Below are 446129 nucleotides of genomic sequence, written 5' to 3' on the forward strand. Positions count from 1 at the left end.
ATTCATTGTTTATTTTTATATAAATAGACGTTTCATTAGTAGCTACAGATTTAGCTTCTACAAAACTTGAAGCTCCAATTTTAAAAGTGGTATTATTTATAGTTGCTTCAATACCTTTTCCTAAAATTTCATTAAAAGAAGTTGGTTTTTCAATTAATGACTCTACATCTAAAAATTCATATAAAGATCTGCTTAATGGGTGATTTGAAGCTCTTAATATACTTTTTAAACTACTTTTTTCCACATCGGTTAATGCAGTTCCATAATATGTTAACTGAGATTTATCACTTGTTGTAATGGTTCCTGTTTTATCAAAAATAATAGTATCTACTTTTGATGTATTTTCTATGGTTTCTGAATTCTTTAAATAAAAATTCTTATATCCAAAAATTCGTAAAATATTTCCAAAAGCAAATGGAGCTGATAAAGCTAATGCACAAGGACAGGCTATAATTAACACTGCCGTTACAACATTAAACAACATATCAACATTATAAAAGTACCAAAAAACACCACCCAAAAAGGCAATTAATAAAATAGCAATTGTAAAAAATCTACTTATAGAATCTGTAATATTTTTTATAGTTTTTTCGTTAGATTTATTAAAAACATCATTACTCCATAACTGAGTTAAATAACTTTGTTCAATAGAATTTATTACTTCCATTTCAATAGCGCCCGCAGTTTGTTTTCCTCCAGCAAATAATTTATCTCCAGAATTTTTTATTACAGGTATAGATTCTCCAGTAACAAAACTGTAATCTATAGCTGCATTTCCATTTATTAAAATACCATCTACAGGAATCAATTCTCCGTTTCTAATTAAAAGACGATCGCCTTTTTTTATATCTTTTACCTGTATATTTATTTCTTTATCATCTAAAATTAAAGAAACTGCTATTGGAAAATAAGATTTATAATCTCTCTCAAACGATAAAAAGTTATATGTTTTTTGTTGAAAAAATTTACCTAATAATAAAAAGAAAACCAAACCAGATAAACTATCAAAAAAACCAGAACCAATATCTAAAAATATTTCTACAGTACTTCTTACAAATAAGACAGAAATTCCTAAAGCTATTGGAACATCAATATTTAACATTTTATGTTTTAAACCTTTGTAAGCAGAAATAAAATAGTCTTTTGCCGAATAAAAAACAACGGGTATTACCATTACAAACATTAACAATCTAAATAAATGCTTGTATTTTTCTAACCAAAATTCATCAACTTCAAAATACTCTGGAAAGGATAATAACATTATATTACCAAAAGCAAATGCAGCAATAGCGACCTGATAAATTAATGTTTTGTCAACCTTATTTTTTTTAGAATCCGCATCCTCTAAACTTATATATGGCTCATACCCTATTGATGTTATTAACTCTACTAATTCTTTTAAATTGGTGCTTTTATTCTTAAAAGTAATTCGTAATAATTTCTTTGGAAAATTAACCATTGAAATAGTTACCCCTTCATTAAGCTTATTTAAATTTTCTAATACCCAAATACAAGAACTACAATGTATACTTGGAATGTAAAATTCTACAACTGAAGTTTCAGTATCGTTAAATTCTAAAAGTTTTTCAATTATTTCTTCGTTATCTAAGTAATTGTACTTTCCTTTAATATCGGAAGGTATTGAACCAGGAGAAGATTCTAAATCGTAATAACAAGTTAATTCGCTAGCGTTTAATATTTCGTAAACAGTTTTACAACCGTTGCAACAAAAAAACTTATCATTAAACTCTACTGGTTTTTTGCCACAATCCGCACCGCAGTGATAACAATTTTTTACACTCATATTGCTAAATTAACACTACAAAACTATTGATTTCTTACGGTATAACAATGACAAATATCATATTATATAACTAAATAGTATCATTTAATTTTGTAAATTTGTAATGTTTTAATTAAAACTATTCCTATTCGTATGTCGAACTGCAGGCAATGTATTATAAAAAGATTTAATGCTTTAAAAACATTAACTAATGATGAAATAGAAACTTTTTCTGATCATAAAACAACTGTTATTATAAAAAAAGGAGAACATTTAATGACAGAAGGAAGTGCTATAAATGGTTTGTATTGCATTAAAGATGGTAAAGGAAAATTAACAAAACTAAATACCAACGGTAAAGAGCAAATTATAAAATTTATTAAAGGAGGAGATATTTTAGGACATCGTTCTTTATTAAGTGAAGAATTAGTTGGATTAAATGCAATTGCCCTTGAAGATATGCATGTTTGTTTTATACCAAAAGGAGATATCTTAGATACCATTAAGGTAAATAATCAATTCTCTCTTAATTTAATGAGAAATATTTCACATCAATTAAATGAAGCTAATACTTTAATATCTCAAATGGCTCAAAAGCCCGTTAAAGATAGATTAGCAGAAACTTTATTGCATTTAGAAGAAGTATTTGGCTTAGATAATAAAGGCTTTATTGATGTTGTTTTAACTCGTGAAGAAATTGCAAACACTATTGGAACAGCTACAGAATCTGCTATACGATTATTATCTAATCTTAAAAAAGATGGCGTAATTGATTTACAAGGTAAAAAAATTAAAATTTCTAATAAAAATGAATTAAAAAATATTTCTGAAGGTTATTAATTTTTAAAATATTCTTAAATTATTTATAAATAAAAGAAATCCCAAGCTAAACTTGGGATTTCTTATGATTATTATAGTTGTAGTAAATTATATTAAGAATCAATAGATCCTAAAACACGTTTCATAAATGTGTTTAATGCTTCTTTTTTTGGCATACCATCTTTAACCATTTTATCAACTTCTATGGCACCATAAAGATTAGAAATAATTTCACCAATAACATCTAACTCTTCATCCTTTAACGATGGCACTTCAGTTAAAGCTTCCAAAGTTTCTATGGTTTCAATAACATAATCTTGATCGTTTTCTTCGATAAAATTAGTTAAGTGCTTAATTACTGGTAACTTCATTTACTAAGTCTTTTAAAATTTCAAATTTATTTGTTTGTACTTGATTTACAAAAGCTCCTGCTTTAAAAGTTGCAAACGTTGGTAAATTATCTACAGTTGCTAATTTACGCGTATTTGGAAATTTTTCTGCATCAGCAATTACAAAAACAGCATCTGGATTTTCAGTAGCTAATTTTTTAAACTTTGGTTTCATAATTCTACAATTACCACACCAAGTAGCTGCATATTGTACAACTACAGTTTTATTATCAGCTACAATTTGCTCTAGATTATCTTCTGTTAACTCTTGAAACATAATTTATTATTTTTTAGTGTGAAGCTAAGTATTCTGCTGTTCCTTTTGCGTTTGGAGACATTGCATCTTTTCCTTCTTCCCAGTTAGCTGGACAAACTTCTCCATTTTTTTGAACGTGCGTATAAGCGTCTATTAAACGTAAATATTCATTTACATTTCTACCAACTGGCATATGATTTATTCCTTCATGAAAAACTACTCCGTCTTCATCAATTAAGTAAGTAGCTCTATATGTTACATTATCTCCTTCAACTTGAACAGTTCCTGTTGCTTCATCAAAAGTTTCTTCTGTAATATCTAAAATACCTAAAATACTTGATAAATTACGGTTACTATCTGCTAAAATTGGGTATGTAACACCTTCAATACCTCCATTATCTTTTGGTGTATTTAACCAAGCAAAATGTACTTCTGGAGTATCACAAGAAGCTCCAATTACTACTGTATTTCTTTTTTCAAATTCACCTAAAGCTTCTTGAAAAGCGTGTAATTCAGTTGGACAAACAAATGTAAAATCTTTTGGGTACCAAAATAACAATACTTTTTTGTTATTATTAATTGCTTCTTCTAATACATTTACTTTAAATGTATCACCCATTTCGTTCATTGCATCTACATTTAAGTCTGGAAATTTTTTACCTACAGCTGTTGCCATTTTTTATTATTTTTAATTATTAATATTCTTTTTTAACATTACAAATATACAGTCTAAAACTATAAATAAAATAAAAATCTTATGCTAATTATTTATATTAACATAAGATTTATTTATACTTATAAATAAAAGATATAAGGTTTAACTATTTACTAGCAAAAAGCTTTACATCATTTTCTGAAACAACTTTTTCTCCTAAAATAATAAGTCGTTCTACTACATTTCTTAGTTCTCTAATATTACCTGTCCAACTATATTCTTGTAAAAGTTTTATGGCTTTTTCAGAAAAAGTTTTTACAGCTGTACCTTGTTCACTAGCAACTTGTGCAGCAAAAAAGTTAATTAACAAAGGAATATCATTTCTTCTATCGTTTAATGCTGGTACTTCTATTAAAATTACAGCCAATCTATGGTATAAATCTTCTCTAAATTTTCCATCTGCAATTTCTTTAGTTAAGTTTTTATTAGTGGCTGCAATTACTCTTACATCTACTTTAATATCTTTATCGCTACCTACTCTAGATATTTTATTTTCTTGTAATGCTCTTAAAACTTTAGCTTGAGCAGACAGACTCATATCTCCAATTTCATCTAAAAAAATGGTTCCTCCATTTGCTGCTTCAAATTTACCCGCTCTATCTTTATTAGCTCCTGTAAACGATCCTTTTACATGTCCAAAAAGCTCACTTTCTATTAATTCTGAAGGAATTGCAGCACAGTTTACTTCAATCATAGGTGCTTTTGTTCTAGCACTTTTTTCATGTAACCAATGCGCTACCAACTCTTTACCTGTTCCATTTGGTCCAGTTATTAAAACTCTAGCATCTGTTGGAGCTACTTTTTCAATCATATCTTTTATATGAGTTATGGCTGCACTTGTACCAATCATCTCATACTTTTTACTCACTTTTTTCTTTAAAAGTTTATTTTGTACAATTAATTGTTTTCTGTCAAGTGCATTTCTAACAGTATTTAGTAAACGATTTAAATCTGGCGGTTTTGAAATATAATCAAAAGCTCCTAAACGCATTGTATTTACAGCTGTATCAAGATCTCCGTGGCCAGAAATCATAACAATAGGAATTTCAGGTTTAATTTTTTTTACTTTTTCCAACACCTCAACACCATCCATTTTAGGCATTTTAATATCACAAAGCACTAAATCATAATCCGATTTTGTAATCATTTCTAAACCAACTAAACCATCCTCTGCTCCTTCTACCTGATAGGCATCATTTTCTTCAGAAATAATTTTTGTTAATACTCTGCGAATTGCAGCTTCATCTTCAATTATTAATATTTTCGACATTTATAGTATTTTTAATGAATTTCAAATTATACTTATTTTTCACTTCAAAAAGTAAGCCAACATTTATTTTAATTTGTTTTTAGCATTTAGAAACTGGTATCTGGTATCAAAAATAAATTTCAAGTTTTTATATATGCTTTTTTTTAATTTTCCGACTTAATAACATGAACATCTCTTTGAGGAAATGGAATTGATATATTGTGTTCTTTAAAAAGTGTATCAATTTTAAAACGGATGTCACTTTTAGGTATAGATGCGAGAAAACTATCATTTAATGTGAAAATTAATTTAAAATCTAATGAACTATCTCCAAAATTAACGAATAAAACTAAAGGTTTAGGTTCTGCTAAAACTGCTGAATGAGAAGCAGCTGCTTCAAGTAATAATTGCTTTACTAATTCTGTATCACTGCCATAAGCCACACCTACTAAAATATGTTCTCGCGTTTCTTTTCCGTTGGCTGTCCAATTATATAAACTATTTGTTAAGTATAAATGATTTGGGATAATTAGCACTTTATTATCTATAGTAACAGCTCTTGTTGTTCTTAATTTAATTTCCTCAACTCTACCTACTTTACCTTCTAACTCTATAATATCACCTACATGAACAGATTGATCAACTATTATAAAAACACCTGAAATTATATCTTGAAATAAGGTTTGTAATGCTAAACCTATACCTACTAACAAGGCCGCTGAAGCTGCAAAAACCCCTGTTATATTAACACCTATATTATGGAATGTGGTTAAAACAATTATTACATAAATAAACCATTTACTATAAGAAAATAACGATCTAAATTTTATTTTATCTTCTTTTGGTAAATTTTTTGTTATTATTTTTTTTATAAATTTTAAAACTACAGAAGCAAGTATTAAAGTAATAATAACTATTAAAATTGCTTTAACAGTTATGTGTATATCTTTACTAAAATCAATTTCATAATTTAAAAAGTCGACAACTCCTTCCATATTTAAATTTTACCACTAATTTATTGTAGTTATTTTAAAAATAAAAACTTCTTTAATATTTTAACCATTTATACAATTCTTTATAGCTTGGTTTTTTTCCGTACATTAAAATACCGACTCTATAAATTTTTGCTGCAAACCAAACTATTAATAAAAATGTACCTATTAAAAGTAACATAGAAGTAATAATTTGCCACATTGGTACTCCAAATGGTATTCGCATTAACATAACAATTGGTGATGTTAATGGAAACAATGAAAATGCAAGCGCTATTGGTCCGTGCGGATTTTCTATTACAGAAAAACCAACATAAATTGCAATAACTAACGGCATTAAAACGGGCATCATAAATTGTTGTGTATCGGTTTCGCTATCAACCGCAGCACCGATTGCCGCATAAATAGAACTATAAATTAAATAACCTCCAATAAAATATATTATAAATGAAAAAAACATGGTTAAAATTGGTAAGTTTCTCACTTCCATAAAGGCAATTTGAATATCGCTCATTAAAGTTTGTTCTACTTGTTGTGTAATTTCAGAATCCACCTGTCCTATTGCTGCACTAGAAACTGATGCATCAGCAGCAAAAAATAAAGATAAAATGTACATTAAAAATCCGGCTGAAATCATCCAAATAACAAACTGTAAAATACCAGCTAACGCATTTCCTAAAATTTTCCCCATCATTAATTGAAATGGTTTTACTGATGAAATTATAACTTCAATTATTCTACTTGTTTTTTCTTCAATAACACTACGCATTACAGAGGTTCCGTAAATAATTATAAACATAAAAATTAAATAGCCAAATCCACCTCCTGCAACCATTCTTAAAATACTTCCAATTTTTGAAGATTTTTCACCTGTAAAATTTTCTGTTGCTATATTAATTGTAGTTTCTGTTGCTTTAATTTTTTCTATATCAAAATTAAGTTGTTCTATTTTTAAATCTCTAATTCGTTTTTCTAAAATACTTTCAATATTACTTAATAAACTTAAACTAGGTGCATCTTCAGAATAAAATGAAATATTTGAAGCTATTGCTGTTAAACTATCTTTTTTGGGAATGTATAAAATACCGTAATAATTACCTTCTGTTTGTTTTCTTGCCTCATCAATACCTAGTACTGTTAAATCTACATATTTAATTGAATTTGAATCTGTAAATACAGATTCTAATACGTTAGATTCATCTACAAATGCTATTGTTTTTACCTCTTCACTATTTTTTACATTTAAAAATATAATTAATGCGCTAAGCCCAACCATTAAAAGCGGACTTAATATGGTCATTACTATAAACGATTTGTTTTTAACTTTTGCTAAAAACTCTCTTTTTATTATTAATTTTAATTTATCCATTAGGTATTTTGAATGATTAAAAGATTGAAAACTAAAAGATTATCTTTTTCAATTATAAATTATTTGCTACAGCTTTTAAAAATATATCGTTAGCACTTGGAATAATTTCAGTAAAATGAGTGATTTGTGCTTTGTTATTTAAAAATTGAATTAAATCTTTTGAAGATTCTGTGTTTTTTAAATCTACAATTAAACGAAGATCTTCGTTAAAAGTCATTGTTTCTGAAGTTGCTGTAGTAAATTTTGAATTTATTTCCTTTAAAAGAACATTTTTATCGTTGCATGATAAGCCAACTTCAAACTGATTGGTTTTAAATTCTTCTTTAATATCATTTAACTTTCCGTCTAAAATTTTCTTAGATTTATCTATCAAAGCTATATAATCGCATAACTCCTCAACAGATTCCATTCTGTGAGTAGAAAAAATAATACTTGCTCCTTCATCTCGTAATTTTAAGATTTCATCTTTAATTAAGTTGGCATTAATTGGATCAAAACCACTAAAAGGTTCGTCAAAAATCAATAATTTAGGCGTGTGCATAACGGTTACAATAAATTGTACTTTTTGCGCCATTCCTTTAGAAAGTTCCTGAATTTTTTTATCCCACCAATCACTAATATCAAATTTTTCGAACCAATATTTTAGCTTCTTTTTAGCATCTGTTTTAGACAAGCCTTTAAGTTGTGCTAAATACAAAGCTTGTTCACCAACTTTCATACCTTTATACAAACCTCGCTCTTCAGGTAAATACCCTATTTGCTGTACGTATTCAGGCTTAAGCTCTTCTCCATCCAAATATATGATACCTTTATCTGGTAAGGTAATTTGATTTATAATTCTAATAAGTGAGGTTTTTCCAGCTCCGTTTGGTCCTAATAATCCAAAAACACTTCCTTTTGGAACCGAAATTGAAACGTTGTTTAATGCTGTAAAATCTCCATAGCTTTTACTCACATTTTCAACCGTTAAAACATGTTTCATTCTTTTTATTATTGATTTAAAAAAACGAAAGTAAAATTATTTTATTTGAAATTGGCTAAACTCGCAATAAATTAATAAATTTTCTCGATATATTTTCGCTGAATTTCTTTTAAAAACTCAATAGTTGCCTTTGGTTTAACTACACGCAGCATTTCTGTTATTCCTGCATTTGTATAAAAAATACCTTTAGCAATGTCATAACTTTTATCTGTAATATTATTTTTAATTTCAAAAGTATAGGTTCTAAATTCTTCCCAAGATAAGTGCTCTGGAATTTCTATATAAAAAACATCACTTTCTTCTTTAGATTGGTAAAATCCTTTTTCTAATTCGTCTATATTAAAAAATCTGTTTATTCTAATTAGTGCATCTGTATCTTTAAATTTTTCACTTTTTGCAAATTCAAAACCAGCGTTGTGGTAATATTGTTGTATAGTTGCTATTTCTGTATATCTATTTATACCTTTTACTCGTATCCCATTCAGTTTTCTCGATCCAATTGAAATTTCACATTTAGCACCTATTAATTCTAAATTATAAGTCTCATTAATTTTTCTAGTTGTTCTTAATATTTTTTCAAAAGAATTTTGAACTTTAGTTACAAAAATTATAGAAATAGGTTTATTAATATCTGTAAACCTGCTATAATAAGATTTAAACGGATCGGGAACATTAATTACAAATGTTTTTGGTATTTTGTTTTCATCAACCGTGTCAATGTTTTCTTGAATAATAACCTTTCCAATTAATTCTTTAGTAGTCATATTTTTATAGTTAGTTTTAGTTTTTTAAACTTATTCATTTTTTTTATAAAAAGCAAACAAATCTTTTTTGATAGGTATTTTTTCAATTTATTATGCGTGCATAGTATTTTTTTTATATATTTGAGAAATGCAAAAAGAACAAACTATAGATCACGTACTTAGAGCAACATGGCAGGCAGTTGCAAAAATGTATAATGAACAGGCTTCAAAATATGATAGTACAATGTCTATGGCATTTGTATTATTAAATATAGACAAAGTAAATGGTACACCATCTACCTCTTTAGGACCGCAAATGGGTATGGAGCCAACTAGTTTATCTCGTGTATTAAAAAATATGGAAGAAAGGGGTGCTATATACAGAGAAAAAAACCCTAACGACGGACGAGGTGTATTAATAAAATTAACAAGTTATGGATTAAAAAAAAGAAAAATTTCTAAGGAACATGTCATTCAATTTAATGAAGCCGTAAAAAGCCAACTTGATCCTGAAAAAATTCAAAACTTTTTTGAAGTTGCTAAAACCATAAACGATTTAATTGCTAAAAAAGCAATTTTTGAAAACGTACATACTAAATAAAAAAACATAAATAATGAAAAGACCAATTAAAAAAGTTGCAGTTATAGGCTCCGGTATTATGGGATCTGGAATTGCATGTCATTTTGCAAACATTGGTGTTGAAGTTTTGCTACTCGATATTATTCCGCGAGAATTAAACGAGGCAGAAAAAGCAAAAGGTTTAACACTTGAAAACAAGAACGTTAGAAACCGATTGGTAAACGATAGTTTAAAAGCTTCGTTAAAATCTAAACCCTCACCTATTTACAATCAAAAATTTGCTAGTAGAATTTCTACAGGAAATTTAAAAGATGATTTACATAAAATTAAAGATGTAGATTGGATTATTGAGGTTGTTATAGAGCGTTTAGATATTAAAAAATCTGTTCTTGAACAAGTTGAAAAATACCGAAAACCTGGAACTCTAATAACTTCTAATACTTCTGGAATTCCTATTAGTTATATGAATGAAGGCAAAAGTGAAGATTTTCAAAAACATTTTGCAGTAACGCACTTTTTTAATCCGCCACGTTATTTAAAATTATTTGAAGTAGTTCCTGGTCCAAATTGTTCTAAAGACGTTACTGACTTTTTAATGATGTATGGAGAAAAATTCTTAGGAAAAACTTCAGTTTTAGCAAAAGATACTCCAGCATTTATTGGAAACAGAGTTGGTATTTTTGGTATTATGAGTCTTTTCCATCAAGTAAAAGAATTAGGTTTAACTGTTGAAGAAGTAGATAAATTAACCGGCCCAGTTATTGGCCGCCCAAAATCTGCTACGTTTAGAACAGTAGATGTTGTTGGTTTAGATACTCTGGTACACGTTGCCAATGGTATTTATGAAAATTGCCCAACAGACGAATCGCACGAACTGTTTAAACTTCCTAAATTTATTAATACAATGATGGAAAATAAATGGCTTGGTAGTAAAACCGGACAAGGTTTTTACAAAAAAGTTGTTGAAGGTGGTAAAAAATCCATTCTATCTTTAGATTTAGATACTTTAGAATACCGCCCAAGTAAACGTGCAAAATTTGCAACTTTAGAATTAACTAAAACTATTGATAAAGTTATTGATCGTTTTAAAGTTTTAATAAAAGGAAAAGATAAAGCCGGAGAATTTTATAGAAAAAACTTCGCTGCAATGTTTGGATACGTTCAAAATAGAATTCCTGAAATTTCAGATGAATTATACCGACTAGACGATGCTATGAAAGCTGGTTTTGGTTGGGAACACGGACCTTTTCAAATTTGGGATGCCATTGGTGTAGAAAAAGGTATTGATTTAATGCAAGCCGAAAATATACCTGTTGCAAGTTGGGTAACTGAAATGGTTGCTAGTGGAAATAAATCTTTCTACACTGTTTGTGACGGCGCTAAATACTATTATGATATTCCTTCAAAAGAACAAGTTAAAATACCTGGTCAAGATAGTTTTATAATTCTAGATAATATTCGCGAAGCAAAAACTATTTGGTCTAATTCTGGTGCTTCCATTCAACATTTAGGAGACGGAATTTTAAATGTGGAATTTCAATCTAAAATGAACACACTAGGTGGTGAAGTTTTACAGGCAATTAATAAAGGTATTGATTTAGCAGAAACCGAATATAACGCAGTTATATTAGGTAACCAAGCTGCTAACTTTACTGTGGGTGCCAATTTAGCTATGGTTTTTATGATGGCAATTGAGCAAGAATATGACGAGTTAAACTTCTCGGTTAAATATTTTCAAGATACTGTAATGCGTTTGCGTTACTCTTCTTGCCCAACATTAATTACGCCTCACGGATACACTTTTGGTGGTGGTTGCGAATTAAGTATGCACGCAGATAAAGTAATTGCTGCTGCTGAAACTTATATTGGTTTAGTAGAATTTGGTGTTGGAATTATTCCTGGCGGAGCTGGTTCTAAAGAAATGGCTTTAAGAGCTTCAGAAGGTGTTTTAAAAGACGATGTAAAACTAAATAAACTAAGAGATTACTTTATTAATGTTGCTATGGCTAAAGTAGCAACTTCTGCACACGAAGGCTACGATTTAGGTTTCTTAAAAGAACATAAAGATATAGTTGTGGTTAACAAAGACCGACAAATTGCTACGGCAAAACGTTACGCAATTCAAATGTTAGAAGATGGTTATACACAACCTGTTCCAAAAGAAGTATTGGTATACGGACAACAAGCTTTAGGTATGTTTTTAGTTGGAACGGATAGTTTAGAAAAAGGACATTACGCTTCTGAGCACGACAAAAAAATAGCCAATAAATTAGGTTATGTAATGGCTGGTGGAGATTTATCTGAAGCAACTTATGTTTCAGAAAAATACTTGCTAGATCTAGAACGTGAAGCGTTTATGAGTTTAATGACTGAACGAAAAACTTTAGAGCGTATTGAACATATGTTAAAAACAGGGAAACCGCTACGTAACTAGAGTTGAGTAGTTAGTATTGAGTAATTAGATAACCTACATTATGCATAAAGTTGAAGATTTAAAAATTTGGCAAAAATCAATAGAACTAACAAAGTTAGTTTATGAGGTTGTTGCTATACTTCCAACTGATGAAAAATATGGATTAATTTCTCAAATTAAAAGATGTTCAGTTTCAATACCTTCAAATATAGCAGAAGGCGCTGGACGAAACTCAAACAAAGAATTTAAACATTTTTTGAGTATTGCAAATGGATCAGCTTATGAATTACAAACACAATTAATTTTAACAATTGAATTAAATTCTAATTTCAAAAGAGAGCATTCAACCAATTTTAAATTTAATTATTGAAGTTCAAAAAATGAACTATTCATTTCAAAAAAGTATTGCTAACAAAAACTCAATACTCAAACCTAAAATCTATTTTAAAATGAAAACAGCATATATAGTACAAGGATATAGAACAGCAGTTGGTAAAGCTCCACGCGGAGTCTTTAGGTTTAAAAGACCCGATGAATTAGCTGCGGAAACCATAGAACATTTATTAAAAGATGTTCCGCAATTAGACAAACACAGAATAGACGATGTAATAGTTGGTAATGCAATGCCAGAAGCCGAACAAGGATTAAATATTGGACGTTTAATTTCTTTAATGGGATTAAAAATTGAAGACGTTCCTGGTATGACCGTTAATAGATATTGCGCCTCAGGATTAGAAACTGTAAGTATTGCCGTAGCTAAAATTCAATCTGGAATGGCAGATTGTATTATTGCAGGTGGTGTAGAAAGTATGAGCTATATTCCAATGGGAGGATACAGACCAGTTCCAAATTATAAATCTGCAAAAGCAGGTAACGAAGATTATTATTGGGGAATGGGTTTAACAGCTGAAGCAGTAGCGCAACAATTCAAGGTTTCTCGAGAAGATCAAGATGAATTTGCTTTTAAATCGCATATGAAAGCATTAGAAGCACAAGCTAATGGAACTTTTAATGACGATATTGTTCCTATTACTGTTGAAAACATTTTTTTAGATGAAAATGGTAAAAAACAAACAAAAAATTACACCGTGTCAGCTGATGAAGGACCTCGTAAAGGAACTTCAATACAAGCATTATCAAAACTACGCCCTGTATTTGCTCAAGGTGGAAGTGTAACTGCAGGAAACTCTTCTCAAATGAGTGATGGCGCTGCATTTTTATTAGTAATGAGCGAAGAAATGGTAAAAGAACTAAACATAGAACCAATAGCACGTATGATTTCTTTTGCAGCGGTTGGTGTAGAACCTCGCATTATGGGAATGGGACCTGTAAAAGCAATTCCGAAAGCATTAAAACAAGCAAATTTAAGTTTAAATGATATTGATTTAATAGAATTAAATGAAGCTTTTGCATCGCAATCTTTAGCTGTTATGCGAGAGTTAAACATTAACCAAGATATTGTTAATGTAAATGGAGGTGCCATTGCTTTAGGACACCCACTAGGTTGTACAGGAGCAAAACTTTCAGTACAATTATTTAATGAAATGCGCAGACGTAAAAATAAATACGGTATTGTAACAATGTGTGTTGGAACAGGACAAGGTGCTGCAGGTGTTTACGAATTATTAAAATAAAGAACATTAGAGAAAAGAATTGAATTTCTAATATAAATAACAAATCTTTACTCTTTTTCTGACAATTTATGGGCGCTTCAATCAAACAGGGAACCCAACTACGTGTAATAGAACACATAAAATATAACTAAACCAATATTAACTAATATAGAAGATAATTTAGAAGAATTTCAAAGAATAAAATAGGCTTTTAAAATTGCTTGAAACTAAAATACCTAAAGTTTTTTTCTTAAATCTATTTTCTAAAAATCAAAAAAATTATGGCAACAATAAAAGGAGGAGAATTCCTAATCAAAGAAACTAAAGCTGAAGATATCTTTATTTCAGAAGAATTTAATGAAGAACAAAAAATGATGAAAGAAGCGGTTATAGAATTTATAGACCGTGAAGTTTGGCCACATAAAGAACGTTTCGAAAATAAAGATTATGCACTCACAGAAGAAGTAATGCGTAAAGCCGGGGAAATGGGCTTTTTAGGTGTAGCAATTCCAGAACAATATGGTGGAATTGGAATGGGATTTGTTTCAACAATGTTAGTTACAGATTATATTTCTTCAGCAACCGGATCTTTAGGAACAGCTTTTGGAGCACATACTGGTATTGGAACAATGCCAATTTTCTTATATGGAACCGAAGCACAAAAAAATAAATATTTACCTCTTTTAACTTCAGGAGAAAAATTTGGAGCCTATTGTTTAACAGAACCTGGCGCTGGTAGTGATGCCAATTCTGGTAAAACAACTGCCGAATTAACTGCTGATGGAACACATTATAAAATTAACGGTCAAAAAATGTGGATTTCAAACGCAGGTTTTGCCGAAATATTTATTGTATTTGCACGTATTGAAGATGATAAAAACATTACAGCTTTTATCATGGAGTTTGATAAAGAAAATCCGAATGGTGTAACTTTAGGTGAAGAAGAACATAAACTTGGTATTACTTCCTCTTCTACCCGACAAGTATTTTTTAATGATACATTAATTCCTGTTGAAAATATGCTTTCAGAAAGAGGAAAAGGTTTTAAAATTGCCTTAAACTCATTAAATGTTGGTCGTATTAAATTAGGAGCAGCTTGTTTAGATGCTAGTAGAAGAATTATTACAGAATCTGTAAAATACGGTAACGAACGTAAACAATTTAAAACAGCTATTTCAAATTTTGGAGCTATCCAAAAAAAATATGCTGAAATGAGTGCTAAAGCATTTACGTTAGATGCAGCAAATTACAGAGCTGCAAAAGATATTCAGAATATGATTGATGATGGTTTAGCTGCAGGAAAATCACATCAAGATGCAGAATTAGCCGCTTTTCAAGAATACGCAATAGAATGTGCTGTTATTAAAGTCTTTGGATCTGAAGTTTCTCAATTTGTTTCAGATGAAGGTATTCAAATTTTTGGTGGTATGGGATTCTCTAAAGATACTCCAATGGAAAGTGCCTGGAGAGATGCTAGAATTACAAGAATTTACGAAGGAACCAACGAAATAAACAGACTTTTAACTGTTGGAATGTTACTAAAAAAAGCAATGAAAGGCGAAATAGATTTATTAACACCTGCTATGGAAGTTGGTAATAGCTTAATGGGAATTCCTTCTTTTGAAACTCCTGATTTTTCTGAAATACTTTCAGAAGAAAAAGCAATGATTGCTAAATTAAAAAATGCATTTTTAATGATTTCTGGTCAAGCTGTTCAAAAATTTGGAATGGATTTAGAAAGTCATCAACAATTAATTTTAGCCGCTGCAGAAGTTCTTATAGAAATTTATATGGCTGAATCTGCTATTTTAAAAGCAGAAAAAATAGCTAAAATGACTTCTGAAAAAGATGCTGAATGCCAAATTGCAATGGCTCAATTAAATCTATTCAATGCTGTAGAAAAATCGGCAAATATGGGAAAAGAAGCAATTCTTTACTTTTCTGATGGAGATGAACAACGTATGATGCTAATGGGTTTAAAACGTTTTACAAAATATGTAAACAATCCAAACCCAATTAAATTAAGAAAATTAATAGCTGAAAAAGTTATTTCTGAAAATAAATATTGTTTTTAAACAATAGTAATTCAATCAATCTAATTATTGTTAAAGAGGAACATCTAAGAAGTAAAAAACTCGTCAGCTGAATTTATTTCAGCATCTTATTAAGGTAGATAAACCAATCACTTTTAAGAACCTGAACTAAATTCAAGTTGACGGAAATTGAACTTTTTAGATGACCTCTTTTTTTTATGTTTTTTTATAGGGTAATAAATTATTTATTTTGTAACTTTAAAGTATAATTCAACTACCTTTCTTCTACCCTAACTGTTTAATTACTAAAACGTAGATTATGAAAAAAAACATTGGAATTTGGATAGACACAAAACAAGCTACAATTATTAGGCTATCTAAAAATAATGAACATTTCATTAAAAAAATTGAATCTAACATAGAAACCAGAGTTCGTGTTTCTGGTGAATCTAAAAAATATGGAAGATTTGGAGGGCAATATATTACCTATGAGAAAAACAGAGAAAATAAAAAAAATGAACAAATTAACCTGTTTTTTAAAGAGTTATTTAAAGAAATTGAAAATTGTGATGCTCTTGTAATTTTTGGTCCTGCTAAAATGAAAAAGTTATTAGAAAAAGAAATAAGAAATAATATACAATTTTCTCGTAAACTTTTAGGCGTACACAATTCAGATATATTAACTGAAAATCAAATAATTGCCTGGGTTAAAGATTATTATAATAGTTAATTTTTAAGACTTTAATTAAAATATAGATTTTGGTATAATTTTAGTGATTGTTAATTTAAATAGTATATTTATAACTATAAATTTAAATTAATTTTATGAAACGAGCATGCTAAAAAGTTTATTTCCTACGAAATGGCTTATAGCAAAAAGCATGTAACTTTTAAAATAATTCAAACACATGAAATTACACATTTATTTGATAGCTATAGTAACCTTTATAAGTGGAATTACTTTTGCTCAAAAACCTAATTTTGATGAATTTAAAACTTCAAAAGGTACTTTAAAAATTGAACCAATTTTACATGGAAGCTTAATTTTAACACATAATAATAAAACTATATATGTAGATCCATATGGTGGTTCTAAACTATTTGAAAGCAAGAATGTTCCAGATATTATTTTAATTACAGACATCCACAGAGATCATTTAGATCAAAAAACATTGGATGGCATTGATACTTCAAAAGCTATTTTTATTGTTCCACAAGCAGTTGCAAATCAACTACCTAAAAAATACGCTTCGAAAATAGTAGTTTTAAAAAATGATCAAGGCATTCATAGATTAGATTATTTTATACAAGCCATTCCAATGTATAATTTACCTGAAGTTGTAGATTCTAGGCATCCTAAAGGAAGAGGTAATGGTTATCTTTTAACAATTGACAATAAACGTGTCTATATTTCTGGAGATACTGAAGATATTATAGAAATGAGAAGACTTCAAAATATAGATATTGCTTTTATTTGTATGAATTTACCATATACAATGGACATTAACCAGGCAGCTAGTGCAGTTTTAGAGTTTAAACCTAAAGTTGTTTATCCTTACCATTTTAGAGGAAGTGAAGGTTTTAGTAATGTTACAGAATTTAAAAATCTGGTACATCTAAAAGACACTAATATAGATGTTCGATTAAAAAAATGGTATCCGAACAACTAAAATAAGAACTATTGTTTTATTATCGATTTACAAACTTTAGGTACAATTGTTCAATAAAGAAATCGGATATTTATCTCTACTTATCTAAAAGACAAATTATAGACAACCACTCATTAAAAATAAGTGCAAACATATTCTTAGCCAAATAAAGTTACCTTTTATTCAAAACAGTTTTACCAATTGCACATTGTAAACATAATTGCTTACTACAATATTCATTTTTTAATTGCAGTAAAGCTTGTGTTTTAAAAGCATTCGGACTTTTAACTTTTAAAGTATTAAAATTAGAAACAATGGTGTTTTTTTCAGGTTTAATTTGTTCTAAAATAGCAAATAATGAACTAAAATCATTTTTACCTAAACTTTTTAAGTAAACAAATTTTAAAGGAATTATAGTATTTATTAAAATTAAATCTATAAAAGATTGCGTAAGTTTTTTACTCCTTTTTTTAGATTCTTTTTCAAAAGTAAAATGTGTTTCCCAATACGGTAAAGTAGAAACTTTAAACAATGAATAAAATAATTCTATTGTATCTATTTCAATTATTTTTGAAAATAAATTTTGATACTTATTGTATAAAAAAACCAATTGAGACAAGCGTATTGTTGGAAAATTATTAGGCCTTAACCTAAAAAACTGCACTTGTCCGTTTGAAATGGGTTTTAAATTAAACTTTACTTTTAAATATTCATATTCTTTTTTTAATTGCTGAAAATAAACAGATTCATTTTCGTTAGCTAATAAACCAGCTTGACCAAAAAATAATGCCTCTAACTGCTCCTTATTATTAGATACTTTTCTAACAATTGAAAAATCAAAAGAAGTTGCAAAATTTAAAAAAGCATCACCATTTACCTTTAATCCAAAACTTTTTGCTAACAATATAAATAAAGTGGCTTCCCAATTATTATTGTTAACCTGTAATGTGTTATTTATAAATTCTGATTTTTGCACTAATCTTTCAAAATAAAGTCGTTCTATCCAATTTTCAAAAATAAATGAATCTATAGATGCTATTTCATTTTCACAATTTATCCATTTTTTATTTTTACTAAAAAGCTGATTGTACTTATTTAGCAAGTCTTTTGATATATATTTTTTAAGTTCTAATGTTGTTATTTCTACATTATTTTTTCTAAATATTTCAACATCATGCTCCCAAACAACGTGTAATATAACAGCATCATAATTTGTGTCAGTTTCATGTCTATGTTTATACCAGTCTGAAGAATTTATATGAATTTCCACATTTCCTGCCCAAACCTGATTGGCAATTTCAATTTTAGCATTTAAAAAATCTGGCCCCGTATTTAAATTATGAATTCCAGTAGAAATAATATGAATTTTATCACCATTAGTTGCTTCTAAATTTTTAATAGAAAACAACTTAAGTTTCCAAATAAAATGTAATAGTTTTTCATTCATAGCATTCATTTATAATTCTAAATTTAAAAATTAACTTTAACTTATGAAAATTGAAGCCTACTATTACTTAAAAATTAAGATATTTAAAGTAAATTTGTTTTACTAAAATTATCAAAAATGAGCATTATTAATAGTTTAGAATGGAGATATGCAACAAAAAAGTTCAATCCATCTAAAAAACTATCAAATCAACAAATTAACACATTAAAAAATGCGTTTAATTTAACTGCAACATCTTTTGGGCTACAACCTGTAAAAATGGTTGTAATTTCCGATAAAGAATTACAAGAAAAAATTGTTGAACATTCTTATTACCAACGTCAAGTAGCAGATGCTTCTCACCTACTTGTTTTATGTATTAAAAACGATATAACTTCAAAAGACATAAATGCTTATTTTGATTTAGAAAAAAAAGTTAGAAATGTTGATGAATCTGTTATTGCACGTTTTAGAGAACAATTAATTAATATCTTTCAAAAAAAATCTATTGAAGAAAAACAACTTTCTGCAAAGCAACAAGCCTATCTAATTTTAGGTAATTTATTAACTGTTTGTGCTGTAGAAAAAATAGATGCTTGTCCAATGGAAGGTTTTATTCCAGAAAAAATAGATAAACTTTTAAATTTAAAAGAACAAAATTTAAAATCTGTTTTATTACTTCCAGTAGGATTTAGAGCTGATGATGATATTATGAGCGAAATGAAAAAGGTGCGCAAACCATTAAATGAAACAATTATAGAAATTATAAAATAAACCAAATAATAAATATTGATTATGAGTAATGACATTAGAACATTAGAGCCTAAAGAGCTTTGGAATAATTTTGCAGATTTAAATGCAGTTCCAAGAGGTTCAAAAAAAGAAGAACGCGTTATACAATTTATGGTTGATTTTGGAAATAGCTTGAATCTTAAAACAGTTGTTGATCCAGTAGGCAACGTAATTATAAAAAAACCAGCCTCAAAAGGTATGGAAAACCGTAAAACCATTGTAATGCAATCGCATTTAGATATGGTACATCAAAAAAATGCAGATACTGACTTTGATTTCGATTCAGAAGGAATTAAAATGAAAATTGAAGGAGATTGGGTTACTGCAGAAGGTACAACTTTAGGTGCAGATAATGGTTTAGGAGTTGCTGCTATAATGAGTGTTTTAGCTTCTAAAGATATTAAACACCCTGCAATTGAAGCCCTGTTTACTATTGATGAAGAAACGGGTATGACAGGTGCTAAAGGGTTACAAGCTGGGTATTTAGAAGGTGAAATTTTATTAAATTTAGATACAGAAGAAGATGATGAAATTGATATAGGTTGTGCTGGTGGTATTGATATTACTATAGAAAACTCTTATAATGAAGTAAGTACACCTACAAATAGTACTGGTTACACTATATCAGTTACTGGTTTAAATGGTGGGCATTCTGGAATGGATATTCACAGAGGATTAGGAAACGCTAATAAAATTATGAACAGAGTATTGCATACCGTTCAAGATTATATCCGTATTTCTGAAATTAATGGTGGTAGTTTACGAAATGCAATTCCAAGAGAAAGTTTTGCTATTATAGCAGTTTATAATTCTCAAAAAGACTTGTTTTTAAAAGCCTTAAAAAAGATTACTAAAGAAATTAAAAAGGAATTAAAAACTGTTGACCCTAATTTAGAAATTATAGCTAAAGAAGCTCAGATGCCTAAAAAAGTTATGACAGCTATTAGCCAAACTACTTTAATAAAAACACTATATGCAGCTCATAATGGTGTATATAGAATGAGTAATGATATGGAAGGTTTGGTAGAAACTTCTAACAATATTGCACGTGTAACAGTTGGACACGAACTTATTAAAATACTTTGTTTAACAAGATCATCTGTAGAAACTTCTAAAGAAGATTTAGCCAATACAATTAGAGCTCCTTTTGAAATTGCAGGTTATGAAGTTACACTTTCTGGTTCATATCCAGGATGGAAACCAAATGTTGACTCTCAAATTTTAACTGTTTTAACTAAAAAATACAAAGAATTATTTAATAGTAAACCAGATGTTGTTGCTTGCCACGCAGGTTTAGAATGTGGTATTTTAGGTACTAATTACCCAGAAATGGATATGATTTCTTTTGGACCTACAATTCAAGGAGCACACTCACCAGACGAAAAAGCAAATATTAAATCGAGTCAAAAATTCTGGAAATTTTTATTGGAAATTTTAGAAAACATCCCTGTAAAAAAATAAGAATTATAACATATTAAAAGTTTTTTAAACTTACTCATAAAACCATAAACTCCGCCAATTTTTTTTAGAATTAGCGGAGTTTGTTTTTTCACAATCTATAATTTTTAATTAAATACATTTTTTTATAGAATTTAGAGTAACTTTAAAAACTTATTAGAAAATTCAAATTAACTCAAAAATTTATGAAACAATCTTTAAAAACAAACTTAGGTTTACTTCTATTTTTTGTAACTTTTTTTAATTATTCACAAACTGAAGAAACTTATTTTACAGAACACCCCACATTAACACCTGATGCTGAATTTATTATTTATAGTTATGATAGTGATTTATGGAAAGTTGCTACCGAAGGTGGTACAACACAAAGATTAACTGCAATGCAAGGTAACGAAACTAACCCAAGTGTTTCGCCAAATGGAAAATGGATTGCCTTTACAAGCAATCAATTTGGTAATAATGATGTTTATATAATGCCTATTAATGGTGGAAATATAACACAATTAACCTTTCATGATAGTAGTGATGAAGTAAGCTCTTGGAGTTGGGATAGTTCTAAAATTTATTTTACTTCTGGCAGGTATAATAGTTTTACAACCTATAGTGTAAATATTGATGGTGGTACACCTAAAAGAGTGTTTGATCACTATTTTAACACCGTACATAATTTGGTTGAAAACCCTTTAAACGATGAACTTTATTTTAATGAATCTTGGGAAAGTGGACGTTTTGCACACAGAAAACGCTACAAAGGAGATTACAATCCAGATATAAAATCGTACAATACAAAAACAAAAGAATTTAAAAAACATACAACTTATAGAGGTAAAGATTTTGCTGTAACTTTTGATGAAAATGGAAAGCTTTATTTTAAATCTGATGAAGCAAATGGTGAGTATAATTTATACACACTTCAAAATGGAGAAAAAAAACAATTAACATCGTTTAAAACTTCTATTATGTGGCCAAAAGTAAGTGCTAATGGTAAAAAAATAGTATTTAGAAAAGACTATCAAATTTATGTTTACGATGTTGCTACTAGAAAAACTTCAAAACCAACTATAAATACTATAAAAAATAATACTTTAGAAAAAGAGCAATCATATTCTGTAAAAGGAAAAATTAGTAATTTCGATATTTCACCAGATGAGAAAAAAATAGCTTTTATATCTAGAGGTAAATTATTTATTTCAGATATTGAAGGTAAATTTGTAAAAGAAATTAATACAAATCCAAATGAAGCTGTACAAGAAGTTAAATGGTTAAAAAATAATAAAACCTTACTTTATTCCCAATCTTATAAAGGTTATTACAACTGGTTTACAATAAACGCAGACGGAACTTCAAAAGAAAAACAACTAACAAAAGTTTTAAAAAATAACCGTCAAATTTATTTCAATAGCGATCTTTCACAAGGAGTATATTTAAGCGGTAGAAACAATATTTGTTTATTAGACTTAACTACATTTAAAAGCGAAATTATTGTAACTGATGAACTTTGGGCGTTCTATAATTCTAACCCTTATTTTTCTCCAGACGATAATTATATAATTTACAACGCCTACAGAGATTTTGAAACCGACGTGTTTACATATAATATCTCTACAAAAACAATAGATAATTTAACAAATACTAAAGTATCTGAATCTGAACCAGTTTGGTCTCCAGATGGTAAATATGTGTATTTTTCTTCTGATAGGTTACAACCAAGTTACCCTTTTGGAACAAAAAATTCTAAAATTTATCAAATGGCTTTAGATAAGTTTGAAGCTCCTTTTAAGGTTGAAGAAGTCTCAAAATTATTTAAAGAAGACGAAAAAAAGAATAAAAAAAAGGATTCTAAAAATAAAAAAGACAAAGAAGAAACACCTAAGAAAGATACTTTAAAAATAACTATCAATACAAAAGGATTAATGGATCGTTTAACTCAAATTAGTCCTAGTTTTGGTCAACAACAAAAACCTTCCATTATACAAAAAGATAAAAAAACATATGTACTTTACATTTCTAACCATAGCGAAGGAAAATCTCAACTTTGGAAAACTACTATAGAACCATTTGAAAACAATAAAACAGTTAAAGTTAGTGATAAACCAATTAGAAATTACCAATTAGTACAAGCTAAAAAGAATACTTATATTTTAGTTGGTGGAAGTATTAACAAATTAGATGTTGCTGGAAATAAATTAAAAGAAATTGCAGTAGATACCAAGTTTGAATTGTCTCTATCTAAAGAATTCAATCAAATGTATTACGAGGCTTGGGCAGGTATGGAAGAAAATTTCTACAACGAAAGTTTTCACGGACAAGATTGGCAAAAACTAAGAGACCAATATGCTACTTACCTACCATATATTTCAAACAGAGCCCAATTACGACTTATTTTTAACGATATGTTAGGTGAATTAAACACGTCTCATTTTGGTTTTAATTCTAACGGAAAAGAAGAAGCTACTTTTTATGGAACAAGATCTATAGCTACAGGTATTATTTTTGATAACGAGAAGCCTTTTGAAATAAATGATATTGTAAAAGAAAGTCCAGCAGATGTAACAGGAAAAAACCTTAGAAAAGGAGATAAACTTGTAGCAGTAAATGGAGAAAAAATTAATTCAAAAAACAATAGAGAACGCTATTTTAGCGCACCTTCTTCTTTACGTGAAATAACTTTAACTTTTGAAAGAAACAATTCAGAATTCGATGTAAATATCCATACAACATCTAGTGGTGCTATTCGTGATTTAATTTATGATGAATGGCAAGATGCAAATCAAAATTATGTAGATTCTAAATCTAACAACAGAATAGCCTATGTGCATATGAAAAATATGGGAGGTGGAGAATTACAAAAGTTTAAAGAAGATTTAGTTTCTAGCACAGAAGCAGATAAAGATGCTTTAATTTTAGATTTACGTTACAATACTGGTGGAAATGTACACGACGAAGTACTTCGCTTTTTAAGCCAAAGAACCTATTTAAACTGGAAATACAGAGAAGGTAAATTAGCCAAACAATCTAACTTTGGTTATTCAGACAAGCCAATTGTGTTGCTAATTAACCAACAGTCTTTATCTGATGCAGAAATGACAGCTGCTGGTTTTAAAGAACTTGGTTTAGGTAAAATTATTGGTACAGAAACTTATAGATGGATTATTTTTACTTCTAGCAAACGCTTGGTAGATGGTTCGTCTTACAGATTACCTTCTTGGGGATGTTATACTTTAGATGGCAAAAATTTAGAAACCGAAGGTGTTAGTCCAGATATTTATGTAAATGAAAATTTTAACGATCGTTTAATTGGAAAACAACCACAATTAGACAAAGCTATTGAAGAAATTTTAAAAGAATTAAATAACTAATTCTTTTAAATTAATTATTAAAAAAAAGCCTGAATTCTACATACAGAATTCAGGCTTTTTATTTTGCAAAACATTATATATGAGAAGTAATTACTTTATATAAAATAACTTCTGCAGATGCTTCATAATCTTTATTCCATTTAAAATAATTACCCGTTTTAAAATAATTATTATGTAAATAACCATTTTCAACATAGTCAAAAACAAAGGTATAATCGGTTGCTATATTTTTTGTTTCACAAACTAAGGCATAGTATAATTTACCGTCTTCAACTTTTAATTTAATTGTAAATTTTTCATTATCAACTTTTCCAATGGTAATTTTCTCGTCAAATTTACTTGTCCAATCTTCACCAGCATCTGGTTTTAGATAATATTCAATTACAATATCTCCATTTTTCCATTGTACTTTTACGGTTGCAGGAGAACCGTTTAAACCTTCTGTTTCAATTCCATGAATTTGTGCTACATATGTCTGCCCAGTTCCTTCACAATAAACAACTTGTACAGTAGATTCTAAAATGTGAGTTCCTGTAGACATTGACCAATTATCTGATGTAGTTTGATTTCCTTTCCAAAATTCACGCAATTCTGTTCTACAATATTTTCCATCATCTAAAGCGTAAGGCCCTCCAGAAGTTGTAAAGCCCGTAAATTTTGTATACATCGTATAACTTCCATCAGAATTCTCATAAAAATATTTAGATTGTTCAGCAGTTAACTTATTATTCTCTATAGTTTCATAAAAAATAGAAGTAGCGCTACCATTACCACGATTAACAGGTACCGATAAATACCAATTCTTCCATGAGATATTAGCATTTTCTTCAGGTTCAATAACAACTTCCTCCTCTTCTTCTTCAATAATAACATCTTCCGTATCATCATTACTAGAATTACAAGAAATAAATGTTATCATTAAAAACATTACCAAAAATTTGAAACTTGTATTAGATTGTATATGCATAAAAAATCATTTAAAAATCACTATTAAAAACTCTAAATAAAAATAATTATTGTTTAAAGTATCATAGTTACAATTAACATTAACAAATTAAACTACCCAAAACATTATACTATTTTTTATCTTAAAATTAAAACTATTTATAGCTGTTTAAATAAGTACAAATAACAACTAATTTTTATGAAACGCTATTGAACAGTTAGTTAATTGTAATAATACACCAAGTTTAACGTAATTATAAGCTGTTAGTTTCTTTTATTTCAAATGAAAGCATGTATCTTTGCGTTTTAAAATAAACAAGAAAATGGATAACGGATTATACGCAAAATTTAACACCACAAAAGGTGCTATTTTAGTAAACTTAGAATTTAAAAAAACACCTGGAACTGTTGGTAACTTTGTTGCTTTAGCTGAAGGTAATTTAGAAAATAATTCTAAACCACAAGGAAAACCTTACTATGACGGATTAAAATTTCATAGAGTAATAGCTGATTTTATGATTCAAGGGGGATGTCCTTTAGGAACAGGTACAGGATCTCCTGGATATAGTTTTGATGATGAATTTCATCCAGAATTAAAACACGATGCGCCTGGAGTTTTATCTATGGCAAACTCTGGACCTGCTTCTAACGGAAGTCAGTTTTTTATAACACATGTTGCGACTCCTTGGTTAGATCAAAAACATACTGTTTTTGGTAAAGTTGTAGAAGGGCAAGATGTTGTTGATAGCATTGCTCAAAATGATATAATAGAAACTCTTGAAATTATTAGAGTTGGTGAAGCTGCTGAAAAATTTAATGCTGTTGAAGCATTTAGAGTTTTTGAAGGCGCTAGAGCAAAAAGAGAAGCTGAAGCTAAAGCTGCTATGAAAGCTGAAATGGATAAAATAGCTACGGGTTACGATGAAACTCCTAGTGGATTACGCTATAAAGTTTTACAAGAAGGAAATGGTAAAAAAGCTGAAAAAGGAAACATGGTTTCTGTACATTATAAAGGTCAGTTATTAGACGGAAAAGTATTTGATTCTTCTTACCAACGCAAACAACCTATTGATTTTACAATTGGTGTTGGACAAGTTATTCCTGGTTGGGATGAAGGAATTCAATTATTAAAAGTTGGAGACAAAGCTCGTTTAGTTATTCCTTCTGAATTGGCTTATGGTAGCCAAGGTGCTGGTGGAATTATACCTCCAAATGCAACATTAATTTTTGATGTAGAATTGGTAGCGGTTAAATAATAATACTCCTTTAAAATTTAAAGAGGTTGTTTTAAATTAAATTTTAAAACAACCTCTTTTTTGTAATAGCTATAAACATATTACAACGTCAAATCAAGAATAATAATATATAAAAAATATATTAACAATTTTCTGTTCTTAAAAAAGCATTCTTAGACCTAAAATAACTTATTTTAAAATTAAAAACCAATAAATTAACAAGTTTTACTTTAAGTTATCTGCTCATAAAAGTAAGGTTTATAATTTCAATAAAAATCTTTATTATAAAGGTATTTTTAATAATGAATAATGTAAATTTACATTCCATTAAATGTAGAATTATATGCCTGATTTTATAAAAAAGGAAACCGTTTCTAATTTCGACTTTATAGATGCCAAAAAATGCTTAAATAATTTAAATGAACAAGAGCAAAATGAACTTCTAAAAAATAAGAACGACATAGAGTTTGCACCAGATGAAATAATTATTAAAAGAGGTTTTGCCGTTAACCATATTTTGTATCTAGTAGATGGTTTAGCTAAACTTGAAATAGTTAATGATGGAAAACCTTATACAATTGGTTTGGTACAATCACATTCTTTCATTGGTATAATTTGCTGTTTTGCTTTTGAAAATTTTGACTTTACAGCTACTGCATTAGAAAAAACAAAAGTAAGTTTTATAGATAAAAGTGTATTTCAAAACTTTATTAAAACTAACGGAAATTTTGCTTTAGATTTAATTAAACATATGTCTGGTGTTTCTAATAATTTGTTTCATAGAATTACAACTCTTTCTCAAAAAAATATTGATGGAGCTTTATCATTAATACTACTTGATTTTGCTGAAATTTACAAGAACAATTCTTTTAAAATTCCAATGGTTAGAAAAGACCTTGCAAATATGCTTGGCTATTCTAAAGAAAGCGTTATTAATACTTTATCAAAATTTAATAAAGAAAAAATCATTAAAGTTTCTGACAGAAAAATTGAAATAATTAACTTAAAAAAACTAAAACAAATTAGTAAACTAGGGTAAAATTATACTGAATTTTAATTACACAATTCTATTCCCCAATCTGTATGCCCCCTACCTACTCTACATTTCCAATTATTTTTTATAGAAACAACAAACCACCTATTATTTTCATTTTTTAATTCTAAAATAATTTTTTTTGCTTTTATAGAATCATCTAAAAGATTGTCATGCACTAAAGTGACTAAGGTATTTCCATTTTCTAATTTTGCTTCTGAAATTTCTATAGATTCATTCCCCTCTCCTATTGTTACTTCATGTGGATAATAAATCTTCATTACCTCATTTGCTGATACACTACCATTTTTTGATTTTAGCAAAACATTTATTGTTTCAGGATTTAATTCTTTAAACTTTTCGTTTACAGAAGTAATATGTTGAGTGGTCCCTTTTTCTTCATTTATTTTATCCGTTTTATGTTGTTTGTTGTTACAAGACAATAAAACCATCGTTAATAGTAATGTAATAATTTTTCTCATGTTACTTATATTTTATAATTTGAATAACGTATAAAATATGACATTTGTATAACTTTTGTTAAATACTAATCATATTTTTTTACAATATACATTGTGTCTAATTATCGTATTCTATTCTTCATTTCATCTTCAGTAATAAAACCATCTTTATTAATATCTCGTCTATCAAAATTTTCTTTTAGGCGCCCTTTTACTTCATTTTTTGATAATTTATTATCCTTGTTAACATCCATTTTTTTAAGCAAGTTTTCAAATGAAGGAGCTATATTAGAGCTTTGAGAGTTATTATTTCTCCCATTCTTTAGCTGTGGTGCTTGTTGTCTATTTTTAGTTTCTTTATTTAGTTTTTGAGTTGTATTTATATTTTTTGTTGTTTCATTAATATCTCTAACACTTCTAACAAAATTATAAACATACCTAACATCTCCTTGTGGTCCAAAAAACTGAGGGTAGCTATTTTTATTACCACTTTTAGGATCACTTCTTTGACAACCTGCACCATGCACATCCATTAAATTCCCTCTCATTTTTCCTTGTCCTTCACCAAAAGCAATATAAACCGCACTAGCATTTGGATTTCTACCATCTAAATGGGTTGTACTTGTCCAAAAATATGGGTATTGACCTGTTTTTCCATTAGGATCACTAATTTCTGTTGTTTCAAAAATAGAATGTATAGCAGGTGAATTTGTAGTTTGTGGAGCTCTAGAATAATCAACTATACTTTGTAATTCTTTGGCATTAGGTAAGCGCCAATCTGTATAAGAACCTAATTTTAGGTTATTAGAATATGTTAATGCCTCTTCCCAATTTTTTCCAACACCATCATCTACTTTTTGCCACATTAAACCAGTAGCATAATCGCTAACAGTACCATCTCCATTATCTATAAAATTATTTTGGCCATACGCAGTATTACCACGTACCATTCTAAAATACATTTTATTTTCATTTTTAGTTCTTGGATTGTATTTAGGATATCCTTTAATACGCCCATCAATAAAATTTACACCAAAAATAGTTTCATTATTATTCATGGTTCTTCCTACATATTCGGTAGAAGACCAAGTTTGCGCATCTATTTCACGTTCACCATTGGTTGTATCTCCTAAAGGTTGAATAAAATAATCCGTATCTATAAACATATCAATAGCAACAGTTCCTTTTACTTTTCCTGTAAATAAAATAAGAGAATACAATTCTTTTATATTAGGGATTCTCCAATCTGAATATCCTCCTAAATTAGAATTTTCTGCTTTTAAAAGCGCTTCTTCAAGAGTCATTTTTAAGCCCATATCTTTTTGCCACATCAATCCAGTTACATTATCAGTTACAGTACCATTTTTATTATCTGTATACGAAGGTTGGTTTCCATTGTAATTTGCATCTTGACCATAAAAGTCGTCATCTATAGATGGTTCAGAAATAGTTTCTAAATCTGAATAATAACTTTTAACACCAGTATCAACAATTGGATATGTAAGGTTAAGTGCTGAATTTACTTTACTAATATTAGTTTCACTTAAACGCAAAGGCAACTTCATTAAATCTTTAGCATATAAAACTGTTCCTCCATAATTTTTACGAATAGCTACAGTTGTTGCTTCCTCATCCACATTGGTAAAATTAAAATGTGTTAATACTAAATTTTTAACATTTGCTTCTTTAGCCATTTGAGAACTTTCCGATAAATTAACATGCGCTTTTTGTATATTGCTTGTGTTATTTCTTGTATTTGCTCTATTCCCTCTATTTTTAGCTCTATTAGAACCTAATTCAATAGCTCCGCCAGAATCCATAATTAAATAATCTGCATTTTTAGCCAAAATAGGCAGTGATTTAGAGTATGTTAAATCTCCTGAAATTACAATAGATTGGTTATCTACTTCAAAACGATAAGCTAAAGTTTTTATACTGTGGTTTACTTCAGTACAACTTATTTTTATAGCACCAATATAAAAAGTTTCGTTTCCATCTAAATTTTTATAAGTAATATTATCTATTACATCATTTAAGTTTCTTCCAGATTTTGAAAGTCTATAGCTAATATCTTCATTATATACATCAAAAATATTAGTAACTAATGCAGTGGTTGGATTTGGACCTGCTACAGTTATACTATTTCCTCCCAAAAGTGATTGAATAAAAATAGGAGTAAATTCTTCGTTATGGTCTAAATGATGGTGTGTAAAAAGTAAACCATCAATAGTTCTAATTTTAGTATTTAACTTATTTAAATTAGCTTGTGTACCATTTCCCATATCAACCAAAATTTCAGTATTTTTATAAGAAATTAATACTGAAGGCCCAGACCGATCTACATTAAATTTAGGCGAACCGGAACCTATTATTGTGGCCGTTAAATAATTATTATCTTCTTGAGAGAAGGCTTGTAAAGTAAGACAAACTAGAATTAAAACTAAATATTTTTTCATTTTATATTTTCAAAGTAAGACTCTCTTTTTATAAAAAGGTTTAATCTTATGCAAATATATTTCTAGTGTTATCTATTTTAATAAGCTAAATACTAAAAAGCATTTTAATTATGGTAAATATTTTTTATCAAAATTTGGTTTACGTTTTTCTAAAAACGCATCTCTACCTTCTTTAGCTTCTTCTGTCATATATGCTAAACGGGTTGCTTCACCTGCAAATACTTGTTGTCCTACCATACCATCATCGGTTAAATTCATTGCAAATTTTAACATTTTAATAGAAGTTGGTGATTTTTCTAAAATCTCTTGCGCCCATTGATATGCAGTACTTTCTAATTCATCATGTGGAATTACAGCATTTACCATACCCATTTCAAAAGCTTCTTGTGCAGAATAATTTCTTCCTAAGAAAAATATTTCACGTGCTTTTTTTTGTCCAACCATTTTAGCCAAATATGCAGAACCGTAACCACCATCAAAACTAGTTACATCGGCATCTGTTTGTTTAAAAATTGCATGTTCTTTACTAGCTAAAGTTAAATCGCATACCACGTGCAAACTATGTCCGCCGCCAACAGCCCAACCTGGTACAACTGCAATTACAACTTTTGGCATAAAACGAATTAAACGTTGAACATCTAAAATGTTTAATCTGTGGTAATTATCTTCACCTACATAGCCTTGATGTCCACGTGCACGTTGATCTCCACCACTACAAAAACTATAAACGCCATCTTTAGTACTTGGTCCTTCGGCAGTTAGTAACACAACCCCAATATTTAAATCTTCTTGTGCATCATGAAAGGCTTCTAATAATTCGCTTGTTGTTTTTGGTCTAAATGCATTTCTTACATTTGGTCTATTAAATGCAATACGTGCTACTCCACCACTTTTTTTATAGGTTATATCTTCAAATTCTTTAACTGTTTTCCATTTTATATTGCTCATAACTATCAATTTTAGAAAGGTAAAAATAATTTATTTTATGTGTTTTTACCATTAATATAAAAGTTTATTTAATACCTTTTATCTTGGAAACTAAAAAAGAAAAATAAAACAGTAAATTTGTAGCAATACTTACGACAAACTAAAGAATATATATCTTTTTTCATGAAAATTGTACCTAACAAAATAAATAAATCTGAACTTCCTATTAAATTAAAGGTTAGTTTTGTTGCCATTTTTGAATATTTAGAAAAACTTGCACAAGATAAAGATAGTTACTTACAAAATATTGCAATTGATTTATTAGAAGAACTTAAACAATTTCCAGAATTAAAAGAAGGATTTGAAGACCTTAGTTATTTAAATAAATACAACAAAGAAATTGATAAATTATTGTCTTTTTTATTTCCAGAATTATTACAAAAAAACGAGATAAAAGCTGCTACAATTCCTTTTGAATTTACAACCTTTAAACTTTCTAAAAGATTTGAACAAATTATTGAAGATGCTGGCGAAGATTATGTTTTTAAACTTAGAAATTTTGAAGATTTAAACATTTACATTTTAAGTTGTTCTTTTATTCTATCTAGCTATTATAATGTTAATGTTGATTTTAGAAGACCTTTCTATTTTGATATACCAAATGCAAAAACAGGAATTACAAAACATTATAGAACTACTATAAATGGCGATTTTTTTAGTGTAAAACCATTAGATTCTGCTCCAAAAATAACTGATGAAGATGTAAAATTATTATTAGATAATTTTGATAATATTGATATTTGGAAAGAAAAATTCCCTCCTAATAGCTATCAATTTACTGGATTTGGTATCATGAACTTGTTTGATGTTACTCAAGATCAATCTTTAGCTAATTTAACCGAAAACTTAATCAGAAATAAAAAAGATGAAAATAGTTTCGATAAAATTGAAAAAAGCATTGCCAAATTATTTGGGTCTAGTAATATTCGTTTTGGATTTTCTACCTACCATTTTAGCAAAACCAATACAACTTTTAAAAAACATAAAATACAAAAAAGTTTTTTATTAAATGATCAAGTAAACTTTGATTTTAAAGGTTATTTCTGTAAAAATGTTTCTAATAAAGTTTTTAAAAATCACGACCTTATTGCTATTTCAGACATAGATGCTTATGGTGATGCTACAAATTTCAATGGGTTGTATAAAGCTTTGACAGAACAAAATATAAAAAGTATAATTTTAGTTCCACTAAAGTTAAAAGATGATTTATTTGGAATTATGGAGATAGTTTCAAAAAATAAATTTGAGTTAAATTCTATAAATGCATATAAATTAAAAGATGTTATTCCGGTATTTAAAATTGCTGTAAAAAGAATAATGGAAGAAATTGAAAATAAATTAGAATCCATAATTCAAGAAAATTACACATCTTTACACCCAACCGTAAAATGGAAATTTTACGAACAAGCTGAAACACTATTTTTTGCAGAAGAAGAATACTCTACAAAAACACCTTACAACCTTAAAAATATTGTCTTTGAAGATGTTGTACCTCTATACGGACAAACTGATATTAAAGGTTCTTCTACAGCCCGTAATTGTGCCATTCAAAAAGATTTAAGCAAACAATTAAATTTGGCTAGAAATATAATTGAAAAAACTAACACAAAATACAAACTTCCAATTTATAAAGACCTATTGTACAGAATAGACTCTTGCTTAAAAGATATTAAAGATGGCCTAAATACAGGAGATGAAGTAATGGTAACCGACTTTTTAAATAAAGATATTTATCCTGTATTCAATCACTTAAAAACTATCGACACTGATTTAAGTCATAATATAGAACTATATATGAGTCATTTAGATGACAAACTACAAGTTGTTTACGAAAAAAGAAAAGATTATGAAGAAAGCGTTACTTTATTGAATGAAGAGTTAGCAAAATTTATAGATTTAAAGCAAATTGAAGCTCAAAAAATGTTTCCTCATTATTTTGAACGCTATAAAACTGATGGTATAGATCATAATATGTACATTGGAAAATCATTAGTAAATGACAGAACTTATAATAAATTGTATTTATACAACTTGCGTTTATGGCAATTACAAATGCTATGCGAATCGGAAAATTTAGCAAATAAATTAAAAACTACTTTAAAACATCCTTTAGAAGTTGCTTCATTAATATTAGTACACAGTACTCCTTTAGCTATAAAATTTAGAATGGACGAAAAACGTTTTGATGTTGATGGCGCTTATAATATTAGATATGAAATAATTAAAAAACGTATAGACAAAGCACATATAAAAAATACCAATGAAAGGTTAACACAGCCTGGTAAAATAGCTATCGTGTACAGTCAAAATAGCGATGCCCAAGAATATTTAAAATATATAAAGTATTTACAATCTAAAAATTACTTTTTAGAACCTATAGAAAAATTAGATATTGAAGACTTACAAGGTATTACAGGCTTAAGAGCTTTACGAGTTACTATAAACTACAATAAATCTGAAGAAAACAACATTACTTTTGAAGAAATTATGCGAGAAATTTCACCAAATTAATTTAGGCAAATTGTTAATCAATTCCTTGTAATCGCATCATTTCAAAAGCAATTACAAACGCTATTACAGAAATAATAACACCAACCATAAATATAGTATAGGCTATGCGCAATAGCCTATATTTTTTATCTAAAACTTTACCTAAAAAATACAAATCTTTCATTAAAGACTTATACAGATAATCTCTATCATTCATCATTTCGGTCATACCTTCCTGAAAATCACCTAATTCCATTTTATGAAAGTTCCCGAAAAATAATAAATTCACTTTTTTATTTTTTACATCTTCCTTAGTAAAAGTACCCGATGTAACTTTAGGACGTGTAGATAATACAGAATAAATCATTGTAACTACCGTAATAAACAAGAAAAATATTGTTGGATAAATTAAATAATAATTACTAGCCTTATCTAACTTTGGAAACAAATTAGACAATGCAATAGATAAAATAATTGCACTAACAGATAATAATATATTTGCTTTAGTATCTGCAATGTCACTTAATTTGATATGGTTTTTAAGCGTAACACGGTACATAGTTTCTATACCGCGTTCTGGCCTTTCTGCTTTTTCTTTTTTTCGTTTTAATTCTGCTTTTTTTAGAAGCTGTTTTGCTTTAGCTTCTTCTTCTTTAGCAATAGTTTTTCGTAAATCTTTCTGAACTTTTAACCAATTTTTAGTTTTTTGATCACTTAAAGTGCCAAATGCATAATTTGTAAAATACTTATGTGATTTTAAAAAATCTTCGTTTCTAGTTAAAAACTCAACATCCGTTAAATATTCATTACATAATTGTTCCCATTCAGATCGTAATAAATTAGATTTTTCATTAAACGATTCAGCTCCTAAATGGTATAAATCGGCATCACAAATAATTTCTTCAAGTAAATTTTTTGGTTTTTGAGGAGTTCTTGTAGCTTCTATTAACGTTTTTACTTTTGCAATTTTATCTTGAGAAAAGCCTTTTTCTTCTAAATATTTTTTCGCAATTTCTTTACTTTTATCTTCATGATTTTCAAATCCATAAATAAAACCCGTATCATGAAACCAAGCGGCAATTAATAATAATTCTAAATCTTCTTCATTTAAATTTTCAGCAACACCAATTTCAAATGCATGTTTAGCAACTTCTTGTGAATGTTCGTAATTATGATAAATTACCTCTGGTGAAAGTTCACTTTTTGATAAATTAAAAACATAAACCGCAACTTCTTTAAAAAAATCATTTTCTAACATTGTAAAAAAATATATTGAACATCAAAAGTACATAATTTTATGTACTTTTAAATTTTTAAACAAATACTAAATGAATCGAATTTCAATTTACAAAATTTATTTCCTAATTATTCCTTTAATCATAAGTGGCTGTGCAAGTTACAATGCACAATACAAAGATTCAGGTTTAAACTGGAATAAAAATATTGTTGAAGAAAACTCTGAAATTGAACATACTTTTTATTTAATTGGTGATGCCGGAAATGCCAAAGAAGGAGAAAGCTTAAATCATTTTAAATTATTAAAAAAAGAACTTTCTAAGGCAAGTAAACATGCAACAGTACTTTTTTTAGGTGATAATTTATATGAAAAAGGAATGCCTAAAAAAGAACATAGCACTAGAAAACTTTCTGAACATAGACTAGATGCTCAAATTGAATTAGTTAAAAATTTTAAAGGTCAGCCTATTTTTATTCCTGGTAACCACGATTATTATAGCGATGGTATTAAAGGTTTAAAACGCGAAGAAGATTATATTATTAAACAGTTAAATAAAGATGCTTTTTTTCCTAAAGATGGCTGTCCAATTAAAAAAGTTGATATTTCTAACGAAATTGTTCTAATTATTGTTGATTCTCAATGGTATTTAGAAAATTGGGATAACAATCCAACAATGAACGATGATTGCGATATTAAAACCAAAGAACAATTTTTTGATGAATTTGAAGGTTTAATTAAAAAAAATGAGGGTAAAACAACTGTGGTTGCAGTACATCACCCACTTTTTAGCAATGGTTCACATGGTGGACAATTTTCTCTAAAATCTCAATTATACCCTGTTGGTAATAAAATTCCATTACCCATTATTGGAACAGCAATTAATTTACTAAGAAAAACTAGTGGTGCTTCTGTTCAAGATATGAATAATAAATTGTATCTAGAATTTAAAAATCGCATTGTTACACTTTCTCAAAAATCGGATAAAATTATTGTAGTTTCAGGACATGAACATAATTTACAATACATTTTTAAAGACAATATTCCTCAAATAGTAACAGGTTCAGGTTCTAAAACAGGTGCTGTTAGAGCCATAAATGGAAGCAAATTTGCCTTTGCTAAATTGGGTTATGCTAAAGTAACTGTTTACAAAAATGGAGCTTCAATTGTAAAATATTTTACTGAAGAAAACAATTCAGAAAAATTAGTTTTTCAAACTGAAATTTATCCGCCTGATGCTGATAATACGATTTATAATTATACTAAAAATTTCCCTAAAACTGTTTCAAGTTCTGTTTACAACAAAGATGAAGTAACAAAAGGAAAGCTATTTTTAGGATTATGGGGAGATCATTATAGAAAATATTATGGCACAAAAGTAGCTGCTCCAACAGTTTTATTAGATACGCTTTTTGGTGGTTTAACACCTGTTAGATCTGGTGGTGGGCATCAATCTAAATCTTTACGTTTAGAAGATAAAAACGGTAGAGAATTTGTTATGAGAGCCTTAAGAAAAAGTGCTACACAATACATACAAGCCGTTGCTTTTAAAAATCAATATGTAGAAGGTCAATATAACAATACAATTGCAGAAAGCTTATTATTAGACATTTATACAACTTCTCATCCATATGCTCCTTTTACAATTGGAAAACTTGCTGATGCCGTTAATATTTATCATACAAATCCAACTTTATATTATATTCCAAAGCAAAATGCACTAAAACATTTTAATAAAAAATATGGAGACGAATTATATATGATAGAAGAACGAGCTGGAGACAATCACGGTAATTTAGAAAGCTTTGGATTTTCAAACGAATTAATAAGTACAAATGATTTATTAATAGAACTCCGAAAATCTGATGATATTAGTATAGATGAAAATACATATATTAGAGCCAGATTGTTTGATATGCTTATTGGAGATTGGGATAGACACCAAGACCAATGGCGTTGGGCAAAATTTAAAGACGGTAAAAAAACTACTTATAAACCTGTACCTAGAGATAGAGATCAAGTTTTTTCTAAAAATGATGGTTTTATTTTAGGGTTTCTTACACGTGCCATACCTGCTTTAAAAGCCATGCAAGTTTACGATGAAGAAATAAAAAGTGTAAAATGGTTTAATTTATCGCCTTACCCGTTAGATATGGCACTTATAAATCAAGCTAATTATACCAATTGGAAAGCTCAAGTTCAACTAATTCAAAAAAATATTACTCCAGAAATTATTGATAAAGCTTTTAAAAACTTTCCAAAAGAAGTACACGATACTACCGTTGAAGAAATTAAAACTAAATTAATTGGTCGTTTAAAAAACTTACCAAAAATTGCTAAAGAATATCATAAACACTTATCTAAATATGCTATAATTAAAGGAACAGATAAAGATAATTACTTCGATATTGAGCGCTTAGAAAATGGAGTTACTACTGTAAAAATTTACAATATTAAAAATGATGAAAAAGGAAGTTTGTTTTTTGAAAAATCATATTCAAAAAAAGAAACTTCAGAAATTTGGGTATATGGTTTAGATGATGATGATATATTTAAAGTTACGGGCACAAAAAACAATGTAATTCCTTTAAGAATTATTGGTGGTCAAAATAATGATGAATATATTATTGAAAATGGAAAAAGAGTTACTATTTACGATTTTAAAACCAAGAAAAACACATTTACAAAAAACAACGGGAAAATAAAACTGCTAGAAGATTACAATACAAACGTTTATGATTATAAAAAAATAAAATACAATCAAAATCAATTACTTCCATCTATAGGTTCAAATCCAGATGACGGAATTAAAATTGGTGTTAACAATGTGTTTACAGTTTATGGATTTGAAAGAAATCCATTTACCCAACAACATACTATAAACGCAAATTATTTTTTCGCTACCAATGGTTTTGATATTACTTACAAAGGTGAGTTTGCAAACATTTTTAATAAATGGAATTTTTTAGTTGATGCCGTTTTTACAAGTCCAAATTATAGTATTAATCATTATGGTTTTGGAAATGAAACAATAAATTATGAAAATGATTTTGGTGAAAATTACCATAGAGTTCGTTTAAGTACCTACGCCATTGCTCCTTCTTTAAAATGGGAAAGCCGTTTAGGTGCCATTTTTAAAATTGGAGCCACTATAGAAAGTAAAGAAGTTGAAGCTTCTACAAATAGATATATTAGCACTCTCAATTACACTTTAGACGAAAGAAAAACCTTTGCAGGTCTTATAACTTCTTATGAATATAAAAATTACGATCACAAAGCATTTCCTACTTTAGGTATGAGTTTTTCTTTAAATGCAGAATGGAAAAGTAATCTAGAAAACAACAAAGAAAATCACACATTTATTACACCTGCATTTGGTATTAATTACAAATTATCATCTAATGGAAATATAGTTTTTGCAACAAAAGTTAAAGGAAACATAATAATTGGCGATAATTTTGAGTTTTATGATGCAGCTAGTATTGGTGGCTTAGACGGATTACGTGGGTATAGAAACCAACGTTTTATTGGAAATAAATCATTTTATCAAAACACAGACATTCGTTTTAACATAAGAAAAGTAAAAACTCAGGTTATACCTTTACAATTAGGTTTTTTTACTGGGTTTGATTATGGTAGAGTTTGGTTAAAAGATGAAAATTCAAACGATTGGAAAACCTCTTATGGTGGTGGTTTTTGGTTAGTAGCTGCTGATTTAATAAATTTAAACACATCTGTTTTTAATTCAAAAGACGGTGTGTACTTTAACATTGGCTTAGGTTTCGGATTTTAAAAAATAACTTAATTATGAAAAAATTTCTTTTATCAATTCTATTATTAAGCATTTCAACTTTAATGTTTTCTCAAAAAATTCAAACTAAAAAGTTTAATTCAGAAATACTTCAAAACGATCGGTATTTAAAAATATATATTCCACCAAGTTATACTTCAGAAAGCGAAAAACATTATCCTTTAACTATAGTTTTTGATGCTGAATATTTATTTGATATGTATGTTGGAAACTCCATTTTATTTGCAACTAAAGATGAAGCTCCAGAACAAATTATTGTAGGTATTAATCAAAATTATAACGGTGAAAGGTATGACGATTGTTCCTATCAAAAGGAAAATAGCTTACCAACACAACAAAGTGAAGCATTTTACCAATTTGTTAAAATTGAATTACTAGATTACCTTGAACAAAACTATAGAATTTCTCCTTTTAAAACAGTGGTAGGAAATACATTAACAGCGAACTTCACCAATTATTTTTTAATAGAAAAACACCCAACTTTTAATGCATTTATAAATATAAGTCCGTATTACGCATTGGATATTCCTGTATTATTACATCAAAAAGCTACAAATTTAAATGACGAGAATATTTATTATTACCTTTCAAATAATAAAGAAAATTCAACAGAAAAAGCACAACTTATTAAAGACACAGATACTATTTTAAAAGGTGTAGAAAATGCAAAGTTTAAGTATAAATACGATGCCTTTAAAAACAGTTCAAAAACGGCTGCAATTGGCCAATCTGTTCCAAGTGCTTTATCATTTATTTTTGAAATGTATTCAACAATTTCTGAAGAAGAATTTGAAAATAATATAAAAAATATGTCACCACCAGATGCCATTGCTTATTTAGAAAAAAAATATGTAGAAATTGAATACTTATTTGGAAGCGATCTTAAAATTAGAGAAAAAGATATTTTTGCAATAGAAAGCATTATTTTAGATAAAGAAAATGGCGACTACTTAAAAAACTTTGGTGAAATGATTAACAAATTATACGAAGAATCGCCTATTGGAGATTATTATATAGGACGCTATTACGAAACCGGAAAAAACTATAGAATGGCTTTAAGATATTATAAAAGCGGTTATATGAAATTACCTGAAGGAGATCCTAATTCCGATGGATATTATCAAAATATTGAACGTATACTTCAAAAAAGAGACGGAACTTATATCGAATAAAACCTTAATATATATACAATGAAACACACATTTTTAACTTTAATTTTATTTATTACAACTACATTTTTTTACGCACAAGAAGATAACGTAGTACATGTACAAATACCTACCGAACAAAAATATGAATTTACAACTGTTATAGACATAGAAGCTTCTGCTGTTAAAAGTCAAGGAAATACAGGAACATGTTGGAGTTTTGCTTCTTCTTCTTTTTTAGAATCTGAAATTTACAGAACTACTGGTGAAATGATTGATATTTCTGAAATGTACAATGTAAGACACACATACCCTAAAAAAGCTTGGAATTATGTAATGAGACAAGGTAAAATTCAATTTAGCGAAGGTGGTTTGGCCCACGATGTTATTAATTCTGTTGCAACTTTTGGTTTAGTACCTGAAAGCGCTTATTCTGGACTTATAAATGATGCCACTAAACACGATCATTCTAAAATTGTTCCAGAATTAAAAGTGGTATTAGATGCCTACATAAAAAACGATAAAAAATCTGAATACCCAAATTGGAACATAGCTGTTGACTCAATTTTAGACACTCATTTAGGTAAAGTACCAACTACATTTTTTTATGATGGAATTATGTACGACCCACTTACTTTTCTTAAAAAAACCAAAATTCAAACATCTGATTATGTTACTTTAACATCTTTTACTCACCAACCTTATAATACTAGTTTTGTATTAAATATTCCTGATAATTTTTCAAACGGACTTTTTTATAATATAACTTTAGATGCTTTAGTTGAAGAAACTGATAATGCTTTAAAACAAGGTTATACTATTGCGTTGGATTGTGATGTTTCAGAAAAAACATTTTCTTCAAAATATGGAATTGCTGTACTTCCAAAAGAATTAAACAATCAAGAAAAATGCTTAACTTATATTGTTGAAGAAACTACTGTTTCTCCTGAATTTAGACAACAAGAATTTGAAAATTACAATACTACAGACGACCACCTTATGCATATTGTTGGAATGGTAAAAGACCAAAATAGAAATGAATATTACAAGGTAAAAAATTCTTGGGGTGCTAGCGCTGGTAAAATTGGAAACAATGGATATATCTATATGAGTAAAGCCTTTTTTAAACTTAAAACAATTTCTGTTTTAGTTCATAAAAGCGCTTTAAGCAAAAGCTTAAGAAGAAATTTTAAATTATAATGTAGCAATACATAGAGAAACAATAAAGCAACCTTTTAATAATATTTTAAATTAAAAGGTTCTTTTTTATTTTAGCCCTTGTTGTTGAAAACACCAACAAGGGCTAATTAATAGATTGATTTTTATCAATAAAAAGGTTCGCTTAAACAAACTTAATTCCTTCTTCAGAAATTACAATTAATTTTTGACGAAACAAACCTCCAATAGCACTTTTAAAAGCTTTTTTACTCATTCCTAATTGGTATTTAATTTCTTTAGGATCGCTTTTATCATGCAATGGCAAAAAGCCATCATTTTGTCTTAATGCATTTAATATTGTTATTTCATTTTTAACAATAGTATGTTTAAAACCTACTGCTTGTAGGCTAACATCAAGTTTTCCATCATCACGAATTTTCTTTATATAACCAACTAACCGCTCACCTTCTTCAATTTTTTGGTACAGTTCGTTTTTATAAAGCATTCCTTCAAATTCTTCATTTACTAAAACAGTAAATCCTATTGCTATATTTCTAACAACAATTAAATCTACTTTATCTCCTACTTTTAAATCCATAATATTTTTATTTTAAATTGTTGAAATATGCTTTTAATATTAAATCGTTTTGTTCTTTTGGTGTAAAAATTTCCAATAACTTAGGTGTATCAGAATCATTATAAAATTCTTTAAGCCCATTGTTTAATTGCTCTTCATTTTCAGCTACAACATATTCAAAATTATACATTTTACATAAATGTTTAGCTGTTAAATTGTGTGGTGTTTCAAAATAATCCAACGCATTTGATTGCTTTGGACCTGGAATAAACCTAAAAATTCCACCACCAGAATTATTAACTAAAATAATTCTAAAATTTTTAGGAATATACGCATTCCAAAGCGCATTACTATCATAAAAAAAACTAATATCGCCCGTAATAAAAACTGTATTTTGTTCAACAGCTGTTGCGGCTCCAATAGCTGTACTTGTACTTCCATCTATACCACTGGTTCCTCTATTACAAAAAACGTGTAGCGAACTATCAATATCAAATAATTGCGTATATCTAATTACAGAACTATTACTAATTTGCAATTGCGAATTGTTTGGTATAGATTTTAAAATGATATCGATAACTTTAAAATCTGAAAACTGACAAGTTTCAATAAATTTTTGATGCTTTTTTAAACGTTTTGCTTTTTTATGCAACCAAAACTCTTGATAATCACTTTCTACAGGTTTGGTTAAAAAGAAAAATTGACTAAAAAATAGTTCTGGAGTAATTTTAAAATGCTGATTTAAAGAAAAATAAGTATTAAATGCTCTTTTACTATCTACGTGCCAATGGTGTTTCGGTTTAAATTTTCTTAAATGTTGTTTTATTTTTTTTGAAACAATCAATCCCCCTAAACTTAATAAAATATCTGGTTGAAAATGAGATAATTCATCATCTTCTAAAGGAAATATTAATTTATCTATACTATTTATAAATTTCGAATTTGAAACATTTGCTGTGTTTTCAATCAAAATTAATACAGAAGGATCTTTTGTTAAATGTTCTAATTGAATTTGCAATAATTCACTCGGATAATTAGCACCAACCAATACAATTTTTCTTTTTGAAGTATTCCAAATTGCAGCAAATTCTTCTAAAAAATCTACATTTAACGGAACCTCTTCAAAAGTATTAATAATTGGTTTAAACTTAACTAAACTTGTTGTAGTTTCATACAAAGGCTCATCAAAAGGTACATTTATATGAACAGGTCCTTTTTGTAAATATGAAATTTTTAGCGTTTCATCTAGCATTTCTTTAATAGAACCATTTTTATTTAAAGCTTCATTTAAACTTATAGATTCTAAAACATGATTTTCAAACACATATTCTTGTCGTATTGTTTGTCCATCACCAATATCAATTAAATGCGCTGGCCTATCTGCGGAGATTACAACCAATGGTATATTGCTATAATATGCCTCGGCAATTGCAGGATAATAATTTAAAAGAGCCGAACCAGAGGTGCAAACAATTGCAACCGGTTTTTGTAATTGCTGCGCAATTCCTAATGCAAAAAATGCTGCTGAACGCTCATCTACAATACTATAATTTTGTATTTCTGGAGCATTTGTAAAACCGATAGTTAATGGAGCATTTCTTGAACCTGGAGATATTACTACATGTACTATTCCATTAGCAATACAAGAAGCAATAACAGTTTGGGCCAATTCGTTTTTAGGAAATTGTGGCATTTACTTTTTTATTTTAAAATGCAAAGGTACATAAAGATATTGTTAATTTTTACGAAATATAAGAAGATAGCTTAGCTATATTAAAATTAAAAAAAGAAGTATTATTCTTTAATTTTAGTGCTGTTTTTATAAAACCTGCTTCATTATTTCAGCTTTAGCAACAGTTTCTTCCCATTCTTTTTCTGCGTTACTTTTATCAATAATTCCGCCTCCAATATAAAGTGTAGCATTATTTTTAGCGAGTCGCATACATCGTAAATTAACGTATAAATTTGTAGTATTATCACTATTTAATTCGCCTAAATATCCAGAATAAAATGCTCTGTCGTAATTTTCATTTTTCAAAATAAAATCGGTTGCTACTTTTTTAGGAATTCCACAAATTGCAGGTGTTGGATGTAAAGAGTCAATTAATTTCTGTAATAAATTTAACGACTTCAATTTCGCATAAATATCTGTACGTAAATGAATTAAACTTCCAGCTTTAGCTGTATACGGTCCTTTTTTTTGAATTTCAGAAATTTTGTCTCCAATATTTTCTAAAATATAATCTGTTACGTATTGCTGTTCAAACAATTCTTTTTCTTTCCACTTTACTTGTAATGTACCAGCAAACTTTTGAGTACCAGCTAACGCCATTGTTTTTAAATTCAATTGTGCATCTATACTTATTAAACGCTCTGGAGTTGCTCCCATCCACAAACCTACTTTTGGGTGAAACCATAAATATACAAATGCATTTTTATAACTATTCAGCATTTTTTTAAGCACATTAAACACCTCAACTTTTTGACAAGTAATTGTTTCTTTTCTAGATAAAACAATTTTTTTAGCTTCATCATTATTTATAAAATCAATTGCATTTTGTACAGTTGATATGTAATTATTTTTAATAGTTTCATCAATTTCAACTTTAAATTTTAAATCTGATTTAGAAACTTGAAAATCATTTTCTATAATTGAAGAAATTCGATTACAAACATTAAATGGAAATATAATTTTAGATTTGTTTTTATCAAAAGGCGAAAAAACAAAACCACATGCTTTAAAAGATTTTAATATATGAAGTTCTGATGTTTGTTGACATACTCCATAAATTTTTGTTTCATTTGGCTTTCTATATACTACAAAAGGCATGTTTAAATGATAAACATCTTCTATTTTTTTAAAAAAAGCAGTATTATTTAGTACTGAATCCATTAATTTAATTGTTGTATTAAATTGTGCACTGTTTTACCAATAATTTGGTAGGTAAATTATATTGAAGAAAATTATTGATAAAATATTAGTTATCTTTTGGGTAAAATATAATTTGTTATTTTACAAATAGAAATAAGTCTTCCCCTATCATCTTCTACTTTAATTTCAACCAAATGTATAGTTTTTCCTTTATGAATAATTTTTGCTGTTGCGGTTACAAAACCACTTTTAACACTTCGTAAATGATTTGCAGAAAATTCGATACCACGTACCGAATATTTTTCCATATCAATAGCTAATATTGATGTAGGACTTCCTACACTTTCTGCCAATGCCATTGTTGCGCCTCCATTTAAAATTCCATCGGGTTGATGCACTCTTGAGTCTACAGGCATTCTAGCCACCAAATAATCTTCACCTAAATCTATATATTTTATATTTAGAGTTTCGTTTAATGTGTTTTCACACATTTTATTTAAAATTTTTAACTTCTCTAGAGCTTCTTCTTTTGTATTCATAATTAAAAGTTGATTTGTAAAAATAAGAATTTAAACTATAAATACTACCTTTGTAACTTATTATATAGTTTAAAATGGCATATAAAATTAGAGTAATATTAGATGTAGATCAAGATGTTTTTAGAGACATTGTTGTTAATGAGGCAATTAATTTAGAAGAATTGCATTTTATAATTGCAAAATCTTTTGGATTTAAAGGTCAAGAAATGGCTTCTTTTTACTTAACCGATGCAACTTGGGAGCAAGGTGAAGAAATTCCATTATTTGACATGTCGGAAGATGAAAATTCTTTTTGTATGGCAAATTGTGTCACATCTATGGTATTAAAAAAAGAAAGCGATAAACTAATTTATATCTACGATTTCTTTTCTATGTGGACGTTCTTTGTTGAATTAACCGAAATTATTGATGAAGCTGATAAAGAATTGCCATTTATTGCGCTTTCATTTGGAAACCCACCAGAAAAAGCTCCTGAAAAAGATTTTATTGGAGAAGATATTGATGCTGATAATTTTGATGCCTTTGACGATGAAGCTAATTTTGATAATATAGACGATATTGATTTAGATAATTATTAAGGTTTCACAATTAAATCTACTTCTTTTGTTTTTCTTTTTTGAACTATTTTAAACACGTTTAATTGTTTTTGATAAAATGTAATACGTATTCCAAAAAGTAAAACAATTCCGCCAAAAATCATCTGTAGCGTTATTTTTTCATCTAAAAATAGCCACGCTAAAAAAGTAGCTAATACTGCTTGACCTAATAAACTTACAGATACTCTTGTTGCCCGCATATTTTTAGTAGCATAGCTAATTAATAACCAAGCCAATAATTGACAAACCAAACCTTGTATTACCAATACTAACCAAGCTAAATTACTAAACCCAGTAAAGGAAGCTCCTGTAAAATAACTAATAATACCTAAAGAAACAGCTGACGAAACCACGCTAATTGTCATAAAACTCACTACAGTTGTATCATTTAAAATATTTTTACTAGTTAACATATAAACCGCATAAAGCATTCCAGATAAAATTCCAAAACAAAAAGCTAAATCGAAATTAAAATTTAAAAAAGTACCAAATCCAACTAAAAATACCATTCCCAAAATGGCAATTACAGTACCAAACCAAAAGTTTTTTGTTGGTTTATTTTTTAAAAATAGAAAAGCGCCAATACCAACCCAAACTGGAGATAAATTTGTTAAAAGTGTAGCTTGTGTTGCAGTAGATTCTTGTATTGCAATATTCCAAACTGCAACATCAGCTCCAAATACAGTTCCACAAACCATAGAGAGTACAATATTTTTTACAGATGGTAATTTAAATTTCTTAGTAATTAACATATAGGGCAAAATAACTGCCGATGCAATTGCCATTCTATAAAATGCAGATATTAACCCTGGAGTTAAATTTAATTTCACTAAAATTGGAAAAATTGAAATACATAGTATCCCTACAATTAGTGCTATTCTTGCCTTTGTCATTTGTAAAAATTTTACGACGAAAATAACGCTGTAAATCAATATAAAATGGACTTATTTAATCATTTAATTGTTAAATATTACCATGTTTTTTTTTATAAAATAAAAATACAAATTAAAGTAGATTATCTAATAATATAAGTATTTACATTTTCATAATTTCTAGTCACAAAATTAAAGGCCACTCTTAAAATTTCACCCATAGTTTTACATTTTTTAAAATGCTTATCTAAAGTGTAGTCGTATAAATCCATTTTAAGTTGTTCAACTTTTTCAGGTGTAGAAATTCTGTCTTCTTTCATACAAGCCAATAAATCATTTACTCTTTCTTGAGAACCTCTAAGTCTACGAGCTATTGCAGAACGTTCTTCTCTTTTATATTGCTCTATAGATTCATTTTGTAAATTTTCTGAAACCATTTTAACAAAAGGATAATTTTCTTTAAAATATTGAGGGAAATAAACTTTTAAATTACCTTCAAAACTTTGTTGATCAAAATCCATAGCTCTAATTCTATACTCTACCTGATCAAAATCGTAAGAAGCTACAATTACATAGTTATAAGAACGCATATCACCTAATAACCGTATCATACAACGCTCATTAAATTTTACAAATTCTTTTGAAATTCTTTTTTTACTACCTTCAGAAATTGTTTTAAAATTTTCTACCAAAAATTGATCTCCAGGAATTCCCAGTACATGCTCTTCTATTAGTGTATCTTCATAAACCAAGAAATTTATATTATTTGGAGATAATATATGCTCTAATTCTAAGCCATAAATTCTAGAAGCATCTGCTTTTTTAATATACAAATATGTATGGTTATCATTTAAAATGTTTCTCACCTTTACTCTAAATGGCTTAGAGTTACCAAACGTACAGTAATCTATAGCGTCTACAGTTAAATATGGCAACGAGTCTTCACTACCATCTCCGTGCAAAATTAAGTACATTAACATTAAACTTAAATCAATTTCATCACGTTCATATTCTGCATAATAAACACGTACCCACAAACTATCTTCTCCATTTTTATCATAAACTACAATTGCATCGGTAAAACGCAATAAATCATCATACGAAACTGGTATTTTAATACTTCTATCGTATTCTTTTAAATAAGCGGATAATTTATCATTTATTGGATACGCCGGTTTCTTCTGTGAAATTAATTTTTGTTCTTCCATTCTAATAGCTTCTAAAATTCAAATTTAATATATTGCTGTAACAAATTTTAATAATCGTCGTCTAAATTTATATAAAACTATTCTATATTGGAAACTATTCTCTCTCTAAAAAATCTGAACAAACATTTTGGAAGCATACACGCTGTAAATAATTTATCTTTTGATATTAAAAAAGGTACAATTTATGGCATTTTAGGACCTAATGGAAGTGGAAAATCAACTACACTTGGTATCATTTTAAACGTTGTTAACAAAACTTCTGGTAAGTTTAGTTGGTTTAATGGCGATTTATCTACACACCAAGCTTTAAAAAAAGTAGGTGCAATTATTGAACGCCCTAACTTTTATCCTTATATGACAGCTGTTCAAAATTTGGAATTGGTTTGTAAAATAAAAGAAATTCCTTTTACTAAAATTGAAGAAAAGCTTAAAACTGTAAATTTATTTGAACGTAGAAATAGCAAATTTAAAACCTATTCTTTAGGTATGAAGCAGCGCTTAGCAATAGCTTCTGCCCTATTAAACGATCCAGAAATTTTAATTTTAGATGAACCCACTAATGGATTAGATCCACAAGGAATTCACGAAATCCGTCAGATTATTAAAGATATTGCAAGCACAGGAACTACCATTTTATTGGCTTCGCATTTATTAGATGAAGTTGAAAAAGTTTGTACGCATGTTGTAGTTATAAGAAACGGTATTAAATTATATGCTGGAAGTGTTGATGAAATGACCGCTTCACACGGTTTATTTGAATTAAAAGTAGAAAATAACAATAAACAACTTCTAGAGCTCTTAACTAAATTTGAAGGAATTTCTTCTTCAAAAATAGATAACGATACCATAATAGCTAAGTTAGACAAGCCTATTTCTGCTTCAGAAATAAATAATTATTTATTTAAAAATGGTGTTATTTTATCGCATTTAGTTAAAAGAAAACCTAGTTTAGAACAACAATTCTTATCACTAACCAACAAAAAATCATAATGTTACGATTATTAAACATAGAACTTCATAAACTAAAACATAACAGAGCTAGTAAAATTTTAATACTAATCTACTTTATTTTATTAACCTCAATTGCACTTATTGCTGCAATTAAATTTGATATTGGTCCTATTAAATTTCACTTAGCCGAACAAGGTATTTTTAATTTCCCATACATCTGGCATTTTAATACCTATATGGCTTCCACTTTTAAATTCTTTTTATTGTTAGTAATCGTTTCTATGATGGCTAATGAATATAGCAACAAAACTTTAAAACAAAATTTAATAGATGGTTTAAGTAAAAAAGAATTTATACTTTCAAAATTTTATACGGTAGTAGCTCTTGCATTAATTTCTACCTTATTTGTTTTTATTACCTCTTTAATTTTAGGTTATAGCTACTCCGATTTTAATGAATTTTCTATTGTAACAACAGATTTAGAATATTTAGTTGCCTTTTTTGTAAAATTAGTAGCATTCTTTTCTTTCGGACTTTTTATGGGTATTTTAGTAAAACGCTCTGCTTTTGCTGTTGGAGGAATATTAGTGTGGTTTTTTGGTGAAAGTATTATAAAAGGATTTCTATTTTGGCAATTTAAAGATATTGAAGGTACTAGCGATCGTGTAAATAGTATTATGCAATTTTTACCTTTAGAAGCTATTTCTAACTTAATAAAAGAACCTTTTACGCGTTTAAGTGCCGTAAAAACAGTTGCAAAACAAGTAGGTGAAGATTTATCTAAAGATTTTTCTATTCAACCTTTAGATTTGATAATTGTAATAGGTTGGACTGCATTATTTATATACTTTTCTTATGCTTTATTAAAAAAGAGAGACTTATAATTTGTTACCAATATATTTTAGAAAATTTATATAAAAAATAACTATTTACTTATTATATTTGATTTAAATATAAAGATCATTTGTGATTAAGCAACCCAGTTATTATTTAATTATTTTTACACTAATTTATATTCTTTTTGGACAAACAAGTTTTGCTCAATTAAGTAAAACGCATTATATACCACCTCTAACTAATGCCGAAGTAGGAAACGCAAATCCCGAAAGTCAATATATTTATATTTCAACACCTAGTGAAAGTGACATACCTTATACCATTATTCCAGTAGGTTCTTCAAATAAGATAACAGGAGTTGTTTCAAAATCAAATCCTATAAGTTTTGATATAGGAACTAGCTACACACAACTTTTTGTGCAATCTAGTCAAACAAGCAAAGTCATCAACAATAAAGGTTATATTGTTGAAGCTTCAGGTGTAATTTATGTTTCGGTTAGAATGCTAGCTGGTAGTGGTTCCCAAGCTGGAGCTTTGGTTAGCAAGGGACTTTCAGCCCTAGGAAAAGAATTTAGAGTTAGTAGTTATACCAATCAAAATCCTCAAACTAATTATTTAAATTTTATTTCCGTTATGGCTACAGAAGATAATACTAAAGTTAATTTTAGTAATCTTCCGGCAGGAATTGTAATAAAAAATTATTCGGGTGCAACTCCTGTAAAAGCCAACCTAAATAAAGGTGAAAGCTATACAATTGCTACAAATAGCTATGATAGCGTTTCAAATAGAGATGGTTTAATCGGTGCTCTTGTTACTTCAGATAAAGATATTGTTGTTAATTGTGGTTCTACAAACGGTAGTTTTTCAAATGGAACCGGAAGAGATTATGGTATAGATCAAATTGTTGGAGCTGAAAAAATTGGTACAGAATACATATTTGTTAAAGGTGACGGTGAAAATGAGTGGGAAAATGTACTAATTGTTGCTAATTATAATAATACTGAAATTTATATTAACGGAAGTACATCTGTAGAAGCTACCTTAAATGCAGGAGATTATTACTTAATTGAAGGTGATAAATACAGCACTAATGGTAATATGTACGTAAAAACTTCAGAAGATGTTTTTGCATATCAAGGAGTTGGCGCAACAACTTCTGAAGCTAACCAAGGAATGTTTTTTGTACCACCTTTAAGTTGCGAAACTAGAGGAAATGTTGATAATATTGCCTCCATAGATAAAATTGGTACAACTACTTTTACCGGTGGTGTAACTATTGTATCAAAAAAAGGAGCTACTGTAACAATCAATAAATCACCAATTACAAATTTTTCAAGTCCAAGTAATGTTGAAGGAAATACGAACTATGTTACCTATAAAGTTACTGGACTTAATGGAAATGTTTCTGTAGAAAGTGATGATGAATTATATTGTGCTTATTTTAATTACAACGGTGCGGCAACTTCTGGTAGTTTTTATTCTGGTTTTCCTACCGCGCCTGAAATAAATTTTAATACAAGTTTTCAAACATTAGGTAATTGTATTGGTAATATTACTTTAGAAGCTCTAAATACACAAAACTTCGATTCTTTAGAGTGGTTCTTTAATAATGGAACCGGTTTTGTTAGCAAAGGAAATAGTACTGTTTTAACTCCGCTTGATCCAGGAATCTACAAATTAATAGGTTACATAAGTTGTACAAATTTAACCTTCGAATCCTTTGAAGTACCCATTAGCTTTTGTCCTGCTGATACTGATAAAGATGGTATTATTGACAATATTGATATTGATAATGATAACGATGGAATTTTAAATTCCATAGAATCTAAAGGAGATGCCAAAATAAACGTAACAAATATAAACTCACCAACAATTACACTTAATAGCGGTTCTAAAATAGACATTAATGTAAGTGGAAATTTAGAAATTACAGATAGTAAAAATGCAACAAGTAGTTTTACTGGAAATGCAAATGGCGAATTTAAAAGTGAAATTTCAGCTACTATAAACACAATTAATAATTATACAATTAGTTTTTTAGACTCCATCAATTTTAAATTTAGTGAAAATACTTCCATTTCTCATACTATAATTGATGATGAAACTTTTATTGCTAAAATTACTCCTACCAATAAAACAATAACACTTATTGATCCAGATAATAGACTTCTTATTGACACAAATTTTGATGAAATTTACGAAACAGGTATAACTCAAATAACTGGTTCTGAAATTCGTTTTAAAATAAATCCAGCGCCTAAGGGAACTACTCCTTTCAAATTCTTGGCAAATAAAGTTACTGGTTTTTCATTTATTCATCAATCAAAAAATATTGATGAACCTTCAATATTTAATGGCATAATTGCTCTTACCGATTATGCTAATGATAACGATAATGATGGAATTGAAGATGCTCTAGATCTAGATAGTGATAATGATGGAATTCCTGATATTATTGAAAACCAAGGTAAAATAATTACTTTATCTACAGTAGATACCGACAAAAATGGTTTGTATGATGTATTCGATATTAATGCCATTCCAATTGATTCTGATAATGATGACATTTACGACTTTTACGATTTAGATAGCGATAATGATGGTATTTATGATCTATTTGAATCTGGAAGCCTCTTAAAAGACACAAATTTAGATGGAAAAATCGATAATGTAAACGCAACAATTGGCTCTAATGGTTGGGATAATAATGCAGAAAAAACTCCAGATAGCGGAGAAATCGGTTATACTCTTAACGATTTAGATTCTGATACTATTTTTAGTTATATAGATTTTGATAGTGACGGTGACAATTGTAATGATAGTATTGAAGCTGGTTTTTCTGATGAATATAATGATAATTATTTAGGAAATTCAACCGTTACTGTAAATAATAAAGGCGTAGTAACTAATGCAAACAATGGATATACACTACCAAATAGTGACTACAATACATTTGCTGAAATTAGTATAATAGATCAACCTAAAAATATACATTCTTGCATATTTACTAATTCAATTTTTACAATAAACACAAACCAAATAGATTTATATCAATGGCAAGTAAGTACAGATAATGGCACTACTTGGCAAAACATTACTGATAACGAAAATTATAATGGAAGCAACTCTAATACATTAACTATTAAAAATACTCCTAATAGTTTCAACAACTATAGTTTTAGAGTTTATATGGAAAAGTTAGGGAATTCTTGTGGTTTATATTCTAATGAAGCTACATTAACAGTTTATTTACTCCCCGATATTAAAAATTCTGTTGAATTAACGCAATGCGATGATGATAATGATGGTTTTAGCTTTTTCAATTTAAATGAAGCCAAAAAATTAATCTCTGAAAATTATAATAATGAAAATTTTGAATTTTACTCAGATAAAGAACATTTAAGCCTCATAAAAAATCCTATTGCATATAAAAATCCATCGGTAATAAACAGTAAAGTTTATGTAAAAATTTCAAACGCTAATAATTGCGAAAGCTATTCAGAAATAACATTAAAAGTAAGCGTAACACAAATTCCTTCGGATTTTGAAATTTTACACTTTTATAGTTGCGAAGAATATCCTGCAAACAATCAAGATGGTAAAACGCAATTTAATTTTAGTACGCTACAACAAAAAGTATTAGATAGCAACCCTCTATTTTCTTTACAAGAAATCCAAATTTCATTTTTCGAAAATCTAGATGATGCTTTATCCGAAACTAATAGCATTCCTGATATTTCAAATTATAGAAACACCACTCCTTGGCAACAACAAATATATGCTAGAGTTGATAGCGGTGAATCGAATGCCTGCTTAGGATTAAACCACGTAGCAACGTTACATACAGAAAAACTACCACATTTTGAAGTGAATACTTCACAAATATTATGCTTAACAACACCTCAAAAACCCTTAATATTAACTCCAGATGTTGAATTTTTAAATTCTGATTTATATGAATACTCCTGGCATAATTCTAATGGAAATTTGATTTCTTCTACTTTTGAATGTAAAATTGATACTACCGGACATTATTATATAACACTTACTAATAAAGAAGGTTTATTTTGTTCAACAACAAAAGAAATTGAAGTAAAATATTCAAAATCAGCAAACCTTACTAGTTTAGATATTGAAATAATTGATGATTCCGATAGTAATAGCATTGCAATAAATACTGAAAATTTAGGCATTGGAGACTATGAATTTTCACTTGACAATACGCAATCTTACAATGATGAGGCTTATTTTGAAGATGTAACAGCGGGAATTCATACAATTTATGTAAATGATAAAAATGGTTGTGCTGTTCAGTCAATAGATGTTTCAGTTATTGGATTTCCAAAATTTTTCACTCCAAATAATGATGGTGTTAATGATACTTGGAAAATTCTTGGTGCAAATAACGATTTTTATCCAACTTCAAACATTTACATTTTTGATAGATTTGGTAAAATTATCACTTCATTAAAACCTAACGAAAATGGATGGGATGGCACATTAAATGGTAAACCTTTGCCTTCTACAGATTATTGGTTTTCTGTACAACTTACAGATAAATATGGAAATACACGCATAAAAAATGGTCATTTTAGTTTAATAAGAAAATAATAGATTTATTACTAATACATGAATTTTAAAATTACTTGTCATATATTTAGCGCAAAATTTTAATTTTAAAATGAAAAAACAATTACTTATTATTTTTTTATTGTTAAACTTAACTTGTTTTTCGCAAGGTGAAGCCAATATTTGGTATTTTGGAGAACATGCAGGAATTGATTTTAATTCTGGAACTCCAGTTACAATAGATGGCGGACAAATAAATACGCGTGAAGGATGCTCTTCTTTTTCTGATACAAATGGAAATTTATTGTTTTATTCTGACGGTAAAACTGTTTGGAATAAAAACCACACTCCTATGCCAAACGGTTTAAATTTAAAAGGAAATGCTTCTAGCACACAATCAGCTATGATTATTCCAAAACCAAGTTCAACAAATATCTATTATTTATTTACGGTTGGAGCTTCAATTGATAATGGTGAAAATGGATTTTATTATTACACTATAGATATGAATCAAAATAGTGGTTTAGGAGATATCATTAACGGTCCTGTTGATTTAAATGAAGGAAAAGCTGAAAATTGGTCTGAAAAAGTAGCAGCAATAAATGGTAAAGAATGTGAAACTTTTTGGGTAGTTTCTTATGTTCAAAATGAGTTTAAAGCGTACAAAGTTAGTGCTACTGGTGTTGCAAATACCCCAATAACATCAAACTCAAGTTATTTTTCTGATGATCCAAGAGGATATCTAAAAATTTCTCCTGATGGCAAAAAAATAGCTATTGCTCATTTAGGAGAAAAACGTTTTATTTTATATGATTTTAATAATGAAACCGGAAGTGTTACCAACCCACAAACTTTAAATTTAACAGCACCAAATGATTTTCCATACGGAGCTGAATTTTCTGGAAACGGAGAAAAATTATATGTTACAGGTTCTAACAATTACTTTAATCAAGTTTATGCTGAATATAACAACCCAAACAACCATACTTCTTCTCTTTACCAATTCGATATTACAAAAAACACAACTGTTGAAATTAATAGCTCTAAAGTAATTCTAGATACTGGAAATCAATTTAGAAGTGCATTACAACTTGGTCCAGACCAAAAAATATATAGAACAATGTCTTCTACCTATGATAATGGTAGTTCTTATTTAAGCGTTATTGAAAGTCCTGAAAATGATGGTAATGCTAGTAATTACATCCCCAATGCAATAAGTTTAGGTACAAATAAATCTACACAAGGTTTACCTCCATTTATTGCTTCAATATTTTCTACTATAGAAATTACAAACAATGAAACCCAAGAAATAATTACCAACCAAACTATAAAATTGTGTACCGGTAATGATTATATTTTTAATACAGAAAGCTTAGATGGAAACCCTATTTATAATTGGAAATTTAATGATACGATAATTCCAGGAACTCAAAATCTAAAAAATTTATCACTAACAAATGTTACAAAATCAGATGAAGGATTGTATAATCTTGAAATAAATTTAGTGGATAAATGTGGAAAAGCTATACTATATAAAGGTGAATTTGAAGTTGAAGTTTATGACCCACCAACAGCACCTTCGAAAATTATTTATGACCAATGTGATATAGATACTAATAGTTTAGACGGAATTACACTATTTAATTTAAACTCTAAACTATCAGAAATCACCAATAATAATACTGATTTAGAAGTTCAATTTTTTGCTTCAGAAAACGATTTTAAAAATAACAATCCAATTTTAAATCCTTCAGCATATAATTCAACTACAAATGAAAACCTAATTTTAAAAATAACAAATAAAAATACAAATTGTTTTACACTTGGCGAGATGGAATTAAATGTTTATGAAACTCCTACTTTAGAAAATTATACCGATGTCTATCTTTGTGAAAATGATTTAGGAATTGGTACTGAAACTAGTATTGGTAGTGGCGTTGCGTCTTTTAATTTTGAAGAAAAAAGAACTGCCATAAATAATTTATATATTGATTATGAATTTGAAACAACCGTAGAGTTTTATAATAATACAAACGACCTTCAACTACAAATCAATCAATTATCAGGAATAGAAGATTATCCGGATAGCGAAATTTTTGTAAGAATTTCTAATAAAGAAAACAACAATTGTATTTCAGCAGGGAAATTTAACATTATCATTAATAAAATACCTTTACCAAATAGTGTAATTGAAGATGTTATTTTATGCATAGGAACTATTGAAGACTCTCCAAAAACGTACAGCGTTGAACTCAATGTAGATACCTATGTAAACGGAGATAACTATCAATGGTATTTTAATAATTCACCAATAACTAATGCTACAAACCCTATTTATTTTGCTGAAAAAGAAGGTTTATATGAAGTGAAAGTTTTTAGAGATTATAAAAATAATAGCTGTGGAGGTTTTAGTTTATTTAATGTAAAAGAGTCTAATATTCCTGTTTTATATACTAAAGACATAACTATTTTAGATGATTCTGACAATAACACTATTACTATAGATACAACTAATTTAGGTATTGGAACTTATGAGTTTGCTCTAAATAGCTATAATGGAGATTATCAAGATGAGCCTTATTTTGATAATGTTTCTGCTGGAATACATACAATATATACTAGAGATATAAATGGCTGTGGATTTACCTCTATCGAGGTTTCAGTAATTGGATTTCCTAGATTCTTTACCCCAAATGGTGATGGTTATAACGATACTTGGAAAGTTTTGGGTGCAAACAACGACTTCTATCCAACTTCTAACATTTATATTTTTGATAGATTTGGAAAAATAATTACCTCGTTAAATCCCAACGGAAATGGTTGGGATGGAACATTAAACGGTCAATATTTACCTTCTACAGATTATTGGTTTTCTGTAGAATTAACAGATAAAGACGGCAATACAAGAATAAAAAATGGTCATTTTAGCCTCATTAGAAAATAAACTACACATTTACACTAATGTTTAGTTGTTATAAATTCATCTTTTTTATTTTGTTTAAACATTTTTAATTTTTCTATTCTTGAATTTTGCAATTTTAAATTACTATTGGTTGTGTTTTCAGTATGATAAAATCTTAACTCATGTTCTTGTTGTCTTGCAGAACTAAAATTAGAAACACGTTTTAAATACCCAATTACTCTGGTACCATAATCAATATTTTTAGAACCACATTTACTGCATTTTTGAAGCGTTTTTTTATCAATAGTTTCACAATCGTTACAAATAGTAATTTTTATGTTAAAACAAAAATAATTACATCCTGCCAAAGCTGTTGCATTAATTAATTTTAAAAATCCTTCTTTATTTGGTGCTTCTTCTAAATTTAAATGAAGCGCAGAACCACCATCTAAATATTTAATTATTTCTTTTCCGTGAAGTATAATTTTATCCAAGGTATTTATTGAAGTATCTTCAACAGAATAAAAATAAGAATTGTAACAATCACGAGGTACAAACAAACCATCTTCTTTGTCCCATTTTGCATTTTTAACACCTAAATTTTCAGCTGGTACAAATTCGGTATTAAACATAAAACCATAAGTTTTCTTTGCTTCTTTATTAGCGTCATAAATTATTTTAAGATGTTTTGAAACAAATTCTTTATATGCCATACTGTTTGAAACTTTTATTCCTTGACTTTCAGCTGCCTCAACCATTCCGTTGATACCAATGGTTAAAAATTGCTTATCTAAAGAAATAAATCCAGCATCATAAACAGGAAGCATTCCTGCATTTTTATATTCTTCAATTAGACTTCTATAAGCTACCTGGTATTTCTGAATTTTAGTAATTTCAGTTTTAAGATTATTCCCTTTTTGAATTAAACGACTCATATTTAAAGTAATAACATTTATAGAACCTGTTGAAACACCACCTGCACCAAGTGAATAACTAAAAGTATTATTGCTAATTTCATTTCTTAATCTACAGCAAGATGCTAAACTATCGGCACTTTTAGATTGGTAAATAAAAAACGAATTTCCTTCACTTAATTCTGTTGCACACATTTCAGCAAATTCAGAATCAACAGGTTTTCCATCTTTTACCAACATTGCAGCTGTAACAACTGGAAAAGTTAATACCGCCTTTTCTCTTTCGGTATTAAACCATTTCATAAAAAATTGCTGTAATTTTTTTAAACTCTCCCATTGTGGTTTACTCATATCAGGAAACACAAATTCGCCAAATAAACTATCAAAATATTTTTCATCGTATAGAGAAACATTCCAAAAAACAGACTGATAGCCTCTTGCTGCCGCAGGTTGATTAATAGCATAAACAGCATGTTGTAAATGATTTGAAACTGTTTTGGTGTTTGTAGTTAAATAATCATTTCCAAAGTCTTTTCTAGCAAAATAATCGAAATACAATAAAAACTCAACTGTTGCTAACGCACCAGCAAATTGAGAACTGACAGCAAAAACAAGATTGACAAATTCACCACAATAACTCTCTAAATGTTGCGGAGCTTTACTTTCTCCTCCCAATTTTGTCAATCCATCAAACAAAAAAGGATACATACTTATAGAAGTACAATAAGGTTTTAGTGAAGTTTCATCGTGCACATATATTTCGTGCGATTCTATTTGTCGAATATATTCGTTAGATAAATCCCTACCAAAAAGCTGTTCTATTTTATTTTTCACCAATTGCCTATTTATCTGAATATTAATATCTTTATTTAATTCAGCTTCCATAGTGGCAATATTTTTTGAAGATACATTTGCATTTGCATCCATTTTAGAACCATCAGCTGCATTATTAGCATTGATATAATTACTAATAAAGTTAATTTTTTTAGTTACTTGTTGCTCGGTTAATCTTATCATAACTTATTATTTTTGAAATAAATGATTTAATAATTTATTTGATTGTACTTCTTTAAATTTCTGATTGGTTGTTGGTGCATCTAAACCACCTAATTCTTGAATCCACTTACCTGTTTTTATAAAGCTTAAGTGTTTTAGTATATTTTCATCTACTTGTTCTTTTCCAGTATAAAGACAGGTTTTATAGCCTTCATTCTTGGCATAATTAAGGTAATTAATCAATGTATTTTTATGCCATTCTCCTCCCATAAACAATACACAACTGGCTAACCCTTTATAATTTTTAAGCGTATTCTTAAAAACTGTTTCTGTAAGCTGCTTCCCATTGCTATCTTTCCATAATATAGGAGAATGACAGCCTTTACAAAACAAATTACAGCCGCAAATACTAAAGCAAATACTAATTTCTCCAGGTACTTCTTGTAATACTATTTGAATGCTCGAATAATTCACTATTATCAAGTTATATCCGTAATAATAAAAAATTAATCATTTACAGATTGGTTAATAAATTGCCAAAAGCTAAGATTATTCAAAAAAAGAATATTCTATGCCATTCACTTTTCTCCCGAAAGCTTGACATTAAACTGAGATTGGTAGGTCTTCTGACTTGTTCTAGTTTTACGTCTTCCCATTTTAGTTAAAACAGTGACAAAGAGTGTAAAACCCTAATTGAACTTACAGCTGCGGGAACAGTTCAGGTATTTCACCTGATTCCCTTTTAATCAAATACACCGTTGAGGCATAACAGAACCAAATTCTAGGTTAAAATTAATCAAGAAATATGTTGAAAAACTAATTTTTAAAATATGTTATTAAGATAATTATTAACAATAAAAAAATCCAAATAAAACGAACTACGAAAACCATAAAAATTAGCTTATTTTTGTGCTATGCAATTAAAATTAGAATCAAAATTTAAACCAACTGGAGATCAGCCTGAAGCTATAAAACAACTTGTTGCAGGTGTAGAATCTGGTGAAAAATTTCAAACATTGTTAGGTGTTACAGGTTCTGGAAAGACATTTACTGTAGCCAATTTAATAGAAAAAGTTCAAAAACCTACATTGGTTTTGGCTCATAATAAAACCTTAGCAGCTCAGTTATATTCAGAATTTAAGCAGTTTTTCCCTAACAACTCCGTTGAATATTTTGTTTCTTATTACGATTATTACCAACCTGAAGCCTTTTTACCTACAACAGGTACTTATATAGAAAAAGATTTATCTATAAACGAAGATATTGAAAAACTTAGAATTAGTGCCTCCTCTGCCCTACTTTCTGGAAGACGTGATGTAATAATTATTGCCTCAGTTTCGTGTATTTACGGTATTGGAAATCCTGTAGAATTCAAAAAAAATATTATTACAATTAAAGTCGACCAAGAAATACCACGTACTAAATTTTTACAATTATTAGTTACTAGTTTATATTCTAGAACTGAAACCGAAATTAGCAGTGGAACTTTTAAAGTGAAAGGAGATACGATAACTGTATATCCTTCTTATGGAGAACATGCCTATAGAATTCACTTTTTTGGTGATGAAATTGAAGAAATTGAAAGTTTTGATATGTCCAGTAATTCGGTAGTTGAAAAATTTGAACAGCTTACAATTTATCCTGCCAACTTATTTGTTACTTCTCCAGATGTGTTACAAAATGCAATTCACGCTATACAAGAAGATTTAATGAAACAGTACGATTATTTTAATGAAATTGGGAAGCCTTTGGAAGCAAAACGCTTAAAAGAACGTACAGAATTTGACCTAGAAATGATTCGTGAATTGGGTTATTGTAGTGGAATTGAGAATTATTCTCGTTATTTAGATGGAAGAGATCCAGGAACAAGACCGTTCTGTTTATTAGATTATTTTCCTAACGATTATTTGATGGTTATTGATGAAAGTCACGTTACAGTTCCGCAAGTACATGCAATGTATGGTGGCGATAGATCTAGAAAAGTAAATCTTGTAGAATATGGATTTAGATTACCAGCAGCAATGGACAACAGACCTTTAAAATTTGATGAATTTGAAGCAATTCAAAATCAAGTTATTTTTGTTAGTGCCACACCTGCAGATTATGAATTACAAAAAACAGAAGGAGTTTTTGTAGAACAAATTATTAGACCTACTGGTTTACTAGATCCCGAAATTGAAATACGTCCAAGTATCAATCAAATAGACGATTTAATAGAAGAAATTCAAATTAGAGTTGAAAAAGATGAGCGAACTTTGGTAACCACTTTAACCAAACGTATGGCTGAAGAATTAGCAAAATACTTAACTAGAATTCAGGTGCGTTGCCGTTATATCCATTCAGATGTTGATACGCTAGAACGTGTAGAAATTATGCAAGATTTACGAAAAGGATTGTTCGATGTATTAATTGGTGTAAACCTTTTACGTGAAGGATTGGATTTACCAGAAGTTTCTTTAGTTGCAATTTTAGATGCAGACAAAGAAGGTTTTTTACGATCGCACCGTTCTTTAACACAAACCATTGGTAGAGCTGCCCGTAATGTTGAAGGAAAAGCAATTATGTATGCTGACAAAATTACCAAAAGTATGCAACAAACTATTGACGAAACCGCTAGACGACGCGAAAAACAAATTAATTACAATACAAAACACAATATAACGCCTACACAAATTAAAAAAAGTATTGAAAATACTTTAGCAAAAAACACAAATTCTTCTTACCATTATGATAATGCTACTTCTATGGCCGCCGAAGAAGAATTGAATTATTTATCTAAAACAGAAATTGAAAAACGCATTCGAGAAAAACGCAAACAAATGGAAACTGCCGCAAAAGCATTGGATTTTATTGTTGCTGCTCAATTGCGTGATGAAATTAAAGTTTTAAAAGAAAAAATATAGAAGAAAAAAACAATAACACTCGTTAAAAACGTGCACTAGTTGGTTAAAGTATAGAACAAAAAACCTAACAGATTTTTAAAACCTGTTAGGTTTATATAGTGTTATTTAATTCTTAATTATATTAGTTTCCTTTTTGATAATCAGCTAAAAATTGCGCCAATCCACTATCTGTTAAAGGGTGTTTTAATAAACCTTTTATTGCACTTAAAGGTCCTGTCATTACATCAGATCCTAATTTTGCACAATCTATAATATGCATTGTATGACGAACAGATGCAGCTAAAATTTGAGTTCCAAAATCATAATTATCATAAATATGTCTTATTTCAGAAATCAAATTCAATCCATCTGTAGAAATATCGTCTAAACGACCAATAAATGGAGAAACATAAGTTGCACCAGCTTTTGCAGCCAATAAAGCTTGACCAGCAGAAAAAACTAAGGTTACATTTGTTTTAATTCCTTTATCTGAAAAATATTTACATGCTTTTACTCCATCAGCTATCATAGGTAACTTTACTACAATTTGAGGGTGTAAAGCAGCCAAAGCCTCACCTTCTTTAACCATCCCAGCAAAATCAGTAGCAATTACTTCTGCACTAACATCGCCATCAACAATATTACAAATAGCCACATAATGCTTTAAAATGTTATCTGCTCCAGTAATTCCTTCTTTTGCCATTAATGATGGGTTTGTTGTAACTCCATCTAAAACTCCTAAAGCTTGTGCTTCTTTAATTTGCTCTAAGTTTGCTGTATCTATAAAAAATTTCATTATAATTTATTTAAATTTAGATTACAAATATAGTTTATAATGTGGAAATGTATAAAACTGTTATAGTTAATTATAGTAAAAATCTAATTTTGAAGCTTTTCTACACAAATAGAAGTAAAAACATACTACTTACCATTATGCTTTTTAAACTAAAAGTTTAATATAAATCTGTTCGAATGGTTTTTCAAAAAGAAACTGAGAAAAATTGTATATAAAACCTTTATCTATAGTTAAAACCACTATTCAAGATACTAATTTTAAACAAAAAAACATAAAATTTAATCGAATTGACGTAATTTCATCAAAATACACAAAGCTTACTTTCAATTTTTTAAGTTATAATGATTCATTAACATTTTCTCGTACATCTTATCTGGTAGTATTCTTTTTAATACAATAGAAAACTTTTGTAGAAAATCTCCAACTTTATAATGTATTCTAGGTTTTGGAGTTTTTATAATTTTATAAATTGCTGTAGCCATTTCTAAAGGATCACCACCGCTATCTACATGCGCATCCATTAAATCTAAATTTTCTTTATACGATTTTTTATAAGGTGAATTTTCAAAAACAGGTGTATGGTACCTTCCAGAGGCAATGTTTGTAGCAAAATCACCTGGAGCCACATTAGTTACTTGTATTCCAAAAGTTTTAACTTCCATTCTAATAGCTTCAGTAACAATTTCTAAAGCACCTTTAGTTGCAGAATAAATGCCTCTATATGGTAAGCCCATATAACCAGCAATAGACGTAACATTTATAATTAAACCTCTTTTTTGTGTTCTCATTTGTGGTAAAACCGCTTTCATTACATCAATTGCTCCAAACAAATTTGTATTAAATACCTTGCGCATTTCATCTGTAGGTGTTTCTTCAATAGGACCGGTAATTCCCATACCAGCATTATTAATTAACACATCTAACTTACCTTCTTTTGTTATAACTTCAGTTACTGCAGTTGTAATAGTTTCAACATTTGTAACATCTAAAGCCACCAATTTAAATGGATGATCCGTTATTTTTTGGGGATTTCTACTTGTTCCATAAACAATAAATCCTTTTTCTGATAAAATTTCTCCAACAGATTTTCCGATTCCTGAAGAACCTCCAGTAATTAAAACAACTTTATTCATTAAATAATTAAAAATTGAAAGATTAAAAAATTACTTTAAACAAAGTTCAAAAGTACATTATTTATAAGCTAATTGAAAGTTAGTAAGAAATTAAAAGGATAATGAGTAGGAAAAAAAGAGAATAAAAAAAGGCAAGCTACCTACATCACACCGCTACGACCTAATACCTTTGCTGCGTTCCCGCCCTGGAGGATTCAAAGGGAGCTGGTTGTGTAGGACTTGCCCGGGGCAAAAATACAATCATTTTTTAGTTTAAACAACGATTTTTTTCATAATTTTATGTAACATTTTTAAATTTCTGATTACTAATTAATTATTAAAAACAAAAACTAATATTAATTAAAACAAGTTATACTAAAAGTGTATTTAGTATATTTGTTTCTCTAAAACTTAACAAATCAATTATGGAAAACCAAAAATCAACATCATCAACACAAGTTATGCTAAACTACGGACTAATATTAGGTGTAGTTTCAGTAATTCTATCAGTTGCAATTTATGCTATGGGTAAAATTTACGACCAAGGATTTGGAGTAATGGTTGCAAGCTTTGTAATAATGGCAGTAGTAATTTTTATGGGATTAAAAAACTATAAAAATGGAAATAACAATATTTTAAGTCTAAGTGATGCATTAAAAATTGGATTAGGAATTACATTAATAGGAGCAATTATATCTGTAATTTACAATCAAATTTTCATCAATTTTATTGAACCAGACTTTATAGAAAATATGATGAAAGTTGGTCAAGAAAAAATGCTAGAACAAAATCCAAATATGACAGATGAACAACTAGAAGTTGCCATTGGAATGCAAGAAAAAATGTCTAGTCCTTTAATTGGAGCTGCAATGGGAATTATTGGTAGTTTATTCTTTGGTTTTATAATTTCACTTATTGAAGGTTTAATTCTAAAAAGAACTGTAGAAGATTAAAAATAAAAAATAAATGAATATATCAGTAGTTATTCCACTACTTAATGAAGAAGAATCTTTAAATGAATTACACGATTGGATTGTAAAAGTTATGCAATCCAATCGCTATTCTTATGAGATTCTTTTTATTGATGATGGTAGTACAGATACTTCTTGGGAAGTAATCGAAAATCTTTCAAAAAAAAACACAGCTGTAAAAGGCATACGTTTTCAAAAAAATTATGGAAAATCTCAAGCTTTAAATGCGGGTTTTAAAGAAGTAATAGGCGATGTTGTAATTACAATGGATGCCGATTTACAAGACAGTCCAGATGAAATTCCAGAATTGTACAATCTTATTACTAAAGATGGTTTCGACTTAATTTCGGGCTGGAAAAAGAAACGCTACGATTCTAAAATAAGAAAAAATATTCCTTCAAAATTATTTAATGCCGCTGCCAGAAAAACTTCAGGCTTAAAATTACACGATTTTAATTGCGGATTAAAAGCTTATAAAAAAGAGGTTATTAAAAATATAGATGTTAATGGTGAAATGCACCGTTACATTCCAGTACTTGCAAAAAACGCTGGATATACTAAAATTGATGAAAAAGTTGTTGCCCACCAAGCACGTAAATATGGTGTAACTAAATTTGGCATAGAACGTTTTATTAATGGTTTTTTAGATTTAATTACTATTTGGTTTTTATCTACTTTTGGCAAAAGACCTATGCATTTGTTCGGATTTTTAGGCACTATCATGTTTATAATAGGTTGTACATTTGCTTTTTATTTAGGAATTGACAAACTATTTCTCAATCCAACTGGCAGATTAATTACCGAAAGACCACAATTTTATATTGCATTAGTAACTATGATAATTGGAACACAATTATTTTTAGCTGGTTTTATTGGTGAACTAATGCTTCGCACAAAAACCGATACAAAAAGGTATTTAATCTCAACCAAAATCAATATATAACGTTTTAGTAAAAAGCACTATTTATTTACAACTAATAACAGTATTTTTGTATTAAAATTTGACAATAATTATTATGACTACAATCTTAGAAAAAGCCTCTCTTTGGCTAACAGACACTTTTGATGATGAAACTAAAAACGAAATTCAACTTTTAATTGATAACAATCAAGATCAATTAGCTGATAGGTTTTATAAAGATATGGAATTTGGTACTGGTGGTATGCGTGGTATAATGGGCGCAGGTACCAACCGAATTAACAAATATACTTTAGGTAAAGCTACACAAGGTTTATCTAACTATTTAATTGAAACACTACCAAATAAACAACTTAAAGTTGTTATTGCTTTTGACTGCCGTCATAACAGTCAAAAATTTGCTAAAATTGTTGCAGATGTATTTTCTGCAAACGGAATAAAAGTATTTTTATTTGAAGCCTTAAGACCAACTCCAGAACTCTCATTTGCTGTTCGTCATTTAGATTGTGATGCAGGAATTGTATTAACCGCATCTCATAATCCACCTGAATACAACGGATATAAAGTTTATTGGTCAGACGGAGGTCAAATAGTACCACCACACGATTATAAAATAATTGAAAAAGTAAATAGTTTAGATTTTTCTGAAATAAAATTCGATGCAAAAGAAGATTTAATTGAAGTTATTGGCGAAAAAGTAGACAATGCTTTTATTGATGCTTCAGTAAAAAATGGAACCTTTAATACTGCAGGTAAAGATGATTTAAAAATTGTATTTACTTCATTACACGGAACCTCTATTACAGCTGTTCCAAATGCTTTTGAAAAAGCTGGATATACAGATGTACATATTGTTGAAGAACAACGCGAACCAAATGGAGATTTTCCTACAGTAGTTTCTCCAAATCCAGAAGAGCCTGAAGCTTTAAAAATGGCTACAGAATTAGCAAATAAAATTAATGCTGATATTGTTATTGGTACAGATCCAGATTGTGATAGATTAGGTATTGCTGTTAGAGATTTAGATGGTAATATGAAATTATTAAACGGTAACCAAACTATGTGTTTAATGACCGATTTCTTAATTAAAAAATGGAAAGAAGCCGGTAAATTAAATGGAAAACAATTTGTAGGTTCTACTATAGTTTCAACTAATTTGGTTGCTGAAATAGCCGAAAAATATGACGTAAAATCTAAAGTTAGCTTAACAGGTTTTAAATGGATTGCCAAAATGATTCGTGATGCAGAAGGTACTCTTGATTTTATTGGAGGTGGTGAAGAAAGTTTTGGTTATATGATAGGAGATTTTGTACGTGATAAAGATGCTGTTTCTTCTACACTATTAGCTTGTGAAATTGCTGCAAATGCAAAAGCTAATGGAAGCTCTATATACAAAGAATTATTACAAATTTATGTAGATAATAATTTCTATAAAGAACACTTAATTGCTTTGGTTAGAAAAGGAATGGATGGTGCACAACAAATTGCACAAATGATGGTTGATTTACGCGAAAACCCTGTAACTGAAATTGATGGTTCTAAAGTAAAATATTTATACGACTATGAAGCTTCTACCAAAACAAACCTAATTACTAATACTGTTGAAGCAATTGAAATTCCAAAATCTAATGTATTAATTTATGAAACTGTTGAAGGAACTAAAATTGCGGCAAGACCAAGTGGAACAGAACCTAAAATTAAATTCTATTTTAGTGTAAAAGCACCACTAGAAAGTATTGAAAATGCTAAAAAAGTTGAAGCTGAATTAGATGCAAAAATTCAACGTATAATTACTGAAATGAAACTATCTTAATGAATTATTTCAAAAAGATATTAAAATACGCAAAACCATACCTTAAATATGCATACTTAAATATTGTTTTCAATATTTTGTATGCATTATTTAATGTACTTTCTGTCTTAGGATTTATTCCTGTACTCGGTATTTTATTTGGAAAAGAAGAAAAAACCTATACAAAACCTGTATATACTGGTATTGCTAGCATATACGATTTTGTTTCTAGTTCTTTAAATTATAAAGTCACCGAATTAATGGAAAATGGTGGAATTGATAAAGCGTTACTTTTTATCTGTATTTTATCTTTCAGTTTATTTTTCTTTAAAAATCTATTCAGATATTTAGCTTCTTTTGTTTTAGCCTTTTTAAGAAATGGTGTAGTTAAAGATTTACGAGATAGCTTGTATCATAAAATTATTGGATTACCACTCTCCTACTTTTCAGAAAAGAAAAAAGGAGATATTATTGCTCGTATGACCTCTGATGTTCAAGAAGTTGAAAATTCTTTTTTAACTTCATTAGAAACCATTGTACGTGAACCTTTAACCATTATTTTAACATTAATTTCAATGTTTGCAATTAGTGCAAAATTAACATTATTTGTTTTTATTTTATTACCAGTTTCTGGATTTATAATTTCAGCAATTAGTAAAAAGTTAAAAGCAAAATCTTTGCTTGCACAACAAGAAACAGGTACGTTTTTATCTTTTATGGAAGAAACTTTAACTGGTTTACGTGTTATAAAAGGTTTTAATGCTGAAACTAAAATTGAACATAAATTTAATAATTCTACAACAAAATTTAGAGATTTAATGACCAGCGTTATTCAACGTAAAACATTAGCTTCTCCAATGAGTGAATTTTTAGGATCAGCAACTATAATTGCAATTTTATGGTTTGGTGGGAAATTGGTTTTAGGCGATAATAGCGATATGCAACCTCAAGAATTCTTTGGTTATATCGGTCTGTTTTATTTAGTATTAAACCCTGCAAAAGCTATTTCAACAGCTTTTTATAGCATTCAAAAAGGAAATGCATCCGCAGAACGTATTATTGATATTTTAGAAACTAAAAATACCATTGTAGACAAACCTAACGCACAAATTAAAAATAACTTTAATACAGAAATTTCATTCGAAAATATTTCTTTTAAATACTTAGATGAATATGTTTTAAAAGATTTTTCTGTAAAAATTAAAAAAGGGCAAACTGTTGCATTGGTAGGACAATCTGGAAGTGGAAAATCTACCTTAGCAAATTTAATAACACGTTTCTACGATGTAAATAAAGGTGCTATAAAAATTGACGGTGTTGATATTAGAGATCTTTCTCAAAAATCATTAAGAGATTTAATGGGAATTGTAACTCAAGAATCTATTTTATTTAACGATACTGTTAAAAATAATATTAGCTTAGGTGTTGAAAACGCTACTTTACAAGAAGTAGAAGACGCGGCAAACATTGCAAATGCACACGAGTTTATTAAAGATTTACCATTGCAATACGAAACCAATATTGGTGATAGTGGAAATACTCTTTCTGGTGGACAAAAACAACGTTTAAGCATAGCACGTGCAGTACTTAAAAATCCACCAATAATGGTTTTAGATGAAGCCACTTCTGCACTTGATACCGAAAGTGAACAATTGGTACAAAAAGCATTGGACAAAATGATGGAAAATAGAACATCATTAGTAATTGCACATCGTTTATCTACAATTCAAAAAGCAGATTTAATTTTAGTGCTTAAAAAAGGAAAAATTGTAGAACAAGGCAAACACGATGAATTATTAGTCCAAAAAGGTGAGTATTTTAAGTTGGTTACTATGCAAACACTTTAGTTTTATATTTTTAGTTTCCAAAATTTAACAAATCTTGTTATTCAGTTTGTATTTTAATATTTGTTAGGCTAATTTTAGTTCAATTTGTAACTTTACATAAACAACTAAAATTATGAGTCAAATTATAACATTTGGAGAGGTTTTAATGCGTTTATCTCCAATTGGAAACAAAAAATTTATTCAAGCCGATTTTTTAGAATTTTATTTTGGTGGAACCGAGGTAAATGTTGGTATTTCAATTGCAATTTTTGGAGGTGATGTAAAACATATTACTTGCATTTCAGAAGATTTTGTAGGTGAAACTGCCATTTCTTATTTACGAAAATTTGGAGTGGACACCTCTGCTATTGTTAGATCTAAGCGTCCGTTAGGTGTTTACTTTTTAGAGGTTGGTGCAGTTATGCGACCTAGCACAATTTCTTACAATCGTTCGCATTCTTCCTTCTCAGAAATTCAACCGAATATGGTTAACTGGGAAACATCTTTAGAAGGTGGTAAATGGTTTCATTGGACAGGCATAACTCCTGCCCTTTGCAAAGGTGGTTACGAAACTTTAAAAGATGGTTTAATTTTAGCAAAAAAGAAAGGTTTAACTATTTCTGCAGACCCAACGTACAGAAAAGGTTTATGGAATTATGGTGTAAATGCCAAAGATGCTTTATCAGATTTATTAAGTTATTCAACAATATTTATTGGTGGTATTAATGAAATTAATGAAGTATTAGGTACTAATTTTGGATATTCTAATGAAGATTTTATTGAAGCAAGTAAACAATTAATGCTTAAATTTCCTTCTATTGAAAAAGTATTTGATAAAATTAGAACCGCTGTAAACTCTTCTTGGAATAAAATTAGAGCTAGAATGTGGAATGGTAAAGAGTTTAGAGAAACCAAAGATTTAGATATTACACATATTATTGATAGAATTGGAACTGGAGATGCTTTTGCTGCTGGATTAATTTATGGTTTACAACATTATGACGATATTAAATCTATGGAATTTGCAAGTGCAGCAAGTGCGCTAAAACACACCTATGAAGGTGATGTAAACTTTTCGTCTGTAGATGAAGTATTAGGTATTTTAGATGGAAATATTACTGGAAGATTTAATAGATAAGATTAAAATTAATTAATACTAATTAAAAAAAGTAGCGTTTAAAACGCTACTTTTTTTTATAATAAATTTTATTGAGTAAGCATTCTTGCCGTAAAAACTACTTTAGAATCTTTTAACCTATTGCCTTTAAAAAACAATTCATGATTAATATTTGATTCTGGGTTGTTTATATTACTATGAATCTCTATTTTATCATCTAAAAAAGTTTCTGCAGAAAAATTAATTTCATACTCTTTAACCTTAAATAATTTATGATAAGTAAACGGTATTGAATCAAGTACCCACTGTGTATATTTTACATTATTTACATGATTATTCATGTCTAAGTCACTATTTCTAACTTCAAATGTTTTTGTAGCCCCTATTTCTTTAGGAAGGTTAATTTTTTCTGCTAAAAAATCTAATGAATAATCTTTTCTAGGTTTAAATAAACTTTCAGTATTTTCTATTTTTTTAGGCCTTCTGGTTTTACTATCTAAAATCATCCAACTTGTTGAACATGCTCCTATTTTTTCATTATTTAAAAATATTTCATATTCACGAATTGCATAAAAATCAATAACTGGTTTTGTCCAAGTTTTAATAGTTATGGTATCATCTAAGCTTGGCCAAGTATCTATTTGTAATTTTTGTCTGGTTAGCACCCAAAAAAAACCTTTTTCCATCGAACTTTCGTAACCAAAACCTAGTTTTAATGCATGTTCACTAGCAATATCTTGCAGTATTTGCAACAAACCAAATAAGCCTAATTTTTTATTTGTATTTATATTTATACTATTTATTTTATAAGTTTCATCAAAAACAGATTCCAAGTCTTTCATTTATTTTATTAGTTTGTATTTTTATTTGATATTAAATACAATAGAAGTTTTAACTAATTTTAAGTCCTAATTTTTCAGCTCTTTGCAGCATAAAAGCGTAAGCTTCATCGTAATCGTTTGCAATTTTACCATCTAAAATAGCTTCTTTTATAGCATCTTTAATTTGCCCAATTTCTCTACAAGGTTTTAAATTAAAGGTTTCCATTATTAACTCACCAGAAATTGGAGGTTGAAATTTACGTACGTGATCTCGTGCTTCAACTTCCTTAATTTTTTCGCGAACCATTTTAAAATTATTATGGTAACGTTTAAATTTAGTTGGATTTTTAGTTGTGATATCAGCTTCACAAAGCGTCATTAAACTATCAATATCTTCACCGGTATCAAAAATTAAACGCCTAACGGCAGAATCAGTTACATCAGTTGCTAAAACAATAGGTCTAGAACTTAAATACACCATTTTCTGAACAAACTTCATTTTATTATTTAAAGGCATTTTTAAGCGTTTAAATAATTTATAGACCATTTTAGAACCTACAAATTCGTGAGAATGAAAAGTCCAACCTATATTTTTATCAAACTTTTTAGTAGGCGCTTTTCCTATATCGTGTAATAAAGCTGCCCAACGCAACCATAAATCATCTGTGTTTTCAGAAATATTATCAACTACTTCTAAAGTATGGTAAAAATTGTCTTTATGTTTTTGACCTTCAATTTCATCTACACCTTGTAAATTTGTTACTTCAGGTAAAAATCTATGCAGTAATTTAGTTTTATGCAACAATAAAATTCCTACTGATGGCTTTTTAGAAAGCATTATTTTATTAAACTCATCAATAATACGTTCTCTAGTAATTATGTCTAACCGTTCAGCATTTCTAGTAATAGCATTTAAAGATTCGGCTTCAATAACAAAATTTAATTGTGAAGCAAAACGAATTGCACGCATCATCCTTAAAGGATCATCTGAATAAGTAATATCTGGATTTAAAGGTGTTTTAATTATCTTAGACTCTAAATCCGTCATTCCGTTAAAAGGATCTAATAAAACGCCATAATTGGTTTCATTTAAACTTAAAGCCAATGCATTTATTGTAAAATCTCTTCTATTTTGATCGTCTTGTAAAGTTCCATCTTCAACAACAGGATTTCTACTGGCTTCATTATAAGATTCTTTTCTAGCTCCAACAAATTCAATTTCAACATCATTATAACGCAACATTGCGGTTCCATAGGTTTTAAAAACCTGAACTTTTGGTTTATTTGGTAATAAATTAGCTACTTCTTGTGCCAATTCTATTCCGCTACCAACGGCTACAATATCAATGTCTTTTGGAGCTCCTCTTTTTAAAAAATAATCGCGAACAAAACCACCTATAACGTAAGAATCTAATTGTATTTTTTTTGAAGCTCTTGAAATATATTCAAATATTGGATGCATTAAAGCATCTTTGTATGTGTTATTATTAGGCATAAATTAATTTGACTATATTTTTGTTTTAATTTTTATAATTATTGTATTAAATTAACAAAGTATATAAACGCCAACCTAAATTAATTTCAGGGTATTACAATAAATAATTACTTGTAAAATAAAATTCTGAAACAAATTCAGAATGACGTAAACTTTATATTTTTAAATTATTTACGAAGTACAATTATATCTCCATTAGCTACAACTTTTAAAATAGTTGAAGACTTTTCGTTTACTTCTTCGCGCTGCAAATTTACAATATAGTCCACGCTATCCAAAATTGACTGCTCTATTTCTTTAAAACTTTTAGGTGTAGCATTTCCACTCACATTTGCAGATGTAGAAACTATGGGTTTTCCAAACGCTGAAATTAAGTGTTTACAAAACTTATTTTCTGGAATTCTAATTGCTACAGTTGCATCATCTGCAACTACATTTGTTGCTAAACCAATAGGATTGTTATAAATAATTGTAGTTGGTTTGGATGTCTCAGCCAATAATTCAATAATTTTATTTGAAATAGTTGGCACATATTGCTGTAACATGTTAATACTATCTACCAAAATTATTAAGCTTTTACTCTCTGAGCGATTTTTTATATTAAACACCTTTTTTACAGCTTCGTTAGAAGTAGCATCACATCCAATTCCCCAAACAGTATCTGTTGGATATAACAAAATTTTATTTTGCTGAAGTATTTTAACACTCTTATTTATTTCTAACTGCATGTTGCTTTAATAACTTAAAAAATTTATATTTTAATAAAACCAATTACTAAGAAATTTAACATTCCCATAAAAATTTCTTTAACATTAGTTAAAATTATTTTAGGCAAAGATATCTATTTTTAATTTTCAATTAATACATTTTTTATGGAGATTTCTGTTATAATTAGCACTTACAATTCTGAAGATTTATTACAAAAAGTTTTATGGGGATACCATAACCAAACTTTTAATAATTTTGAGTTGGTAATTGCCGATGATGGTTCTAAAGAAAGCACAAAAATATTGATTGAAAATTTTCAAAAAATTACAAACTTTCCAATAACACACGTTTGGCAAGAAGATAACGGATTTCAGAAATCGAAAATATTAAATAAAGCTATTTTAGAATGCAAAGCCCCATATATAATTATGTCTGACGGTGATTGCATACCAAAATACAATTTTGTTGAAGTTCATAATTCTAAAAAGAAAGAAGGGTATTTTATTTCTGGCGGATATTTTAAATTATCTAAAAACATATCAGAATTAATAGACAAAGAAACTATTTTATCTGGCAGTTGTTTTAAGCTTAAATGGCTTAAAAAAAATGGTTTAAAAAAGTCGTTTAGAAATAATAAGCTAACTGAAAAAAAATTAAAAGCAGGTGTTTTAAACACGTTAACACCAACAAAAGCAACTTGGAACGGCCATAATTCATCTGGTTGGAAAAAAGATATAATTGCTGTAAATGGTTTTGATGAACGCATGCAATATGGTGGACAAGATAGAGAATTAGGAGAACGGTTAGTTAATTACGGCATAAAACCTAAACAATTACGATATAGTGCAATTGTAGTGCATTTAGACCATCCACGAGGTTATGAAAACAAAAAAAGTTGGGAAATAAATAATAATATTAGAAAATATACACGAAAATACAACATTATATATTCTCCTTTTGGCTTAATTAAGCACGGAGTTTCTGCTTAAAAATATAAAGTTTCAGTTCTTTAAAAAACAGTAATTATTTTATGTTCTTCTGGTATTTTTGGTAATTTTAAATAATCTCCAATAATTTCATTATATTCATCAGGCACAAAATTCTTTTTACCATCAGCAGGATAAAAAGTAATTTCTCCAAAAATCGTTCTACCTTTAATTGAATAAAAGTCTACACGAGAAAACGGAAGATTTTCAGACAAATTATATGCCAATTTAATCATCTCATCAAAATTAGAAGGCTTCTCTACTTCTCCTTCAAAAAAAGTATTTTTAACAGTTGAAAATGGTAGTTTCTTCCAATCTAAATCATAAAAACACCTATAATCTTCAATCCCTCTCTCTAAATCAATTTGCACAAATTTAGGCTTCCCGTTAAAACAAAAAAACTTATAATCTAAAAGTACCTCTCTATCCTCTTCTTCTAAATATTTTTCAGCAATTATTTTTGGTTCAATATTTTTATAAGCCCATTCTAAGCCTACTTTTTTATATTGGCAATGCTTCATCCATTTTCGCATTGTCTTTTTAGCTTTTTTAATATCTAATTTACTTTTATCTTTTACAATAATATTTAAACTACTACCGTGTACACCTTTTAACACAAATTGATTTGGAAGTTGATCAAAATCAATGGCATCTACACTATAATAAACATTGTACAATTCATTTAAATAAACATCGCCTATTTTTTTTGACACATATTCTCTAACAGCAAATTTATCTGCCAACTGCGTTAAAAGTGGCACATGAAAATGCAACTTTAACCAAGTAATTTTTTCATTAAATTTTTTAGGATTTTCTAGATTTAACTTATCATCAGTATAATATCTATATCTAATTTTTAGCAATCTTTTATTAGGTAAAAATTTAAAATTTTTTAAAAGTCTATACGTTGATTTTTTAAATTTCATTTTGCTATAATAAGAAATTAAAATTTAAAATACTTTAAACGCTTTCGTATTTTAAACTTTCTTATAAGATTAAGCGGTTTGCTTTTTAATGATTCTTGCTCATTATTATTTACAAAATCTTCTACAGCATCAATAACTCTTTTACTCGATTTTCCATCAAAATATGGATGCTGTTTTAATGCAAATGATTCTATTTTTTTGATTAATTTTTTTTGTCTTTTTATTGCTTTTTCTATTGCAGGCTTAATTTTACTGACTTCAGTAACATTTATAAAGCTTTTTTTAGGCTTTCTATTATTAAATGTAATTACTGGTTTTTTTTGAATAATAAATTCTGTAATTATTGAAGATGTATCGGTTAACATTACATCTGCATTTTTTAATGGAGCTAAATCCTCTAAAAAAGGAATAAAAGTAACATTCTTATATGTATCTAATTCTTGAAACTTATGTACTATATCTTCATTCATTTTTGGATGTAAATTAACAATCCAATCCCAGTTTTCTTTTTCAATAAGTTTAACTATTTCATTAAAAACATTATCATTATGTGCTAAACTTAAACGTTCTGTAAATGTAGAAGCTACAAAAATAACGGGTTTATGTCTTTTGATATTATCTTCAATTGGAAACAAAATATCTACCTTAGACCAACCGGTTTCAACTACTTTAAAATTTTTATGTTTACGAGCTAATTTTTTAAACGTTTTTGTTGTTGAAGGTCCTTGTGTACAATACAAATCAAAAAAACCTCTTATTCTAAAATGTCCTTTCTCTTTACTTCGTTTATTTACACTAAAGCCATGAAACAATTGCACTTTTATACCTGGAAAAAAATGTGGTACTTCATTACTTGCCACTAAAACTGCATCTGGCTTATAATCAACAACTTCATCAACAGTATTTAATAAGTTTTCTGTTGGTAGCAACTTTTTTTTACTTTCTTCTATTTCTGCAAACCAAGCAACCTGATAACCTCTTTTTAAGATTTCTTCTTGTAATGGTCTCACTATTGGAAAACCATAATCATATGATATATAAAGTAAAAATTTCATATTTTATTATAATAGTAAAACAAAAATAGTGTTTTCAAATTAGTTAATTAAAAAAGAAGTTTAAATAATCTGTCATTTCTTAGAAAGAAGGAATCTTTCATAAAAAAAAGCTGTTTTAATTTTTAAAAATTAAAACAGCTTTTATAAAAATATATTAGAATTATTTTTAAACAGCTACATCATTCTCACGAAGCGCATCGTTTAAAGAAGTTTTTTTATTAGTACTTTCTTTACGTTTTCCAATAATCATAGCACAAGGAACGTTAAATTCTCCCGCTGGAAATTGTTTTTTATAACTTCCTGGAATTACTACAGAACGTTCTGGTACTCTACCCTTCATTTCAATTGGTTCTGGGCCTGTAACATCTATAATTTTAGTACTCATTGTTAAAACAACACCTGCTCCTAAAACAGCTTCTTTTTCTACATGAACACCTTCAACAACAATACAACGCGAACCAACAAAAACATCATCTTCAATAATTACCGGAGCAGCTTGTAAAGGCTCTAAAACGCCACCAATACCTACTCCACCACTTAAATGTACATTTTTACCAATTTGTGCACAACTACCAACTGTTGCCCAAGTATCTACCATAGTACCTGCATCTACATAAGCACCAATATTAATATAACTAGGCATTAAAATTGCACCTGCAGAAATATATGAACCATGACGAGCAACCGCATGTGGAACCACACGAACTCCTTTTTCTTTATAACCTGTTTTTAATGGAATTTTATCATGGTATTCAAAACAACCAACTTCTATAGTTTCCATTTTTTGAATTGGGAAATACAAAACAACAGCTTTTTTCACCCATTCGTTTACTTGCCATCCTCCATCTATTGGTTCTGCAACTCTTAAAGTTCCTGCATCTAATAAAGCAACAACTTCCCTAATTGTATTTTGTGTAGCTTCATCTTTTAACAATGCTCTATCTTCCCAAGCATTTTCTATAATTTCTTTAATTTTTTCCATTCCTTTAGTTTTGTTAAAGCGCAAATATAAAATTAAAATACGTATATCTTTCAAAATGACTAAATTTGCACAACTTTAAAATTTCTGTTATTATTTTGGGACGTATTTTAGCTTTTGATTATGGTGAAAAAAGAACAGGTATTGCAATAACTGACGAGCTTCAAATTATTGCTTCTGGACTTACAACAGTTAATACTAATAAATTATTTTCTTTTTTAACCGAGTATTTAAAAAATGAAACTGTTGAATTATTTATTGTTGGTGAACCAAAGCAAATGAATAATACTGCCAGCGAAAGTGAACAATTTATAAAGCCCTTTATAAAAAAACTAAGTACTACTTTTCCAAAAATCCCGATAAAGCGTATTGACGAACGCTTTACTTCCAAAATGGCTTTTCAAAGTATGATTGATAGCGGTTTAAAAAAAAAACAGCGTCAAAATAAAGCCTTGATTGATGAAATTAGTGCTACTTTAATTCTACAATCGTATTTACACTCAAAATAACAATTACTTACTAATACCTTTAAAAATTTAAAAAACAAGCTATAAATTACAAAAAAATTAGCCCCTAAACAATAAAAATTTATGGGCTAATTTGAATTAACATTATTCTAAAAGTTCTATTTTTATTTGATTCTTATTTTAAGTTTTTTTGAAATATTGTTCGATGCATTTCCGACATAAATTTCATAAGTACCTTTTTCTAAACTCCAATCTGAAATAGTTTCATTATAATAAGCCAAATCTTCTACAGCAATTGAAATTTCAACAGTTTCAGTTGAATTATTTTTTACTACAATTTTTTCGAAACCTTTAAGTTCTTTCGCAGCTCTTTTTACTTTTGATTTTGATTTACCAACATATACCTGAACAACTTCAGAACCAGTAATGACACCAATATTAGAAACATCACAAGTAACTTTAATAATATCTGAAGAAGTGTATGTTTTTTTATCTGTACTTACATTATCAATATTAAAATTTGTGTAAGATAAACCATATCCAAAGGCAAAAAGAGGTTTAATTTTTTGAGTATCGTGCCATCTGTAACCAACTAATATATCCTCTTTATATTCTTGATATTCACCATTTCCAGGATATGAAATTTCACCAAAATGATGTGCAGAATTGTCAGTTAAATGTACTGGAAAAGAAAAAGGTAATTTTCCTGAAGGATTTACATCACCGCTAATAACATCAGCTAATGCATTTCCTGCTTCACTTCCTAGGTACCAACCTTGCATTACCGCATTTACCTTTGACAACCAAGGCATTGCAACTGCATTACCACTTACTAAAACAACTCCAATATTTTTATTAACTTCAATTAATTCATCTAACAATTCTTCTTGTCCAAAAGGTAATCCATAATCTATTCTATCTCCTCCTTCACAATCTTGTTGATAATTTTTATTTAGTCCTCCAAAAAAGAGCACAACATCAGCATTTTTAGCAACTTCAATAGCTTCATTTTTTAAAGCTTCAGCATCTAATTCTGAAGGAATTACTCTACCATATACAGGAGGTCCTGAAGCATAGCCTAAAGCATGTACAATAGTTGCATTTTTATAACGATCTTGCAAGCCTTTAAGTGGTGATATTTCATTTTTAGCTTTTAATTCTGAAGACCCACCACCAAGAGTCATTTTTCTAGTTGCATTTTCTCCAATTACTGCAATTGTCATTTTTTTTGATGGATCTATTGGAAAAAAAGAATTTTCATTTTTTAACAATACAATCCCTTCAGCAGCAATTTCACGTGCAACTTCAAGGTGCTCATCATTATTAATTTTTCCAAATCCACGATTTTTATTCATATTGGTTCTAAACATTAAACGTAAAATTCTTCGAACTTTTTCATCTACAATGCTTTCTTCAATTTCACCTTTTTTTATCATTTGTAAAAAAGGATCTGCTAAATAATAATTATCGTATGCATTAAGTGAAGTTGAAGTTAACCCATCTGTACCTGTTCCCATCTCCATATCTAAACCATAAAGTGCAGCTTCTTTTGTATCATGTGTAGAGCCCCAATCAGAAATTACGACACCATCAAATCCCCAATCTGTTTTTAAAATTTTATTTAATAATTTATGATGTGTAGTATGTTGTCCTCTAAATTGATTATAAGCACCCATTACAGACCACACTCCACCTTCTACAACAGCTGCCTTAAAAGCTGGTAAGTAAATCTCATATAATGCTCTATCACTTACTTTTACATTAATATGATCTCTCCATTGCTCTTGATTATTTAATACATAATGTTTTAAACATGCGGCTACACCATTTTCTTGTACACCATGGATATAAGGTATTACCATTTTAGAAGCTAAAAAAGGATCTTCACCCATATATTCAAAATTACGTCCGTTTAATGGAGTTCTATAAATATTTACACCAGGACCTAATAACACATCTTTCTCTCTATATAGAGCTTCCTCTCCAATACTAACGCCATATTTTTTAGATAATTTAGGGTTAAAAGTTGCAGCTAAACATGTTAAAGCTGGAAAAGCAGTTATAGAATCGTTTGTCCACTTAGCATATCCCCAATTATCCCAGTTAATTTCACCTCTAACTCCGTGCGGACCATCAGACATCCAAACTTCAGGGATTCCTAACCTTCCAACTCCTGCAGTAGAAAACTTAGATTGTGCATGACACATAGCTACTTTTTCTTCTAATGTTAATAATGAAATTATACTATCAATTTTTAATTCTACATCTTGATTTATTATATTTTTAGAAACTATTTCTTGCGCATAAATATTCGTATTTAAAATTAACACTCCAAAAAGTGCTACCAATAACACACCTAGTTTTAAACTGTTTTTTCTATTCATTTTTTATTATTTAATTTTTATATAGATTAGTCAAATTTAGTTATTTTCAATTAAAAAAGGTGTTCCTTTAATGGTAACTATTTCAGATAATACATTGTTGCTTTTTCTTCCTTTAATATCAGGTTGTTCACCTCCAACAGAAATTAAAATTTCCTCATTAATTACCACTTGCTGGTAATCTTTATTCACTATTGCTAGTTGTTTAGGAGTAACAGTGAATTCAACAGTTTTGGTTTCTCCAATATTTAGATGAATTCTATTAAACCCTAACAACGATCGCGTAGGATTTAATCCGTCATCTTTAAGTCTTGTTGCATATAATTGTACTACTTCTTCTCCGTTAAATTCTCCTTTATTGGTAATATCGACTGATACTTTCAAATTTTGATTTGTTGAAATTTCTTTTTGTATTTTTAAATCTGAATATTTAAAGTTAGTATAACTTAACCCATAACCGAACGGATAAAGAGCTTCTCCTTTAAAATAACGATAGGTTTTACCTTTCATACTATACTCTGAAAATTCAGGGATATCATCAATATCTTTATAAAATGTTAAAGGCAACCTTCCTGCTGGATTATAATCTCCAAAAATCACATCTGCAATAGCAGTTCCTCCTGCCTGACCAGGATACCAAGCTTCAATAATTGCTGGTATATTATCATTCTCCCAATTTATAGCAACAGCACTTCCATTTAATAAAACTAATACCATTGGTTTCCCTAACTTATTTAATTTTTTCATTAAATCTGTTTGAGTTTTAGGAAGTTTAACATCCAATCTATCACCTCCAGAAAAACCATCAACTTTTACTTTCATTTCTTCACCTTCTAATAATGGACTTAATCCCATACACAAGACTATTAAATCAGATTTTTTTGCAATTTCAATTGCTTCTTGCTCTAAAGAATCTGTAGGTGCTTCCCATAAAAATCTCATAATAGCATAGTCTGTATTATTTTGCTTGTATTCTAGTTTTATTTTATATTTTTTACCAGCTTCTAGAGATACATATTCATATTCTTTTTTAGGATGATGTACATCTTCCCTTTCAACTAAAAGTTTATCATCTAAATATAATTTCATTCCTGAAAAAGCCTCACCACCTAAAGCATATTTACCTGTTTTTTGAACACTTATATACCCTGTCCAACGAACAGAAAAATGATCATATTTCATATCTGAAAAAGGAGCTTTAGTTCTCCAAATAAAATCAACATTTTTATCTACTTGAGAATGGTTTGGAGTTCCTTCGCAGTATAAATTTGAATAATATGCAGCATTAAGTCCATTTGTTTGTAAAGTTTCATCAGTAAATAATACAGATGTTGGTATGGCTTCAAAAATTGGTAATCCTTCTGCTGTTTTACATCCAACAGCAAAGTTAACTTCAGCATCTGGTAATTTATCAATAATACCTTTTAAAGGTGTTATTGGATTTGAAGGGTATCCATTATAATTTCCTAATAAAACTTCTAAATCATCTGAATTTGGACCGATAACAGCTACTTTTTTGACATCTTTACTGAATGGTAATAAATTATTTTCATTTTTTAACAAGACTAAAGATTTTCTAGAAGTCTCTAAAGCCAATAATCTATGTGTTTCAGAATCAACAACATCATAGGGAATTTTCTCATATTTTACAGCTCCTTCTGGAGCAAATAAACCCAATTTCAATCGCGCTACAATTAATCTTTCTAAAGAAACATTTAATTCGTCTTCAGTAATATGTCCATTTTTTACAGCTTCAACAAGAGCTGGATAAGAATCTCCACAATTTAAATCAGTTCCAGCTTTTACCGCCATTGCAGCAGCTTCTTGCTGATTTTCAGAGACTTCATGAGCTCCTTTATTATAAAAATCTTTTATAGCCCAACAATCCGAAACTATATATCCTTTAAAGCCCCATTTATTTCTCAATAAATCACTTAATTCCGTATTTCCACAACATGGTAAACCATCATAACTGTTATAAGCACACATTATAGAATATACACCAGCTTGTTTTATTACTTTTTCAAATTGTGGACTATAAGTATTTACCATATCATATGGCGTTGGAGTTACATTAAAACTATGTCTACTAATCTCTGGCCCACTATGAACTACAAAATGTTTTGCAGTAGCAATTAACTTATAATATGTTGGATCATCTCCTTGTAATCCTTTAATAAATTGCACACCAAGTTCTCCTGTCAAATAGGGATCTTCCCCATATGTTTCCATACCTCTTCCCCATCTAGGATCTCTAAAAATATTAATATTAGGTGTCCAATATGTTAACCCTTGGTAAATTCCTCTTTTATTTCTACTTGCAAATTCGTGATGTTTTGCTCTTGCTTCATCTGAAATTGCATTTGCAACTCTAAACATTTGTTGTTTATCCCACATTGCCCCCATACCAATGGCTTGAGGAAAAACTGTTGCTACACCTGCTCTTGCAACGCCATGTAAACATTCATTCCACCAATTATATTCTGGTATTTCTAAGCGTTCAATTGCTGGAGATTCATAGCTCATTTGTGAAACTTTCTCTTCTAAAGTCATTAATGACACTAAATGTTTTGCTCGATTTTCAAAACTTTCATTAGGATTTTTATAAATTGGTTGATTATCTACACATGAAAAAACTATAATGATTGTAACTATTAAAGAAACATATTTTCTCATTTCTATATTTTTTAATTGGGTTATTCATAGTCAAATTAATATAAACTATAAAAAGATTTGGGTTAATTTGAATTCTTTATTTTGATTATTAATACAAAAAACAACGTGTTTACCACGTTGTTTTTTATCTATTTAAAATACTAGTATTAGATATTAATAACCAGGATTTTGATCATCTTGTGTTAAAGCAGCATTTAAATCAATTTCTGTAATAGGTATTGGAAATAAGTCATTTTTAGTTGTATAACCAGTTCCAGCTAATTCTGAAGAAGCTTTTCCCCAACGAACTAAATCCCAAAAACGTTGACCTTCATGCGCAAATTCTAAAAATTTATCTTGCATCATAGCTTCAAATAAAGCATCACCACTTAGTGAATTATCTAAAGCATCTAAACCTGCTCTTAATCTAACTTTATTTAATTCGATAATAGCTTTATCATCAGCACCTGTTTTGTTATAGGCTTCAGCTGCTAAAAATAATACTTCAGCATATCTAAACAATCTCCAATTTACAGAATAATTTAACTCTTTTATACCACCCTCACTTGTATCTGAATCTTTTGTAGCATATTTTATTCTAATAGCTCCATCGTATCCATAAATTTCAACAGGATTTCCATCTTCATCTGTACTATTTACAGATCCTCCTGCATCAACTAATTCTTGTTCAGTCATTATAGTTGCTGATCTACGTGCGTTTTCACCAGAAGCTTCAAAAGCAGAAATTAATTTTGCTGAAGGGTAATTAAATCCCCAACCATTTAATAATCCTACAGGAGCTATATCAAACTCACCACGAGGTCCCATCAATTGTACGTGTAAATTACTTTCCATTCTTCCTCCCCACGCAACATTTCCCCAATCATAAGCATTTGTAGCAACGAATCCTATTTCTAATAAAGACTCAACTCCAAATTCTCCATCAACAGACCAAACATCTTCATTGGTTGCTGCTAATCCATAATTAGGATTAGAAATAACAGGTTCTAAGTAATTAAGTGCTTCAGAATATTTTTCTTGAAAAACTAATACTTTTCCCATTAATGCTTGCGCAGATGCTTTTGAAACTCTAAAATCTTGAGCTAAGGCACCTCTTGTTGGTAATCCGTTTATAGCTTCTGTTAAATCTGCTTCTACTTGTGCATATATTTCTGACCTAGGACTTTTTGGAATTGCAAAAGCTTCAGAACTTAATTCAGATGGATTAACCAATCGTAAAGGCACATCACCCCACATTGTTGTTAATTCAAAATAACACCAAGCTCTCATAAATTTTGCTTCTGCTAATACAGCTGCTTTATTTGACAATTCGCTAAGTTCTACATTTTCAATAATAGTATTTGCCAATGCAATTGTACGGTAATGTAAATTCCAAACACTTGTAACAGCAGGGTTTGATACAGATAAATTAACATAATCATTAATTTCTACTAATGGAACTTGATCTGTAGCAGAACCACCTCCACAATTAACATCATCTCCTGGTAACATTTTTACAAAATAAGCACTAGACCAATCTTTTGCATAATTGTACTGCATTAAATCATACAAACCTATTAAAGCTTGTTCCGCATTTTCTTCTGTATTGAAGAATGTCGAAGCATCTAAAACTCCAACTGGTGGAATTTCTACAAAGTCTTTACTACATGAAACACTTATTAAAAGTATAACTATAGTACTAAAAATTATTTTTTTCATATTTATATAAATGTTTTTTTATTAAAAATCTAATGACAGTCCAAACATAATTTCTCTAGGTATTGGATAGAACCCTCTATCTACACCAATACTATTATCTGAAAAACTACCTGCTTCAGGATCTAAACCTGAAAATTTAGTAAATGTAAAGTAGTTATCCATTGAAACATAAACTCTTAATCGTTTTAAAGAAATCTTTTCAATTAATTCATCTGCAAAAGTGTATCCTAATTGTAATTGTTTAATTCTCATATAAGAACCATCTTCAACAACTAAATCTGATTGATATGCATCTATAGCATTTGCAGCACCTGGCATAGAAGCATTATCTCCTGCTTGTGTCCATCTATCTGTAAACCAATTTACTGGTTTATTTGTAAAAGGACGTGAAGGTTGGTGGTATGCAGCAATAATTTCGTTTCCTGCAACACCTTGGAACATAAGATTAAAATCGAAATTTTTGTAACCTAAAGATATATTACCTCCATAAATTAAATCTGGATGAGGTGACCCAATAAATGTTTTATCATTCGCTGTAATTCCGGCATTTCCATCAGTTTCAACGTAAATAGGAGCTCCTGTTGCAGGATCTATTCCATCTGTTTTATATCCATAAAAATACCATACTGGATATCCCTCTTCAAATCTTGTAACTCCGTCACCATTTGATGGTGCTGTAGCTCCTTGTAATGGAGAAGGTACAATTACATCCGTTACTTCATTATCTAAAGTAGAGAAGTTAAAATTAACTCCATAACTCAATCCTCCATCAGTAGTATCATTCCATCCGGCTTCAAATTCAAGACCTGTATTTTTAATAGTACCACCATTAATAGCTCCAACGGTTTGACCTAATGAAGGTGGTGCAATAATATTTCCATCAGGAATAATTAAATCTTTCGTAGTTTTATTATACCAATCAGCTCCAAAATTAAATCTACCATTAAACGCTCTTAAATCAACACCTATATCGGTTTGTTCTGAACGTTCCCAAGTTAAACTAGGGTTTGCTAAATCTCCAGGTGTTACACCTGTTACACCTTCATAAACAACTGGAACAGTACCATCAACAGTTCTAAATACTTGAATATCTCCATTACCTGCTAAGTTAGCATCTGAACCATTTTGTCCCCAACTTGCACGAAATTTAAAATAATCTATAGCGCTATCTTCATTCCAAAAGTCTTCTTTTGAAAGTACCCATCCAGCTGAAACAGCAGGGAAATATCCACCTTTGTTAGATGTAGGGAAAACACTTGAAGTATCATATCTTAAAGAACCTTCAAACATATATTTTCCTGCAAAATCATATGATAATCTTCCATAAACAGAGTTCATGTTTTTTTGGTAAATACTTCCACCAATTTTATCATTATCTCTATTAGTAAAATCGAAATATGTAAACTCTTCAGATTCTTGAGCTACTTCTCCACCTTGTAATGAATAATAAGGATTTTTAATTTTTTCAGCAGAATATCCTAATAAAGCTGAAAAGTTATGATCTCCTACTTGTTTTGTATAGTCTACAAAATTTTCCCACAACCATCTAGAGTTTCTACTTAAATTATCATTTAAAGTTACTTGTGAATTTTGCTCTTCTGAAGAAACATAATAAATAGGTGTCCATCTACTATCAATCGTATTAGATCTCTCATACCCTAATCTAGATGTAAAGTTTAATCCTTCAGTTAATTTAAATTTAGCAAATACAGATAATAATATTTTATCAGTATCAATTCCACCTCTATAAATATAGTTTGAAGACGCAACTGGATTTATTACCTCTCCAGTAGAATATGTTGGATAACCATAAACATTACCATTGTTATCTATCATTGCAGTTCCGTTTGCAACACCATCAGCTGCTCTTGAAGGTAAAGTACCAGAATAAATTACTGGAGTTAGCGGGTCAATTAATAACATACTGTTAATAGGACTTCTATATGAATCATCTTCTGAAATTGGAGAATTTGCAATATTTGTATAAGTAATATTTGCACCAATTTCTAACCATTCTTTTACATCACTTTTAACATTTAAACGTGTTGTATATCTTTTGTAATTATTATCCTCTCCAACTGTTCCATCTTGATCTAAGTATGAACCCGATAAATAATAAGATGTTTTTTCAGTTGCTCCAGAAAAACTAACATCATAACGTTGAACAAATGAATTATTAAAAGTTTCATCAATCCAATTAGTATTAATACCATTATCAACTACAGTAGCTTCACCTGCTTCGTTCATATAAGTTACAAATTGGCTAGCATCCATTAACTCCATTTTTGTATTTACAGATTGAGACCCTAAACTAGAGCTAAAACTAATAATTTGTTCACCTATTTTTCCTTGTTTAGTTGTAATAATTACAACACCATTTGCTCCTTCTGTACCATAAATTGCAGAAGAGGCTGCATCTTTTAAAACTTCAATATTAGCAATATCACTAGGAGCAATATTATCCATTGAGCTTACTTTCATACCATCTACAATATATAAAGGATCTGAATTACCGTTTGAACCTGCTCCTCTAATTCTCACTTTTGCTCCAGAACCTGGAGAACCTGAAGAAGAAACAACAGTTACACCTGAAACTCTACCTTGTAAAACTTGTTCTACACGTGGGCTCGATGAATTTTCAATTTCTTTAGAATCTAAACTAGAAATTGCACCAGTAACTAAGCTTTTCTTTTTAGTTCCATAACCAATAACAACTACTTGATCTAAAACATCTGACTGTTCAATAAGAATAACATTAATAACTTTTTCTCCATTTACATTAATCTCTTTTGTTCCATACCCAACATAAGAAATTTCAAGTACAGCATCTGGTGCTACATCTTCTAAAATGTATTTACCATTAAAATCTGAAGTTGTTCCATTACTCGTTCCTTTTACCATAATACTAGCTCCTGGCAATGGGCCATTACTGTCCGAAACAGTTCCTGAAACACTTTGTGCATGTGCAAAAACACCTAGCAAAAGGCTTCCAAGAAAAAGGATTTTTTTTAACATTTGATTTTTCATAAAAAATTTGGTTTAATTATTCTTTAGTTTTTCATATTAATAAATCCTAATGATTTAGTTAATACATTCACAAATTTATAGAAGATGTTAACAGAATATTAATATAATATTGTCACTTTTTTATATATTTACGACAATATAACATATAAATGAGACAAAATAATACATTATAATAGTTATGATTGCTAATGCTCACAGAGAAATAACTCGTTTAATACCTGAAGATAGTTTTTTAGTTGAAGAAAGAGTTAAAGATGATTTTGATTTCCCTATTCATTTTCACCCAGAATATGAATTAAACTTCATTTATAAAGGTAAAGGAGTAAGACGAATTATTGGTGACCATTCTGAAAACATTGAAGACATAGAACTTGTTTTAACAGGTCCAAATATTGTTCATGGTTGGCAACTTCATGAATGCACTTGCAAAGAAATTTATGAGATTACAATTCATATTCATCAAGATTTATTAAACGAAAAAACACTATCGCGTAGAATTTTTAAACCTATTAAAGATATGTTTGCTAGGTCTAAACACGGTATACTTTTTTCAAGAGAAACAACACTTAAAATAATGCCTCGATTAATGGTGCTTACTCGTATTTCAGGTATTGAGTATTATTTAGAATTTGTTTCTATTTTAAATGATTTAGCTAAATCTGAAAATCAAAGGATGCTTTCTAATTCAAGTGCAGAAAAAGAAGACTTTCATAATAGCGATAAAATTAAAAAAGTGTATGAATTTATTCAGGAAAATTTTAATAAAACCATAACATTAAATGAAATATCTGAATTGGTAAATATGAGTCCGGTATCTTTTAATAGATTTATAAAAAAACGTACAGGAAAAACATTTATTACTTATATAAACGACACGCGTATTAGCTTTGCTTCACATTGGCTTTTAGAAACTGATTTGACTATTGGAGAAATTGCATTTAAATGCGGATTTAATAATATTGCCAATTTTAATAGATTGTTTAAAAAATCTAAAAATTGTACACCTAAAGAGTTTAGAGAACAATTTGTAGGAATACAAAAAGTATTATAGTACCTAAATACTATAATACTTTTATAAGTATAAAAAAACTAACTCAAACTATCCCATAATTACTTTAATTTCATGGGATTTTCCTTTTTCTAAAATAGGTATTATATTAGATGTGATTGTTTCTCCATTAACAATCATCTTTTCAACCCCTTTACTAACATTATTAGGGTTTAAAACTTCAATATTATAAACTGCTCCTCTAAATTCTCTTTTCATTTTAAATCCATTCCATTTTGAAGGAATACAAGGATTGATTAAAAGACCATTATAATCTGGTTTTATACCTAAAATATACTGAGTAATTGTATAAAAATTCCAAGATGCTGTTCCAGACAACCAAGAGTTTTTTGCTTCTCCAGGTTTAAATGCTTCTTTACCAGCAATCATTTGACAATATACATAAGGCTCAACTTTGTGCAACTCTGAAATATCTTCTAAAAAACTTGGAGCTATTTTGGTATAATAATCGTAAGCATTATCTCCTCGACCTAGCATTGTTTCACCAATCATAATCCAAGGATTGTTATGACAAAATATACCTCCATTTTCTTTATATCCTGCAGGATACGTAGAAATTTCACCATATTCTATTTTATATTCTGTAAATGCCGGACTGTTTAATACAATACCATACTCACAATCTAAATGTTCTTTTACTGAATCTAACGATTTTTCAACCAAGCCTTCCTCTTTACCAATTTCAGCCATAGTACACCAACCTTGAGATTCTATAAAAATCTTTCCTTCTTCATTCTCTTTTGATCCTACTTTTTTACCATAATAATCATAAGCTCTTAAGTACCATTCTCCATCCCAACCGTCTTTTTTAACAGCTTCTATCATATTATCAACGTGTACTTGTGCTGCTTCGGCTTCTTTGGTTTTTCCAATAATATTACAAAGTTTTACATATTCTTTTCCATACACCACAAACAAACCAGCTATCATTAAAGATTCTGCTTGGCTATCTTTTTTGTTCCCTGTAGTTTGAAATGATTCGTTTGGATCTTTTGAAAAACAACTTAAATTTAAACAGTCGTTCCAATCTGCTCTTCCAATTAATGGTAATTGATGAGGTCCTAAATTATTTACTACATGGTAAAATGAAGCTTTTAAATGTTCAAAATGAGATTTAGCTCTAGTAACATCATTATCAAAAGGTACCATTTCATCTAACAACGAAAAATCTCCTGTTTCTTTAATATATTCTGTAGTTGAAAGAATTAACCAAAGAGGGTCATCGTTAAAATTACCACCAATTGCTGCATTTCCTTTTTTTGTTAATGGTTGGTATTGATGGTAACAAGAACCATCTTCAAATTGTGTAGAAGCTATATCAATTATTCTTTCGCGTGCTCTTTCTGGTATTTGGTGTACAAACCCTATTAAATCTTGATTTGAATCTCTAAAGCCCATTCCTCTTCCAATTCCAGACTCAAAGAATGAAGCAGAACGAGACATATTAAAAGTAACCATACATTGGTATTGATTCCAAATATTCACCATTCTATCTAACTTATCCTCTCCAGATTCAATGGTTATTTTACCCAATAAATTATCCCAATAAACTCTTAATTCATTATATGCTGCAGTTACTTTTTCAACGGTATCAAACTTAGCAATCATTTCCTTTGCAGGATTTTTGTTAATTACAGATTTGCTTTCCCATTTATTAGCCTCATCAACTTCTACATAACCCAACATAAAAATAAAATCTTTTTCTTCGTTAGGTTGTAATTCAATTTCAATATAATGTGACGCTATTGGAGACCATCCATGCGCAACTGAATTTTTTGATTTCCCTTCAGAAACTACTTCTGGATCATCAAAACCATTATACAAACCTATAAATGAATCTCTATCTGTATCAAAACCATTAATTTTTTGATTTACAGAGTAAAATGCATAATGATTTCTACGTTCTTTAAATTCTGTTTTATGATAAATTACAGCATCTTCAATTTCCACTTCACCTGTATTAAAGTTTCGTTGAAAATTTGTCATATCATCTTCTGCATTCCAAAGTGCAAATTCTATAAAAGAAAATAACTTTAACTTTTTAACTTTAGAAGTGGTATTTTTAAGACTTACTTTTTGAATTTCACCTAAAAATCCTAAAGGAATAAATTGTAAAACTTCTGATTCTATACCGTTTTTAACCCCTTTAAATTTGGTATAACTCATACCATGACGGCATTCGTAACTATCTAACTTTTCTTTTGCTGGTTTCCAACTTGGAGACCAAGTTGTATCGCCATCTTTAATGTAAAAATATTTGCCACCAGTATCTACAGGTACATTATTGTATCTATAACGTGTTAATCTTCTAAATTTGGCATCTTTATAAAAAGTATACCCTCCTGCTGTATTAGATATTAATGAGAAAAAAACGTCATTTCCAAGGTAATTAATCCATGGGTATGGAGTTTTTGGGTTTGTAATAACATATTCTCTATTTTCATCGTCGAAATGACCGTATTTCATTTTATTTTATTTTAATACTTACTAATTTATTCTTTAAGTCTTCTTGTATTTAATTCTAATGTAATTTCATTAAGTTTCTTTTGTGTAAGCGGATATAAAAACATTAATCCTGCTGCTATTACCGTAATAATTGCAGGTACCCAGCTCATTAACATAATAATTCCAGGGAAAGCACCTTGTATTGAAGCTGTATCTTGCCCATTATAATGGTAAGCCCCTAGAATTAAACCTATAATAGCACCCGCAATTCCACCTCCAAATTTAGTTGCAAAAGAACCTGCAGAGTATATTAACCCTGTTGCTCTACGTCCGTTTTTAAATTCTGAGTAATCTGCAGCATCACCAAGCATTACAAAAAACAAGGTTGGAAACATTGCAGCTGCAAATTCTGATACTATTCCTATCGCAAAAATTGCTTCAATATCTGTTGGTCCACAAAACATCAATAATGCATTAACACCACCCGAAAAAAGCAACGCATATATAAACAAATTTCTTTTACCTAATTTATTTCCAAGTGGCGCAGTTACCATTGCACCTAACACTGAGGCTAACATTAAACCTATTAAGAATGAAGCAGCTAATAATTGATTGTTTAAATAATGTGTAAAATAAATAATTACAATTCCTTGTTTTATAGAATTATAGATATTGAATAATAAGCCAATAACTAATAAAACTAACCAAGGTTTATTTGAAATTAAATCTTTAAAATCTTTTTTTAAATTATTTTTTTGTGTTTTTGGAGGTTGTACTCTTTCTTTAGTTGTATAAAAAGTAATAAACATTAAAATAGCTAGTAAAACAGACATTATATACATTGAATTACTATAACCTTCTTTTTGATCGATTATAAAAATATTGCTTTCAGATAAGTTATTTTCACCTTCAACAATAAAAGCATATTCTTTATTAGCTTCCATTGAAAAACTTTTTCTATTTGTTGGAATATTTTCTTCAGAATTCAATTCTGTACCATCCCAAATAAATTCAGCAATACCATCTTCTGTTTTAATATTAACATTATCTACATCTTTAGAAGTTGACACCGTTACTCTATACTTTTCATTTTCTAATTTAGAAACTTCAATATCTGGATTAATATTACCGTAATAAGCAACTAAAAAAAGTAAAGCTCCTTGCACTAACATACCTCCTCCAAATGCACCAACCATTCTAAAAGAACCTAAACTCGTTCTTTCTTTATCATCTCCTGTCATTACAGCCATAAGCGCTCCATAAGGAATATTATTAGCCGTATAAATTAGCGTAAAAAAGATGTAGGTAATATAAGCATAGATAATTTTACCAGTTGAACTTAAATCTGGACTAGTAAATAATAGCGATAAAATCGCTGCTAATGGAATTGCTGTCCATAAAATCCAAGGTCTAAATTTTCCATATTTAGATTTTGTTCTATCTCCAATAATTCCCATTAAAACATCACTAATACCATCGCTGAAACGAGCTACAAGCATTAACATACCCACAGTAACAGGACTCAATCCAAAAACATCTGTATAAAAAATAAATAAAAACGTGGCAACACCTCTCCAAGCAATATTCGCAGCTCCATCACCTAAAGCATAGCCAATTTTTTCTTTTAACGATAGTTTTTTTATTTCACTCATTTTTTAATTTTTTATTAGTTCAATTGCATAACTTAAAATGCTAATAACACACTGTAATTAAGTACAGTTTCATTAATTAAATAACTATATTTTAAATCTACATAAGAGAGAACTTCAAAATTTAAATTATACGTATCTTCATCACGGTCTTCTCTAACTTGTTCTATTACTCCACATCAGTAATTACTGAAGTTTGCATTTATTACAATTACATTTTTCAAAATTAATTAACTAATCAAAATTCTAATGATACTATTTTGTCTTTTTATTAACCATTTTTTATGTTTTATTACAAATACCATAAATTATTCACTTTATAATTGTACAACTTTAAAATAATTCACCTCTTAAAATCTTCAAAAAACACATAATCAATATTTTAATAATTGCTAAAGATTTATTTTGCCTTTTATAATAACTATTGATTTATAAATTATAATTCTCAACTCTTTATTATTAGTTCAAACTTTTGTACTTTTGCAATCCAAAAAAAAGAGTATGATTTTACCTATAGTAGCTTACGGAGATCCAGTTTTAAGAAAAGTTGGTATTGATATAGATAAAGACTATCCAGATTTAGATATTCTTATCGAAAATATGAAAGAAACAATGACCAATGCCAGTGGTGTCGGTTTAGCTGCTCCACAAATTGGTAAAGCCATTCGTTTGTTTGTTGTAAATGCTACTCCTTTTAGTGAAGATGAAGAATTAGACTCAGAAGAACGTAAATTTTTAGCCACTTTTGATAAAGTTTTTATAAATGCTAAAATTTTAAAAGAAGAAGGTGATGAATGGGCTTTTAATGAAGGATGCCTTAGCATACCAGATATTAGAGAAGATGTTTTTAGACAAGAAAAAATTACCATTGAGTATTTAGACGAGAATTTTGAAAAACATACTGATGTTATTAAAGGTATTGCTGCCAGAGTTGTTCAACACGAATATGACCATATTGAAGGAATTTTATTTACAGATAAAATTTCGTCATTAAAAAAACGATTAATAAAAAAGAAATTAGAAAACATATCTAAAGGGAAAATAAGAGCTGATTATAGAATGAAATTTCCCTTATTAAAAAGAAAATAATTTATGAAATTAAAAGACATTGTATCTGTAAGCGGTAAACCAGGTTTGTATGAAATTAAAGCACAATCTAAAGGCGGAATTATAGTAGAATCTTTATTAGATGGTAAAAAATTCCCAATAACCGTTACACATAATATTAGTGCCTTAAACGAAATTGCTATTTACACTTATGAAGAAGAAGTTCCGCTTCGTATAATATTAAAAAGTATTGGCGAAAAAGAAGGTGGTAAACAAGCAATTAGTCATAAAGAAAGCGGTAAAGTTTTAACCTCTTATTTTAGAGAAATTTTACCAAATTTTGATGAAGAACGCGTATATACTTCAAACATTAAAAAAGTATTGCAATGGTATAATTTATTAGCTTCTAAAAATTTCGATTTTACTGCAATTAAAGAAGTTGAAGAAGAAAACCAAGAAGCTTAATTATGAATTCCCGAGAACAACAACTTAAAGCATTTGGTCGATTATTAGATATTATGGACGAATTGCGCTTAAAATGTCCTTGGGATAAAAAGCAAACATTTCAGTCTCTTCGCCATTTAACAATAGAAGAAACTTATGAATTAGGCGACGCCATTCTAAATAACGATTTACAAGAAATTAAAAAAGAATTAGGAGACGTATTACTTCATATTGTTTTTTATGCTAAAATTGGTTCTGAAACAGATACTTTTGATATTGCTGATGTAGCTAACTCAATTTCAGAAAAATTGATTTATAGACATCCACATATCTACGGAGATGTTACAGTAAAAGATGAAGCTGAAGTTAAAAAAAATTGGGAACAACTTAAATTAAAAGAGGGCAAAGATTCTGTTTTAGAAGGTGTTCCCAAATCTTTACCAGCTATGGTAAAAGCCAATAGAATTCAAGATAAAGTTGCAGGTGTTGGATTTGATTGGGAAAAACCAGAGCAAGTTTGGGAAAAAGTACAAGAAGAACTTAACGAGCTAAACGCCGAAATTAAAAAAGGAAATACAGCCAATATTGAAGCTGAATTTGGAGATGTATTATTTTCTATGATAAATTATGCGCGCTTTATTAAAGTTAACCCAGAAAACGCTCTAGAACGCACCAATAAAAAATTTATTAATAGGTTTCAATATCTAGAAAAAGAAGCTAAAAAAATTAATAAATCACTCCATGATATGTCTTTAGAAGAAATGGATGTTTTTTGGAATGCTTCTAAAAAACTTTACAAGTAATTATAATAGTCTATTATTCTATTTTTTTTCCTAAATTAGTATTATAAATTAATAATAATGGACAATGTTTTAATAATTACCGGAGGAAATAAAGGTTTAGGTTATGGACTTTCTAAAGAATATCATAAAAATGGCTATCGCGTAATTTCAATTTCACGTAGCAAAATAGCTAAATTATACGCTTTAGAGCAATACCAATGTGATCTCAGTAATAGTGAAGCTATTGAAAGTGTTGTTCATGAAATATTTTCACATTTAGATAAAGACACCACCAAAATCCTCACATTAATAAATAATGCTGGAGACTTAGGAAATGTTAAAACTCTTGAGAATATAGCTCCTGAAGAAATAAGTTATACCATAAAGGTAAATTTAATAGCTCCTCTTATTTTAAATTCTTTATTTATAAAACTATCTAAAGGTTGGGAATGTAAAAAGAAAATAATTAATATTTCTTCTGGTGCCGCCATAAAACCTTATGAAAGCTGGTCTATGTATTGTGCTTCTAAAGCTGGTGTTGATATGATGACAAAAGTAATTGCTAAAGAGCAAAAAAACATAAAAAACGGTGTCAAAATTGTATCAATTTATCCAGGAGTTGTAGATACAAATATGCAAGAAAAAGTAAGAGAGATACCTAAAGAAAATTTTAAATCGGTGCAACGCTTTATCAATTTTTACGAGAATGGTGAATTATTTACTCCAAAGCAAGTCGCTAAAAAAATATACCAATTAGAAATAAGTGGCAAATTAAAAAACGGTCGTATTTTAGATGTTAGAAATGAATAAAAAACATCATTAAAAATTAATTTATGAAACTTATTTTTATAAGTATTCAAATATTAACAACAATAAAAAAGCAGCCAATTGGCTGCTTTTTTATATTATAATTTTTTTGGATTTTTAACTTTTTGCTTTGTAAGCGCTATTTTTATTACTTCGCTCATATCAGAAACATAATGAAACTTTAATCCTTTTACATAAGATTCTTTTATTTCAAGAATATCTTTTTCATTCTCTTTACATAAAATAATTTCATTAATATTTGCTCTTTTAGCTGCTAATATTTTTTCTTTTATTCCACCAACAGGTAACACTTTTCCTCTTAAAGTAATTTCGCCTGTCATAGCTAATCTAGATTTCACTCTGCGTTGTGTAAACACAGATACTAAAGACGTTAGCATTGCAACTCCTGCACTTGGTCCATCTTTAGGTGTTGCACCTTCTGGAACGTGAATATGTACTTTGTACTCGTCTAAAATTTTAGGATCAATATCAAAATTTTCTGCATTAGCTCTTATATATTCCATTGCCAAAGTTGCAGACTCTTTCATTACTTTACCAATATTACCGGTAATAGAAAGTCCTTTTCCTTTAGACACAATAGATTCTATAAACAATATATCTCCACCAACACTTGTCCAAGCTAACCCAGTTACAACACCAGCAACATCGTTGCTTTCGTATTTATCGCGTTCTAGATGTGATGCTCCTAAAACTTTTTCAATAGTTTCATTGGTTATTTTAACATCGTATGCTTCTTCCATTGCAATAGATTTAGCAGCATAACGCACCATTTTAGCAATTTGCTTTTCTAAACCTCTAACTCCAGATTCACGTGTATAAGCTTCTACAATTTTTTCTAATTGCTTCTTCCCTATCTGAATTTGTTTTGTTGTTAATCCGTGTTCTTTTATTTGTTTAGGTAATAAATGACGTTTGGCTATTTCTACTTTTTCTTCAATAGTATAACCAGAAACATTTATAATTTCCATTCGATCTCTTAACGCCCAAGGAATTGTAGATAAACTGTTTGCTGTTGCAACAAATAACACTTTAGATAAATCGTAATCTAACTCTAAATAATTATCGTAAAAAGTAGTATTTTGTTCAGGATCTAGTACTTCTAACATCGCTGAAGATGGATCTCCATTATGACTAGATGCTGCTAATTTATCAATTTCATCCAAGACAAAAACTGGATTTGAAGTTCCTGCTTTTTTCAAATCTTTTATAATTCTTCCTGGCATTGCTCCAATATATGTTTTTCTATGTCCTCTAATTTCGGCTTCATCTCTAACACCACCCAAAGACATTCTAACATATTTTCTACCTATAGATTCTGCAATAGATTTCCCTAAAGAAGTTTTACCAACACCTGGAGGTCCGTATAAACAAATTATTGGCGATTTCATATCACCTTTTAATTTTAAAACAGCCAAATGCTCAATAATTCTTTCTTTCACTTTTTCTAAACCAAAATGATCACGATCTAATATTTTTTGAGCACGTTTTAAATCAAACTTATCTTTAGAGTACTCACCCCAAGGTAAATCTAATAATAAATCTAAATAATTACGTTGTACAGAATATTCTGCAACTTGTGGATTCATACGTTGTAAACGCCCTAATTCTTTATCAAAAGTCTCTTTTACTTCTTTACTCCATTTTTTAGATTTGGCTTTTTCTCGCATTTCATCTAACTCCTCGTCGTAAGAAACTCCACCTAATTCTTCTTGAATGGTTTTTAACTGTTGATGTAAATAATACTCACGTTGTTGCTGATCCATATCAGAACGTGTTTTAGATTGAATTACATTTCGCAACTCTAAACGTTGTAACTCTTCATCCATCTTTTTTAAAGTAAGTAAAGCTCTTTCTTTTAGGTTTTCAACCTCTAAAAGTTCTTGTTTTTCTGAAACATTTAAGTTCATATTAGAAGAAACAAAATTGATTAAAAACGGCTTACTTTCTATATTTTTAATAGCAAAAGATGCTTCAGAAGGTAAATTAGGATTTTCTTTAATTATTCTGATAGCCATCTCTTTAATAGAGTCTATAATAGCTTCAAACTCTGGTTCTTTTTCTTCAGTTCTATCTTCTTTTCTTGGTTTTGTAATTGCCTGTAAATAAGGTTTTTCTTGTACAAAACTATCAATTTCAAAAGGTTTTTTACCTTGAATTATAACAGTTGTGTTACCGTCAGGCATTTTTAACATACGCAAAATACGAGCTACCGTACCAACTCTATGCACATCATTTGTTGTTGGATCTTCAATAGCTTCATTCTTTTGTGCTACAACACCAATAATTTTATTTCCTTTATTTGCTTCTTTTATAAGTTGAATAGATTTATCTCTACCGGCTGTAATAGGAATTACAACTCCTGGAAACAAGACAGTATTGCGTAAAGGTAATATTGGCAATACTTCTGGAACATCTTCTCTATTTATCTCCTCTTCGTCTTCTGGAGTCATTAATGGTATTAAATCGGCATCTTCATCTAAGATATTCTGAAGTGACATATTGTCTAAATTTAAAAATTTTGATTTGCTCATAGTTTATTTTGGGTCATTTTGTCATTTAAAAATTTTCAATTAAGAAAAACTTTTACGCAAAATAATTATATTTTCTTGATTATCAATAATTTGAAATATAAAAATTTTTATATTCTATATATAAATTTCAATTGTTATGCCAAATTAAGAATTACCCACTAAATAAATTTTAGTAATTTTAATAGAAAAGTGTAACAGATAAATAAAGTTAAAGTCTTTTAGGTAACAATCAATTTTGAAAACAGTAAACCTACATAGCAACCCATTAATTGAAAAATGCAAAAAAGGCGATACATCCGCACAATTTGCAATTTACAAACAATATTATAAAGCTATGTACAACACATCTTTTAGAATTGTAAATGATTCTTTTGAAGCTGAAGATATTATGCAAGAATCTTTTTTAGCAGCATTTACAAAATTAGATTCATTTAGTGAAACTGTAACCTTTGGAGCTTGGTTAAAAAGAATAGTAATTAACAAAAGTATTACAGCTCTAAAAAAGAATAACAATATTCATAAAATGCCTATTGATAAGGTTTTAATTACTGAAGAAGAAATAGACACTCAAAATTATAAAAAATTAAATATTAACAATATTTTAGCTGCTTTAAAATCACTAAAAAACAATTATAAAATTGCATTAACCCTTTATTTAATTGAAGGTTATGATTACGAAGAAATTGCTCAAATAATGGATATTTCTTATGAAAATAGTAGAACTACCATATCAAGAGCTAAAAGCAAATTAAGACAATTTTTATCAAACAAAAATGAAAGATAATTTAGATGACATATTTAAAAATTTAAAAGGTCAATTTGATATTGAAGCACCAAAACCTGGGCATTTTAATCGATTTAAAGATAAATTAAAACAACCTAAAAATAAGCCTAAAAAAAACAATATAAAATTGTATTCAGTTATAACAATTGCAGCGTCGATACTTTTACTTTTTGGCGTTTGGCTAGGAGCTTCTTTTTCAAACAAAGGTATGGAACTTGCTAAGGTTTCAACAGAAATGAAAGAAACCCAAAGTTATTTTGTAACTACTATTAAAAAAGAACTTTCACTTATAGAAAAAGAGCGAAATAATACAACAGATCAACTTATAACCGATGCTCTAAAACAAATTAAAAAACTTGAAAACGAATACAATAAACTTACTTTAGAACTTAAATTAAGTACTACAGATAAACGAATTATATATGCAATGATTTCTAATTTTCAACAACGTATTGAAATATTACAAAGTGTATTAATTCAAATAAATGAAATAAAACAATTAAAATCAGAAGAAAATGAAAACTATGTATAAAATAATGTTTCTATTATTTTTTATTCCTCTTACAATATTTGCAACCGAAAAAAAAGGTAAATACACAAAAAGTAAAATACTTAAAAAGGAATATTCTGTAAACAAAAATGCAACTTTAAATATTACCAACAAATACGGTAATATTAGCATTGCAACTTGGAACGAAAATCGTATTGCTATTAAAGTAACTATTACTACCAATGGATATGACGAGGAAAAAGTTGAAGAAAAATTAGAACAAATTGATGTTGATTTTAAAGGAAATTCTAACAATGTTTCTGCTGAAACTATTATAGAAAAAACCTCACGTTCTTGGAATTTATTGCGCTGGGGAAAAAGTAATAATATAAATATTGAGATTAATTATTTAATTCAAATGCCGCTTACAAATAATGTGAATTTAACAAATGATTATGGAGCTATAACTTTAGATAGACTAGAAGGAATTTCTAAAATTAATTGCAATTATGGCAAAATAACCATTGGAGAATTGAAGAACACCAACAATTCAATAAATATTGATTACACTAACAATTCAACTATATATTTTATGGAAGATGGTATTATTAATGCTGATTACTCTACACTTCATATCGACAGATCTAAAAGAGTTAAATTAAACGCCGATTACTCTCATTTATCTTTTGAAATGATTGCCGTTTTAGATTACAATTGCGATTATGGTAGCTTAAAAATTGGAGATTCTGGTAATATTACAGGAAATAGTGATTATATGCATACTATTGTAGAAAAATTAAGAGGACGAGGAAATTTTGATATGGATTATGGTTCTTTAAAAATTGAAGAATTAGGAAATGAATTTAAAGATATTACAGTAAAATCTTCCTATGCACATACTAAGATTGGGGTAAAACCAACTAATAGTTTTTTGCTAAATGCAACTTTAAGTTATGGAAATTTAAACTACAAAAATGGTTTTACTTTTAATAAAGAACTTATAAAAACAACCACTAAATACTATGAAGGTTTTTACAATTCTTCAGATAGTAAAAGTAATATTACTATAAATTCTAGTTATGGATCAGTTACTTTTACTGAGTAAAAATTAAAGTTAACATTTCCCAGTTAGATAAATATAATTCAGCATCACTCAGAAATCTTTCCTTATTCTGATGGATGCTGAATAAAGTTTAATATGATGGTTGTAACTAAAATTCCTATTTCGAATTTGATGTTCTAAACATAAAGTACAATCCCATTAAAACTAATGGTATGCTTAAAACTTGACCTGTATTTAAACCTAAAATCCAATTTTCTCTACCTTCAACTTGAGCTTCTTTAAAAAATTCAATTACAAATCTGGCAAAAAACGTCAACGCAAAATACATTCCGAATAAATACCCTAATTTTTGTTTTTTATTAGTTTTCCAGTATATAAACCACAAAATAGCGAATATTATTACATAACTAATTGCTTCATATAATTGCGCTGGATGACGCGGAAAATCTTCTCCTAAACGTTGAAAAACAAAACCATAATCGGTTCCTGTAGGTTTTCCAATAATTTCAGAATTCATTAAATTACCAAGCCTTACAAATGCACCACCAATTGCTGAGACTATAACAACCCTATCTAATATAAATAGCAAGGGTTTTTTAAGTACTTTTCTACTATATAAATACATTGCTATTATTGCTCCAATTACAGCACCGTGACTAGCCAAACCGGCAAAACCTGTAAACTTAAATGTTGGAGAAAATTGAAATGGTAAAATTACTTCTAATGGTTTTCTAAATAAAAACTCTGGATCGTAAAACAAAAAATGCCCTAACCTTGCTCCTATTAAAATTGAAATCACCATATAAATAAAAAGTGAATCTAATTTTTCAAGTGGAATTTTTTCATTGATAAATATTTTTTTCATCAAATGCAATCCTAATGTAAATGCAATAACAAACATTAAGCTGTAATAACGAACTGCAAACGAACCAATTTTAAATATTTCTGGTGCCGGATTCCAATCTATTTGAAGTAATATCATTTTAAAATGTATAAAATTTAATTATTTTTTTCTTTTGTTTTCGGTTTTTCTGGAACTGGATCATAGCCACTTCCACCCCAGGGATGGCAACTACCTATTCTTTTTATTGCCAACCAACCTCCTTTAAAAATTCCATGAACTTTTAAAGCTTCAAGCGTGTAACTAGAACAAGTTGGAGTATATCTACAAGCAGATGGCGTATACGGTGAAATTGCTGCTTGGTAAAAACGCACCAACCAAATAAAAGGAATTGCTAATATTTTTGCTATACTTTTCAAATTAATTTACTGAAAAAGTAGTTCCTTCTTTTCCATCTTTTAATTGAATTCCTAAATCTGCTAACTGATCTCTAATTTTATCAGACAATGCCCAATCTTTATTAGCTCTTGCATTTTTTCGCATTTCAATAAGCATAGATACAACACCCGATAATTTATCTGAACTATCTTCTTGCAACTCATTTTTAAGTCCTAAAACATCAAATACAAAAGCGTTAATTGTTGTTGCAAAATCTTGTAAATCTTCTTCTGAAATTGTTGCTTTCTTTTCAATTAGTAAATTAATATATTTAACAGCATCAAATAAATTAGCAATTAACATTGGAGTGTTAAAATCATCGTTCATAGCATCGTAACATTTTTGTTTCCATGCTTTAAAATCTAACGATGAAGTTTTACCTGCTTCAATTTTATCTAAACTACTTACGGCTTCCATTAATTTAATATATCCTTTTTCTGAAGCTTCTAATCCTGCATTTGTAAAATCTAAAATACTACGGTAATTAGCTTGCAACATAAAAAAACGCGTTGCACTTGGTGAAAATGCTTTACTCAAAATTTTATTATTTCCTGAAAATATTTCATTCGGTAAAATAAAATTCCCTGTTGATTTTGCCATTTTCTGACCGTTTAAAATCAACATATTTGCATGCATCCAATAATTTACAGGATTTACACCATTATTAGTTTTAGATTGTGCTATTTCACATTCGTGATGTGGAAATTTTAAATCCATTCCACCACCGTGAATATCAAAAGTTTCACCTAAATATTTTGTACTCATAGCTGAACATTCTAAATGCCAACCCGGAAAACCATCGCTCCAAGGTGAAGGCCAACGCATAATATGACGTTCGTCTGCTTTTTTCCATAGTGCAAAATCTTGTGGGTTTTTCTTTTCTGATTGTCCGTCTAAAGTTCTTGTATTATGAATAGAATCTTCAATATTTCTACCTGAAAGAATACCGTAATGTTCGGTTTCATTGTATTTTAACACATCAAAATACACCGATCCATTCACTTCATAAGCTAATCCTTTAGCTAAAATATCTTTAATTATTTCAATTTGTTCAACTATATGTCCAGTTGCGGTAGGTTCTATACTTGGCGGTAAATTATTTATAGTTTGCAAAGTATTATGGAAGTCAACGGTATAACGTTGTACCACTTCCATTGGTTCAATCTGCTCTAAACGTGCTTTTTTAGCAATACGATCTTCACCTGCATCAGCATCGTTTTCTAAATGACCAGCATCGGTAATATTACGCACATAACGTACTTTATAGCCTAAATGTTTTAAATAACGGAAAATCATATCAAAAGACATAAATGTTCTTACATTTCCTAAATGTACATTGCTATAAACTGTAGGACCGCAAACATACATTCCAACTTTTCCGTCTATTACGGGTTTGAAAATTTCTTTAGTTTTAGTTAAAGAATTGTATATTTTTAGCTGATTTGATTTGTATAATTCCATTAATAATAGTTTGCATTTGAATCTGTAAAGATAATAACAATTATGTAACGGAAAAACTTTCTATTTGTTAATACTAAGTTATAATAATGGATTTTTTAAATCAATATTTGAAACACACTTTAGCTAACTAATTTTAATTAAAAGTGATTTCACTTAAATTAGTAGATAAGTAAATAATATTTTCTGTTTTTTTACTTGAACTAAAGTTTCCTTTAATACTTGTTTCATGTGAATTTAGAACTTCTAAAAAAGAATTTTGTAAAAAATCGGTATTACTTAAATCTGTTTTAATCTTACTTTTTTTAGTATCTAACCAAAAATTTGTAGTTATGGCCTTTAAAGGTATTTTAACCATAGCATATTCTAAATTTATTTTTAATTTTTCAAAATCTGAAATAAGTGAACTAATATATAAACCTCCAAATTGTTGATTAAAAGTTATATTTCTACCAACTACATCTACCCCAACATAAGAATAATTTGAATCTATAAAAACGGTATTTAGTTTTCCAAAAATTGCATTACTAGCATTATTCAAGAAAACTGAACCTGAATTTAACTCTGAAATATTAATATGAGTACCTTTAAATGTTAATTTATTATCTAAACCAGTTAGTACCCCTCCAGTAAAACTACCATATTCCATATTAATTAATAATTTATTGTTAGATTTTGAAATACCAACATTTCCTTTGCTTACATTTAAATTAAAACTTGCATTTTTTGGAACTTTAATTTTTAATTTTTTTTCAACCTTTCTAGTTTCATCAACTTCTTCTTTAGGTAATGGCATTCTATAAGTAATAGTGGCAGTATATTTATTATTTCCTAAATTTTTCGGCAACCTATTAGATTCTAATATTTTTTGTATAGAATCGTATTTTAGTTTTATAGATTTACTTCCAAATTCATCTACAGTTTTAGCTAAAACTGCCTGGTAATTTTTTAAATAATTTGAATCGGCTTTATACTCATTAAAATCGAATGTTGGTAATTGCAAAAAATGTTGTTCAACAAAACCAAAGTCTTTTTTTAAAATATCTTCATCATCAAATGTTAAAAATGGATAAATATCATTAGAAGTTGATGCTGTTGATCTAATAAAATCTGTATCAAAAGATGAAGTTATTTGAACCTTACTTTTGTTTGCTAATGCTTCAAATCTCCACTGTTTTAATAATAAATCAGCTTCTTTCTTTTCAACTCCTGTTACATACATAACTGCCTCTACAGAAACTTCGTCTCTATCCCAAATTTCAATTTCAACATCTGTAAAAGAAGCACTTAATTCAATCTCAACATCACCATTGACCTTAAAAAGCTCTGATAGTTTTTTATTAAAATTTTGTGCATTTACAACTGTTGTTAATAGAAAAAATGCTGTAATATTAAATATGAACGTTTTCATTTTCAATTGTATTTAAGTTTTTCAATTCGTTTATTTGTTCTTTTAATCGTATTAATAATTTCAAGCGTAATTGTAAATTATCAATTAATGCATTAATTGTAACATCATTTAAACCTTGATTTTTTAAGGTTTCTGTTAAATCTTTATAATCTAAAGTTAGCTCTCCTATTTTTTTTAAATAATCATCTAATAGTTCTTTATTATCTTTTGTTTCTTCTAAATTTGATATTTCTGTATATATACTTACTAAATAATAATTTTCAATATTTTTAAAATCAGGAGAGATTCTTTGATAATTTATTTAAACTAATTTGTTCTTTTTTTAATATTTTTTTTAAATCTTTAGACATAAGTATATGTTTTTAATTTATTCTTACCTCGCATCAACTGCGATCTAGAAGTAGCTTCAGCAATATTTAAAATTTTTGAAATTTCTTTATGATCGAACCCTTCAATTAAATATAAATTTAAAACTACTTTGTATTTTTCGGGTAAATTGTTAATTATTACAACCACAATATCTATTGTGATTTCAGTATCTACACCCCAATCATCATCCTCTAAATTTGAAATATTGTTTTCTTCAATAGAAACCAATTCAATTTTTTTCTTTTTTAAGTAGTCTATACATTGATTAATTACAATTTTTTTAATCCATGCACCTATTGAAACTTCACCTTTAAAATTGTTTATATCTTTAAAAACCTTGATAAAAGCATCTTGCATAATATCTTCAGCTTCTATATTATTTTTAACATAACGATTAGCAATTACAAACATCGCATCACAATATAAATCATACAACTGCATCTGTGCTTTTGCTTTATTCAACTTGCAGTTTGCAATAATTTGGTTGTGTAAATAATTAGTTTTACTCATTTAATAATTGACTTCTATAAATAAAGACGAAACATTATTTAGTGCGTTGCATTTTTATCAAAATAAAAATTTTAAATTTACCAAAATTTTATTGAGCTCACTATTCAGCTTAAATTAATAAAAGAATAAAATAAAAATGAGTTACCAATTTACCATAATTGTTCCTGTTTATAATGAAGAAGCTAATTTAAAACGTGTAGAACAAGAACTTTCTAATTATATTAAAATTGCAACAAAAAAAACAAAAGTACTCTTTGTAAACGACGGAAGTAAAGATAACAGTCAACAATTAATTGAAGAAATTTGTGCTAACAACTCCAATTTTGAATTTATTAATTTTGAGAAAAATTGTGGCTTAAGTGCTGCAATTACTGCTGGTTTTAAAAATGTTGATACCGAATTAGTTGGTTATATAGATTCTGATTTACAAACTGCTCCTGAAGATTTTAATCTTTTATTAAAAGAAATTGAAAATTACGATTTAGTAACTGGAGTTAGAGCAAATAGAAAAGATACGTTTGTAAAAAATATGTCTTCAACCATTGCAAACGGCATTAGACGCGCTTTTACACACGATGGAATGGACGATACTGGTTGTCCGTTAAAAGTAATTAAAACCGAATTTGCTAAAAACATTCCAATGTTTAAAGGATTGCATCGCTTTTTACCAGCTATGATTTTATTACAAAATGGATCTATAAAACAAATTCCAGTACAACATTTCCCACGTATAGCTGGTGAAGCCAAATACGGCTTATGGAACCGCTTGTTAGGCCCGTTACTAGATTGCTTTGCTTATTTATGGATGAAAAAAAAATACATTAATTACACTATTACTAAAAAAGGGTAATGAGCGACTGGATTATCTATACCGTTGGTTTTTTTGCGCAATTATTATTTTCTGGCAGATTAATTTTACAATGGATATTATCTGAAAAAAGCAAGAAAGTATTAACGCCTTCATTATTTTGGAAATTAAGTTTAATCGCTTCATTTCTACTATTTATTTATGGCTATTTACGAGACGATTTTGCTATAATGTTAGGTCAAGCACTCACCTATTTTATATATATTCGAAATTTACAATTACAAGGCGAATGGCAAAAAGCACCAAAACCACTGCAATGGTTTTTACTAATTTTTCCTATTTTATTGGTAATTTATTCCTACAATAACAATACCTACGATATAGATAAATTATTTAGAAACGATGCTATCCCTCTTTGGTTATTACTTTTAGGAAGCATAGCACAAGTAATTTTTACATTGCGTTTTGTATACCAATGGTTGTATTCTGAAAAAAACAAAAAATCATCTTTACCATTCGGATTTTGGTTATTGAGTTTAATAGGTTCTATCTTAATTTTAACGTATGCTATTTTAAGAAAAGATCCTGTTTTATTAATAGGACATTTAATGGGGTCTATAATATATTTTAGGAATATTTTAATTTTAAGAAAACAGGTTACATAGAAATTTTATATTTGTAATATTAATTACTTAACAAGTCTAAAAAATAGTCCGTACCTCTTTTAATTAAAACTATTTAAAACTAAAAAGAACCATTATAGTAATTATACTACATAAAAATTAAAATATTGATTCAAAAAAAATTAAAATTCTTAAAAGCAACAATATCTAATTATAAAAAAGCAGTTATATTTTCAATTAAAATAACATGATAAAAACCATAGAAAATAACCCGATTGCAACATTATCAATTCTAATTGTACTTATGTTATTAATACATTTAGATGTACCAAATATTACTATTATGGAAGCACGTAATTTTATTACTGCTCGTGAAATTATACAAGATAACAATTGGATACTAACAACTATGAATGGTGAAGCAAGATATCAAAAACCACCATTACCAACCTGGCTTACTGCAATTTCTGCTTTAGCATTTGGAACACAAAGTTTGTTTGCATTACGTTTACCAGCTGCTTTAATGGTATTATTTTTAGGGTTTTTTAGTTATTATTTTTCATTAAAATTAGAACTTTCAAAAAAACATAGCTTAAACAATAGTTTAATTTTAGTTACTTCTTTTTATGTATTTGGAATCATAAATGAAGCTCCGTGGGACATTTTTACTCACGGATTTATGTTTGCAGGTTTGTATTATTTATTTCAATTTTTTGAAACTTCAGAAAAGCAATGGAAAAGAGCTTTTATAGCTGCTCTATTTATTGGACTTTCAATTATGAGTAAAGGCCCTGTATCTTTATTTGCTGTGTTTTTACCTTTCTTAATTTCTTATGGAATTGTATTTAAATATAAAAACTTTAAACAAAAACTAGTTCCGTTTATTATAGCTGTAATCTTATTTTTAGCTATTGGAAGTTGGTGGTTTCTCTACGTTAGAATTGCAGACACCCAAGCTTTTTTAGAAATTGCTACTAAAGAAACAGGAAATTGGAGCAGTTATAACGTAAAACCTTTTTATTATTATTGGAGCTTTTTTTCACAATCTGGTTTGTGGACCATACCTGCATTTATCGGTTTACTTTACCCCTACTTAATAAAACGTGTAACTTATAAAAAAGCCTATAAATTTACTTTTTGGTGGACAATAATTGCTGTGGTTTTATTATCTGCTATTCCAGAAAAAAAAGCACGTTATTTAATGCCTGTTCTAATTCCATTAGCATTAAATACCGGTTTTTATATTCAATATTTAATACAAGAATTTTATAAACTTACAGCTAAAAAAGAAACAATTCCAGTTTATTTTAATTTTGGACTTATTGCTCTTATCTCATTAATTTTACCAATTGGCTTATATGTAATTTTAAAAGACGACTTTAACAACTACCTAATAAATTATGTTTTAACAGCCCTAGCTAGTTTAACAATTGGTGTATTACTTTTAAAAAATTTAATTAGAAAAAAGATTAAAAATGTATTCTACTTAACTGTTTTATTTATGGTTGCAATTTTTCTATTTGGTCTACCAATTTCAAAAACTTTAAATAAAAATAAGGATTTTAATGCTATAAATACCTTGCATACAATTGAAAACAAACAACAAATTACAACCTATTCAATTGGTGAAATTACTCCAGAATTACTTTGGGATTATAATGGAATTTTAAAAGATATTTATAAAAATGAACAATTAGAAGTCCCTTCTGAAAGTAAATTTGGAATTTTAGTAATGAATAGTGATGTTGAAAAAATTACCGACCAACTCTCTAATGATTACAACTTAGAACTAACAGAAACTTACAATCTAAATGTAGGCTCAAAAAATAAAGAACGTTTAATCAGACAATTTTATTTAGTATCAAAAAAATAGTACTTTTGACAACTAGAATTTTGTATTTAAACAAACTTCTTTAAAACAATTTCAATATGAAGACACTTACTAAAACAGACAAAATTGCTTATATTTTTTTAATTCTTGTATTTGCTTTAGGAATTTATTATGCAAATACTGACCTTCAATTTTTTGATGAAGTTTACACAAAAGAAGATGGTATTGTAGAATCTATTACTGCAATTTTATTATTATGTTCTAGCATACTGTTAATAAGTCGTTTTTTTAAACTTCAGAAATATAAAAAACCACTTTGGAAGATTGGAATTTTAGCCATTGCTTGTGTATTTATTTTTGGAGCAGGAGAAGAAATTTCCTGGGGTCAACGTATATTAAACATCGAATCCTCAGAGTTTTTTTTAGAAAATAATGCTCAAGCAGAAACCAACTTACACAATTTAGTTGTAGATGGAAAAAAAGTAAATAAAATTATCTTTAGCCAATTATTAACAGCAGTATTAGTAGTATATTTAATAATTACTCCGTTTTTATATAGAAAATATGAAGGCATCAAAAAATTAGCAAATCTATTTGCTGTACCAATTGTACAATGGCAACATACCATTGCATTTTTAATTGTTACTGGGTTATTAGTTTTTATGGGTTCTGAAAGAAAATGGGAAGTATACGAATTAGCTTTTGCAGCAATTTTCTTTTTAATATTTTTAAATCCGTTAAATAAAAATATTTATACTAAGCAATAAATTTACGTTCAAAAAGCTTGAATAATTTAAAACATACAATTGCATAAATTGTTCCTATAACAGCACCTGTAAGCACATCTAGTGGGAAATGAACACCAATATAGATTCTGCTGTACGCAACAAAAAATGCCCATATTATTAAAATATAAGAAAGATATTTCACTTTATCTTTTAATAAAAAACTAAAAAAAGTAGCAACTGCAAATGAATTAGAAGCATGCGCAGAAAAATAAGAATACAAACCTCCGCAACGTGATTTTACTAATCTTACCAAATGTTGTAGAGATTCATCATGGCAAGGCCTTAATCTTTTAAAACCGTATTTAAACAAATTACTTGTTTGGTCTGAAGCTGCAATTAATAACGCAATAAATAGTACGATAATAACTGTTTTTTTTAACCCGTAATTTTTAAAAGCAAAATAAAGTAATAGTAAATATAATGGGATGGCACTAAACTTATTTGTTACAATAAGCCAAAAGCCATCCCATTGTGTTGTTCCTAAATTATTTAGGAAAATTAGTAATTCAATATCTTTATCAATAATTGATTCTATCATTGACTACTAAATTTTATTATTTATTATCAGGTGTACTTAACCCAACTAATTCTACTTCAAAAACCAAGTCTGTATTTGGCGGAATTACTTTACCAGCTCCTTGAGCACCATAACCTAAATGAGATGGTATAAAAAGTAGCGCTTTATCTCCAATTTTTAATTGTTGTAACCCTTCTCTAAAACCAGAAATTAAACGTGCTTCAGGACCATAAATACTAGTAAATGGTTTATATCCGTTTTTAGAATCCCTTATTTCGTCATAAACACCATAGGCTTTTGCTACCTCTTTATAATTAGTATCAAATAATTTACCATCTGTAAAATAACCAGAATACCCTACTTCAACAGAAGCTCCATTTACAGGTTTTTCACCATTTTTAGTTTCAGTTATAACAATTTTAAGTCCCGAAGATAATTCAGTTGCTTTTTCTTTGTTTTCATTAAATCTTTTTAAAGCACTAGCACTTGCTGCTTCAATTTTAGCTTGCGTTTCTTCTAATTCTTTTTGATATTTAATATAAAATTCATCAAAAATCTTAGCTGCTTTAAATTTTTTGGCAGCCTTTCCTACTTTTATAATTTCAATGGTTTTAATTGTATCATTTTGAACTATAGAATCTACCACAGATTGACCTAAAATAACATTTCCAAATACTGTATGTACCCCATCTAACCAAGGAGTATCTTTATGAGTAATAAAAAATTGACTACCATTAGTATTAGACGGTCCCCAATTTGCCATAGATAAAACACCTGCTTTATCATGTTTTAAAAGCAAATTTCCATCTTTATCTTTTGGAAATTCATCTTTAAATTTATAACCAGGGCCTCCAGTACCATTTCCAAGAGGATCTCCTGTTTGTATCATAAAATTATTTAGTACTCTATGAAATATTAATCCGTTATAATATTTAACTCCTTGTAAAGAATCTACAACTTGCTTATTGGTACCATTGGCTAATGAAACAAAATTTGCAACCGTAATTGGTGTTTTTTCAAATTCAAGTTTTAATAAAATTGCTCCCTTATTAGTTTCTACATCAGCATACATTCCATCATCTAAATCTGTATATTTAGTTGGTTTACAAGCTGATAAAGTTAAAACTAAAACAATTACAACTAGTTGTAATACTCTCATCATATTGTTATTATTATTTAACAATTTCTAATAATTCTACTTCAAAAATTAATACATCAAATGGTTTAATTGCACCACCTGAACGTGGTGTAGCTCCATAACCTAATTCTTGAGGAATAAAGAATTTATATTTTGAACCAACAGGCATTAATTGTAAACCTTCTGTCCACCCTTTAATTACCTGATTTGCAAAAAACTCAGTAGGTTCTCCTCTATCAACAGAACTGTCAAATACAGTACCATCTATTAAAGTCCCATGGTAGTGTACTTTTACTTTTGAAGTTGAAACTGGTTTTTCTCCATTTCCTTCTTTCATTACAATATATTGTAAACCACTATCTGTAGTTACAACACCTTCTTTTGTTTTATTTTCTTCTAAGAACTTTTCACCAGCAGCTTTAGATTCAGCAAAATCAGTTTCAGCTTTTTTTGCAGCTGCTTCTTGTGCTTCTTTCATTTTTTGTTGTTGTAACTTTTGAAAATAGGTATTAATTACTGTACCAATATTTTTTGTATCTAACAACATGTTTGTTGAGTCTATTCCGTTTTTCATTCCTTGAACATAAGCATCTTGATTAATATCATCAAAATTAGCATTGATTTTAAGACCCATATCTAATCCTAAAGCATAACTTACAGAATCAATTTCAGAATCTAATGATTTTAATTTGGTTGCTTGATTATTACAAGAAGCTAGTGAAATTACTAGTGCACCAAGAAATAAGAATTTAATTACTTTCATTTTGTTTATTTATTTTAATTAATTGAACTTTATATATTAAAGGTTGATTTACCTCAATGTTTTTTTGATCCCCCAAATATCCAAAAACTTTATGAGATGGAAATAAAAAAGTTACATCATCTCCTGCATTCATTAATTTTAGACCTTCTCTTAATCCATCTACAATTTCTTGCTGATCTACAATATACTTTTGAACACCGATTTGGTTTTTAGTATAAATAGGTTGCATATTTATATCATAAACCTCATAAGTATAGGTTATTTCATCTCCCTTTTTTGGATAATAATTGGTTGAAGCTTTTGTATTAATTTTATATTTAAAACCAAAGTTGCTTAAAAAATAAGTGCTTACCGAATCTTGTTTTATAAACTTTTCAAAGGCATTTTCTTGAGCTGCAATTAATGCCTTATTAAATTCTATAGACTCTTGCATTACAGAAGAACTTTTTCTTAAAACAGGTTTTCTTGCTTCAGGATTAACACAAGAAAACATAGATAATAATATAATAAAACTAAAAAATTTAGGCTTCATAAGAATTTAATAATTCGGTTTTATAATCTGATAATACATTTAAAAATTTAGAGACAGTTTCATCTAAAGATATTTCAGATCTACCTCCAGCAGCATTGTCATGTCCTCCTCCATTAAAATGATTTCTAGCAAATTTATTTACTGAAAAACTTCCTTTAGATCTAAAGGAAATTTTAATAATTTTTTGTTCTACATCTTCAATAAAAATAACAGCAAAAATAACACCATCTAAAGATAAGGCATAATTTACGACACCTTCTGTATCTCCTTTTTGGTAATTAAATTCGTCTAATTCTTGTTGTGTTAACGTAATATAAGCTGTTTTTAACTCGGTTTCAACCTTTAAATTACTTAAAGCACGACCTAAAAGTTGTAATCTACTATACGAATTAGTATCGTATACATTATTATGTATCAATGCATTATTTGCTCCTTTATCTATTAAATCAGCAATAATTCTATGTGTAGTACTAGTGGTTGAAGCAAATCTAAACGAGCCAGTATCTGTCATTATTCCTGTATATAAAGACGTTGCAATTACTTTATCTATGGCATCAACTTCATCAATATTTTCTAAAAAATGATATACCATTTGACATGTTGAACAAATAGATGTATCAGAAAATAAATAAGTTGCAATAGTATCTGGTTGTTGATGGTGGTCTACCATTATAAAAGTACCTTTAAACTCTTTTAATGTATTTTCCATATCTGAACCAACACGGTGTAACGCATTAAAATCTAATAAAAATATAATTGAAGCTTCATCTATTACTGCTTTAGACTGCCTATTTTGCATATCAAATTTTAAAACATCTTTAGACTGTGGCATCCATTTTAAAAAATCTGGATAATCATTTGGTGCAACAACAGTTACGTGATGTCCTTTCTTTTGTAAATAATGGTACATTGCTAAACAAGCTCCAATAGCATCTCCATCAGGATTTCTATGTGGTACCAATACAATATCTTTTTTGCTAGAAAGCAGCTCTTTTACTTCCTTAAACTCTCTTACATCCATAAGCAGCAAATATACAATTTATTAACCTATTTTTTTTCATTATACTCCTCATATTTCCTTAAATTAGTCCCAAAATTTTATTTTATGAAATATGTCTTCCCATTTTTAATTTTAATATTAAGTGTTACTTCTTGTCAAAAAAAAGAAATAGACAACAATTTTACAATCGCATTTGGCTCATGTAATAATCAAGTTCTAGAAAATGCTTTATGGAAAGAAATAGAAAAAAACAAACCGGATATTTGGATTTGGGGTGGTGATATAATTTATACAGATACAGAGGACATGGCTTTTATGGAAAAAAACTATAGCAAACAAAAAAATGATTCTAACTATTCAAATTTTGCTAAAAAAGTTGAAATTCTAGCTACTTGGGATGATCACGATTATGGTTTAAATGATGGAGGTACAGAATATCCTAAAAAAAAGGAAGCTCAACAATTATTTTTAAATTTTTTAGATGTTCCAAAAAACGATGCTCGTAGAAAACAAGAAGGTATTTACTATTCTAAAGATTATAAAATTAATAATACACAAAGCATAAAAATTATTTTATTAGATACACGTTATTTTAGAACAGCTCTAACTACAGATACAATAAGCAAAAAAAGATACCAACCGAACAACTATGGAGAAGGTTCAATGTTAGGCAACAAACAATGGAATTGGTTAACAAATCAACTTAAAAATTCAACAGCAACCTATAATATTATTGTTAGCAGTATTCAATTTCTATCATCTGAACACGGTTTTGAAAGTTGGGGAAATATGCCACACGAAGTAACTAAATTAGAAAACCTAATTAAAACATCTAAAGCCAAAAATACCATTATACTTTCTGGCGACCGACATATTTCTGAATTTTCAAAAAAAGAAATTGAAGGCCTAAATTATCCTTTAATCGATTTTACGTCTAGCGGACTTACACATTCTTACACCAGCTACAAAGGTGAACCCAATAAATATAGAATAGGCAATGTAGTTTCTAAAAAAAGTTTTGGAATTCTTAAATTTGATTTACTTACAGAAACAGTTATAATGGAAATTAGAGGCGAAAACAATACAGTTTATAGTACTATTAACCACACGTACAACCCATAACTTAACTTTGTTTATAAAATACTATATTTGCGACAATTAAAAATACTAAACTAAAATTATAATGGCAACAAACAGAACATTTACAATGTTAAAACCTGATTCTGTAGAAAAAGGATATATTGGAGCAATATTAGAAAAAATAAATGCTGCTGGTTTTAAAATTGTAGCTTTAAAAATGACCCGATTAAGTGTAGCACATGCTGAACAGTTTTATGCAATTCACAAAGAGCGTCCATTTTTTGGAGAGCTTGTAGAATATATGACTCGCGGTCCAATAGTAGCAGCAATACTTGAAAAAGAAAATGCGGTTGAAGACTTTAGGGTATTAATTGGTGCTACAAATCCGGAAGAAGCTGCCGAAGGCACCATTAGAAAAATATATGCAGAATCAATAGGTTGTAATGCAATACATGGATCTGATAGTGATGAAAATGCTGAAATTGAAAGTAATTTTCATTTTTCTGGAAGACAAATGTTCTAAAATTCTTTTATAAAATTATAAAAAAAAGCGGCTGTTTAAAATTTTAAACAACCGCTTTTTTTAACACAATAGTATTTTTGAAATTAAGGGTTCTCCTAATTCCTCATTCATCATTTTAACTATTTTTTCTTTTCCATAACTTAATTCTTCTCTTAAAACTGAAGATTTTAAACTAACTATTAATGTTTTACGTTGTAATTCTATAGAGTTTGTATAAGAAACTACACCTGTACCCATTATTTTAGACCAGGCTTCGTTTACAGATAATTGGTGCATTCCTTTAGTTAGCTTATTTTCTTTAATTACATCTTTCATTAAATCTTGAATAGAATGAAATTCGTTCTGTCTTTTTGCCATTATAATTTAAATATTTTATAAGATTGTTGAGTTCTTTTTACAACTTCTTCTGTTCTTTCTTCGTGGGTATCACTTATAAATAATTGCCCAAAATGATCGTTATTTACTAAGTTTATTAATTGCTCTACACGTAAATCATCTAATTTATCAAAAATATCATCTAATAAAAGAATGGGCTTTACATTTGATTTAGATTTCATAAAATCGAATTGTGCTAATTTTAATGCAATTAAATACGATTTCTGTTGACCTTGAGAACCAAATTTTTTAACTGGATATCCATTTATTTCAAAAATTAAATCATCTTTATGTGTTCCAACGCTTGTATACTGCAAAACACGGTCTCTTTCTAAATTCTTCTCTAATAAATCTAATATATTTCCTTCTTTTAGTTGTGATTTGTAAAACATATCTACAACTTCTTTACTATTAGAAATTGATTGGTATCTTTCTCTAAAAATTGGTATAAAAGCATCTAAAAAAGTAGTTCTCTTTTCAAAAATTACAGAACCATAAATTTTTAATTGTTCATCATATACTTTTAAATTTAACGCATCAAAAGTTCTATTTGCTGCAAAATATTTTAAAAGTGAATTGCGTTGCGCTAATACTTTATTGTATTTTAAAATTATTTGAAGATACTCTTTATCTGATTGTGAAATAACATTATCTATAAATTTTCTACGCGTATCACTCCCTTCAATAATTAAATCTCTATCTGCTGGAGAAATAATCACCAAAGGTAAATGCCCAATATGGTCCGAAAATTTCTCATATACTTTTCCATTTTTCTTTAAAACTTTTTTATTACCACGTTTTAAACTACACACAACAGTCGCTATTTTTTCTTCCAAAAAGTACTCTCCTTGGATCATAAAAAACTCCTGACCGTGTCTTATATTCTGAATTGCAACCGGATTAAAGTAACTTTTAGCAAAAGATAGATAATAAATTGCATCTAGTACATTGGTTTTTCCTACACCATTATTACCGACAAAACAATTTATTTTATCCTCAAAATCAAAACTTTGCGACTCAAAATTCTTAAAATTAACTAATGTAATTTTCTGTAAATGCATCTAATTTTTTATAAAGTTTAAAATTATTCAAAATAAATGAAAATTTAGACACAATTGCATTTTTACTTTCCAATTAAAAATTCTATTTTTGCGCCTACAAATTTTATAACAAATGGCAACATATAAAAAGAAAGCGAGTAAAGCAAAAAAGACTCAAAGTGCTATAGAGAATAATTCTACAACTGCAGAAGTGTTCAACACCTTAGATGAAACTGCATCTAAATCAGAACAATTTATTATAAAAAACCAAAAAACAATATTTATTGTATTAGGGTTAATTGTAGTTGGAATTTTAGGTTTTTTAGCTTTTCAAAAATTTGTAAAAGCTCCTAAAGAAAAATTAGCTGCTGATGAATTAGCTTATCCAAAAGCGTATTTTGAAGATGCATTAACAAATTCTGTTGCTGTAGATTCTTTATTAGTTTTAGGTTTAGAAGGTGCTGATGGAAAATATGGATTTGTTGATATTGCTAGTGAATTTAGTGGTACTAAAGCAGGAAATCTTGCAAACTACTACGCTGGTATATCTCACTTAAAATTAAAAAACTACAAAGAAGCAATAGATTATTTAGAAGATTTCTCTTCAGATGATGAATTATTAGGACCTACTGCTAAAGGTGCTATTGGAGATGCTTTTGCAGATATTAATCAACCAGAAGATGCGTTAGATTATTATTTAAAAGCTGCAAAATTAAGAGAAAACAACTTCTCTACTCCATTATATTTATTTAAGGCAGCAAATACTGCTATGGAATTAGAAAACTATAGTAAAGCTTTAGATCTTTTCAATACAATTAAAAAAGAGTATCCTACTTCAACTGAAGCTAGAAATATTGATATTTATATTAATAAAGCAACATTTGCATCTAAAAACTAAGCTGTAATGGCAACAACAGATTTATCTTATTACGATAAAGCAACAATCCCAAATGCGAACAAGTTTCGATTTGGGATTGTTGTTTCTGAATGGAATTCAGACATCACAGAAAACCTATATTTAGGTGCTGTAGAAGCATTAATTGAAAATGGCGCAACTAAAGAAAACATTGTAAAATGGAATGTTCCTGGTAGTTTTGAACTAGTTTTTGGTTGCAAAAAAATGATTGAATCTCAAAATGTAGATGCTATTATTGCTATTGGAAATGTAATACAAGGCGAAACAAAACATTTCGATTTTGTTTGTGATGGCGTTACTCAAGGAATAAAAGATTTAAATGTTAAATATAATATTCCAGTTATTTTTTGCGTGTTAACAGACAATAACAAGCAACAATCTATCGATCGTTCTGGTGGAATACACGGAAATAAAGGTGTAGAAAGTGCCATTGCTGCTATAAAAATGGCTGCTTTAAGAGAGTTTTAACAACCTCTTTTTTTAAAAAACTTGACCACAACTATATAATTCAGTAATTTTGGAAATTACTGTATAACCCATTTTTTTATGTTTGGTAAATTATTTAAGCCTCGTGCCCATTATGTTTTTGATTATAAGCCTCGTTATTATGACGAGCGTAAAGAACGTTTGGAAAAATTAGAGGATAAATATCATAAAAATAAAAAGCAAGATGAAGATAGTCCAAAAATAACTTTATCTAAAAACAACCTTAAAAACGATTGGGTTAAAAATAAAAGAAGCGCTACAGATAAAAGTACTAATTTAAGGTTAGCAATAATAATTGCTATTTTAGTTGGAATTGTAGCCTATATTTTTGAATTACATAAATTATTTTAATGTCGGATATAATTCAGTTACTTCCTGACCATGTTGCAAATCAAATTGCTGCTGGAGAAGTTGTTCAGCGACCTGCTTCTGTAGTAAAAGAGCTACTAGAAAATGCTATTGATGCTGGAGCTACAGATATTAAATTAATAATAAAAGATGCTGGTAAAATACTTATTCAGGTAATAGACAATGGTAAAGGAATGAGCCAAACAGATGCCAGACTAAGTTTTGAACGCCACGCAACTTCTAAAATTAAAAAAGCTGAAGACTTATTTAATTTACATACCAAAGGTTTTAGAGGTGAAGCCTTAGCTTCTATCGCTGCCATTGCACATGTAGAATTAAAAACAAAAGAAGAAAATGCCGATTTAGGAACTTCAATAAAAATTGAAGGAAGCACTTTAGTTTCTCAAGAGTCTATTGCTACAACCACAGGTACTTCTATTGCTGTTAAAAATTTATTTTACAACATTCCAGCACGTAGAAATTTTTTAAAATCAAATACTATTGAAACACGTCATATTGTAAACGAGTTTCAACGTGTTGCATTAGCACACCCAACTATTTCTTTTTCATTTTATCATAATGATAGTGAACTATATAACCTAATCTCTAGCAATTTACGTCAGCGTATTGTTGCAATTTTAGGCAAAAAAACAAATGAAAAATTAGTTCCAATTAATGAAACTACTGATGTGGTAGAAATTAACGGATTTGTTACAAAACCAGAATTTGCAAAGAAAAAAAGAGGCGAACAATTCTTTTTTGTAAATAACCGTTTTATTAAAAATGCATATTTAAACCACGCTGTTACTAGTGCTTTTGAAAATTTACTTTCTTCAGGTCATTTTCCAACATATTTTTTATTTTTAACAGTACCAACAAAAAGTATTGATATTAATATTCATCCAACAAAAACTGAAATTAAGTTTGATGATGAAAAAACCTTATATGCTATTTTACGTTCTACAATTAAACATAGCTTAGGACAATACAACGTTGCACCTGTATTAGATTTTGAAAGAAGTCCTTCGTTTGATACACCTTATAATTTTAAAGATAAAAAAACAAGTACACCAAAAGTACAAGTAGATCCAAATTTTAATCCTTTTAAATCTGAAGAGCAAAAAGCTATTAAATTTCCTTTTAAACGTGAAAAACCAGCACAATGGGAAAGTTTATATGCCGATATTGATGTAAACAATATTGAAGTTGAATCGAAACCAATAAATACTTCATTATTTACAGAAGAAAAAACAACAAATAAAACATACCAAATTCATAATAAATATATTGTAAGTAGTATTAAATCTGGAATTGTATATATAAATCAGAATTTAGCACACCAACGTATATTATATGAAGAATTTTTAGAGAATATTACCGTTAAAGAAGCAATGAGCCAACAATTGTTATTTCCTCTAGAAATTTCTTTTAACACCTCAGATATTGAGTTAATTAAAAATATTAAAGAAGATTTAGAAAACATTGGCTTTTTATTTGATAGCATTTTAGATGATACAATTATAGTAAAAGGAATGCCTGTAACTATAGTTGAAAGTCAAATAACAACAATTTTAGAAGAATTATTAGAAGCTATAAAAAATGACATTCCAGATACAAGTTTTAGTCAATTAGACATTATGTCTAAAAGTTTAGCTAAAAGTTTAGCCATTAAAACAGGAAGTAAATTAGATTTAAAAGAACAAGAAGAATTGGTAAATAAGCTGTTTTCTTGTAAACAACCCGATTTATCTCCCTTTGGAAAAACAACTTTTGTAACTATTAATATTGATGAAATAGATAAAAAATTTAACAACTAACACTTGTTAAAAAATGTAAATTATGGGAAGAATTACTGAAGCTGTTAAGCACATTATAATTATAAATGTAATTTTATTTATTGCACCACAACTTATTCAAGGATTTGACTTGCAAAGTATGTTTGCGCTCTATTTTCCTGAAAATGAAAAATTTGGGTTTTGGCAATTTGCAACACATATGTTTATGCACGGAGGATTCTCTCATATACTTTTTAATATGTACGGTTTATGGGCTTTTGGTACGCCTTTAGAACAAATGTGGGGACGAAATAAATTTATATTTTTCTATCTTTCTGCAGGTTTAGGTGCTGGTATTATTTATACTTTAGTTAATTATTACCAATTTAACGGAGTTTATGATCAACTAATAAATATGGGATTATCAAGTTCAGATATTCAAAATATTTTAAATACTGGTAGTTATGATAACCGTATTTTAGAAACGCTTTCAGAATCTAAATTGAGTGAATTTTATGCAACCTACCACACTCCTGCAGTTGGTGCATCTGGTGCAGTTTACGGAATTTTGGTTGCTTTTGGAATGAGTTTTCCAAATGCTAAATTAGCATTGATATTTTTTCCTGTACCTATTGCTGCTAAATACTTTATTCCTGCAATTATTTTAGGAGATTTATTTTTTGGAATGACTAAATATTCTATTGGAAATGTAGCACATTTTGCACACGTTGGTGGTGCTTTAATCGGATTTTTAATTGCTTGGTATTGGAAACAAAACCAATTTAAACGCTGGGATTAACTTGAATATAATTAACGACATAAAAGAAGCCTTTAATAAAGCTAATATTGTAGAAAAAATAATTTATATAAATGTATTTTTATTCTTAATTACAGTGCTCTCAGTTGCTTTTAAGAGTAATTTTATCATACAATGGTTTGCTTTGCCTACAAATTTTGAAAGTTTTTTATACAAACCATGGACTTTAATTTCGTATGCATTTATACACGAAAGGTTACTACATATACTTTCTAACCTGCTTATACTCTATTATATTGGAAATTTATTTTTAGATTTTTTCACAAAAAAACAATTTTTAAATTTCTACTTTTTAGGAGCTATTATAGGTGGTATTGCTTTTTTAACTTATAATTATTTTACAGTAAAAAACGGGGCTCCTTTAGGAGGTGCTTCTGCAGCTGTTAGTACTATTTTTGTTGCTATTGCTACAAAAATTCCAAGATATGCTATACAACTACGCTTTATTGGTAGTGTAGAGTTATGGGTACTTGCGGCAATATGGGTTTCTATGAGTATACTGCAATTAACAAATCCAGACAATGGTGGAGCAATTGCGCATTTAAGCGGTGCTTTGTTTGGATTTATTTATGCCAATCAATTACAAAAAGGGAACGATATAGGTAAATGGTTTGAAAATATTATAAATTATTTTACTAATTTTATAAAACCTAAAAAAAATTCGCCTTTAAAAACAGTTTATAAATCTAAAGGCCGTTATTCTAAAAATGATGTATCAATACCTAAACAACGAAAAATTGATCTTATTTTAGATAAAATCAGTAAATCTGGTTACGAAAGTTTAACACAAGAAGAAAAAGATTTTTTATTTAGGGCTGGAAAAAATTAAGTATGAAAAAGCTTTCAATATTAGATAAATTACTTTTTAGCATCAATTCTATATTGGCTGCTTTATTACTTATTTCTTATTTAGGAATTTATATTTCTCCAAATACATTTTCGTTTTTTTCATTTTTAAGTCTGACTGTACCATTTTTAATAATTATTAACCTACTTTTTGTATGTTACTGGTTGCTAAAATTGAAAAAACAATTTCTGCTTTCAACAATTATATTACTTATTGGTTTTCAATACATTGCTAAATTTTATAGCTTTTCTGAAAAAAAAGTACTGTTGAGTAAAGATATTAAAATTATGAGCTACAATGTACGAATGTTTAATTTGTACAATTGGATTGATGAAAAAGATGTAGATAAAAAAATATACGATTTTATCAATGAAAAATCTCCTGATATTTTATGTGTTCAAGAATTTCATCCATCTAAAAAATTGGATTTAAATTATCCTTACAAACATATTAAAATAAGTAAAAATCAAAATAATTTCGGACACGCAATTTTTTCAAAATATAAAATTATTAATTCGGGTTCTTTAAATTTCTCAAACAGTAGTAACAATGCTATTTTTGTTGATTTAGTTAAAGAAAAAGATACTTTTAGAGTGTATAATGTTCATTTAGAATCTCTAAAAATAAATCCTCAAAAAGAAACTTTAACACAAGAAAATTCAGAAAAATTAAAAAACAGAGTAGAAAATGCTTTTAAAAAACAAGCCAATCAAGCTACTTTATTATTAGAACATCAACAAAAAAGCAAGTATAAATCTATTATTTCAGGCGATTTTAACAACAATGCGTTTTCTTGGGTATATAACACGCTTAAAACCAATAAAAATGATGCCTTTGAAATAGCAGGTAAAGGTTTTGGAAATACGTTTGATTATAAATTTGCTTTTAGAATAGACTTTATTTTAACCGACAAAAATATTGAGGTAAACAATTATAAAACCTATCCTGTAAAATACTCAGATCATTTTCCAATAATGGCTCGTTTTAATTTTAAAAAAACACCAAGTGAACTTTAAGCAGTAGCAATTGACTGTTCAATTAACAGTTTTGGAGTTGCAGTTTGTGATAATTAATTTTACTAAGACATTTGATATTTAAATCAAAAAAAGATTAAAAAGGAACTGAAATATTTAACTTTACTTATTTATAACAAAAACCATAATTTCCAATGAAAAAATTACTTTCGTTTTTATTTATTTGCACCTTTATTTTAGGGTATTCTCAACAAAAAGAACTATCTATAGAAGATGCTGTTTTAGGCTATTATAAAGGATTGTATCCAAGTTCGCTATCCAATTTACAATGGGTAAAAAACAGCACTAATTATGTTTTTCTAAAAGAAAATGAGTATGTTTTTACAAGTGCCAAAACTGGTGATATTGTTGAAAAAACTAACTTAAATGATTTAAAAGAAGCATATCCTCAATTACAAAGAATGCCATACATTCAAGAAATTAATGCTAGTTCTTTAGCTTTTAGAACTAGAAACTCTATAGAAATTTTTAATTACAAAACAAATACAAAACAAGCAAGCATTACTTTTGATGACAATGCTGAAAATAACGAATATAATTCTAAAGCAAATGCTGTTGCCTACACAATTGACAATAATTTATACATTGCAACTGCTTCAAACCCAAAAATTACCGTAACAGAAATTGAAGATAAAAATATAGTTTCTGGACAAGCGATACACAGAAGTGAATTTGGAATTACAAAAGGAACTTTTTGGAGTCCGGAAGGAAATTATTTAGCATTTTATCAAAAAGATGAAAGTAATGTAACAGATTATCCTCTGGTAGATATTAACACCTACCCTGCTTCATTAAAAAATATAAAATACCCAATGGCAGGACAAGCTAGTGAACAAGCTAAAATTGGTATATTTAACCTAAAAACTCAAAAAACCACCTATTTAGATATTGATACTACAGACGAACATTATTTAACTAATTTGTCTTGGACACCAGACGAAAAATATGTGTTGATTGCTGAAATAAACAGAGGTCAAAATCACGTTTGGTACAATACATACAATATAACAACTGGCAAAAAAGTTGCTACACTTTTTGAAGAAACTAGTGATAAGTGGACAGAACCAGAACACGATGCAGTGTTTTTACCAAATAGTACAACTAACTTTTTATGGTTTAGCGAACGTGATGGCTTTATGAATTTATACCATTACACAACAGCAGGTAAATTAGTGAAACAACTTACAAAATTTAAATGGGTAGTAACTGATATTTTGGGTTTTGATGAAAAAGGAAAAAATGTTTTTATTACTGGAACTGGTGAAGATGCGAGAGAATCTCACACCTACAAAGTAAATATTAAAAATGGAAAATATACAAAATTAACTTCTGAAAACGGTTCTCATAGAACTAAATTAAGTACAAACGGTGCTTATTTAATTGACAGTTATAGCAATTTAGAAACTCCAAACAATACTTTAATAATTGACACCAAAAAAGAAACATCTACTCAAATATATACAGCTAAAAATCCTTTAGAAGATTATGCCATTGGAACTACAGAGTTTATAACTCTAAAAGGAAATGATGGAACAGATTTATATTCTAGAGTAATAAAACCTGCAAATTTTGATCCTTCAAAAAAATACCCTGTTTTAATTTATGTTTATGGAGGTCCACATGCACAAATGAATACAAATACGTGGCTTGGAGGTGCTAGTTTATGGATGCCTGCTTTTGCTACTTTAGAAAATTATATCATTTTTACTTTAGACAATAGAGGATCTGCAAATAGAGGTTTTGCTTTTGAAAGCAGTATCCACAGAAATTTAGGAGATCTAGAAATAGAAGATCAATTAACTGGTGTTGAGTATTTAAAATCTTTAAACTACGTAGATGCTAATAGAATTGCTGTAAATGGCTGGAGTTTTGGCGGATTTATGACTACAAGTTTAATGCTTCGAAACCCAGGAATGTTTACAACCGCTGTTGCTGGTGGACCTGTAATTGATTGGAAATATTATGAAGTTATGTATGGCGAACGCTATATGGATACCCCACAAGAAAACCCTGAAGGTTATAAAAAAGCAAAAGTTAGCAATTACATTAAAAATTTAGATGGTAAAATGCTAATCATACACGGAAGTGTAGATCCAGTAGTTGTACCACAACACAGTATGAGTTTATTACAAGAAGCTGTAAAACAAAAAACTCAAATAGACTTTTTTACTTACCCAATGCACGAACATAATGTAGGTGGATTAGACAGAGTACATTTAATTAAAAAAATGACGCAATATATTGTTGAAAACAACAAATAATTACGCTTACAACATTATAAGTAGAATTTTGCAATAAAAAAGAGGAAATCTAACATTAGATTTCCTCTTTTTTATAGAATATTTAGTTTAAAAGCTCATTAAAAACTAAATCAAATACTGTTTAACAACCTCCTTGAATTTTAACCTCTTTTACCTTTATTGGAGCCGATAAATTTTTAAGTGATTCTGTTAAAATATTCATTTTAATAATTAAATCCTTTCTGTAATTATAAATCTGCATTTCAGATTTTAAATCTTCATTTGGCATTTTAATATCAGTAGAAAATTTTTCTTTAAACGTTTTAGAATTTTCAGTTAATATAAAATTTTCAGAATTTCCAAGATAACTTGCCCACACATAAGTTTTTCTTACTAAACTTTCATCATCTGCATAAAAATAATTTGCTTTTAAGTTTTGGGTAAATACTTTATGCCATTCTCTATTTCCAAGCTCTTCAAACGGAATATTTATTGCCATAGGTAAATGATACGCTTCATATTCTTCTGGCGAACGAACATCAATTACATTAATTTTATAATAGTTATTTGCAATTTCAAACGCAAGGGCATCTGAATCAACTTCATTAAAAATAATATTTTGTTGTATTTTAGGATCTTCTATTTTTTGGGCAATAACTTCCTCTTTTGAAGGAGTTATTGTAATTAACACCAACGTTATAAATGCTAATGAAATACCCGATATATAAACTATTATTTTCTTTTTAGAAAAATTAGATTGACGCTTACTAACTTTATCTTCAATTTTATGTGTAAAGTAGAAAGCTAAAAAAGCAATTGCCGTAAGAAGAAATGCAAAAGCCAACTTAGACATACCAAGCATTTCATTCATTAATACGGGTCCCCAATTTTCAGCTAAATAAATAGTTTCAAAAAACGGATATGCTTCTGCAAATATTATAATTCCAATAGCAGATCCAAAAACAAATGCTAATCCGTCAATTTTGCCAATTGCAGCTGCACAAACACTTGTTCCTGGACAAAACCCTCCAATAACAAATCCTAAGCCCATAATGGCTCCACCAACCAATGCTGACCACAAAAAAGTAGGGTTTACATAGATTAAATTTAAATCTAAAAATCCAAAATGTGATAATAACAACACACCAATCATAGCAGTTACTCCTGCTGTAAAAAACACTTTAAGAACCGTAAAATCGTATCCGTAAAATAATCCTACTAATTTTTTTGTGGATGAAAATCCTGCTTGTTCTAATGCAAATCCAAAGCCTATACCCGATAAAAGTGCTATTACAAGGCTAAATTCGTTACTAAAAATGTAAGGTACTAATGGTCCCATATTATAAATTATTTTAACCAAAGATTTCTAAAAAAATATGCAAATGCGTATGCAGACCCAAATATGGCCAACATTGTAATTATGCCTCCAAACGACATCACTCCCATTCCGCTTAAAGCAGAACCACTGGTACAACCTCTTCCTAATTGTGAACCAAGTCCAAATAATAAACCTCCAAGTATGGCAGTTCCAATACGTGTAACTTCGCTTACTTTAGCTCCACGTTCTAGCTGTAAGCCAACACGATTAGATAAAACACCTGAAAAAAAAGCACCAATAACAACTCCTATAACTTCCCAAACAAGCCAATCTTTTAAGGGACCATCATGAGTTTCTGAAAATTCTTTCAAATATGTAGTGTTTGCTGTATGTTCTGGCGCTAATTCAACAATAGAACTTAGTGCTACACTTTTTACAGCTCCACTTGCACCTAAGCCTCTACCTGTAATATATATAGTTCCCAATAAAACTAATCCTAAAATTAAACCCGCCAAATACGGATTCATGTATGCTTTTGATTTCATTGTTTTACTTTTTTAGTTGGGTTAACATCATTCTTTTCTTCTTCTTTTTTCTCACTAGTTTTAGGCGTATCTTCCAAATCTTCATAACCTGTAATCATTGCATTTATGTTCGATGTTGGAGTTTCACCAGTAGTTGTCATATACACATGTACAATTAAAAATACGATCAATAAAATAGCTCCTAAAGTGTGCCAAAAGGCAATATCTTCTAGTGGATAATCTTCTACAATTACAATATTATTTTCATCAAAAGATTTATATAACATATACATAATTCCAGAAATTAAAGTCATTGGAATTAATACCAATTTAAAAGATAAGTACACCAAACGCTGTAGTGGATTTAATTTTCTTAGCTGTGTTTTTTTAGTAGGATGCTGTTTTCCTCTAAACATATCTACTAAATAATATCTTAGCTGTTCTTTTAAATTTTTTGTTGTTGGAATGTATTGTCGCCATTCTCCAGTAGTAAAATGCCAAAAAATAGAAATTACAATAAGCCCCAAAAGCAACCAAGAAGCAGTTCTATGAAATGCTACAGCTTTTTCAAATCCAAAAATATCAAAAGTGCCATGTACTTCGAAACCTGTAACGGCTAAAAACATAATTAATGAAGCTTGAGACCAATGCCAAAACCTCTCAAATCCTTTATAAATATATACTTTACTCATACTATTAATTTTAAACTTTTTATGAATCTAACCTATCTGGTTGTTCTTCTTTATTATGATCTATTACTTGTTTTTTATACCTGTTATGTTTAAGATCTTGCCCTATGCGTAACCCTGCATGACTTACTACTCCAAAAACGGCAAATATCAACAACCATTTACCAACTGCGTCTAACGTTTTATTAGTGTCTCTTCCTGGTAAATAAAAACCTGTTAAATTTTCTAAACGTCCACCAGTACGTGTATGGCAATCTACACAGCTTAATGCTTTATCTTTTGGTGAAACCATGTGATTTAAAGGCCAATAACTTTCAGTTTTTATAAAATCGAATTTACCACTATAAGGTTGACCTGCTATTTCCATTCCCTTTTTAGCCGCTGTTACCCAATTAAAATCGTTCCAATATGCACTATCACCTTTTTTATCACCATATAATAAAGGTTGAATTATACGCTTATATTCAGTGTCGTAAATTTGATTTCCTCTATGTATTTTTACAGGAATAATTTTTGAATTTCTATCGTTATAAGAACCATGAAGGGTATTCATTTTAACAACATCAGTAGTAATACTATCACCTAATCTATATTGTTCGGCTGTTCCATTAAACCATACATAATCTGGTTTTACATTTCTTTGCCAATCAAAAGATCCTTTAATTGATAGATAACTATGATTACCTAATGAATCTTCTATAGAATAAGGTTCACCATCTTTTAATTTTCCTGCATCAGACCAATTCCAAGACATTTTTGTTGAATTAACCTTAGCATACTCTGGAATATGGCAGGTTTGACAAGCTATTTTTGAACCATGACGGTTTAAAACATCGTTAAAATGAGGTGTTGTAGTATGACAATCTTGACATTTAGCGCGGTTAATATTGTTTGTTGATACCGAATAAAGTTTCCCTTTAATTTGATGATTTGTTGCTGTATGGCAAGCAACACACTCCATATTCATACCGTTTGTAGCCATATGAACATCTACTTCTCTATCGCATGAAAGTTGTGCCACTTCTAAATCTCCGTGTTTTACATTGTTTCCTCCTCCACTAAAAAAGTGACAAGAACCACAGTTATTTCTAGTTGGTAAACCAACACTTTGCGCTACATTTTCTAAATTAACTGTTCTATCTGGATAACCAGCCATTGAAGAACCTTTAAAATATTCTTCACTATTATCATGACAAACCATACAATCTACATTTCGTGCATTTGTAAAATCGTAATGGTTACTATCCATTCCAAAACCAATATGGCATTTAGCACAAGATTTTTCATTCGAATTAGCTCCAATACAAAAATTATTTAACACATTTTTTTTACCTGAAGCATAAACACCTTTACCCTTTACATACGAAAGTCTATCCCAATTCCAGTGAGATGAAGCCATTACTTCTTTATGAGTTTCTGTATGACAAGTAAGACACGTTTCTGTAACTTCTTGAGGTGTTTCAAACTTTTTATGTAAAACATCTAACTTATGATGATCAACTGATGGAACAGCTTTAAATGCATATTTTTGCTTTAACTGTTCTAATTTTAAATTAGCTGGCTCATCTTCATGAGAAACATTTACCGCTACTAACGTTGCAATTATAATCACAATTACAATAATTATAGATTTATACATGTTTACAAATTTTTAATTCACTTTATTAAAATTCTATAGTTCTGCATTCCGATTTAAAAAAGATAAAAAACCATATTTATATCTTTAATTATTATTTTTTATCGCTGTATCTTAAATTCAAAATATTTATAAGTCTAAATGTCTTAATACTTTACACATTGTTTTTATACAAATGTTACATAAAAAAAAGAGTAAAAATGTAGAAGCCTATTTTCTAATGATTTAGCTATATTTTGAAAATCTAATTTAAAATGATTCTAAAATAAAGTGGAATTTAAAACCTAAAAAAGATGAATTTTACACCTTTTAAGCTGTAAAATTGATTTAAAAAATTAATATTATAATGTATTTTCAACTTAAAGTTAAATTAAAATTTAAACATGGTTTTAAGTTTTATTAATTAATAAAATGATAGCTTATATTTGTATTTCAAAAAATAATTTTAGTCATTTTAAATACTATGATATTAATTAGCGAAGACAAAAACTCAATTATAAAAATTGATAAAGGAGAATTAATTAGCTATAAAAAAAATGGCGAAGAATTAATTCATCAAAAAAAGAATCCAGGTTGGAAAAATTCTGATACAGAAATGTTCCCAATAATTGGTCCAACTAACGCTAATAATTTTATAGTTTCTACTCCAAAAGGAAACTACAATCAAGACCAACATGGTCTTTTACGAGAATTAGAATATACGCTTTTTCATCAAGATGATACTAGTTTTGTTTTTCAAAAAAAATATGCCGCTTATACTGCCGTAGAAAACTCTAAATATCCCGATAAATCTACTGTCCGTTTAATTTCTTGGCCTTATAGTTTTAGTTTTCAAAAAAAAATTGAATTAGAAAATAATGGCTTAAAAATTTCATTTAAAATTAATACTGAAAAAGGAATGCCTTTTATGCTTGGTTACCATCCTGCTTTTATGTTAAATGGTAATTTAGATGAAGTAATTGAATCTAAAAACCAACAAATAACTATTCCTACAATTATTGAAGGTGGTAGTAAAGCCTTTTCAATTTTAAATACTAACGAAGTTAAATTAATTAAAAAAGAAGGTTATAATCTAGCTATTAAAACTAAAGGCTTTAACAATTTTATGTTGTGGACAGAGGTTTCTAATATGTTATGTATTGAGCCAATTACTGCGTATCCATATGTTGGTAAAGAAATGCTTTCAGAAAAATTATTTAACAAATCTAATGGATTAGATCAATTTGAAGTTTCAATCACACCTTACAGTTAACTTTCTAAAAGTGTTTAGATTACAATTAATTTAAACTTTATAAATTTTATAAAACTAGAAGGTGTTTTTGATAAATCGCTAATCCTATTATAAAAATAAAATTCTGTACTTTTGCGCTCCTAAAAGTACAAGAATGAGCACACAAAAAAAAGTAGCATTTTACACACTAGGTTGTAAACTAAATTTTTCTGAAACTTCTACCATTGCGCGTAACTTTCAAAATGAAGGTTTTAAACGTGTAGAATTTGAAGAAAAGGCTGATATATATGTAATTAATACGTGTTCTGTAACCGATAACGCAGACAAACGTTTTAAATCAATTGTTAAAAATGCACTAAAGAAAAATGAAAATGCTTTTTTAATTGCAATTGGTTGTTACGCCCAGTTAAAACCAGAAGAATTAGCTGCAGTTGATGGTGTAGATATGGTTTTAGGTGCTACTGAAAAATTTAAGGTTACCGATTATATTAACGACTTGTCTAAAAATGAAATGGGCGAAGTGCATTCGTGTGAAATTGAAGAAGCCGATTTTTATGTAGGTTCATATTCAATTGGTGATAGAACACGCGCCTTTCTAAAAGTTCAAGATGGTTGCGATTATAAATGCACCTATTGTACCATACCTTTAGCTCGTGGAATTTCTAGAAGTGATGCTTTAGAAAATGTATTGAAAAATGCACAAGAAATTTCAGAAAAAGGAATTAAAGAAATTGTACTTACTGGTGTAAATATTGGTGATTATGGTAAAGGTGAATTTGGAAATAAAAAACACGAACACACCTTTTTTCAATTAGTAGAAGCATTGGATACGGTTGAAGGTATTCACCGTTTACGAATCTCTTCAATAGAACCAAATTTATTGACAAATGAAACTATAGATTTTGTTTCAAAATCCAATAGTTTTGTACCACATTTTCACATTCCATTACAAAGCGGTAGCGATACATTATTAAAATTAATGAAACGCCGCTATTTAAAAGATACATACACCAATAGAGTTGAAGCAATAAAGAAAATAATGCCAAATGCTTGTATTGGCGTTGATGTAATTGTTGGTTTTCCTGGAGAAACTGATGAATTATTTTTAGAAACCTACAACTATTTAAATGAATTAGACATTTCATATTTACATGTGTTCACCTATTCTGAAAGGCCAAATACAGAGGCTATTAAAATGGATGGTGTAGTCGCTAAAAGAACACGAACAAAACACAGTAAAATGCTTAGAGGTTTATCTGTTAAAAAAAGAAGAGCTTTTTATGAAAGTCAGATAGGTAATAAATTAACTGTTTTATTTGAAAGTGAAAATAAAGAAGGTTTTATTCACGGATTTACCGAAAATTATGTAAAAGTAAAAACTCCGTGGAACCCAGAATTGGTAAATACACTTCATGAAATTAAACTAACAAAAATAGATGAAGACGGAATTGTACGTTTTGAATGGGTAAATGTGCCTCAATTAAATTAAAAAGTTAAAATGACTGAAATTAACGATTTATATACATTTGGTTTACTGGCTTTTACGGCATTTTTCACCATTATAAACCCTTTGGGTACAATGCCTATTTTTATGTCTATGACTTCTACGTTAAATAAACAACGAAGAAAACAAACGGCTAAAAAAGCAACTTTAGTGGCTTTTTTCACCATTATTGCATTCGCGTTTTCAGGTCAGGTATTGTTTAACTTTTTTGGTATTTCTGTAAATAGTTTTAGAGTTGTTGGTGGTTTAATATTTTTTATGATGGGTTGGGATATGTTACAAGCCAGATTAGGACAATTTAAACACACAAAAGAAGAAGATGAAATTGATGCTTACGTTGAAGATATTTCTATTACCCCACTAGCTATTCCTATGATTTGTGGCCCAGGAGCAATTAGTAATGCAATTATTTTAATGGAAGATGCACATACTATTTCTCAAAAAATAGTTTTAATTTCTATAATAGGTTTTGTACTTTTACTAACCTATATAATTTTAATTGGTGCAAGCAAAATAAGTGATAAATTAGGCTCTACAGGAAACAAAGTAATGATGCGTTTGATGGGGTTAATAGTTATGGTAATTGCTGTAGAATTTTTCTTTAGTGGCTTAAAACCAATTATTCTTGGAATATTAGAACATTAATGGAACAAAAAAAAACTCATATTTATTTTGTACCTGGATTGGCAGCTAGTTCAAAGATATTTGAATTTTTAAAATTTCCAGAAGACAGTTTTAAATTACATTTTTTAGAATGGTTATTACCCGTTTCTGAAAAAGAAAAAATTGAAGACTACGCCAAAAGAATGTGCAATTTAGTTACTAAAGAAAACCCTGTTTTAGTGGGTGTTTCTTTTGGAGGCATTATTGTGCAAGAAATGAGTAAACACATACAGGTTAAAAAAATAATTTTAATTTCTAGCGTTAAAAATAAATACGAGCTACCCAAACGTTTAAAATTAATTAAAAACACCAAAGCTTATAAATTATTCCCTTCACATTCTATTAAAAACTTTGAAGATTTCTCTTCTTATGCATTTGGTGATTTTGCAAAAAAAAGAGTAAAATTATATAAAGAATATTTATCGGTAAGAAATGCCAACTATTTAGATTGGTCCATATACAATGTTCTGCATTGGAAACAAGAAGAAACCCTTGAAAATATATTACACATACAAGGTGAAGATGACCATATTTTCCCTATTAAACATATAAAAAACTGTATTCCAATTAAAAACGGAACACACATAATGGTTATAAATAAAGCAAAGTCTATAAGTAAAATAATTATTGAAGCTCTAACTTAAACAATATAAAACTCAATTAAAAGCTATTAATTTTTAGAAGTAAAAAGCCTATAATACTTAAATTTAGACTTTTTACTTCTATTATTTTTACTTAATTACACTACATTTTAGAATCAATATAGCTCATTACTTCTTTTTCAATTTTAATTGTTTTAGTATAGACCGTTTTAGCTTTGTTTAAAATTTCTTCTGCATACATACGATCTTTTATGTCTTTTGCATTAATTCTAACATTAAAATAAGCACCAATTACCGCAGTTCTAGCACATAAAATTCCAACTCCAGCATCAGAAAGAGACGTTTGCAGTCCTTCAGCAATCATAGCCTGCATAACTTCCATAGAATTATAAGCGGTTTCCATTACCTGATATGGAATTTCGGTAGCATATTTAGTAGCGTTTTCAATAGCTTCTTTACGTGCTTCAATTTCTTCTGCATTAGATTTTGGCATTCTAAAACCTTCAATTATTTTATTAAAAGCATTGGTATCTTCATCAACCAAAAACAGCAATTTATTCTTATAAGCTTGTCCTTTCACAGCCCAATCTGAATAAAATTCCCATTTAGCATCCCAACCAGCTTTATGTGCTGAAAGGTTTGCAACCATAGTTCCTAAAGAAACTCCCAAAGCACCAACATATGCAGAAATAGATCCTCCACCTGGAGCCATAGATTCTCCTGCAGTTTCTTCAGCAAAATCTTTTACCGTTAAATCAATTAATTTTTTTGAAGTTGTATCTTCTAATAAATATTCAATAATTTTTTCCTTTGGATTAAAAGGTTTTAAATCGTCTAAGCCCAAAGATTTTACTGCTATTTTTATTTTTTCTTCTTCTGATATTCCTAAAGAACGCTCTTGTTTTTTCAAGAAATAATCAGCTGCATCTAGCATTGCTTTTAACGGAATTAAACCAATTAACTCCGACCCTATTACCCGTAAGCCTCGTTTGGTAGCAGATTTAACTGTTTCATCAAAAGCAACGTGCATTGAGGTAATATTAATATTGGTTAAATTATATGAAATTTGTGCAATTCCATATTCTTCAATAAACCACCCCATACCTTTTACTGCTTTTAATTTTCCTGGAATACGTACAGGTTGTCCATTTGCATCTAAAACTTTTTTTCCAGTAATTCCATTTTCATATTTAACACGCCCAGCTTCTCTAATATCAAAAGCAATTGCATTTGCTCTTCTGATTGAAGTTGTATTTAAATTTATATTATAAGCAATTAAAAAATCTCGTGCAGAAATTGCTATAGCTCCAGTTTTTGCAACAGTAGCATTAAATTCTGCAGGACCAAAATCTGGTTTCCAATCTGGATTCACCAATTTTTCTTTTAAGCCTTCATATTCGCCAGCTCTACAACTTGCTAAATTTTTTCTTTTTTCTTGTTTCGCTGCATTTTCATAAAAATAACCTGGAATACCAAGCTCCTTTCCTACTCTTTCGCCCAATTTATGTGCAAAAACTGCAGTTTCTTCTAAGGTAATTCCTGAAATTGGCACTAGCGGACAAACATCTGTAGCTCCAAAACGAGGATGTTCTCCGGTATGTTTACTCATATCAATCAATTCAGCCGCTTTTTTAATCAGTAAAAATGCCGCTTCAATTACATTTTCTGGCTCACCAACAAAAGTAATTACAGTTCTATTTGTGGCCTTTCCCGGATCTACATCTAATAATTTTACACCTTCAACCGTTTCTACAACCGAAGAGATTGCTTTAATTTTAGTAGTATCGCGTCCTTCACTAATATTTGGTACACATTCTATTAATTGTCTATTCATTTTTAATATGGTTTAGTAACTCAAATTTAAGGAGATATTTTAATAATTACTGATACCATTTCAAAATAAATACTGCATATATAATCCATTATTAGAATCTTTCTTTTTTAATGTTTTTTTTAACTTTTTATTTAAATTTAAACACACTTTTAACCCCATAAATACGTTGAAAAATAATACTGTTTAAAATAAAAAATACAACCTAAAAGTATTTATTTAAACAATTATTTTAACTTAAAAAAGTTAAGTTTTTAAATAAAATTTACACAAAAAACAATGTTGTTAAAGTGTTGTTAAATACATTTAAATAGTTTTGAAATTATCTAAATTGCACTGCCTAACAGACCTAACAATTTTAGATAAAAATCCAGCAAAAAAATGAAATAAAATAGTTTATTAAACAACTACTGCACAACATATAAAGTAATATGCAATCTAAAAAAAAACTGATAATTGGCGGATTAGTTTTACTAATTCTAATAACAATATTTCTATTACTATCTCCTGCTGGTATTAAAAATTACGTTATAAAAAACAGTAAATCTCTTGTTGGAAGACAAATTGATATTGATAAATTGAATTTAAATTATTTTACTGGTACTATAAAGCTTATCGATTTTAAAATGTTTGAAAACGATGGCACTACAGAATTTATAAAATTTGACACCTTAATTTTAAATACTGAACCCTATAAATACATAAATAACAAAATTGTTATTGAACAGTTTTTACTCTCTGGTTTAACAGTTAATACCATTCAAAAAGATAGTATTTTTAATTTTAATGATTTATTAGAATTTTATAAATCTGAACCAGATACACTTCAAACTAAAGAAGAAGACCTTGAACCTATTAAGTATTATTTAAATAATCTTGAACTTAAAGGTGCAAACTTTATTTATAATGATAAAAATATTAATCAAATAACAACTATTGAAGATTTTTCTTTCTTTATTCCTTTTATTGGCTGGAATCAAACAGAAAAAACAAATGCTGATTTAAAATTTAGTTTAAACGAAGATAGCACACTTAAAACTAAAATAAATATAAATCCTATTGATGGAGAATTTGATTCTGATTTAATCATCAGCAATTTGCACTTAAATTCGTTTTACAATTATATTGCACCTTATGCTGAAATAAATAGTTTTGAAGGTCAATTAAATTCGCATCTTAAAATTGAAGGTAATATTTACGATGCTTTAAAATCGATTGTATCTGGAAATATTTCTATACAGGATTTTGAAATAACAGACACTTCAAACAAAAAATTTATTACAGCTAAAGAAATAGGAACTCAATTGCAAAAAATTGATTATATCAACAATTCTTACACTATAGATTCTTTATATATAAATGAACCTTACACCTATTTTAAATTAGATTCCATATCTAATAATTTTTCAAAAGTGTTTAAATTAAACGATACTACTAAAGTTGAAGAAATAGCAACTGAAAATAGTACAACAGATACAATTCAAGAAACTTTTCAAAAAAACAAATTGTATTATGCCATAAATCATTTTAATATGACCAATGGACTAATAGATTTTAATGACAATTCTAGCAGTGAAAAATTCAACTATCTCTTAAGTTCAATTCAAATAAATTCTGATAGTATTTCTAATGATTCTGAATTAATAACTGTCAATTCTAATTTAGTTTTAAATGAAAAGGGAAAACTAAATACAGAGCTAAACGTAAATCCTTCAACCTTAAAATTTGATTCAGACTTAAACATTGATAATTTATACTTAGATACATTTTACAATTATATTACCCCTTTTGCTGAAATAAATAGTTTTAAAGGTCAAGTAAATACTGAAATTAAAATTAAAGGTAATTTTAACGATGCTTTAAAATCAACAGTATCTGGAAATGTATCTGTAAATAATTTTGAAATGACTGACACTTCAAATAAGAAATTTATTGCAGCTAAAAACATTGACGCTCAACTTCAAAATATAGATTATACCAACAATTTATACAAATTAAAGTCTTTAACAATAAATGAACCTTATACGTATTTTCAATTAGATTCTATAACCAATAATTTTTTTAAAATATTTAAACTTGATGAAACAAGGAATACAGAAAACGTAGAAAACAGTCAAAAAAAGGCTAAAGAAAACGAACTGTATTATGCTATAAAAAAACTTAATGTTTCTAAAGGACAATTGGATTATTCTGATAATTTAACCGGAGAAAAATTCGATTATCATTTAAGTAATATTCAAATAGATACAGATAGTATTTATAGCAATTTTGACTTGATTAATATCTATTCTAATATGCGCTTAAACAAGCGAGGAAAACTTAACGCCAAATTAAGTATAAACCCTACAGACTTTAAAAATGCAGAAATAGCTATTACTGTAGAAAGGTTTTTATTGTCAGATATCAATATTTATTCTCGGTATTATATGGGACACGATATTTTAGAAGGTGATTTTTTCTACAATACTAAAACAAATATTACCGACGGCAATTTAACCAGCGAAAACAAATTATTAGTAAAAAATGCTTCGGTTTCAAGTACAGCAAAAGGCTTAAATAAGCTTCCTTTAAAATTTGCGCTGTTTCTTTTAAAAGATAAAAATGGAGATGTTGAATTAGATGTACCTGTACGTGGTGATTTAAACGACCCGTCAGTAAATATTAGTGGAATTGTTTGGACAACTTTTAAAAATCTAATTTTAAAAACTGTTGCTAGTCCCGTTAACTTTTTAGCAGATTTTATTGGTGTTGAACCTAAAGAATTAGAAGAAATTGAATTGAATTATACAGATACCATTCCTAGTACAAAGAACCAACAGCAATTAAATAAACTTATAGATTTAGAGACCAAAAAGAAAGGACTTAAAATTGAATTATTACATTTTGTAGATTTAAACCTTCAAAAAGAAGCTGTTGCTCTAAAAACTATAGGTGCACAATTTAATGCAGAAACTCAGAAAGATTATATAAAAAACGACAATCAATTTAAAAATTATTTAATAGCTAAAACCGCCCCAGATACATTAAGTGTAAAAGACGCCGTTTTAAAATTAAGTGCTAACATAAATTTAGATTCTATAGTTTCTACAAATAATTCTAAATTATTAAAAAATACCAAGGCTTATTTAATTGAGAAAAATCCTTTTACTAGAATTAAAGTTTTAACTGCAGACCCTAAAGAACCTGAACATTTAGGTTCAAAATCTAAATTTAACATTAAGTACAATCTGTTAGAAGATCGCATTAAAATAAAAAAAGATTCTCTTTAGTACCTAAAGCTTATTTACTAACTTAAGATTAATAAAATTAAACATATTTTAATACTTCTATTAATAATATCTAATTTTACATTAATTTTAGCCTCAACTAACACTTAATAACTTTAAAACTGATTGTAACAATCAAAAACTCAGAAAAAACTAAAATATCAAATGAATTTAGATAATAAAAAGAAAGTACTTATTACTGGAATGGCTGGTTTTATTGGTCATCATTTGGCTAAATTATTACTAAAAAACAATTTTACAGTTGTAGGTTTAGATAATATTAATAATTATTACGATGTAAACTTAAAGCTAGCTCGTTTAAAAGATTTGGGTTTTAACACTTCAGAAATAGCATACAACACACTTTTAAAAACAGGTGATATCTCTTTTATAAAATTAGATTTAACCGATTTAGATAATTTAAAACAATTATTTAAAGAACAACAATTTAATTATGTTGTTAATTTGGCAGCACAAGCAGGTGTACGTTATTCGTTAGAAAACCCACAATCGTACGTAGATAGTAATATTACAGGGTTTTTAAATATTTTAGAAAGTTGTAGAGCGTATCCTGTAGAACATTTAGTATTTGCTTCATCAAGTTCTGTTTATGGCTTAAGCGAAGACATTCCTTTTAAAGAAGATAATTGTACAGACCACCCGTTAGCAATTTATGCTGCAAGTAAAAAAGCGAATGAAATGATGGCACATTCGTATGCCAATTTATTTAATGTTCCTGCAACTGGATTACGTTTCTTTACAGTTTACGGACCTTGGGGAAGACCAGATATGGCCTTGCATATTTTTACAAAAGCAATGGTTGAAGATAAAGAATTTGAAGTTTTTAACAATGGTGATATGAGTAGAGATTTTACTTATGTAGGCGATATTGTTGAAAGTATAAAACGATTATTACCTTTAGCTCCAAAAGAAAACAACCCTGCATTTAATCCTAAAAAACCAACTTCTTCTAAAAGTTCAAAAGCATATCAAATTTTTAATATTGGAAATAATAGTCCTGTAGCTTTAATGGACTATGTAAAAGCTTTAGAAAAAGTATTAAATAAAAAAGGAAAAATTATATTTAAACCAATGCAACCTGGTGATGTAAAATCTACCTATGCAAATGTTGAAAGCTTATTTAATTATATAGATTTTAAACCTAAAACTACTATAGAAGAAGGTGTAAAAGCATTTGTTGAAAAATATTTAGAATTGGAAAATAAAAAATAGTAGCAAAGGTTTAAAGGCTCAAAGTTTGAATCACTCTTATTAAACTAAAATCAATACCAGATACCAGATATTAAATACCAAATTTAACACTTATGAAGAAAACATTTTTAGCTACTACTCTATTGTTACTTTTCACAGTTTCAATACAGCTTAAAGCTCAAGAAAAAGACCAAAAAAAAGATAAAACACGTTGGACTCCTAAAGATATTATTAATACAGAATCTATGCGTTCGGTTTCAATTTCTCCTGATGAAACTATGGTAGTTTGGACTAAAAATAAAGCTGTAAAAGAAAAAGATAAATTTGTTTCAGACATCTATTTAACACGTTTAGACCTTCCAGAAAAAAATAGTTTTAAAACAATTCAGCTAACAAATGAAAACGAAAACGACTACAGTCCTATTTTTTCAAAAGATGGTGAATTTATTTATTTTTTATCATCTCGAGAAAAAGGTAAAAAACTCTGGAAATTAAGTATTTATGGTGGTGAACCTAAAGAAGTTAAAGAATTTAAAAATGGTATATCTAGTATTGCTTGGTTAAACAAAAACACCTTACTTTATAAATCTAATGAAGGACAAACCTTATATGAAAGTCAACTAAAAGAAACAAAAGATGATGTAATTGTTGTTGAAGATTCTTTACATTGGAAACCTTCTAGAGTTTATGCCTATAATTTAAAAGATAAATCAATTAAGAGAATTACAGATAATAAAAAACCATTAGAAAGTTATACTGTTTCACCTGATGGAAAATGGTTAATTTATAGTGTTAGTAGGAGTAGAAGTTATAATTCTGATGCTCAAAAAGACCCTTTTTACTTTCTTAAAAATCTAGAAACTAATACAAAAATTCAAATTTTAAAACCTTTGGAATTTCCATCAAATGGTTTTAATTTTAGTCAAGACAATAAAGGTTTTTACTTTACATCAACACACGCTTCAGATCCAAAATGGAATGGCGCTGGTATTTCAGAATTGTATTATTACACATTAGAAACTAATAGCTACAAAAAAGTAGATTTAGAATGGGATTTAGGCATAGGTCGTGGCTATAATCTTGTTGGTAACGATGTAATTGTTACACTTGCCAATAAAGCTTATTACAAATTAGCATACTATAAAAAAAATGGTAACTCTTGGTCTAAAAAATCAATAGATTTAGATAAAAAAAACAATCATACCACCTTATTAAACGTTTCGGAAAACGGTTCTAAAGTAATTTATCAATATTCTACAGCTTCAAAATTACCTAAATTTTATGTTGCAGATATCTCAAAAAATAAATTTATTAATGAAAAAGAAGTTGTTTCATTAAATAAAAATTTAGCTAAAAAAACTATTACTAAAAGTGAAGTTTTAGTTTGGAAAGGTTATAATAATGAAGAAGTTACTGGTATCTTATACTACCCAGAAAAATATGAAGCCGGCAAACGTTATCCACTAATTTTATCTATTCACGGTGGCCCTTCTGGAGTTGATACAGATACTTGGAGTGAACGTTGGAGTACCTATCCAAATATTTTAGCGCAACGCGGTTCTTTTGTTTTAAAACCAAATTACCATGGTTCATCTAACCACGGACTTTCTTTTGTTGAAAGTATTAAGGGTAATTATTACGAACCAGAATTAGAGGATATAACCAAAGCAATAAATCTGTTAGACGAAAAAGGAATGATTGATAAAAATCAATTAGGAACTATGGGCTGGTCTAACGGAGCAATTATTACAACTATGTTAACGGTTCGCTATCCTGATATGTTCAAATTTGCTGCGCCAGGTGCAGGTGATGTTAACTGGACATCTGATTATGGAACCTGTAGATTTGGAGTAAGTTTTGACCAATCGTATTTTGGTGGTGCTCCTTGGGATGATATAAATGGCAAATTTTACAATGAAAATTATATTATAAAATCTCCTTTATTTGAAATTGAAAAAATAAAAACACCAACCATTATTTTCCACGGAAGTGAAGACAGAGCAGTTCCACGTGACCAAGGTTGGGAATATTATAGAGGATTACAGCAAGTAAATAAAGCTCCAGTTCGTTTTTTATGGTTTCCAGGTCAGCCACATGGTTTAGGTAAAATTACGCATCAATTACGTAAAATGAATGAAGAACTAGCTTGGATAGACACCTATTTATTTAACAAGCCTTCAACTAAAAATGAAGCATTTAAAAAAGACAGTCCGTTAGCTAATTTATTAAAAATTGATAAAGCTAAAGTTACAGAAACTGGTAATTTTGGAGAATTGTACAATTCTAATCTAATTCCAGAAGCAGTACTTGTAAAAAAAGATTCTATAGCTATTGGTAAGTTTGAAATTACCAATGCACAATTTAAAGCTTACAAACCTGAATTTAAATTTGATGCTGGTTTAGATAATTATCCTGTAACAACTTCTAAAGAAGAAGCTATAAAATATGTACAATGGTTAAGTAAAATAACTGGAGATAATTATAGATTGCCAAATGCAAAAGAAGCTGAAAAACTTCAAAAGGCTGCACATAAAGCCGCTGCAAAAGAAAACACTTTAAATTATTGGGCCGGTTATGCTATTACTATTGATGAAATTGAAGTTCTAAATAAAAAAGTTTCAACCTTAAAATCGCACTTATTTAAAAAAGTAGGTAAAAACAGTCCTACAAAAATTGGAGATGCTTCCGTTTACGATTTAGGTGGAAATGTGGCCGAATATTTTGAAAATGGAATTTACGGCTATAGTGCTTATGATTTTTACGATGCGAATAACTCTAAAATGATTTCTAGTAAACACGTAGGAATTAGAGTTATTAAAGAATAAAAAAATAACGTCATTACAATTTTTAATTATCAATTCTCTTAAGAAAAAAAGATTACTTTAAATTGTAATGACGTTAAAATTATCATTATTGTGTTTAACGTCAACCTGAAATAGATTCCGAATGACGATTATATAACATAGTAGTTATATAAATCACTTTATAAATTTATCTCGAATAGTTAGGAGATTCTTTAGTAATGGTTACATTATGCGGATGACTTTCTCGCATACCAGCAGCAGTAATTTTTACAAACTGAGCAGATTTTTGTGCATTTATATCTTTAGATCCACAATATCCCATTCCTGCACGTAAACCACCAATAAACTGAACCATTGTTTCATTTAACTCACCTTTATAAGGTACACGTCCAACAATTCCTTCAGGTACTAATTTTTTAATATCGTCTTCTATATCTTGAAAGTATCTATCTTTAGAACCGTGTTTCATAGCTTCAACAGAACCCATACCACGGTATGATTTAAATTTTCTTCCTTCAAAAATAATAGTTTCACCTGGTGATTCTTTTGTACCTGCTAATAAAGAACCTAACATAACAGTATCGGCTCCGGCTGCAAGGGCTTTTGGAATATCACCTGTATATCTAATTCCACCATCAGCAATTACTGGAATTCCAGTTCCTTTTATCGCTTCAGAAACATCTAAAATAGCCGATAGTTGAGGAAAACCAACACCAGCAACAACACGTGTAGTACAAATTGAACCAGGTCCAATTCCTACCTTTACAGCATCAGCCCCAGCTTCAACTAAATATTTTGCTGCTGTACCAGTTGCAATGTTACCAACAATTACATCGGTGTCTGGATAGTTCTTTTTTACTTCTTTTAAAACAGTAACTACACCTTTTGTATGTCCGTGAGCAGTATCTATTATTAATGCATCTACTCCTGCTTTAATAAGCGCTTCAGCTCTTTCAAGAACATCGTGTGTAACACCTAAAGCTGCTGCAACTCTTAAACGTCCGTAAGAATCTTTATTTGCATTCGGATTTTCACTTACCTTAATAATATCTCTAAATGTAATTAATCCAACTAATTTATAATTATCATCAACTACGGGTAATTTTTCAATTTTATTATCTTGTAAAATAACTTCTGCTTGTTTTAAAGAAGTTCCAACAGCCACAGTAACCAATTTTTCAGAAGTCATAACTTCTTCAATTTTACGTGTGTTATCTCCTTCAAAACGTAAATCTCTATTGGTTACTATACCAATAAGTACACCTACTTCATTAATTACAGGAATTCCTCCAATACCATATTCGTGCATTAAACTTTTGGCATCAAGCACCGTTTTTTCTTTAGTAATTGTAATAGGATCTATAATCATACCCGATTCCGATCGTTTTACTTTCCTTACTTCATTTGCTTGCTGCTCTATAGACATATTTTTATGTAAAACGCCTATTCCTCCCTCTCGAGCCATCGCAATAGCCATATCTGATTCGGTAACAGTATCCATTGCAGCGGAAACTATTGGAACGTTTAAACTTATGTTTTTAGAAAATTTTGTTTGAATGTTAACATCTCTTGGTAAAACTTCAGAGAATGCTGGAATTAGTAATACATCGTCGTAGGTTAAGCCTTCTCCTACAAATTTATTTTGGTGTGAAATCATATTGCAATCAACTTAGAAATTAATTGCGTGCAAATTTAAACTATTTAATTTAAAAAGACGTAAAATATTAATTTGTTTGCTTTTTTAGAAATAAAAAATTTGTAAATCACTGAAAATATGACAGATAATAAACAGAATAATATTATGAAATTATACTATTAGAACTAAATAAAATAATTAAATAAAAAAAATAATTAATATCTTATAGAGCATTAAATATCTTTAAGGCCTCATTATATGCGCTTTCAAAACTCATAGCGCTAATACTTGTAGTTGCTTTTTGCTGATTAAAATATGAAATAAGTTTTTCTGTTGGCATATTTCCTGTAAGTTCATCTTTAGCCATTGGGCACCCCCCATACCCTTTTATAGCACCATCAAATCTATTGCAACCTGCCTTATAAGCTGCATCAACTTTTTCGAACCATTTAGTAGGTGCGGTATGTAAATGTGCGCCAAACTCAATATTGGTATACTGCGGAATTAAATTTGAAAAAAGATAGGTAATAATTTTGGGTGTAGAACTTCCAATGGTGTCTGATAATGAAATAATTTTAACACCCATTTTAGCTAATTTTTCGGTCCATTTGGCTACAATTTCTACATTCCACGGGTCTCCATAAGGATTTCCAAATCCCATAGATAAATAGGTAACTACTTCTTTATTTGTTTTTGAAGCAATGTTTAAAATTTCTTTTAAAGCAATAATAGATTCTGAAATTGTTTTACCCGTATTACGCATTTGAAAATTTTCTGAAATAGAAAAAGGATATCCTAAATAATTTATTTCTTCAAATTTTGAAGCATCCTCAGCTCCTCTAACATTTGCTACAATTGCCAATAATTTACTCTCCGTTTTACTTAAATCTAATTTTGAAAGTACTTGCGCCGTATCTCGCATTTGAGGAATGGCTTTTGGCGAAACAAAACTTCCAAAATCTATAGTATCAAAACCAACACGTAACAGCGCATTTATATACTGTTCTTTAGCCTCAGTTGGAATAAAATGTGATTTTATTCCTTGCATTGCATCACGTGGACATTCTATAAGTTTTACGGTTTTCATACAGTTCAAATATACAATATCTACTCAGAAAAAAGTATAAAAATAGCAATACCAATAAAAACAATAATTTTAAACCACTTAATGTTTGAATTAAATCTTGGATGTTTTTTTAAATAACCTTCAAAACTCCCTGAAAGCAAAGAAACTACTATAAAAATAGCTAATGCTTGTAACATAAAAAGCAGCCCTAATACATAAAATTGAACAACAGTACTTTGTGTATCTGAATATAAAAACCCAGGGAAAAATGCTAAAAAGAAAATAGATACTTTCGGATTTAAAACATTCATTATAAAGCCTTGTTTGAACAATTGCAATAATCCTTTTTTACCAGTTTTATTTTGCAATAATAACTCTTCATTAGAAATATAAGCTGTATAAGCCAAATATAATAAGTACAATGCTCCAAATAACTTAATTGCAAAAAATAGATTTTCAGATTGTTTTATAATTGCTGAAACACCAAAAGCAACTAAAGTAGTATGTACTATAATTCCTGAAACCAAACCTAATGCAGTTGCTATTCCATATTTTTTACCATTAGTTATACTTTGCACCAATACATAAATTATGTCTGGACCTGGTGAAATGGTTAATAGCATAGATGCAGCAATAAATGAAATAAGAGTTTCCAAATTAAATTATAGTTACAATTGTTGATTTAAAAGGTATTTATATTTAAAATCGATAGCCAATTCGTACATGTAGGTTTACTGCTACCTCACCTTCATTTTCTAAAAATCCAGCATTTTTTGCAAAATAATAAATGTAGCCAATTCCAATTCCTGTTTCATATAAAAAATGGTTTCCTATATTTCTTCTTATTCCCCAGGTAGGAACTACAGAAATATCACTCACTATTTTTATGTTATTATAATTAGATATTTCAAACCAACTAGGATGATAACTTGTTTTTAACGAAATAAAATTTCCGCTATTTCCAGCAATTTTACGTGATTTTTTCACTCTTTTTTTAAGGTTGTAGTAGAGTCTAGGTTCTAATGTTAGAACAGGTATCATTAAAAAACCATTGTTATCATAAAAATCTCCACCCCAAATTCCAGCGTCTAAACCCAATTCAGTTCTCAAAGCTATATTATTAGATAATTTAGACTCATTATGCCCCCAAATACCTAAAAACCCAGATTGTATTCCATAAATAGATTTTTCTACACTCACTGTTTGAGAATTAACAATAAAGCACAATCCACAAAAAACTAACGTGAATATTATTTTTTTCATTTATTTAAAAATTAGTTTTTTTAGTATTATTCCACATTAAGAATAGCATCATTAATTCGTTTAATCAATCCTGGACCTTCATAAATAAAACCCGTATAAATTTGAACTAAATCTGCGCCTGCATTTAATTTTTCTAAAGCATCTTCTGCTGAATGTATACCTCCTACACCAATAATTGAAAAGGCTTTATTCGATTTTTCTGCTAAATATTTAATAACTTTTGTACTTCTATCTTTTACTGGTTTTCCACTTAAACCTCCGTTTCCAATAACTTCTAATTGTTCTTTTGAAGCTTGTAATCCTTCTCTATTTACAGATGTATTAGACGCTATTACACCATCTATTTTAGTTTCAGCAACAATTTCAATTACTTCATCTAACTGAATTTCATTTAAATCCGGTGCAATTTTTAATAAAATTGGTTTTTGCTTGCTAAATGTTTTGTTTGAGTTTTGAACTTTAGTTATCAATTCTATCAAATAATCTTTATCGGTTAATTTTGCGTGACTACCAACATTAGGACAACTAACATTTAGCACAAAATAATCTACATACGGATGTAATTCTACAAAACATTTTAAATAATCATCGGTATAACCAGCAGGCATTGTACTTGTGTTTTTACCAATATTCCCCCCAATAATAAGTTTTCCTTTGTTCTTTTTTAGTTGTTTAATTGCAGCTTCTAAACCTTCATTATTAAAACCCATTCGGTTAATAATACCATTGTCTGCTTTTAATCTAAACAAACGTTTTTTAGGATTTCCTGGTTGTGGTTTTGGTGTAACTGTCCCTATTTCAATAAAACCGAAACCAAAATTTGCCAACTCATTAAACAAAACTGCATTTTTATCAAAACCAGCAGCTAAACCTACTGGATTTTTAAATGTTAATCCAAATAAGTTTCGTTCTAATTTTTTATCATTAGTTTGATATAAACTTCTAAAAATAGCTGGAATTCCAGGAATTTTACAAGAAAATTTGATAAATGAAAATGTAAAATGATGAATTTTTTCTGGATCAAAAAGAAAAAATAATGGACGGATAAAAATTTTGTACATAGTATTATGTTTATGTAAAATTAATAAAAGTGATTTGATTCAAAAGAAATAATTTTAAAGAAATTAAAAACGCCATATTAAATCTAGTTCAACATGATGCTTCTTATATATTTAAAAATCAATGTTAATTTACTCTTTGTCTATTTTATTAGAATCAATATTCTCATAATTTTTAAGTTTTTTGGCTTTTTTACTTCCTTCATAAATATCATATCTCACATAAACACAATCTAAATCACCATTTTTTAAAGGAATTCTTTTTGAAGTTCTTAAACCAACATGTTTAATTGCTTCTTTATTAGATGTTATAAACCAAACTGTAGAATCTGGGTAACCTCCTTTTAAAGTATCTCCAATTTTTTTATAAAATTCATTGATATTTATATCCAAACGTTCTCCATATGGAGGATTAAATAATATAGTAGTTTTACCAAAAACTTCTTTTACTGAATTAAAGAAGTTTATATGATGTACACCTATAAACTCCGATAAATTAGCATTTTCTACATTCTCTTTTGCTTTTCTAACCGCTGAAGGTGCTTTATCAAATCCCATAATTTTAAAATGAGAGCTGGTTATTTTTTTCAACAAAGAATCTTGAATTTTAAAATACAAATCTTCATCATAATCTTCCCAGTTTTCAAAACCAAACTCTTTTCTATTAATATTTGCTGGTATATTATTAGCAATCATAGCTGCTTCAATTAAAATGGTTCCAGAACCACACATTGGATCTATAAAATTACAATCTCCGGTATAACCAGACAGTAATACTAAACCAGCTGCTAAAACTTCATTTATTGGGGCTATATTGGTTAAATTTCTATACCCACGCTTATGTAAAGAATCTCCTGAACTATCTAAAGAAATTGAACAAAAATCTTTTTGAATATGCACATGTATTTTTAAATCTGGATGTTTTACATCTACATTTGGGCGTTTATGGTATTTATGCCTAAAATAATCTGCAATAGCATCTTTAGATTTTAATGAAATATAATGCGAATTTGTAGTAAAATGCTTAGAATTTACCACCGCACCAATTGCAAAAGTACTATCCACAGTCATAAAACGCTCCCATTCTATCTGTTGAATTTTTTTGTACAAATCATCTTCATCAAAAACCTTAAAACGCTTTATTGGTTTTAAAATTCTAATTGCTGTTCTTAATGCAATATTTGCTTTGTACATAAAGCCTTTATCACCAACAAAAGAAACATTTCTTACGCCTACAACAACATTTTGTGCCCCTAAATTGGTAAGTTCGGTTGCTAAAACTTCTTCTAAACCAAACATAGTGGTAGCAACCATTTTAAAATTGTGATACATACTCTTTTACTTTTTGCAAAAGTACTTAAATAATAAGTAAAGTACTGAAAGTATTTACAAGAAGACTTCAAAAAATGCTTTTTAACTATAAAAATGAACCTAAAAACTACATATTTTAATCTTATTTTTTATGAATTATATCATTCTGGTAATTTTAAACACAAGTAACTTACTGATAATCAACAAACATATAAATTAAAGGCTCTACTACTAAACAAAACAATTTCAAAATGATTATTTTTGTGCCAATTTTAGAATTATGAATAAGAAAACAGAATGGTTTGCTTCTTGGTTTGATACCAGCTATTACCATATATTATACAAACACAGAGACGATACTGAAGCTCAAGAATTTATAAGAAATATAGTAGCTTTATTAACTATAAAAAAAGAAAATAAACTCTTAGATTTAGCTTGTGGAAAAGGAAGACACTCTATTTTTTTAAACAAATTAGGCTATGATGTTGTTGGAGCAGATTTATCTAAAAACAGCATAAACATTGCTAAAAAGTTTGAAAATGAAAGGTTGCGTTTTCTTAAACACGATATGCGAAACCCTCTTAAAAATAAATTTGATGTCATTTTAAATTTATTTACAAGTTTTGGTTTCTTTGAAGATGATAATGAAGATATTAAAATTTTAAAAAACATTAAAAACGGGTTACATACAAACGGAATTGCTATTATAGATTTTATGAATTCTAAAAAGGTAATAAACAATTTAGTACCTGAAGAAGTTCAAAAAATTGATGGAATTACCTTTAAATTAACTAGATACATTGAAAATGGTTTTGTTATTAAAAAAATAAATTTTGATGCAGATGGAGAAAATCATACCTATTTTGAAAAAGTAAAATGTTTAGATCTAACAAAAATTAATTTATACTTAAACACTGTTGATTTTAAAATAAAACATACTTTTGGAAATTATCAATTAGATCCTTTTAACGAAAACACTTCAGACCGTTTAATTTTAGTATTAGAATGACATATATAGTTCTTATTTTATCAGTTTTAATTGGAATGGTTATTGTTTATGGCTTAAAACCAAATGCAAAAACCGTACAATTATTATTAGCTTTTAGTGGTGCTTATTTATTATCAATCACCATACTACATTTATTCCCAGAAGTTTACATTTCAGATAAGCCAAAAATTGGATTATTTATACTTGCCGGACTGTTATTACAATTAATCTTAGATTTTTTCTCAAAAGGAGCTGAACACGGACATATTCATGTTAAAGATAGTATTGATTTTCCTTGGGCATTATTTGTTAGTTTAGGAATTCATTCATTTATGGAAGGTATTCCTTTAGCACACGACCACCACCACGAACATTTATTATGGGCAATTGTAATACATAAAATTCCGATTGCAGTTATTTTAGGGACCTTTTTTGTAAAATCTAATATTTCAAAATTTAAAGCTATACTATTTTTATTAGTATTTTCTTTAATGTCTCCTTTGGGTACTTTTGCTGGAGGAAATATTCCTTTTTTACTAACTTATAAAACTGAAATTACTGCAATAATAATTGGTGTATTATTACATATCTCAACTATAATTTTGTTTGAAACATCTAAAGACCATAAGTTTAATCTCTATAAATTTATTGCAATTTTAATTGGTATGGTTGTAGCTTATTTAGCTTAGGGTTATTAAATAATAAATTATAATATAACTATAATGCGCAACTACACCTGCACAAATACCTCCAATAGTATGAGAAATTAATGCTTTAGAAGTTAATTCTCTAAACTTTAAGGTATCTAACATTGCAGTGTGTGTACTTAAATAACCGCTCCAACACATTCCCATAGCTGTAAATACAGCAATAGTATCTCCTGTAACAATACCATCATCTATAAATGCTTTAACTAAAGAAAGTGAGGCTCCAACAGCACCTAATGATGTAATTGGAAATGCAATTAATTCTGGATTTTTAAAACCAAATAAACCTTCAAAAAGCCACCAAATTTTACCAGCTAATTCTGGAAGTAATGGCACACCTTCATATGCTAAGCCCTGATACCCTATAGTTGGGTCGTTTACTCCAAATGTTAACATCATTACCATTGTAGATATTATTAACACTCCAGGTATAATTGCTAAGCCTAAACTTACACCAGATTTTCCACCATCTAAAATTGAATTTAAAAACCTTATAAATACACTTCCTTCACTTTTAAAACTTAAATTTTCTTTGACTTTAAAATTAACAGAATCACTAACTTCTTTAACTTTATCTTTAATTAAATACTGCATTAATCGTGTAGAAATAACGGCTCCTGTTAAAGCCCCAAAAAGACCAATCATTGCTGCTAAAAATAAGTTTTCTGTATTCCCTGGAATTTTTAAAGTAGACATAAAGGTAATAACAATTAACCCCATTCCAAATGCAGTTCCAAAATTAGTTAATGAGATAAGTTCAAACTTTTTAAAATATTTGTTAAAATTTTTATCGTTAGATAAACTAACAATCGCTGGATTATCTGATAAAAAAGTTAAAACACCTGCTAAAGATGCTACTCCTGGTAAATTAAATAATGGTCGCATTAATGGTGCTAAAATTATTTCTAACAACCGTACTACTCCAAATTCTATTAATAATTTACCTAACGCACCAGATAATACGGTTATACCCATAATATAAAATACGGTATTCATTAATAAATCCCAGGCGGTATTCATAATTGTATTTAGCATATTTGAAACTCCCATAGTTGATCCCATGTATCCGAATATTCCAAAAAACACTATTAAAAATAAAATTGCTTCGTAACGTCTTTGTAGTAAAAAATCGGATTTCTTTATAGATTTTAGAGCGTTCATTAATTAAATTTTATGAGGTGTTATTTTAACCATAATTTGCTCATAAATTTAAAATTATTATAAAAATAAACGTATAAAAAAAACCCTTAAAAATAAGGGTTTTAATGTTTTACACATTTCTAATTGAACTTTAATTTTATATATAAATATTATGGTTTTTTTAAAAAAACACTATATATAATTTATTAAAAATAATAATTACTTATCAAATAAAAATACTTTTTCTAATTTGCAACTTGGCTAATAAACTTGATACGCATTAATCTTAATTCTTCTTCATCATAATCTCCATCAAATTCGTCTAAAGCATTTTGAATACTATCGTTTTCAGCTTCCATAAAATATTCAAAAATTTCTTCTTGTTGTTCTTCATCTAACAGCTCATCTATACTATAATCTATATTAATTTTTGTACCGCTGTACACAATGCGTTGCATTTCTTCAATAAGCTCATTAAATTCTAATCCTTTAGATTTTGCAATGTCTTCTAAAGGTAATTTTCTATCAGTATTTTGAATAATATATAATTTTAATCCAGAATTAATACCTGTACTTTTTACAACAAAATCATCAGGTCTAACAATATCATTCTCTTCAACATATTTTGCTATTAATTGCACAAAAGGTTTACCAAATTTTCTAGCTTTTCCATCTCCTACTCCATAAATATTTTTTAATTCATCTATAGTTATTGGATATTTTAAAGCCATATCATCTAAAGAAGTTTCTTGAAAAACGGCATAAGGTGGAACTCCATTTCTTTTTGCTACAGATTTTTGTAAATCTTTTAATAATTTTACCAATACCTCATCTGCAGCAGAACCATTGCTTTTTGCATTAGAAATTATAGATTTATCTTCGGTTTCATCATATTTATGATCTTCAGTCATTAAAAAACTTGTAGGTTTAAGTATGTAATTTAAACCTGCCTCTGTAATTTTAACAACTCCATATTGTTCAATTTCTTTTCTTATAAACCCTGCGACTAAAGCTTGTCTAATAAGAGCCATCCAATATTGCCCTTCATGATTAGATCCAGATCCAAAAAATGATTGTTCATCTGTTTTATGAGATTTTAATAGTGCATTTACCTTTCCAACAAGTGTATTTACAAGTTCTTTAGCTTTGTATTTTTGGTTGGTTGCTTTTACAACTTCCAATAATAATTTTAAATCTTCTTTAGCTTCTGTTTTTTTCTTTGGATTTACAACATTATCATCCATTTTAGCACCTAAACCGTTTACTTCATCAAATTCTTCTCCAAAATAATGTAATAAATATTTTCTACGAGACATAGATGTTTCTGCATAACCAACAACTTCTTGAAGCAATGCATTTCCAATTTCTTGTTCTGCTATTGGTTTTCCTGATAAGAATTTTTCTAATTTCTCTATGTCTTTATACGCATAATAAGCTAAACAATACCCTTCTCCTCCATCACGTCCAGCTCTACCAGTTTCTTGATAATAGCTTTCTAGACTTTTAGGTATATCGTGGTGAATAACAAAACGCACATCTGGTTTGTCTATTCCCATTCCAAAGGCAATAGTAGCAACAACAACATCTACATCTTCCATTAAAAACATGTCTTGATGTTTAGATCTAGTTTTAGCATCTAAACCAGCGTGATATGGAACTGCTTTTATTCCGTTAACTTGTAGAACTTGTGCTATTTCTTCAACTTTTTTTCTACTTAAACAGTAAATAATACCAGATTTGTTCATATGCAAACGAATAAATCTAATAATATCTGAATTTACATTTGCTGTTTTTGGTCTAACATCATAAAATAAATTGGGTCTATTAAATGAAGCTTTAAACGTTTTAGCATCAGACATTCCTAGTGTTTTAAGAATATCTTCCTGCACTTTCTCTGTAGCAGTTGCTGTTAACCCTATAATAGGTACCTTGTTTATTTTTTCTATAATATTTCTTAAATTTCTATATTCTGGTCTAAAATCGTGCCCCCATTCAGAAATACAATGCGCTTCATCTATTGCTACAAATGAAATTTTTTGATTTTTTAAAAAATCTATATATTCTTCTTTAATCAAGGATTCTGGAGCAACATAAAGCAATTTAGTAATTCCATTTTCTATATCACTTTTAACCTGCGCTACTTCAGCTTTATTTAAAGATGAGTTTAGTACATGTGCAATTCCACTATTTGCAGAAATACCTCTAATTGCATCTACTTGATTTTTCATTAATGCAATTAACGGTGAAACCACAATTGCAGTTCCATCTTTTATTAAGGCTGGTAATTGATAACAAAGAGATTTACCCCCTCCAGTAGGCATAATTACAAAAGTGTCATTACCTTCAATTAAACTTTTTATAACTTGTTCTTGTAATCCTTTGAACTCATTAAAACCAAAATAGTTTTTTAGTTCTTTGTGTAAATCAACACTTATTTTGCTCATTTTTTATAGTTAATTATCATTAAAAAAATAAGATTGTATTTATTATGTTAAAAATACAACTCAAATTTTTATTTTTTTGATACTTTATTCAATTTCTAATTAAATAAATATATTTTTGTTTAAAACTAAAGATAGAACTTTTTTAATCGTAAAACTTAATCTTTTGAAAAATAAAAATACAATTATTGAGATTGCCAAGCAAACAATTATTGAAGAAAGCAACGCAATTGCGAATTTAATAAATTTTGTTGACGAAAATTTCACAAAAACTGTTAATTATATCCTAACATCAAATGGAAGGGTAATAGTTACAGGTATTGGTAAAAGTGCCAACATAGCAACTAAAATTGTTGCAACCCTAAATTCTACAGGTACGCCTGCTATTTTTATGCACGCTGCAGACGCCATTCATGGTGATTTAGGTAATATTCAAGAAAATGATACTGTAATATGTATCTCAAAAAGCGGAAATACACCTGAAATTAAAGTTTTAGTGCCATTAATTAAAAATTATGGCAATACAATTGTTGCAATTACGGGTAACTCAAAATCTTTTTTAGGTACTCATGCCGATTTTGTACTAAGCTCTTTTGTAGAAAAAGAAGCTTGCCCTAATAATTTAGCTCCAACTTCTAGCACAACAGCACAATTAGTAATTGGAGATGCTCTAGCTGTTTGTTTATTAGAAAAAAATCATTTTTCTATTCAAGACTTTGCCAGATACCATCCTGGTGGTGCGCTTGGTAAAAAACTATATTTAAGAGTTAACGACTTAATTATAAATAACGAACTTCCAATTGTAACACCAACAACACCTATTAAAGATGTTATTATAGAAATATCTAAAAAACGTTTAGGAACTACTGCTGTTATTGAAAATAATAAAATTGTTGGAATTATAACAGATGGAGATTTAAGACGTATGCTAACAAACAATCCAGATATTAGCAAGCTTGTAGCTAAAGATATTATGAGTAAAAACCCTAAAACAATTGCAGCAGATGCAATGGCTATTCAAGCTTTAAAAACAATGGAAAGTAATAATATTACTCAAATTTTAGTAGAAGATGGCAAAGAATACGTAGGAGTTGTACATTTGCATGATTTATTAAAAGAAGGAATTTTTTAAAATGGCGGAAGCAGAAAAAGAAATGTCGTTTTTAGACCACGTTGAAGAACTAAGGTGGCATCTTGTAAGATCTAGTTTAGCAATAATCTTCTTCGGAATTATAGCATTTATCTTTAAAGGTTTTATTTTTAATACTATTTTATTTGCACCAAAAGATGCAAATTTTTTAACATATAGAGTTTTTTGTAGCATTTCTCAATTTTTTGGTACTGACGGACTTTGTATTGAAGAAATACCTTTTACCTTTCAAAGTTTAGCAATGGCCGAACAGTTTAGTGTCCATATTTGGACTTCCATAACTGTTGGTTTTATTGTTGCATTTCCATTTATAATATGGGAAGTTTGGAAATTTATAAGTCCTGGATTGTACGAAAAAGAACGAAAAAGTGCCAAAAGTTTCATTATCATCTCTTCATTTTTATTTTTTATTGGAGTTTTATTTGGATACTACGTAGTTACACCTCTTTCAGTAAACTTTCTAGGAAACTATTCTGTTAGTGATGCTGTTGAAAGAAATATAAAAATTGGTTCTTATATATCTTTAGTACGTTCATCTTTATTGGCTTCTGGCTTAATTTTTGAATTGCCTATAGTTATGTATTTTTTAACTAAAATGGGCTTAATTACTCCAGATTTTTTAAAAAAATACAGAAAACATGCTTTGGTTTTAGTACTAATACTAGCCGCTGTAATAACACCACCAGATATTATCAGTCAAATAATTGTAGCAATTCCAATACTACTGTTATATGAAGTTAGTATCTATATTTCTAAAGTTGTAATTAAACGTGAACTTAAAAAAAGTAAACAAAATGCCTAATCAAGTTGAAGAATTTAACGCATATCGTTTAAAAATGAACGATAAAATTTTAGCTGATAACAATAAAGTTATAAAACGTATTTTTAATTTAGATACAAACGCATTTAAAGAAGGTCATTTAGATGTAAAAACTAAAGAATTATTAGGCTTAGTAGCATCAACCGTTTTAAGATGCGATGATTGTGTAAAATACCATTTAGAAACTTGTTTTAAAGAAGGAATTTCTAAAGAAGAAGTGATGGAAACTCTATCTATAGCAACATTAATAGGTGGTACAATTGTAATTCCTCACCTAAGAAAAGCCTATGAATTTTGGGAAGAATTGGAATTAATAAAAAATGAAGAATAGAAATTTAATCTCCTTCACAATGGGAAGGATTAAAGATGGAAAACAATGAAATTAAGAGCTGAAAATATTAAGAAAAAATACGGTAGCAGATATGTAGTTAAAGGAATTTCTGTTGAAGTTGAACAAGGTGAAATTGTTGGTTTATTGGGACCAAACGGTGCTGGAAAAACCACCTCTTTTTATATGATTGTTGGAATGATAAGACCCAACGAAGGTGATATTTTTCTAGACGATGAAAAAATTACCGACTTCCCAATGTACAAAAGAGCTCAAAAAGGTGTTGGATATTTAGCGCAAGAAGCTTCTGTTTTTAGAAAATTATCTGTTGAAGATAATATAATGTCTGTTTTACAATTTACAGGACTTTCAAAAAAAGAACAAAAAGTAAAATTAGAATCGCTTATTGAAGAATTTAGTTTAGACCATGTACGTAAAAACCGTGGAGATTTACTTTCTGGTGGAGAACGTAGAAGAACAGAAATTGCTCGTGCTTTGGCTTCAGATCCTAAATTTATTTTATTAGATGAACCTTTTGCAGGTGTTGACCCTATTGCTGTTGAAGACATACAAAGTATTGTAGCTCATTTAAAAGATAGAAATATTGGTATTTTAATTACAGACCACAACGTACAAGAAACTTTAGCAATTACAGACAAAACCTATTTAATGTTTGAAGGTGGTATTTTAAAAGAGGGAACTCCTGAAGAATTAGCTGCCGATGAAACAGTAAGACGTGTATATTTAGGTAAAGATTTTGAATTAAAGAAAAAAAAGTTTTAGATTTTTTTTAGTTTGTTTAATCATAACTTAACTCTTAAAGTAATATAAATCACATTATGTTTAAATGAAAATCCTTAAATTCGGATAACTTAAAACAATTGTGTAATTTTTAGTTCATTATTTATGCCTTTTAAAACAGTTTGGGAAGAAAATGGAGTTTATCAAGCTTTTGAAGGTATTCCAACTCAACTTGAAAGGAAAAAAGCTGATAATGAAGTTTTGCAATCTCCACAATTTGATACTATAAAGTATTGGATAGTTGACTCCACTGATATAACAGAGTACAATATAAATAAAAGTCAAACTATAGATGCTGCTGCCTTTAATATTGGAGCTTCAAAAACCAACAAAAATATTTACAAACTGTTTATTACAAAAAACCCGAAAATTATAAAAAACATTACTATTTATAGTAACTTATTTGAAGAAACTAAAAGCCCATGGGTTGTAAAAACTTTTAATAATTTAAAAGATGCTAGGGATTTTATTTACAATAACATATAATTTTTTCACAAAAAAATCCTTACCTTTTAATATTGTTAGAAATTATTGATAGAACAATATACATTATAATAATAAGTGGTACTGCTACAAATTGCATAACAGCGAGTAATATAAATGTAGTTATTAAAAATACATACTTTATCTGATTGTTTTTCCAACTATAATCTTTAAACTTTAAAGAAAATAACGGAATTTCAACATTCATTAAAATACTTAAAACTAGTGTTAATCCTATTAAAAACCACTTATTCTCAATTATAGTTGTTACAACTTCCAAAGTACTATAATTTAAAATTAAAGGTAAAGATAATACCACTAAAGCTGCTGCTGGTGTTGGTAAACCAATAAAAGAACTCGTTTGTCGTTCATCAATATTAAATTTTGCTAATCTATAAGCTGCAGCTAACGTAATTAACAAACCAAAAAATGGTAATAGCTCTATTTTTTGTGTTTCCCAAGAAGCTATTTCTGTGTTTAAAATTCCAATTGTTTCTTTTGTTTGTAATAATTTGTAAACAACAATTCCTGGTGCTACTCCACTTGTAACAACATCTGCTAAAGAATCTAATTGCTTTCCTAATTCGCCTTGTACTTTAAGAATACGTGCAGCTAATCCATCAAAAAAATCAAAAAATATACCTAAAAACACAAAATAAGCTGCCATTTCTAGCTCGTTGTTTACAGCAAAAATTACTGCAACTGTTCCTGAAAATAAATTTAATAGCGTAATTAAATTTGGAATGTGTTTTTTAAACGTCATCTTTTATATTTTTTGTAAATTTAGCAAATTGTTTTCAGTAAATAAATGTATCGTTATTTTTTAATATTTTATACTAAATGCCAATAATAGAATCTAGCTACAAACCTTCTTTTCTTTTTAAAAATGTACATTTAAACACCGTTCATAAAACTTTATTTTATTCTAGAAAAAACAGCTATAGAAGAGAGCAAATTAGAACAGATGATAACGACTTTTTAGATTTAGATTTTTCTATAATTAATTCTGAAACTATTGTAGTTGCACTTCACGGACTAGAAGGAAGTTCTAAATCTAAGTACATAATATCCGTTGTTAATCATTTAAACAAGAACAATATAGATTGTATAGCTATCAATTTTAGAGGTTGTAGTGGAGAAGACAATAACAATATGTATTCTTATAACAGTGGTCAAACAGAAGATGTTACAACAATAATTAATTACATTTTAAACAATTACAACTATAAAAACATAGTACTTTTAGGTTATAGTATGGGTGGAAATATTACTTTAAAATATTTAGGTGAAACTTGTAAAATTCCATCTCAAATTAAAGGTGGAATTGCTATTTCTACACCCTGTGATTTAGAAGGTTCTTCTATTGCTCTATCGAGTTGGTACAATACCATTTATATTAAACGATTTATGAGAAGCCTAAAAAAGAAGACTTTATTAAAACTAGAAAAATTTCCAGATTGCAAACTCGATAAAAAAGCAATTGCAAAAGCCAAAACATTTACCGATTTTGACAATGCTGTAACCGCACCACTTTTTGGTTATAAAAATGCTCAAGATTACTGGAGGCAATGCAGTTCTAAACAATTTCTGAAAGATATAAAGCTTCCAACATTAATTATTAATGCTTTAGACGACACATTTCTATCTGAAAGCTGTTATCCTTTTAATGAAGCCAAAACTAATAATAACTTATTTTTAGAAACGCCTAAATACGGAGGTCATGTTGGTTTTAATACTTCGTATTTTGGTAATGACTTATTATGGAGCGAAAACAGAATTTTAAACTATATAAATCATATTATTTCTAAATAATTAACATTTACTTATAAAGTTTTTTTACTTTCGTTTTAAATATATAGCAACTTGAAAAAATACTTAGTACTCTTTTTGTTTTCTGCACAATTAATTACAGCACAATCTGTTCGTAAATATTCTAATGAATTTTTAAACATTGGCATAGATGCAGCTGCTTTTGGAATGAGCAAAGCTGTAGTAGCAACTAGTAATGATGTTAATTCTAACTATTGGAACCCTGCTGGATTAGTTGGTATTAAAAATTATGAAGGCTCTATTATGCACGCAGAATATTTTGAAGGAATTGCAAAATACGATTATGCTGCTTTTGCAATGCCAATAGATGCTAGAAGCGCTGTTGGTGTTTCAATAATAAGATTTGGTGTAGATGATATTTTAAACACTACAGAGCTTATAGATAGTGAAGGAAATATAGATTACAATAGAATTAGCTTGTTTTCTGCGGCAGATTATGCTTTAAATTTATCATATGCAAGAAATTTAAATATTAAAGGATTAAATATTGGAATAAACACTAAAATTATTAGAAGAATTATTGGTGATTTTGCTACTTCTTGGGGTTTTGGTTTAGACGCTGGAGTACAATACGAAAAAAATGATTGGATGTACGGATTAATGTTAAGAGACATTACAACAACCTATAATTCTTGGAGTATCGATAAAAAAGAGTTCGAAAAAATACAAAATGCAATTCCAGATCAAAATCAAGAATTACCAGAAACTACTGAAATTACACTTCCAAAAGCACAAATTGGAGTTGCTCGTAAATTTAATATTTCAAATGACTTCAATTTACTTTCAGAAATAGATTTAAACTTTCGTTTTACTAAAACAAATGCTATTATTTCTTCTGATGCAGTAAGTATAGATCCTGCGTTAGGTTTTCAGTTAGATTATACAGATTTGGTTTATTTAAGAGCTGGAATTGGTAATTTTCAAAAAGAATTACAATTTGATGCAAGTACCGAAACCTCAGTACAACCCAATTTTGGTGTCGGATTTAAATACAGAGGAATTCAAATAGATTATGCATTAACCAATATTGGAAGTGTTGGTGCTGCACTATATTCTAATGTTTTTTCTATAAAAGTTGATTTTGAAAATTTTAGATAATTATGAAACTAAAACACTTATTTTTTTTAATTGCATCCTTATTTTCTATTTATTTTTATGGTCAAATTAATCTTTCAGAAAAAGCAACTGTAAGTGTTGTTACTTGTGGTCCTGGCGCTGAACTTTATTCTTCTTTTGGACATAGTGCTTTTAGAATTTTTGATCCTGTAAATAAAATTGATAACATTTATAATTACGGAACATTTGATTTTGATGCTCCTAATTTTTATCTAAATTTTGCCAAAGGAAAACTTACATATCAACTATCGAAAGCTAGGTATGGATATTTTTTACAAATTTATAATTATGAAAAAAGATGGGTTAAAACACAAGAATTAAACTTAAACAATGCTCAAATACAAGCAACGTATAATTTTTTAGAAAACAATGCTAAACCAGAAAATAAAAACTATCAATACGATTTCTTTTACAACAATTGCTCTACAAAAATAGAAGAAGTAATAAAAGGAATTTTAAAAGATAGCGTAACGTTTGACAACAACCACATTACCACACAAAAAACACATAGAGATTTAATTGCAGATTATACAAAAAATCAGAAATGGGGTAAATTCGGAATTGATTTAGCCTTGGGTTCTGTAATAGATAAGAAAGCTACAAAAGACGATTATAAATTTTTACCAGACTATATTTTTAGCGCTTTTGAAAATGCCACAATTAACACCATAAATGGAAAACAACCATTAGTTAAAGAAACAAAAACTGTTTTAAACCCAAAATCTAAGCAAGTTTTAAAACCCTTATCTTTTTTAACTACACCTTTATTTGTATTAAGTTGTATCAGTTTATTAATTTTATTTTTAAGCTATAAAAATTTTAAAAATAACACAAGATCTAAATGGTTAGATTTTTTACTTTTCTTTGTAACTGGTATTGTTGGAATTGCAGTTCTATTACTTTGGTTTGCTACCGACCATACGGCAACATATAAAAATCTTAATTTTTTATGGGCATTTGCTCCAAACTTAATAGTTGCATTTTATGCTATAAAATTAAAACTAACTAAATGGACACTTTATTATACATTACTATTAATAAGCTTAATTGCACTTGCTTTTATACTTTGGATTTATAAAATACAAGTATTTAATATTGCAATGCTTCCTTTATTAGTTGCTTTATTAGTACACTATTTATTTTTACTAAACTTTATTCATAAAAAAATAAAGTAGTCCTCTTATTATTTAGAAAATAAAGCAATTATTTATTTTTAATAAAATTATAAGATTGTAACCCTAATGCAATATAAGCTGAAATAAGCGCGATATGAATCATAGATTGCATCCAATCTCCTCTTGTAATATACACTGTAAAAAGGGCTACAATTAATATAAAAGCTGCATATAAACTAGCATAAAATGTTTTAAAATTTAATAGTATTAGTAGACCTGCTATCAATTCTGAAACAGCCAACCATATTGCTAAAGCATAAGTCCCAGATTCTCCTAAAAACCCAAAACCAATTCTTTGTAAAGAGTTAGCCATTTTTTCTAAGCCAACACCTCCAAAATATTCAACAACAAGTTTTTCTATTCCTCCCCACACAAAAAGAAAGCCCAAACCTAATCTTAATATTTTATTCCCTAATTTATCTAATTCACTTTTATTCATTCTATTTATTGTATTAAACTAATGCTCCATTTGCTCCAATTACTTGTCCAGAAATCCATTTAGAATCATCATTTGCTAAAAACAATACTACTTTTGCAATATCTATAGGTTTTGCCAATCTATTAAAAGCATTCATAGCACTTAACTTAGCAATTTGCTCTTCAGACTTGCCATTCATAAAAAGTTCGGTTTCAGTTGCTCCAGGTGCAATAGCATTAACAGAAATACCTCTTCCAATCTCTTTAGCATAAACTCTTGTCATTTGTTCAACTGCAGCTTTTGTGGCTGAATAAATAGCATACGTAGGTAACATTAATTTTGTGGTACTTGAAGAAAAATTAATAATAATTCCATTATCAGCCAATTTACTATCTGCTTCTTGCAGTGTATTAAAAACACCTTTTACATTAACATTAAATTGTTTAGAAAAATCTTGTTGAGTACAATCTTTCAATTTTTTTGAAATCATAGTACCTGCATTATTAACCAAAACATCAATTCTACCAAAAGATGCTATTGATTTATCAAACAATTGTTTAACCTGATCTCTATCGCTAACGTCAGCTTTTATAGCAATAGCTTCTCCTCCATTTTTTTGAATTTCATTAACTGTTTCATCAGCTTCTTTCTGACTATTAGAATGATTGACAATAATTTTTGCCCCATTTTTTGCTAAAAGAATAGCAACTTCTCTTCCAATTCCTTTAGAAGAACCCGTAACTAAAATTACTTTATTTTGTATATTACTCATTAGTTTGAAATGATTTTAATTTATAAATTGAAAATATAGATAGTACAATAGCGATTACAACTAATAGTAATACTGGTTGTGGTCTAACAAAAAATTCTATTAACAAGGCTGATAACATTGTTGCTAATAAAAAAAGGTATGCAATTTTACCTATTATTATTTTATTTTTAATCATATAAGCTACAATTAAAAGAGCCATTGCTAATTCAGAAAAACCTGTAAATAGCCTAAAGAAATCGGCATTGATCCCCAAAACGCTTTCAAATTGAACAAAACCAGCAACACTTTGCGGTAAACCTAAAATTTTGGGAAATGAAAAATATAAAAGCACTAGTATTGATACTACATCTATAATTTTATTGATTATATTTTTCATCTTATTTTAGTGTTATTAATTTATCAGTTACTAATTTTAAATTAGATTCGTTTATTTCTGGATTTGGAGCTAGAGGATATAATTGAGCTCCTGGTCTACTTATAAAAGCACCTCTCCATCCTGCCCAAATTGCACCAGCAATATCCCAACCATGGGCTGCAACTAGTAAACATTCACTTGGTTTAATTCTCATTTTTCTAGCTGCCCAATCATAAGCATCTGTGTGCGGTTTAAATTTACCTAAATCTTCAATACTCAATCTTTCATCAAAATAGTCAATTAATCCTGCATTTTTAAACTGCGTTTCAACACCTTTATTTGAAGAATTAGTAAAGGATACTAATTTATAACCAGCTTCTTTTAAACGCGACAATGAAGCTTTAACTTCTGGGTGCGCTGGCAAAGATCTTATTGGTGTTAATATTGCTTCTTTAGCCTGACTTTCAGTTAATTTAATATTGTTATTTGCTGCTACCATTTGCAATGCAGCTGAACCAATAATTCCAAAATCGTTGTATTGTCTTCCAACTGTTGATACTAATGAGTATTGTAACATTGTTGTAAACCATAGCGGTAATAAATCACTTCTATTACCAAGTACTTCCCCTACACTTTCTTTCATAGCTGTTAGGTCTAATAAGGTTTCATTTACATCAAAAAACAACACTTTAGGTCTTTTACCACTAATTTCTGTTATTGTTTCTGTTTTATTTGCTGCTATTCCAAATTGTGGTGTTGCTGCTATTCCTAATCCTAATAATGTAGATTTTTTAATAAAATCTCTTCTTTCATTTTTCATTCTGTTTGTTATTTATAAAACATACTAAATGGTATGTTTTTAGTTAAAAAAAATTAAATTTTTAATTGCTTTAAGTAAAATGAAAGCCCTTCTAAAAACGTTTCTAGAACAGCATCATTATCATAAAGTTTTCTAATACCTCTAAAACCTTCAAAAGCACTAATTAAATAAATTGCTGTAGACTTACTACAAATATGTTGTTTTAATGTATTTTCTTGTTTTCCTCTGTCAATAAGCGCTACCAAAGCTGTTTTCCATAATTCAATAATATTTTTAAGGGCTTTTTGATAAGCTTCTTCATTGTTTCCAATTTCATTGATTAAATTATTCATTGGACATCCATTTTGCTTATCATAAAAAGAAAATTTTTTTAAGCGATTGATAAAAACATTTTGAAGAATTTGGTACGCATCACCAGGTTCTTTTAAAGGTAAAATCATACCTTTTACAACGCGATTTTGTACTTTTAAACTAATAACTTCAAGCCCTAAGTCTTTTTTACTTTTATAATGATGATAAAAAGCTCCTTTACTTAATGTAGTCTCTCTCATTATTTTATCAATACTGGTTGTTTTAAAACCATTTTCATAAAATAATTTAAAAGCTTTATCTATTATAAGGTCTTTGGTTCTTTCAGACTTTAATTCTTGTTGCATAATGCAAAACTAACTTAAACATACCACTTGGTATGTTTAAGTTATGTTAAATAAATGATAAAGTGTTCTAAAAAACACTTAGTAGATTTATTAATAACTCATTAACGTATTAAAAGTTGCATTTAATTTATGCATATTTAAATTATCGTCAAACGTATTTTTTACAACTGATAGTTTTCCTTCAAGTTCTGAAATTTTATTATCTATACGAGTTTTATCACCAATACTTTTACTTTTTTCAAGAACATCTTTAAGTGAAGATTGATAAGACGATAATATTGAGATGTATTCTTTACTTAAAGATTCTACTTCATCCCTAATAAATTTAGCCTGATTTAATGCGTAATTTGGATAAATTAATTGGCTATTTGTAAGATTAGCATTATGGTCTGAGGCATTAGAATTAATAATTTTATCTACCTTTTGTTGAACAATACTTTTGGTATAATATTTATTAATAAGTTGTGTCAAAGATAAATTTTCATCTTCTTTTGAAATAGCATTCGGATTTAAAGTATTGGAACGTTCAGTAGTAAATTGCGTTAGTAATAAAACTAATCCTTCTTTTCTAATATCTAAGTTTCCTAAATTTTGTTCAAATTCAATTTGAGCTTTAGCCAAACCTTCATAATGTTCTAGATATACTTTTAATGAATTTTTTAAGGCTACAACGTCATCTATTGATGTATCTTTACCATTAAGGGCATTTACCATTACTAAATCTACTACAGATTTTATTGAACTTGCAACAGGAATAGCACTTGTAAGTGTTTGAGTAATTGGTGATTTTATAATATTATCTACAAAAAGTAAAAATTTTGATGTTTTAACTCCGTTTATTTTACTTTTTCCTTTTATTATTTCTTGCTCTAAAATAGATGTAATTTCATCTGATAAAGAGAATCCTAAGTCTGAATTATCTGGATTATTTAAACTTGAAATTTGTGTTAAATAGTCACTTGTTGCATCTAATTGTTTAATAGCGTTTAAACTTGCGTTAGATGCAAAAACAAATTCTGTAGTATTTATAATTTTTTTTCGTCTTTGATCTAATTGTTTTTTTAATCCAAAAAGCTCTGCTTCAGTTAAATTTTGAATTTTTTGATTGTTAGATTCCATTAACTCTTGAAAATTCTCAACTTTAAGAGCAATTGTATCTAACTTTTCTTTTGTTTTTAATAAATCAAAATAATTTTTGTAAATAACATTTACAGAATCTTTTAAGCTTTGACCATTTACAACCGAAGATGAAACGATTATAATAATTGTTAGTATTTTTTTCATATTATAAATTATTGGGTTAACTACTTATAGTGTTTTCTTTAATTTCTAATAAAATATTTACATAGAAAAAGAGGAGAATTATAATGTATTATAGGTTTAAAACACTAATTAACATACAAATCTTCTCTTTTTTTAAGCTTTAACAGAGCAATTATAATACCAAGAATATAAAATTCTAATAAAAATGTATTTTTTACAACATATTTATTCTTATTAATTGTAAAAATATGAAAAATAAATATGTAAAATTAGAGGCTTTTAAGTTTCTAATACATTTTTTTACTTAGCTCTACCAAGTTTGTCTCTTTTGAAAAAGGTCTTAAAATAAATTTATAGGTATAAACTCTAGGCTTTATTAAGTATTGTTTTAAAGGCTTCGCTCCCCAACTATCGTTACCTCCTACTCCCATTTGTTTATAATCTAAGTTAAGTGTAACTAAATTACGCTTTTTAACATCAATTGTATGTTTATCTTCATTTTTACCGTAGGAATCAAAATCTTCAATGGTATAGTTTTGAGCATTTACACTAAGTAAAGGTTCTCCAATAGCCATTAACCCAACTCCACTTTTATTTTGTAGTGCTACCCAACGCACATCTGTTTTATTACCATTTTCTTGCGGTCTAACATACGCAAAATATTGCTCGGCTACCGAACCAGTGTAAAGGCCAACAGGAGCTCCTGTATTTCTATCGGAATAATTCTCGTGTTCACCACGGCCAAACCAGGTAATTTTTTCAAATTCAACAGGTAAAGTCATTTTCATTCCAATTCTTGGAATTGCAGGAAGATCAAAAGTACCATTCTGAAATTTGTTATCAACTACCACATCTCCATTACCATAAATGCTATAAATGGTTTCAAAATAAGAGTTTCTAGCATCTTTTAATAACGACCTTACTGTAACTTTTACTTGATTATCTGATATTTGTTCTGCAGTTATTTTCTTTAAAATACGATCTTTACCTGCATTACGCCAAAGTCTATTATCGTAATGCATATTAAACCCGTGATCATTATCTACTGGAGCTCTCCAAAAATCAGGTTCTAATCCAGTTCTAATAAATTCTGTTCCTTTAAAATTAAAGGAATTTATTGTTCCGTCTTCTTTTTTAAACTGAATTTTAAAATTTTCACCTTCAATAGTATAATTTGCTGTTTGAGTTGTAAGTTTAAGATCTTTAATTTTTTTGATATTAACTAATTCTGCTGGCTTACTCCAAGGCATTTTTAATTGCTCCCAGGCAAGTTCATATCCTTTAGAAATAAATCGTGTTGCTTCTTTTTGCAATAAGCTTACTTTTAAAAAATATTCTGTACCTTCTTTTATCGATATTTTTGGAATATTTAGAGTTAGCTCTTTATTTTCTTGTGCTGGCACATCTATTCCTCCCATATTTTCTTCGGCAATTACAACTCCATCTGCAATAATACTCCAATAAAGATCGAAATTGTTTAAATTTAGAAAATGGTATTTATTTTTTAATTGAATTGTTCCTTTTGCAAGATCAACTGCTTCTACACCTAAATATTGGTATACTTTTTTAACTTCCCAATACGCAGGATGCACTGTTCTATCTGCATTAACAATTCCGTTGATACAAAAATTATTATCGCTACGTACGTTTTCATCACCAAATTCACCTCCATAAACCCAATATTCTTCACCTTCATCAGTAGTTTTTACTAAAGATTGATCTACCCAATCCCAGATAAAACCTCCTTGTAAATGTTTGTACTTTTCAATAGCATCCCAATATTCTTTTAAATTCCCAGTACTATTTCCCATTGAATGTGAATATTCGCACATAATTAAAGGTCTGTTTTGCACTTTAGATGCGTACTTAACAATACTATCAATACTTGGGTACATTGGACAAACAATATCTGTATGAGGTTTTAATTCAGCTCTTTCATAGTGTATAGGTCGAGATGAATCTCTTTGCTTAATCCATTCTGAACAAGCTTCAAAATTAGAACCATCACCTGCTTCATTTCCTAAAGACCAAATAATTATTGAAGGATGATTTTTATCACGTTCAACCATACGCATTATACGGTCTAAATGTGCAGCTTTCCAATCTGGTTTATTTGCCAAAGTAAACTCTTCAGTATATCCCATACCATGAGATTCAAGATTTGCTTCATCTACCAAATATAAACCGTACTTGTTACACAACTCGTACCAACGTTCCATTGTAGGATAATGACTTAAACGAACAGCATTTATATTTGCTTTTTTCATCAACTCAATATCTTTTATCATCGATTCTTCAGAAATAATATGACCTGTATATGGATCGTGTTCGTGGCGATTTACACCTTTAATTAAAACAGGAACACCATTTACAAGTAACTGTCCGCCTTTAATTTCAACAGTTCTAAAACCAATTTTACAGCTAACAGTCTCCAGTATTTTACCAGATTTATCTTTTGTAGTTATAACAAGTGTATATAGATTAGGAGTTTCCGCAGTCCATTTTTTTGGAGTGTCTATTTTAGATTGAAGCTTTATTTTTTTAGCACTATTTTTAGCTAATAAAACCGTTGTTTCCATTTTTGAAATAACAGTTGTTCCATCTAAAATTTCTGCTTCAACAAAAACATCTGAAAAATTATTAGAACTCTCATTTTTAAGATCAATTTCTAAACTAAAAAGACCATTCTTATAGTCTTCAGTTAGTTCAGGTTTTGCAAAATAATCTTTTATATAAAGTTTTGGCGTTGCGTATAAATAAACATCGCGTTCAATACCGCTCAATCTCCAATAATCTTGATCTTCAAGGTAAGAACCATCGCTAAAACGGTAAACTTCAACTGCAATAGTATTTTCACCTTTATTAACATAAGATGTGATATCAAATTCAGCTGGCAGCTTACTTCCTTGACTATAACCTACCTTTTTACCATTTACCCATAAATACATAGCTGACCTAACTGATCCAAAGTGCACAATAACTTTATGATTTTCCCAAGTATTTGGAATATTAAAAGTACGACGGTAAGATCCTACCGGATTAAAATCGTGATCAACAAATGGTGGTGCTGGAACCAAAGGAAATCTTTTTACATAAATTGGAATTCCATAACCTTCTATTTCCCAGTTTGATGGTACCTCTATTTCATCCCAATTACTAACATCAAAATTATTCTGATAAAAATCTACAGGTCTGTCCGCCGGTTTTTTTACCCAGTTAAACTTCCATTTTCCATTTAAAGATTGAAAACGAGGAGAATGCTCTTTAGTATTTTTTAATGCAGCTTCCTTATTTGTAAAAGGAAACATTGTACTACGTGCAGGTTCTTTGTTTTGTTCAAAAAATTGAGGATTTTCCCAATCAACTTGTTTGCTTTGTGAAAACAACGTGTTACCTAAAAGAAGCAAGATTAAAAATGAATAAAATAACTGTTTTTTCATGTGTTTAAAATTAGTTTATACTGGATAGATTTGAATTTATATATTGAGAATAATTAAATATTCACTTATTAAAATATTACTTAAACAAGAATATTTTCACGATTAATTTATTACGTATAAATTAAAATTATTCACATTCTATGTTTTAAAGTATAAATATAAGTCTAATCTTTTTTGATTGTATTAATTAATTGTATTTTTTACAGTTAATTTAATTATAACAAGCTATAAAGGTTTAATCTAAATAAAAATTAAACAATAATTGTACTAACTATTAGTAATTACAATAGCTAGTAAACAATTTAAATAGTATTTGTTTATAAAAAATTGAAATGGTTTTTACCAAAGAGCTACATAAATTAATCGCTCATAGTATTGGTAATTTTATTTAAGTTTAAACTATTAGCCATAGCGTTAAAAATTTTATAATAAGCACTTTCGTTATTATATAAAACTTCGTGAGAACCTTCTTCTATAACTTTTCCTTTTTCTAGAACAATAACATTTTCAGCATCTATTATTTGTGAAATACTATGTGATATAATAATAACAGTACGTCCTTTTTTAATAGAATCTAAACTCTTTTTTATTTGTTCTGTTGCAATAGTATCTAAACTTGCTGTAGGTTCATCAAGAAAAATAATTGGAGGATTTTTTAAAAAAAGTCTAGCAATAGAAACACGTTGTTTTTGTCCACCAGAAAGTAAAGTAGCTTTAGAATTATAACCATCTGGTAATTCTATTATTTGTTCGTGAATATGAGCTTTTATTGCTGCTTCAACAACTTCCTCGTCTGTAGCATCTTCTTTTCCGTATAAAATATTTTCTTTTATACTACCATTAAAAATATGATTTTTCTGTAAAACCAACCCAATATTATTTCGCAACCAAACAGTATTGTATTCCTTTAAATCTACCCCATCTAAAAGAATACTTCCTGAGGTTGGTTCAAAAAATTTATCTAATAAATTAATTACTGTACTTTTTCCTGCACCGCTTAAACCAACCAAAGCATTGATAGTATTTGGTTTAATTAGCATTGATACATTTAACAATGCTTTTGTGCCATTTGGATAGGCAAAATCTACATTTTTTAACTCAAATTTCCCTGTAATTTTTTCAGGAATATAGGTACCACCAAATTCTGTATCATTAGCATCCATAATATCGAAAAATGCTTCAGAATAAATTAAGGCATCATTTACCTCATCGTAAATTCTATGCAATTCTCTAATGGGAGCAGAAACATTGTTAAATAATAATATATGAAACATAATTGCTCCAATGGTCATTGTCCCATTTAACACAAAATAGGAAGTTAAAATAATTATAATAACTACTCCAAACTGTTCAATAAATACATTAACTCCATTAAATAAAAAACTTAATTGACGCGTTTTCATTTGGTTTTCGGTCATATTAAATTGAATATCTTCGTGTTTTTTACTTTCAGAATCTTCTCGGGTAAACGATTTTATAACGGTTATTGAGTTTATTAAATCTATAATACCATTATTTCTAGATTCTCTAAAACCTCGCATTCTTCGTCTAAAACCTTTTAACTTATTAGCTTGTAAACTACTGATATAAAAAAATATTGGTATAATACCCAAACTAACCAAGCCTACATAAAAATTAGCTTGAAACATAAAAAACAATGCTATTATTGCATTTGAAAATAATGGAAGAATATCTAAAAAGAAATTTTTAACCAACTGAGTAAGACTTGAAATACCTAAATCAATTCTTGTTTGCAATTTCCCACTTTCATTCTCTGTAGAGCTGTAAAAAGACATTTTATAGGTTAAAATTTTATCTACTACATTTTGCGCAAAATCACGAGAGATATATATTTTCATTTTTTCGCCATAAAACTTTTGCCCATATTGTATTATAGCATAAATCAACTCTTTAGCAAGCAAAATAATACTGATTGTTACTAAAAGTGAAATTCCGTCTTTAAACCCATTATCTGCTTCAGTTAATAACGTAAGTTCATCAACAGCATAACGTAAAACCAGGGCATTTACTTGTGCTAAAAATGAACCAAGCAATGTTAAAAACAATGTAGCAATTACTAAATATTTATATGGTTTTACGTAACTTATTAATTTCTTAAAAAGTTGAAAAAGACTTATCTGTGGTTTTTGTTTTTTTATTTTAGGTATTTTCAATCGTGTTAAATTTAATTTGGCTTACACTTTTTATAATTTGTTTAATAATTGCTACAACAAGCTATTAAATTGTAATTGTTTTTCTTAAAAAAATCCATTTCAATAGCATTTGTTTTCCAGATTGTGTTTTATATACCTTTATTTTAGGTGAAAGAAAAAAAGAAAATCCAGCAGCAATCATTCCTTTAAATCCGGGAGTTAAGTTTTTAAATGTAACGTGTAAAATCATCCAAATTATTAAGAAAATTATAAATGATACTACATACGTAAAGATTATAAACTTTGTTTTTCTATTCATTTTATTGATTTACTGTTTCATAAATAATTTATCTTTAGTAAACATTTTATTTACCGTTTAAATAATATTGCTTATTGTTAAACCCTAATCAAATGTATTTAAAAAAGTGTAAAAGTGAAAATTACAAAGAGCCCATTAAAATAAATTTTAATGGGCTCTTTTATTAAATTATTTACGCTATAACTTATCGTAATGTTGCTCCAACATTTTTCTCAAATGTTTGTTGCAGTTTTTGCATTACTTTATCAATTTGTTTATCGGTTAACGTTTTGTTTTCATCTTGAATTAAAAAGCTAACTGCGTATGATTTTTTACCTTCTTCTAATTTATCTCCTTCATAAACATCGAATAAATCAACTTCTTTCAATAATTTTTTTTCTGCTTGGAAAGCTAAATTATAAATTTCATTAAACGTAACTTCTTTATCTAATAATAAAGAAAAATCGCGTTTAACTGCTTGAAATTTTGACAATTGAGAAACATTAATAGAAGACTTACCACCTACCTTTAATAAATTTTCCCATATAAAATCTGCAAATAAAACTTCTTGTTTAATTCCAAATTCTTTATTTATAGCACGTTTTACAACACCTAAATCTACCAATTTAATTTTACCTAAACTTAGAGTAACTCCTTCAGAAAACACATCGTTTTTAGTAGGTGTTATTTTTACTTTATTAATTCCTAAACGTTGTAATATTGTTTTAACAATACCTTTTAAATAAAAGAAATCTGATGTTTTTTGAACCACATTCCAACTTTCTTTTGTTCTATTTCCAGAAACAAATAATGTTAAATGTTTTTGTTCAGAATAACCACTTTCAAATTTATGGTATGTTTTACCAAACTCAAAGAATTTTAAAGCGTTATTTTTTCTATTTATATTGTAAATAACAGATTCTAAACCACTAAATAATAACGATTGACGCATTACACCTAAATCGCTACTTAACGGATTTAACATTGCTACGTTATGGTCATTATTAATCATTTGTGTAAGTTCTCCATAACTTGCTTTTGTTAAAGAGTTTGCCATAGTTTCGTTAAAACCTTGAGCAACTAATTGATTGGCTACTATATTTTCTATCTTAACCTCATCAAAATCTGAAAAGGCAATTGAAGTATTTAATTTATGTGAAAATTCTACATTATTATAACCATAAACACGTAAAATTTCTTCAATTACATCGGCTTCTCTTGTAACGTCAACTCTATATGCAGGAATGCTTAACCCGATTCCTCCTTCAGTTACACTATTAAACTTAATATCTAAAGAAGCTAATATATTTTTAACTGTTTCTCTTGGTATTTTTGCTCCAATTAGACGATCCATTTTTTCAAAAGACAAATACACTTGGTTTGCTTCAAATTTGGTAGGGTAATAATCCATAACTTCTGAAGAAACTTTACCACCTGCCACTTCTAAAATTAAATTTGCAGCTCTTTTTAATGCATATTTTGTAATATTAGGATCTATTCCTCTTTCAAACCTAAAAGATGCATCTGTATTTAACGCGTGTCTTTTTGCTGTTTTTCTAACTGCAACAGGATTAAAATAGGCACTTTCTAAAAATATAGAAGTTGTATTTTCGGTAACACCAGAATTTAAACCTCCAAACACACCTGCAATACACATTGGTTCTTCATTACCATTACAAATCATTAAATCTTCTTCATGTAATTCGCGTTCAACCTCATCTAGAGTTGTAAATTTAGTACCTGCTGGTAACGTTTTTACAATTACCTTATTTCCTTTTACTTTTGATGCATCAAAAGCGTGTAATGGTTGCCCTAATTCGTGCAATACATAATTTGTAACATCTACAATATTATTTATAGGGGTTAAACCAATTGCTTTTAATCTATTTTTAATCCATTCTGGAGATTCTTTTACTGTAATATCTGAAATTGTTACACCTGTATATCTTGGTGCTTTTTCAACATCTTCAACAACTACATCAAAACGTAAACTTCTATCGTCTACATGAAATTCTGTTACCGATGGCGATATTAATTCTAAAGGAATATCTTGTTGAATTAAACCAGCTCTTAAATCTCTTGCAGTACCATAATGACTCATAGCATCTGCTCTGTTAGGTGTTAAACCAATTTCAAAAACTTCGTCTTTTTCAATATTAAAAACTTCAGCTGCTGGCGTACCAACTTTTAAAGTTTCATCTAAGACCATAATTCCATCGTGGCTACTTCCTAAACCAAGTTCATCTTCAGCACAAATCATTCCATAACTTTCTTCGCCTCTAATTTTACCTTTTTTAATTTTAAAGCCTTTACCTTTATCATCATACAAGGTAGTTCCAATAGTTGCTACTGGTACAGTTTGCCCTGCAGCTACATTTGGTGCTCCACACACTATTTGAACTGGAGCTTCTAATCCTAAATCTACGGTAGTTATTTTTAACCTATCTGCATTTGGATGCTGAATACAAGTTAAAACTTTCCCTATTACAACTCCTTCTAAGCTTCCTTTTATGGATTCTACAGTCTCAATTCCTTCAACTTCAAGTCCTAAATCAGTTAACAATTCACCTGTTTTTTGAGCTTCCCAATCAACTTTTAAAAATTGCTTTAACCAATTATATGATATTTTCATCTTTAGATTTTATTTTTAACAGGGTGCAAAGATAATTAATACAATTTAAAAGTTAGAAATTATACAACTTTTTTGATGCTTTTAGACAAATATTTTTAACTAATATTAGCCCAAATAGTACTGCTTTTGCTAATTTGTTGGTATGCATTTCTAATTGGAGCGTTTTCTGGAGTTTTTAATGATGCGTCTTTTGTTAATACGTCTATAGCCATACTTCGTGCTTTTTTTAATAGCGGAGCGTCTTTAACTATATCTGCAATACGCAAATTTAAAACCCCACTTTGCTGTGTTCCCATTAAATTTCCTGGTCCACGTAATTTTAAATCTACCTCTGCAATTTTAAATCCATCGCTAGTATCAACCATTGTATTTAAACGAATTTTGGCATCTGAAGAAAGTTTAAAACTAGTCATTAAAATACAGTAGCTTTGTTCAGCTCCACGTCCTACTCTACCTCGTAATTGATGAAGTTGTGAAAGTCCAAAACGCTCTGCACTTTCTATTACCATAACACTTGCATTTGGAATATTTACCCCAACTTCTATTACAGTTGTTGCTACCATAATTTGAGTTTCACCATTAATAAAACGTTGCATTTCGTATTCTTTATCTGCCGATTTCATTTTACCGTGTACAATACTTATTTGGTAATTTGGTAATGGAAATTCTCTAGAGATACTTTCGTATCCATCCATTAAGTCTTTGTAATCCATTGCTTCAGACTCGTTAATTAGCGGATACACCACATACACTTGACGTCCTTTTAAAATTTCTTCTTTTAAAAATTTAAAAACAGATAATCTGTTAGCATCGTATCTATGGGCTGTTTTTACTTCTTTTCTTCCTGGAGGTAATTCATCAATTACAGAAATATCTAAATCTCCATAAACACTCATTGCCAAAGTTCTAGGAATTGGAGTTGCTGTCATCACCAAAATATGTGGTGGTAATGTGTTTTTTTGCCACATTTTAGAACGTTGAGCTACACCAAATCTATGCTGTTCATCTATAATTGCAATACCTAAATTTTTAAATTTCACTTTATCTTCAATCAGCGCATGCGTACCAATTAAAATATCTAATTCACCAGATAACAATTCTTTATGAATTATTCTTCGTTCTTTTATTTTGGTTGATCCTGTTAACAATTTCACTGAAACATTTAAACCATCTAACATTTCTACAATTGAATTGTAATGCTGTGTTGCTAAAATTTCAGTTGGCGCCATTAATGCCGCCTGAAAATCATTGTCTAAAGCAATTAATATTGTTAATAAAGCAACAATTGTTTTTCCAGAACCAACATCTCCCTGCAATAAACGATTCATTTGTGCATTAGAACCAAGGTCTTTTCTAATTTCTTTCAACACACGTTTTTGTGCATTTGTTAAATCGAAAGGTAAATTATTTTTATAAAAATTATTGAAATTTTCTCCTATTTCAGTAAAATTAAAACCTTTAATTTTTGCTTTTCTAACCAGTTTTTTTCTGATTAATTGTAATTGAATAAAAAATAATTCTTCAAATTTTAACCTATTTTGTGCTTTGGTAAGTAATTCTTGATTTCTAGGAAAATGAATATTTAATAAGGCTTCTCTTTTAGAAATTAAGTGTAACTCTTTTATTATTGAAGGCGAAAGTGTTTCGCTAAATTTACCGTGTACCTCTTCAAACAAATTCTGAATCATTTTAGAAACTACTTTGTTTGAAATTCCTTTATTGGTTAATTTTTCAGTTGAAGGATAAATAGGTTGCATGGCGCTACGCAAATTCTTTTTATAATCTGCCAACAAATCCATTTCTGGATGTGGCATAGAAAACAAACCATTAAAAAAAGTTGTTTTTCCAAAAATAACATACGGAGTGTTTGTTTTTAGATTGTCTTTAATCCATTTTGCACCTCTAAACCAAACCAGTTCCATAGTACCAGTTTCGTCTCTAAAGGTTGCAACTAGCCTACTTCCTCTTTTTTGCTGTACGGTTCTAATATTTGTTATTTTACCAATTACCTGAATTTCTGAAGAGTTTTGCTGTAATTGATTAATTTTAAAAAACTGAGTCCTATCTATATACCTATTTGGAAAAAAATTAATTAAATCACCAAATGTAAAAATCCCTAATTCCGATTTTAATAAATCGGCTCTATTGGGACCTACACCTTTTAAATATGATATTGAAGTATTTAAGCTATAAATAGACATTCTTTTTGTTAAAATGACGAAGATAATAATTCGCATAGCAAATAGCAATATCTTATCATCTAATTTCGTATATTTGCAGACTTATTTTTTACACATGAGATTACATAGAAATTTAGTGTTTACCGTAATAGATTCAATAAAACTTGTTTTTAATGAAGGTGAATATGCCGATAAAGTAGTGCAAAAAGCACTAAAAAGAGATGCTCGTTGGGGAGCTAGAGACCGAAAATTTGTTGCAGAAACTATTTACGAAATGGTACGTTGGAAACGACTGTACAACGAAATAGCTGGAACAAAATCTCACTATTCAACAGAAAATGTTTGGAAAAACTTTGCTGTTTTTGCAGTTCTAAAAGGTTACAAATTACCAGACTGGAACCAATTACAAGGTGTTCCAGAAAGAAGAATTAAAGGTAAATTTGATGAACTTCAAAAAGTTAGAGTGTTTAAAGAATCTATTCCAGATTGGTTGGATGAAATAGGTGTAAAAGAATTAGGTGAAAAACATTGGACTAAAGAAATTGCTGCTTTAAATAAACAAGCTGAAGTTATTTTACGTACAAATACACTAAGAACGAACAAAGCTTCTTTAAGAAAAAAATTAGCAGACGAAGGCATTGCCACCTCTTTTATTGATGGTTATCCAGATGCTTTAAAATTAGTAGAACGCGCCAACGTTTTTAGAACAGATTGTTTTAAAGATGGTTTGTTTGAAGTACAAGATGCTTCTTCTCAATTAGTTGCTGCATATTTAGATGTTAAACCAGGTATGAAAGTAATAGACACTTGCGCTGGTGCTGGTGGAAAAACATTACATTTAGCTGCTTTAATGGAAAACAAAGGTCAGGTAATTGCAACAGACATTTACGAAAGTAAATTGAAAAAATTAAAAATTAGAACACGTAGAGCTGGTGTACATAATGTTACAACCAAAGTATTAGATACTACTAAAGTCTTTAAGAAAATGAAAGGTACTGCAGACAGAGTTTTAATTGATGCGCCTTGTAGTGGAATTGGTGTTTTAAGAAGAAATCCAGACAGTAAATGGAAATTACAACCTGAATTTGTTGAAAACATTATTAAAACTCAGGCTGAAATATTAGAAAACTATTCTAAATTAGTAAAAATTGATGGAAAGTTAGTGTATGCTACCTGTTCTATTTTACCTTCTGAAAACGAACTTCAAGTAAAGAAATTTCTAAAAAACAATACTAATTTTAGAATTATAAAAGACCATAAAGTTTCACCTTTTAAAACAGGTTACGATGGTTTTTATATGGCATTATTAGAAAGAAATAGTTAATATTTAACTAACTAAAATAGAGTTTACACAAATTAGTAAGTTAAAGGCGATGATTTTTTCATTGCCTTTTTCTCGTTTTTATGTTTTTTTAAACTTAATGCTAATTAATCATTACCATAAACAAGATTTATAAAATCTAATTTTTCTAATTTCCCAAAATAATTTTCTACAACAACCCCTTCAAGCTTTTTAGAAATTTCATTTTTATCGTAAGGCACACCAATTAACAAGGTTTCAAGATCTGAAATAGGCTGTCTTCCAAAGAAATCTCCAAATACTTTAAACTCAGAAATAAGTCCTTTTTCAACAAAAATACGCAGGTCTATTTCACCTATAGCAAAACGTTTGCTGCGCTGTATATTAAATTTAGGCGAACGTCCATAATTCCATTCCCATAAATCATATTTTTCAGCTTTTAGTTGATGCACAGCATTCCATTCAGCTTCAGTTAACTTATGAATTTCAAAATGTTCACGCGCTTCAAACAATCCATTAAGTAATTGCTGTTTAAAATCATCCATTGTAATAGGAGTTTTTAAAAACTCACTAATATTTGCAACACGACTTCTTACAGATTTATGACCTTTAGACTGAATTTTACTCATTTTTACTTGAAGTGCCTTACTAACTTCACCCATATCTGTATCAAATAACAGAGTACCGTGGCTAATCATTCTTTTTCCTGTAGAAAATTGAGCTGTACCAGAAATTTTCTTTTCATCTACCAATATATCATTACGACCTTTTAACTCAGCAGTAACTCCCATAGCATTTAACACACGAATTACTGGTGCCGTAAACTTTTTAAAGTTACTAATACTTTTACCATCGTGATTGGTAATAAAACTAAAGTTTAAATTTCCTAAATCATGATATACTGCTCCACCTCCAGAAATACGCCTAACAACCTCAATATTATTTGCATCTATATACTCTTGGTTAATTTCTTCTAAAGTATTTTGATTTCGTCCAATAATTATAGATGGTTTGTTTATATAAAACAATAAATAATCTGTAGAAGCATCAAAATTTCTTAAAGCATATTCTTCTAATGCTAAATTTAATTTAGGATCAGTATTCCCTTCATTATCGATAAAAATCATAGATTTTGTGTATTTTTTATGGCTTACAAATATAAAGAATTTTTAAAGTGGTATTCATTATTTAAAACGAAATTAAACGAGTTGTTTAAAATTTAATTTTTTTTATTCCGTGTTCAATCTACCTCTTTCAAAAGATGTGTTTAATCTATTATAGATTCTCCATTTAAATCTGTTGTAAGTATTTCACTCATATAATCAAAATACGGACGCATTGCCTTAAAACTAGCATCTACTTCATCTAAAAAGTTTGAAGCCAAAACTTCTTTAGTTGTAAATTTTCTAATTACAATAAACTGTTTCATTCGTATTAAATCTATATCTAGATGTTCCTTATCGAATCCTCTTGGAGCTGTTTTTAATGCAGTACCTTCTAATTTACCAAAATATTTTATAAAATTTTCACTGTTTATTATAGCACGAATTTCGGTAGTATCCATTTCAAATTCCTTTCTAATTCGAAATAAATCTTCTTTATTAGGATCCCAAAAACCACCTGCTAAAAAACTTTCTTCAGGATTTATTTCCAAATAATAACCACCTCTTAATCTTTTAGTTGCTCTAGAAAACGACCCTGAAAAATGTGTTTTATAAGGTGTTTTATCTTTTGAAAAACGTACATCTCTATAAATTCTAAAAAACTTAAATCTATCTATTGTATCATGTAATTTTAAGCGTTCCATTAACGCATTGTAGAATTTTTTTACTTTAAGTTGTTCAATTTGAAATTGGGGTTTATTTTCAGTAAACCATTCGCGATTGTTATTATTTTTAAGTGTTTTTAAAAAGTCAAATGTTGATTTTTCTATGGAGGTCATTTTTATTTATTTAGAAATTTCAATGTACAAAAAGAGTTTTCAAAAACTAAATTCTAATACATTTTTATTTTAATACTTAGTAATAGCGTAAAACAAATAGAAATTTAATTTTTATAAATCGGTAAAGAAAACATAAATACACTCCCTTTATTTAAAGTACTTTCCACCCAAATTTTACCACCGTTTTTTTCAACAAAATCTTTACAAAGTATTAACCCTAGACCAGATCCTTGTTCGTTTGCAGTTCCAATACTACTTACTTTATTCTCTATAGAAAATAAATTATTAATAGTTTCTTGAGACATTCCTATTCCGCTATCTTTTACTTGTACTGTAACAAAATTTTCTTCAACAGTAGAACTTATATAAATTTCGCCACCCGTTTTAGTAAACTTAATAGCATTAGATAGTAAATTTCTTAAAATTGTATTTAACATATTTTCATCTGTATCAACATACAAATTATGATAAACATTATTAAATATACTTATTTCTTTATTTATGGCTTGAATTTCAACTAAAGAGATTACATCTGCAATTTGTTTTATCAATTCAATTTTAACGGGATTAAATTTTAAAGTTCCCGATTGAGAATTGGCCCAAATTAATAAGTTGTTTAATAATTCTGATGCCTTTGTGGTTGAACCCTTAACTATTTTTAAAAATTTTAGTTGTTTTTCTTCGTCATAAATAGCAATATTTTCAATTAAAAGCTCTGTAAAACCTCTAATTGAATTGAATGGATTTTTTAAATCGTGTGCAATAATTGAGAAGAGTTTATCTTTAGTATCATTTAATAATTTTAAATTATTAGTCTGCAATTTAATTTCTTCATGCATTCTACTAATTTGATGATTTTTAAACTCTAATAAATTGTAAGCCTTCTTTTTAGAAGTTTGTTGCAAAATTAAAATAATTACAAAAACACCAAAAATGGTGAATGCAATTACCAAAAAATACATTATTTTTTTTTCAATTTCATTTTTTTCTGAAAGTTGATTGATTTTAAAACTAGATTCCTCTAACTTATTTAATGCATTAAATAACAGCACTTTTTTATATTTACTAGTCTTTAAAATAGTGTCATTTAACTTTGTATATTGTTTTAAAAGTTTAAGCGACTTAGATATATTCCCTTTATTTTCATAGGCTATTGCTAAATTTTTTAAGTTATTCATTTTATAATCTTGCATTCCTAACTTTTCTGAAATTTCAAGACTTTTATTTCCGTAATAAATGGCTTTATTATAATTTTTAGCTCTATTTTCAAGATCTGAAAGGTTTAAATAAAGTAATGCGTATAAATATTCATCAATTTTTAATTGAGAAATCTTATCTAATGATTTATTAAAATACACTTTAGCTTCATCATACAGACCTAACTCCATATAATAATCTCCTATATTATTGAAGTTTATTGCAACACCTTCATATTCTTTTAAAGCCTCTTGTAATTCAATAGACTTAAAGTAATAATCAACACCATTAGAGTAAATGTCAGCATCTATTATTGCATTTGCCATATTAGTATAACAAGTTGCAATACCTAGAGTATCTTTTAAATTTACATAAATATCTAAAGCATCTTTATAATACCTTTCTGCAAATTCATAATTCTCATTATCATAATATAAATGACCTATACCAATATAATTATCTGCCACACCATCTTCATCTCTTAAATCTTGATAATGAATTAACGATTTAAAATAGTAATCAATTGCTTTATCTCCTTCTGTTAATAATGAATAGTTATAGCCTATTTGCATTTTTATTTCGGCTACCTTTTTAATTTTATTTAATTCCTGAAATAGCGGTATTGCATTTTCGTAATACTTAATAGCAACATTATATTGATAGTTATCTTCATAATAAATTGCAATATTATAAAGACATTCTGCAATATGAGGTTTTGAATTAATCTGTTTTGCTAATACTAAGCCTTTCTTATAATAATGGTAAGATGAGTCTATTTTCTGAAGACTATAAAAGGTTTTAGCAACATTAAGTATTTCCGAAACTTTAGTTGTATCTACTAATTCTTCTGTCGTATTTTCATACAGTGTATAATAAATACTAGTAATTGCACTACTTTTAAAAGTAATTAAAAATAAAATAAAAAATATATTTTTTTTTAGCATTTACTATATTAATAGAGGGAAATTAATAAATAGTTTCAATTTTTCTTTATAAAAATCAAATTTACTTATTTTTTATTTAATAAACGACACTATACAATATGTTAATTATTTATTAAATCTATATTTATATCTAAAATATTCTCCGAAGTATATTTACTTAGAAATTCTTTTGTTAAATATTGACTTCCATTCAATTCAATATTTTTATAGAACTCAATTAAATTAATTTTTCTAAATTCTAGCAACATTTGGTCAGAAAGCGGCTTATATGTATAATGCCAAGGCTCGTATTTAAAACCTTTTCTTGAACTTATATTTGTATAAACTAAGTAAAATCCAAAAGATTCGGCATGTGTATCCATCCATTTTTTTAATTTAGCATACACACCATTTTTTTCATAATTACTTTCAATCAAAAGACTTTTAGGAGCTTTAACAGAACCATCAATAATATCAAAATCAGTTCCCCAATGGTGACGAGATGTACCAGGAATAGTAGAATACTCTATTATTTTCTGAAGCGCCTTATCAGGCGCTAAGCCTTGTGAAATATATAAATTGTACTTTCTATTCCAAATATTTTTTTGACGGTTAAAACTTCTATATCCTGAAACAATTTTTATATCTATACCCTCTTTAAGTGCTGCTTTTTTCATTTCTTTAAAAGCTTGTAAAGTTTCTTTTTGTAACTTATAAGAAGTTCCTTCCAAAACTAAATCTCCCCTACCCATTAAAGCTTTTTCACTAAAATTCTGTTGAGAAAAAACTGAAAAACAAAACATAACAAAAAAACAATATAATAAAAATCTACGCATCTTTAATTTAAGTATTTATACATTACAAAATGATTTCCAATAAATGGTACATCAAATTTATCTCCAAAAATTAAAAACCTTTGTTTTTTATAAAAATCTAATGCAATTACTCGCGCATTACACCACAAACAATCGATATTTTTTTTTCGTAAAATTTCTACAGCTTCAAGTATTAAATGTTTTCCAGCCCCAAAACCTTGGTGTTTTTCTATGGTTGCCATACCTCTTAACTGGTATTGTTTTCCTTTAAAATTATTATTTTCAGCTTTCATAAAGCTAGACACTGCAATTAATTTTCCTTCTTTAAAAGCACCAAGATGAAACGTTTCAGCATCAAAATCGCCTTTAAACTCATAAGGCAGTGGTATATTTTTTCGTAAAACCTCTAGTCTAATTTCAAAAGTTTCTTCTGCTGTAATCTTTTTAACTTCAATCATTTTTAATTAAATATTATAAATAAAATAAAGCTAATTTATAACAAAAATGTTTATGATTATTAAAAAAACAAACTCTAAATCTAAATTAGGTAATTTAGAACATTATGATTAATTTTACCCTAAATTATTATTTATTTCATGTAATATTTTAAAAATGTATTTCGTAAAAACAAAACATACTTATTGCTTACATTCAACAGTAAACCACTTGTTGTTTTGTTCTTTTATGTTTTTAAAACGTAAACTTATCTTCCTGAATTAAACAGGCATAACGAGTGTGCCTGAAAAACTCTTTTACATTATTATCATATAGAATCAATTCAATTTAAAATAAATTGAATTGAATGGTAATACTCGTATTTAAAATAATGTATTGTTACAGAGTTTAGGTTATTGAAAATTTTATATAAACTTTAAAATAATATACAATGGCTGTATTAAGAAAGAAACTTACTAAAGAAGAATTAAATAAGAAAAAACAAGAAAAAATTCAAAAAAAACTAGAAGCTAAAAAAATGAAAAAACGAAAATCTAGAGCTTAAAATAACCTTCTAGTCAATATTAATGTTAAATTTTTTTAAACAAACAGGCTATAATTATAAAACTATAGCCTGTTTTTATGTTTTTTTATAGCTTTTGAAAAAAAAATCAAAAAAATAACAGATTAAATATTTTTTCGTGATATTAATAACTTTACCCAACATATTGAAAATGAATATTCTGAATTAAACACTTTTAAAATCAGAAATTTTTAGTCTAAAAAAATTAAATTTTCTTAAAAAAACGTTTGCAAAAGTTAAAAAGGATTGTATATTTGCATCACCAATTGCGAGAGTAGCTCAGTTGGTAGAGCTTCAGCCTTCCAAGCTGACTGTCGCCGGTTCGAGCCCGGTCTCTCGCTCAAAAAAAGCCAAACAAAAGTTTGGCTTTTTTTATTTTAAACGATTTCCAAAAAGCAATAACAAAACAATTGGAATCCCCAACATTATAACTGTAGAAGTACTATTTAAAAAAACTTCTGGATACACTAATAACGTTAAAGCATACCCTCCTATTGCACCACCTAAGTGAGCTGTGTGCCCTACATTTCCTAACTGCTTTTTCATTCCATAGATTGAATACAACAAATAACCAATTCCAAAAATATAACCTGGAATGGGTATTGGTAATGGAAACATCATTAAACTCATTGTAGGATTTAGTAAAATTGCCCCATAAATTATACCTGCAACCGCACCAGAAGCACCAACTGCGCTATAATACAATTCACTTTTATGATAGGTTAATGTCAAAATACTTCCCGCTATTAAGCTTCCTAAATAAAGAATTAAAAATTTAACAACTCCTAATTTAAAAATTATAATAGGTGCAAAAATATACAACACATACATATTTAAAATTAAATGCAAATAATCTACATGTAAAAATCCAGAAGTAAACATTCTAATTTTTTCACCTCTATTAATTGCGCCAATATGAAATTTATACTTATCAAAAAACAAACGGTCGCTAAATCCCTTCATAGAAACAAGCACATTAACAATTATTAATATTAGTAGTGTTTTGTCTATATTCATTTAAAAAATTTTAACATTAATTCACTAAAGTATAAAAATTTAATGATATTGAATTGATAGTTGTTAAGAAACAAAAATTAAATACGATATTTGCATTTACTATTATGAATTTACTTGTATACATTCTTGTTTACCCTATAATTTGGTTACTATCTATATTGCCATTCAAAATCTTATATTTTATATCTGATATAATATATTTATTAGTCTATTATGTTATTGGCTATAGAAAAAAAGTGGTTTTCTATAACTTAAAACTCACTTTTCCTCAAAAAACAGATAAAGAACTTATTAAACTTAGAAAATTATTTTACCATCATTTTGTCGATATTTTTATTGAAATGATAAAGTCTTTTACAGTTTCTAAAAAAGAGATTTATAAAAGATATCAATATACTAATCTTAATTTTTTTACAGATTTATATAAAGATGGTAAAAGCGTTGTTTTAGTTGGTCCACATTATGCAAATTGGGAATGGATAATGAGCCTAGATTCTTTTGTAAAATACAAAGGTTATGCTGCTTATACAAAAATAAACAACCCTTATTTTAATAATCAAATATTAAAATCTAGAACTAAGTTTGGCACTTCATTAGTACAAACTTCTAAAGTTATTTCTGAAATTAAAAAAAATCAGAAAAACAACGTACAAGCTATATACGGTTTGCTTAGCGACCAATCTCCACAGTTAAAAAAGACGTTTTATTGGAGTGAATTTCTAGGCATAAAAGTACCAATACATACCGGTGCAGAAATGCTAGCTAAAAGATACGATTTAAATGTGGTTTATATGGATGTGCAAAGGATAAAACGCGGATATTACCAAACTACATTTAGCTTAATTACAGATAATGCTACAAAATTTGAAGATTACCAAATAACCGACATATTTTTAGAAAAAGTTGAAAAACAAATTAGAATAAATCCTGAGTTTTATTTTTGGACTCATAAACGTTTTAAGCACAAAGACAAAGCTCCAAAAGAAGATTCTTAATCTAAAATCAACTATTTCTTATTAAATACGCTTTATTTTTACACCTATAAAATAATTATAAAGATATTTAAAATCTAACCTGATAATAAAAAATTATGAGTAAAAAATTTAAATATGAAGCAAGCGCTTCAAGATATGACAACATGAGCTACAGAAGAACAGGTAAAAGTGGCTTATTACTTCCTGAACTATCTTTAGGTCTATGGCATAATTTTGGAGAAAAAGACGATTTTAACAATGCTAAAAATTTAATAAAATGTGCTTTTGATAACGGAATCACACATTTTGATTTAGCAAATAATTATGGTCCTCCTTATGGTTCTGCTGAAACTACCTTTGGAAAAATATTAAAAAAAGACTTCAAAAAATATAGAGATGAATTAATAATATCATCAAAAGCAGGTTATGATATGTGGCCTGGGCCTTATGGCGATTTCGGCTCTAAAAAGTATTTAACCGCTAGTTTAGATCAAAGTTTAAAACGTATGAATTTAGACTATGTAGATATTTTTTACCATCACCGTCCAGATTATGATACGCCTTTAGAAGAAACTATGGGCACTTTAGATTTAATGGTTCGCCAAGGAAAAGCACTGTATGTTGGTATTTCTAACTATCAACCAGAGAGAGCAGCAGAAGCATTTAAAATTTTAAAAGAATTGGGAACACCATGTTTAATTCACCAACCTAGATATAGTATGTTAGACCGTTGGGTTGAAGATGGATTGTTAAACTTAATTGAAAAAGAAGGTGTTGGTGCTATCGCTTTTTCGCCATTAGCGCAAGGAATGTTAACCGATAAATATTTAAATGGTTTTCCTGAAGATTCTAGAGCTATAAAAGATGGTAGGTATTTAAAAACGGAACAAATTAATAAGCAGCTTTCTAAAATAAAAAAACTAAACGAAATTGCTTTAAAAAGAGAGCAAAGTTTAGCTCAAATGGCTATTTCTTGGATTTTAAAAGATAATAGAATTACATCTGTTTTAATTGGCGCTAGTAAAACAGCACAAATTTTAGATAGTTTAAAAGCAATAGATAATACTACTTTTTCAAAGGAAGAATTAACGGCTATTGAAACTATTTTAAGCTAATTACTAGATTATTTTCAATAAAAAAAAAGACTGTCTAAAAAGTTAAATTTTCGTCAACCTGAATTTATTTTAGGTTCTCATAGTGATTGATTATCAGTAAGATGAGATTTTGAAATAAAATCAAAATGACAGGTTTCTATACTTTTCAGACAGTCTCTTTTCTGTAATTAAATAAAACTTAAAGTTTTATAAGCTCCTTACTTTCAACATCTAAATACCTTCTACTTCCTAAATAATGCTCTCCACACCAAGCATCATAGGCGTCAGAAGTTGGATCCATAGAATTTAAACGCACTCTTTTTGAAGAATGAATAAATTCTTGTTTCCCATTTCCTAACCAAATACCTACATGAGTAACACGTTGTTTTTTATCAGCTGTTGCTTTAGTACCAAAAAACATTAAATCTCCCTTTTCTAAACCTTCTAACTCTAAATTTTTATCAACAATTTCACCTTTTAAAATTTGTTGAGAAGCATCTCTCGGTGTTACAAAACCATTCATTAAATACACAGTTTTTACAAAACCACTACAATCCATTGCTTTTGTAGAAGTTCCTCCCCATAAATATGGCGAACCTAACAAACTTTTAGCATAACGTTCTACTAATTCTTTAGAAGGTTTTAAATGAATTAACCATTGCTTATATTTTTCGGCGTCGTCTTTTTTAAGAAAACCAACTCTTCCATCAGGAAATTCAACTTTAAAACTGTTTGCTAATTCTTCAATTAATTTAACTTTTCCTCCAAGAACCATATCTGTTAAAATAATTTTGAAATCAGAATCTTGATAAGAATTCCCTGTAGTTTTTGTATAAATTATAAGTTCAGATTCATTCCATTTATTTAATTGATCTTTTGTAAAAAATGCAATTCCACCATTATCTACCCATGCAATATATTTTTCTGGAGTTTGTACTAGCGAAAAAGACCCATCATTTTTTAAAACTTTTAATTCTGTTCCTAAAATAACTTGAGTAACTAACTCTGCAGAATGTTTTCCTTTACCTCTTAAATTCGATGCAGAATTATTTGCCAATGCATATGTATATTCTCCTACAGTTGCCTCTGGTAAAATTGAAACACTATCTATAAATACTATTCCTTTAGCTGTTAAACTACTTTTTAGACCTTCAATAGCTAATGGATTATCTGTTTCTCCTTCTAATATTAAATTAGTTCCTGCTTTTTTATATGAAACATCATAAATAGCAACTCTTTTATCTGGTGCATATTTAGTTTTAATACTGTCGTTTAAATTTTTAAATGTAGTTATAGAGTTTTTATCTGTTTGACAAGAATAAAAAAGTACTAATACTAAAATATAGTTTAAATATTTCATGTGTTGTTTTAAGGTTATATTAAAAATTAATTAAGTAGTGTTTTCTTTTTCAAATATATTGAATTTTAAGCAAAATAATATTAAAACAAAAAGAGATTCCAATAAATTGGAACCTCTTTTCTAAAGTACATTTGCCAGCCATAGCTAGTGTACTGTTTTTTTACAAGCTATTTAAACTAGCTTTTATTGTTTCAATTTTAGATAAAGCATCTGCTTCTTTTTGACGTTCGATAGCAATTACTTTTTCTGGAGCATTATTTACAAAACGCTCATTACTTAATTTCTTTTGAACAGATTTTAAGAAACCTTCAGTATATTTTAATTCTTCTTCTAACTTAGCTTTTTCAGCTTCAACATCAATTGCATCTCCCATTGGAATAAAATATTCGTTAGATTTTACTCTAAAACTCAATGCTCCTTCAACTTTTTCAGTAACATAATTTATGCTAGACAAGTTACCTAATTTTTCAATAACTTTATCAAAATCGGTAGTAGTATTGTCATTATTCAATACAGAAAATTCTATTTGTTCTTTAAAAGAAATATTTTTTTCTTTTCTAATATTTCTAATTCCTGAAATTACTTCTGAAGCAATTTTAAAATTTGAAATTAAAGATTCGTTAACTTCTACTAAAGTAGGATACTCTGCAATAATTAACGCTTCTTCAGGAGTTCTTTCAGAAATATGTTGCCAAATTTCTTCAGTTAAGAATGGCATAAATGGATGTAATATTTTTAAATTATCTTCTAAAAATGAAATTACACTTTTTAATGTTTTAGCATCAATAGGTTGTTGATACCCCGGTTTTACCATTTCTAAGAACCAAGAAGAAAAATCGTCCCAAATTAATTTGTAAATACTCATTAAAGCTTCACTAATTCTATATTGATCAAAAGATTTCTCTAAATCATGTAAGGTTTGTTGAAACTTAGCTTGATACCAATCAATAGCAATTTTAGCAGATTGTGGTTGTTCTATAGTTTCAGAAACTTCCCAACCTTTTATTAAACGGAACGCATTCCATATTTTATTTGAAAAATTTCGTCCTTGTGCACATAATTCTACATCAAATAATAAATCGTTACCAGCAGCAGAACATAACAACATTCCAACACGAACACCATCTGCTCCGTATTTTTCCATTAATTCAATAGGATCTGGCGAATTACCTAAGGATTTAGACATTTTTCGTCCTTTTGCATCACGTACAATTCCAGTAAAATATACGTTTGTAAATGGTTTTTCTTGTCTAAATTCATAACCAGCAAAAATCATACGAGCAACCCAAAAGAAAATAATATCAGGACCTGTTACTAAATCGTTTGTTGGATAATAATAGTTAATTTCTTTATTTTCAGGATTATTAATACCATCAAAAACAGAAATTGGCCATAACCAAGAAGAAAACCAAGTATCTAAAGCATCTGGATCTTGCTTTAAATCTTCAACTTTAAATTCTTTCCCTACTTTTTCTGAAGCTTTTTTAACCGCTTCTTCAATAGTTTCAGCAATTACAAAATCTTCTACACCTTCGCCATAAAAATATGCAGGAATTTGATGTCCCCACCAAAGTTGACGAGAGATATTCCAGTCACGTACATTTTCTAACCAGTGACGGTAGGTATTGTTATAATGTTTTGGGAAGAACTTAATTTCTTCATCTTCTAGCACTGCTTTTAAAGCCGGTTTAACAATAGTATCCATTTTTAAAAACCATTGAGCTGAAATTTTTGGTTCTATTACTTCTTTTGTTCTTTCAGAAGTACCAACTTTATGCATATATGGTTCAACTTTTACCAAACAACCTATTTCTTCAAGTTCTTTTGTAATTTCTTTACGAACTACAAAACGATCTTTTCCTTCATAATGCAGTCCAAAAGAGTTTAATGTTGCGTCATCATTAAAAATATCAATTACTTCTAAATTATGTTTTTCACCTAAAACCTTATCATTTGGATCGTGTGCTGGAGTAACTTTTAAACATCCTGTTCCAAATTCTATATCTACATATTCATCTTCAATAATAGGAATTACTCTATCAACAATTGGTACAATTGCTTTTTTACCTTTTAAATGTCTAAAACGTTCATCATTAGGATTAATACAAATTGCTGAGTCTCCTAAAATAGTTTCTGGACGCGTAGTTGCAATTGTAAGTACATCTTCACTTCCTTCAATTTTATAATTTACATGGTATAGGTTACCTTGTTTTTCTTCAAAAATAACCTCTTCGTCAGATAAGGTTGTTTTTGCAGAAGGATCCCAATTCACCATTCTATAACCTCTATAAATAAATCCTTTATTATATAGGTCTATAAAAACCTTAGTAACAGCTTCACTTAAATCTGCATCCATAGTAAACTTTGTACGTTTCCAATCGCAAGAAGCTCCTAATTTTTTTAATTGTTCTAAAATAATGCCTCCGTGTTCATCAGTCCAATCCCACGCATGTTTTAAAAACTCATCACGTGTTAAATCACTTTTATGTATGCCTTGCTCTTTTAATTTAGCTACCACTTTTGCTTCTGTAGCAATTGAAGCGTGATCGGTTCCTGGTACCCAACAGGCATTTTTACCTTTTAACCGTGCTCTTCTAATTAAAACATCTTGAATGGTGTTATTTAACATATGCCCCATATGCAAAACTCCAGTAACATTTGGAGGAGGAATTACAATTGTATAAGGTTCTTTTTCATTTGGAATTGAATAAAAATAGTTATTATTCATCCAGTAGTTATACCACTTATCCTCTATATCTTGAGGATTGTATTTTGTTGCTAAACTCATTTTTGGTCTGATATTTGTAATATAGTTTGCAAATGTACAATTATAAGCCTTAACATAAAATATTTTGAAAGCTTAAAAAAATAAGTACCTTTACACTTTAAAATTTATAATTATGAAAAAATTTTTAACTTTATTATTTATAGGATTTATAGCATTTTCTATAAAAGCACAAGAAAAAAATGCTAATAACACTACAGTTGATCCAAATGCACCGGCATTTGAATTTGAAAAAGAAGTAATTGATTATGGTAAAATTGAACAAAATGCTGATGGTGTTCGTGTTTTTAAATTTACAAACACAGGAAAATCGCCTTTAATAATTTCAAGAATTCAATCTAGTTGTGGATGTACGGTTCCTACAAAACCAAAAGACCCAATTATGCCTGGTAAAACTGGTGAAATTGAAGTAAAATACGCTACTAATAGAATTGGAGGTTTTAACAAAACAATTACTATTTTTTCTAATGCTACTGAACCTACAAAAAGAGTTCGAATTAAAGGAATTGTTTTAAAACCAGAATCTGATGTTGTAAAACAAAAATCTAAAGTTGCTATTTAATTGTAACATTTTAACATACATTATAAAACTCTCTAATTTCTTAGAGAGTTTTTTTTATAGTTTACTAATTATTCTCTTGTAAACGAGTATCAGTTGCAGAAAATAAATCAAAGCTTCATCTCCAATAATTTCTCTTAAATATTCTATTTTTTAGAAATTATTTCGCAATTTTGTTACATAATTTTAAACATTTATTAAATGCCTTCTATATCAACTAAAGGAAAAAATATGCCTGAGTCTCCAATTAGAAAATTGGTTCCTTATGCCGAAAATGCTAAAAAAAGAGGAATAGAAGTATTTCATTTAAATATTGGGCAACCCGATATTAAAACTCCAGATTGCGCTTTACAAGCCATTAAAAACAATACTGTTGAAGTTCTTGCATATAGCAGATCTGAAGGTTCTGAAGAATACCGAACAAAAATTGCAAAGTATTATGCAAAAAATAATATAAATGTAACTGCAAACGAAATTATTGTTACAACTGGTGGATCTGAAGCCTTATTATTTGCCTTAGGAAGTATTACAGACCCTGGAGATGAAATAATTATTCCAGAGCCATTTTACGCTAACTACAATGGATTCTCTATTGGATCTGGTGTAAATATTGTTCCTGTAATTTCAAAAATAGAAGATAATTTTGCCTTACCTCCTATTTCTGAATTTGAAAAACTAATTACTTCAAAAACTAAAGCAATATTAATTTGTAATCCTGGAAATCCGACTGGATATTTATATTCTAAAGAAGAAATTGAAAAATTAGCTGAGATTGTAAAAAAACACGATTTATTTTTAATTGCTGATGAAGTTTACAGAGAGTTTGTTTATGACAACATACAACATCAATCTGTTTTAAGTAACTTTGACTTAGAAGAAAATGCTATTATAATCGATTCCGTTTCTAAACGTTACAGCATGTGTGGTGCTCGTATTGGTTGTTTAGTTTCTAAAAATAAAGATGTAATAAAAACTGCACTTAAATTTGCACAAGCACGTCTAAGCCCGCCTACATTTGCTCAAATTGCAAGTGAAGCTGCTTTAGAAACACCACAATCTTATTTTGATGAAGTAATTGTTGAATATAAAGACCGAAGAGATACTTTAATTCAAGAACTTCAAAAAATTGAAGGTATAAAAGTTGCAAACCCAAAAGGAGCTTTTTATTGTGTTGCTGAATTACCAATTGATAATGCTGATAAATTTGCTCAATGGTTATTAGAAGATTACAGCATAAATGGCCAAACAGTTATGGTTGCTCCTGCTGCTGGTTTTTATAGTACAAAAGGAATTGGAACCAACCAAGTAAGAATTGCTTATGTTCTAAAAAAGGAAGATTTAATTAGATCTGTAGCCATTTTAAAAGAGGCTATTAAAAAATACAATCAAATTTAAATTGAATATTCTACACAACATTTCTTTAAAAAAATACAACACGTTTGGTATTGATGTTAATGCCAAACGTTTTGTTGAAATAAATTCTATTGCTGAATTAAAAAAACTTGTATCCAATGAAAAAAATATATTTTTAATTGGAGGCGGAAGTAATATGCTATTAACTTCAGCTATTGAAAAGTTAGTTGTTCATTTAAATTTAAAAGGTATTGTTGTTAATGATACCGAAAAAGATGTTGTTTTTGTTACTGCTGAAGCTGGCGAAAACTGGCACGATTTTGTTGTTTGGTGTATTTCTCAAAATTATGGAGGATTAGAAAATCTTTCCTTAATTCCAGGAAATGTTGGCACCTCTCCTATCCAAAATATTGGCGCTTATGGTGTAGAAATTAAAGATACTTTTCATCAATTAGAAGCTTTAGAAATTGCCACTGGAAAAACAAAAATTTTTAAACATAGCGATTGTAATTTTGGCTATAGAAATTCTGTTTTTAAAAATAAAGTTAAAGGTCAATATATTATTACTAGTGTAACTTTTAAACTTACTAAAAGTAACCATAAAACCAATATTAGCTACGGAGCCATTAAAGAAGTACTTAAAAACATTGAAAAGCCTACTTTAAAAGATATTTCTAACGCTGTAATTTCTATTAGACAAAGTAAACTTCCTGATCCAAAAAAGATTGGAAATAGCGGTAGTTTTTTTAAAAATCCAATTATAGATATTGAATTATTTAAAAAACTACAAGAAAAACATCCAACTATTCCAAATTACAAGGTTTCGTCAAAAGAGATTAAGGTTCCTGCAGGTTGGCTTATTGAACAATCTGGTTTTAAAGGTAAACGTTATGGAGAAACTGGTGTACACGAAAAACAAGCGTTGGTTTTAGTTAATTATGGAAATGCCAGCGGTAAAGAAGTGTATCAACTAGCAAAAAAAATACAGCAAACTGTTTTAGACAAATTTGCTGTACCTTTAGAAATTGAAGTAAATATTATTTAATTATTTTAATTAAACTGTTACTTCTAATAAATTACAAGTTCCTTTAATTGTTACATTTTTTGTTGTTGCTGGAACTAAAACTGTTTCTCCAAAATTAATGGTTTCAGATTTTCCATTAACAGTAATTATTCCACCTCCTTCAACACACATAAAAATTACAAATGAATCTGCTGTTGCGTAATCCAACTCTAATTCTTGTGCTACAGGAATAAAATTTGTTTTAAAATACTCACATTTTACAACATTATTTAATTTATTTTTTTCTGAAGTATAAGTTCTAACAGTATCTATTTCATCACTAAAATTAAGCGCATCTACGGCTAATTCTGTATGTAATTCTCGCTCATTTCCTGCATCATCTACTCTATCAAAATCGTAGATTCTATACGTAATATCAGATGTTTGTTGAATCTCAGCCAAAACAATTCCTGCCCCAATTGCATGTACAGTTCCTGTTTCAATAAAAAATGCATCTCCTTTTTTTACTGGAACATCATTTAAAACAGACATAATTTTCTTTTCTTCCAATAATTTTACATACGTATCTGCATCAATTGTTTTATTAAAGCCAAGAATTAACCGAGAACCTTCGTCGGCTTGCATAATGTACCACATTTCAGTTTTTCCAAAGGAATTATGACGCTTTTTAGACAAAGCATCATTAGGATGTACTTGTACAGATAAATCTTGTTTAGCATCAATAAATTTAATTAACAATGGAAAATTTGTTCCAAAATTGGCAAAGTTATTTTTACCTAATAAATCAACCGTATAGGTTTCTAACAGTTCTTTTAAAGATTTTCCTTTTAAAGCACCATTTTCCACTATAGAAACATCTCCTTTTACATCAGAAATTTCCCAGCTTTCACCTATATCTTTTAAATCAGATTTTTTATTTAGCTTATTTATTAACTTATCTCCTCCCCAAATTTTATCTTTTAATATTGGTTGGAATTTTATTGGATAGTTTAACATTATTTAATTATTTGTTTTAAATTTTTAATTACGTAATCTATTTCTTCAATGGTATTTAATTTACTAAACGAAAAACGAACCGACGTTTTAAATTGCTCATTTTTAGGTAAAATAGCATTTAACACATGAGAACCTTGATTGCTTCCACTTTGGCAAGCACTTCCTCCAGAAACTGCAATTCCTTTTAAATCTAAGCTAAAAAGCAACATTGCGTATTCTTTTGGAAAACGAACATTTAAAATAGCATAGCTACTTTCGTTTTCACTTTCAGAACAGCCATTAAAAATAATTCCTTCAAAAGATTGCTTTAACTCTTTTATAAAATAATTTTTAATCTTTTTTATATATTTTTCGTCTTCTTTTAAATATAAATGTGCTAATTCTAAGGCTTTTTCCATTCCTAAAATACCGTGTACATTTTCGGTACCTGCTCTTGCTCCTCTTTCTTGCTCTCCACCATGTAAAATAGGATAAATACCAAATCCTTTTTTTATATATGCAAAACCAACTCCTTTTGGTCCGTGAAATTTATGTGCACTTGCTGCAAAAAAATCAATTGGAGTTTCTTTTAAATCCAAATTAAAATGCCCTATTGCTTGCACGGCATCTGAATGAAACAATGCATTATTTATTGCACACAAATTAGCTACTTTTTTAATGTCTAAAAAATTCCCAATCTCATTATTTACATACATTAAACTCACTAATTTTTTAGAAGTATCATGCTGTAATAATTTTTCTAAATGCAGGTAATTTAAAACACCATTTTCATCTAAATCTACCCAATGTACAGTTATTTTAAACTCTTTTTCTAAATCATCAATAGTATGTAAAACCGCGTGATGTTCTATTTTTGAAGAAATAATAGTAGTTACTCCTAAATTAGTTACTGCATTTCGTAAAATTAAGTTATCGGCTTCACTTCCTCCAGAAGTAAAAACAATTTCATTAGCTGAAGCATTAAAATGCTTGGCTATGTTTTTTCTTGCAGTTTCAACCAACGATTTTGCCTTTCTACCTATTTGATGGATTGAAGAAGGGTTTCCATAAAAATGAGTCATAGAATCCGAAATTGTAGTTACTACTTCTGGCAAAATTGGAGACGTTGCGGCGTTATCTAAATAAATATTTTTCATCAAATGCAAAATTAACTAAAATAGTTGGTATCATTTAACGTTAGATTGTATAAAACAATTATTTTTGTTTCATTAAAATTTAAACATGAAAAAATTAATAACACTTTTTATAGCTTTTACCTTATTATCTTGTAACGATGGTGATTTTGACATCCCTTCTTTTGAATTTACTGATGCTATTAATAGTTGTGGAGAAACCATTTTATACAAGTTAAACTCTACAAGCACAGAAGTAATACTTATACAACTATCTAAAGATCAATTAGGAACTGCTGAAGGAGAGCTATCATATCCAATTTCTACAACTCAACAAGTAATTTATAGAATTTTTGATGATGCTATTGACTCTGATTATTTTTGTCAAGAAATTCCTCCAGCATCACCTTTAGTTTTAAAAGAATTAGAAGCCGAAAGCGGAACTATTGTAGTAAATACAATTGCCACTATTGAAAATGAAGAAATTACAGGATATACCTATGAAATCACAATTTCAGATTTATTATTTTTAGATGATAATGATCGTATATTTTTTGAAACTTTTTATTTTGGAAGCTATTAAAACACATTTTATTTTTTAGGATTCTGATAAATATAAACTTCTGTAGCGCCTAAACCATATTTTTTAAAGGAAGCTGCGTAGACATCTACGTGATAGTTTTTTAATAAAAAATCTAATTCTGTTTTTAAAACGCCTGCTCCTACTCCATGAATAAACACAACTTTAGGAATTCTATTTCTAATGGCATATTCTATTTTATGTTTTGCCGTTTCAATTTGCAGATTTAACATATCATAATTATCCATACCACGTGTAGATTCTGTAAGTTGATGGATATGTAAGTCTACTTCCATAGGTGGAGCATCATCTGTTTTTAAAGTAGATTTAAATTTTGGAACATTTTTTTTATTAGAAGTCTCATTCATTTTTTCTAATAAACTTTCATTAGAAATATCACTATATTTAGACAATTCAAATTGACTTTCTTTAATTACAACAAGTTCATTTGGTAAAAAATCAAAAGAAAAACCATCTGTAGATTCTATACTAATAGCATTATTTTTAATTGCAACAACTTTGCCTTTAATTACATCGTCTAAAACCGCAACAGTATCTCCAATTTTAAATTCCATGTGTTTTTATCTTTTAAGCTTTTTAACTTGTTAACCAACTGTAATTATGGCTAATTAACAAAGTATTTTACTATTAAAAATTTTAATATCCACCTAAATTTCTTAACTTTTAAATAATACAGCTAAAAAAATTTAGCTTCTTTATAATTATATATTTGTACAAAAATAGGATATGATTGATACTGTAGCTATAAATACTGAAGAATTTTTTAAAAAATCTAAGAAAAATTTATCTATCGATACTGCACGCATTGATTTATTAACCAACATTGCACAATATATTGCAAATGAATTTAAAAAAAACAAACCTATTCATTTAAATTTTATTTGTACACATAATAGCAGAAAAAGTCAGTTATGCCAGGTTTGGGCAAAATATGCTATTGATTATTTTAAATTAAAAAATATCGATTCCTTTTCTGGAGGAACTGCAGTTACAGCATTTTATAGAAATACCGTTAAAACACTACAAGAAGTAGGGTTTAAATTTGAAATTTCAGAATTTTCACATCAAAATCCAGTATATTTAATCAGTTATAAAAACTGCACAAATCCAATAATAGGGTTTTCAAAATTTTTTGATGATGAAATTAATAAAAAACCATTTATAGCAATTACAACCTGCTCTAATGCCAAAGAAAATTGTCCTTTTATTTCTGAAGCTATTGAGCGTTTTCATCTACCTTTTAACGATCCTAAAACTTTTGACAACTCTCTGTACAAAGCTGAAAAATACTTAGAAACAAATCAACAAATTGCAGGAGAAATTCATTTTATATTTGATTTGATTAAAAAGTCCATTTAATTTTTTACTTTTAGAAAAAAATTTTTTTGGATAAAATTATAGCATTTTTAGAAGACAATTTATTAACCTGTTCTTGGAAACAATATTTAGGTCAAGAATGTATGGGATGTGGAATGCAGCGAGCAATAATTTTGCTGCTTAAAGGAGATATTATAGGTTCTTTTAAAATGTATCCTGCCTTATTTACACTATTATTAATGTTTATATATTTAGCGTTTCATTTAAAATATGATTATAAAAAAGGACATTTAATATTGCGCTATCTATTTATTCTTAATGTTATTATTATCTTAGTAAATTATTTAATCAAAATCACTTAAAATCAACTAAAACCATGGAAAAACAAAAACTTCCTCACGCACAAAGTTCATTAATTTACGGTATTGTTTCAATTGTAACAGCTTGTTGCTGTTTTGGATTGCCAGGAGTAATTTTTGGATATATTGGACTTAACAATTCTAAAAAAGCATTGGCTATTTATAATGAAGACCCTTCACAATATACAGGTGATGGAAATGCAAATACTGGAAAAATTACATCTATTATTGGACTTGTACTTGGTGCTATAGCTGTATTACAAATTTTATATGCAATATTTAGCGGTAGCTGGGAAGAGCAAATGGAAATGTACAAAGGACTTATAGAGCAATCTAGCTAAAATAAAATGAAGTTAAAATACTTAGGAATGCTGCTACTTTTAATAGTATTAGCATTCCTTTATTTTTTTATAAACCCTAATCAAGTAAATTTTTTACCAAAATGTCCGCTTTATAAAACAACTGGTATTTACTGTCCAGGTTGCGGTAGCCAAAGAGCTACGCATCAACTTTTAAATTTCAATATTATTGGGGTATTTCAACAAAATGCACTATTTGTACTTGGCTTACTACTAATTGTGTATCATTTAATAGTTACTGGAATCAATTATTATTTTAAAAAAAACTATTTTAATTACATCTATCATCCAAAAACAGTTATTGTACTAATAATTATAACAATTATTTTTTGGATTTTAAGAAACATTCCCTTTTACCCTTTTACCTTATTAGCTCCTCATTAAAGTTGTAAGAACCTTTAAAACGTTCCAACAAGACCAACAGTTTTATAACCTGCCCTTAAATTCCAAGAAATTGTTTTCTCTTTTACACTGTTCTTTTTTGAAGTTAAAAAATTATCAACTCCATCTACAATTACAACACTTAAAACCATTCCTAAAGTTACATCTGTTAGCCAGTGTGCTCCAGCCCAAAGTCTAGAAACAGGAGCTATTAAGCCAACTGCATATATTCCTCCTTTAACCCATAAATTATCAAATTGTTTTGCTATGGCATGTGATGCTGTGAAAGATAAAATTGAATGTCCGGATGGAAAAGAATGATATCCCGATTCTTTACTCATAAATTTGAATTTTCTACTACCAACATTTTGAGAAGGTCTTGCACGTCCAAAAGCATTTTTACTAATTGTTTGTATTAATCCTGTAGCTACAGCTGATGAAATTATTAACACACCTGTATGTCTAAATTTTTCGTTTTTAGAAAATAATCCATAGCCATAAATTCCCGCAGAAATCATAAAAAAATTTTGTGGACTTCCATAATACCATCCTATTTCTTTCAACATTTGAGGCGAGCTATCTTCTTGATTTATAAAGTATTCGCTAGTTTGTTCATCGTAGATATATAATAATGAAGTTCCTGCAGCTATAGCTCCAAATGTTAACCAATCATCTTTTTTCCATTTAAACGGTTTTGTATATGCATTTTTTACTCCACCAAAAATCAAATTAGCATCAGACTTTAATAGACTCCAAGTTGTTTCATTTTTCTCAAAATTTTCATTTTGTTGTGCATTTAAATTATATAAAAACAAGAAAGAAAATATGATGCTAAAAATTATTGTTTGTTTAATTTTCATAAGTTTTTAATCAAGTAAAGTTAGTTTGGTTTACGTACTGTAGAATCGCTTTTATTAAATGTATTTTAAGTAAAAAAAAGTGAAATAAAAAAAGCAATTTTATCCTTTAAATAAAATTGCTTTTTACTTTAGTTCAAAATATGAGAACAAAAATATTAAACTTCTACATTTTTAAAATCTGTATCCAATTTAATATAATCTATAAATTCTCTTTTAATATCTTTATCTTTAAATTTTCCGCCAAATTCTGAAGTTACGGTACTACTTACAATATCTCTAACTCCTCTAGAATTTACACATAAATGTTTAGCATCAATTACACAAGCAACATCTTCTGTTCCCATTGCTTCTTGTAAAGCTTGTACAATTTGCATAGTTAAACGCTCTTGTACCTGTGGTCTTTTAGCGTAATAATCTACAATTCTATTCATTTTCGATAAACCAATTACATTTCCATTTGAAATATAAGCTACGTGAGCTCTACCAACAATTGGTAATAAATGATGCTCGCAAGTAGAATAAACTGTTATATTTTTTTCTACCAACATTTCACCATATTTATAATTATTATCGAATGTGGATAATTTTGGTTTATTTGCAGGATTTAATCCTGAAAAAATTTCATTTACATAAGCTTTAGCAACTCTTCGAGGTGTACCTTTAATACTATCATCCTCTAAATCCATTCCTAAAGTATCTAAAATATCTCTAACACTAGCTTCAATTCTTGCTCTTTTTTCATCATCTGAAATATCAAAAGCATCAGCTCTTAGTGGTGTTTTAGCAGATGATCCAACGTGATCATCTCCCATTTCATCAATTTTATTTATCATTATGTCTTTACCTTCAAACATTAACTTCTATTTAGCTTGCAAAACTACAACTTTGTTTTTTAAATTATAGTGTGATTTCAAGTAATTCTTTTAAACTACATACTTGCTGTTCACCAGTTTGCATATTTTTTAATGTATAATTTTTATTTTCTATCTCATTTGAACCAACAATTACTACATAAGGAATTGTTCTTCTATTTGCATAGTTCATCTGTTTTTTCATCTTAGCAGCATCTGGATACAGTTCAGATTTTATATTATTATTTCTTAATGAAACTAATGCCTGCATGCAATAAGCTGCTTCATTTTCTCCAAAATTAATAAACAACACCTTTGGTTTTGGCAATTCAACAGCATCAAATAAATTTAATTCTTCTAATACCAAATAAATTCTATCCAATCCAAAAGAAATACCAACACCACTTACATTTTTTAACCCAAAAATACCGGTTAAATCATCATATCTTCCACCGCCACCAATAGAGCCCATTTTTACACCTTTTGGCGCAGAGACTTCATAAATAGCACCTGTATAATAATTTAAACCACGTGCTAATGTTACATCTAATTCTAAATTGGCTGTTTCTAAACCTAATGCTTCAACATTGTCAACAACAAAACGTAAATCTTTAACACCTTGTAAACCTTCTTCAGATTCAGCTAAAAGCGCTTCTAATTGATTTAATTTATCTTGGTTATTTCCAACAAAATTAAACAATGGTTGCACTTTTTCTATTGCTGTTTCAGAAATACCTTTACTTAGCATTTCGTTAGTTACACCCTCTGCTCCAATTTTATCTAACTTATCAAGTGCTACAGTAAAATCTATTAATTTATCTTTTTCACCAATAATATCTGCAATACCAGCTAAAATTTTACGATTATTGAGTTTTATAGTCGTACCAATTAACTTTAACTTACTAAAAACAGCATCGTATAATTGAACAAATTCTACTTCTTGCCATAAACCTTTACTTCCCACAACATCTGCATCGCATTGGTAAAACTCTCTAAAACGTCCTTTTTGAGGTCTATCTGCACGCCAAACTGGCTGCATTTGGTAACGCTTAAAAGGAAATTCTATTTCATTTTGATGTTGTACAACATAACGTGCAAACGGTACTGTTAAGTCGTAACGCAATGCTTTTTCTGAAATTTTTGAAGTTACTTTTAGGCTATCTTTTGAAGCTAATAAATCAGCATCTACCTTATTTAAATAATCTCCAGAATTCAAAATTTTAAAAATCAAACGATCACCTTCATCTCCATACTTTCCCATTAAGGTTGAAGAATTTTCGAATGATGGCGTTTCAATAGGTTGAAATCCATATACTTCAAAAACTTCTTTTATAGTTGAAAAAATATAATTTCTTTGAGCTACTTCTGTAGGTGAAAAATCACGTGTTCCTTTTGGTATACTTGGTTTTTGTGCCATTTGTAAAAATTAGTTTGCAAATATCTGAAAATTCTAAAACTAATTAAAGCTTTTCTAACATTGATTTTATTTACTCAATTATAATGTATTGTTTTTAAATTTGTATTTGCTTAATTAAATAGTTAACATAGCAATTTAAATTATTTATAAAAATGATATAAAGTATTTTAGTTTGGTTATATATCTCATTTTTTTGATTTAAATAGTTTAAACACTTTAAATAAAACCCATAAAATTAACACCACACAAATAATTGCTAAAACTGGAATAAACATAGCAAACGCAGACATTAATATTGAAGTACCCGTTTCTATAGTTGAAATAACAGGATTTGCTACTCCAGCAGTTGTTGCTGTAGAGGCTAAACGTGTAGTGCTTGTAGATCCTTTAATTGCTGTAGCAGTACCTCCACCCGCAATAATTGCAAGCGCCCATGTAATTGTTGGATCTAAATTGCTAACTGTTGCAACCATTACAGCAGTTCCGGCAATGGCAGCAAGCGGTACAGCAATAGTATCTAATAAATTATCGAACCAAGGAATAAAATATGCAAAAATTTCTACTATTGTAGCAATACCTAAAATTATTATTGCAGTAGAACTCCCCACCCATTGCCAACTTTCGTTCAACGGAATTACATTATAAAATGAAGCTAAACTAAGGGCAAACAATGGCACAAAAATTCTAAAACCAACCGAAGCAGCTAAGCCAATTCCTATTAAAATACTAATAATTGTTTCTGGAGTAAAATCCATAATTTAGTTGTTTTTAAAAATTGCATTGGCTTTTTCTAAATCTTCAAGAGTATCTATTCCAATAGCAAGCTGATCGGTTTCTACCATTTTAACAGTTATACCATTTGCTAAAAAACGAAGGTTTTCTAATTTTTCAGCAGCTTCTAACTGATTAATAGGTAATTTTGTAAACCTTAAAAGTGCGTCTTTTCTAAAAGCATAAATACCAATATGTTTGTAATATACAGCTTTTGAAATATCTCTAGCAAAAGGAATTGGACAACGCGAAAAATACATTGCAAAACCGTCTTCATTGCAAACTACTTTTACATTATTTGGATTGTTAACCTCATCTAAATCTTCCATTTTAATTTTTAAGGAAGCAATGTCTATTTTATTTTCAGTATCGTTTTTAAATACTTGCAACAAGTTTTTTAACGGTTCTGTTTGTGTAAAAGGCTCATCTCCTTGTACATTTACAACTATATCTACATCTAAATTCTCAACAGCTTCAGCAATTCTATCGCTACCAGATTCGTGTTCTTTTTTACTTTTAATTGCCTTACCTCCATTTGAAGTTATTTCATTAAAAATAATATCACTGTCTGTGACCACATACACTTCATCAAATAAATTTGATTGCTTTGTAGCTTCATAAGTTCTTAAAATAACAGTTTTTCCTGCTAAATTTTTCATTAATTTACCTGGAAATCTACTTGCTTCATAACGAGCAGGTATCATTGCTATAATCTTCATAAATTTTATTTTTTTATATGAAACCTCCTTAATCTACTAATACTTGCATTTAATTCAAACCCCAACAGTAAAATAATGGCATTTAACCAAACAAAAAGCATTAAAACCAGCAAGGTTCCTATGGATCCATAAAGTTGATTGTAGGTAGCAAATTTTAATACATAAATTGAAAATAATTTAAACATTACTATAGTTAGTAGGGTTGTAAGGATGGAACCTGGTGTAAAAAAAGAAAAGTATTTAACTTCTTTTGTACCGTATTTGTATAAAAGTGAAACGGAAATAAACACCAATAATACAAAAAATAAAAACTGTCCTTTTTCTATCCAAAAAACTTCATCTTCTACCCAACCTTTTGCTTTTAAATCGTTAATTCCAATTTCAAAATACAATATAATTGCTACTGTTGCTACCAAAATTAATGACAATACTATTGACATTATCATTGAAATAAAATATTGACGAATAATGCTTCTCATTTCGGTGACATGGTACGAATATTCAAATCCACCTAAAATTGCATTTACACCGTTTGTCATTAAAAAAATTGAAGCAACAAAACCAAATGAAAGTAAACCACCATACCTATTATTTGCAATATCTTCAATAACATCATGTACAGTTTCGGCTGTATTTGGTGGTAATAATTGTTCTATCATTACCAAAAAATCCTCCTGAAACCCTTCAATAGGGACATACGGAATTAAGGTTAAAATAAACAATATAAAAGGAAACAATGCCATAAAAAAGCTGAAAGCAATTCCTCCTGCTCTTGACGTTAGTGCTCCTTTTAAAATACCAATAACATACATTTCTAGAACATCATACAAGGACATTCCATGTAAACCCGGTATAATTATTTTTTTACCAAGCTTTACCAACCAATTAACTATTGGTATTTTTTGTAAGCTATCTTCAATTTGTTTGGTCATTTTTTTTAATAAAATGTAAAAATTAAAAGATTTAACGTTTAAAGTAACCTAATCCTATATTTAAAAACTAAATATAATCATTTAAACTTTTAGTACTTTTAAACCTTATCCCTTAGACACTTTTAAGTTTTTTTCAAAACTACTAGACCTCTACCGCCTTTAAACTTAAATCCATATTATAAACAGAGTGCGTTAAAGCTCCAGATGAAATACAATCTACTCCGCATTCGGCATATTTTCTAGCAGTTTCTAAATTTATACCACCAGAAGATTCTGTTTGGCACTGCTCACCTATAAGTTCTACAGCTTTTTTAGTATCTTCATAATTAAAATTATCGATTAAAATACGATAAACACCTCCAACAGCTAATATTTCTTTAATTTCTTCTAAACTTCTTGATTCAACAATAATTTTTAAATCTAAATTATTATCAGCTAAATATTTTTGTGTTGTTTTAATGGCTTTTGTAACACCTCCACAAAAATCTATATGGTTATCTTTTAACATAATCATATCATACAAAGCAAATCTATGATTTTCTCCTCCTCCAATTTTAACAGCCCACTTTTCTAGTGCTCTAATTCCAGGAGTTGTTTTTCTAGTATCTAAAACTTTTGTTTTTGTACCTTCTAAAAGTTTAACAAATTCGTTGGTTTTTTTAGCAATTGCGCTCATACGTTGCATAATATTTAACACCAAACGTTCCGATTTTAAAATAGATTGAGAGCTTCCTTCAACATAAAAAACAATGTCGCCATAATTTACTTTTGCTCCATCATTTATTAAAGTTTCAACTTTTAAATCTGCATCTACATACTTAAAAATACGCTTTGCCATTTCAACTCCAGCTATAATACCATCTTCTTTAACTAATAATTTAGCTTTACCAGTTGCGTCTTTTGGAATACATGCTAACGAGCTATGATCTCCATCTCCAATATCTTCTCTAATAGCATTAGAAATTATAATATCTAGTTCTTTTTCAAATTGTTCTTTACTTATCATTTTACTAAAATTTTCAAACAAAAATAACTTTTTTATTTTCAAAAATTAACCCTTTAATTATTTTTATATTTGCCAAATGAAAATTAAGTTATTAGCCATTGGCAAAACCGATGATAAAAATTTACAAACGTTAATTGAAACCTATCAAAATAGGTTGAAACACTATATTAATTTTGAAATTGATATTATTCCTGATTTAAAAAAAGCAAAAAATTTAACAGAAGCACAACAAAAAGATAAAGAAGGTGAATTAATTTTAAAAAAATTAACAGCAACCGATAATTTAATTTTGTTAGATGAAAAAGGAAAAGAATTTCGTTCAATAGAATTCTCAAAATTTCTTCAAAAAAAAATGAATGCAGGAATTAAACAACTTGTATTGGTAATTGGTGGTCCTTATGGATTTTCTGATGCTGTTTATAAAAAATCTCAAGGAAAAATATCTTTATCCAAAATGACATTTTCTCACCAAATGATTCGTTTATTTATAACAGAACAAATTTACCGTGCATTTACAATCTTAAAAAACGAACCATACCATCATGAATAAATTAAAACTTGTTTTTGCTACCAATAATAAAAACAAACTAAAAGAAGTACAAGCAATGCTTACCAACTTTGAAATTGTAAGTTTAGCTGATATTAATTGTTTTGATGACATTCCAGAAACAGCAGATAGCTTAACAGGAAATGCAATTTTAAAAGCCGACTATATTACTAAAAAGTTTGGTTTGAATTGTTTTGCAGACGATACTGGACTGGAAGTCAAATCTTTAGATGGAGAGCCTGGAGTGTATTCTGCGCGTTATGCTGGTATTGAAAATAATTCAGAAAAAAATATGGCTAAATTATTAACTAAACTTGGTGATAATTTAAATAGAGAAGCGCAATTTAAAACGGCAATTGCCTTAAATATTAATAAAAAACAATTTATATTTGAAGGAATTTGCAAAGGACATATTTTAAAACAAAAACAAGGAAGTTCTGGTTTCGGTTACGATCCTATTTTTATGCCTGAAGGCTTTAAAAAATCTTTTGCAGAAATGGATTTAAATGAAAAAGGAGCTATTAGTCATAGAGGAAAAGCCATACAAGAATTAGTACATTTTTTAAACAAGCATTTTTGATTAACCCTACAAAGTCATATAGATTAACATTTATAATTCTAATTATTACATTGGTAATTATATTTTTAATAAACCTTAGTTTAGGTTCTGTATACATTCCACTAAAACAACTGTTTTTAGCATTAATAAATGGTGATGTTGAAAAAGAATCTTGGCGTTCTATAATTTTAAGCTATCGTTTACCAAAAGCAATTACAGCAATAATTGTAGGTTCTGGCTTGTCTATTAGTGGTTTATTAATGCAAACATTATTTAGAAATCCGTTAGCAGGTCCTTTTGTTTTGGGTATAAGTTCTGGCGCAAGTTTGGGTGTTGCAATTTTAATTTTAGGAGCATCGTTTATTGGTGCCAATATCAGCAATTATGCTTTTACAAATTTTGGGTTGGCTTTTGCAGCCAGTTTAGGCTCTTTTTTAGTGCTTTCTGCTGTTATGATTGCTGCACAAAAAGTTAAAAACACCATGTCTATTTTAATAATAGGATTAATGTTTGGTAGTTTAACTTCAGCAGTAATTAGTATTTTGGCATATTTTGGTACTGCAAGTCAATTACAACAATATATGTTTTGGAGCTTTGGAAGCCTAGGAAACTTAAGCTGGAAAGAAATTACAGTTTTATGCATTGCTTTTATAATTGGAATTTTATTTGTTATTTTTATAATTAAACCTTTAAACACCTTACTTTTAGGTGAAAATTATGCAAAAAGCTTAGGGGTTAACGTAAAAAGAACGCGTAATTTAGTGTTAATTGCCACCAGTTTACTTACAGGAGTTATTACCGCATTTTCTGGTCCAATTGCCTTTATTGGCTTAGCTGTACCGCATTTAACAAAATTACTTTACAGTACATCAAACCATAAAACATTAATACCTGCAGTAGCAATAAGCGGAGCTATAATTATGCTAATTTGCGATAGCATAGCACAATTACCAACAAGCGAGTATACACTACCTATAAATGCAATAACATCACTATTTGGTGCTCCAATAATTATTTGGTTATTGGTTAGAAAAAGAAAAGTTTATTATTAATGAAACAACCTGAAGAACATATTATTAAAACAGAAAATTTAAGTATTGGTTATACTTCAAAAAAACAAGTTTCTGTAATAGCCTCTAATTTAAATATTGATTTAAATGCTGGTAATTTGGTATGTTTACTTGGTAAAAATGGAATTGGTAAATCTACACTACTTAGAACATTAACTAAAGTTCAACCAGCTTTAAAAGGCTCTATTACAATTGATAATAAAAATTTAGATAATTTAACAAATATAGAATTATCTAAAATAATGAGCTTAGTACTTACCGAACGCTTGCCAGATAGTAGTTTAACTGTTTTTGAATTGGTAGCATTAGGTAGGCAACCTTTTACAAATTGGATTGGCTATTTAACAAATAATGATCTAAAAATTATTAATACAGCCTTTGAAAAAACAAACACCAGCCATTTAATGAATTCTAAATGTTACGAATTAAGTGATGGTCAATTACAAAAAATATTAATAGCCAGAGCATTAACTCAAGACACACCAATTATTGTTTTAGATGAGCCAACAGCCCATTTAGACTTGCATCATACAGTAAATACATTCTCTTTACTTAAAAATTTGGCTTTACAATTTAATAAAACAATTATTGTTTCTACACACGAAGCTAATTTAGCTTTGCAATTAGCAGATGAATTATGGTTAATGTCTTCTTCTAAATTTGTAAGTGGAAAAACAGATATACTTATAGAAAATAATGAACTTAATCAACTTTTTGATTCTCGTTTGATTCGTTTTAATAAAGAGTTAAAACAATTTTCTATTTCAACTGAATAGTTATTAAAACAGTTGAAATATTTTAAAAAAATACTTATGAAAAAAATACTATTTTTAATTGTTGCATCATTATTAATTAGTAGTTGTGGAAGTACTGCTTATATTCCAGAAATTAACCTTACAACAGATGTTACAGCTACAAAATATGCAAATACTATTACATCTTCAGATTTAAAAACACATTTATATACAATTGCTTCTGATGAATTTGAAGGAAGAAATACTGGTGAGGCAGGACATAAAAAAGCTGCTGATTATATTAAAAATTTCTATATAAAAACAAATATTAAATCTCCTTTTGAAGGCTCTAATTATTTTCAAATTATACCTACTAAATTTTTAAAACCAAATTTAAAGCCTTCAGAAAATGTTTTAGGATTTATAAAAGGTTCTGAAAAACCTGAAGAAATTATAGTAATTTCTGCTCATTTAGATCATTTAGGTGTTCAAAATGGCGAAATTTTTAACGGTGCAGATGACAATGGTTCTGGAACAGTAACTATTTTAAAAATTGCTGAAGCATTTCAAAAAGCAAAAGAAGCCGGAAATGGCCCAAAACGTTCTTTGCTATTTTTACATGTTACCGGTGAAGAAAAAGGTTTATTAGGCTCTAAATATTATGTAAACAATCCTATTTTTCCACTTGAAAATACTGTTGCAAACTTAAATATTGATATGATTGGACGTATAGATGATGCTCATGAAAATAATCCAAATTATATTTATTTAATTGGTTCAGATAAGTTAAGTACAGAATTACACTACATTTCTGAAAAAATTAATGCAAAATTTACCCATATTAATATAGATTATACTTATAATAACGATGATGATCCAAATCAATTTTATTACAGGTCTGATCACTATAATTTTGCTAAAAATAATATCCCTGTAATCTTCTATTTTAACGGAACACACCAAGATTATCACGAACCTTCAGACACACCTGATAAAATTGATTATGAACTTTTACAAAAAAGAGCACAACTACTATTTTATACTGCTTGGGAGCTTGCCAACAGAGCAGAAAGAATTAAGGTTGATAAATAATTCAACCTTATTTTAGACTTAAAGTTTTGGCAATCGCTTTTTTAACAAGTGGTTCCATAATTAAATAACCGTTTAAATTTGGATGTACTCCATCATCTCCAAGTGTTACTTTTAAACCATTTAATTTGTTAGCCATAGGCGTAAAATAATCAACAAATTCTATATTTTGCTGCTTAGCATACGCTTTTAATAAGGTGTTAAGCTTTACCACTTTTTCAGCTGGCTCTAGCCCTTTTCTCCATGGAAAATCATAAGCCGGTAATACAGAACATAAAATAACCTTTATATTATTGGCTTTTGCCAATTCTGTCATTGAAATAATATTACCAACAATCATTTCAATAGTTGAAGGGCCTGTATTACCAGCAATATCATTTATACCAGCTAATATAACTACTGCACCAGGTTTTAAATCTATAACATCTTGTCTAAAACGCAACAACATTTGAGGCGTAGTTTGCCCACTAATTCCACGGTTTATATAAGGATTCTTAGAAAAAAATTCAGGTCTAATTCGTAACCAACCTTCAGTAATTGAATTTCCCATAAACACAACGCTATTTTCATCCTTTTTTAAGTTTAATAATTCAGCATTTTCTTTTTTAAAACGTTCTAAATTGGCCCAATCTTGAGCATATAAAAATTCTATACTAGAGCACATAAATAAAATACATAAAGTTAGTTGTATGGTTTTTATTTTCATTTTAAAAATTATATAATTGATATTCTTAAATCGTTAGCCACAGTTATAACACTTATTTTTAATGAATAGTCTAAAGTGTATTGTAGATAAAATGCTGAAATAAATTCAGCATAACAATTGTTAATCAACAAATATCTTCTTCAAAAAAATAATTTATAAAACTACCCAATAGTATAATTTATTAATGAATAATTTTAAAAATTAACTCTTTTAAAATATCACCTGCCGCTAATGCATTTGCTCCAACACCTTTACTTTTTACATCAGCTTCACGTAAAAGTCCGATTACTTGAGATACTTTACGCATTGGATAGTTTCTTGCTGCTGTGGTATAATCTGAGACAAAAAAAGGATTAACACCTAAAGATTTTGATATACTATTTTTAGATTTATCTTTTAAACTATGTAAAATAAGCAATTGTGTAAAAAAAATATTTAATAAAGAGATTGTAACAACTAATGGATTTACTTTCTGATTTTGAGCAAAATGGTTAATTATTCTGTTTGATTTTAAAACATCTCGCTCTCCAATGGCTTTTCTTAATTCAAAATTATTAAAATCTTTACTAATCCCTATATTTTCTTCAATAGCCTCTGGAGTAATAGTAGTTTCTTTTGGTAAAATCAGCATTAATTTATCCAACTCATTACTAATTTTACTTAAATCGGTACCTAAAAATTCTACAAGCATTAATGATGCCTTAGTTTCAATCTTATATTTTTTACCTGCTAATACTTTTCGTATCCAATCTACAACGTGATTTTCATATAATTTTTTACTTTCATAAACAACGCCCTTTTTCTTAATTTCTTTATAAAGCGTTTTTCGTTTATCTATTTTTTTATATTTATAACAAAGCACCAAAACCGTAGTTGGTTGTGGCTGTTTTACATAAGCAAGTAATTTTTCAATTGTTTTAGATAAATCTTGAGCTTCTTTTACTATAACAACCTGTCTTTCTGCCATCATAGGAAAGCGTTTGGCATTATCTACAATATCATCAATGGTAACATCTCTACCATATAAAACCATCTGATTAAAGCCTTTTTCCTCTTCAGAAAGCACATTCTTTTCAATATATTCCGAAATTTTATCGATATAATATGGCTCTTCACCCATTAAAAAATAAATAGGTTTTATGTCTCCATTTTTAATATCAGAAACTATTTTTGTAACGTCACTCATTTATATAAAAAAAATTAGCATTTTTGCGGTATGCAACAATTGAATTTACCAACTTATAAATTCAGAATCAAAAGTAGTGAAAATAAGTTTTTTATTTTTGATATCATTAGAAAAAAACATGTGGTTTTAACACCCGAAGAATGGGTGCGTCAACATTATGTTTGGTTTTTAATTGAAGAAAAGAAATATCCGATTTCTTTAATTGCAGTAGAAAAAAAACTCACCATCAACAAGTTAACAAAACGTACCGATATTTTAATTTTTGATACAAACGGCAATCCAGATATTATTGTTGAATGCAAAGCCCCTTCTGTAAAAATAACACAAGAAACTTTTGATCAAATTGCTCGTTATAACTTAAAATTAAAAGCAAATTATTTAATTATAACCAATGGTTTAGAACATTTTTACTGTAAAATGAATTTTGAAAATGAATGTTATGATTTTTTAAAAACCATTCCTTCTTTTAAAAAATAATACTAACAAAACTTTATAACTGTATAACTTCTTAACTTTAAAACTTTAGCTTAAGTTTGCATTTGTGAAAATAGCCATTGTAATATTAAACTGGAACGGACAACAATTGTTGGAAAAATTTTTACCTTCAATTATTAAATACAACACAGCAAAAAATGTTGAAATCTATGTTGCTGATAACGCTTCTACAGATACAAGCATTGCTTTTGTAAAAAAAACGTTTCCTACCATAAAAATTGTAGAAAACAAAAAAAATGGAGGTTATGCTAAAGGCTATAACGATGCTTTACAACATATTGAAGCTGATATTTATGGTTTAATAAATTCTGATATTGAGGTAACAGAAAACTGGTTAAATCCAATAATTTCAACTTTTAATACAGCCCCTGAAACGGCAATTATTCAACCAAAAATTTTAGATTATAAAAACAAAGTTCTCTTTGAATATGCCGGTGCTGGTGGTGGTTTTATAGATAAATATGGATATCCTTTTTGCAGAGGTCGTATTTTTTCGGAATTAGAAAAAGACAACAATCAATTTAATGATACTTGTGAAATATTTTGGGCTTCTGGAGCTTGCTTTTTTATTAAATCTAGTGTGTTTAAAGAATTAAACGGTTTTGATGAGGATTACTTTGCACATCAAGAAGAAATAGATTTATGTTGGAGAGCAAAAAACTTAGATTATAGTATTAAATACGTTGGTACTTCTACCGTTTACCACGTTGGAGGTGCTACTTTAAAAGAAGAAAGTCCTAGAAAATCGTTTTTAAATTTTAGAAACAGCTTGTTTACATTGGTTAAAAATGTGCCAAAAAAACAACTATTTGGTATTATTTTTATGCGCTTAATTCTTGATGGTATTGCAGGTGTAAAATTTTTAACAGAAATGCGTCCAATGCACACCTTAGCCATTATTAAAGCACATTTTAGTTTTTATGCATTACTTTCTAAAATGTATAAAAAAAGAGGTACTCATAAAAAAAGAAGTAATTATTTTACCACTAAAAGTATTGTTTGGCAACATTTTATTTTAGGTAAGAAAAAATATAACAACCTAGAAAATAGATGATTCCTTGTAATTTAATTACACTCGTTACAAACAAGCGCTAATAATATAGTAAATCAATTAAAAGCTAATGGGGCTACTTTGTAATTAATAAGTTGACAAAACTAATTAAAATCTTCAATACTACCTTTTCCTTCTCTAATAATTTCTATTTCATCATTTGATAAATCGATAACTGTAGAAGCTTGATTATCTCCATAACCACCATCAATTACCATATCTACTTTATCTTTCCATTTTTCATAAATTAATTCAGGATCTGTTGTATATTCTAACAAATCATCTTCATCGTAAATAGAAGTAGAAACTATTGGATTTCCCAATTTTTTAACCAATGCTCTTATAATACTATTATCTGGAATACGAATTCCTATTGTTTTTCTATTTTTAAAAGCTTTTGGAAGTCCGTTATTACTTGGTAATACAAATGTATAAGGTCCTGGTAAATATCTTTTTAAAATTTTATAAGTCTGTGTATCAATCTGTTTCACATAATCTGATAAGTTACTTAGATCGTAACAGATAAAAGAGAAGTTAGCTTTTTCTAATTTTACACCTTTAATTTTAGCTACTTTTTCCATAGCTTTCTTATTGGTAATATCGCACCCTAAACCGTAAACAGTATCGGTTGGATAAATAATTAAACCACCATTTTTTAAAACGTTTACAACTTTATCTAGTTCACGTTCATTTGGATTTTCACTATAAATTCTAATCAACTCAGCCATTTCAACTAATTTTATTTGTAAATGTAAGAAATTATAAAAAGAGGCTACTTAAAAGTATAAAAATATTAGCCTTAAATTAAAAAACAATTTTTATTCTTTTAAGCGACCTTTTTAATGTGATATGGTACAAAATTATTAATAGTAAAATAAATTACTATGATTTGTCTATTAATCTAAAACCTTCTCCGTGAATATTTAAAATTTCAACATTTTCGTCTCCTTTTAAATACTTACGTAATTTAGCAATATAAACATCCATACTTCTTGAGGTAAAATAATTATCGTCTCTCCAAATTTTGGTTAATGCTAATTCTCTTGGCATTAAATCATTTTTATGAACAGCCAACATTTTTAATAATTTACTTTCTTTAGGCGACAATTTTTGAGGTTCTTCACCTTTAAAAGATAAATGACGTAATTTTGAATTGAATTCAAATCCGCCAATTTTAAATTCGAAAACCTCTTCTTCTGTATTTTGTTCGGTTTCTTTACGTTGCATTATTGCTTTAATTTTATACAATAACACTTCAGAATCGAATGGTTTATTTAAATAATCATCTGCACCAGCTTGATAACCTTTTAAAACATCTTCTTTCATTGTTTTAGCAGTTAAGAATATAATTGGCACTTCAGAATTTGTTGCTCTAATATCTTTTGCTAGCGAAAACCCATCTTTTCTAGGCATCATTACATCTAAGATACATAAATCATACTCATCATTTTTAAACATAATTAAACCTTCTAAACCATCTTTAGCAAGGGTTACATTATAATCATTCAATAATAAATAATCTTTTAAAACTGTTCCAAAATTAGGATCATCTTCTACTAATAAAATTTTGTTATTCTCCATATTGTTTTTAATTTAAATCAAAGGCAATTTCATTGTAAAAGTACTTCCAACACCTTTTTCACTTTCTACAAAAATATCTCCTTGATGAATTTCTACTATTTTTTTCACATATGAAAGTCCTAAACCGTGTCCTTTTACATTGTGAATGTTTCCTGTTTCTTCTCTATAAAACTTTTTAAATATATGTTTTTGAACGTTTTTATTCATTCCAATACCTTGATCTTTAATTTTAATAATTAAGTTTTTCGCAGTATTTTCTGTTGATATATCTATTTTGGGAGCATTTTCAGAATATTTTATAGCATTATCAAACATATTTACAATAATACTTGTTAAATGGAATTGATTCCCTAAAATCTCTGTTGAATGTGCTCTTAAATCTGTTTTTACATAACCTCCTTTATCTTTTATCATTAATTCTACGTGCGTTATTGCCTCCTCTATTATGTCGTGCATATCAACTGCTTCCTTACTTACATCTAGTTGATTTTTTTCTAATTTAGAGATTCTTAGCACGTTTTCTACTTGCGCATGCATTCTTTTATTCTCATCTCTAATCATTTTAACATAGCGTCTTACTTTGTCTTCATCAGAAATTATTTTCGGGTTTCTAATGGCATCTAAAGCTAAATTTATAGTGGCAATAGGTGTTTTAAACTCGTGTGTCATATTATTAATAAAATCTGTCTTAATTTCTGAAATTTGTTTTTGCTTTACCAATTGGTATAAAGCTGTAACAAAAGCCAAAATAATAATAAGAATAAAAAAAGCTGATAAAACTAAAATTTTAAATATAGATGAAATTATAAAATCTTTTTTTTCTGGAAAAGTTACAAATAGTTGAAAATTACTATTTCCATCAGCATCAGCAAACATGGGTACCATATAACTTTTACCTGCTTCTTTTCTAAAATAGCCAGATTTTACTTGAGTTGCAAGTCCATTGCTATAAATTCCGTATTTAAAATCTGTATCAATTCCTTTACTTTTTAATTCTCTATCTAAACGATAGGTAATTTCTCTATTACTAACTCTTTTATGCACCGGTAATTTGCTACGTGAAACATCAAAAATACGTTCTAACTGCGATTTTTCTGCTCCATCAAATCTACCAATTTTAACATAACGCTCTTCTGGTGAACTTACATTATCGCCCTGATTGTCAAAATTTTGATCTTTTACAATTACAATTTCTTCTCTGCTAAAAATTTCTTTAAAATCTATAGAATCATTTTCAAAGAATTCTGATGGCACTTTATAATTTTCTTCAATTATACTTTGTGAAAATGTAAAACGCTCATTATTTACAGTATCTAATTTCTCATAAATATAATTTTTAACATCTGAATATTTAAGTTTTCTTCCTTCGTCTTTAAAACGTTCTGTAATATCTATGTAAAACTCGTTAAATTCATGTTCTTTAATGTCTTCTGATACTTTTGCTAAGGCAAAACGCACATTAGAAGTAAATTGTTGTTCGGTAATTTGCACGGTATTTTTAATCCAAAATACTTGAACTGAGATAATACCAATTAAGGCAATGCTCATTAATACTATGATAAGTACAAATACTCTTTTTCTCATTATTCAAAATTAAACATTTAACACAAATAACGTTTTAATTTAACTTTAGTTAACTATAATAATAATTTTTTAACACTTTATTAAGAAATTTCTTATTTTCAAGAAAGCTTCAATAAAATTTTATAAATAGTATTAACTTGAGTTTTTGTATTAAAAAAATTAGAATTATTAATTACAAAATCGGCTTTTTCAATTTTATCTTCATCATTTAATTGATGTTGCATTCTTTCTAAAACTTGTTGTTTTGTTACACTGTCTCTTTTTATTATTCGGTCTATTCTTTCGTTAATATCTGTTACCACTGTAATTATATAATTGCATAATGTGTCACTACCACTTTCAAATAGAATAGCAGCTTCGTAAATTATAATTTCCGATTTTGATTTTTTAACAAAATTCTTAAAATCTTCTCGTACTGCAGGATGCACAAGTGCATTTAAAGCAGTTAACTTTTCTTTATTATTGAAAACAATTTTAGCAATATAATTTCTATTTAAATCTCCATTTATATAAGCTTCATCTCCTAACAGTTGTTTTATATTACTTATTAATTTAGCGTTACTGCTCATTAATTTCTTAGCTTCAATGTCAGCAACATAAGTTGCACAGCGCAACTCTTTAAACAATTCTAAAACAGTTGTTTTACCACTTCCAATGCCGCCTGTTAAACCTATTATTTTCATACACCTCGTTATTTTTGTAATAAAAACTCTATATGTGGTGGGTTAATTTTTAATGAAGAAATATACTCGCTTTTTTGTTTAATTATTGGAGTTAAAAATTGTGTTGTTGTATCGTTTTCATATTGCTTATAATCAAATACTATTAAAAAACTATTTTCATTAATTTTATTAAAATTTGATAAACCTGCTTGAAACACTACCTCTATTTGTTTAGGAAAAGGGTTCATATTAACATCTTCTGGCTGATTAATTATAATTACAGAAATTTTAAAACTTCCTTCTGTAAATTTATCTATTGCCCCTGTTAATTTAACCTTATTTGCTGAAAGTACCACATTTTTAGTATTTTTAGGAATTATTAAGTTTAATTCGGTATCTATATTTTCATATACATCTTCTAACTCCAAACGGGTTGTACTAATTTCTTTAATAGAATCTATGTATTTATCTGGACCCGAAATTACTATAGAATCGGGTATTACTTGTAATTTTTCTATAAAATTATAACCTAGTTTAAATTGAATTTTCGTTTTTGGTATTATTGGTACTTTTTTAGTTTTATTGGTTCCTATTTCAATAAAAATAGTATCTTTTAAAACTTGTATTATTTCAGATTCACCAGCAAGTTGTGCATTTAAGTTTGAAAGTTGAGTATTAGGTAAGATAAAATAATTTGATCCTTTTTTTGATAAATTATTTAAGTTAAAGGTAATTTCTTGCGGTTTAATTTTACGTTTTAATAAACTAAAACCAGTTCCTTTTATTGCTACTTCAACTTTAGAAATGGGTTTAACTTGTACTAATTTATCACTAGATAAGTTTTTATATTCAATTTTAAAAACAGCAGAACTTGTATATGTTTTAGATAATTCTATCAACAACCAAATAATAGATGTAAGTACTAAAAAAAAAATAAATATTTTTGTTTTACGATTATTTTGAAGTGTTAAATCCGATTTTTTTACAACTACTTTCATTCTTTTAAATAAATATTAAATGTACAAAAAAAGAAGCTGTTTAAAAAGTGAAATTTTCATCAACCTAAATTGCCTGCTATAGGCTAACTTACTTTAGGTTCTCATACTGATTAGATTTTCAATATGATTGAATTCTGACATAAATTCAGAATGACTAATTTCTAAACTTTTTAAACAGCTTCTTAAATTCTTTTATACTGTAACTTATTTTTTTGTTACTGGAGCTGAATATTTTTTACTTAATTCCATTGAAATTGCTGAACGTTCAAATTTAATTTTCCCAGCACTTGTTTCAAGAATAACAGTATTATCGCTATCAACAATATCCATTATTTTTCCGTGAATACCACTTGTAGTAATAACTTTAGTTCCTTTTGCTAGTTCTGATTGAAATTTTTTCTCATTTTTAGCTTTTTTCATTTGTGGTCTAATCATAAATAGATAGATCACTACAAACATCAATAAAAAAGGTAACATACCAGTTAGTGAACTTGCGTCTGTTTGTAATAAAATTGTTGAATACATATATTTATATTGTTTTAGTTTTTAACTTTTTTTAACTACAGTTCCTTTAATTCTAATTACTTCTGTAACTTTTTCAGAATTTGTTTGTAGTGTAATAGACTTAGATTGTTTACCAACTCTTCCTCTAGAATTAAATGTAAATTTTAAATCTGCAGATGCACCTGGAGCAATAGGATCTTTTGGCCATTCTGGCACTGTACATCCACAAGTTGCTTTTGCACTTGTAATAATTAAATCTACTTTACCTTTATTTGTAATTTTAAAAACACCTTCTGCTAATTCCCCTTCTGTTAGTTCTCCAAAATCGTATTCTGTAGTATCAAATTCTACAACAGGAGCACCTAAACTTAAAATTTCATCTCTTTCTTTAGCTTTTTCTAAGTTTGAAGTATTAATTTTTGAAGTTGCATTTTCTTTACAAGAAACAAATGCCACACTTAATACTAAAACGAATAATAATCTAAAATTTTTCATAATTTGTTTAAATTTTTGTAAAAATATAAATTTATAATAAACCTCTTCCTATTTTATTTAATCTTTTTGTAGCTATAAATTCTTTTAAAATTTTATCTAACACACCATTTATAAAGTAACTACTTTTGGTTGTAGAGTAATCTTTAGAAATTTCAATATATTCATTAATTGTTACTCTTGATGGAATTGACGGGAATTTTAAAAACTCGCAAATTGCCATTTTAATTAAAATCATATCAATTTCGGCAATTCTTTCGGCATCCCAATTTGGAGTTTTATCGTCTACTTCTTTTTGAAATTCAGTATGATTTAAAATTACTTTTCTAAACAATTCAACAACAAATTTTTTGTCGTCTTCATCTTTATATAAAGCACCTAATTTAAAAGGCTTATTTTCTTTTAACTGATTAATAGATTTTAATACCCAAGTATTTACAAAAGGAATATCATCTACCCAGCTGATATTTTTATCTTCAAAATAATCTGCTAATTTTTCATCTGGCGCAATAATTTCTTTAAATAATGCAGCTACAAATTCTTTATCTGCTTGAAATGAGTCCTTTTCAGAAGCTATATACTCTTTATAAATTGTGCTTTCTTTAGTTACTTTCCAAATATTATTGACATATTCGCTATCTAAAATCCAATAATTTAAATTATTATCTTCTAAGTAGTTATTTAAAGAAACACTTTCTTCTAACAACTTAAAAACCTGATTGTTAATAAATTTTGTATTTGGATTTAACTCTTCTGAAGTTGCTAAAAATTTTTTTTGAGAAATTTTAATATTATTCTTCTCTAAATTTTTAACTTCTACAAATAACCGCAATATTAGTACGTATAGATCTAACATTTTATCTATACTATTGTATAGAAATTTTTCTTCCTTATCAAGGACATCACTTTTAGATTGAAGCATCGCGTAAACCGATTGCATCACTTTTACTCTAATATGTCTTCTATTTATCATTTAAAGAACTTTAAACATTTATTGTTTCTGAAGCGCAAAAATACTATTATTTTTTAGAAATATAATTTGTTTTTGATTTTTTATTCAAAGTTAAATCTATCATAAAAAATCGGCTGTAAATTTATATTCATGTATATTCGTGCCTTAAAATTGAATAGCTCTTTTTTCTTTTATGAAAGCCTTAAAATATTTAAATAAATACTTCTTAAAATATAAATATCGCCTGCTTGTTGGTTTATTTATCACCTTTTGTTCTAAATATTTAGCACTTCAAATTCCTCAGTTAATCAGCCAATCTTTAGATGCTTCACAAGATTACAAAAACGGCATTATTACTGATTTAGAAATTGTAAAAACAGATTTATTTCATAATATTCTACTAATTATTGGTGCTGCATTACTTTCTGGTTTTTTTACATTTATAATGCGTCAAACCATAATTGTAACTTCTAGGTTAATTGAATTCGACCTAAAAAATGAAATTTATCAGCAATATCAACGCTTATCTCTAAATTTTTATAAAAAAAATAAAACTGGAGATTTAATGAATAGGATTAGTGAAGATGTAAGCAAAGTTAGAATGTATTTTGGCCCGGCAATAATGTACACTATGAACATGTTAGTTCTTTTTATTGTGGCCATTGTAAAAATGTATAATATAGACGCTACTTTAACTATTTATACCATACTTCCACTGCCTGTTTTATCTGTTTCTATTTATCTATTAAGTAGAGTTATTAATAAAAGAAGTACAATTGTTCAACAATATTTATCGAAATTAACAGCGAATGCGCAAGAAACATTTTCTGGAATTAGTATTTTAAAATCGTATGGTATTGAACAAAATGCTATTAACGAATTTGATAACCTTGCTTCAACCGCAAAAGAAAAAAACATCAATTTATTTAAAGCACAAGCATTATTTTTTCCTACAATGATATTTTTAATAGGATTAAGTAATATTTTAGTTATTTATATTGGTGGTTTAAGATATCTTGCCGGTGAAATTACAATTGGTGTTATTGCCGAATTTATTATGTATGTAAATATGTTAACTTGGCCTGTTGCCGTTGTTGGTTGGGTTACTTCTATTATACAACAAGCTGAAGCTTCTCAAGAACGTATTAATGAGTTTTTAAAGCACGAACCTGAAATTAAAAACATAGCTAAAACTTCATCAAAAATTAATGGTACTATTGAGTTTAAAGATGTTACTTTTACCTATGACGACACAAATATAACCGCTTTAAAAAACCTAAGCTTCAAACTAAAACAAGGAGAAACATTAGCTATTCTAGGAAATACAGGCTCTGGAAAGTCTACCATCTTAAATTTAATTGCTAGATTGTATGATACCGATGCTGGTACTGTTTTAATTGATGGTAAAAACATAAAAGATTTAAATTTAAATGATCTAAGACAAAATATAGGTTTTGTGCCTCAAGAAGCTTTTCTGTTTTCAGATACTATTAAAAACAATATAAAATTTGGAGATAATAATGCTTCAGATGCTAAAATTGAACAAGCCGCAAAAGACGCATACATTCATCATAATATTGTAGATTTTAACGATGGTTACAATACTTATGTTGGTGAAAGAGGCGTTACCCTATCTGGTGGGCAAAAACAACGTGTATCTATTGCTAGAGCACTTATTAAAAAACCTAAAATTTTAATTTTAGACGATTGCTTATCTGCCGTAGATACAGAAACAGAAGAAACCATACTTAATAACCTCTATAACGTAAGTAAAAATATTACTACTTTAATTGTAAGTCATAGAATATCATCACTTAAAAATGCTGATACAATTATAGTAGTTGAAAATGGCTCAATTATACAACAAGGCACACATAACCAACTTGTTAATAAAAAGGGATATTATAAAGAGTTATACGAACAACAACTTTTAGAAAAAGAATTATAAAAATTACGTTTTAAGTAAATTTATTTTTTAGATTTGTGTAGAAATCTAAAAAAAGATTAATAAAATAGAAAGTTAATTATGAGTGACAAAGAACATTTAGAACAAGAAGAGATATTCTCCCAAGTTCTTAGAGCAGGAAGAAGAACTTACTTTTTTGACGTAAGAGCTACAAAGGCCGAAGATTATTACCTAACTGTTACAGAGAGTAAAAAATTTACACACGAAGATGGATCTTTCCATTACAAAAAACACAAAATTTATCTATACAAAGAAGATTTTGCTGAATTTAACGAAATGTTAAAAACCGCTACTGATTACATTTTAAATGAAAAAGGTGAAGAAGTTATTTCTGAACGCCACCAAAAAGACTTTAAAAAACCATCAGAATTAAGTGGAGAAACTTCAAGTACAGAAAGTTTTACTGACTTAAACTTTGAAGATATTTAAAAAATTATACGTTTATTTAAAACTGCCTAAAGAGTAAAAAATCAGTCAAACTAAACTTGCTTTAGAATGATGATTTCAATTACCTTTTAGGCATTTTTTTATACTTAAATTTCAATGAAAACAATAAAATTAACTTTCGCTTTAATTTACTATTTAACAATACTAAGTTGCGCTCCAAAACAACAACCACTCACAGTTTTACAATTTAATATTTGGCAAGAAGGAACCGTAATAGAAAATGGCTACAATGCAGTTATTGATGAAATTATTAATTCTAATGCAGATTTAATTGCATTAAGTGAAGTTAGAAATTACAACAACACTAATTTAAATGAACGCCTTGTTGCTTCCTTAAAAGAAAAAGGATACACCTTTTATTCAGAAAAAAGTGAAGATTCTGGCATACTTTCTAAATATCCAATTACAGAACAAACAGCTGTTTTTCCATTAAAAAACGACCACGGTTCTATAACAAAAGCTATTATTGATATTCATGGAACAGAAATAGCATTTTACAGCGGACATTTAGATTATTTAAATTGCGCATTATACTTACCTCGAGGCTACCATGGCACCACTTGGAAAAAACTAGAAGCACCAATAACAAATATTGAAGAAATTGAAAAAGAAAACTTACAATCTAAAAGAGATGATGCCATAAAAAACTTTATAAAAGATGCTAAAATGAAATTAAAAAAGGTAGAATTGTAATTTATGGCGGTGATAATAACGAACCTTCTCATTTAGATTGGACAACAGCAACTAAAGATTTATACGACCACAACGGTGTTGTAATGCCTTGGAATGTATCAAAAGAAGTAGAAAAAAATGGATTTATAGATACGTATAGAAACGTATTTCCAAACCCAGTTACACATCCTGGTTTTACATATCCAGCAAATAATCCTGCTATTAATATTGAAAAATTAGCTTGGAGTCCAGATGCCGATGATAGAGATAGAATTGATTTTATTTACTACTATCCAGATACAAGAATTCAACTAAATACTTCTAAAGTTTTTGGACCAAAAGGTGATATTTCAAAAAACAAACGTGTTTTAGAACAAACTGAAGATGTTTTTTTAGAACCCTTAGCTATTTGGCCAACGGACCATAAAGGTGTTATTTCTGAGTTTACGTTGTTTTTAAATTAAAGTAGAAAAATCATATAAAACAAAAAAAACCGACAATTGTCGGTTTTTTTTAATCTATTTATGTTGCTTACTTTTTTTAGTTAAGCTAAAACTTCTTGTACTTTATCTGCAGCTTCTTGAAACTCTGTAGCCGAAATTACATCTAAACCACTATCATCAATTAACTGTTTTGCTTCAATTGCATTTGTACCTTGCAATCTAACAATAATAGGAACTTTAATAGCATCTCCCATATTTTTATAAGCATCAATAACACCTTGGGCTACTCTATCGCAACGTACAATTCCACCAAAAATATTTACTAAAATTGCTTTTACATTTGGATCTTTTAAAATAATTCTAAAAGCTGTTTCAACACGTTTTGCATCTGCAGTACCACCAACATCTAAAAAGTTAGCAGGCTCTCCACCAGATTGTTTAATTAAATCCATAGTACTCATAGCTAAACCAGCACCATTTACCATACAACCAACATTTCCGTCTAAATCAACATAATTTAAACCAGCAGCATTTGCTTCAACTTCAATTTCGTTTTCTTCGCGTAAATCTCTTAACTCAGCTAAATCTTTATGACGGAACAAAGCATTATCATCTAAAGTTACTTTAGAATCTACTGCTAAAATTTTATCGTCTGAAGTTTTTAAAACAGGATTAATTTCAAATAATGAAGAATCTGATTTTACAAAAGCAGTATATAATGAAGTAACAAACTTAACCATTTCTTTTAATGCACCACCAGATAAGCCTAAATTAAAAGCAATTTTACGTGCTTGAAAAGGTAATAAACCTAATAAAGGGTCTATATCTTCTGTAAAAATTAAATGAGGTGTTTTTTCAGCAACCGCTTCAATATCCATTCCTCCTTCGGTAGAGTACATTATCATATTTCTACCTGTACTTCTGTTTAATAATACCGACATATAATATTCTTCTGGCTCATTCTCACCAGGATAATATACATCTTCAGCTATTAAAACTTGATTTACTTTTTTTCCTTCAGCAGAAGTTTGAGGAGTTTTAAGCATCATTCCAATTATCTCTTCAGAAATACTTTCTACATCAGCTAAACTTTTGGCAAGTTTTACTCCACCTCCTTTTCCGCGTCCACCTGCGTGAATTTGAGCTTTTACAACCCACCATCCAGTACCTGTTTCAGCTGCTAACTGCTTTGCTGCGTCAACTGCTTTTTTATGATTATCGGCAACAATCCCTCTTTGAATTCTAACGCCAAAACTATTTAGTAATTCTTTTCCTTGATATTCGTGTAAATTCATTAGAAATAGTATTTATTTTTTTTAATATTAACAAATGTAATAAATCAAAACTTATTTTTTAGTTTCAACAAAAAAAAGATTGTAACAAATTAATTTTCAAACTGTCTTTAAAACATTTAATAAACGAATTATACATTTTTAAAATAAAAAAATACATTAAAAAATATTTGATATTACTTTAAAACTGATAGCATTCAATTACATAAAATAGTAGTAAAAATGTGAATTACTCACTACATTTAAGTATAAAATTTAAGGTTATGAATAATTCAATTTTAAAATCCATTATTTTAATCCCTTTAAGCATTATAAGCGCTCCTATTGCTTTACTTTTTATTCTATCTTATATTGGGTATATTAATTTAATAGTTAGAATATTTATTTCTAATTTTTAAATATAAAAATGTTTTACTTTATTTAAGACTGTCTAATAAATTGTTTATATTTTAGCATCTATTAAATTATTGAATGTGCTATTTTATGAATAAGGTGTTAATTATAATTACATTTTTAAGTTTTACTTTTATTACAGCTCAAGAAACTAAAAAAAACTTAGTAACAAAACGAGTCAACACACCTCCTAAAATTGATGGTATTTTAAATGATAAAGCTTGGCTTAATACAGATATAGCAAAAGACTTTGTAATGTTTAAACCTGCATCAGGCACACTTGAAACTAAAAAAAATAGAACTGAAGTTCGTGTTGTTTATGACGATGAAGCTATTTATTTTGCTGCTTATTTATACGATGAAAACCCTTCAGAAATACCGAAAGAATTTGCAAACAGAGATAATTTTGGTTCTGCAGATTGGTTTGGAATTATAATAAACCCTAATAACGACTCTCAAAACGACACTGAATTTTTTATACAGGCAACAGGAAATCAAGCCGATGCAAAAGCAACTCCAAACGACGAGGATTTTAGCTGGAGTGCTGTTTGGGATAGTAAAGTGAAAATTGTAAATGACGGCTGGATTATTGAAGTTAAAATTCCTTACGCAGCACTGCGTTTTTCAAATTCAGAAGTACAAACTTGGGGGTTAAATTTTCACAGACATTTTAGATCTAACAGACACCAATACACTTGGAATTATATTGATAGAACCAAAGGTGTAATTCAACAATATTCTGGAACTTTAAGTGGAATTAAAAATATTAAACCTTCAACCAGATTAAACTTTTCCCCATATGCATCAACAGCCTATAATTCTTACAATGGAGAAGATGATTTTGAAAGCAATATTGGCTTAGATTTAAAATACGGAATTAACGAAAGTTTTACATTAGACGCCACTTTAATTCCAGATTTTGGACAAACAGCTTTTGATGATTTAGTACTAAACTTAGGTCCTTTTGAAGAACAATATCAAGAACAACGTCCTTTTTTTACTGAAGGAACTGAACTCTTTTCAAAAGGAGATTTATTTTATTCTAGAAGAATTGGAAACACCCCTATAAATTATGTAAATAATGAAACTTTATCTGAAAACGAAACCCTTATTCACAATCCTAATAAAGTGAATATGCTAAATGCTTTAAAGGTTTCTGGAAGAACAAAAGGCGGACTTGGAATAGGTTTTTTTAATGCTGTAACAGAAAAAACGGAAGCTAAAATTAAAGACTTAACAACTGATGAGATTAGAAAAGTTATTACTGAACCTTTAGCAAATTACAATGTTTTAATATTAGATCAACAATTCAATAAAAATTCATCTATATCTCTTATAAATACCAATGTTTTAAGAAATGGAAGCGCAAGAGATGCAAATGCTACTGGATTACTTTACACCTTGGTTAATAAAAAAAACACACATTTTATTGACGGAAGCTTTAAAACCAGTAATATAAGAGAATCTGGAACTAACACAAATGGCTATTATTTTGATACTAGTGTTGGTAAATTTGCTGGTAAAATTCAATATGAAATTGGTTATAGAATGGTAGATGAAAAATTTAATATAAACGATTTAGGTTTTCAAAATACTAATAATTATCAAAAAATATACAGCAGCATTTCCTATCAAATTTTTGAACCAACAAAGCTCTTTACAAATTACACTATTAGCAGTTGGGCAAATTTAAACTATCGAAAAATTGATGGCGCATATATGGACAATGAAGTAGGCTTAAGTTTTAGTGGCACAACTATTAAACAATTTTCTTTCGGAGGAAATATTAATAGCATTATTGGCAATAATTACGATTTTTACGAACCTAGAGTTGAAGGAAGATATTACAAAGACGATCCTGAAATAAATTATAACGCTTGGATTTCAACAGATTTTAGTAAAAAATTCGCCATAGAATCTAGGTTATTTTATAGTCATAAAATAGGACAACCAAGAGATTATATTGAATTAGAAATTGAACCTAGATACCGTTTTAACGATAAATTTAATATGATTTATGGTTTTAATATTGGAAAAGGAAACAGTAGCAAAGGCTGGGTAAATAAATTAGAAGATGGCACCATTATTTTTGGGAACAGAGATAGTAAAAATATTACAAATTCAATTTCTGGAAGGTATAATTTTAGTGTGAAATCTGGCTTATCACTAACATTTAGACATTATTGGTCGCCAATTGAATACGATACTCAATACTATAGTTTAAATGAAAATGGTACACTTTCACCAAATTCTTATTATAAAAACCACGATATAAACTTTAATACTTGGAATTTAGATTTCAGCTATTCATGGCAATTTGCACCAGGAAGTCAACTTGTTGCACTATACCGAAATGCTATTTTTAATGAAGATAATATGTCCGATTTAGATTTCAACAAAAACCTTACAAATTTATTTGAACAACCTAAACAACACAATATTTCGCTAAAACTAATTTACTATTTAGACTACAACAATCTAAAAACTTGGTTGTAATTCTAAATTAATTATGTATTTTCACGCAACTATTTTACACCATGATACAAGCACATAACATACATAAGTTTTACGGAGAATTAGAAGTTTTAAAAGGCGTTGATTTAACTATAAAAAAAGGAGAAGTTGTTGCCATAGTAGGCCCTTCTGGAGCCGGAAAAACAACATTGCTTCAAATTTTAGGCACTCTAGACAAAACCACTGTAAATACAGATACAGCACTTAAAATTAACAATATAGATTTATTAAAATTAAAAGATAAATCGCTTTCTAATTTTAGAAACCAGCACATTGGGTTTATTTTTCAATTTCATCAATTGCTTCCAGAATTTACAGCACTTGAGAATGTATGTATCCCAGCATTTATTGCAAATAAGTCTAAAAAAGAAGCTGAAACAAAAGCTAAAGAGTTACTAAAATTTCTGGGATTATCAGATAGAATACAACACAAACCAAACGAATTATCTGGTGGTGAACAACAACGTGTTGCGGTAGCTAGAGCTTTAGTAAACGATCCTGACGTTATTTTTGCCGATGAACCAAGTGGTAATTTAGATTCTGAATCTGCAAAAAATTTACATGAATTATTTTTTGAACTTCGTAAAAAATTCAATCAAACATTTGTAATTGTTACCCACAATCAAGAATTGGCTGAAATGGCAGACAGAAAATTAGAAATGAAAGACGGAAAAATTATCAACTAAAATATTTTAAATGATTGGAATTATAAGTGCAATGCAAGAAGAAATTCAAGCTTTGTTAAATGAACTTAAAAATGTACAAAGCTCTGAAAAAGGGATGCGTACTTATTATTCAGGAACTTTATTTGATAAAAAAGTTGTTTTGGTTTTTTCTCGTTGGGGAAAAGTAGCTTCAGCAGCCACAACTACACAACTTATAAACGATTTTAATGTTGATGAGATAATCTTTACAGGTGTTGCAGGATCAATTAAAAAAGATTTAAATATTGGAGATATTGTAATTGGAAAAAATTTATTTCAACACGATTTAAATGCGAGTCCGTTCTTCAAAAAATTTGAAATCCCAATCTTAAAAAAAGAATTTCTAGAAACCAAAAATGCTACAAAACTTATAGAAGCAACTACTAATTTTATAAAAAGTTATAGCTCTTACATAGATAAAAAAGAAGCTTTAGTTTTTGATATAACAACGCCTAAAATTGTTTTTGGAGATATTGCTAGTGGCGATAAATTTATTAAAAGTTTAAAAAAAATTAGGAAATTAAACAACGCATTACCTACAGCTATTTGTGTTGAAATGGAAGGCGCCGCAGTTGCTCAAATTTGTTACGAATACAATATCCCATTTTCAATAATTAGAATAATATCAGACAAAGCAAACGACAATGCAACTATTGATTTTTCAAGATTTGCAAATTCTATTGCAAGTTATTATGCTTTAGGGATTTTAAAAAATTATTTTGAAGATTAAACTGAAAATCATGGTTTCATAATTTTTACTTAAATATTTCCAATTTTCTAATCAAATCAATCTTATAAAAACTCACCACTAACAATACAAGAAATTGTTTAAATTAAATTTTGTACATATATTTGTACAAATAAAACACACTGTTATGCAAATTACAACTGTATCGGACTTTAGAAAGGATATTAAAACTTATTTAGACAACGTAGTTAAAAATTTTGAAACCTTGATTATAAATCGTGGTAAAGATACCGGAATAGTAGTAATGTCCCTAAAAGAATACAATTCTTTAATGGCTACAAATCACGAGTTGTCATCTCGAAAAAATGAATTAAGATTAGATACTGCTATCGACAAACTAAAAAACAACGTATCTTTCGAAAAAGATTTAATTCAAGAATAATATGAAATTTATTTTCGTTGACGAGTCTTGGGAAGATTATTTATTTTGGCAAAAAACTGACAAAAAAAAATTAAAGAAAATAAATGAACTTCTAAAAGAAATAGCAAGAAACGCTTTTGATGGAATAGGAAAACCTGAACCATTAAAACATAAATACGCGGGATTTTGGTCAAGGAGAATTGATAGTGAACACAGGTTGATTTATCAATTTGAAGAAGACCAAATTTTGATTGCAAAATGCAGATTTCATTATGATTAAATGAAAATATTGATAAAAATATTACTAAATTCGACAACCGTAAAACTTTAAACTTTTTAACTTTAAAACTTATATTTATCAATAATGCATTTTAAAAACCCTGAAATTTTATACGCGCTAATATTGCTTATTATACCTATATTAGTACATTTATTTCAGTTGCAACGCTTTGTAAAAATACCTTTTACAAACGTAAAATTTTTAAAAAATATTGAGCAACAAACTCGTAAAAGTGCACGTATAAAAAAGTTGTTAATTCTACTAACAAGAATGCTCGCTTTTGCCTGTTTAATTTTGGCTTTTGCTCAACCATATTTTTCAGATTTTTCTTCTGATAAAAAATTTGCTACCAACATTTATTTAGACAATTCTTTTAGCATGCAAGCTAAGGGTGAAAATGGTGAAATATTAAAAAGTACAATTCAAAAAATTATTGAACAAAGCAATTTTTTAACTACAGAATTATCGATCTTTACAAATGATAAAAATTTAGTAAACTTAGACGCAGAAAATTTAAAAAATGAACTAATAAAACTAAAATACAGTCCTAATAAATTAAATTTATATAGTGCAATATTAAAATTAAGAAGTTCTATAGACACTAAAAGCAATACTCTAAATAAAAATATTTTAATATCTGATTTTCAAAACATTAATTTAGAAAACACAAATGACATTACAAATGTAGACTCGTCAATTCATTTTTTAAAAGTCACACCAAAATCTATTTTAAATATTTTTATAGATAGTTTGTTTATAAGCAGTAAGAACACTTCTGAAATTAAACTAAATGTTCTTATTAAAAGTACTAAAAACAATTCAGAAAACGTTCCAGTATCATTACTCAATAATTCAAAATTAATTGGAAAAGCAACTGCTAAATTTAATAATTCTAAAAATGCTAATGTAGAATTTACCATTCCAAATGGCACAGATTTTAATGGTAAAATTTCAATAACCGATACTAATTTAGAATTCGATAACGACTTCTATTTCACCCTTTCAAAACCAGAAAAAATAAATGTATTAGCTATTGGAAAATCATCTAATTTTTTATCAAAAATTTATACTAAAAACGAATTTAATTATACTACTACTCCACTTCAAAATTTAAATTACAATACAATTCAAAATCAAGATTTAATAATTTTAAATGAACTCGAAGAATTTTCAACTGCATTAATTACAAGTTTAAAAGAATTCTATTTTAACGGTGGAAATTTAGTTTTAATTCCTTCAGAAAAAACTAGTATTACATCTTACAATTCACTATTACAAAATTTAAATATTGGCACTATACAAATGCCAATTTCTAAAGAACACAAGATTACAAGTATTAATTATAAGCATCCAATTATTAAAGATGTTTTTGAAAAAAGAATAGACAATTTTCAATATCCAAAAACCAGTTTACATTTTAAAAATAATTTTAAAAATAGCACCAGTATCTTAAAATTTGACAACAATCAACCTTTTATAACCTCTACTTCATCTAAAAATAGTAATTTTTATTGGGTAGCTTCACCTTTAAATAAAGAAATTTCAGACTTTGTACAATCACCGTTAGTAGTTCCAACATTTTATAATTTTGCTAAAAACAGTGCTAATTTTTCTCAATTATATTACACCATTTCACCCGAAACAAATATTGCTATTAAAGCTTCCTTAAAAAAAGATGCTATTTTAAAAATTTCTGATGGCAATTCTGAATTTATTCCACTGCAACAAGTTTTACAAAATAAGGTTACCATCTCTTTAGAAAATACCATTTTAAAAAGTGGTATTTACACAGTCAACAATAAAGAAACACCTATAAAAACAATAGCTTTCAACTATAATAGAGCTGAAAGTGATTTAAACTATCTCGACTTAAATACATTAAAAAATAGCAATAAACATATAAAAATTTCTACTTCAGTTTCATCTCTGTTTAATGAAATTAACAATCAACAAAAAATCAATTGGCTTTTTAAGTGGTTTTTAGCTTTTTCTGTACTATTTTTGTTAATTGAAATGCTGCTATTAAAATATTTCAAAATATGAATTTACTTATAAAATCTGCAACTATTATTGACCCAACTAGTCCGTTTCATAATAAAAATCAAGATATTTTAATTGAAAACGGAAAAATCTCAAAAATTTCAAACTCTTTAGACAATCCTAAAAACTATAAAGAAATTAAATTAGACAATTTACATATTTCTCAAGGTTGGTTTGATACTAGTGTTTGTTTTGGTGAGCCTGGATTTGAAGAACGAGAAACTATAGAGAACGGTTTAAAAACAGCAGCTAAAAGTGGTTTTACCGCTGTTGCTGTAAACCCTAACACTTATCCAGTTGCCGATAATAAATCTGCCATAGAATTCATAAAAAACAAAGGAACTAATAGTGCTACAAGCTTATACCCTATTGGAAGCCTAACAAAAAAAACTAAAAGTGAAGATCTTGCTGAATTATTTGATATGCAAAATTCTGGCGCTATAGCTTTTAGCGATTATAATAAACCAATAGAAAACGCCAATTTATTAAAAATTGCCTTACAATACGCCCAAAATTTTGACGCCTTAGTATTAAGTTTTCCTCAAGACAATTCTATTGCACAAAATGGCTTGGTAAATGAACATATTAATAGCACCAAACTTGGTTTAAAAGGCACACCCGCTTTAGCTGAAGAATTACAAATTACACGCGATTTATATTTATTAGAATATACAGGAGGTAAATTACATATTCCTACAATTTCAACTGCAAAATCTGTAAAACTTATTAAAGAGGCTAAAAAAAATGGACTTAATGTTAGCTGTAGTGTGGCTGCACATCATTTAGTTTTAACAGACGATGAATTAGTTAACTTTGATTCAAATACCAAAGTTTTACCGCCTTTAAGAACCTTAAACGATATAAAAGCTTTAAGAAAAGGTGTAAAAGACGGTGTTATAGATATAATTACCAGTGACCACAACCCTATTGATATTGAACATAAAAAAGTAGAATACAGTAGCGCCAAATATGGAACTATAGGTTTAGAAAGTTTATTTGGAGCATTAAACAACGTAATTCCTTTAGAAACTTTAATTACCTGTTTAACTACGAACCCAAAAAACAGATTTGGAATTGAAAAATCTTCAATAAACGAAAATGAAATTGCGAACCTAACACTTTTTAACCCAGAGTTTAAGTATAAATTCACTGTAAATAACATTTGTTCAATCTCTAAAAATTCCATATTTTTAAATAAAAATATGAATGGAAAAGTTTATGGTATAATTTCAAACAAAAAAGTACTATTATAATTTAATATATTTACACAACTAAAATTTAAAAATTAAGAAATGCAAAATCAAACAGTAAACGAAGGAAAAACAACCGCAATTATTAGCTACATTACTTGGATAGGTACTTTAATTGCTTTTATTATGAATAATAGCAAAAAAAATACTTTTGCAGCTTTCCATATTAGACAAATGATCGGATTAAGTATTTTTTCTCTAATAAATGGATTTGTTATTGGCCGTTTTCTTGGTGTATGGGCTTCAGGGGCAGTAGGTATTGCGTTATTTGTTCTTTGGATTATTGGATTTATTGGAGCAATACAAGGTGAAGAAAAAAAAGTACCTTTAGTTGGAGACTTATTTCAAGACTGGTTTAAAGGAATTTAATATTTATTGAATAACATATTATAAAGTCGCGCCTTAAAAAGCGCGACTTTTATTTTAGCATTATGGAGAAATTAACACTACAATATATCTCAAGAGAACCAAATACAGTTACAGAAAAAACTTCGCTTTTAATACTTTTACACGGTTATGGCAGTAATGAAGAAGATTTATTTTCATTTGCTACTGAATTACCTGAAGATTTAATAATTGTTAGCGCTCGCGCACCACAAAATTTAGGTTTTGGAAGCTATGCTTGGTACACTATAAATTTTACTGCAGATGCCGGTAAATTTTCAGACATACCAGAAGCGCTAGAAGCCAGAGAATTAATTGCCACGTTTATTGATGAAGTTCAAAATAAATATAAAATTTCACCTGAAAAAACATTTTTACTAGGCTTTAGTCAAGGTACAATTTTAAGCTATTCAGTTGCTTTAAATTATCCTGAAAAAGTTCAAAAAATAATTGCTTTAAGCGGTTATATTATACCAGATTTATTACCTTCAAATATAGAAGATAAAGATTATAGCAAGTTAGATTTCTTTATCTCTCACGGAAGCGTAGATCAAGTAATTCCTTTAGAATGGGCAAATAAAGCTCCTGATTTTTTAAATCATTTAAACATTAAAAACAGCTTTCAAGAATATCAAGTAGGACATGGTGTTGCCCCTAATAACTTTTTCGATTTTAAACAATGGATTGAAGAAAGGCTTTAGTTTATTAATTTTTTAAACGTTTATTTTTAATAATAAAAGAATGAATACATTAAATAACATATTAAATTTTGAAGTTTTTAGTATTGGAGACACTACTGTGAAAATCTCAAAATTGGTAATTATAGTACTCACTATTTTTATTATAAAAATCCTTTTATGGGTTATAAAAAAAGCACTTTTCCGTAAACATACAATAACTACACTAGATACCGGAACATCGTACGCTATTTATCAAATTATAAAATACATTTTATATGTGGCAGCTATTGGCTTTATACTTGAAAATTTTGGTATAAAAGTCACTTTATTATTAGCCGGATCTGCCGCTTTACTAGTTGGTGTTGGGTTAGGATTGCAACAAACATTTAACGACATAGTTTCTGGTTTTATATTGCTTACCGAAAGATCTATTAAAATAAACGATGTTTTAGAGGTTGATAATGAAGTTGTAAAAATTGAAAGCATTGGTTTAAGAACTTCTAAAGCATTAGATAGAGATGATATTTCAATTATAATCCCTAATTCTTTAATAACCACAAGTAAAGTAATTAATTGGAGCCATCAATCTCAAAAAACAAGATTTAAAATTGATGTACGTGTAGCTTATGGCAGTGATGTTGATTTGGTTCTAAAAATTTTAGAAGAAAGTGCATTTGAACATCCAGAAGTTTTTAACAGAAAATTAATAGAAGCAAGATTAATTAATTTCGGCTACTCATCTTTAGATCTTCAATTGTTATTTTTTAGTAAAAATGTTTTTAGAATTGAGAGAACTAAAAGTGGAATACGAAAAATTATTAATAGAAAATTTGCCGAAAACAACATTAAAATTCCATTTCCACAAATGGATGTGCATTTTAAATCTAACAATTCTGAAAATCAAATAGATAAAACATAATTTTTATTATTTTTTTAAAACATGATTTTCTAAAGAAAAACAAACAAATTCACCTTCAAAAACCTTTACATTATCTTCATTTAAAACTGAAACTTCAATTACAGATTTTACTTCATTTATTTGTTCTTTATACACAGCTGTAGCTTCTAAAATATTTCCTAAAACTGTTGGCTTTATAAATTTTACTTCAGCTTTTCCTAAAACTACATTTGGTTTATTAATTAAAACCATTGCCGCATAATCTGCTAGACCAAAAGTAAAACTCCCGTGAGAAAGTCCAAAATTATCAACCACCATTTCATCTGTAATTTTTAATTGAACTATGGCTTTTGTTTTTTCAATCGAAATTACTTTTCCAATAAATTTTTCAGATGCTTTTAAATGGGTATTTTGAGAAATTACATTCATTTTTCACAAATTTATGATTACAAAATTAAGGTGTTTTTACTTTAGAAACATTCTATATAATGCTTTTACAAGATGTTTTTAATTATATTTTAAAACACATTATATTAAGCATTTAACCTACAAAATCTTATTTATTTTTAAATTAAAAAGAAAAAAATAATTTTACATTGTATTTTTTTTAATAAATTGTTCAAAAAATAGAAAATGATCGTTTTAGGAATTGATATTGGAGGTACAGGAATAAAAGGTGCTTTAGTAGATACAAAAACTGGAAATTTAACTACAGAAAGGCATAGAATTGCTACTCCAAAACCTGCAAAACCAGAAAAAGTTGCTAAAACAATTCAAAAAATGATTAACCATTTCGAATGGGATGGACCTGTTGGTTGTGGTTTCCCTACACCTCTACAACATGGTAAATGCCTTACTGGAGGAAATCTTCATGAAGATTGGAAAGGCACACAGGTTGATTTAGTTTTTTCGGAAAAAACAGGAAATGAATACTCCATTGTAAATGATGCAGATGCAGCTGGTTTAGCCGAAATGAGTTTTGGGGCTGGAAAAGATAAAAAAGGAACTGTTATTATGATTACTTTAGGTACAGGAATAGGTTCTGGAGTATTTTTAGATGGAAAATTATTACCTAATACTGAATTAGGACATGTACTTTATAAAAATGGTGAAGTTTTTGAGAAATACGCTGCAGACTCCGTTAGAAAAAGCGAGAAGCTAAATAGAAAAGAATGGGGTAAAAGATTAAATAAATACTTTAAACATATAGATTTAATCCTTTCTCCAGATTTATTTATTGTAGGTGGCGGTGCTAGTAAAAAACTAGGGAAATTTGTAAATCATATAAAAATTGATACTCCTATTGTAGCTGCCGAAGCTGAAAACGAAGCCGGGATTATTGGAGCTGCAATGGCTGCTAACTTTCAAATTAAATAAATCCCTTAGCTTTAAATTCTAAGTATTTATTAATAACGTTAACTGTTAAATTTTTGGGCTTTGTAAGTATTCCATAAATACCATTACGCTCTAATTCTTTAACAATCAATCTTTTTTCATAGGCAAATTTTTCTGCAATTGTTTTATGATAAATAGTTTGCAAATCTTCTGCATCTTCTTGAATTAAAATATCTAATTCTGTATTTTCAAAAAATACAACAACTAATAAGTGATATTTAGCAATGGCTTTTAAAAATGGCAATTGACGCTTTAAAGATGAAATATGCTCAAAGTTTGTATATAAAATTAACAAACTACGCTGCGTAACTTTTCGTTTAATTACAGCATACAAATATCCAAAATCTGCATCGTTATATTTAGTAGTTATGTTATATAAAGCTTCATTTATAACATTTAAATGTGTTTTTTTATTACTTGCAGCTACTATTGTATCTACTTTTTTAGCAAAAGTTATTAAACCTGCTTTGTCATTTTTCCTAAGGGCAATATTAGAGAAAGCCAAGGCAGAATTTATAGCATAATCCAATAGTTTTAATTCTTCAAAAGGCATTTTCATCACTCTACCTAAATCTATAATAGAATAAATAGGTTGCGATTTCTCGTCTTGATATTGATTAACCATTAACTGAGAATGCTTAGCTGTGGCTTTCCAATTTATTGTTCTAACATCATCTCCTGCTATGTAATTTTTAATTTGTTCAAATTCTAAGGTATGTCCTATTTTCCTTATTTTTTTTAATCCGAATGCTGTTAAACGGTTGCTCATTGCTAAAAATTCATATTTTTTCATTTGAATATAAGATGGATATACAGCAACCATTTCATTTTCTTGAAATTTAAAGCGTCTGGCAATAATTTTTAAAGGTGAAGATACAAAAATATTTAAATTACCAAAATGATATTCTCCACGTTCTACAGGAATAACTTCATATTCGAAATTATAATTTTCTTGCGATTTTAGATTTGCAATATGTTCAAAATCTCTTTTTTGAAATTGATTTGGTAATTCATCAATTATTTTAGCTTCAATATTAAATGCATACTTATTATTTATAGTTATTGAAATTGGATTTTCATCTGAATTAGAAAACTTTTCAGTTAAAATTCTACGTGCATCAATTCCTTTTTTAGAATTAAATAACAATATTAAATCACTAAAAAGCAAGGCTGCAATAATAGTTACTAAAATCCAAGCCAAGCTATACAATATTGGTAGCCAAAAAGAAACCAAAAATAACGCTGAAATAATGCTTATGTAAACAAAAAAACGTTGATGTATGTATATGCTTTTAATAATTTTCAATTGTTTTATTTTTAATTTTCAACTTTTTAAATATTATTTTATTCGTCTTTACTAAGAGTAAAACACGAAGTAATCTGTTGTTCATAAATACAAACTATTTTTTATTTTAAACATTGAACTTTTTAATAATGAGATTGCCGCAGTCGTGTTTTTCATTACATTTCAAACACTTCTTGGCAAAGACGTGTAAAATTTAATCTTTCAACTTCCAGACTTTTCAACTTTTAACTATCTAGGAACTTCAACTGATTGAACAATCATTTCAATAACTTTATCTGTAGTTAAACCTTCCATTTCGCGCTCTGGAGTTAAAATTAATCGATGGCGTAATACAGGAAATATAACTTTTTTAATATCTTCTGGAATTACAAAATCGCGTCCGTTTATTGCTGCATACGCCTTAGATGCATTTAAAATTGCAATACTTGCTCTAGGTGAACCACCTAAATACAAATGTGGATGGTTACGTGTTTTTGTAATTATTTGAGCTATATACCGCATAATTTTTTCTTCAACCAACACTTCAAATACCTTGTTTTTATACTCTAATAAATCAGCTTCAGAAAGTAATGACGTAATTAGATTTTGTGGCAACGTTCCTTTTCTATCTTGATGTGATTTTAGAATTAAAATCTCTTCATCTAAATTAGGATAACCAACATCTATTTTAAATAAAAATCGGTCTAATTGCGCTTCTGGTAGCGCATAAGTTCCCTCCTGCTCAATTGGATTTTGTGTTGCTAACACCATAAATGGAGGTTTCATTTTATAGGTGGTTCCATCAATAGAAATTTGACGTTCTTCCATAACTTCAAACAAAGCAGCTTGTGTTTTTGCTGGAGCTCTATTTATTTCATCTATTAAAACTAAGTTAGAAAAAATAGGGCCTTCTCTAAATTCAAATTCAGAATTTTTCATATTTAAAACCGAAGTTCCTAACACATCACTTGGCATTAAATCTGGCGTAAATTGTAATCTACTAAAACCAGTATCTATAGTTTTTGCTAACAATTTAGCTGTAATTGTTTTTGCTACGCCTGGCACACCTTCAATAAGTACATGACCATCAGCCAATAATGCAACAATTAATAAATCTATAAAATTTTCTTGACCTACAATAATTTTACCTAATTCTGCTTTAATTTGAATTACTGCATTTTTTAATTTTTCTAAATCTATTCTATTTTCAAAATTCAAATCGTTATTTTCCATATTGAATTGTTTTTTTAAATTTTTCTATTAATGTGTTCAATTTAATAAGCTCTTCGTTTGTAATTTGGTTTTTTAAATGAATGGCATCACAAAATTTGAACAATTTTTCAACGTCTTCTTTAGTATTTCCACTACGCATTGCTACATTGTTATAAAACTCTGCATCTATTTTTGTTGTTGAAATATTTAGCTTAACTCTTACATATTCTAACAAATAACTTATTTTATGTTCTGCAATATTTTTGTGTTCTTGCTTTTCAAAATACATATTAGAAATAGTTTGTGTAAAAGCAAGTGTTTGATTTTTTAATGGTTTTATAATTGGAATACTGCGTTGTTTTCTTTTCCCTTCAAAAATAATAAAGAACAAAACACCTATTAATGCCATATAATATGCCCATTTTAAATGTTTAGAACCTAGTAAATATTGTAAAGGAGAAGTAATTCTACTTTTTCCAGTTTTATAATAAGCATCCCATAAAATTGGAATATCATCTCTTAAATACGATAAAATATTTGCTGTATGTTGATGATTGGTTTCGTACAACATATTATAATTTGTAAACGCTTCTGGAAATGTATGCAAATAAAAATTACCTTTTCCATAAGGACGTTTTACAAAATTAACACCTTCTTCTGTACGTTCTTCTTCAGAATTTACATAACCTGTAATACCTAGAATTACAGTATTTATGGTATCTATTTTTGTAAAAATTTGATTTATAAAAGGTCTATCAAAAGAATATTCTCTTCCTTTAAACGATTTATTTAATTGCTTAAAAAATACTTTTTCATCTAAATTTTTACTAACCAAACGTTCGGTTTCAAAATTTAAAGTATCAATATTCATTCCGTGGGTAGAAATAAATACATCGTTACCACGTTCCACAAATTCCATTAATCTAAAAAATTCTGTATCACCAAAATTTAATGCATCATCTACAAAAAAATAGGTTCCTGTTCTTGTTGAATCTTGTAAATAAATATAAGGTGGAATGTTTACTGTTTCTACTTTAGTTGAAGGGAATAAATTGCTTAATTCTTGATTTAAAACATAGGTTCCAAAAGGAATTTTGTGTTTAGACACATAACTTGGAAACCAATTTATAGGCTGTTTTTTTGTACTTTCCAAATAAATATATCCGAAAATTAAGAGTACAAACAGTACAGCATATATTTTTGCTTTTCTATCCAACTTATTTACTATTTATTAAATTAGTTATTGCTTCAAAATTTCTAGTAACTTTTACAAACTCATTTTCATTAATTTCAAAATTTCCATACCAAACAAAATCGTACAATCTTGTTAGATCTTTAAACGAACTTTTTATAGCTTCTTTAGAAATTTCTTGAATATAATCTTCGTTTGTTTTTTGTTGCTCCCAAGTAATAACCTGAGTATCTTCAAGTTGTTTTAATATATTTAAATAATAATAACGAACTGCTAATCTGTAATTTTTAAGTGCTATTGCTTGCTCTATTAATTTATTAAGATCTTTATTTTTTATCAATTCCTCATCATCTGTAATAGATACAACCGCTTTATTTGAAGCGCTAGAAACTATTGAATTAGAATTTACTTTTAAAAAGAATTTAATTAATAAAAACAGTAATATACCTACAATTATATAAGGTAATGCTTGTAAAATACTGCCAAAAATACCTTTAGCGTATTGCACACCAAAAATCCATTCTAAAAAGCGTAAAAATTGCCTACTTAACCAATTAAACAAGCGTTCTATTAATGTTGGATCTTTAGTTTCTTTAGCTTCTGAATAATCGAAATCTTTATCAGAATTGTACTTTTCTAAAGCGTTCGTATCAAATTTCTTTTGAACTATACTGCTTTTATCATTTTTTACAACAAGTGAATCGGCTTGGGCATACACACCCGCCGAAAACATTAAAAAAAGTATAAAAAACAGTATTTTATGCATCTCTTATTCTTCTGTAGTTGTTGTACCTAAACTTTCAATTTTTTCAAAAGTACCTGTTAAGTTTTTTTGTTCATTTAAATCGAAATAAATAAAAACTGTTGAAATTAACGGGATTGAATATAAAATAAACTGAAAGATATAAGAGCCAATATTTAAAGCCAAATAAATAGGATCTTTAAAAATTGAAAACACTTCAGTTGGGTCATCACCTCCCATTACAGTTCCTAGTTTAATAAATTGATAAATCATAGCAGGAATAGAAAATGCCTGACCTAAAACCATTAATAAAAGCCAAACAACAATTAAAACTCCAAATGTATTCCACCATTCACCTTTTATAAGTGTAAATGAATGCGAAAATGTATCACCAATACTTTTGTCTTCAAAAACCATAATTGAAGTGGCTAAAGACAAAACTGTTCCTAAATAAAAACCTGGTAAATAGCAAAATACCATTCCTAACAATGTTACAATAGTAATTAAAAAACCTAAGCCTAAAAATTTCCAAATATTTTTAAATACATTTTCTTTTACTTCAGAAAATAGAGGTTTTCCATTATGATCTATGTACGATTTTATAAAATATAATGAAGACATAGATAATAAAGTGTACATTAAAATATACACGAAAATTAGTACAAAAACCCATGAAAAAATTGAAGATAAAAATCCAACTGGATTCTCGTCAATAGTATCAATTTGGCTAAATAAATCTGACATTGTAAACATATAAAGCACCAAAACAACTAAGCCCATTAATAAAACTGGGCCAACCATTTTTAAAACAGTTAAAAAATATTCTTTCCAATTTTCTCGAATAAATTTAAACGTATCAGTAATAATTGCACCTAAATCACGCTCTTTTTTAAATTCTATAAAGCTATTTGTTTCCATTAATCTTTTGTTGTTTAGTTAATTTTATTGGGTAAATTATATAGTAATAAATTATTATTATAAAAGATGTTAGTATTATAAATACGGCTAACCAATCTGGCATTTGCGTTTGACGTGTTACAAAACCTTCTAAAAATCCGGCTACAATAAAAAAAGGAATTGTACTTACCATAATTTTTAATCCTGCTTTAAAACTATGTTTAAATGAAGTTAACCTAGAATATGTTTTAGGAAATAACAAACCGTTCCCTAAAACCAAACCAGCACAACCAGCAATTATAATAACAGAAATTTCAATAGTTCCGTGTATCCAAATAGTTCTAGATGATTCCCAAAGTAGGGCTTTATCGTAAAAAAAGTATAAAAAAGAGCCCAACATTACACCATTTTGCATCATAACATATAAAGTACCAATAGAAAACAGCATTCCAAACACAAAAGCCGTCATTGCAACTTTAATGTTGTTTAAAGTTATCAAAATAAACATATTTCCTTCTCCCATTTTTTTATATACAGCCATTGGATCACCAGATGCAATATTTTCTAAGGTCATATTTACATAATTATCACCCATAATTAAGCGTACAAAATCTCCATTATTAGCAGCAGAATACGCTCCAACTATAGCAAAAAACAAGAACGTAATAAAAGCTATTAATAATTGTTTATGATATTTAACAAATTCTAGTGGAAATTCAGTTTTAAAAAAATCTACAAGTCTATTTTTACTTTCTTTCTTAGTTTTATAAATTTTTTGATGTGCTTTTGAAGCTAAAGAGTTCAGGTAAACTACTGTATTACTCTGGGTATAAAAGGTTTTAGCGTAACTTAAATCATCTGTAATTTCTATATATAAATCCGACAATTTATCAGGAGAAACTTGTTCTTTTTTATTTAGAACATCTTCAAATAAGAGCCATTTATTTTTATTTCTTTTTACAAATGATGCTTCACGCATTTTTTATACTTTTGCTGCTTCAAATTAGCAATTAATTATATTATTTTTTTAGAGTTAACGAATGTAGAAAATACAATTGTATCAACCAAAGAGTTTAAACATTAAAAATGGACAATTTTAAAATAGAAACAGCGCAAAATATTACAATTCAACAAAATGTTGCCCCTTTAAGTACTAGAATTGGCGCTTTTTTAATTGATATGTTAATTATTGGAGCTTATTATGCTTTAATTATCTACATAGTAAATGCTTTAGGATATCTAGAAACTGAAAATATATATGTTTTATATACGCTAATAAGTTTACCTGTATTTTTCTATAGTTTATTATTTGAAACATTAAATAATGGTCAAACTCCCGGAAAATATTTTAATAAAATTAGAGTTACAAAAATTGATGGTTCAAAACCTACCTTTGGAAGCTACTTAATTAGATGGGTTTTAAGGGTTATTGATATCAGTTTAGCCTCTGGTTCAATTGCCTTATTAACTATTTTATTAAATGGAAAAGGGCAACGACTTGGAGATATTGCTGCTGGAACAACAGTAATTTCTGAAAAACAAACAGTTTCAATAAATAACACATTAGCGGTTGATATTCCAGATGATTACACGCCAACATTCCCTCAAGTTACTATGTTGTCAGATAAAGATATTCAAACTATAAAAGAATTATTTTTAAAAGCTAAAAAAAATAATAACCACAAGATGCTCTTAAAATTAAAACTAAAAATTATTGAAATAACAGGAATTAATTCTGAATTAAACACAGTTGAATTTATTGATATTATTCTTAAAGACTATAATTATTTTACACAACAAATGTAATGACACTATTTAACGTTTTAGATATTTTAGGAATTATTGCTTTTGCAATATCGGGATCTTTAGTTGCAATGCGTAAAAAAATGGATCCGTTTGGTGTTTTTATTATAGCCTTTGCTACTGCAGTGGGCGGTGGAACATTAAGAGACGTATTAATTGGTGCGCATCCCGTATTTTGGATGAAAAATCCAGCTGTAATTTATTACATACTTGGGTCTTTTATATTTGCTACTATTTTTAGAAAAAAATTAAAATACATTAATAAATCACTTTTTTTATTTGATAGTATTGGACTTGGAATATTTACCATTATGGGAACAGAAATTGGTTTAAATGCTAACTTTCATCCAATAATTATAATTTCTATAGCAACAATGACCGGTTCTTTTGGTGGTGTTATAAGAGATATATTGTGTAATGAAATTCCTATAATATTTAGAAAAGAAATTTATGCTACGGCATGCGTCTTAGGATCTGCTATATTTTTAGCATTGCATAATTTTGAAATTAATAGTGGTATTATTTATGTTACTACATCTATTTTAATTATTGCCATTCGATTAATTGCTCTTAAATTTAAATTATCCTTACCAACTTTTTACGCAAAAGAATAACTATGAATTTTTTAGTTTTTAAAAAACATATTAAACAGTTATCAAATGCTAAAATTAGCGGTTTAGAAGCACAATTTAAATTAGCTCCAGAAATTAGAAAAGAATTTTCTGAAGAAAAAATTAAAGCCAGTAACCCCAGAAAAGCAGGTGTTTTAGTTATTTTTTATCCAGATAAAAAAGGCGAATTACATATTTTATTAACACTTAGAGCCAGTTACAAAGGTGTACATTCTGCTCAAATAAGCTTCCCTGGTGGTAAATTAGACCCTAAAGATAGCTCGTTGCAACACACAGCTTTAAGAGAAGCAAAAGAAGAAGTTGGAATTATTGAGGAAGACATTACTATTTTTAAAAAAATGACCGATGTTTATATTCCACCAAGTAATTTTATTGTAACACCTTATTTAAGTTATCTAAAATACACTCCAAAATTCACTAAAAATTATGAAGTTGAAGCTTTAATTGAAGTTAAACTCTCCGATTTATTAGCAGATACAGCAATTAGCTCTACAATTTTATCAACCTCTTATGCAAAAAACATTTATGTACCTTGCTTTAAACTAAACAATTATATTGTTTGGGGAGCCACTGCAATGATGTTAAATGAAATCAAAGAATTAATAAAAACAATATCATAATTTTTTTATTAAATTTGTAAGAACCAAAACCAACTAAATGCCTATTTTCAAAAGAAATCCTTTTGGCCATATTTTATTTTTAAAGAAATGGCTAATTCGCTTTTTTGGAATTGTTTCTCATGGTAGATACCGTAGATTCAACAACCTTCATATTGAAGGTTCTGAAATTATAAGAGAACTTCCAGATACAAATGTATTGTTTGTTTCAAACCATCAAACTTACTTTGCAGATGTTGCTGCTATGTTTCATGTTTTTAATGCTTCTTTAAAAGGAAGAAATGATTCTATTAAAAACATAGGATATATTTGGCAACCAAAATTAAACATCTATTATATTGCCGCTTCAGAAACTATGAAATCTGGCTTATTACCTAAAATCTTTGCTTATGCAGGTTCTATATCAATTGAAAGAACTTGGAGAAGTGCAGGAAAAGAGGTTAACAGACAAGTAAAAATGTCTGACATTAGTAATATCAAAAAAGCCTTAGGAGATGGTTGGGTAATTACCTTTCCACAAGGTACAACTAAACCATTTAAACCTATTAGAAGAGGAACTGGACATATTATAAAAACATACAAACCAGTTGTAGTTCCTATTGTTATTGATGGTTTTAGACGATCATTCGACAAGAAAGGTCTATTGATTAAAAAACGTAATATTCTACAATCAATGGTTATTAAACCTCCTATGGAAATTGATTATGAAAACGAAACTGTAGATGAAATTGTTAAAAGAATTGAAATTGAGATAGAACAAGACCCTACAATGCTAAAAGTAATTCCTACAGAAATTTACAAACGTCATGAAGAAGAACTTAATAAAAAGCGTCAATTTTGGGATCTATACTAAAAAAAACTGCTTAAAAAGTGTTTTATCTGTTAACCTGAACTAATTTTCAGAATAACTAAAACTTCACTTTTTAAGCATCTTCTTTTTATTAAAAAGTTACTTTTAATTTAACCAAGCATTTAACATCCAAATTGTTTTTTCTTGCTCAGCAATAAAATCACTCATCATAGAGTTGGTTCCTTCATCATCTGCTTCATCAGATTCTCCTAAAATATTTCTCTCAATTTTCAATAATTCTGACAAAGAACTTACTACTAATTTTACAGACTCAACATCATTCGTTACATCTTTTCCTACAGGAACTTTAGCTAAACTTACATAATCATTAAAAGTATGTAATGGAGTTCCTCCTAAAGTTAAAATTCTTTCAGCAATTAAATCAATTTTTTCTTGAGAATCTGTATAAAGTTCTTCAAATTTCTCATGCAATATAAAAAAGGACTTCCCTTTTATATTCCAATGCAAACCTCTTAAATTTTGGTAATATACTTGAAAGTTTGCTAATAATTCGTTTAAACTTACAGCTAAGTCATCTGTTTCTTGTTTGTTTAATCCAATACTTGTTGTACTCATTTTATCTATTTTTTATATTATTTTATTTCTACATCAAATTTAAGCAAAAAAAGACGTTGTTTATCATAATCGTTATCAATTGTTTTAATATCTTTATCGTAAAAATTTATACCAATGACAATAACCCAATTAAAATATGTTTTAGCCGTAGCAGAACATCAAAACTTTACAATTGCATCGGAACATTGTTTTGTTACACAACCAACATTGAGTATGCAAATTCAAAAGCTAGAAGAGGCTTTAGAAACAAAAATTTTTAATAGAAATAAAAAACCGATACAATTAACTGAAATTGGAAAAAAAATTGTTGAGCAAGCTAAAATTATTGTTGATGAAAGCAATAGAATAAATGATATTGTTGAGCAACAAAAAGGATATATTGGAGGTGATTTTAAATTGGGAATAATTCCAACAATAATGCCTACATTGTTACCTTTATTTTTAAAGTCATTTATAAAAAAATATCCAAAAATAAATTTAAAGATTGAAGAATTAACTACAGGCGAAATTGTAAAAAAATTAAGTGAAGGACATATTGATGTTGCAATTGCAGCTACCCCACTTGAAAATGAAAATATTAAAGAGCGTGTTTTATATTACGAACCTTTTGTTGGTTTTGTTCCTGAAGAACATCGCTTAAATAATCTAAAAACGCTAGATATAGAAAATTTAGATATTGATGATATTTTATTACTTGAAGATGGCCATTGTTTTAAAGAAAACATTTTAAATTTATGTAGTGCTTTAGGTAATAAAAATCAAAATTTTCAACTGCAAAGCGGTAGCTTTAATACTTTAATAAAACTCTCTAAAGAAGGTTTAGGAATGACACTTTTACCGTATTTACAAACTTTAGACTTAAACGATGAGGATAAAAAATATCTAAAAGAGTTTAAAAAGCCTGCACCCGCTAGAGAAGTTAGTATTATTTATCATAAATCACATCTAAAAGTACACTTAATAGAAGCTTTAAAAAACTTAATAGACAGTTTAATTAGAGGTGTAATAACATTTAATGATGTAAAAATCATAAGCCCTATACAACAAAAAAAAGGAGCTTAAACGCTCCTTTTTTTAGATTCTACTAGAGACAGGCACTTATGTAGGTCTGGTTTATTTTGAGTGAATTCTTGTAACCAAAAATACAACTCTTTAACCTCATAAGGTAATAACCTAGTCACTGCCTTTTCTAATTCTTTGTTAAATAATTCAAAATTAAAGCTGACTTTTTCAAGTACTGTTTTTGTGTACTCAAACATTGCTCTTGCCATAAATTAAAAATTTTATAGTTGGTAAATAAAGAACGTTTTATTAGTATTAATTATTGTATAAATTTACCAAAAATAAGACACATTTCAAACCTTTAAAAAGGTAAAGATTTGTTAAAGTTATAAACTATTAATTTTTTCAATTAACTGTTTTGCAGTTTGTTCTAACTCACTATTAATAGCTTTAAAATGCGCTTTATAATTTTCTACGTCTTTTGAATTTACTTTTTCAATTAAAGCATCAAAAGCCTCAATAGCTTCATCAATAATTTCCTCAGTTCCTTTAGTATCTGCTTTCGGGTTTAAAATTTCCCAAGTATAGCATTCTTCAATAATATCACCTAAAACGTAATTAATATCCTTTTTTAAATTTTTTATACTAGCCATAATTATTTTATTAGTTTGTAATTGCAAATTTACACTAAAAAGCATAATTTAACTTTAATTTTATATGAAATTTCTTTGTTAAACAAAATAATTTTATATTTTTGATAACAATTATGAAATTAGTCGCCAAAACATATCAATTATGTTCCAATATTATGGAAACCAAATCGATTTTAACATCAATTTGTTCTGTTTTTGTTATGCGTAATTCTAAACAACAACTTGTTTATATTTCCAAAAGGCACTATTATTAAATTTAAATAAATTAAATAACAATATTACAAAAGGTGCTTTTTTTAAAAAGCACCTTTTTTTTATCCATAAATTAATCATTAAAACAAAAATTATGAAACAAATTACAAATTATCAACAGGCCTACTCCATTATTTGCATGCTCTTAAAAAAGATGAACAGCAAAACAACTCTTAAATTAATTCCCATACATTACAAATAAATTTTAAAATTCAATTTTTATGAAAACTACTGAAAACAACACTATAAATAACACTAATATATTTACTGTAACTATAAAAGACATTAACAAAAACAACGCTTTATTACCTGCAGTACTTTACAATAAAATGGAAACATTTGTAAAAGAAAAAATAACTGAAAAGGCAGATATAGTACACCCAATTCCTCGATTATATAAATTACAAATTTTAAAAAACGCTTATCTAAAAGATCAATTAGTTTTAAACTCTCAAATAAAACATTTAAGCGAATACGAATTACATTTAGCGGTTACTGTAAGTTTAAACAATAGCCAACAAGAAGATATTATTTGTAAATCTATATTTAAACTCCCCTTAAAAAAACATATTTCAAAAGCCTCTTAACAGATAAAATTATATTTATTTGGCTGTTTAGAAATGTGAAATTTTTAAATCTTAATTTGCTGACAAAAAGGTTTAATTAAAATAATTTTACATTTCTACAGCCATTAATTAACTTATATTACTTAAGTTTTCAACAAAATGAAATTTAAATAGCTGAATTAAGTAGTTTTGCGGAATGAAAGAATTTATTACTAATTTACCAAAAGCTGAATTACATCTACATATCGAAGGTTCTTTTGAACCTGAACTAATGTTTAAAATAGCTAAAAGAAACAATATTACAATTCCTTATAATTCTATTGAAGAAATTAAAGAAGCCTATAACTTTAATTGTTTACAAGATTTTTTAAACATCTATTATCAAGGTGCAGCTGTTTTAACCACAACACAAGATTTTTACGATCTAACTTACAGTTATTTAAAAAGTTGTGCAAAACAAAATGTGCGTCATACAGAAATTATGTTCGACCCACAAACACATACAGAAAGAGGTATCTTATTTGAAACTGTAATTTCGGGTATTTCAAAAGCTTGTGAAGATGCAAAAGAAAAATTAGGAGTTTCTTCAAAATTAATAATGAGTTATTTACGCCATTTAACAGAAGAAGACGCTTTTAAAACATTAGAACAATCGTTACCATTTAAAAACAAAATTACTGCCGTTGGTTTAGATTCTTCAGAAAAAGGAAACCCACCTTCAAAATTTAAAAATGTTTTTGAAGCTTCTATTAAAGAAGGCTATATTACTGTTGCACATGCTGGTGAAGAAGGAAACTCTGATTATGTATGGGAAGCTTTAGATATTTTAAAAATTAAACGTATAGATCACGGAAATAATGCACTACAAGACCATAAATTAATACAAGAAATTCTAGCTAAAGATCTTGCTTTAACCGTTTGTCCGCTTTCAAATACTGCATTAAAAGTAGTAACAGATTTAAAAAAGCACCCTTTAAAAAAAATGTTAGATTTAGGTTTAAAAGTAACTATTAATTCTGACGACCCTGCTTATTTTGGAGGTAATGTAAATCTAAATTTTATTGAAATACAGGCTGCTTTAAATTTAACAAAACACCAAATTTACCAACTTGCAAAAAACTCATTTCAATATTCTTTTTTAAATGATGAATTAAAACAACAATATTTAGAAGAATTAGAAGTTTATTACTTAAATAACAACTAATTTTGTCCCCAAAAAAATCAAATTAATTTATAATGAAAAAAAGATTACTAGTAACGTTTATTTTAGTGTTTATTACTATTATTTCATATAGTCAAACAACTAAACAATTTATTGATTCTGGCTCTGTAGATACACAATTCGAAAACTTAATTGAAAATTCTAATAAATACCAAGATTATAAAGTTGTAAAACTAAATTGGTTATTAAAATTAAAATCTAATATTAACGATTCAATTTCAGCTTCAAAAGAAGATATTTTAAAAGCTACAAACACCATAAACAAACAAAAAGCAGTAATTGATAGCCTAAATACTTCTTTTAGTTCTAAAAAAAATGAAATAGCTAAATTAAAAAATCAGATAACCACAATTTCTTTTTTAGGAATCGATTTTGAAAAAGGCTTATTTAAAACTATAATGCTATCTATAATTGGTGGATTACTATTATTCCTTTTGTTCTTTATTTCTAAATACAAACAAAGTATTAGTGTTACAAAGCTTACAAAACAAAATTTAAAAGAAGTTGAAGAAGAGTTTGAAGAACACAGAAAAAGAGCTTTAGAACGTGAACAAAAAGTAATGAGAAGATTACAAGATGAATTAAATAAACATAAAAAAGATTAGTTTTTATAGTTATTTTACTTTCCAATAAAGTTTGTATCGGTTAATGTTTTTAAAAATGAAATAAGATCTAATTTTTCCTGTTCTGTTAAAGGAATTCTATTGCCATTTTTTTTAAAAATAGGATCTAAATTATCGGCATATAAAACGCCATTATCAAAATAATCTAAAACTTCTTTTAAAGTAGCAAATTGTCCAAAACTGCCATAAGGTGCTGTGTATTCTATGTTTCGTAAAGAAGGAACACGAAAACGCATATAATCTTCTTCAATTCCAGTAACTCTTGCTCTACCTGCTTCATCTGTATTTGGGTTTATAGGAAATCCAATATTTCTAAAGCTTTGATCTGTAAAAAGTTCTGTACTATGGCAAGTTGCACATTTTTCTTGAAAAATTTGATAGCCTTTTGCTTCATTTTCAGTAAAAACAACTTCTTCATTTCTTTTTACACTGTCGTATTTACTATTAGCAGAAATCAAGGTATATTCATATTGAGCAATGCTATTATATATTCTTTCTGGTGTTATTTCTTTATCACCAAAAGTTTTATTAAATAATTGAACATACGTTTCATCAACTTCAAGTTTACCCATTACTTCTAAAATAGAAGAATCCATTTCTTCATGAGTAATTATAGGAACTAAAGGCTGATTTTCTAATTTACGTTTATTTCCATCCCAATTATAAACTTGCATAAATGCCAAATTTTGAATTGAAGGTACATTACGCAGTCCTACTCTACCCTTAATTCCAATACCTATTGCATTGGTATCTGAAAATGCATTTTCTTGTTTATGGCAACTAGAACAAGAAATGGTATTATCTGTACTTAATCTTTTATCAAAAAAGAGTTTTTCACCCAATTCAACTCCATATTTTGTAGGAAAATTACTATATACCGAGTTGTTTAACTCTGGAAATTCTGCTGGAATATTGAGAACTAAGTCTGGATTGTCATAAGAAATAATCTCATAATCATCGTTGTTACAAGATATTAATAACAGCAAAATAGCTATATTTCTTATAAATAATTTCATTAAAAATAGATTTTATTGACTTTTATTTAAAGAGTCAGCCTGCTTTTAATAAGCATAACTGACTCTAAACATTAAAATATTAATTTTCTACACTTGTTATAGAAAACATTCCAGTTACATTACTTGTTCCATTTCCTCCAATATTATCAACAAATCTCGTCATTTGAACAGCTGTATGAATATTTGGTGTTGCGTTATTAGGCATAGCAGTTCCAGAACTTAGTGTAATAACTTCATTATCACCACTTAACAATTTATCAAAATCTACATTTATGTTAATTAATGGTGCGTTGCTACCTACAATTGCATTTGTTGGTAAATTTAATGTAATATCTCTATAAGCATCTACACCAGGTACATAAGTACTTTCGTCTCCTTGAGTTCCATCTATTGTGCTACCTGTATGTATTGATAATTCTTTATCATCAACATCATAAAAACCTTCTATTTTTGTAAAACGATAGCCTGTTCCCCACTCCCACATCATTTCTGTATCATTTGCTCCAGCAAGTGCATAAAAATTTGGAAAACTTACTTGATCTAAAGTATTTAATTCAGATTTTACACCTAATCCAAATTTTATTTGAGTGTATTCTGCGGTAGGAATTTCATTTAAAACATATTGTAATGTCACTGATTTTGAATGATCTACAACTGTTGCTCCATTATCTAAATTATTTATATTATACGGAATTTCAATTCCATCAGTATTTATAAGTCTAATATTACTAATCACATATTTTAATTCAGAAAAATAATGCGTTTGCCCTGCTTCTGAAGTATTTACAGTTGCAGTTGCAGCATCGGTACCAAGCACTATAGTAGTACCTTTAAACGTATTATTAAACGCTAATACTATGTTGTTTGCTACAGGAATATCATCATTTTCACAAGCTATAAATGTAATTGATAAAATAGCTAATAAAATGTAGTTTTTTAAATTTTTCATTGTTTTTGATTTTTTATTATTTGTTGTTTAGTTATTCTTTTTTAAAAATTTATTTTTAAAGACGTAAATACATTACGTCCCATTCTTGGTATATTTCCCCAGTCGGCATAAGTGCTGTAATATGTATTAAATAAATTTTCTGCACCTACTTGAATTTCTGCTTTATAATTTTTAATATAAAAATTATAATCTACTGAAACATCTAAATTATTATAAGAAGGTGTTTCATCTTCTCCGTATTCCGGACTGTAATTTTTTTGTTTTAAATCTCCATAAAACGACGTTTGAATTCCAAATTTGTGATACGAAAAATGTAGTGTTGTTTGATAACTTAACGGGCGAATAAATGGTAAGTTATTTTTATGATCATCCAATCCTCTCGCATAGGTTAATGTTCCATTCCAATGCAAATTATTCAATACATTGTATTTTGCATTTAGCGAAAAATTAAACAAAGATGCATTGTCTAACGAAGTATAGCCTTTTACACCAACAGACTGATAATTCATAGGGCTTCCCAAACTTAAAATTCTTCCTATAATATAATTTTGAATATAGAAATAATTTACTTTAGCTTGTAAACTTCCCTTTTGAATGTTAACACCAGCACTTGCATTTAATTCATAAGAAATTTCATTTTTTAAATCTGGATTTCCTATATAATCGTATCTATCAAAACTATTATAAATATAATATCCATAACCTTCAGAAACAGAAGGAGCTCTATGTCCATACCCACCACCGACAGAAAAATTATAGTTGTTTACCTGTAACGTATAACCCGCATGTAAACTTGGCAAAAACCGTGTTTTTTTCTGAGGTGCTCCCGGATGAAAAATCCAGTTAAATTCTGCATATTTAGAATAGTTATAATTTAAACCTAAAGATCCTCCAAAGTTAAGTTGACTTACCGCTGAAATTTCCCACAAATTATTTGTTGAAAGTCCTGCATAGCGCGTAGTAACCCAAGGCCAACTGTAAGCAAACATTGTACGCTCACTTCTGTCTTGTGGATACATTCTCATTTCTGCAATCGATAAATTATCGTATATATTTAATTGTATTTCTGAAGCTAAATCATCATTTTTCAAATTTACTTTAGAAAGCAATCCATAAGTTGTACTCCATCCTGGCATATCCATATGCACTAAATTTTCTGGTCGGGTTGTATCGTCCATATAATGTTCAATTGCATTAAAATAAACTTTAGTATCCCAAACTTTTAAAGTTCCTTTTTCAAAAAATTGTTTATATGCAACTGATGTAATAAGTGCTCTAGAAAGTAATAAATCCATTGGAAGCGCCGGAAAACCAACATCATTTGCCTTATCAAAAATAGCATCTACTTTTAAAGAAGATAAATCGCTAGTTTTATAAGCAATACCAATTGAAGCATTTAATTTTTCGAACTGAGAATGCTTTACGTCGTCATTATTTCCATCTTTATAATTAGCTGCTTTTCTGTGTGATATACTTCCATCAACGACCAAATTTTTATTAGAATAAGAAGCATTTGCAAGGTTAAAAAACTGATTGTTATTAAACTCAAAACCTGTTTGGTATGCTCCTTTATAATTTTTATCAATTGTAAATGCAGTACTTTTTCTTTTTAAATTGATACTTCCAGCAACTGTTGCTCCGTGTAAACTTCCTTCTTGTCCAGATTTTATATCTATTTCAGAAAGGTTATTACTCTCAACATACGATGTTACAGGATCCATTTTATCTGTACAAGCACCAAAAATGTGCATTCCATCAATGGTAACAGTAGAACGCTCTGTACTCATATTATTTAATAAGGGTTCCCAAGCATAAGCTCCACGTTTAATAAAACTTATATTATTTGAAGATGCTAAAAACTCATCAACAGTAACTGCCATTTTCATTTCAGTTTCTAATTGCTTTTTTTTAGCTGCAATAATTACAACTTCATCTAAAGCTACACCTAAACTGTCGCTTTTTTTCTGAACGGTTTGGGCACTTACAACTGTTGTTATTAAGAGTATTGCTATAGTTATTCTTTTCATAATTTTAAAATAAAATGTCTATATACAATTCTCCTTTTGCTCCTTCAATACCTGGTGTAAATTCTGTTGAAACTTCAGTTCCTTTTATAATTTGTCCATTTTCATCTAGTAATATAAAATTCAATGTCCAGTTCCCTGTCATTGTATAATTAACAAAACCATGATATAACCCATCACTTTGTTGAACCAAATCTTGATTGTTAGGCGATGAATGGTTTCCCATCGAAGGTTCTGGCATTCTTGGATCTAACAATAAAGTATGATTATCTACTATGGAATATGAAAACAGAGTTGGATCTGGAAAAGTTCCTTCAGAATTTATTGGTTGATTGTATTTATAAATACCCGCAACCAAATCGTTTTGTGAAACATTCGGACTCTGCGGAGCAACTAAAGCTATAAAATACTGTTCGCCATCGTTACCTGTAAACGCCGTCATATTTAGATTTAAATTTGTTTGTTCCTCAACAGTAATAATTTGTTCTACTGAATGTGTTTTATCAATATCAACAACATCTATAAATAACTGCCAACTTACTGTTGAATCACTTTCACTAGTAAATACAACATAACCTTCATAATAATTCTCGTCTGTATTATAATTTAAATTATAACTATGCGGGCAAGAAACTTTGTTTCCATTAGCATCTGTCATAATTGGCAAAAAGGTTAATTTTAAATTATCCAAGTTTTCATTGGTTAAAGCATTACCAACTTTTAAATGAATTTTATTATAGCCTTTATATAAAGTACCGTTTAATGCATCAACACTAATAGTGTAATCATCACTAATTATAGAAGTTACCTCTTCAAATTCAATAAATTCGGTAGTTTCAATATTTAATTCAGCTTCGTAATCCGTTTTATCTATGGTACAAGAAGTAACCATAATAAAAACTGCAATTACAATAATTTGTAAAAGTTTCATTATTTATTGACTGTTTAATTAAAAACTGTTGAAAATATAGTTGCCTTTAATAAACATACTAATACCATTAAAAATTAAAAGCACCACTTTTTATTAAATAAACTACTGTATGATATAGTTAAGAAACACACAATTTCAAAAAATACAACACAAGCATAACCCCTATATTTATAAAACTAGGTTAACTATATAGCATACTTTTTCATTATTTTTAATTTTAAAAAAGCATGTCCGTATCTAACTATTTATATCAAATAGTTAAATAATGAATATTGATTGTAAAGTTTCTTATTTATGAAGAAATTAAACTAGTGGAGGATGAAAAATAAATCCCATATAATGAAATTTATAACTATTATTATATTCAATGTTTATTTTTGATTTTTGTTCTTCTGAAATTAAACAGCTATAAAATGGTGTTTTTTCATAAAAATAAACTGTAGAATGTTCTGCTGAATAAGAATGATTTTTTTTAGTATCATTTTCAGAATTGGAAGCTTTTACCAGTTCTTTTTTTAAATGACACTTTCCATTACATTGCATTTCAGGAACATCTTGATTTACGCAAAGTTCATTTTTAATATAGTCGTAAAAAGCAGCATATTCCAATAGCGGAAGTATTGGTTTAAAAAATAAAAATAAAGCTAATATAAGTGCCACTGTTTTCACGTGGCGAATATCAGATATTTTTTAAAAAATTCCTAATGTGTAATTATTTAATCTGAAAATTATACTGATTTTTATCATATAACTATTTTTTATTTTTTACTCATACTTTTAAGTACTTTTCTATTATTAATTAAACAGTTATTCTATTGTTATTGGTCTCCAAACACCACCATAAACTTCATCTTCTGTTCCAAAAGAATGGGTTGCTTTAATACTTTTAGTTGATCCCGATAACGCTTCTACTTTAAATCCTGAAATAACTTCCCAGTTAGAAAAATTGGTGTAGATTTTAAATGGACGTTCTTCATTAGAAAGATCAACTTGACCTATTTTATAAATTACTGAATAAAAAGGACCAGCATCACTTATATCTTCTGAAGCTGCCGCCCAAATACCTCCTTCAGCATCAATATGAAGGTCTGTAATAGCTCTTTTTGCATTGTTATTTGTCCAATTGCCTGGCGCTTGCACTTCAATCCCTTGCAAACCTACATCACTAAAATTTAACTGATGTGTTTGTAAATTATAAACTCCCCACCTAACAATTCCATTGGGGTTTACCTTTGAACCACCGCGTTCAGCTAGAATTAGTATTCTTTTATTTTCGTTATAAGGCAAACAAACAATTGCTTCATATTGATCTCCTACAACCTCTAAATTATTTATATTTTTTAAAGGAAGTTTTGTTATACCAAGAATCTTAGCCATTAAATTTTCTACATCTACTTTAATATGAAAAATCCTTCCAATTTCACCTTTCCAATTTCCAGATTCTGCAATAAAATATTCATCTGTTTTACCTGGTATTTTACAAATACTTTCTAAATCACTTGCTAAACCTTCATCACCCCATTCAGAAATAGTAATTGGAGAAACTAAAACACCTTCTTCAGTAATTTTTAATATAGCTAACCTCGCTCCTGTTTTATAACTTTTAATATCATAAACTACTAGGTAAGAATCGTCATCTAATTTTTCCATTCCACTTGAACCTCCACTTTGTTTTACTAATTGAATTTCATTGTTTTGATCAGGTTTTATAGATTTTGAAGTTTTACACGAAGTTACCAGACTTAGAATAATACAAATTAGAAACAGTGTTAAGTAATTAAATTTTAAAAATTTCATACAGTAATATTTAATAATTGATGAAGATGCTTAATTATTTTTAGCAAAATAAGCTTCTTTAAATTTGAAAAGTAAAAGTTACAAATTTTAAAACAATACTAACAAAAAACATTCTAGGTTCTCAATTCTATTTTTAGTATAAAAAATCTCCATACCAACAAGAGCGCCATTCAATCACTTAACTAATTAGCTATAAATTATTTAGAGTATTTTTCAACTACATAATCACCCCAATCAGCAATAGATTGAATTACCGGAATTAATGTTTTACCAAAATCAGTTAATGAATATTCCACTTTTAAAGGCGGTTTTGAAGTATAGACTTTCCTTTTTACAACCCCATCGTTTTCTAAAGTTTTTAACTGTAAACTTAAAGTTCGCTCTGTAACAGTTGGCATTTCTTTTCTCAATTCATTATATCTTAAAGGCCCCTTTATTAAGTGATATAAAATCACCGTTTTCCATTTCCCACCTATAATTCCCATTGTTAAACTCGCACAACAAGGGTATTCTTTTCCTTTAAATGTATGCATAAAATATTAAATTTATCATATTACTATAAGCACAAAGGTATAACTCTATACTAAATAACACAACTATACTTTTTATAGTATTTTTTTTAAATATTTAACAACCTATCTTTAAGCTGTTTATGTAAATTATTTCATACTATCCTTTTTGACCGTTATTGCGAGATATAAATACTATATATACTTTTGTGACTATAAAAATGATAGTATAATTAAACAATACATAAAAATGAACTTACAAGAAACACTAAACTGGAGATACACAACAAAAGAATATAACCCTAGCAAGAAAATATCTGATGCAGATATGGCTGAAGTAAAAAATTTATTAAGAATGAGTCCTTCCAGTGTAAACCTACAGCCTTGGCATTTTATAGTTGCCGAAACTACTGAAGGAAAAGCGCGTATGGCAAAAGGAACACAAGGATTTTTTAGTTTTAACGAACCTAAAATAACCAATGCTTCGGCTGTGGTATTGTTTTGTTCAAAAACAAATGCAGATGATTTATATTTTCAACATATTGCAGATACTGAAGATAAAAGCGGAAGATTTCCAAATGAAGATATAAAAAATGGATTTTTAGGCGCTGTTAAAGCTTTTGCTGGTATTCATAAATACGATTTAAAGGATTTGCAACATTGGATGGAAAAGCAAGTATATCTTAACATTGGAAGCTTTTTATTAGGAGTTGCAAGTTTAGGAATTGATGCTACACCGATGGAAGGTATTGATGTTAAAGCTTTAGATGAAGAGTTTGGATTAAGAGAAAAAGGATACACTTCATTAGTAGCAGTTTCTTTAGGATATAGAGCGGAATCGGATTTTAATTCAACTGAAAAAACTCCAAAATCTAGATTAGCTGAAAGCGAAATTTTCACAATACTATAATTTAAATTAATAGTAAATTTAAAGTTATAACAAAAAATATAATTGTTGCTTTAGCAGTATTAGCAAGTGTTTATGCTAACGCGCAAACACCAACAACAGATACTATTAAGTCTGTAAACGAAGTAGTGACTGCAGATAACATTGAATGGGGTTGGTTAAACCCTTTAAGGGGAAATAAAAGTCCGGCAGCAGGAAAACTTTGGGGAGATCGTACCAAAAATGAACCAGCAGGATTTTTAGTGAAGTTTAACAAAGGATTCTCATCACCACCACATATTCACAATATTACCTATCGTGGTGTTGTAATACAAGGTTTATTACATAATGATGATGAACAAGCCAAAAAGCAATGGTTACCAGTAGGTTCATATTTGGCAGGAACCAGCAGGTGAAGCGCATATTACTGCTGCAGATGATCAAGAAAATATGGCTTTTTTAGATATTCAAGAAGGCCCCTATTTGGTGAAGCCAACTTCAGAGGCTTTTGATAATGGTGAACGACCAATAAATGTAGATAAAACCAATATGGTTTGGTTAAATGCTAACGATATTGAATGGGTTGCTACAAAAAGTAATGTAGCAACTGCTTTTTTATGGGGAAGCCACGAAAAAAATCAATTACGTGCTACACTTTTAAAATTACCAGCTGGTTTTAATGGGAAAATTAAAAATTTGAATCCTAACTTTAGAACTGTAGTTATTTCTGGAAGTATAATTCATCAGTTTTCTAAAAAAGAAGCTAAAAATAAATTAGCACCTGGATCTTATTTTGGAGTTAAACAAAATAAAACTTCAACAATTTCAGCAGCAAAAGAAACCATTATTTATATAAGAAGTAATGGAAAATTTAAAGTAAAAGCTTAAATAGTAAATCAACCTCAATCAAATAATACAGTATCTTATTTAGTACTTCCTTCAACTAACTTTTCATAGGCTTCATCATATGGCTCCCATAATTCAATTTTATTTCCATCATTATCCATAATATGTACAAACTTTCCATACTCAAATGTTTCAATATTATCTAAAATAGTGACTCCATTTTTTTTCAATTTTTCTAAAAGTTTCTCAAGATGTACTACCCTATAATTAATCATAAAATCTTTTGAAGACGGTTCAAAATAAATGGTATTTTTATCAAATGGACTCCATTGTGTATACCCTTTTCTTGTGGGATGCTCTCCTTCAAACCATTCAAAATTGGTTCCCCATTGATCGGTATTAAATCCTAAATTATTTTTATACCACGCTTTAAATTCTGCAGTATTTTCTGTTTTAATAAATATACCGCCAATTCCAGTTACTCTAGGCTCATTATTATCCATAAATTTTATTTTAATATTTTTATTGTTAGTATTTGATTAAAAGTAAGTATAAATTTTAATAAGCTAAAAAATGACTATTAAAAACACCTATTGTATAGTTTTAATTTTTAGGTTTTATTCAAAATTTTTATTGTATTTAAAATTGTAATTTTAATAGAACAAGCATTCAAAATTCAAATATGACATTTATTCACTTTAAAATATGTCAAAAATTCACATATACGACATGTTTTCAGTGAATTAAATAAAATACCACCATTTAAAAAGCTCTTTTTATTTTGGTATTTTATTTGCTCTAATAGTTATGAATTCGAAAAAAAGGATTTCAAATTTGAAATAATGTTTAATTTAAAATTTTGTAATTATGAGCAATTTAGTAAATGTTCCTAAAAACGGAAGCTTAGCAAACACAAATTCAAATACAAACTTTCCTACGCTATCAACTTGGTTAGATGATTTCTTTAATAGAGACTTTCCTTCAGTATTTAATTCTAATTTTAATACAGGAATTACTTTACCAAAGGTAAATATTAAAGAAACAGCAGAAGCTTACATAGTAGAAATGGCAGTTCCAGGTTTAAAGAAATCAGATTTTCGTATTGACCTCGACAATGAAGTATTAGCTATTTCTACTGAAATTAAGGACGAAAGTGAGGGAAAAGATGAAAATTACACTCGTAGAGAGTTCGGCTATTCTTCATTTAAAAGAACTTTTAATTTACCAGAAAGTGTAAATGACGAAAAAATTAATGCGAGTTACCAAGAAGGTATTTTAAGTATTCTTTTACCAAAAAAAGAAGAGGCTAAACAAAAACCTGCAAGAAGTATTAAAATCTCATAAGTGTCTCATTAAATTTTAGAGCAAAATATTTAAAAGGATGCTGATTTTTCAGCATCCTCTTAAAATTAGTTTAATTCTTTAAAATTTTAATGCTATGCCAAGAAAATTTAAACCCGGAGATTGGGTAAAAATTAAAGGAAAACTTATGGGTCCAAAAATGCAAGTTCTAAAATATGTACCAAAAAAAGATTCCTTACTCAGACTGGTTGATAATAATAACTATTTAGAGTGCGTTTGGTATAAAAATGGAGAACGAAAATTGAAAGTAATTCACCAAAATAAACTGATTAAAATAATAGAAACTGGTGGTTTATTTAAAACATTTTTTACACACCCTAAATTAAGTTTAACATAAATTTTTTAGTTATGAAAAAATATATGCTATTAATTATGATTGGCTTTTTAAGTGTTAGTTGTAACGGACAAAATAATGCATCTAAACTAGCAAAAGAAAATGAAAACAATGTAGTTGAACAACCTAAAGGGTCTTGGAAAGTTGATAAAGAATTTGATGAAGATGGAAACTTAATAAAATATGATAGTATTTATTCTTGGTCTTCAACTAAAAATTTCGATAATCTTTCATCTGTAAATAAAGACAGTTTAGTACAATCTTTTAAATCAAGTTTTTTTAAAAATTATTCTGGATTTAAAAACGAAGGCTTTTCATCAATTTTTTCTGAAGATTCACTTTTTAGCAACCATTTTTTTAATGATGATTTTTTTGGAAGTGATTTTGGAAAGGACTTTATGGATATTGACAAAATACATCAAGAAATGATTGATAGACAAAAGAAATTTTTAAAAAAATACCAATCAGAATTTAAAAATTCTGAAGACGAAAACTAAAAAGTTTTCGTCTTTTTTTTAATATTATTTTTATAAAACCAATTATAAAAAACTATCTTTTATTTGAGCTACAATTTTAGTTCCATCAGGATCTGCCTGCGTTTTTAAATCACAAAAATCTTCAGCCCATTTTGATGTACGTATACGCAAAGGCGGATTTTCATTTTGAGCTATTGCTAAAGCTACAGTTGCAACTTCTAATCCTGTTTGATATACTTGTTCTTTACTTTCATTAGCCCTTTTTTGATTTCCTGCCATATATCGTTCAAAAATTGGAAGATATTCACCTGTTGCAAATTGTCCTTCACTTGCTGTTTTTTCAATAGCTGAATTCATAAATTCAGTAGTTATTCCTCCAGGTTCTACACAAGTAATTTTAATATTAAAAGCATCGCTAACATAAGTAGCTAGTCCTTCCATAAAACCTTCAACCGCAAATTTTGTACCACAGTACAGTTCGTTAAATGGTTGTCCAACCAATCCACCAACAGATGTAACACTAATTATTTGTCCATATTTTTGTTTACGCATATAAGGTAAAACTTCTTGAGTACAGTAAACAACTCCTAAATAATTAACATCTGTTACCCACCTAATTTCTGCTTCGGTTGCTTGTTCTGTTGTTTTTGCAAAACCAGCCCCTGCATTATTAAATAAAATATCAATTTTTCCATCTTTTTCTATAATAGTTTCTACAACAGTTTTTATTGTAGCTACTTTTGTAACATCTAATTCAAGAATTTCAATATCTAAAGATTCTTTCTCTATTATTTTTTGTAATTCTATTGCTTTACTAAGATTACGCATTGTAGCATAAACCTTAAAATTATTTTTAGCAAATAGCACGGCACTTTCAAATCCTACTCCTGTGGATGTCCCGGTAATCAATACATTTTTTTTCATAAGTATCACTTTAACTAGAATGAACATTCATTCCAAAATTTAAATAAAATTTTTTATTCTTTAATGGCATCCCAAACCATTTTTATTTGATTTTTAAGAGATGAATCTTTGATTTCTTTTTGATTAAAATACCATCTTAAATAAGCTAAAACAGCACCTCCAATAAACATAAGGAGCTCCTCAATCCCAACATTTTTAATAATACGTTCTTTTTTACCTTTTATTAAAAGCGCATATACAGAAGCTATAGACTTTCCACCTTCATCCCTACTTTCTTTAGTAATTATTGGAGATGCTTGTAATTGCTCCATAAACATAAAATAGTTTTGATTTGCAATAAAAAATTCAATCATAGAAACAAAATAATTTTCAAATTGGGTTTTAATAGGTTTAGCTGTATCAAAATCTAAAAAAACATCTTTCTCTTGCTGTTTTATATTAACATAAATAGCATTGATCAACTCTTCTTTATTTAAAAAATAATTATAAATAGTTCCCATTCCAGTCCCTGCAGCTTTTGCAATGGCAGACATTGGCGTATTATGAACTCCTTTCTCAGTAAGTAGTTCTATAGCTGATTGTAAAATGGCTTCTTTTTTATTCACATTGCAAATATACACAACTTGGAATGATTATTCCAAGTTATTATGAATTTATATTTTAAATGCTAAAATAAACATCAAAAAAAATTCTAACCGAGCTAAAATCGATTAGAATTTTTAATTAATTTACCGTATAAATTTTATTAATCACAATCATAAACGTAATCTGTATTACTTGTAATTGTGAATCCTTGTGTATAAATAGTAGCTGAACTAGTACGTAATAAACCACTAGCATCAATTGTATTATTTATTTCTCCAATAACAGTTCCACTCCCATCTTTAGAAACCGTCTTTTTTAGCTGACAATCTTGGTATGTATGTGTATCAGTTTGAGTAATTGCATTACTAGAATCATAGGTTTGTACAAGTTGAGGGAAACTTTCTTCTGTACTCAAGAAATCAGAATATACCACGTAACTACCCAATTTTCCATCTGATGAATATATATCGGTACGCGTTAATCTATTATTTGCATCATATTTATCAATAGAATATCCTGTTAATGTTCCTGAAGAATCATAGGTATTAGCTTTCACAGTTTGATCGTTATTATAGTTATATTCAGTATAATTTTGCAATGAACCTCCTAATTTACTTTCAGATTTTATTCTTCGTCCCTGTACATCATACTGAAAACTAGTAACTAAATTTCCATAACCTGTAGAAGTTGTAATTGATGAAAGTTTTTTTGAACCACTTATAACCGTATAACCATAAGTAACCGTTGTTGTAACCCCCGAAGAAACAGTTGTTGTCTTTTCTACATAACATTCAGGAAGGTTACAGGAATTACCACTTCCTCCCCCATTAATTACTGTTATTGTCTTAATAATCTCATCTGATCCTGCTGAATTAGTCGCGACTAATTTTACTTCATAATCGCCTGCTGTTTCAAAGGTAAATTTTGGGTGTTCTTCTGTAGAACTAAAACTTGTGCCTTCGGCTGACCATTGGTAACTATCGGCATCGGTACTTTCGTTAGTAAAACTGACTTCTGTGCCTGCTTCTGGTGTGGCTGGTGTAAAACTGAATGCTGCAACTGGCGCTTCTTGAGCCGCTGTAACTGTTATTGTTTTTATAATCTCATCTGAACCAGCTGAATTGGTAACGACTAATTTTACTTCATAATCGCCTGCTGTTTCAAAGGTAAATTTTGGGTGTTCTTCTGTAGAACTAAAACTTATGCCTTCGGCTGACCATTGGTAACTATCGGCATCGGTACTTTCGTTAGTAAAACTTACTTCTGTGCCTGCTTCTGGTGTGGCTGGTGTAAAACTGAATGCTGCAACTGGCGCTTCTTGAGCCGCTGTAACTGTTATTGTCTTAATAATCTCATCTGATCCTGCTGAATTAGTCGCGACTAATTTTACTTCATAATCGCCTGCTGTTTCAAAGGTAAATTTTGGGTGTTCTTCTGTAGAACTAAAACTTATGCCTTCGGCTGACCATTGGTAACTATCTGCATCGGTACTTTGGTTAGTAAAACTCACTTCTGTTCCTGCTTCTGGTGTGGCTGGTGTAAAACTGAATGCTGCAACTGGCGCTTCTTGAGCCGCTGTAACTGTTATTGTCTTAATAATCTCATCTGATCCTGCTGAATTAGTCGCGACTAATTTTACTTCATAATCGCCTGCTGTTTCAAAGGTAAATTTTGGGTGTTCTTCTGTAGAACTAAAACTTATGCCTTCGGCTGACCATTGGTAACTATCTGCATCGGTACTTTGGTTAGTAAAACTCACTTCTGTTCCTGCTTCTGGTGTGGCTGGTGTAAAACTGAATGCTGCAACTGGCGCTTCTTGAGCCGCTGTAACTGTTATTGTCTTAATAATCTCATCTGATCCTGCTGAATTAGTCGCGACTAATTTTACTTCATAATCGCCTGCTGTTTCAAAGGTAAATTTTGGGTGTTCTTCTGTAGAACTAAAACTTATGCCTTCGGCTGACCATTGGTAACTATCTGCATCGGTACTTTGGTTAGTAAAACTCACTTCTGTTCCTGCTTCTGGTGTGGCTGGTGTAAAACTGAATGCTGCAACTGGCGCTTCTTGAGCCGCTGTAACTGTTATTGTCTTAATAATCTCATCTGATCCTGCTGAATTAGTCGCGACTAATTTTACTTCATAATCGCCTGCTGTTTCAAAGGTAAATTTTGGGTGTTCTTCTGTAGAACTAAAACTTATGCCTTCGGCTGACCATTGGTAACTATCTGCATCGGTACTTTGGTTAGTAAAACTCACTTCTGTTCCTGCTTCTGGTGTGGCTGGTGTAAAACTAAATGCTGCAACTGGAATTTCTTCTATTTCATCTTTTTTGGAACAAGCCAAAATAAATGAAAACAAAATAAACGAAAAAAAGAATCCTTTTAATACTGTTAATAAATGGTGTGATTTCATGCTGAAAATAATTTAGTTAGAGAATTTAAAAAATAGATTTTTACTTCGATAAAAGTAATTTCAAAGTTGTTTAAATGCTATACGGCATTTGCCCTATTTTCAAATAAGAAGTCTCTAATTTTACTAATTTCACACCTTTAATTAGCTCTATTAATAAAAATTATACAAATTAAAATATAGTAATCGTAAAAAATTGAATTATAAATTAATTATTCAATAGTATCTAATATAATTGTATTTGAAGGATTTTTTATCACTGAATCAATTATAACTACGTCTTTTTCATCAAGAATTGGACTATCGATAAATTCTTTCTCTTTTCTTTCTGTTTTACAGCTTAAAAAAAGTAGTAATAAACTTAAATAAAATATCTTTTTCATCTTTTGGATTTTATTGTAGGTTATCTTTTTTAAATAGTTCTAATTAAGTAATCTATATTATAAATTTAATAAATATTATGGACCTAGGAAATTTATGAGGATTTTTTTCGCAAGTGTGTTAAAACCAATTTATAAAATATGCAAGTTATAGAACTAATGCACCAAAAAGACGAAAACTATTATTTGATAATTTCATAGATTTTTCATTATCTTAATTAAAGCTAACTCCTCACAACTACAATTTCAATACACTTATCCAACTAAAAAACCAGATAAAAATAATTTTTACACGGTATAATAAATAGTATTTATGAAAATGCAATTTTTTTATAAACTCAAATATAACGAAAATGAATAAATAGTTAAAGTATATGGTTGCAAAAAGTTCTCTTAAACAACTGACTTTAAAACGCTCTAAACAATTACAAAATCTTTTATGTATTTAGATGAAATTACGTAAGCTTTAGTAAATTTTAAGCCTTTATTGGCTTAATAAGTGTCGAGAACAATCGTTTTAATTGTAAATAAAAGTTCTCGATACAATTTTTCTCTATTTCATTTAAAAAAACCACTCGAACCTGATGTATAATACTTTTAATTTAGATTACACAAAAAAAGCTTCGGCTATATAACCGAAGCTTTTTATAAATTACTATGTATTTATTTTTATTAGAAAAGTAATCTATTAACCACGTCTAGGACCTCTTCTTTCACGGCCACCTCCGCCGCGTTTACTTTCTTTACCTGTTGGTGGTTTTAAACTATAGGTAAAACTTAACATTGCGTAAGTTCCTAAATTACTTTTAATAGTCTCTTGAAAATAACTATCAGAACTAGTTCTAACAAGACCTAAATCTTTATCTAAAATATCAAAAACTTGTAGTTTTAAGTTTCCTCTTTTTCCTTTTAAGAAAGCATAATCAAGTCCTAAATTCCAAATTGGAATGGTTTGAGAATCAAAATTATTGTCTGTGTATAAAGAAAAATCGAATTGAGTATCAAAGGTTAAACTATTTGTAATATCCCAGTCGAATTTTGAGTAATAATTTTGTTTTACATAATCTCTATCTTGGTTTTGTAACGAGTAATTTGTTTTATTAAAGTTGTAGTTTGCTCCAACAGTTAAGTCTACTTTATTTTTATTTTCGTTACTAAAACTCAATCCAAAATTCCAACTTTTACTATCTGTCTCGTTATATTCACTATCTATAATTGTGGTATAATTGTTAATACTACCTCCAAGATTAATATTATATCTTAAATTTATATTATTTATTTTTTTACTTAAATTTACTCGCCCACTTACACTTTCTTTATCTCCAAAGTTTTCATAGGTTGAAGTCGTTACATAATCATCGTTTATACTTCGACTAGAAATAATGGTATTTGTAGTTTTTGCATAACTTAAATTCGAATAAAAACTGGTTGCTTTACTAAAGTCGTGCGAGTTATACCTTAAACTAAAACTGTCATTTTTCTCTGGAGTTAAATTTATATTACCTGTAGAAATATAAAGAGCATTAAAATCGTTTACAATTGGAGATACTTGATTAGCACTAGGTAACGATGTATTTTTGCTATATCTAAATCGTAATCTTTTTCCTTTTTTATATTCGTACGTAAGTGAAGCTCTCGGTAAAAAATTATTGTAATTATTATCTATAACTTCAATATTATCTACCTCTAATTTTTGTTGCATTGTTTCTAGAGAACCCGATAAATATATTTGTAATTTATCTTTACTAAACACGTAACCTAACTGATTATTGTATACTTTTTTATTATAATCTAAATCGTAAATAAATGGATTTTGAACTAAGTCGTCAATTGTTTTAATTTGCTCAACACTTTCATCATTATTATTGTTATTTAAATTAGATGAAAAACTTACCAAATGATGTTCTACAATAGGTTCCATATACCTAAACGAGACATTATAATTTAACGCTTTGTTTTTCTCGTCTTTAGTTGTTAACTCATTAATTTCGTTTGCACTAGTTCCATCTGTTGAATTTTTTGAATTTTGAAAATTCATATCTTTATTATCTGTAAAAGAAATACCACTTCTAACCCTTAAGTTTCTACCATTGTCGTTTAATTTTTTTCTATAAGAAAAATCTAGTTTCCCATTACTTCTATCATCTTCGCTTCTTGTTATTCTTTCACTACTGGCATCTAAATTATCATTTTCATCATAAAACTCTGTAGCGCTAAAGCTATCAGACTCTCTATCATCCTTTTTAAAACTTCCTCTAAACTCTAAATATTTACCTTCTACAGATCTATCTCTTAAACTAAAATTAACATTATGGTTGTTAGATATATTTTGACTATTGCTAGCGTTTTCTCTTGTAAATGAATCGTCTTGCGTAAACTGTGTTCTTTTTGAAGATTCTTCTTCTTCTCTATCTGAATATCCATAATTATAATCTAAATTAAAATTTAAGTCCTTCTTAAATTCGTAGTTATAATTTGCGCCAGCAGTTCCTGTGGTTAAAAAACCACTAGATCCTCCAACGCTTCCATCTCTCCTAAAAACTGTAGCACCTGTATTGTTGATATTATTTAATTTTCCAAATAGTGCTAATTGTGTTTTTGCTGTAAACCTATTTAAATCAAAATTAGTAGTATATCTATCATTTGTTCCAATACCTGCGCCTAATTTTCCAAAATAACCAGACTTTTTACCTTCTTTTAAAATTAGATTAATTATTTTATTTTTTTCACCATCTTTTATACCAGTTGTTCTGGTATCATCACTTTCTTCATCAATTATTTGTACACTTTTAATGGCATCAGCATTTAAATTTTGAAGTGCAATAGTTTGGTCGTTATTAAAAAACTCTTTACCATCAACCAAAATTTTAGTAATACTTTCACCTTGTGCGCTTACTGCTCCATCTGTGCCAACTTCAACACCTGGTAATTTTTTAATTAAATCACCAACATTATCGTCTTGTTTTACCTTAAACGCCTTGGTATTAAATGCAACAGTATCTTGTTTAATTTTAATTGGCACCACCGCATTTATAGTAATCTCATCTAATACATTTATATCTTTTTTTAAAATAAATTTTCCCAAATCTAATTCACTTTTTGTAACATCTATAGTTTGTTGATTTGCTTGGTAAGTCATTAAATAAACCTGTAGCAAATAAGTTCCTTGCTTAAATCCAGAAATATCAAAACTACCATCTTGTTCTGTTGATGTATATTTTATCAACAAAGAGTCTGATGGTTGCAACAAAGCAACTGAGGCAAATTCTAATGGCTCGTTATCTTCATCTAACACAACCCCCTTAATACTCTGAGAATAAGCAGTTTCAATTAAACAAAACAAAATAAAAAGAGCTAAAACAAATTGTTTTTTTAAACAATAATTAATCATAAAAGTTCGTTTTTTGTGTTATATTTTATAACAACATTATTTTTTTATCTTTAATATGGGATAAAGTTCCTTCAAAAAAACAGAAATTCAGAAAAATATTTGTTAATTAATGTTAATGTTTGTTAACGCACACGAATTACAATTTAAAAAACCTTGAATGGTATGTCATTCAATAAAACTATATTAGCAAATAGCTAGTAATTTTTATAAAATACTAACATATGAAAACACAAAAACAATGGTTTGATGAATATGCTATAAGCCATCAAAATAAAACCAATCAATTAATACATTATTTCTGCGTACCTGCAATATTTTTTAGCATTGTTGGTTTGGTAATGAGTATTCCTTCTACTTTTATTTCAAATTTATTCAATATTAGTAATCCAATTATAGAAAATTGGGCAGCTATAATTCTAATAGCCTTATTATTTTTTTATATAAAACTCTCTTACACTACGTTTATAAAAATGTTATTTTTTTCTTTACTGTGCTTAATTGGTAATTATTATTTATCTATTATTGCGCCATTATTATATACGTCTTTAATTATTTTTGTTGTTGCTTGGATTGGGCAATTTTATGGTCATAAATTAGAAGGTAAAAAACCCTCTTTTTTTAAAGACTTACAATTTTTATTAATTGGCCCTGCGTGGGTTTTTGAAAAAATATCAAAAAAACAGATTTAAGTTTTATGACTAAAAATTTAATATATACAATAACATTTTTAATTTCAAGTATCTTATTTGGACAACAAAAAGAATACAAAATTTTTAATTCTGAAGTAAACTCTAAATATGCAGAACTTGGTGTTAATTTTTTAAATGCTAAAACTGTACTTTTTGCCTCCTCAAAAAAAACAGCGAATGATAGAAGTGCTGCTTTAACTAAAAGATTAAATAAAAAACAACTTTTATTAGAATTTTATGTTGGTACATTAAACGATAGCAGTGATATTATAGAAACCAATAGAATTAAAAATGAATCGTTTATAAAGTTTAATGAAAGTGATTTTGCGTTAAGTCCTAATAAAAAAACAATTTATTTTTGTGGTTATAATTACTACACAGAAGAAGCCAACAACACTAGAAATCGACAAGAATCTATAAAACTTTTTAAAGCTGATATTGATGCTAATTTTAATATTTCAAATGTTTCACAAGTAACATTTAGTAATCCAAATTACTCTATAAAAAATCCCTCTATAAGTAAAGATGGTAAAAAATTATTTTTTGCTGCAAATATGCCAGACAGTTATGGTTATTATGATATTTATGTTTCAAATATTTTAAATGATGGTAGCTTAACCAGTCCAAAAAATTTAGGAAGTACTATTAACACTTCCGATGATGATTTGTATCCGTTTGTAGATAAAAATAACACACTTTATTTTGCTTCATTTGGACATAAAGGACAAGGAAGTTTAGATATTTTTAAAAGTGAATTTATAAATGGAACTTATGGTAAAGTTGAAAATTTACCTGCTCCAATAAATTCAAAAAGTGCAGATTTTGGATATGCAACCAACCCAAAGAACGATACCGGATTTTTTGTATCAAATAGAAAAAAAGGAAAAGGTGATGTAGATATTTATGGTTTTAAATTAGTTGATGTAGTAATTGAATGCAATCAATTAATAAGTGGTTTACTAATTGATAAAAACAACCAAAAACCCATTGCCAACGCTACATTAAAGATATACAATACTAAAAATCAACTACTAGACTCTTTAACTTCTACTAAAGATGGTAGCTACCAATTTAATTTAAATTGCAATGAAACTTTTAAAATTTCAGCAGAAAAAGAACATTACAGCACTAACGAAATTTCTTTTAAAACCGACGCGACTTTAGATGCTGAAATTGTTGAAAATATTGAACTATCTCCGGTGCAATGTACTCAAAAAATTAACGGACTTATAACCGACAAGCTAACAACAAAAAATATTGAAAATAGCAGTTTAAAACTCTATAAAAACGGTGAAATTATTTCAGAGAAAACAACACTTAAAAATGCGCTTTATACTTTTGAACTAGAATGTAATAATGAATATATAATTATTGCAACAAAAGAAGGCTTCCACCCTACTGAAATAAAGATTAACACCGATTCAAATTACAATAAAGAGCTCACTATAAATTTAGCTTTATCTCCACTTACTTGTAATCAATCAATTAACGGTGTTATTTCAAATAAATTAACCAAAGAGCCTTTAATAAACACCGATTTAAAATTTTTTAAAAACACTGTATTAATAACTTCTGAAACTTTAAACAATCGTTCTAATTTTAATTTTGAATTAGAATGCGAGGCAACCTATAAAATAACCATTCAAAAAGAAGGATTCTTAGATGAAGATATCACAATAACTACAGACAAGCAGGCAGGCTTTACTTTTACTACTAATATTGAACTTACACCTATTAAATGCAATCAGCTTATTTCTGGAACAATTTCTAATTCAGAAACCAATGAGCTGTTAAATAATACAACTGTTAAACTATTTAAAAACAATGCATTAATCGATTCTCAACTTTCTGAAAATAAGTATAGTTTTAAAATAGAATGTGAAGAAATTTATAAAATTAGTGTTGAAAAAGATGGTTTCCAAACTACTGAAATCACACTGAATTCTGACAATAAAAACGAATTCAATCATATTAAAAATATTGAACTTACACCTATCAAATGCAATCAGCTTATTTCTGGAACAATTTCTAATTCAGAAACCAATGAGCTGTTAAATAATGAGACTGTTAAACTATTTAAAAACGATGCATTAATCGATTCTCAATTTTCTGAGAATAAGTACAGTTTTAAAATAGATTGCGACGAAAATTACAAAGTAGTTGTTGAAAAAGAAGGTTTTCAAACTGGTGAAACCACACTGAATTCTGACGATAAAAATGAATTCAATCATATTAAAAACATTAAACTTACTCCTATTGAATGCAATCAACTTATTTCTGGAACAATTTCTAATTCAGAAACCAATGAACTGTTAAATAATGTAACTGTTAAACTATTTAAAAACAATGCATTAATCGATTCTCAACTTTCTGAAAATAAGTATAGTTTTAAAATAGAATGTGAAGAAATTTATAAAATTAGTGTTGAAAAAGAAGGTTTCCAAACTGCTGAAACCACACTGAATTCTGACAATAAAAATGAATTCAATCATATTAAAAACATTAAACTTACTCCTATTGAATGCAATCAAAATTTTATTGGTAAAATTATAGATGAAAATACAGAGAAAAGACTAAACAATTTAAAAGTTTCTTTATTTGAAAACAACCTTTTAAAAGCAACAATTGACTTAAAAGCATTTCAATTTAATTTTGATTTAGATTGTGATACTACATATAAAATCCGTGTAGAAAAAACAAATTACGAAAACACTGAAATTACTTTTTCTACAGATACTATCACAGAAGCAACGATAGAAAAAATTATACAATTAAAACCTATTGATTGTGTGCAAATATTAAATGGTACAATTTTAAACAAAGTTACAGAGTTACCAATTACTACAGGTCTTATAACCGTATTTTCAAATGAAAAAAAGTTAAAAGAAACTCTGATTGGTACAGATGGTAATTTTAATTTAGAATTAAATTGTAACATAAAAAACAGCATCTTAATAACATCAAAAGGTCATGAGCCTTATAATTTCACCATTGAACCTACCACAAATTATAATATTGTTACAACCAAAACAATTTATTTAAATTTGTTAGATGAATTTATATTTCTTAGAAACCAAAAAATGGTTAAAACTAATAAGCTTAATTTTGAACTAAATCAAGATATTATTACACCAAAAATTGCGGTAGAATTAAACAAAGTTGTTGCTGTTTTACAAAATTACCCAACGTTAAAGATAGAGGTAAAATCACACACCGATAGTAGAGCTCCTGACAATTACAGCATGGAATTATCTAACAAAAGAGCTGCCTCAATAATTTCTTATATCAGTTCAAAAGGAATAGATACTTCAAGAATTTTTGGAAAAGGTTATGGTGAAACCGAACTTATTAATGGTTGTTCTAACGGAGTAAAATGCAGTGAAAAAGACCATCTACTAAACAGAAGAACCGAATTTATTGTTATTGAAGAATAAAAACTTATGAAAAACGAAATTACATTTGAAGATTTTAACAAAGTTGATATTAGAATAGGCACTGTTATTGAAGTTGCCGATTTTCCAAAAGCACACAAACCAGCCTACCAACTTACAATTGATTTTGGTGAGTTAGGTATCAAAAAATCTAGCGCTCAAATTACAGACTTTTACACAAAAGATACTTTATTAAACAAAAAAATATTGGCAGTTGTTAACTTTAAAAAGAAACAAATTGCCAATTTTTTAAGTGAGTGTTTAGTTTTAGGAATACCAAATAAAGAGAATAAAGTTATTCTTTTACAACCTTCTAAAACTGCTAAAAATGGAGAACAAGTAAGTTAGTTATTACTGTTTTACAAGCCAAATCTAGCACCAAAAACATACATATTTTCTAAAAACGTAAAATGTTGCGAAGCCGAGTCTGTTTTACTAGCAGTTGTTCTAATATCTCCCATATTTATATAACCAACCTTTAGGTTAGATTGTATAAAAAAGTGTTTAAAAAATGTAATATTCAATCCTGCATGCGCTGATAAACCGTATCCAGATACGTGAAATTCATCATAACGCTCTTTACTTAACAAAGTAGTATTTGTTTTAGGATATAAAACACCTACACCAACACCTTCAGTTAAATTTATATCAATATTTTTGACTTTAAATTTTAGCCAATTGTCTAAATTATCATACCTACTAACTTCTACATTTACATAGTTTAACCCGTCAGTATGTTCAAATTTTAAGAAATCTGCAGCTAAATCAATCTCATTTCCAGAAACAAAATCACTACTTCCTAACGGCAAATCCCCTTTATAAGTTACTGTTTGGTCGTTTTTCATAACATATTTCATATGATCAACACCAATGGCAATATTGTAATTTTCTTTAAAGAAATAACCAATTCTAAAATTAGTTTGTGGAATTGTAACTTCATCTGGTTTAAAATAATAAATACCAAATGGTTTTGGTTTGTCGTTTGCAGCAACATCTTTTAATTCAAAATTATAATCATCTCCTTTAAAAGTTATATCCGATTTTGAATAATGTGCTCTATTCCACCCCCAATATGCAAAAAACTTCCCTTTGTTTGGTCCGGCATCATTGTAATTAATTTCTTGAGCGATACTAGTAAACGAACTAAATAATACAATGGCTAAAAATATTTTTTTCATAATAAATGTAATTCTAAATTAAGGCTGCAAAGGTAATTTATATTGATGGAATAACGTAAAAAAAAACTGTATCAAATGATACAGTTCAAATATATTAATGCTTTAAATTGCAAAAAAAAGCTGCATCTAATTGATGCAGCTTTAATTATATTAAATGTTAGAAATTTTATTTTCCTTCCATTTTTTTCTTTAAGGCAGCTAAATCTCCACCTAAATCTCCAAGAGTAGTTTTATCTGCAGACTCAGCTTTTTTCTGAGCTACTTTGATGTTTTTCTCTTCTTGTGCTTTAAATATTGATGTATGTGAAGCTACAACTCGTCTAAATTCTTTGTTAAATTCAATAACTTTAAATTTATCTGTATCTCCTTTAGCTAATTTAGTTCCATCTTCTTTAGTTATAAAACGGCTTGGTACAAATGCCTCAACACCATCTTGTAAAGTAACGATTAAACCTTTATCACTTTTATCTTTTACAGTTCCTTCGTGGATAGAATCGATTGCAAAAGTAGCTTCGTGAGCATCCCAAGGATTTTCAGTAGTTTGTTTATGACCTAAGTTTAATTTACGTCCTTCAACATCTAATTCTAATACTTCAACTTCTAATTTATCACCTACAGTAACAAAGTCTGATGGGTGTTTAATTTTCTTAGTCCAAGAAAGATCAGAAATGTAAACTAATCCGTCAATTCCTTCTTCTAATTCAACAAAAACTCCAAAGTTAGTGTAGTTACGTACAGTACCTGTATGTTTTGAACCAACTGGGTATTTTTCTGCAATATTATTCCAAGGATCTGGGTGTAATTGTTTAATACCTAAACTCATTTTACGCTCTTCTCTATCTAAAGTTAAAACTTGTGCTTCAACTTCATCTCCTACAGATACAAAATCTTGTGCAGAACGTAAGTGTGTAGACCAAGACATTTCAGAAACGTGAATTAACCCTTCAACACCTTGTGCTACTTCAATAAATGCACCGTAATCAGCAAGTACAACTACTTTACCTTTTACTGTATCACCTACTTTAATAGTATCATCTAATGCTTCCCAAGGGTGCGCATTTAATTGTTTTAATCCTAATTGAATTCTTGTTTTCTCATCATCAAAATCAAGAATTACAACGTTTAATGTTTGATCTAATTCAACAACCTCACTTGGGTGGTTAATTCTAGACCAAGATAAATCTGTAATGTGAACTAAACCGTCAACACCACCTAAATCAACAAATACACCGTAAGAAGTAATGTTTTTAACAACACCTTCTAATACTTGTCCTTTTTCTAATTTACCAATAATTTCTTTTTTCTGAATTTCAATATCAGCTTCAATAAGTGCTTTATGAGATACAACAACGTTTTTAAATTCTTGGTTGATTTTTACAACTTTGAATTCCATTGTTTTCTCTACGTATTGATCGTAATCTCTAATTGGTTTAACATCAATTTGAGAACCTGGTAAGAATGCTTCAATTCCAAAAACATCTACAATCATACCTCCACGAGTTCTACATTTAACGAAACCGTTAACTACTTCACCTGTTTCGTGTGCATTGTTTACACGATCCCAAGCTTTAATAACTCTTGCTTTTTTATGTGATAATACTAATTGACCAGTACTATCTTCTCTTTTATCAACTAAAACTTCAACAGTATCCCCAACTTTTAAGCCTGGATTGTAACGAAATTCGTTTAAAGAAATAACACCTTCAGATTTTGAGTTGATATCAATAATAGCTTCACGATCTGTTTTTCTTACAACAGTTCCGTCAATTACTTCTCTTTCATTTACTAAGCCTAAAGTTCCTTCTAGGGCAGCTTCAAACGCTTTAATGTTTTCTTCGTCAACTGCCTCAATACCTTCTTCGTATTTGTGCCAGTCAAAATTTTCTAAGAATTCTTCAGGGCTAACCTTTACTTCTTCTACTTTTTCTTCTTCAACTACAGGTGCAGCTGCTGTTTTTGCTTCAACTGGAGCAGTTGCTTCAGTATTTTCTACTTTAGGAGCATCAACTTGCTCTTCAGTTTTTTTTGTTTCTTCAGACATACGTTCTGATGATTAATATTTGTATCTTGTTGTTAATCAGATTTTAAACGATATTAACGCTAAGAGATTATTTATATATTTTTTTTATAAAATCCTTTTTAAATCTGTTCTCGTAAAAAGGAGTGCAAATTTAGTAATTTTATTTTATTATAACAAAAAGAAAATGAAGCTTTTATATAATTTTTAATCAATCCAGTTTTTAAAATCTTTTACGCGTTCTCTACTTACAATAATTTCTGCATCATTATACGACTGTAATATTAATTTTAGGCGACTATTTGTATAGGAAATAATATCTTTAATTGCATTTATATTTACAACATACTTTCTGCTAACTCTAAAGAAAGTTTCTGGCTGTAATTTTTCTTCTAAATTATCTAATGTATCATCTATTAAGTAACTTCTGTTATCTATTGTATGAATGTTTGTCGCCTTATTTTCGCTATAAAAACACTCTATAGATGCAGTTGAAATTAATTTTATATGCTGCCCTATTTTTACCGTAAAGCGTTTTTTATACGTATTGGTATTGCTTGAATTATTAGAAATTATATTTTTTAATTGATGTAAATCGAAGATTACATTATTATTTGTATTGTAACTATTTTTAAATTTATGAACCGCGTTTTCAAGCTCGTCTGAATCTATTGGTTTTAATAAATAATCTACACTATTTAATTTAAAGGCTTTTAAAGCATACTCATCATAAGCAGTTGTAAATATTATAGCGCTTTCAATTTCAACTTCATCAAAAATTTCAAAAGACAATCCGTCTGATAACTGAATATCTAAAAATATTAAATCTGGGTGCTTGTTTGTTAAAAACCAATTTACAGCTTCTTCTACAGAATGCAACATAATTAATGGCTCTATATTTAGCTCTTTTAGCATACGGCTTAATCTACGAGCTGCGGGTTTTTCATCTTCAATTATTATTACGTCCATATTTGGTTGGTTATTTAGTTTTTAGGAAAAAATAAATCTAACTTTTTTATTAAGGTTTCAACTCCGCTCAACCGCTATACACATTTTTACTGTTAAACTTTCGAACTTTGTGGCTTAAATAATTACTCCCAATATTGTTTTTTATCTTTATTCATTATTTCTTTAATCTTTTGCTCTTCCCAGTTTTTCCCTAAAATAAAATCCATTCCAAAAACTGCAAATGCGTGAAAAGCAATTCCTATCCCCCAGAAAAATAGTGTTCCGTAAGTACTCCAATCTAAAAGAAGCCCTACGCCTTCACCAGATATTAATCTTGCTAAAATTAAAAAAGCATTTACACCTAAATAAACAAATAAATGAATATAAAATCCTTTTATTGCTTTTACTCTTTTTTGAGCTCTAATATATTTTTGATTTTCTAAATTATCTTCCATTTTTTAGTATTTTTTGTTTGAATCTTTATTCATTAACTCGTTAATTTTTCTCTCTTCCCACTCTTTTCCAAAAATTATATGTTTTCCAAAAACTCCATAGGCATGAAAAGCCAAACCTATTCCCCATCCTAACATTGGCCACCAAAACCATTTATACCCTGGAGATGTCATTAAGTTTACAAATATTAAGAATGGTATTACTAAGCAATAAGATAATAAATTCCAATAAAACCCTTTAATCTCGTCTACTTTCTTTTTAGCTCTTAAGTATTTTTGTTCTTCTGTATAATCTGTTTTCATTATCGTATGATTTTTTTAACTTTTTTTCAACTTTTCTTTAAAAACGTTCACTGAACATTTTCTTGCACTCAATATTATTCCCAATACTGCTTTTTATCATTCTCCATAAATTCTTTAATCTTTCTTTCTTCCCAATTTTTACCTAATAATTTATTAGGACCAAAAGCTTTAAAACCTTGAACTGTCATACCAATTCCCCAACCAAGCATTGGAAACCAAAACCAATGAAACTGAGGTACGTAAGTTAAATTTATATAAATTAATATTGGAATAACAATACAATAAGCCAATAAGCTACTATAAAATCCTTTAATTTCTTCAACTTGTTCAACTGCTCTTAAATATTTACTTGCTTCTATATTTTCTGATGTTTTCATAATTTTAGTTTTTTGAGTTAGTAATGGTAATTTTACTGTAAATGTTTCTCCTGTTTTTTCAACAGACACTTTTTTTAAGGTTATTAAATTGTACCTGTCTATAATATTTTTAAGTCCTACTTTTGTTCCTTTTTCTAAAATAGCTTTAGGACTATAATTGTTTGTTATAATTAAAAATCCATTTTCTTCTACTATTTTTACTTTTAATGGATTTTCTTCAGTAACTACATTGTGTTTTATTGTGTTTTCTAATAATAACTGAAGTGATAATGGAATAATTTTTAGTTCAGAATTACTTGCTTTTTCTGGAATTTCAAAGATTACAGCGTCTTCAAAACGCATTTTCAACAATTCCATATATGTTTTTGCAAATAGTAATTCTTCATCTAAATCTATTAAATCTTTACTTTTCTGTTCTAAAACGTAGCGATATACTTTAGATAATTTTGTTGTAAATTTTTCTGCTAATTTTGGATTTTCACCAATTAATGATGTTAAAACATTTAAACTATTAAATAAAAAATGTGGATCTATCTGGCTTTTTAAAGATTCATATTTTGCCGTTTCAGTTTTTGCAACTATTTGTTGTTCTGTTACTTTTTTCTCGGTTAATGCTTTGTAAAAAAAAATTGCATGAAAAGTAAGACTTGCAAACAATGTAACCACTAAGCCAAAAATATAATAGTTTTTTGCGTATGGATCATTTATAAAACTATCTAAAGGATTACCCGAAATTAAAACAACAGTAACAAATCTTAACAGTGTTAAACCCAACATAGTTAACACTACAGAACCTATTGCTCCAATAATTAAACGTTTTTTAGAATCTCCTTCCCATGAAAATTTATTGCCAATATATTTAAAAAAGTAACCATTTATAGCAGACAATACAAAAGCATACATAAAATGAACTCCAAATATTTTAAATAATTCATTTATAGGTGTATTAAAGTCGCCTTTAAAAACTAAGCGCTCTATAACAAATAACGCTATAGCAATAATTAATGAAATTTTAAATAGGTATTTAATGCCTGTCTTCATATTAAATAATTTACTTTTTAACACTTGCAATTTAAAATTTAATTTCTAAAATAACATCGTTGTTCTTTAATTCAAACATTGAGCTATCAAATTGTGGAGGCCCAAAATTTAATGGATTATTAGACGTTCCGTAATTTTCTTTTGGCATTCCATTATTTTGAAAATCTAAACGTTTATTATCGTTTTCATCGTGGTAGCAAATAATTGCATATTCTCCTGCTGGTACATTTTTAAAAACAGTAGTACTAACTCCGCCTTTAATTATAGACGATGCTGCCATTAAAGGTTCTTGTCTAAAGTTTTCTTTATTAAAAAGTGCAAAATTTACAGTTCCATTATCATTTAGAGCATTTACAACGGAAACTGTAATACTTTTTTGTTCGTTTAAATTTGAAGTTTCTTGTTCTTGTGAAAAAATTAAAGTTGAGAAAAATAATGCTGCTATTAAGATTAAATATTGCATAATAAATTGTTTTAAGTTTATATTAATTGTTTTTGACACTTCAAAAGTGTGGATTATTACACATATCCAAAACTTAAACATTCTGAATTGTAATTTTTTAATGATGAATTGTAACTATTTACAATTTTTAGATTTCCAAACCTAAATATTTCAATTTTAAGTATTAAAACTTCCTCTTTTAGCAATTCAAAAACTAACATTCGTCATACTTTAAAATAAAAATCTTCGTAACTTTATGTAACTTTTACAAAAACCATTAGTATTATGAAAATATATGATGATAAACACATTAAAAATGTTGCTTTTGTAGGCGCAAATAAAAGTGGTAAAACTACATTAGCAGAGACAATGCTCTTTGAAGCTGGATTAGTCAACCGCCGTGGTAGTGTAGAAAACAAAAACACTGTTTCTGATTATCACGAAATTGAACAAGACAGAGAAACTTCTATTTTTGCCACACAACTTCACACAGAGTGGCGCAATTACAAAATAAACATTATTGATACTCCCGGCTTAGACGATTTTATAGGCGAAATTGCTGCAACTATGCGTGTTGCAGATTCTGTAGTTACCGTAGTAAATGCACAACAAGGTGTTGAAGTAGGTACAGAAATTATATGGAATTATGTAGACCGTTTTTCGCTTCCTAGCTTATTTGTTATTAATCAAATTGACAGTCCTAATGCAGATTTCGACGAAAGTTATAAAAGTATTGTAGACCTAATTGGAAACAATGCAGTAAAAATACAATACCCTTTAATTGTAGATGGTGCACAATGTATAATTGATGTACTTAAAATGAAAATGTACAAATTTGGACCTGAAGGAGGAAAACCTGAAAAATTTGAAATTCCAGACGACCAAAAAGACATAGCTCGCGAACTACAAAATGAATTGGTTGAAAAAGCAGCCGAAAATGATGAAGCATTAATGGAACTTTATTTTGATAAAGGAACATTAAATGAAGATGAAATGCGAGAAGGAATTAAAAAAGGAATGCTAAATCACGAGTTATTCCCTGTATTCTGTGTTTCTGCTTTAAACGATATGGGAACAGGTAGATTAATGGGATTTATAGATAATGTAGCTCCTTCTGCAGCAGATTTAAAACCTGAACAAAGCGTTGAAGGAAAAACTATTGAATGCAAACCAGATGCTCCAACATCATTATTTATTTTTAAAACATTATACGAAGCAAACCTTGGTAAAATAAGTTTCTTTAAAGTAAAATCTGGTGAAATAAAACAAAATGACAAGCTAGAAAATTCTGAAAATAATGAAATTGAAACATTAAATCAACTATATATAATAAATGGTAAAAACCGTATACCTGTTGAAAAATTAAGTGCTGGTGATATAGGTGCTACATTAAAACTTAAATTTACCGAAACAAATAATACTTTAAGAGAAAAAGGTACTAATATTACCATAAAACCAATTAAATTTCCAGAACCAAGAGTTACAGTATCAATAAATGCTGTAGACAAAAACGATGAGGAAAAATTAAATGAAGCTCTTAAAAAAATCCATAGTCAAGATCCAACAGTTACAATTCATTATTCAAAAGAATTAAAACAACAAATTTTATCTTGTCAAGGTGAATTGCATCTAGCAACTATAGATTGGACTTTACAAAAAGTATATGGTATAAAAGCTGAATTTAATCAACCAAAAATAGCTTATAGAGAAACAATACAACGCTCTGCAACAACAAGTTATAAACACAAAAAACAATCTGGTGGTTCTGGACAGTTTGGTGAAGTTCACTTAAAAATAGAACCTTGGTTTGAAGGAATGCCAGAACCAGAAGGTTTTAATATTAGAGGTAAAGAAGAAGTAGATTTAGAATGGGGTGGTAAATTAGTATTTTACAACTGTATAGTTGGTGGTGTAATAGACACACGTTACTTACCTTCAGTTTTAAAAGGATGCTTAGAAGTTATGGAAGAAGGTCCTTTAACAGGTTCTTACGCAAGAGACATTAGAGTTATGGTATTTGATGGTAAAATGCACCCCGTAGATTCTAATGATATTTCTTTTAAAATTGCTGCAGCTCACGCTTTTAAATCTGCATTTTTAAATGCTAAACCTAAACTACTAGAACCAATTCAAGAACTTACAGTTAAAGTTCCTGAAGAACTTATGGGAAGTGTTATGACAGATTTACAATCTAGAAGAGCTATTATTTTAGGAATGGATAGCGAGGGTAAATACCAATCTATTAAAGCAAAAACACCTTTAGCAGAAATGTATAGATACTCTACAACCCTACGTTCTATAACCCAAGGTAGAGGTAGTTTTAGCACTAAATTTGCTAATTTTGAATTAGTACCAAACAATGTACAAGAAAGCTTAATAAAAAAAGAAGCTTAAATATAAATTTAAAATAGCCTAAAAAAAGACTCGTTATTAAAAATAACGAGTCTTTAAGTTAGTAGTAATTCGATTAATATTTTATTAATTCAATCTAATCTAATTATATAATTTGTTTAGTTGGTCCAATCCAAAAAACATAGTACAAAAAATATTAATCAATGCTAATTTAATACTTTTTTTCATAAAAAAATACAAACTTACTAGTTTTTAATAAATTAATTAAAAAATACACATCATTTAACTTAAAAAAATAAACATAATTCAATATGGAATTCAGCGTTAATTTCATCAAAATTTCTTTAAGAATTCTTTATATTTGCAGTTCAAATTATATTTACAGAAATACGTTAATTATTATCCTAATTTTAGGTTAGTAATATTTAACAAATTTCAAAAATTTAATAACAATAAATTCTATATAAATGAAATTATTATTAATTACACTTGCTTTATTAGGCTTAGGTGTTGCAGGTATTGCAATTAAAATTTGGGCAAAAAAAGATGGAAAATTCGCAGGAACTTGCGCTAGCCAAAATCCACATTTAAATAAAACTGGAGAACCATGTGGTTTTTGTGGTAAAACAGCAGATCAGTGTGAAAATAGATAATTTATGCTCGAATTTCTTTTTATTACTTTTACAGTAATTTTTTGTATTCAGTGTATCTACTTTCTTTTCATTTTTGGAAATTTTTCTTTTTCTAAAACAACTACTAAAAATACTACTTTTAACAAAGCTGTATCTGTAATTATTTGTGCAAAAAATGAAGCTAACAACCTAAAAAAAAACATTCCACATTTTTTAGAACAAACATATAGCAATTTTGAAATTGTACTTATAAATGATGCATCTAGAGATAATACTCTTGAAATAATTGAACAGTTTAAAGATAAATATCCTTCAAAAATTAAAATTGTTAACGTATCTCCCAATGAACAATTTTGGGGAAGCAAAAAATACGCCTTAACTTTAGGTATTAAAGCAGCCTCAAACGAATATTTACTATTCACAAATGCTGATTGTAAACCCGTATCTAAAAATTGGATTCAGGAAATGTCTAGCAATTTTTCTAAAAAAAAACAACTAATTTTAGGCTATGGGTCTTATACAAAAATTAAAAAGTCCTTCCTTAATAAACTAATTCGTTTCGAAACACTTTTAACAGCAATTCACTATTTTTCATTTTCAAAAATAGGAATGCCTTTTGCTGGTGTTAACCGAAACTTAGCATATACAAAAAATACTTTTTTTAAAGCAAATGGCTTTGTTAACCATATGCACCGCATTAAACCTGGAGACGGAGATCTATTTGTAAATCAGGTTGCCACAAAAAACAATACTACTTTTTGTATTTCAGAAGATAGTTTTACAGAAGCTACACCTAAAACATCTTTTAAAAACTGGATTTTACAAAAAAGACGCCACATTACCACATTACCCTATTACAAAAATAGTCACAAATTTATAATAACATTATTCTTAAGTTCTCAAGTACTTTTTTGGTTACTTAGCATTGTTTTATTACTATTTAAATTTAACTTAATTAGTGTAATTATTGCAATAATTTTAAGACAATTAATTATATACCTTGTTTTTGGGTATGCAGCAAAAAAGCTAAATGAAAAAGATTTAGTTTTAGCGCTACCTTTTTATGAAATATTTTTAATTTTCATACAAATGTTTATCTTTATAAAAAATTGTATTTCAAAACCTACAGATTGGTAAATAAAAAAACTGATATTACTGAATTAATTGAAAAAGCTCGAAAAAAAGATGAAAAGGCTTTTAACACATTATTAAACACTTATTGGAGCGATGTGTTTCGCTTTCAATTATCAAAATCTGAAAATGAGGATGAAGCTGAAGATATTACTATAAAAACATTTGCCAAAGCCTTTGATAAAATACACCTATTTAACGAACGTTATAATTTTAAAACTTGGTTAATCTCTATTTCTAAAAATATATTTCTAGACCATTTACGCAAGCAACGCACAAAAACTATATCTTTAAACAAAAAAGAATCTGAAGCTTATAAAATTTTTGATGAAACTCCTACTGCCGAAGACCAATTAATAATTGAACAAAACTTAGCTCAATTATTAAATTTCTTAAAACAATTAAAACCTCATTATCAAGAAATAATAAACCTTCGTTATTTTAGAGAAATGAGCTATCAAGAAATGGCAGACAAACTTAACGAACCTATGAGTAACATAAAAGTTAAACTATTAAGAGCTAAAAAATTATTAGCCCAGATTATTGAAAAATCATCTAAAAATGATTTCAAAAATAAATAATTGGCTAAAAAAACTAGGCCCTGGATTACTTTTTGCAGGTGCCGCTATTGGAGTTTCTCACTTAGTACAATCTACAAGAGCCGGAGCCGACTTTGGCTTTGGTTTAATTTGGGCTTTAGTTTTAATTCACATTATTAAATATCCATTTTTTCAGTTTGGACCAAGATATGCCACAGCTACAGGTGAAAGCTTGCTTGAAGGCTACAAAAAATTAGGTAAAGGTGTTTTAACCGCATATTTTATTCTAAATTTAGCTACAATTTTTACCATACAAGCTGCTGTAACCATTGTTACAGCAGGTTTAGCTGCTAATTTATTTGGCATTACCACAAACCCCGTTATTTGGAGTATTATTATTACTTTAATTTGTTTTTTACTGCTAATTATAGGAAAATATAAATTACTGGATAACTTAATGAAAATCATAATCATAACCCTTACAATAAGTACCGTAATAGCCGTAACCATAGCAAGTTTAAAAACCAATACTACAACAAATTTTACACAAATTTTACCTAAAGGAAGTATAGAAGTCGGTTTTTTAATAGCTTTTTTAGGCTGGATGCCAGCTCCGTTAGACGTTTCTATTTGGCAATCTCTTTGGGCAATTGAAAAACAAAAAGATAAAACGGCAAAATTTAATACAAAACAAGCAATTTTTGATTTTAATATTGGCTTTGTTGGCACATTATTTTTAGGAATTTGTTTTGTTGCACTTGGAGCATTAATCATGTACAGTTCCGGAGAAACTTTTAGCAATAACTCTGTAGAATTTTCTCAACAACTAATAAACCTATACACCAAAAATTTGGGATCTGGAATGTATATTTTTATTACAGCTGCAGCATTTACTACAATGTTTAGTACTACACTAACAACCCTAGATGCATCGCCTAGAGCAATGACAAAAACTTTTGATTTACTCACAAACAAACCACACAAAAACATGTATTGGCTTTGGCTAAGTTTTTTAGCACTAGGAACTATTGCTATTCTATTATTTTTTATGTCTGAAATGGGTATGCTAATTAAAATCGCCACCATACTTTCATTTTTAACAGCCCCATTTTTTGCAATTATTAATTACCTCCTAGTTTCTGGTAAAAATATGCCCGAAGAATGGAGACCTTCTTTACAATTAAAAATTTTAAGCTGGCTTGGAATTATATTTTTAATCGCTTTCAGCATTTGGTATTTATTTAGTTTATAAATTCTTTGTATTATTGTACTCAATTTCGACTAAAATGAGTGAAGAAACAACCACAACAACAGCTGAAAAAGTACAAAAACCAAAATGGTTACGTGTAAAATTACCTGTTGGAAAAAAATATACAGAATTAAGAAACGTAGTTGACAAATACAAATTGAACACTATTTGTACCAGTGGAAGCTGTCCTAATATGGGAGAATGCTGGACTGAAGGCACAGCTACTTTTATGATTTTAGGAAACATATGCACACGTTCATGCGGATTTTGCGGTGTTAAAACCGGAAGACCTGAAACTGTAGATTGGGAAGAACCAGAAAAAGTGGCTCGTTCAATTAAATTAATGAACATTAAACATGCTGTTATCACATCTGTAGACAGAGATGATATTAAAGATGGAGGCTCTATCATATGGGCTGAAACAGTAAACGCCATTAGAAGAGCAAACCCAAACACAACTTTAGAAACTTTAATTCCAGATTTTCAAGGAAACAAAACTAATATTGATAGAATTTTAGCTGTTGCTCCTGAGGTAATCTCTCATAACTTAGAAACTGTAAGACGCTTAACTAGAGAAGTACGAATTCAAGCAAAATACGACCGTAGTTTAGAAGTTTTAAAATATATGAAAGATCAAGGGCAGCGTAGAACCAAATCTGGCATTATGTTAGGCTTAGGTGAAACCGAAGCAGAAGTTATTGAAACCATGCAAGATTTAGCAAATGCTAAGGTTGATATTTTAACTATTGGTCAATACCTTCAACCAACTAAAAAGCACCTACCTGTTAAAGATTTTATAACTCCAGAACAATTTGATAAATACAAAAAAATTGGATTAGAATTAGGTTTTAGACATGTAGAAAGTAGTGCTTTAGTTAGGTCATCTTATAAAGCTCAAAAACATTTAGAATAATTTATACAATACTAATTTTCTTTAACTTATAATTAACATCAATTTATTATTTATGGCATAAGTGTTGTAATTAACTCTTTAAAACAGAGAGTTTGTAGGCTTTGTTTTATTGTTTAATATTGAGTTAGTTAATAAAAAAAAGTGCTTTACGGCACTTTTTTTTATTTAATATATTTATGTTACCCTATTTTATTAATTCACCTTCTTCTAATAAAATATCGTAAACATAACCGTAACCAAAATCTTTATCTAAAATTACTTTACCACTAAAAGTAACAACATCTCCAACTTTAACAATTTCTTGAGTAGTAATAGTAATACTTTCTACATTTGCATACTGAGTTCCATCTACAATATGCACCCAATTTTTTTCCATAATTCCATTATTAACTTTCACTACTTTTCCTCGTAAGATCACCTCTTTACCAGAAAATCTTTTTTTCTCAGAAAGCAATTCTTCAATGGTAATTCCATTTTTAGCTTTTTCAATATCAATAGCAATATCAACCATGTTTTCTGTAGCTGTATGCTCATGAGTATTATTATTTGGTACCTTATTTAATAATTCTTCCGAAGCTCTAATTCCTTCAACAAAAATAATTTCATCAAAAACCTTATTCAAGCTCTTGCTTTTAAAGTCTTTCATTACCATTCCACCATTATAATAGTAAGTGTCACCTATTTTTACCTCCCTATTTGGAATTGCCATCCAGTAACTTTTACTTTTTTCAGAAACATTTAAGTAAGCGTAAGTTCCACCGCTAATATATTCATTAACTACAATTTTATGAACCATAGTTTTTGGAGCTGTTTGTTGTGTATTTATTTTAGAATAATTACTTTTTTCTTTGCAAGACATCATTAGTGAAACACTAATAAAAAACATTATATATTTTATTTTATTCATTTTTTATAAATTTAATTCTTATTAAAATTAACCAATAATACATTTAATACATATGACATAAATCACCAATTAATTATCGGTAAATTATTGTTTTTTAGATATTTATTAGTTTTACTAAAATGTTTATTCCCAAACCAATACCCTCTATTTGCACTTAAAGGAGATGGATGTCCGCTTGTTAAAACACAATGTTTAGTAGCGTCGATTTTCATTCCTTTCTTTTTTGCATAACCTCCCCAAAGTAAAAAGACAACATGTTCCTGTTCTTTAGAAATCTTAGTAATTACAGCATCAGTAAATTTTTCCCAACCTTTTTTTTGATGAGAACCCGCTTTATGCGCTTCTACAGACAAAGTAGCATTTAACATAAGTACCCCTTGCCTAGCCCAACGCTCTAAATTACCACTTTTAGGATATGGAATATTTAAATCTGTTTCAATTTCTTTAAAAATATTAATTAACGAAGGTGGATGTTTTATTCCCTCATTTACCGAAAAGCACAACCCGTGTGCTTGATTAACATCATGATAAGGATCTTGACCAATAATTACTACTTTTAAATCTTCTAAAGCACATAAATTAAAAGCTTCAAATAATTTATTTTCTGGTGGAAAACATAAATTGCTTCTATATGCTTGTTCTACAAACTCCCAAAGCTCTTTAAAATAAGGTTTTTCAAACTCTGATGACAATATTGCTCTCCAGCTATCAGCTATTTCAATTTTCATTACATCTATTCACGTTAAATTTATACTTTTGTAAATTGTGTCAAAAATAGCACTTTTTATGAGTAACATTTCAGAAAAAACATTAATAGATTTAGAATTTTTTACCATTTTAAAGACAGTAAGTGAAAACTGCATCTCTGAACTAGGAAAAAACAGTGCTTTAAAAATTAAACCTTTTAATAAAAAAGAGAAACTTATTTCTGAATTAAATTTAGTAAATGAATACCTTTCTTCTTTTCAAAACGACAATAGATTACCAAATCATTATTTTGATGATATTGAAAAGGAAATTCATTTATTAAAAATTGAAAACAGTTATTTAGAACCTGCTTCATTTCTAAAAGTAGCCAATAATGTAAATACTATTTTTGAACTCCTTAAATTTTTAAAAAAATTTAAAACAATATATCCTTCGCTGTATAATTTTTCAGAAGAAATTGATTACCAAAAACTTATTACAGAAAACATTAACAATATTATTACTTCTTTTGCAGAAGTTAATGAAAATGCATCACCACTTTTAAAACAAATTAGAACTGAAATAAATTCGGTTCGTTCTAAAATTGGCTCTAGTTTTACCAAAGCATTAAGCCAATATAGTAGCTCTGGTTATTTAGATGAAATTAGAGAATCTGTAATTGACAATCAACGTGTTTTAGCTGTACAAGCTATGCATAGAAGAAAAGTAAAAGGAAGCCTTTTAGGAAGCTCTAAAACGGGAAGTATAGTTTTTATTGCTCCAGAAGCCACCCTACAATTTAGTAGAGAATTACAAAATCTTGCTTATGAAGAACATCAAGAAATTGTACGTATTTTAAAAGAATTAACTAATAAAATTAGAATCTATGTTCCAAATTTAATTGCTTATCAGAAATTTTTAATTAAGCTAGATGTAATTGGTGCTAAGGCAAAATATGCAAAAAAAATTAATGCTTGCTTACCTAAATTAACAAAAGAAAAAAAGGTGTTTTTGCGAGATGCCTACCACCCTATTTTGCTACTTAAAAACAACGAAAAACAATTAAAAACAGTTCCACAAACCTTAGAGTTAAATAGCAAACAACAAATTATTGTTATTTCTGGACCAAATGCAGGTGGTAAAAGTATCACTTTAAAGACTATTGGTTTACTGCAAGTTATGCTGCAAAGTGGTATTTTAATTCCCGTACACGAACGTTCTTCTACCTATTTTTTTAATAAAATTTTAACAGACATTGGAGACAACCAATCTATTGAAAATCAACTAAGTACTTACAGTTACCGTTTAAAAAACATGCGTAGCTTTTTAAGACGATGCAACGATAGTACTTTATTTTTAATTGATGAATTTGGTACTGGTAGTGATCCTGAATTAGGAGGTGCTTTGGCCGAAATATTTTTAGAAGAATTTTATAATAAAAATGCCTATGGTATTATTACAACTCATTATTCTAATTTAAAAGTATTAGCTAACGAACTAGAAAATGTATCTAACGCTAATATGCAGTTTAATGAAAAAACATTAGAACCTCTTTTTAAATTATTTATCGGACAAGCTGGAAGTTCTTTTACTTTTGAAGTTGCTCAAAAAAATGGAATTCCTTACAGCTTAATCAACAAAGCTAAAAAACGTGTTGAAGGAGAAAAAGTACGTTTAGATAAAACAATTTCTAAACTTCAAAAAGAACGTAATATTCTTCAAAAAACTTCTGAAAGCTTAGAAAAAGAAAAAAATATTGCCGCTGAAAAAACTGGTTCTTTAATAGAAAAACAAGAAAAAATTCAAGAAAAACTAGAAAGTTTTCAAACATTGTACGACAGCAATCAGAAAATGTTAGCTTACGGTAGAAAAATTAATGAACTACTGAATAAATACTTGCAAACAAACAATAAAAAAGAACTTAATTTAGCTTTTAACAATTGGGTAACTTCAGAAAAAACCAAACATCTTAAAAAAAATCCACCTAAACCAAAAACTAAAGCTCAAAAAAAACAAGTTAAAGTTAAACAGAAAATAGAACAAAAAAAATTAATTATAACAGAAAAAGAGGTGTTGGTTGAAGTAAAAAAAGTGAGAGAGCAAAAGCAAACCGAAGCTAAAAAAATTGCAAAACAAAAAGCCAATTACGTTTTTAAAGTGAACGACAAAGTTAGAATAATTGATAGCAACGCTTGTGGAACTATAGATAAAATAGAAAAAAATAATGCATTTATAAATTACGGTGTTTTTACCACTAAAACAACCTTAAATAAACTAGAACTTGTTGAAGCCGCAAAGAAATAGCATAATTTTACAATAACCAGTTTTTAGGATAGTGTCTTTAATTTTAACTATTTAGTAAATTATATTTTTTACTTAAAGTTTCTATATTTAGACGTTTCTTCAAAAATATGATGTAAAATTCTTTTTTCTTGCTCGTCAAACTCTAAACCCTTTCGCTCTAATACCAAAGTTGCTGTTTCTATAGCTTTTAAGATAGGATATTCTGAAAATCCAGCAGCTCCTCCCCAACTAAATGATGGTGTAAAATTTCGTGGAAAATTACTTCCGTAAACATTAGCACTAACACCTACCACTGTACCTGTATTAAACATAGTATTTATAGCACATTTTGAATGATCTCCCATCATTAAACCACAAAATTGCAATCCAGTTTTAGCAAAACGCTCTGTCTCATAATTCCATAATTTAACTTTAGCATAGTTATTTTTAAGATTTGAGTTATTAGAATCTGCTCCAATATTACACCATTCACCTAATACAGAATTTCCTAAATAACCTTCGTGCCCTTTATTGGAATATGCCATTAAAATACTATTTTTAATTTCACCTCCAACAGTACAATGTGGCCCCACTGTAGTAGCTCCGTATATCTTAGTTCCCATTTTAACCACGCTATCATCTCCTAAACTAAAAGGACCTCTAATAGCTGAGTTTTCCATAACTAAAGAATCTTTGCCAATATAAATTGGACCTGTACTTGCATTTAATGTTGAAAATAAAACTTCGGCACCTTCCTCTATAAAAATATCTTCTCTATTACAAAAGTTTACCCCTTCAGGTATAGGTTGAGATATTCTTCCTTCAGTAATTAAATCAAAATCTAACCTAATTGCTTCATCATTTAAAGAAAATAAATCCCACGTATTTCTAATTTGTAAAACATCTTCTTTAAGATCTATTTGTTCATAGGTTTCAAAATTAACCTCATCTTGATCATCTGTAGTATAAAAGGCTATTATTTCATCATCTTTATAAATCGCCTGATTAACTTTCAAACCTTTAATAATTTCGATTAATGAATTTGTTGGTAAAAATGATGCATTTATCATAATATTCTTATCCATTTCTACCATTGGATATTTTTCTTCTAAATATTCTTCAGTTAACGTAGTGGTGGTAAAACCTAAATGTTTTTCCCATTTTTGACGAATAGTAAGAATTCCAATACGTAAATCTGCAACTGGTTTTGTGTAAGTAAAAGGCAATAATGCTTTACGCACAGAACCGTCATATAAAATATAATTCATTTTTCAAAATAATTTCGACAAAGGTACTGTAAGTTTTATTTTTGCCAAAAAAAATAATTGATTTTATATGGCCTTAATTTTTCTTAAATAAGTATCAATTGTATCTGCAGTATCAAAACAAGCACTTACAGAATTAATTTCAGAACAATATCTAGAATCTATTGCATGGTCTTTACAACCTATTGCATTGATATCTATGTTTTTAAAATTTTCATCAATAGCCACACATTTCTCAAACAATGTTGAAATGGTTTCTTTTGATGTTAATTCTACTTCGTTTTTAATTAAAAAACCTCTCAAATAATTTTCAATAGCAAATTGAGCATTCTTACATATTGAATAAGTTACAATATCTTCAGAAGGCTTAAACAATTCATCTTTTGCTAATTGCAAATTCTTTGTTGCTTCATTAAAAAAAGCTGTTGATCTTGATTTCATATTATTTATGTTTAAAAGGTTTATAAAAAAAGTGCCAGGTATTCTAAATACCCAGCACTTTCTGATTTGTTTTGGTTTATAAATTTTTATAAAGCTCTAATCGCTCCCATTGGATATCTACTTGCTCTTGGGCTCTATCTAATAAGTCTTTTGCCATTTCTGAATTTTCTTTTACAACTCTTGTAAAACGTGTTTCAGAATACATAAACTCTTCTAACGGCGCCGCTGGTGCTTTAGAATCTAATCTAAATTTCTTTCCTTTTTCTTCTAAAGGATTAAATCTAAATAATGGCCAGTAACCTGTTTCAACTGCTTTAGCTTGATGCGCAGCTCCATCTTTTAAATCGTAACCATGTTCACCACAATGTGAGTAAGCTATTATTATTGATGGTCCAGGATATGCTTCAGCTTCTTGAATTGCTTTTAGAGTTTGATTATCTTTGGCTCCAATTGCAATTTGTGCTACATATACATTTCCGTAAGAAACAGCTTGTAATGCTAAACTTTTTTTATTGCTTTGTTTACCTTTCATTGCAAATTTTGCACTTGCTCCTAAAGGGGTAGCTTTTGATGCTTGTCCACCAGTATTAGAATACACTTCAGTATCCATTACTAAGATATTGATATTTTCACCTGAAGCTAATGCGTGATCTACACCACCATAACCAATATCATAAGCCCAACCATCTCCACCAAAAATCCAAACCGCTTTTTTACGTAAGTATTCAGAAAGGTTTCTTAGTTTTTTAGCTTCGTAAGTATCTATTGTATCTAAAATTTCATTTAACTCTGCAATATCATTTATCTTTTCTTCTTTTAAAGCTTCTGTATTTTCAGGGTTTTCAATAATTTTATTTGTTAATGTACTGCCTATAACATTTTCTAAAGATTTTAATAAACTAACCGCTATTTCTTCTTTTTTAGTTAAGGCTAATTTTATACCCAAACCAAATTCGGCATTATCTTCAAATAATGAATTTGCCCAAGCTGGCCCTCTACCATCTTTATTTGTTGTATATGGTGTTGTTGGTAAGTTACCTCCATAAATTGAAGAACAACCTGTAGCATTAGCAACTACCATACTATCTCCGTACAACTGAGTAATCAATTTAATATATGGTGTTTCACCACAACCCGAACAAGCTCCAGAGAACTCAAACAATGGTTGTAAAAATTGAGAACCTTTTACGTTTGTTGTTACTAATTTTGTTCTATCATAATCAGGCAGGTCAATAAAGTAATCCCATTTTTCACTTTCAACTTTTTCTACTTCAGATTTTTTATCTAAATTAATTGCAAACATACCTGCTACTTCTTTACTTTCTGCTGGACAAACTTGAACACAAAGATCACATCCTGTACAATCTTCAGGTGAAACTTGTAAAATGTAACTTTCTGTTTTTCTATCAAATGGTCTTCCTTTTGCTGGAACATGTTTTAATCCGGCTGGAGCATTCTCTAACAATTCATTAGGTACTACTTTTGCCCTAATAGCAGCATGTGGACAAATAGCAACACATTTATTACACTGCGTACAAAGGTCTGCGTCATCCCAAACTGGTACAGCATCTGCAATACCTCGTTTTTCATATTTAGTAGTTCCTGTTGGGAACGTACCATCTGCTGCAAATATACTAACTGGTAACGTATCTCCATTACCTGCTAAAATTGTTCCTAAAACATTTTTCACAAAATCATCTGCATCTTCTGTCATCATTGGCACTAAACCTTCTTCATTTGTTGTATGACAAGGATATTCTACTTTTTGTAAGTTTTCTAGAGATTTATCTACTGCATTAAAGTTCATTTGAACAATTTTATCTCCTTTTTTAGAATACGATTTTACAATTGCTTCTTTAATTTTTTTGATAGCTTCATCTTTTGGAAGCACACCAGAAATTGCGAAGAAACAAGTTTGTAATACTGTATTAGTACGTTTTCCTAAATTAGCTTCTGCTGCAACCTTCGTTGCGTCTATTACATAAAACTCTACATTGTTATCTATAATTCTTTTTTGAACTGCACTTGGCAACTCTGCCCAAATTTTATATTTAGAATGTGGTGTATTTAGTAAGAAAGTACCTCCTTTTTTAATCTTTTTTAAGATATCGTACTCATTTACAAAATTTGGTTGATGACAAGCAATAAAATTCGCTGTACTTATTAAGTATGAAGAATAAATTGGTTCTGGTCCAAAACGTAAATGCGAAACAGTTTGTGCTCCTGCTTTTTTAGAGTCATAAACAAAATAACCTTGTACATGATTATCTGTAGTTTCACCAATAATTTTAATTGAATTTTTATTTGCACCAACAGTACCATCAGATCCTAAACCATAGAACATACAATTAAATGTAGATTTTTTAGTTTCGAATGTTGGTTTGTATTCAATACTTGTATGTGTTACATCATCGTTAATACCAACTGTAAAGTGATTTTTTGGTGAGTTTTTATCAAGTTCATCAAAAATACCTTTAACCATTGCTGGATTAAATTCTTTAGAAGAAAGTCCGTAACGACCACCAACTACAGTTGGCATAGCTTCACCGCTTTCTACATAAGCTGTAACAACATCTAAATATAAAGGTTCTCCAGTACTTCCTGGCTCTTTTGTTCTATCTAATACAGCTACTTTTTTAACTGTTTTTGGCATTTGCTCTATAAAATCAGTTACAGAGAACGGACGGTATAAACGAACAAATAATGCTCCTACTTTTTCTCCCTGTTCTACTAAAGTATCTATAGTTTCTCTTACTGGCCCTTCTCCAGACCCCATAATAACTACAACTTTTTCTGCTTCTGGGTGTCCTAAGTAGTAGAATAAACTATATTTTCTTCCTGTATGTTCGTAGAATTCATCCATTGTTTCTTGAACAATTCTTGGAACTTTTTCGTAATAAGAATTGGCTGCTTCTCTCGCTTGAAAAAATACATCAGGATTTTGAGCAGTACCTCTAATAACTGGATTTTCTGGATTTAAAGCATTTTTCTTATGCTTCATTATATCCTCTTCTGGCATCATAGCCTTAATAACTTCATCTGGAATAGCATCTATTTTTGAAATTTCATGAGATGTTCTAAATCCATCAAAAATATTCATCATTGGAACCTTGCTCTTTAAAGCTGCAACTTGAGCTATTAAAGCAAAATCATGTGCTTCTTGCACAGAACCTCCAAATAACATTGAAAAACCTGTTTGACGAGCAGACATAACATCTGAATGATCACCAAAAATCGATAATGCATGTGTAGCTATTGTTCTTGCCGCAACATGTATTACAGTTGGCAATAATTCTCCTGCCATTTTATACATATTTGGCAACATTAATAACAACCCTTGTGAAGCTGTAAATGTTGTAGTAAGCGCTCCTCCTTGAAGTGACCCGTGAACTGTTCCTGCTGCTCCACCTTCACTTTGCATTTCAATAATTCTTGGAACATCTCCCCAAATATTCTTTTCTCCTTTTGCGCTAAACACATCTACATGTTCTCCCATAGGAGACGCAGGTGTAATTGGATAAATTGCACAAACTTCATTTGTTTTATGTGCTACTCTAGCTACAGCCTCGTTAGCATCACAAATTAATTTCTTCGTTTCTGGTTTCATTTCTTATATTTTATTTATGTAAAATAATTTGTAGAATTTGTTTAAAATGGCTACAAACTATATTAATTATTGATTTAAGTATTGTAAAATTATAAGAATTAACCTAGAGTTATAATGATAAATATCAGTTTAAAAAGATAGCTGATTATTTATAATCATTTTATTTAATAAATATAAGTAATTGAAAATAAAATGGTAAACCAATTTGGTTTACCATTTTAAGAGTTATATGTAACAATCTTAACAGTGCTTTAACACAAGAATATCGCCTTTGTTAAAGACTAAATTATATTAATTAATAAATAATTAAAGTTTCATAATAAAAAGGAGTTAATGCTTTAAAAAATATTTTAAATAGCTATTTTATTCATATAAAAAAGGAATACTATTTATTAATAACTTAAAAAATGCTGCTTAATAACATTCAAAATTCTTTTATTAATTTGTTTAGATGAAGTTTTATAATACATATATTCTTCAAGTGAAAAATGACCTATTATAAACCCCTTTAATTTATTTTTTAATTGATTATCTTTTAATAAAACAGTGGTAATAAATTCATTTTTTTTAAATATGTTCTATCTGTCATATCAAACTTTTGTAAAATGAGATAATTCTGAAAATATTCAAATAACAAACCATTCAACGATTTAATTATTGGGCGTAACATACTATTTTGAAATTTTTCTAGCTCTTTTGTAGTTTCAAAAATAGCTGCAGTTGGTACAAATGATCTTTCTTTCATTTAAAATACACGTATAATTACTCTAAAACAACTGACTCTATAATAAGTTTAAATTTTTCTTGTAGTTTATTTCCAATTAAAAAACTTATCTCTTCTATTGTTAGCTCATTAAAATTTGGCATTTCTAATTGTCTACCTCTAAAAATAGGTGTAAAATCTGTTAGGTCTATTTTAATAGTTTCCCAATCTTCAGCGGTTTGAATATATTGAACATAAGAGTATTGATTAAACCTAGATGGTTTTATTCTAAACTGGTATTTTTTACCGTCACCTTTTAAACGAATTTTAATAGTTTTAAAATTAGAAATATCTAACTTATAAAACCGATGTCTTAATAAAGAAAATCCTCCATTATTTTCTAAAGAGACTTTTCCTTTAAAAACTGCATTTCCATTTTTATTTAACATTACTTCACTAGTAGACTTACCTCCCATTACAACATCATTTACCACACACCAATCATGCAATGTAGTATTTTTATTAAAATTAACTATGGTATGATTTGGATCTAAATTTAAAGTCATAAGTTTCATTATTTTACAATTGGAATTCTTTATTTATTATATTCTCCAAAAAGATTAATTAACTTTTTAGTTCTATAATTAAAAATTTCTGTAAGCTTTGGTTTTACAATAAATGGATGTACTATACGCCCTAAAAAACCAAAAGGAACTTTATAGTCAATAATATCTTCCATTTCTACGCCTCCATCAATTTCTTTAATAAAATGTTTGTGATGCCAAAGTGCATAAGGTCCAAACCGCTGTTCATCTACAAAATAATGTTTATCTACAACGTGCGTAATTTCAGTAACCCAATTGGTTTTAATTCCTAAAATTGGAGTTACAACATATTGTATTATTTGTCCTGCAAACATTGGTTTATCAGCTCCAGTTAAAATATCAAAACTCATATAATCTGGAGTAATTGTTTTTAAATTTGCTGGATTTGACAAAAACTCCCAAGCAACATTAACCGAAATTGGTAATTGTAGTTTAGATGATAATGTATAAACTGTTCCTTTTGTACTAAAATTCATTCTTAATTTTTAAAAAACGCATAAGCATTTAAACTCGTTGCAATTAACAACCACACAAAATAAGGTACTATAAACCAAGTTTTAATTCCTAAACCACTTCCAAATTGAAATAAATAATAACCAACTATTATTGTAAGTAAAATAATATCAATTAATCCTAATCCTATTTGCTGTTGATTGAAAAAAATGAAATTCCAAGCTATATTTAAAACAAATTGAATAAAAAATACCACCCAAAAATAACTTCCTGGTTTTAAAGCTAATAAATGTGCTAAATAAATAGAAAAACAAACCATTATTGTAGTCCAAGCTACACCAAAAAACCATCCTGGCGGAGTCCAAGGAGCTCTGTTTAAATTTAAGTACCAATTAGCTTGTGGACCATTATTAATTAAATAGCCTCCAATTGCCAACGCCCCAAAATTTAACACTAAAAACAGTAGTATATATTGTATATGCGTGCTCACGTTATTTTAAATGATTTGTTATTTTTGAACTCAATGGTTTTGTCATTGAATAATAAAAATCGATATAATTTCCTTCTTCATCAACTAAATACTTTTGAAAATTCCACTTTACTGAAGAACTTTTAACGCCATTTAGTTCTTTTTTAGTTAACCAAGCGTATAATGGATGTTGATTCTCTCCCTTAACATTAACTTTTTCTGTCATTAAAAAAGTAACTCCATAATTAACTTCACAAAAAGATTTAATCTCCGTAAGAGTACCTGGTTCTTGTCCACCAAACTGATTACAAGGAACTCCAATTACCACTAACTTATCTTTATAGGTTGTATACAATTTTTCTAAATCTTCATACTGCCCTGTAAAACCACATTCTGACGCTGTGTTTACAAACAATATCTTTTTTCCCTTAAAATCTTCTAAATTTATTGCTTCTCCATCAATACTATTAATTGAAATGTTGTATAAAGACGCTTGTTGATTTTTTTCCATTTTAGTTAAGTTTGTTTCTTTCATAAAAAATACCGAAAGTATTACACTAATTATTACACCTGTTATTTTCATTATTTTAATTTGTTATTATAATTTATTTTTAAATTTAATCTTTTTTAATTTATTTGAAGCCTAATTACATTTATATTAAAGCTGACTTCACCGTTTCTAAATAACGTACACGCGCAAATTTATGTTCTACAATTTCAGGAATGTTTTTATAATTTAAATTCCATTTTTTGATGTATTTAAAATCTGGGTCAAATTTTTGCTGTTGTGTTGTTGGATTAAAAACTCTAAAATAAGGTGCAGAATCACAACCTGTACCAGCAACCCACTGCCAATTTCCATTATTAGCAGCTAAATCATAATCTAATAATTTTTCAGCAAAATACGCTTCTCCCCAACGCCAATCTATTAATAAGTGCTTATTTAAAAAACTAGCAACTATCATTCGTACGCGATTATGCATATACCCTGTTTTATTTAATTCTCGCATACCAGCATCTACAATTGGATAGCCTGTGTTTCCCTCGCACCACATTTTAAACTCTTCCTCATTATTTCTCCAAGGAATAAAATTATACTTCGCTTTAAAATTTTCATTGACAACTTTTGGAAAATGATGCAGAATTTGCATAAAAAACTCCCTCCAAATAAGCTCGTTACAATACGTTTCGTTTTTAGATTGCGCATATTTAAATAATTTACGCGTGCTTATAAGTCCGAACCTTAAATAAACAGAATTATTTGAAGTATTAACACTCGGCAAATCCCTAAAATTTTGATAATCTAAAATTGCATTTTTATTTATTGATCTTACTTTTATATTACTTTCAGTAAAGCCAATATCTTTTAATGAAGGAAAATTAAAACTGTCATTTATAAAATTTTCTTTAAATTCTTCAGAAGGAAATAAATTTAATTTTTGAGAATTATATAAATCCCACCATTTATTTTTATAAGGCGTGTAAACTGTATAGGGTTTTCCATCAGCTTTTACAAGCTCATCTGCTTCAAAAATAACTTGATCTTTATACGAATGTACTTCAATATTATTTTTAACACATAAATTTCTTATTTCAGCATCTCTTTTAGCTGCATAAGGCTCATAATCTTTATTGAAAAAAACTTTTTTTATGTTGAATTCATTCAAAAGTGCTTTCCAAACATCAAGAACTTCTCCTTTTTTAATGCATAACGACGATTTACTCTCTACTAATTCAGTATTTATTTTACTTAAAGTATCATGAATAAAATTAACTCTAGCATCATCTTTTGGCAATTCATTTAAAATAGCTTGATCAAAAATAAAAATTGGTAATACTGGATATTTAGAATTCAATGCGTAATACAATGCAGAATTATCATGCAGTCTTAAATCTCTTCGAAACCAAAAAACTGAAATTTCTTGTTTATCCATTGTTACTTTTTATCAATTTTTAGTTTAAATTTTTCAATCAAAATTACAGCTGTATACAACATACTAAATGCGTAAAAAGCGTCTTCTAGCGGAACAGTTCCAATTCTAATTCCTAAATTCTCTAAATTGTTATACCATACAACTTGCTCTTCTATAAAACTACCAGTTAATAGACCATTAACTATAAAAAACGGAATTAGTACAACTAAAAATGTTATATAAAATGAATTTAAATTAGTATCCTTACCCAGTAATGCATAACATAAAAGTACTGAAAATACCGAAAAGTTTATTAATGTATACCATTTATCGTAATTAAAAATCACAATAGAAATAGCTATTAGCAACAACACTATTGTTATATATTTAGTCGTTTTTTTTGAAAATGCCAACTTTGGAAAAAAATGTAACAATGCGTAATGCGTAAAAATACTTGCATATGGAATACAAAAAAAGAACAACACCTCTTCTAAAGGTAGATTAAAAATGGTTGGTCCTAATAAATAGGTTGGATTAAATCCCCAAACACCAATATTTGTAAACCAAATATCCCATATTAAAAATGGAATTGCAACAATTAATATTGCCAAAAACACAGACTTCCAATATTGTATAAACCTCATTTTCTTTTGAAAACTATACAAAAATGGCACCGAAAAGGAAGCTATATTAATTATAAGGTACAAAGAACTCATATTTTATAGTATTTAAAAGGAACAAACAACATTCCAAAACATTCACCTTTTTCTTTTCCTAAATGTTTATGATGCATTTTATGGGCTTTTCGCAAACCAATTAAATACTTATTAGTGGTTTTATTAAACCATTTAAAACGCTTGTGAATTAAAACATCGTGTACTAAAAAATAAGCTATTCCATACAATAAAATACCTAAACCAATAAAAAACATATAGTTTAAACCTCCTTCTACTCCAAAATAAAATAATGCAATACTTGGAATTGCAAAAATTACAAAAAACACATCATTTCTCTCAAACCAATTTTGATATCTTGGTTGGTGATGATCTTCGTGCAAATACCACAAAAATCCATGCATAACATATTTATGCGTTAACCAAGTAACACATTCCATCAATAAAAAAGTAACTATTGTAATTAATGGAAATATCATATTTTATTTAATATTTGATTGATTTTATTTTTTTCTACTTCAGTTAAATCATTTACTAACAACATCGTTTTTAACATTTTAATCTTAAAGCTAACAGCTAAATCGGCACCTATTAACTGAGTTAAAATAAAATTAAAATCTTCTTCAATATTTTTATTGTAACCTAAAAAACTAGGTATTTGCTTTTGCATTAAAAAACGTATGTATCTAATTTCTACTACAGCTGTATTTTCAGAAATAGCTTTATCTAGTTGTTTTTTTCCTTGTTTAAAAAATTTATACTTCGAAAACGGGCTTTTAGCAAAACGTGATTTCATTAAAACCATAGCGGCATAATAACCTTTAGTTTCAGCTGAATTATCACTTTTTAAGCTAACTCTAAATTTATCTGCTTGCTCTAAAGACTCAATATTTGGAAATTGATATCTAACTTCTTCAAGCGGAGACTCCGTATTGAATGAAATTAAAAAAAACACAATTAACCCTAGATATTTCATTATAGTAAATTTAATTTATAAACAACAAAAGATTTAGCCAATAAACTCAATTTTAAAGGATTAGAAACACGAATTCGCGTGTTTAAAATTTCTTTTGAAGGAGTATCATTTAATTTATTTAATAACCTTTTGTAGTACACATAAGCTGTATACACTCCAAATTTTGCCTCTAATGGTAATTTTTTTATACCTTCTAAAGCATCTTTAAAATCCGCTTCAACATCTAATATAATTTCGGTTTTTTCTTCGGTAGTTAACTCTTTTAAATTTACACCAGGAAAATAAGACCGATTTAATAACTCAAAATCATCTTTTAAATCACGCAAAAAATTAACCTTTTGAAAAGCTGAACCCAATTTCATTGCAGAAAATTTTAATTCATCGTATTTTTCAGTATCACCATTTACAAAAACCTTTAAACACATTAAACCAACAACATCGGCAGAACCATAAATATAATTAGTATACTCTTCTACTGTATTATACATTTCTTTATTTAAATCTGCTTTCATACTCTTTAAAAATGACTGGATTAAGTCGTCTGTAATATTGTATTTTTTTACTGTTTGTTGAAAACTGTTTAAAATTGGATTTAAACTAATATCATACTTATGTGCCTTGTAATAATCTGCTTCAAACTCATTTAATAAAACCTCTTTTTCATAAGTGTGAAAAGAATCTACAATTTCATCTGCAAAACGAACAAATGCATAAATACTATAAATTGCCTCTCTAATTTTAGGCGACAACATATAAACTGCTAGTGAAAATGAAGTACTGTAATTTTTAGTAACAATTTTACTGCATTTAAATGATGTTTCATCATATAATCGTTTCATTTTTATTATTTTTTTAGTTAGTAGTAGTTTTATTTTGAAGTATTTATTACCATATCTGAAACAATTTTCCCAGAAATTATAGCTGGTGGAACTCCAGGACCAGGAACTGTTAACTGACCTGTAAAAAATAAATTTTCAACTTTTTTACTTTTAATTTTTGGTCTTAAAAATGCAGTTTGAAATAGCGTATTTGCCAAGCCATACGCATTTCCTTTGTACGAATTATAGTCAGAAACAAAATCGTTAACACAATACGATTCTTTAAATAACACTTGATCTTTTAAATCTTGTCCTGTTAGATGTTCTAGACGTTCCATAATCTTTAAAAAATATTCTTCACGAACTTCAGGAACATCGGTTAACCCAGGAGCTATCGGAATTAAAAAAGTTGCAGCCTCTTTTGAATCTGGAGCAAAACTAGCATCCGTTATACTTGAAAAACTAGCATAAAAAAGTGGATCTTTTGGCCATTTTGGCGTATCATAAATATCTTCTGCATGTACATCAAAACTTGTATCGAAAAATAATGTATGATGTGCTACATTTTTAATTTTTTTATTAAAACCAACGTAAAATAGCAATGCTGAAGGTGCAAATGTTTTTTTATTCCAAAATTTCTCTGAATACACTCTATAGTTCGCATCTAATAATGTTTCGGTATGATGGTAGTCTGCACCACTAATTACTATATCGGATTTAATAAAATACCCATTAGAAACAACCCCTTTAATTTCACCTTTTTCAACTACAATTTTTTCAACATTTTGGTCTGTAAAAATTTTCACTCCTAAATCTTTGGCTAATTTTACAAAACCATTTACAACCTCATACATACCTCCTTTTGGATGCCAAGTACCTAAACCAAAATCAGCATAATTCATAAAATTATAGAAACTTGGTGTATTTGAAGGTTTTGCCCCTAAAAACAATACCGGAAACTCTAATATTTGTTGAAGCTTAGAACTTTTAATTTTTTTTCGAACAGCTGAACTTATAGATGTAAAAAACTGATTCGCTTTTGTTAAAGTTGTAAAATTTATCAACTCTGTAATCGACTCCCCTGGTTTATATACCAAGTCGTTAATAGCAACTTCATAATTAAATTTTGCTGAATCTAAAAAGGATTTCAAATGCTTAGAACTCCCTGGCTCTTCCTTTTCAAAAACATCAAATATTTCATTTAATGTACCTGGAACGGTGATCGAATCCTCTTTACCAAAATACACTTGGTAAGCCGGACTTAATTTTTCTAACTGGTAAAAATCTGACGGTTTTTTATCAAAATCTTTAAAAAATTTCTCAAAAACATCTGGCATCCAATACCAAGTTGGTCCCATATCAAATTTAAAACCATCTTTTTCAAATTTTCTTGCTCTACCTCCTACTGAGGTATTTTTCTCTAGAATAGTAACATTATAACCCGCTTTTGCTAGATAGCAAGCGGAAGATAGTGATGAAAACCCTGAACCTATTATTAATATATCTCTCATTTGTTTAACAAATATACGTATTTATTAAACAAAATCAAGTTTGTTTACTATTTTTTATAATTCTTTTAACAAAAAATCGATAGATTCAAAGGTTTTTACATTTAAAAATTTTATTTTCTCTTCAAATTCATTTAATTTTCTCCCTAACAACCAAAGCTCACTATCAGTATCTAACAAAACGGTGTCTTTCACCTCATCAACATATTCTTTTATTGAAGTTTTAGAAGGTTCTACTGTTAAATAACTAATAAAACATATATTATTATACACCTTTTGAACATCATTTAAATTAGCAATAGGCACACTTTGCCCTAAATAAATTGATTGATACCCATGCAATAATAACTCGAAATGCAAATACAACAATCCCAATTCATGAATTTCATTCATTGGAAGGTATAACACAAATATTTTATCATAATTGGTAGGTGACGACAACTGCAATCTCTCAATATTAATATGTATTTTTTGTTTTACAAGGTTTGAAATAAAATGTTCATGCGCAGGAGTAATAGAATTTACTTGCCATAAAAGACCAATTTCATTTAAAAAAGGAAGAAATACATCTTTAAAAACAGTTCTTAATGAAGATTGCGCTATTAAATTGTTATAAGTAACATTAAATAAATTTTCATCAAAATTAAGCATTGCCAGTTTTAATGAATTTGAAGCCTGTGTATCAACACCATTTTTAGCCACTAACTCACGTACACTTGCATTAAGTTTAGATTCAGGTAATTCAGCTATTTTAGAAATTTTTAATCCATTTGCATTTAAAAGCGCAACATTTAACAACTTCTGCAAATTATTAATATTATAATATCGAATATTAGATTCTGTTCTATTTGGCTTTAGAATGTTATATCTTTTTTCCCAAATTCTAATAGTATGCGCTTTAATTCCTGAGAAGTTCTCAAGATCTTTAATTGTAAATTCTGATTTAATATTGTTCAATGTAATTTCCTTTTGTTTAAACAAATATACACCTTAAATTTATTAAAACAAAACATCGCTTTAGATTAAACCATTTTACTTTATCAATGTCAAATTATTGTTTTAAATACTATAATTATGAAAATTAAAAAACCTACAGTAAATTTTATCATCAACGCTTTAATGTTTTTTTGTTTATCCGCAGTTGCAAGCACTGGTTTACTAATTAAATACAGACTCGCTTCTGGACAAGAACAAATGGTTAAATACGGAAATAAAGTTCACCTTTCTTTATTTGGAATGGACAGACATGATTGGGGAGAAATTCACCTTATAATTGGATATATTTTAATTGGGCTTCTCCTACTCCATATTATTTTACACTGGAAAATTATTGTTAGTGTTTATAAAAAATTAAGTCAAAAAAAACCAACTACTAAACTTATCATATTTTCTTTCATTACTATTTGTTTTTTAATTATTATAATTCCTTTTATTGCAAATGTTGATACAACTAGATTGAATAACAACACTAAAACTGAAAGGTTACATTTACATCAAAAACGAAATAATTAATAAATCTATTGTACAAAAAAAGCCTTTACTTACAAGAAGTAAAGACTTTTTTAAATTATTATTTATAGATAATCTATTTATTTAAATACATTTTTCTACGAGAATATAATTCATAAAATTGATCGTCTTTTAAACTATCAATAAACAAAATACTTTCACCTGTAGATTTCATTTCAGGTCCTAATTTTTTATCTACATTAGGGAATTTATTAAATGAAAATACTGGTTGTTTTATAGCAAAACCTTCTAATTTAGGATTAAAATTAAAATCTTTTACTTTTTTATCACCCAACATTACTTTTGTAGCATAATTTACATAAGGTTCTTGATAAGCTTTTGCTATAAATGGCACTGTTCTAGAGGCTCTAGGATTTGCTTCAATTATATAAACAATATCATCTTTTACTGCGAACTGAATATTTATTAGCCCAACAGTTTTTAAGGCTAGCGCTATTTTTTTAGTATGATCTTTAATTTGTTGCATTACAAATTCACCCAAATTAAATGGTGGCAAAGTGGCATTTGAATCTCCTGAATGCACTCCACAAGGTTCAATATGTTCCATAATACCGATAATGTATACATCTTCACCATCACAAATAGCATCTGCTTCAGCTTCAACCGCTCCATCTAAATAATGATCTAACAACAACATATTATTAGGAATACTTCTTAATAAAGACACAACATGTTTCTCTAATTCTTCTTTATTAATTACAATTTTCATTCCTTGACCACCTAATACATAAGAAGGACGCACTAAAATTGGAAAATCTAAATTATCAGCAATTGCAGAGGCTTCATCTGCAGTATTTGCAGTTCCATATTTAGGGAAAGGAATATCTAAATCAACTAATAATTCAGAAAAACGCTTTCTATCCTCAGCTAAATCTAAAGCTTCAAAACTAGTTCCTATAATTTTTACACCCCATTTTTCTAATTTCTCAGCAAGTTTTAATGCTGTTTGTCCACCTAATTGCACAATTACACCTTCAGGTTTTTCGTGCTCAATTATATCATAAATATGTTCCCAAAATACTGGCTCAAAGTATAATTTATCTGCAGTATCAAAATCTGTTGAAACAGTTTCTGGATTACAGTTAATCATAATTGTTTCGTAACCAGCTTCTTTAGCAGCTAATACTCCGTGTACACAACAATAATCAAATTCAATTCCCTGTCCAATTCTATTCGGTCCAGAACCCAGTACTATTATCTTCTTTTTATCTGTTACAACACTTTCATTATCTGCTTTTTTAACTCCTTCTGGAGAAATCATCTTGTTTTCGAAAGTAGAGTAATAATAAGGAGTTTGTGCACTAAATTCTGCAGCACAAGTATCAACCAATTTGTAAACACGATTAATATGTAACTCGGTTCGCTTCGCTTTTACTTCACTTTCTAAACAACCTAACATATGTGCTATTTGCCTATCTGCAAAACCTTTTTGTTTTGCTTCTAACAATAATTCATAAGATAATGTTGCTAATTTATTTGTTGAAATTTCGTTTTCTAACGCTAATAATTCTTCGTATTGCTTTAAATACCAATAATCAATTTTTGTGATTTCATGAATTCTACTTAATGGAATTCCCATTTGAATTGCATCATAAATTACAAAAACTCTATCCCAACTTGCTTTGGTTAATTTCTTAATAATAGCATCATAACTTTTTTCACCTTTACCATCTGCACCTAAACCATTACGTTTAATTTCTAATGACTGTGTAGCTTTATGCAATGCTTCTTGAAACGAACGCCCAATACCCATTACCTCTCCAACAGACTTCATTTGTAAACCTAAAGTTCTATCACTTCCTTCAAACTTATCAAAATTCCAACGTGGTATTTTTACAATTACATAATCTAATGTTGGCTCAAATAAAGCGGAAGTTGTTTTGGTTATTTGATTGTCTAATTCATCTAAATGATAACCAATTGCTAATTTAGCAGCTATTTTTGCAATAGGATATCCTGTTGCTTTTGATGCCAATGCAGATGAACGTGAAACACGTGGATTGATTTCAATTGCAATAATATCTTCTTTTTCATCTGGACTTACAGCAAACTGCACATTACAACCGCCAGCAAAATCTCCAATTGAACGCATCATATGTATTGCCATATCACGCATTTTCTGAAAAGTTTTATCACTTAATGTCATTGCTGGTGCAACAGTAATTGAATCTCCAGTATGAATTCCCATTGGATCCATATTTTCAATAGTACATATAATTACTACATTATCATTTCTATCTCTCAACAATTCTAACTCATATTCTTTCCAACCCAACAAAGCTTTATCAATAATAACTTCATGAATTGGTGAAGCTTCTAAACCTCTACTTAATAAATCGTCAAAATCTTCTTTGTCATATACTATTGAAGCTCCAAAACCTCCTAAAGTAAATGACGGACGAATTACTAAAGGAAACCCATATTCTTGAGCAATTTCTTTACCTTTTAAAAAAGATGTTGCAGTTGTAGAAGGCGCTTGTCCTACTCCAATCTCAATCATTAATTTTCTAAATTGCTCTCTATCTTCAGTAATATTAATAGCATCAATATCAACACCAATTAATTCAACATTAAAATCTTCCCAAATACCTTTTTCATCAGCTTCAATACATAAATTTAATGCCGTTTGTCCACCCATTGTTGGCAAAACAGCATCTATATTTGGATGTATTTTTAAAATTTCTATAATAGATTTTGTAGTTAATGGTTTTAAATAAACATTATCGGCTAAAGAAGGATCTGTCATAATTGTAGCCGGATTTGAATTTATTAAGGTAACTTCAATCCCTTCTTCTTTTAATGATCTAATTGCTTGTGAACCAGAGTAATCAAATTCACACGCTTGGCCTATAATTATTGGTCCAGACCCAATAATTAAAATTGATTTAATGTTTGTATTTTTTGGCATTTGGTAATATTAATTAATAATTTGGTAAATATCTAATAAATTCATTTTTTATAAAAAAATAGTTTTCAAAACTTATCAAAAGGTCATAAAAAAAGGTGTTACTAAAAAAAAGTAACACCTCATATATAAAACTATTGTTTCATTATTTTTTTGGTCTTGAATCAGAAGAAACACTTAATCTTTTTCTTCCTTTAGCTCTTCTTCTTGCTAAAACTTTTCTACCAGTTGCAGATGCCATACGCTCTCTAAAACCATGTTTGTTTCTTTTCTTTCTCTTTGAAGGCTGAAATGTTCTTTTACTCATTACAAATATCTTTAAAAATCGTGTTTCTTTTTTTCTTAATTTACTTTTAGAAGATGTCTCCTTGAAAGCGTTGGCAAATATACAAATCCTTTTATATTTGACAAACAGATTTTTAAAAAAAATAAAAAATAATATTCATTAGTAAATCTCACAGCTTCTCAAGGTAATAAATATAGGCTTTCTACATATTCTAAATATTATAAAAAATACTGACTTTTAAAGAAAAACTAAACATTTAGCTTTGTAAGAAACACTTTTTTTGAAAAGAATCATAAAAATTCTAAAACAACTCCTCTTTTTAAGAAAGTTTTTTAATTACATTTTAAAACTTCTTTTAAGTTTTTTTTAAATAAATAGTTTATATTTGAATTACTAACCCAATTAATTTAAAACTTTATTATTTATGAAAAAATTAGTAGCAGAATTTATTGGTACAGCTTGGTTAGTGCTGGGCGGTTGTGGTAGTGCAGTTTTTGCAGCTGCATTTCCAGATTTAGGAATTGGGTTTACAGGCGTAGCCTTAGCATTTGGTTTAACAGTAGTAACTATGGCTTATGCCATTGGACATATTTCTGGTTGCCATTTAAATCCAGCGGTTTCTATCGGCTTATGGGCTGGAGGTCGTTTCGACAAAAAAGACTTATTACCTTATATTGCCGCACAAGTATTAGGTGGTATTGCAGGTGCTGGTATTATTTACTTAATCTTATCTGGAAAACCAGGTTTTGAAATTGGTGGATTTGCCGCAAACGGATATGGAGAGCATTCTCCTGGTGGTTATAGTTTACAAGCCGCTCTTATTACAGAAATAGTTATGACTTTTATGTTTTTAATAATTATTTTAGGCGCAACACACTCTAAAGCTCCAAAATATTTAGCTGGATTGGCAATTGGTTTAGGACTAACACTTATTCACTTAATTAGTATACCTATTACAAATACTTCTGTAAACCCAGCAAGAAGTACAAGTCAAGCAATTTTTGTTGGCGACTGGGCTTTAAGTCAACTATGGTTATTCTGGCTAGCACCAATTGCAGGTGCAATTCTAGCAGGGTTAATTTATAAATTTATCTCTCCAGAGACAAAAGAGTAAACTACTAACACCTTATATATTTAAAAGCTATGCTTAAATATTGATAAATTAATCAATAACAGCATAGCTTTTTTATTTAAAAAACATAAAACACACATTATCAGTGCAATATATTCATTTAAATTATAAAAAAAACTTCAAAACAAACAAATTATATTCAAAATTAACCCAACAGAACAATATCCGACAAAAAAACTCTAAAGACCACTAACTTAAACATAAATGGGGTAATATAGCACATATTATAAATGATTTAAATACTTATTTTTGCGATAAAATTTCTAAAAATTAAAGAATTATGGTTAATGAATATAGCAAATGGCATCACTCATACAAGCCAGCTAAAAAATATGATAAAAAAGTAGCATATTTTAGTATGGAGTTTGGTATTCACCAAGCTTTAAAAATATACTCTGGTGGTCTAGGTTTTTTAGCAGGTTCACATATGCGTTCTGCATTTGAACTTAAACAAAACATGATAGGTATTGGAATGCTGTGGAAATACGGTTATTACGATCAAGGAAGAAACGAAGACAGAACATTAAGAACAGATTATATAGAAAAAACATATAACTTTTTAGAAGATACTGGAATTGAAGTTGAAGTACCTCTTCACGATAATCCAGGAGTAAAAGTTAGAGCTTACATCTTAAAACCAGAAATTTTTGGTTGTGTACCAATGTATCTTTTAAGTACAGATATTGAAGGAAATGATCACCTATCTAAAACCATTACAAATCACCTATACGATTCTAACGAACTAACTAGAGTTTCTCAAAGTATTATTTTAGGTATTGGTGGAGCAAAAGTAGTTGAAGCATTAGGAGGTGCAGATATGTACCACTTAAACGAAGGACACGCACTACCTGCTTTCTATTATTTAAGAGATAGAGGTGTTAAAAAAGAACAATTTGCTTTTACAACTCACACTCCTGAAAAAGCAGGAAATGAAGAACGTGATGCAAGACACTTAAATAGATGTGGATTTTTTGGGAGAACACTTTCTGAAGAAGAATTAAGAACTGAAATGGTAAATGATGGTATGATTAATTATACTGTTTCTGCCCTAAGAATGGCTAATAAATCTAACGCAGTATCTAAACTACACGCTGTTGTTTCTAATGATATGTGGAAAGGTTATAAAGGAATTAGCAAAATTATTCCAATAACTAATGCCCAAAATCAAAAATTTTGGCAAGACGAAGAAATAAAGAATGCTTTTCAAAAGAAAAGTGCTAAAAAATTTAAGGCTCGTAAAACAACACTTAAAAATGAATTATTTGATATTGTTTTAAATCAAACTCAAAAAAGATTTGACCCAAATGTACTAACAATTGTTTGGGCTAGACGTTTTGCTGGCTACAAAAGAGCTGACATCTTTTTATATGATCTTAAACGTTTTGAAAAATTACTTTCTAACGATAAATATCCTGTACAAATAATTTGGGCTGGTAAACCTTATCCAAAAGATTACTACGCAATTGATATCTTCAATCATTTAGTAAACTTTTCAAAAAACAGAAAAAATTTAGCCGTTTTAACAGGTTATGAAATTGATCTTTCTAAAGAACTTAAATGTGGTTCAGATATTTGGTTAAACACTCCAAGAATTACACGCGAAGCTTCTGGAACAAGTGGTATGACTGCTGCTTTTAACGGTTCTGTAAATGTTTCAATTAACGATGGTTGGATTCCTGAATTTGAAAAAAATGGCAAAAACTGCTTTGTATTACCTGAATTAGATTATAAAAAACCTGTTTGGGAACAAGACGAAGAAGATTGTGCTAACCTTTTTGATATACTTGAAAACAAAGTACTACCTACATATTATGACGAGCCAAAAAAATGGCAAGAAATTGTATTTAATAGTATTGGAGATGTAATTCCTGAATTTACAAGTAACAGAATGGCTAAAGAATACTACGAAAAACTATATAGTTAATTGTAGTTAAGCTTTTAAAACTTTTTAAGAGACTGTCTAAAAATTTAATTTTTTAGACAGTCTCTTTTGTGTTTTAAATAAAATACCTCGTATTTTTACTTAAAATACACAATACTAAATAGTAGATACCTAATACTTAATACCTGATATAAGTTTCTAACTTTTTTTCCCATTTACCTTTTGTAAACTAAAATAGAGTTAGTACTTTTGCCCAAACCTAAGAACAATGAAAAACACCAAATATGTTTTTGTAACAGGAGGCGTAACTTCTTCACTTGGAAAAGGAATTATTGCAGCTTCTTTAGCAAAATTATTACAATCAAGAGGCTATTCTGTTACCATTCAAAAACTTGACCCATACATTAATATAGATCCTGGTACATTAAACCCATACGAACATGGCGAATGCTATGTAACTGACGATGGAGCTGAAACAGATTTAGATTTAGGACACTACGAGCGTTTTTTAAACATTCCTACTTCTCAATCTAACAATGTTACTACAGGTAGAATTTACCAATCTGTAATAAATAAAGAACGAAAAGGTGAGTTTTTAGGTAAAACTGTACAAGTAATTCCACATATTACAGACGAAATTAAACACAGAATCCAAATTTTAGGAAATACTGGAGATTATGATATAGTAATTACCGAAATTGGAGGTACTGTTGGCGATATTGAATCTTTACCTTATGTAGAATCTGTACGTCAATTATTATGGGAATTAGGCCACGAAAACGCCATTGTTATTCATTTAACACTTGTTCCTTATTTAGCTGCTGCAGGTGAATTAAAAACAAAACCAACACAGCATTCTGTTAAAATGTTAATGCAAAGTGGTGTTAGTCCTGATATTTTAGTTTGTAGAACTGAACATGATATTTCAGAATCTATAAAAAGTAAATTAGCATTGTTCTGCAACGTAAAAAAAGAAGATGTTATTCAATCTATAGATGCAGAAACTATTTACGACGTTCCAAACTTAATGTTAGAAGAAGGTTTAGACAAAGTAGTACTTAAAAAACTACATTTACCAGACGATAAACAATCTGATTTAAATATATGGAATGCCTTTTTAAAGAAATTTAAAAATCCAAAGCATACTGTTGAAATTGGACTTATTGGTAAATATGTTGAATTACACGACGCTTACAAATCTATTACTGAAGCATTTATTCATGCAGGTGCTCAAAACGAAATCCAGGTAAATATTAACTGGATTCACTCTGAGGACTTAACCATTGAAAACGTTCCAAATTTATTGAAAAATTTAAACGGAATTTTAGTTGCTCCTGGTTTTGGTGAACGAGGTATTGAAGGTAAAGTTGATGCCGTTCGTTATGCTAGAGAAAACAAAATACCTTTCTTAGGAATTTGCTTAGGTATGCAAATGGCAGTTATTGAATTTTCAAGAAATGTTTTAGGTATAAAAGATGCCAACTCTGTTGAAATGGATAGTGAAACTCCAAATCCTGTAATTGATATTATGGAAGAACAAAAAAGCATAACAGATTATGGTGGAACTATGCGTTTAGGAGCTTGGGATTGTACATTAAAAGAAGGTACAAAAATAAAAAACATCTATAAAAAAGAATTAATTAGCGAACGTCACCGCCATAGATACGAGTTTAACGATTCTTATTTAAAGCAAATTGAAGCTGCTGGAATGGTTGCCACTGGTACAAATCCAAAAACAAATTTGGTTGAAGTTATTGAAATTCCTTCACATCCTTGGTTTATTGGAGTACAATACCATCCAGAGTATAAAAGTACCGTATTAAATCCACACCCTTTATTTATAGATTTTATAAAAGCGGCTTTGGAACATTCTTTGAACTAATATAGAATAATTAACAAAAACCAATTATTAACGTTACTTTTAGTACTTTTGTCGGGCTTTTTGATTTTTTTTAAAAAGCTAATGACAAATTGACATTTAATTATAGATATGGAAGAAAAAAAATTCGATTTTAATTCACTTATAGGTTTTGTGCTTCTTGGAGCAATTATGTTATGGTGGATGTGGAGTAACCAGCCAACTCCAGAAGAAATAGCTGCAGAAGAAAAAGCAGCCATAGAAAAAGTTGAAGCTACAGAGGCAGCTACAAATACTGCTAATTTTAATACTACTAACAAAAATGTACTACAAGGCACAGATTCTTTAGCAATAGCAAGAGCAAAAAGTGAATTAGGAAGTTTTGGATATTCTACAGCCATTTCAGACGGTGAAACCATTCTAGAAAACAATGTTCTTAAATTAACAATTTCAAATAAAGGTGGACAAATTAAAGAAGCATTACTTAAAAATTATGTTACTTACGATTCGCTACCTCTATACATTATAAAAGATCAAAACGCTTCATTTAATATTAATTTTGGAACTTCAGAAAACAGAACATTAAATACAAAAGATTTAATGTTTGAACCAACCTTAACAAAAAATGGTTCTAATGAAGTACTCTCAATGAAATTAAAAGTTTCAGACTCTAAATATTTAGAATATAGATATGAAATTAAACCAGATGAATATATGGTTGATTTCAATATTAAATCTCAAGGTTTAAGCACTTCTTTAAATTCAGCACAACAAATTACTTTAGATTGGAGTTTAGATGGGTTTAGTAACGAAAAAAGTATTCGTTACGAAAATCAACAAACGCAAATGTATTATGAAAAAGAAAATGAAGATATAGATTACCTATCTATAAGTGGTGAAGATGATGCTGAAGAATCTGACGTAAACTGGGTGGGCTTTAAACAACATTTTTTTTCAGCAATATTAATAACTGACAAAGCATTTGACAATGCAAAATTAACTACTGCTACATTAACCAAAGATGAAGAAATTGATACCGTTTTTACAAAAGCATTTGCTTTAAAAACGCCTTTAAAATTAGAAGCTGGAGAATTTAATTACAATATGGATTGGTATATTGGACCAAACGATTACCAAATTCTAAAAAAATACGATAGAAATATTAAAGAAATTGTAAATTTAGGTTGGGGAATTTTTGGTTATATAAACCGTTTAATTTTTGTACCTGTATTTAATTTCTTACAAGGTTTTATTGGTAACTATGGTATTATTATAATATTACTAACCATTGTTGTTAGAATTATTATGTCGCCATTAGTTTATAAATCATACCTATCTAGTGCAAAAATGAAGGTTTTAAAACCTGAAATGGAAGAAATTAACAAGCGTTTACCTGGTAAAGAAAACGCCATGAAACGTCAACAAGAAACAATGGCTGTACAAAGCAAAGCCGGTGTTAGTCCGCTGTCGGGTTGTATTCCTGCCTTATTACAAATGCCTGTATTCTTTGCATTGTTTAGATTTTTCCCATCTAATATAGATTTACGTCAGAAAGGATTTTTATGGGCAGACGATTTATCATCTTACGATTCTGTGTTTGAACTTCCATTTCATATACCAATGTATGGATCGCACATTAGTTTATTTCCAATATTAGCATCTGTAGCAATTTTCTTTTATATGAGAATGAGTCAAAGTCAACAAATGAATATGCAGCAACCTGCACAAGAAGGTATGCCTGATATGCAAAAAATGATGAAAATGATGATGTACCTATCTCCTATTATGATGTTAATTTTCTTTAATATGTATGCTAGTAGTTTAAGTTTATACTATTTTGTTTCTAACTTATTAACCATAACAATTATGTTAGTTATTAAGAATTATATTATAGATGAAGAAAAAATTCATGCTAAAATTGAAGAAAATAAAAAGAAACCTAAAAAAGAAGGTAAGTTTAGAAAACGTTTAAATGAAGCGATGAAACAAGCGCAAGAACAGCAAGCAAACCAAAAAAAGAAACGATAAATTATCTTTTTTTTAAAATCTAAGTCCTTTTGTTTTATCAGAGGGACTTTTTTTTTACTTTTGTTAAAACCCCAATAAATGTTTATGCTTACTTCAAAGAGTTCTTATAAAATTTTACCAGACCACAATCTTATTGTTGAGTATCATGAAAAAAAAATAGATATTCATTCTTATAGTACCTTTAAACTTAAAATAATTGAAGACCCATTATATTCTAAACATTTAAATTATATTATAAATTTTAAAAATGTTGATTTTAAAATTTCACCTAATGAAATTGAGGAATATGTAGTTGATTTAAAGAAATTATCCTCAATTTTAGTTAAAAAGAAATTAGCTTTTATAACAAGAACCCCAAACCAAATTGTTCCTGCCACTTTGTATAAAATGAAACAAAATGAGTTAAATCAAGCTGTTGAAATTTTCTCAACTTATGAAAGTGCTATAAATTGGTTAAAAATAGATCTAACTCCAAATGAGCTTGATGAAGTATATAAAGAATTAAAATGTTTTAATCATTAACCGCTACTTATATTAGAACAAAAAAACTAGTAAAATAGCAAACTAAATGGTAAATCGTGCCATTTGTTAAGTTCTACGTCCTTTTGTTTTAGCAAGGGGACTTTTTTTTTACTTTTGTCCACAATCCCAATATAAACTTATGACTACTTTAAAAAGTACTTATAGAATTATTAGCGACCTTAACCTTATTCTAGAATGCCATGGAGGTAGTTTAGATGTAAATTCTTATATTAAATTTAAGCAGAAACTATTTAACGATGTAAATTTTAAAACTGGTCTAAATCATTTTATTCATTTTAGAAATACAATCTTTATAAATCCTGAAGAAGATTTAATAAAATTCGTTGATTTTATTAAAAATAATACCTCTAAATTGGGGGAAAGAAAAGTAGCTTTTGTTACAAGTACACCTAGCCATGTAGTTACCACTACAATTTACAACTCATTACTATCAGATGTTAAACAACAAGTTTCTGTTTTTTCTACAAATAACGCAGCTTTTAATTGGCTAATAGTACATCCTTTAAACATAAACGAATTAAATACAATAGTTAATACTATGGAAAAAGAAGTTACCGAATAATTCTTTTTTTTATTTTATAAGATCTTTGCATTTTATTAAAAGCTTTTTACTTGAAGGATTAGCTAAAATTTATCATATTTGCTAACTCTTTTAAAAAAACTTATGAAAGCTACATTTAACTATCTTTTAATTTTTGCAGCAACTTTATTTATTTTTTCTTGTTCTAAAGAAAATGAAACCGTTGTTACAACACCTGAAAATACTTTAAAAAAACTAACCATATTTCATATAAACGACCAACACGGACAATTAAATAATTTTGCTAAAATAAAAGACATTGTAACCAAAGCTAAAAAAGAAACAAATGTTTTATTAGTATGCAGTGGTGACATTTTTTCTGGAAATCCTGTTGTAGATAATCATCCTGAAAAAGGGTTTCCAATGATTGATTTAATGAACAAAACTGGTTTTGATATTTCTGTAATTGGTAACCACGAATTTGACTATGGAGAATCTATTTTAAAAGATAGATTCAACCAATCTCAATTTGAATGGATTTGTGCTAATGTTACTATGGATAATAGTGAAATTCCACAGCCTAATGCTTATAAAACCATTTTAATTGATGATTTAAACGTTACTTTTTTAGGCTTAGTAGAAACCAACGGAAAAGAAGATGACATTATACCTTCTACACATCCTTGGCGAGTTAAAAATTTAACTTTTGAAAAATATCAAAATGTAATTTCTAACTATGCTCAGCTTAAAGAAAGCGAAAATGCCGATGTTTTTATTGCACTTACACATTTAGGAAAGTCTTCAGATTATAATATTGCAAACAATTATCCGTATTTTGATTTAATAATTGGAGGGCATTCACATTCTAAATTAAATACAGAAATAAATAATATTCCTATATACCAAGCTGGATCTAATTTAAATTATCTCGGTAAAATAGAATTAGAAATTGAACATAAAAAAATAGTAAAATCATCCTACACTTTAATAGATTTAAATAACTACCAAGAGTTTGACAGTGCTATAAAAGATTTAATTGACACCTACAATATAAACGCTAACTTAAACGATGTTATTGGCTATTCTGAAGCTTATCATAATAAATCTAGTGTAGGTAGTTTTTACTCAGATGCGTTAAGAATGCAAATGGATGTTGATATTACTTTTCAAAATACTGGAGGTATTAGAGCTACTTTAAACGAAGGTGATATTATAAAAAGTGAAATATACAGTATAGATCCTTTTAGCAATCGTAGCGTTACTTATACAATGACTGTTGCTGAAATAAAAAACTTTTTAAAAGGTAGTAAGGCTTCAATATATTATTCAGGCGCTTATATTGAACAGGAAAATAACAATATTGTTATTAAAAATAAAAATCATCAAGTTTTAGATGATACAGAAATACTAACAGTTGGTTTAAACGACTATATTCCTGCCGTTTACGACACTTATTTTACCAAAACACCTACATTTTTACCAAATACAACCGCAGAAATTTTAATAAATTATTTAGAAAGCACTAGTACTCCAGTAAATTATACGCAGGTTGATAGTTACTTTAGATATCAATAAAACTATCTTAAAAAAATATCACTCTAAATCCTACTTACTTCAAGCATATTTAAAGTGATATTTTTCTAAACTTTTTTTAGTTTTTCTTATTTAAAAAAGCTAAAATATTTTGTTCAATTCTTTCAGAGATATTACTTACATCCGATTTTACAAAGGTTTCTCCTATAATATTTTCATATAACTCAATATATCTTTCTGATATTTCTTGAATTTTCTCATCACTCATATCAGGCACTTTTTGTCCTTCTAAACCTTGAAAATCATTTGCTATTAACCATTGACGTACAAATTCTTTAGACAATTGTTTTTGAGCCTCTCCTCTACTTTGTCTTTCTTCATAACCTTCAGCATAAAAATAACGTGAAGAGTCTGGTGTATGAATTTCATCAATCAATAAAATTTTACCATCTTTTGTTTTTCCAAATTCATATTTTGTGTCTACTAAAATTAAACCTCTTTCGGCAGCAATTTCAGTTCCTCGTTTAAATAAAGTACGTGTATATTTTTCCAATACTTCGTAATCTTCTTTTGAAACTATTCCTTTAGAAATTATTGCTTCTTTTGAAATATCTTCATCGTGATCACCATCTTCTGCTTTGGTTGCAGGCGTAATTATTGGTTCAGGAAATTTATCATTTTCTTTCATTCCTTCAGGCATTGGAACACCACAAAGCAATCTTTTACCTGCTTTATATTCTCTAGCCGCGTGCCCAGACATATAACCACGAATTACCATTTCCACTTTAAAAGGTTCACACAAATGACCAATAGCTACATTTGGATCTGGAATTGCAACAATCCAATTTGGTACAATATCTTTAGTTGCGTCCATCATTTTTGAAGCAATCTGATTTAATATTTGCCCTTTATATGGAATTTGTTTTGGCATTACAACATCAAATGCAGAAAGTCTATCTGACGCAATCATCACTAAAATTTCATCATTAATATTATAAACTTCTCTAACTTTTCCTTTATAAAAAGATTTTTGTTTAGGAAAATTATATGCTGTGTTATTAATTGTATTGCTCATTTTATTATTGTTTAACTATTGATTTAATTATTTAATTGTAAAAACTTACCTTATTCCACAAAATTATAGATGTATCTTTTGGTATCAATTTCTCTCAAATATGTTTTTCCACATACAACTGATAACTGATAACTGATAACTGATAACCAAAAAATTACTCCCTCCCGACTTCCAAACTTTTATACGCAGAGATTATTTGTTTTACCAATCTATGTCTTATTACATCTTTTTCATCTAAATGCACAAACGCAATTCCTTTTACATTTTTAAGTGTTAACATAGCCTCTTTTAAACCAGAAACTTGCCTTCTAGGCAAATCAATTTGACCAGGGTCTCCATTCACCACAAATTTAGCATTTTTCCCCATTCTGGTTAAAAACATTTTCATTTGGTTATGCGTTGTGTTTTGTGCTTCATCTAATATTACAAAGGCATTGTCTAAAGTTCTACCACGCATAAACGCCAATGGTGCAATTTGAATGACACCTTTTTCTATATAAGAGTCCAATCTTTCAAAAGGAATCATATCTCTTAAAGCATCGTATAAAGGTTGCATATAAGGATCTAATTTTTCTTTTAAATCCCCAGGCAAAAACCCTAAATTCTCACCAGATTCTACTGCAGGACGTGTTAAAATAATACGTTTTACTTCCTTTTCTTTCAATGCTTTTACGGCTAAAGCAACTGCGGTATATGTTTTACCTGTACCTGCCGGACCAATAGCAAAAAGCATATCATTTACATCCATAAACTCAACCATTTTACGCTGATTGTCTGTTTGTGCTTTTATTAATTTTCCACCAACTCCGTGCACCAAAACACCTTCAGAAAACTTAGAACTTTTATGCTCTTTTCCATTTGAAGTTAATATACGCTCAATACTATTTTCGTCTAATTTATTATAGCGATTAAAGTATTTTATAAGCATTTCTACCCGTTTTTCAAACTCATCTAAAATAATTGATTCTCCATAAGCTTTTAAGCTAGTACCACGAGCAACTATTTTAAGTTTTGGATAATACTTTCGTAAAATATCTACGTTTGAGTTCTGAGCACCAAACAAATCGCTTGGATTTATCTCTGTTAATTCAATAATACGTTCGTTCAAATGTATAAAGTGTTAAGTTTAATTCAATAAAAATGTACATAAAATAACCGAATAAATGATTAGATTTGCATAACAAATTTAAATATATCAAATAACAATAATTAAGCTTTTAAAATAAGTTTTAAACATTTTATTAAGGATATATAATTGCTATTCATTAAAAAAAATCGCACATAAATTTTATGTCTATAATTACTTTAACTACTGATTTTGGGACAAAAGACCATTTTGTTGGTTCTGTAAAAGGTACTATTTATAGCGAATTACCAGATGCAAAAATTGTTGATATATCACATCATATTTCGCCTTTTAACATTACCGAAACGGCATATATTTTAAAAAATGCTTACAAAGCTTTTCCTGATGGAAGCATACATATAATTGGTGTAGATTCTGAATTGAACGAAGAAAATAAACATATTGCTCTTAAATTAGACAACCATTACTTTATTTGTGCAGATAATGGCTTAATTTCTCTTTTAACTGCTGAAATTAAACCCGAAAAAATAGTTGAAATTAACATTCACAACCGAATAGAAACTAGTTTTCCTGTACTCGATATTTTTGTTAAAGTTGCCTGCCATATTTCTAGAGGTGGAACACTTGATGTTGTAGGTAAAGAAATTTCAGAAGTTAAAACATTTAAAGAATTGCAACCTTTAATTTCTGATGATAAGACTTCTATTTCTGGAAACATAATTTATATAGATAATTACGGAAATTCTATAAGTAATATTTCAAAAAAATTATTTAATGAAGTTGGCAGAGGACGCAATTTTGAAATTATAGCAAATAAGTATGTTTTTAAAAAAATTCATTCTAAATACAGTGAATTTGTCGATTTTTCTGTTCCAAAAGAAATGCGTCAAAAAGAAGGTAACAGGTTGGCTTTGTTTAATTCTTCAAATTATTTAGAAATTGCCATTTACCGAAGTAATTTAAATACTGTTGGCGGTGCAGTTTCTTTATTAGGCTTAAATTACAGAGATAAATTAACTATTAATTTTATTTAAATTATGTTTGTACGCATTGTAAAAATGGGTTTTGAAGCTTCTAAAGTTGAAATATTTCTTCAAAACTTTAATAATAACAAAGAAAAAATACGAAATTCTAACGGTTGTCGTTTATTAGAGTTGTACAGAGATAAAAAAGAACCAACATTGTTTTTTACATACAGCTACTGGGAAACCGAACAAGATTTAGAAAATTATAAAAATTCGGAACTCTTTAAAAACGTTTGGGCAAAAACCAAAATATTATTTAATAAAAAACCAGAAGCTTGGAGTGTAGATACTGTTGTAAAGTTGTAAAGTTGTAAAGTTGTAAAGTTGTAAAGTTGTAAAGTTGTAAAGTAAAAATATAATTCTAAATTCATAATTAAATTAATGTTCCCAATTTTAAAAAAAGAACTTATTTCGTTTTTTTCTTCTCCAATTGCTTACTTAGTAATTGCGGTTTATTTAGTTGTAAACGGATTATTCCTTTGGGTTTTTGAAGGCGATTATAACATTTTACACGCTGGTTTTTCAGATTTAAGCAGTTACTTTTTTTTAGCTCCTTGGATTTTTATTTTTTTAATTCCAGCAATAACAATGCGTAGCTTTACTGATGAATTTAATACAGGAACCATAGAAATTTTAAGAACAAAACCAATAACCGATTGGCAATTAATTATAGGTAAATATTTTGGAGCCTTAATTTTGGTTGTACTAGCAATTGCTCCTACTTTAATATATGTATTTAGCGTTTACAAATTAGGAAACCCTGTTGGAAACATTACTTTTGGAACCACAATTGGTTCTTTTTTAGGCTTGTTATTTTTGGTAAGTGCTTATACAGCTATCGGCATTTATGCCTCTACCCTTTCTAACAATCAAATTGTTTCTTTTATAATTGCCGTTTTTAGTTCTTTCTTTTTATTTTATGGTTTTGAAGCCCTAGCAAGCTACCAGCTTTTTGGAAATTCTGATTATATAATTGAAAAAATTGGAATGAATAGTCATTATACAAGCATTGGAAAAGGTGTTTTAGACACACAAGATTTACTGTATTTTATATCGGTTACTGCCTTTTTTTTATATTTAACTAAACTTAGAATACACAATGAAGCATAAGTATTCTAAAATAGCAGTTATTCTTATAGGAATTATTCTTATAAACTATATAGGGTCTAATATTTATAAAAGATTCGACCTTACAGAAGACAAACGCTATACTTTATCTGAAACCACAACTTCTATTGTATCAAATATTGATGAAATTGTAGGAATTAAAGTGTATTTAGAAGGTGATTTTCCTGCAGAATTTAAACGTCTTCAAATTGAAACAAAACTCCATTTAGAAGAATTAAAAAATTTAAATAAAAATATTCAATTTAGATTTATAAATCCAATTGATATTACGCAAGAATTAATTGAGAAAGGATTAGAACCAAGCAGATTACAAGTTGAAGAAAACGGCGTACTATCTGAAATTGTTTTATTCCCTTTTGCTGAAGTAAATTATAAAAACAAAACAGAATACGTTTCATTATTAAAAGATATTTTTACTAATTCTCAAGACCAACAATTAGAAAGCTCTATACAAAATTTAGAATATGAGTTTGCAAATGCTTTACACAAAGTAAGTTCAAAAAAATCTAAAAAAATAGCTGTTTTACGCAGTAATGGAACTCTGGAAGACATTTATTTATTCGACTTTTTAAAAAAAATTAGAGAATATTACTTCTTAGCACCTTTTACCCTGGATTCTGTTGCAAAACAACCTCAAAAAACAGCAAAACAACTTTCTGATTACGACCTTGCCATAATTGCAAAACCTACCGAAAAATTTACTGAAGAAGAAAAATATACGCTAGACCAATTTATAATGCAAGGTGGCAAAACACTTTGGTTAATAGACAATGTACAAGCAGAATTAGATAGCTTAATGCATACCGGAGAAACTTTAGCATACCCAAGAGATTTAGGTTTAACCGACTTTTTGTTTAATTATGGCGTTAGAATTAACCCAAATTTAGTAAGCGATTTATACAGTTCTCAAATTGCATTGGCAACCGGTAATATCGGAAATAAAACACAGTTTAATAATTTTCAATGGAATTATTATCCTCTAGCTAATTCTTTAAACAACCACCCTATAAATAACAATATTGCACCTGTAAATTTTAAATTTGCCAATAGTATAGACACTTTAAAAAATGGTATTTCAAAAACTATTTTATTGCAAAGTTCACCGCTTTCAAAAGTAATTGGTACCCCAAGTATTATTTCATTAAAAAGTATCAATCAAAAACCGGATCCTGCAAATTTTGCTAACGGCAATAAACCCTTAGCCGTTTTACTTGAAGGCACTTTTAAATCTGCCTACAACAATCGAGTAAAACCCTTTAAATTAGACAATTCTAAAGAAATTGGAGTAGCTAGTAAAATGATTGTAATTTCAGATGGAGATGTAATCGCTAACGACGTTTTAAATAGACAACCACTTGAGTTGGGCATAAACAAATTTACAAATATTCGCTATGGAAATAAAGACTTTTTATTAAATGCCGTTAACTATTTATTAGATGATACTGGCTTAATAAACCTCCGTTCTAAAACCGTAAAAATTGCTTTTTTAAACAAACAAAAGGCATATGAAGAAGCTACAAAATGGCAACTGATTAATATAATTTTCCCTCTGTTAATTTTAGGAGCTTTCGGATTGATTTTCAACTATTTCAGAAAGAAAAAATACCGCTAATTCCCTTTCACAATAGCTCTTAAAAATTTGTTAAATTTAAACCTCTATTGCCTGAGGCTGTTTAGATAAGTTATATTTGTTACATAACTTAAATAAACTATTATGCTAAAAAATTTATCACTCTTGCTATTATTTGTTGGTTTTACGGCAACATCTAATGCACAAATTAAAACACCACAACCCAGTCCTGCTGCAAAATTAGAACAAGTTGTTGGTTTAACCGATGTATCTATTGAGTATTCTAGACCTGCAATGCGCGGAAGAACTATTTTTGGAAACTTAGTACCTTATGGGAAGATTTGGAGAACTGGTGCCAATGCCAATACAAAAATAACGTTTGGACACGATGTTGTTATTGATGGAAAAGAATTAAAAAAAGGAACATACGCTATTTACACCATTCCAAATAAAACAACTTGGGAAGTAATTTTTTACACAGATGCCAACAACTCTGGAACACCTAAAGAATGGGACGAAAATAAGGTTGCGGTAAAAACTACTGTTAAAGCTTACGAAATGCCTATGGCTATAGAATCTTTTACAATTACAATTGATGATTTAAAAGTAGATTCTGCAGTAATTGGTATGCTTTGGGAAAACGTATATGTTGGTGTACCTTTTGAAGTACCAACAGAACAAATTGCAACTAAAAATATTGAATCTGTAATGGCTGGACCATCTAATAACGATTATTACCAAGCAGCTTCGTATTACCACACAGAAGGTAAAGACCTAAAACAAGCCTTAGCTTGGATGCAAAAAGCAACTGCAGATGGTAATGCTCCGTTTTGGTATTTAAGAAGAATGAGCTTAATACAAGCTGATTTAGGAGATAAAGCAGGAGCAATAGCAACAGCTAAAAAATCGTTAGAAGCTGCAAAAAAAGCAAACAATGCAGACTATATTAAAATGAATGAAGAATCTATAAATAAATGGCAAAAATAATGATGACAAAATTTAAATTAACACTGGTATTACTTTTAATTGCAACAGTAACATTTGCACAAAAAAGTCCAAGAAAACAAGCAACAGGAAACATTGGTAAAACTGCCGTAACAGTAGATTATGGAGCACCTAGCGTAAAAGGAAGAACTATTTGGGGTGAACTTGTACCTTATGCTAAAGTTTGGAGAAGTGGCGCAAACGAAAACACAACTATTTCTTTTGATAAAAACGTTACAATAGCTGAAACTACTGTCCCAGCTGGAAAATATGGATTCTTTATGATTCCTTCTGAAAGCGGTGCTTGGGAAGTAATTTTAAGCAAAAAGAACGATGCTTGGGGATCTAATGGTTATTCTAAAGAAAACGACCAATTACGTTTAAAAGTAACTCCAAAAACTGTAGCTGAAAACACAGAATTATTAACTTTTACAGTTACTAAAACAGGTGTAGAATTTGCTTGGGAAAAAGTAAAAATTACAATTCCTATTAAATAAAATTTCTCGTTTTTATAACTTAAAGACCGTTTAGAAAGTAAATTTTTTCTAAACGGTCTTTTTTTATATCTATATTTTTAATTAAATTTGAGTAAAACTCTAAAATTGCTTTTAATTCTACTTTTTTAACTGAACAAAATAAACCTCTTTTATTTTAAAATATAACTACGTTTATTGGGGTTTTATAAGTTGTTTGGAGTGATTTTAATTTTGAAGTAAGAGTTGGGCACAAGCTGAAACCGTTAACACAAACAGCACATTTGTTTTTTTGCCGCAACAAAAGCCAACACAGAAAAAACCAAAAGAGCTGTTTTTAGCCAACGCTCGAAAAAAATGAGGTAAACCGTAAAATGAATAAGTAAAATAACTGTATTTTAGAATCTTATTAGAAAAACTGATTTGCAAAAAAATGACAATTGACGAAATCTATAAAAAAGAAGAAATAAGTGTTAGGTCTTACCACGTTTGCAAATACAACGAATTAAACTCTATCTCTGATTTAAAGAAATATTACTACAAAAATAAATCCTTCGAAAAACTTCGAAATTGTGGTAGGAAATCAAATGAAGAACTAATTGAGATATGTAATAAATATCCAGATGACAATTTTGAAAATAAAGAGATAGAAGTCAAAAAAGAAAATCCTCTAAAAAGCATAATTACAAACTTAACTAGAGTTCAAAGAGAGGTAATAAATAGCTTTATTTTCGTAAATACTAATAGCTTATCCGTAAGGAGTAAGAATGCAATCTCTTTACATTTAAAAAACAATCTAAAGGTTAAAAACTTTACAGAAAAAGTTTTACTCTCTAAAAGTTTCAATGTTCAAAATATAAAAAACGTAGGTGCTAAATGTGTTCCTGAAATAGAAATTTATATTTCAATTATTAAAGATTTCATATTTGAAGTAAACCAAACAAGAGATGAAAAGTATTTAATTGCATTAAAAAATAAATTTTTAATACAACGTACTTTTGATATTCCATTGGTTCCAAGTGAAATATTAGAATCAGAATCTATTTTTCAACTTACAAAATTTCTCTTAAATCAAAATGCATTTTTTGACGAAACTCAAACGGTTATAGTTAAACTAGCTTTGAAATTATTCAATAATCAAAAAGAACTTACGCTTGACGAAATAGCTGAACAGGTTGACCTTTCAAGAGAAAGAGTAAGACAGATAAGAAAACTTTGTCTTGAAGCTTTATTTGATAAGCTACTTTTTATTTCTAATTTTAATGACGATTTATTTCAAAAATATAGCATAGATGTTGAATCAATTTATATTGAAATAAACACAGATATTTTAAATAAAATCAACCAATCAAATAACACTAATTTTTCTAGAGAATTTATCACTTTCATACTTTCTGCATATCTAAAAGATAGTTTTTCTGTAGTTGGGAATTATGAAGATGTTTTACAACCAAAATATTTTAATTCACGTAACAGACACAATTGGAATAACTTCTATTTAGTAGAAAAAGAATTATCCTCGGAATTTGATTTCACTTCTTTTAGTAATGATATTTCAAACAGGTTAAGCGATAGAATTGAAGAATCGTATTTCTTTAATTTCAAAAGCTATTTATCAAAGTTTCTATCAAACAACAATATTGATATTTTAGACTTATTATTACCAATCTGTGAGAAAATAATTAATGAAGAATTTGAAATATATCTTGATTTAGATGAAAGCATAAATTTCAAAAGAAACACTACTCGACAAGCACACGAATATGCTTTTGAAGCACTTGACCATTTAGGAAAACCTTCAAAGGTTAAAGAGATTTTTGAAAAGGTTGTAGAACTGCATCCCAACTATGACACTGAAGAAGCAAAAATCAGAGTTTCAATGAAACGGAAAAATGGTTTTGTGCCAATTGGTAGAAAAAGTGTATTTGGTTTGAAAAAATGGGAAAGTGAATTGGACAATTTCAAAGGAGGTACAATACGAGATATTGTTGAAGAATATTTAATGCAATTTTCTGTACCGAAACATATTTCACACATAACAGAACACGTTTTAAAATATCGTCCAAAATCAAATCAATATAGCATTCTTCAAAATTTAAAACTTGATGAATCTGGATTGTACATATTTTTTAAAGGTTCGCATATAGGATTAACAACAAAAAAATACGAATCTGACTTTAAGAGAATATCGGAAGTCCAGAAAACCGATAAGAAAACTTGGGAAGAAAGGTTTGAAATGCTTCAAAATTTTGTCTCAATAGAAAAAAGGCTACCATTTTCAAATGGTGTGCCTGAAAAAGAAATAAAACTTTATCGTTGGCTTAATGTTCAAAAAAGTAAGCAAAACAAGGGTAAACTAACTGAAAATAAAGAGGATAAGCTAAACAGCTTATTAGCGAAATATCCAAGTATTAATGGTAGACGAAGATTGAACTCAAATGAGAAGTATCAAGAATTAATCTCATTTGTTACGAATAATCATAGATTGCCTTCAGCTAATAAAAATGGTGAGGAAAATTTATATCAATTCTTTTACAAACAGAGAAAGCTATTTGATAAAAACGAACTTGACAGCAAAGAACAAAATAAATTTATTGAAGTTGCTAAACTTCTTCAAAATATAAAATATGAAAATTAAAGAAACTAAACTATTGCAAAATCAAAGACTCAAAGAGATTTGCAATGATAAGGAAGTTAATTATGAATCTATTGAAACATTATTAGATTCAGTTAAAACAAAGAAGTTGCTGAAAAGAAATAATTACCATCAGCAAAAAATTAATGATGTTATTGAAAAAGCAATAAAATGAAATTCTCAAATATAAAAATTAACAATTTCAGACAATATTACAATGCTGTAAATATTGATTTAACAACTGATACCGACCAAAATATTGTTGTGATAGGTGGTAGAAATGGTTATGGTAAAACAAATTTCCTATTATCAATAGTTTGGTGTCTTTATGGTGAAAAAATTTCACAAATTGATGATAACTTTAAAAAGGAAATCCAAAAAGAAAAAAACTATTCATCTTTTATGCAACAGTCTATAAATTGGACAGCAAAAAGAGAAAATAAAGATACATTTTCGGTTAGTATTAAAGTTTCAGAAATAGAATTACCCGAATTGAGTAAATTAAATTCAAACTCTGCTAGTGTTATTATAACTAGAACATTTAATGTTACTAGTATGAATGAAACACTTTCTATTTCAGATACTAATTCGAATATGGAAATATTTGATGATGAAGCTGATAAAATTAATTTCATCAATGATTATATAATTCCAATAGATGCTGCAAAATTTGTGTTTTTTGATGCAGAAAAAATCTCTGAAATAGCAAACTTATCTATTAAGGAAGAAGGTAGTTTTATAAATGATGCATTAGGAAAAATATTAGGTCTTGATACATACGACACTCTAATTGAAGATATAGAGTTTTACATTAATACCTTGAAAAAAGAAGGAGCAACCAAAAATTTACAAGAACAAATAGTTGATAAAGAAAAAGCAATTGAACTCTCTGAAATAGATATTGAAAAGCTTGAAGAAGAAAATGCTGAAAAACTAAAAGAGATTGATGATTTAAAGAAAACCATAAGACAATACGATAATCTTATATCGCAACACAGTAAACAAGGCAATTCAACATTTGATAGAGATTCAATTTTATCAGAAATAAATAAGTTAAAAGCAAAGGAATTTGAACTATCTGAAAGATTTAATGAATTAAGCGAGATAATTCCGTTAGCTATTTTAACTGGTAAACTTGAAGAAGTAAGTGAACATCTTGAAATTCAAGAGAAAAACACATTGTCTCAAAATTCCTCAAAAGAAAATTCAGAAAAAATTGAGAATTTTATAGAGCTACTTTTTAATAAACCACCAGAACCTAAAAATTCTACAATGTCATTCAAGGACAAGCTTTTTTATTACGATAAGGCCAAAAATTTAGGTTCAGAATTGTTTGCCTCTAATGGAAATTATCAAGAATTAGAATTTGAGCACGATTTAAGTAATGCAGAAAAAAATCTAATTACTGATGCAATAAATCTTGTTAATTCTCAATCAAAAGATCTATTTGAAACTACTATTGAAGAATTCAATGAAGTACAAATTAAACTATCCGAACTTAATAAGACTTTAAGCAAAGTTGATGCTGATTTGGAGGATGAATTGATTTTAGAATATTCATCGAAAAAGGAAACAGCTGAATATAATATTACAGAAAATAATAGAAAAATTGGTGAAAACAATCAGCAAATATCAAAGTTAAGAAGTGACATTGTTCGTTTAAATCAACAACTTTTAACTTTAGTAAAAAAGGTAGATATCAATGCCCAAAACAAAATTAAAATAAAAGAAAGTCAGAAATATATTGACGTCTTAAATACATTCCTCGAAGAACAGAAAAACAAACATAAAGACAGTCTTGAAAATACTATTTTAAGCGAGCTAAAAATATTAATGCACAAACTTGGAAGTGAAGAAAATAACAGCAAGTTTATTGAAGATGTAAAAGTTACCATTTTGGCATCTGGTCAAGGAATGAAGATTACTCTTTTAGACCAAGATGATAATGAAATAAGAAAAGAGAGTTTATCTTCCGGTGAAAAACAAATTTATATTTCGTGCTTAATAAAAGCGATTTTGAACGAATCTATACAGAGTTTACCAATATTTATCGATACGCCACTTGGAAGACTTGATGAAGAACATAGAGATAATATTACCCGAAAATACTATCCTGCTCTTTCAGAGCAAGTTGTATTATTTTCAACAAATAGCGAGATCACACCTAAACGTTACAAAGATATTTCTGAAAACATTTCGAAATCCTATTTATTATTTAATGATGGAGCAAACACAAGTTTAAAAAACGGTTACTTTAATACTACAAACAATGATTAGATTTAAAATAGATTCGGAAAGCACAGAATTATTAGATAGAATAACAAGTATCTATAATTTTAAAAGAGACACGATTACAGGCAGAATCGCTTTGTCATTAAGTATTGAAAAAGGTCGTCTTTTTCACGAAAATGAAAACAATTTACCTCAAAATGGTAGAGAATATACACCAACAAGTAACATATTTGGTCGTTTAGTAAATGACATTGACAATTTTACTCTTTATAAAACCATTTTCGATCAACATTATAATAAAGAGTTAACGGAAAGTGAATTTATTAAACTTTATAAACTTCATTTAAAAGATGGTCTTGAAATTTGGAATAACAAATTAAATGATAGCGATATTACCAAAGGAGAACATATTTCACTTTTATTGAAACCCATCAAAAAAGGATTAACATTAAGATCAAAAACTGTAAAAACTAGTTCTAGTTCAAAGAAATTTAATGTAACAGAATTTGAAGATCTTTTAACATTCGAATTAGGAAAAACAGAAGAAGGTGAAAATATTGAAATTAGAATTAATGATTTAAGAGAGTTTGATAATAGAAATATCGCAATTGCTGGAATGGCAGGTTCTGGAAAAACGCAATTAATGAAAGATATTTTATATCAAATTTCTAAAAACACTAATAATGAACTGAAGTTTATCTTCTTTGATTACAAAGGAGAAGGAAACCCAGAACAATTAAAGCCTTTTCTAGATGCTACAAAATGTGAATTTGTTGATATTGTAAATGATGGTGGTATTGAATTCAATCCATTTTTATCAATAAGTTTAAACGAAAGACAAAGACCTTTCAGTATTAAAGCATTTGTTGACACAATAGCAACTTTTGTTCCTAGTGTTGGTGTTGCTCAAAAAAATATTCTAACAAATGTAATAACTGATTTATTCGATAGTAAGAATGGTTCATATCCAACAATAAATGAATTATTTAAAAATTTAGAAGAGTATTACGAAGAAAATAACAGAAGACCCGATACGTTATTTGCAGGTATCCAAGATTTGACAACTAATATTTTTAATTGCAATCCTAACAATACGGATATTTTAGATAAAAGTTTATATCTCAATCTTCCACCAGCTTTATCAGACACTTTGAGGCAGTTAGTTGTGTTTTTACTTTTGAGATATTTCAATTCTTATTTTAGTTCTACAAATGATTGCGAACCAAAAGACCATATTTTTCCATTACGTTATGTAATTGTAATTGATGAAGCTCATATATACTTAAAAAATAAAAATGCTAGAAAAGCACTTGAGGAACTTTTGAGATTACTAAGGTCAAAAGGCGTTATAATCGCTATGCTTTCACAAGGAGTTGAAGACTACAAAACAAAAGACTTTGATTTTGCTTCACAAGTAAAACTTCCTATTTGTTTGAATGTTCAAAATAAGGACTATAAAGCCATTAGTAACTTTGTTGGAACACCAAGCAGTAAATATAAATTGGAAACTGAAATCAAAAAACTTGAATCAGGAAAAGGACTTATAAATATTGGTGAACCGAAAATGATTGAATTAAGGCAATGGTGGAAAACGAAAAAAGATGAATATATATAGGCCAACGCATAAAGCCATATACATTTGCAATTCGAACAAAAGGATAAACATCGAAAAAACCAAGTTGAACGTAAAAAACATTTTAACTTACAACCAAGCATTCTACTTGTCAATAAACTAAAGCTAAAATCAATTCAGAGTAACTACTGTATCTATGGGAATTTCAATACAAATTGAGCAATTATTTAAAAAAGTAATGAAGTATTTTTTACTTTTACACTCTAAAACAGCAATAATGGTATACCAACTATTAGCTTTAATCAATTTTAATTTGCAACCATATTTAAGGTATTAGAATACTATGAAACAGATAACAAATATTTTACTAGCCTTAATTTTAATTCCCAGTTTTACAGTTGCTCAATTAGAAAATAACGAGATTTTAGAAAACTTAAAATCTATAAGTTCTAAAAATGATTTTATTCAGCAATCGCTTTCTTCAACTTCTATAGATTCAACAATCTATAGTTTAATTACAGCGCAAGTTAATATTGGTACTTTAAATGAAAAAATTGAAATTCCTTTTAACCATCAAAAGTTAGAGTACTTAGGTTTTATGCATCCAAATGAAACAAATCTTTTTAAGGCTAATCCTATTAGTGCTCAAAATAATAACACACCAGAATTAGACAAGAAACTCTATATTTTTAAATACGAAGATTTTTATGTTTCATTAGAATCAAAGAATAACGCTAATATTCTAAATTTATATTATACTTTAAGAGCTATAAATATTATAAAAATTCGTTATCCCGAACTTTATAAAAACTTGTTTATAAACTCTATGGAGTTTAAAACTAAAAAACCTAAATACGGAAATTGGGTAAATTCAAACAAAGCTTTTTGGATTGCTTTTAATACTAACCCAAAATACATTGCCAGTAACAATACCATATTTCTTAAAGATGGTTTCTTTTCTAATAGTCAGGTTGAAAAATATCGTAATATTGCTCTAGTTAATATAGATTCAGAAAATATTTTAGGAAAATCTGAAACAATTGGAAGTCGCCCTCTTTATAATAAAAAAAAGAATTCTGACAATCATTTAAGCTATTTAAGAGATGGTTTAATTGAATCTATAGCACACGAAATGATACATAATTATATTGATTTAGCTTATACATACAATAAATCTATAAATGAAATTAAACAAAATAGAGGTAAATTAAATTTTGTATTGGCTGAAGAGATTGCGGTTCTTAACACTTCTCTACCCTATTTTATAAAAAAAGGTGGTTTAAACAAACAGGTAATTAGCTACTATTACAAAAACATATTTGATTATAATATTGGTATACTCAAAAAAGCAAACCTATTAAACAGTTATGGAGCTATCTTTACAAAAGAATTTGCAGATAACAATTGGAAAACCATTTTTAAATTAAATATTTTGGATTGAAAAACCAACGTTAATTAAGTAATAATTACAGCAAACATATAACAAATGGAAAAACAAAAATTTTACGAAAAAAAAGAATATTATATACCAATTGCAATTGCTATAGGAATATTATTTTTAGGAGCAATAAAGCTGTTTTTTGAATAATATTTATAACTGTTACAAATAGTTAAATGTATTTTCTACACATAAACTAGCTAATCTAAAACATTATAAAGGCTAAGGTTTAGAAATCTACACCTCCACTTTATTATACAAAAACCGTTTTATACTTTGTTTTGGTGTTTTCTCAAACGCTTCTGAGTGGCAAATCATTTTAGTAATACGCATATAAGCTGGTAAATTTTTGTTAGCTTGTACTCTATATTTTTCTAAAATAGCTTCCAATTCTAATTCATCTATACTGGTAAGCTTCATATATTCATAATCAGGATACACAAGTGCAACAAGCTTTCCTTTTCTCTCCACCACTAACGAATCACCAATATAAGCCCGTTTATTTAAAGTTGATTCAATTTCTTCAGGAAAAATATTCTGTCCAGATGCACCCAAAATCATATTTTTGCTCCTTCCCTTAATGTAAATAAAATTATCTTTATCCATAAGCCCTAAATCACCCGTATGCAACCAACCATCTTTATCTATAGCTTCTGCTGTTGCTTCTGGATTTTTATAATAACCCAACATTAAATGATCACCTTTTACCAATATTTCACCAACTTCATTAATTGGATCTTCAGAATCTATTTTAACTTGCATAGCATCTACTGGCTTACCGCAACTTCCAATTCGCATTTCTTTCCAAGAAGCATAGGATATTAATGGACCACATTCAGTCATTCCATAACCAATAGTAAAAGGAAATCCTATTTTCTTAAATAGTTTTTCAATATCTTCATTAAATGCTGCACCACCAATAACAACTTCTTCAAAATTCCCTCCAAAACCATCGTTAAGTCCAGCAAGAACTTTCTTATAAATTAATTTGTTAAGCAGCGGTATTTTTAAAAGTGTACTTACAATTGGTTTTTCTATTTGAGGTTTAATTTTCTTTTTAAATATTTTTTCTATAACAAGAGGAACAGATAAAATAAGCCTTGGTTTTATTTCTTTAAAGGCCTTTGTAATAATAGCTGGCGATGGTGTTCTTGTTAAAAATGTAATTTGACATCCTATTGAAAAAGGAAATAAAAATTCAAAAGCCATACCATAAGCGTGAGCCAAAGGCAAAAACGATACAATTGCATCTCCACTTTTTAAAGGCATATTATCTTCTGCAAATTTAATATTTGAAGCCAAACTTTTATGATTAAGCATTACTCCTTTTGAAAAACCGGTGGTTCCAGAAGTGTAATTAATAGCTGCTAATTCATCATTACTAATGTTTTCAAACTTTAAATCTTCAGGCTTCAATCCATTTGGAAATAAATTATTATAATCTGTTTCAAATGAATCATAAGCAGTTTTAATTTTATCAATACGGTAATCCGAAAGGAAATTATCATTTAATATTAAAATTCCCTCTAGTGCTTTCATCTCCTCAAAATTGTATTTTGGATACAAGTGACTAGAAACAAAAAATAATTTAGCATCGGAATGTGTTACAATATGATGCACATCATTTGGTGTAAAATCGGGAAGTATTGGTACAACTACTGCTCCATAACTAACTATTGCTAAAAATGAAACAGCCCATTCAGCTGAATTTTTACCAATAAGTGCAACCTTATCTCCTTTCTTAATTCCAGATTTTTCGAAGAACAAATGAGTTTTCTTTATTCTTTCTCCCAATTGACCATATGTAAATCCAACACCTTTATAATCAGCAAGTGCTAGCAGGTCCCAATTCTCAACGATACTTTCATTGAAATACTCAACAAGTGTTTTTTTAATCATTGTGCAAAAATAATAATTCTTATCTAAAAACAAGTGCTATTTATTACAAGTAGCTTATCCTTTAAAACATAAACTTACTTGTTCTCATCTATTCATTAATTTGGTAGCAGAATATTCTATCTGTAATTAATTAAATTACATCGGTAAGCACACAACTACAATAAATAAATTAGTAAAAACACTAAAAATAAACAGTGTATTTTTTTTAATTTTATTTATTACGTTTAGTTCGTCCTATACACAAACATCAGAATCTTTTTACACCTACTTTATAAGCAATAGTCTTACCCGACACCTAACACCTCCTCATTTACATACAATGTTTAAAGAGTAGAATGTGGACTTACAATTTAGAAGCCAATATGGTTTAGATGATGTAGCAGATTTTCAATTAATAGAAACAATTCAAAAAGAGGTTTGGAATATTATAAAATTTGTAAACAAAAAGAAAACTTTTACGCATCTAAATCATTTTCAAATAAATTAAAATTTCTGAAATAACTAAAAAAAATTGAAAATTGATATCAGAAATATTAGAATCCTAAATAATAAAGGCTTCAATAATTTTAACAATAAGACTAATTTTAAAATTAAAATGTAAGATTGATTACACTATTGAATATTGTACTTTAGTATCTTTGTATCAACAACTTCAAAAGAAGCTGTTGATTTTTTTTAAAATGCTATCTAAACAAGAAAATAAACATCTTATTGGTACAATTAATATACCGCTAAGCACAATTAAAATCGAACAAATTCTAACAAAAGCAAAAGCAGATGTTAAAGAGCTTATAGAGTTGTGTTCCAAATATTTAAAGATTTTTATAGATCTAGAACAGCAATCAAACATTACATTATTCTATCACTTACACAAAATAGAGAACTACGATTTATTGGCAAAACCTTTTATGAATACAAAAAAACATGAGATATTTGCCAGCAAATTACCTAAAAGACAAGATGCAATAAAGCTTTCTACAGCTAAACTTTTAGAAATTATAAAAATTAGTATCTATATAAAAACGACTGTTCTGGTAAATAGAAGTCCGCAAATAGATTTAAAACCATTATTTTTAAAGTTTAACTCTAGAAAAACCCTAAAAACTAGATGGTTAAATGATAAAGGATATATTCCTAATTAATAAATTTCGTTCAAATGAACGTTTTTAAACTAAACACTTATGACAAATAATATACTTATTGAAGATCAATACAAAAGAACGAGTTTATTCGAAAAAGAAAATGTAAATTATCTAGTCCGTGTTTTAAAGAGGTTTAATACCGTACCTAAACTCAACAATATAAATATTATTACTTCTACTAAAGATCCTAAAATATTTAAAATTGTACCTAACAAATCTATTGTAATTGGTGCATTATTTTTAAAGAATCCTACATTAGCGTTGGTATATTTAAGATATGGTATAGAATGGCAACTTTGGTACAAAGCTTTAAATAGTGAAAAAGAAGATACTATTTTATGCGATTTAGCAGCGCTTAAAGTTACCCAAATTTTTTATAAATTATTACCTAAAGATGATAAAGAGAAATTAGAAAATGTAAATTATTTTTTAATTGATTTAATTAAAAAAAATGAAGCTTTAGATACCAAATCATTATTAAAATATGAAGCCTTACAAGCTTTTCATGGCTTAAAAAACACCAACAAGGTTTTTAAAGAATCTTGGAAACCTATTATTGAAAATTTAGCAAAACCTACCGAGTATTTATTAATGGATGGTGGAGATTTTAGATTGAATATTGACGAGATTAATTTGTTAAATAAATACGGTTGCAGACCTTTTCCAAGACCTGAAGCATTTACTTTTGCTTCATCAACAGCAACAAGTGTTTCTAACTTTGCCTTTGATAAAACAGATAAAATAAGAAGTATTTTAATTAGAAATAGCATAAAAAATGGTTTTAAAAATGCTACAATAGATTTTTCTGAATTACTAAAAAACAATCTTAAAAAAATATTTAAATTAAATGATGAGTGTCAAATAATTTTTTCACCATCAGGTACCGATTCTGCACTTCAAATTGCTGCTTTAACTCAAATTATTACAGATAAAGACATTACGCATGTCTTAGTAGCTTCAGATGAAACTGGAAGTGGAGTTCCTGCAGCGTTAAAAGGTTGTCATTTTGAAAACAATACCGCCTTAAATTATCCAGTTAAAAAAGGTGATACTATCGACGGTTTTAGAGCTATTGATTTAATAAAAATCCCTTTTAAAGATGAAAATGGTACATTAAAATCTGCAGATCAATTAGACGAAGAAATTTTTAATGCAGTTTCTGAAACCAACAAACAAGGCAGACAAGTTGTATTGCACACAATGGATCAGTCTAAATTAGGTTATCAATCACCTAGCAAAGAATTAATAGAACGTTTAAATGCGCTTCAAAATTTATCTATGCAAGTTATTGTAGATGCAGCGCAACTTAGATTAGATCCTACAGATATTAAAAATTATTTAAATAAAGGATATATTATAACCATAACCGGAAGTAAATACTTTACAGGCCCTCCATATTCAGGTGCTTTAATTCTACCTGAAAATGTTAGCAAATTAATCAAGTCTGCAAAAAACACATTACCAAAGGGTTTAACTAAATATTACAATCATTCTAATTGGCCAACTTCATGGGATTGTGCTAAAGATTTGTCAGACGGTTATAACTATGGTTCTTATATGCGTTGGAATGCTGCCATTGTAGAAATGGATAGATATTTTAAAACACCAATTCTGTACAGAAATATGGGAATTGAAATGTTTTGTAATTTTGTTGAAGAATCTATTAAAGAAGCTACTTTTTTAGAGCCAACTTATAAGTTAGAAACAAAATCAAATAGTTACGATAGTAAAGAGTTTGGGTTAAAAAATATTCGTACAATTTTCCCTTTCTTTATTCTTAAAAACAATGAGGTTTTATCTATTAAAAACGTAAAAAAAGTCTATACCTTATTAAATTCTGATTTATCAAATCACTTTAAAGGTTCTTCTTTAGAAATTATTAGACTTGCTGCTCAAAAATGTCATATCGGTCAAGCAGTAAATGTAAAACATGGTAGTGATATTGAAAGTGCTATTTTAAGAATTAGCTTGGGTGCCAGAGTTATTTCTGAAAGTTGGGTTAATAGAGATATCAGCTTATATTTTAGAAATATTGAAGCACAAATGAGTCAGATTACTATCATAATTAAAAAAATAGAATTAATTCTTAACAACCCACAATTATTGGATTAAATTCACTAACTAATTCTATTGCTACAGCAATAAGAATTTAAATTAGAACTTTTCGTATAAAGAATCGTAACATAATATGTTTCTTAATAATTAATTATCGTAGTTTTATAAACGTAAATTATGACAAAAAAACAGAACTTTGGTTATACAAATCCAGTATTCGAAACCTTAGAAACTAACTAAAAATAATGAGGAACCTATTATTAATAATGCTATTTCCTTTTTATTGTTATTCTCAAAACGCTGAAATTAAACCTTATGTTCAATCTTTAAAAAACATAGAAAAAACTACCGCTAAAGATTACATTATACAACAATTTAAAGAACACGATATTGTAATTTTATGTGAAAGAGACCACAGTGATATTTCGCAATACGAATTGATAAAAGAAATTTTATCTGACAATTATTTTAAAAAGCATGTAAAAAATGTTTTTACTGAAATTGGAGTAATAAATCTTCAGCCAGAAATAACTAAATTTCTAAAAACACGTAGATTAGACAGTCTTTATGTAGATAAAAAGTTAAATGAATTTCAACAAAACGCTTCCTTCTACCCTGTTTGGGAAAGATTTCCATATTATTATTTTTTAAGAACTATTTACAATATTAATAATACCTCTAAAAATCAAATTTCACTGTATCCTTCCGATTCTGAATTTGATTGGAATCAGATAAAAACAGTTGAAGACTACACTCGAGAATATGAGATTGAAATTGAACCAAGAGATAGTATTATAGCATATAATATAATTAACCAATACGAAAAAATAAAAGCTAAAAATAACAAAAAAGCACTCATTATTTTAAATATTAGACACGCTTATAAAATACATACAATTACACCTGACAATACAATTGTTAAAAATGCAGGGAAATACCTGTCTGATTATTTTGGAGAAAAGGCTGTAAGTATTTTATCTAACCGCCCTATTTTTTATAAAAGCGAAAAAGGGTGGAATTATAAGCTAATTAAAGATGGAAAATGGGATGCAGCTTTTAAGTTTATGAATATTGATAATATTGGTTTTGATTTTAATAATTCGTATTTTGGAAACGATAGTTTCGATTTACAAGAAGTTAAAAACAAATTGAAATATAAAAATGTTTTTGACGGATTTGTTTTTTATAAAACTATAGAAGAGCACAATTTAGTAGACTATTTTAACGGTCTTATCTCAAAAGATTTTGAAAAAGAATTCTTTAGAAGACTTACAATTCAATTAGAGTATTTTGAAAATACTACACTACTAGAAAAACTTAAAGACCAAAATTTTAGAGAAAAAGTATTAAATGAATGGACAACTAAAAGAATTAGAAAATATCAAAATTTTGAGTATTTAATAGGAAGTAGAGATAAATACCTAGACAAATAAAATACTAGACACACAATTATGAATAAAAAAAACAAAACACTAATAATAAGAATTATACTTTTAGTTGGTACAATTGTTTCTATGTTCTTTGTGCCCTGGCTTTTAGTAAAGGCTTGGATACTTCCATTGCCTAATACAGTTCAAGAACAGTTAGACGAAGCCATTGGTCATGGCTTTGATGGAATGATTGTTTATGTAGACCAAAAAAGCAAACCTTCTCAATATTATACTGCTGGCTGGCACAATAGAGAGTTAAAGATTCCTGCAAAACCAAATGCACTATTTAAAATTGCAAGCATTAGCAAATTATATGATGCTGTTGCAGTAACAAAATTGGTAGGTGAAAAACGCCTTTCTCTAGATAAAACTATTGCAGATTACCTACCAGAACTTGTTGGAAAAATTGAAAATGCTGAAAAAATCACCTTAAGATTAATGCTACAACACAGAAGTGGCATTCCTAATTTTACAGACACTCCAAATTTTTGGGCAACCCCAACAGAAACTTATGAAGAAAGTTTAGCTTTAATTTTAAACAAGCCATCAAATTTTAAACCAGGACAAGATTACGAATATTGCAACACCAATTATCTTTTAATTAACAAAATAATGGATAACGAACTAGGTTATGAAAACTTTCGATTTATTCAAGAAAAAATTTTAACCCCTCTAAATCTTAACAACACCTTTAGTTCTTTAGATAAAGTGAATATAGATAATGTAATGAGTGGCTACCACCAAAACCACCCTTTTGATTTAAAGGAAGATGAACACGGTATGCTAGCTACAGCAGAAGATGTAGGTACTTTTTTAAGAGCATTAAATACTGGCAGTTTATTTGAGCCAGGAGAACAAGAAATATATTCTTCTATTTATAAGTATGAACATGCAGGTTGGGTTCCTGGCTACCAAAGTTTTGCAAAATACCATAAAGATATTGATGCTGTTATTATTGAATTTTATAGCACAACAGATTCTAAATTGTACTTGTGGAATGTATCGGAAATTATAAACAATCGGATTGTAAAAATCCTAAAAAAAGATACTAAATAATTGGCTCAACGTTTATTAAATAAAGCTCTAAAAAATGCAACATAAAAACCATCTTTCAATTTTACTGATTATTTTTACTGTTTTTATTACTTATAGTCAGCAAAAAAAAGAATTAAACAGTCAAAAAAAATCTATAGATGAAGCCTTAGAATTTATTCAAATAAAAACAGATACTCTCTTTAACAGCAATCAAACAATAAGTCTTTTAGTATTGCAAAAAAAAGCAGCTAACAAATACAACTTAGCTTTTGGCTATAACCATACAAAATTAGTACAAACAAGCACAATTGCCAAAAACAACAACGCTATTGCAGCTATAAATGGAGGTTTTTTTAATATGAAAAATGGTGGAAGTGTTACTTATTTTGAAGTAAATGATACTGTTATTAACAAAACAAGCAATCCAAAAAATAAATTAATGAATGGAGCTATTATTATTGAAAACAATTTTGACATTAAAATACAACCTGCCAATTCAGATCTTTTTTATGAAGCTTCAAAACAAGAATCTGCAGTATTAATTACTGGACCGTTACTTTTATCAAATTCAGAAACCTTAAAGTTACCAAACATGAAATTTGTAAATAACAGACATCCAAGAACTTGCTTGTGTAAAACCGAAGAATCTGTAATCTTAATCACTATTGATGGACGTCAAAAAGAAGCACACGGAATGAACTTAATGGAAACTCAAGATTTTCTAAAATCTTTAAATTGTATAAATGCTATTAACCTAGATGGTGGTGGGTCAACAACTATGTGGATTCAAGATAAAGGGATTGTTAATTTTCCTAGTGATATAACAGGTGAAAGACCAGTAGCTAATGCTTTATTAATACTAGAAAAAGTAAAATAATGTAAAACCAAATATTAAAATTGGTAATTTCAGTATCTAAAATTGTAAAAAAATCCTAATCAATTAAATTTCCTTTCAATTTTAATTCTGCCTGTTTGTAACCAATATTTTTAACATACTTACTTGTACTAACATCATCATAAACTATATATCCTAAATTTTCATTAAAATAGAGATTAAATAACGCTGTAGTAGAATACAATCCTGTTACAGAAGCATTAGACGTAAACACATTAATTTCTCCCTCTTCATTTGGATAAATCATATCAGATTCTTTGGTTAAAGTAGTACTAAAAATATTACTTCCTGCTGTTTCTGGCATTACAACATCTTTAAATTCAGTAGTTCTTAATGTAAGTCGTATAGGATAATTTCCAACGTTTTTCCATGTATCAATTTCTAAACCATTATAATTTGTATTTATTGGTAAATCTGGTATGCTAATTTCAGAATTACTAAATAAAATTGGCTGTTCTGTATCTACAATTATTCTATAAATTTTAGAATCTGAACCATCTGAATTTGTAACTTTAAAATCAACTGTGTTTGGATAGCTAAAATCTATAAAAGCACCAACATTTGTTGTATATGTATTAAAAATTCCATTATTGATTCTATATTCAATATTTGCACCTTCAAATGTTATAGTTGGATTTATTTTTGAATACTCCACAACCGATGGAAACAAACAAATAACCAACGAATCTACCGCTTGAATGTTTGCTGCAATTACAGAAAACGAATGCTTTTTTGATAACATATCAAAACTAGTAATTGCTATTTTTTCTACTGTAACTTCTTCTATAAGTTCATCATCTTTTGCATCAGAAGTACAAGCAGCGAAAAAAATTAGTGTAATTATTAAACCAAGAAACAGATACTTTTTTAAGGGGTTCATTTATAAAAATATATTTAATTTAAAAATGTAATAATAATTCTATATTGTGAATGCACAAATTTATTTTGATAAGATTTAAGCTGAAACTATATACCATTTATAACTGAACTTTTAACTAAATAACGGGTAGAATTCAAACACGTATTTCAATAAATATTTATTCATTATTTAAACCCATAACAAATTATAAAACCTTTTACGCTTCAATATTAAAAAAAATCAGTTCGAGTAATTTTTCAAAAAAAATGAAAAAAAATTATATCGAGAACTATTAATCACAATTAAATTAAGCAAAAAAAATGCTTAAAACTCACTCGAAATAATGTGGTTTTTTCTTCAAAATACTCAACGTGTTAATTAACTTTTATACACTTTAAGATTAAGCTTAAAACACTTTAGTTAAACAGTTTCTAAATCTGTATTTTTAATAAAAGCTTGCAATAAAATAGCAATTCCTATTACCAATGCACACCCAAACAAATTAAGCCATAAATACGGCATCCAATCGAGCCACCAACCAATAATAACAATTGCTTGAGTAATAATAGCAGCTACAAAAACTGCATTTCCTTTAACAAACTTTATAAAAAATGCTAATAAAAATATACCTAAAACATTGCCATAAAAAATTGAGCCTATAATATTTACCAATTGAATTAAATTATCGAATAAACTAGCGAAACAGGCAACTAATATTGCCATAATTCCCCAAGCTAATGTAAACCACTTAGATGCGTTTACAAAGTAACGCTCAGATTTTTCACCTTTTACATTGCGCTTAAATAAATCCATTGCAGTTGTACTTGCCAATGCATTTAATTCTGAAGCTGTACTAGACATTGCTGCAGATAAAATAACAGCTAACAACAAACCTATTAAACCTCGTGGCAAATTATTTAAAATAAAATGAATAAAAACATAATCTTTATCGTTGGTTTCTGCATTACTATCTGCTTTTTTAATCAACTCTTTTGCTTCAGTTCTATTTTCAATTTCTAAAGTATTTAACTTTTGAATTTCAGCAAGTAAAGCTTCATTATTTAAATCTTCCCCGTAATTTAAATTTGCTTCAGATTTTAAAACTTCTATTTCTTTGTGCTTATTTTCTAATGCTAAATATTCTTCTGCATGTTCAGAATTTTTAACAATTTCTGTAGCTGCCGGATTAAAATTTAAAGGCGAAGCATTAAACTGATAAAACACAAAAACCATAACACCAACCAACAATATAAAAAACTGCATTGGCACTTTTAACAAACCGTTAAAAATAAGTCCTAATTGCATTTCTTTCATAGATTTACCAGACAAATAACGTTGTACTTGACTTTGATCTGTACCAAAATAAGACAATGCTAAAAATGTTCCTCCAATAATTCCACTCCAAAAAGTATAACGATTATCTAAGTTAAAAGAGAAATCTAGCACTTCCATTTTACCACTTGCACCAGCGATTTTTAAAGCTTTAGAGAATGAAATATCAGCAGGTAAATAACTTACTATTAAATAAAAAGCGATAAACATTCCTCCAAAAATTACAGCCATTTGTTGCTTTTGAGTAACACTTACTGCCTTTGTTCCACCAGTTACAGTATAAATTATAACCAATATACCAATTATAATATTTAACGTGGTTAAATCCCAGCCTAACACCGCTGATAAAATAATTGCTGGTGCAAAAATAGTAATCCCTGCCGCCAAACCTCTCTGAACTAAAAATAGAATTGCTGCTAAACTTCTAGTTTTTAAATCGAATCTTTTTTCTAAAAATTCATAGGCAGTAAAAACTTTTAAACGATGGTAAATAGGAATAAATACCAAACAAATAACCACCATTGCAATTGGCAATCCGAAGTAGAATTGCACAAAGCCCATTCCGCTATGAAAAGCTTGCCCAGGAGTTGATAAAAATGTTATTGCACTAGCTTGTGTTGCCATAACAGACAAACCGATTGTCCACCATTTAGCTTCACTTCCACCCTTAATATAATCTGTTACATTTTTACTCCCTTTAGTTTTATAAGCACCGTAAGAAACAATAAATAACAAGGTTCCAATAAGTATAATCCAGTCTAATTGTTCCATAGTTTACGAAAAGAATTTCATTATTATATAAAATAATACAATGTAAACTGCATTAGCAACCAACACAGCAGTATATTCTTTTTTCCAAATATATTTAGGTTGTTCCATGGTTAGTTTTTTAACGGTTTTTCGACGTTATTTTTCCCAATTGAAAGCATATTTGCAAACAATTTATAAGCTCCAGAAACACCTGCTGGCAATTCTCTAAAAAAGCTCAAACCCGTGTAAATAAAATTACCTTCTCCGTATTTTGCCACTAGTAAACTTCCATTTTTTGGAGTTTCATTTTTATCGTTCATACTTAAAATTGCTTCATAGTTTGAATCCCATTCATTTGGAAAATACAAACCTCTTTCTTGTACCCAACCATTAAAATCTTCTTTTGAAATTTTATTGGGATAATTTAACAATTCGTGATTTGCTTTTAAAATACGTACTTCAGAGTTTTCATCTGTAACTCTATCTCTTGAAAGACTTAATGGATATGGAGCAACCTTAGCTACTTTTAATCCTCTATTGGTATTGTATTGCACAATTAAAGTCCCACCATTTTTTACATAATTATGTAAATTATCTTGATAAAACTTAGCTCTATCACTTGTATTGTAAGTTCTAATTCCTAAAACAACAGCATCAAAATTTTGTAATTTTTCTGGTGTTACTTCATCTTCATTCAATTCTACAACTGTATAACCAATTTGACGCAAACTTGTTGGAATAACATCTCCAGCTCCTTGAATATAACCAATAACCTGACCTTTCTTCTCAATATTTAAACGCACTACTTTTGCTTCTGATGGCATTACTACGGATTGAAATGGAATGTGATTATAATCAACTTCAACCAATTCATCTGTATACGTTTTTCCGTCAATTTTAATAATTGATGCAATAAAACCTTCGGATTGATTTTTAGGCGGACTCACATTAAACTGGAAGCTTTGCTCTGCTCCTTTTTGTGTTAAATTAAAATCGAAATTTGTTGGTGAAACATTCCAGCCTTCAGGAATATTTAAGCTTAAATTTCCTTTTAAATTAGCTTTTAGAGCTTTAACTTTTATTGCTATTTTTTGTGAAGCACCATCTGCAAAAATATGTACCTTTTCAGTAAATGCTGCTGAAACTTCTGGCAATACTTCAAACGGTTGGTAAACTTCACCTTTAACCGGATCGTTGTATTTATAAACAACGTCTTTAGTAAAAGGTATAGTAATTCCATTAAAATCTAACAAAAACTCAGCTTTAATTTCTCTTGGAGTTTCCGGCAAACTTATCAACTCTTTATTTGACACTTCATACATTCCCATTGTTCCTTTTGTGTGAAGCCAATACGGAAACGTGTTATTCACTTCTGAAGAAACCTCTACATCAACAGAAAATTTATGTGAAGTATTATTTGTTAATGCAACAGCTGTATTTTCAACAATATTTAAAGGTTGAATAGTTACTGATTTTAAATTAATATTAGAATTACTTCTATTTATCGCTTCAATAGTAATGGTGTTTTTAGATGTTTTAGTTGTTATTGAATTATCTGCAACAGCTTCTAAATACAAACCAGAACAAGCAGCAATAATATTTTTTATCTCATCGGTTTTTAATTCTTTCCAATAAGCATCTTCTAAATTCTGAATTAATTTATAAGCCGCAACTAATTGAGGAATACTTGCAGCAGGATTTTTAAAGTCGTAATTTTTTTCAACATCAGTTAAAATTTTAGCAATTTGTTTACCTCCTTTTAGGCGATTCCAAGTTGTATCAATTCCATCAAAAACATTTTTGTTTTTAGGAAAATCACCTTTTATAAACTCTAAATATTCGGTTAAATCACCACGAGAACCGGTATTTCCAAAACCTTGAGATTGATGTTGACTTCTACTTAATGACGCAATTTCGCTATTAGACAAGCCTTTTTGTTGATAATATGTACCAATTTCTACATCTATTAAATTAGTTTTATCTGCTTTTTCAAAATTTTCTTGACTTCCATAAAACCACCAAGAAGTATTATAAAACATCCTTTTTGTTTGCCAAACTTCATCATTTTTTAAATGTGTTTTATAATTTTTATCAGCAGCTAAATCAAAGGCATTTACACTTAACATTGCTGAAGCTGTATGATGTCCGTGAGTTGTTCCAGGTGTTGTATGATTAAATCTATTTACAATTACATCAGGCTTAAATTTTCTAATAACTGCAACAACGTCTTTTAAAACCTCTTCTTCATTCCAAATTTCTAAGGTTTCATCTGGATGTTTAGAATAACCAAAATCGTTTGCTCTTGTAAAAAACTGTTCTCCACCATCAATTTTTCTAGCAGCTAATAATTCTTGGGTTCTAATTACACCTAACAATTCTCTAATTTCAGGACCAATTAAATTTTGGCCGCCATCTCCTCTTGTTAAACTTAAATAAGCCGTTCTTGCTTTTACATCATTTGCAAAATAAGATATTAACCGTGTATTTTCATCATCTGGGTGTGCTGCAACATATAAAACTGTACCTAAAAAATTTAACTTTTGAATAGATTCGTAAATATCTCCAGATGTTGGTTTTTTGGGTGCTTGAGAAAATACTAATGTTGAAGATAAAATAGATAATAAAAAGAAAATTGTAATTTTATTCATAAAAAATTTCATTAATTTAGTAGTGGAAACAAATATAAAATTTAAATAATAGCATCAGGTTTAATAGTCACTATATTAACATAATTATAACTTTTTTAAAAACTGTTTTTATAACTCACTATTAATCTTAGTTTTAAAACTTTTTTCAACTTTTTAACTGTTAATAAATAATATTTTTATAACAATATATTTAGAATATATTTGTAACTTATTCATTAAAATAATCTTAAATGAAATTTATAGTATCAAGTAGCCAATTATTAAAACAACTTTCAGTTTTAGGTGGTGTAATTAATAGTAGTAATACTTTACCTATTTTAGATAACTTCTTATTCGAATTGAATAAAAATGAGTTAACAATTTCTGCTTCGGATTTAGAAACAACAATGAGTACAACTATTGATGTTGAATCAGATTCTGAAGGATCAGTAGCTGTTTCTGCACGTTTATTGTTGGATACTTTAAAAACATTTCCAAATCAGCCATTAACATTTAAAACAGAAGAAAATAATTCCATAGAAATTAGTTCTAGTCACGGTAAATATGATATGGCTTATTTTGATGGAAACGAGTTTCCTAAGGCTGTTTCAATACAATCTCCTAGTAGCACAGTAATTCCAGGAAACATATTAGCAACAGCAATTTCTAAAACAATTTTTGCTGCTGGTAATGATGATTTAAGACCTGTAATGAGTGGTGTATTTTTTCAATTTAGTGCAGAAAGCTTAACTTTTGTTGCAACAGACGCACATAAATTAGTTAAATATTCTAGAACAGATGTTACTGCAAATGACACTGCCGAATTTATAATGCCAAAAAAACCTTTAAATTTATTAAAAGGAATTTTAGGAACGGTAGACAATGATGTAACTATTGAATACAACGATTCTAACGCAAAATTTACATTCGACAATGTAGTTTTAGTGTGTAGATTAATTGATGGAAAATATCCAAATTACGATGCCGTAATTCCAAAAGAAAATCCAAACAAACTTACTGTAGATAGAGGTACTTTTTTAAATTCAGTAAAACGTGTTTCTATTTTCTCTAGTAAAACTACGCACCAAATTAGACTTAAAATGGCAGGAACAGAATTAAATATTTCTGCTGAAGATATAGATTACTCTAACAAAGCCGAAGAACGTTTAGTTTGTGAATACCAAGGAGACGATATGCAAATTGGTTTTAACTCTCGTTTTTTAACTGAAATGTTAAGCAATTTAAGCTCTAACGACATTTTAATTGAAATGAGTTTACCAAACAGAGCCGGTATTTTAACGCCTATTGATGGTGTTGAAGAAGGTGAATTTATTACTATGTTAGTAATGCCTGTAATGTTAAATAGTTAGAACTATTTTTAATTATAAAATTATAGCCATAACTTTTAAGTTGTGGCTTTTTTATGTAATAAATTCATAATTTTGGTAAAACTATTTTTACGTTTTAAATTAAAATATAGCCACAAAACAATTTAATATAAATGAATTGGATTTTATTAATTATAGCAGGTCTTTTTGAAGTTGCATTTGCTGCTTGCCTTGGAAAAGCCAAAGAATCAACAGGTATTATAACCACATATTGGTATATTGGGTTTTTAATCTGCTTATCTATAAGCATGCTTTTACTTGTTAAAGTAACCCAACAACTACCTATTGGAACTGCTTATGCCGTATGGACAGGAGTTGGTGCTGTTGGAACAGTATTAGTCGGAATTTTTCTATTTAAAGAACCTGCTACTTTTTGGAGATTGTTTTTTATTACAACTTTAATAATTTCAATAGTTGGACTAAAAGTTGTTTCTCATTAATTGATTGTTTAAACATACCTTATTTAAAAAAATATAAAACATGTCTCTTCTAGTAGTTTTTTAAAATGAAATGGATAAAAACTATATCAAGAACTTTTAGCTACATCTTTAAAAATCTATTTTTTTTATTTCAATATAAATAAGAACAAGTAATTCATTAAATTAGTGATTTAATTATCAATATTAATTTCTACAATGATAAAACTTTCACTACTAAACAGAAGAGATTTTATGACTAAAACTGCCCTGGCTAGTGGAACTTTGTTAGTCCCTCTAAATTTAACTTCGAGTAATTTATTTTCACCGAAAGAAATATCAAACAACAACCTTGAACTACATGTTTTTTCTAAATGTTTACAGTTTTTAGACTATAAAGATTTATGCAAAGCCGTTAAAGAGATTGGTTTTGATGGCATTGACCTTACCGTAAGACCAAATGGACATGTGCTTCCAGAAAATGTTCTAGAAGACCTTCCAAAGGCAACCGAACAAATGAAATTATATGGCTTAATACCTAAAATGATAACTACAAAAGTAATTTCACCAAAAGATGCTACTCAAATTTTGGTATTGGAAACTGCTAAAGAACAAGGTTATCAATTTTATCGGTCAGACTGGTTAAGGTATGATCGTAATTTTCCTGTCACAGAAAATTTAGACAAGGCAAAAACCAAACTGAATAATTTAGCTGAACTCAACCATAAAACTGGAATTAGCGGAGCTTATCAAAATCATTCTGGGCATTTTATCGGATCTTCAATTTGGGGATTACAACAAGTATTAGCTGGTATTTTACCAACAAATTTGGGTGTTCAATACGACATTGCACATGCATCTATTGAAGGTGGTAAAAATTGGGAAATCGGATTCGATTTAATTAAACCACATATAAATACTTTAGCAATTAAAGATTACAAATGGAAAAATATAAATGGAAAATGGAGACCTGCATTCTGTCCATTAGGTGAAGGAATGATAGACTTTCATTACTATTTTTCATTACTAAAAAAACACCAAATTAATGTACCTATTTCCTTACACGCAGAATATGATTTAGGAGGTGCAGAAAAAGGTAAAGTTCCAACTATTAATAAACTAGAAGTATTAAAAAGACTAAAAAAAGATGTTACTTTTATTAGAAAAATTTGGAATGAAGTAAATACTCAATAAAAAATGGCTAAACCCTATAAAAAATGGCGAAATTAATTATTATTAGAAATAATGAATGGAATAATATGGCAAGAAATTATGGCATTTATCTAGATGGTAAAAAAATAGGAACAATTGCCAATGGAGAAACTAAAGAATTTGATGTTACAGCTGGAACTCATAAAATTAATGGAAAAATAGATTGGTGTAAAAGCCCAACAAAAAATATAAATTTTCTTGAAAATAAATCTATGGAAATTGAAATAGCCGGATTTAAATATGGAAATATTATTATGCCCGTTGCCTTAGGAGTTATGTCGTTATTTTTTTTAATAAAATACGTATTTAAAATTGAAGCTAATTCCTTTATACTTTTAGCAGGAATCGGGTTTCTATTTCCTCTTTATTATATAACTATTGGTAGAAATAAGTATTTAACAATTCACGAAAAAGATAATAATCCTTTTAGTACATAATTATGAAAACTCAAACAAATTCAATCATTAAATCTGGCTTATTAGCAGGGTTTATATATGCGCTACTTATGGCTGGATATGATTATTCCAATGAGCAAGATTTTAGACTATTAAAATTTATAATCAATCTAGTGTTTTTTGGTCTTTTTATGGGAATATTAGCTTTTTATAGTAATAAGAAAAAAAATAAATAAAACTTAATGTAGCGTTCTGTATTAATATTTCGTATTGAAAATATATAATTGAACTAATTAAATATCAATATGAAACGTTTCCTAAAACCTGCTTTAAAATTTAACTTATTATTTTTAATAAGCTTTGCATTTATTTCTTGTGAAATTTCAGACAGCACATTAGATAGTAGTAGCGAAAATTATTATGTAGATTATGGTGAAGGATATATTCCTACCGGAGATCAATACAATGAGTATACTGAAAATCCGTTTATAAACACCGCAGATAATACAACTTCAACATTTTCAACCGATGCCGACGGCGCTGCTTATGCAAATATGCGTAGGTATTTACAACAAGATTTAGCATTACCGCCAAATGGTGCAATTAGAACTGAAGAATTAATAAATTATTTTCAATTAGATTACCCTTCAAACAATACTTCACATCCAATTACTTTAAACGGAGAAGTAAGTGAATGCCCTTGGAATACTTCTAATAAATTGGTTAGAATTGGTCTTAAAGGAAAACCAATTACTTCAGAAAACAAACCCGCTTCTAATTTTGTTTTTTTAATAGACGTTTCAGGTTCTATGGCAAGTGAAGATAAATTAGATTTATTAAAAAATGGCTTCAACTATTTTGTTGATGGCTTAACAGCTAACGATAACGTTGCTATTGTTACTTATGCCGGTTCGGCTGGTGTAGTTTTAGAAGCTACCGCTGGAAACGAAAAACAAAAAATTAAAGACGCAATAAATAAATTAGGTGCTGGTGGAAGTACTGCCGGTGCAGAAGGCATTATTACAGCTTATGAAATTGCACAACAACAATTTATAGAAAACGGGAATAATAGAATAGTTATTGGTACAGATGGCGATTTTAATGTGGGCGCTTCCAGTCAAGAAGAGCTTGTTACACTAATTGAAGAAAAAAGAGAATTAGGTATCTACATTACTGTTTTAGGTGTTGGAAGTGGTAACTTAAACGATGCTGCTTTAGAACAAATTGCTAATAACGGAAACGGAACTTACGAATATATTGATACTATTGAACAACTAAAAAAAGTCTTTATTTACGATTATAGCAAGTTTTATACTGTTGCAAAAGACGTTAAAATTCAGGTTGAATTTAACCCAAACAATGTTGAAGCATACCGTTTAATCGGTTATGAAAACAGGATTTTAAATGATGAAGATTTTGAAGATGATAAAAAAGATGCTGGTGAAATTGGAGCAAACCAAAATGTTACTGCCTTGTATGAAATTGTTCCAAAAAATAATGAGAACACACAAGCTACTCCAACATTTACAATAGATTTTAGGTATAAAAACCCAGATGCTGATGTTAGTATTCCAATAGAATTAGAAATATTTGACCAAGGAAAAACATTTAATCAAGCAAGCGATTTTATGAAATTCACATCGAGTGTGGTATCATTTTCTATGTTACTTTCAGATTCAGAATACAAAGGAACTAGTAATTATGATACTATTTTAGAATGGTTGAATGCTACAAACTTAAACGATGAATACGGTTTTAAAGCTGAATTTAAAGAATTGATTGAAATAGCAAAAGGATTAAATTAAATGTGTCATTCCTACTTATTCTATGATTAAAAATATTATAATGAAAAAAATCTACAAAAAAATAAACATCATAATTCTTCTAGCAATAACCTTTATTTCTTGTGAAAAGGAAGACAATATTTTTGAAATAAAAGGAGAAAACAACTATAGCTATAATCAAAGTTTAAACACTTGGCACCAACTAAAAAGCAGTCATGAAAATTCATATACTTATGAAACTTCCACTGGTTCTTGGGCCGGATATGGAAGTGCCACTACATTAGAAATAGAAAATGGTATTATCATTTCACGAACATACCAAAGATACCAAATAGACACATCAAATGGTGATAAAATTAATATTGATTCTTATACCGAAACTACAGAAGACTTAGGTTCTCACGATTACGGAGCAAGCCTACTTACCATTGATGAAATCTATGATATTTGTGCTGAAGAATATTTAACAGTCGATAAAAAAAGTAACACTATTTATTTCGAAACTACTGAAAATGGCATTCTTGAACTTTGTGGTTATGTTCCAAATAATTGTATGGATGATTGCTTTACCGGTGTAAGAATTAGTGCTTTTAATTGGAAAGATTAGGTATAAAAAACCGTTTCATTTAAATATTTCAAACTTTTTAGTTAGAATATCAAACTTTAAAATCTGCCAATGGCAGATTTTTTTGTATCATTGTTACAAAATAAATCAATGAACTTTTTAGCACATTTATACCTTTCCAAAAACAATAAAAACATTTTAATTGGAAACTTTATTTCAGATGCTATTAAAGGCAAAGATTATAAAAAATACCCTCACGAAATTAAAGTTGGTATTTTATTACATCGAGAAATAGACACTTTTACAGATACGCATCCAATAGTTAAAAAGAGTATGCGCCGATTAAACAAACGTTACAGACATTATAATGGCGTAATCATCGATATTTTATACGACCATTATTTGGCAAAAAACTGGTCTAATTATTCTGAAATTCCATTAGAACTTTACGCCGAAAACGTCTATTCCTTTTTAAATGAAAATATAGCTACTTTTCCAGAAGAACTTCAGCATTTATTACCAAACATGATTCAATACAACTGGTTAGTAAATTATGCTTCAATAGAAGGAATTGACCGTGTTTTAAAAGGAATGAACAAACGTACAAAAGGTATTTCTAAAATGGATTTAGCCACTGAAGATTTAAAATTACATTACTTAGAATTTGAAGCTGATTTTACTGCATATTTTAAAGAACTAATGGATTTTACAACTGAAAAAACAACTTATCTTTTAACAAAATGAGAACATTAATTTCAATCTTACTTTTAAGTATTTTACTCATTCAATGTAAACCAAAACCAGTAAACGCTCCTTCAAAAATTACAGGCTTAATTGCAGACAGTGCAATGGTTGTTTCTGCACGTGAAGAAGCTTCAAAAATTGGAGTTGCAATACTAAAAAAAGGCGGAAATGCCTTTGATGCCATGGTTGCTACCGAACTTGCTCTATCGGTTTCTTTTCCTATTGCAGGAAATATCGGCGGCGGCGGATTTATGGTATACAGATTAAATAATGGAGAAACAGGCGCTTTAGACTATCGTGAAAAAGCCCCTTTATTGGCTTCAAAAGATATGTATTTAACTAAAAATGGCGATTTTATTAAAAATAAAAGCACTTTAGGTGCAATGGCGGTTGGTATTCCTGGAACCATTGCAGGTATTTTTGAGGCTCATAAAAAATTTGGTTCACTTCCTATAGAAATATTGATTCAACCCGCTATTGATTTGGCTAAAAATGGAATTATTGTTACAGAATATCAAGCAAACAATTTAAATAACAGTCGTACTAGATTCAAAAAAGCCAATAATTATACTATTTATTTAGATACAATCTGGAAAGCTGGAGACACTTTAAAATTTACTGAATTAGCCAATACTTTAGAGCGTATTAAAATAAATGGTAAAGATGAATTTTACCAAGGAAAAACTGCCGAACATATTGTTAATTACATTCATGAATTAGGTGGAATTATTTCAATGGAAGATTTAGAAAAATACGAAGCTAAATGGCGTACTCCAATAACTTTTAATTATAAAGATTTACAAATTACTTCTATGACACTTCCTTCTAGTGGCGGAATTTGCTTAGCACAAATATTAAAAGCTATTGAACCTTATAATTTAGATGAATTTGAACATAATTCTACAAAATACATTCAATTATTAACCGAAGCAGAACGACGTGCTTATGCAGATAGAGCACACTATTTGGGTGATCCAGACTTTGTTTCTGTTGCTATTGATAGTTTATTAAATACCAACTATATTAACCATAGAATGGAAAGTTTTTCTTGGGAAAAAGCTACAGAATCTTCTGAAATCTCTCACGGAAAATTAAATGGATATGAAAGTGAAGAAACCACCCACTACTCTATTGTTGATAAATTTGGAAATGCTGTTGCAGTAACCACAACTTTAAATACAGCTTATGGATCAAAAGTATATGTGAAAAATGGCGGTTTCTTTTTAAATAATGAAATGGACGATTTTAGTGCAAAACCAGGCACACCAAACACTTATGGTTTAGTTGGTTCTGAAGCAAATTCTATTGAGCCTGAAAAACGTATGTTAAGTTCTATGACACCTACTATTGTTTCGCAAAACGGAAAACTAAAAATGGTAGTTGGCAGCCCTGGAGGCTCTACAATAATAACTTCAGTATTACAAAATATTTTAAATGTTACCGAATTTAATATGGGAATGCAAGAATCTGTTAATGCCTCTAGGTTTCATCACCAATGGTTGCCAGACAATATTAGAATGGAGCCAAAAGGTTTTGATAGTATTACAAAAACTAATTTACAAAATTTAGGTTACAAATTATTAGAACGAGAATCTTTGATAATTGGTAAAGTAGATGCTATATTAGTGCTAGCAAATGGAAAATTAGAAGGAGGCGAAGATCCAAGAGGAGATGATAAAGCTGCTGGATTTTAAATTTTAAAATACATTAAATGAATTCAAATACAATTACAAAAGGAATATTAAAAGCAATTGCCATACTAATTGGCATTACTTTATTACTTTATTTTTTATATAGAGTACAATCTATTTTAGTTTATATTGCAATTTCTTCAGTTATAGCACTAATCGCAAGTCCAATAATATTGTTTTTAAAACAAAAGTTAAAATTTCCAAATACCTTAGCTGTAATTTTTACAATGTTATTTTTTATTGGAATTTTTTTGGGTTTAATTTCAATGTTTATCCCTTTAATTATTGAACAAGGTCAAAATTTATCTCTATTAAATATAGATCAACTTCAAACAAATATTCAAGATTTAATAATTCAAATAAACGATTATTTTTTAGCAAAAGGTGTAAATGTTTTAGATGAATTAAAACACGCAGATTTATTTAAAAATATTACAGCAATACCAAATTTATTGAATTCTGTAATTGGTACGGTTGGAAATTTAAGCATCGGCTTATTTTCAGTACTTTTTATTACTTTTTTCTTAATGAAAGACACCCAAATTATGGAAAGCTCAATCTATGTTTTGGTAAGTGATAAAAGCGAAAATAAATTAAAAAAATCTTTAGCAACCATAAATCATTTATTATCTAGATACTTTATTGGCTTGGTTTTTCAAATTAGTATACTGTTTGTAATTTACACCATAACTTTACTTATTTTTGGTATAGAAAATGCCATAGTTATAGCATTTTTATGTGCATTGCTAAATTTAATTCCATACATAGGACCTCTAGTTGGTGGTGTGTTAATGCTGTTTTTATCTATGAGCAGTAATTTAGGTGAAGATTTTCAAACTGTAATTTTACCAACTACCATTTATGTAATGATTGGCTATGTAATTGCTCAATTAATAGATAATTTTTTAAGTCAGCCTCTTATATTTTCTAACAGTGTAAAATCGCATCCTTTAGAAATATTTTTAATAATTATGATTGCAGGAATTTTATTTGGTGTTACAGGAATGATTGTTGCCATACCAACATACACTGCAATTAAAGTTATTTTAAAAGCATTTTTAGCCGATAATAAAATTGTGAAATCCTTAACTAAGGATTTGTAATTAAATTATTTTGATGAACTAATTTAGCTACTTCAATTAAATGCATAAAATAATAAATTATGACAACTTACATCACACTTTTAAGAGGTATAAATGTTTCTGGTAAGAATAACATTAAAATGAATGAATTAAAAACTGTATTTACTGATTTAGGCTATCAAGATGTTGTCACTTACAAACAAAGTGGAAACATCATTTTTAATTCAAACATTAAAGAGTCTATAATTATTGAAGACACAATAGTTTCAGCAATTTTAAAACATTTTGGCTATACAATAAAAGTTATACTATTAACTAAAAAAGAACTGTTAGCTATCTTTAATTCTAATCCGTTCCTTATTAAGAATCCAGATTTAGATATTTCAAAATTACATGTTACACTCTTACATAAAAATTTTAATTTAGGAACAATTGAAGAACACTTACAAATAGATATAAATGCAATAGATGATGAGTTTGAACAAATTGAAAATACAATTTATTTATATTGTCCAAATGGATATGGAAAAACCAAATTAAGCAACAATATGTTCGAAAAAAAATTAAATACCGATGCCACTACAAGAAATTGGAACACAATAACCAAACTGGTTGAACTAAGCAATTAACAATTTGAATAAAGTCATTTTAAATACTGAAGTACAAGAATTTATTACAAAAAATATAAATTCAGATTTAACAAAATTAGTTTTAAAAGGAAGCCCTTTTGAAGGCGTTTCAATCCAAGAAATTGCAAGCCAAATTGAAGCAAAAAAACGCTGTCAGAAAAAAATACCGAATTGGTTTTCAACCTCTAATATTTACTATCCTAATAAGTTAAATATTGAACAAACATCATCTGAAGTTACTGCAAATTATAAATCCAATTTAGTTGAAGGCGACAGTTTAATTGACATTACAGGTGGTTTTGGTATAGATTGTTATTATTTCTCTAGAAATATTAATACCATCACACATTGTGAATTAAATGCTAAATTATCAGCAATTACAGCACACAATTACACACAATTAAATGTAAAAAACATACGTACACATATAGGAGATGGCATTGCTTTTTTAGAAAACACAACTAACAAATTCGGTTGGATATACGCAGATCCTTCTAGAAGAAATGAAGCTAAAGGTAAAGTGTTTTTATTAAACGATTGCTTACCAAATATTCCAGAAAATCTAGATCTTTTATTTAAAAAAACTTCAAATATTCTCCTTAAAATATCGCCTATTCTAGATATTACAAGCGCTATAAACGAATTAAAATTTGTAAAAGAAATACATATAATTGCTGTTGAAAATGAAGTTAAAGAATTATTATTTATTCTAAAGAAAAACTACACAAAAGCAGTTTTTATCAAAACAATTAATTTTAATAAAAATAAAGAACAATTATTTAATTTTAACTTAGATGAAGATTTTTTTGCTACGTATTCTAAACCTAAAAAATATATTTTTGAACCAAATGCTGCTATATTAAAATCAGGTGCATTTAACCAAGTTTCTGCACAATTAAAAATAGATAAGCTACATCAACATTCACATCTATATACTTCAGATAAATTAATAGATTTCCCAGGACGAAGTTTTGAAATTATGCACTGTATTTCTTATGACAAAAAACAGTTAAAAAAATTAATTCCTTCTAAAAAAGCTAATATCACCATCCGTAACTTTCCAGAATCAGTGGCTCAAATTAGAAAAAAAACAGGTTTAAAAGATGGAGGAAATCAATACTTATTTTTTACAACAGACTTAAATAACAATAAAATAATTTTAATTTGCCGTAAAGTTTAAATGAATAACTTCTTTTTAAAATTTAAAAAAAACTAACTTATAAGCTCTCTAAGTAAATAAATAGCAAACATTTACTTAAAATAAAGAAAACAATACATCTAAAACAATAAAACACTTATTTTTTAGAATACTTTGAACATCTTAATAATATAGCTAACTTTGTATTTTTAAAATAGTATTTAGGTTACATATTTTTTACGGAGAGGATATGTTGACAACTATTTTATTTAAAAAATCTCCAACATAGAAGTTTTAACACTTAAAACTTAAAGCAATTTTCTCTTTATAAATTAGAGGTAAACCCTTTAAAATATAGGGAAATTGATTTCATTCGCATTATTTTTAAAAATTTTTAAAAATAAAGTCGGATTTTTTTTGCTTATATTCAAAATATCACTACATTTGAAACATCTTACTAATTCATTAAAACCCTTATTAAAATGAGAAAAATAAAATTAATTTTCGGATTGTTACTTGTAGCAGGATTTTTTACAGCAATTGCATTAAGTAATACATCAACAGATAATCAAGCTATTAGAAAAGACAAAATAATAATACCAAGACAAGGGTAATTATTTTACATAATATTTTTACTAGAAAACAACAAAACACAATACAAGTATTGTGTTTTGTTGTTTTCTTTATTTTTATTCTTCATTTATTTTATATAAATTTGATTGCAACTCACTTTAGGTAGATTTATTAATGAAAAACAGAAAAAGAAGATCATTATTTCTTGGAAGTATTATAATCTTATTAATAATTTCCACCCCATATCTTTTATATATCTATAGAGTAATCCCTGACGAATTAGAAACTTATGAAACTTTTTTTGGAACTTTAAAAGGAGGTTATTACATTAGTGTTCAATCTTTTATATATACTTTTTTAGGTAAATTTGTACCATTCTTACTATTAATAATTTGGTTTATTACAAATAAACATTGGTGGGTACATTCGCTAATTATCCCTATTTCGGTTTATTTATTTCAACTTATAGCTGTTGTAAACGATAGTGAAGAATTTGTTGATGAAGTAGAATTTATCTACACCGTTCCAATTGCAGTAATTATTATGACAGTTTTATACTTTCTTAGAAGTAAAATGTCTATTTACATACACGCTGTAGATCTAAAAAAAGAAATGGAAGAAAACATGAAAAACCCCCAAAAAATAAATTAAAACTTATAAGGTGTTACATTATAAGTTTTAATTTAAAAATACAATTCACACATCCCCCACTGAACAGATCACTAAATTTATTTTTTTTTAAAAAATTAAATTTAAATAACGCTTTTATTACTAAAGTTTTACCCTATTTATTATTTATTTTTTTTAACTTGTAGCTACAGTTTTTAAATTATTATTTTAATAAATTGTATGTTTGTAATTCCGAAAAACAAATCATTATCACAAAAATAAAGGATAATTTACATGTAAATGAAGAATCCATTGAATAATTCACAAAATAATTCAACTATTAACTCACAAGAACAATTATGGAATTCTTTTATTAATGGAGATATGGCTTCGTTTCAAACTATTTATAATTCTAATTATCAAATGCTTTATAATTTTGGTAAAAGATATTTAAGCTCCTCTGAAATAGAAGATTGTATTCACGATACTTTTTTAAATATTTTAAACTACAAAAACCAAAATACTGAAGTAAAAAATGTTAAAGCTTATTTATTTAAAAGTTTTAGAAATCAAATATTTAAGGTTAAAAAAAATTCTAAATTAGAATTCAATTTAATTGAAGGTACAATTCCGTATGAGGAAGACGACCATAGCAAAGAAATAATACTAAAAGATTTAAAAAAACTTATTAAAAAATTAAGTCCAAGAGAACGTGAAATTGTCTATTTAAAATATTTTCAAAACTTTAATAATTTTGAAATTTCCGAAACACTTGACATTAAATACCAAACTGTAAGAAATATATTAGCTGGAGCAATAAAAAAATTACGCACTTTAGGGAAAGATTACACCCATTTACTTTTTCTAGTTTTTAATTAAAATCACATTTTAACAAATTTTACATAGTACAAATATAAAATTAGACCTCTATTTTATAACTACAACAACTAAATTTATTCAAAAACATCTAAGCACCTCATTTTTATGAAAAAAAAGTTCTTTACAATCATTTTATTTATTCTTACCCAATCAATTGTTTTTTCTCAAAATTATTATTTTGAAGAATATGCTCCTTTCAATAAAAACATCCCAAGTCCTGAAGAATTTTTAGGATATGCAATTGGTGATTTCCATACAAGACATGACTTAGTTATTTCATATATGGAAAAATTAGCAGAACTGTCAGATAAAGCTTCTTTAAAAGTTATTGGAAAAACAAATGAAAATAGAAAACTTGTTATTTTAACAATTACTTCGTTAGAAAATCATAAAAATTTAACAAGTATTAAAGAGAAACATTTACAAGTTGTAGATGAAAATATAGATATAACTGATTTTACAGATTTACCTGTTTTTATAAATTTAGCATACAATGTTCATGGAAACGAACCTTCAGGAACTGAAGCCGCTTTATTAGCAGCTTATACCTTAGTTGCTTCAGAAAACCCCACAGTAAAAAAATATTTAGACAATACTATCATATTTCTAGAACCAACTATTAATCCAGATGGAAGAGATCGGTTTACTAATTGGGTAAATTCGTTTAAAGGCACCCCTCCTATTGCAGATAAAAACGACATTGAACATAACGAAGGTTGGCCAAGAGGAAGAACAAATCATTATTTATTTGATTTAAATAGAGATTTATTACTAGCTGTACAACCAGAAAGCAATGCTCGTTTAAAATGGTTTCATGAATGGTATCCAAATGTGGTTACAGATTTTCACGAAATGAGTACAACAAGTACATTCTTTTTTGAGCCAAAACCTTTATCAGCATCATTAAACCCCGTAACACCTGATGAAAATTATACTTCATTAACATTTGCTTTTGCAAAACAATTTAGTGAAGATTTAGATGAAATCGGTTCTCTATACTTTACTAAAGAAAAATATGATGCAACATATCCTGGTTACGGCTCTACTTACGGAGATTTACAAGGTTCTCTAGCTTTATTATTTGAACAAGCAGCAGCAAGAGGACATTTACAAGAAACTACAACAGGTAATTTATCATTTCCTTTTACCATAAGAAATCAATTCGTCTCTACTTTTGCAACTATAAACGCTGCAATAAAAAATAAAGATCTTTTATATTCTTATCAAAATAAATTTTTTAAGAATGCTATTGAACAAGCTTCAGAAAGTAAAATTAAAGCTTATGTTTTTGGAGATAATTATGATCAAAACAGAAATAAAGCCTTTTTAGACTTACTACTAAAACATAAAATTAAAGCATACCCATTAGATAAAGATTTAAAATTAAAAAACAACACTTACAAGAAAGGTTATGCTTACACCGTACCAACAAAACAGAAGGAATATTTAATGGTTCGTACCATATTTGAAACTTACAATAAATATAGAGATAGTGTTTTTTATGATGCCTCTTCTTGGTCGGTTGCAAATTTTTATAATATGAAGTATGCTCCACTTTCAAAAGATATAGCATATAAAAATAAAATTACTCCTGAATCTAACACTGTTAAAATTGACAAGTGCTCTTTAAGTGAGTACGCTTATTTAATTCCTTGGGATGATTATTATGCTCCTGCGCTTTTACACAAATTACAAGAAAAAAATATTATTGTTAAAACTGCGGTAGAACCAATTACAACAATTGCAAATGAAACTGAAGTTTCTTTTAGCAGAGGAACTTTACTAATACCAGTAAGCATTCAAAACATAGACAAAGACACGCTTTTTTCAATAATAAATACACTTAGTGAACAATATAAAATACAAGTATATTCTGTAAATACTGGTTATAGTTTAAAAGGAATTGATCTTGGAAGTACAAATTTTGTTACGCTTAAACAACCTAAAGTTATGATGCTTGTTAAAGGTGGTGTTTCTGCATATGAAGCAGGTGAAGTTTGGCATTTATTTGAAAAAAGAATGCAAATGCCAATTGTGAAAGTACCAGAAAGATTATTCTATAAAACGGATTTACATAGGTATAATGTTATTGTAATGGTTTCAGGTAGTTACAGCCTTTTATCTGAAAAAGACAAAGAAAAACTAAAAAACTGGATAAGCTTAGGAAATACATTAATCACAACAAGAACAGCTAGTTCTTGGGCTATAAAAAATAAAATAGTTGAAGAAAACTTATTAGATTGGGTAAAAGACACAACAAAATCTAGGTTTAATTATGCCGATTCAAGAGCTGTAATTGGCAAACAAAGCATTGGTGGAGCCATTTTTGAAATAGATTTAGACATTACACATCCAATTGCTTATGGTTATCACGATTTAAAAATACCAATATATAAAAATAACAAAGTTTTTATTTCACCAACAAAAAGTAGATTTTCAACAGTTGCTAAATACACAGAAAACCCACATATTGATGGTTATGTTTCACCAGAAAACATTAACAATTATATAAAAAAATCTGCAGCAATTATAGTAAGTAAAGTTGGCAACGGAAGAACTATACTATTTGCAGACAATCCTAATTTTAGGGGAGCTTGGTATGGTACCAACAAATTATTTATGAATGCCATATCTTTTGGTTCTTTAATAAAAATACCATATTAAAAGATTTTTTTCAAAAAACAACACATATAAGCAGTTATTTACCAGTAAACTATCTTATTTATTGAAAAAAAATCAATTTTTATTAAAAAATACATAGTACAAAACAAAAAATTACACTCTTATTAATAACAACCATACAAAAATTATGTCCAAAATAGAGAAGCACAATATTAATGATTTATTAAATGATGATAAATTTATTATTTGGGTAACATCAAATTTTAAAACAAATAATCATTTTTGGATGAATTTTAAAAGTGAATTAGATACAGAAGATTTAAAAAAGTTTGACAATGCTACTCTTATACTTTCCAAACTAAAAACCTTAAATATTGACGATTCTAAATCTGTAAAATCAGAAGCATTTATTAAACAACAATATATTAATTTATTAGAAGCTTCTAACAAAATAAAAAGTTCTAAATTAAAAGTATTAAGACCAAGCAACTTTTTAAAATATGCAGCAGCTGTTATTTTATTAATTTCAATAGCTACAATGTATTTTACTTCAACCAAAAATACAACTTCTTTTGCTGAACACTTAACAAAAACAGAATACAACAATACAGATATTTTAATACAAACTTCAACCTATGAATACTTTAAAATCTCTGAAGACACCAATAGTAAATGGTTATTAAAAAATGGTGTACTTGTAAACGTCAATTCTGAAACAATAAATTTTATTTCAACTGATAATTTAATTTCTAACAAAAATGATGATGCGTTTAAAATAATTGTTCCAAAAGGAAAAAAATACGCATTAACACTAATTGATGGAACTGCTATTGAATTAAATTCAAACAGTACTATTTCTTTTAATAACTCTACAATTTCAAAACAACGAAAAGTAGATTTATCAGGTGAAGCTTTTTTTGACGTAGCACATAATAAGAAGCGTCCGTTTATTGTACAATCTTCAGATTTAAAAATTGAAGTATTAGGTACCGAGTTTAATGTATCAAATTATGAAAATGATGGTTACACCAGTACAACTTTAATTAATGGGTCCATTAATGTTTCTAATCCTCACGGAGAAAATCAAAAGATTAAACCTGGAACTCAAGCTAAATTATACCACAATCAAAATAAAATTATTGTACAAAATGTAAATGTTCAAAATGAAGTTTCTTGGACTATGAACAGAATGATTTTTGAAAATGAAAAGTTAGAGAACATAGTAACAAGACTTGATAATTGGTATAACGTAAGTTTTATTTTAAAAGATGAAAAAATAAAACAATTTAGATTTACTGGAACTCTTAAAAAAGAAAATGAATTAATTCATTTTTTACAAATGCTTAAATATACTGAAGGCATTAGTTATAAAATTATTGAAAACAAGGTAGAATTGTTTTTCAATTAAAAATAAATAGAATATCACAACTAATCATTTAAAAACAAAAAAAATATGAGTAAACATATTACAATAAGATTTTACAAAAAACTCAACTTAAAAATACTAACTATTTTTCTAAGCATTTTCTTTGCATCTTCTTTTGCCTTTGCTGGTACAACAGTAAAAACAGATAAAGAGCAAGCGCCCTTATTAACAATAAATAAGGAGTTGACTATTCAAGAACTTTTTGACTTAATTTCTAGTAAAACAGATTACGATTTCTTTTTTAATAGCAATATAGCTAGTTTAAATTCTAAAGTTCTTTTAAATGTTAAAAATGCTCCAGTAACAAAAACGCTTGATTTAGCTTTTAAAGGTTTAAATTTAGAGTACTCTATTAAAGATAGTGATATAATTATTAGAACAAAAACCAACACATCTAACAAGCAAGAAAAAATTAGAGTAAATGGTATTGTAAATGATGATAATGGTAACCCATTGCCTGGAGTAAACATTATTATAAAAAACACAAATTTAGGTACATCAACAGATTTTGATGGAAAGTTTACCATAAATGCACTACCTAATGATGTATTAATATTTTCTTACTTAGGATTTCAAGAAGAAATTGTATCAATAAATAATAGAACTTCTTTAGTTATTAATTTAAAAACAGATTCAAACCTACTTAATGAAGTAATAATTGCAGGTGTAGCATCAGGAACTTCAAGAAAAAAATTATCAGTTTCTGTTGCAAAAATTAAATCTGATGCTTTAGAAAAAGCGCCTCAAACTTCAGTTTCTTCTTCATTACAAGGTAAAATTGCAGGTGTTACGGTTACTTCTTTCAGTGGTTCTCCAGGAGCAAGTTCTGATATTGTTTTAAGAGGTTCTACTTCCATTAGAGGTGGTAACAACCCTATGATTTTAATTGATGGTGTTATAATGGGCGGATCTTTAGCCGATATAAATATTGATGATGTAGAATCTATAGAAGTAGTAAAAGGTGCTGCCGCTGCTTCATTATATGGTTCAAAAGCAGCCAATGGAGTTATAGTTGTTACTTCTAAAAGAGGTAAAGGCGCTAGCAACGGAAAAACATCAATAACAGTTAGAAACGAATTTGGTTTTCAACAAGTAGCAAACCTTTTAGATTTATCTACATCTCACCACTACCGTTTAGATCCAACTTGGTTAGACACTGATACATATACAAAATACCAATTTGTTAACTATCCAAGTGATTATGTTTCTGGATGGGATCCAAGAATTAATGGTAACAGAGTTGAAAAAGATGATCATTACCAAGATTTACCTTATAGAGTAAATAATGATTTACAAGAAGAAATGTTTAATGATGGGCAATATATAACAAACTATATTGGCTTAGGTTATAAATTAGACGATACCAACTTATTTTTATCTTTTGAAAACAACGAGAGTCAAGGTGTGGTTGTTGAAACTGGAGGTTATAACAGACAAAGTTTAAGATTTAATGCCGACCATGCTATTTCTGAAAAATTAAAAATTTCAGTAAGTAATAATTATATCCGCACTGATAACGATTATATGGGTGGTGGTACTGCTGCCTTTTTTGAAGTATTATCTACCGAACCTGATGTAAATTTATTTCAAAAAAATATAGACGACCAAGAATATAACTTCTATCCAAATCAATGGAATACACAGTTTGCAAATCCGCTATATGATTTATGGAAAAAAGAAAGTACTGCTGAAAAATCAAGATTATTAAGTTCATCTGATATTAATTGGAAACTAAATGATGTTGTTAGCTTTAATGCTTCTTACGCTTTTGAATTAGAACATTTTAACAATAAAATATTATCTCCACAAAATACTATTGATGCTGTCCTTCCAAATTATTTAGATCCAAATGCAGACCCTTTAATTTTAAATGTAAGTAATCCATTTTCAGTATCATATACAGGTGGAGCATTAAGTAAAAGAAATTACAAAGCTTTTAATCAAACATTTAGAGCCACAGTAGATTTCAAAAAAACTTGGGGAGAATTAGATTTTAATGGAAAATTAAGTTATTTAAGTGAAGATAACCACTTTGAAAGCACAACTACTAATGGAACTTCTTTTATATTAAGTGATTTTCCAACATTTAACAATTTTGACCCTGCAAATATTGATGCCAGTGACTATACTACAGATATTAGAGCAACTAACTATTTTGCAATCGGATCTTTTGTATATAAAGATAGATATATTTTAGATGGATTATTTAGAGTTGATGGTTCATCGCTTTTTGGTGAAAACGAAAGATGGCAAAATTATTTTAGATTATCTGGAGCATACCGTTTAACAAAAGATGTTGAAATTTCTGGAGTTCAAGAATTAAAATTAAGAGCCGCTTATGGTACTTCGGGGTTAAGACCTAGCTTTGGAGATAAAGATGAAACCTTTACTTTGGTTGATGGAGTAACCTCTAAAAACACAATTGGTAATAAAAACTTAAAGCCTTCGCGTTCTGCTGAATTAGAAGTTGGTTTAGAATCTTCATTTTTAGATAGATTTAGGCTTGAAGCTACGTATTCTAAAACAAAAGTTACAGACCAATATTTATTAGCCCCTTTAGCTTCACACTCTGGAGGTTTTAAATATCAAAATGTAAATGCTGGTGAATTAGAGAGTAACACTTTTGAAGCAATGTTAAATGCTAAACTTATTTCAAAAAACGATTTAAATTGGAGTGCCTCATTAACGTTCGATAAAACAAATCAAAAAATTACAAAACTAAACATTCCTGAATATAGAACTGGTCCAAGAAACACCTTTAGAATTAAAGAAGGTGAAACTTTTGGAACTATGTATGGGGTAAATTTTGTAAACACCTTAGAACAAATGCAACAACAATTACCTGATGGAGCAGTTATTAGCGATTATTCAGTTAATAGAGACGGTGTAGTTGTTAAAACTAGTGATATTGGTACTGCAAACGAAACACCTTTTGTAATCTTAGACGAAAATGGTTCAGAAGCTATTCAAAAAATAGGAGATATTAATCCTGATTTTAGGTTAGGATTAAATACCACTATTAACTACAAAGGTTTCTCGGCGTATATGTTATGGCAATGGAAACAAGGAGGTGATTTATACAACCATACTTCTCAATATTTAGTTCGTGATAATCGTCTAGGTATTATAGATCAAATACATGTTAAACCTGAAAATAAAAAAACAGTAGATTACTACCAAGCCTTATACGATGCTGATGCAATAAACGGTTTTTGGGTAGAAGATGCATCATACATTAAATTAAATGAAGCTTCTATTTATTATACACTTGATAAGAAAACAAAAGGTTTTCCAACCAAATATATAGAACAAATTAAAATTGGTGTTATAGGCAGAAACTTAGTCACAATTACAGATTATTCTGGTTATGATCCTCAAACAGGTTCCGATGGTTTTCTTTTTGACGACTTTGGATACCCTAATTTTAGAAATTATTCATTTTCAGTAGAATTTAAATTTTAATAATTATGATAAAAAAAACATATAAATATATTTTATTAATTATTTTAAGTATTACATATATAAATTGTAGCGATTTAGATGTAGAAAATTATAACAATCCAGATAGAGATATTGTATTATCAACTTCCGATGGTGTAAAAAGTTTAGCTTCTGGATTATTTAACACTTGGTTTATACAAGAACAACATAATTTTGGTTCGCCTGGACCTGCAATGTGGGTAATGGCAGATTGGGGTACAGTTACCTTTGCAAATTATGCTACATTAGATATGAGCGAAGAACCTAGAATTTTTATAGATAATTCGCCATCATATGCATACCATTCTATTATTCGTAATTATTGGCAACAAATGTATGCTGTTATAACAACTGCAAATGATGTACTTGTAGCTATTGACAATGGTGTTGAAATTGGCGATCAAGGTAGCGAAACTATGATGGTTAAAGGAATGGGTTATTTTATGCAAGGTTTAGGTAATGGTTACATAGGTTTGGTATATGATAAAGCATATCCCTCAGATGAAAATACCGATTATGCTACATTAGGCGTAACAAGCTACCAAGAATCAATAGAAATAGCAATAAATCAATTAGAAAAAGCTATAGACGTATTTGACAATAATCAATTTACATTACCTATTGAATGGATTAATGGAAATACATTTTCTAACCTTGAAATGTCAAAATTAGCGCATTCATTTATTGCTAGATTAATGGTTTATTCTGCTAGAAATGTTGAACAAACAAATGCAATTGATTGGGCTAAAGTTTTAGAACATTCAGAAAAAGGTATAACCAGTGATTTTAATGTTGAAGGTGATGGAAATGCTTCTGATAGAAAATGGATGTCTTGGTACAAATATTATATGGCTAGACCAACTTGGGGTAAAGTAGATATGAGAATTGTAAATATGCTAGATGAAACAATTCCAGCAAATTGGCCAGAAGAAGGCATAAGCGCATTACCACATGAAGGTAAAATTATCTCTAATGATCAAAGAGTTTTAACAGATTTTCAATACAATGCTTCAAATAATAGACCAGAAAGAGGTTTATGGAGGTGGTCAACATATAGATACTCTCGCTTAGATAGTTGGATAAATTCAAATTTCTTTGCGCCAGTTATAATGATGCGTAAAGCAGAAATAGATATGTTTAAAGCTGAAGCATTAGTACAACTTAACAGAATACCAGAAGCCATAAATATAATTAATGCTGGCACTAGAACAACAAGAGGTGGCTTACCTCCTCTATCTACAAATGCAAGTATAGATGATGTTAAAAAAGCGATCACCTATGAAAGAACTATAGAATTACCACTTACAGGTATGGGTATCGAATATTTTGATATGCGTAGAAGTGGTCAATTACAAGATGGCTCATTATTGCATTTCCCAATACCTGCACAGCAATTAGAAGTACTAGTAGAACCATTTTACACTTTTGGAGGACTTAATCCACAATTTGGTGTTCCAAATGAAGATGTTTCAATTAATGGATGGTACAACCCTCAAAACTAACAATTACAAAACTTTAAAAATAAAACAACATGAAAATATTAAAACCTATATTCTTTTTATTGCTTATTGGAAGTCTAACAATTACTTCGTGCGAAAGTGATCCGCTACCTGTTTATCCTGGAAACATAATTCAAATAGATACTGTATTTGTTGAAGGTGTTAATTTAACATATCCTACTTTTACGGGATCAAGTACTTCAGATGACAGATTTTATGCTTTTAGTGGAGGAAATTCAAATGATTTAAGTTCTATGTCTGGTGAAGATTGGACATATGAAACTTGGATTAAAGTTGATTCAGACGCATTAATTGGTGATAGAAATGCTGTTTCTGGTAAAGATGCAAATGGAGCCTGTATTATGGAACGTGGAAGAAATTTTGAATTGTATTTAATTGATGATGCAAATGCAGACTTTGCAATAAAATATAACCGTTTAGACTCAGATAATGTGGCTGTTGGTACAATGCAATCTGATGAATCTAACATCAATTTAAAATTTAACGAATGGGCACATGTTGCAATCTCTAGATCTTCTAGCGATAATACCGCAAAATTCTATATAAACGGTGTATTAATAGATTCTAGTGAAGATGATTTATGGATACAACCTGTAAACGATACTTGGTTAGATTTTAATTATATGTATAGAAGTGGTAATATGAATTTCTACAAAGGTTCTTTTGACAATATTAGAGTTTCTTATGTTGATAGATACCCTAGCTCTTTTACCCCTGATCAATTTGAAAGATTCGTTGTGGATAGCAACACATTATTACAAATGGATTTAGATGAAAATTTAACCCCTTTTGATCCTGTTAATTCTTTTGATAAAGTAGAGATTAAAGGTGTTTACGGTTACTACATACAAGTAGTAAATACAGTATTTTGGACAAGTGAAGATTATACTGTTCCATCAAATTAATTAAATTACAAGATATTATTTGGATTAATAGTTATAGTAAAATAGAGAGTTAGTTACTGTTTTATTTACAGTAACTAACTCAAAAAATAAATTTGTCTATTATGAAAAAAATATTTCTAAAAGCAGTATTTATATACCTTTTTATACTAAATAATGCTGTCTTTGCTCAAGAAGTTAAACTTGATATTAAAAATACTGGTTCTAAAACAGCCAATACCATACCCCCAATTTTAACCGATATTTGGGGAGGTGTGAACTGTAAAGACAACGAAGGAAATACTGTATATCCTTCTAATTACTACACTCCTAGTCACGCATCTCCTGGCTGTGTTGCAATCTCAATGTCACAAATTTTATACTATTACAAATGGCCTATTAAAGGTGTTGGTAGTAATGTTTATAACGATAATTATAATGGCACATTAATTCGTCACCAAGCTTTTTTTGATAATGTTACCTATGACTGGGATAATATGTTAGACGAGTATATGAACAAAGCTTCTACAAAAACTCAACAAAAAGCTATTGGAGAGCTTATGTATCATACAGGTGTAGCCTTACAAATGGATTATGAGCCTAGTGGTTCTACATCAAACATTAACAAAACTCCTTTTGTTTACCAAAACCACTTTAGATACACCAGCAATTATCAAGATATTACGTGGGAATTCTTTTGGCAACGTTTAAATGAAAATATCTTAGCGGGTATTCCAGTGCCAATTGCTGTTAGTGCAAGTAGAACAGGAGATGGGCATGTTTTTATAGCTGATGGCTATAAAGAAGTTGACGGCGTACCTTATTACCATTTAAATTGGGGATGGCATAACGATAATAACATAAATGGTTGGTATAATATACAGGGTTGGACAAGTACTTCTCCAGGTTATAATACAATTACAGGAGCTGCTTTTGACATTTTACCAAACCCTCAAATTACCACTATAGAAAGTACGGGAACCAACAATAGTTTTACTATAAATTGGGAAGTAAGTGATAAAATTACTTGTGATGAATTTACACTTGAACAAAAAATAGATGAAGGTGACTGGGAAGAAGTTTCCACTGGAATTACTTCAAAAAATTACACAATTACAAATCCAACAGGTCAAGTTTATCAATTTAGAGTAAAAGCAAAAATAAATGGCTCGTATTATGAAAACTCTTGGTCTGAAGTTAAAGTTCACGCAATAAATACATACAATGGTTATGCTTATTTTGGTGGAGAACAATATGCGTATGCGCGTCAAACACCTGATAACGATTTAGATTTTACTGAAGATTATACTTTTGAAACTTGGATACGTTTAAAAGATGCTAATACAAATGGAAATATCATTTTAGATCAACAAGATGTATTTAGCTTAGAAATTACAAATGTTACTTCATCAAATTATGCCATTAAATTTAGCTCATACACAACAAATGCTAGTTTAATTTCTAATGAAGATTTAACAATAAATAAATGGTCACATATTGCGGTTACACATACCAAAAATCAAACAAAATTATATATTGATGGAGTCCTTCAAAATGAAGATACAAGTAGTAATTTTAACCTTACAAATTCAAACAATGCTTTAAATATTGGTGAAAAATATGCTGGTGGTTATTCTAATTTTATTAAAGCAGATTTAGATCAATTAAGAATTTCTTCTTCAAAAAGATATGCTACTAATTTTATACCAAATAAAGCCTTAATTTATGAAATAGATTCAAATACTATTGCATACTTTCCATTTCAAAATGTTCATAATATTAGATTAAAAGATGCTGCTTCAAATTTAAGTGTAATTGTTAAAAATGAAACTAATTTTGTTGAATGGAAATTTGAATCTACAATTGAAAACCAATTAGATGATGATAATGACGGAGTTATGAATAATGAAGATTTGTGCCCAAATACACCAAATGACGAACAAGTAGATGCCAATGGCTGTTCCGATAGTCAACTAGATGATGATAATGACGGAGTTTCTAATGATAAAGATCTATGTCCAAATTCAACTTCTGGAACAAATGTAAACTCCAATGGATGCTTTACCCTATTAGCTACTAATTTTAAAATTGAAACTATTGGAGAAACTTGTCCGAATAAAAAAAATGGACAACTTATAATTACTGCTCAAGAAACACAAAACTACAACACTACAATTAATGGTAATAATTATAATTTTACAACAAATAAAACCATTGAAAATTTAGCTCCAGGAACCTATGATTTTTGTATTTCAGTTGAAGCAGAAAATTACGAGCAATGTTTTTCAATTAATATTGATGAAGGTGTAACTATTAATGTAAAAAGCAATATTCAATCAAAAAAGTTATTTATTGATATTGCAAAAGGAACTGCACCGTTTACTGTATCAGTAAATGGACAAGATACTTTTAAAACATCTAATCCTGCTTTTTCTTTAGACGTAAACAATGGTGACCTTGTACAAGTAAAAACAAGTATTGTATGTGAAGGAACTTTTTCTAAAACCATAGATTTACCTGAAACAATCACTATTTATCCAAATCCTGCAAAAAATTCTTTCATCAATACAATTACAAGTAGTTCAAATCAAAAAGGAGAAATTATAATTCTCAATTTAATAGGACAAGAAAAGCTTTCAAAAAACATTTCCTTGGTAAATGGAACAAACAACATTAATATCGATATTTCAAATTTAGAAACAGGACTCTATATTTATACCTTAAAAACTAATAAACAAACTTATACTACTAAATTTATAAAAGAATAAAAACTTCTTTTACCTATAAAAAATATAAAAGAGACTGTCTAAAAAGTTGAATTTTCGTCAACTTAAATTTATTCCATACTCTCATACTAATTGATTACCAGTAAGATGAGATTCTGAAATAAATTCAAAATGACAGTTTTCTAGACTTTTTTTGACAGTCTCTTTTACAATACATCAAAATATATCAGCTATTTTTTAGCAACTAATATCTTATTTATTAAAGAATTCCACTCTTGTATGGATTGTAACTCACCACTAAGTTGAAAACTTAAATCAGCATTGTAAAACTCTAATATAGTATCTTCTTTACTTTTAGTTATAGGAGTTAAATGTAAATTTAATTTTTCTATAATCTTTTCACCTCCACTAACAACACTACTAATATTTGAAATTCTACACTTTTTAATTGTATCAAGTTTTACAATTTCATATTTGTTTATTTCTTTACTTTTTAATTGAAAAAAAACAATTTTATTTACTTCATCTACACCTATAGCATAGTTTCCGCAAGTTTCGTATTGGGTTATTTCACTATTTTCATTTTTAGCTAAATTTTTAAGCGACATAACTAACGCTTTCTCTCTTTTTTTTCTTCCTCTAGTAGTTAATACAAAAGGCATTGCGCATAAAGCTATGCATACTAAACCTATTAAGATTGTTCCAAAATCCATTTTTATAATTTTTTATTAATTTAAATACAATAATGTTTGCGCGAAATGAAGTATCACAACGCATTAAAAAAGTTTATTTCTACCCCCAAAAAAGGCGGTTTTAAACAAAAATTATTACCAAAAATTATGAAATGGAAAAATAAGGTCGGACTTCCTATTTCTAATAAGTAATGTTTTAAAATAGTTTTGATACTGTTTATACTTATTTTTAAATAGTAATTCACTTGAGTATAAGCTGACCCAAATTCCCTTATAAAATAGATTAAAATTATATGAAAGATACTCTGTACCTTCCAAAAGTAACATTTCGGCTCCTTGTGTATGTACATATGGAACTTTAAATATGTTTGAAGAATATTCTTGTTTGGTATTTTGCTCTACTTTTTGAGCATTTAAAACAGGTGCTATTTTTACAGGAACAACAATACCTAAACAATAAATTGAAATAAGCAATGCTACTTTTAAAAGTTTATGTAACTGTAATTTTTTCACGTTTACTACACCTATTTTGTAGGTTTTAATTATCTGCTAAATTTTTTAGACTGCAAATTTAGTTTTTTTATTGATTAAATTTTACGCTATTTTAATTTATTATAAAATAGCGCGTTAATTATATCTTAAAAAAAATTGCGAATTAAAATCCGCAACTTTTTTAAATTTATTCAGTAAAAAGACCTTCAATAGAAAGGTAACGTTCACCAGTATCATAATTAATAGTTAATACTGTTTTATCTGAATTAATAGTTTTTAACTGTTTTCTAACTGCAGCCAAAGAAGCTCCAGTTGAAATTCCTACTAAAATACCTTCAGTTTTTGCAATATTCTGAACCTCTAAAAATGCTTCTTCTTTAGTTATTCTAATTGCACCATCTATAGAATTAGTATTAAATACTTCAGGAATAAATCCTGGCCCAATACCTTGTAAAGGATGTGGTCCTGGTTTATCTCCAGAAATAATTGCAGAGTCATTTGGCTCTACTGCAAACACTTTTAAATCAGAAAATTTTTCTTTCAAAACTTCAGAAATACCCGTAATATGTCCTCCAGTACCCACTCCAGTAATTAAATAATCTAATCCTTCTGGAAAATCTGCTGCTATTTCTAAAGCTGTAGTTTTACGATGAATTTCTGGATTTGCTTGATTTGTAAACTGTGAAGGCATCCAAGAATTTTTATTACTTTCAGCCATTTCTTTAGCTTTTGCAATAGTACCTGATAAACCTAATTCTTTTGGTGTTAAAACTAAATTGGCTCCGTAAGCTGCCATTAATGCTTTTCTTTCAACAGACATTGATTCTGGCATAACCAATGTTAATTTATAGTTTTTTATAGCTGCAACCATCGCCAAACCAACTCCTGTATTTCCAGATGTTGGCTCAATAATCTCAGTATCTTTTGTTAAAATATTTCTTTTCTCTGCATCTTCAATCATAGCTAATGCAATTCTATCTTTTATACTTCCTCCTGGATTAGATTTTTCTAATTTCATCCAAACATTTGCCTCTGGAAAAAGCTTACTTAATCTTACCACTGGTGTATTACCTATACTCTCTAAAATAGTATTAATTTTCATGTGTTTATAAATTTTATATTAACGCTTTAAGTTCTTATTTTATACTCAGTCGTTTTTAACCTAACAAAATTACTTCTATAATCTTATTTATAAATAAAACCTATATTTTAATAATTTATTACAATCTTATTTTAAAAAGTTTAGGACAGGTAATAATTCGACTTAACTAATTATAACTTTTACAAGTTTATATAAATCTTTCCTATTTAAAACATTTATTATGTACTACTATTTAAGAACAAAATAACAGGCAAAAAAAAATCCTCAACAAAAGTTGAGGATTTTAAATATTTTTAATCTAAAATATTACTTTTTAAATTTAGCATATTTAGATTTGAACTTGTCAATACGTCCTGCAGTATCTATTAACTTAGATTTACCTGTGTAAAAAGGATGTGAACTCCTTGAAATTTCTAATTTTACTAAAGGATATTCAACACCATCTACATCTAAAGTTTCTTTAGTATTTACTGTTGAACGAGTTAAAAATACATCATCGTTAGACATATCTTTAAATGCTACCATTCTATAATTTTCTGGGTGTATACCTTTTCTCATCGTAAACTCGTTTTAATGCTGTTTTTATTTTTAAGACTGCAAATTTAACCATATTTTTGAAACTTCAAACAAATAATTTATTTTATTTACATAAAATTTCAAATATTTAAACAAAGTTATGATAAATCGATCAATATTAGGTTTTTTAACACTACTTTTTCTAGTTTCTTGTAAAAGCGAGTACAAATTTATTTTAAATACTCCTCAAAAAATTCAAAGTAATCAAGAGTTAACTATTTCTGTTTCAGAAAAAGGAGATAAACCAATAGATTCTGTTCACTTTTCTATTGGGTCTAAAAAAATTGTAAGTAAAAGTGCTTCTTCAACAATAAAAATAAACGATTTTAAATTAGGAAAACATACTGTTACAGCAATTGTATTTTTTGAAGGTAAAACAAAAAAAATAACAAAACCTGTTTATTTTATGGCAGATTCGTCGCCAGAAATTTATACTTATAAAATAATTAACACCTACCCACACGATAAAAATGCTTTTACACAAGGCTTAGAATATTACAACGGCTTTTTATACGAAGGTACCGGACGTAAAGGACAATCTTACATTAGAAAAGTTGAATTAGAAACTGGCAAATCACTTCAACAAAAAGATTTAGATGCAAAGTATTTTGGTGAAGGAATCACAATCTTTAATAACAAAATTCATCAATTAACTTGGCAAGGTGGTATTGGTATTGTGTATGATTTAGAAACTTTTGAAAAAGAAAAAGAGTTTAAATACACCAAAAGTCTTCAAGGTTGGGGATTTGCAAATGATGGAACACATTTATTAAAAACAGATGGTACAGAACGTATTTGGTTTTTAAATCCTGAAACTTTTGTAGAAGAAAGTTATATTGAGGCATACACCAATAAAAGAAAAGTTGAAAACCTTAATGAATTAGAATACATAAACGGACTAATTTATGCCAATATTTGGCAACAAAATTCATTATTAATTATAAACCCTAAAAATGGAAAAGTTGAAGGTGTAGCAGATTTGGATGGATTAAAAAAAGAAATTTTAAAAGAACAAAACCTAGTAGATAGCGACGAAGTTTTAAACGGAATTGCATACGACAAAGAGAATAATCGCATTTTTGTTACTGGTAAACATTGGGCTAAATTGTACGAAATTGAATTGATAAAAAAATAGCATTTCATCTTATCTCAAAAAGTATGATAAACATCTTTTCGGGTGATTTTGAAGCACATAAAATTATATCGAAAAATAACTTTAATTAAAAACTCTTGTTTTCGATACAATTTTCATTCATTTTTAATCGTTAAACTTACCCCTTTTGACGATTTTTCATCAAAATGTACAATGGGTTTTCTTTAAATTAATATTACATTTACTAAAACACAATTAATGCGTTATTACTTAACCTTTTTAACTGTAATTACCTTATTAATTACAGCTTCTTGTAGAAAAGACTTTGGCGCAGTTTTAAGTACTGGAGATTTATCTTTTTCAAAAGATACCGTATTTTTAGATACTGTATTTACCAATATCGGTTCAAGCACCTATAACTTAAAAGTATATAATAAAAGTAATAAAAATATTTCTGTACCATCTATAAAATTAAATTATGGAGAAAACTCTAATTATAGGTTAAATGTTGATGGTATTTCTGGAAAAATATTTGAAGATATTAAAATATTAGCCAAAGACAGTATTTATATTTTTATTGAAACTACTATAGATTATAGTCAAGTTACAAATCCAATTTATCAAGATGAAATTATTTTTGACACCGGAGAAAACACTCAAGAAGTACCACTAATAACATTAGTAAAAGATGCTCATTTTTTATTCCCTTCAAAAAATTCAAACGGTTTAACCGAAACCATTACAACTGGTTTAGATGCTAATGGAGAAGCTCTTAAAATTAATGGTTTTTACTTAGATGACAACACTACTTTTACCAACCAAAAACCGTATGTAATTTATGGTTATTGTGCAGTTCCAGAAAATAAAACACTAACTATAGAAGCTGGTGCAAACATTTATTTTCATTCAAATTCTGGTATTATTATCAATAAAAATGCTACTTTATTGGTGGAGGGAACACTAAATAAACAAGTAACTTTTAAAGGAGACAGATTAAAATCTGAATTTAGCAATATTCCAGGCCAATGGGGTACTATTTGGCTACGTGCCGGCAGTAAAAACAATATTATAAATAATGCAATTATTAAAAATGCAACTGCAGGAATTATTATAGATTCCATCAGTGGTTACAACTCCCCTACTTTAACTATAAAAAACACACAAATTTACAATAGCACCAACTATGGAATTTTAGCTAGAGAAACCAATATTAAAGGTGAAAATTTAGTAATAAATAATAGCGGACAAGCTTCTTTAGCTTGTACTATTGGAGGAACATATAATTTTAATTATGCAACATTTACCAACTTTTGGAATGGAAATTTACGCCAATATCCTAGTGTTTTAATCAATAATTATTATTCTTACAGCAATAATAACGGAGAGCAAATTACTGAAACGCGTAATTTATATGCTGCTAACTTTACAAATTGTATTATAGATGGAAATTCAAATATTGAATTGATTATAGATAAAGCTGAAGGAAGCATTTTTAACTATACCTTTAAAAATAATTTAATAACATTTAACGATTACAATCAAAGTTACAAGGGCATTTCCGAATATAATTTTGAAGACACAAACCACTTTCAAAATAACATTATAAATGCAAATCCCGATTTTAAATCTGCTATTAATAATCAACTAATTATTGGCCAAAACTCAGATGCTATTAAAAATGCAAATACTCAAGAAAACACTTTAGTTCCTTATGATATTTTAGGTATACAAAGAACAGTTCCTGCAGATATTGGCGCTTACCAACATACAATTTTTAATTAAAATTTTAAAAGCTGTATTTTTACCAAAAAAATAACAATATATTTATTTACAAATTAAATATGAAAAATATAATAATTACAGGAACAAGTCGCGGTATTGGATTTGAATTAGCACAACTATTTGCTAAAAATAATTGTAATGTACTTGCTTTATCCAGAAACTCGGAACCTTTAAGCAACTTAAACCTTAAAAATATTACCACACTTTCTGTCGATTTATCTTCTGAAAAAGACTTACAAAAAGTAACAAACTTTATAAAAGACAATTGGAAAAATGTTGATATTTTAATTAACAATGCTGGTAAATTGATAAACAAACCTTTTGAAAAAATTACAAGTACAGACTTTTTAGAAGTGTACAAAGTAAATGTTTTTGCAGTTGCAGAGTTAACAAAACAATTAATTCCATTTTTAAATAAAGGCAGCCATGTAGTAAATATTAGTAGTATTGGTGGTGTTTTAGGCAGTGTTAAATTTCCTGGATTAGTTGCTTACAGTTCTTCAAAAGGAGCCTTACTTACCCTAACCGAGGTATTGGCTGAAGAGTATAAAGAACAGCAAATTTCTTTTAATGCAATTGCTTTGGGAGCTGTACAAACAGAAATGCTAGAAGAGGCTTTTCCAGGCTATAAAGCTCCTGTTACAGCTGAAGAAATGGCTGACTATATTTACAACTTTTCGCTTACTGGTAACAAATTTTATAACGGAAAAGTTTTACAAGTTTCATCAACAACTCCATAATTTATGATTGAAAAGCTTGCAAAATATATTCCTAAAAACGCTTTAAATTTGGTTCAAGAAATTCTTGAAAAGCACCCATTAGTAATTAAAATAGTTAATGAAAGAACTACAAAACATGGCGATTTTAAAAGAACTATTGATAATAAAGTTCAAATAACAATTAATAACAACTTAAATCAATATCATTTTTTAATAACATTAATTCATGAACTAGCACATTTTGTAACTTTCAAAAAAAATAAACGTGTAAAACCTCACGGAATTGAATGGAAAAGAAACTTTCAACACTTAATGCTCCCTTTTTTAAATCCGGAAATTTTCCCACAAGATATACTTCCATTGCTAGCTAATTACTTAATAAATCCAAAAGCAAGTACAGGATCAGATGTAAAATTAATGCAAGCTTTAAATAGCTATGATGATAATTCGGGAAAGAGTTTTATATTTGAATTACCTCACGGAAGTAGGTTTTTATTTAAAAATAAAATCTACAAAAAAGGAAATATTAGAAGAACAAGATTTGAATGTGTTGAAATAAAAAGCAAAAAAACCTATTTATTCAACCAAAATGCAGCAGTAGAAATAATAGAACACAATGAATAAAAACTATTACGCAGTTATTATGGCTGGTGGAATTGGCTCTCGATTTTGGCCAATAAGCACCAATAAATTACCCAAACAGTTTCACGACATTTTAGGTACTGGAAACTCGTTAATTCAACAAACATATAATAGATTTGACACTTTAATTCCAAAAGAAAATATATTAATTGCAACCAATAAAAAATATAAAAAATTAGTAAAAAAACATTTACCTAACATTGCTTCTAATCAAATTTTATTAGAACCTGCAATGAAAAATACAGCACCTTGTATTTTATATAGTGCTTTAAAAATTTTTAACAAAAACCCAGATGGAATTATGATTGTTGCTCCGTCTGATCATTATATAGAAAACGAACAAGAATTTATTTCAAACGTTCAAACTTCTTTTGATTTTTGTTCAAAAAACGACTTTTTACTAACACTTGGAATCAAACCAACCAATCCAAATACTGGCTATGGATATATTAAGTTTAACAAAACTGATACAGCTATAAAAGAAGTTATTAATTTCACTGAAAAACCTAATTTAGAAACAGCAGAAGAATTTTTAAACAGTGGTGATTACCTTTGGAATGCAGGTATTTTTATTTGGAGTGTTAAAAGTATTTTAAAAGCATTTGAAACTTATCTACCCGAAATGCACCAACTATTTTCTAAAGGCAATAACAATTATAATACAGCTTCAGAAAACAATTTTATTGAAGAAAATTACTCAAAATCTCAAAAAATATCTATCGACTTCGGAATTATGGAAAAAGCAACCAATGTTTGTGTACTTCCAACAAATTTTGGATGGAATGATTTAGGCACGTGGAGTTCGCTTCAAGAAAAGCTGGAAGCTGACAATAACCAAAACACTGTAGTGGGTGGCGAAGTTATTTTTAAAAACTCAAAAGGTAATATCATTCATACTCAATCTAATAAAAAAGTTGTTATTCAAGGTTTAAATGACTTTATTGTAGTTGAAAAAAAAAATGTAATTTTAATTTGCCCTAAAGATAAAGAACAAGAAATTAAAGAAATAAGTGCTGAAGTTAAATCTAAATTTGGAGACAAATTTGTATAAGCTATAAAATATGGAAACTGAAAATACCAATCAACAAAATAGCAATACCAGTTCAAACACACCACCTGAAAACGATTTTAAAGGTATTTGGACTAGTATTGTACAATTTCTACATAGTATTTTAGATATTAGAAATGATACCGATAAAAAAGGTACTATTGAAGATATTAAAGAAAATATTTCAATGAAAGGTCACAATGCTTGGGTATTGGTTTTTTCAATTTTAATTGCCTCTATCGGACTAAATGTAAGTTCTTCAGCTGTGGTAATTGGAGCGATGCTTATATCTCCTTTAATGGGACCAATTTTAGGTATTGGCTTATCTATTGGCATAAATGATATCGACACTCTAAGACGTTCTTTAATAAATTTAGGCGTAATGGTTGGGCTAAGTTTAGCTACTTCTACTATGTTTTTTATTTTTCCAATTTTTCAAAGTGAAACACCAGAAATATTGGCTCGTACTGCTCCAGATGTAAGAGATGTTTTTATTGCAATTTCGGGTGGTTTAGCATTAATAATTGCTTTAAGCAGACGAAGCAAACAAACCAACACTATTGCAGGTGTTGCTATTGCAACAGCCTTAATGCCTCCTTTATGTACTGCTGGTTACGGGCTGGCAACTTGGAATTTAAGCTACTTTGGTGGCGCAATGTTTTTATTTGCTATAAACACTATTTTTATTGCATTAGCCACTTTTGTAATTGTTAAATTTTTGGGCTTTCCAATGCTTAAATACATTAATTCTGCAAAAAGAAAACGTATTGCAACTACCGCTTCAACTGTTGCACTTATAGTATTTTCTGGAAGTATATACTTGTTTTTTAACTTATTTCAAGAAAATCAATTTAAACAAGCTGTAGAACATTTAATAGACGATATTAAAGGAAACGGCATAAGTATTATTGATGAAAAAGATGAAAATATAGATTATAAAAATAAAAAAGTTAAAATATTTGTTTACGGAAATAAGCTATCTGATACAGAAATTGAAAGATGGAACGAAAAATTAATCGAATATGGTTTAGATGGTACCGAGCTTGATTTTCAACAAGGAGAAGACGATTCAGATATTAGACATGAAGTAAAAAACCTAACTGATTTATATGTCCAAAATCAAAAAATAATTTCATCTAGAGATGAAACAGTAAGAGAAAAAGAAGAAAAAATTAAGCTACTAACAACTCAAATATCTAAATACCAATCTGCTGAAATACCTTTTATCCAAATAAGTAAAGAAGCACAAATAAATTATGCTGGATTAGAACATTTAAGCTATGCTAAATTAATACACACCAACTTTAATTCTGTTGACACTATTACGGTATTTAACGCTCGATGGAACGACTCTATAAGAAATATACCTGCCAAACAAATGGTATTAAAAAAATGGCTTAAAACACGTTTAAATTTAGATACTTTACAATTAAACAATAATTAAAAATCTAAAATAACACCAAAACTTGGCAATGTATTTCCTGAAGAGTTAGAAATTTCTTCAAGGTTATACTTTGTCTCATCTGTTGTATTTATGCTGTTATTTCCATTAGCATCTTGAATAGGAATTAAATACGCTTGTGAAGTAAACTCGCTTCCATATATATTTTGAATATCTATATAAAAATTAAGCGAAAGTTTTTCCCAATACCACGTTTTATCTACGCGAAGGTCTAATTGATGAAACGTATCAAAACGTTCCGAATTTAATTTACTATAATCTAAAATACCACTATTTGAAACATTATAATTTTCAATTATTGCAGACGCGTCATAATCGTAAGGTGTATAAGGCTGTCCACCTACAAGCTTAAACTTACCTCCTATTTCCCAATTTTTCTTCAACTTTTTACCTCCTGTAATTGATAATAAATGACGGTTGTCCCAAGATGAAGGAATATAGCTACCTGCATTATCTTTAAATTCACTTTTAACAAACGTGTAAGAGAAAATACCATACAAACCATTGTATGATTTTTTTTGAGCTAATAATTCAACTCCGTAAGCTCTTCCTTTAGAATTAGAAATTACTTCTTCATTACCAATAACACCAAAATCTGACCCTAAATTTGCCAAACTAATTTGATCTCTTACAGAAAATGGATAGTTTTTATAAGCCTTATAAAACCCCTCTAAAGTTATTTTTGAAGTGGAATTTGGCTTCATTTCTAAACCAGAAACATAATGCGTAGCCTCAATAAATTTTAACCCATTATTTTTATTTACCAATGCATTTAATTCATCTCTATACCCTAAAATTGTATATGCAGGCAACTGTTTATAAATACCTGTTGAGGCATTTAAACTAAGCTTATCACTTAATTTATATGACAATGACATTCTAGGTGAAAATTGATTTAACGGATTTTTCATTTCATCATTATAATCTACTCCATCCATCCTAAATCCTATAGAAATCCCCAAATTAGCGTTTAAATAATTTTTTGAAATTTGTCCAAATACAGCATACTTCAACATAGATAATTTTGAAGAAAAATTAATTTCTTGAACACCTTCTGAAATTGCCAACTGTTGAAAAGTACTATTGGTATACGTTGCATCTTCTAAACCAATACCTACATTTAATTTATAATTATTCTTTAATGTTGAAGTGATTTCAAAACGCAATTTATTTTCAATTTCTTTTGAAGTATAATCAAGCAACAAATCATCTGGATTGTTAGAATTATTAAAATATTTTTTAGCATTATTATTCCATACATTTCTACTTAACACAACTTCTTTTGTAGTATTTTCTCCAAAATATTTATAAACAGCCCCAACAGTATAATTCCATTGTTCTTGAATAGGAATATTACTTAAAGAATACCTGTTTCGTTTTAAAGTTTCCTCGTCAGTTATATTATCATTTACACTTTCATTTAACTTAAATTGATCTATTGCCCCTAAGCCTATTAAAGAAATCTCACTGCTTACTGTTAATTGGTGTTTTACTTTAAATTGAAAATCGTTATACGTTGGTAAAAAAGGCAATTTTATCAACTTAAATAAAAACTGCAAATAAGATTGACGCGCAGAGACCATAAAAGTAGTTTTAGAGCCCAATGGACCATCTAACGTAATTCCTGCATCAGACGTTCCTAAAGTAAGCCTAGTGTTTAATTTTTCGGGGTTTCCATCTTTCTGGGTAAAAGAAATAACAGAACTTAAAGCATTGCCTTGATTAGCAGAAAAAGCACTTGTATAAAAGTCTACTTTTCTAATTAAATCTGCATTTATAATACCAACCGGACCACCAGAAGAACCTTGTGTTTGAAAGTGATTTATTACCGGTACTTCTACCCCATCTAAATAAAATTTATTTTCTGAAGGTGCTCCACCTCTAATAATAATATCGTTTCTAAAACTGGGGTTTGATGCAACACCTGGTAAAGATTGTAATACTTTTAAAACATCTCTATTTCCTCCAGGATTTTTTTCAATTTCGGAAATTCCTAAAGTTTGAACAGACAGTGGACTTTCAACAGATTTTTCAAACAACTGACTTTGTATTACAACTTCATCTAATTGTTCGTTAGTTTGGGATAACTCTATTAATATATAAGGCGTTTTATCTATGGTTACCAAATAATCATCAGATAACAGAGATTTATAACCTAAAAATGAAACCGAAACTTTAACATAGCCCAACGGTACATTTGAAATTATAAAATTTCCTTCTTCATCGGTACTTTTACCAATTGTTGTTCCTTCAACTATAACATTAACAAAAGGAAGCGTTTCTCTTGTTTGCGCATCTACAACCTTCCCTTTAATAGTTCCACTATTTTGAGAAAATGCCACTAACACGTTTAATAAAAGAAGCAGTGCAAAACTATTTTTTTTCATTAGGAAGATCAATTTATACAAATATACAACTTTTGTTTAATAAAATACTTAAAAAGTTAAACGTATTTATATTAGACACAAAAAAACCTCAAATTAAATAATTTGAGGCTTTTGTGGTGAGAGAAGGATTCGAACCTTCGAAGCTTGCGCAGCAGATTTACAGTCTGCCCTCGTTGGCCACTTGAGTATCTCACCAATATTGACCAAAACTTTTATAAAACTAAAAGTTGTTTGTGACCTGGCTGGGGCTCGAACCCAGGACCACCTCCTTAAAAGGGAGGTGCTCTACCAACTGAGCTACCAGGTCGCTTTATTTGTTTTTAGCGGGTGCAAATATAAGAGTATATTTTAAAAAAACAAACAACTTTTTTATTTTGTTTCATTTAAATATACTTCTCTTACTTTTTTAAATAAATTTGAAGAATAAACAAATTTTACAATCGCCTCATTTTCAGTTTTAAATATTTCTTTATTACTTCCTTCCCATGCTTTTACTCCATCTTTTAAAAAAACAATTTTTTCTCCAATTTCCATCACCGAATTCATATCATGAGAGTTTATTACGGTAATAATTTGATATTCTTTGGTAATTTCTTGAATTAAATTATCTATTAAAGTTGCCGTATTTGGATCTAATCCAGAATTTGGTTCATCGCAAAATAAATATTTAGGTTTCATAACAATTGCTCTTGCAATAGCAACTCTTTTTTGCATTCCTCCAGATATTTCGGCAGGGAATTTTTTATTTGCATTTACTAAATTTACCCTATCTAATACAAAGTTTACACGTTTTAACATCTCTGCATTACTATCGTTTGTAAACATTTTTAAAGGGAACATTATGTTTTCTTCTACGGTTAAAGAGTCGTACAAAGCACCACCTTGAAAAACCATTCCAATTTCTTGTCGTAATTGCCTTCTCTCTTTAATATCCAGTGCTGTTTGATTTCTTCCATCGAAACAAATTCCGCCTTTTTCTGGAACATGTAGTCCTAATAAACATTTTAAAAAAACTGTTTTTCCGGAACCACTCTGACCAATAATCATACTGGTTTCTCCTTTTTCAAAAGTTGTTGTTATACCTTTTAAAACTGGAGTTCCACTAAATTCTTTATATAAATCTGTAACTTCAATCATTTATCCTAATAACATTTGAGTTAAAAAGTAATTTAATAAAATAATTACAACACTTGTCCAAACCACAGCTTGAGTACTAGCTCTACCAACCTCTAAAGATCCGCCTTTTACATAATATCCGTGGTATGCAGGTATCGTAGCAATTACAAACGCAAAAACCAAAGTTTTTATAAGTGCATATTGTATAAAATAGGGATTGAAATCTAGTTGAATTCCATAAACATAATCTTCACTAAAAAATCTTCCTGTTAAAAGCCCTGCAACATATCCACCATAAATACCTAAAAACATGGCCAATACAATTAAAATTGGATAAAAGAATAAGGTTGCAATAATTTTAGGTAATATTAAGTAATTTAAAGAGTTAATACCCATTACTTCTAGAGCATCTATTTGCTCAGTTACTCGCATAGTTCCAATACTAGATGAGATATAAGATCCTACCTTACCGGCTAAAATAACACTCATAAAAGTTGGTGCAAATTCCAAAATCATAGATCTTTTAGTTGCAAACCCAATTAAATATTTTGGTATAAAAGGACTATCTACATTTAATGCGGTTTGTATAGCAACAACACCTCCTACAAAAAAGGATATAAATATTATAATCCCTAAAGATTTTAAACCTAAATCTTCAATTTCACGAAACAATGTCTCTCTAAAAACCGACCATTTTTGTGGTTTTTTAAAAACTTGTTTCAGCATAATAAAATACTTTCCAATATGCTCTAAATAATTCATTAAATTTTCTTTTTTGCTAAAATATTAAAATTATATCACCTTTAATCTTTTTGTAACATAAATTTAATCTTTCAAAATAAAAAATACCTAATTTTGAAACGTAAAATATTTTAAATGAAAAAACTACTTATACTCTCTTTAGTTAGCTTTACATTAATTCAATGTATTGCTATAAAAGCAGAATCGAACACAAGCTCAACTACCGAAATTACTACTAAAACACAACTAGAAATTTATGAGAAAAACCCTAAGTTAATTGTGGGAATTGTTGTAGATCAAATGCGTTATGATTATTTGGTTAAATTTTATAATAAATATAGTGAAGGCGGCTTTAAACGTTTAATGAACAATGGCTACAATTTAAAAAATGTACATTATAATTATATTCCAACATATACCGCTGTTGGACATACTTCTATTTATACTGGAACCACACCGGTAAATCACGGAATTATTTCTAATAACTGGTACGATAAATATTTAAAAAAATCAATTTATTGTGTTGATGATGATAATTACCGAACTGTTGGGGCAATTTCTGGAGGAAATAAATCACCCCATAGAATGTTAACAACTACTATTACCGATCAATTAAAATTAGCACAAAATATGAATGGAAAAACCATTGGAGTTGCTATAAAGGATCGATCTTCAATTTTACCTGCAGGACATACAGCCGACGCGGCTTATTGGTTTGAAGGCGGTAATGAAGGTAAATTTATGACAAGCACATTTTATATGGATAAAATCCCAAACTGGGTTACAAATTTCAACAACTCAGGCAAGGCTAATAGTTATTTAAATGATACTTGGGATACCTATTACGATATAGATACATACACAGAAACATTACCAGACAATAATGAGTTTGAAGGAACTTTTAAAGGCAAAGAAACACCTACTTTTCCATACAATTTAAAAGAATTAAGAAAATTAAACGATAATTATAGCCTTATAAAAGCGATTCCTGCAGGTAACACAATAACTACAGATTTTGCTGAAGCTACTATTTTGGGTGAAAATTTAGGTAAAGGAGAATTTACAGACTTTTTAGCTATCAGTTATTCTAGTACAGATTATGTAGGTCATCAATTTGGAGTAAACGCTAAAGAATTAGAAGATACTTATATTCGTTTAGATAAAGATTTAGAACGCTTTTTAAACTTTTTAGATACAGAAATAGGTAAAGATAATTACACCATCTTTTTAACCGCAGATCACGCAGCAGTGCAAGTACCTGCTTATTTAAATTCTTTAAAAATACCAGGAGGTTATTTTGAAACTACTAAATTTAAGAAGTTTGTAAATGAAATTACTTTAGAGTATTTTAATTCAGATGAGTTAGTTGAAAACATTTCTAATTACCAAGTTTTTTTAAACAAACAAAAATTAAAAGAATTAAAACTAGATACTAAAATTGTATCTCAAAAAATTGCAGACGAAATTTTAAATTTTGACAATGTTTATAAAACTGTAACTGCACACACATTGCAAACAACTAGTTTTACTTCTGGAATTTTAAAAACATTACAAAACGGATACAATCAAAAATTTTCTGGAGATATTTTATACGTACCAAACCCTTCAACAATTCCTAATTATTCAAAAACAGGAACTACGCACGGTTCTGGTTATGCATACGACACACACGTGCCATTATTATTTTACGGTGCTAAAATTAGTAAAGGAAGCTCTAACAATTATTATCCAATTGTAGATATTGCTCCAACCCTAGCTAGTCTTTTAAATATATCCGAACCAAACGGATCTACAGGAAACGTTATTCTTGAAGTTTTAAAATAACAACTTAAAAACAAATACATTAAAAAGCTGCTATGTTTTAAAAACACAGCAGCTTTTTTTTATTAAAATATTTATAAGTTTAAAATTAATACTTATAAACAACAGCATTTATGCTCATTCCTGCCCCTACAGAAGCAAAAATTACAACATCGCCTTTATTAATTTCGTGGTTTTCAATTTCTCCATTTTTAACCATATCTAACAATGTTGGAACGGTTGCTACAGAGCTATTTCCTAATTTATGAATACTCATTGGCATCACATCTTTAGGCACTTTTGTTTTATACAAACGGTAAAACCTTTTAATAATAGCTTCATCCATTTTTTCATTAGCTTGATGGATAAATACTTTTTTAACTTCAGATATATCTAAACCTGCTTTATCAAGGGCAGTTTTCATTGCTAAAGGAACATGATTTAAACCATATTCATAAATTTTTCTCCCTAACATTTTAATATACTGAACTCCGCTTGTATCTTCTTTATTAAAAGACTCACCATAATGTAGATAATAACATTCATCTACCGTGTCTGTTTGAGCTGCATGACTTAAAATTCCTTGTTCTTCAGTTTCAACGGCTTCAATAACACAAGCCCCTGCACCATCTGAAAAAATCATTGAATCTCTATCAAAAGGATCGATAACACGAGAAAGCGTTTCTGAACCAATTACCAAACATTTTTTTGCAATTCCAGATTTAATATAAGCTTCAGCTTGTATAACACCTTGAATCCAACCTGGGCAACCAAAAAGAATATCATAAGCAACACATCCTGGGCTTTTAATACCCAATTTATTTTTTACTCTTGATGCTAAACTTGGTAAAACATCTCCTTGAATAGAGTTGGGTTTAACATCTCCAAAATTATGTGCTAAAATTATATAATCTAGTTCTTCTGGGTTAATTCCAGATTCTTCAATTGCTTGTTTTGAAGCTAAATACGCTAAATCTGATGAATCTTGGTCTTCAGCAGCGTACCGTCTTTCTTCTATGCCTGTTATTGCGCAAAATTTTTCAATAATTTCTGCATTTTCATTCGCAAAAGGGCTTCCATCATCATTTAAAAATTTACTATTTAAAAAGTCAGAATTTTTTTTAATTATATTTGGAATATAGCTTCCAGTTCCTGTTATTACTGATCTCATTTTTTATAAAAAATTAGGAGTCAAATTTAGTAATCTATTCGTTATTTAGTTCAGAAATTTTAATTTCCATTACGATGGCTATCGACTGTGCTCTGGACTTTGCAGCGTGTGCTATTTCACCCTGAAATAGGGCATCTACAGAAGCATTAAACATTGACAACCAACTATTAAAGTGTTCTTTTTTAAAAGGTGTTTTTTGATGTATTTTTAGATGAGGAGCCATAGCATTTTTACGATACCCACCCGAGTAAAACAATATATTATCCCAAAAATCAACTAATGTTTGTAAATGTATTTCTAAGTGTTCTGGATTTGTAAAATCAACAAAAAAATGACGCATTAAATCATCATTCATTAATTTTTTATAAAAGGTCTTAACAAGTAAATAAATATCTTCTCTATTTTCAATATCTTTCTTCATAATATATTTAGAGAAAAGATTTATCAAATGCAATTGGGAGTAAATCTAAAACGGAATCAGTTTTAATAATTTTACCTTCTTCACCCATAAAATACACTTCTATTTTATCTTTTTGCTTTAACTCGTATTCAGATAATGTTTGTCTACAAGCACCACACGGCGCAACAGGTTCTTTTAAAACCTGGCTACTTGAGCTTGCTGCAATAGCTAATTTTAATATTTTAACGGTTGGATATTCAGAAGATACTTTCCAAATAGCAACACGTTCTGCGCACATACCTGAAGGATAGGCTGCATTTTCTTGGTTATTTCCTGTTACAATTAATCCATTTTCTAACAAAAATGAAGCTCCTACCTTAAATTTGGAATAGGGAGCATACGCATTTTCTTTAGCTTCAATGGCTTTTTTCATTAAAGCTTCAACATCTTTTGGAAGCTCTTGAATTGATTCGTAAACCGAAATACTAGTTGTTAATTCAACTTTTTTCATTTAAAATTTAGCTATTTAGCATTTATTTAACTTCAAAAATATCTCCAAAATCAAACGATAAAGAGAATCTAAGTGTATTTTCTAAAGGGTTGTTTATATCTGATGCATTAAACAAATATGAAATATCTAATTTAGAACTTTTAAAGTTAAATCCAGATCCAATTGTAAAATATTTTCTTGAACCTTTTAAATCACTTTCATTAAAATAACCTGCTCTAACTGCAAAGGAGTTATCATACATATATTCTGCTCCTAATGCCCAAGTAAATTCTTTTAACTCTTCGTTAAATCCATCTGGAGCATCATTAAACGAACTAAAAATACCACTGATAAAACTAACATCATCTTGGGTATATGGTGGCTCACCGTCTTCTGAAATACTTGGTGTTGGAACTAATAATTTATTAACTTCTAAATTAACACTTACTTTATTGTAATTATCTAAAATAAAATCGAAACCACCTCCCAATTTTAAATTTGTAGGTATAAAATTATCTTGACCATCATCTGTATAAGAAACTTTAGGTCCAATATTTGAAATATTATAACCACCTCGCCAAACACCATTAAAATCGCCATAATTACTTTCGTCAGATTGAAAGTAACCTGAGATATCTACTGCAAAAGTATTTACAGGGTTTATTGTTGAATTAGCTGATTTAATCCCTAAATCTGATCTAATGTAGCGTAAGGTTACACCCATTGAATATGTTTCATTCAACTTTAAAGAATATGAACCGTCAAAAGAAAACTCATTTAGTTTTTCAATTCCTTCAGGAGCTCCATTGATATCTGTTAGATCTATTTGACCTAAATTAAAATATTTTAGACTTGCAGCCCAAGCGCTTCTTTCATCAATTCTATTTGCAAAAGTAAAACCTCCTAAAAACACATCATTTGTTAGCTCTCTTAGCCAAGGTGTATAAGTAATTCCTACACTAAATTGAGATCTCATAAACGCATATTTAGAAGCATTCCAATGTTGTGAATTTGAGTCTGGAGAAGTTGCAACACCAATATCTCCCATACCTCCTGCTCTAGCATCTGGTGCTATTAACAAAAAAGGTGCTGCTGTTGTAATTGGATTTGAATCTTCTTGTGCATTACTTGAAAAAGCAAATAAAACAGTGAGGGTGACTAAAATTATTTTTTTCATTAATATTAATTTAATAATTGAATTAAATTGTTATTGCAATATTACTAATTTTTCAATTTTTTGAGCAGATGTATTTGAATTAATTGATGTTACTTTTAATTTATAAACATAAACTCCTTTACCTATTTTTGCTCCAAAATCATCTAAACCATCCCAAACTATTGTTCTAGACAAATTACCTTCTGTTTGAACTATTTCTGTTATTGTTTTTACCAATTTTCCAGAAACTGTAAAAATTTGAAGTTGTACATTTAATTGTTCATTTGGTTTGTTATGATTGAACCAAAATTCTGTATAATTAACAAATGGATTTGGATAATTTAATACATTGCTCAAAACTAAATCACTATTATCAACAACAGTAAAATTAAACGTAGACTCTGATAAATTATTGTAAGTATCCCAAGCTTTTAACGTAATTGTGTGCATTCCAGATGAAAGATCTCTAAAAGTATAAGTTACTTTTCCTTTTTTATAAGTATCTAAATCTGTTTGATAATAATCATTTAAAATTATTGGGTTAGACTGATCATTATCTAAAATAGCAACTATATCGTGGTCTACAGCTGTAATAGAAGTATTAATTCCGTTTTCATCTTCTAAAACTGCAATAAAAACAGGAGAACTATCTGTTGTGCCACCATCAACAAAGTTTAAATCATTCATATAAAGTTGTATGGTGGGTCCTGTATTGTCTTCTGGAGCATTTTCATTAATCCCTCCTACAGTTATATCAATATTATAACCTGCTTTATCTATTATATTGTTAGATGCGTAAAAGCTAAGTTTCCCTTTTCCGTAAGCGACTTTTAAATCTTTTGGAGCAACAAAATCAAATGTAAATTTTCCATTTTCTACTTTAGAGCTTCCTTTAAAAATTTTACTATCTCTTACATCAAATTCCATTGTAATATTTTTATTATCGTTATCTAATGTAGTTTTATCAATTACTTTATCATAAACTGTTACGTCTATTTCACCCGTAAAATCTTCCAATAAATTATCATTAATATCTAAAACATCTCCTTCAAATTGGATATACGATAGTGCTTTTATGGTATCTAAAGATTGTGAAATATCTTTATTGTTTATTGTAGATAATTTAATTGAAGGTTCTGGAACACTTAAATGCATTGCAGGATCTCCAAAATTGTATATAAAAAAACGTTGTGTAGTTGAAAACTGATTTTTAACGTCCATTAAAGTTTCAGCAATTGACAAATTTTCATTATTAAAATTTAATAGAGGTTCTATTAATCTTTCATTTAAAGCTTGTCCTACACTTATATAAATTTCCCTGGTTGTTGAAATTAATGAACTTGCTCCATAATTTTCTGCCCAAAATAAATATTCTCCCGCTGTTTTTCTTAATGGATTATCAAACCTCGAAAAATCACAGGTAACTGTTATAAATAATGGTAATTTAAATTTATTTTCAAGACTTTGTATTTCTGGCAAGCGAAAAATCCCTTCACTAGCCCAACCATCTTCTCCTCCATGTCCAAAATAATCTACCAATAAAGTACCTTTATCTATCTGATTTACAATATCTAAATTTACAGTTGGATAGGTAGATCCAGAAGCTGCTGTTTCTTGAAAATAGGCATCTAAATATATTTTTTTTAAATTAAAAACTGGTTTATTAGCTTCAATAGTTGTAGCTATTTCATCCATATTAGATTGCAAAATTTCTTCACCACTACTATCAATATCATCAGCTATTAAAGTAATATTAGTACGCCAATCTCCAAAAGATGCTACGCTATAATAATCTAATAATTTATCTACTACTTGTTGTGCTTGCAATATATCCGAAACTGGTATTCTTCCTGTTGCAACATCTTGCCTTTCGTAAGAATTTAACAATCCTTCATCTGCATCCATCATCCCGTAAAAATCATCTGTTACATATGACGAAGCTAAACTAAAACTATTAAAAGATTCGAAAGCTGGCACTATATTATTATTTCCTTCTATCCTATCTTTATAATCATAAGATGCATCTCCAAACAAACAGACATATTTAATTTGATTTGTAGTTGCATTATCGTAAAGATGCTTTACAAAGTCTCTAATTGCTGCTACATCTGGAGATCCTGACGAAAATTCATTATATATTTGGTCTAAACGTATTACTTTAGTTGTTAATCCTGAATTATTTGAATGATAATCTGCCAATCTTTGTGCTTGATCCATTAAATAATCTTGAGTAATAATTAAATAATCAATATCTTTTAAACTATGTAAATTCTGATTTTCAACGGTACTAAATTCTAACAATTGTGGTGTAAAGAAATCATTTTCAGGTATCAAAACATATTCTAATAATTGACCTCCATTTACTTTAAAATTAAAGTTTGTGGTTAAAGATTGATTTTCTATTATTTGTGGATTTATTGGATTAGAAACATCCCACACCCATTTAATATTGGATGCATTTTCAATTGAAATTTCTTGTACATCTGGGGTGCTTAAAACATTAAAGTTTCTAAATACAAACTGCTTATCTTTAGCTATTAACTTCCTTTTACCAAGTATTTCAATATAGTCTAAATATGCATCTGCAGAAGGATTACCATTATTATTATAATTTATAGTTACATCTAATAAATCTCCTGAAACTGATACATTTCCAAAGTTTTCATTCGCTACAGCACTATTAGAACCCGACAAAGCACTATAATTTATTTCAAATACATTTTTATTATTAATTTGAACATCCATAGTTGTAGCTATAGATGAAGCTACTACTCCTCTAACCCTAATATTAACAGGCTCCGAACTGTCTATTTCTTCAAAAGGAATTGAATATGTTCGAGTATTTTCAATATTAAAAGCATCTCCAAACCATTGTTGTCCAATAGCAAATAAATTAACTTCGTCTTTTTCATAAAATACAAAATCGTCAAAATTTGTTATTGTTGCAGTACTTGAAGCCGAAATTGGTGTTTGTTTGGTAATTCTTTTACCTTCTGAAGAGCCAATAGTTAAAAAATAATAAGCCTCATCAGAATAAATATTAAAATTGTGTCGTAACGTAGTTAAACTGGGATTTGTCCCATATTCCCAAGAATGCGGTCCGGTAGCATAAAATAAAATAGAATCATTATCGTCAAAACTACCATCGCTTTCTCCATCAACAAAAATTGCATTTTCTTGCAATCCATCATATCTAAAATCACTATTTTTTAAAGGAAGCATTGCGCCTCCATTACCATAAATACGAATATTTTTGGGATTAATTGTATTTACATCTATCCCTAATTTTTGTAAAAACTCTTTATCAATTTTATAAACACCCGTTTTATTTACAGCAAATTTAAACCAAGTTCCTTCTGCTAATACTGAATTTTTAACAGTTGTGTTTTTTTTCAAACTTTGCTTAGCTGATGCTGTTGTATATTCTAAATCAAAAGATACAATACGCTTTATTTGATTGTTATTTTTTACCAAAGGGTCTAAATTTAAAACAGCTAAAGTTGTATTTTTTGCTTTTACAATATTTAAATCGATAGCAATAGCGCTATTAATAGCGTTTAAAGTATATGAATTGTTTTCATTTACAGTTTCATAAACAACATTTGTAACTGAAAAATCGGTTATTATACTGTTTGAATTTACCGTCCAACTATCTTCAAAAGTTGGATTAAAATTTTCATTTAAAAAATTATTTTCTATTAAACTTGTTTTTAGTATTAAATCTTTATTAATCTCAAAATCAACATTATCTAACCAGTTTAATTTATATGTTTTAGTTTCTGTTTGTTGTGCAAATAAAAAATTACCAACAACAAAAAAAAAGAGAAATAGAATATTTGTAGAATGCTTCATTATGTAAAAACGTACTGAATTTGGGATTTTAGTCAAATATTATACAACATTACATATAATAAAGAACAAAAACAATCGTTATAAAAAACATAATCAAAAAATTTGTTGCAAAAAAATTTATTTAATGTAAATTGCAACACTTAAAACCCTAATTAAGTTTTGTATGAACTTTAATGTTATTAAAATAAATTATAAAGCAATAATCTGTCTAGCTATAGGAATTTCTTTGGTTAGTTGTCACAAAAGAAAATCCTCTGGACTTACTGGATGGAGTGCTCAAGAAAAAAGTGCTGTTGGATTTTACGATTCTAAATCAAGTTATGCTGGACAAGAAGCCCCTCCAGGAATGGTTTTGATTGAAGGAGGTAGTTTTACAATGGGACAAGTTCAAGATGATGTTTTATTTGATTGGAATACAACTCCCGTTAAACAACAAGTTCGTTCGTTTTATATGGATGAAACAGAAGTAACAAATTCTGAATATGTATTTTATTTAAATTGGATGGAAAAAGTATTTCCTCCAAATGATTTAAATTATGAACATATTTACCAATCTGTTGTTCCTGACACACTTGTTTGGAGAGATGTTTTAGGTTTTAACGAATTACTTACAGAAAATTATTTAAGACATCCGGGGTATGCAGATTATCCTGTAGTTGGAGTAAGTTGGGTGCAAGCTAACCAATATTGTAATTGGAGAACAAATAGAGTTAATGAAAAAATATTAATGGATAAAGGTGTTTTAAAATCTTTATATGAATTAGACTCTCTTGAAGTAAAAGGTAAAAATCATTTTGATACTGACACTTATTTACAAAACCCATATGCAATGTTTGATGGTGATTCTACAATTTATAAAAAAGGATTACCTGATTATACTCCAAGAAAAAAAGGAGATCCTAAACCTGCTAGAGGTTCATTTACAGGAAGACAAGTAAAAGTTTCTGACGGAATATTAGCTGCTAAATTTAGACTTCCAACTGAAGTAGAATGGGAATATGCAGCTAAAGCTATTGTTGAAAACAGAGAATACAACAATATTAGAGGTAGAAAAAAATATGCTTGGAGCGGTAAATACACCCGAAACAAATCTAAACGCTATATGGGTGATCAACTTGCTAATTTTAAACAAGGTAAAGGTGATTATAGTGGTGTTCCTGGGTGGAGTAATGATGGAGCAGATATTACTATCCAAGTAAAATCATACGAACCAAATGCTTTCGGATTATATGATATGTCTGGTAATGTAGCAGAATGGGTTGCTGATGTATACAGACCAATAATAGATAATGATGCTAATGACTTTAATTACTATAGAGGTAACATTTTTACAAAAAAAATGATAGACTCTGAAGGTAAAGTTGTTATTGCAGATGATTCTTCTATTGAGTATGATACGTTAGATAATGGTAGAATTACTCCTAAAAACATTCCAGGTAGTATAAAAACGGTTCCTATTACAAGACAAGATGCCTACATGAGAAATAATTATGAAAAAGCATATAATGTAGATGTTAGAGATGGTGATTTAGCTTCAACAAAATTTTATGATAAAGATGAAGATGATTTAGATGTGAAACCTCGTATGTATAATTCCCCTATTAAACCAAGAGAAATTGGTGAAAGTGGCTTAATAAAACAACAATACGATACAGAAAAAAGAAATACATTAATTAGTAATAAAACTCGAGTTTATAAAGGAGGTTCTTGGAGAGATAGAGAATATTGGTTAGATCCATCTCAAAGAAGATATTTACCAGAATATATGGCTACAAACTATATTGGTTTTAGATGTGTAACTGATAAAATTGGACCTATGAACTTTAAAAGTAGAACTCCTACTTCAACAAAAGTTAGATATTAAAATTATTTAAATAAAACACAAACCTCATTGAAGTTTCAATGAGGTTTTTTTTATACATAAATTTATCAATTCATACATTAAATTTAATTAATTTTATAAAATTAAAATATACTTATTAAAACGTTTATTGTAGATAAAATAAATATTTTATACTTATGAAAATTGAACAATTATACAGCTTATATACCCAAAGCTATTTAGTAGATACAGATACCAGAAATATTAGAAAAGGAAGTATTTTTTTCGCATTAAAAGGAGCTAATTTTAACGGAAATAAATTTGCTAAAGAAGCACTTAACAGCGGCGCATCATATGCCGTAATTGACGAAAAAGAATATCAAAACAATTCAAACACAATATTAGTTGACAATGTTTTAGAAACACTTCAAAAATTAGCTAAATACCATAGAGAACAATTACGTATACCAATAATTTCTTTAACAGGAAGTAACGGAAAAACAACAACTAAAGAACTTATTAATTGTGTTTTATCAAAAAAATATAAAACCACTGCTACAACCGGTAACCTCAACAATCATATAGGAGTACCATTAACACTGTTAACAATTCAACCTACTACAGAAATTGGAATTATTGAAATGGGAGCTAACCATTTAAATGAAATTAATTTTTTATGCCATATTGTAAAACCAAATTTTGGATTAATCACCAATTTTGGAAAAGCACATTTAGAGGGTTTTGGAAGTATTGAAGGTGTTATTAAAGCAAAATCTGAATTATACAATTTTTTAAAAGAAACAAAAGAAACTGCCTTTATCAACTCAGATGATACTGAGCAATTAAAACAATCTAAAAACATTAACTCTGTTATCTTTAATAATTCAAAAATTAAATTTATTGAAGTAAACCCTTTTGTTAAAGTCCAATTTCAAAACACAAATATTCAAAGCAAATTAATTGGAAAATACAATTTTAATAATATCTCTGCTGCCATTGCAATAGGTAATTATTTTAAAGTTCCATTAAAAGATATTAAAGATGCTATTGAAAATTATGAACCAACTAATAACAGATCTCAAATAATAAACAAAGGAAGTCTAAAAATAATTTTAGACGCATACAATGCAAATCCAAGTAGCATGAAAGCTGCATTAGAAAATTTTAGTTTATTAAAAGACAGTCAAAAAGTTGTTATTTTAGGAGATATGTTTGAATTAGGAGAAACAAGCACTAAAGAACACCAGCAAATTGCTGATTATGCTAATTCCTTAAATTTTGACAAACTTATATTAATAGGAAAAGCATTTTCTACAATAATTGCAAAAAATGCTTTAACATATACTTGTTTTGAAGATTTTGAAACTTCAAATAAAGATTTAAATTTAAAAAATACCTCTTTATTAATTAAAGGTTCTAGAGGTATGGCTTTAGAAAGAGTTTTAAACCTCTTCTAATTTTAATTTTTCTCTATGATATTCAATTAAACCATCAATTGGTCTTCTTAAAATAGTACCAAGCTTAACATTGTGTTTTTTTGCTACTTTTTCAATAACATCTTTAGAGAAAAATGCAATAGAACCTACAAAATGTACAGGAACATCCTTTACTTGTTTATAAGTAAGCACTCTAGTTTTAAAGAAAACATTAATTCCTTTTTCAAGTACTTTATCTGTATAAGCAGTACGTTCATTTCTAAAAATAAACTCTGCAAAATGCGCTAAATAAGTATTAGGGTTGGTTTCCTTATATACATTTCTTTTTATTACATCAGGATCTACATCAAACTGACTTTCAAATTTCTTAGCACTTCTTTTAGGCATTCTTTTGTAATAATAGTCTCTAATTAACCTTTTTCCAAAATAATTACCACTTGCTTCATCCATTAAAATAAAGCCTAAAGAAGGAACGCCATTAACAACGTCTTTACCGTCAAAATAACTACTGTTTGATCCGGTTCCTAAAATACATACAATACCAGGTTCAGTTGTTACAGCATACGTTGCCGCATATGTATCTTCTTTAACCTCTACTATTGCATTAATAAAAAATGATTCAAATATTGACTTTAATAATGCAGTTGGTTTTTTTGTTCCACAACCAGCCCCATAGAAATACACATGTGTAATTTTCTCTTTATGAAATTGAAAATCCTCATTTTCTTCTATACGTTCTTGCAATAAATCACCTGGAAAAACGGCAGGATTTAAACCTGCAGTTCTAGTTTTAAGCACAACCACTCCTTTATCGTCCAATAAAATCCAATCGGCTTTTGTTGAACCTCCATCAGCTATTAGAATCATTTTTTATGAATTTAACTATGAATATAACTTATTATTTAACAGCATTAATGTATTCAGCTAAATCAACTAATTTAGTTGAATAACCATATTCATTATCATACCAAGAAATAATTTTTACAAAATTATCATTTAATCCAATACTTGCATTAGCATCAAATGTTGAAGTTTTAGATTCAGAAACAAAATCTTGAGAAACAACACCTTCTTCAGTGTATCCTAAAACACCTTTTAATTCGTTTTCTGAAGCTTTTTTAATTGCGGCTTTTACTTCTTCAAAAGGAACTCCTTTTTCTAAACGACAAGTTAAATCTACTACAGATACATCAACAGTTGGTACTCTAAATGCCATACCTGTTAATTTTCCGTTTAATTCTGGAATTACTTTTCCAACAGCTTTTGCTGCTCCTGTAGATGCAGGTACAATGTTATTTAATGAAGCACGACCTAATCTGAAATCTTTTCTAGATGGACCATCAACAGTAAATTGTGTTGCAGTTGCAGCGTGTACTGTAGTCATTAATCCTTCAACAATTCCGAAGTTATCGTTTAATACTTTAGCTATTGGAGCTAAACAGTTTGTAGTACAAGAAGCATTAGATACAATAGTATCAGCAGCTGTAATTTTATCATTGTTTACACCCATTACAAACATTGGTGCGTCTGCAGATGGTGCAGAAATAGCTACTTTTTTAGCTCCTGCTTTAATGTGTTTTCCAGCTCCTTCTAAGTTTGTAAAGATACCTGTACAGTCTAAAACTACATCAGCACCTACTTCATCCCATTTTAAATCTTCTGGATTACGTTCAGCAGTAATTCTAATTTCATTTCCGTTTACAACTAATTTACCATCTTTTACATCGATAGTTCCGTCAAATTGACCGTGAACTGAGTCATACTTTAATAAGTACGCTAAGTGATCTACAGCTAGTAAATCGTTAATTCCTACAACTTGTACATTTGGTCTACTAGCAGCTACTCTAAAAGCTAATCTACCGATTCTACCAAATCCGTTAATTCCAATTTTAATTGTTGACATATTTATTGTTTTTATCTATTAATCTATAATTTATACTGAAGTTATTTCAGCAACTTTTAATAATTCTTTATCTATATCGTTATTCATTTTAATAGCCTTGTTAAGACCAACTGTAGTAACTTGATTATTTGTAATACCAACCATAACACCAGATGATCTATCTAATAAATGTTCTACTGCTGCTACACCTAATCTACTTGCTAATACTCTATCTGAACAACTAGGGCTTCCTCCTCTTTGCATATGCCCTAAAACAGAAACTCTAATATCATAATCAGGGAAAATTTCTTTAATATGATCTCCTAATTCAAATACATTTTTACCAATTTTATCTCCTTCAGAAACTACAACAATACTTGAGGTTTTACCTCTTTCTCTACTTCCTCTAAGCGATTCAACTAGCCTGTCTAGGCCTAAATCTTTCTCTGGAATTAAAATTTCTTCAGCTCCAGCTCCAATTCCTGTATTTAATGCTATAAAACCAGCATCACGCCCCATAACTTCAATAAAAAATAATCTATTATGAGAACTTGCAGTGTCTCTAATTTTATCAATAACTTCTACCACAGTATTTAATGCAGTATCGTAACCAATAGTTTTATCAGAACCATATATATCATTATCAATAGTACCAGGAATACCAATAACAGGAAAGTTAAATTCTTGTATAAATTTTAATCCTCCAGTAAAAGTTCCATCACCACCGATAATAACAAGCGCTCCAACACCTGCTTCTTTTAAATTGTCATAAGCTTTTTGCCTACCTTCTTCTGTTTTAAATTCTTTACATCGTGCAGATTTTAAAATAGTACCTCCTTTGTTAATAATATTACTAACATGTCTAGACGATAACTCTTCAAAGTCTGCATCAATTAGTCCTTGGTATCCTCTATAGACACCAACACAATCTACTCTGTAATACGTACAAGCTCTAACTACAGCTCGTATGGCAGCATTCATTCCAGGAGCATCCCCTCCAGACGTTAAAACTGCTATCTTATTTATTGGTTCATTCATAGGTTAAAATTAATTTACCAAAGGTACTTTGAAATGGAATTTTATCCTACAAAACCGTTTTTTTTTCACTAAAACGATTTCGCTATATTCCTCTGTAAATCAAGGGTTTCAACGCCTAATCTTGAAATTTTAATATTCTTATCCTCAGATATTTACAGTAAAAATAATTAAAATATTTTTGATACTCAATTCTTTTAAAAAATATTTTATTTTATAGCTTTAAAGAAACTTTTTAAAAAGTAAAAAAATACTTCTTTTACACGGCAAATCCATTCAATAAAAATGCATTGAATGGATTTATAAATACAAATTATAAATTATGATTAATTGGCTGTTTGATGAGAGGTTGAATACAAACTCAATCTAACACCTAAACCTATTCTATTAATTTAAAAATAAATGAATTTAAAGTATCTAATTTAATATTAGTTGTTCCAATACCGTTTTCAACAATTAATTTAGTTTTTGTTGTTTTATACAATTGATCCTCCAAAACATAAGTACCATCTTCTAAGCTCCATTTTTTTATTATTTCTGAAGGTATTTGTAAATCTAAATCATAGTTTACCAAATCATCAAAATTAGAAATTATTAATAATTTCTCATTTTCATTCCAACGTACAAATGAAAATATTTTACGGGTATAATTATCTAAATTTTGTCTATTGTAATGATGAATTTCAGCGTATTCGCCCATTAATGCTTCACTATTTATTGTAAAGTTTAATAAACGTTTGTAAAAGTCTCTTAACTCTTTTTCTTCTAAAGTAGAGCTTCCTCCATCAAATTTACTATTATTCATCCAACGTTGATGTGTAGGCACACCTACATAATCAAAAATTGAAGTTCTTGTTGGTGATCCAAAACCTGCATTTTCTGCTCCTGGCTCACCTACTTCTTGTCCAAAATAAATCATTGTTGGTGATGTGCTTATTGTTGCTGAAACTACCATTGCTGGCTTTCCTTTTTCAGCTGAACCTGCAAAATCTGGACTTGCAATACGTTGTTCGTCATGATTTTCTAAAAAATGCAACATATTATGCTCAATATCTGCTTTATAATCTTGAATTCCAGTAATATGATCTGTCCAACCGTGACCTTGCATAATATTTTTTATAGTATCATACAACGCAACTTTATCGTACAAATAATCCATTTTACCTTTATGTATATAACTTCTATACATATCTGGATTGTAAACTTCTGCTAATAAAAAAGCATCTGGATTCACCATTTTTATAGCTGAATTCATAAAGCTCCAAAATTCCACAGGAACCATTTCTGCCATATCATATCTAAAGCCATCAACTCCTTTTGCGGTCCAATACAACGCAATATTTCTAAATTTTATCCAAGAACTAGGTACCGTTTTATCTTTCCAAAATTCAAAATGTGCTTTGTAATCTTCATTCTCAAAACCTTCTGGCAATTCAGCAAAATCTTTTCTTCCATCAGGACTTACACCATAATTTATTTTCACCGTTTCATACCAATCATTTACATCTGGACGTGAAGCTCTAGAGCCATTACCAGTCCATTTAGCTGGATTTTCATCAAATTTACCATTTGCTAACGGATGATTTTCACCTCCTAAAGGCAAATATCCATCTCTCCATTCTGGAACTTGAAAAGCTTCACCTGGATTGTAATAAAAGTTATTGTTTACATCATATTGTTTTGTTGTATCATCACTTGCACCAAATGGTTCAGCACCTTCTGGAGTAGATTTACCCTCATAATTACGAGCCACATGATTAGGAACTATATCAATTAATACTTTCATTCCTTGTTTATGAGTACGCTCAATCAAAGCCTCGAACTCTTCTAATCTATTTTCAACATTTTCTGCTAAATCTGGATTTACATTGTAATAATCTTTAACAGCATACGGAGAGCCTGCTCGCCCTTTTACAATATCTGGATCATCATTTGAAATTCCAAATTCTGTATAATCTCTAATTACATCGTGATGCGGAACACCTGTATACCAAATGTATGTAACTCCTAAATCTTTAATTTCTTGAAGTGCTTTTTCTGTAAAATCGTTAAATTTACCAACACCATTTTCTTCAATGGTTCCCCAAGATTTGTTGGTTGTATTTGTGTTTCCAAATAAACGTGTAAAAACCTGATATACTACCTCTTTATGAGCCTTTTGTTCCTTCATAATTGTCTTTGATTCTTTTTTTTCTTCATTACAAGCCACAAAAATAAGAATTAACGTAGTAATTACACTTAAATATTTTGTTTTCATATTGATACTAATTGTTTTTGGTTATAAATTCCTGCCTGCACTTCGACTCCGCTCAGCAACCACACTTAGTGACTAGACAGGAATGACAAATCAGACTTATTTTTTAATCAAACTAATTGCAAAACCACCTCCTGCTGCAAGTTTTAATGTTTCTTTTGATTGGTTAGTAACCTCAATTTTTCTAATGTTTAAATCGGTTGGATTGTCATTCCAATGTGCATTTTTCCCATCTTCATAAATTGTTGCTTCGTAAATTCCTTTATCTAAAAAACTAAAATCAATTGTCATTTCTCTAGAGTTTTCATCGGTAATTCCACCAACAAACCAATTATCTGAAGTACGTTCTTTACGTGCTATGGTGACAAAATCACCAACTTCACCATTTAATACTTTTGTTTCTTGCCAATCTACACCCACATCTTTAATAAATTGTAACGCTGGATTTCCTTCATAATTTTCAATTAAATCCGCAGCCATTTGCACTGGACTATAAATTACAACATACAATGCCAATTGTTGCGCAATGGTGGTATTAACTTGATTATCCTCTTTCCACTGGTTAAATTTAATATCAAAAATTCCAGGAGTATAATCAATTGGACCAGCTAACATTCTTGTAAAAGCTACTATTGGCAAATGCTCTGGTGGATTTCCACCATCACTAGCCCAAGCATTAAATTCTTGTCCGCGTAAACCTTCTCTAGAAATAGTATTTGGATATGTTCTTCGTAAACCTGTAGCCTTAATTGGCTCATGTGCATTTATTGCTACCTGATATTTGGCGGCTTTTATAACAGCATTATTGTACTGATTTACCATATACTGACCGTGATGAAACTCTCCTTTTGGCAATATTTTACCAACATAACCTGTTTTTACAGAATGAATTCCTAAACTTTTCATTAAAGCATAAGCAGTATCCTGCTGTTTTTCATAAGTCTCAGTTGCAGCAGAAGTTTCGTGATGCATTATTATTTCAACACCTTTCTCTTTTCCGTAACGTACAACTTCTTGTAAATCGTAATCTGAATATGGAGTTACAAAATCAAAAACGCCTTCTCTATCTTCAAAACCAATCCAATGCTCCCAGCCAGTATTCCAACCTTCAACCAAAACAGCTCCAATATTATTTTTTGCTGAAAAATCTATAAAAGCTTTTGCATTTTCTGTTGTTGCTCCGTGTTTTCCTGAAGCCATATCCCAACTCGATTTCCCTAAATGCATTTCCCACCAAATACCCGTATATTTTGTAGGTTTAAACCAAGAAACATCTCCTAACTTATTGGGTTCATTTAAATTTACAATTAAATTAGAAGCGATTAAGTCTTTTGCTTCTTCAGCAATTTGAATAGTTCTCCAAGGTGTATTAAAAGGTACTTTTTGTTTTACTTTATATGAAGTGTTTTCTGAACCAACCAATACACTCTTCATTGTAAAATTTTGAGGATTTACCTCTAATGTCATACCCGAATAATCTACCAAACTAGCTTCATGAAAACTTAAATGTAAGCCGCTTTCAGTTTTCATAGTTACTGGTGTATTTACGGCATTATTAGGAATTGCAGTTTGTGCTAAATTTTCGTGATTAGCAAATTTCTTGGCATCAATTTCACTAAATTTTGTAGTATTATACAAGTGTTCGTAAATATCCCAATCGCCTGGAATCCACCAAACTTTATGATTTCCTGTAAGATTAAATTCGGTATTTTCTTCGGTAATTAAAACTTCTGAAAGGTATTTTTGTTCTGGAAATTCATATCTAAAACCAACACCATCATTATACACTCTAAAAACAATGTTTAATTTTCTTTTTAATTTTGAAGATTCTTGTAACTCTATTTTTAACTGTTTGTAATTATTTACAACATCTAATTGCTCTCCCCAAGGCATTTGCCAAGTTTCATTAAAATTTGAACTTGTTGTATTTATAATTTCAAAATTATCTTTTAAAGCCATTTCTCTAGCAAAATCAAAGCCTAAAGTTGATGTTTTTATAACATCATTATTTTTATATAAAATTTTATAACTTGGTTCTCCTGTTTCAGATACTGAAAATTCAACTAGTATATTTTTATCTGGAGAACTAACAGTTGTTTGTTGTTTTTGCGAACACGAAAAAAGTGTGATACTTAACAATACAAGTGTAAATTTTAAATATTTCATTTTATTAAACTTTTTATTTTATCATTTTAAATATATAATCACTAGCGCTCATCTGCTTAGCTAATAACTAGCTATCGTTTGCAACGAGTGCTACCCATATTTCTTTATAACACTCATTGTAAACGAACCCCAACAATAGGGCTAGCTATCGTTTGTAACAAGTGCTATTCATATTTTTCTATAACACTCGTTGCAAACGAGCGCCAACAATGGTTACGTCATTCTAAACTTTTTCCTCTAACAATACTATTGTGTGTTCAGATTCAAAAGTTGCCAAACCATTAGTTACTTCTGTTGTTTTTCCAGAATATGCATCTTTAAGTATCGTTCCATCTTCAAACACCCCTTCTACTAAAATTTCTTTTTTACCAATTGGATGCTCTAAACCGACAATTACCTTATCTGTATAATCTTCATTCTTATACGTACGCATAAAAACATAAGGTGCTTCTGAAATCATTTTATGAACTCCTGCTCCAACACTTGGGTGTTTCGCTCTAAACTTTCCTAATTTTTGCCAATGCGTTAAAATCTCTTGAGTTTTTGCATCATTTTCAATTTTATCCCAATTCATTAATGATCGTAAGTTTGCATCTCCATTTGCTCCTTCTACAACTAATTCTCTAGCTATTTCATCTCCATAATATATTTGAGCAGCGCCAGGACATAATATTAATTTAGTAGCAGATTCAAAAGGTTTTGTACGCTCTTTATCAAATGGCTGCCCATCGTCATGAGAACTCACATAATTTAAAATACCAAAACCATCTAACTCATTATTTAGAATACTATCATACCTAGAAAACAATTCTTCATAAGTATTTTGCGCTGCATTCCACTTAAATTCAAAATTAATTTGACTAGAAAATTTATCATCAAAATAATTGACTTTTTTATCTCCAAAATCAAAATATTTACCACCTGAAATTCCATAATTATATATCTCACCTACTAAATAAAAGCTGTTATCGTCTAACACTTTTTCAGGGTTATTTTGTTTAAACTCGGCAAAAGCGACATCGCAAACCGATTTAAAATCTTGCCAAACATTTTCTTCTGTATGCTTCACCGTATCTGCTCTATAACCATCAATTCCAAATTCTGTAATATAATCTGAAAGCCATTTCATAATATAATATTTTGGAGCTCTCGGATATCCTGTTTTAGCAAAAAAAGCATCTAATTCTTTTACTTCTTGCTCGTAGCGTCCTTCAGCTTTCCACTTTTCAACCAACTGCTTTGGTAATTCAACATTTTCAGTACTTTCAGTTCTAATGTCTGGTAAATTTTTAACCAAAGTGCAGCTTACCGTAGACGCGTAATCTTCATAAGTACATTGTGGCTCTGTTCTTACCCAATTTTTAGGAAAAACAGCATCTTTTTCTGTAACAGGCCCTGTATGGTTGATTACAGCATCTAAAATTATTCGAATTCCGTTTTTATGAGCAATTGCAACCAACTTTTTTAAATCTTCTTTAGTTCCAAAATTTGGATCTAAAGCTGTCCAATCGCTAGCCCAATAACCGTGAAAGCCATAAGAAAGTCCCGTTCCTTCATCAACTGCTCCGTGAATTTGCTCAACAATTGGTGTCATCCAAATAGCATTTACACCTAAATCGTTAAAATAACCTGCTTCAATTTTTGCAATTACTCCTTTTATATCTCCTCCTTTAAAACCACGTAATTTTGCCGCTTTTTCAGTTCTTTCAAAATTAATATCGTTTGAAGGATCTCCATTGTTAAAACGATCTGTTAGCATAAAATAGATATTGGCATTTTCCCAAACAAAAGGAACAGCATTATCTGATATTTTTACTGTAGAATCTGTTTTTTCTTTACAACTAAATAATGTAATACATACGATTAAAAGAAAACTATATTTTTTCATTTCTAAAATTTTATTTTTAATTCAAATTCTTTTGAAGTATTCCAAGTTATAGGAATAATTACTGTATTATTTTTTGAATTATAACCACCGTTTTTTATACGTTTTTTACCTAACTTCACTTTTTTAGGAAATTTAGTAACGTTATGGATAATTAAATTTATATTTTTTATTGAAGTTTGAAATTCACTTCCTGTTTCTGCTTCAAAATCTATGTTAAACCAACGTTTTTCTTGTTCCGCTTCAAACGTTAAAATTTCATACATTCCTTTTTCAAAAGCATCTTTTGTAGCTCCATCATCATTGTATAAATCATATTCAGTATTATCTACACTTTCATCATAATAAAAATGTAAATCGAACGTGTTTAAATTATAATTTGAAGTATTTTGAACTGATTCAATCATTGGAATAAAAGCACCACCACTAATGTAAGTTGGAATGCTTTCCTCTTCTAATTGTACCATTTTTGTTTGACCTCCTTCAATTTTTTCATCGGTATAAAAATTATACCAATTAGAGCCTTTTGGAAACACTACTTCTTGAGATTGAATTCCTGCAGAAACTACTGGACTCACCAAAAATGAATCTCCCCATAAATAAGTTTTATCGACTTCTTTTAAATTCTCATCTTCAAAAAATAATGGTTTCATTAATAAGCTTCCTTTTTGACTATTTTTAAAAGCTAAATTGTAATTATAAGGTAACAAACTATATCGCAACTCAATAGATTTTTTTGCCAATGCTTTTGTTTTTGGTTCTCTAAAAACTGGTTCTGAAGGTACATCTTCTTGTGCATGTGGACGATAAATTGGTTGAAAAACACCGTATTGTAACCAACGTGTGTACAATTCATCATCTAAATTATCACCTGCAAATCCACCTAAATCGGAATGCATATATGCTAAACCCTGCATTCCCATTTGTAATGAAATTTCCATTTGTGGCTTTAATCCTCCCCAAGTTCTGTTTACATCACCAGACCAAGGAATCATTCCGTAACGTTGAGCTCCTGAATAACCAGCTCTCATTAAAATAAATGGACGTTCATTTGGGAATTCTTTTTCGTAGCCTTTTGCAATTAATTTTGCCCATTCGCTACCATAAATATTATGAACCTCATCGGCTGTTCCCGTATGGTGTAATAAATCTGACGGATGTACTTCTGGCTCGCCTAGATCTCCCCACCAACCTTCAACACCATAGCTTTTTAAATCTTTGTAAATATTCCAAAACCAATCATTTCCTTTTTCACTAAAAATATCTATAATTCCGGTGTTTCCAAAATAGAAATCGTAGGTATATGGTTTTCCATCTTTGGTTTTTCCTAAAATATCTTTTTCAACAGCTTCATCCCAACGGTTTGAAGTTGTTAATACAAATGGCTCGGTAATTAAAATGGTTTTTACACCTTTTTCTTTTAAATCGGCAACCATTTTTTTAGGATTTGGAAACGAATCTCTATCGAATTTCAAATTACCCATTGTGCCTTTTACTTCTTTTCCAAACCAATACAGATCTAAAATTATAGCATCTACTGGAATTTCTTCTTTTTGAAACTCTTCAATAGTTTCAACAGTTTCTTTTTGAGAATGATATCCAAATCTACTGGAAAAATTACCCAATGCCCAACGTGGAATTAATGGTTGAAAACCAGTTAAACTTACATAATTTTCAACAACTTCATCCCAATCATCACCCGCAATAATTTGATAGGTTTTTCTACCCGAAATAGTTTCATATCTTAATGTATTATCTCCTTTACTATCAAAATCTAAATATCCAATTGGAGCATTGTCAAAATGAATGGCGTACTTTTTTGAAGAATAAACAACCGGAATGGTAAAATTCATTAATTCTGAATGCGTTTCGTAACCATAATGTGCTCTGTTGTATAAGGGCAATCTGTTTCCTCTTCGGTTCATTCCTAAAGCTCTTGCACCTCCTCCATATAAAATTTCATCTTGAGTAAGATTAAATTCTATACTTTCTGTTTCTTCAGCAACAATATTACCTTTTACCAAATCCATTGGTTCGTGCTTCGCTTTAAAATAACCTCTCTTTTCTGAAATTAAAAAATTGTCTTCGTAGTAATATGAAATTTGAAATGACGCATGTTGAATTTTTACTGAAATATCTTTCATTTTTATTTCAGTAAAATTAGATGATTCAACTATTTTCATTTCAACAGGTTTAGTTTTTAAAACTACTGCGTGTGAATTTGGATTGAATGTTTCACCATTTGGAATGAATGATGTTTCTATAATTTCGTTCCCGTAAGGCTGAAATCTATACAAACCATCATTGGTTCTAACCTCAACATAATTTTTATATTTTGTAATTCCTTCAAATTTCCTAGTTGAGTTTTGGGCATAGAAAATTGTTGTAGAAAAGACAAAAAAGAAAATAAATAATTTTAGTAGTTTCATTATACTTTAATTTTTGTGTGTCATTCCTGCGTAGGCAGGAATCTATAAAACAGTCAAACAAAAAACCTTATTTAACTTTTAGACATCTACCTACTCAGCTATAACAATTGTTTTTTATATTTTTACGTGATATAGTGAACTTGTTTCAGAATTTCATCAAGCTGATTTCCCGTATTTATGTCCCCCAGAAACAAATTCATGTTGACGTTCTAATTATTTTGTAACTAAAATTTTGTTGTTAAAATTGTAATTCCTTTTGAATTTAATTTTAAAGATGTATCCCAACTAAATTCTTCATCAGAAATTATATTTTTAACAGTTTTACCTTGTAATCCAATTTCTTCAAAACGAGTTAAATCCAACTCTATAACTTTTTCATTTTTATTTAAAATTACGGTTACAATTTCATTTTCTAACAATCTAAACAATACATAAACACCATTTTCTGGCGCAAAATGTATCGTTTTACCAGCATGAATTGCTTCACTGTTTTTACGGTAATTCAATACTTTTTTCATAAAAGACTGCATTTCTAGTTGGTCTTTTGAAAGCCCTTTTCCAGTAAATGCATTTACTTTATCTCCTTTCCAGCCTCCAGGAAAATCGGTTCTAATTAAACCGTGATCTCCTGGTTTTGCAGTATCGTTTAACAATACTTCTGTACCATAATAAATTTGTGCAATTCTTGGCAAAGCTAATACATAACCTAAAGCCATTTTAGTATTTACAACATCCTCGTTTAACTGTGTAAAAATACGGCTCATATCGTGGTTATCTGGAAAAACCATAATGTTGTTAGGATTTGCATAGACAAAATCATTTGCCAAACCTTCGTACATTTTAACAAAACCAGTATCCCATTGTTCCTCTTCATTTAAAGCATCTACAATAGCGCGTTGCATTGGAAAATCCATTGTAGAAGTTAAATTAGACTCGTAACCATCTTTATTTATATGTCCTTTTTGCCAATAAGCAACCAATAAAGGATTTAAACTCCACTCTTCACCAACAATACTAAAATTTGGATATTCTTCCATAATTGCTCCAGCCCAATTACTCATAAAATCTTTATCTGGATAAGGATATGTATCTTGACGAATTCCTCCTAAATCTAACGTTTCAACCCACCAAACACTATTCTGAATTAAATAATTTGCAACCAATGGATTTTTCTGATTTAAATCTGGCATTGCAGAAACAAACCAACCTGCATTCATTAAATCTTTATCTTTTTTTGAAGCGTAATTATCTTGGTTTGTTGATCTTCTATGATTGGTTACAATTAACTCACCTTTTTCAAATTCATTTTGATAATTAATCCATTCTTTTGAAGGCAAATCTTTCATCCACCAATGTTCTATACCAATATGATTCGCAACCTGATCCATAATAAATTTAAGTCCTTTTTTATTAGATTTTGTAGCGAGGTCTATATATTCTTCCATTGTACCAAAGCGAGGATCTGGTTTGTACAAATCTGTAATTGCATACCCGTGGTACGAACTTTCTTTCATATCATTTTCTAAAACAGGCGTTGACCATATTGCGGTAAAACCCATATCTGAAATATAATCTAAATGCTCAGTAATCCCTTTTATATCGCCACCATGACGTGCATAATCGTGCTTTCTATCAATTTTGGTTTCATGCAATCCTTTAACAATATCGTTTGATGGATCTGCATTTGCAAAACGGTCTGGCGTAATTAAATAAATAGCATCTGAACTGTCGAAACCTTTTCTTAATTTAGAATCTTTTTTACGTTCTTTTAGTTCGTAATCAACACTAAAATTATTACGTTTCCCTTTTTTGGTGAAGTCTATCTTAAAAAAACCAACAGGTGCATTTGAAACATCAATTGTTAAAAAAACATAATTTTCATTATCCGTTTTTTTTATTTCTTTCAATAAAATAGACTCATTATTAATTGAAGGTGTATATGTTGCAATTTCATCACCATAAACTAAGAGTTCAACTTGATTATGATGCATTCCAACCCACCAATTTGGAGGTTCAATTCTCTTCACTTTTTGCGCATAAGAAGTTAAGCTAACAGATAACAGTAGTAAAAGTAAGCGGTTAATTTTCATTTTTAATATTTTTAAATAAGCTCAAATATCATTTCTACTAAAGCAATAATCTATTTTTTCAATGTACAATAAAACCTAACAGGTTTTAAAACCTGTTAGGTTTACAATAGGCCTTGCCTATTTTGTTAAACCCGATTGTTATCGCTCTAATTTCACTATATATAAATTCCAGCATGAGCAGGAATAACAATAAACAACAATTTATACAACAACAATTTCTTTTGAAGGAATTGAGATTTCTTTACCATTAACCAACATAGTAACCTCAGCATCAGATTCATTAAAGAATTTACATTCAGTTTGACTTTTGTAAACTTTAATAATAGTTCCTCTAAAATTAATTGTAAACTCGTACGATTTCCATTCAGCAGGAATTTGAGGATTAAAGGCTAAAACACCATCTTCCCAAACACGCATTCCTCCAAAACCTTGTACAACAGACATCCAAGTACCTGCCATACTAGTAATATGACAACCTTCGTGTACTTCGTGATTGTAATCATCTAAATCTAAACGTGCTGTACGCAAATACTGTTCATATGCTTTTGGCATTCTGTCTATTGAAGCTGCCAAAATTGAATGTACGCAAGGCGATAATGATGATTCGTGAACTGTAATTGGTTCATAAAAATCGAAATGTTTTTCTAATTCTTTAGTGCTAAATTTATTTTCAAAAAAGTAAAAACATTGTAATACATCGGCTTGTTTTATATAACAAGAGCGCAATATCCTATCCCAAGACCATTTTTGGTTGATTGGTCTTTCTGACTTAGGTAACTCTTCTACAGGAATAATTTCTTTATCTAAAAAACCATCTTGTTGTAAATAAATTTGCTTTTCTTCATCAAAAGGAAAATACATATTATCTGCTACTTTTAACCATTCTGAAGTTTCTTGTGCAGTTAAATTAACTTTTGAAATTACACGCTCAAAATCTTCGGCATATTCTTTTTTTACTCTATTTAAAGAATCTACTGTATATTCTATACACCATTTTGCTAAATAATTGGTGTAAAAATTATTATTGATGTTGTTTTCGTATTCATTAGGACCAGTTACACCTAAAATTACATACTTGTTTTTAGCTTTAGAAAAATTAGCTCTTTGATGCCAAAAACGTGCAATAGCAATCATAACTTCCAATCCGTTTTTGGGAATGTACTCAAAGTCTTGTGTATAATTTACATAGTTGTAAATTCCATAAACCATAGCACCATTTCTATGAATTTCTTCAAAAGTAATTTCCCATTCGTTATGGCATTCTTCACCATTCATTGTAACCATAGGATACAAGGCTGCTCCGTTTTTAAAACCTAGTTTTTCGGCATTTTCAATCGCTTTATCTAATTGATTGTAACGGTATAACAATAAATTTTTAGCAACTTTATCATCTTTTGTAGCCATATAAAAAGGAATACAATATGCTTCTGTATCCCAATAGGTACTTCCACCGTATTTTTCACCAGTAAATCCTTTTGGACCAATATTTAAGCGTGCATCTGTACCTAAATATGTTTGATTTAATTGAAAAATATTAAAACGAATTCCTTGCTGTGCTTTTACGTCACCTTCAATAACAATATCAGCAGTTTTCCATATAGCTGCCCACGCTTTAATTTGCGCATTTAAAAGTTCTTGAAAACCTAATTCAGCAGCATTTTGAACATTTGAAAGTGAAGCTGCGTTTAAATCTTCGTTTTTATAATTTAATGAACTAACATAACTTCCATATTTATAAATGGTAGCTACATCACCTTCATTTACATTAACTTTATATGTGTATGTTAATTTTTTATCCTCAACTTTAGTTTCTTGAGACACAGAAATTGTTTCATTATTAAGCGCTAACGCAATTTGCATTGCAGTACTAACATGAAATTCTGTTTTTAATGTTTTTGAAAGAATACAACCACTATTTTCACCTTCTACAACTTCTAAAATTTCCCAAAAGAACTCACCATAATTAGAATCTTCATTTTCTATACCAGCATCAATATATGGCGCATAAGTTATTTCTCCAGAAAAATTAAGTGCTTTTATATGGTATTCAATAGTACCTGTTTCATTAAAATCGATACTTACAAAGCGTTTTGTAGTAACTTCAATTTTTTCTCCTGAAGCTAATTCTGCGTTAAAAGAACGACCTAACCAGCCTTCTTTCATATTTAATTCTCGCTTAAAATTTGAAACTTTACACGTATTTAAATCAAACTTAGTACCGTTGATAGCAATGTGAATTCCAATCCAATTTGGAGCATTTAATACTTTTGCGAAATACTCTGGGTAGCCATTTTTCCACCAACCAACTCGCGTTTTATCTGGATAATAAATTCCACCAATATAACTTCCTTGGAATGTGTTCCCTGAATAATCTTCTTCAAAATTAGCACGTTGTCCCATGGATCCGTTTCCAATACTAAACAAACTTTCTGAAGCTTCAACATTTTCTGCTACAAAACCATCTTCAATAATTGACCACTCGTTTGGTATAATATAGTTCTTATTCATAATCTTAATTCAATATTTTTTGTAAAAAATCTGTTGTAAAACCAGATGTGTCGTTTAAAATATAAGTTGCTTCTTTTAATAATTCAGCATCACCTATTCCAATACTTACCATATTAGCGGTGTTTGCAGCTTCAACACCAGCAATGGCATCTTCTACTACTATACAATTCTCTGGTTTCATATTTAATTTTTTAGCACCAATTAAAAACACTTCTGGATCTGGTTTTGCTTTTGACACATCATTACCATCTACAATAGCTGAAAATCTATTGTAAAGTCCTACTTTTTCTAAAATTAATGGTGCATTTTTACTTGCTGAACCCAATGCATATTTTATATTATTTTGATCTAAAAAATCTAATAATTGATTAATTCCTGGTAAAATTTCTTCAGCAGTCATTTGGTTTACATACCCCAAATACTCTGTATTTTTTTTTACTAAATAGGTTTGTTTTTGCGCTTCGGTTAATGTTACATTTCCTATACTCAATAATATTTCTAAGGATCTAACACGGCTAACACCTTTTAGTAATTCATTATGTTTTTCTGTAAATTCAAAACTCAACTCGTTTGCTAAATTTCTCCAAGCTAAAAAATGATACTTTGCCGTATCTACTATTACACCATCTAAATCGAATATAAAAGCGATTTCTTTTTTCATTTTAAATATTATTTTCAATTATTACTGTATCGTCTACGTCTTTTACTTTTACAACTAGTGCAGCCGCAATTAACAATGAAACACCACTAACAACAAGTGCATAAATTGGATTGTCGTTGTATAAATATTTCACCATTGGCCCACCAATTACAGCATTTAATATTTGAGGAAGTACTATAAAAAAGTTAAATATCCCCATATAAACACCCATTTTTTTAGCTGGAATTGAACCTGCTAAAATTGCATATGGCATAGCTAAAATACTTGCCCAAGCAATTCCAATTCCAAACATAGAAAGGATTAGCCAGTTTTCGTTTGGCATAAAATAAATAGAAATTAATCCTAATCCTCCAAAAATTAATGAAATTGCATGTGTTAATTTTCTACCAATTTTTCTGGCAATGGCAGGTAAAAAGAAAGCATAAACTGCGGAAACAGCATTGTAAACCCCAAATAAAACACCTACCCAGTCTCCTGCATTTTGATATTCAGTTCCGTGATCTTCTAATCCTAAACCATAAATGTGATGTGCAATTGCTGGTGTAGAAAACACCCACAAACCAAACAAACCAAACCACGAGAAAAATTGAACAGAGCTCAATTGTTTCATTGTCAGAGGCATTTTCTTAAAATCTGAAAATATATCTAACAAACTAGACTCTTCTTCAACAACCGCTTCTTCTGATTCAAATTGCGCCATTTCTTCAGGAGAATACTCTTTTGTTGTAAATACTGTTATTAAAATACTTACTACTAAAACAGATGCTCCTATAATAAATGACAATAATAAATTTAATGGAACTTCGCCTGAAACGGTTTCATTTAACACTCCAAACCAATGCGTTAAAACATATGGCAACCAAGAACCTATTACGGCTCCAACACCAATTAATATAGTTTGAACACTAAAACCAAGTGTTCTTTGATCTGAAGGTAATATATCAGCTACCAAAGCTCTAAAAGGTTCCATAGCAACATTAAACGAAGCATCCATAATCATAAGCATTCCTGCTCCAACCCATAATGCTGGCATAAATTGAGTAAACATTCCTGCATTAGGCATTAAAATTAATCCCGTAGCAGCAAGTAAAGCTCCTATTAAAAAGTATGGCCTACGCCTTCCTAACTTGGTCCAAGTTTTATCACTATAATGACCAATAATTGGCTGTACAATTAATCCAGTTAAAGGTGCTACTACCCAAAACCAAGAAAGTTCGTGAACATCAGCCCCAAAAATTTGTAATATTCTACTGGCATTCGCATTTTGCAAAGCAAAACCCATTTGAATTCCTAAGAATCCAAAACTCATGTTCCAGATATCTAAGAAACTTAGTTTCCGTTTTTCCATGTTTATAAATTTAAAACTAAAATACTAGTCAAAGCTAAAAAAAGCTTTAATTGTTTGTGTGAAGTGAAAAAAAATTTTTAGTACTGTAAAATTGCTTTTACAAAACAAATATATAAATTAAATTTTCAGAAATTCAAATAGAAGCCAATTTTGGGCTTAAAAAAGCTATATTTTTTTACTTGAACGTTTGCGTAATTACTATGTTAAATTATTTTATTCGCCAACATAAGTTGATTTACGAATTTTAATTCCTGTTGAAATTACTTCTTTTTGAAATTCTTTAGGGCCAATATGTTCTATTCTATTTATAAGTAGTTCAGCTGCTTGTTGTCCCATTAAAAAGCCATGTTGCGTAATTGCTGTTAACGAAGGTGAGGTAAATTTTGAAATTAATCCGCTTGTAAAACCTAAAACAGCTATATCTTCAGGTATTTTATATCCTTTTTCTATTGCTAATTTCATAGCGATTGCAGCATAAATTTCATTTACAGCTAAAATAGCATCTGGTACTTCTTCTAAATTGAATATTTTTTCAATTTGATCGTATAAATTTTCGGTATCGTTAATTTTAAAAACGTAATTTTCATCTACATCTAATCCTGCATTCAACATTGCTTTTCTGTAACCCACTTTTCTTAAAGCTCCTACAGTAACATAATCTTCTGTAGTTAATAAAGCAATTCTTTTAGAACCTATATCTAATAAATGATTTGCAGCTTTAAAACCACCTCCAATATCATCTATTATAACTTTATCGCATTTTAAACTATCTACTACCCTATCAAACAAAACCAATGGAAAACCATCTTTCAACAACATTTCAAAATGATTGTAATTTTCTTTTTTTTGTGTTTCTCGAGCAATAGAAACTATAACACCATCTACACTTCCATTAGTTAATACACTTATATTTGATACTTCTTTTTCAAAAGATTCATTAGACAAGCATACCATTACATTATAACCTCGTTTATTTGCATGCTCTTGAATACCTTCTATAACTGTAGAAAAAAAATGATGTACTATTTCTGGAATTACAACACCTATAACAGATGTTTTTTGAGCTCTTAATTGAAGCGCTAAACTATTTGGTTTATAATTATAATAATCTGCATAAGCTTTTATTTTTTCACGAAGCTCTTCACTTATTTCGTTACTATTTTTCAACGCTTTTGAAACAGTAGAAATTGATACTCCAAACTCTTTTGCTATTTTTTTTAAAGTTATTTTTTGCTTCATTAAAAGTGTATTTTTATAGAAAGGAATCTGCCCTTATGTGAGAACACAAATATAATTTTTAAAAAGTGTAGTACAAACTATATTCTTAAAATCATTCTAATATTAACAAAATATTATTAATAAGATTAAAAAGTCTCTATTCTACAATTTACTCTAACGTTAGAGTTGTAAAGTTATTAACACGAAAACGTTATAGTTAATCTATTTCAAACGTTTTCGCTGTTAAATAATTGTTAAGTACGTAAATTTGTATAGTGAAATGTTAATCAATTTTTAGTACAATTTATTAAACAAAACATAATTATTAATTAATTTAAATTAGATGAAAAATTTTAAATTTTTTTTGTTTAGTGTCATACTTCTTTTTCCCGTACTAATGTTTGCACAACAAACAATTACAGGAAATGTAACAGAAGCTAAAGGTAATTCTCCGTTACCTGGTGTTGGCATTATTATTAAAGGAACTGTAAAAGGAGCTGCAACAGATTTTGATGGGAACTATACTTTAGAGAACGTTAAATCTGGAGACGTATTAGTGTTTTCTTATATTGGTTTTAAAACACAAGAAATAACTGTAGGAAGCAACACTGTTGTTAATGTAGCAATGGTTGAAAATTCTGAAACTTTAGACGAAGTAGTTGTAATTGGTTACGGTAGTGTAAAAAAAGAAGATTTAACCGGATCTGCAGATTTAGTTACTACCGAAGACTTTAACCAGGGTCCTGTTGTGTCTGCACAACAACTTATTAGTGGTAAAGTTGCAGGTGTATCTGTAACCTCTAGTAGTGGTGCTCCAGGTGAAGGACAAAACATTGTAATTAGAGGTCTTGGTTCGTTATCTTTAACTAGCTCTCCGCTTATTGTAGTTGATGGAATTCCATTAAACGATGGCGGTGTTGGTGGTTCTCGTAACCCATTAAACTTAATTAACCCAAATGATATTGAAAGCATGGTTGTATTAAAAGATGCATCAGCTACTGCAATATATGGTTCTAGAGCCGCAAATGGGGTAATTATGATTACTACCAAAAAAGGAAAAGACAACGAATTTAAATTTAATGTTACTTCTTCAACAACCGTTTATAAATCTATAGATCAAGTAGATGTTTTATCTGCTGATGAATTTAGAACTTTAGTAAACGATATGGGAGATGCTGCAGTATCAAGATTGGGAGAAGCAAATACAAATTGGCAAGACGAAATTTATCAAGATGCAATTGGTTCAGATCATACACTTAGTGCACTTGGTAGCTTAAAAGGCGTTCCAATGAGAGCGTCTGTAGGTTTTTCTGAACACGATGGTATTTTAAAAACAGACAACTTTAAAAGAACTACAGGGTCTGTAAGTTTTAAACCTAGCTTTTTAGAAGACCATTTAACTGTTGAATTAAACGGTCGTGGAATGTACACCGAAAATATTTTTGCAAATAGAGGTGCTATTGGCGGAGCTATTGCTTTTGACCCAACACAATCTATTTATGATGCAAACTCTCAATACGATGGATATTTTGCTTGGATAGATGCAAATACTGGAAACCAAATGAACTTGGCTCCAACAAACCCTATAGCTCAATTAAATTTAAGAGAAGATTCTGCAGAAGTTAGACGCTTAATTACGAATGCGAAAGTAGATTATAATTTACAATTTTTCCCAGACATTACTGCAACTGTAAATGTTGGTTTAGATAAATCTAATAGCCACGGAAGAACATTAACTTCTCAATATATGCCTATTTCTGAACCTAATTATAATGGTGCTAGAACTACATATAGACAAGAAGCAACAAATAAATTATTTGACGCTTACGTAACTTATGTTAAAGAAATTAATGAAGTTCACAATTTAAATTTTGTTCTTGGACATTCATACCAATCTTTTGAATTTGATAATTACAACTATGATAGTGAAGATGAAGAAGATGGAAATACTTACGAATTTATTGATAAATCTAAAAATACACTTTTATCGTACTTTGGAAGATTTAACTATGGTTATGATGGTAAGTATTTAGTAACTGCTACTTTAAGAGCTGATGCTTCATCTAAATTAAACCCAAATGACCGTTGGGGGTACTTCCCTTCTGTAGCGGTCGCTTGGAATCTACATAAAGAAAATTTTATGGAAGATGGTATTTTTAATGAATTAAAATTACGTGCTGGTTACGGACAAGTTGGTAATGTTAACGGATTAAACCCTTACCAATTCTTAACTAGATACACCGGAAGTCAATCAACAGCAAATTACCAATTTGGTACTGGATTTACACAAACTTACAGACCAGAACCAATAAATGAAGATTTACGTTGGGAAGTTGGTAAAACATTAAATGTTGGTTTAGATTATGCTTTACTTGATAATAGAATTTCAGGTTCTGTTAATGCATACATAAAAGAAACTAACGATTTAATTGCAAGTACTTTTATTGATCCTTTTACAAATTTTGGTAATAGAATTGACGCCAACATTGGTGATATGGAAAATAAAGGTATTGAATTTGCAATAAATGTAATTCCTGTTAAAACTGATGATATGGAATGGTCTATCGGTTATAATATTGCTCTAAACGAAAACACTGTAACAAATTTACCTGACCAACAATATGTTGGTGGAATCTCTGGAGGTGTTGGTAACAACATACAAACTCATGTTGAAGGAGAATCTCCATACAGTTTCTTAGTATACCAACAAGTATATAATAGTGAAGGAAAACCAATTGAAGGTGTTTATGTAGATAGAAATAATGATAATATTATAAATGATGCAGATAGATATATTTATAAAAATCCTTATGCAGATGTCATAATGGGATTAAACTCAAATTTCAACTATAAAAATTTCGATGTGTCAATTGTTACAAGAGCTAATTTTGGAAACTACTCTTACAACAATGTGGCTTCACAAACTGGTTATTTAAGAAGATCTACTGAAAACGGTATTTTAACAAACTTACACTCTAGCTCTTTAACAAACGGATTTGTTGAAACTACAGAAACTAACTTGTTAAGCGACCACTTTATTCAAGAATCTTCATTCTTTAAAATAGACAATATAACTTTAGGATATGCTTTACCTAATGTATTTGAAGATGTTTCATTAAGAATTTACGGTTCAATGCAAAATGTATTAACTGTAACTGACTATGAAGGTTTAGACCCTGAAATTTCAGGTGGAATTGACAATAATTTTTATCCTAGACCACAATCTTTTGTGTTAGGTGTTAATATTGATTTTTAAAAAATAAAAAAATGAAAAACATATTAAATAAACTCATTTTTATTGTAGCTATCACTTTCTCTATGACTGCTTGTCATGATGATTTAGATCAAGCACCAATTGATCCAGATAGTTTTACTGAAAAAGACGTATTTGCAGATGCAAATGAAGCAAAAAAAGCATTGGCAAAAGTATATGCTAGTTTTGCATTAACAGGTCAAGAAGGACCTGCAGGTCAACCTGATATTGCTGATATTGACGAAGGATTTTCGCAATACACAAGAATGCTTTTTAACTTAAACGAACTTACAACAGACCACGCAGTTGTTGGTTGGGGTGACCCAGGATTACCAGACTTACACGGTTTGTATTGGTCTAGTAGTAACGATTTTACTGAAGCATTATACAGTAGATTAGCACAAGGTGTTTCTTTTAGTAACTCTTTTATTAAAATAGCATCTGATTTAACTGAAGATGAAGTTCAATATTATATTGCTGAAGCACGTTTTTTAAGAGCTTTTGCTTATTATAATTTAATGGACCTTTACGGAAACGTTCCTTTAACTACCGAAATTTCTACAGAGTTACCAACACAAAGTAATAGAACTGAAATTTTCGCATTTGTAGAATCTGAATTGTTAGAAATTCAAGAACTTTTAAAAGAAAGTGGAACAAATGAATATGGTCGTGTAGATCGTGTTGCTGCTTGGGCTTTATTATCTAAACTATATCTAAATGCTGAAGTTTGGACAGGAGACGCTAAATACAGTGAATGTGTTACTTATTCTGAAAAGGTAATGAACTCTAGCTACTCTATCAATACAAACGATGCAAACGGAAATGGCTCTGCATATGATGAATTATTTTTAGCTGACAATGATGTTAATGGAGCTCAAAACGAATTTATATTCACAGCAAATTTTGATGGCTTACAATCTCAAACCTATGGTGGTTCAACATTTTTAATTCATGCTGCTATTGGTGGAACAATGGATGCAACAGAATTTGGAGTAAATGGAGGCTGGGGTGGTCTTAGAACTACCAAAGCCTTAGTAAATAAATTTAAAGCAGATGTAACTGCCTTAAATAATGCTCTAGGCTCAACATCTGATTGGGGATTAGTTGGTGACGCAACAGCTAACTCTTGGGATGGTCCAGATATGGAGATGTATGAAACAAGCACTAATAAATATGAACTTTATGCTGATTTAAATGCTGGTGAAATGAAGTTTAGATTTAATGAAGATTGGGGTGTGAATTTCGGTGATACCGATGCTGATGGTACATTAGAAACTGATGGAACTAATATTGCTATTACAAATCCTGGAACCTACTATATCCTTTTAGATTTAAATACAAACACCTACTCTATTGAACCTTATCAAGGAGACAGAAGAGCAATGTTCCATTCAGATGGTCAAAATTTAGAAATTGAAAGTATCCCTACTTTTGAAGATGGATATGCTGTAACTAAATTTAAAAATATTGATTCTAATGGAAATCAAGGTAGTGATGCTGGAGGAGATTTTACTGACACAGATTTACCTTTAATTCGTTTAGCTGAAATTTATTTAAACTATGCAGAAGCTACACTTAGAGGTGGTGGAGGCGATTTAAGCTACGCAACTTCAAAAATTAACGAATTGAGAACTAGAGCATACGGAAATACTTCTGGTAATGTAAATACTAGCGATATAGACTTAGACTTTGTATTAGACGAAAGATCTAGAGAATTATATTGGGAAGGCCAAAGACGTACTGACTTAGTTCGCTACAACTACTTTACAACAGATAGCTATTTATGGCCTTTTAAAGGTAATGAAGCTATGGGAATCTCGGTAGGTTCACACAGAAACCTATTTCCTTTACCTGTTAATGTATTATCTACTAATCCTAACCTTCAACAAAATCAAGGTTACTAATATTGGAATAAAATGAAAAAATTAATTAGAAATTCTATCTTTTTACTAAGCTTTCTATTCATATTAGGAGCTTGTGACGATAGAGAATTTATAGAATTAGCTGAAGACGCTAATACAACTGTAAGTGTATCAACATCATCGGTAGTATTAACTGAAGAAATAGCAGCAGACGAAATATTAACCGTTTCTTGGAGCCAACCAAACTACGGTTATAGCGCAGCACCTTCTTATAAGTTATTAATAGACCTAGAAGGTGGAGATTTTACTGAAGCTCAAATTGTTACAGCTGGAACTGACTTAAGCAAAGTATTTACAGCTCAAGAATTAAATAGTAAAATGCTTTCATTAGGATTAACACCTAATGAAGTTACTGCTATAGATTTTAAAGTTCAAATTACTTTAAGTGATGCTCAAATTATGTATTCAGAGCCTGTAACTGTTAGTGTAACTCCATACTCTTCTTTATTAGATTTATCATCTGCTTGGGGATTGGTAGGAAGTGCAACTCCAGGAAGCTGGGGTAACGAATTTATTCTTGACATACCTTTTTACCAAACTACAACACCTGGTGTTTATGTTTCTTATGCTACTCTAAAAGATGGAGAAATTAAGATTCGTAAAGACAATGATTGGACATTAAATTACGGTGATACTGGTATGGATGGTCTTTTAGATGAAGGTGGAGATAATATTCCTGTTACTGCCGGAAGCTATAAAGTAACATTTAATGAAAATGATTTATCTTGGCGTATAGAACCATTTACTTGGGGATTAGTTGGTGATGCAACTCCTAATGGTTGGGATGGTCCAGACTTTAAATTAAATTACAATCCTTATCAAGACAATTGGAAAACAGTTGTAACTTTAGCTGATGGAGAGTTTAAATTTAGATTTAATAACGACTGGGGATTAAATTATGGAGATTCTGGACTTGATGGTTCAATGGAAGTTGGAGGAGATAACATTCCTATAACAGCTGGTAATTATTTAGTAACTTTCGACCTAAACACCTTAGAATATACTCTTGAACAAATTGATGTTTGGGGCTTAGTAGGTAGTGCAACTCCTAATGGATGGGATGGACCAGATACTAAATTTATTCCAGATTTTGGAATTAACGAAGGTCTTTATTATATCAATGGTATAACCCTTGGAGATGGTGAAATAAAAATTCGTCAGAACGATGCTTGGGGTGCTGATTTTGGAGATACTGGAAACGACGGTACTTTAGAAGCTGGTGGAGATAATATTCCTGTAACAGCTGGTACTTATAACATTGTATTCGATTCAGTGGCTCAAACTATTGCAATGTATGCGTGGCCAGAATAATTAATACAATTATGTAAAACAATAAAAAACTGCATAAAAATTAAACCTCTTTATGCAGTTTTTTCACATTTAATAAATATGAAAAAAGCACTACTTCTTTTATTTTTAATACTTTCAACAGTAACTTATTCGCAAGTTACTACTATTCCTACACTTCCAACCAGTACTAGTGAAATTAGTATAAAATTTGACGCTACAGGAACTGGATTAGATGGTTATACCGGTGATATCTATGCACATACAGGAGTAACAATAGATGGAGAACAATGGCAAAATGTTATTGAATCTTGGGGAGACAATACCACACAACCAAAATTAACGCATATTAGTGGAAACAACTATGAATTATTAATTACACCAGATGTACATGGTTTCTACAATGTTCCAACTTCAGAAAAAATTACAGAATTATGTTTTGTATTTCGTTCAGCTGATGGAAATACAAAAAATGGAGAAGATATTTTTATCTCCTTATATGAACAAGGTGACTTAAACATCACTTTTACCGAACCTACAAACACAAGTGCTTACAACTTAAATTCAACAATAAATATAACTGCAGAAGCTTCTTTAGATGCAGATTTAGAACTTTTTGTAAATGGAGTTTCACAAAAAACGGTATCAAACAGTAAAAACATAACAACTCCTTTTACCCTTTCTAATACAGGAACTTACACTATTAAAGCTACTGCAACTTCTGGCAGCGAAACTTCAGAAACTGAAATTTCTATTTATGTAAAAACTCCTACGCAAAACCAAACTATGCCTTTGGGTGTTAAAAATGGTTTTAATAATAATGGAGATGGTACTGCTACCTTTGTACTTTTAGCTCCTAATAAAAATGATGTTATATTAATAGGTGATTTTAACAATTGGACTATTAATGAAGATTATCAACTATATAAAGACGGTGAATACTTTTGGATTACATTAAATAACTTAGATGCTGATACAGAATATGTATATCAATATTTAATAGATTATACTATTAAAGTTGCCGATCCTTATTCAGAAAAAATATTAGACCCTTGGACAGATCAATATATTAAAGATGGGAATTATCCTAATTTAAAAGAATACCCTACCAATTTAACAGAAGGTTATGTCTCTACCTTTAAATTAAATGATACTATTTACAATTGGCAAGTTGAAGATTTTACACGTCCAGATCAAGAAAATTTAATTATTTACGAATTGCATGTGCGTGATTTTACCGAATCAGATTCTTATACTGAAGTACTAACAAAACTAGATTACCTAGAAGAATTAGGTATAAATGCTATTGAACTAATGCCAATTAACGAATTTGAAGGTGCAGATAGTTGGGGTTATAATCCTGCATTATATTTTGCATTAGACAAAGCTTACGGTACAAAAAATGCATTTAAAACTTTGGTTGATGAATGCCATAAAAGAGGCATTGCTGTTTTAGCCGATGTTGTTTTTAACCACTCGTACGGACAATCTCCATTAGTACAAATGTATTGGGATTCTACAAATAATAAACCTGCTGCAGATAACCCTTGGTACAATCAAGATCATAATTTCGTAGATAATACTAGCGCACATTGGGGGTACGATTTTAATCATGAATCTAGCTATACAACTTCATTTTTTAACGATGTTTTAGAATACTGGATGACTGAATATAAAATTGATGGATTTAGATTCGATTTTACAAAAGGTTTTTCAAATACACAATGGACTGGTTCAGATAACTGGGCGAGCACTTACGATGCAGATAGAATTAGAATTTTAAAAAACTATGCGGATAAAGTATGGAGTCACGCTCCCGCTAATAAACCTTATGTAATTTTTGAACATTTATCAGACAATCCAGAAGAAAAAGAACTTGCAGACTATGGCATTATGCTTTGGGGAAATATGAACCATAGCTATAACCAAAATACAATGGGCTATAATTCTGATACTGATATTTCGTGGATTTCATACAAAAAACGTGGATGGAATACCCCAAATATAGTTGGTTATATGGAAAGTCATGATGAAGAACGCTTAATGTATAAAAATCTTCAATATGGAAATGTTAGTGGAGATTATTCTGTAAAAAATTTAACAACAGCTTTAGCAAGAGAAGAACTTGCAGGAATGTTTTTATTCACCATTCCAGGACCAAAAATGATTTGGCAATTTGGAGAATTAGGATACGATTATAGTATTGATGAAAATGATAGAGTTGGAAGAAAACCAATAAAATGGGAATATAAAGATAATGCCAATAGATATCATGTATATACTACCTGGGCAACCATAAATGCCTTTAAAACTAAATACCCTGAAATATTTAACACTACAGATTTTACACTAAATGTTGGTGGTTTAACAAAAAGTATTATATTAAAACACACCTCTTTTGATGTTGTAATTGTTGGTAATTTTGATGTTACTAGTAAATCAATTTCAACAAACTTTACAAAAACAGGAACTTGGTATGAATATTTTACTGGTGAAGAAACTGAACTTTCAAATACCACACAATCTATAACTTTAAATCCAGGAGAATATAAACTATATACTTCTAAAAAAATACTAGATCCTAGAGGTGGAACAGTTGCGGATGACAGTGATAACGATGGTGTTCCTGATACCGAAGATTTATGTCCAAATTCACCAATAGGACAAGAAGTAAATGAAACTGGCTGTGCTACTTTTAATTTAGCTGCCAATAACTTTACTATTGAAACTACCGGAGAAACCTGTCCAGATAAAAATAACGGGCAAATTAGCATATCTGCTGTAGCCGATTATAATTATTCTGTTACTATAGATGGAAAAGATTATAGTTTTACAAATAGCACACCTCTTGTAGTTGAAAATTTAGATCCCGAAACTTATGATTTTTGTATTAACATTGATGATGAAACATATTCACAGTGTTATGAAGTTACCATTGAAGAAGGAACTACAGTTTCAGGAAAAACAAGTATAAGTTCTAAGACAACAACCATACAAATTTCAGAAGGAACAGCACCTTTTAATGTTTTGGTAAATGATAAATTAGTTTTAAATACCTATGCTCCAGAATTTACAATTTCAACCAAACATGGAGACGTTGTAGCGGTAAAAACTGCAGTTTCTTGTGAAGGTATTTATGCAAAACAAATTAACTTATTTGAAGACATCGTTGCTTATCCAAATCCAACCCAAGGTTCTTTTGAAATAACTTTACCAACTACTGAAACAGCAGTAACTATTGAAATTTACAATGCACAATCTCAGTTAATTTTATCTAAATCATATCCTGTTTTATATGGTAAAGCACAACTTAGCTTAGAAAATAAGCCAACCGGATTGTATTTTGCTAAAATTTACTTAGAAGATACTATTTTATTAAAAATTGTAAAACAATAAATTTATAACAAAAAAGGGTTCAATTTTAAAAATTGAACCCTTTCACTTTAGTATAAAATCTAAAATTACTTATTTGGTTTTACAATAAATTAGAGTTCCATTTTACAATTTCATTATTATACATTGCATCTATTCCCATTTGTACACAAATAGCAGTTTTTGCTCCTGTTATAATATCTGATTTAGGCTGTTTATTATTAACAATAGCATCACCAAAATCTAACAGAGCTTGCTTACTAGGGTCTAAATGCTCCACATGTATTGGATACCCTTTTCCTTCTTCAAATTTGGCAGTTGCACCACTAACGCCATCAACTTCACCTAACATTTTATTTTTACCTCCTTTTGGAATAAAATATGCTTTAAACATATTTATAATTATAGTTCCTTTATCTCCTAAAACTTTAATTTCATAACCACCATCGGCATTACTTGTTAAACAGGTAAACTTAGCTTTAACACCACTTGGATAACTAAACATTAAATGTACATTGTCATATGTTTCTCTACCATCCTTCCAATAATCAACTCCACCTACTCCCATAACTTGACTCGGTGTTTCATCTAGAACCCAATTTACAAAATCTATTTGATGTGAACTCAACTCAGCAGTTAAACCACCTGAAAATTCTTTGTACATTCTCCAATTAATAGCTTTTTCTAACTTAGGATCTGGCACTGCCCTTCTCCAATTTCCCTGTCTATTCCATTGACATTCAAAAGCCGTTATTTTACCAACTTTTCCTTGTCTAATTAAATCGAAAATATGGGTATACAATCTTGAACTATGATATTGATGTCCTGTTTGAAATATTTTATTTGATTGATTTACGGCAGGTACAAGTGCTTCAATTCCTTTATATCCTTTCGCTAAAGTTTTTTCACAATATACATGCTTATTTGCATCAATTGCATCTATAGCTATTTTTGAATGCGTATTAAATGGTGTAGTAATAATAACTGCATCTACATCTTTATTATCTAGAAGTTTTCTATAATCTGAATATCCTTTAGAATTTGAATTAGCCTTAGCTAAACCATTATTTAACCTAAAAGGTAAAACATCACAAGAAGCAATTACATTAATATTATCAACTGAATTAAGAATTGAAGTAAGTCCACAACCACGATCTCCAGTACCTATAACTCCTACATTAATTTTACTATTTGCATTTATGAAATTAGGTAAAACACTTCCATACATATAAGAAGTTCCGGCAATACCTAATGCTGTAATTCCTGTTTTTTTTATAAATGAACGTCTTTTCATAATCTATAATTTTGGTTCCCAACCTGGTTCATAAGTTCTTGACCAAAGCTTCATTGCATCTCTATCAAAGATTTTACCCGTATTTTGATTAACTTCAAAACCTTTATTAATTCTATAAGCTATATTTCCATAATGAACTAACATTTGTGAAATAGCACCTGTTTCTATTGGCGAAGTAAGTTGTTCTTCACCTCTTATTGCTTTTAAAAAGTTTACTGTATGTCTTGTTGACAGACTACCTCCACCACCTAAAGCAATTCCTCCTTCACTGCTATTAGATTTTAATTGATCTATTAACTTACCTTTTAAATCATACAATTCATAACCACCACGATCTACCATAACAACACCTTTAGAACCATAAATAATAGTTCCTCTACCTCTACCGTATTTTTGGTATCCATTTCTACTAACACCATCCCATTCTATTACCTTATCATTAAACTTATACGTTGCTAACATTTGATCATACATTTCCCAACCGTCATCTTTAAAATGATCTTTACTTGCAGAAACTTCTACAGCATCTGGATATTTAACATCTAAAGCCCAGCGTGCAATATCCAATTCATGAGTAGCATTGTTTCCTAATTCGGCTGTACCATAATCCCATCCATACCAATGCCAATTATAATTCCAAGTATCATGCATATACTCTTTACGTGGAGCAGGACCTTGAAATAAATCCCAATCTAAACCTGCAGGTGGCGTTGCTTTAACAGGATTTGGGACTTTACCTCTACCATTGGTATAAAAGGCAACTGCTTTATAAACATCTCCAATAATTCCATTATGAATTTCTTTAATAATTTTAATACTTTGAGGAGATGAACGTTGCTGGTTTCCCATTTGAACTACTTTATTAAATTTCTTTTGAGCAGCTACTATAAGTTCATTTTCTTGAGGGTTATGACTACATGGTTTTTCTAAATAAACATGTTTTCCTGCCTGCATGGCCATAATTGCACCAGGAGCGTGCCAATGATCTGGTGTTGCCATAAATATTGCGTCAACATTTTTATCATCTAATATGGTACGTATATTTTTTTCTAAAGTAGGTTTATAATTTACCATTTCACCTACTTTAATAGCTGCTTTATCCATTTGCCCCGGCATTACATCACATAAATATTTTAAGCGCACATTGCTCTTTTTTGCCGTAATTCCTTCTAAAAAAGCTGGATACCTTCTTCCTAAACCCTGTATGGCTACATTAATTCTATCGTTAGAGCCTATAATATTATTATAACTTAGAGCAGACATTGCATTAATACTACTACTTGTTAATCCAATACCTGCAGCTGCCAACGTTGTTTTTTTTAAAAAACTTCTTCTATCATTTCTCATAATTAATTTTCTTTATTTTTTGGAGTACGAATTTTTATATTTCTAAAAGTAACCTTATCACCATGGTCTTGCAACAAAATTTGACCTTTTTCTAAAGTTCCAAAATTAGGCCATTTAGCATATTTGCTTTCGGAAACTAATTTTAAAAAATCATCACTTCCTCTTTCATATTCTAAAACTTTAACATTGTTTAACCAATGCTCTACATGATTGTTTTTTGAAATTATATATGCTGAATTCCATTCTCCAATTGGTTTAATAGGTTTTTGTTCATCTGCTTTAATTAAATCGTAAAGAGAACAAACTGTTCTACTCCCTTCTTTAGCACCTAATTTAGCATCAGGATGTAATGCATCATCTAAAATTTGGTATTCTAAACCTATAGAAGATCCTGGTCCTTTATTTATTTCTGTATCTACATAATATTTTATACCACTATTAGCTCCTGGTGTTAATTTAAAATCTACTTTTAATTCAAAATCGCTATATAATTCTGTAGTTACTATATCTCCACCGGCTGCAGATTCTCCTCCACCTGATGCAAGCACTGTTAACTCTCCATTTTCAATAAGCCAACCTTCTTCTGGAAATTTATCTAATTTAGCTCCACGCCATCCATTTGTAGTTTTTCCATCCCAAAGCATTTTCCAACCTTGTTTTGTCTCATCGATTGTTAAACTATTTTTTGTGATAACTGGTTCTATTGGAGATTTTGTTGAATACTTAGATAAATTTTCTGTTAAAATTTTAGCGTTTTTCCACATAACACTTTTACCTACCTTTTCTAAATTTTTACCAACAGAATGGACCTGTAATGCAATAAACCCGCTTGAAGTTTTATCATCAATTAGGTAGGCTGCAGGCACATTATTTATCCAAGTTTTTATAGTATCTCCTATAGCTTCAACACGATAATGATTCCATTCATTTTGTTTAAAAGCAGTTTGGGCTTCTGGATTATCTTCTAAAGTACATAACCAACCACGTCTTGCTTCATCATAAATACCAGCACTCCAAGCACGTTCTGAAGGATCTATTTCAATTTGATAACCATGAACTCGTCCATTTCTATAATAAGGTAAACTATTACTTCTTATTTGAATACCAGAGTTCATACTAGGATCAACCTTATATTCTACTTCAAAAATAAAATTATCATAATTTTTATTAGTAGTTAAAAACGTATTTGGCGTATTTGCGACCGAAGTACCTGTAATTACACCGTCTTTTACGTTGTATGTTGCAACACCTCCTAAAACAGTCCAACCTTCTAAATTATTATTATTTATAAGTGAAACCCAAGGAGCTTCTTCTTTTGGTTGTTGGCATGATACAAATAGCCCAACAAAAACTAAAATTCTTAAAATTGATTTACCCATGTTATTTATATTTATAATTATTTAATTTCTTAATTCTCACTCAAAAGATTTAATCTTCAAGTTGTAATATTTCACTTCCAGCCAACAAAAAAGCACCTGTTCCATAATTTTGCCAACTATTATAAGAAGCTGGATCTGGTTGCCCTCCAATATTTTGTACCCAGCCAATCATACCATCGTCATGTTGACATTCTACTAATGCTTGCCAAGCTTTTTTTACAGCTGGCATATAAGTTGATTTCTTAAGTAAACCATTATTTATTCCCCAAGCAAGTGCAAAAGTATTAAAGCCACTTCCACTTACTTCTCCGTGAATAAACGTTTCTGGACATAATAAACTTGGATGCCATAAGCCACTTTTTGGTTGTATTTTCAACAATTTGTCTGCCATTTCTTTGTAAAGTTCCTCGTAAAAAGCTCTATGTTTATAATCTTTTGGCATATCGTCTAGTATTAAAGCTAACCCTGCGATTACCCAACCATTACCACGAGACCAAAATATTTTTTTCCCATTTGGTTCTTTTAAATCTTTATCTGTTCCTTTCCAAACAAAACGCATATCTCTTGCAAATAAATGCTCTTCTTTATCATACAATTGATTATATGATTCTACATAATATTTATGCATTTGGTCTAAATACCTTGGTTGATCTGTTAATTTTGCATATAAATTTAATACTGGAGGAGCCATAAATAAAGCATCGCACCACCACCATAAAATGGTTCTATCCATAGTACTAGTATCACTTCCATCTGTCCAGTGATTTGGTACATATAAATGAGTGTCTAAAAAGTTTTTAGTTGGCTCTATATCAATAAAGTTTTTTCTTCCGCCATTCATTTCCAAGTATAAATAACTATAAGAAATTGCAACATCATCGGCATGATAAGTTCTTCTAAACGGTTTCCATTTATTTAAAAATCCATAATTTTTTAAAGCCGCTATATATTTTTGATCATTAGTTATTTTATGAGCACGCGCAACTCCTGTATAATAAGCTCCGTTAGTCCAATCTGTAGGTGCTAAAGAAAAAATAGGATGAGCTTCTTGCCAATCTAAAGCCTTTGTCATAGCAACTTCAATTTCAGTTTTATTTAACGTTTTTTGAGCTACAGAATAATTAAACAGTGCTATTATTGCTATAAATGTGAATATTGATTTTTTCATTATTCTATTTTTTACAATTTTAATTTAAATGTTGTTTCTAGATATTCCTCAGAAGATGTTCCCATCATAACAACATAACTACCAGCTTCTAATGTTTTTTCCATTTTTATACCGGTAAACTCAAGCATTTTTGGAGTAATTTTAAATGTTACAATTTTACTTTCTCCAGGAGTTAATTCAATTTTATCAAATGCTTTTAATTCTTTATCGGGTCTTGTAACTGAACCTGACACATCTTTAAGATACATTTGTACTACTTCTTTAGCTTTAACTTTTCCTGTATTAGTAACTGTAACACTTACTTCAATTTCTGAATTTGGTGTTATTTCTGAATTAGAAACTTTAATATCTGAATATTTAAAATCTGTATAACTCAACCCGTGTCCAAATGGATAAATTGGACCATTTTCAATAAATAAATAACCTTTTTTGTAATTAATTTCTTTCATACTATAGTGAAAAGGAAGTTGTCCAATAGATCGTGGAATAGTTACAGGTGATTTTCCTGAAGGAGAAACTTCACCAAAAATAATTTTAGCTGTAGATTCGTCTCCAAATTCACTTAAATCCCAAGCATCTAAAATAGCGTCTGCCTCTTTAGCTATAGTATTTATTGCTAATGTTCTTCTATGTTGTAATACTACAATTACTGGTTTTCCTAAAGCTTTTACTTTTTCTATTAATTCATCTTGTGGGCCAACAGGTTCAATAGTAGTTCTATCACCTAAAGTACCATCAAAATATGCTTCTTTTGAAGTGTATTTATCTCCTCCTAAAAATAAGATATTTACATCAGCATCTTTTGCTATATTTACCAACTTTTCAATTGATTTTGGATCTCTTTCTAAAAGTTCTGGTATACCACTATCTCCATTTGTTAAGTTAAATCCTTTTTCTGCAACAAATTTTATAGTATTACCTGCAACAGCTTCAAACATTTCTTTAGTATTTTCTTTTACTAAAGGTCCTAATAATGCAATTTTTATTGATTTATTTTTATTTAAAGGAAGTGTATTTTCTTCATTTTTTAATAAAATGATTGATTCTAAATCTGATTCCTTCGCTAATTCTAATGAAGTCTGAGAACGAACTCCTTTAACAACTTCATCAATATCTATATAAGGATTATCAAATAGACCTAGTATAAATTTGGTTCTTAAAACACGTCTAACAGATCTATTAATATATTTTTCTAACTCTGGATTTTCATTCACCATTTCTGGTAGATAAGAATAAGCATCTTCAGCATATAAATCAATATCTACACCAGCTTCTAAAGCTATTCTAGCAGCATCTTTAGGCGTTTCTGCAACTTTCATAAAATAATGTAAACGTCCAATATCATTTGCGTCAGAAACTACATATCCCTTAAAATTCCATTGATCACGTAATACTCCGGTTAACAATTCTGGGTTTCCATGACTTGCAATTCCGTTTAAATCTCCATGAGAAGCCATAATTCCTAAACTTCTTGCTTCTATTACAGCAGCTTCAAAAGGCGGATAAATTTCATCTATTAATGTTCTTGGTGAAATTTCTATGGCTGCAAAATTAGAACCTCCTAATACTTGTCCGTACCCTGCAAAATGTTTTGTAACGGCTCCAATATGGGTTCCATTTCCTAAACCTTCATAATTTCCTTGTACCCCAATAACCGCATTTTTAACCATTTGGGTTGTTAAATATGTATCTTCACCAAATGCTTCACTCATTCTACCAAAACGAGGGTCACGAATTATATCTGCTTCAGGAGAATGACACATATGCATCCCTCTTAATCTTGCTTCACGCCCTACAACATCCCAAATGCGGTTTACTAAATCTGGATTAAATGATGCAGCTGAAGTCATAGGTCTTCCAAATTTTGTTGCATCATCTGCGTCTACTCCATTATATGATTCTGTTACAAATAATGCTGGAATTCCCCAACGGTTCTGTTCAATAATATATTTTTGAAGCTTATTATTAAATTTTGCTGATTTTACTGCACTCAAATGATCTCCTGGATTTTTGATACCTGCAATACCTAACTTTAATTTTTCAATAACATTTTCAGAGAGTTTTAAATTTCCTTCTTTATCTGACTTCACTCCAATACCAGCATGAAAAATTCGCATTTGAGCGACCTTCTCTTCCAAAGACATTAATGATAATAAGGCTTCTACTCTTTCATCTACAGATAAAGAAGCATCTTTATAGTCTTTTAATCTCGAAGTTTGACCATAGGATTTAAAAAGAAAAGCAAAAGCTACTAAATATAAAATGTGTGTTTTCTTCATTATTTAATAATATTTAATTTAATTTATTTATGTTTTAATTTTTATACTTTTTCATATTCAGCTAATGCTTTTCAATTTTGTTCTATAGCTATTTTAAATCTGTTATTTTTGCGACATCCATATCTCCATAATCTAAATTTTCACCTGCCATTCCCCAAATAAATGTATAATTTGAAGTTCCTGAACCGCAATGAATTGACCACGGTGGAGAAATAACTGCTTGGTAATTATGCATCCAAATATGTCGTGTTTCTTCTGGCTGACCCATAAAATGACAAACAGCTTGTCCTTCTGGAATGTCTAAATAAAAATAAATCTCCATTCTTCTATCATGCACATGTGCTGGCATTGTGTTCCATACACTTCCGGTTTTTAATTCTGTCATTCCCATTTGTAATTGACAAGTGGTTACAATTCCACCAATAATCATTTGGTTTACAGTACGGTGATTTGCTGTTTCTAAAGAACCCAACTCAATTTTATTGGCTTCAGCCTTACTTACTTTAACGGTTGGATAACTTTTATGTGCAGGTGCAGAGTTTAAATAATATTTTGCAGGATTTGCAACATCATCACTTTTAAAAATAACCTCTTTATTTCCACTTCCAATATATAATGCATCTTTAAAATCTAGTTCATATAAAACACCTTCAACGGAAACAGTACCTTTACCACCAACATTTATAATTCCTAACTCTCTCCTTTCTAAAAAGTAATTAGCTTTTAAAGGGTCTATTGTTTCTAACTTTAGTGCTTCTATAGGAACTATGGATCCAACAATATATCTATCATAATGAGAATATGTTAAATTAATTTGTCCGTCTTGCATTAAATTATCTACTAAAAACTCCTCTCTTAATTGAGTTGTATCGTAATTTTTTACTGCTTTAGGACTTGAAGCATATCTAGACTCATAAGTTATTGCCATGATTATATGTTTTTAATTGTATTATTTCGTTTAAATTGCACTTTCATACTTTATTTTTTTAAATCAATATTGCTACTTCAAATCTTATAAATTAAATAATCTTGGTAAAAACATTGATATTTCTGGAATAAAACTAACCAGCATTAAAACAATAACCATTATTAATAAAAATGGTAACAATGGTCTTATTACGTTTGTTACTGAAACTTTTGCAACACCGCTACCTACAAAGAGCAAAGTTCCTACTGGAGGTGTACAAATTCCTATACATAAATTTAAAACTATTACAATTCCAAAATGCACAGGGTCCATTCCTAAAGTAGTTACAACAGGTAAAAAAATTGGTGTAAATATTAATACAGCAGGCGTCATATCCATAAATGTTCCAATAATAAGCAGTATAATATTTATTGCTAAAAAGATAGCAAACTTGTTATTTAACTGTTCTAATAAAAAATTACTAATCATTTCTGGAATACCTTCAAAAGAAAATAACCAAGACATTGCCATAGAGGTACAGATTAAAAACATAACTACGGCTGTTGTTTTAGCACTTATTAAAAGTACTTCTGGAAATTCTGTTACTTTCATATCTCCATAAATCAATGCTAATATAGCTGCATACAACACTGCTATTACCGATGCTTCTGTAGCAGTAAAAACTCCAGCCACAATACCTCCAACAACAACAACTAATAGTAATAAGCTAAAAAATGCTTTTCTAAAATACGTCCAAATTTCTAAAAAAGTTGCTCTTTTTCCTTTAGCATAACCTTTAGTTATTGCTATAAAAGCAATATATCCCATAATTGCCATACCCAACAAAATACCTGGTAAATACCCAGCAATAAACAAGGCAGCTACAGATGCTGTTCCTCCGCTTGCTAAAGCATAAACAATAAGAATATTACTTGGTGGAATTAACAAACCTGTAGTTGATGATGTAATATTTACAGATGCACTAAATGTTTTAGGATATCCTTCTTCTTCCATTCTATCTGTCATAATTGAGCCAATTGCAGAAGCTGCTGCTAATGCAGAACCTGATATTGCTCCAAAAAGCATAGATGCCAATACATTTACATATGCCAAACCTCCAGGTAAACTTGCTACCAACGATTTTGCAAAATTGATTAATCGATTTGCAATTCCTCCTCGTTTCATAATCTCACCAGCTAGAATAAAAAATGGAATAGCTAGCAGCGCAAAACTATCTATACCTGTAGTCATTCTTTGTGCAATAGTTGTTAAGCCAGGCATTTTATCTATATTTAATAAAAGGCTTAAAGTTGTAGCAATTCCAATACTGTAAGCAATTGGTACTTTTAACAATAAAAGTGTAAAAAAACTACCAAACAAAACGATAATACTTATTATTTCTATACTCATAATTAAATGTTTGTTTTGTTTGAATAAATAATTGAAATATGATAAACAGAATAGCACATGATTAACAAACCACTTATTGGCATTATTGCATATACATATCCTAAAGGAATTCGAAGTGTACCAGAAAGTTGCTCTAAATGTAATGTGGTATAAACCAAATTAAAACCTCCAATAACCATTACTATAAATGCAAAAAGAAAAATTAAAACCTCTATAAGTATAGAAGCTTTTCTTTTATTGGCTAAAGAAAATTTTTGATATAAAAAATCCATAGAAAGGTGTTCCCTTTTTCCATTAAGATATGCTGCCCCTAAAATTGTTAACCATATTAAAGAAAACCTTGCAAATTCTTCTGTCCAAGTAAAAGATGTGCCTAAAATATATCTTGAAAATACTTGAAACAATACATCTAAAACTAACAACGCAAATATTACAACTAAAACTCTCTCTAAAAAAAGGTTTGTTTTGTTAAAAATTAGTTCTGATTTACTCATTATTATTCTGCTTTAATTTGATTAACAATTGTAGCCATATCTGGATGTTTTGCTACAAATTCTTCTAAAACCGACTTAGATTTTTCAGCAAACAGTGATTTTTCTGGAATTATAATTTCAACTCCTGCTTCTTTTGCCGTTTTCATAGATGCTTCTACAGAATCGCTCCAAAACTTTTTTTGAGCTTGAGAAGATTCATCTGCCGCTTCTTGCACCCATTTTTTTTCATCTTCAGATAATTTATCCCAATATTTTGTACCTATCAAAAGTACATCTGGAACAGCAGAATGCTCGTCTAGCGTATAATATTTACTAATTTCATAATGATTAGAAGATACAAATGATGGTTCGTTATTTTCGGCTCCATCTACAACTCCTTGTTGAAGCGCAGTGTACAATTCGCCATAAGATAAAGGTGTTGCTGAACCTCCCATAGAATTTACCATATTAATGGCCATTTGGTTGTTCATTACCCTAATTTTAAGTCCTTTTAAATCATCTGGAGTTCTAATTGCTTTTTTACTTGTGTAAAAACTTCTGCTTCCAGCATCGTAATAACAAAGCCCGCGTAACCAAAACTTACTTCCTTTTTCTAAAATAGATTTACCAATGGGGCCTTCTAAAACTTTAAATCTATGTTCTTTATCTCTAAACAAATAAGGAATTCCTAAAATGTGATATTCTGGAACAAAATTAGATAAAGTTGCTGCACTTACTTTTGTTGCCGCAACGCTTCCAATTTGTAATAATTCCAATACTTCTCTTTCTGAACCTAACTGAGCATCAGGAAAAATTTTAACCTTTAAAGTTCCTTTAGATTTTAGTTCTAATGCTTTTTGAAATTCTAAAATTCCTTTATGAACAGGGTGCGTTTGAGGTAAGCCATGTGCTAGATATAACACTTTTATACCAGATGCTTCTCTACAAGAAACTAAACCTAAAAAAAGAAGTAATAAGATTGAAATTTTTTTCATTTGTCTATTTTATAGTTTTTAATGCCTTTCGCTCTTAATTAGTTGCTTATGAGTTAAAATTTGAATTATTCGGTTCATAAAAATTAAAATTTAAGGCTTAAACACAATTAATTCATTTTAAAATTAAAATATGATTCTGCATTATTATAACAAATATTCTGAACCATTTTCCCTAAAAACGGAAGATCATTTGGAACCAAGCCTTTGTTTACATCATCTGCAATTAAATTGCATAAAATTCTTCTAAAATATTCATGTCTAGGAAACGATAAAAAACTACGACTATCTGTTAACATTCCAACAAAACGACTTAATAACCCCATATTAGATAAGGTTTTTAATTGTTTTTCCATACCATCTTTTTGGTCTAAAAACCACCATCCAGAACCCCATTGCATTTTTCCTGGAATACCTCCTGTTTGAAAGTTTCCCATCATAGTTGCAAATACTTCGTTTTGAGATGGATTTAAATTATAAGTAATAGTTTTTGCTAATTGATCGGTTGTATTTAAAGTATTGAATAACTTAGACATAAATGTTGCCATAGAATAATCACCAATAGAATCGCATCCAACATCTAAGCCTACTTGTTCTTCTAGTCTTGAATTATTATTTCTAATGGCTCCTAAATGGTATTGTTGCACCCAATCGAACTTATGATATTGTTTAGCTAAATGAATAAAAATGCTAGACCTATATTTATTAATTTCTAAAGTTGAAAGTGTTGCTCCTTTTATTTTTTTATCGAAAATTAAAGCAATTTCATCTTCTGTAAAATCTTCAATAGCCAATGCTTCACCTACTCCAAAGTCAGAAACTTTACATCCGTTTTTATTAAAATAATAAATTCTTTCATCAATTGCTTTTATAAAATCTGCATAAGAAGCTATTTTAAAATTTACTAGAGCACTTAATTTTTGCACATATTTTAAAAACTTATCTTGCCCAATAAAAAACAATTCATCAGCTCTAAATGTTGGATAAACTTTTGTGTAGAAATTTTCTTTAGCTATTTGTTTATGATATTCTAAATTATCCGTTGGGTCATCTGTGGTACAAACAACCTTTACATTCATATCTTCCAATAATTGTGCAGGTGTTTTTGTAGCTAAAATTGCATTTGCTTTTTTATAAATTTCCTTAGCACTACTTGGTTGCAAAATTTCATCAATATTAAAATAGCGCTTTAACTCTAACTGTGTCCAATGAAACAAAGGATTTCTAATGGTTTGAGGAACAGTTTCAGCCCATTTTTTAAAACGGTCTTCTAAAGAAGCATCTCCAGTTATATATGCTTCATCAACACCATTAGCTCTCATTCCTCTCCATTTATAATGATCACCATCTAACCATACTTTTGTAATATTTTCTACGGGTTTGTTTTCTGCTATTTGTTTTGCTGACAAGTGATTGTGATAATCAATTATAGGCATTTCTTTTGCATATTGATGGTACAAAATTTCTGCTTCTTTAGAATTTAACAAGAATTTATCAGTAATAAATGTTTTTGAATTTATTTGATTCATCTTTATTATATACTTTTTGAGATTCCAAATTCTAAACCTCTTAATTCTGCTAAACCTCTTAATCTTCCAATCCCAGAATATCCCGGATTTGTTTTTTTACGTAAATCATCTAACATTTGATGTCCGTGATCTGGTCTCATTGGTATAGCAGCATCCTTTTTACCTAAAGAACGTCTTCTTCTTTCTTCTAAAACCACCTCTTTTACAATGCTATACATATCTACATTACCTTCTAAATGGTTGGCTTCATAAAAATTTCCAACAGCATCTCTTTGCGTACTTCTTAAATGTAAAAAGTGTACTCTATCTGCAAAACGTTTAAATATCTGCACTAAATTATTGTCTGCTCTTACACCCAATGAACCTGTACAAAATGTAATTCCGTTTGCTCTATCTGGAACTTGTTCAAATAAATAAGCATAATCTTCTTCTGTACTTACCACTCTTGGTAACCCTAAAATTGGCATTGGCGGATCATCTGGATGAATACACATTAATACTTCATTTTGAGCTGCAACAGGAATAATTTCTTTTAAAAATAACACTAAATTTTCTCTTAATGTTTCAGCGTTTATATTTTTATAAGTATCTAAAATTTGTTGAAATTGTTCTAGCGTATAACCTTCTTCTGCCCCTGGTAAGCCTGCAATAATATTATTTACTAGTACTGCTTTATCTTCTTCAGAAAGACTTTCAACATACATTTTTGCTGCATTTTGTTGTTCTTTAGAATAATTACTTTCAGCTCCTGGACGTTTTAGTAAATACAGCTCAAAAGCCGCAAAGGCAATCAAGTCAAAACGCAACGCTTTTGAACCATCTGCTACTTCAAATTTTAAATCTGTTCGTGTCCAATCTAGCACTGGCATAAAGTTGTAACACACAATGCTTACACCACAAGCTGCAAGGTTTTTAATACTTTGTTTATAGTTTTCAATATATAAACTATAATTTCCAGACCTAGTTTTTATGTTTTCGTGTACAGGAATACTTTCAACTACACTCCAACTTAGTCCTGTTTCTTCAATTATTTTTTTTCTTTCTTTTATTGCTTCAACTGTCCAAACCTCTCCATTTGGTATTTGATGCAATGCAGAAACAATTCCAGTTGCTCCTGCTTGTTTTATATCTGATAATTGTACTGGATCGTTTGGTCCGTACCATCTCCAAGTTTGCTCCATAATTATTTTTTATTAAACACCACTAAACGCACTAAAACCTCCATCAATTGGAACCACAACACCTGTTACAAATGAAGCTCCTTCTCCACACAACCATAAAGTTGTAGCAATTAAATCTTCAGGCTCTCCAAATTTCCCCATTGGAGTTTGTTCTATAATTGTATTGCCTCTTGCTGTTAATGCACCATCTTCTGTAGTTAAAAGTGCTCTATTTTGATCTGTTAAAAAGAAACCTGGAGCTAGTGCATTAACACGAATACCTACTTTTGAAAAATGTACAGCTAACCATTTTGTAAAATTTGAAACTGCTGCTTTTGCCCCACTATAAGCTGGAATTTTAGTTAAAGGTGTAAAAGCATTCATAGATGAAATATTTAAAACACTACATCCTTTTTTACCTACCATATCTTTAGCAAAAACTTGGGTAGGTAACAAAGTACCTATAAAATTTAAATTAAATACAAACTCAATTCCTTTTGGGTCTAAATCAAAAAATGTTTTAAAACCTTCCTCTACATTTAACAAGTCTTCTTCTAACAAATGTGAATTAGAGGTTGTTCCTAATGGATGATTACCTCCTGCTCCATTAATTAATATATCACACGAACCTAATTGTTCGTTAACTTCATTTTTAGCTTGAATTAAAGAATCTTTATCTAATACATTAGAAGCAACTCCAATAGCAATCCCTCCATCTTTTTTAATTTCTTCGGCTACCTTATTTGCAGCATCAATTCTTAAATCTAAAACAGCTATTTTATGTCCCTCTTTAGCTAAAGCTTTAGACAAGGTACTACATAAAACGCCTCCTGCTCCAGTTAATACAATTACTTTACTCATTTCTTTTTTCTTAAATTTAATTTTTACGTGTCCGCACACGTTTTTAATTAAAAAAATACAAATATCATTTCATAAAAAGTAACAAATGTTTCGTGTGCGTACACAAAAATAACAATTTTTATCAATTTTCGCTTTGTTTCCATATATTTTTTTTGATATTTGTATTGATTTTAAATAACTTATGATTACTATAAAAGAAATTGCGAAAATAGCCAATGTTTCGGTTGGAACAGTGGATAGAGTTATTCATGATAGAGATGGTGTATCTAATAAAACTCGAGAAAAAGTTCAAAAGATATTGACAGAAAAAAACTTTAAAATTAATAATATTGCTAGATCTTTGGCAATGAAAAAAAAGTACAATCTCTCTGTATTAATGCCTAGTTTTGATAGCAATAATTTATTTTGGAAATCTCCCTTATTAGGAATTTCTAAAGCTGCTGAAGAAGTTTTAAGTTTCGGTGTTGAAGTTAATAAATACACTTTTGATCAATTGGATAATAAATCGTACTTCAAAAGTTTTAAAAAATTAATAGAAGTAAATCCAGAAGCCGTAATACTCACCCCTTTATTTTTTAATGAAACTAAAAAAATGGTGAATATTTTAGATGAAAAAAAGATTCCTTATATCTTTTTAAACATTGAAATGAATGGGTTTAATAATATTTCATTTATTGGTCAAAACTCATATAAAAGTGGATATTTATCAGGTAAGTTAATGCATTTATGTACCGAACATGAAGCAAATTATTTAATAACAGATATTGAATCTAAATTGTATAATAATAATGTTATAGAAGGAAGAGTACAAGGGTTTAAAGCGTATTTTAACAGTAATAAAATCCCTTTTAAAACTACTTCTTTAAAATTTGAGGATTTAAAAAATTTAGATTATGTAAAACAACAACTAAAAAATGTATTTGAAAATCACTCTAATATTTCAGGTATTTTGGTTCCATCTAGTAGAATATCTACAATATCTAGCTGTATTAATTCAGAAAAACTAAGAACGTTAAGTTTAATTGGTTTTGATACTACTGACCAAAATATTGAATATTTAAAAAATGATAAAATTACATTTTTAATTTCTCAGAAATCTTTTAATCAAGGATTCAAATCAGTTAAAATAATGGCTGATTATTTAATTCAAAATACAATTCCACAAGAAAAAATATATTCTCCTCTTGAAATTATTACCAAAGAAAATTTAGAATTTAGCCAACAAGAGAAATGGCTCTATATTCATAAAAAGGAACGATAAAATTTCCCTTTTATAACTTTAATTAAAGTGAATTATTTATTTAAAACTAACTTCAATACCTGAATGAAGTAATTCTTTCTTTTTAGTTTTTAAATATGATACCCATTGTTCATTATTAGTAATTATACCTGCTTTATCCCAAGCTGCTCCAGTGTAATATACAAAAGGTACATTATTTATAATTTCAACTTCAGCAAGAAATTGATTGTATCTAACTTTCATATTGTTAACTTTTGAAGGTATTATCACCCCAACTCCTGTAGTACCATCATCTCCGTGCGTTGGCTCCCAATAAGATAAAATTCCATCTTCAACATTAAGCAATTCTTTACCTCCTTCTTCTGGTCTCTTAATTATTCCGATAACTGCAGGTAATATATCTTCGCTTTCAAACATGTAAGAAACAGTGATTTTATTTAACTGAGTTCCTGCATCTAAACTTACTGTTTTTGTTGCTCTAACGTTCTCTCCTGCCACCGTCCAAGGCTCAAAATCTAATTTAAATGTAGTACGCAATGGTCCATTATCTAATACTTTATAGTTTGTATAATTTTTAGAATACCAAATACTATCATTTTTATAAGATGCTATATTTCCAGCCCCTAAAGTAAAACCAACGTGGTAGTAA

Annotated in this window: 381 protein-coding genes, 3 tRNA genes, 1 other RNA gene, 2 pseudogenes and 1 riboswitch (2 of these 388 cut by a window edge); of the genes and pseudogenes, 187 read left to right on the forward strand and 200 right to left on the reverse strand. The window is 28.7% G+C overall.

What is annotated here, in order from left to right; all coding sequences use genetic code 11:
* On the reverse strand, positions 1–1804 hold the 5' portion of the coding sequence (locus tag MKD41_RS04875; protein WP_240244318.1) for a heavy metal translocating P-type ATPase. The gene continues 566 nt to the left of window position 1, outside the view; only the first 1804 of its 2370 coding nucleotides appear in the window; its start codon is at positions 1802–1804; its stop codon lies beyond the left edge, outside the window.
* A gap of 132 nt (positions 1805–1936) precedes the next feature.
* Between MKD41_RS04875 and MKD41_RS04880 the strand changes: the two genes are divergently transcribed.
* Complete coding sequence (locus MKD41_RS04880; RefSeq protein WP_240244319.1) at positions 1937–2623, forward strand: Crp/Fnr family transcriptional regulator; 687 nt, start codon at positions 1937–1939, stop codon at positions 2621–2623.
* A 92-nt stretch (positions 2624–2715) separates the two neighbouring features.
* Here the strand turns inward: MKD41_RS04880 and MKD41_RS04885 are convergent, their stop codons facing one another.
* From MKD41_RS04885 to MKD41_RS04920, 8 genes are all read right to left on the reverse strand, one after another.
* The gene (locus MKD41_RS04885) at positions 2716–2973 is read right to left on the reverse strand and encodes a DUF6952 family protein (RefSeq protein WP_240244320.1); all 258 of its coding nucleotides are present in this window, start codon (positions 2971–2973) and stop codon (positions 2716–2718) included.
* The gene (locus MKD41_RS04890) at positions 2954–3268 is read right to left on the reverse strand and encodes a thioredoxin family protein (protein WP_240227794.1); all 315 of its coding nucleotides are present in this window, start codon (positions 3266–3268) and stop codon (positions 2954–2956) included. The genes MKD41_RS04885 and MKD41_RS04890 overlap by 20 nt, the downstream gene beginning before the upstream one ends.
* Before the next feature lie 13 nt (positions 3269–3281).
* Positions 3282–3923: a peroxiredoxin gene (locus MKD41_RS04895; protein WP_240244321.1), complete on the reverse strand. Its 642-nt coding sequence runs from the start codon at positions 3921–3923 to the stop codon at positions 3282–3284.
* Positions 3924–4068: 145 nt separating this feature from the next.
* On the reverse strand, positions 4069–5232 hold the full coding sequence (locus tag MKD41_RS04900) for a sigma-54-dependent transcriptional regulator (RefSeq protein ID WP_240244322.1): 1164 nt from the start codon (positions 5230–5232) through the stop codon (positions 4069–4071).
* 143 nt (positions 5233–5375) lie between these two features.
* Positions 5376–6206 (reverse strand): mechanosensitive ion channel family protein, encoded by an 831-nt coding sequence (locus tag MKD41_RS04905; RefSeq protein WP_240244323.1) that lies wholly within the window; start codon positions 6204–6206, stop codon positions 5376–5378.
* 52 nt (positions 6207–6258) lie between these two features.
* Complete coding sequence (locus tag MKD41_RS04910; protein WP_240244324.1) at positions 6259–7572, reverse strand: ABC transporter permease; 1314 nt, start codon at positions 7570–7572, stop codon at positions 6259–6261.
* A gap of 52 nt (positions 7573–7624) precedes the next feature.
* Complete coding sequence (locus tag MKD41_RS04915; RefSeq protein WP_240244325.1) at positions 7625–8554, reverse strand: ABC transporter ATP-binding protein; 930 nt, start codon at positions 8552–8554, stop codon at positions 7625–7627.
* A gap of 71 nt (positions 8555–8625) precedes the next feature.
* A complete protein-coding gene (locus tag MKD41_RS04920; protein WP_240244326.1) occupies positions 8626–9318 on the reverse strand; it encodes a hypothetical protein in 693 nt (230 codons plus the stop codon).
* Between the two features lie 127 nt (positions 9319–9445).
* Here MKD41_RS04920 and MKD41_RS04925 point away from each other — a divergent pair, with 127 nt between their 5' ends.
* The 7 genes and pseudogenes from MKD41_RS04925 to MKD41_RS04955 all read left to right on the forward strand — a co-directional run bounded on the left by MKD41_RS04925 (position 9446) and on the right by MKD41_RS04955 (position 17606).
* The gene (locus MKD41_RS04925) at positions 9446–9898 is read left to right on the forward strand and encodes a MarR family winged helix-turn-helix transcriptional regulator (protein WP_240244327.1); all 453 of its coding nucleotides are present in this window, start codon (positions 9446–9448) and stop codon (positions 9896–9898) included.
* Between the two features lie 13 nt (positions 9899–9911).
* Positions 9912–12311: a 3-hydroxyacyl-CoA dehydrogenase/enoyl-CoA hydratase family protein gene (locus tag MKD41_RS04930; protein WP_240244328.1), complete on the forward strand. Its 2400-nt coding sequence runs from the start codon at positions 9912–9914 to the stop codon at positions 12309–12311.
* A gap of 40 nt (positions 12312–12351) precedes the next feature.
* Positions 12352–12697: pseudogene (locus MKD41_RS04935) on the forward strand (four helix bundle protein); the annotation flags it as partial.
* Between the two features lie 42 nt (positions 12698–12739).
* Entirely contained in the window at positions 12740–13924 is a 1185-nt protein-coding gene (locus MKD41_RS04940; RefSeq protein ID WP_240245005.1) for an acetyl-CoA C-acyltransferase, read from the forward strand.
* Between the two features lie 260 nt (positions 13925–14184).
* Positions 14185–15978 (forward strand): acyl-CoA dehydrogenase family protein, encoded by a 1794-nt coding sequence (locus MKD41_RS04945; RefSeq protein ID WP_240244329.1) that lies wholly within the window; start codon positions 14185–14187, stop codon positions 15976–15978.
* Between the two features lie 277 nt (positions 15979–16255).
* Positions 16256–16666 carry a hypothetical protein gene (locus MKD41_RS04950; RefSeq protein WP_240244330.1) on the forward strand — a complete coding sequence of 137 codons (411 nt, stop codon included), beginning with the start codon at positions 16256–16258 and terminating at the stop codon, positions 16664–16666.
* A 178-nt stretch (positions 16667–16844) separates the two neighbouring features.
* On the forward strand, positions 16845–17606 hold the full coding sequence (locus MKD41_RS04955) for an MBL fold metallo-hydrolase (RefSeq protein WP_240244331.1): 762 nt from the start codon (positions 16845–16847) through the stop codon (positions 17604–17606).
* A 151-nt stretch (positions 17607–17757) separates the two neighbouring features.
* Here the strand turns inward: MKD41_RS04955 and MKD41_RS04960 are convergent, their stop codons facing one another.
* On the reverse strand, positions 17758–19032 hold the full coding sequence (locus tag MKD41_RS04960) for a DUF2851 family protein (RefSeq protein WP_240244332.1): 1275 nt from the start codon (positions 19030–19032) through the stop codon (positions 17758–17760).
* A gap of 117 nt (positions 19033–19149) precedes the next feature.
* Between MKD41_RS04960 and MKD41_RS04965 the strand changes: the two genes are divergently transcribed.
* The 3 genes from MKD41_RS04965 (at position 19150) to MKD41_RS04975 (ending at position 24620) form a co-directional block, all read left to right on the forward strand.
* On the forward strand, positions 19150–19785 hold the full coding sequence (locus tag MKD41_RS04965; protein WP_240244333.1) for an NAD(P)H-dependent oxidoreductase: 636 nt from the start codon (positions 19150–19152) through the stop codon (positions 19783–19785).
* Between the two features lie 21 nt (positions 19786–19806).
* The gene (locus MKD41_RS04970; RefSeq protein ID WP_240244334.1) at positions 19807–21264 is read left to right on the forward strand and encodes an aminoacyl-histidine dipeptidase; all 1458 of its coding nucleotides are present in this window, start codon (positions 19807–19809) and stop codon (positions 21262–21264) included.
* A gap of 182 nt (positions 21265–21446) precedes the next feature.
* Positions 21447–24620, forward strand: a complete 3174-nt coding sequence (locus MKD41_RS04975; protein WP_240244335.1) for a S41 family peptidase — start codon at positions 21447–21449, stop codon at positions 24618–24620.
* Positions 24621–24693: 73 nt separating this feature from the next.
* Here the strand turns inward: MKD41_RS04975 and MKD41_RS04980 are convergent, their stop codons facing one another.
* Complete coding sequence (locus MKD41_RS04980; protein WP_240244336.1) at positions 24694–25548, reverse strand: polysaccharide lyase family 7 protein; 855 nt, start codon at positions 25546–25548, stop codon at positions 24694–24696.
* Between the two features lie 340 nt (positions 25549–25888).
* On the opposite strand from MKD41_RS04980, the gene MKD41_RS04985 reads away from it, so the two are divergent.
* Positions 25889–26821, forward strand: a complete 933-nt coding sequence (locus MKD41_RS04985) for a peptidylprolyl isomerase (protein WP_240244337.1) — start codon at positions 25889–25891, stop codon at positions 26819–26821.
* 322 nt (positions 26822–27143) lie between these two features.
* Positions 27144–27839, forward strand: a complete 696-nt coding sequence (locus MKD41_RS04990) for a Crp/Fnr family transcriptional regulator (RefSeq protein WP_240244338.1) — start codon at positions 27144–27146, stop codon at positions 27837–27839.
* A 14-nt stretch (positions 27840–27853) separates the two neighbouring features.
* Here MKD41_RS04990 and MKD41_RS04995 read toward each other — a convergent pair whose 3' ends face one another.
* The 3 genes from MKD41_RS04995 to MKD41_RS05005 form a co-directional block, all read right to left on the reverse strand.
* On the reverse strand, positions 27854–28315 hold the full coding sequence (locus tag MKD41_RS04995; protein WP_240244339.1) for a hypothetical protein: 462 nt from the start codon (positions 28313–28315) through the stop codon (positions 27854–27856).
* Between the two features lie 101 nt (positions 28316–28416).
* Complete coding sequence (locus MKD41_RS05000) at positions 28417–30750, reverse strand: Lcl domain-containing protein (RefSeq protein WP_240244340.1); 2334 nt, start codon at positions 30748–30750, stop codon at positions 28417–28419.
* Positions 30751–30858: 108 nt separating this feature from the next.
* On the reverse strand, positions 30859–31698 hold the full coding sequence (locus MKD41_RS05005) for a 1,4-dihydroxy-2-naphthoyl-CoA synthase (RefSeq protein WP_240244341.1): 840 nt from the start codon (positions 31696–31698) through the stop codon (positions 30859–30861).
* Between the two features lie 162 nt (positions 31699–31860).
* On the opposite strand from MKD41_RS05005, the gene MKD41_RS05010 reads away from it, so the two are divergent.
* Positions 31861–34248, forward strand: a complete 2388-nt coding sequence (locus tag MKD41_RS05010; protein ID WP_240244342.1) for a GAF domain-containing protein — start codon at positions 31861–31863, stop codon at positions 34246–34248.
* 13 nt (positions 34249–34261) lie between these two features.
* On the opposite strand, the gene MKD41_RS05015 is transcribed toward MKD41_RS05010, so the two are convergent.
* Positions 34262–35485 carry a Pycsar system effector family protein gene (locus MKD41_RS05015; protein WP_240244343.1) on the reverse strand — a complete coding sequence of 408 codons (1224 nt, stop codon included), beginning with the start codon at positions 35483–35485 and terminating at the stop codon, positions 34262–34264.
* A 70-nt stretch (positions 35486–35555) separates the two neighbouring features.
* Here MKD41_RS05015 and MKD41_RS05020 point away from each other — a divergent pair, with 70 nt between their 5' ends.
* Genes MKD41_RS05020 through MKD41_RS05030 form a run of 3 tightly spaced genes read left to right on the forward strand, consistent with a single transcriptional unit; the run spans position 35556 to position 41620 of the window.
* Positions 35556–39254 (forward strand): metallophosphoesterase, encoded by a 3699-nt coding sequence (locus MKD41_RS05020; protein WP_240244344.1) that lies wholly within the window; start codon positions 35556–35558, stop codon positions 39252–39254.
* A 14-nt stretch (positions 39255–39268) separates the two neighbouring features.
* Positions 39269–40444: an alpha/beta hydrolase gene (locus MKD41_RS05025; RefSeq protein WP_240244345.1), complete on the forward strand. Its 1176-nt coding sequence runs from the start codon at positions 39269–39271 to the stop codon at positions 40442–40444.
* 18 nt (positions 40445–40462) lie between these two features.
* The gene (locus tag MKD41_RS05030) at positions 40463–41620 is read left to right on the forward strand and encodes a C1 family peptidase (RefSeq protein ID WP_240244346.1); all 1158 of its coding nucleotides are present in this window, start codon (positions 40463–40465) and stop codon (positions 41618–41620) included.
* 142 nt (positions 41621–41762) lie between these two features.
* On the opposite strand, the gene MKD41_RS05035 is transcribed toward MKD41_RS05030, so the two are convergent.
* From MKD41_RS05035 to MKD41_RS05050, 4 genes are all read right to left on the reverse strand, one after another.
* The gene (locus tag MKD41_RS05035) at positions 41763–42176 is read right to left on the reverse strand and encodes a DNA-binding protein (protein WP_240244347.1); all 414 of its coding nucleotides are present in this window, start codon (positions 42174–42176) and stop codon (positions 41763–41765) included.
* 7 nt (positions 42177–42183) lie between these two features.
* Positions 42184–43848, reverse strand: a complete 1665-nt coding sequence (menD, locus tag MKD41_RS05040; protein ID WP_240244349.1) for a 2-succinyl-5-enolpyruvyl-6-hydroxy-3-cyclohexene-1-carboxylic-acid synthase — start codon at positions 43846–43848, stop codon at positions 42184–42186.
* A 126-nt stretch (positions 43849–43974) separates the two neighbouring features.
* Positions 43975–45048 carry an isochorismate synthase gene (locus MKD41_RS05045; RefSeq protein WP_240244350.1) on the reverse strand — a complete coding sequence of 358 codons (1074 nt, stop codon included), beginning with the start codon at positions 45046–45048 and terminating at the stop codon, positions 43975–43977.
* A gap of 89 nt (positions 45049–45137) precedes the next feature.
* The gene (locus tag MKD41_RS05050; RefSeq protein WP_240244351.1) at positions 45138–45566 is read right to left on the reverse strand and encodes a PaaI family thioesterase; all 429 of its coding nucleotides are present in this window, start codon (positions 45564–45566) and stop codon (positions 45138–45140) included.
* 74 nt (positions 45567–45640) lie between these two features.
* On the opposite strand from MKD41_RS05050, the gene MKD41_RS05055 reads away from it, so the two are divergent.
* The gene (locus tag MKD41_RS05055; protein ID WP_240244352.1) at positions 45641–46144 is read left to right on the forward strand and encodes a plasmid pRiA4b ORF-3 family protein; all 504 of its coding nucleotides are present in this window, start codon (positions 45641–45643) and stop codon (positions 46142–46144) included.
* Here the strand turns inward: MKD41_RS05055 and MKD41_RS05060 are convergent.
* Both MKD41_RS05060 and MKD41_RS05065 read right to left on the reverse strand, forming a co-directional pair.
* Positions 46141–47055: a DMT family transporter gene (locus MKD41_RS05060; RefSeq protein WP_240244353.1), complete on the reverse strand. Its 915-nt coding sequence runs from the start codon at positions 47053–47055 to the stop codon at positions 46141–46143. The genes MKD41_RS05055 and MKD41_RS05060 overlap by 4 nt on opposite strands.
* Before the next feature lie 122 nt (positions 47056–47177).
* Positions 47178–48242 carry a hypothetical protein gene (locus tag MKD41_RS05065; RefSeq protein ID WP_240244354.1) on the reverse strand — a complete coding sequence of 355 codons (1065 nt, stop codon included), beginning with the start codon at positions 48240–48242 and terminating at the stop codon, positions 47178–47180.
* An 87-nt stretch (positions 48243–48329) separates the two neighbouring features.
* Here MKD41_RS05065 and MKD41_RS05070 point away from each other — a divergent pair, with 87 nt between their 5' ends.
* The 4 genes from MKD41_RS05070 (at position 48330) to MKD41_RS05085 (ending at position 57543) form a co-directional block, all read left to right on the forward strand.
* The gene (locus tag MKD41_RS05070; protein ID WP_240244355.1) at positions 48330–49232 is read left to right on the forward strand and encodes an ABC transporter ATP-binding protein; all 903 of its coding nucleotides are present in this window, start codon (positions 48330–48332) and stop codon (positions 49230–49232) included.
* Entirely contained in the window at positions 49232–50077 is an 846-nt protein-coding gene (locus tag MKD41_RS05075) for an ABC transporter permease (protein WP_240244356.1), read from the forward strand. Before MKD41_RS05070 ends, MKD41_RS05075 begins: the two co-directional genes overlap by 1 nt.
* Before the next feature lie 82 nt (positions 50078–50159).
* Entirely contained in the window at positions 50160–54641 is a 4482-nt protein-coding gene (locus MKD41_RS05080; protein WP_240244357.1) for a T9SS type B sorting domain-containing protein, read from the forward strand.
* A gap of 70 nt (positions 54642–54711) precedes the next feature.
* Positions 54712–57543, forward strand: a complete 2832-nt coding sequence (locus tag MKD41_RS05085; RefSeq protein ID WP_240244358.1) for a T9SS type B sorting domain-containing protein — start codon at positions 54712–54714, stop codon at positions 57541–57543.
* Positions 57544–57557: 14 nt separating this feature from the next.
* Here MKD41_RS05085 and nrdD read toward each other — a convergent pair whose 3' ends face one another.
* The gene (gene nrdD, locus MKD41_RS05090; RefSeq protein WP_240244359.1) at positions 57558–59432 is read right to left on the reverse strand and encodes an anaerobic ribonucleoside-triphosphate reductase; all 1875 of its coding nucleotides are present in this window, start codon (positions 59430–59432) and stop codon (positions 57558–57560) included.
* A gap of 6 nt (positions 59433–59438) precedes the next feature.
* Positions 59439–59885, reverse strand: coding sequence for an anaerobic ribonucleoside-triphosphate reductase activating protein (gene nrdG / locus MKD41_RS05095; RefSeq protein ID WP_371824286.1), 447 nt, complete (start codon positions 59883–59885; stop codon positions 59439–59441).
* Positions 59886–60010: 125 nt separating this feature from the next.
* Positions 60011–60206, reverse strand: a riboswitch (cobalamin riboswitch).
* Positions 60207–60325: 119 nt separating this feature from the next.
* Between nrdG and uvrB the strand changes: the two genes are divergently transcribed.
* Positions 60326–62314, forward strand: coding sequence for an excinuclease ABC subunit UvrB (uvrB, locus tag MKD41_RS05100; RefSeq protein ID WP_240244361.1), 1989 nt, complete (start codon positions 60326–60328; stop codon positions 62312–62314).
* A 121-nt stretch (positions 62315–62435) separates the two neighbouring features.
* Here the strand turns inward: uvrB and fsa are convergent, their stop codons facing one another.
* From fsa to ffs, 3 genes are all read right to left on the reverse strand, one after another.
* On the reverse strand, positions 62436–63089 hold the full coding sequence (gene fsa, locus MKD41_RS05105; protein ID WP_240244362.1) for a fructose-6-phosphate aldolase: 654 nt from the start codon (positions 63087–63089) through the stop codon (positions 62436–62438).
* 323 nt (positions 63090–63412) lie between these two features.
* Complete coding sequence (locus MKD41_RS05110; protein ID WP_240244363.1) at positions 63413–64222, reverse strand: SDR family oxidoreductase; 810 nt, start codon at positions 64220–64222, stop codon at positions 63413–63415.
* A gap of 126 nt (positions 64223–64348) precedes the next feature.
* Positions 64349–64447, reverse strand: an RNA gene (gene ffs / locus MKD41_RS05115) — signal recognition particle sRNA small type.
* Between the two features lie 179 nt (positions 64448–64626).
* Between ffs and MKD41_RS05120 the strand changes: the two genes are divergently transcribed.
* The 5 genes from MKD41_RS05120 to MKD41_RS05140 all read left to right on the forward strand — a co-directional run bounded on the left by MKD41_RS05120 (position 64627) and on the right by MKD41_RS05140 (position 70847).
* Positions 64627–65154, forward strand: coding sequence for a DUF4199 domain-containing protein (locus MKD41_RS05120; protein ID WP_240244364.1), 528 nt, complete (start codon positions 64627–64629; stop codon positions 65152–65154).
* Between the two features lie 13 nt (positions 65155–65167).
* On the forward strand, positions 65168–66115 hold the full coding sequence (locus MKD41_RS05125) for a glycosyltransferase family 2 protein (protein ID WP_240244365.1): 948 nt from the start codon (positions 65168–65170) through the stop codon (positions 66113–66115).
* Between the two features lie 73 nt (positions 66116–66188).
* The gene (locus tag MKD41_RS05130; RefSeq protein ID WP_240244366.1) at positions 66189–67904 is read left to right on the forward strand and encodes a phospho-sugar mutase; all 1716 of its coding nucleotides are present in this window, start codon (positions 66189–66191) and stop codon (positions 67902–67904) included.
* Positions 67904–69730, forward strand: a complete 1827-nt coding sequence (locus tag MKD41_RS05135; protein WP_240244367.1) for an ABC transporter ATP-binding protein — start codon at positions 67904–67906, stop codon at positions 69728–69730. The genes MKD41_RS05130 and MKD41_RS05135 overlap by 1 nt, the downstream gene beginning before the upstream one ends.
* Positions 69731–69842: 112 nt before the next feature.
* On the forward strand, positions 69843–70847 hold the full coding sequence (locus MKD41_RS05140; protein ID WP_240244368.1) for a sugar kinase: 1005 nt from the start codon (positions 69843–69845) through the stop codon (positions 70845–70847).
* Between the two features lie 68 nt (positions 70848–70915).
* Here MKD41_RS05140 and MKD41_RS05145 read toward each other — a convergent pair whose 3' ends face one another.
* The 3 genes from MKD41_RS05145 to MKD41_RS05155 all read right to left on the reverse strand — a co-directional run bounded on the left by MKD41_RS05145 (position 70916) and on the right by MKD41_RS05155 (position 73870).
* Complete coding sequence (locus MKD41_RS05145) at positions 70916–71668, reverse strand: acyl-[acyl-carrier-protein] thioesterase (protein WP_240244369.1); 753 nt, start codon at positions 71666–71668, stop codon at positions 70916–70918.
* Between the two features lie 49 nt (positions 71669–71717).
* Positions 71718–73142, reverse strand: coding sequence for a CCA tRNA nucleotidyltransferase (locus MKD41_RS05150; RefSeq protein ID WP_240244370.1), 1425 nt, complete (start codon positions 73140–73142; stop codon positions 71718–71720).
* Positions 73143–73309: 167 nt separating this feature from the next.
* Entirely contained in the window at positions 73310–73870 is a 561-nt protein-coding gene (locus MKD41_RS05155; protein WP_240244371.1) for an L-threonylcarbamoyladenylate synthase, read from the reverse strand.
* A gap of 144 nt (positions 73871–74014) precedes the next feature.
* Between MKD41_RS05155 and MKD41_RS05160 the strand changes: the two genes are divergently transcribed.
* On the forward strand, positions 74015–74839 hold the full coding sequence (locus tag MKD41_RS05160; RefSeq protein ID WP_240244372.1) for a glycosyltransferase family 2 protein: 825 nt from the start codon (positions 74015–74017) through the stop codon (positions 74837–74839).
* Positions 74840–74859: 20 nt separating this feature from the next.
* On the opposite strand, the gene MKD41_RS05165 is transcribed toward MKD41_RS05160, so the two are convergent.
* From MKD41_RS05165 to MKD41_RS05175, 3 genes are all read right to left on the reverse strand, one after another.
* Positions 74860–75762 carry an ATP-grasp fold amidoligase family protein gene (locus MKD41_RS05165; RefSeq protein WP_240244373.1) on the reverse strand — a complete coding sequence of 301 codons (903 nt, stop codon included), beginning with the start codon at positions 75760–75762 and terminating at the stop codon, positions 74860–74862.
* Between the two features lie 17 nt (positions 75763–75779).
* Positions 75780–76817 (reverse strand): UDP-N-acetylglucosamine 2-epimerase, encoded by a 1038-nt coding sequence (locus tag MKD41_RS05170; RefSeq protein ID WP_240244374.1) that lies wholly within the window; start codon positions 76815–76817, stop codon positions 75780–75782.
* Between the two features lie 166 nt (positions 76818–76983).
* Entirely contained in the window at positions 76984–77799 is an 816-nt protein-coding gene (locus MKD41_RS05175; protein WP_240244375.1) for a 2,3,4,5-tetrahydropyridine-2,6-dicarboxylate N-succinyltransferase, read from the reverse strand.
* A 95-nt stretch (positions 77800–77894) separates the two neighbouring features.
* Between MKD41_RS05175 and ruvX the strand changes: the two genes are divergently transcribed.
* Entirely contained in the window at positions 77895–78305 is a 411-nt protein-coding gene (ruvX, locus tag MKD41_RS05180; RefSeq protein WP_240244376.1) for a Holliday junction resolvase RuvX, read from the forward strand.
* Between the two features lie 122 nt (positions 78306–78427).
* Here the strand turns inward: ruvX and MKD41_RS05185 are convergent, their stop codons facing one another.
* From MKD41_RS05185 to MKD41_RS05200, 4 genes are all read right to left on the reverse strand, one after another.
* A complete protein-coding gene (locus MKD41_RS05185) occupies positions 78428–80647 on the reverse strand; it encodes a glycoside hydrolase family 3 C-terminal domain-containing protein (RefSeq protein ID WP_240244377.1) in 2220 nt (739 codons plus the stop codon).
* A 36-nt stretch (positions 80648–80683) separates the two neighbouring features.
* Positions 80684–83320 (reverse strand): glycoside hydrolase family 3 protein, encoded by a 2637-nt coding sequence (locus MKD41_RS05190; protein WP_240244378.1) that lies wholly within the window; start codon positions 83318–83320, stop codon positions 80684–80686.
* Between the two features lie 153 nt (positions 83321–83473).
* Positions 83474–85018: a RagB/SusD family nutrient uptake outer membrane protein gene (locus tag MKD41_RS05195; protein WP_240244379.1), complete on the reverse strand. Its 1545-nt coding sequence runs from the start codon at positions 85016–85018 to the stop codon at positions 83474–83476.
* A gap of 21 nt (positions 85019–85039) precedes the next feature.
* Positions 85040–88045: a SusC/RagA family TonB-linked outer membrane protein gene (locus MKD41_RS05200; protein WP_240244380.1), complete on the reverse strand. Its 3006-nt coding sequence runs from the start codon at positions 88043–88045 to the stop codon at positions 85040–85042.
* A 178-nt stretch (positions 88046–88223) separates the two neighbouring features.
* Between MKD41_RS05200 and MKD41_RS05205 the strand changes: the two genes are divergently transcribed.
* Positions 88224–89096, forward strand: coding sequence for a helix-turn-helix domain-containing protein (locus MKD41_RS05205; RefSeq protein WP_240244381.1), 873 nt, complete (start codon positions 88224–88226; stop codon positions 89094–89096).
* 48 nt (positions 89097–89144) lie between these two features.
* On the opposite strand, the gene MKD41_RS05210 is transcribed toward MKD41_RS05205, so the two are convergent.
* Entirely contained in the window at positions 89145–91580 is a 2436-nt protein-coding gene (locus MKD41_RS05210; protein ID WP_240244382.1) for a GH36-type glycosyl hydrolase domain-containing protein, read from the reverse strand.
* Between the two features lie 26 nt (positions 91581–91606).
* The gene (locus MKD41_RS05215; RefSeq protein ID WP_240244383.1) at positions 91607–93211 is read right to left on the reverse strand and encodes an MFS transporter; all 1605 of its coding nucleotides are present in this window, start codon (positions 93209–93211) and stop codon (positions 91607–91609) included.
* Between the two features lie 498 nt (positions 93212–93709).
* Between MKD41_RS05215 and def the strand changes: the two genes are divergently transcribed.
* The 4 genes from def to MKD41_RS05235 are packed head-to-tail and all read left to right on the forward strand — an operon-like array spanning position 93710 to position 96291.
* On the forward strand, positions 93710–94297 hold the full coding sequence (def, locus tag MKD41_RS05220; RefSeq protein WP_240244384.1) for a peptide deformylase: 588 nt from the start codon (positions 93710–93712) through the stop codon (positions 94295–94297).
* 3 nt (positions 94298–94300) lie between these two features.
* Positions 94301–94720 carry a DUF5606 family protein gene (locus tag MKD41_RS05225; protein ID WP_240244385.1) on the forward strand — a complete coding sequence of 140 codons (420 nt, stop codon included), beginning with the start codon at positions 94301–94303 and terminating at the stop codon, positions 94718–94720.
* A 2-nt stretch (positions 94721–94722) separates the two neighbouring features.
* Positions 94723–95502 carry a nucleoside triphosphate pyrophosphohydrolase gene (gene mazG / locus MKD41_RS05230; RefSeq protein WP_240244386.1) on the forward strand — a complete coding sequence of 260 codons (780 nt, stop codon included), beginning with the start codon at positions 94723–94725 and terminating at the stop codon, positions 95500–95502.
* 57 nt (positions 95503–95559) lie between these two features.
* The gene (locus MKD41_RS05235; RefSeq protein ID WP_240244387.1) at positions 95560–96291 is read left to right on the forward strand and encodes an SDR family NAD(P)-dependent oxidoreductase; all 732 of its coding nucleotides are present in this window, start codon (positions 95560–95562) and stop codon (positions 96289–96291) included.
* A 95-nt stretch (positions 96292–96386) separates the two neighbouring features.
* Here MKD41_RS05235 and lon read toward each other — a convergent pair whose 3' ends face one another.
* Positions 96387–98840: an endopeptidase La gene (gene lon, locus MKD41_RS05240; protein ID WP_240244388.1), complete on the reverse strand. Its 2454-nt coding sequence runs from the start codon at positions 98838–98840 to the stop codon at positions 96387–96389.
* 235 nt (positions 98841–99075) lie between these two features.
* On the opposite strand from lon, the gene MKD41_RS05245 reads away from it, so the two are divergent.
* The 3 genes from MKD41_RS05245 to MKD41_RS05255 are packed head-to-tail and all read left to right on the forward strand — an operon-like array spanning position 99076 to position 101219.
* Positions 99076–99624: an RNA polymerase sigma factor gene (locus MKD41_RS05245; RefSeq protein ID WP_240244389.1), complete on the forward strand. Its 549-nt coding sequence runs from the start codon at positions 99076–99078 to the stop codon at positions 99622–99624.
* The gene (locus MKD41_RS05250) at positions 99614–100156 is read left to right on the forward strand and encodes a hypothetical protein (RefSeq protein ID WP_240244390.1); all 543 of its coding nucleotides are present in this window, start codon (positions 99614–99616) and stop codon (positions 100154–100156) included. The genes MKD41_RS05245 and MKD41_RS05250 overlap by 11 nt, the downstream gene beginning before the upstream one ends.
* A complete protein-coding gene (locus MKD41_RS05255) occupies positions 100140–101219 on the forward strand; it encodes a hypothetical protein (protein ID WP_240244391.1) in 1080 nt (359 codons plus the stop codon). The genes MKD41_RS05250 and MKD41_RS05255 overlap by 17 nt, the downstream gene beginning before the upstream one ends.
* A 115-nt stretch (positions 101220–101334) precedes the next feature.
* On the opposite strand, the gene lgt is transcribed toward MKD41_RS05255, so the two are convergent.
* The 5 genes from lgt to MKD41_RS05280 all read right to left on the reverse strand — a co-directional run bounded on the left by lgt (position 101335) and on the right by MKD41_RS05280 (position 106204).
* A complete protein-coding gene (lgt, locus tag MKD41_RS05260; RefSeq protein WP_240244392.1) occupies positions 101335–102159 on the reverse strand; it encodes a prolipoprotein diacylglyceryl transferase in 825 nt (274 codons plus the stop codon).
* Between the two features lie 17 nt (positions 102160–102176).
* A complete protein-coding gene (yidD, locus tag MKD41_RS05265; RefSeq protein WP_240244393.1) occupies positions 102177–102437 on the reverse strand; it encodes a membrane protein insertion efficiency factor YidD in 261 nt (86 codons plus the stop codon).
* A gap of 1 nt (position 102438) precedes the next feature.
* Entirely contained in the window at positions 102439–103917 is a 1479-nt protein-coding gene (gene cysS, locus MKD41_RS05270; protein WP_240244394.1) for a cysteine--tRNA ligase, read from the reverse strand.
* A gap of 133 nt (positions 103918–104050) precedes the next feature.
* A complete protein-coding gene (locus tag MKD41_RS05275) occupies positions 104051–105325 on the reverse strand; it encodes a hypothetical protein (RefSeq protein ID WP_240244395.1) in 1275 nt (424 codons plus the stop codon).
* A 342-nt stretch (positions 105326–105667) separates the two neighbouring features.
* Complete coding sequence (locus MKD41_RS05280; RefSeq protein WP_240244396.1) at positions 105668–106204, reverse strand: RNA polymerase sigma factor; 537 nt, start codon at positions 106202–106204, stop codon at positions 105668–105670.
* Between the two features lie 136 nt (positions 106205–106340).
* Between MKD41_RS05280 and MKD41_RS05285 the strand changes: the two genes are divergently transcribed.
* From MKD41_RS05285 to MKD41_RS05300, 4 genes are all read left to right on the forward strand, one after another.
* A complete protein-coding gene (locus tag MKD41_RS05285; RefSeq protein WP_240244397.1) occupies positions 106341–107054 on the forward strand; it encodes a glycosyltransferase family 2 protein in 714 nt (237 codons plus the stop codon).
* Entirely contained in the window at positions 107054–107677 is a 624-nt protein-coding gene (locus MKD41_RS05290) for a lipid-A-disaccharide synthase N-terminal domain-containing protein (RefSeq protein WP_240244398.1), read from the forward strand. The genes MKD41_RS05285 and MKD41_RS05290 overlap by 1 nt, the downstream gene beginning before the upstream one ends.
* Before the next feature lie 205 nt (positions 107678–107882).
* The gene (locus tag MKD41_RS05295) at positions 107883–109508 is read left to right on the forward strand and encodes an ArnT family glycosyltransferase (protein ID WP_240244399.1); all 1626 of its coding nucleotides are present in this window, start codon (positions 107883–107885) and stop codon (positions 109506–109508) included.
* A 56-nt stretch (positions 109509–109564) separates the two neighbouring features.
* A complete protein-coding gene (locus MKD41_RS05300) occupies positions 109565–110233 on the forward strand; it encodes a hypothetical protein (RefSeq protein ID WP_240244400.1) in 669 nt (222 codons plus the stop codon).
* Here MKD41_RS05300 and MKD41_RS05305 read toward each other — a convergent pair.
* From MKD41_RS05305 to MKD41_RS05325, 5 genes are read right to left on the reverse strand one after another with little or no spacing between them, the layout of a single operon-like run.
* Complete coding sequence (locus tag MKD41_RS05305; RefSeq protein ID WP_240244401.1) at positions 110223–110792, reverse strand: phosphatase PAP2 family protein; 570 nt, start codon at positions 110790–110792, stop codon at positions 110223–110225. The genes MKD41_RS05300 and MKD41_RS05305 overlap by 11 nt on opposite strands.
* Before the next feature lie 16 nt (positions 110793–110808).
* Positions 110809–111933, reverse strand: a complete 1125-nt coding sequence (locus MKD41_RS05310) for a peptidylprolyl isomerase (RefSeq protein WP_240244402.1) — start codon at positions 111931–111933, stop codon at positions 110809–110811.
* A gap of 10 nt (positions 111934–111943) precedes the next feature.
* A complete protein-coding gene (locus tag MKD41_RS05315; protein WP_240244403.1) occupies positions 111944–112672 on the reverse strand; it encodes an FKBP-type peptidyl-prolyl cis-trans isomerase in 729 nt (242 codons plus the stop codon).
* A complete protein-coding gene (gene gldI, locus MKD41_RS05320) occupies positions 112659–113204 on the reverse strand; it encodes a gliding motility-associated peptidyl-prolyl isomerase GldI (RefSeq protein ID WP_240244404.1) in 546 nt (181 codons plus the stop codon). Before gldI ends, MKD41_RS05315 begins: the two co-directional genes overlap by 14 nt.
* The gene (locus tag MKD41_RS05325; RefSeq protein ID WP_240244405.1) at positions 113194–114225 is read right to left on the reverse strand and encodes a DHH family phosphoesterase; all 1032 of its coding nucleotides are present in this window, start codon (positions 114223–114225) and stop codon (positions 113194–113196) included. Before MKD41_RS05325 ends, gldI begins: the two co-directional genes overlap by 11 nt.
* A gap of 84 nt (positions 114226–114309) precedes the next feature.
* On the opposite strand from MKD41_RS05325, the gene MKD41_RS05330 reads away from it, so the two are divergent.
* The gene (locus MKD41_RS05330) at positions 114310–115326 is read left to right on the forward strand and encodes an alkaline phosphatase D family protein (protein ID WP_240244406.1); all 1017 of its coding nucleotides are present in this window, start codon (positions 114310–114312) and stop codon (positions 115324–115326) included.
* A 61-nt stretch (positions 115327–115387) separates the two neighbouring features.
* Positions 115388–115807 carry a nucleoside-diphosphate kinase gene (locus MKD41_RS05335; RefSeq protein ID WP_240244407.1) on the forward strand — a complete coding sequence of 140 codons (420 nt, stop codon included), beginning with the start codon at positions 115388–115390 and terminating at the stop codon, positions 115805–115807.
* Between the two features lie 60 nt (positions 115808–115867).
* Here MKD41_RS05335 and MKD41_RS05340 read toward each other — a convergent pair whose 3' ends face one another.
* Together MKD41_RS05340 and recF are read right to left on the reverse strand one after the other, a co-directional pair.
* Positions 115868–116164, reverse strand: a complete 297-nt coding sequence (locus tag MKD41_RS05340) for a DUF721 domain-containing protein (protein ID WP_240244408.1) — start codon at positions 116162–116164, stop codon at positions 115868–115870.
* Complete coding sequence (recF, locus tag MKD41_RS05345) at positions 116164–117243, reverse strand: DNA replication/repair protein RecF (protein WP_240244409.1); 1080 nt, start codon at positions 117241–117243, stop codon at positions 116164–116166. The genes MKD41_RS05340 and recF overlap by 1 nt, the downstream gene beginning before the upstream one ends.
* A 112-nt stretch (positions 117244–117355) precedes the next feature.
* Here recF and MKD41_RS05350 point away from each other — a divergent pair, with 112 nt between their 5' ends.
* The 8 genes from MKD41_RS05350 to MKD41_RS05385 all read left to right on the forward strand — a co-directional run bounded on the left by MKD41_RS05350 (position 117356) and on the right by MKD41_RS05385 (position 125706).
* Positions 117356–118120 carry a tetratricopeptide repeat protein gene (locus tag MKD41_RS05350; RefSeq protein ID WP_240244410.1) on the forward strand — a complete coding sequence of 255 codons (765 nt, stop codon included), beginning with the start codon at positions 117356–117358 and terminating at the stop codon, positions 118118–118120.
* A 6-nt stretch (positions 118121–118126) separates the two neighbouring features.
* A complete protein-coding gene (gene ribH / locus MKD41_RS05355; protein WP_240244411.1) occupies positions 118127–118606 on the forward strand; it encodes a 6,7-dimethyl-8-ribityllumazine synthase in 480 nt (159 codons plus the stop codon).
* Between the two features lie 78 nt (positions 118607–118684).
* Entirely contained in the window at positions 118685–118975 is a 291-nt protein-coding gene (locus MKD41_RS05360; protein ID WP_240244412.1) for a hypothetical protein, read from the forward strand.
* A complete protein-coding gene (gene mutL / locus MKD41_RS05365; protein WP_240244413.1) occupies positions 118975–120789 on the forward strand; it encodes a DNA mismatch repair endonuclease MutL in 1815 nt (604 codons plus the stop codon). Before MKD41_RS05360 ends, mutL begins: the two co-directional genes overlap by 1 nt.
* Before the next feature lie 22 nt (positions 120790–120811).
* A complete protein-coding gene (locus MKD41_RS05370) occupies positions 120812–121546 on the forward strand; it encodes a rhomboid family intramembrane serine protease (protein ID WP_240244414.1) in 735 nt (244 codons plus the stop codon).
* 1 nt (position 121547) lies between these two features.
* Positions 121548–122393: a rhomboid family protein gene (locus MKD41_RS05375; RefSeq protein WP_240244415.1), complete on the forward strand. Its 846-nt coding sequence runs from the start codon at positions 121548–121550 to the stop codon at positions 122391–122393.
* Between the two features lie 2 nt (positions 122394–122395).
* Positions 122396–123427, forward strand: coding sequence for an endonuclease/exonuclease/phosphatase family protein (locus tag MKD41_RS05380; RefSeq protein WP_240244416.1), 1032 nt, complete (start codon positions 122396–122398; stop codon positions 123425–123427).
* Positions 123428–123579: 152 nt separating this feature from the next.
* Positions 123580–125706: a S9 family peptidase gene (locus MKD41_RS05385; RefSeq protein WP_240244417.1), complete on the forward strand. Its 2127-nt coding sequence runs from the start codon at positions 123580–123582 to the stop codon at positions 125704–125706.
* A 121-nt stretch (positions 125707–125827) separates the two neighbouring features.
* Here the strand turns inward: MKD41_RS05385 and MKD41_RS05390 are convergent, their stop codons facing one another.
* The 4 genes from MKD41_RS05390 to MKD41_RS05405 are packed head-to-tail and all read right to left on the reverse strand — an operon-like array spanning position 125828 to position 129855.
* Positions 125828–127024, reverse strand: coding sequence for a YeeE/YedE thiosulfate transporter family protein (locus MKD41_RS05390; protein ID WP_240244418.1), 1197 nt, complete (start codon positions 127022–127024; stop codon positions 125828–125830).
* A gap of 8 nt (positions 127025–127032) precedes the next feature.
* Positions 127033–127548 carry a YeeE/YedE thiosulfate transporter family protein gene (locus tag MKD41_RS05395; RefSeq protein ID WP_240244419.1) on the reverse strand — a complete coding sequence of 172 codons (516 nt, stop codon included), beginning with the start codon at positions 127546–127548 and terminating at the stop codon, positions 127033–127035.
* Positions 127545–128219 carry a cytochrome b/b6 domain-containing protein gene (locus MKD41_RS05400; RefSeq protein ID WP_240244420.1) on the reverse strand — a complete coding sequence of 225 codons (675 nt, stop codon included), beginning with the start codon at positions 128217–128219 and terminating at the stop codon, positions 127545–127547. Before MKD41_RS05400 ends, MKD41_RS05395 begins: the two co-directional genes overlap by 4 nt.
* A gap of 19 nt (positions 128220–128238) precedes the next feature.
* The gene (locus MKD41_RS05405) at positions 128239–129855 is read right to left on the reverse strand and encodes a tetrathionate reductase family octaheme c-type cytochrome (protein ID WP_240244421.1); all 1617 of its coding nucleotides are present in this window, start codon (positions 129853–129855) and stop codon (positions 128239–128241) included.
* A 460-nt stretch (positions 129856–130315) separates the two neighbouring features.
* Here MKD41_RS05405 and MKD41_RS05410 point away from each other — a divergent pair, with 460 nt between their 5' ends.
* The 4 genes from MKD41_RS05410 (at position 130316) to MKD41_RS05425 (ending at position 133894) form a co-directional block, all read left to right on the forward strand.
* The gene (locus MKD41_RS05410) at positions 130316–131104 is read left to right on the forward strand and encodes an aldose epimerase family protein (protein ID WP_240244422.1); all 789 of its coding nucleotides are present in this window, start codon (positions 130316–130318) and stop codon (positions 131102–131104) included.
* 133 nt (positions 131105–131237) lie between these two features.
* Complete coding sequence (gene mtaB, locus MKD41_RS05415; RefSeq protein ID WP_240244423.1) at positions 131238–132572, forward strand: tRNA (N(6)-L-threonylcarbamoyladenosine(37)-C(2))-methylthiotransferase MtaB; 1335 nt, start codon at positions 131238–131240, stop codon at positions 132570–132572.
* A gap of 9 nt (positions 132573–132581) precedes the next feature.
* Positions 132582–133232 carry a MarC family protein gene (locus MKD41_RS05420; RefSeq protein ID WP_240244424.1) on the forward strand — a complete coding sequence of 217 codons (651 nt, stop codon included), beginning with the start codon at positions 132582–132584 and terminating at the stop codon, positions 133230–133232.
* A complete protein-coding gene (locus tag MKD41_RS05425) occupies positions 133232–133894 on the forward strand; it encodes an alpha/beta hydrolase (RefSeq protein WP_240244425.1) in 663 nt (220 codons plus the stop codon). The genes MKD41_RS05420 and MKD41_RS05425 overlap by 1 nt, the downstream gene beginning before the upstream one ends.
* Positions 133895–133994: 100 nt before the next feature.
* On the opposite strand, the gene ftcD is transcribed toward MKD41_RS05425, so the two are convergent.
* Positions 133995–135686: a glutamate formimidoyltransferase gene (gene ftcD, locus MKD41_RS05430; protein WP_240244426.1), complete on the reverse strand. Its 1692-nt coding sequence runs from the start codon at positions 135684–135686 to the stop codon at positions 133995–133997.
* A 428-nt stretch (positions 135687–136114) separates the two neighbouring features.
* On the opposite strand from ftcD, the gene MKD41_RS05435 reads away from it, so the two are divergent.
* The 3 genes from MKD41_RS05435 to MKD41_RS05445 all read left to right on the forward strand — a co-directional run bounded on the left by MKD41_RS05435 (position 136115) and on the right by MKD41_RS05445 (position 142986).
* Positions 136115–138952, forward strand: a complete 2838-nt coding sequence (locus MKD41_RS05435) for a DUF748 domain-containing protein (protein WP_240244427.1) — start codon at positions 136115–136117, stop codon at positions 138950–138952.
* Between the two features lie 162 nt (positions 138953–139114).
* Positions 139115–140182, forward strand: a complete 1068-nt coding sequence (locus tag MKD41_RS05440; protein WP_240244428.1) for an NAD-dependent epimerase/dehydratase family protein — start codon at positions 139115–139117, stop codon at positions 140180–140182.
* A gap of 92 nt (positions 140183–140274) precedes the next feature.
* A complete protein-coding gene (locus MKD41_RS05445) occupies positions 140275–142986 on the forward strand; it encodes a S9 family peptidase (RefSeq protein ID WP_240244429.1) in 2712 nt (903 codons plus the stop codon).
* A 166-nt stretch (positions 142987–143152) separates the two neighbouring features.
* Here the strand turns inward: MKD41_RS05445 and guaB are convergent, their stop codons facing one another.
* The 6 genes from guaB to MKD41_RS05475 form a co-directional block, all read right to left on the reverse strand.
* On the reverse strand, positions 143153–144622 hold the full coding sequence (gene guaB / locus MKD41_RS05450) for an IMP dehydrogenase (protein ID WP_240244430.1): 1470 nt from the start codon (positions 144620–144622) through the stop codon (positions 143153–143155).
* A gap of 202 nt (positions 144623–144824) precedes the next feature.
* Positions 144825–145688 carry a hydroxymethylglutaryl-CoA lyase gene (locus MKD41_RS05455; protein WP_240244431.1) on the reverse strand — a complete coding sequence of 288 codons (864 nt, stop codon included), beginning with the start codon at positions 145686–145688 and terminating at the stop codon, positions 144825–144827.
* 20 nt (positions 145689–145708) lie between these two features.
* A complete protein-coding gene (locus tag MKD41_RS05460) occupies positions 145709–146290 on the reverse strand; it encodes a LysE family translocator (RefSeq protein ID WP_240245006.1) in 582 nt (193 codons plus the stop codon).
* Positions 146291–146366: 76 nt separating this feature from the next.
* On the reverse strand, positions 146367–146930 hold the full coding sequence (locus tag MKD41_RS05465) for a hypothetical protein (RefSeq protein WP_240244432.1): 564 nt from the start codon (positions 146928–146930) through the stop codon (positions 146367–146369).
* A 26-nt stretch (positions 146931–146956) separates the two neighbouring features.
* Entirely contained in the window at positions 146957–147991 is a 1035-nt protein-coding gene (locus MKD41_RS05470) for a quinone-dependent dihydroorotate dehydrogenase (RefSeq protein WP_240244433.1), read from the reverse strand.
* 129 nt (positions 147992–148120) lie between these two features.
* Positions 148121–149320, reverse strand: coding sequence for a THUMP domain-containing class I SAM-dependent RNA methyltransferase (locus MKD41_RS05475; RefSeq protein ID WP_240244434.1), 1200 nt, complete (start codon positions 149318–149320; stop codon positions 148121–148123).
* A gap of 259 nt (positions 149321–149579) precedes the next feature.
* Here MKD41_RS05475 and MKD41_RS05480 point away from each other — a divergent pair, with 259 nt between their 5' ends.
* Positions 149580–150308, forward strand: coding sequence for an SAM-dependent methyltransferase (locus tag MKD41_RS05480; RefSeq protein ID WP_240244435.1), 729 nt, complete (start codon positions 149580–149582; stop codon positions 150306–150308).
* The gene (locus tag MKD41_RS05485; protein WP_240244436.1) at positions 150305–150976 is read left to right on the forward strand and encodes a ZIP family metal transporter; all 672 of its coding nucleotides are present in this window, start codon (positions 150305–150307) and stop codon (positions 150974–150976) included. The genes MKD41_RS05480 and MKD41_RS05485 overlap by 4 nt, the downstream gene beginning before the upstream one ends.
* Here the strand turns inward: MKD41_RS05485 and MKD41_RS05490 are convergent.
* Together MKD41_RS05490 and MKD41_RS05495 are read right to left on the reverse strand one after the other, a co-directional pair.
* Positions 150968–152155 (reverse strand): CD0519/CD1768 family membrane protein, encoded by a 1188-nt coding sequence (locus MKD41_RS05490; protein WP_240244437.1) that lies wholly within the window; start codon positions 152153–152155, stop codon positions 150968–150970. The genes MKD41_RS05485 and MKD41_RS05490 overlap by 9 nt on opposite strands.
* Before the next feature lie 224 nt (positions 152156–152379).
* The gene (locus MKD41_RS05495; protein WP_240244438.1) at positions 152380–154578 is read right to left on the reverse strand and encodes a RecQ family ATP-dependent DNA helicase; all 2199 of its coding nucleotides are present in this window, start codon (positions 154576–154578) and stop codon (positions 152380–152382) included.
* A 163-nt stretch (positions 154579–154741) separates the two neighbouring features.
* On the opposite strand from MKD41_RS05495, the gene MKD41_RS05500 reads away from it, so the two are divergent.
* From MKD41_RS05500 to MKD41_RS05520, 5 genes are all read left to right on the forward strand, one after another.
* The gene (locus MKD41_RS05500; RefSeq protein ID WP_240244439.1) at positions 154742–155707 is read left to right on the forward strand and encodes a KpsF/GutQ family sugar-phosphate isomerase; all 966 of its coding nucleotides are present in this window, start codon (positions 154742–154744) and stop codon (positions 155705–155707) included.
* Position 155708: 1 nt separating this feature from the next.
* A complete protein-coding gene (tatC, locus tag MKD41_RS05505; RefSeq protein WP_240244440.1) occupies positions 155709–156527 on the forward strand; it encodes a twin-arginine translocase subunit TatC in 819 nt (272 codons plus the stop codon).
* Positions 156520–156876: a carboxymuconolactone decarboxylase family protein gene (locus tag MKD41_RS05510; protein WP_240244441.1), complete on the forward strand. Its 357-nt coding sequence runs from the start codon at positions 156520–156522 to the stop codon at positions 156874–156876. The genes tatC and MKD41_RS05510 overlap by 8 nt, the downstream gene beginning before the upstream one ends.
* A gap of 45 nt (positions 156877–156921) precedes the next feature.
* Complete coding sequence (lptB, locus tag MKD41_RS05515) at positions 156922–157656, forward strand: LPS export ABC transporter ATP-binding protein (protein ID WP_240244442.1); 735 nt, start codon at positions 156922–156924, stop codon at positions 157654–157656.
* Positions 157657–157779: 123 nt separating this feature from the next.
* The gene (locus tag MKD41_RS05520; protein ID WP_240244443.1) at positions 157780–158160 is read left to right on the forward strand and encodes a hypothetical protein; all 381 of its coding nucleotides are present in this window, start codon (positions 157780–157782) and stop codon (positions 158158–158160) included.
* Positions 158161–158179: 19 nt separating this feature from the next.
* Here the strand turns inward: MKD41_RS05520 and MKD41_RS05525 are convergent, their stop codons facing one another.
* A complete protein-coding gene (locus MKD41_RS05525; RefSeq protein ID WP_240244444.1) occupies positions 158180–158920 on the reverse strand; it encodes a CDP-alcohol phosphatidyltransferase family protein in 741 nt (246 codons plus the stop codon).
* A gap of 77 nt (positions 158921–158997) precedes the next feature.
* Here MKD41_RS05525 and MKD41_RS05530 point away from each other — a divergent pair, with 77 nt between their 5' ends.
* From MKD41_RS05530 to MKD41_RS05540, 3 genes are read left to right on the forward strand one after another with little or no spacing between them, the layout of a single operon-like run.
* The gene (locus MKD41_RS05530; protein ID WP_240244445.1) at positions 158998–159969 is read left to right on the forward strand and encodes a YheT family hydrolase; all 972 of its coding nucleotides are present in this window, start codon (positions 158998–159000) and stop codon (positions 159967–159969) included.
* Between the two features lie 51 nt (positions 159970–160020).
* Positions 160021–161085, forward strand: coding sequence for a PorV/PorQ family protein (locus MKD41_RS05535; RefSeq protein WP_240244446.1), 1065 nt, complete (start codon positions 160021–160023; stop codon positions 161083–161085).
* Between the two features lie 2 nt (positions 161086–161087).
* Entirely contained in the window at positions 161088–162278 is a 1191-nt protein-coding gene (locus tag MKD41_RS05540; protein WP_240244447.1) for a lipoprotein N-acyltransferase Lnb domain-containing protein, read from the forward strand.
* Between the two features lie 28 nt (positions 162279–162306).
* On the opposite strand, the gene MKD41_RS05545 is transcribed toward MKD41_RS05540, so the two are convergent.
* The 11 genes from MKD41_RS05545 to recG form a co-directional block, all read right to left on the reverse strand.
* Entirely contained in the window at positions 162307–162717 is a 411-nt protein-coding gene (locus MKD41_RS05545) for a DoxX family protein (protein ID WP_240244448.1), read from the reverse strand.
* Positions 162718–162730: 13 nt separating this feature from the next.
* Positions 162731–163468, reverse strand: a complete 738-nt coding sequence (locus tag MKD41_RS05550; RefSeq protein WP_240244449.1) for an SDR family oxidoreductase — start codon at positions 163466–163468, stop codon at positions 162731–162733.
* Positions 163461–163844: a hypothetical protein gene (locus MKD41_RS05555; protein WP_240244450.1), complete on the reverse strand. Its 384-nt coding sequence runs from the start codon at positions 163842–163844 to the stop codon at positions 163461–163463. The genes MKD41_RS05550 and MKD41_RS05555 overlap by 8 nt, the downstream gene beginning before the upstream one ends.
* A gap of 1 nt (position 163845) precedes the next feature.
* Positions 163846–164643 (reverse strand): haloacid dehalogenase type II, encoded by a 798-nt coding sequence (locus MKD41_RS05560; protein ID WP_240244451.1) that lies wholly within the window; start codon positions 164641–164643, stop codon positions 163846–163848.
* A 53-nt stretch (positions 164644–164696) separates the two neighbouring features.
* Positions 164697–165299, reverse strand: coding sequence for a TetR/AcrR family transcriptional regulator (locus MKD41_RS05565; protein ID WP_240244452.1), 603 nt, complete (start codon positions 165297–165299; stop codon positions 164697–164699).
* A 90-nt stretch (positions 165300–165389) separates the two neighbouring features.
* Positions 165390–166583: a hypothetical protein gene (locus tag MKD41_RS05570; RefSeq protein ID WP_240244453.1), complete on the reverse strand. Its 1194-nt coding sequence runs from the start codon at positions 166581–166583 to the stop codon at positions 165390–165392.
* A 266-nt stretch (positions 166584–166849) separates the two neighbouring features.
* Positions 166850–170002 carry a glycoside hydrolase family 2 TIM barrel-domain containing protein gene (locus tag MKD41_RS05575; protein ID WP_240244454.1) on the reverse strand — a complete coding sequence of 1051 codons (3153 nt, stop codon included), beginning with the start codon at positions 170000–170002 and terminating at the stop codon, positions 166850–166852.
* A gap of 359 nt (positions 170003–170361) precedes the next feature.
* Positions 170362–172140 (reverse strand): ABC transporter ATP-binding protein, encoded by a 1779-nt coding sequence (locus tag MKD41_RS05580; RefSeq protein ID WP_240245007.1) that lies wholly within the window; start codon positions 172138–172140, stop codon positions 170362–170364.
* Between the two features lie 100 nt (positions 172141–172240).
* Positions 172241–172474 carry a hypothetical protein gene (locus MKD41_RS05585; RefSeq protein ID WP_240244455.1) on the reverse strand — a complete coding sequence of 78 codons (234 nt, stop codon included), beginning with the start codon at positions 172472–172474 and terminating at the stop codon, positions 172241–172243.
* Positions 172475–172658: 184 nt separating this feature from the next.
* Positions 172659–175085: a phenylalanine--tRNA ligase subunit beta gene (gene pheT / locus MKD41_RS05590; protein ID WP_240244456.1), complete on the reverse strand. Its 2427-nt coding sequence runs from the start codon at positions 175083–175085 to the stop codon at positions 172659–172661.
* A gap of 95 nt (positions 175086–175180) precedes the next feature.
* On the reverse strand, positions 175181–177286 hold the full coding sequence (gene recG / locus MKD41_RS05595; protein WP_240244457.1) for an ATP-dependent DNA helicase RecG: 2106 nt from the start codon (positions 177284–177286) through the stop codon (positions 175181–175183).
* Between the two features lie 94 nt (positions 177287–177380).
* Here recG and MKD41_RS05600 point away from each other — a divergent pair, with 94 nt between their 5' ends.
* Entirely contained in the window at positions 177381–178589 is a 1209-nt protein-coding gene (locus MKD41_RS05600; protein WP_240244458.1) for an RsmB/NOP family class I SAM-dependent RNA methyltransferase, read from the forward strand.
* A gap of 104 nt (positions 178590–178693) precedes the next feature.
* Here MKD41_RS05600 and MKD41_RS05605 read toward each other — a convergent pair whose 3' ends face one another.
* The 5 genes from MKD41_RS05605 to MKD41_RS05625 form a co-directional block, all read right to left on the reverse strand.
* Positions 178694–179692, reverse strand: a complete 999-nt coding sequence (locus MKD41_RS05605; RefSeq protein ID WP_240244459.1) for a lipoate--protein ligase — start codon at positions 179690–179692, stop codon at positions 178694–178696.
* Between the two features lie 140 nt (positions 179693–179832).
* Positions 179833–180507, reverse strand: a complete 675-nt coding sequence (locus MKD41_RS05610) for a DUF2461 domain-containing protein (protein WP_240244460.1) — start codon at positions 180505–180507, stop codon at positions 179833–179835.
* Positions 180508–180611: 104 nt separating this feature from the next.
* Positions 180612–182648, reverse strand: a complete 2037-nt coding sequence (locus MKD41_RS05615; RefSeq protein WP_240244461.1) for a tetratricopeptide repeat-containing sensor histidine kinase — start codon at positions 182646–182648, stop codon at positions 180612–180614.
* A 101-nt stretch (positions 182649–182749) separates the two neighbouring features.
* Positions 182750–183430, reverse strand: coding sequence for a M15 family metallopeptidase (locus MKD41_RS05620; RefSeq protein ID WP_240244462.1), 681 nt, complete (start codon positions 183428–183430; stop codon positions 182750–182752).
* Between the two features lie 35 nt (positions 183431–183465).
* Complete coding sequence (locus MKD41_RS05625; RefSeq protein ID WP_240244463.1) at positions 183466–183900, reverse strand: GNAT family N-acetyltransferase; 435 nt, start codon at positions 183898–183900, stop codon at positions 183466–183468.
* A gap of 828 nt (positions 183901–184728) precedes the next feature.
* On the opposite strand from MKD41_RS05625, the gene MKD41_RS05630 reads away from it, so the two are divergent.
* Positions 184729–184801 (forward strand) — tRNA-Gly (locus tag MKD41_RS05630).
* A 31-nt stretch (positions 184802–184832) separates the two neighbouring features.
* On the opposite strand, the gene MKD41_RS05635 is transcribed toward MKD41_RS05630, so the two are convergent.
* A complete protein-coding gene (locus MKD41_RS05635; protein ID WP_240244464.1) occupies positions 184833–185477 on the reverse strand; it encodes a rhomboid family intramembrane serine protease in 645 nt (214 codons plus the stop codon).
* 104 nt (positions 185478–185581) lie between these two features.
* On the opposite strand from MKD41_RS05635, the gene MKD41_RS05640 reads away from it, so the two are divergent.
* Together MKD41_RS05640 and mgrA are read left to right on the forward strand one after the other, a co-directional pair.
* Positions 185582–186472, forward strand: coding sequence for a lysophospholipid acyltransferase family protein (locus MKD41_RS05640; RefSeq protein ID WP_240244465.1), 891 nt, complete (start codon positions 185582–185584; stop codon positions 186470–186472).
* Positions 186473–186567: 95 nt separating this feature from the next.
* Positions 186568–187566, forward strand: a complete 999-nt coding sequence (mgrA, locus tag MKD41_RS05645; protein WP_240244466.1) for an L-glyceraldehyde 3-phosphate reductase — start codon at positions 186568–186570, stop codon at positions 187564–187566.
* A gap of 178 nt (positions 187567–187744) precedes the next feature.
* On the opposite strand, the gene MKD41_RS05650 is transcribed toward mgrA, so the two are convergent.
* Together MKD41_RS05650 and MKD41_RS05655 are read right to left on the reverse strand one after the other, a co-directional pair.
* Positions 187745–188905, reverse strand: a complete 1161-nt coding sequence (locus MKD41_RS05650; protein WP_240244467.1) for a C40 family peptidase — start codon at positions 188903–188905, stop codon at positions 187745–187747.
* Between the two features lie 160 nt (positions 188906–189065).
* On the reverse strand, positions 189066–191693 hold the full coding sequence (locus MKD41_RS05655; RefSeq protein ID WP_240244468.1) for a valine--tRNA ligase: 2628 nt from the start codon (positions 191691–191693) through the stop codon (positions 189066–189068).
* 112 nt (positions 191694–191805) lie between these two features.
* Here MKD41_RS05655 and MKD41_RS05660 point away from each other — a divergent pair, with 112 nt between their 5' ends.
* From MKD41_RS05660 to murB, 3 genes are all read left to right on the forward strand, one after another.
* A complete protein-coding gene (locus tag MKD41_RS05660; protein ID WP_240244469.1) occupies positions 191806–192252 on the forward strand; it encodes a DUF1573 domain-containing protein in 447 nt (148 codons plus the stop codon).
* Positions 192253–192450: 198 nt separating this feature from the next.
* Positions 192451–193644 (forward strand): pyridoxal phosphate-dependent aminotransferase, encoded by a 1194-nt coding sequence (locus MKD41_RS05665; RefSeq protein WP_240244470.1) that lies wholly within the window; start codon positions 192451–192453, stop codon positions 193642–193644.
* Between the two features lies 1 nt (position 193645).
* Positions 193646–194647 carry a UDP-N-acetylmuramate dehydrogenase gene (gene murB / locus MKD41_RS05670; protein WP_240244471.1) on the forward strand — a complete coding sequence of 334 codons (1002 nt, stop codon included), beginning with the start codon at positions 193646–193648 and terminating at the stop codon, positions 194645–194647.
* A 9-nt stretch (positions 194648–194656) separates the two neighbouring features.
* Here murB and MKD41_RS05675 read toward each other — a convergent pair whose 3' ends face one another.
* Positions 194657–195622 (reverse strand): type I phosphomannose isomerase catalytic subunit, encoded by a 966-nt coding sequence (locus MKD41_RS05675; RefSeq protein WP_240244472.1) that lies wholly within the window; start codon positions 195620–195622, stop codon positions 194657–194659.
* Entirely contained in the window at positions 195622–196758 is a 1137-nt protein-coding gene (locus MKD41_RS05680) for a cysteine desulfurase family protein (protein WP_240244473.1), read from the reverse strand. The genes MKD41_RS05675 and MKD41_RS05680 overlap by 1 nt, the downstream gene beginning before the upstream one ends.
* Before the next feature lie 85 nt (positions 196759–196843).
* On the opposite strand from MKD41_RS05680, the gene MKD41_RS05685 reads away from it, so the two are divergent.
* Positions 196844–197317, forward strand: a complete 474-nt coding sequence (locus MKD41_RS05685) for a hypothetical protein (protein WP_240244474.1) — start codon at positions 196844–196846, stop codon at positions 197315–197317.
* 8 nt (positions 197318–197325) lie between these two features.
* Here MKD41_RS05685 and MKD41_RS05690 read toward each other — a convergent pair whose 3' ends face one another.
* A complete protein-coding gene (locus MKD41_RS05690) occupies positions 197326–197889 on the reverse strand; it encodes a DNA mismatch repair protein MutS (protein WP_240244475.1) in 564 nt (187 codons plus the stop codon).
* Between the two features lie 172 nt (positions 197890–198061).
* On the opposite strand from MKD41_RS05690, the gene MKD41_RS05695 reads away from it, so the two are divergent.
* The 4 genes from MKD41_RS05695 to MKD41_RS05710 are packed head-to-tail and all read left to right on the forward strand — an operon-like array spanning position 198062 to position 199754.
* On the forward strand, positions 198062–198694 hold the full coding sequence (locus MKD41_RS05695; protein ID WP_240244476.1) for a hypothetical protein: 633 nt from the start codon (positions 198062–198064) through the stop codon (positions 198692–198694).
* Positions 198695–198720: 26 nt separating this feature from the next.
* The gene (locus tag MKD41_RS05700) at positions 198721–199014 is read left to right on the forward strand and encodes a DUF2752 domain-containing protein (RefSeq protein ID WP_240244477.1); all 294 of its coding nucleotides are present in this window, start codon (positions 198721–198723) and stop codon (positions 199012–199014) included.
* 14 nt (positions 199015–199028) lie between these two features.
* Complete coding sequence (locus tag MKD41_RS05705) at positions 199029–199352, forward strand: CCC motif membrane protein (RefSeq protein ID WP_240244478.1); 324 nt, start codon at positions 199029–199031, stop codon at positions 199350–199352.
* A gap of 6 nt (positions 199353–199358) precedes the next feature.
* Positions 199359–199754, forward strand: a complete 396-nt coding sequence (locus MKD41_RS05710; RefSeq protein WP_240244479.1) for a DUF2752 domain-containing protein — start codon at positions 199359–199361, stop codon at positions 199752–199754.
* Between the two features lie 14 nt (positions 199755–199768).
* Here the strand turns inward: MKD41_RS05710 and MKD41_RS05715 are convergent, their stop codons facing one another.
* From MKD41_RS05715 to nadC, 7 genes are all read right to left on the reverse strand, one after another.
* Positions 199769–200611, reverse strand: coding sequence for a phosphatase PAP2 family protein (locus MKD41_RS05715; protein WP_240244480.1), 843 nt, complete (start codon positions 200609–200611; stop codon positions 199769–199771).
* Positions 200612–200766: 155 nt separating this feature from the next.
* Positions 200767–201465: a GTP cyclohydrolase I FolE gene (gene folE / locus MKD41_RS05720; RefSeq protein ID WP_371824287.1), complete on the reverse strand. Its 699-nt coding sequence runs from the start codon at positions 201463–201465 to the stop codon at positions 200767–200769.
* A gap of 43 nt (positions 201466–201508) precedes the next feature.
* Positions 201509–202879, reverse strand: coding sequence for a histidine--tRNA ligase (gene hisS, locus MKD41_RS05725; RefSeq protein ID WP_240244481.1), 1371 nt, complete (start codon positions 202877–202879; stop codon positions 201509–201511).
* A 185-nt stretch (positions 202880–203064) separates the two neighbouring features.
* The gene (locus MKD41_RS05730) at positions 203065–203634 is read right to left on the reverse strand and encodes a DUF4126 domain-containing protein (protein ID WP_240244482.1); all 570 of its coding nucleotides are present in this window, start codon (positions 203632–203634) and stop codon (positions 203065–203067) included.
* Between the two features lie 3 nt (positions 203635–203637).
* On the reverse strand, positions 203638–204369 hold the full coding sequence (kdsB, locus tag MKD41_RS05735; RefSeq protein WP_240244483.1) for a 3-deoxy-manno-octulosonate cytidylyltransferase: 732 nt from the start codon (positions 204367–204369) through the stop codon (positions 203638–203640).
* Between the two features lie 5 nt (positions 204370–204374).
* Entirely contained in the window at positions 204375–205301 is a 927-nt protein-coding gene (locus MKD41_RS05740; protein WP_240244484.1) for a YihY/virulence factor BrkB family protein, read from the reverse strand.
* 142 nt (positions 205302–205443) lie between these two features.
* On the reverse strand, positions 205444–206307 hold the full coding sequence (nadC, locus tag MKD41_RS05745) for a carboxylating nicotinate-nucleotide diphosphorylase (RefSeq protein WP_240244485.1): 864 nt from the start codon (positions 206305–206307) through the stop codon (positions 205444–205446).
* A gap of 76 nt (positions 206308–206383) precedes the next feature.
* Here nadC and rlmH point away from each other — a divergent pair, with 76 nt between their 5' ends.
* Genes rlmH through MKD41_RS05770 form a run of 5 tightly spaced genes read left to right on the forward strand, consistent with a single transcriptional unit; the run spans position 206384 to position 210309 of the window.
* A complete protein-coding gene (gene rlmH, locus MKD41_RS05750) occupies positions 206384–206857 on the forward strand; it encodes a 23S rRNA (pseudouridine(1915)-N(3))-methyltransferase RlmH (protein ID WP_240244486.1) in 474 nt (157 codons plus the stop codon).
* Entirely contained in the window at positions 206850–207434 is a 585-nt protein-coding gene (locus MKD41_RS05755; RefSeq protein ID WP_240244487.1) for a non-canonical purine NTP diphosphatase, read from the forward strand. The genes rlmH and MKD41_RS05755 overlap by 8 nt, the downstream gene beginning before the upstream one ends.
* Complete coding sequence (locus tag MKD41_RS05760; protein ID WP_240245009.1) at positions 207434–208465, forward strand: FecCD family ABC transporter permease; 1032 nt, start codon at positions 207434–207436, stop codon at positions 208463–208465. The genes MKD41_RS05755 and MKD41_RS05760 overlap by 1 nt, the downstream gene beginning before the upstream one ends.
* Entirely contained in the window at positions 208465–209259 is a 795-nt protein-coding gene (locus MKD41_RS05765; protein WP_240244488.1) for an ABC transporter ATP-binding protein, read from the forward strand. Before MKD41_RS05760 ends, MKD41_RS05765 begins: the two co-directional genes overlap by 1 nt.
* A gap of 36 nt (positions 209260–209295) precedes the next feature.
* Positions 209296–210309 carry a M28 family metallopeptidase gene (locus MKD41_RS05770; RefSeq protein ID WP_240244489.1) on the forward strand — a complete coding sequence of 338 codons (1014 nt, stop codon included), beginning with the start codon at positions 209296–209298 and terminating at the stop codon, positions 210307–210309.
* Positions 210310–210316: 7 nt separating this feature from the next.
* Here the strand turns inward: MKD41_RS05770 and MKD41_RS05775 are convergent, their stop codons facing one another.
* Together MKD41_RS05775 and holA are read right to left on the reverse strand one after the other, a co-directional pair.
* Positions 210317–211012 carry an SGNH/GDSL hydrolase family protein gene (locus tag MKD41_RS05775; protein WP_240244490.1) on the reverse strand — a complete coding sequence of 232 codons (696 nt, stop codon included), beginning with the start codon at positions 211010–211012 and terminating at the stop codon, positions 210317–210319.
* Between the two features lie 181 nt (positions 211013–211193).
* Entirely contained in the window at positions 211194–212198 is a 1005-nt protein-coding gene (gene holA / locus MKD41_RS05780; protein ID WP_240244491.1) for a DNA polymerase III subunit delta, read from the reverse strand.
* 30 nt (positions 212199–212228) lie between these two features.
* On the opposite strand from holA, the gene MKD41_RS05785 reads away from it, so the two are divergent.
* The gene (locus tag MKD41_RS05785; RefSeq protein ID WP_240244492.1) at positions 212229–212675 is read left to right on the forward strand and encodes a type I restriction enzyme HsdR N-terminal domain-containing protein; all 447 of its coding nucleotides are present in this window, start codon (positions 212229–212231) and stop codon (positions 212673–212675) included.
* Between the two features lie 64 nt (positions 212676–212739).
* Positions 212740–213747 carry a glycosyltransferase family 2 protein gene (locus MKD41_RS05790; protein ID WP_240244493.1) on the forward strand — a complete coding sequence of 336 codons (1008 nt, stop codon included), beginning with the start codon at positions 212740–212742 and terminating at the stop codon, positions 213745–213747.
* 101 nt (positions 213748–213848) lie between these two features.
* On the opposite strand, the gene MKD41_RS05795 is transcribed toward MKD41_RS05790, so the two are convergent.
* From MKD41_RS05795 to nusB, 8 genes are all read right to left on the reverse strand, one after another.
* Positions 213849–214472, reverse strand: coding sequence for an L-threonylcarbamoyladenylate synthase (locus MKD41_RS05795; RefSeq protein WP_240244494.1), 624 nt, complete (start codon positions 214470–214472; stop codon positions 213849–213851).
* 154 nt (positions 214473–214626) lie between these two features.
* Complete coding sequence (locus tag MKD41_RS05800) at positions 214627–215325, reverse strand: response regulator transcription factor (protein ID WP_240244495.1); 699 nt, start codon at positions 215323–215325, stop codon at positions 214627–214629.
* Positions 215326–215337: 12 nt separating this feature from the next.
* Complete coding sequence (locus MKD41_RS05805; RefSeq protein WP_240244496.1) at positions 215338–216909, reverse strand: sensor histidine kinase; 1572 nt, start codon at positions 216907–216909, stop codon at positions 215338–215340.
* Between the two features lie 98 nt (positions 216910–217007).
* Positions 217008–217592, reverse strand: coding sequence for a dephospho-CoA kinase (coaE, locus tag MKD41_RS05810; protein ID WP_240244497.1), 585 nt, complete (start codon positions 217590–217592; stop codon positions 217008–217010).
* A gap of 8 nt (positions 217593–217600) precedes the next feature.
* Entirely contained in the window at positions 217601–218569 is a 969-nt protein-coding gene (locus MKD41_RS05815; protein WP_240244498.1) for a YbbR-like domain-containing protein, read from the reverse strand.
* Positions 218570–218773: 204 nt separating this feature from the next.
* A complete protein-coding gene (yajC, locus tag MKD41_RS05820) occupies positions 218774–219094 on the reverse strand; it encodes a preprotein translocase subunit YajC (protein ID WP_240244499.1) in 321 nt (106 codons plus the stop codon).
* A 21-nt stretch (positions 219095–219115) separates the two neighbouring features.
* On the reverse strand, positions 219116–219568 hold the full coding sequence (locus tag MKD41_RS05825) for a DUF1573 domain-containing protein (RefSeq protein ID WP_240244500.1): 453 nt from the start codon (positions 219566–219568) through the stop codon (positions 219116–219118).
* 31 nt (positions 219569–219599) lie between these two features.
* Positions 219600–220538: a transcription antitermination factor NusB gene (gene nusB / locus MKD41_RS05830; protein ID WP_240244501.1), complete on the reverse strand. Its 939-nt coding sequence runs from the start codon at positions 220536–220538 to the stop codon at positions 219600–219602.
* A 172-nt stretch (positions 220539–220710) separates the two neighbouring features.
* Here nusB and MKD41_RS05835 point away from each other — a divergent pair, with 172 nt between their 5' ends.
* From MKD41_RS05835 to MKD41_RS05850, 4 genes are all read left to right on the forward strand, one after another.
* Positions 220711–222465: an ABC transporter ATP-binding protein gene (locus MKD41_RS05835; RefSeq protein ID WP_240244502.1), complete on the forward strand. Its 1755-nt coding sequence runs from the start codon at positions 220711–220713 to the stop codon at positions 222463–222465.
* A 78-nt stretch (positions 222466–222543) separates the two neighbouring features.
* Positions 222544–222912: a PUR family DNA/RNA-binding protein gene (locus MKD41_RS05840; protein WP_240244503.1), complete on the forward strand. Its 369-nt coding sequence runs from the start codon at positions 222544–222546 to the stop codon at positions 222910–222912.
* Between the two features lie 114 nt (positions 222913–223026).
* Positions 223027–223623 (forward strand): endonuclease/exonuclease/phosphatase family protein, encoded by a 597-nt coding sequence (locus tag MKD41_RS05845; RefSeq protein WP_240244504.1) that lies wholly within the window; start codon positions 223027–223029, stop codon positions 223621–223623.
* An 83-nt stretch (positions 223624–223706) separates the two neighbouring features.
* Positions 223707–224066: a hypothetical protein gene (locus MKD41_RS05850; RefSeq protein WP_240244505.1), complete on the forward strand. Its 360-nt coding sequence runs from the start codon at positions 223707–223709 to the stop codon at positions 224064–224066.
* 80 nt (positions 224067–224146) lie between these two features.
* Here MKD41_RS05850 and sucC read toward each other — a convergent pair whose 3' ends face one another.
* A complete protein-coding gene (gene sucC / locus MKD41_RS05855) occupies positions 224147–225340 on the reverse strand; it encodes an ADP-forming succinate--CoA ligase subunit beta (protein WP_240244506.1) in 1194 nt (397 codons plus the stop codon).
* 480 nt (positions 225341–225820) lie between these two features.
* On the opposite strand from sucC, the gene MKD41_RS05860 reads away from it, so the two are divergent.
* The 10 genes from MKD41_RS05860 to MKD41_RS05905 all read left to right on the forward strand — a co-directional run bounded on the left by MKD41_RS05860 (position 225821) and on the right by MKD41_RS05905 (position 235610).
* On the forward strand, positions 225821–228226 hold the full coding sequence (locus MKD41_RS05860; RefSeq protein ID WP_240244507.1) for a DUF5916 domain-containing protein: 2406 nt from the start codon (positions 225821–225823) through the stop codon (positions 228224–228226).
* A 41-nt stretch (positions 228227–228267) separates the two neighbouring features.
* A complete protein-coding gene (locus MKD41_RS05865; RefSeq protein WP_240244508.1) occupies positions 228268–228930 on the forward strand; it encodes an ABC transporter ATP-binding protein in 663 nt (220 codons plus the stop codon).
* Between the two features lie 10 nt (positions 228931–228940).
* On the forward strand, positions 228941–229678 hold the full coding sequence (locus tag MKD41_RS05870) for a 5'-methylthioadenosine/adenosylhomocysteine nucleosidase (protein WP_240244509.1): 738 nt from the start codon (positions 228941–228943) through the stop codon (positions 229676–229678).
* Positions 229679–229823: 145 nt separating this feature from the next.
* Complete coding sequence (locus MKD41_RS05875; protein WP_240244510.1) at positions 229824–230078, forward strand: type II toxin-antitoxin system Phd/YefM family antitoxin; 255 nt, start codon at positions 229824–229826, stop codon at positions 230076–230078.
* Position 230079: 1 nt separating this feature from the next.
* Positions 230080–230337, forward strand: coding sequence for a Txe/YoeB family addiction module toxin (locus MKD41_RS05880; protein ID WP_240244511.1), 258 nt, complete (start codon positions 230080–230082; stop codon positions 230335–230337).
* Between the two features lie 84 nt (positions 230338–230421).
* Entirely contained in the window at positions 230422–232380 is a 1959-nt protein-coding gene (locus MKD41_RS05885; protein ID WP_240244512.1) for a BatA domain-containing protein, read from the forward strand.
* On the forward strand, positions 232377–233630 hold the full coding sequence (locus tag MKD41_RS05890; protein ID WP_240244513.1) for a dihydroorotase: 1254 nt from the start codon (positions 232377–232379) through the stop codon (positions 233628–233630). Before MKD41_RS05885 ends, MKD41_RS05890 begins: the two co-directional genes overlap by 4 nt.
* Before the next feature lie 39 nt (positions 233631–233669).
* Positions 233670–233996, forward strand: a complete 327-nt coding sequence (locus MKD41_RS05895; protein ID WP_240244514.1) for a DUF4870 domain-containing protein — start codon at positions 233670–233672, stop codon at positions 233994–233996.
* A 62-nt stretch (positions 233997–234058) separates the two neighbouring features.
* Complete coding sequence (locus MKD41_RS05900; protein ID WP_240244515.1) at positions 234059–234712, forward strand: alpha/beta hydrolase; 654 nt, start codon at positions 234059–234061, stop codon at positions 234710–234712.
* A gap of 40 nt (positions 234713–234752) precedes the next feature.
* Positions 234753–235610, forward strand: a complete 858-nt coding sequence (locus MKD41_RS05905; RefSeq protein ID WP_240244516.1) for a mechanosensitive ion channel family protein — start codon at positions 234753–234755, stop codon at positions 235608–235610.
* 6 nt (positions 235611–235616) lie between these two features.
* On the opposite strand, the gene MKD41_RS05910 is transcribed toward MKD41_RS05905, so the two are convergent.
* Positions 235617–236018, reverse strand: a complete 402-nt coding sequence (locus tag MKD41_RS05910; RefSeq protein WP_240244517.1) for a hypothetical protein — start codon at positions 236016–236018, stop codon at positions 235617–235619.
* A gap of 204 nt (positions 236019–236222) precedes the next feature.
* Between MKD41_RS05910 and ppgK the strand changes: the two genes are divergently transcribed.
* On the forward strand, positions 236223–236966 hold the full coding sequence (gene ppgK / locus MKD41_RS05915) for a polyphosphate--glucose phosphotransferase (protein ID WP_240244518.1): 744 nt from the start codon (positions 236223–236225) through the stop codon (positions 236964–236966).
* Here ppgK and MKD41_RS05920 read toward each other — a convergent pair.
* The 6 genes from MKD41_RS05920 to MKD41_RS05945 form a co-directional block, all read right to left on the reverse strand.
* Positions 236959–238290 carry a DUF58 domain-containing protein gene (locus tag MKD41_RS05920; protein ID WP_240244519.1) on the reverse strand — a complete coding sequence of 444 codons (1332 nt, stop codon included), beginning with the start codon at positions 238288–238290 and terminating at the stop codon, positions 236959–236961. The two genes, ppgK and MKD41_RS05920, sit on opposite strands and share 8 nt — an antisense overlap.
* Positions 238291–238518: 228 nt before the next feature.
* Positions 238519–239502: an AAA family ATPase gene (locus MKD41_RS05925; protein ID WP_240244520.1), complete on the reverse strand. Its 984-nt coding sequence runs from the start codon at positions 239500–239502 to the stop codon at positions 238519–238521.
* Positions 239492–240697, reverse strand: coding sequence for a DUF4350 domain-containing protein (locus MKD41_RS05930; protein WP_240244521.1), 1206 nt, complete (start codon positions 240695–240697; stop codon positions 239492–239494). The genes MKD41_RS05925 and MKD41_RS05930 overlap by 11 nt, the downstream gene beginning before the upstream one ends.
* 1 nt (position 240698) lies before the next feature.
* Positions 240699–241439: a DUF4129 domain-containing protein gene (locus MKD41_RS05935; protein ID WP_240244522.1), complete on the reverse strand. Its 741-nt coding sequence runs from the start codon at positions 241437–241439 to the stop codon at positions 240699–240701.
* Positions 241440–241442: 3 nt separating this feature from the next.
* Entirely contained in the window at positions 241443–242333 is an 891-nt protein-coding gene (locus MKD41_RS05940) for a hypothetical protein (protein WP_240244523.1), read from the reverse strand.
* A complete protein-coding gene (locus tag MKD41_RS05945; RefSeq protein WP_240244524.1) occupies positions 242320–243291 on the reverse strand; it encodes a stage II sporulation protein M in 972 nt (323 codons plus the stop codon). The genes MKD41_RS05940 and MKD41_RS05945 overlap by 14 nt, the downstream gene beginning before the upstream one ends.
* A gap of 107 nt (positions 243292–243398) precedes the next feature.
* On the opposite strand from MKD41_RS05945, the gene MKD41_RS05950 reads away from it, so the two are divergent.
* From MKD41_RS05950 to MKD41_RS05965, 4 genes are read left to right on the forward strand one after another with little or no spacing between them, the layout of a single operon-like run.
* Entirely contained in the window at positions 243399–244118 is a 720-nt protein-coding gene (locus MKD41_RS05950) for an RDD family protein (RefSeq protein ID WP_240244525.1), read from the forward strand.
* On the forward strand, positions 244118–244729 hold the full coding sequence (locus MKD41_RS05955; protein ID WP_240244526.1) for a trimeric intracellular cation channel family protein: 612 nt from the start codon (positions 244118–244120) through the stop codon (positions 244727–244729). Before MKD41_RS05950 ends, MKD41_RS05955 begins: the two co-directional genes overlap by 1 nt.
* Positions 244730–244731: 2 nt before the next feature.
* A complete protein-coding gene (locus tag MKD41_RS05960) occupies positions 244732–245367 on the forward strand; it encodes an NUDIX hydrolase (protein ID WP_240244527.1) in 636 nt (211 codons plus the stop codon).
* Positions 245368–245404: 37 nt separating this feature from the next.
* Positions 245405–246217 carry a lysophospholipid acyltransferase family protein gene (locus MKD41_RS05965; RefSeq protein WP_240244528.1) on the forward strand — a complete coding sequence of 271 codons (813 nt, stop codon included), beginning with the start codon at positions 245405–245407 and terminating at the stop codon, positions 246215–246217.
* Between the two features lie 102 nt (positions 246218–246319).
* On the opposite strand, the gene MKD41_RS05970 is transcribed toward MKD41_RS05965, so the two are convergent.
* Positions 246320–246790, reverse strand: a complete 471-nt coding sequence (locus tag MKD41_RS05970; protein ID WP_240244529.1) for a Dps family protein — start codon at positions 246788–246790, stop codon at positions 246320–246322.
* A 114-nt stretch (positions 246791–246904) separates the two neighbouring features.
* Between MKD41_RS05970 and MKD41_RS05975 the strand changes: the two genes are divergently transcribed.
* A complete protein-coding gene (locus tag MKD41_RS05975; RefSeq protein ID WP_240244530.1) occupies positions 246905–247852 on the forward strand; it encodes a hydrogen peroxide-inducible genes activator in 948 nt (315 codons plus the stop codon).
* On the opposite strand, the gene MKD41_RS05980 is transcribed toward MKD41_RS05975, so the two are convergent.
* Together MKD41_RS05980 and MKD41_RS05985 are read right to left on the reverse strand one after the other, a co-directional pair.
* On the reverse strand, positions 247849–248061 hold the full coding sequence (locus tag MKD41_RS05980; protein WP_240244531.1) for a hypothetical protein: 213 nt from the start codon (positions 248059–248061) through the stop codon (positions 247849–247851). The two genes, MKD41_RS05975 and MKD41_RS05980, sit on opposite strands and share 4 nt — an antisense overlap.
* A gap of 117 nt (positions 248062–248178) precedes the next feature.
* Positions 248179–248445: a hypothetical protein gene (locus MKD41_RS05985; RefSeq protein WP_240244532.1), complete on the reverse strand. Its 267-nt coding sequence runs from the start codon at positions 248443–248445 to the stop codon at positions 248179–248181.
* A gap of 473 nt (positions 248446–248918) precedes the next feature.
* Here MKD41_RS05985 and MKD41_RS05990 point away from each other — a divergent pair, with 473 nt between their 5' ends.
* The 3 genes from MKD41_RS05990 to MKD41_RS06000 all read left to right on the forward strand — a co-directional run bounded on the left by MKD41_RS05990 (position 248919) and on the right by MKD41_RS06000 (position 251090).
* Positions 248919–249284: a hypothetical protein gene (locus MKD41_RS05990; RefSeq protein WP_240244533.1), complete on the forward strand. Its 366-nt coding sequence runs from the start codon at positions 248919–248921 to the stop codon at positions 249282–249284.
* 175 nt (positions 249285–249459) lie between these two features.
* Entirely contained in the window at positions 249460–250467 is a 1008-nt protein-coding gene (locus MKD41_RS05995) for an adenosine deaminase (protein ID WP_240244534.1), read from the forward strand.
* 32 nt (positions 250468–250499) lie between these two features.
* Positions 250500–251090 carry a hypothetical protein gene (locus MKD41_RS06000; RefSeq protein WP_240244535.1) on the forward strand — a complete coding sequence of 197 codons (591 nt, stop codon included), beginning with the start codon at positions 250500–250502 and terminating at the stop codon, positions 251088–251090.
* 14 nt (positions 251091–251104) lie between these two features.
* Here the strand turns inward: MKD41_RS06000 and MKD41_RS06005 are convergent, their stop codons facing one another.
* From MKD41_RS06005 to MKD41_RS06035, 7 genes are all read right to left on the reverse strand, one after another.
* A complete protein-coding gene (locus MKD41_RS06005; RefSeq protein WP_240244536.1) occupies positions 251105–252124 on the reverse strand; it encodes a cytochrome-c peroxidase in 1020 nt (339 codons plus the stop codon).
* Between the two features lie 79 nt (positions 252125–252203).
* Positions 252204–253073: an MbnP family protein gene (locus MKD41_RS06010; protein WP_240244537.1), complete on the reverse strand. Its 870-nt coding sequence runs from the start codon at positions 253071–253073 to the stop codon at positions 252204–252206.
* 41 nt (positions 253074–253114) lie between these two features.
* Positions 253115–255100, reverse strand: a complete 1986-nt coding sequence (locus MKD41_RS06015) for a TonB-dependent receptor plug domain-containing protein (protein ID WP_240244538.1) — start codon at positions 255098–255100, stop codon at positions 253115–253117.
* Positions 255101–255104: 4 nt separating this feature from the next.
* Entirely contained in the window at positions 255105–256028 is a 924-nt protein-coding gene (locus tag MKD41_RS06020; RefSeq protein WP_240244539.1) for a hypothetical protein, read from the reverse strand.
* Positions 256029–256331: 303 nt separating this feature from the next.
* Positions 256332–256688 carry a hypothetical protein gene (locus tag MKD41_RS06025; RefSeq protein ID WP_240244540.1) on the reverse strand — a complete coding sequence of 119 codons (357 nt, stop codon included), beginning with the start codon at positions 256686–256688 and terminating at the stop codon, positions 256332–256334.
* A 147-nt stretch (positions 256689–256835) separates the two neighbouring features.
* The gene (locus MKD41_RS06030) at positions 256836–257825 is read right to left on the reverse strand and encodes a hypothetical protein (protein WP_240244541.1); all 990 of its coding nucleotides are present in this window, start codon (positions 257823–257825) and stop codon (positions 256836–256838) included.
* Positions 257826–258022: 197 nt separating this feature from the next.
* Entirely contained in the window at positions 258023–258358 is a 336-nt protein-coding gene (locus MKD41_RS06035; protein ID WP_240244542.1) for a winged helix-turn-helix transcriptional regulator, read from the reverse strand.
* 226 nt (positions 258359–258584) lie between these two features.
* Here MKD41_RS06035 and nfsB point away from each other — a divergent pair, with 226 nt between their 5' ends.
* The 3 genes from nfsB to MKD41_RS16370 all read left to right on the forward strand — a co-directional run bounded on the left by nfsB (position 258585) and on the right by MKD41_RS16370 (position 260108).
* Positions 258585–259244 (forward strand): oxygen-insensitive NAD(P)H nitroreductase, encoded by a 660-nt coding sequence (gene nfsB / locus MKD41_RS06040; RefSeq protein ID WP_240244543.1) that lies wholly within the window; start codon positions 258585–258587, stop codon positions 259242–259244.
* Positions 259245–259369: 125 nt separating this feature from the next.
* Positions 259370–259636 (forward strand): DUF4437 domain-containing protein, encoded by a 267-nt coding sequence (locus MKD41_RS16365; RefSeq protein WP_256451671.1) that lies wholly within the window; start codon positions 259370–259372, stop codon positions 259634–259636.
* 34 nt (positions 259637–259670) lie between these two features.
* Entirely contained in the window at positions 259671–260108 is a 438-nt protein-coding gene (locus tag MKD41_RS16370; RefSeq protein ID WP_256451672.1) for a DUF4437 domain-containing protein, read from the forward strand.
* A gap of 35 nt (positions 260109–260143) precedes the next feature.
* Here MKD41_RS16370 and MKD41_RS06050 read toward each other — a convergent pair whose 3' ends face one another.
* The gene (locus tag MKD41_RS06050; RefSeq protein ID WP_240244544.1) at positions 260144–260569 is read right to left on the reverse strand and encodes a VOC family protein; all 426 of its coding nucleotides are present in this window, start codon (positions 260567–260569) and stop codon (positions 260144–260146) included.
* 364 nt (positions 260570–260933) lie between these two features.
* Between MKD41_RS06050 and MKD41_RS06055 the strand changes: the two genes are divergently transcribed.
* From MKD41_RS06055 to MKD41_RS06065, 3 genes are all read left to right on the forward strand, one after another.
* Entirely contained in the window at positions 260934–261410 is a 477-nt protein-coding gene (locus tag MKD41_RS06055; protein WP_240244545.1) for an Hsp20/alpha crystallin family protein, read from the forward strand.
* Between the two features lie 94 nt (positions 261411–261504).
* Complete coding sequence (locus tag MKD41_RS06060) at positions 261505–261765, forward strand: YodC family protein (RefSeq protein WP_240244546.1); 261 nt, start codon at positions 261505–261507, stop codon at positions 261763–261765.
* 11 nt (positions 261766–261776) lie between these two features.
* Positions 261777–262259 (forward strand): hypothetical protein, encoded by a 483-nt coding sequence (locus MKD41_RS06065; protein ID WP_240244547.1) that lies wholly within the window; start codon positions 261777–261779, stop codon positions 262257–262259.
* 42 nt (positions 262260–262301) lie between these two features.
* On the opposite strand, the gene MKD41_RS06070 is transcribed toward MKD41_RS06065, so the two are convergent.
* From MKD41_RS06070 to MKD41_RS06090, 5 genes are all read right to left on the reverse strand, one after another.
* Positions 262302–263162 carry an SDR family oxidoreductase gene (locus MKD41_RS06070; protein ID WP_240244548.1) on the reverse strand — a complete coding sequence of 287 codons (861 nt, stop codon included), beginning with the start codon at positions 263160–263162 and terminating at the stop codon, positions 262302–262304.
* A 53-nt stretch (positions 263163–263215) separates the two neighbouring features.
* Positions 263216–263767 carry a TetR/AcrR family transcriptional regulator gene (locus tag MKD41_RS06075; RefSeq protein WP_240244549.1) on the reverse strand — a complete coding sequence of 184 codons (552 nt, stop codon included), beginning with the start codon at positions 263765–263767 and terminating at the stop codon, positions 263216–263218.
* Positions 263768–263907: 140 nt separating this feature from the next.
* Positions 263908–266160 (reverse strand): PKD domain-containing protein, encoded by a 2253-nt coding sequence (locus MKD41_RS06080; protein WP_240244550.1) that lies wholly within the window; start codon positions 266158–266160, stop codon positions 263908–263910.
* Between the two features lie 209 nt (positions 266161–266369).
* Positions 266370–266540 (reverse strand): hypothetical protein, encoded by a 171-nt coding sequence (locus MKD41_RS06085; protein ID WP_240227172.1) that lies wholly within the window; start codon positions 266538–266540, stop codon positions 266370–266372.
* Between the two features lie 685 nt (positions 266541–267225).
* Positions 267226–269928, reverse strand: coding sequence for a TonB-dependent receptor (locus tag MKD41_RS06090; protein ID WP_240244551.1), 2703 nt, complete (start codon positions 269926–269928; stop codon positions 267226–267228).
* A gap of 221 nt (positions 269929–270149) precedes the next feature.
* On the opposite strand from MKD41_RS06090, the gene MKD41_RS06095 reads away from it, so the two are divergent.
* The 3 genes from MKD41_RS06095 to MKD41_RS06105 are packed head-to-tail and all read left to right on the forward strand — an operon-like array spanning position 270150 to position 274396.
* Positions 270150–270617 carry an Mpo1 family 2-hydroxy fatty acid dioxygenase gene (locus MKD41_RS06095; protein ID WP_240244552.1) on the forward strand — a complete coding sequence of 156 codons (468 nt, stop codon included), beginning with the start codon at positions 270150–270152 and terminating at the stop codon, positions 270615–270617.
* A 5-nt stretch (positions 270618–270622) separates the two neighbouring features.
* A complete protein-coding gene (locus MKD41_RS06100; RefSeq protein WP_240244553.1) occupies positions 270623–274051 on the forward strand; it encodes an OmpA family protein in 3429 nt (1142 codons plus the stop codon).
* 6 nt (positions 274052–274057) lie between these two features.
* Entirely contained in the window at positions 274058–274396 is a 339-nt protein-coding gene (locus MKD41_RS06105) for a tRNA-binding protein (protein WP_240244554.1), read from the forward strand.
* A gap of 11 nt (positions 274397–274407) precedes the next feature.
* Here MKD41_RS06105 and MKD41_RS06110 read toward each other — a convergent pair whose 3' ends face one another.
* From MKD41_RS06110 to MKD41_RS06145, 8 genes are all read right to left on the reverse strand, one after another.
* The gene (locus MKD41_RS06110; RefSeq protein ID WP_240244555.1) at positions 274408–275226 is read right to left on the reverse strand and encodes a hypothetical protein; all 819 of its coding nucleotides are present in this window, start codon (positions 275224–275226) and stop codon (positions 274408–274410) included.
* A gap of 166 nt (positions 275227–275392) precedes the next feature.
* Positions 275393–277267, reverse strand: coding sequence for a 30S ribosomal protein S1 (gene rpsA, locus MKD41_RS06115; protein ID WP_240244556.1), 1875 nt, complete (start codon positions 277265–277267; stop codon positions 275393–275395).
* A 183-nt stretch (positions 277268–277450) separates the two neighbouring features.
* Complete coding sequence (locus tag MKD41_RS06120; RefSeq protein WP_240244557.1) at positions 277451–278212, reverse strand: LytR/AlgR family response regulator transcription factor; 762 nt, start codon at positions 278210–278212, stop codon at positions 277451–277453.
* A 122-nt stretch (positions 278213–278334) separates the two neighbouring features.
* Entirely contained in the window at positions 278335–278646 is a 312-nt protein-coding gene (locus MKD41_RS06125; protein WP_240244558.1) for a 2TM domain-containing protein, read from the reverse strand.
* A 3-nt stretch (positions 278647–278649) separates the two neighbouring features.
* A complete protein-coding gene (locus MKD41_RS06130; protein ID WP_240244559.1) occupies positions 278650–278946 on the reverse strand; it encodes a 2TM domain-containing protein in 297 nt (98 codons plus the stop codon).
* 74 nt (positions 278947–279020) lie between these two features.
* Positions 279021–280364: a 2TM domain-containing protein gene (locus MKD41_RS06135; protein WP_240244560.1), complete on the reverse strand. Its 1344-nt coding sequence runs from the start codon at positions 280362–280364 to the stop codon at positions 279021–279023.
* Positions 280365–280395: 31 nt separating this feature from the next.
* Positions 280396–280827 carry a DUF2141 domain-containing protein gene (locus MKD41_RS06140; RefSeq protein WP_240244561.1) on the reverse strand — a complete coding sequence of 144 codons (432 nt, stop codon included), beginning with the start codon at positions 280825–280827 and terminating at the stop codon, positions 280396–280398.
* A gap of 56 nt (positions 280828–280883) precedes the next feature.
* Entirely contained in the window at positions 280884–281027 is a 144-nt protein-coding gene (locus MKD41_RS06145; protein WP_240244562.1) for a hypothetical protein, read from the reverse strand.
* Between the two features lie 64 nt (positions 281028–281091).
* On the opposite strand from MKD41_RS06145, the gene MKD41_RS06150 reads away from it, so the two are divergent.
* The 6 genes from MKD41_RS06150 to lipA all read left to right on the forward strand — a co-directional run bounded on the left by MKD41_RS06150 (position 281092) and on the right by lipA (position 287622).
* The gene (locus MKD41_RS06150) at positions 281092–283200 is read left to right on the forward strand and encodes an elongation factor G (RefSeq protein ID WP_240244563.1); all 2109 of its coding nucleotides are present in this window, start codon (positions 281092–281094) and stop codon (positions 283198–283200) included.
* A 425-nt stretch (positions 283201–283625) separates the two neighbouring features.
* Positions 283626–283811, forward strand: coding sequence for a membrane or secreted protein (locus MKD41_RS06155; protein WP_240244564.1), 186 nt, complete (start codon positions 283626–283628; stop codon positions 283809–283811).
* 3 nt (positions 283812–283814) lie between these two features.
* Complete coding sequence (locus tag MKD41_RS06160; protein WP_240244565.1) at positions 283815–284927, forward strand: glycosyltransferase; 1113 nt, start codon at positions 283815–283817, stop codon at positions 284925–284927.
* Complete coding sequence (locus tag MKD41_RS06165; RefSeq protein ID WP_240244566.1) at positions 284921–285502, forward strand: RNA polymerase sigma factor; 582 nt, start codon at positions 284921–284923, stop codon at positions 285500–285502. The genes MKD41_RS06160 and MKD41_RS06165 overlap by 7 nt, the downstream gene beginning before the upstream one ends.
* Entirely contained in the window at positions 285483–286712 is a 1230-nt protein-coding gene (locus MKD41_RS06170) for an NRAMP family divalent metal transporter (RefSeq protein WP_240244567.1), read from the forward strand. The genes MKD41_RS06165 and MKD41_RS06170 overlap by 20 nt, the downstream gene beginning before the upstream one ends.
* A 34-nt stretch (positions 286713–286746) precedes the next feature.
* Positions 286747–287622, forward strand: coding sequence for a lipoyl synthase (lipA, locus tag MKD41_RS06175; protein WP_240244568.1), 876 nt, complete (start codon positions 286747–286749; stop codon positions 287620–287622).
* Between the two features lie 184 nt (positions 287623–287806).
* Here lipA and MKD41_RS06180 read toward each other — a convergent pair whose 3' ends face one another.
* Entirely contained in the window at positions 287807–288529 is a 723-nt protein-coding gene (locus MKD41_RS06180) for a hypothetical protein (protein ID WP_240244569.1), read from the reverse strand.
* A 62-nt stretch (positions 288530–288591) separates the two neighbouring features.
* A complete protein-coding gene (gene ung, locus MKD41_RS06185) occupies positions 288592–289257 on the reverse strand; it encodes a uracil-DNA glycosylase (RefSeq protein WP_240244570.1) in 666 nt (221 codons plus the stop codon).
* A gap of 58 nt (positions 289258–289315) precedes the next feature.
* Here ung and MKD41_RS06190 point away from each other — a divergent pair, with 58 nt between their 5' ends.
* A complete protein-coding gene (locus MKD41_RS06190; RefSeq protein WP_240244571.1) occupies positions 289316–291520 on the forward strand; it encodes an endonuclease MutS2 in 2205 nt (734 codons plus the stop codon).
* A gap of 68 nt (positions 291521–291588) precedes the next feature.
* On the opposite strand, the gene MKD41_RS06195 is transcribed toward MKD41_RS06190, so the two are convergent.
* From MKD41_RS06195 to MKD41_RS06265, 15 genes are all read right to left on the reverse strand, one after another.
* Positions 291589–292767 carry a GlmU family protein gene (locus MKD41_RS06195; protein WP_240244572.1) on the reverse strand — a complete coding sequence of 393 codons (1179 nt, stop codon included), beginning with the start codon at positions 292765–292767 and terminating at the stop codon, positions 291589–291591.
* Positions 292768–292830: 63 nt separating this feature from the next.
* A complete protein-coding gene (locus MKD41_RS06200; protein ID WP_240244573.1) occupies positions 292831–293205 on the reverse strand; it encodes a HEPN domain-containing protein in 375 nt (124 codons plus the stop codon).
* Between the two features lie 76 nt (positions 293206–293281).
* A complete protein-coding gene (gene nifJ / locus MKD41_RS06205; RefSeq protein WP_240244574.1) occupies positions 293282–296812 on the reverse strand; it encodes a pyruvate:ferredoxin (flavodoxin) oxidoreductase in 3531 nt (1176 codons plus the stop codon).
* A 535-nt stretch (positions 296813–297347) separates the two neighbouring features.
* On the reverse strand, positions 297348–297557 hold the full coding sequence (locus MKD41_RS06210) for a hypothetical protein (protein ID WP_240244575.1): 210 nt from the start codon (positions 297555–297557) through the stop codon (positions 297348–297350).
* Positions 297558–297574: 17 nt separating this feature from the next.
* A complete protein-coding gene (locus MKD41_RS06215) occupies positions 297575–298081 on the reverse strand; it encodes a CIA30 family protein (RefSeq protein WP_240244576.1) in 507 nt (168 codons plus the stop codon).
* Between the two features lie 29 nt (positions 298082–298110).
* Positions 298111–298596 (reverse strand): SRPBCC family protein, encoded by a 486-nt coding sequence (locus tag MKD41_RS06220; protein ID WP_240244577.1) that lies wholly within the window; start codon positions 298594–298596, stop codon positions 298111–298113.
* A gap of 2 nt (positions 298597–298598) precedes the next feature.
* Positions 298599–299063, reverse strand: coding sequence for a TspO/MBR family protein (locus tag MKD41_RS06225; RefSeq protein ID WP_240244578.1), 465 nt, complete (start codon positions 299061–299063; stop codon positions 298599–298601).
* A gap of 1 nt (position 299064) precedes the next feature.
* Positions 299065–299577 (reverse strand): glutathione peroxidase, encoded by a 513-nt coding sequence (locus MKD41_RS06230; RefSeq protein WP_240245010.1) that lies wholly within the window; start codon positions 299575–299577, stop codon positions 299065–299067.
* A 118-nt stretch (positions 299578–299695) separates the two neighbouring features.
* On the reverse strand, positions 299696–300976 hold the full coding sequence (locus MKD41_RS06235; protein WP_240244579.1) for a cryptochrome/photolyase family protein: 1281 nt from the start codon (positions 300974–300976) through the stop codon (positions 299696–299698).
* 2 nt (positions 300977–300978) lie between these two features.
* On the reverse strand, positions 300979–301671 hold the full coding sequence (locus MKD41_RS06240; RefSeq protein WP_240244580.1) for a lycopene cyclase domain-containing protein: 693 nt from the start codon (positions 301669–301671) through the stop codon (positions 300979–300981).
* Positions 301668–302108 carry a sterol desaturase family protein gene (locus MKD41_RS06245; RefSeq protein ID WP_240244581.1) on the reverse strand — a complete coding sequence of 147 codons (441 nt, stop codon included), beginning with the start codon at positions 302106–302108 and terminating at the stop codon, positions 301668–301670. Before MKD41_RS06245 ends, MKD41_RS06240 begins: the two co-directional genes overlap by 4 nt.
* Positions 302105–302605: a hypothetical protein gene (locus MKD41_RS06250; RefSeq protein WP_240244582.1), complete on the reverse strand. Its 501-nt coding sequence runs from the start codon at positions 302603–302605 to the stop codon at positions 302105–302107. Before MKD41_RS06250 ends, MKD41_RS06245 begins: the two co-directional genes overlap by 4 nt.
* The gene (locus MKD41_RS06255) at positions 302605–303444 is read right to left on the reverse strand and encodes a phytoene/squalene synthase family protein (RefSeq protein ID WP_240244583.1); all 840 of its coding nucleotides are present in this window, start codon (positions 303442–303444) and stop codon (positions 302605–302607) included. The genes MKD41_RS06250 and MKD41_RS06255 overlap by 1 nt, the downstream gene beginning before the upstream one ends.
* Positions 303445–303473: 29 nt before the next feature.
* Entirely contained in the window at positions 303474–304934 is a 1461-nt protein-coding gene (locus MKD41_RS06260; RefSeq protein WP_240244584.1) for a phytoene desaturase family protein, read from the reverse strand.
* 54 nt (positions 304935–304988) lie between these two features.
* Positions 304989–305888 (reverse strand): MerR family transcriptional regulator, encoded by a 900-nt coding sequence (locus MKD41_RS06265; protein WP_240244585.1) that lies wholly within the window; start codon positions 305886–305888, stop codon positions 304989–304991.
* Between the two features lie 117 nt (positions 305889–306005).
* Here MKD41_RS06265 and MKD41_RS06270 point away from each other — a divergent pair, with 117 nt between their 5' ends.
* Positions 306006–306443, forward strand: a complete 438-nt coding sequence (locus MKD41_RS06270) for a DUF4405 domain-containing protein (protein ID WP_240244586.1) — start codon at positions 306006–306008, stop codon at positions 306441–306443.
* 73 nt (positions 306444–306516) lie between these two features.
* Here MKD41_RS06270 and carB read toward each other — a convergent pair whose 3' ends face one another.
* Positions 306517–309369, reverse strand: coding sequence for a carbamoyl-phosphate synthase large subunit (gene carB / locus MKD41_RS06275; protein WP_240244587.1), 2853 nt, complete (start codon positions 309367–309369; stop codon positions 306517–306519).
* Positions 309370–309511: 142 nt separating this feature from the next.
* The gene (rpmH, locus tag MKD41_RS06280) at positions 309512–309673 is read right to left on the reverse strand and encodes a 50S ribosomal protein L34 (protein WP_240244588.1); all 162 of its coding nucleotides are present in this window, start codon (positions 309671–309673) and stop codon (positions 309512–309514) included.
* A gap of 400 nt (positions 309674–310073) precedes the next feature.
* Here rpmH and aqpZ point away from each other — a divergent pair.
* The 7 genes and pseudogenes from aqpZ to MKD41_RS06315 all read left to right on the forward strand — a co-directional run.
* A pseudogene (gene aqpZ, locus MKD41_RS06285) lies at positions 310074–310766 on the forward strand (aquaporin Z); the annotation flags it as partial.
* A gap of 298 nt (positions 310767–311064) precedes the next feature.
* Positions 311065–312708: an alpha-glucan family phosphorylase gene (glgP, locus tag MKD41_RS06290; RefSeq protein WP_240244590.1), complete on the forward strand. Its 1644-nt coding sequence runs from the start codon at positions 311065–311067 to the stop codon at positions 312706–312708.
* A 226-nt stretch (positions 312709–312934) separates the two neighbouring features.
* Positions 312935–314548, forward strand: coding sequence for a CTP synthase (locus MKD41_RS06295; protein WP_240244591.1), 1614 nt, complete (start codon positions 312935–312937; stop codon positions 314546–314548).
* A 108-nt stretch (positions 314549–314656) separates the two neighbouring features.
* On the forward strand, positions 314657–316552 hold the full coding sequence (gene yidC, locus MKD41_RS06300; RefSeq protein WP_240244592.1) for a membrane protein insertase YidC: 1896 nt from the start codon (positions 314657–314659) through the stop codon (positions 316550–316552).
* A gap of 84 nt (positions 316553–316636) precedes the next feature.
* The gene (locus MKD41_RS06305) at positions 316637–317074 is read left to right on the forward strand and encodes a hypothetical protein (RefSeq protein WP_240244593.1); all 438 of its coding nucleotides are present in this window, start codon (positions 316637–316639) and stop codon (positions 317072–317074) included.
* 139 nt (positions 317075–317213) lie between these two features.
* On the forward strand, positions 317214–317657 hold the full coding sequence (locus MKD41_RS06310) for a hypothetical protein (RefSeq protein ID WP_240244594.1): 444 nt from the start codon (positions 317214–317216) through the stop codon (positions 317655–317657).
* A 102-nt stretch (positions 317658–317759) separates the two neighbouring features.
* On the forward strand, positions 317760–319190 hold the full coding sequence (locus MKD41_RS06315; protein ID WP_240244595.1) for a bifunctional metallophosphatase/5'-nucleotidase: 1431 nt from the start codon (positions 317760–317762) through the stop codon (positions 319188–319190).
* Positions 319191–319266: 76 nt separating this feature from the next.
* Here the strand turns inward: MKD41_RS06315 and MKD41_RS06320 are convergent, their stop codons facing one another.
* Both MKD41_RS06320 and MKD41_RS06325 read right to left on the reverse strand, forming a co-directional pair.
* Positions 319267–320223, reverse strand: coding sequence for a phosphoribosylaminoimidazolesuccinocarboxamide synthase (locus MKD41_RS06320; RefSeq protein ID WP_240244596.1), 957 nt, complete (start codon positions 320221–320223; stop codon positions 319267–319269).
* A gap of 154 nt (positions 320224–320377) precedes the next feature.
* Positions 320378–321331, reverse strand: coding sequence for a PhoH family protein (locus MKD41_RS06325; RefSeq protein ID WP_240244597.1), 954 nt, complete (start codon positions 321329–321331; stop codon positions 320378–320380).
* A gap of 182 nt (positions 321332–321513) precedes the next feature.
* On the opposite strand from MKD41_RS06325, the gene MKD41_RS06330 reads away from it, so the two are divergent.
* The 11 genes from MKD41_RS06330 (at position 321514) to MKD41_RS06380 (ending at position 334371) form a co-directional block, all read left to right on the forward strand.
* The gene (locus tag MKD41_RS06330; RefSeq protein WP_240244598.1) at positions 321514–322344 is read left to right on the forward strand and encodes an SAM hydrolase/SAM-dependent halogenase family protein; all 831 of its coding nucleotides are present in this window, start codon (positions 321514–321516) and stop codon (positions 322342–322344) included.
* A 3-nt stretch (positions 322345–322347) separates the two neighbouring features.
* Entirely contained in the window at positions 322348–322641 is a 294-nt protein-coding gene (locus tag MKD41_RS06335; protein ID WP_240244599.1) for a putative quinol monooxygenase, read from the forward strand.
* A 75-nt stretch (positions 322642–322716) separates the two neighbouring features.
* On the forward strand, positions 322717–323445 hold the full coding sequence (gldF, locus tag MKD41_RS06340) for a gliding motility-associated ABC transporter permease subunit GldF (protein ID WP_240244600.1): 729 nt from the start codon (positions 322717–322719) through the stop codon (positions 323443–323445).
* A complete protein-coding gene (gene gldG / locus MKD41_RS06345; RefSeq protein ID WP_240244601.1) occupies positions 323435–325075 on the forward strand; it encodes a gliding motility-associated ABC transporter substrate-binding protein GldG in 1641 nt (546 codons plus the stop codon). Before gldF ends, gldG begins: the two co-directional genes overlap by 11 nt.
* Positions 325076–325177: 102 nt before the next feature.
* Entirely contained in the window at positions 325178–326020 is an 843-nt protein-coding gene (locus MKD41_RS06350; RefSeq protein WP_240244602.1) for a DUF2911 domain-containing protein, read from the forward strand.
* The gene (locus MKD41_RS06355) at positions 326008–326514 is read left to right on the forward strand and encodes a DUF2911 domain-containing protein (RefSeq protein WP_240244603.1); all 507 of its coding nucleotides are present in this window, start codon (positions 326008–326010) and stop codon (positions 326512–326514) included. The genes MKD41_RS06350 and MKD41_RS06355 overlap by 13 nt, the downstream gene beginning before the upstream one ends.
* Before the next feature lie 409 nt (positions 326515–326923).
* Complete coding sequence (locus MKD41_RS06360; RefSeq protein ID WP_240244604.1) at positions 326924–329128, forward strand: helicase associated domain-containing protein; 2205 nt, start codon at positions 326924–326926, stop codon at positions 329126–329128.
* Entirely contained in the window at positions 329118–329300 is a 183-nt protein-coding gene (locus MKD41_RS06365) for a DNA modification system-associated small protein (RefSeq protein ID WP_240244605.1), read from the forward strand. The genes MKD41_RS06360 and MKD41_RS06365 overlap by 11 nt, the downstream gene beginning before the upstream one ends.
* Positions 329297–331402 (forward strand): DNA sulfur modification protein DndD, encoded by a 2106-nt coding sequence (gene dndD, locus MKD41_RS06370; protein ID WP_240244606.1) that lies wholly within the window; start codon positions 329297–329299, stop codon positions 331400–331402. The genes MKD41_RS06365 and dndD overlap by 4 nt, the downstream gene beginning before the upstream one ends.
* Positions 331395–332972 (forward strand): DndE family protein, encoded by a 1578-nt coding sequence (locus MKD41_RS06375; RefSeq protein WP_240244607.1) that lies wholly within the window; start codon positions 331395–331397, stop codon positions 332970–332972. Before dndD ends, MKD41_RS06375 begins: the two co-directional genes overlap by 8 nt.
* A gap of 301 nt (positions 332973–333273) precedes the next feature.
* Positions 333274–334371 (forward strand): hypothetical protein, encoded by a 1098-nt coding sequence (locus MKD41_RS06380; RefSeq protein WP_240244608.1) that lies wholly within the window; start codon positions 333274–333276, stop codon positions 334369–334371.
* Between the two features lie 234 nt (positions 334372–334605).
* Here MKD41_RS06380 and MKD41_RS06385 read toward each other — a convergent pair whose 3' ends face one another.
* Positions 334606–336267: an AMP-binding protein gene (locus MKD41_RS06385; protein ID WP_240244609.1), complete on the reverse strand. Its 1662-nt coding sequence runs from the start codon at positions 336265–336267 to the stop codon at positions 334606–334608.
* Positions 336268–336604: 337 nt separating this feature from the next.
* On the opposite strand from MKD41_RS06385, the gene MKD41_RS06390 reads away from it, so the two are divergent.
* From MKD41_RS06390 to MKD41_RS06415, 6 genes are all read left to right on the forward strand, one after another.
* Complete coding sequence (locus tag MKD41_RS06390) at positions 336605–336754, forward strand: hypothetical protein (RefSeq protein WP_240244610.1); 150 nt, start codon at positions 336605–336607, stop codon at positions 336752–336754.
* Between the two features lie 193 nt (positions 336755–336947).
* Complete coding sequence (locus tag MKD41_RS06395) at positions 336948–337409, forward strand: TrmO family methyltransferase domain-containing protein (RefSeq protein WP_240244611.1); 462 nt, start codon at positions 336948–336950, stop codon at positions 337407–337409.
* Between the two features lie 39 nt (positions 337410–337448).
* On the forward strand, positions 337449–339521 hold the full coding sequence (locus MKD41_RS06400; protein WP_240244612.1) for a hypothetical protein: 2073 nt from the start codon (positions 337449–337451) through the stop codon (positions 339519–339521).
* Positions 339522–339709: 188 nt separating this feature from the next.
* On the forward strand, positions 339710–340897 hold the full coding sequence (locus MKD41_RS06405; RefSeq protein ID WP_240244613.1) for a hypothetical protein: 1188 nt from the start codon (positions 339710–339712) through the stop codon (positions 340895–340897).
* Between the two features lie 18 nt (positions 340898–340915).
* Positions 340916–341950, forward strand: coding sequence for a serine hydrolase domain-containing protein (locus MKD41_RS06410; RefSeq protein WP_240244614.1), 1035 nt, complete (start codon positions 340916–340918; stop codon positions 341948–341950).
* A gap of 34 nt (positions 341951–341984) precedes the next feature.
* Positions 341985–342806 carry a phosphodiester glycosidase family protein gene (locus MKD41_RS06415; protein ID WP_240244615.1) on the forward strand — a complete coding sequence of 274 codons (822 nt, stop codon included), beginning with the start codon at positions 341985–341987 and terminating at the stop codon, positions 342804–342806.
* Positions 342807–342861: 55 nt separating this feature from the next.
* On the opposite strand, the gene MKD41_RS06420 is transcribed toward MKD41_RS06415, so the two are convergent.
* From MKD41_RS06420 to MKD41_RS06430, 3 genes are all read right to left on the reverse strand, one after another.
* Positions 342862–343704: a hypothetical protein gene (locus tag MKD41_RS06420; RefSeq protein ID WP_240244616.1), complete on the reverse strand. Its 843-nt coding sequence runs from the start codon at positions 343702–343704 to the stop codon at positions 342862–342864.
* Between the two features lie 399 nt (positions 343705–344103).
* Positions 344104–345786 (reverse strand): sodium:solute symporter, encoded by a 1683-nt coding sequence (locus tag MKD41_RS06425; protein ID WP_240244617.1) that lies wholly within the window; start codon positions 345784–345786, stop codon positions 344104–344106.
* A gap of 110 nt (positions 345787–345896) precedes the next feature.
* The gene (locus MKD41_RS06430; RefSeq protein WP_240244618.1) at positions 345897–348413 is read right to left on the reverse strand and encodes a PIG-L family deacetylase; all 2517 of its coding nucleotides are present in this window, start codon (positions 348411–348413) and stop codon (positions 345897–345899) included.
* A 230-nt stretch (positions 348414–348643) separates the two neighbouring features.
* On the opposite strand from MKD41_RS06430, the gene dnaN reads away from it, so the two are divergent.
* The 21 genes from dnaN to MKD41_RS06530 all read left to right on the forward strand — a co-directional run bounded on the left by dnaN (position 348644) and on the right by MKD41_RS06530 (position 374194).
* Complete coding sequence (gene dnaN, locus MKD41_RS06435) at positions 348644–349762, forward strand: DNA polymerase III subunit beta (RefSeq protein WP_240244619.1); 1119 nt, start codon at positions 348644–348646, stop codon at positions 349760–349762.
* Between the two features lie 131 nt (positions 349763–349893).
* On the forward strand, positions 349894–350220 hold the full coding sequence (locus tag MKD41_RS06440; RefSeq protein WP_240244620.1) for a DMT family transporter: 327 nt from the start codon (positions 349894–349896) through the stop codon (positions 350218–350220).
* A 195-nt stretch (positions 350221–350415) separates the two neighbouring features.
* Complete coding sequence (locus MKD41_RS06445; protein ID WP_240244621.1) at positions 350416–351390, forward strand: sugar phosphate isomerase/epimerase family protein; 975 nt, start codon at positions 350416–350418, stop codon at positions 351388–351390.
* 23 nt (positions 351391–351413) lie between these two features.
* Positions 351414–351845, forward strand: a complete 432-nt coding sequence (locus MKD41_RS06450; protein WP_240244622.1) for a hypothetical protein — start codon at positions 351414–351416, stop codon at positions 351843–351845.
* Positions 351846–351847: 2 nt separating this feature from the next.
* Positions 351848–352039 (forward strand): hypothetical protein, encoded by a 192-nt coding sequence (locus MKD41_RS06455; protein ID WP_240244623.1) that lies wholly within the window; start codon positions 351848–351850, stop codon positions 352037–352039.
* A 69-nt stretch (positions 352040–352108) separates the two neighbouring features.
* Complete coding sequence (locus MKD41_RS06460; RefSeq protein ID WP_240244624.1) at positions 352109–353608, forward strand: vWA domain-containing protein; 1500 nt, start codon at positions 352109–352111, stop codon at positions 353606–353608.
* A 40-nt stretch (positions 353609–353648) separates the two neighbouring features.
* A complete protein-coding gene (locus MKD41_RS06465) occupies positions 353649–354194 on the forward strand; it encodes a hypothetical protein (RefSeq protein WP_240244625.1) in 546 nt (181 codons plus the stop codon).
* 69 nt (positions 354195–354263) lie between these two features.
* The gene (locus MKD41_RS06470) at positions 354264–354896 is read left to right on the forward strand and encodes an acyl carrier protein phosphodiesterase (RefSeq protein ID WP_371824288.1); all 633 of its coding nucleotides are present in this window, start codon (positions 354264–354266) and stop codon (positions 354894–354896) included.
* Positions 354893–356590 (forward strand): gamma-glutamyltransferase, encoded by a 1698-nt coding sequence (gene ggt / locus MKD41_RS06475; protein ID WP_240244626.1) that lies wholly within the window; start codon positions 354893–354895, stop codon positions 356588–356590. The genes MKD41_RS06470 and ggt overlap by 4 nt, the downstream gene beginning before the upstream one ends.
* Before the next feature lie 17 nt (positions 356591–356607).
* Positions 356608–357690 carry an AI-2E family transporter gene (locus tag MKD41_RS06480; RefSeq protein ID WP_240244627.1) on the forward strand — a complete coding sequence of 361 codons (1083 nt, stop codon included), beginning with the start codon at positions 356608–356610 and terminating at the stop codon, positions 357688–357690.
* Between the two features lie 59 nt (positions 357691–357749).
* Positions 357750–358298: a DUF1697 domain-containing protein gene (locus MKD41_RS06485; RefSeq protein ID WP_240244628.1), complete on the forward strand. Its 549-nt coding sequence runs from the start codon at positions 357750–357752 to the stop codon at positions 358296–358298.
* A gap of 4 nt (positions 358299–358302) precedes the next feature.
* The gene (locus MKD41_RS06490) at positions 358303–359478 is read left to right on the forward strand and encodes a THUMP-like domain-containing protein (protein WP_240244629.1); all 1176 of its coding nucleotides are present in this window, start codon (positions 358303–358305) and stop codon (positions 359476–359478) included.
* 440 nt (positions 359479–359918) lie between these two features.
* A complete protein-coding gene (locus MKD41_RS16375; RefSeq protein WP_256451673.1) occupies positions 359919–360050 on the forward strand; it encodes a hypothetical protein in 132 nt (43 codons plus the stop codon).
* A gap of 133 nt (positions 360051–360183) precedes the next feature.
* On the forward strand, positions 360184–360660 hold the full coding sequence (locus MKD41_RS06495; protein WP_240244630.1) for a hypothetical protein: 477 nt from the start codon (positions 360184–360186) through the stop codon (positions 360658–360660).
* 258 nt (positions 360661–360918) lie between these two features.
* The gene (locus MKD41_RS06500) at positions 360919–361497 is read left to right on the forward strand and encodes an RNA polymerase sigma factor (RefSeq protein ID WP_240244631.1); all 579 of its coding nucleotides are present in this window, start codon (positions 360919–360921) and stop codon (positions 361495–361497) included.
* A gap of 105 nt (positions 361498–361602) precedes the next feature.
* On the forward strand, positions 361603–364161 hold the full coding sequence (locus MKD41_RS06505; RefSeq protein WP_240244632.1) for a M14 family zinc carboxypeptidase: 2559 nt from the start codon (positions 361603–361605) through the stop codon (positions 364159–364161).
* A gap of 145 nt (positions 364162–364306) precedes the next feature.
* Complete coding sequence (locus MKD41_RS06510; protein ID WP_240244633.1) at positions 364307–365527, forward strand: FecR family protein; 1221 nt, start codon at positions 364307–364309, stop codon at positions 365525–365527.
* A gap of 45 nt (positions 365528–365572) precedes the next feature.
* Positions 365573–369007: a SusC/RagA family TonB-linked outer membrane protein gene (locus MKD41_RS06515; protein ID WP_240244634.1), complete on the forward strand. Its 3435-nt coding sequence runs from the start codon at positions 365573–365575 to the stop codon at positions 369005–369007.
* A gap of 5 nt (positions 369008–369012) precedes the next feature.
* Positions 369013–370527: a RagB/SusD family nutrient uptake outer membrane protein gene (locus tag MKD41_RS06520; RefSeq protein WP_240244635.1), complete on the forward strand. Its 1515-nt coding sequence runs from the start codon at positions 369013–369015 to the stop codon at positions 370525–370527.
* Positions 370528–370556: 29 nt separating this feature from the next.
* On the forward strand, positions 370557–371450 hold the full coding sequence (locus MKD41_RS06525; RefSeq protein WP_240244636.1) for a LamG domain-containing protein: 894 nt from the start codon (positions 370557–370559) through the stop codon (positions 371448–371450).
* A gap of 101 nt (positions 371451–371551) precedes the next feature.
* Positions 371552–374194, forward strand: coding sequence for a C10 family peptidase (locus MKD41_RS06530; RefSeq protein WP_240244637.1), 2643 nt, complete (start codon positions 371552–371554; stop codon positions 374192–374194).
* Positions 374195–374382: 188 nt separating this feature from the next.
* Here the strand turns inward: MKD41_RS06530 and MKD41_RS06535 are convergent, their stop codons facing one another.
* From MKD41_RS06535 to MKD41_RS06550, 4 genes are all read right to left on the reverse strand, one after another.
* Positions 374383–374865 carry a hypothetical protein gene (locus MKD41_RS06535; protein WP_240244638.1) on the reverse strand — a complete coding sequence of 161 codons (483 nt, stop codon included), beginning with the start codon at positions 374863–374865 and terminating at the stop codon, positions 374383–374385.
* 114 nt (positions 374866–374979) lie between these two features.
* On the reverse strand, positions 374980–375357 hold the full coding sequence (locus MKD41_RS06540; protein ID WP_240244639.1) for a hypothetical protein: 378 nt from the start codon (positions 375355–375357) through the stop codon (positions 374980–374982).
* Positions 375358–375523: 166 nt separating this feature from the next.
* Complete coding sequence (gene cysK, locus MKD41_RS06545) at positions 375524–376438, reverse strand: cysteine synthase A (RefSeq protein ID WP_240244640.1); 915 nt, start codon at positions 376436–376438, stop codon at positions 375524–375526.
* A gap of 306 nt (positions 376439–376744) precedes the next feature.
* On the reverse strand, positions 376745–376996 hold the full coding sequence (locus MKD41_RS06550) for a type B 50S ribosomal protein L31 (RefSeq protein WP_240228222.1): 252 nt from the start codon (positions 376994–376996) through the stop codon (positions 376745–376747).
* A gap of 118 nt (positions 376997–377114) precedes the next feature.
* Between MKD41_RS06550 and MKD41_RS06555 the strand changes: the two genes are divergently transcribed.
* The 6 genes from MKD41_RS06555 (at position 377115) to MKD41_RS06580 (ending at position 383742) form a co-directional block, all read left to right on the forward strand.
* Positions 377115–378149: a glutaminyl-peptide cyclotransferase gene (locus MKD41_RS06555; protein WP_240244641.1), complete on the forward strand. Its 1035-nt coding sequence runs from the start codon at positions 377115–377117 to the stop codon at positions 378147–378149.
* 216 nt (positions 378150–378365) lie between these two features.
* Positions 378366–379889: a hypothetical protein gene (locus tag MKD41_RS06560; protein ID WP_240244642.1), complete on the forward strand. Its 1524-nt coding sequence runs from the start codon at positions 378366–378368 to the stop codon at positions 379887–379889.
* Positions 379890–379948: 59 nt separating this feature from the next.
* A complete protein-coding gene (locus MKD41_RS06565) occupies positions 379949–380629 on the forward strand; it encodes an SDR family NAD(P)-dependent oxidoreductase (protein ID WP_240244643.1) in 681 nt (226 codons plus the stop codon).
* A 3-nt stretch (positions 380630–380632) separates the two neighbouring features.
* Complete coding sequence (locus tag MKD41_RS06570; protein ID WP_240244644.1) at positions 380633–381232, forward strand: SprT-like domain-containing protein; 600 nt, start codon at positions 380633–380635, stop codon at positions 381230–381232.
* Positions 381225–382301 (forward strand): mannose-1-phosphate guanylyltransferase, encoded by a 1077-nt coding sequence (locus MKD41_RS06575; protein ID WP_240244645.1) that lies wholly within the window; start codon positions 381225–381227, stop codon positions 382299–382301. Before MKD41_RS06570 ends, MKD41_RS06575 begins: the two co-directional genes overlap by 8 nt.
* Before the next feature lie 10 nt (positions 382302–382311).
* Positions 382312–383742 carry a DUF389 domain-containing protein gene (locus MKD41_RS06580; RefSeq protein ID WP_240244646.1) on the forward strand — a complete coding sequence of 477 codons (1431 nt, stop codon included), beginning with the start codon at positions 382312–382314 and terminating at the stop codon, positions 383740–383742.
* Here the strand turns inward: MKD41_RS06580 and MKD41_RS06585 are convergent.
* From MKD41_RS06585 to MKD41_RS06605, 5 genes are all read right to left on the reverse strand, one after another.
* On the reverse strand, positions 383739–386147 hold the full coding sequence (locus MKD41_RS06585) for a TonB-dependent receptor (protein ID WP_240244647.1): 2409 nt from the start codon (positions 386145–386147) through the stop codon (positions 383739–383741). The two genes, MKD41_RS06580 and MKD41_RS06585, sit on opposite strands and share 4 nt — an antisense overlap.
* A 114-nt stretch (positions 386148–386261) precedes the next feature.
* Positions 386262–386342, reverse strand: a tRNA-Tyr gene (locus MKD41_RS06590).
* A gap of 39 nt (positions 386343–386381) precedes the next feature.
* Positions 386382–386454 (reverse strand) — tRNA-Lys (locus tag MKD41_RS06595).
* Positions 386455–386516: 62 nt separating this feature from the next.
* Positions 386517–387284, reverse strand: coding sequence for an ABC transporter ATP-binding protein (locus MKD41_RS06600; protein WP_240244648.1), 768 nt, complete (start codon positions 387282–387284; stop codon positions 386517–386519).
* Complete coding sequence (locus tag MKD41_RS06605) at positions 387285–388025, reverse strand: MlaE family ABC transporter permease (RefSeq protein ID WP_240244649.1); 741 nt, start codon at positions 388023–388025, stop codon at positions 387285–387287.
* Positions 388026–388139: 114 nt separating this feature from the next.
* Here MKD41_RS06605 and pafA point away from each other — a divergent pair, with 114 nt between their 5' ends.
* The gene (pafA, locus tag MKD41_RS06610) at positions 388140–389828 is read left to right on the forward strand and encodes an alkaline phosphatase PafA (RefSeq protein WP_240244650.1); all 1689 of its coding nucleotides are present in this window, start codon (positions 388140–388142) and stop codon (positions 389826–389828) included.
* An 85-nt stretch (positions 389829–389913) separates the two neighbouring features.
* Here pafA and MKD41_RS06615 read toward each other — a convergent pair whose 3' ends face one another.
* The 5 genes from MKD41_RS06615 to porU are packed head-to-tail and all read right to left on the reverse strand — an operon-like array spanning position 389914 to position 396873.
* On the reverse strand, positions 389914–390975 hold the full coding sequence (locus MKD41_RS06615) for a 3-oxoacyl-ACP synthase III family protein (RefSeq protein ID WP_240244651.1): 1062 nt from the start codon (positions 390973–390975) through the stop codon (positions 389914–389916).
* A 34-nt stretch (positions 390976–391009) separates the two neighbouring features.
* Entirely contained in the window at positions 391010–391396 is a 387-nt protein-coding gene (locus tag MKD41_RS06620; protein WP_240244652.1) for a group III truncated hemoglobin, read from the reverse strand.
* Between the two features lie 7 nt (positions 391397–391403).
* Positions 391404–391886 (reverse strand): cytidine deaminase, encoded by a 483-nt coding sequence (gene cdd / locus MKD41_RS06625; protein ID WP_240244653.1) that lies wholly within the window; start codon positions 391884–391886, stop codon positions 391404–391406.
* A 22-nt stretch (positions 391887–391908) separates the two neighbouring features.
* A complete protein-coding gene (porV, locus tag MKD41_RS06630) occupies positions 391909–393042 on the reverse strand; it encodes a type IX secretion system outer membrane channel protein PorV (protein WP_240244654.1) in 1134 nt (377 codons plus the stop codon).
* Positions 393043–393072: 30 nt separating this feature from the next.
* Complete coding sequence (porU, locus tag MKD41_RS06635) at positions 393073–396873, reverse strand: type IX secretion system sortase PorU (protein WP_240244655.1); 3801 nt, start codon at positions 396871–396873, stop codon at positions 393073–393075.
* 163 nt (positions 396874–397036) lie between these two features.
* Here porU and gldJ point away from each other — a divergent pair, with 163 nt between their 5' ends.
* Both gldJ and MKD41_RS06645 read left to right on the forward strand, forming a co-directional pair.
* Positions 397037–398737 carry a gliding motility lipoprotein GldJ gene (gene gldJ, locus MKD41_RS06640; RefSeq protein ID WP_240244656.1) on the forward strand — a complete coding sequence of 567 codons (1701 nt, stop codon included), beginning with the start codon at positions 397037–397039 and terminating at the stop codon, positions 398735–398737.
* 155 nt (positions 398738–398892) lie between these two features.
* Positions 398893–400152, forward strand: a complete 1260-nt coding sequence (locus MKD41_RS06645) for a UDP-N-acetylmuramoyl-tripeptide--D-alanyl-D-alanine ligase (RefSeq protein ID WP_240244657.1) — start codon at positions 398893–398895, stop codon at positions 400150–400152.
* Here MKD41_RS06645 and MKD41_RS06650 read toward each other — a convergent pair.
* The 12 genes from MKD41_RS06650 to MKD41_RS06705 form a co-directional block, all read right to left on the reverse strand.
* On the reverse strand, positions 400138–400998 hold the full coding sequence (locus MKD41_RS06650; RefSeq protein WP_240244658.1) for a BadF/BadG/BcrA/BcrD ATPase family protein: 861 nt from the start codon (positions 400996–400998) through the stop codon (positions 400138–400140). The genes MKD41_RS06645 and MKD41_RS06650 overlap by 15 nt on opposite strands.
* 31 nt (positions 400999–401029) lie before the next feature.
* A complete protein-coding gene (gene gap / locus MKD41_RS06655) occupies positions 401030–402034 on the reverse strand; it encodes a type I glyceraldehyde-3-phosphate dehydrogenase (RefSeq protein ID WP_240244659.1) in 1005 nt (334 codons plus the stop codon).
* Between the two features lie 30 nt (positions 402035–402064).
* On the reverse strand, positions 402065–403051 hold the full coding sequence (gene pfkA / locus MKD41_RS06660) for a 6-phosphofructokinase (RefSeq protein ID WP_240244660.1): 987 nt from the start codon (positions 403049–403051) through the stop codon (positions 402065–402067).
* Positions 403052–403427: 376 nt separating this feature from the next.
* Entirely contained in the window at positions 403428–405305 is a 1878-nt protein-coding gene (locus MKD41_RS06665) for an alpha-amylase family glycosyl hydrolase (protein ID WP_240244661.1), read from the reverse strand.
* Between the two features lie 96 nt (positions 405306–405401).
* Entirely contained in the window at positions 405402–407468 is a 2067-nt protein-coding gene (locus MKD41_RS06670) for a glycoside hydrolase family 97 protein (protein WP_240244662.1), read from the reverse strand.
* A 223-nt stretch (positions 407469–407691) separates the two neighbouring features.
* Positions 407692–409356 (reverse strand): alpha-amylase family glycosyl hydrolase, encoded by a 1665-nt coding sequence (locus MKD41_RS06675; protein ID WP_240244663.1) that lies wholly within the window; start codon positions 409354–409356, stop codon positions 407692–407694.
* Positions 409357–409358: 2 nt separating this feature from the next.
* Entirely contained in the window at positions 409359–411782 is a 2424-nt protein-coding gene (locus MKD41_RS06680) for a glycoside hydrolase family 31 protein (RefSeq protein ID WP_240244664.1), read from the reverse strand.
* Positions 411783–412006: 224 nt separating this feature from the next.
* A complete protein-coding gene (locus MKD41_RS06685; RefSeq protein ID WP_240244665.1) occupies positions 412007–413872 on the reverse strand; it encodes a glycoside hydrolase family 13 protein in 1866 nt (621 codons plus the stop codon).
* A 201-nt stretch (positions 413873–414073) separates the two neighbouring features.
* Positions 414074–416380, reverse strand: coding sequence for a glycoside hydrolase family 65 protein (locus MKD41_RS06690; RefSeq protein WP_240244666.1), 2307 nt, complete (start codon positions 416378–416380; stop codon positions 414074–414076).
* A gap of 4 nt (positions 416381–416384) precedes the next feature.
* On the reverse strand, positions 416385–417041 hold the full coding sequence (pgmB, locus tag MKD41_RS06695; RefSeq protein WP_240244667.1) for a beta-phosphoglucomutase: 657 nt from the start codon (positions 417039–417041) through the stop codon (positions 416385–416387).
* Between the two features lies 1 nt (position 417042).
* Positions 417043–418389 carry an MFS transporter gene (locus tag MKD41_RS06700; RefSeq protein WP_240244668.1) on the reverse strand — a complete coding sequence of 449 codons (1347 nt, stop codon included), beginning with the start codon at positions 418387–418389 and terminating at the stop codon, positions 417043–417045.
* A gap of 213 nt (positions 418390–418602) precedes the next feature.
* Positions 418603–419628 (reverse strand): LacI family DNA-binding transcriptional regulator, encoded by a 1026-nt coding sequence (locus MKD41_RS06705; RefSeq protein WP_240244669.1) that lies wholly within the window; start codon positions 419626–419628, stop codon positions 418603–418605.
* 376 nt (positions 419629–420004) lie between these two features.
* Here MKD41_RS06705 and MKD41_RS06710 point away from each other — a divergent pair, with 376 nt between their 5' ends.
* From MKD41_RS06710 to MKD41_RS06725, 4 genes are all read left to right on the forward strand, one after another.
* Positions 420005–422863 (forward strand): SusC/RagA family TonB-linked outer membrane protein, encoded by a 2859-nt coding sequence (locus MKD41_RS06710; RefSeq protein WP_240244670.1) that lies wholly within the window; start codon positions 420005–420007, stop codon positions 422861–422863.
* Positions 422864–422874: 11 nt separating this feature from the next.
* Positions 422875–424764, forward strand: coding sequence for a RagB/SusD family nutrient uptake outer membrane protein (locus MKD41_RS06715; RefSeq protein WP_240244671.1), 1890 nt, complete (start codon positions 422875–422877; stop codon positions 424762–424764).
* Between the two features lie 12 nt (positions 424765–424776).
* A complete protein-coding gene (locus MKD41_RS06720) occupies positions 424777–426093 on the forward strand; it encodes a SusE domain-containing protein (protein WP_240244672.1) in 1317 nt (438 codons plus the stop codon).
* A gap of 78 nt (positions 426094–426171) precedes the next feature.
* On the forward strand, positions 426172–429465 hold the full coding sequence (locus MKD41_RS06725; protein ID WP_240244673.1) for an alpha-amylase family glycosyl hydrolase: 3294 nt from the start codon (positions 426172–426174) through the stop codon (positions 429463–429465).
* A gap of 79 nt (positions 429466–429544) precedes the next feature.
* Here MKD41_RS06725 and MKD41_RS06730 read toward each other — a convergent pair whose 3' ends face one another.
* The 12 genes from MKD41_RS06730 to MKD41_RS06785 all read right to left on the reverse strand — a co-directional run bounded on the left by MKD41_RS06730 (position 429545) and on the right by MKD41_RS06785 (position 444240).
* Complete coding sequence (locus MKD41_RS06730) at positions 429545–430735, reverse strand: Gfo/Idh/MocA family protein (protein WP_240244674.1); 1191 nt, start codon at positions 430733–430735, stop codon at positions 429545–429547.
* A gap of 3 nt (positions 430736–430738) precedes the next feature.
* Complete coding sequence (locus tag MKD41_RS06735; protein ID WP_240244675.1) at positions 430739–432082, reverse strand: Gfo/Idh/MocA family protein; 1344 nt, start codon at positions 432080–432082, stop codon at positions 430739–430741.
* Positions 432083–432084: 2 nt separating this feature from the next.
* Positions 432085–433461, reverse strand: coding sequence for a 3-keto-disaccharide hydrolase (locus MKD41_RS06740; RefSeq protein WP_240244676.1), 1377 nt, complete (start codon positions 433459–433461; stop codon positions 432085–432087).
* A gap of 49 nt (positions 433462–433510) precedes the next feature.
* Positions 433511–434629 carry a glycoside hydrolase family 88/105 protein gene (locus tag MKD41_RS06745; protein ID WP_240244677.1) on the reverse strand — a complete coding sequence of 373 codons (1119 nt, stop codon included), beginning with the start codon at positions 434627–434629 and terminating at the stop codon, positions 433511–433513.
* Positions 434630–434640: 11 nt separating this feature from the next.
* Complete coding sequence (locus MKD41_RS06750; RefSeq protein ID WP_240244678.1) at positions 434641–436908, reverse strand: glycoside hydrolase family 3 N-terminal domain-containing protein; 2268 nt, start codon at positions 436906–436908, stop codon at positions 434641–434643.
* Between the two features lie 88 nt (positions 436909–436996).
* The gene (kduI, locus tag MKD41_RS06755) at positions 436997–437836 is read right to left on the reverse strand and encodes a 5-dehydro-4-deoxy-D-glucuronate isomerase (RefSeq protein WP_240244679.1); all 840 of its coding nucleotides are present in this window, start codon (positions 437834–437836) and stop codon (positions 436997–436999) included.
* A gap of 84 nt (positions 437837–437920) precedes the next feature.
* Entirely contained in the window at positions 437921–439225 is a 1305-nt protein-coding gene (locus tag MKD41_RS06760; protein WP_240244680.1) for a TRAP transporter large permease, read from the reverse strand.
* 2 nt (positions 439226–439227) lie between these two features.
* Positions 439228–439719 carry a TRAP transporter small permease gene (locus MKD41_RS06765; protein ID WP_240244681.1) on the reverse strand — a complete coding sequence of 164 codons (492 nt, stop codon included), beginning with the start codon at positions 439717–439719 and terminating at the stop codon, positions 439228–439230.
* A gap of 2 nt (positions 439720–439721) precedes the next feature.
* Complete coding sequence (locus MKD41_RS06770; protein ID WP_240244682.1) at positions 439722–440693, reverse strand: TRAP transporter substrate-binding protein; 972 nt, start codon at positions 440691–440693, stop codon at positions 439722–439724.
* Between the two features lie 107 nt (positions 440694–440800).
* On the reverse strand, positions 440801–442219 hold the full coding sequence (uxaC, locus tag MKD41_RS06775; RefSeq protein ID WP_240244683.1) for a glucuronate isomerase: 1419 nt from the start codon (positions 442217–442219) through the stop codon (positions 440801–440803).
* 5 nt (positions 442220–442224) lie between these two features.
* Positions 442225–443400: a mannonate dehydratase gene (uxuA, locus tag MKD41_RS06780; RefSeq protein ID WP_240244684.1), complete on the reverse strand. Its 1176-nt coding sequence runs from the start codon at positions 443398–443400 to the stop codon at positions 442225–442227.
* A 12-nt stretch (positions 443401–443412) separates the two neighbouring features.
* Positions 443413–444240 (reverse strand): SDR family oxidoreductase, encoded by an 828-nt coding sequence (locus tag MKD41_RS06785; RefSeq protein WP_240244685.1) that lies wholly within the window; start codon positions 444238–444240, stop codon positions 443413–443415.
* 181 nt (positions 444241–444421) lie between these two features.
* On the opposite strand from MKD41_RS06785, the gene MKD41_RS06790 reads away from it, so the two are divergent.
* The gene (locus MKD41_RS06790; RefSeq protein ID WP_240244686.1) at positions 444422–445501 is read left to right on the forward strand and encodes a substrate-binding domain-containing protein; all 1080 of its coding nucleotides are present in this window, start codon (positions 444422–444424) and stop codon (positions 445499–445501) included.
* A 36-nt stretch (positions 445502–445537) separates the two neighbouring features.
* Here MKD41_RS06790 and MKD41_RS06795 read toward each other — a convergent pair whose 3' ends face one another.
* Positions 445538–446129 carry the 3' portion of a DUF4861 family protein gene (locus MKD41_RS06795; RefSeq protein WP_371824294.1) on the reverse strand. The gene runs 473 nt beyond the window's last position, so the window shows 592 of its 1065 coding nt (coding positions 474–1065); its start codon lies beyond the right edge, outside the window — the gene reads right to left on this strand; its stop codon occupies positions 445538–445540.

The organism is Lutibacter sp. A64, from assembly GCF_022429565.1.
Taxonomy (GTDB): domain Bacteria; phylum Bacteroidota; class Bacteroidia; order Flavobacteriales; family Flavobacteriaceae; genus Lutibacter.

Coding starts and splice junctions, on each gene's coding strand:
- MKD41_RS06065 (WP_240244547.1), top strand. CDS start 261,777: ATGAAAAAATATATGCTATTAATTATGATTGGCTTTTTAAGTGTTAGT.
- MKD41_RS06220 (WP_240244577.1), bottom strand. CDS start 298,596: ATGAATTTTAGTACAAAAGGAACAGTTTATACATTATCATCTAAACTA.
- MKD41_RS05210 (WP_240244382.1), bottom strand. CDS start 91,580: ATGAAATACGGTCATTTCGACGATGAAAATAGAGAATATGTTATTACA.
- MKD41_RS05945 (WP_240244524.1), bottom strand. CDS start 243,291: ATGCGTGAAGCATCATTTGTAAAAAGAAATAAAAATAAATGGCTCTTA.
- MKD41_RS04995 (WP_240244339.1), bottom strand. CDS start 28,315: ATGAGAAAAATTATTACATTACTATTAACGATGGTTTTATTGTCTTGT.
- MKD41_RS06095 (WP_240244552.1), top strand. CDS start 270,150: ATGAAAACACAAAAACAATGGTTTGATGAATATGCTATAAGCCATCAA.
- MKD41_RS05755 (WP_240244487.1), top strand. CDS start 206,850: ATGAATAAATTAAAACTTGTTTTTGCTACCAATAATAAAAACAAACTA.
- MKD41_RS06665 (WP_240244661.1), bottom strand. CDS start 405,305: ATGAAAACAAAATATTTAAGTGTAATTACTACGTTAATTCTTATTTTT.
- gldJ (WP_240244656.1), top strand. CDS start 397,037: ATGAACTTTAATGTTATTAAAATAAATTATAAAGCAATAATCTGTCTA.
- MKD41_RS06555 (WP_240244641.1), top strand. CDS start 377,115: ATGATAAATCGATCAATATTAGGTTTTTTAACACTACTTTTTCTAGTT.
- MKD41_RS05065 (WP_240244354.1), bottom strand. CDS start 48,242: ATGGAAGAACAAAAATTAATTTCACAGAAGAAACCGGCGTATCCAATA.
- MKD41_RS06355 (WP_240244603.1), top strand. CDS start 326,008: ATGGCAAAAATAATGATGACAAAATTTAAATTAACACTGGTATTACTT.
- yajC (WP_240244499.1), bottom strand. CDS start 219,094: ATGTATTCAACAATTTTATTACAAACAGACGCAAGTTCACTAACTGGT.
- MKD41_RS06130 (WP_240244559.1), bottom strand. CDS start 278,946: ATGAAAACAGATTATACAGAAGAACAAAAATACTTAAGAGCTAAAAAG.
- MKD41_RS04910 (WP_240244324.1), bottom strand. CDS start 7,572: ATGGATAAATTAAAATTAATAATAAAAAGAGAGTTTTTAGCAAAAGTT.
- fsa (WP_240244362.1), bottom strand. CDS start 63,089: ATGAAATTTTTTATAGATACAGCAAACTTAGAGCAAATTAAAGAAGCA.
- MKD41_RS06460 (WP_240244624.1), top strand. CDS start 352,109: ATGAAACGTTTCCTAAAACCTGCTTTAAAATTTAACTTATTATTTTTA.
- MKD41_RS05805 (WP_240244496.1), bottom strand. CDS start 216,909: ATGAGAAAAAGAGTATTTGTACTTATCATAGTATTAATGAGCATTGCC.
- MKD41_RS05400 (WP_240244420.1), bottom strand. CDS start 128,219: ATGAGTAAAGTATATATTTATAAAGGATTTGAGAGGTTTTGGCATTGG.
- MKD41_RS05675 (WP_240244472.1), bottom strand. CDS start 195,622: ATGTTAAACTATCCAATAAAATTCCAACCAATATTAAAAGATAAAATT.
- MKD41_RS06445 (WP_240244621.1), top strand. CDS start 350,416: ATGATAAAACTTTCACTACTAAACAGAAGAGATTTTATGACTAAAACT.
- MKD41_RS16370 (WP_256451672.1), top strand. CDS start 259,671: ATGGCTTTTTTAGATATTCAAGAAGGCCCCTATTTGGTGAAGCCAACT.
- MKD41_RS06315 (WP_240244595.1), top strand. CDS start 317,760: ATGAAAGCTACATTTAACTATCTTTTAATTTTTGCAGCAACTTTATTT.
- MKD41_RS05875 (WP_240244510.1), top strand. CDS start 229,824: ATGCAAATTACAACTGTATCGGACTTTAGAAAGGATATTAAAACTTAT.
- MKD41_RS06295 (WP_240244591.1), top strand. CDS start 312,935: ATGAAAAACACCAAATATGTTTTTGTAACAGGAGGCGTAACTTCTTCA.
- MKD41_RS05360 (WP_240244412.1), top strand. CDS start 118,685: ATGTTTGGTAAATTATTTAAGCCTCGTGCCCATTATGTTTTTGATTAT.
- MKD41_RS05405 (WP_240244421.1), bottom strand. CDS start 129,855: ATGTATAAATCTATAATTATTGTAATTGTGATTATAATTGCAACGTTA.
- MKD41_RS06005 (WP_240244536.1), bottom strand. CDS start 252,124: ATGAAATTATTTATAAGAAATATAGCTATTTTGCTGTTATTAATATCT.
- MKD41_RS05060 (WP_240244353.1), bottom strand. CDS start 47,055: ATGACAAAGGCAAGAATAGCACTAATTGTAGGGATACTATGTATTTCA.
- MKD41_RS06380 (WP_240244608.1), top strand. CDS start 333,274: ATGAAACAGATAACAAATATTTTACTAGCCTTAATTTTAATTCCCAGT.
- dnaN (WP_240244619.1), top strand. CDS start 348,644: ATGAAATTTATAGTATCAAGTAGCCAATTATTAAAACAACTTTCAGTT.
- uxuA (WP_240244684.1), bottom strand. CDS start 443,400: ATGGAGCAAACTTGGAGATGGTACGGACCAAACGATCCAGTACAATTA.
- MKD41_RS06550 (WP_240228222.1), bottom strand. CDS start 376,996: ATGAGAAAAGGTATACACCCAGAAAATTATAGAATGGTAGCATTTAAA.
- MKD41_RS05965 (WP_240244528.1), top strand. CDS start 245,405: ATGCCTATTTTCAAAAGAAATCCTTTTGGCCATATTTTATTTTTAAAG.
- ppgK (WP_240244518.1), top strand. CDS start 236,223: ATGATCGTTTTAGGAATTGATATTGGAGGTACAGGAATAAAAGGTGCT.
- MKD41_RS05125 (WP_240244365.1), top strand. CDS start 65,168: ATGAATATATCAGTAGTTATTCCACTACTTAATGAAGAAGAATCTTTA.
- MKD41_RS06730 (WP_240244674.1), bottom strand. CDS start 430,735: ATGAAAAGACGTTCATTTATAAAAAAAACAGGAATTACAGCATTAGGT.
- MKD41_RS06450 (WP_240244622.1), top strand. CDS start 351,414: ATGGCGAAATTAATTATTATTAGAAATAATGAATGGAATAATATGGCA.
- MKD41_RS05410 (WP_240244422.1), top strand. CDS start 130,316: ATGATATTAATTAGCGAAGACAAAAACTCAATTATAAAAATTGATAAA.
- MKD41_RS05300 (WP_240244400.1), top strand. CDS start 109,565: ATGAAGACACTTACTAAAACAGACAAAATTGCTTATATTTTTTTAATT.
- lgt (WP_240244392.1), bottom strand. CDS start 102,159: ATGATATTACTTCAAATAGATTGGAATCCGGCACCAGAAATATTTAAA.
- MKD41_RS06495 (WP_240244630.1), top strand. CDS start 360,184: ATGAAAAACAGAAAAAGAAGATCATTATTTCTTGGAAGTATTATAATC.
- MKD41_RS04905 (WP_240244323.1), bottom strand. CDS start 6,206: ATGGAAGGAGTTGTCGACTTTTTAAATTATGAAATTGATTTTAGTAAA.
- MKD41_RS05170 (WP_240244374.1), bottom strand. CDS start 76,817: ATGAAATTTTTACTTTATATATCATATGATTATGGTTTTCCAATAGTG.
- MKD41_RS06675 (WP_240244663.1), bottom strand. CDS start 409,356: ATGAAAAAATATAGTTTTCTTTTAATCGTATGTATTACATTATTTAGT.
- rlmH (WP_240244486.1), top strand. CDS start 206,384: ATGAAAATTAAGTTATTAGCCATTGGCAAAACCGATGATAAAAATTTA.
- MKD41_RS05610 (WP_240244460.1), bottom strand. CDS start 180,507: ATGACCTCCATAGAAAAATCAACATTTGACTTTTTAAAAACACTTAAA.
- MKD41_RS05420 (WP_240244424.1), top strand. CDS start 132,582: ATGACTGAAATTAACGATTTATATACATTTGGTTTACTGGCTTTTACG.
- MKD41_RS05010 (WP_240244342.1), top strand. CDS start 31,861: ATGAAAATTGTACCTAACAAAATAAATAAATCTGAACTTCCTATTAAA.
- MKD41_RS06425 (WP_240244617.1), bottom strand. CDS start 345,786: ATGGAACAATTAGACTGGATTATACTTATTGGAACCTTGTTATTTATT.
- MKD41_RS05665 (WP_240244470.1), top strand. CDS start 192,451: ATGCCTTCTATATCAACTAAAGGAAAAAATATGCCTGAGTCTCCAATT.
- MKD41_RS05510 (WP_240244441.1), top strand. CDS start 156,520: ATGCCTAATCAAGTTGAAGAATTTAACGCATATCGTTTAAAAATGAAC.
- kdsB (WP_240244483.1), bottom strand. CDS start 204,369: ATGAAGATTATAGCAATGATACCTGCTCGTTATGAAGCAAGTAGATTT.
- MKD41_RS05465 (WP_240244432.1), bottom strand. CDS start 146,930: ATGAAAAAAATAATATTCACGTTAGTTTTTTGTGGATTGTGCTTTATT.
- MKD41_RS06395 (WP_240244611.1), top strand. CDS start 336,948: ATGCTATCTAAACAAGAAAATAAACATCTTATTGGTACAATTAATATA.
- ung (WP_240244570.1), bottom strand. CDS start 289,257: ATGAAAATTGAAATAGCTGATAGCTGGAGAGCAATATTGTCATCAGAG.
- MKD41_RS05495 (WP_240244438.1), bottom strand. CDS start 154,578: ATGAGCAAAATAAGTGTTGATTTACACAAAGAACTAAAAAACTATTTT.
- MKD41_RS05605 (WP_240244459.1), bottom strand. CDS start 179,692: ATGATTTTTATCGATAATGAAGGGAATACTGATCCTAAATTAAATTTA.
- MKD41_RS04890 (WP_240227794.1), bottom strand. CDS start 3,268: ATGTTTCAAGAGTTAACAGAAGATAATCTAGAGCAAATTGTAGCTGAT.
- MKD41_RS05825 (WP_240244500.1), bottom strand. CDS start 219,568: ATGAAAAATTTTAGATTATTATTCGTTTTAGTATTAAGTGTGGCATTT.
- MKD41_RS06515 (WP_240244634.1), top strand. CDS start 365,573: ATGAGTAAACATATTACAATAAGATTTTACAAAAAACTCAACTTAAAA.
- MKD41_RS05175 (WP_240244375.1), bottom strand. CDS start 77,799: ATGGAAAAAATTAAAGAAATTATAGAAAATGCTTGGGAAGATAGAGCA.
- MKD41_RS06455 (WP_240244623.1), top strand. CDS start 351,848: ATGAAAACTCAAACAAATTCAATCATTAAATCTGGCTTATTAGCAGGG.
- dndD (WP_240244606.1), top strand. CDS start 329,297: ATGAAATTCTCAAATATAAAAATTAACAATTTCAGACAATATTACAAT.
- MKD41_RS06050 (WP_240244544.1), bottom strand. CDS start 260,569: ATGGATAATAATGAGCCTAGAGTAACTGGAATTGGCGGTATATTTATT.
- MKD41_RS05425 (WP_240244425.1), top strand. CDS start 133,232: ATGGAACAAAAAAAAACTCATATTTATTTTGTACCTGGATTGGCAGCT.
- recG (WP_240244457.1), bottom strand. CDS start 177,286: ATGTCTATTTATAGCTTAAATACTTCAATATCATATTTAAAAGGTGTA.
- mgrA (WP_240244466.1), top strand. CDS start 186,568: ATGAGTAAAAAATTTAAATATGAAGCAAGCGCTTCAAGATATGACAAC.
- MKD41_RS05155 (WP_240244371.1), bottom strand. CDS start 73,870: ATGCAGTTAGAAATAAATAAGAGTGTTAAAATACTTCAGCAAAATAAA.
- MKD41_RS05470 (WP_240244433.1), bottom strand. CDS start 147,991: ATGTACAAAATTTTTATCCGTCCATTATTTTTTCTTTTTGATCCAGAA.
- MKD41_RS06525 (WP_240244636.1), top strand. CDS start 370,557: ATGAAAATATTAAAACCTATATTCTTTTTATTGCTTATTGGAAGTCTA.
- MKD41_RS05050 (WP_240244351.1), bottom strand. CDS start 45,566: ATGAATACAAAAGAAGAAGCTCTAGAGAAGTTAAAAATTTTAAATAAA.
- MKD41_RS04880 (WP_240244319.1), top strand. CDS start 1,937: ATGTCGAACTGCAGGCAATGTATTATAAAAAGATTTAATGCTTTAAAA.
- MKD41_RS05025 (WP_240244345.1), top strand. CDS start 39,269: ATGAAAAAATTTCTTTTATCAATTCTATTATTAAGCATTTCAACTTTA.
- MKD41_RS06585 (WP_240244647.1), bottom strand. CDS start 386,147: ATGAAAAAAAATAGTTTTGCACTGCTTCTTTTATTAAACGTGTTAGTG.
- MKD41_RS05940 (WP_240244523.1), bottom strand. CDS start 242,333: ATGGAAACAAATAGCTTTATAGAATTTAAAAAAGAGCGTGATTTAGGT.
- MKD41_RS06575 (WP_240244645.1), top strand. CDS start 381,225: ATGAATAAAAACTATTACGCAGTTATTATGGCTGGTGGAATTGGCTCT.
- MKD41_RS05575 (WP_240244454.1), bottom strand. CDS start 170,002: ATGAAAAAACAGTTATTTTATTCATTTTTAATCTTGCTTCTTTTAGGT.
- MKD41_RS05350 (WP_240244410.1), top strand. CDS start 117,356: ATGGCAACATATAAAAAGAAAGCGAGTAAAGCAAAAAAGACTCAAAGT.
- MKD41_RS05460 (WP_240245006.1), bottom strand. CDS start 146,290: ATGCTATTAACCATTTCACCAGGTCCAGACATAATTTATGTATTGGTG.
- MKD41_RS06565 (WP_240244643.1), top strand. CDS start 379,949: ATGAAAAATATAATAATTACAGGAACAAGTCGCGGTATTGGATTTGAA.
- MKD41_RS05695 (WP_240244476.1), top strand. CDS start 198,062: ATGATTGATACTGTAGCTATAAATACTGAAGAATTTTTTAAAAAATCT.
- MKD41_RS06470 (WP_371824288.1), top strand. CDS start 354,264: ATGGCAGATTTTTTTGTATCATTGTTACAAAATAAATCAATGAACTTT.
- MKD41_RS05935 (WP_240244522.1), bottom strand. CDS start 241,439: ATGCATAAAATACTGTTTTTTATACTTTTTTTAATGTTTTCGGCGGGT.
- MKD41_RS06365 (WP_240244605.1), top strand. CDS start 329,118: ATGAAAATTAAAGAAACTAAACTATTGCAAAATCAAAGACTCAAAGAG.
- MKD41_RS06485 (WP_240244628.1), top strand. CDS start 357,750: ATGACAACTTACATCACACTTTTAAGAGGTATAAATGTTTCTGGTAAG.
- MKD41_RS06060 (WP_240244546.1), top strand. CDS start 261,505: ATGCCAAGAAAATTTAAACCCGGAGATTGGGTAAAAATTAAAGGAAAA.
- def (WP_240244384.1), top strand. CDS start 93,710: ATGATTTTACCTATAGTAGCTTACGGAGATCCAGTTTTAAGAAAAGTT.
- MKD41_RS05905 (WP_240244516.1), top strand. CDS start 234,753: ATGAATACATTAAATAACATATTAAATTTTGAAGTTTTTAGTATTGGA.
- MKD41_RS05600 (WP_240244458.1), top strand. CDS start 177,381: ATGAGATTACATAGAAATTTAGTGTTTACCGTAATAGATTCAATAAAA.
- MKD41_RS05800 (WP_240244495.1), bottom strand. CDS start 215,325: ATGGAGAATAACAAAATTTTATTAGTAGAAGATGATCCTAATTTTGGA.
- MKD41_RS06305 (WP_240244593.1), top strand. CDS start 316,637: ATGCTTACTTCAAAGAGTTCTTATAAAATTTTACCAGACCACAATCTT.
- rpmH (WP_240244588.1), bottom strand. CDS start 309,673: ATGAGTAAAAGAACATTTCAGCCTTCAAAGAGAAAGAAAAGAAACAAA.
- MKD41_RS06410 (WP_240244614.1), top strand. CDS start 340,916: ATGAATAAAAAAAACAAAACACTAATAATAAGAATTATACTTTTAGTT.
- MKD41_RS06670 (WP_240244662.1), bottom strand. CDS start 407,468: ATGAAATATTTAAAATTTACACTTGTATTGTTAAGTATCACACTTTTT.
- MKD41_RS05305 (WP_240244401.1), bottom strand. CDS start 110,792: ATGATAGAATCAATTATTGATAAAGATATTGAATTACTAATTTTCCTA.
- MKD41_RS06580 (WP_240244646.1), top strand. CDS start 382,312: ATGGAAACTGAAAATACCAATCAACAAAATAGCAATACCAGTTCAAAC.
- MKD41_RS05955 (WP_240244526.1), top strand. CDS start 244,118: ATGACACTATTTAACGTTTTAGATATTTTAGGAATTATTGCTTTTGCA.
- MKD41_RS04955 (WP_240244331.1), top strand. CDS start 16,845: ATGAAATTACACATTTATTTGATAGCTATAGTAACCTTTATAAGTGGA.
- MKD41_RS05455 (WP_240244431.1), bottom strand. CDS start 145,688: ATGAAAACCGTAAAACTTATAGAATGTCCACGTGATGCAATGCAAGGA.
- MKD41_RS04920 (WP_240244326.1), bottom strand. CDS start 9,318: ATGACTACTAAAGAATTAATTGGAAAGGTTATTATTCAAGAAAACATT.
- MKD41_RS06180 (WP_240244569.1), bottom strand. CDS start 288,529: ATGAATAAAATAAAATATATAATGTTTTTTATTAGTGTTTCACTAATG.
- MKD41_RS06125 (WP_240244558.1), bottom strand. CDS start 278,646: ATGGAAGATAATTTAGAAAATCAAAAATATATTAGAGCTCAAAAAAGA.
- mutL (WP_240244413.1), top strand. CDS start 118,975: ATGTCGGATATAATTCAGTTACTTCCTGACCATGTTGCAAATCAAATT.
- MKD41_RS06535 (WP_240244638.1), bottom strand. CDS start 374,865: ATGGATTTTGGAACAATCTTAATAGGTTTAGTATGCATAGCTTTATGC.
- rpsA (WP_240244556.1), bottom strand. CDS start 277,267: ATGTCTGAAGAAACAAAAAAAACTGAAGAGCAAGTTGATGCTCCTAAA.
- MKD41_RS06560 (WP_240244642.1), top strand. CDS start 378,366: ATGCGTTATTACTTAACCTTTTTAACTGTAATTACCTTATTAATTACA.
- MKD41_RS06145 (WP_240244562.1), bottom strand. CDS start 281,027: ATGTTAGTTTTTGAATTGCTAAAAGAGGAAGTTTTAATACTTAAAATT.
- MKD41_RS06235 (WP_240244579.1), bottom strand. CDS start 300,976: ATGGATAAACAAGAAATTTCAGTTTTTTGGTTTCGAAGAGATTTAAGA.
- MKD41_RS05650 (WP_240244467.1), bottom strand. CDS start 188,905: ATGAAATATTTAAACTATATTTTAGTATTAGTACTTTTTTATTCTTGT.
- MKD41_RS06035 (WP_240244542.1), bottom strand. CDS start 258,358: ATGCATACATTTAAAGGAAAAGAATACCCTTGTTGTGCGAGTTTAACA.
- MKD41_RS06735 (WP_240244675.1), bottom strand. CDS start 432,082: ATGAGAAATGATAGAAGAAGTTTTTTAAAAAAAACAACGTTGGCAGCT.
- MKD41_RS06020 (WP_240244539.1), bottom strand. CDS start 256,028: ATGAAACTTTTACAAATTATTGTAATTGCAGTTTTTATTATGGTTACT.
- MKD41_RS05925 (WP_240244520.1), bottom strand. CDS start 239,502: ATGGAAAATAACGATTTGAATTTTGAAAATAGAATAGATTTAGAAAAA.
- MKD41_RS06685 (WP_240244665.1), bottom strand. CDS start 413,872: ATGAAAATTAACCGCTTACTTTTACTACTGTTATCTGTTAGCTTAACT.
- MKD41_RS06750 (WP_240244678.1), bottom strand. CDS start 436,908: ATGAAGAAAACACACATTTTATATTTAGTAGCTTTTGCTTTTCTTTTT.
- MKD41_RS05870 (WP_240244509.1), top strand. CDS start 228,941: ATGATTGGAATTATAAGTGCAATGCAAGAAGAAATTCAAGCTTTGTTA.
- mtaB (WP_240244423.1), top strand. CDS start 131,238: ATGAGCACACAAAAAAAAGTAGCATTTTACACACTAGGTTGTAAACTA.
- lipA (WP_240244568.1), top strand. CDS start 286,747: ATGAGTGAAGAAACAACCACAACAACAGCTGAAAAAGTACAAAAACCA.
- MKD41_RS05335 (WP_240244407.1), top strand. CDS start 115,388: ATGGCAACAAACAGAACATTTACAATGTTAAAACCTGATTCTGTAGAA.
- MKD41_RS04900 (WP_240244322.1), bottom strand. CDS start 5,232: ATGTCGAAAATATTAATAATTGAAGATGAAGCTGCAATTCGCAGAGTA.
- gldG (WP_240244601.1), top strand. CDS start 323,435: ATGAAGCATAAGTATTCTAAAATAGCAGTTATTCTTATAGGAATTATT.
- MKD41_RS05205 (WP_240244381.1), top strand. CDS start 88,224: ATGATTGCTAATGCTCACAGAGAAATAACTCGTTTAATACCTGAAGAT.
- MKD41_RS05380 (WP_240244416.1), top strand. CDS start 122,396: ATGAAAAAGCTTTCAATATTAGATAAATTACTTTTTAGCATCAATTCT.
- MKD41_RS05860 (WP_240244507.1), top strand. CDS start 225,821: ATGAATAAGGTGTTAATTATAATTACATTTTTAAGTTTTACTTTTATT.
- MKD41_RS06570 (WP_240244644.1), top strand. CDS start 380,633: ATGATTGAAAAGCTTGCAAAATATATTCCTAAAAACGCTTTAAATTTG.
- MKD41_RS06155 (WP_240244564.1), top strand. CDS start 283,626: ATGAAATTATTATTAATTACACTTGCTTTATTAGGCTTAGGTGTTGCA.
- MKD41_RS06705 (WP_240244669.1), bottom strand. CDS start 419,628: ATGAAGCAAAAAATAACTTTAAAAAAAATAGCAAAAGAGTTTGGAGTA.
- MKD41_RS05255 (WP_240244391.1), top strand. CDS start 100,140: ATGAAAACTATGTATAAAATAATGTTTCTATTATTTTTTATTCCTCTT.
- MKD41_RS06765 (WP_240244681.1), bottom strand. CDS start 439,719: ATGAGTAAATCAGAACTAATTTTTAACAAAACAAACCTTTTTTTAGAG.
- MKD41_RS05085 (WP_240244358.1), top strand. CDS start 54,712: ATGAAAAAACAATTACTTATTATTTTTTTATTGTTAAACTTAACTTGT.
- MKD41_RS06150 (WP_240244563.1), top strand. CDS start 281,092: ATGAAAATATATGATGATAAACACATTAAAAATGTTGCTTTTGTAGGC.
- ggt (WP_240244626.1), top strand. CDS start 354,893: ATGAGAACATTAATTTCAATCTTACTTTTAAGTATTTTACTCATTCAA.
- MKD41_RS06615 (WP_240244651.1), bottom strand. CDS start 390,975: ATGAGATCAGTAATAACAGGAACTGGAAGCTATATTCCAAATATAATT.
- MKD41_RS05620 (WP_240244462.1), bottom strand. CDS start 183,430: ATGTTTTGTTTTTCAGTTTTTTCTCAACAGAATTTTAGTGAAAAAGCT.
- MKD41_RS05310 (WP_240244402.1), bottom strand. CDS start 111,933: ATGATGAGAGTATTACAACTAGTTGTAATTGTTTTAGTTTTAACTTTA.
- MKD41_RS06600 (WP_240244648.1), bottom strand. CDS start 387,284: ATGATTGAAGTTACAGATTTATATAAAGAATTTAGTGGAACTCCAGTT.
- MKD41_RS04930 (WP_240244328.1), top strand. CDS start 9,912: ATGAAAAGACCAATTAAAAAAGTTGCAGTTATAGGCTCCGGTATTATG.
- MKD41_RS05055 (WP_240244352.1), top strand. CDS start 45,641: ATGGCATATAAAATTAGAGTAATATTAGATGTAGATCAAGATGTTTTT.
- MKD41_RS06120 (WP_240244557.1), bottom strand. CDS start 278,212: ATGGACGTAATAATAATTGAAGATGAAAAACCCGCAGCTCGTAGATTA.
- MKD41_RS05285 (WP_240244397.1), top strand. CDS start 106,341: ATGAGTTACCAATTTACCATAATTGTTCCTGTTTATAATGAAGAAGCT.
- MKD41_RS05140 (WP_240244368.1), top strand. CDS start 69,843: ATGAGTCAAATTATAACATTTGGAGAGGTTTTAATGCGTTTATCTCCA.
- MKD41_RS05185 (WP_240244377.1), bottom strand. CDS start 80,647: ATGAATAGAAAAAACAGTTTAAAACTAGGTGTGTTATTGGTAGCACTT.
- MKD41_RS05035 (WP_240244347.1), bottom strand. CDS start 42,176: ATGGATTTAAAAGTAGGAGATAAAGTAGATTTAATTGTTGTTAGAAAT.
- MKD41_RS05550 (WP_240244449.1), bottom strand. CDS start 163,468: ATGAGTAATATACAAAATAAAGTAATTTTAGTTACGGGTTCTTCTAAA.
- MKD41_RS05525 (WP_240244444.1), bottom strand. CDS start 158,920: ATGACGTTTAAAAAACACATTCCAAATTTAATTACGCTATTAAATTTA.
- MKD41_RS06250 (WP_240244582.1), bottom strand. CDS start 302,605: ATGAAATATCTAGGGTTAATTGTGTTTTTTTTAATTTCATTCAATACG.
- MKD41_RS06620 (WP_240244652.1), bottom strand. CDS start 391,396: ATGAAGAAAGATATTGAAAATAGAGAAGATATTTATTTACTTGTTAAG.
- MKD41_RS06160 (WP_240244565.1), top strand. CDS start 283,815: ATGCTCGAATTTCTTTTTATTACTTTTACAGTAATTTTTTGTATTCAG.
- kduI (WP_240244679.1), bottom strand. CDS start 437,836: ATGGCAATAACTTATGAGTCTAGATATGCTTCAAGTCCTAAAGCAGTA.
- MKD41_RS05660 (WP_240244469.1), top strand. CDS start 191,806: ATGAAAAAATTTTTAACTTTATTATTTATAGGATTTATAGCATTTTCT.
- pfkA (WP_240244660.1), bottom strand. CDS start 403,051: ATGAATGAACCAATAAATAAGATAGCAGTTTTAACGTCTGGAGGGGAT.
- MKD41_RS04960 (WP_240244332.1), bottom strand. CDS start 19,032: ATGAATGAAAAACTATTACATTTTATTTGGAAACTTAAGTTGTTTTCT.
- MKD41_RS05530 (WP_240244445.1), top strand. CDS start 158,998: ATGCCAATAATAGAATCTAGCTACAAACCTTCTTTTCTTTTTAAAAAT.
- MKD41_RS04915 (WP_240244325.1), bottom strand. CDS start 8,554: ATGAAACATGTTTTAACGGTTGAAAATGTGAGTAAAAGCTATGGAGAT.
- MKD41_RS05635 (WP_240244464.1), bottom strand. CDS start 185,477: ATGAATATAGACAAAACACTACTAATATTAATAATTGTTAATGTGCTT.
- MKD41_RS06790 (WP_240244686.1), top strand. CDS start 444,422: ATGATTACTATAAAAGAAATTGCGAAAATAGCCAATGTTTCGGTTGGA.
- MKD41_RS05325 (WP_240244405.1), bottom strand. CDS start 114,225: ATGGATGTAAGAGAGTTTAAGGAAGTAAAAGAGCTGCTTTCTAGCAAA.
- MKD41_RS04970 (WP_240244334.1), top strand. CDS start 19,807: ATGAGTAATGACATTAGAACATTAGAGCCTAAAGAGCTTTGGAATAAT.
- MKD41_RS05655 (WP_240244468.1), bottom strand. CDS start 191,693: ATGAGTTTAGCAACAAAATACAATCCTCAAGATATAGAGGATAAGTGG.
- uxaC (WP_240244683.1), bottom strand. CDS start 442,219: ATGAATCAAATAAATTCAAAAACATTTATTACTGATAAATTCTTGTTA.
- MKD41_RS05730 (WP_240244482.1), bottom strand. CDS start 203,634: ATGGATTTTACTCCAGAAACAATTATTAGTATTTTAATAGGAATTGGC.
- MKD41_RS06465 (WP_240244625.1), top strand. CDS start 353,649: ATGAAAAAAATCTACAAAAAAATAAACATCATAATTCTTCTAGCAATA.
- holA (WP_240244491.1), bottom strand. CDS start 212,198: ATGAGTGACGTTACAAAAATAGTTTCTGATATTAAAAATGGAGACATA.
- MKD41_RS05615 (WP_240244461.1), bottom strand. CDS start 182,648: ATGCTAAAAAAAAATATATTTTTTATTTTATTTTTAATTACTTTTAAA.
- MKD41_RS06000 (WP_240244535.1), top strand. CDS start 250,500: ATGAAAAAAAGATTACTAGTAACGTTTATTTTAGTGTTTATTACTATT.
- MKD41_RS06335 (WP_240244599.1), top strand. CDS start 322,348: ATGTTTGTACGCATTGTAAAAATGGGTTTTGAAGCTTCTAAAGTTGAA.
- coaE (WP_240244497.1), bottom strand. CDS start 217,592: ATGAAAATAATAGGTTTAACAGGCGGCATTGGAAGTGGTAAAACAACT.
- MKD41_RS05520 (WP_240244443.1), top strand. CDS start 157,780: ATGCCTTTTAAAACAGTTTGGGAAGAAAATGGAGTTTATCAAGCTTTT.
- MKD41_RS06520 (WP_240244635.1), top strand. CDS start 369,013: ATGATAAAAAAAACATATAAATATATTTTATTAATTATTTTAAGTATT.
- MKD41_RS04895 (WP_240244321.1), bottom strand. CDS start 3,923: ATGGCAACAGCTGTAGGTAAAAAATTTCCAGACTTAAATGTAGATGCA.
- MKD41_RS05845 (WP_240244504.1), top strand. CDS start 223,027: ATGAAAACAATAAAATTAACTTTCGCTTTAATTTACTATTTAACAATA.
- MKD41_RS06680 (WP_240244664.1), bottom strand. CDS start 411,782: ATGAAACTACTAAAATTATTTATTTTCTTTTTTGTCTTTTCTACAACA.
- MKD41_RS04925 (WP_240244327.1), top strand. CDS start 9,446: ATGCAAAAAGAACAAACTATAGATCACGTACTTAGAGCAACATGGCAG.
- recF (WP_240244409.1), bottom strand. CDS start 117,243: ATGCATTTACAGAAAATTACATTAGTTAATTTTAAGAATTTTGAGTCG.
- MKD41_RS06310 (WP_240244594.1), top strand. CDS start 317,214: ATGACTACTTTAAAAAGTACTTATAGAATTATTAGCGACCTTAACCTT.
- MKD41_RS06645 (WP_240244657.1), top strand. CDS start 398,893: ATGAAAATTGAACAATTATACAGCTTATATACCCAAAGCTATTTAGTA.
- MKD41_RS04885 (WP_240244320.1), bottom strand. CDS start 2,973: ATGAAGTTACCAGTAATTAAGCACTTAACTAATTTTATCGAAGAAAAC.
- MKD41_RS06270 (WP_240244586.1), top strand. CDS start 306,006: ATGAAAATTAAAAAACCTACAGTAAATTTTATCATCAACGCTTTAATG.
- MKD41_RS05150 (WP_240244370.1), bottom strand. CDS start 73,142: ATGCCTAATAATAACACATACAAAGATGCTTTAATGCATCCAATATTT.
- MKD41_RS04985 (WP_240244337.1), top strand. CDS start 25,889: ATGGATAACGGATTATACGCAAAATTTAACACCACAAAAGGTGCTATT.
- MKD41_RS05190 (WP_240244378.1), bottom strand. CDS start 83,320: ATGAGAAAATATGTTTCTTTAATAGTTACAATCATTATAGTTTTTTCA.
- nifJ (WP_240244574.1), bottom strand. CDS start 296,812: ATGAAACCAGAAACGAAGAAATTAATTTGTGATGCTAACGAGGCTGTA.
- MKD41_RS06085 (WP_240227172.1), bottom strand. CDS start 266,540: ATGAAAAAGATATTTTATTTAAGTTTATTACTACTTTTTTTAAGCTGT.
- MKD41_RS06690 (WP_240244666.1), bottom strand. CDS start 416,380: ATGAATAAGAACTATATTATACCAAACGAGTGGTCAATTATTGAAGAT.
- MKD41_RS04980 (WP_240244336.1), bottom strand. CDS start 25,548: ATGTTTTTAATGATAACATTTATTTCTTGTAATTCTAGTAATGATGAT.
- MKD41_RS05020 (WP_240244344.1), top strand. CDS start 35,556: ATGAATCGAATTTCAATTTACAAAATTTATTTCCTAATTATTCCTTTA.
- nadC (WP_240244485.1), bottom strand. CDS start 206,307: ATGATAAGTAAAGAACAATTTGAAAAAGAACTAGATATTATAATTTCT.
- MKD41_RS05435 (WP_240244427.1), top strand. CDS start 136,115: ATGCAATCTAAAAAAAAACTGATAATTGGCGGATTAGTTTTACTAATT.
- MKD41_RS06725 (WP_240244673.1), top strand. CDS start 426,172: ATGAAAAAAGCACTACTTCTTTTATTTTTAATACTTTCAACAGTAACT.
- cysS (WP_240244394.1), bottom strand. CDS start 103,917: ATGGAATTATACAAATCAAATCAGCTAAAAATATACAATTCTTTAACT.
- MKD41_RS05440 (WP_240244428.1), top strand. CDS start 139,115: ATGAATTTAGATAATAAAAAGAAAGTACTTATTACTGGAATGGCTGGT.
- MKD41_RS06360 (WP_240244604.1), top strand. CDS start 326,924: ATGACAATTGACGAAATCTATAAAAAAGAAGAAATAAGTGTTAGGTCT.
- MKD41_RS06320 (WP_240244596.1), bottom strand. CDS start 320,223: ATGAGCAATACAATTAATAACACAGCATATAATTTTCCTAAACAAAAA.
- MKD41_RS06420 (WP_240244616.1), bottom strand. CDS start 343,704: ATGAACCCCTTAAAAAAGTATCTGTTTCTTGGTTTAATAATTACACTA.
- ribH (WP_240244411.1), top strand. CDS start 118,127: ATGGCAACAACAGATTTATCTTATTACGATAAAGCAACAATCCCAAAT.
- MKD41_RS05585 (WP_240244455.1), bottom strand. CDS start 172,474: ATGAATAGAAAAACAAAGTTTATAATCTTTACGTATGTAGTATCATTT.
- MKD41_RS05330 (WP_240244406.1), top strand. CDS start 114,310: ATGAAATATGTCTTCCCATTTTTAATTTTAATATTAAGTGTTACTTCT.
- MKD41_RS06215 (WP_240244576.1), bottom strand. CDS start 298,081: ATGACTTTAAATTTAGATCCAAATCATACCATAGTTAATTTTAATAAA.
- MKD41_RS05715 (WP_240244480.1), bottom strand. CDS start 200,611: ATGAAAATTAAACAAACAATAATTTTTAGCATCATATTTTCTTTCTTG.
- MKD41_RS05740 (WP_240244484.1), bottom strand. CDS start 205,301: ATGACCAAACAAATTGAAGATAGCTTACAAAAAATACCAATAGTTAAT.
- MKD41_RS06140 (WP_240244561.1), bottom strand. CDS start 280,827: ATGCAATATTTAATCTTAATAGCAGCATTATTTTTCTCAACTTTAATT.
- MKD41_RS05120 (WP_240244364.1), top strand. CDS start 64,627: ATGGAAAACCAAAAATCAACATCATCAACACAAGTTATGCTAAACTAC.
- MKD41_RS04965 (WP_240244333.1), top strand. CDS start 19,150: ATGAGCATTATTAATAGTTTAGAATGGAGATATGCAACAAAAAAGTTC.
- MKD41_RS05490 (WP_240244437.1), bottom strand. CDS start 152,155: ATGAACGCTCTAAAATCTATAAAGAAATCCGATTTTTTACTACAAAGA.
- MKD41_RS06650 (WP_240244658.1), bottom strand. CDS start 400,998: ATGATTCTAATAGCTGATGGAGGTTCAACAAAAGCCGATTGGATTTTA.
- MKD41_RS06385 (WP_240244609.1), bottom strand. CDS start 336,267: ATGATTAAAAAAACACTTGTTGAGTATTTCAATGAAAGTATCGTTGAG.
- nfsB (WP_240244543.1), top strand. CDS start 258,585: ATGAACTTACAAGAAACACTAAACTGGAGATACACAACAAAAGAATAT.
- MKD41_RS06240 (WP_240244580.1), bottom strand. CDS start 301,671: ATGAGTTCTTTGTACCTTATAATTAATATAGCTTCCTTTTCGGTGCCA.
- pheT (WP_240244456.1), bottom strand. CDS start 175,085: ATGAAAATATCATATAATTGGTTAAAGCAATTTTTAAAAGTTGATTGG.
- porV (WP_240244654.1), bottom strand. CDS start 393,042: ATGAAAAAAATAATTTTAGTCACCCTCACTGTTTTATTTGCTTTTTCA.
- MKD41_RS05135 (WP_240244367.1), top strand. CDS start 67,904: ATGAATTATTTCAAAAAGATATTAAAATACGCAAAACCATACCTTAAA.
- MKD41_RS06710 (WP_240244670.1), top strand. CDS start 420,005: ATGTTTGCACAACAAACAATTACAGGAAATGTAACAGAAGCTAAAGGT.
- MKD41_RS05980 (WP_240244531.1), bottom strand. CDS start 248,061: ATGGCAAGAGCAATGTTTGAGTACACAAAAACAGTACTTGAAAAAGTC.
- gldF (WP_240244600.1), top strand. CDS start 322,717: ATGTTCCCAATTTTAAAAAAAGAACTTATTTCGTTTTTTTCTTCTCCA.
- MKD41_RS06740 (WP_240244676.1), bottom strand. CDS start 433,461: ATGGGTAAATCAATTTTAAGAATTTTAGTTTTTGTTGGGCTATTTGTA.
- nrdD (WP_240244359.1), bottom strand. CDS start 59,432: ATGATAAGATTAACCGAGCAACAAGTAACTAAAAAAATTAACTTTATT.
- MKD41_RS05685 (WP_240244474.1), top strand. CDS start 196,844: ATGAAAAAATTAATAACACTTTTTATAGCTTTTACCTTATTATCTTGT.
- MKD41_RS05160 (WP_240244372.1), top strand. CDS start 74,015: ATGGAGATTTCTGTTATAATTAGCACTTACAATTCTGAAGATTTATTA.
- MKD41_RS06030 (WP_240244541.1), bottom strand. CDS start 257,825: ATGAAATTTTTAAAATTTAATTACTTAACACTGTTTCTAATTTGTATT.
- MKD41_RS06505 (WP_240244632.1), top strand. CDS start 361,603: ATGAAAAAAAAGTTCTTTACAATCATTTTATTTATTCTTACCCAATCA.
- MKD41_RS05960 (WP_240244527.1), top strand. CDS start 244,732: ATGAATTTTTTAGTTTTTAAAAAACATATTAAACAGTTATCAAATGCT.
- MKD41_RS05690 (WP_240244475.1), bottom strand. CDS start 197,889: ATGGAATTTAAAATTGGAGATACTGTTGCGGTTTTAGACGATGTAATT.
- MKD41_RS05480 (WP_240244435.1), top strand. CDS start 149,580: ATGAATAAGAAAACAGAATGGTTTGCTTCTTGGTTTGATACCAGCTAT.
- MKD41_RS05280 (WP_240244396.1), bottom strand. CDS start 106,204: ATGAGTAAAACTAATTATTTACACAACCAAATTATTGCAAACTGCAAG.
- MKD41_RS06070 (WP_240244548.1), bottom strand. CDS start 263,162: ATGAAAAAAAATGTATTGATTACCGGGACATCCACAGGAGTAGGATTT.
- MKD41_RS06720 (WP_240244672.1), top strand. CDS start 424,777: ATGAAAAAATTAATTAGAAATTCTATCTTTTTACTAAGCTTTCTATTC.
- MKD41_RS06015 (WP_240244538.1), bottom strand. CDS start 255,100: ATGAAAAGAATAACTATAGCAATACTCTTAATAACAACAGTTGTAAGT.
- MKD41_RS05560 (WP_240244451.1), bottom strand. CDS start 164,643: ATGAAAAATGAAAGAAGAGATTTTATTAAAAAATCTACATTATTAGGA.
- MKD41_RS04940 (WP_240245005.1), top strand. CDS start 12,740: ATGAAAACAGCATATATAGTACAAGGATATAGAACAGCAGTTGGTAAA.
- MKD41_RS05950 (WP_240244525.1), top strand. CDS start 243,399: ATGGACAATTTTAAAATAGAAACAGCGCAAAATATTACAATTCAACAA.
- MKD41_RS06330 (WP_240244598.1), top strand. CDS start 321,514: ATGTCTATAATTACTTTAACTACTGATTTTGGGACAAAAGACCATTTT.
- MKD41_RS05890 (WP_240244513.1), top strand. CDS start 232,377: ATGAATTTACTTATAAAATCTGCAACTATTATTGACCCAACTAGTCCG.
- MKD41_RS06760 (WP_240244680.1), bottom strand. CDS start 439,225: ATGAGTATAGAAATAATAAGTATTATCGTTTTGTTTGGTAGTTTTTTT.
- MKD41_RS05110 (WP_240244363.1), bottom strand. CDS start 64,222: ATGAATAAAGTTGTTTTAATTACTGGAGGTTCTTCAGGAATCGGAAAA.
- MKD41_RS05390 (WP_240244418.1), bottom strand. CDS start 127,024: ATGGGACCATTAGTACCTTACATTTTTAGTAACGAATTTAGCCTTGTA.
- MKD41_RS05225 (WP_240244385.1), top strand. CDS start 94,301: ATGAAATTAAAAGACATTGTATCTGTAAGCGGTAAACCAGGTTTGTAT.
- pgmB (WP_240244667.1), bottom strand. CDS start 417,041: ATGAAAAAAGAAATCGCTTTTATATTCGATTTAGATGGTGTAATAGTA.
- MKD41_RS05995 (WP_240244534.1), top strand. CDS start 249,460: ATGAAAGAATTTATTACTAATTTACCAAAAGCTGAATTACATCTACAT.
- MKD41_RS06700 (WP_240244668.1), bottom strand. CDS start 418,389: ATGGAAAAACGGAAACTAAGTTTCTTAGATATCTGGAACATGAGTTTT.
- uvrB (WP_240244361.1), top strand. CDS start 60,326: ATGCAATTAAAATTAGAATCAAAATTTAAACCAACTGGAGATCAGCCT.
- MKD41_RS04945 (WP_240244329.1), top strand. CDS start 14,185: ATGGCAACAATAAAAGGAGGAGAATTCCTAATCAAAGAAACTAAAGCT.
- MKD41_RS06770 (WP_240244682.1), bottom strand. CDS start 440,693: ATGAAAAAAATTTCAATCTTATTACTTCTTTTTTTAGGTTTAGTTTCT.
- MKD41_RS06405 (WP_240244613.1), top strand. CDS start 339,710: ATGAGGAACCTATTATTAATAATGCTATTTCCTTTTTATTGTTATTCT.
- gap (WP_240244659.1), bottom strand. CDS start 402,034: ATGTCAACAATTAAAATTGGAATTAACGGATTTGGTAGAATCGGTAGA.
- MKD41_RS05290 (WP_240244398.1), top strand. CDS start 107,054: ATGAGCGACTGGATTATCTATACCGTTGGTTTTTTTGCGCAATTATTA.
- MKD41_RS05640 (WP_240244465.1), top strand. CDS start 185,582: ATGAATTTACTTGTATACATTCTTGTTTACCCTATAATTTGGTTACTA.
- MKD41_RS05005 (WP_240244341.1), bottom strand. CDS start 31,698: ATGAGCAATATAAAATGGAAAACAGTTAAAGAATTTGAAGATATAACC.
- MKD41_RS05445 (WP_240244429.1), top strand. CDS start 140,275: ATGAAGAAAACATTTTTAGCTACTACTCTATTGTTACTTTTCACAGTT.
- MKD41_RS05705 (WP_240244478.1), top strand. CDS start 199,029: ATGGAAAAACAAAAACTTCCTCACGCACAAAGTTCATTAATTTACGGT.
- MKD41_RS06375 (WP_240244607.1), top strand. CDS start 331,395: ATGATTAGATTTAAAATAGATTCGGAAAGCACAGAATTATTAGATAGA.
- MKD41_RS05710 (WP_240244479.1), top strand. CDS start 199,359: ATGAAGTTAAAATACTTAGGAATGCTGCTACTTTTAATAGTATTAGCA.
- yidC (WP_240244592.1), top strand. CDS start 314,657: ATGGAAGAAAAAAAATTCGATTTTAATTCACTTATAGGTTTTGTGCTT.
- MKD41_RS05000 (WP_240244340.1), bottom strand. CDS start 30,750: ATGAAAAAATATTTAGTTTTAATTCTAGTTTGTCTTACTTTACAAGCC.
- MKD41_RS05885 (WP_240244512.1), top strand. CDS start 230,422: ATGCATTTTAAAAACCCTGAAATTTTATACGCGCTAATATTGCTTATT.
- MKD41_RS06500 (WP_240244631.1), top strand. CDS start 360,919: ATGAAGAATCCATTGAATAATTCACAAAATAATTCAACTATTAACTCA.
- MKD41_RS05235 (WP_240244387.1), top strand. CDS start 95,560: ATGGACAATGTTTTAATAATTACCGGAGGAAATAAAGGTTTAGGTTAT.
- porU (WP_240244655.1), bottom strand. CDS start 396,873: ATGAAGCATTCTACAAATATTCTATTTCTCTTTTTTTTTGTTGTTGGT.
- pafA (WP_240244650.1), top strand. CDS start 388,140: ATGAAAAAACTACTTATACTCTCTTTAGTTAGCTTTACATTAATTCAA.
- MKD41_RS05990 (WP_240244533.1), top strand. CDS start 248,919: ATGAAAACTACTGAAAACAACACTATAAATAACACTAATATATTTACT.
- MKD41_RS06245 (WP_240244581.1), bottom strand. CDS start 302,108: ATGATATTTCCATTAATTACAATAGTTACTTTTTTATTGATGGAATGT.
- MKD41_RS06110 (WP_240244555.1), bottom strand. CDS start 275,226: ATGAAAAAAATATTTTTAGCCATTGTATTATTTAGTTCGTTTACTAGT.
- MKD41_RS06480 (WP_240244627.1), top strand. CDS start 356,608: ATGAATTCAAATACAATTACAAAAGGAATATTAAAAGCAATTGCCATA.
- MKD41_RS06210 (WP_240244575.1), bottom strand. CDS start 297,557: ATGAAAGAAAGATCATTTGTACCAACTGCAGCTATTTTTGAAACTACA.
- MKD41_RS06715 (WP_240244671.1), top strand. CDS start 422,875: ATGAAAAACATATTAAATAAACTCATTTTTATTGTAGCTATCACTTTC.
- MKD41_RS06255 (WP_240244583.1), bottom strand. CDS start 303,444: ATGAAACGATTATATGATGAAACATCATTTAAATGCAGTAAAATTGTT.
- MKD41_RS06260 (WP_240244584.1), bottom strand. CDS start 304,934: ATGAGAGATATATTAATAATAGGTTCAGGGTTTTCATCACTATCTTCC.
- MKD41_RS05850 (WP_240244505.1), top strand. CDS start 223,707: ATGCCTTGGAATGTATCAAAAGAAGTAGAAAAAAATGGATTTATAGAT.
- MKD41_RS05880 (WP_240244511.1), top strand. CDS start 230,080: ATGAAATTTATTTTCGTTGACGAGTCTTGGGAAGATTATTTATTTTGG.
- folE (WP_371824287.1), bottom strand. CDS start 201,465: ATGTTTGAAGGTAAAGACATAATGATAAATAAAATTGATGAAATGGGA.
- MKD41_RS05030 (WP_240244346.1), top strand. CDS start 40,463: ATGAAACACACATTTTTAACTTTAATTTTATTTATTACAACTACATTT.
- MKD41_RS06400 (WP_240244612.1), top strand. CDS start 337,449: ATGACAAATAATATACTTATTGAAGATCAATACAAAAGAACGAGTTTA.
- cdd (WP_240244653.1), bottom strand. CDS start 391,886: ATGAAAAAAGTTGAATTAACAACTAGTATTTCGGTTTACGAATCAATT.
- ftcD (WP_240244426.1), bottom strand. CDS start 135,686: ATGAATAGACAATTAATAGAATGTGTACCAAATATTAGTGAAGGACGC.
- MKD41_RS06100 (WP_240244553.1), top strand. CDS start 270,623: ATGACTAAAAATTTAATATATACAATAACATTTTTAATTTCAAGTATC.
- MKD41_RS06510 (WP_240244633.1), top strand. CDS start 364,307: ATGTCCAAAATAGAGAAGCACAATATTAATGATTTATTAAATGATGAT.
- MKD41_RS06785 (WP_240244685.1), bottom strand. CDS start 444,240: ATGAGTAAAGTAATTGTATTAACTGGAGCAGGAGGCGTTTTATGTAGT.
- MKD41_RS05895 (WP_240244514.1), top strand. CDS start 233,670: ATGCAAAATCAAACAGTAAACGAAGGAAAAACAACCGCAATTATTAGC.
- menD (WP_240244349.1), bottom strand. CDS start 43,848: ATGCCACAATTTCCTAAAAACGAATTGGCCCAAACTGTTATTGCTTCT.
- MKD41_RS05565 (WP_240244452.1), bottom strand. CDS start 165,299: ATGCAACAAGAATTAAAGTCTGAAAGAACCAAAGACCTTATAATAGAT.
- MKD41_RS05075 (WP_240244356.1), top strand. CDS start 49,232: ATGTTACGATTATTAAACATAGAACTTCATAAACTAAAACATAACAGA.
- MKD41_RS06170 (WP_240244567.1), top strand. CDS start 285,483: ATGATTTCAAAAATAAATAATTGGCTAAAAAAACTAGGCCCTGGATTA.
- MKD41_RS06350 (WP_240244602.1), top strand. CDS start 325,178: ATGCTAAAAAATTTATCACTCTTGCTATTATTTGTTGGTTTTACGGCA.
- MKD41_RS05815 (WP_240244498.1), bottom strand. CDS start 218,569: ATGAAAGTAGTTGTAAAAAAATCGGATTTAACACTTCAAAATAATCGT.
- gldI (WP_240244404.1), bottom strand. CDS start 113,204: ATGAAGCCTAAATTTTTTAGTTTTATTATATTATTATCTATGTTTTCT.
- MKD41_RS16375 (WP_256451673.1), top strand. CDS start 359,919: ATGAGAAAAATAAAATTAATTTTCGGATTGTTACTTGTAGCAGGATTT.
- MKD41_RS05785 (WP_240244492.1), top strand. CDS start 212,229: ATGCAACAATTGAATTTACCAACTTATAAATTCAGAATCAAAAGTAGT.
- MKD41_RS05315 (WP_240244403.1), bottom strand. CDS start 112,672: ATGAAAGTAATTAAATTCTTATTTCTTGGTGCACTAGTAATTTCACTA.
- MKD41_RS06530 (WP_240244637.1), top strand. CDS start 371,552: ATGAAAAAAATATTTCTAAAAGCAGTATTTATATACCTTTTTATACTA.
- MKD41_RS06190 (WP_240244571.1), top strand. CDS start 289,316: ATGAGTAACATTTCAGAAAAAACATTAATAGATTTAGAATTTTTTACC.
- MKD41_RS06415 (WP_240244615.1), top strand. CDS start 341,985: ATGCAACATAAAAACCATCTTTCAATTTTACTGATTATTTTTACTGTT.
- hisS (WP_240244481.1), bottom strand. CDS start 202,879: ATGGCACAAAAACCAAGTATACCAAAAGGAACACGTGATTTTTCACCT.
- lptB (WP_240244442.1), top strand. CDS start 156,922: ATGAAATTAAGAGCTGAAAATATTAAGAAAAAATACGGTAGCAGATAT.
- lon (WP_240244388.1), bottom strand. CDS start 98,840: ATGAGCAAATCAAAATTTTTAAATTTAGACAATATGTCACTTCAGAAT.
- MKD41_RS05215 (WP_240244383.1), bottom strand. CDS start 93,211: ATGAGTGAAATAAAAAAACTATCGTTAAAAGAAAAAATTGGCTATGCT.
- MKD41_RS05275 (WP_240244395.1), bottom strand. CDS start 105,325: ATGAAAACGTTCATATTTAATATTACAGCATTTTTTCTATTAACAACA.
- glgP (WP_240244590.1), top strand. CDS start 311,065: ATGGTTAATGAATATAGCAAATGGCATCACTCATACAAGCCAGCTAAA.
- MKD41_RS05485 (WP_240244436.1), top strand. CDS start 150,305: ATGACATATATAGTTCTTATTTTATCAGTTTTAATTGGAATGGTTATT.
- mazG (WP_240244386.1), top strand. CDS start 94,723: ATGAATTCCCGAGAACAACAACTTAAAGCATTTGGTCGATTATTAGAT.
- nusB (WP_240244501.1), bottom strand. CDS start 220,538: ATGATAAATAGAAGACATATTAGAGTAAAAGTGATGCAATCGGTTTAC.
- MKD41_RS04990 (WP_240244338.1), top strand. CDS start 27,144: ATGCCTGATTTTATAAAAAAGGAAACCGTTTCTAATTTCGACTTTATA.
- MKD41_RS05045 (WP_240244350.1), bottom strand. CDS start 45,048: ATGGATTCAGTACTAAATAATACTGCTTTTTTTAAAAAAATAGAAGAT.
- MKD41_RS05835 (WP_240244502.1), top strand. CDS start 220,711: ATGAAAGCCTTAAAATATTTAAATAAATACTTCTTAAAATATAAATAT.
- MKD41_RS05395 (WP_240244419.1), bottom strand. CDS start 127,548: ATGAAATCAAAAGCATACATGAATCCGTATTTGGCGGGTTTAATTTTA.
- MKD41_RS05545 (WP_240244448.1), bottom strand. CDS start 162,717: ATGAATAAAAGTGAATTAGATAAATTAGGGAATAAAATATTAAGATTA.
- MKD41_RS05900 (WP_240244515.1), top strand. CDS start 234,059: ATGGAGAAATTAACACTACAATATATCTCAAGAGAACCAAATACAGTT.
- MKD41_RS05165 (WP_240244373.1), bottom strand. CDS start 75,762: ATGAAATTTAAAAAATCAACGTATAGACTTTTAAAAAATTTTAAATTT.
- MKD41_RS06010 (WP_240244537.1), bottom strand. CDS start 253,073: ATGAAAAATTTAAAAAACTACATTTTATTAGCTATTTTATCAATTACA.
- MKD41_RS05625 (WP_240244463.1), bottom strand. CDS start 183,900: ATGATTGAAGTTAAAAAGATTACAGCAGAAGAAACTTTTGAAATTAGA.
- MKD41_RS06200 (WP_240244573.1), bottom strand. CDS start 293,205: ATGAAATCAAGATCAACAGCTTTTTTTAATGAAGCAACAAAGAATTTG.
- tatC (WP_240244440.1), top strand. CDS start 155,709: ATGGCGGAAGCAGAAAAAGAAATGTCGTTTTTAGACCACGTTGAAGAA.
- MKD41_RS06080 (WP_240244550.1), bottom strand. CDS start 266,160: ATGAAATCACACCATTTATTAACAGTATTAAAAGGATTCTTTTTTTCG.
- MKD41_RS06605 (WP_240244649.1), bottom strand. CDS start 388,025: ATGAATTATTTAGAGCATATTGGAAAGTATTTTATTATGCTGAAACAA.
- MKD41_RS05985 (WP_240244532.1), bottom strand. CDS start 248,445: ATGGCTAGTATAAAAAATTTAAAAAAGGATATTAATTACGTTTTAGGT.
- MKD41_RS05865 (WP_240244508.1), top strand. CDS start 228,268: ATGATACAAGCACATAACATACATAAGTTTTACGGAGAATTAGAAGTT.
- sucC (WP_240244506.1), bottom strand. CDS start 225,340: ATGAATTTACACGAATATCAAGGAAAAGAATTACTAAATAGTTTTGGC.
- MKD41_RS06745 (WP_240244677.1), bottom strand. CDS start 434,629: ATGAAAAAATCAATATTCACATTTATAGCAATAATAGCACTGTTTAAT.
- guaB (WP_240244430.1), bottom strand. CDS start 144,622: ATGATTTCACACCAAAATAAATTTGTAGGAGAAGGCTTAACCTACGAC.
- MKD41_RS05295 (WP_240244399.1), top strand. CDS start 107,883: ATGATAAAAACCATAGAAAATAACCCGATTGCAACATTATCAATTCTA.
- MKD41_RS06105 (WP_240244554.1), top strand. CDS start 274,058: ATGAAAAACGAAATTACATTTGAAGATTTTAACAAAGTTGATATTAGA.
- MKD41_RS04950 (WP_240244330.1), top strand. CDS start 16,256: ATGAAAAAAAACATTGGAATTTGGATAGACACAAAACAAGCTACAATT.
- MKD41_RS05475 (WP_240244434.1), bottom strand. CDS start 149,320: ATGTATCACAATTTTAAAATGGTTGCTACCACTATGTTTGGTTTAGAA.
- MKD41_RS04975 (WP_240244335.1), top strand. CDS start 21,447: ATGAAACAATCTTTAAAAACAAACTTAGGTTTACTTCTATTTTTTGTA.
- MKD41_RS05340 (WP_240244408.1), bottom strand. CDS start 116,164: ATGGCAAAAAGACAGAACGAATTTCATTCTATTCAAGATTTAATGAAA.
- MKD41_RS05130 (WP_240244366.1), top strand. CDS start 66,189: ATGACTACAATCTTAGAAAAAGCCTCTCTTTGGCTAACAGACACTTTT.
- MKD41_RS05775 (WP_240244490.1), bottom strand. CDS start 211,012: ATGAAAATAAAAACCATACAACTAACTTTATGTATTTTATTTATGTGC.
- MKD41_RS05975 (WP_240244530.1), top strand. CDS start 246,905: ATGACAATAACCCAATTAAAATATGTTTTAGCCGTAGCAGAACATCAA.
- MKD41_RS06135 (WP_240244560.1), bottom strand. CDS start 280,364: ATGAAGACAGGCATTAAATACCTATTTAAAATTTCATTAATTATTGCT.
- MKD41_RS05200 (WP_240244380.1), bottom strand. CDS start 88,045: ATGAAAAATCAAATGTTAAAAAAAATCCTTTTTCTTGGAAGCCTTTTG.
- MKD41_RS05770 (WP_240244489.1), top strand. CDS start 209,296: ATGAAAAAAATACTATTTTTAATTGTTGCATCATTATTAATTAGTAGT.
- MKD41_RS05145 (WP_240244369.1), bottom strand. CDS start 71,668: ATGAAAGACTTGGAATCTGTTTTTGATGAAACTTATAAAATAAATAGT.
- MKD41_RS06055 (WP_240244545.1), top strand. CDS start 260,934: ATGAGCAATTTAGTAAATGTTCCTAAAAACGGAAGCTTAGCAAACACA.
- MKD41_RS05680 (WP_240244473.1), bottom strand. CDS start 196,758: ATGAAAAATATTTATTTAGATAACGCCGCAACGTCTCCAATTTTGCCA.
- MKD41_RS06440 (WP_240244620.1), top strand. CDS start 349,894: ATGAATTGGATTTTATTAATTATAGCAGGTCTTTTTGAAGTTGCATTT.
- cysK (WP_240244640.1), bottom strand. CDS start 376,438: ATGAAAATTAATACTATTTTAGAGAGTATAGGTAATACACCAGTGGTA.
- MKD41_RS05970 (WP_240244529.1), bottom strand. CDS start 246,790: ATGAGTACAACAAGTATTGGATTAAACAAACAAGAAACAGATGACTTA.
- MKD41_RS06230 (WP_240245010.1), bottom strand. CDS start 299,577: ATGAAAGAAACAAACTTAACTAAAATGGAAAAAAATCAACAAGCGTCT.
- MKD41_RS06090 (WP_240244551.1), bottom strand. CDS start 269,928: ATGATTAATTATTGTTTAAAAAAACAATTTGTTTTAGCTCTTTTTATT.
- MKD41_RS05370 (WP_240244414.1), top strand. CDS start 120,812: ATGGGAAGAATTACTGAAGCTGTTAAGCACATTATAATTATAAATGTA.
- MKD41_RS05015 (WP_240244343.1), bottom strand. CDS start 35,485: ATGTTAGAAAATGATTTTTTTAAAGAAGTTGCGGTTTATGTTTTTAAT.
- MKD41_RS06195 (WP_240244572.1), bottom strand. CDS start 292,767: ATGAATTATATTTTATATGACGGTTCTGTGCGTAAAGCATTATTGCCT.
- MKD41_RS06430 (WP_240244618.1), bottom strand. CDS start 348,413: ATGAATAAAATTACAATTTTCTTTTTATTATCTATTTTATCTTCAACA.
- carB (WP_240244587.1), bottom strand. CDS start 309,369: ATGCCAAAAAATACAAACATTAAATCAATTTTAATTATTGGGTCTGGA.
- MKD41_RS05840 (WP_240244503.1), top strand. CDS start 222,544: ATGAGTGACAAAGAACATTTAGAACAAGAAGAGATATTCTCCCAAGTT.
- MKD41_RS05795 (WP_240244494.1), bottom strand. CDS start 214,472: ATGGCTGAGTTGATTAGAATTTATAGTGAAAATCCAAATGAACGTGAA.
- MKD41_RS05555 (WP_240244450.1), bottom strand. CDS start 163,844: ATGAAAAATATAATCAATAAAATTATAGATGTAGTATCAATACTAGTG.
- MKD41_RS05910 (WP_240244517.1), bottom strand. CDS start 236,018: ATGAATGTAATTTCTCAAAATACCCATTTAAAAGCATCTGAAAAATTT.
- MKD41_RS05765 (WP_240244488.1), top strand. CDS start 208,465: ATGAAACAACCTGAAGAACATATTATTAAAACAGAAAATTTAAGTATT.
- MKD41_RS05570 (WP_240244453.1), bottom strand. CDS start 166,583: ATGAAAAAAATACTAACAATTATTATAATCGTTTCATCTTCGGTTGTA.
- MKD41_RS05385 (WP_240244417.1), top strand. CDS start 123,580: ATGAAAAAATTACTTTCGTTTTTATTTATTTGCACCTTTATTTTAGGG.
- MKD41_RS05540 (WP_240244447.1), top strand. CDS start 161,088: ATGAAACTAAAACACTTATTTTTTTTAATTGCATCCTTATTTTCTATT.
- MKD41_RS05250 (WP_240244390.1), top strand. CDS start 99,614: ATGAAAGATAATTTAGATGACATATTTAAAAATTTAAAAGGTCAATTT.
- MKD41_RS05195 (WP_240244379.1), bottom strand. CDS start 85,018: ATGAAAAAAATAATTTTTAGTACTATAGTTATACTTTTAATAAGTGTT.